401 protein-coding genes, 9 tRNA genes, 6 pseudogenes and 2 riboswitches (2 of these 418 running past the window's edge) are annotated in these 461,373 nt (G+C 54.6%); of the genes and pseudogenes, 252 read left to right on the plus strand and 164 right to left on the minus strand.

The features are described 5' to 3' along the window. From MRBBS_RS03860 to MRBBS_RS03870, 3 genes are all read left to right on the plus strand, one after another. On the plus strand, nucleotides 1-143 hold the 3' portion of the coding sequence (locus tag MRBBS_RS03860) for a YbeD family protein (RefSeq protein ID WP_014870108.1). Its footprint begins 127 nt before the window's first position; only the last 143 of its 270 coding nucleotides appear in the window; its start codon lies off the left edge, out of view; the stop codon is at nucleotides 141-143. Between the two features lie 2 nt (nucleotides 144-145). After that, nucleotides 146-799, plus strand: coding sequence for a lipoyl(octanoyl) transferase LipB (gene lipB, locus MRBBS_RS03865; protein ID WP_014870109.1), 654 nt, complete (start codon nucleotides 146-148; stop codon nucleotides 797-799). Between the two features lie 153 nt (nucleotides 800-952). Then, nucleotides 953-2,389 carry an ABC1 kinase family protein gene (locus MRBBS_RS03870; RefSeq protein WP_014870110.1) on the plus strand — a complete coding sequence of 479 codons (1,437 nt, stop codon included), beginning with the start codon at nucleotides 953-955 and terminating at the stop codon, nucleotides 2,387-2,389. On the opposite strand, the gene MRBBS_RS03875 is transcribed toward MRBBS_RS03870, so the two are convergent. After that, entirely contained in the window at nucleotides 2,338-2,805 is a 468-nt protein-coding gene (locus tag MRBBS_RS03875) for a YqaA family protein (protein ID WP_041635064.1), read from the minus strand. The genes MRBBS_RS03870 and MRBBS_RS03875 overlap by 52 nt on opposite strands. A 203-nt stretch (nucleotides 2,806-3,008) precedes the next feature. On the opposite strand from MRBBS_RS03875, the gene MRBBS_RS03880 reads away from it, so the two are divergent. Further along, on the plus strand, nucleotides 3,009-3,260 hold the full coding sequence (locus MRBBS_RS03880) for a GrxA family glutaredoxin (protein ID WP_014870111.1): 252 nt from the start codon (nucleotides 3,009-3,011) through the stop codon (nucleotides 3,258-3,260). Nucleotides 3,261-3,266: 6 nt separating this feature from the next. On the opposite strand, the gene MRBBS_RS03885 is transcribed toward MRBBS_RS03880, so the two are convergent. Together MRBBS_RS03885 and MRBBS_RS03890 are read right to left on the minus strand one after the other, a co-directional pair. Continuing rightward, complete coding sequence (locus MRBBS_RS03885; protein ID WP_014870112.1) at nucleotides 3,267-4,493, minus strand: EAL and HDOD domain-containing protein; 1,227 nt, start codon at nucleotides 4,491-4,493, stop codon at nucleotides 3,267-3,269. A gap of 161 nt (nucleotides 4,494-4,654) precedes the next feature. Beyond that, nucleotides 4,655-5,917 carry a 6-phosphofructokinase gene (locus MRBBS_RS03890; RefSeq protein WP_014870114.1) on the minus strand — a complete coding sequence of 421 codons (1,263 nt, stop codon included), beginning with the start codon at nucleotides 5,915-5,917 and terminating at the stop codon, nucleotides 4,655-4,657. A 164-nt stretch (nucleotides 5,918-6,081) separates the two neighbouring features. Here MRBBS_RS03890 and mpl point away from each other — a divergent pair, with 164 nt between their 5' ends. Then, entirely contained in the window at nucleotides 6,082-7,476 is a 1,395-nt protein-coding gene (gene mpl / locus MRBBS_RS03895) for a UDP-N-acetylmuramate:L-alanyl-gamma-D-glutamyl-meso-diaminopimelate ligase (protein ID WP_041635459.1), read from the plus strand. A gap of 38 nt (nucleotides 7,477-7,514) precedes the next feature. Next, nucleotides 7,515-8,192, plus strand: coding sequence for a flavin prenyltransferase UbiX (locus tag MRBBS_RS03900; RefSeq protein ID WP_014870116.1), 678 nt, complete (start codon nucleotides 7,515-7,517; stop codon nucleotides 8,190-8,192). 254 nt (nucleotides 8,193-8,446) lie between these two features. On the opposite strand, the gene MRBBS_RS03905 is transcribed toward MRBBS_RS03900, so the two are convergent. From MRBBS_RS03905 to MRBBS_RS03910, 4 genes are all read right to left on the minus strand, one after another. Next, nucleotides 8,447-9,502, minus strand: coding sequence for an NAD(P)-dependent alcohol dehydrogenase (locus tag MRBBS_RS03905; protein WP_014870118.1), 1,056 nt, complete (start codon nucleotides 9,500-9,502; stop codon nucleotides 8,447-8,449). 181 nt (nucleotides 9,503-9,683) lie between these two features. Further along, nucleotides 9,684-9,818: a hypothetical protein gene (locus MRBBS_RS20205; RefSeq protein ID WP_014870119.1), complete on the minus strand. Its 135-nt coding sequence runs from the start codon at nucleotides 9,816-9,818 to the stop codon at nucleotides 9,684-9,686. Nucleotides 9,819-10,101: 283 nt separating this feature from the next. Further along, entirely contained in the window at nucleotides 10,102-10,269 is a 168-nt protein-coding gene (locus MRBBS_RS20395) for a DUF6538 domain-containing protein (protein ID WP_413540184.1), read from the minus strand. Nucleotides 10,270-10,419: 150 nt separating this feature from the next. Continuing rightward, nucleotides 10,420-10,506, minus strand: a tRNA-Leu gene (locus MRBBS_RS03910). A 329-nt stretch (nucleotides 10,507-10,835) separates the two neighbouring features. On the opposite strand from MRBBS_RS03910, the gene rnr reads away from it, so the two are divergent. The 9 genes from rnr (at nucleotide 10,836) to MRBBS_RS03955 (ending at nucleotide 20,127) form a co-directional block, all read left to right on the plus strand. Next, entirely contained in the window at nucleotides 10,836-13,397 is a 2,562-nt protein-coding gene (gene rnr / locus MRBBS_RS03915; RefSeq protein ID WP_014870120.1) for a ribonuclease R, read from the plus strand. Between the two features lie 109 nt (nucleotides 13,398-13,506). Then, nucleotides 13,507-14,250: a 23S rRNA (guanosine(2251)-2'-O)-methyltransferase RlmB gene (rlmB, locus tag MRBBS_RS03920; protein WP_014870121.1), complete on the plus strand. Its 744-nt coding sequence runs from the start codon at nucleotides 13,507-13,509 to the stop codon at nucleotides 14,248-14,250. A 263-nt stretch (nucleotides 14,251-14,513) separates the two neighbouring features. Next, nucleotides 14,514-14,930, plus strand: coding sequence for a 30S ribosomal protein S6 (rpsF, locus tag MRBBS_RS03925; RefSeq protein WP_014870122.1), 417 nt, complete (start codon nucleotides 14,514-14,516; stop codon nucleotides 14,928-14,930). A gap of 25 nt (nucleotides 14,931-14,955) precedes the next feature. Next, nucleotides 14,956-15,186, plus strand: coding sequence for a 30S ribosomal protein S18 (gene rpsR, locus MRBBS_RS03930; RefSeq protein WP_007348899.1), 231 nt, complete (start codon nucleotides 14,956-14,958; stop codon nucleotides 15,184-15,186). Nucleotides 15,187-15,211: 25 nt separating this feature from the next. Continuing rightward, nucleotides 15,212-16,078 carry a hypothetical protein gene (locus MRBBS_RS03935; RefSeq protein ID WP_014870123.1) on the plus strand — a complete coding sequence of 289 codons (867 nt, stop codon included), beginning with the start codon at nucleotides 15,212-15,214 and terminating at the stop codon, nucleotides 16,076-16,078. 20 nt (nucleotides 16,079-16,098) lie between these two features. Beyond that, on the plus strand, nucleotides 16,099-16,545 hold the full coding sequence (gene rplI / locus MRBBS_RS03940; RefSeq protein WP_014870124.1) for a 50S ribosomal protein L9: 447 nt from the start codon (nucleotides 16,099-16,101) through the stop codon (nucleotides 16,543-16,545). 192 nt (nucleotides 16,546-16,737) lie between these two features. Then, complete coding sequence (dnaB, locus tag MRBBS_RS03945; RefSeq protein WP_014870125.1) at nucleotides 16,738-18,144, plus strand: replicative DNA helicase; 1,407 nt, start codon at nucleotides 16,738-16,740, stop codon at nucleotides 18,142-18,144. After that, entirely contained in the window at nucleotides 18,144-19,223 is a 1,080-nt protein-coding gene (alr, locus tag MRBBS_RS03950; RefSeq protein WP_014870126.1) for an alanine racemase, read from the plus strand. The genes dnaB and alr overlap by 1 nt, the downstream gene beginning before the upstream one ends. 34 nt (nucleotides 19,224-19,257) lie before the next feature. Beyond that, a complete protein-coding gene (locus MRBBS_RS03955) occupies nucleotides 19,258-20,127 on the plus strand; it encodes an SDR family oxidoreductase (RefSeq protein ID WP_014870127.1) in 870 nt (289 codons plus the stop codon). A 10-nt stretch (nucleotides 20,128-20,137) separates the two neighbouring features. Here the strand turns inward: MRBBS_RS03955 and fnr are convergent, their stop codons facing one another. The 3 genes from fnr to ylqF all read right to left on the minus strand — a co-directional run bounded on the left by fnr (nucleotide 20,138) and on the right by ylqF (nucleotide 23,257). Then, the gene (gene fnr / locus MRBBS_RS03960; protein WP_041635065.1) at nucleotides 20,138-20,890 is read right to left on the minus strand and encodes a fumarate/nitrate reduction transcriptional regulator Fnr; all 753 of its coding nucleotides are present in this window, start codon (nucleotides 20,888-20,890) and stop codon (nucleotides 20,138-20,140) included. An 89-nt stretch (nucleotides 20,891-20,979) separates the two neighbouring features. Continuing rightward, complete coding sequence (fabB, locus tag MRBBS_RS03965; RefSeq protein ID WP_014870129.1) at nucleotides 20,980-22,188, minus strand: beta-ketoacyl-ACP synthase I; 1,209 nt, start codon at nucleotides 22,186-22,188, stop codon at nucleotides 20,980-20,982. 121 nt (nucleotides 22,189-22,309) lie between these two features. Next, entirely contained in the window at nucleotides 22,310-23,257 is a 948-nt protein-coding gene (gene ylqF / locus MRBBS_RS03970) for a ribosome biogenesis GTPase YlqF (RefSeq protein ID WP_014870130.1), read from the minus strand. 264 nt (nucleotides 23,258-23,521) lie between these two features. Here ylqF and MRBBS_RS03975 point away from each other — a divergent pair, with 264 nt between their 5' ends. Next, nucleotides 23,522-23,953 (plus strand): Spy/CpxP family protein refolding chaperone, encoded by a 432-nt coding sequence (locus MRBBS_RS03975; protein WP_014870131.1) that lies wholly within the window; start codon nucleotides 23,522-23,524, stop codon nucleotides 23,951-23,953. A 45-nt stretch (nucleotides 23,954-23,998) separates the two neighbouring features. Here MRBBS_RS03975 and lipA read toward each other — a convergent pair whose 3' ends face one another. The 10 genes from lipA to MRBBS_RS04020 all read right to left on the minus strand — a co-directional run bounded on the left by lipA (nucleotide 23,999) and on the right by MRBBS_RS04020 (nucleotide 32,750). Then, a complete protein-coding gene (lipA, locus tag MRBBS_RS03980; RefSeq protein WP_014870132.1) occupies nucleotides 23,999-25,078 on the minus strand; it encodes a lipoyl synthase in 1,080 nt (359 codons plus the stop codon). Between the two features lie 161 nt (nucleotides 25,079-25,239). Then, the gene (locus MRBBS_RS03985; RefSeq protein WP_014870133.1) at nucleotides 25,240-26,517 is read right to left on the minus strand and encodes an O-acetylhomoserine aminocarboxypropyltransferase/cysteine synthase family protein; all 1,278 of its coding nucleotides are present in this window, start codon (nucleotides 26,515-26,517) and stop codon (nucleotides 25,240-25,242) included. Nucleotides 26,518-26,633: 116 nt separating this feature from the next. Then, nucleotides 26,634-27,254 carry a trimeric intracellular cation channel family protein gene (locus MRBBS_RS03990; protein WP_014870134.1) on the minus strand — a complete coding sequence of 207 codons (621 nt, stop codon included), beginning with the start codon at nucleotides 27,252-27,254 and terminating at the stop codon, nucleotides 26,634-26,636. A 78-nt stretch (nucleotides 27,255-27,332) separates the two neighbouring features. Beyond that, nucleotides 27,333-27,776 carry a PACE efflux transporter gene (locus MRBBS_RS03995; protein WP_014870135.1) on the minus strand — a complete coding sequence of 148 codons (444 nt, stop codon included), beginning with the start codon at nucleotides 27,774-27,776 and terminating at the stop codon, nucleotides 27,333-27,335. A 152-nt stretch (nucleotides 27,777-27,928) separates the two neighbouring features. Further along, nucleotides 27,929-28,005: transfer RNA gene (locus MRBBS_RS04000), tRNA-Met, on the minus strand. A gap of 69 nt (nucleotides 28,006-28,074) precedes the next feature. Continuing rightward, nucleotides 28,075-28,737 (minus strand): class I SAM-dependent methyltransferase, encoded by a 663-nt coding sequence (locus MRBBS_RS04005; protein WP_041635067.1) that lies wholly within the window; start codon nucleotides 28,735-28,737, stop codon nucleotides 28,075-28,077. Next, the gene (locus MRBBS_RS04010) at nucleotides 28,737-30,083 is read right to left on the minus strand and encodes a PAS domain-containing protein (RefSeq protein ID WP_227497572.1); all 1,347 of its coding nucleotides are present in this window, start codon (nucleotides 30,081-30,083) and stop codon (nucleotides 28,737-28,739) included. The genes MRBBS_RS04005 and MRBBS_RS04010 overlap by 1 nt, the downstream gene beginning before the upstream one ends. Before the next feature lie 67 nt (nucleotides 30,084-30,150). Continuing rightward, nucleotides 30,151-32,262: an EAL domain-containing protein gene (locus tag MRBBS_RS04015; RefSeq protein WP_014870138.1), complete on the minus strand. Its 2,112-nt coding sequence runs from the start codon at nucleotides 32,260-32,262 to the stop codon at nucleotides 30,151-30,153. 12 nt (nucleotides 32,263-32,274) lie between these two features. Then, complete coding sequence (locus tag MRBBS_RS19610; protein WP_187290772.1) at nucleotides 32,275-32,433, minus strand: hypothetical protein; 159 nt, start codon at nucleotides 32,431-32,433, stop codon at nucleotides 32,275-32,277. An 8-nt stretch (nucleotides 32,434-32,441) separates the two neighbouring features. Next, complete coding sequence (locus tag MRBBS_RS04020) at nucleotides 32,442-32,750, minus strand: PAS domain-containing protein (RefSeq protein WP_014870140.1); 309 nt, start codon at nucleotides 32,748-32,750, stop codon at nucleotides 32,442-32,444. 176 nt (nucleotides 32,751-32,926) lie between these two features. Between MRBBS_RS04020 and MRBBS_RS04025 the strand changes: the two genes are divergently transcribed. The 3 genes from MRBBS_RS04025 (at nucleotide 32,927) to MRBBS_RS04035 (ending at nucleotide 35,881) form a co-directional block, all read left to right on the plus strand. Continuing rightward, nucleotides 32,927-33,895 carry an asparaginase gene (locus MRBBS_RS04025; RefSeq protein WP_014870142.1) on the plus strand — a complete coding sequence of 323 codons (969 nt, stop codon included), beginning with the start codon at nucleotides 32,927-32,929 and terminating at the stop codon, nucleotides 33,893-33,895. A 66-nt stretch (nucleotides 33,896-33,961) separates the two neighbouring features. Beyond that, on the plus strand, nucleotides 33,962-34,705 hold the full coding sequence (locus MRBBS_RS04030; RefSeq protein ID WP_041635068.1) for a GntR family transcriptional regulator: 744 nt from the start codon (nucleotides 33,962-33,964) through the stop codon (nucleotides 34,703-34,705). A 642-nt stretch (nucleotides 34,706-35,347) separates the two neighbouring features. Then, complete coding sequence (locus MRBBS_RS04035) at nucleotides 35,348-35,881, plus strand: cytosine permease (RefSeq protein ID WP_227497573.1); 534 nt, start codon at nucleotides 35,348-35,350, stop codon at nucleotides 35,879-35,881. A gap of 170 nt (nucleotides 35,882-36,051) precedes the next feature. Here the strand turns inward: MRBBS_RS04035 and MRBBS_RS04040 are convergent, their stop codons facing one another. Beyond that, entirely contained in the window at nucleotides 36,052-36,795 is a 744-nt protein-coding gene (locus MRBBS_RS04040) for an aspartate/glutamate racemase family protein (protein WP_014870146.1), read from the minus strand. Between the two features lie 169 nt (nucleotides 36,796-36,964). On the opposite strand from MRBBS_RS04040, the gene puuE reads away from it, so the two are divergent. The 3 genes from puuE to MRBBS_RS04055 are packed head-to-tail and all read left to right on the plus strand — an operon-like array spanning nucleotide 36,965 to nucleotide 39,287. Beyond that, nucleotides 36,965-37,882, plus strand: coding sequence for an allantoinase PuuE (gene puuE / locus MRBBS_RS04045; RefSeq protein WP_201764341.1), 918 nt, complete (start codon nucleotides 36,965-36,967; stop codon nucleotides 37,880-37,882). A gap of 22 nt (nucleotides 37,883-37,904) precedes the next feature. Beyond that, the gene (locus MRBBS_RS04050) at nucleotides 37,905-38,753 is read left to right on the plus strand and encodes a bifunctional allantoicase/(S)-ureidoglycine aminohydrolase (protein ID WP_014870148.1); all 849 of its coding nucleotides are present in this window, start codon (nucleotides 37,905-37,907) and stop codon (nucleotides 38,751-38,753) included. Nucleotides 38,754-38,786: 33 nt separating this feature from the next. Then, nucleotides 38,787-39,287, plus strand: coding sequence for an ureidoglycolate lyase (locus tag MRBBS_RS04055; protein WP_014870149.1), 501 nt, complete (start codon nucleotides 38,787-38,789; stop codon nucleotides 39,285-39,287). Between the two features lie 88 nt (nucleotides 39,288-39,375). Here the strand turns inward: MRBBS_RS04055 and ychF are convergent, their stop codons facing one another. The 8 genes from ychF to MRBBS_RS04095 form a co-directional block, all read right to left on the minus strand. Then, nucleotides 39,376-40,467, minus strand: a complete 1,092-nt coding sequence (gene ychF / locus MRBBS_RS04060; protein WP_014870150.1) for a redox-regulated ATPase YchF — start codon at nucleotides 40,465-40,467, stop codon at nucleotides 39,376-39,378. A 161-nt stretch (nucleotides 40,468-40,628) separates the two neighbouring features. Next, entirely contained in the window at nucleotides 40,629-41,219 is a 591-nt protein-coding gene (gene pth / locus MRBBS_RS04065; protein WP_014870151.1) for an aminoacyl-tRNA hydrolase, read from the minus strand. Between the two features lie 21 nt (nucleotides 41,220-41,240). After that, nucleotides 41,241-41,870, minus strand: a complete 630-nt coding sequence (locus MRBBS_RS04070) for a 50S ribosomal protein L25/general stress protein Ctc (protein ID WP_014870152.1) — start codon at nucleotides 41,868-41,870, stop codon at nucleotides 41,241-41,243. A gap of 185 nt (nucleotides 41,871-42,055) precedes the next feature. Then, on the minus strand, nucleotides 42,056-43,006 hold the full coding sequence (locus MRBBS_RS04075) for a ribose-phosphate diphosphokinase (protein ID WP_041635461.1): 951 nt from the start codon (nucleotides 43,004-43,006) through the stop codon (nucleotides 42,056-42,058). Nucleotides 43,007-43,058: 52 nt separating this feature from the next. After that, a tRNA-Gln gene (locus MRBBS_RS04080) sits at nucleotides 43,059-43,133 on the minus strand. 22 nt (nucleotides 43,134-43,155) lie between these two features. After that, nucleotides 43,156-44,013 carry a 4-(cytidine 5'-diphospho)-2-C-methyl-D-erythritol kinase gene (ispE, locus tag MRBBS_RS04085; protein WP_014870154.1) on the minus strand — a complete coding sequence of 286 codons (858 nt, stop codon included), beginning with the start codon at nucleotides 44,011-44,013 and terminating at the stop codon, nucleotides 43,156-43,158. A gap of 125 nt (nucleotides 44,014-44,138) precedes the next feature. Next, complete coding sequence (gene lolB, locus MRBBS_RS04090) at nucleotides 44,139-44,762, minus strand: lipoprotein insertase outer membrane protein LolB (RefSeq protein WP_041635462.1); 624 nt, start codon at nucleotides 44,760-44,762, stop codon at nucleotides 44,139-44,141. A 26-nt stretch (nucleotides 44,763-44,788) separates the two neighbouring features. Beyond that, nucleotides 44,789-46,654: a tetratricopeptide repeat protein gene (locus tag MRBBS_RS04095; protein ID WP_014870156.1), complete on the minus strand. Its 1,866-nt coding sequence runs from the start codon at nucleotides 46,652-46,654 to the stop codon at nucleotides 44,789-44,791. A gap of 206 nt (nucleotides 46,655-46,860) precedes the next feature. Between MRBBS_RS04095 and hemA the strand changes: the two genes are divergently transcribed. From hemA to MRBBS_RS04115, 4 genes are all read left to right on the plus strand, one after another. Then, nucleotides 46,861-48,150, plus strand: a complete 1,290-nt coding sequence (gene hemA / locus MRBBS_RS04100; protein ID WP_041635463.1) for a glutamyl-tRNA reductase — start codon at nucleotides 46,861-46,863, stop codon at nucleotides 48,148-48,150. Then, on the plus strand, nucleotides 48,147-49,235 hold the full coding sequence (gene prfA / locus MRBBS_RS04105) for a peptide chain release factor 1 (protein WP_014870159.1): 1,089 nt from the start codon (nucleotides 48,147-48,149) through the stop codon (nucleotides 49,233-49,235). Before hemA ends, prfA begins: the two co-directional genes overlap by 4 nt. Continuing rightward, on the plus strand, nucleotides 49,225-50,169 hold the full coding sequence (gene prmC / locus MRBBS_RS04110) for a peptide chain release factor N(5)-glutamine methyltransferase (protein WP_014870160.1): 945 nt from the start codon (nucleotides 49,225-49,227) through the stop codon (nucleotides 50,167-50,169). The genes prfA and prmC overlap by 11 nt, the downstream gene beginning before the upstream one ends. 148 nt (nucleotides 50,170-50,317) lie before the next feature. Then, complete coding sequence (locus MRBBS_RS04115) at nucleotides 50,318-51,067, plus strand: molybdopterin-synthase adenylyltransferase MoeB (protein WP_014870161.1); 750 nt, start codon at nucleotides 50,318-50,320, stop codon at nucleotides 51,065-51,067. A gap of 40 nt (nucleotides 51,068-51,107) precedes the next feature. Here the strand turns inward: MRBBS_RS04115 and phrB are convergent, their stop codons facing one another. Further along, complete coding sequence (gene phrB, locus MRBBS_RS04120) at nucleotides 51,108-52,574, minus strand: deoxyribodipyrimidine photo-lyase (RefSeq protein WP_014870162.1); 1,467 nt, start codon at nucleotides 52,572-52,574, stop codon at nucleotides 51,108-51,110. Nucleotides 52,575-52,740: 166 nt separating this feature from the next. On the opposite strand from phrB, the gene MRBBS_RS04125 reads away from it, so the two are divergent. The 8 genes from MRBBS_RS04125 (at nucleotide 52,741) to MRBBS_RS04160 (ending at nucleotide 63,478) form a co-directional block, all read left to right on the plus strand. Then, nucleotides 52,741-53,607: a hypothetical protein gene (locus tag MRBBS_RS04125; protein WP_014870163.1), complete on the plus strand. Its 867-nt coding sequence runs from the start codon at nucleotides 52,741-52,743 to the stop codon at nucleotides 53,605-53,607. A gap of 119 nt (nucleotides 53,608-53,726) precedes the next feature. After that, nucleotides 53,727-54,614, plus strand: coding sequence for a mechanosensitive ion channel family protein (locus tag MRBBS_RS04130; RefSeq protein WP_014870164.1), 888 nt, complete (start codon nucleotides 53,727-53,729; stop codon nucleotides 54,612-54,614). Further along, the gene (locus MRBBS_RS04135; protein ID WP_014870165.1) at nucleotides 54,595-55,101 is read left to right on the plus strand and encodes an ATP-dependent zinc protease; all 507 of its coding nucleotides are present in this window, start codon (nucleotides 54,595-54,597) and stop codon (nucleotides 55,099-55,101) included. The genes MRBBS_RS04130 and MRBBS_RS04135 overlap by 20 nt, the downstream gene beginning before the upstream one ends. After that, nucleotides 55,098-56,003: a 30S ribosomal protein S6--L-glutamate ligase gene (gene rimK / locus MRBBS_RS04140; protein ID WP_014870166.1), complete on the plus strand. Its 906-nt coding sequence runs from the start codon at nucleotides 55,098-55,100 to the stop codon at nucleotides 56,001-56,003. Before MRBBS_RS04135 ends, rimK begins: the two co-directional genes overlap by 4 nt. Nucleotides 56,004-56,006: 3 nt before the next feature. Further along, nucleotides 56,007-57,074: a succinylglutamate desuccinylase/aspartoacylase family protein gene (locus MRBBS_RS04145; protein ID WP_014870167.1), complete on the plus strand. Its 1,068-nt coding sequence runs from the start codon at nucleotides 56,007-56,009 to the stop codon at nucleotides 57,072-57,074. A gap of 178 nt (nucleotides 57,075-57,252) precedes the next feature. Continuing rightward, nucleotides 57,253-59,088 (plus strand): DUF1302 domain-containing protein, encoded by a 1,836-nt coding sequence (locus tag MRBBS_RS04150; protein WP_014870168.1) that lies wholly within the window; start codon nucleotides 57,253-57,255, stop codon nucleotides 59,086-59,088. 33 nt (nucleotides 59,089-59,121) lie between these two features. After that, nucleotides 59,122-60,483: a DUF1329 domain-containing protein gene (locus tag MRBBS_RS04155; protein ID WP_014870169.1), complete on the plus strand. Its 1,362-nt coding sequence runs from the start codon at nucleotides 59,122-59,124 to the stop codon at nucleotides 60,481-60,483. A 151-nt stretch (nucleotides 60,484-60,634) separates the two neighbouring features. Continuing rightward, a complete protein-coding gene (locus MRBBS_RS04160; RefSeq protein ID WP_227497574.1) occupies nucleotides 60,635-63,478 on the plus strand; it encodes a LuxR C-terminal-related transcriptional regulator in 2,844 nt (947 codons plus the stop codon). Between the two features lie 63 nt (nucleotides 63,479-63,541). Here MRBBS_RS04160 and MRBBS_RS04165 read toward each other — a convergent pair whose 3' ends face one another. From MRBBS_RS04165 to pilB, 9 genes are all read right to left on the minus strand, one after another. After that, nucleotides 63,542-64,471, minus strand: coding sequence for a glucosaminidase domain-containing protein (locus tag MRBBS_RS04165; RefSeq protein WP_014870171.1), 930 nt, complete (start codon nucleotides 64,469-64,471; stop codon nucleotides 63,542-63,544). A 138-nt stretch (nucleotides 64,472-64,609) separates the two neighbouring features. Further along, nucleotides 64,610-65,170, minus strand: coding sequence for a YfaZ family outer membrane protein (locus tag MRBBS_RS04170; RefSeq protein WP_014870172.1), 561 nt, complete (start codon nucleotides 65,168-65,170; stop codon nucleotides 64,610-64,612). A gap of 213 nt (nucleotides 65,171-65,383) precedes the next feature. Next, complete coding sequence (gene yacG / locus MRBBS_RS04175; protein ID WP_014870173.1) at nucleotides 65,384-65,581, minus strand: DNA gyrase inhibitor YacG; 198 nt, start codon at nucleotides 65,579-65,581, stop codon at nucleotides 65,384-65,386. A gap of 73 nt (nucleotides 65,582-65,654) precedes the next feature. Continuing rightward, complete coding sequence (gene tsaA, locus MRBBS_RS04180; RefSeq protein ID WP_014870174.1) at nucleotides 65,655-66,422, minus strand: tRNA (N6-threonylcarbamoyladenosine(37)-N6)-methyltransferase TrmO; 768 nt, start codon at nucleotides 66,420-66,422, stop codon at nucleotides 65,655-65,657. A gap of 5 nt (nucleotides 66,423-66,427) precedes the next feature. Next, nucleotides 66,428-67,537, minus strand: coding sequence for a hypothetical protein (locus MRBBS_RS04185; protein WP_187290773.1), 1,110 nt, complete (start codon nucleotides 67,535-67,537; stop codon nucleotides 66,428-66,430). Then, entirely contained in the window at nucleotides 67,509-68,117 is a 609-nt protein-coding gene (gene coaE, locus MRBBS_RS04190; RefSeq protein WP_014870176.1) for a dephospho-CoA kinase, read from the minus strand. The genes MRBBS_RS04185 and coaE overlap by 29 nt, the downstream gene beginning before the upstream one ends. 56 nt (nucleotides 68,118-68,173) lie before the next feature. Continuing rightward, complete coding sequence (locus MRBBS_RS04195; RefSeq protein WP_014870177.1) at nucleotides 68,174-69,049, minus strand: prepilin peptidase; 876 nt, start codon at nucleotides 69,047-69,049, stop codon at nucleotides 68,174-68,176. Between the two features lie 3 nt (nucleotides 69,050-69,052). Continuing rightward, nucleotides 69,053-70,273 carry a type II secretion system F family protein gene (locus tag MRBBS_RS04200; protein WP_014870178.1) on the minus strand — a complete coding sequence of 407 codons (1,221 nt, stop codon included), beginning with the start codon at nucleotides 70,271-70,273 and terminating at the stop codon, nucleotides 69,053-69,055. 2 nt (nucleotides 70,274-70,275) lie between these two features. Next, complete coding sequence (gene pilB, locus MRBBS_RS04205) at nucleotides 70,276-71,991, minus strand: type IV-A pilus assembly ATPase PilB (protein WP_014870179.1); 1,716 nt, start codon at nucleotides 71,989-71,991, stop codon at nucleotides 70,276-70,278. A 305-nt stretch (nucleotides 71,992-72,296) separates the two neighbouring features. On the opposite strand from pilB, the gene MRBBS_RS04210 reads away from it, so the two are divergent. The 5 genes from MRBBS_RS04210 (at nucleotide 72,297) to MRBBS_RS04230 (ending at nucleotide 76,982) form a co-directional block, all read left to right on the plus strand. Next, on the plus strand, nucleotides 72,297-72,764 hold the full coding sequence (locus MRBBS_RS04210) for a pilin (protein WP_014870180.1): 468 nt from the start codon (nucleotides 72,297-72,299) through the stop codon (nucleotides 72,762-72,764). A 139-nt stretch (nucleotides 72,765-72,903) separates the two neighbouring features. After that, nucleotides 72,904-74,340 (plus strand): sulfatase-like hydrolase/transferase, encoded by a 1,437-nt coding sequence (locus MRBBS_RS04215; protein ID WP_014870181.1) that lies wholly within the window; start codon nucleotides 72,904-72,906, stop codon nucleotides 74,338-74,340. A 267-nt stretch (nucleotides 74,341-74,607) separates the two neighbouring features. Next, nucleotides 74,608-75,816, plus strand: a complete 1,209-nt coding sequence (locus tag MRBBS_RS04220) for a serine hydrolase domain-containing protein (RefSeq protein ID WP_014870182.1) — start codon at nucleotides 74,608-74,610, stop codon at nucleotides 75,814-75,816. A gap of 133 nt (nucleotides 75,817-75,949) precedes the next feature. Continuing rightward, nucleotides 75,950-76,384: a pilin gene (locus MRBBS_RS04225; protein ID WP_041635469.1), complete on the plus strand. Its 435-nt coding sequence runs from the start codon at nucleotides 75,950-75,952 to the stop codon at nucleotides 76,382-76,384. A gap of 280 nt (nucleotides 76,385-76,664) precedes the next feature. Continuing rightward, nucleotides 76,665-76,982 (plus strand): antibiotic biosynthesis monooxygenase family protein, encoded by a 318-nt coding sequence (locus tag MRBBS_RS04230; protein ID WP_014870185.1) that lies wholly within the window; start codon nucleotides 76,665-76,667, stop codon nucleotides 76,980-76,982. Nucleotides 76,983-77,002: 20 nt separating this feature from the next. Here the strand turns inward: MRBBS_RS04230 and MRBBS_RS04235 are convergent, their stop codons facing one another. After that, nucleotides 77,003-77,269, minus strand: a complete 267-nt coding sequence (locus MRBBS_RS04235) for a hypothetical protein (RefSeq protein WP_014870186.1) — start codon at nucleotides 77,267-77,269, stop codon at nucleotides 77,003-77,005. A gap of 82 nt (nucleotides 77,270-77,351) precedes the next feature. Here MRBBS_RS04235 and MRBBS_RS04240 point away from each other — a divergent pair, with 82 nt between their 5' ends. Continuing rightward, nucleotides 77,352-77,804 carry a DUF2784 domain-containing protein gene (locus tag MRBBS_RS04240; RefSeq protein WP_227497575.1) on the plus strand — a complete coding sequence of 151 codons (453 nt, stop codon included), beginning with the start codon at nucleotides 77,352-77,354 and terminating at the stop codon, nucleotides 77,802-77,804. A 109-nt stretch (nucleotides 77,805-77,913) separates the two neighbouring features. Here MRBBS_RS04240 and MRBBS_RS04245 read toward each other — a convergent pair whose 3' ends face one another. Next, a complete protein-coding gene (locus MRBBS_RS04245; protein WP_014870188.1) occupies nucleotides 77,914-78,501 on the minus strand; it encodes a histidine phosphatase family protein in 588 nt (195 codons plus the stop codon). A 263-nt stretch (nucleotides 78,502-78,764) separates the two neighbouring features. Between MRBBS_RS04245 and MRBBS_RS04250 the strand changes: the two genes are divergently transcribed. Then, nucleotides 78,765-79,220 carry a phosphate-starvation-inducible protein PsiE gene (locus MRBBS_RS04250; RefSeq protein ID WP_014870189.1) on the plus strand — a complete coding sequence of 152 codons (456 nt, stop codon included), beginning with the start codon at nucleotides 78,765-78,767 and terminating at the stop codon, nucleotides 79,218-79,220. Between the two features lie 137 nt (nucleotides 79,221-79,357). On the opposite strand, the gene MRBBS_RS04255 is transcribed toward MRBBS_RS04250, so the two are convergent. Next, nucleotides 79,358-79,564, minus strand: coding sequence for a hypothetical protein (locus MRBBS_RS04255; protein WP_014870190.1), 207 nt, complete (start codon nucleotides 79,562-79,564; stop codon nucleotides 79,358-79,360). A 215-nt stretch (nucleotides 79,565-79,779) separates the two neighbouring features. After that, nucleotides 79,780-80,523, minus strand: coding sequence for a ParA family protein (locus MRBBS_RS04260; protein WP_014870191.1), 744 nt, complete (start codon nucleotides 80,521-80,523; stop codon nucleotides 79,780-79,782). A 248-nt stretch (nucleotides 80,524-80,771) separates the two neighbouring features. Between MRBBS_RS04260 and MRBBS_RS04265 the strand changes: the two genes are divergently transcribed. Both MRBBS_RS04265 and MRBBS_RS04270 read left to right on the plus strand, forming a co-directional pair. Beyond that, nucleotides 80,772-82,547, plus strand: coding sequence for an acyl-CoA dehydrogenase C-terminal domain-containing protein (locus MRBBS_RS04265; RefSeq protein ID WP_014870193.1), 1,776 nt, complete (start codon nucleotides 80,772-80,774; stop codon nucleotides 82,545-82,547). 321 nt (nucleotides 82,548-82,868) lie between these two features. Continuing rightward, a complete protein-coding gene (locus tag MRBBS_RS04270; RefSeq protein ID WP_014870194.1) occupies nucleotides 82,869-83,780 on the plus strand; it encodes a bile acid:sodium symporter family protein in 912 nt (303 codons plus the stop codon). Nucleotides 83,781-83,897: 117 nt separating this feature from the next. On the opposite strand, the gene MRBBS_RS04275 is transcribed toward MRBBS_RS04270, so the two are convergent. Next, nucleotides 83,898-84,698, minus strand: a complete 801-nt coding sequence (locus MRBBS_RS04275; RefSeq protein WP_014870196.1) for a dienelactone hydrolase family protein — start codon at nucleotides 84,696-84,698, stop codon at nucleotides 83,898-83,900. Between the two features lie 174 nt (nucleotides 84,699-84,872). Between MRBBS_RS04275 and MRBBS_RS04280 the strand changes: the two genes are divergently transcribed. Continuing rightward, nucleotides 84,873-85,445, plus strand: coding sequence for a glutathione S-transferase family protein (locus MRBBS_RS04280; protein ID WP_014870197.1), 573 nt, complete (start codon nucleotides 84,873-84,875; stop codon nucleotides 85,443-85,445). A gap of 59 nt (nucleotides 85,446-85,504) precedes the next feature. On the opposite strand, the gene MRBBS_RS20210 is transcribed toward MRBBS_RS04280, so the two are convergent. Both MRBBS_RS20210 and MRBBS_RS04285 read right to left on the minus strand, forming a co-directional pair. Beyond that, on the minus strand, nucleotides 85,505-85,627 hold the full coding sequence (locus MRBBS_RS20210) for a hypothetical protein (protein ID WP_014870198.1): 123 nt from the start codon (nucleotides 85,625-85,627) through the stop codon (nucleotides 85,505-85,507). 59 nt (nucleotides 85,628-85,686) lie between these two features. Further along, on the minus strand, nucleotides 85,687-86,991 hold the full coding sequence (locus MRBBS_RS04285) for an MATE family efflux transporter (RefSeq protein WP_050996585.1): 1,305 nt from the start codon (nucleotides 86,989-86,991) through the stop codon (nucleotides 85,687-85,689). 440 nt (nucleotides 86,992-87,431) lie between these two features. Between MRBBS_RS04285 and MRBBS_RS04290 the strand changes: the two genes are divergently transcribed. The 3 genes from MRBBS_RS04290 to MRBBS_RS04300 all read left to right on the plus strand — a co-directional run bounded on the left by MRBBS_RS04290 (nucleotide 87,432) and on the right by MRBBS_RS04300 (nucleotide 91,116). Further along, nucleotides 87,432-89,291: a methyl-accepting chemotaxis protein gene (locus MRBBS_RS04290; RefSeq protein ID WP_014870201.1), complete on the plus strand. Its 1,860-nt coding sequence runs from the start codon at nucleotides 87,432-87,434 to the stop codon at nucleotides 89,289-89,291. Nucleotides 89,292-89,439: 148 nt separating this feature from the next. After that, a complete protein-coding gene (locus MRBBS_RS04295; RefSeq protein ID WP_014870202.1) occupies nucleotides 89,440-90,699 on the plus strand; it encodes a PQQ-dependent sugar dehydrogenase in 1,260 nt (419 codons plus the stop codon). Nucleotides 90,700-90,780: 81 nt separating this feature from the next. Beyond that, nucleotides 90,781-91,116, plus strand: coding sequence for a c-type cytochrome (locus MRBBS_RS04300; protein ID WP_041635071.1), 336 nt, complete (start codon nucleotides 90,781-90,783; stop codon nucleotides 91,114-91,116). A gap of 94 nt (nucleotides 91,117-91,210) precedes the next feature. Here the strand turns inward: MRBBS_RS04300 and MRBBS_RS04305 are convergent, their stop codons facing one another. Next, on the minus strand, nucleotides 91,211-92,263 hold the full coding sequence (locus MRBBS_RS04305) for a hypothetical protein (protein WP_041635470.1): 1,053 nt from the start codon (nucleotides 92,261-92,263) through the stop codon (nucleotides 91,211-91,213). Nucleotides 92,264-92,528: 265 nt separating this feature from the next. Between MRBBS_RS04305 and MRBBS_RS04310 the strand changes: the two genes are divergently transcribed. Then, a complete protein-coding gene (locus tag MRBBS_RS04310; RefSeq protein WP_014870204.1) occupies nucleotides 92,529-93,521 on the plus strand; it encodes an MBL fold metallo-hydrolase in 993 nt (330 codons plus the stop codon). Between the two features lie 155 nt (nucleotides 93,522-93,676). Here MRBBS_RS04310 and MRBBS_RS04315 read toward each other — a convergent pair whose 3' ends face one another. Then, complete coding sequence (locus tag MRBBS_RS04315; protein WP_041635072.1) at nucleotides 93,677-94,918, minus strand: saccharopine dehydrogenase family protein; 1,242 nt, start codon at nucleotides 94,916-94,918, stop codon at nucleotides 93,677-93,679. Between the two features lie 83 nt (nucleotides 94,919-95,001). Next, complete coding sequence (gene nspC / locus MRBBS_RS04320; protein ID WP_014870206.1) at nucleotides 95,002-96,099, minus strand: carboxynorspermidine decarboxylase; 1,098 nt, start codon at nucleotides 96,097-96,099, stop codon at nucleotides 95,002-95,004. A 100-nt stretch (nucleotides 96,100-96,199) separates the two neighbouring features. On the opposite strand from nspC, the gene MRBBS_RS04325 reads away from it, so the two are divergent. Both MRBBS_RS04325 and MRBBS_RS04330 read left to right on the plus strand, forming a co-directional pair. Then, nucleotides 96,200-96,379, plus strand: coding sequence for a hypothetical protein (locus MRBBS_RS04325; protein ID WP_014870207.1), 180 nt, complete (start codon nucleotides 96,200-96,202; stop codon nucleotides 96,377-96,379). A gap of 354 nt (nucleotides 96,380-96,733) precedes the next feature. Beyond that, the gene (locus MRBBS_RS04330) at nucleotides 96,734-98,860 is read left to right on the plus strand and encodes a methyl-accepting chemotaxis protein (protein ID WP_041635073.1); all 2,127 of its coding nucleotides are present in this window, start codon (nucleotides 96,734-96,736) and stop codon (nucleotides 98,858-98,860) included. 100 nt (nucleotides 98,861-98,960) lie between these two features. Here the strand turns inward: MRBBS_RS04330 and MRBBS_RS04335 are convergent, their stop codons facing one another. After that, nucleotides 98,961-99,974, minus strand: a complete 1,014-nt coding sequence (locus MRBBS_RS04335) for a class I fructose-bisphosphate aldolase (protein WP_014870209.1) — start codon at nucleotides 99,972-99,974, stop codon at nucleotides 98,961-98,963. Nucleotides 99,975-100,120: 146 nt separating this feature from the next. Further along, a complete protein-coding gene (locus tag MRBBS_RS04340) occupies nucleotides 100,121-102,799 on the minus strand; it encodes a mechanosensitive ion channel domain-containing protein (RefSeq protein WP_014870210.1) in 2,679 nt (892 codons plus the stop codon). Between the two features lie 217 nt (nucleotides 102,800-103,016). On the opposite strand from MRBBS_RS04340, the gene MRBBS_RS04345 reads away from it, so the two are divergent. The 6 genes from MRBBS_RS04345 (at nucleotide 103,017) to MRBBS_RS04370 (ending at nucleotide 112,085) form a co-directional block, all read left to right on the plus strand. Beyond that, nucleotides 103,017-105,041: a PhoX family protein gene (locus MRBBS_RS04345; protein WP_014870211.1), complete on the plus strand. Its 2,025-nt coding sequence runs from the start codon at nucleotides 103,017-103,019 to the stop codon at nucleotides 105,039-105,041. A 267-nt stretch (nucleotides 105,042-105,308) separates the two neighbouring features. Beyond that, complete coding sequence (locus MRBBS_RS04350; RefSeq protein WP_014870212.1) at nucleotides 105,309-106,688, plus strand: NAD-dependent succinate-semialdehyde dehydrogenase; 1,380 nt, start codon at nucleotides 105,309-105,311, stop codon at nucleotides 106,686-106,688. Nucleotides 106,689-107,101: 413 nt separating this feature from the next. Continuing rightward, nucleotides 107,102-108,778, plus strand: coding sequence for a methyl-accepting chemotaxis protein (locus tag MRBBS_RS04355; protein WP_014870213.1), 1,677 nt, complete (start codon nucleotides 107,102-107,104; stop codon nucleotides 108,776-108,778). Between the two features lie 226 nt (nucleotides 108,779-109,004). Continuing rightward, nucleotides 109,005-109,613 carry a Yip1 family protein gene (locus MRBBS_RS04360; protein WP_014870214.1) on the plus strand — a complete coding sequence of 203 codons (609 nt, stop codon included), beginning with the start codon at nucleotides 109,005-109,007 and terminating at the stop codon, nucleotides 109,611-109,613. Nucleotides 109,614-109,730: 117 nt separating this feature from the next. Further along, nucleotides 109,731-111,200, plus strand: coding sequence for a DASS family sodium-coupled anion symporter (locus tag MRBBS_RS04365; RefSeq protein ID WP_014870215.1), 1,470 nt, complete (start codon nucleotides 109,731-109,733; stop codon nucleotides 111,198-111,200). A 135-nt stretch (nucleotides 111,201-111,335) separates the two neighbouring features. Then, nucleotides 111,336-112,085 (plus strand): ZIP family metal transporter, encoded by a 750-nt coding sequence (locus MRBBS_RS04370; RefSeq protein WP_014870217.1) that lies wholly within the window; start codon nucleotides 111,336-111,338, stop codon nucleotides 112,083-112,085. Between the two features lie 81 nt (nucleotides 112,086-112,166). Here the strand turns inward: MRBBS_RS04370 and MRBBS_RS04375 are convergent, their stop codons facing one another. The 6 genes from MRBBS_RS04375 to MRBBS_RS04400 form a co-directional block, all read right to left on the minus strand. Beyond that, the gene (locus MRBBS_RS04375; RefSeq protein WP_050996705.1) at nucleotides 112,167-113,522 is read right to left on the minus strand and encodes a PhoH family protein; all 1,356 of its coding nucleotides are present in this window, start codon (nucleotides 113,520-113,522) and stop codon (nucleotides 112,167-112,169) included. 85 nt (nucleotides 113,523-113,607) lie between these two features. Continuing rightward, on the minus strand, nucleotides 113,608-114,099 hold the full coding sequence (locus MRBBS_RS04380; protein WP_014870219.1) for an HPP family protein: 492 nt from the start codon (nucleotides 114,097-114,099) through the stop codon (nucleotides 113,608-113,610). A 58-nt stretch (nucleotides 114,100-114,157) separates the two neighbouring features. Continuing rightward, nucleotides 114,158-114,409 carry a cell division topological specificity factor MinE gene (gene minE, locus MRBBS_RS04385; protein ID WP_014870220.1) on the minus strand — a complete coding sequence of 84 codons (252 nt, stop codon included), beginning with the start codon at nucleotides 114,407-114,409 and terminating at the stop codon, nucleotides 114,158-114,160. A gap of 3 nt (nucleotides 114,410-114,412) precedes the next feature. Next, on the minus strand, nucleotides 114,413-115,225 hold the full coding sequence (minD, locus tag MRBBS_RS04390; RefSeq protein ID WP_014870221.1) for a septum site-determining protein MinD: 813 nt from the start codon (nucleotides 115,223-115,225) through the stop codon (nucleotides 114,413-114,415). Nucleotides 115,226-115,301: 76 nt separating this feature from the next. Further along, nucleotides 115,302-116,060 carry a septum site-determining protein MinC gene (minC, locus tag MRBBS_RS04395; RefSeq protein WP_014870222.1) on the minus strand — a complete coding sequence of 253 codons (759 nt, stop codon included), beginning with the start codon at nucleotides 116,058-116,060 and terminating at the stop codon, nucleotides 115,302-115,304. Further along, the gene (locus tag MRBBS_RS04400) at nucleotides 116,060-116,338 is read right to left on the minus strand and encodes a DUF1244 domain-containing protein (protein ID WP_014870223.1); all 279 of its coding nucleotides are present in this window, start codon (nucleotides 116,336-116,338) and stop codon (nucleotides 116,060-116,062) included. Before MRBBS_RS04400 ends, minC begins: the two co-directional genes overlap by 1 nt. Nucleotides 116,339-116,496: 158 nt before the next feature. Here MRBBS_RS04400 and dinB point away from each other — a divergent pair, with 158 nt between their 5' ends. The 6 genes from dinB (at nucleotide 116,497) to MRBBS_RS04430 (ending at nucleotide 123,252) form a co-directional block, all read left to right on the plus strand. Next, nucleotides 116,497-117,561 (plus strand): DNA polymerase IV, encoded by a 1,065-nt coding sequence (dinB, locus tag MRBBS_RS04405; RefSeq protein WP_014870225.1) that lies wholly within the window; start codon nucleotides 116,497-116,499, stop codon nucleotides 117,559-117,561. A gap of 117 nt (nucleotides 117,562-117,678) precedes the next feature. Continuing rightward, entirely contained in the window at nucleotides 117,679-118,029 is a 351-nt protein-coding gene (locus MRBBS_RS04410; protein WP_014870226.1) for a hypothetical protein, read from the plus strand. Nucleotides 118,030-118,146: 117 nt separating this feature from the next. Next, on the plus strand, nucleotides 118,147-120,339 hold the full coding sequence (locus tag MRBBS_RS04415; RefSeq protein ID WP_041635074.1) for an acetyl-CoA hydrolase/transferase C-terminal domain-containing protein: 2,193 nt from the start codon (nucleotides 118,147-118,149) through the stop codon (nucleotides 120,337-120,339). Nucleotides 120,340-120,356: 17 nt separating this feature from the next. Then, nucleotides 120,357-120,827, plus strand: a complete 471-nt coding sequence (locus MRBBS_RS04420) for an FKBP-type peptidyl-prolyl cis-trans isomerase (protein WP_041635075.1) — start codon at nucleotides 120,357-120,359, stop codon at nucleotides 120,825-120,827. 22 nt (nucleotides 120,828-120,849) lie between these two features. Continuing rightward, the gene (locus MRBBS_RS04425; RefSeq protein WP_014870229.1) at nucleotides 120,850-121,581 is read left to right on the plus strand and encodes a response regulator; all 732 of its coding nucleotides are present in this window, start codon (nucleotides 120,850-120,852) and stop codon (nucleotides 121,579-121,581) included. Nucleotides 121,582-121,644: 63 nt separating this feature from the next. Then, nucleotides 121,645-123,252, plus strand: a complete 1,608-nt coding sequence (locus MRBBS_RS04430; protein ID WP_014870230.1) for an ATP-binding protein — start codon at nucleotides 121,645-121,647, stop codon at nucleotides 123,250-123,252. Here MRBBS_RS04430 and MRBBS_RS04435 read toward each other — a convergent pair. Next, the gene (locus MRBBS_RS04435; RefSeq protein ID WP_041635076.1) at nucleotides 123,173-124,252 is read right to left on the minus strand and encodes an ABC transporter ATP-binding protein; all 1,080 of its coding nucleotides are present in this window, start codon (nucleotides 124,250-124,252) and stop codon (nucleotides 123,173-123,175) included. The two genes, MRBBS_RS04430 and MRBBS_RS04435, sit on opposite strands and share 80 nt — an antisense overlap. A gap of 2 nt (nucleotides 124,253-124,254) precedes the next feature. Further along, complete coding sequence (gene argF, locus MRBBS_RS04440) at nucleotides 124,255-125,169, minus strand: ornithine carbamoyltransferase (protein WP_014870232.1); 915 nt, start codon at nucleotides 125,167-125,169, stop codon at nucleotides 124,255-124,257. 334 nt (nucleotides 125,170-125,503) lie between these two features. On the opposite strand from argF, the gene grxD reads away from it, so the two are divergent. Then, nucleotides 125,504-125,830: a Grx4 family monothiol glutaredoxin gene (gene grxD, locus MRBBS_RS04445; protein ID WP_014870234.1), complete on the plus strand. Its 327-nt coding sequence runs from the start codon at nucleotides 125,504-125,506 to the stop codon at nucleotides 125,828-125,830. A gap of 146 nt (nucleotides 125,831-125,976) precedes the next feature. Here the strand turns inward: grxD and MRBBS_RS04450 are convergent, their stop codons facing one another. The 3 genes from MRBBS_RS04450 to MRBBS_RS04460 all read right to left on the minus strand — a co-directional run bounded on the left by MRBBS_RS04450 (nucleotide 125,977) and on the right by MRBBS_RS04460 (nucleotide 130,543). Next, complete coding sequence (locus tag MRBBS_RS04450; RefSeq protein ID WP_014870235.1) at nucleotides 125,977-128,178, minus strand: DUF1631 domain-containing protein; 2,202 nt, start codon at nucleotides 128,176-128,178, stop codon at nucleotides 125,977-125,979. Between the two features lie 178 nt (nucleotides 128,179-128,356). Further along, nucleotides 128,357-129,637 (minus strand): HlyC/CorC family transporter, encoded by a 1,281-nt coding sequence (locus MRBBS_RS04455; protein WP_014870236.1) that lies wholly within the window; start codon nucleotides 129,635-129,637, stop codon nucleotides 128,357-128,359. 96 nt (nucleotides 129,638-129,733) lie between these two features. Next, nucleotides 129,734-130,543, minus strand: a complete 810-nt coding sequence (locus MRBBS_RS04460; RefSeq protein ID WP_014870237.1) for an inner membrane protein YpjD — start codon at nucleotides 130,541-130,543, stop codon at nucleotides 129,734-129,736. 192 nt (nucleotides 130,544-130,735) lie between these two features. Here MRBBS_RS04460 and ffh point away from each other — a divergent pair, with 192 nt between their 5' ends. The 10 genes from ffh (at nucleotide 130,736) to recJ (ending at nucleotide 140,675) form a co-directional block, all read left to right on the plus strand. After that, nucleotides 130,736-132,121: a signal recognition particle protein gene (gene ffh, locus MRBBS_RS04465; RefSeq protein WP_014870238.1), complete on the plus strand. Its 1,386-nt coding sequence runs from the start codon at nucleotides 130,736-130,738 to the stop codon at nucleotides 132,119-132,121. Between the two features lie 162 nt (nucleotides 132,122-132,283). Beyond that, nucleotides 132,284-132,523 carry a 30S ribosomal protein S16 gene (gene rpsP, locus MRBBS_RS04470; RefSeq protein WP_014870239.1) on the plus strand — a complete coding sequence of 80 codons (240 nt, stop codon included), beginning with the start codon at nucleotides 132,284-132,286 and terminating at the stop codon, nucleotides 132,521-132,523. Nucleotides 132,524-132,573: 50 nt separating this feature from the next. Then, nucleotides 132,574-133,101 (plus strand): ribosome maturation factor RimM, encoded by a 528-nt coding sequence (gene rimM, locus MRBBS_RS04475; protein WP_014870240.1) that lies wholly within the window; start codon nucleotides 132,574-132,576, stop codon nucleotides 133,099-133,101. A gap of 1 nt (nucleotide 133,102) precedes the next feature. Next, a complete protein-coding gene (trmD, locus tag MRBBS_RS04480; RefSeq protein WP_014870241.1) occupies nucleotides 133,103-133,861 on the plus strand; it encodes a tRNA (guanosine(37)-N1)-methyltransferase TrmD in 759 nt (252 codons plus the stop codon). Between the two features lie 25 nt (nucleotides 133,862-133,886). Next, nucleotides 133,887-134,243 (plus strand): 50S ribosomal protein L19, encoded by a 357-nt coding sequence (rplS, locus tag MRBBS_RS04485; protein ID WP_014870242.1) that lies wholly within the window; start codon nucleotides 133,887-133,889, stop codon nucleotides 134,241-134,243. Between the two features lie 13 nt (nucleotides 134,244-134,256). Then, nucleotides 134,257-135,201 carry a site-specific tyrosine recombinase XerD gene (xerD, locus tag MRBBS_RS04490; RefSeq protein WP_014870243.1) on the plus strand — a complete coding sequence of 315 codons (945 nt, stop codon included), beginning with the start codon at nucleotides 134,257-134,259 and terminating at the stop codon, nucleotides 135,199-135,201. Nucleotides 135,202-135,354: 153 nt separating this feature from the next. Then, nucleotides 135,355-136,104: a thioredoxin fold domain-containing protein gene (locus MRBBS_RS04495; protein ID WP_014870244.1), complete on the plus strand. Its 750-nt coding sequence runs from the start codon at nucleotides 135,355-135,357 to the stop codon at nucleotides 136,102-136,104. A 120-nt stretch (nucleotides 136,105-136,224) separates the two neighbouring features. Continuing rightward, nucleotides 136,225-137,526 carry a homoserine dehydrogenase gene (locus MRBBS_RS04500; RefSeq protein ID WP_014870245.1) on the plus strand — a complete coding sequence of 434 codons (1,302 nt, stop codon included), beginning with the start codon at nucleotides 136,225-136,227 and terminating at the stop codon, nucleotides 137,524-137,526. A gap of 12 nt (nucleotides 137,527-137,538) precedes the next feature. Then, nucleotides 137,539-138,939 (plus strand): threonine synthase, encoded by a 1,401-nt coding sequence (gene thrC / locus MRBBS_RS04505; protein WP_014870246.1) that lies wholly within the window; start codon nucleotides 137,539-137,541, stop codon nucleotides 138,937-138,939. A 5-nt stretch (nucleotides 138,940-138,944) separates the two neighbouring features. After that, nucleotides 138,945-140,675 carry a single-stranded-DNA-specific exonuclease RecJ gene (gene recJ, locus MRBBS_RS04510; RefSeq protein ID WP_041635077.1) on the plus strand — a complete coding sequence of 577 codons (1,731 nt, stop codon included), beginning with the start codon at nucleotides 138,945-138,947 and terminating at the stop codon, nucleotides 140,673-140,675. Between the two features lie 118 nt (nucleotides 140,676-140,793). Here recJ and MRBBS_RS04515 read toward each other — a convergent pair whose 3' ends face one another. Continuing rightward, the gene (locus MRBBS_RS04515) at nucleotides 140,794-142,614 is read right to left on the minus strand and encodes a flagellin (RefSeq protein WP_014870248.1); all 1,821 of its coding nucleotides are present in this window, start codon (nucleotides 142,612-142,614) and stop codon (nucleotides 140,794-140,796) included. Nucleotides 142,615-143,009: 395 nt separating this feature from the next. On the opposite strand from MRBBS_RS04515, the gene MRBBS_RS20330 reads away from it, so the two are divergent. The 8 genes from MRBBS_RS20330 (at nucleotide 143,010) to MRBBS_RS04555 (ending at nucleotide 151,824) form a co-directional block, all read left to right on the plus strand. Continuing rightward, nucleotides 143,010-144,881 carry a flagellin gene (locus tag MRBBS_RS20330; RefSeq protein WP_014870249.1) on the plus strand — a complete coding sequence of 624 codons (1,872 nt, stop codon included), beginning with the start codon at nucleotides 143,010-143,012 and terminating at the stop codon, nucleotides 144,879-144,881. Between the two features lie 69 nt (nucleotides 144,882-144,950). Then, nucleotides 144,951-145,427, plus strand: a complete 477-nt coding sequence (locus tag MRBBS_RS04525) for a flagellar protein FlaG (RefSeq protein ID WP_014870250.1) — start codon at nucleotides 144,951-144,953, stop codon at nucleotides 145,425-145,427. Nucleotides 145,428-145,709: 282 nt separating this feature from the next. Further along, on the plus strand, nucleotides 145,710-147,692 hold the full coding sequence (gene fliD / locus MRBBS_RS04530) for a flagellar filament capping protein FliD (RefSeq protein ID WP_014870251.1): 1,983 nt from the start codon (nucleotides 145,710-145,712) through the stop codon (nucleotides 147,690-147,692). 57 nt (nucleotides 147,693-147,749) lie between these two features. Further along, complete coding sequence (gene fliS / locus MRBBS_RS04535) at nucleotides 147,750-148,148, plus strand: flagellar export chaperone FliS (protein WP_014870252.1); 399 nt, start codon at nucleotides 147,750-147,752, stop codon at nucleotides 148,146-148,148. 85 nt (nucleotides 148,149-148,233) lie between these two features. After that, nucleotides 148,234-149,445, plus strand: a complete 1,212-nt coding sequence (locus MRBBS_RS04540; protein WP_014870253.1) for an argininosuccinate synthase — start codon at nucleotides 148,234-148,236, stop codon at nucleotides 149,443-149,445. A 117-nt stretch (nucleotides 149,446-149,562) separates the two neighbouring features. Then, nucleotides 149,563-150,045 (plus strand): YajQ family cyclic di-GMP-binding protein, encoded by a 483-nt coding sequence (locus MRBBS_RS04545; protein ID WP_014870254.1) that lies wholly within the window; start codon nucleotides 149,563-149,565, stop codon nucleotides 150,043-150,045. A gap of 74 nt (nucleotides 150,046-150,119) precedes the next feature. Then, a complete protein-coding gene (locus MRBBS_RS04550; RefSeq protein ID WP_041635078.1) occupies nucleotides 150,120-151,466 on the plus strand; it encodes an AmpG family muropeptide MFS transporter in 1,347 nt (448 codons plus the stop codon). A gap of 4 nt (nucleotides 151,467-151,470) precedes the next feature. Further along, a complete protein-coding gene (locus MRBBS_RS04555) occupies nucleotides 151,471-151,824 on the plus strand; it encodes an MGMT family protein (protein ID WP_014870256.1) in 354 nt (117 codons plus the stop codon). 96 nt (nucleotides 151,825-151,920) lie between these two features. Here MRBBS_RS04555 and MRBBS_RS04560 read toward each other — a convergent pair whose 3' ends face one another. Continuing rightward, nucleotides 151,921-152,682: an SDR family oxidoreductase gene (locus tag MRBBS_RS04560; RefSeq protein WP_014870257.1), complete on the minus strand. Its 762-nt coding sequence runs from the start codon at nucleotides 152,680-152,682 to the stop codon at nucleotides 151,921-151,923. 139 nt (nucleotides 152,683-152,821) lie between these two features. Here MRBBS_RS04560 and MRBBS_RS04565 point away from each other — a divergent pair, with 139 nt between their 5' ends. The 4 genes and pseudogenes from MRBBS_RS04565 to gspD all read left to right on the plus strand — a co-directional run bounded on the left by MRBBS_RS04565 (nucleotide 152,822) and on the right by gspD (nucleotide 157,697). Further along, a complete protein-coding gene (locus tag MRBBS_RS04565) occupies nucleotides 152,822-153,343 on the plus strand; it encodes an FxsA family protein (RefSeq protein WP_014870258.1) in 522 nt (173 codons plus the stop codon). Between the two features lie 201 nt (nucleotides 153,344-153,544). Then, nucleotides 153,545-153,832, plus strand: coding sequence for a co-chaperone GroES (groES, locus tag MRBBS_RS04570; RefSeq protein ID WP_014870260.1), 288 nt, complete (start codon nucleotides 153,545-153,547; stop codon nucleotides 153,830-153,832). 82 nt (nucleotides 153,833-153,914) lie between these two features. Next, nucleotides 153,915-155,568, plus strand: a pseudogene (gene groL, locus MRBBS_RS04575) (chaperonin GroEL). Nucleotides 155,569-155,774: 206 nt separating this feature from the next. Next, nucleotides 155,775-157,697 carry a type II secretion system secretin GspD gene (gene gspD / locus MRBBS_RS04580; protein WP_014870263.1) on the plus strand — a complete coding sequence of 641 codons (1,923 nt, stop codon included), beginning with the start codon at nucleotides 155,775-155,777 and terminating at the stop codon, nucleotides 157,695-157,697. A 40-nt stretch (nucleotides 157,698-157,737) separates the two neighbouring features. Here gspD and MRBBS_RS04585 read toward each other — a convergent pair whose 3' ends face one another. From MRBBS_RS04585 to purE, 6 genes and pseudogenes are all read right to left on the minus strand, one after another. Further along, entirely contained in the window at nucleotides 157,738-159,093 is a 1,356-nt protein-coding gene (locus tag MRBBS_RS04585) for a M48 family metalloprotease (RefSeq protein WP_413540181.1), read from the minus strand. 154 nt (nucleotides 159,094-159,247) lie between these two features. Next, nucleotides 159,248-159,793, minus strand: a pseudogene (locus MRBBS_RS20335) (M48 family metalloprotease); the annotation flags it as partial. A 15-nt stretch (nucleotides 159,794-159,808) separates the two neighbouring features. After that, nucleotides 159,809-160,393 carry a LemA family protein gene (locus MRBBS_RS04590; protein WP_014870266.1) on the minus strand — a complete coding sequence of 195 codons (585 nt, stop codon included), beginning with the start codon at nucleotides 160,391-160,393 and terminating at the stop codon, nucleotides 159,809-159,811. Nucleotides 160,394-160,691: 298 nt separating this feature from the next. After that, on the minus strand, nucleotides 160,692-161,270 hold the full coding sequence (locus MRBBS_RS04595) for a superoxide dismutase (RefSeq protein ID WP_014870267.1): 579 nt from the start codon (nucleotides 161,268-161,270) through the stop codon (nucleotides 160,692-160,694). 122 nt (nucleotides 161,271-161,392) lie between these two features. Beyond that, entirely contained in the window at nucleotides 161,393-162,511 is a 1,119-nt protein-coding gene (locus tag MRBBS_RS04600) for a 5-(carboxyamino)imidazole ribonucleotide synthase (RefSeq protein ID WP_014870268.1), read from the minus strand. Nucleotides 162,512-162,583: 72 nt separating this feature from the next. Further along, complete coding sequence (purE, locus tag MRBBS_RS04605; protein ID WP_014870269.1) at nucleotides 162,584-163,075, minus strand: 5-(carboxyamino)imidazole ribonucleotide mutase; 492 nt, start codon at nucleotides 163,073-163,075, stop codon at nucleotides 162,584-162,586. 109 nt (nucleotides 163,076-163,184) lie between these two features. Here purE and MRBBS_RS04610 point away from each other — a divergent pair, with 109 nt between their 5' ends. The 4 genes from MRBBS_RS04610 (at nucleotide 163,185) to MRBBS_RS04625 (ending at nucleotide 164,655) form a co-directional block, all read left to right on the plus strand. Next, nucleotides 163,185-164,177, plus strand: a complete 993-nt coding sequence (locus MRBBS_RS04610) for a hypothetical protein (RefSeq protein ID WP_014870270.1) — start codon at nucleotides 163,185-163,187, stop codon at nucleotides 164,175-164,177. A gap of 176 nt (nucleotides 164,178-164,353) precedes the next feature. Then, a tRNA-Val gene (locus MRBBS_RS04615) sits at nucleotides 164,354-164,429 on the plus strand. 66 nt (nucleotides 164,430-164,495) lie between these two features. After that, nucleotides 164,496-164,572 (plus strand) — tRNA-Asp (locus tag MRBBS_RS04620). 7 nt (nucleotides 164,573-164,579) lie between these two features. After that, a tRNA-Val gene (locus MRBBS_RS04625) sits at nucleotides 164,580-164,655 on the plus strand. Between the two features lie 65 nt (nucleotides 164,656-164,720). Here MRBBS_RS04625 and MRBBS_RS04630 read toward each other — a convergent pair. Continuing rightward, a complete protein-coding gene (locus tag MRBBS_RS04630) occupies nucleotides 164,721-166,124 on the minus strand; it encodes a 3-oxoacyl-ACP reductase (RefSeq protein ID WP_014870271.1) in 1,404 nt (467 codons plus the stop codon). A gap of 240 nt (nucleotides 166,125-166,364) precedes the next feature. On the opposite strand from MRBBS_RS04630, the gene MRBBS_RS04635 reads away from it, so the two are divergent. The 4 genes from MRBBS_RS04635 (at nucleotide 166,365) to MRBBS_RS04650 (ending at nucleotide 185,208) form a co-directional block, all read left to right on the plus strand. Beyond that, nucleotides 166,365-166,441: transfer RNA gene (locus MRBBS_RS04635), tRNA-Met, on the plus strand. A gap of 448 nt (nucleotides 166,442-166,889) precedes the next feature. Next, complete coding sequence (locus tag MRBBS_RS04640) at nucleotides 166,890-167,627, plus strand: SapC family protein (RefSeq protein ID WP_014870272.1); 738 nt, start codon at nucleotides 166,890-166,892, stop codon at nucleotides 167,625-167,627. A 196-nt stretch (nucleotides 167,628-167,823) separates the two neighbouring features. After that, complete coding sequence (locus MRBBS_RS04645; protein ID WP_014870273.1) at nucleotides 167,824-183,531, plus strand: leukotoxin LktA family filamentous adhesin; 15,708 nt, start codon at nucleotides 167,824-167,826, stop codon at nucleotides 183,529-183,531. Between the two features lie 42 nt (nucleotides 183,532-183,573). Beyond that, nucleotides 183,574-185,208 (plus strand): ShlB/FhaC/HecB family hemolysin secretion/activation protein, encoded by a 1,635-nt coding sequence (locus tag MRBBS_RS04650; RefSeq protein WP_014870274.1) that lies wholly within the window; start codon nucleotides 183,574-183,576, stop codon nucleotides 185,206-185,208. A gap of 51 nt (nucleotides 185,209-185,259) precedes the next feature. Here the strand turns inward: MRBBS_RS04650 and MRBBS_RS04655 are convergent, their stop codons facing one another. Then, nucleotides 185,260-188,316: an EAL domain-containing protein gene (locus MRBBS_RS04655; RefSeq protein WP_014870275.1), complete on the minus strand. Its 3,057-nt coding sequence runs from the start codon at nucleotides 188,314-188,316 to the stop codon at nucleotides 185,260-185,262. 195 nt (nucleotides 188,317-188,511) lie between these two features. Further along, on the minus strand, nucleotides 188,512-189,519 hold the full coding sequence (locus MRBBS_RS04660; protein WP_014870276.1) for a hypothetical protein: 1,008 nt from the start codon (nucleotides 189,517-189,519) through the stop codon (nucleotides 188,512-188,514). A 183-nt stretch (nucleotides 189,520-189,702) separates the two neighbouring features. Between MRBBS_RS04660 and MRBBS_RS04665 the strand changes: the two genes are divergently transcribed. After that, a complete protein-coding gene (locus MRBBS_RS04665) occupies nucleotides 189,703-191,466 on the plus strand; it encodes an autotransporter assembly complex protein TamA (protein ID WP_014870278.1) in 1,764 nt (587 codons plus the stop codon). Continuing rightward, nucleotides 191,463-195,266, plus strand: a complete 3,804-nt coding sequence (locus MRBBS_RS04670; RefSeq protein WP_014870279.1) for a translocation/assembly module TamB domain-containing protein — start codon at nucleotides 191,463-191,465, stop codon at nucleotides 195,264-195,266. Before MRBBS_RS04665 ends, MRBBS_RS04670 begins: the two co-directional genes overlap by 4 nt. Before the next feature lie 28 nt (nucleotides 195,267-195,294). Here the strand turns inward: MRBBS_RS04670 and MRBBS_RS04675 are convergent, their stop codons facing one another. Both MRBBS_RS04675 and MRBBS_RS04680 read right to left on the minus strand, forming a co-directional pair. Then, entirely contained in the window at nucleotides 195,295-196,026 is a 732-nt protein-coding gene (locus MRBBS_RS04675) for a gamma-glutamyl-gamma-aminobutyrate hydrolase family protein (protein ID WP_187290774.1), read from the minus strand. Further along, nucleotides 196,019-197,020 (minus strand): amidoligase family protein, encoded by a 1,002-nt coding sequence (locus tag MRBBS_RS04680; protein WP_014870281.1) that lies wholly within the window; start codon nucleotides 197,018-197,020, stop codon nucleotides 196,019-196,021. Before MRBBS_RS04680 ends, MRBBS_RS04675 begins: the two co-directional genes overlap by 8 nt. Nucleotides 197,021-197,222: 202 nt before the next feature. Here MRBBS_RS04680 and lexA point away from each other — a divergent pair, with 202 nt between their 5' ends. Both lexA and MRBBS_RS04690 read left to right on the plus strand, forming a co-directional pair. Next, the gene (lexA, locus tag MRBBS_RS04685; protein WP_014870282.1) at nucleotides 197,223-197,831 is read left to right on the plus strand and encodes a transcriptional repressor LexA; all 609 of its coding nucleotides are present in this window, start codon (nucleotides 197,223-197,225) and stop codon (nucleotides 197,829-197,831) included. A gap of 42 nt (nucleotides 197,832-197,873) precedes the next feature. Continuing rightward, nucleotides 197,874-198,338 (plus strand): cell division inhibitor SulA, encoded by a 465-nt coding sequence (locus MRBBS_RS04690; RefSeq protein WP_014870283.1) that lies wholly within the window; start codon nucleotides 197,874-197,876, stop codon nucleotides 198,336-198,338. A gap of 42 nt (nucleotides 198,339-198,380) precedes the next feature. Here the strand turns inward: MRBBS_RS04690 and MRBBS_RS04695 are convergent, their stop codons facing one another. Both MRBBS_RS04695 and MRBBS_RS04700 read right to left on the minus strand, forming a co-directional pair. Then, nucleotides 198,381-198,653, minus strand: coding sequence for a hypothetical protein (locus tag MRBBS_RS04695; protein ID WP_014870284.1), 273 nt, complete (start codon nucleotides 198,651-198,653; stop codon nucleotides 198,381-198,383). Nucleotides 198,654-198,701: 48 nt separating this feature from the next. After that, nucleotides 198,702-199,178 carry a DUF6586 family protein gene (locus MRBBS_RS04700; protein WP_014870285.1) on the minus strand — a complete coding sequence of 159 codons (477 nt, stop codon included), beginning with the start codon at nucleotides 199,176-199,178 and terminating at the stop codon, nucleotides 198,702-198,704. 376 nt (nucleotides 199,179-199,554) lie between these two features. Between MRBBS_RS04700 and MRBBS_RS04705 the strand changes: the two genes are divergently transcribed. The 22 genes from MRBBS_RS04705 (at nucleotide 199,555) to MRBBS_RS04810 (ending at nucleotide 221,619) form a co-directional block, all read left to right on the plus strand. Beyond that, nucleotides 199,555-199,881: a hypothetical protein gene (locus tag MRBBS_RS04705; RefSeq protein WP_014870286.1), complete on the plus strand. Its 327-nt coding sequence runs from the start codon at nucleotides 199,555-199,557 to the stop codon at nucleotides 199,879-199,881. Between the two features lie 129 nt (nucleotides 199,882-200,010). Beyond that, on the plus strand, nucleotides 200,011-201,486 hold the full coding sequence (locus tag MRBBS_RS04710) for a sigma-54 dependent transcriptional regulator (protein ID WP_041635081.1): 1,476 nt from the start codon (nucleotides 200,011-200,013) through the stop codon (nucleotides 201,484-201,486). 267 nt (nucleotides 201,487-201,753) lie between these two features. After that, entirely contained in the window at nucleotides 201,754-202,983 is a 1,230-nt protein-coding gene (locus MRBBS_RS04715) for a sensor histidine kinase (protein WP_014870289.1), read from the plus strand. Nucleotides 202,984-203,054: 71 nt separating this feature from the next. Next, complete coding sequence (locus MRBBS_RS04720) at nucleotides 203,055-204,545, plus strand: sigma-54-dependent transcriptional regulator (protein WP_014870290.1); 1,491 nt, start codon at nucleotides 203,055-203,057, stop codon at nucleotides 204,543-204,545. A 308-nt stretch (nucleotides 204,546-204,853) separates the two neighbouring features. Beyond that, nucleotides 204,854-205,222 carry a flagellar hook-basal body complex protein FliE gene (gene fliE / locus MRBBS_RS04725; RefSeq protein WP_014870291.1) on the plus strand — a complete coding sequence of 123 codons (369 nt, stop codon included), beginning with the start codon at nucleotides 204,854-204,856 and terminating at the stop codon, nucleotides 205,220-205,222. Between the two features lie 85 nt (nucleotides 205,223-205,307). Beyond that, a complete protein-coding gene (gene fliF / locus MRBBS_RS04730) occupies nucleotides 205,308-207,017 on the plus strand; it encodes a flagellar basal-body MS-ring/collar protein FliF (protein ID WP_014870292.1) in 1,710 nt (569 codons plus the stop codon). Beyond that, the gene (fliG, locus tag MRBBS_RS04735; protein ID WP_014870293.1) at nucleotides 207,010-208,053 is read left to right on the plus strand and encodes a flagellar motor switch protein FliG; all 1,044 of its coding nucleotides are present in this window, start codon (nucleotides 207,010-207,012) and stop codon (nucleotides 208,051-208,053) included. The genes fliF and fliG overlap by 8 nt, the downstream gene beginning before the upstream one ends. After that, on the plus strand, nucleotides 208,053-208,829 hold the full coding sequence (locus MRBBS_RS04740) for a flagellar assembly protein FliH (protein WP_014870294.1): 777 nt from the start codon (nucleotides 208,053-208,055) through the stop codon (nucleotides 208,827-208,829). Before fliG ends, MRBBS_RS04740 begins: the two co-directional genes overlap by 1 nt. Further along, nucleotides 208,810-210,249, plus strand: a complete 1,440-nt coding sequence (gene fliI / locus MRBBS_RS04745; RefSeq protein WP_014870295.1) for a flagellar protein export ATPase FliI — start codon at nucleotides 208,810-208,812, stop codon at nucleotides 210,247-210,249. The genes MRBBS_RS04740 and fliI overlap by 20 nt, the downstream gene beginning before the upstream one ends. Next, nucleotides 210,249-210,692: a flagellar export protein FliJ gene (gene fliJ, locus MRBBS_RS04750; protein WP_014870296.1), complete on the plus strand. Its 444-nt coding sequence runs from the start codon at nucleotides 210,249-210,251 to the stop codon at nucleotides 210,690-210,692. Before fliI ends, fliJ begins: the two co-directional genes overlap by 1 nt. 167 nt (nucleotides 210,693-210,859) lie before the next feature. Beyond that, nucleotides 210,860-212,149: a flagellar hook-length control protein FliK gene (locus MRBBS_RS04755; RefSeq protein WP_014870297.1), complete on the plus strand. Its 1,290-nt coding sequence runs from the start codon at nucleotides 210,860-210,862 to the stop codon at nucleotides 212,147-212,149. A gap of 80 nt (nucleotides 212,150-212,229) precedes the next feature. Next, nucleotides 212,230-212,739, plus strand: coding sequence for a flagellar basal body-associated protein FliL (gene fliL, locus MRBBS_RS04760; RefSeq protein WP_014870298.1), 510 nt, complete (start codon nucleotides 212,230-212,232; stop codon nucleotides 212,737-212,739). 71 nt (nucleotides 212,740-212,810) lie between these two features. Next, nucleotides 212,811-213,806, plus strand: coding sequence for a flagellar motor switch protein FliM (gene fliM, locus MRBBS_RS04765; protein ID WP_014870299.1), 996 nt, complete (start codon nucleotides 212,811-212,813; stop codon nucleotides 213,804-213,806). Next, the gene (fliN, locus tag MRBBS_RS04770; protein WP_014870300.1) at nucleotides 213,806-214,312 is read left to right on the plus strand and encodes a flagellar motor switch protein FliN; all 507 of its coding nucleotides are present in this window, start codon (nucleotides 213,806-213,808) and stop codon (nucleotides 214,310-214,312) included. Before fliM ends, fliN begins: the two co-directional genes overlap by 1 nt. Nucleotide 214,313: 1 nt before the next feature. After that, entirely contained in the window at nucleotides 214,314-214,814 is a 501-nt protein-coding gene (gene fliO / locus MRBBS_RS04775) for a flagellar biosynthetic protein FliO (RefSeq protein WP_014870301.1), read from the plus strand. Continuing rightward, nucleotides 214,798-215,577: a flagellar type III secretion system pore protein FliP gene (fliP, locus tag MRBBS_RS04780; RefSeq protein WP_041635082.1), complete on the plus strand. Its 780-nt coding sequence runs from the start codon at nucleotides 214,798-214,800 to the stop codon at nucleotides 215,575-215,577. The genes fliO and fliP overlap by 17 nt, the downstream gene beginning before the upstream one ends. A 45-nt stretch (nucleotides 215,578-215,622) precedes the next feature. Then, a complete protein-coding gene (gene fliQ / locus MRBBS_RS04785) occupies nucleotides 215,623-215,892 on the plus strand; it encodes a flagellar biosynthesis protein FliQ (RefSeq protein ID WP_007348710.1) in 270 nt (89 codons plus the stop codon). Nucleotides 215,893-215,895: 3 nt separating this feature from the next. Continuing rightward, nucleotides 215,896-216,675, plus strand: coding sequence for a flagellar biosynthetic protein FliR (gene fliR, locus MRBBS_RS04790; RefSeq protein WP_014870303.1), 780 nt, complete (start codon nucleotides 215,896-215,898; stop codon nucleotides 216,673-216,675). A 27-nt stretch (nucleotides 216,676-216,702) separates the two neighbouring features. Then, a complete protein-coding gene (gene flhB, locus MRBBS_RS04795; protein ID WP_014870304.1) occupies nucleotides 216,703-217,836 on the plus strand; it encodes a flagellar biosynthesis protein FlhB in 1,134 nt (377 codons plus the stop codon). A gap of 20 nt (nucleotides 217,837-217,856) precedes the next feature. Further along, a complete protein-coding gene (locus MRBBS_RS04800; RefSeq protein ID WP_014870305.1) occupies nucleotides 217,857-218,642 on the plus strand; it encodes an enoyl-CoA hydratase/isomerase family protein in 786 nt (261 codons plus the stop codon). A 2-nt stretch (nucleotides 218,643-218,644) separates the two neighbouring features. Beyond that, on the plus strand, nucleotides 218,645-220,789 hold the full coding sequence (locus tag MRBBS_RS04805) for an acetate--CoA ligase family protein (protein WP_014870306.1): 2,145 nt from the start codon (nucleotides 218,645-218,647) through the stop codon (nucleotides 220,787-220,789). Next, entirely contained in the window at nucleotides 220,786-221,619 is an 834-nt protein-coding gene (locus MRBBS_RS04810; protein ID WP_014870307.1) for an enoyl-CoA hydratase-related protein, read from the plus strand. The genes MRBBS_RS04805 and MRBBS_RS04810 overlap by 4 nt, the downstream gene beginning before the upstream one ends. Before the next feature lie 102 nt (nucleotides 221,620-221,721). Here the strand turns inward: MRBBS_RS04810 and MRBBS_RS18620 are convergent, their stop codons facing one another. The 5 genes from MRBBS_RS18620 to upp form a co-directional block, all read right to left on the minus strand. Then, nucleotides 221,722-222,246, minus strand: coding sequence for an SCO family protein (locus MRBBS_RS18620; protein WP_227497576.1), 525 nt, complete (start codon nucleotides 222,244-222,246; stop codon nucleotides 221,722-221,724). A 74-nt stretch (nucleotides 222,247-222,320) separates the two neighbouring features. Further along, nucleotides 222,321-223,211, minus strand: coding sequence for a hypothetical protein (locus MRBBS_RS04820; RefSeq protein WP_014870309.1), 891 nt, complete (start codon nucleotides 223,209-223,211; stop codon nucleotides 222,321-222,323). Between the two features lie 111 nt (nucleotides 223,212-223,322). After that, on the minus strand, nucleotides 223,323-224,495 hold the full coding sequence (gene nirK / locus MRBBS_RS04825; RefSeq protein ID WP_014870310.1) for a copper-containing nitrite reductase: 1,173 nt from the start codon (nucleotides 224,493-224,495) through the stop codon (nucleotides 223,323-223,325). Between the two features lie 300 nt (nucleotides 224,496-224,795). Then, nucleotides 224,796-226,097 carry a uracil-xanthine permease family protein gene (locus MRBBS_RS04830; RefSeq protein ID WP_014870311.1) on the minus strand — a complete coding sequence of 434 codons (1,302 nt, stop codon included), beginning with the start codon at nucleotides 226,095-226,097 and terminating at the stop codon, nucleotides 224,796-224,798. Nucleotides 226,098-226,100: 3 nt separating this feature from the next. Further along, nucleotides 226,101-226,739, minus strand: coding sequence for a uracil phosphoribosyltransferase (upp, locus tag MRBBS_RS04835; RefSeq protein WP_014870312.1), 639 nt, complete (start codon nucleotides 226,737-226,739; stop codon nucleotides 226,101-226,103). A 259-nt stretch (nucleotides 226,740-226,998) separates the two neighbouring features. Between upp and flhA the strand changes: the two genes are divergently transcribed. The 14 genes from flhA (at nucleotide 226,999) to MRBBS_RS04905 (ending at nucleotide 241,095) form a co-directional block, all read left to right on the plus strand. Beyond that, a complete protein-coding gene (flhA, locus tag MRBBS_RS04840) occupies nucleotides 226,999-229,167 on the plus strand; it encodes a flagellar biosynthesis protein FlhA (RefSeq protein ID WP_014870313.1) in 2,169 nt (722 codons plus the stop codon). A 57-nt stretch (nucleotides 229,168-229,224) separates the two neighbouring features. Next, complete coding sequence (flhF, locus tag MRBBS_RS04845; protein WP_014870314.1) at nucleotides 229,225-230,586, plus strand: flagellar biosynthesis protein FlhF; 1,362 nt, start codon at nucleotides 229,225-229,227, stop codon at nucleotides 230,584-230,586. Nucleotides 230,587-230,688: 102 nt separating this feature from the next. Further along, nucleotides 230,689-231,501, plus strand: coding sequence for a MinD/ParA family protein (locus tag MRBBS_RS04850; protein ID WP_014870315.1), 813 nt, complete (start codon nucleotides 230,689-230,691; stop codon nucleotides 231,499-231,501). A gap of 27 nt (nucleotides 231,502-231,528) precedes the next feature. Further along, the gene (locus MRBBS_RS04855; RefSeq protein WP_014870316.1) at nucleotides 231,529-232,269 is read left to right on the plus strand and encodes an RNA polymerase sigma factor FliA; all 741 of its coding nucleotides are present in this window, start codon (nucleotides 231,529-231,531) and stop codon (nucleotides 232,267-232,269) included. Nucleotides 232,270-232,347: 78 nt separating this feature from the next. Then, a complete protein-coding gene (gene cheY, locus MRBBS_RS04860; RefSeq protein WP_014870317.1) occupies nucleotides 232,348-232,731 on the plus strand; it encodes a chemotaxis response regulator CheY in 384 nt (127 codons plus the stop codon). Nucleotides 232,732-232,751: 20 nt separating this feature from the next. Further along, nucleotides 232,752-233,537 (plus strand): protein phosphatase CheZ, encoded by a 786-nt coding sequence (locus tag MRBBS_RS04865; RefSeq protein ID WP_014870318.1) that lies wholly within the window; start codon nucleotides 232,752-232,754, stop codon nucleotides 233,535-233,537. Between the two features lie 16 nt (nucleotides 233,538-233,553). Further along, a complete protein-coding gene (locus MRBBS_RS04870; protein ID WP_014870319.1) occupies nucleotides 233,554-235,596 on the plus strand; it encodes a chemotaxis protein CheA in 2,043 nt (680 codons plus the stop codon). 95 nt (nucleotides 235,597-235,691) lie between these two features. Next, nucleotides 235,692-236,831 carry a protein-glutamate methylesterase/protein-glutamine glutaminase gene (locus MRBBS_RS04875; protein ID WP_014870320.1) on the plus strand — a complete coding sequence of 380 codons (1,140 nt, stop codon included), beginning with the start codon at nucleotides 235,692-235,694 and terminating at the stop codon, nucleotides 236,829-236,831. Beyond that, complete coding sequence (locus tag MRBBS_RS04880; RefSeq protein WP_014870321.1) at nucleotides 236,831-237,574, plus strand: flagellar motor protein; 744 nt, start codon at nucleotides 236,831-236,833, stop codon at nucleotides 237,572-237,574. The genes MRBBS_RS04875 and MRBBS_RS04880 overlap by 1 nt, the downstream gene beginning before the upstream one ends. Nucleotides 237,575-237,590: 16 nt before the next feature. Then, nucleotides 237,591-238,376 (plus strand): flagellar motor protein MotD, encoded by a 786-nt coding sequence (motD, locus tag MRBBS_RS04885; RefSeq protein WP_041635083.1) that lies wholly within the window; start codon nucleotides 237,591-237,593, stop codon nucleotides 238,374-238,376. A gap of 125 nt (nucleotides 238,377-238,501) precedes the next feature. Then, complete coding sequence (locus tag MRBBS_RS04890; RefSeq protein WP_014870323.1) at nucleotides 238,502-239,299, plus strand: ParA family protein; 798 nt, start codon at nucleotides 238,502-238,504, stop codon at nucleotides 239,297-239,299. Next, entirely contained in the window at nucleotides 239,292-239,999 is a 708-nt protein-coding gene (locus MRBBS_RS04895) for a chemotaxis protein CheW (protein WP_014870324.1), read from the plus strand. The genes MRBBS_RS04890 and MRBBS_RS04895 overlap by 8 nt, the downstream gene beginning before the upstream one ends. A 142-nt stretch (nucleotides 240,000-240,141) precedes the next feature. Next, complete coding sequence (locus tag MRBBS_RS04900; protein WP_014870325.1) at nucleotides 240,142-240,630, plus strand: chemotaxis protein CheW; 489 nt, start codon at nucleotides 240,142-240,144, stop codon at nucleotides 240,628-240,630. Between the two features lie 60 nt (nucleotides 240,631-240,690). After that, on the plus strand, nucleotides 240,691-241,095 hold the full coding sequence (locus tag MRBBS_RS04905) for a DUF2802 domain-containing protein (protein ID WP_014870326.1): 405 nt from the start codon (nucleotides 240,691-240,693) through the stop codon (nucleotides 241,093-241,095). A 16-nt stretch (nucleotides 241,096-241,111) separates the two neighbouring features. On the opposite strand, the gene MRBBS_RS04910 is transcribed toward MRBBS_RS04905, so the two are convergent. Together MRBBS_RS04910 and MRBBS_RS04915 are read right to left on the minus strand one after the other, a co-directional pair. After that, complete coding sequence (locus MRBBS_RS04910; RefSeq protein ID WP_014870327.1) at nucleotides 241,112-241,402, minus strand: EscU/YscU/HrcU family type III secretion system export apparatus switch protein; 291 nt, start codon at nucleotides 241,400-241,402, stop codon at nucleotides 241,112-241,114. After that, nucleotides 241,399-242,811 carry a flagellar hook-length control protein FliK gene (locus tag MRBBS_RS04915; protein ID WP_144012684.1) on the minus strand — a complete coding sequence of 471 codons (1,413 nt, stop codon included), beginning with the start codon at nucleotides 242,809-242,811 and terminating at the stop codon, nucleotides 241,399-241,401. Before MRBBS_RS04915 ends, MRBBS_RS04910 begins: the two co-directional genes overlap by 4 nt. Before the next feature lie 86 nt (nucleotides 242,812-242,897). On the opposite strand from MRBBS_RS04915, the gene ccmA reads away from it, so the two are divergent. The 9 genes from ccmA (at nucleotide 242,898) to ccmI (ending at nucleotide 250,294) form a co-directional block, all read left to right on the plus strand. After that, on the plus strand, nucleotides 242,898-243,539 hold the full coding sequence (ccmA, locus tag MRBBS_RS04920) for a cytochrome c biogenesis heme-transporting ATPase CcmA (RefSeq protein ID WP_014870330.1): 642 nt from the start codon (nucleotides 242,898-242,900) through the stop codon (nucleotides 243,537-243,539). Continuing rightward, nucleotides 243,529-244,236 carry a heme exporter protein CcmB gene (ccmB, locus tag MRBBS_RS04925; RefSeq protein WP_041635084.1) on the plus strand — a complete coding sequence of 236 codons (708 nt, stop codon included), beginning with the start codon at nucleotides 243,529-243,531 and terminating at the stop codon, nucleotides 244,234-244,236. Before ccmA ends, ccmB begins: the two co-directional genes overlap by 11 nt. A gap of 35 nt (nucleotides 244,237-244,271) precedes the next feature. Further along, on the plus strand, nucleotides 244,272-245,021 hold the full coding sequence (locus tag MRBBS_RS04930; RefSeq protein WP_014870332.1) for a heme ABC transporter permease: 750 nt from the start codon (nucleotides 244,272-244,274) through the stop codon (nucleotides 245,019-245,021). Next, a complete protein-coding gene (gene ccmD, locus MRBBS_RS04935; RefSeq protein WP_014870333.1) occupies nucleotides 245,021-245,269 on the plus strand; it encodes a heme exporter protein CcmD in 249 nt (82 codons plus the stop codon). The genes MRBBS_RS04930 and ccmD overlap by 1 nt, the downstream gene beginning before the upstream one ends. Before the next feature lie 14 nt (nucleotides 245,270-245,283). Continuing rightward, on the plus strand, nucleotides 245,284-245,754 hold the full coding sequence (ccmE, locus tag MRBBS_RS04940) for a cytochrome c maturation protein CcmE (RefSeq protein WP_014870334.1): 471 nt from the start codon (nucleotides 245,284-245,286) through the stop codon (nucleotides 245,752-245,754). A 79-nt stretch (nucleotides 245,755-245,833) separates the two neighbouring features. Beyond that, nucleotides 245,834-247,870 carry a heme lyase CcmF/NrfE family subunit gene (locus tag MRBBS_RS04945; protein WP_041635482.1) on the plus strand — a complete coding sequence of 679 codons (2,037 nt, stop codon included), beginning with the start codon at nucleotides 245,834-245,836 and terminating at the stop codon, nucleotides 247,868-247,870. Continuing rightward, nucleotides 247,870-248,406: a DsbE family thiol:disulfide interchange protein gene (locus MRBBS_RS04950; RefSeq protein ID WP_014870336.1), complete on the plus strand. Its 537-nt coding sequence runs from the start codon at nucleotides 247,870-247,872 to the stop codon at nucleotides 248,404-248,406. Before MRBBS_RS04945 ends, MRBBS_RS04950 begins: the two co-directional genes overlap by 1 nt. Continuing rightward, complete coding sequence (locus MRBBS_RS04955) at nucleotides 248,406-248,918, plus strand: cytochrome c-type biogenesis protein (protein ID WP_014870337.1); 513 nt, start codon at nucleotides 248,406-248,408, stop codon at nucleotides 248,916-248,918. Before MRBBS_RS04950 ends, MRBBS_RS04955 begins: the two co-directional genes overlap by 1 nt. A gap of 59 nt (nucleotides 248,919-248,977) precedes the next feature. Then, nucleotides 248,978-250,294, plus strand: a complete 1,317-nt coding sequence (ccmI, locus tag MRBBS_RS04960; RefSeq protein WP_014870338.1) for a c-type cytochrome biogenesis protein CcmI — start codon at nucleotides 248,978-248,980, stop codon at nucleotides 250,292-250,294. A 76-nt stretch (nucleotides 250,295-250,370) separates the two neighbouring features. Here ccmI and MRBBS_RS04965 read toward each other — a convergent pair whose 3' ends face one another. From MRBBS_RS04965 to MRBBS_RS04990, 6 genes are read right to left on the minus strand one after another with little or no spacing between them, the layout of a single operon-like run. Further along, nucleotides 250,371-251,855 carry a BatD family protein gene (locus tag MRBBS_RS04965; protein ID WP_014870339.1) on the minus strand — a complete coding sequence of 495 codons (1,485 nt, stop codon included), beginning with the start codon at nucleotides 251,853-251,855 and terminating at the stop codon, nucleotides 250,371-250,373. Further along, nucleotides 251,849-253,693: a VWA domain-containing protein gene (locus MRBBS_RS04970; RefSeq protein WP_014870340.1), complete on the minus strand. Its 1,845-nt coding sequence runs from the start codon at nucleotides 253,691-253,693 to the stop codon at nucleotides 251,849-251,851. Before MRBBS_RS04970 ends, MRBBS_RS04965 begins: the two co-directional genes overlap by 7 nt. Then, nucleotides 253,686-254,711, minus strand: coding sequence for a vWA domain-containing protein (locus tag MRBBS_RS04975; RefSeq protein ID WP_014870341.1), 1,026 nt, complete (start codon nucleotides 254,709-254,711; stop codon nucleotides 253,686-253,688). The genes MRBBS_RS04970 and MRBBS_RS04975 overlap by 8 nt, the downstream gene beginning before the upstream one ends. Next, nucleotides 254,708-255,226, minus strand: a complete 519-nt coding sequence (locus MRBBS_RS04980; RefSeq protein ID WP_014870342.1) for a DUF4381 domain-containing protein — start codon at nucleotides 255,224-255,226, stop codon at nucleotides 254,708-254,710. The genes MRBBS_RS04975 and MRBBS_RS04980 overlap by 4 nt, the downstream gene beginning before the upstream one ends. After that, nucleotides 255,223-256,212, minus strand: coding sequence for a DUF58 domain-containing protein (locus MRBBS_RS04985; RefSeq protein ID WP_014870343.1), 990 nt, complete (start codon nucleotides 256,210-256,212; stop codon nucleotides 255,223-255,225). The genes MRBBS_RS04980 and MRBBS_RS04985 overlap by 4 nt, the downstream gene beginning before the upstream one ends. 7 nt (nucleotides 256,213-256,219) lie before the next feature. Further along, the gene (locus MRBBS_RS04990; RefSeq protein WP_014870344.1) at nucleotides 256,220-257,194 is read right to left on the minus strand and encodes an AAA family ATPase; all 975 of its coding nucleotides are present in this window, start codon (nucleotides 257,192-257,194) and stop codon (nucleotides 256,220-256,222) included. Between the two features lie 192 nt (nucleotides 257,195-257,386). On the opposite strand from MRBBS_RS04990, the gene MRBBS_RS04995 reads away from it, so the two are divergent. The 4 genes from MRBBS_RS04995 to MRBBS_RS05010 all read left to right on the plus strand — a co-directional run bounded on the left by MRBBS_RS04995 (nucleotide 257,387) and on the right by MRBBS_RS05010 (nucleotide 265,402). Then, complete coding sequence (locus tag MRBBS_RS04995; RefSeq protein WP_014870345.1) at nucleotides 257,387-262,291, plus strand: NAD-glutamate dehydrogenase; 4,905 nt, start codon at nucleotides 257,387-257,389, stop codon at nucleotides 262,289-262,291. Between the two features lie 65 nt (nucleotides 262,292-262,356). Beyond that, the gene (can, locus tag MRBBS_RS05000; RefSeq protein WP_014870346.1) at nucleotides 262,357-263,037 is read left to right on the plus strand and encodes a carbonate dehydratase; all 681 of its coding nucleotides are present in this window, start codon (nucleotides 262,357-262,359) and stop codon (nucleotides 263,035-263,037) included. A 14-nt stretch (nucleotides 263,038-263,051) separates the two neighbouring features. Beyond that, the gene (locus MRBBS_RS05005; RefSeq protein WP_014870347.1) at nucleotides 263,052-264,146 is read left to right on the plus strand and encodes a class I SAM-dependent methyltransferase; all 1,095 of its coding nucleotides are present in this window, start codon (nucleotides 263,052-263,054) and stop codon (nucleotides 264,144-264,146) included. Continuing rightward, entirely contained in the window at nucleotides 264,146-265,402 is a 1,257-nt protein-coding gene (locus tag MRBBS_RS05010; RefSeq protein ID WP_014870348.1) for a class I SAM-dependent methyltransferase, read from the plus strand. Before MRBBS_RS05005 ends, MRBBS_RS05010 begins: the two co-directional genes overlap by 1 nt. Nucleotides 265,403-265,477: 75 nt before the next feature. Here MRBBS_RS05010 and MRBBS_RS05015 read toward each other — a convergent pair whose 3' ends face one another. Next, nucleotides 265,478-266,092: a riboflavin synthase gene (locus tag MRBBS_RS05015; RefSeq protein WP_014870349.1), complete on the minus strand. Its 615-nt coding sequence runs from the start codon at nucleotides 266,090-266,092 to the stop codon at nucleotides 265,478-265,480. A 149-nt stretch (nucleotides 266,093-266,241) separates the two neighbouring features. Here MRBBS_RS05015 and MRBBS_RS05020 point away from each other — a divergent pair, with 149 nt between their 5' ends. The 5 genes from MRBBS_RS05020 to MRBBS_RS05040 all read left to right on the plus strand — a co-directional run bounded on the left by MRBBS_RS05020 (nucleotide 266,242) and on the right by MRBBS_RS05040 (nucleotide 270,571). After that, nucleotides 266,242-267,159, plus strand: a complete 918-nt coding sequence (locus MRBBS_RS05020; protein ID WP_041635484.1) for a hypothetical protein — start codon at nucleotides 266,242-266,244, stop codon at nucleotides 267,157-267,159. A 66-nt stretch (nucleotides 267,160-267,225) separates the two neighbouring features. Beyond that, nucleotides 267,226-267,909: a TetR/AcrR family transcriptional regulator gene (locus MRBBS_RS05025; RefSeq protein WP_014870351.1), complete on the plus strand. Its 684-nt coding sequence runs from the start codon at nucleotides 267,226-267,228 to the stop codon at nucleotides 267,907-267,909. Between the two features lie 38 nt (nucleotides 267,910-267,947). Further along, nucleotides 267,948-268,448: a L,D-transpeptidase gene (locus MRBBS_RS05030; RefSeq protein WP_014870352.1), complete on the plus strand. Its 501-nt coding sequence runs from the start codon at nucleotides 267,948-267,950 to the stop codon at nucleotides 268,446-268,448. A 118-nt stretch (nucleotides 268,449-268,566) separates the two neighbouring features. After that, a complete protein-coding gene (locus MRBBS_RS05035; RefSeq protein ID WP_041635485.1) occupies nucleotides 268,567-269,811 on the plus strand; it encodes a mechanosensitive ion channel family protein in 1,245 nt (414 codons plus the stop codon). Next, nucleotides 269,795-270,571: an S-methyl-5'-thioinosine phosphorylase gene (locus MRBBS_RS05040; RefSeq protein WP_014870354.1), complete on the plus strand. Its 777-nt coding sequence runs from the start codon at nucleotides 269,795-269,797 to the stop codon at nucleotides 270,569-270,571. Before MRBBS_RS05035 ends, MRBBS_RS05040 begins: the two co-directional genes overlap by 17 nt. A 22-nt stretch (nucleotides 270,572-270,593) precedes the next feature. Here MRBBS_RS05040 and MRBBS_RS05045 read toward each other — a convergent pair whose 3' ends face one another. Both MRBBS_RS05045 and mfd read right to left on the minus strand, forming a co-directional pair. Further along, complete coding sequence (locus MRBBS_RS05045; RefSeq protein WP_014870355.1) at nucleotides 270,594-271,247, minus strand: CsiV family protein; 654 nt, start codon at nucleotides 271,245-271,247, stop codon at nucleotides 270,594-270,596. Then, nucleotides 271,244-274,759, minus strand: a complete 3,516-nt coding sequence (gene mfd / locus MRBBS_RS05050; protein ID WP_014870356.1) for a transcription-repair coupling factor — start codon at nucleotides 274,757-274,759, stop codon at nucleotides 271,244-271,246. Before mfd ends, MRBBS_RS05045 begins: the two co-directional genes overlap by 4 nt. Before the next feature lie 201 nt (nucleotides 274,760-274,960). Between mfd and MRBBS_RS05055 the strand changes: the two genes are divergently transcribed. From MRBBS_RS05055 to sthA, 10 genes are all read left to right on the plus strand, one after another. Then, nucleotides 274,961-276,430, plus strand: coding sequence for a glyceraldehyde-3-phosphate dehydrogenase (locus tag MRBBS_RS05055; RefSeq protein WP_014870357.1), 1,470 nt, complete (start codon nucleotides 274,961-274,963; stop codon nucleotides 276,428-276,430). A 357-nt stretch (nucleotides 276,431-276,787) separates the two neighbouring features. Then, a complete protein-coding gene (locus MRBBS_RS05060) occupies nucleotides 276,788-278,134 on the plus strand; it encodes a Na(+)-translocating NADH-quinone reductase subunit A (RefSeq protein WP_014870358.1) in 1,347 nt (448 codons plus the stop codon). Nucleotides 278,135-278,137: 3 nt separating this feature from the next. Further along, nucleotides 278,138-279,346, plus strand: a complete 1,209-nt coding sequence (locus MRBBS_RS05065) for an NADH:ubiquinone reductase (Na(+)-transporting) subunit B (RefSeq protein ID WP_014870359.1) — start codon at nucleotides 278,138-278,140, stop codon at nucleotides 279,344-279,346. Beyond that, a complete protein-coding gene (locus MRBBS_RS05070) occupies nucleotides 279,339-280,142 on the plus strand; it encodes a Na(+)-translocating NADH-quinone reductase subunit C (RefSeq protein WP_014870360.1) in 804 nt (267 codons plus the stop codon). Before MRBBS_RS05065 ends, MRBBS_RS05070 begins: the two co-directional genes overlap by 8 nt. Before the next feature lie 2 nt (nucleotides 280,143-280,144). Further along, nucleotides 280,145-280,810 carry an NADH:ubiquinone reductase (Na(+)-transporting) subunit D gene (locus MRBBS_RS05075; protein WP_014870361.1) on the plus strand — a complete coding sequence of 222 codons (666 nt, stop codon included), beginning with the start codon at nucleotides 280,145-280,147 and terminating at the stop codon, nucleotides 280,808-280,810. Then, nucleotides 280,810-281,418, plus strand: a complete 609-nt coding sequence (nqrE, locus tag MRBBS_RS05080; RefSeq protein WP_014870362.1) for an NADH:ubiquinone reductase (Na(+)-transporting) subunit E — start codon at nucleotides 280,810-280,812, stop codon at nucleotides 281,416-281,418. The genes MRBBS_RS05075 and nqrE overlap by 1 nt, the downstream gene beginning before the upstream one ends. 37 nt (nucleotides 281,419-281,455) lie before the next feature. Then, nucleotides 281,456-282,682, plus strand: a complete 1,227-nt coding sequence (gene nqrF / locus MRBBS_RS05085) for an NADH:ubiquinone reductase (Na(+)-transporting) subunit F (RefSeq protein WP_014870363.1) — start codon at nucleotides 281,456-281,458, stop codon at nucleotides 282,680-282,682. A 10-nt stretch (nucleotides 282,683-282,692) separates the two neighbouring features. Further along, on the plus strand, nucleotides 282,693-283,772 hold the full coding sequence (locus tag MRBBS_RS05090; RefSeq protein ID WP_014870364.1) for an FAD:protein FMN transferase: 1,080 nt from the start codon (nucleotides 282,693-282,695) through the stop codon (nucleotides 283,770-283,772). Nucleotides 283,773-283,784: 12 nt separating this feature from the next. Beyond that, nucleotides 283,785-284,024: a (Na+)-NQR maturation NqrM gene (gene nqrM, locus MRBBS_RS05095; protein ID WP_014870365.1), complete on the plus strand. Its 240-nt coding sequence runs from the start codon at nucleotides 283,785-283,787 to the stop codon at nucleotides 284,022-284,024. Nucleotides 284,025-284,079: 55 nt separating this feature from the next. Further along, nucleotides 284,080-285,471, plus strand: a complete 1,392-nt coding sequence (gene sthA, locus MRBBS_RS05100) for a Si-specific NAD(P)(+) transhydrogenase (RefSeq protein ID WP_014870366.1) — start codon at nucleotides 284,080-284,082, stop codon at nucleotides 285,469-285,471. Between the two features lie 5 nt (nucleotides 285,472-285,476). On the opposite strand, the gene MRBBS_RS05105 is transcribed toward sthA, so the two are convergent. From MRBBS_RS05105 to dusA, 4 genes are all read right to left on the minus strand, one after another. Beyond that, a complete protein-coding gene (locus tag MRBBS_RS05105; RefSeq protein ID WP_014870367.1) occupies nucleotides 285,477-286,274 on the minus strand; it encodes a glycerophosphodiester phosphodiesterase in 798 nt (265 codons plus the stop codon). Beyond that, a complete protein-coding gene (locus MRBBS_RS05110; RefSeq protein WP_014870368.1) occupies nucleotides 286,271-287,398 on the minus strand; it encodes a hypothetical protein in 1,128 nt (375 codons plus the stop codon). Before MRBBS_RS05110 ends, MRBBS_RS05105 begins: the two co-directional genes overlap by 4 nt. A 209-nt stretch (nucleotides 287,399-287,607) precedes the next feature. Next, nucleotides 287,608-288,576, minus strand: coding sequence for a transaldolase (tal, locus tag MRBBS_RS05115; protein WP_014870369.1), 969 nt, complete (start codon nucleotides 288,574-288,576; stop codon nucleotides 287,608-287,610). 118 nt (nucleotides 288,577-288,694) lie between these two features. After that, nucleotides 288,695-289,744 carry a tRNA dihydrouridine(20/20a) synthase DusA gene (gene dusA / locus MRBBS_RS05120; RefSeq protein ID WP_041635486.1) on the minus strand — a complete coding sequence of 350 codons (1,050 nt, stop codon included), beginning with the start codon at nucleotides 289,742-289,744 and terminating at the stop codon, nucleotides 288,695-288,697. A gap of 445 nt (nucleotides 289,745-290,189) precedes the next feature. Between dusA and MRBBS_RS05125 the strand changes: the two genes are divergently transcribed. Beyond that, a complete protein-coding gene (locus tag MRBBS_RS05125) occupies nucleotides 290,190-290,741 on the plus strand; it encodes a hemerythrin domain-containing protein (protein WP_014870371.1) in 552 nt (183 codons plus the stop codon). Nucleotides 290,742-290,996: 255 nt separating this feature from the next. On the opposite strand, the pseudogene MRBBS_RS19325 reads toward MRBBS_RS05125, so the two are convergent. Then, nucleotides 290,997-291,140, minus strand: a pseudogene (locus tag MRBBS_RS19325) (IS1380 family transposase); the annotation flags it as partial. Nucleotides 291,141-291,492: 352 nt separating this feature from the next. On the opposite strand from MRBBS_RS19325, the gene MRBBS_RS05135 reads away from it, so the two are divergent. The 6 genes from MRBBS_RS05135 to MRBBS_RS05160 all read left to right on the plus strand — a co-directional run bounded on the left by MRBBS_RS05135 (nucleotide 291,493) and on the right by MRBBS_RS05160 (nucleotide 297,064). After that, nucleotides 291,493-292,266: an ABC transporter ATP-binding protein gene (locus MRBBS_RS05135; RefSeq protein WP_014870374.1), complete on the plus strand. Its 774-nt coding sequence runs from the start codon at nucleotides 291,493-291,495 to the stop codon at nucleotides 292,264-292,266. Next, a complete protein-coding gene (locus MRBBS_RS05140; protein WP_014870375.1) occupies nucleotides 292,256-292,975 on the plus strand; it encodes an ABC transporter ATP-binding protein in 720 nt (239 codons plus the stop codon). Before MRBBS_RS05135 ends, MRBBS_RS05140 begins: the two co-directional genes overlap by 11 nt. Nucleotides 292,976-293,039: 64 nt before the next feature. Further along, complete coding sequence (locus MRBBS_RS05145; RefSeq protein ID WP_014870376.1) at nucleotides 293,040-294,257, plus strand: ABC transporter substrate-binding protein; 1,218 nt, start codon at nucleotides 293,040-293,042, stop codon at nucleotides 294,255-294,257. 38 nt (nucleotides 294,258-294,295) lie between these two features. Then, nucleotides 294,296-295,192, plus strand: a complete 897-nt coding sequence (locus tag MRBBS_RS05150; RefSeq protein ID WP_014870377.1) for a branched-chain amino acid ABC transporter permease — start codon at nucleotides 294,296-294,298, stop codon at nucleotides 295,190-295,192. Nucleotides 295,193-295,199: 7 nt separating this feature from the next. Next, entirely contained in the window at nucleotides 295,200-296,120 is a 921-nt protein-coding gene (locus tag MRBBS_RS05155) for a branched-chain amino acid ABC transporter permease (protein ID WP_014870378.1), read from the plus strand. 5 nt (nucleotides 296,121-296,125) lie between these two features. Further along, nucleotides 296,126-297,064, plus strand: a complete 939-nt coding sequence (locus tag MRBBS_RS05160) for an ornithine cyclodeaminase family protein (protein WP_014870379.1) — start codon at nucleotides 296,126-296,128, stop codon at nucleotides 297,062-297,064. A 5-nt stretch (nucleotides 297,065-297,069) separates the two neighbouring features. On the opposite strand, the gene MRBBS_RS19885 is transcribed toward MRBBS_RS05160, so the two are convergent. Then, the gene (locus MRBBS_RS19885) at nucleotides 297,070-297,414 is read right to left on the minus strand and encodes a hypothetical protein (RefSeq protein ID WP_227497578.1); all 345 of its coding nucleotides are present in this window, start codon (nucleotides 297,412-297,414) and stop codon (nucleotides 297,070-297,072) included. A gap of 219 nt (nucleotides 297,415-297,633) precedes the next feature. On the opposite strand from MRBBS_RS19885, the gene MRBBS_RS05175 reads away from it, so the two are divergent. Further along, on the plus strand, nucleotides 297,634-301,482 hold the full coding sequence (locus tag MRBBS_RS05175) for a DUF3427 domain-containing protein (RefSeq protein ID WP_014870382.1): 3,849 nt from the start codon (nucleotides 297,634-297,636) through the stop codon (nucleotides 301,480-301,482). Between the two features lie 129 nt (nucleotides 301,483-301,611). Beyond that, nucleotides 301,612-302,280 (plus strand): thiaminase II, encoded by a 669-nt coding sequence (gene tenA, locus MRBBS_RS05180; protein ID WP_014870383.1) that lies wholly within the window; start codon nucleotides 301,612-301,614, stop codon nucleotides 302,278-302,280. A gap of 139 nt (nucleotides 302,281-302,419) precedes the next feature. On the opposite strand, the gene MRBBS_RS05185 is transcribed toward tenA, so the two are convergent. Continuing rightward, the gene (locus tag MRBBS_RS05185; RefSeq protein WP_014870384.1) at nucleotides 302,420-304,006 is read right to left on the minus strand and encodes a DUF4139 domain-containing protein; all 1,587 of its coding nucleotides are present in this window, start codon (nucleotides 304,004-304,006) and stop codon (nucleotides 302,420-302,422) included. A gap of 211 nt (nucleotides 304,007-304,217) precedes the next feature. On the opposite strand from MRBBS_RS05185, the gene MRBBS_RS05190 reads away from it, so the two are divergent. The 4 genes and pseudogenes from MRBBS_RS05190 to MRBBS_RS19900 all read left to right on the plus strand — a co-directional run bounded on the left by MRBBS_RS05190 (nucleotide 304,218) and on the right by MRBBS_RS19900 (nucleotide 305,684). Further along, complete coding sequence (locus MRBBS_RS05190) at nucleotides 304,218-304,952, plus strand: glutamine amidotransferase-related protein (RefSeq protein WP_014870385.1); 735 nt, start codon at nucleotides 304,218-304,220, stop codon at nucleotides 304,950-304,952. Between the two features lie 130 nt (nucleotides 304,953-305,082). Next, the gene (locus MRBBS_RS19890) at nucleotides 305,083-305,271 is read left to right on the plus strand and encodes a hypothetical protein (RefSeq protein ID WP_227497701.1); all 189 of its coding nucleotides are present in this window, start codon (nucleotides 305,083-305,085) and stop codon (nucleotides 305,269-305,271) included. Further along, a pseudogene (locus MRBBS_RS20220) lies at nucleotides 305,232-305,317 on the plus strand (hypothetical protein); the annotation flags it as partial. The gene MRBBS_RS19890 and the pseudogene MRBBS_RS20220, both read left to right, overlap by 40 nt. 72 nt (nucleotides 305,318-305,389) lie before the next feature. After that, a pseudogene (locus MRBBS_RS19900) lies at nucleotides 305,390-305,684 on the plus strand (hypothetical protein). Nucleotides 305,685-305,809: 125 nt separating this feature from the next. On the opposite strand, the gene MRBBS_RS05200 reads toward MRBBS_RS19900, so the two are convergent. Further along, nucleotides 305,810-306,970, minus strand: coding sequence for an iron-containing alcohol dehydrogenase (locus tag MRBBS_RS05200; protein ID WP_014870389.1), 1,161 nt, complete (start codon nucleotides 306,968-306,970; stop codon nucleotides 305,810-305,812). A 379-nt stretch (nucleotides 306,971-307,349) separates the two neighbouring features. Between MRBBS_RS05200 and MRBBS_RS05205 the strand changes: the two genes are divergently transcribed. Then, complete coding sequence (locus MRBBS_RS05205) at nucleotides 307,350-309,368, plus strand: hypothetical protein (RefSeq protein ID WP_014870391.1); 2,019 nt, start codon at nucleotides 307,350-307,352, stop codon at nucleotides 309,366-309,368. 42 nt (nucleotides 309,369-309,410) lie between these two features. On the opposite strand, the gene MRBBS_RS05210 is transcribed toward MRBBS_RS05205, so the two are convergent. The 6 genes from MRBBS_RS05210 to MRBBS_RS05235 all read right to left on the minus strand — a co-directional run bounded on the left by MRBBS_RS05210 (nucleotide 309,411) and on the right by MRBBS_RS05235 (nucleotide 316,456). Further along, on the minus strand, nucleotides 309,411-309,788 hold the full coding sequence (locus tag MRBBS_RS05210) for a RidA family protein (protein ID WP_014870392.1): 378 nt from the start codon (nucleotides 309,786-309,788) through the stop codon (nucleotides 309,411-309,413). 40 nt (nucleotides 309,789-309,828) lie between these two features. Next, a complete protein-coding gene (locus MRBBS_RS05215; protein ID WP_014870393.1) occupies nucleotides 309,829-310,596 on the minus strand; it encodes an Ldh family oxidoreductase in 768 nt (255 codons plus the stop codon). Next, complete coding sequence (locus tag MRBBS_RS05220; RefSeq protein ID WP_014870394.1) at nucleotides 310,593-312,329, minus strand: hypothetical protein; 1,737 nt, start codon at nucleotides 312,327-312,329, stop codon at nucleotides 310,593-310,595. Before MRBBS_RS05220 ends, MRBBS_RS05215 begins: the two co-directional genes overlap by 4 nt. Then, a complete protein-coding gene (locus MRBBS_RS05225; protein ID WP_014870395.1) occupies nucleotides 312,326-313,948 on the minus strand; it encodes a BCCT family transporter in 1,623 nt (540 codons plus the stop codon). The genes MRBBS_RS05220 and MRBBS_RS05225 overlap by 4 nt, the downstream gene beginning before the upstream one ends. Nucleotides 313,949-314,025: 77 nt before the next feature. Next, nucleotides 314,026-315,003, minus strand: coding sequence for a membrane dipeptidase (locus MRBBS_RS05230; RefSeq protein ID WP_014870396.1), 978 nt, complete (start codon nucleotides 315,001-315,003; stop codon nucleotides 314,026-314,028). A 13-nt stretch (nucleotides 315,004-315,016) separates the two neighbouring features. After that, on the minus strand, nucleotides 315,017-316,456 hold the full coding sequence (locus MRBBS_RS05235; RefSeq protein WP_014870397.1) for an aldehyde dehydrogenase family protein: 1,440 nt from the start codon (nucleotides 316,454-316,456) through the stop codon (nucleotides 315,017-315,019). 112 nt (nucleotides 316,457-316,568) lie between these two features. Here MRBBS_RS05235 and MRBBS_RS05240 point away from each other — a divergent pair, with 112 nt between their 5' ends. Next, on the plus strand, nucleotides 316,569-317,453 hold the full coding sequence (locus MRBBS_RS05240) for a LysR family transcriptional regulator (protein ID WP_014870398.1): 885 nt from the start codon (nucleotides 316,569-316,571) through the stop codon (nucleotides 317,451-317,453). 125 nt (nucleotides 317,454-317,578) lie between these two features. Here the strand turns inward: MRBBS_RS05240 and MRBBS_RS05245 are convergent, their stop codons facing one another. From MRBBS_RS05245 to MRBBS_RS05280, 8 genes are all read right to left on the minus strand, one after another. Beyond that, complete coding sequence (locus MRBBS_RS05245) at nucleotides 317,579-317,767, minus strand: DUF2892 domain-containing protein (RefSeq protein WP_014870400.1); 189 nt, start codon at nucleotides 317,765-317,767, stop codon at nucleotides 317,579-317,581. Between the two features lie 253 nt (nucleotides 317,768-318,020). Then, nucleotides 318,021-319,370, minus strand: coding sequence for a hypothetical protein (locus MRBBS_RS05250; protein ID WP_014870401.1), 1,350 nt, complete (start codon nucleotides 319,368-319,370; stop codon nucleotides 318,021-318,023). A gap of 90 nt (nucleotides 319,371-319,460) precedes the next feature. Continuing rightward, nucleotides 319,461-320,102, minus strand: a complete 642-nt coding sequence (locus tag MRBBS_RS05255) for a 3-oxoacid CoA-transferase subunit B (RefSeq protein WP_041635086.1) — start codon at nucleotides 320,100-320,102, stop codon at nucleotides 319,461-319,463. After that, the gene (locus tag MRBBS_RS05260; RefSeq protein ID WP_014870403.1) at nucleotides 320,089-320,772 is read right to left on the minus strand and encodes a 3-oxoacid CoA-transferase subunit A; all 684 of its coding nucleotides are present in this window, start codon (nucleotides 320,770-320,772) and stop codon (nucleotides 320,089-320,091) included. Before MRBBS_RS05260 ends, MRBBS_RS05255 begins: the two co-directional genes overlap by 14 nt. A gap of 27 nt (nucleotides 320,773-320,799) precedes the next feature. After that, complete coding sequence (locus MRBBS_RS05265; protein WP_041635087.1) at nucleotides 320,800-322,743, minus strand: TRAP transporter permease; 1,944 nt, start codon at nucleotides 322,741-322,743, stop codon at nucleotides 320,800-320,802. 77 nt (nucleotides 322,744-322,820) lie between these two features. Then, on the minus strand, nucleotides 322,821-323,978 hold the full coding sequence (locus MRBBS_RS05270; RefSeq protein WP_014870405.1) for a TAXI family TRAP transporter solute-binding subunit: 1,158 nt from the start codon (nucleotides 323,976-323,978) through the stop codon (nucleotides 322,821-322,823). Nucleotides 323,979-324,313: 335 nt separating this feature from the next. Next, nucleotides 324,314-325,168: an IclR family transcriptional regulator gene (locus MRBBS_RS05275; protein ID WP_014870406.1), complete on the minus strand. Its 855-nt coding sequence runs from the start codon at nucleotides 325,166-325,168 to the stop codon at nucleotides 324,314-324,316. An 89-nt stretch (nucleotides 325,169-325,257) separates the two neighbouring features. Continuing rightward, nucleotides 325,258-325,527 (minus strand): hypothetical protein, encoded by a 270-nt coding sequence (locus tag MRBBS_RS05280; protein ID WP_041635088.1) that lies wholly within the window; start codon nucleotides 325,525-325,527, stop codon nucleotides 325,258-325,260. Nucleotides 325,528-325,607: 80 nt separating this feature from the next. On the opposite strand from MRBBS_RS05280, the gene MRBBS_RS05285 reads away from it, so the two are divergent. From MRBBS_RS05285 to MRBBS_RS05305, 5 genes are all read left to right on the plus strand, one after another. Further along, on the plus strand, nucleotides 325,608-326,135 hold the full coding sequence (locus tag MRBBS_RS05285) for a Crp/Fnr family transcriptional regulator (protein WP_014870408.1): 528 nt from the start codon (nucleotides 325,608-325,610) through the stop codon (nucleotides 326,133-326,135). A gap of 25 nt (nucleotides 326,136-326,160) precedes the next feature. Then, nucleotides 326,161-329,010 (plus strand): YdbH domain-containing protein, encoded by a 2,850-nt coding sequence (locus MRBBS_RS05290; RefSeq protein ID WP_014870409.1) that lies wholly within the window; start codon nucleotides 326,161-326,163, stop codon nucleotides 329,008-329,010. 24 nt (nucleotides 329,011-329,034) lie between these two features. Continuing rightward, nucleotides 329,035-329,250: a YnbE family lipoprotein gene (locus MRBBS_RS05295; RefSeq protein ID WP_014870410.1), complete on the plus strand. Its 216-nt coding sequence runs from the start codon at nucleotides 329,035-329,037 to the stop codon at nucleotides 329,248-329,250. A gap of 113 nt (nucleotides 329,251-329,363) precedes the next feature. Further along, the gene (locus MRBBS_RS05300; protein WP_014870411.1) at nucleotides 329,364-329,708 is read left to right on the plus strand and encodes a YdbL family protein; all 345 of its coding nucleotides are present in this window, start codon (nucleotides 329,364-329,366) and stop codon (nucleotides 329,706-329,708) included. A gap of 96 nt (nucleotides 329,709-329,804) precedes the next feature. Further along, a complete protein-coding gene (locus MRBBS_RS05305) occupies nucleotides 329,805-331,079 on the plus strand; it encodes a DUF5610 domain-containing protein (RefSeq protein ID WP_014870412.1) in 1,275 nt (424 codons plus the stop codon). A 22-nt stretch (nucleotides 331,080-331,101) separates the two neighbouring features. Here MRBBS_RS05305 and MRBBS_RS05310 read toward each other — a convergent pair whose 3' ends face one another. After that, nucleotides 331,102-331,806, minus strand: a complete 705-nt coding sequence (locus MRBBS_RS05310) for a dienelactone hydrolase family protein (protein ID WP_041635089.1) — start codon at nucleotides 331,804-331,806, stop codon at nucleotides 331,102-331,104. Between the two features lie 180 nt (nucleotides 331,807-331,986). Here MRBBS_RS05310 and MRBBS_RS05315 point away from each other — a divergent pair, with 180 nt between their 5' ends. From MRBBS_RS05315 to MRBBS_RS05330, 3 genes are all read left to right on the plus strand, one after another. After that, on the plus strand, nucleotides 331,987-332,388 hold the full coding sequence (locus tag MRBBS_RS05315) for a hypothetical protein (RefSeq protein ID WP_014870414.1): 402 nt from the start codon (nucleotides 331,987-331,989) through the stop codon (nucleotides 332,386-332,388). Between the two features lie 274 nt (nucleotides 332,389-332,662). Further along, nucleotides 332,663-333,085, plus strand: coding sequence for a hypothetical protein (locus MRBBS_RS05325; protein ID WP_144012686.1), 423 nt, complete (start codon nucleotides 332,663-332,665; stop codon nucleotides 333,083-333,085). A gap of 3 nt (nucleotides 333,086-333,088) precedes the next feature. After that, entirely contained in the window at nucleotides 333,089-333,400 is a 312-nt protein-coding gene (locus MRBBS_RS05330) for a hypothetical protein (protein ID WP_014870417.1), read from the plus strand. 187 nt (nucleotides 333,401-333,587) lie between these two features. On the opposite strand, the gene MRBBS_RS05335 is transcribed toward MRBBS_RS05330, so the two are convergent. From MRBBS_RS05335 to MRBBS_RS05360, 5 genes are all read right to left on the minus strand, one after another. Continuing rightward, the gene (locus MRBBS_RS05335; RefSeq protein WP_041635091.1) at nucleotides 333,588-334,259 is read right to left on the minus strand and encodes a DUF1826 domain-containing protein; all 672 of its coding nucleotides are present in this window, start codon (nucleotides 334,257-334,259) and stop codon (nucleotides 333,588-333,590) included. Then, the gene (zigA, locus tag MRBBS_RS05340; protein ID WP_041635092.1) at nucleotides 334,256-335,467 is read right to left on the minus strand and encodes a zinc metallochaperone GTPase ZigA; all 1,212 of its coding nucleotides are present in this window, start codon (nucleotides 335,465-335,467) and stop codon (nucleotides 334,256-334,258) included. Before zigA ends, MRBBS_RS05335 begins: the two co-directional genes overlap by 4 nt. Before the next feature lie 258 nt (nucleotides 335,468-335,725). Then, nucleotides 335,726-336,952 (minus strand): D-amino acid dehydrogenase, encoded by a 1,227-nt coding sequence (locus MRBBS_RS05345; protein WP_014870420.1) that lies wholly within the window; start codon nucleotides 336,950-336,952, stop codon nucleotides 335,726-335,728. 163 nt (nucleotides 336,953-337,115) lie between these two features. Then, nucleotides 337,116-337,215, minus strand: a riboswitch (glycine riboswitch). Between the two features lie 262 nt (nucleotides 337,216-337,477). Beyond that, nucleotides 337,478-337,554 (minus strand) — tRNA-Pro (locus tag MRBBS_RS05355). A 155-nt stretch (nucleotides 337,555-337,709) separates the two neighbouring features. Further along, nucleotides 337,710-339,353 (minus strand): FMN-binding glutamate synthase family protein, encoded by a 1,644-nt coding sequence (locus tag MRBBS_RS05360; RefSeq protein WP_014870422.1) that lies wholly within the window; start codon nucleotides 339,351-339,353, stop codon nucleotides 337,710-337,712. Between the two features lie 149 nt (nucleotides 339,354-339,502). On the opposite strand from MRBBS_RS05360, the gene MRBBS_RS05365 reads away from it, so the two are divergent. After that, on the plus strand, nucleotides 339,503-341,095 hold the full coding sequence (locus MRBBS_RS05365; protein WP_014870423.1) for a BCCT family transporter: 1,593 nt from the start codon (nucleotides 339,503-339,505) through the stop codon (nucleotides 341,093-341,095). A 117-nt stretch (nucleotides 341,096-341,212) separates the two neighbouring features. Here the strand turns inward: MRBBS_RS05365 and MRBBS_RS05370 are convergent, their stop codons facing one another. The 3 genes from MRBBS_RS05370 to MRBBS_RS05380 are packed head-to-tail and all read right to left on the minus strand — an operon-like array spanning nucleotide 341,213 to nucleotide 344,395. After that, entirely contained in the window at nucleotides 341,213-342,160 is a 948-nt protein-coding gene (locus MRBBS_RS05370) for an alpha-L-glutamate ligase-like protein (protein WP_007349909.1), read from the minus strand. A gap of 1 nt (nucleotide 342,161) precedes the next feature. Continuing rightward, the gene (locus MRBBS_RS05375; protein ID WP_014870424.1) at nucleotides 342,162-343,679 is read right to left on the minus strand and encodes an inactive transglutaminase family protein; all 1,518 of its coding nucleotides are present in this window, start codon (nucleotides 343,677-343,679) and stop codon (nucleotides 342,162-342,164) included. Beyond that, entirely contained in the window at nucleotides 343,676-344,395 is a 720-nt protein-coding gene (locus MRBBS_RS05380; protein ID WP_014870425.1) for an ATP-dependent zinc protease, read from the minus strand. Before MRBBS_RS05380 ends, MRBBS_RS05375 begins: the two co-directional genes overlap by 4 nt. Before the next feature lie 328 nt (nucleotides 344,396-344,723). Here MRBBS_RS05380 and MRBBS_RS05385 point away from each other — a divergent pair, with 328 nt between their 5' ends. Next, nucleotides 344,724-346,124, plus strand: coding sequence for a DNA recombination protein RmuC (locus tag MRBBS_RS05385; RefSeq protein ID WP_041635093.1), 1,401 nt, complete (start codon nucleotides 344,724-344,726; stop codon nucleotides 346,122-346,124). Next, the gene (locus tag MRBBS_RS05390; protein WP_041635094.1) at nucleotides 346,105-346,989 is read left to right on the plus strand and encodes a hypothetical protein; all 885 of its coding nucleotides are present in this window, start codon (nucleotides 346,105-346,107) and stop codon (nucleotides 346,987-346,989) included. Before MRBBS_RS05385 ends, MRBBS_RS05390 begins: the two co-directional genes overlap by 20 nt. 17 nt (nucleotides 346,990-347,006) lie before the next feature. Here the strand turns inward: MRBBS_RS05390 and MRBBS_RS05395 are convergent, their stop codons facing one another. Continuing rightward, on the minus strand, nucleotides 347,007-347,780 hold the full coding sequence (locus MRBBS_RS05395) for an enoyl-CoA hydratase (protein WP_014870428.1): 774 nt from the start codon (nucleotides 347,778-347,780) through the stop codon (nucleotides 347,007-347,009). 203 nt (nucleotides 347,781-347,983) lie between these two features. Here MRBBS_RS05395 and MRBBS_RS05400 point away from each other — a divergent pair, with 203 nt between their 5' ends. Beyond that, nucleotides 347,984-349,498 carry a fumarate hydratase gene (locus tag MRBBS_RS05400; RefSeq protein WP_014870429.1) on the plus strand — a complete coding sequence of 505 codons (1,515 nt, stop codon included), beginning with the start codon at nucleotides 347,984-347,986 and terminating at the stop codon, nucleotides 349,496-349,498. Between the two features lie 45 nt (nucleotides 349,499-349,543). Here MRBBS_RS05400 and MRBBS_RS05405 read toward each other — a convergent pair whose 3' ends face one another. Further along, nucleotides 349,544-351,001, minus strand: a complete 1,458-nt coding sequence (locus MRBBS_RS05405) for a protein adenylyltransferase SelO (protein ID WP_014870430.1) — start codon at nucleotides 350,999-351,001, stop codon at nucleotides 349,544-349,546. A gap of 329 nt (nucleotides 351,002-351,330) precedes the next feature. On the opposite strand from MRBBS_RS05405, the gene MRBBS_RS19345 reads away from it, so the two are divergent. From MRBBS_RS19345 to MRBBS_RS05440, 6 genes are all read left to right on the plus strand, one after another. Next, nucleotides 351,331-351,780 carry a hypothetical protein gene (locus MRBBS_RS19345; RefSeq protein WP_014870432.1) on the plus strand — a complete coding sequence of 150 codons (450 nt, stop codon included), beginning with the start codon at nucleotides 351,331-351,333 and terminating at the stop codon, nucleotides 351,778-351,780. Further along, the gene (locus MRBBS_RS19615) at nucleotides 351,773-351,925 is read left to right on the plus strand and encodes a hypothetical protein (RefSeq protein WP_187290775.1); all 153 of its coding nucleotides are present in this window, start codon (nucleotides 351,773-351,775) and stop codon (nucleotides 351,923-351,925) included. Before MRBBS_RS19345 ends, MRBBS_RS19615 begins: the two co-directional genes overlap by 8 nt. 362 nt (nucleotides 351,926-352,287) lie before the next feature. Beyond that, nucleotides 352,288-353,103: an HAD-IIB family hydrolase gene (locus MRBBS_RS05425; RefSeq protein ID WP_014870434.1), complete on the plus strand. Its 816-nt coding sequence runs from the start codon at nucleotides 352,288-352,290 to the stop codon at nucleotides 353,101-353,103. A 20-nt stretch (nucleotides 353,104-353,123) separates the two neighbouring features. Beyond that, a complete protein-coding gene (locus MRBBS_RS05430) occupies nucleotides 353,124-354,347 on the plus strand; it encodes a glycosyl transferase (RefSeq protein ID WP_014870435.1) in 1,224 nt (407 codons plus the stop codon). Further along, on the plus strand, nucleotides 354,344-356,074 hold the full coding sequence (locus MRBBS_RS05435; RefSeq protein ID WP_014870436.1) for a sugar phosphorylase: 1,731 nt from the start codon (nucleotides 354,344-354,346) through the stop codon (nucleotides 356,072-356,074). The genes MRBBS_RS05430 and MRBBS_RS05435 overlap by 4 nt, the downstream gene beginning before the upstream one ends. 14 nt (nucleotides 356,075-356,088) lie before the next feature. After that, complete coding sequence (locus MRBBS_RS05440; RefSeq protein ID WP_014870437.1) at nucleotides 356,089-357,258, plus strand: DUF3524 domain-containing protein; 1,170 nt, start codon at nucleotides 356,089-356,091, stop codon at nucleotides 357,256-357,258. Nucleotides 357,259-357,297: 39 nt separating this feature from the next. Here MRBBS_RS05440 and MRBBS_RS05445 read toward each other — a convergent pair whose 3' ends face one another. Next, the gene (locus MRBBS_RS05445) at nucleotides 357,298-358,194 is read right to left on the minus strand and encodes a DUF1853 family protein (RefSeq protein ID WP_014870438.1); all 897 of its coding nucleotides are present in this window, start codon (nucleotides 358,192-358,194) and stop codon (nucleotides 357,298-357,300) included. A gap of 112 nt (nucleotides 358,195-358,306) precedes the next feature. Here MRBBS_RS05445 and MRBBS_RS05450 point away from each other — a divergent pair, with 112 nt between their 5' ends. The 3 genes from MRBBS_RS05450 (at nucleotide 358,307) to MRBBS_RS05460 (ending at nucleotide 360,605) form a co-directional block, all read left to right on the plus strand. Next, a complete protein-coding gene (locus tag MRBBS_RS05450) occupies nucleotides 358,307-358,747 on the plus strand; it encodes a VOC family protein (protein WP_014870439.1) in 441 nt (146 codons plus the stop codon). A gap of 59 nt (nucleotides 358,748-358,806) precedes the next feature. Beyond that, the gene (locus tag MRBBS_RS05455) at nucleotides 358,807-360,168 is read left to right on the plus strand and encodes a hypothetical protein (RefSeq protein ID WP_014870440.1); all 1,362 of its coding nucleotides are present in this window, start codon (nucleotides 358,807-358,809) and stop codon (nucleotides 360,166-360,168) included. 62 nt (nucleotides 360,169-360,230) lie between these two features. Then, complete coding sequence (locus tag MRBBS_RS05460; protein WP_014870441.1) at nucleotides 360,231-360,605, plus strand: hypothetical protein; 375 nt, start codon at nucleotides 360,231-360,233, stop codon at nucleotides 360,603-360,605. Between the two features lie 112 nt (nucleotides 360,606-360,717). Here the strand turns inward: MRBBS_RS05460 and MRBBS_RS20340 are convergent, their stop codons facing one another. Further along, nucleotides 360,718-361,308, minus strand: a complete 591-nt coding sequence (locus MRBBS_RS20340) for a cold-shock protein (protein WP_014870442.1) — start codon at nucleotides 361,306-361,308, stop codon at nucleotides 360,718-360,720. Nucleotides 361,309-361,430: 122 nt separating this feature from the next. Here MRBBS_RS20340 and MRBBS_RS05470 point away from each other — a divergent pair, with 122 nt between their 5' ends. Continuing rightward, the gene (locus tag MRBBS_RS05470; protein WP_007349882.1) at nucleotides 361,431-361,649 is read left to right on the plus strand and encodes a SlyX family protein; all 219 of its coding nucleotides are present in this window, start codon (nucleotides 361,431-361,433) and stop codon (nucleotides 361,647-361,649) included. Nucleotides 361,650-361,705: 56 nt separating this feature from the next. On the opposite strand, the gene dapE is transcribed toward MRBBS_RS05470, so the two are convergent. The 6 genes from dapE to map are packed head-to-tail and all read right to left on the minus strand — an operon-like array spanning nucleotide 361,706 to nucleotide 368,901. Further along, nucleotides 361,706-362,854 (minus strand): succinyl-diaminopimelate desuccinylase, encoded by a 1,149-nt coding sequence (gene dapE, locus MRBBS_RS05475; RefSeq protein ID WP_014870443.1) that lies wholly within the window; start codon nucleotides 362,852-362,854, stop codon nucleotides 361,706-361,708. 11 nt (nucleotides 362,855-362,865) lie between these two features. After that, complete coding sequence (gene dapD, locus MRBBS_RS05480; RefSeq protein WP_014870444.1) at nucleotides 362,866-363,894, minus strand: 2,3,4,5-tetrahydropyridine-2,6-dicarboxylate N-succinyltransferase; 1,029 nt, start codon at nucleotides 363,892-363,894, stop codon at nucleotides 362,866-362,868. Nucleotides 363,895-363,938: 44 nt separating this feature from the next. Beyond that, nucleotides 363,939-364,283, minus strand: coding sequence for an ArsC family reductase (locus MRBBS_RS05485; protein WP_041635491.1), 345 nt, complete (start codon nucleotides 364,281-364,283; stop codon nucleotides 363,939-363,941). Next, nucleotides 364,283-365,488: a succinyldiaminopimelate transaminase gene (gene dapC / locus MRBBS_RS05490; protein ID WP_014870446.1), complete on the minus strand. Its 1,206-nt coding sequence runs from the start codon at nucleotides 365,486-365,488 to the stop codon at nucleotides 364,283-364,285. The genes MRBBS_RS05485 and dapC overlap by 1 nt, the downstream gene beginning before the upstream one ends. Next, nucleotides 365,485-368,130 (minus strand): [protein-PII] uridylyltransferase, encoded by a 2,646-nt coding sequence (locus MRBBS_RS05495; RefSeq protein ID WP_014870447.1) that lies wholly within the window; start codon nucleotides 368,128-368,130, stop codon nucleotides 365,485-365,487. Before MRBBS_RS05495 ends, dapC begins: the two co-directional genes overlap by 4 nt. Beyond that, nucleotides 368,131-368,901, minus strand: a complete 771-nt coding sequence (map, locus tag MRBBS_RS05500; protein WP_014870448.1) for a type I methionyl aminopeptidase — start codon at nucleotides 368,899-368,901, stop codon at nucleotides 368,131-368,133. 269 nt (nucleotides 368,902-369,170) lie between these two features. On the opposite strand from map, the gene rpsB reads away from it, so the two are divergent. The 16 genes from rpsB (at nucleotide 369,171) to MRBBS_RS05580 (ending at nucleotide 384,028) form a co-directional block, all read left to right on the plus strand. Next, complete coding sequence (rpsB, locus tag MRBBS_RS05505) at nucleotides 369,171-369,914, plus strand: 30S ribosomal protein S2 (RefSeq protein WP_041635097.1); 744 nt, start codon at nucleotides 369,171-369,173, stop codon at nucleotides 369,912-369,914. Nucleotides 369,915-370,041: 127 nt separating this feature from the next. Beyond that, nucleotides 370,042-370,911 (plus strand): translation elongation factor Ts, encoded by an 870-nt coding sequence (gene tsf / locus MRBBS_RS05510; RefSeq protein WP_014870450.1) that lies wholly within the window; start codon nucleotides 370,042-370,044, stop codon nucleotides 370,909-370,911. 190 nt (nucleotides 370,912-371,101) lie between these two features. Continuing rightward, nucleotides 371,102-371,830, plus strand: coding sequence for a UMP kinase (gene pyrH / locus MRBBS_RS05515; protein ID WP_014870451.1), 729 nt, complete (start codon nucleotides 371,102-371,104; stop codon nucleotides 371,828-371,830). A 90-nt stretch (nucleotides 371,831-371,920) separates the two neighbouring features. Next, nucleotides 371,921-372,478: a ribosome recycling factor gene (frr, locus tag MRBBS_RS05520; protein WP_014870452.1), complete on the plus strand. Its 558-nt coding sequence runs from the start codon at nucleotides 371,921-371,923 to the stop codon at nucleotides 372,476-372,478. A 66-nt stretch (nucleotides 372,479-372,544) separates the two neighbouring features. Continuing rightward, nucleotides 372,545-373,315 carry a polyprenyl diphosphate synthase gene (uppS, locus tag MRBBS_RS05525; RefSeq protein ID WP_041635098.1) on the plus strand — a complete coding sequence of 257 codons (771 nt, stop codon included), beginning with the start codon at nucleotides 372,545-372,547 and terminating at the stop codon, nucleotides 373,313-373,315. Nucleotides 373,316-373,336: 21 nt separating this feature from the next. Then, complete coding sequence (locus MRBBS_RS05530) at nucleotides 373,337-374,179, plus strand: phosphatidate cytidylyltransferase (RefSeq protein WP_014870454.1); 843 nt, start codon at nucleotides 373,337-373,339, stop codon at nucleotides 374,177-374,179. Then, nucleotides 374,179-375,369 carry a 1-deoxy-D-xylulose-5-phosphate reductoisomerase gene (gene ispC, locus MRBBS_RS05535; RefSeq protein WP_041635099.1) on the plus strand — a complete coding sequence of 397 codons (1,191 nt, stop codon included), beginning with the start codon at nucleotides 374,179-374,181 and terminating at the stop codon, nucleotides 375,367-375,369. The genes MRBBS_RS05530 and ispC overlap by 1 nt, the downstream gene beginning before the upstream one ends. 39 nt (nucleotides 375,370-375,408) lie before the next feature. Beyond that, nucleotides 375,409-376,758 carry an RIP metalloprotease RseP gene (gene rseP / locus MRBBS_RS05540; protein ID WP_014870456.1) on the plus strand — a complete coding sequence of 450 codons (1,350 nt, stop codon included), beginning with the start codon at nucleotides 375,409-375,411 and terminating at the stop codon, nucleotides 376,756-376,758. 42 nt (nucleotides 376,759-376,800) lie between these two features. Beyond that, nucleotides 376,801-379,122, plus strand: a complete 2,322-nt coding sequence (gene bamA / locus MRBBS_RS05545) for an outer membrane protein assembly factor BamA (protein ID WP_014870457.1) — start codon at nucleotides 376,801-376,803, stop codon at nucleotides 379,120-379,122. A 49-nt stretch (nucleotides 379,123-379,171) separates the two neighbouring features. Continuing rightward, complete coding sequence (locus MRBBS_RS05550; RefSeq protein WP_014870458.1) at nucleotides 379,172-379,669, plus strand: OmpH family outer membrane protein; 498 nt, start codon at nucleotides 379,172-379,174, stop codon at nucleotides 379,667-379,669. 52 nt (nucleotides 379,670-379,721) lie between these two features. After that, on the plus strand, nucleotides 379,722-380,762 hold the full coding sequence (gene lpxD, locus MRBBS_RS05555) for a UDP-3-O-(3-hydroxymyristoyl)glucosamine N-acyltransferase (protein ID WP_014870459.1): 1,041 nt from the start codon (nucleotides 379,722-379,724) through the stop codon (nucleotides 380,760-380,762). Further along, nucleotides 380,759-381,196 carry a 3-hydroxyacyl-ACP dehydratase FabZ gene (fabZ, locus tag MRBBS_RS05560; protein ID WP_014870460.1) on the plus strand — a complete coding sequence of 146 codons (438 nt, stop codon included), beginning with the start codon at nucleotides 380,759-380,761 and terminating at the stop codon, nucleotides 381,194-381,196. Before lpxD ends, fabZ begins: the two co-directional genes overlap by 4 nt. Beyond that, nucleotides 381,196-381,987 carry an acyl-ACP--UDP-N-acetylglucosamine O-acyltransferase gene (gene lpxA / locus MRBBS_RS05565; RefSeq protein WP_014870461.1) on the plus strand — a complete coding sequence of 264 codons (792 nt, stop codon included), beginning with the start codon at nucleotides 381,196-381,198 and terminating at the stop codon, nucleotides 381,985-381,987. Before fabZ ends, lpxA begins: the two co-directional genes overlap by 1 nt. 15 nt (nucleotides 381,988-382,002) lie before the next feature. Beyond that, the gene (gene lpxB / locus MRBBS_RS05570; RefSeq protein ID WP_014870462.1) at nucleotides 382,003-383,190 is read left to right on the plus strand and encodes a lipid-A-disaccharide synthase; all 1,188 of its coding nucleotides are present in this window, start codon (nucleotides 382,003-382,005) and stop codon (nucleotides 383,188-383,190) included. Nucleotides 383,191-383,210: 20 nt separating this feature from the next. Beyond that, nucleotides 383,211-383,864, plus strand: a complete 654-nt coding sequence (gene rnhB / locus MRBBS_RS05575; protein WP_201764334.1) for a ribonuclease HII — start codon at nucleotides 383,211-383,213, stop codon at nucleotides 383,862-383,864. A gap of 87 nt (nucleotides 383,865-383,951) precedes the next feature. Beyond that, a tRNA-Met gene (locus tag MRBBS_RS05580) sits at nucleotides 383,952-384,028 on the plus strand. Between the two features lie 632 nt (nucleotides 384,029-384,660). Here MRBBS_RS05580 and MRBBS_RS05585 read toward each other — a convergent pair. The 3 genes from MRBBS_RS05585 to MRBBS_RS05595 all read right to left on the minus strand — a co-directional run bounded on the left by MRBBS_RS05585 (nucleotide 384,661) and on the right by MRBBS_RS05595 (nucleotide 388,094). Next, nucleotides 384,661-385,749 (minus strand): ADP-ribosylglycohydrolase family protein, encoded by a 1,089-nt coding sequence (locus MRBBS_RS05585; RefSeq protein ID WP_014870465.1) that lies wholly within the window; start codon nucleotides 385,747-385,749, stop codon nucleotides 384,661-384,663. Nucleotides 385,750-386,030: 281 nt separating this feature from the next. After that, nucleotides 386,031-386,240: a hypothetical protein gene (locus MRBBS_RS19905; protein ID WP_014870466.1), complete on the minus strand. Its 210-nt coding sequence runs from the start codon at nucleotides 386,238-386,240 to the stop codon at nucleotides 386,031-386,033. A 597-nt stretch (nucleotides 386,241-386,837) separates the two neighbouring features. Then, a complete protein-coding gene (locus tag MRBBS_RS05595; RefSeq protein WP_014870467.1) occupies nucleotides 386,838-388,094 on the minus strand; it encodes a glycerophosphodiester phosphodiesterase family protein in 1,257 nt (418 codons plus the stop codon). Nucleotides 388,095-388,473: 379 nt separating this feature from the next. Here MRBBS_RS05595 and MRBBS_RS05600 point away from each other — a divergent pair, with 379 nt between their 5' ends. Genes MRBBS_RS05600 through MRBBS_RS05610 form a run of 3 tightly spaced genes read left to right on the plus strand, consistent with a single transcriptional unit; the run spans nucleotide 388,474 to nucleotide 392,056 of the window. After that, nucleotides 388,474-389,433, plus strand: coding sequence for a TAXI family TRAP transporter solute-binding subunit (locus MRBBS_RS05600; protein ID WP_014870469.1), 960 nt, complete (start codon nucleotides 388,474-388,476; stop codon nucleotides 389,431-389,433). Nucleotides 389,434-389,453: 20 nt separating this feature from the next. Beyond that, entirely contained in the window at nucleotides 389,454-390,011 is a 558-nt protein-coding gene (locus MRBBS_RS05605; RefSeq protein WP_014870470.1) for a DUF1850 domain-containing protein, read from the plus strand. Between the two features lie 26 nt (nucleotides 390,012-390,037). After that, nucleotides 390,038-392,056 (plus strand): TRAP transporter permease, encoded by a 2,019-nt coding sequence (locus MRBBS_RS05610; protein ID WP_041635101.1) that lies wholly within the window; start codon nucleotides 390,038-390,040, stop codon nucleotides 392,054-392,056. 61 nt (nucleotides 392,057-392,117) lie between these two features. On the opposite strand, the gene MRBBS_RS05615 is transcribed toward MRBBS_RS05610, so the two are convergent. Continuing rightward, entirely contained in the window at nucleotides 392,118-393,110 is a 993-nt protein-coding gene (locus MRBBS_RS05615) for a GlxA family transcriptional regulator (protein WP_014870472.1), read from the minus strand. 93 nt (nucleotides 393,111-393,203) lie between these two features. Here MRBBS_RS05615 and MRBBS_RS05620 point away from each other — a divergent pair, with 93 nt between their 5' ends. Beyond that, a complete protein-coding gene (locus tag MRBBS_RS05620; protein WP_014870473.1) occupies nucleotides 393,204-393,755 on the plus strand; it encodes a cysteine hydrolase family protein in 552 nt (183 codons plus the stop codon). Between the two features lie 70 nt (nucleotides 393,756-393,825). Here the strand turns inward: MRBBS_RS05620 and MRBBS_RS05625 are convergent, their stop codons facing one another. Then, entirely contained in the window at nucleotides 393,826-395,943 is a 2,118-nt protein-coding gene (locus MRBBS_RS05625) for a NosR/NirI family protein (RefSeq protein ID WP_014870474.1), read from the minus strand. A gap of 762 nt (nucleotides 395,944-396,705) precedes the next feature. On the opposite strand from MRBBS_RS05625, the gene MRBBS_RS05630 reads away from it, so the two are divergent. After that, a complete protein-coding gene (locus MRBBS_RS05630; protein WP_014870476.1) occupies nucleotides 396,706-397,302 on the plus strand; it encodes a CBS domain-containing protein in 597 nt (198 codons plus the stop codon). 207 nt (nucleotides 397,303-397,509) lie between these two features. Here the strand turns inward: MRBBS_RS05630 and MRBBS_RS05635 are convergent, their stop codons facing one another. Together MRBBS_RS05635 and MRBBS_RS05640 are read right to left on the minus strand one after the other, a co-directional pair. Then, nucleotides 397,510-398,415 carry a DNA-binding response regulator gene (locus MRBBS_RS05635; RefSeq protein WP_041635102.1) on the minus strand — a complete coding sequence of 302 codons (906 nt, stop codon included), beginning with the start codon at nucleotides 398,413-398,415 and terminating at the stop codon, nucleotides 397,510-397,512. After that, entirely contained in the window at nucleotides 398,402-401,785 is a 3,384-nt protein-coding gene (locus MRBBS_RS05640; protein ID WP_014870478.1) for an ATP-binding protein, read from the minus strand. The genes MRBBS_RS05635 and MRBBS_RS05640 overlap by 14 nt, the downstream gene beginning before the upstream one ends. A gap of 421 nt (nucleotides 401,786-402,206) precedes the next feature. On the opposite strand from MRBBS_RS05640, the gene urtA reads away from it, so the two are divergent. From urtA to MRBBS_RS05700, 12 genes are all read left to right on the plus strand, one after another. Beyond that, entirely contained in the window at nucleotides 402,207-403,385 is a 1,179-nt protein-coding gene (gene urtA, locus MRBBS_RS05645; protein WP_227497634.1) for an urea ABC transporter substrate-binding protein, read from the plus strand. 83 nt (nucleotides 403,386-403,468) lie between these two features. Beyond that, nucleotides 403,469-404,395 (plus strand): urea ABC transporter permease subunit UrtB, encoded by a 927-nt coding sequence (gene urtB / locus MRBBS_RS05650; protein WP_014870480.1) that lies wholly within the window; start codon nucleotides 403,469-403,471, stop codon nucleotides 404,393-404,395. A 9-nt stretch (nucleotides 404,396-404,404) separates the two neighbouring features. Next, on the plus strand, nucleotides 404,405-405,604 hold the full coding sequence (urtC, locus tag MRBBS_RS05655; RefSeq protein WP_014870481.1) for an urea ABC transporter permease subunit UrtC: 1,200 nt from the start codon (nucleotides 404,405-404,407) through the stop codon (nucleotides 405,602-405,604). Further along, nucleotides 405,604-406,362: an urea ABC transporter ATP-binding protein UrtD gene (gene urtD / locus MRBBS_RS05660; protein ID WP_187290798.1), complete on the plus strand. Its 759-nt coding sequence runs from the start codon at nucleotides 405,604-405,606 to the stop codon at nucleotides 406,360-406,362. Before urtC ends, urtD begins: the two co-directional genes overlap by 1 nt. Before the next feature lie 2 nt (nucleotides 406,363-406,364). Continuing rightward, nucleotides 406,365-407,054 (plus strand): urea ABC transporter ATP-binding subunit UrtE, encoded by a 690-nt coding sequence (urtE, locus tag MRBBS_RS05665; RefSeq protein WP_014870483.1) that lies wholly within the window; start codon nucleotides 406,365-406,367, stop codon nucleotides 407,052-407,054. A 62-nt stretch (nucleotides 407,055-407,116) separates the two neighbouring features. After that, nucleotides 407,117-408,163: an aliphatic amidase gene (locus MRBBS_RS05670; RefSeq protein ID WP_014870484.1), complete on the plus strand. Its 1,047-nt coding sequence runs from the start codon at nucleotides 407,117-407,119 to the stop codon at nucleotides 408,161-408,163. A 15-nt stretch (nucleotides 408,164-408,178) separates the two neighbouring features. Then, nucleotides 408,179-409,222 (plus strand): AAA family ATPase, encoded by a 1,044-nt coding sequence (locus tag MRBBS_RS05675; RefSeq protein WP_014870485.1) that lies wholly within the window; start codon nucleotides 408,179-408,181, stop codon nucleotides 409,220-409,222. Nucleotides 409,223-409,326: 104 nt separating this feature from the next. Next, nucleotides 409,327-410,559, plus strand: coding sequence for a formamidase (fmdA, locus tag MRBBS_RS05680; protein WP_014870486.1), 1,233 nt, complete (start codon nucleotides 409,327-409,329; stop codon nucleotides 410,557-410,559). A gap of 5 nt (nucleotides 410,560-410,564) precedes the next feature. After that, nucleotides 410,565-410,918, plus strand: a complete 354-nt coding sequence (locus MRBBS_RS05685; RefSeq protein WP_014870487.1) for a zinc ribbon domain-containing protein — start codon at nucleotides 410,565-410,567, stop codon at nucleotides 410,916-410,918. Nucleotides 410,919-411,176: 258 nt separating this feature from the next. Continuing rightward, complete coding sequence (locus tag MRBBS_RS05690) at nucleotides 411,177-412,283, plus strand: porin (RefSeq protein WP_041635103.1); 1,107 nt, start codon at nucleotides 411,177-411,179, stop codon at nucleotides 412,281-412,283. A gap of 244 nt (nucleotides 412,284-412,527) precedes the next feature. Further along, nucleotides 412,528-413,691 (plus strand): nitric oxide-sensing protein NosP, encoded by a 1,164-nt coding sequence (gene nosP, locus MRBBS_RS05695; RefSeq protein ID WP_014870489.1) that lies wholly within the window; start codon nucleotides 412,528-412,530, stop codon nucleotides 413,689-413,691. Next, on the plus strand, nucleotides 413,663-415,876 hold the full coding sequence (locus tag MRBBS_RS05700; protein ID WP_014870490.1) for a PAS domain-containing hybrid sensor histidine kinase/response regulator: 2,214 nt from the start codon (nucleotides 413,663-413,665) through the stop codon (nucleotides 415,874-415,876). The genes nosP and MRBBS_RS05700 overlap by 29 nt, the downstream gene beginning before the upstream one ends. 57 nt (nucleotides 415,877-415,933) lie before the next feature. On the opposite strand, the gene MRBBS_RS05705 is transcribed toward MRBBS_RS05700, so the two are convergent. The 5 genes from MRBBS_RS05705 to MRBBS_RS05725 form a co-directional block, all read right to left on the minus strand. Next, on the minus strand, nucleotides 415,934-416,611 hold the full coding sequence (locus MRBBS_RS05705) for a response regulator (protein WP_014870491.1): 678 nt from the start codon (nucleotides 416,609-416,611) through the stop codon (nucleotides 415,934-415,936). Between the two features lie 311 nt (nucleotides 416,612-416,922). After that, on the minus strand, nucleotides 416,923-417,726 hold the full coding sequence (locus MRBBS_RS05710) for an ABC transporter permease (RefSeq protein WP_014870492.1): 804 nt from the start codon (nucleotides 417,724-417,726) through the stop codon (nucleotides 416,923-416,925). Then, the gene (locus MRBBS_RS05715; RefSeq protein WP_014870493.1) at nucleotides 417,723-418,448 is read right to left on the minus strand and encodes an ATP-binding cassette domain-containing protein; all 726 of its coding nucleotides are present in this window, start codon (nucleotides 418,446-418,448) and stop codon (nucleotides 417,723-417,725) included. The genes MRBBS_RS05710 and MRBBS_RS05715 overlap by 4 nt, the downstream gene beginning before the upstream one ends. After that, on the minus strand, nucleotides 418,445-419,419 hold the full coding sequence (locus MRBBS_RS05720) for a YVTN family beta-propeller repeat protein (protein ID WP_014870494.1): 975 nt from the start codon (nucleotides 419,417-419,419) through the stop codon (nucleotides 418,445-418,447). The genes MRBBS_RS05715 and MRBBS_RS05720 overlap by 4 nt, the downstream gene beginning before the upstream one ends. Nucleotides 419,420-419,461: 42 nt before the next feature. Next, nucleotides 419,462-420,637, minus strand: a complete 1,176-nt coding sequence (locus tag MRBBS_RS05725; protein ID WP_014870495.1) for an ABC transporter substrate-binding protein — start codon at nucleotides 420,635-420,637, stop codon at nucleotides 419,462-419,464. A gap of 313 nt (nucleotides 420,638-420,950) precedes the next feature. Between MRBBS_RS05725 and pedF the strand changes: the two genes are divergently transcribed. From pedF to MRBBS_RS05740, 3 genes are all read left to right on the plus strand, one after another. After that, the gene (gene pedF, locus MRBBS_RS05730; protein ID WP_014870496.1) at nucleotides 420,951-421,379 is read left to right on the plus strand and encodes a cytochrome c-550 PedF; all 429 of its coding nucleotides are present in this window, start codon (nucleotides 420,951-420,953) and stop codon (nucleotides 421,377-421,379) included. A 78-nt stretch (nucleotides 421,380-421,457) separates the two neighbouring features. Further along, nucleotides 421,458-422,414, plus strand: a complete 957-nt coding sequence (locus tag MRBBS_RS05735) for a substrate-binding periplasmic protein (RefSeq protein ID WP_041635104.1) — start codon at nucleotides 421,458-421,460, stop codon at nucleotides 422,412-422,414. Nucleotides 422,415-422,623: 209 nt separating this feature from the next. Continuing rightward, entirely contained in the window at nucleotides 422,624-424,399 is a 1,776-nt protein-coding gene (locus MRBBS_RS05740; protein ID WP_014870498.1) for a PQQ-dependent methanol/ethanol family dehydrogenase, read from the plus strand. Nucleotides 424,400-424,624: 225 nt separating this feature from the next. Here the strand turns inward: MRBBS_RS05740 and MRBBS_RS18840 are convergent, their stop codons facing one another. From MRBBS_RS18840 to MRBBS_RS05765, 6 genes and pseudogenes are all read right to left on the minus strand, one after another. Then, complete coding sequence (locus MRBBS_RS18840) at nucleotides 424,625-424,795, minus strand: DUF1989 domain-containing protein (RefSeq protein WP_083847100.1); 171 nt, start codon at nucleotides 424,793-424,795, stop codon at nucleotides 424,625-424,627. A 56-nt stretch (nucleotides 424,796-424,851) separates the two neighbouring features. Next, nucleotides 424,852-424,957: riboswitch (guanidine-I (ykkC/yxkD leader) on the minus strand. Between the two features lie 163 nt (nucleotides 424,958-425,120). Further along, nucleotides 425,121-425,957 carry an amino acid ABC transporter ATP-binding protein gene (locus MRBBS_RS05745; RefSeq protein ID WP_014870501.1) on the minus strand — a complete coding sequence of 279 codons (837 nt, stop codon included), beginning with the start codon at nucleotides 425,955-425,957 and terminating at the stop codon, nucleotides 425,121-425,123. Beyond that, nucleotides 425,954-426,616 (minus strand): amino acid ABC transporter permease, encoded by a 663-nt coding sequence (locus MRBBS_RS05750; protein WP_014870502.1) that lies wholly within the window; start codon nucleotides 426,614-426,616, stop codon nucleotides 425,954-425,956. Before MRBBS_RS05750 ends, MRBBS_RS05745 begins: the two co-directional genes overlap by 4 nt. Next, nucleotides 426,613-427,260 (minus strand): amino acid ABC transporter permease, encoded by a 648-nt coding sequence (locus tag MRBBS_RS05755; protein WP_041635105.1) that lies wholly within the window; start codon nucleotides 427,258-427,260, stop codon nucleotides 426,613-426,615. Before MRBBS_RS05755 ends, MRBBS_RS05750 begins: the two co-directional genes overlap by 4 nt. 11 nt (nucleotides 427,261-427,271) lie before the next feature. After that, a complete protein-coding gene (locus MRBBS_RS05760; RefSeq protein ID WP_187290776.1) occupies nucleotides 427,272-428,060 on the minus strand; it encodes a transporter substrate-binding domain-containing protein in 789 nt (262 codons plus the stop codon). Between the two features lie 320 nt (nucleotides 428,061-428,380). Continuing rightward, nucleotides 428,381-430,043: pseudogene (locus MRBBS_RS05765) on the minus strand (gamma-glutamyltransferase family protein). A 192-nt stretch (nucleotides 430,044-430,235) separates the two neighbouring features. Between MRBBS_RS05765 and MRBBS_RS05770 the strand changes: the two are divergent. The 10 genes from MRBBS_RS05770 (at nucleotide 430,236) to MRBBS_RS05810 (ending at nucleotide 441,104) form a co-directional block, all read left to right on the plus strand. Then, nucleotides 430,236-431,756, plus strand: a complete 1,521-nt coding sequence (locus tag MRBBS_RS05770; protein ID WP_041635106.1) for an aldehyde dehydrogenase family protein — start codon at nucleotides 430,236-430,238, stop codon at nucleotides 431,754-431,756. 304 nt (nucleotides 431,757-432,060) lie between these two features. Further along, nucleotides 432,061-432,132 carry a pyrroloquinoline quinone precursor peptide PqqA gene (gene pqqA, locus MRBBS_RS18845; RefSeq protein ID WP_007153157.1) on the plus strand — a complete coding sequence of 24 codons (72 nt, stop codon included), beginning with the start codon at nucleotides 432,061-432,063 and terminating at the stop codon, nucleotides 432,130-432,132. 56 nt (nucleotides 432,133-432,188) lie between these two features. Continuing rightward, nucleotides 432,189-433,124 (plus strand): pyrroloquinoline quinone biosynthesis protein PqqB, encoded by a 936-nt coding sequence (pqqB, locus tag MRBBS_RS05775; RefSeq protein ID WP_014870510.1) that lies wholly within the window; start codon nucleotides 432,189-432,191, stop codon nucleotides 433,122-433,124. Further along, entirely contained in the window at nucleotides 433,121-433,876 is a 756-nt protein-coding gene (gene pqqC, locus MRBBS_RS05780; RefSeq protein ID WP_014870511.1) for a pyrroloquinoline-quinone synthase PqqC, read from the plus strand. Before pqqB ends, pqqC begins: the two co-directional genes overlap by 4 nt. Beyond that, nucleotides 433,876-434,169: a pyrroloquinoline quinone biosynthesis peptide chaperone PqqD gene (gene pqqD, locus MRBBS_RS05785; protein WP_014870512.1), complete on the plus strand. Its 294-nt coding sequence runs from the start codon at nucleotides 433,876-433,878 to the stop codon at nucleotides 434,167-434,169. Before pqqC ends, pqqD begins: the two co-directional genes overlap by 1 nt. Continuing rightward, nucleotides 434,166-435,323 carry a pyrroloquinoline quinone biosynthesis protein PqqE gene (pqqE, locus tag MRBBS_RS05790; protein WP_014870513.1) on the plus strand — a complete coding sequence of 386 codons (1,158 nt, stop codon included), beginning with the start codon at nucleotides 434,166-434,168 and terminating at the stop codon, nucleotides 435,321-435,323. Before pqqD ends, pqqE begins: the two co-directional genes overlap by 4 nt. 70 nt (nucleotides 435,324-435,393) lie before the next feature. Further along, nucleotides 435,394-437,199: a prolyl oligopeptidase family serine peptidase gene (locus MRBBS_RS05795; RefSeq protein WP_014870514.1), complete on the plus strand. Its 1,806-nt coding sequence runs from the start codon at nucleotides 435,394-435,396 to the stop codon at nucleotides 437,197-437,199. 49 nt (nucleotides 437,200-437,248) lie between these two features. Continuing rightward, a complete protein-coding gene (ercA, locus tag MRBBS_RS05800; protein WP_014870515.1) occupies nucleotides 437,249-438,412 on the plus strand; it encodes an alcohol dehydrogenase-like regulatory protein ErcA in 1,164 nt (387 codons plus the stop codon). Next, complete coding sequence (locus MRBBS_RS05805) at nucleotides 438,396-440,144, plus strand: ATP-binding protein (protein ID WP_014870516.1); 1,749 nt, start codon at nucleotides 438,396-438,398, stop codon at nucleotides 440,142-440,144. The genes ercA and MRBBS_RS05805 overlap by 17 nt, the downstream gene beginning before the upstream one ends. A gap of 210 nt (nucleotides 440,145-440,354) precedes the next feature. Beyond that, nucleotides 440,355-441,104 (plus strand): CLCA_X family protein, encoded by a 750-nt coding sequence (locus MRBBS_RS05810; protein ID WP_014870518.1) that lies wholly within the window; start codon nucleotides 440,355-440,357, stop codon nucleotides 441,102-441,104. 29 nt (nucleotides 441,105-441,133) lie between these two features. Here MRBBS_RS05810 and MRBBS_RS05815 read toward each other — a convergent pair whose 3' ends face one another. Continuing rightward, complete coding sequence (locus MRBBS_RS05815; RefSeq protein ID WP_050996592.1) at nucleotides 441,134-441,493, minus strand: hypothetical protein; 360 nt, start codon at nucleotides 441,491-441,493, stop codon at nucleotides 441,134-441,136. A gap of 193 nt (nucleotides 441,494-441,686) precedes the next feature. Between MRBBS_RS05815 and MRBBS_RS05820 the strand changes: the two genes are divergently transcribed. Together MRBBS_RS05820 and MRBBS_RS19910 are read left to right on the plus strand one after the other, a co-directional pair. Continuing rightward, complete coding sequence (locus MRBBS_RS05820) at nucleotides 441,687-441,977, plus strand: DUF6482 family protein (protein WP_014870521.1); 291 nt, start codon at nucleotides 441,687-441,689, stop codon at nucleotides 441,975-441,977. Between the two features lie 162 nt (nucleotides 441,978-442,139). Continuing rightward, the gene (locus MRBBS_RS19910) at nucleotides 442,140-442,604 is read left to right on the plus strand and encodes a fibronectin type III domain-containing protein (protein ID WP_227497582.1); all 465 of its coding nucleotides are present in this window, start codon (nucleotides 442,140-442,142) and stop codon (nucleotides 442,602-442,604) included. Nucleotides 442,605-442,640: 36 nt separating this feature from the next. On the opposite strand, the gene MRBBS_RS05830 is transcribed toward MRBBS_RS19910, so the two are convergent. From MRBBS_RS05830 to MRBBS_RS05840, 3 genes are all read right to left on the minus strand, one after another. Further along, nucleotides 442,641-444,278: a FecR domain-containing protein gene (locus tag MRBBS_RS05830; RefSeq protein ID WP_227497583.1), complete on the minus strand. Its 1,638-nt coding sequence runs from the start codon at nucleotides 444,276-444,278 to the stop codon at nucleotides 442,641-442,643. Continuing rightward, on the minus strand, nucleotides 444,271-444,540 hold the full coding sequence (locus MRBBS_RS05835) for a hypothetical protein (RefSeq protein WP_014870524.1): 270 nt from the start codon (nucleotides 444,538-444,540) through the stop codon (nucleotides 444,271-444,273). The genes MRBBS_RS05830 and MRBBS_RS05835 overlap by 8 nt, the downstream gene beginning before the upstream one ends. Nucleotides 444,541-444,657: 117 nt before the next feature. Then, nucleotides 444,658-446,832 carry a DNA topoisomerase 3 gene (locus tag MRBBS_RS05840; protein WP_014870525.1) on the minus strand — a complete coding sequence of 725 codons (2,175 nt, stop codon included), beginning with the start codon at nucleotides 446,830-446,832 and terminating at the stop codon, nucleotides 444,658-444,660. A gap of 181 nt (nucleotides 446,833-447,013) precedes the next feature. Between MRBBS_RS05840 and MRBBS_RS05845 the strand changes: the two genes are divergently transcribed. Both MRBBS_RS05845 and MRBBS_RS05850 read left to right on the plus strand, forming a co-directional pair. Next, the gene (locus MRBBS_RS05845; protein WP_014870527.1) at nucleotides 447,014-447,364 is read left to right on the plus strand and encodes a BolA family protein; all 351 of its coding nucleotides are present in this window, start codon (nucleotides 447,014-447,016) and stop codon (nucleotides 447,362-447,364) included. Next, nucleotides 447,361-447,981, plus strand: a complete 621-nt coding sequence (locus MRBBS_RS05850; RefSeq protein WP_014870528.1) for an L-threonylcarbamoyladenylate synthase — start codon at nucleotides 447,361-447,363, stop codon at nucleotides 447,979-447,981. The genes MRBBS_RS05845 and MRBBS_RS05850 overlap by 4 nt, the downstream gene beginning before the upstream one ends. Before the next feature lie 12 nt (nucleotides 447,982-447,993). Here the strand turns inward: MRBBS_RS05850 and MRBBS_RS05855 are convergent, their stop codons facing one another. Then, complete coding sequence (locus tag MRBBS_RS05855) at nucleotides 447,994-448,647, minus strand: hypothetical protein (protein ID WP_014870529.1); 654 nt, start codon at nucleotides 448,645-448,647, stop codon at nucleotides 447,994-447,996. A gap of 272 nt (nucleotides 448,648-448,919) precedes the next feature. On the opposite strand from MRBBS_RS05855, the gene MRBBS_RS05860 reads away from it, so the two are divergent. Continuing rightward, nucleotides 448,920-450,533 (plus strand): methyl-accepting chemotaxis protein, encoded by a 1,614-nt coding sequence (locus MRBBS_RS05860; protein WP_014870530.1) that lies wholly within the window; start codon nucleotides 448,920-448,922, stop codon nucleotides 450,531-450,533. 33 nt (nucleotides 450,534-450,566) lie between these two features. On the opposite strand, the gene MRBBS_RS05865 is transcribed toward MRBBS_RS05860, so the two are convergent. Beyond that, the gene (locus tag MRBBS_RS05865) at nucleotides 450,567-451,640 is read right to left on the minus strand and encodes a YeiH family protein (protein WP_014870531.1); all 1,074 of its coding nucleotides are present in this window, start codon (nucleotides 451,638-451,640) and stop codon (nucleotides 450,567-450,569) included. A 116-nt stretch (nucleotides 451,641-451,756) separates the two neighbouring features. Here MRBBS_RS05865 and MRBBS_RS05870 point away from each other — a divergent pair, with 116 nt between their 5' ends. Next, on the plus strand, nucleotides 451,757-452,638 hold the full coding sequence (locus tag MRBBS_RS05870) for a LysR substrate-binding domain-containing protein (protein ID WP_083847001.1): 882 nt from the start codon (nucleotides 451,757-451,759) through the stop codon (nucleotides 452,636-452,638). A gap of 41 nt (nucleotides 452,639-452,679) precedes the next feature. Here the strand turns inward: MRBBS_RS05870 and rnk are convergent, their stop codons facing one another. Together rnk and MRBBS_RS05880 are read right to left on the minus strand one after the other, a co-directional pair. Further along, the gene (gene rnk / locus MRBBS_RS05875; protein WP_014870533.1) at nucleotides 452,680-453,063 is read right to left on the minus strand and encodes a nucleoside diphosphate kinase regulator; all 384 of its coding nucleotides are present in this window, start codon (nucleotides 453,061-453,063) and stop codon (nucleotides 452,680-452,682) included. A gap of 442 nt (nucleotides 453,064-453,505) precedes the next feature. Next, nucleotides 453,506-454,147, minus strand: a complete 642-nt coding sequence (locus tag MRBBS_RS05880; RefSeq protein WP_041635107.1) for a DUF938 domain-containing protein — start codon at nucleotides 454,145-454,147, stop codon at nucleotides 453,506-453,508. Between the two features lie 153 nt (nucleotides 454,148-454,300). Here MRBBS_RS05880 and MRBBS_RS05885 point away from each other — a divergent pair, with 153 nt between their 5' ends. Further along, nucleotides 454,301-455,464, plus strand: coding sequence for an ADP-ribosylglycohydrolase family protein (locus tag MRBBS_RS05885; protein WP_014870535.1), 1,164 nt, complete (start codon nucleotides 454,301-454,303; stop codon nucleotides 455,462-455,464). 40 nt (nucleotides 455,465-455,504) lie between these two features. Then, nucleotides 455,505-456,170: a DUF2238 domain-containing protein gene (locus tag MRBBS_RS05890; RefSeq protein ID WP_014870536.1), complete on the plus strand. Its 666-nt coding sequence runs from the start codon at nucleotides 455,505-455,507 to the stop codon at nucleotides 456,168-456,170. Nucleotides 456,171-456,559: 389 nt separating this feature from the next. Here MRBBS_RS05890 and MRBBS_RS05895 read toward each other — a convergent pair whose 3' ends face one another. The 4 genes in view from MRBBS_RS05895 to MRBBS_RS05910 are tightly spaced (at most 9 nt apart) and all read right to left on the minus strand, a layout consistent with a single transcriptional unit that may run on beyond the window. Continuing rightward, nucleotides 456,560-459,262, minus strand: a complete 2,703-nt coding sequence (locus tag MRBBS_RS05895; RefSeq protein WP_014870537.1) for a molybdopterin-dependent oxidoreductase — start codon at nucleotides 459,260-459,262, stop codon at nucleotides 456,560-456,562. Between the two features lie 8 nt (nucleotides 459,263-459,270). Then, nucleotides 459,271-459,858 carry an arsenate reductase (azurin) small subunit gene (locus MRBBS_RS05900; RefSeq protein WP_041635108.1) on the minus strand — a complete coding sequence of 196 codons (588 nt, stop codon included), beginning with the start codon at nucleotides 459,856-459,858 and terminating at the stop codon, nucleotides 459,271-459,273. After that, nucleotides 459,855-461,204: a cytochrome-c peroxidase gene (locus MRBBS_RS05905; protein ID WP_014870539.1), complete on the minus strand. Its 1,350-nt coding sequence runs from the start codon at nucleotides 461,202-461,204 to the stop codon at nucleotides 459,855-459,857. The genes MRBBS_RS05900 and MRBBS_RS05905 overlap by 4 nt, the downstream gene beginning before the upstream one ends. 9 nt (nucleotides 461,205-461,213) lie before the next feature. After that, nucleotides 461,214-461,373, minus strand: the 3' portion of a protein-coding gene (locus MRBBS_RS05910) for a cytochrome-c peroxidase (RefSeq protein ID WP_041635109.1). Its footprint extends 965 nt past the window's final position; only the last 160 of its 1,125 coding nucleotides appear in the window; the start codon falls outside the window, past its right edge; it ends in the stop codon at nucleotides 461,214-461,216.

Below are 461,373 nucleotides of genomic sequence, written 5' to 3' on the forward strand. Positions count from 1 at the left end.
ATGTTAGTACCGTGACTGTAAACGACAGCCGTAACGGCCGTTTCTGTTCGGTGCGGCTGACCATGGTTGCAACCGGAGAACCGCAACTGCAAGCGCTGTTTAACGAGCTTAAAGCCAGCGGTCGCGTGCACATGGTGCTGTGACCGTGAGCCATCTGATTGTGCGCTCTTTGGGCGAACAGCCCTACCTGGAAACCTGGCACGCTATGCAGGCATTTACCGCCAGCCGCGACAAAAACAGCGCTGACGAACTCTGGTGTCTCCAGCACCCGGCGGTTTATACCCAAGGCCAGGCCGGTAAGGCCGAGCATATTCTGGCGCCGGGTGATATACCGGTGGTTCAGGTAGACCGAGGTGGCCAAGTGACATACCACGGCCCCGGCCAACTGGTTATTTATCTGCTGATTGATTTAACTCGCAGTGCTCTGGGTATTCGCGCGCTGGTCAGCCATATTGAACAGTCCATCGTAAACACTCTTGCACCTTTGGGTATCAGTGCCGCGCCGCGAGCCGATGCGCCGGGGGTTTACGTGAATGGTGCGAAAATCGCGTCGCTGGGTTTGCGTGTACGACGCGGTTGCTCATTCCACGGCCTGGCGCTGAATGTTGCCATGGATATGGAGCCCTTCTCGCGAATCAACCCGTGCGGCTATGCCGGTATGGCTATGTGCCAGGTTCAGGACTTTGCGCAGCACGCCACATTTGCACAAACAGAGCAGCAGCTTGCCGAACAACTGGTTGCCGCCTTGGGTCATAGCTTGGCAGGCGGGGGCTCGGTAAGCTGGCAGAAGGGCTGGTAAATCTGCGCCGAGATGAGACAGTGGCAGGCTAAAAACATTTGAATCAGTAGATATTTACCTTAGAGAGCACTTGAGTGAGCGAATATCTAAGTGAAAGAGTATTTAAGCTGGAAAGATTTAGGGCTGGAGAGCATTTAGAGTTGGAGAGTATTTATGGCAAAAAAGGGATCAGACAACTCTGTCTCACGCATAAAAACCGGCAGCTTCGAACGCAGGCTTAGCCTTACCCGTGCTGGCCTGTTTGCCGGGACCCGCATGGCTTCCCACATGGCGACCAATTGGCTGGGTGGTAAGGAGCGCCGCGAACAACGTCACAAAGCTATGTTGTCTACCCAGGCCCGCTTTCTGGTAGGGGAACTTGGCCAACTAAAAGGCAGCGTGGTCAAGATTGGCCAGGTGATGGCTTTGTACGGCGAACATTTTCTACCCGATGAAGTTACCGAAGCGCTGCATACTCTGGAAGACCAGACCACGGCTTTGGCGTGGCCGGCCATCGAGCGCGTGTTGCAATCGGAATTGGGAAGTGAGCGTTTGGCGCAGCTGGAAATTGAGCGTCAGCCAATTGGCGCCGCTTCACTGGGCCAGGTTCACCGAGCCCGGCGCTTGAATGACGGCCTTGAACTGGTGCTGAAAGTGCAGTACCCCGGTGTGGGTGATGCGGTCGACAGCGATCTAAACGCCGTTGCCAAGCTGCTAAAAATGGCCCGGTTGGTCAATTTTGGCCCTGAGTTCGACGACTGGCTGGAAGAAGTGCGGGTAATGATGCACCGCGAGGTGGATTACCGCCTGGAAGCCCGAACCACCGAGCGTTTTCGTCAAATGCTGCTAGACGATCCGCGTTTCATTGTGCCGCGGGTACTGCCGGAATACTCCAGTGCCCAAGTGATTGCCTCCACTTATGAGCGCGGGCACTCTGTTAACTCTCCCACAGTTGCCGGCATGTCGTTGGAGCGCCGCAGTGAGCTGGGTAAGGCCGCGCTGGAGCTGTTCTTTCGCGAGCTGTTTGATTGGGGTGAAATTCAGACCGACCCGAACTTTGGCAACTATCGCATTCGCCTGGCCGGAGAGTCGGGCGCAGAAGCAGACCACGATCGTATCGTGCTGCTGGATTTTGGCGCGGTGCAGCGCTACAACGATGACTTTCTTCAGCCGGTTATCCAAATGATTCGTGCCTCCTATGAAAACGATCTGGCTGCTGTGATCGATGGCGGGGTGCAACTCCGGTTTATGAGCCGTGACTGGCCCACTGAGGTGCTTGAAACCTTTGGCGGGGTTTGTATGTCAGTGTTGGAACCGTTGATTGGCGACCCCAGCGAATGGCCACCCGTGGCTGTGAACAGCGCCGGCCAGTATCGCTGGAAACAAAGCGACCTGCCTTCACGGGTAGCACGGCAGGCCGCTCGTTCTGCTATTAATCGCTACTTTCGCGTGCCACCAAAAGAGTTCGTATTTCTAAACCGCAAGTTGATCGGGGTTTACACGTTTATTGCCGTTTTGCAGGCTGAATTCAACGGTGAGCCCATGCTACGGCGTTATCTTTACCCTGAGAACACTAAACCCGACACCAGCGCTTCGGTTTCGGGGCCGTAGGCTCTGAGTACCAGCCACAACACAATGGCATAGCGCAGGCCCTTGCCGATGCCAACCAAAATCACAAAGTTCAGCCAAGGCACGCGCATAATACCGCCTACCAGGGTAAGGGCGTCGCCGCCAATCGGTAACCATCCCATCAGTAACGACCATTGGCCAAAGCGGTTAAAGCGGTTGCGGGCATTGTGCAGCTGCACTTCGGTCATCGGAAACCAGCGCTTGTGCTTGAATCGATCTACCTGGCGTCCGATAATTCCGTTCACCACAGACCCCAGCGTATTTCCGGTTGTGGCCGCAAACCACAACCAGAATGGCCCATAGCCCTTGGCCAGCAGGGTGCCCAGCAGAATTTCCGAATACGCCGGTAGCAGCGTAGCAGCGGCAAAAGCGGTGGCGAAAAGGGTCAGGTATACCACGGGTTCTCCGTTTAAGGATTTATTGGCTCAGCTTTGGCTTTCGGCATAGTCGGCCAATCGGAATACTAGACTATCGCGGCTATTCAAACAGTCAATTTTCATTCTCCGGCAGCCATGCGATCATATCGAAGCCAAGGGACAAAACATCGATCAAGCCAATAGCCACCAAGCTAACAGGCAAGCATTAATAACGGGAGCAAGTTATGGAAAAAGTCACAATTTTTGGTCGTACCAGTTGCGGGTTCTGCGTAAGAGCCATCCGTCTGTGCGAAGCTCGTGACTTCGAGTTTAAATGGGTAGACATGATTGAGGAAGATATTACTAAAGCGGATATTGCACAGAAAATCGGCAAGCCCGTAAATACCGTGCCGCAGATCTTCGTGGGTGAGCGGCACATTGGCGGTTATGATGAATTTTCTACTTTTGTCCGTCAGCAAGAAACAGCCGAGCACTAATCGTTTCTAATTGTCCATTCCATCCAGAACCTGATTGGCCCAGCTGCGGCTTTCCAAAAAAAAGTGGTTGAGTGTGGCAATCGCTTCGTCACTGGCATTTGTCAGGCGGCCCTTTTCAAAAGCTTTTACTAAATGAAGGGTCTTGCCAAGCGGGCCTTCGTGAGCAAGCAGCGCCTGCTTGATATTTGGCGCGAGAGGGAGTTGGTCACACAATAGTTCGAGCTTTTGGCCGAGCAGCACATCAACCATCGACAGCAAGCCCATCATAAAGGCGGGTTCTTTGTTTGCCTTGTAGTCTCGTGCAGCCAGCCGCGAGCACATGGCTGCGCGGGTAAGCGCTTGTGGCAACAACAACATGTTGCACGGGTCGTCATTAGCCAGTACCAGCATGGTGACCAGACTACGAAGGCGATTCAGTCCAAGCAACACTATGGCCTGTCGCATGCTGATTATTTCGTGAGGCAAATTGTGGCTTGCAGAATTGACTGTGCGCAGCATTTGCACCGCCAGCTGAGGTTCCTGCACCAGTAACCGTTCCAGTTCGTTGTAGTTTGCTTCGGGTTTTTGTAATTCGCCCAGAAGGCGAAGTTGCGCCGACTGATTGCGCCCGCGCTTAAAGGCGGTGGATTGACGGGTTTCTGGGTGGGCGTAAAAGTAACCCTGAAAAAGAGTAAATCCCATGGCCCGAGCTTGATCGAACTCTTTTTTGGTTTCCACCTTTTCGGCCAACAAGGTGATGCCGCGAGTTAGGTAGTGTTCTACCTGCTTTCTGGTGGGAGGCTGCTCCAGCACGTCCAGCTTGACAATGTCGGCCAGATCCAGAAGCGGTCGGGTGGCGTCGGTCAGCACAAAGTCATCCAATGCTATGGTGTAGCCCTGAGATTTTATGTGCTTCAGCGCTACAAGGATTTCTTCGTCACCCTCTACGCATTCCAGTACCTCGATAACCACCTGCTCCGGGCTGGGCGGCAGTAATGCCGGGTTCAGCAGCCACTCACGGGGGGCGTTGAAAAACAGCTTTCTACGGCCGCAAAGTGACTCTACACCGGTTTCGTAAAAGGCTGCATTGCAGGCCCGCGCAGTGGCGATAAGGCCATCTTCTATGACAGCGAAACTCGCGCCTGCGGTGGCTCGGTAGAGTAGCTCGTCGGCCACGTGGACCATATTGGCATCGCAAATTGGCTGCAGAGCAATGCAATAAGAGCCGGTGTTGGGTTTTTGTGAGTTCGTCATGAATCATTGGCACCCAAAGAATTACACTGGCGTCAACAGCCAGACGAGACTGCAGCATACAATAGAGCTGCCGCCGCTCAAACACCGGATATTTTATTTGTCTGCGAAGCTGGCAATACGGCAGCCTCTAGGGCTGCCGTATTGAGTGTGGTGGGGTTGTTTTAGAGCTCGAATGCGGTTTTAAGGCGTTTTTCCACCAATTGGTTTTTCAATTTGGCTACTTTTGGCAAGCCGTTCTCAAAAGGTGGAAAACTTTCGCCCTGAATCAGTGGGCTCAAGTAGTCGCGGCAGTCTTGGGTAATGCCGAAGCCGTCATCGGTGATGTAGTGAATCGGCATTTTCTTTTCCTGGTTAGCCACTTCGCTCAGCGGTGCCTCGCCCACTCTCCAGCGATAAGGCTTGGCCTGCTCGCGAACGATGATGGGCATTAGCGCCTGCTTGCCGGCAATCGCCATTTCTACCGCTGCCTTGCCGACGGTGTAGGCCTGTTCTACGTCGGTGGCTGAGGCGATATGGCGCGCACTTCGCTGCAGGTAATCAGCTACGGCCCAGTGGTACTTGTAGCCCAGTGCCTGCTTCATCAGATTTGCCAGCGCTGGCGCAACGCCGCCTAATTGGGTGTGGCCAAAGGCGTCTCTGGCCCCGGCTTCAGCCAGAAAGCGGCCGTCTTCATATTGAGCGCCTTCAGACGCAACAATCACGCAATAACCGTATTCCTTCACGCAAAAGTCCACCCGGGCCAGGAAGGCCTCGCGATCAAACGGAATTTCCGGGAACAAAATAATGTGCGGCGGCTCACCTTCGCCCTGACCGGCAAGCCCGCCTGATGCAGCAATCCAGCCGGCGTGGCGACCCATCACCTCCAGAATGAACACTTTGGTGGAGGTCTCGCACATGGATTTGATGTCAAGGCTGGCTTCCATCGTGGAGATGGCAATGTACTTGGCAACCGAGCCAAAGCCCGGGCAGCAATCGGTGAAGGGCAGATCGTTATCAACGGTCTTGGGTATACCGATGCAGGTAATAGGATAGCCCATTTTTTCGCTGATCTGCGATACCTTGTAAGCGGTGTCTTGCGAATCGCCGCCGCCGTTATAGAAGAAATACCCGATGTCGTGGGCGCGGAACACTTCAATTAAGCGCTCGTATTCGCGGCGGTTTTCGGAGATATTTTTAAGCTTGTGGCGACACGATCCAAACGCACCGCCAGGGGTATGCATCAGTGCGGCAATGGCGCCATCGGACTCCAGACTGGTATCGATCAGTTCTTCTTTCAACGCACCGAGAATACCGTTGCGCCCGGCATACACCTTGCCGATTTTATCCGGGTGCCGGCGGGCGGTCTGAATAACGCCACAGGCGCTGGCGTTTATAACGGCGGTAACACCACCGGATTGTGCATAGAATGCGTTTTTAATGGCCATCTGGCAGGTAAGCCTCTCACTGATTTGACGATGGCGCGCATGATACGCCAATTACCGGCAATTTTCATGACCGGTAAAACCGAGACAGTCAGCAGCGCATGCTTGACGGACTGCAGTGTATGGGGGACGCTTGGCAGCGTTTTTATCAGGAGGCGGTCGGTTTCATGCACATTCATATATTGGGTATTTGCGGCACCTTTATGGGTAGCCTGGCTGTATTGGCCCATGAAATGGGGCACAAGGTGACGGGCTCTGATCAAGGCGTTTACCCGCCCATGAGTACCCAACTGCAAGCTCAGGGAGTCGAGCTGATTGAAGGCTACCACCCTGACAACCTCAAACCGCGACCCGATCTGGTGTTGATCGGCAACGCCATGTCCCGCGGCAACGCCGAAGTGGAACAGGTGCTTAACTGCAATATTCCTTATATGTCCGGCCCCGAATGGCTGGCGCGGGAAGTGTTACACCAGCGTTGGGTGCTGGCGGTAGCCGGCACCCACGGCAAAACCACCACCACCGCCATGCTGCTGTGGATACTGGAGCAGGCCGGGTTTGACGCAGGTTATCTGGTGGGAGGCGTACCCAGAGATTTGCCGGTGTCTGCGCGCTTGGGTAGCAGTGATTTTTTTGTGATTGAGGCCGATGAATACGACAGCGCGTTTTTTGACAAGCGTTCGAAGTTTGTTCACTACCGCCCGCGTACGCTTATTTTGAACAATCTGGAATTCGACCACGCCGATATTTTTGACAACGTAGAAGCTATCGAACGCCAGTTCCATCACCTGATTCGGACCGTGCCGTCCCAAGGCTTGATTCTGCGCCCGACGCTGGATAGTCACCTGGACAACGCCATTGCCCTGGGCTGCTGGACCCCGCAGCAAACGCTGTCTATTGGTAGCGAAGCCGATAGTCCAAGCCACTGGCGAGCCGAGCTGTTGAGCGACGACGGCAGCCATTTCATGGTGTTGCGCCACGAGCAGCCGGTGGCTGCAGTAAAGTGGGCCCACAGCGGCCTACACAACGTACGTAACGCCTTGTCGGCCATTGCCGCAGCGCGCCATGTGGGTGTTACTCCAGACCACGCCGTTAGCGCGTTGTGCCGTTTTTCCGGAGTAAAAAGACGCATGGAGTTGCTGGCGGACATTAATGGCGTAAAGGTGTATGACGACTTCGCCCATCACCCCACGGCCATCGCCACTACCCTGGACGGCTTGCGCAAACAGGTGGGCAACGAGCCGGTGCTGGCATTGATCGAGCCCCGTTCCAATACCATGAAACAGGGCGTACACAGTGACACCCTGTTGCCCAGCGCGGCAGCCGCCGATCGTGTGCTATGGGCCAACCTGAACGATTCGAGCTGGTTGCCGAAATTGGTTGAACGCTGGCAACAGGCCAACGCCGACAGTAGCTTGCATCGGGTAGAAGCATCAGTAGACGATTTGATTGCGCGGGTAACGGCAGACTTACCCAGCCCCTGCCACATTGTCATTATGAGCAACGGCGGTTTTGGCGGCATTCATCAACGGCTGATTGCTGAAATCGAACGTATCAACGGGTAGTCTAAATTACGCCGCCTTAGTATCGGAGCAAGCAGTGCATGAATGAGGTGCCCGCAGTGAGTAATGCAGCAGCAACAGACGATGCCCCGCGAGTCATCAACCTGGCGTTTACCGGTGCTTCTGGCGCGCCTTACGGCCTGCGCCTGCTGCAGTGCCTGGTGGCTTCCGGCTGTCGGGTTCAGGTGATGATCAGCAAAGCCGCGCAGATTGTGATTGCCACCGAAACCGACCTGAAATTACCCGGCACACCGCCGGCCATGCAACAGTGCCTGAGTGAATACAGCCAGGCAGCCCCCGGCCAAGTATTGGTATTTGGTCGCGAAGACTGGTTTTCACCGCCGGCGTCCGGTTCTGGCGAAAAAGCTCCGCTGGTGATTTGCCCCTGCAGCACAGGTACGCTGTCGGCCCTGGCCACGGGCGCCAGCAATAACCTGATAGAGAGAGCAGGGGACGTAGCCCTGAAAGAACGCCGCCAGCTGATACTGGTACCGCGCGAGGCGCCCTATTCCGAAGTGCACCTGGAAAACATGCTGAAACTGACCCGCATGGGCGCCGTCATCATACCGGCAAGCCCGGGGTTTTATCACAACCCGGAAACCATCAACGACTTGGTGGACTTTGTGGTGGCACGTTTGCTGGATCATTTAGGTATTGATCAGAAGTTGATGCCTCGCTGGGGGGAAGAGAGGTTAGCGCGAAAGCTTAAAGGGGGTTAGGCGCGCGGTTTTCTGCGTTAGTAGATTTTTTAAGACCTGTCGCTACTGGAATCAACCATACGCTCGGCCAGCGCCGAGGTAGACGCTATCAACCAGGCAGCGTCCTGTCCTGCATCCAGCAACGTTGAATAATCATTAATCCGAGAGTGCGATGCCCAATTCCACACATTGTGAAGCTTAAAAAAACCGGGACAGCTTTTCTTTGAGACGGGTTAGGTGCTTAAAGATAGCTTTGTCCCAGCTTCTCTACTGAATCAGACGTTTTTTAACGTTGCCATGTCAATCACGAAGCGATACTTCACATCGCCTTTTTTTATGCGCTCGTAAGCTTCGTTGATATTCTTGATATCAAGCATTTCGATATCGCAGCTAATGTCGTGTTCAGCGCAGAAATCCAGCATTTCCTGGGTTTCCGGCATGCCACCGATCAGCGAGCCGCCCAATACCCGACGTTTAAGGACCAGATTGCCAGCTTCCAGTGCGGGGTCAATCGGCTCCAGAAGGCCCACCAAAATGTGGGTGCCATCATGGCTGAGGCAGTTCAGGTAAGGGTTCAGGTCGTGCTGAACAGGCACTGTATCCAGCATGAAATCAAAAGTTTCAGTGGCGTCCTTCATCTGCTGCTCATCGGTGGAAATGACCACATGGTCGGCGCCCTGTTTCTTGGCCTCTGCAACCTTGTTTTCAGAACGGGTGAAGATGGTCACTTCAGCACCCAGCGCCTTGGCGATCTTCACGCCCATATGGCCGAGGCCTCCCATCCCGATGACACCCACCTTGTCACCTTTTTTGACACCATAGTGGCGCAGCGGGGAATAGGTGGTAATGCCTGCACAAAGCAGCGGTGCGGCGCCGGCAGGGTCCAGCTTCTCCGGTATCCTGACCACGAAGCGTTCGCTGACGACCACGTTGTCTGAGTAGCCACCAAAAGTGACGGATTGATCGTAACGATCTGTGCCGTTGTAAGTGCCAGTCATACCTTCTTTGCAATACTGCTCAAGGCCGGATTCGCAGGCGGAGCAGGTGCGGCAGGAGTCCACCATGCAACCCACGCCAACCACATCCCCGACCTTGTAGGTTGAGACGTCGCTGCCTACAGAGGTAACCCGGCCAACAATCTCATGGCCCGGAACTACCGGGTAAACAGTCACTCCCCAGTCATTATGCGCAAAGTGAATATCGGTGTGGCAGACACCGCAGTAATCAATTTCGATGGATACATCGTCGAGGCGAGGTTCTCGGCGGTCAAAACTAAACGGTGCGACGCCTGATTGCGCAGATTGAGCGGCGTATGCTTTGGTGTTAGCCATGTCTGTAGTTTCTCCTCAACGAATGTTAAATTATGTCGAAAATGTTGTTAACAATCCTAACAGTTCACGTGCCTTGTAGGTGTCAGCGATTCTCCTTAGGCTCTGTTACTGAGGAACGAGCAAAAGCCCAGATCCGGCCCAAGGTAGAGTTCTTATTCCATGTTATCAGGAATCTGTCCCGTCACCGGAAATTGCCATCAATGACTGCCAGCAAGACCGAGACAATCATCAGCAGGCATATTGCAAAGTTGAAGGGGGATAGTCCTGTTTTGTTCCAGGCTTTGGTATCTACATACCTGTAAAGAAACTGACTCATGACTGTTCCTTTTGATGATTGCGCGTTTCCGTAGCCATAGACACTGGCTGTCGCTTGCTTGACCCTTTTTCTTTTAGGGGATCCAGTACTTTAGAGTATCGTGACTACCTGCTCTTTTGTGTTTGCCTAAACAGGCCGTGATTGCGCAACATTTGCTTTAACGTTGCCTGCCCTGGTTGGATCGCTAGACAGTATCTCCTCTTTCATTGGCCAACGGTAAGTTGTGTGCGTTCCCAATATACGTCTGTTAGCCGCCAACTGTTCTCGGGGCGAGGTTAATGACTTAAGCGCACAGGGCGAATAGTTTAGGGAGGTCTAAGGGCTGCTCAATCTCTGCCAAGGCGATGAGGGCGAGATTTGTGGTTTCTTTTGGGGATGCTGTTTTCAGTGAACGCTTGATCTCTCGCTGGCCGATGATGGGGCGGAGGTCATCTGGTACGCGCTTGCGTATCCAGTCGTTGGGGCTATTGTTTCAGTGCAATGGTGAGCACATTTCGAAACCCACAAAAAATCTCCCGTGCACCTGTTTAAGATACCAGAAATATATTTAAATTATTGATCGTGGGGTGATTCGTTAAACTGGAAGGCCATTCTAGTAGAATGGTGCCGAGGAGAGGACTTGAACCTCCACGCCCTTGCGAGCACTAGCACCTGAAGCTAGCGTGTCTACCAATTTCACCACCTCGGCAGGTGATTCACAGGAAGTCTGATGTTCGAAAATCAGAGTCTTCTGCCGTCAGTTAATGTTGCTCTCAACCGATGGCGCGTACTTTAATGATTCGCCGAAAAACTGTCAAATACTTTTTCAAAAGGCTGATAGGTTTACTTGCCTTCTTTGACGCCGCAAAGGAAAGGGCTACGAATATGCCCAAGTGTAAATACTGATGCGCTTTCTACCTGCTTTATAAAGCCTGCGTATCAGGCAGTTTCGGCGAACCGGCGTTATACTGTTATGCTAACGCCCATTGACTCAATACAGTTGTGCCGCTGAGGCACAGATAGCAAACAAGGATCCGAATGGTTTCCAGTAAGAAGACCTCCAACGACCCCCACGCCAAACGTGAGGCCCAGAATTACGACAACCCGATTCAGAGCCGCGAGTTCATTCTTGCGCACCTGAAGGATCGGGGTGCGCCGGCCACACATGAAACCCTGTGCGAAGAACTGGGGCAGTCGTCAGAAGAGAGCATTGAAGCCCTGCGCCGCCGCCTGATTGCGATGTGCCGCGACGGCCAGCTTATTTGCAACCGCCGCAACGCTTTTTTGCCGATCGAAGAAGCCGACCTGGTAAGTGGCCGGGTGATTGGCCATAAAGATGGCTTCGGGTTTTTAACACCTGATGGCGATGGCACTGACCTGTTTTTGACCGCGCGCCAGATGCGCCAGGTGTTTCACGGCGACCGTGTGGTTGCCCGCGTTGACAAAGTAGACGATCGTGGCCGCCGTGAGGGCGTGATTGTTGAGGTGTTGGAGCACCGCACCACGCAAACCGTCGGCCGTTTCTTTAAAGAAAGCGGCATTATGTTTGTGGTGCCTGAAAACGCTCGCATCAACCACGAAGTATTGATACCGGATGAGATGGCCGGTGCGGCACGTCATGGCCAGTACGTGGTGGTCAACATCATTCGCCAGCCCACCCCGCGCAGCCAGCCCACTGGGCGCGTCACCGAAGTGCTGGGCGAGCACATGGCTCCGGGTATGGAAATTGACGTGGCGATTCGTGCCTACGACATTCCCCATTCGTGGCCAGATGCGGTAGGTGAGCAAACCGCGGCCATTTCCGAACAGGTCACCGATGCTGACAAGCGCAACCGCGTGTGCATTCGCGAGTTGCCGCTGGTAACCATTGACGGTGCAGACGCGCGGGATTTCGACGATGCCATTTATTGCGAGCCGCGCCCGCGCGGTGGTTATCGCTTGCTGGTTGCTATTGCCGATGTGTCGCACTATGTGCGCCCGGGCTCAGCGCTGGATGACGAAGCGCTGAATCGCGGCACCTCAGTGTATTTTCCAGACCACGTAGTGCCCATGCTGCCGGAGAAGCTGTCCAACGGTTTGTGCTCACTGAACCCGGAAGTGGATCGCCTGTGCATGGTGGCAGATATGACGATCAGCGCTGCCGGCAACATCAGTAGCTACACCTTCTATCAGGCGGTAATGAACAGCCACGCGCGGCTGACTTATAACAAGGTCAGCGATATTCTGGAACACCCCGAATCCCCTCGCGGTATCGAGCTGAGTAACCAGTATTCCGCCGTGTTGCCCGAGCTGCACAATCTATATGACCTATATAAACTGCTGCGCAAAGCGCGTACCGAGCGTGGTGCCATTGATTTTGAAACCACCGAAACCCGCATTGTGTTTGATGCCGAGCGCAAGATTGAAGAAATCGTGCCAGTGCACCGCAACGACGCCCACAAAATTGTAGAAGAATGCATGCTGGCGACCAACGTGGCTACCGCGCGCTTCCTGAAAAAGCACAAAATGCCGGCGCTGTATCGGGTGCATGACGGCCCATCGGAAGAACGCCTTGGTTCCCTGCGGCTGTTTTTGGGCGAGCTAGGCTTGCAGCTTGGCGGCGGAGACAAGCCTACGTCGGCTGATTACCAGAAACTGCTGGGCTCTATCGGTGAGCGGCCTGATGCTCAAGTGATTCAGACTGTCATGTTGCGCTCCCTGAGTCAGGCAGTTTACAGCCCTGAGGAAGCCGGCCACTTTGGCCTGGGGTATTCGAGCTACGCACACTTTACTTCGCCGATTCGGCGATATCCGGACCTGATCGTGCATCGGGCAATTAAAGCCTGCATTCACGCAGATCAGCCAACGAAAGACGTGATTGCGCCAGACCAGGTAGACGCGGAACTGGCGAAGTATCCGTACGATTACGCCCGTATGGAGAAGTTCGGTGAACATGCGTCGATGGCCGAACGCCGCGCTGACGATGCCACCCGCGACGTAATGGCTTGGTTGAAGTGCGAGTTCCTTAGTGACCACGTAGGTGAGGAATACGACGGCGTCATTGCGGCTGTTGTCGGTTTTGGCTTCTTTGTAGAGCTTGCCGACATCTATATCGAAGGCCTGGTGCACGTGTCGACGTTGAATGGCGACTACTTCCAGCACGATCACGCCAAGCACCGGTTGATTGGTGAGCGCACGGCCATCAGCTTCCGCCTCGGTGATGAAGTGCGTGTCAAAGTGATGCGTGTGGGTATGGAAGATCGCAAAATTGACCTGGAGCTGGTAAGCACGCCAAAGCGTCGCCAGGCCGACCGCGATGCGCTTGGAGTGAACAGCCGCGGCGGTCGCGATGGAGTTAAGAGTGACAAAGGTGGCAAAAAAGACGGTAAAGCGAAAGGCGAGCGCAGTAAGCGCGGTAGCAAGTCTGATAAGCCATCTGCAGGCCGCGGTTCTAAATCCGCAGGCCCGAAACCGGGTCGTGCCAAGCCGGCCGCCGGCTCCGCGCGTGATCAACTGGCTGCCGATGCGGCTCGTGCTGCTGGCGGCAAAGCTTCGGCAAGCGACGGCGATGCCAGTGGCGGCGAATTGCGCAAGCCGCGCAAGCGCAGACCCAAGAGCTAGCGAGCCGAGCTGACCTATAGTCTTTCGCTGACCACCACCTTGCCGACTTTAATGGGCGCGCAAGGCGGTGGTAGATCTACCAAAACTTTTTTAGCAGGAAATACCGTCAGTGGCAGAGCAATTTGTATTTGGCTGGCATGTCGTTGAAGCCATCTTAAAGCGTGAACCCGAGCGGCTACTGCAAGTGTGGATTCAAACCGGTCGCCAGGATAAACGGGTAAAAAGCACCACCGAACTGCTGGATACCCTGGGTGTATCTTGGGAGATTGTGCATCGCAAACTGCTGGATAGCCGCGTTGCCGGTGTCCATCAAGGCATTGTTGCGTCGGTCAGCGAAAGCCGGGAATGGAGCGAAGACGACCTGCTAGCGTTGCTGGCAAACTCTGAAAAGCCGCCGTTTCTGTTGATTCTGGACGGTGTTACCGACCCCCATAACCTGGGCGCGTGTATGCGCACCGCCGATGCAGTCGGCGTGCAGGCGGTGATTGTTCCGAAAGATAAATCCGCCACGTTAACGCCGGTTGCCCGCAAGGTTGCCTGCGGCGCGGCGGAAACCGTACCTTTTGTACGTGTTACCAATCTGGCACGCCTGCTGCGCACCTTGCAAGAGCAGGGCGTTTGGTTGGTCGGCACCGCGGAGGAAGCCACTGCTACCTTGCATCAGGCCGACCTGACAGGCCCGCTGGCGCTGGTGATGGGCGCCGAAGGCAAGGGTATGCGGCGGTTGACCCGTGAGCATTGTGACCAATTGATCAACATACCGATGGTGGGCGACGTTGAAAGTTTGAACGTGTCTGTTGCCAGTGGTGTGTGTCTTTATGAGGCCCTGCGCCAGCGTTCTGCTAAGGGTTAGCCGCGGTAGCTTATCAATCCTTGCATACCTAGCGACACCCGCCTATAGTACCTCACCCCTTTTCCGGGGTGGTTTTTTATTGCTTCAACAAAGGCAATGCATTACCTCGCCAGCGCCGGCAAACGTCTTTCCGATAAAGAGTTTCGAGCCTGGCAAAAAAAGCGGCAGTTCTGCTGTCACCTCCTTGCTTTTATGTTGTGCGGCATTGATGGCGTTTACGCCGGCCGCAAATCTAGAGGCTGTTCAATCCGTAGGGAGAATTCATGCGTCACTACGAAGTTGTATTTATGGTACACCCGGATCAAAGCGAGCAAGTGCCCGCTATGATCGAGCGTTATACCAGCCTCATCACTGAAGATGGTGGCCAGGTAGATCGCTTGGAAGATTGGGGCCGTCGTCACCTGGCATACCCGATCAACAAGATTCACAAAGCTCATTACGTGCTGATGAACATTCAATGTTCGCAGACCGCGATGGACGAGCTGACACATAACTTCCGCTTCAACGATGCCATCATGCGTGAGCTGATCCTGCGTCGTGATGAAGCTGTTACCGATATGTCTCCGATGAAATCGGCAGAGTCTCGCGAAGACCGCCGCCCAAGTGGAGATGATCGTCCGCGCCGTACAACTGAATCTGACGAAAGCCAGAAAGTTGACGACACAGACGAAGAAGAGTAATTAACCGGAGTTAAGGAGTTACGTTATGGCTCGTTTTTTCAGACGTCGCAAGTTCTGCCGGTTCACGGCAGAAGGTGTTAAAGAGATCGATTACAAGGATCTGGACACCCTGAAAGGTTATGTCACTGAAACAGGCAAAATCGTGCCTAGCCGCATTACCGGCACCAAAGCACGTTATCAGCGTCAGCTGGCCACCGCTATCAAGCGCGCCCGCTTCCTGGCACTGCTGCCGTATTCGGACAGCCACGATAACTAAGAACAGATGAACAGGACTTGGGACCATGCGTGCACTGGCACAATTTGTAATGCGCGGTCCCCTGCAGGCTAGCGTGGTAGCGGCTTTAACGACGGCTATACCTCTGCTTTTCTGGGTTGGCACAGCGGTTGTCGGGCTTGTTATATTACGGCTTGGCATTCGTCAAGGGCTGAACGTTGGCCTTTGGGCATTGCTGCCGGCACTGGGCTGGAGTTGGTTTGGGCAAGACCCTACCGCTCTGGCCGTGTTGCTGGAAGTGATGCTGATGACAGCTCTGTTGCGGGTGACTTCGTCGTGGGACAAGGCTCTGTGCGGCGGTACTTTTCTGGCGATTGTGACCGGATTGGTTCTACCGCAGCTGTACCCTGGCCTGATGGACATTCTGGTGCAAACCGGAGTTCAGTTTTACGAGCAATACAACGCTGAGGTTGCGCAGGCGCTGGGTAGCAACCTGGAATCTGTGATTCGGCAAACCATGAGCGCCAGTATGGCGGGTACTTATCTGGCTTTGGCCATAGGTATGACCCTGCTGGCCCGTGGTTGGCAGGCAGCACTGTACAACCCTGGCGGTTTGCGCACAGAGTTTCACGGGCTGCGCCTGTCGCCGATATTTGCGGTTGTGTTTGCTGTCACCATGGTGGCTGGTCCCGTATTGGGGTTGAACACTGTGCTGCTGGCCTGGGCTGCGGGAACTCCGCTGTTCCTGGCCGGGCTGGCGCTGATTCATGGTGTTGTAGCGCGTAAGAAACTGAACCGCCAATGGTTGGTGATGTTTTACATTGCGTTGGTGTTGCTGGGCCCAAGCCTGATGATTCTGTTAGTAGTTCTGGCTTTTGTGGATAGTTGGCTGAATATTCGGGGGCGAATCAACCCTCCCGGACCGGTCGTATAAAGCACGAAGAGGTTAACGAGATGGAAGTTATTCTGCTCGATAAAGTTGCAAACCTGGGTATCCTGGGTGACAAGGTTAACGTGAAATCCGGTTACGGCCGTAATTTCTTGTTGCCTTATGGCAAAGCGGTTCCGGCCACTGAAGCCAATTTGAACGCGTTTGAAGAGCGTCGTGCCGAGCTTGAAAAAGCCGCAGCTGAAAAACTGGCTGTTGCTCAAGCCCGCGCCGAAAAGCTCGAAGGCGCATCTTTCACCATCAGCTCTAAAGCGGGTGATGAAGGTAAGCTGTTTGGTTCTATTGGTGTGCGCGACGTGGCTGATGCCATCACCGCTTCCGGTACCGATGTAGAAAAGAGCGAAGTGCTGCTGCCAGAAGGCCCGCTGCGGGCTGTTGGCGAGTACGAAGTTGCGCTCAAGCTGCACAGTGATGTTCACATAACCGTTAAGCTGGCGGTTGTTGCCGAGTAATTGGTAGCAGTTCAGCATCAGGCAATAATGATCAGCTCTGATCTTTATTGCCGCATAGCAGGCTCGGAACGGTAGCAATACGGTTTCGGGCTTGCTGCTTTCTGGTATGCTCTAAAGTCCTGTTTCCTCTCCCATTGCCACTGAGCATTCGTAAGCCGTCCGCCAGAGCAGTGGTCAACTGAAGACGTGTTCATGGCAAAGCCGAATCTTAAGTCCGCAAACAGCGATCCAGAAACCAGTCGAATTAAAGTGCCGCCGCATTCTTTGGAAGCGGAGCAGGCCGTGCTGGGTGGGCTAATGCTGGACAATCGCCGCTTTGATGAAATCTCCGAGATGATTTCGGCGGTGGATTTTTATCGCCAAGATCATCGGTTGATTTTTGGCGCGGTGGAACGCCTGGCCAGTGAAAACGAGCCGCTAGACGTTGTTACTCTGGCCGAATTTCTGGAGCGAGCCGGGGATATCGAGCACGCTGGTGGTCTGTCGTATTTGGCTGAGCTGGCCGAAAAGACCCCCGGTGCAGCGAATATCCGCGCCTACGCTGATATTGTTCGTGAACGTTCTATTTTGCGCCAGTTGGTGGAAGCATCGGGTAAAATTTCCGATTCGGCGTTCAACCCATTGGGTCGCAACAGCAGTGAGATTTTAGACGAAGCCGAACGCACGGTGTTCCAGATTGCCGAAGCGCGGGTTAAAGAAGGTTCTGGCCCTAAGGGAATTAATCCGATCCTTACGCAAACCCTGAGCCGCATTGAAGAGCTGTTCGAATCTGGCGAGCAGACCACCGGCTTGACCACGGGTTTTCGTGATTTGGATGAGCGCACTTCGGGTATGCAGCCCTCAGACCTGATTATTGTTGCCGGGCGGCCGTCCATGGGTAAAACCACGCTCGCCATGAACATCGTCGAAAACGCCTTGATTTCAAGTGGCCTGCCCGTGTTGGTGTTCAGCATGGAGATGCCAGCGGACGCCTTGGCCATGCGTATGCTGTCATCGCTTGGGCGCATTGATCAAACCAAGGTGCGTAATGGCAAGCTTGAAGAAGATGACTGGCCCAGGTTGACCTCGGCGGTGAGCCTGCTGAAGGACAAACCGCTTTATATTGACGATACCCCCGGCCTAAGCCCAACCGAGCTGCGCTCGCGGGCGCGGCGCATTGCGCGGGAGAATGGCGGCAAAATCGGGTTGATCATGGTGGATTACCTGCAGCTGATGCGGGTGCCCGGAAACACCGAAGGCCGCACCGCGGAAATCTCCGAAATTTCCCGCTCACTCAAGGGCATCGCCAAAGAGCTGAGTTGCCCGGTTGTTGCACTGTCGCAGCTCAACCGCAGCCTGGAACAACGCCCCAACAAGCGGCCTATTAACTCGGATTTACGTGAATCCGGGGCTATCGAGCAAGATGCAGACGTTATTATGTTTGTCTATCGTGATGAGGTTTATAACGAAGATACTCCAGATAAAGGTGTGGCTGAAATTATCATCGGCAAGCAGCGGAACGGCCCCATTGGTACGATACGCTTGGCGTTTATTGGCAAGTACACCAAGTTTGAAGATCTTGCCCACGGTAATTATAGCGAGTATGGAGACGACTACTGATGCCAAGGGGCTCCTTTGCGCTGATAGACTCAAAAGCGCTGCAGCATAACTACAAGGTGGCCTGCCAGCGTTCTGGGCAGTCCAGTGCCATGGCGGTGATTAAAGCCGATGGCTACGGCCACGGCATTGCGGGAGTTGCGCGTGCCCTGGCTGCGGTGGCGCCCAAATTTGCGGTGGCGTGTATTGAAGAGGCCATTGCCATTCGTAATGCTGGCGTAGGTCAGCAGCCTGTGGCGTTGCTGGAGGGGGTTCATAGCGAGCAGGATCTGGCGACTTGCATAGAGAACAACTTCGAACCGGTGCTGCACTGCGACGACCAGTTGCAGTGGCTTGTGCGAGCGCCAGCTGCGCCGCGCATCTGGCTGAAAGTAAATACCGGGATGAACCGCCTGGGCTTTCATACCGAGGAGCTGGTTCAGGTCATGGCGACGCTTGCGCAGCACCAGCTGGCGTCAAAGGTGATTGGTTTTGTGACCCACTTTGCCTGTGCCGATGACGAACGCAGCACCATGACACAGCAGCAGACCGAGCGTTTTGAGAAGGCGATCGCGCCTTGGCCCGAGTTGCAGCGTAGCGTCGCCAATTCGGCGGCGTTGTTCAGGCCGGGCCAAAAGCTGTTTGGCTGGAGCCGCCCCGGCATCATGCTGTATGGCGCGTCGCCCATTGTCGGTACGTCGGCTGCGGAGCTGGGTTTGAAGTCAGTAATGACTTTACAGGCACCGCTGATCAGTACCCGCCTGTTGCAGCCCGGTGACAGCGTGGGTTACGGCGCAGACTGGGTGGCGTCCAAGCCGACACGCATGGGTATTGTCGCCTTGGGCTACGGCGACGGTTACCCTCGCCATGCGGGCACGGGTACCCCTGCTGCTATCCATGGCCAGCGCATACAGCTTATCGGCCGGGTGTCGATGGACATGTTGGCGGTAGATCTGAGCACGGCCCCCGCAGCCCTCAATGGCGACCCGGTAGAACTGTGGGGCGCAACGGTGCCGGTGGATGAGGTGGCCGGCCACGCCGGTACGATTGGTTATGAGTTGCTGACGAGCGTTACAGCCCGGGTACCTCGGCGCTGGTGCTAGTTTTACTTAACAGGATTGGAGGTAAAGAAGACCCGTGCATGTTCTGGTAGTTCACGATTACGGCCCCTTGGGTAGAGTATTACTGGAGCAGCTGCGCGCCACCTCTTTGCAGGTCAGCCCTTTGCTGGTGAGTAACACGGCCAGCGTGGATCTGGCAGCCCTGGAAAGCTGGGTTCCGGCGGATACGGACTTGATTGTCAATGCGCTTTGGCTAGCCGATCCGGAATCCGCCCAAGAACACCCCGATGACGTCAAGCGCTCAGCTTTGTCATTGCCTTTGGCGCTCGGCGAGTTTGCCCGCGATCGCAATATCGCGATGCTGCAATTGTCCACCTGCTATATTTTTGATGGCCGCAAACAGACGGCTTACATTGCCTCGAACCCCGGGCAGCCGGTGAACCAGCTGGGTGTTTGGCAGTGGGAGTGCGAGCAGGGCCTGCGTGGTTTGTTGACTCGCCACATTATTTTGCGAACAGGATGGAGCTTGGGGCGCTTTATACGGAAGGTTCAGGCTAGCACAGCCGCTGGCACCCGCTTGTCGTTGCCCGGCCGCTGCGTTGGTCAACCCTTGGCAGTCACTGATTTGGCACGAGTCATGCGGGCTATTATACAGCAGCTCGATTGCGGGGCTGAAGTGTGGGGCACTTATCAGTACGCCGGTTCTGAAGGCATCAGCCTGTATGAGCTGGGTTTGGCCATTGCCGGCTTGCCGGGTATTCCCGAGGATTTGCATCTGGTGGATGAAGTGGGCGGATGGGGTCAGTTGGAACCAATGAACACACGCTTAGTGTGTACAAAAATTCGTAACACTTTTGGTATCAAACAAGTCCCCTGGCGTGTGGGGCTGACGGATGAGCTGACTCTGCTAAAAGCGCCAGATCCGGTCAAATCTGCCAGCCCATAGAGGTGATTTTCTAGCGACAACCTTGGCGGGCAAAATCGCGAGTGACCAGTTGCAGGGCTTCTACGTCTAGCAGTTCGACTTCACGGCCGCGAGCTTTGATGATGCCCTGATTTTGGAAGCGGGTGAATACCCGGCTAACCGTTTCTACCGCAAGGCCCAAAAAGTTCGCGATATCATTGCGCGCCATCGGCAGGCTGAAATTAGTGGGTGACATGCGTCTGCGCTGAAAGCGGCTGGACAGCGACAACAACAGAGCTGCAATACGCTCCTCCGCGGTGTTCTTGCTCAGCAGCATGGCTAGCTGGTGACTGTTTTGTATCTCCTGGCTCATCAGGTGGTACATATGGTGCTGAAGCTCAGGCAACTTACGTGTCAATTGCTCCAGTTTTTCGACTGGAAATTCGCATACGCTGGTGCGCTCAAGTACCTTGGCGGTGCAGGCGTAGTTGTCGGTTGCCATGCTGTCGAGCCCAATCAGCTCGCCAGGCATGAAAAAACCGGTAACCTGTTCATCTCCGCCTTCGGTAATAATCGAGGTTTTTACTGACCCGCTACGCACCGCAAAGCACGATTTAAAAGGCGTGCTTTGGTCAAAAATATGTTCGCCCCGATTGAAGATTTTGCCCTGCAGAACAATGTCTTCAAGGCGCTCCAAATCATTCTCTTCCAGTGCAAGGGGCAGGCAAAGATTGCTCAAACTACACTTGTTACATGTAGCCTTGAGCTGTGAAGCAACCTGATGGAGTCGAATTGCTTGGTTCATAGCAGATGGCCCGTCAAATTTGATCTATATCCAGTCTCAGCTTATTACGGATCAACCCATTTGCCAATGGCGTTTCGGGTCGGTCTTTGCTAGAGACGCTCAAATATCAGCGATGCATTGGTGCCGCCAAAGCCAAAGCTGTTGGACATCACCGCGTTAAGGGTGGCTTCTTGGCCCGCCGGCCCCACAATGGGCAGGTCAGCAATGGCCGCATCCAGCTCGTTCAGATTTGCGGTTCCGGCGATAAAGCCGTTTTGCATCATCAGCAACGAGTAAATGGCTTCCTGTACACCGGCGGCGCCCAGCGAATGCCCAGACAGTGACTTGGTAGAGGAAATTGGCGGTATTTTGTCAACGAAGGTGTTGCGAACAGCACCCATCTCCGCAGCGTCGCCAACCGGGGTGCTGGTGCCGTGGGCGTTGATGTAGTCAACTCTGCCATGCATGGTTGCCATGGCTTGCTTCATGCAACGTTGGGCGCCCTCACCGGATGGCGCAACCATGTCATAGCCGTCTGAAGTGGCACCGTAGCCGGTCAGCTCGGCAATAATGTTGGCGCCGCGCTTGCGGGCGTGCTCCAGTTCTTCCAGTACCAGCATACCGCCGCCACCGGCAATCACAAAACCGTCACGCTTGCTATCAAACGGCCGCGACGCAGTTTCCGGTGCATCGTTGTATTTCGTAGACAGGGCACCCATGGCGTCAAACATCATGGTCAGGCTCCAGTCTTCTTCTTCACCGCCGCCGGCAAAGACAATGTCTTGCTTGCCCAGCTGGATTTGTTCCATAGCTTGGCCAATACAGTGCGCGCTGGTGGCGCAGGCCGACGATATGGAAAAGTTCACTCCGCGAATCTTGAAGGCGGTCGCCAGGCACGCAGAGACAGTGCTGGCCATAATGCGCGGTACCATATAAGGCCCAATGCGCTTTACGCCTTTTGCGCGCAGAATATCAACGGCTTCCGCTTGGCTTGAGCAAGACGCGCCACCAGAGCCGGCAATCAGCCCGGTGCGATCGTTTGACACCATGTCGTCGGTCAAACCGGCTTGGGCAATGGCCTGCTGCATCGACAAGTAGCTGTACATGGCCGAGTCAGCCATAAACCGACGTACTTTTCGGTCAATTACAGTGGTGTCGACATCCGGTGCGCCACAAATCTGGCTGCGGAATCCCAGTTCTTTGTAGGTTTCACTGAAGCGGATGCCGGATTTTCCAGTTTTCAGGCTGTTGGTAACTTCGTCCAGGCTATTGCCCAGGCAGGAAATAATTCCCATTCCGGTGACGACGACGCGTCTCATAAAGTTCTCCTTACCGGCGCCAGGAACAGGCGCTTGTGTTGCGTTGTATAAATATGATGGTAAAGCTTTTTATCAGTATATTGTATATGACCTTGGTTCAGGCGTAGATGCAAATGTGACACTAATGTTTGCGGTTACGTCGGGTTTTCGCTTTCTTTTTGCCGTCTGCGATTGCTTTTTCTGCATCCAGTAAAGCTTGAACTTCGGCTTCAGCTAGAGCAATTTCGGTTTCGTGCTGGATCAGGCGCGGTGTTTCCAGAGAAATGCGACCCAGCTTGCCGGCGCGGAATTCGTTCAGCAACACCTCCGACACTTTGTGTAAATCCGGTATGCCGCCGCGCCCAAAAAACCGGCGTCTGGCCGCAATGGCGTCCATTGCGGCCAGACCGTCAACCGGCAGCGGGTCCAGTCCGTAGCGGCTGGTCAGGAATTCCGGGTAATGAGCCAGCAAATACTCGGCGGTAAACAGCGCAACGTCTTCAAAATCCAGTACAGCGCTGCGAATAGCGCCGGTAACCGCCAGGCGATAACCACAGGCCGCCGGTGAAAGCTTGGGCCACAAGAAACCGGGGGTATCGTATAGCAAAATGTTATTTGGCAATTTAATCGCTTGCTGAGCTCGGGTGACTGCCGGCTCGTTACCGGTTTTTGCGGCAGGTCGTCCGGCCAGGGTATTGATCAGGGTAGATTTTCCGACGTTAGGAATGCCTAGAATCATCACCCGTAGCGCGCTTTTCTGGCGATCGTGATTCGGTGTGAGCTGTTCGGCCAGGTTAAGAATGTCCAGCGCTTCGCTCCGCTGATTGTGGGTCAGAGTGATGGTTTTTACACCGCGCTCCCGTTCTAGCCAGCTTTGCCACTGCCCCGTCACATCGGGGTCGGCCAGGTCGCGCTTGTTAAGCACTTTAATCAACGGTGTATCACCGCGCAGCGCAGGCACCAGAGGGTTTTCGCTGCTAAAGGGAATGCGGGCGTCCACCACCTCGATAATCAGGTCCATCTGCGGCATGACTTCTTTGATCTCCTTGCGGGCTTTGTGCATGTGCCCGGGAAACCAGTTAATCGCCATTGTGCTACTCCCGCTGCCCGTAAACGCGCTGAATTCAAAACGCGCTGGTCAGTGTGTGTGAATAAAAAGAGCCGCCATTATGCAGCAATTTCAGCGCAATACCGAAAGTCGAAGACCAAACTTTCATATTTGCCTGAAAATCGCCTTAATGTTGGGCTGGAAGCCGCTTTGGCGGCTATTATTCGAAATAAACAGTCATTATGGGGTGCTACTTACCCACATGATGCTTTAGGGTGTGTGAAATTATTCAAAACGGAGAGCAGTATGAAATTGATAAAAGCACTGGGGACAGCACTGATTGCGGTAAGTCTTTCGGCGCCGGCATTGGCGCAACAGGCGAATGCCCAGCCCGACCGTATAGATCAGTTGGCGCAAATGGTTGGTTTGAACGACGAGCAACAAGAACAGATCCGCGGCGTATTTGACGAATTGCAGGGTCAAATTATAGATCTGCGCCAGCAGGCGCAAACGCTTCAGCAGCAGTTGCAAGCCGAGGTAAAAGCAGATTTCAGCGAAGATGCCATTCGCGAACACGCGGAAGAGCTGGGTGATGTAACCGGTGAGATGGCAGCACTGTCTGCCCTGATGCAAGCGAAGGTAGAAAGTATTTTTACAGATGAGCAGCGCAATGAGCTGAAGATGCAAATGCAAAAAATGCAGCAAATGCAACAGCAGCGTCAGCAGGGCGGCCAGTAAATACAGCCCCGCCAACAGCGGTGAGATGCCAATGCAGGTGCTCGGTCAGCTTACGAATTTGACCGGTATCTGCAGGGCGTTGACTGGCTTGGATTCTGCCGATATCGTTTCTATTGATGCAGGAACTGCTGGCACCGCTAATCCCAAGTTGTTCTTGTCAAACACTCGATCTGCACGGTAGCTTGACCGCACTAAGGGGCCTGATGGCACTTCCATAAAGCCCTTGGCCAGGCCAATTTCCCGGTAACGGTTGAATTCTTCCGGGGTGACGTAGCGCATCACCGGCAAATGGTTCGGAGTAGGGCGCAGATACTGGCCCAGCGTCAGAATATCCACGCCCACCGCCAGCAAGTCATCCATGGTTTGTTGAATTTCTTCGTCGGTTTCCCCCAAGCCCAGCATTAAACTGGTTTTTGTCAGTACGTCCGGGCGGTATTGCTTGGCATGCTTCAGTACGCTTAGAGTCTTCTCATAGCCGGCTCGCGGGTCGCGTACCGGGTGAGTCAGGCGGCGAACGGTTTCGACGTTCTGGGCGAATACATCCAGTCCGGAGTCTACAACCTGCTCTACGTGCTGCATTACCGCATCAAAGTCCGGCGTGAGTGCTTCCACTCTGACTTCCGGCGTGCGGTGCTTGATGGCCGACACACAGGCGGCATAATGGCCAGCACCGCCGTCGGGCAAGTCGTCGCGGTCAACCGATGTCAGCACAATGTATTGTAAGCCCATCAGTTCTACCGATTTTGCAGTATTCTCGGGTTCGTCTTTATCTAGCCAGCCGTTGGGGTTGCCGGTGTCTACTGCGCAGAATTTGCAGGCACGTGTACACACCGAACCCATCACCATGATCGTTGCCGTGCCGTTGGTCCAGCACTCACCAATATTGGGGCAGTGGGATTCCTGGCACACGGTGGCAACCTTGTGGCTTTTCACATTCTGTTTGACCGCCTCGTAGCGCTCACCACCGGGCATACGTGCACGCAACCACTTGGGTTTTGGGTCGTTGCTGACGCCTTCGTTGGAAACATTGCGGCTTTGCTTAACGCCGTCCTTAATAGCAGAAAAGCCATGTTCACTGCGGAACTTGGCGCCACTTGCCACACGGGGCTTGGTGTTTGCGGTCATGGATGCGGAGCTCTCGTTCTGTACAAAAGACTTTGGTTAGGCGTAAAGGGTAAAGCCGAGGCGCGCCAGATACAAGAACAGTAGGGATAAACACGGGCACGGTATTGGCACCCAACATCTGCGCTACCAAAACAAGCCGGTAGCGCAGATTGCTGGAGTTCTTAGCGAACGGCGGCGTCCAGAGCCTGGGCGACATCAGCAATTATGTCGTCAATGTGCTCAATACCAATCGACAGGCGCACCAGGTCTTCACTCACACCTGCAGATTTGAGCTCGTCCGGGTTTAGCTGGCGGTGAGTGGTGGTTGCCGGGTGGCAGGCAAGGGATTTGGCGTCGCCAATGTTGACCAGGCGTAGCACCATGTCCAGCGCGTCGATGAAACGTGCGCCGGCGTCTCGGCCGCCTTTAATACCGAAGCTGAGAATACCGGAGGCTTTGCCGCCGCAAATTTTTTCGCAGGTGGCGCGGAACGGGCTGTTGGCCAGGCCGGCGTAGTTAACCCATTCTACAGCCGGGTGATCCTGCAGGAACTGAGCGACTTTCTGGGCGTTCTCGCAGTGGCGTTCCATCCGCAGAGCGGCGGTTTCAATGCCCTGCATGATCAGGAACGCGTTAAACGGTGACAGTGCGGCACCCGTGTTGCGCAGTGGAATTACGCGGCAGCGGCCAATAAACGCTGCCGCCCCTAAGGCCTCGGTGTATACCACGCCGTGATACGACGGATCTGGCTCGTTCAGCATCGGGAACTTGTCGGCGTTGGCTTTCCAGTCAAATTTGCCAGAATCCACCACAACGCCGGCAACGGTGGTGCCGTGGCCGCCCAGATATTTGGTCAGCGAGTGAACCACGATGTCTGCACCGTGTTCGATAGGGCGGCATAGAAAAGGTGTGCCAACGGTATTATCCACTATCAGCGGCAGGCCATGTTTGTGGGCTATTTCAGCCCAGCGCTGAATGTCCACAACGTTGCCGGCCGGGTTGCCGATGGACTCACAAAACAGGGCACGAGTGTTTTCATCAATGGCTTTTTCTACCCCATCAAAGTCATCGTGGGTGAGCATTTTACAGGTAATGCCTTGGTTCGGCAGGCTGTGGGCAAACAAGTTGTAGGTCCCGCCGTAAAGCTGGCTGGTGCTAACAATGTTATTGCCCACGGTACAGATGGTTTGCAGGGCATAGGTGATGGCAGACATACCCGAAGCAACTGCCAGCGCACCAATGCCGCCTTCCAGCTGCGCCATGCGCTCTTCCAGCACCGCATTGGTGGGGTTCATAATGCGGGTATAAATATTGCCCTGCACTTTCAGATCAAACAGGTCAGCGCCGTGCTGAGTGTCATCAAAGGTATAAGAGGTGGTTTGATAAATTGGCGTGGTTGCAGCTCTGGTGGTGGGGTCGCTTTTGAACCCGGCGTGCAACGCTATGGTTTCCCGTTTCATAACGGCTCATTCCTTTTGGTTATAGAAAGTGGATATGTGCAGTCTCGCAGTATGCCACAGTCACAACCGGTTAAAAGAACCACCTTTCGAATTAGAAATTCTAAGCTAATGCGCGATCAGTCGTCCCAGCGCGCGGGGTCGTAAGAGAACACCGGCAATGACCACCTCCAGCGAATAGCGGACATACGCAAGGCCAGGCCAACGCTGAACGCCGCCAGCAAACTGGTGTCGTGGTGCACCTGTTTGTGTTGCATATAAAGATAGAGCAGGGCAACAACTAAAGACACACTGGCGTACAGCTCGTGGCGCAAAACCTGAGGCGTTCGGTTGCAAAGAATGTCCCGCAGTATGCCGCCAAAAATGCCGGTGATCAGGCCTGCCATAATCACAACCGGGATCTCGTAATCCAGCTTCAGAGCCACCTCGCAGCCGATAATGGTGAAGGCGATCAGGCCGAGGGAGTCTAGAACCAGAAACAGTTGATGCAGGCGCCGCATATAGCGGGCGATCACCATGGTAAACAAACCGGCGCCGACGGTGATGTAGATGTAGCCGGGGTGCTGGGTCCAGTTAATCGGGTAGTTGCCCAGCAACATGTCTCGCACCGTACCGCCACCCAGAGCCGTAACAAAGGCAATCAGCGCCACGCCAAACATATCCATGTTTCGCCGACCAGCGGCAAGCGCCCCAGACATAGCTTCGGCGGTGATGGCAATCAGATAAATCGAGATGAGCACACACAATTCCTATGCAGCGGGGCGCCCCATTATACAAGCGCTGGCATGGCGAGAGGGGACAGATTTCAAATCTGTCCCCTACTTAAAATTTGTCCCCGATTTGTGAAAAGGCTGGCCGATGGGGAAGAGAGTGTCGTAAGCCGAGGTAAAGGCAAAGGCGTACAACAGATAAAACGCCATAAAACCCAAGTCTATAACCAGAGCTTCCATCAGGCTTACATTTAATATGCGAGATACAATCGGCAGGAAAACGATCAGCAGACCCAGCTCAAAACCAAAGGCGTGAACAACTCTCAGCTTAACGGATTTCTTGGGCGTGCCGGCGTACTTCAGCAGTGCGTGATCAAACAGCAGGTTGTAAATGTAGTTCCACACGGTAGCGATGGTGGCACCAACAGCGCCTAGCAAACCGATGTCCACCATGGAGTAGCCCAGTACACGTGTGCCAAAGCTGATAACAACGATCAGGCCAATCACTTCAAAACTGACCGCTTGGCGAATACGGTCTGGCGTGGTGCGCATCAACAAAACTCCGTTGCAGCGGGCCGTCCCGAATGCTGTGTCCCCAAATGGGCGAGGTCGTCCTCGTGATGTTTGCAAAAATACGATTATGTCCGCAAACCTCTCGCGGACAAAAAAAAGACCTACAGCGCTAACTGTAAGTCTTTGAAATCTGGTAGCAAGGACTGGAATCGAACCAGTGACCCCAGCATTATGAGTGCTGTGCTCTAACCAACTGAGCTACCTTGCCAGCGCGCCATCAACGATGGAAGCGGCGCGTATAATAAGTTTCGCTGCCGAATGTGTCAAGGGTTGGGCGTTAGATATTTCGAGAAAATTCGAGGATATGGCCTTTAAACTGCTTCTCAAGGTAGTCGGTATGCACGGGTTTTGTATGGCTGTTACTGAAGCCGTGCGCGGCCAGCTTCACGCTGATTTTGGTTTTTCGACCACGGCCCGGATCTACCAGAATTACGTCGCAGCGGGGTTTGGCGTGATTGATAATAAACTCGGCAAGTAACTGAACGTGCTCGTCTTCGTACAACAGATCACTGCCGATAATCAGGTCAAAAAGCCCCAGTTCACTGCGGTCGTCGGCCCAGTCTGCTCGTTCAAACGCAATGCTTTTGCCGTGATTCAACAGAGTGTTGCGAGCCAGAAAGTGTTCAACTTCGGGGTGATAGTCGGTCGCCGTGATGTCGGCTTGGCGCCCGTTGAGCAACAGGCTTGATAGCGCTATACCGCAGCCGATTTCCAAGATGCGTTTGCCCTCAATCGGGTAGTCCAGCATATGGTTTGCCAGCACTACGCTAGACGGCCACAACAGGCCAAAAATTGGCCAGGCCGCAGAGGAAATACCCAGGGCCTCGGCCGCGCCCTCGGGGTCGTTAAACTGTTGATTGTCGCGCAGGGTGCACAGATGGATATCAGTATTACCGACATCGATGGTTTGGTAACGCAGGCGCAAAGGAAGACTATCCATTATGGGTTAAAAGCTCTTTTCTGGATGACCGACACCTGTGTCTGATTACGGCCTGATGTCTTAGCGCTGTAAAGGGCTCTATCAACGCGCTCAATCAAATCGGCTAATGCTTCCTCGGGCTGCAATTCGCCCAAACCGATCGACACGGTGACGGGGCCTACGTTTTCGTGATGTTGGTTCTGCACGGCTTGCTGGCAACGTTCGGCCAGCGGCAGTCCCTGGTCTAAGTCGCAGCCACCGAATATAAGCAGAAACTCTTCACCGCCCCAGCGTATCACGGTATCGTTAGCCCTTAATGAAGCAATCATCGTGCTCGCAACAGCTTTGAGAACTGTATCGCCGGTGGCATGTCCCCAATTGTCGTTAACTTGTTTGAAATGGTCGATATCAGCCAACGCGATCGACATAGGCAGTTTGGACCCGCGGTGCTGCATGTAAGCTTTTTCCAGCGCTAGCTCTCCGGCTGCTCGGGTCAGGGCGCCCGTTAGCCCGTCAAAGCGCACCATTTCACGGAACGTCTGTTCTTCCAATACTCGAGTCGTCAGGTCGCGAAATATACTCACGTAATGACTGACATTATTCGCTTCATCGGTCAGCGGCGTTATCGTCTCGTTACAGTAAATCAGCTCGTTATTCTTGCCGCGGTTAACAAAAGTCCCCTTGTAAGAACGGCCCTTCTTCAGGGTGTCCCACATGTCCTTATAAAATTCAAAGTCCTGTTCTCCAGAATTGAACATGCTCGGATTTCGACCCAGTACCTCCGTGAGCCCGTACCCGGTGATTGTCTCGAAGGCTTTGTTAACAAATTCGATGGTTCCATGGCTATCGGTGATAAGCACGCCATCATCGGTAGCGTTGATTACGTGGGCAAAGAGCTGCGTTGTTTTCTGCGCGGCTATCAGGCTGCTGATGTCCCGCTGTAACGAAATAAAATGCGTAATCTCACCGGCTTTATTGTGTACAGGAGAAACGTTCCACTCGACTGTGTACGGGCGACCATCTTTGCGGTAGTTAACCGTCGTACCTTGGAAATGGGTGCCGCTATGAAGGCAATGGCGCAGTTTGTCAATCACATCAGGACTGGTTGCTGGCCCTTGAAGAAGGCGCGGGTTTCGTCCGAGTAACTCTTCTTCGTTGTAGCCCGTCATCCGCAGAAAGGCCTGATTTACGAAGACAATACGGTGACCAGCTTCGCCAGAGTTTGCGTCTGTTAGTAAAATAGCGTTGTAAGACTGTTCAAGCGCAAATGCGATGACGTTCGGGTCGGTGTGGTCAGCAATTGTATTCATATCAGGGGCAACATTTTGCGTGAGTTGATTGTTGTATGAGGCCGTTGTTGCTTGCAACCGCACTTGGCCTGATTTCGCAGAAGGCGGCTTTATGTCAGCGCCAATGTTTGAATGTAACAAAAAATCAGTCAGGCAGTAGGGCCGACCTCATTTTTTCAGCACTCAGCGGCCTCGAATACCAGAATCCCTGAGCGATATCGCAACCCTTATTTTTAAGGAAATCCCGTTGCAATTCTGTTTCTACACCCTCGGCAACGATTTTCATGCCAAGAGAATGGCCAAGGGCAATGATGGCTTCGATAACGGGTTCGCTGTTTGAATCAGTTATTTTGCTGACAAACGCCCGGTCGATTTTCAGCGTGCTGGCAGGTAGGCTGGATAGCTGGCTTAAAGACGAGTAACCCGTACCAAAATCGTCGATCGCAAGGCTGAAGCCTTCGTTATTGAGCGCAAGAATCAGCTCCATCTGTTCTTTAGTGTGGCTGAGTGCTGCCCCTTCCGTGATTTCAAGCTCAATGGCGGAGGCCGGCACCGAAAAAGTTTTTAGGGTGTTCAGTAGAGCGTCTTTGAACCCCAAGCTTGCCAGCTGCAGGGGAGAAATGTTGATCGCCATCGTTGGAACTTTCAAACCGAAATCGGTCCATTCACGCCACTGTCTGCAAGCCTCTTCGAGTACCAGCCTACCAATCTGGACGATCAAACCGTTGGCTTCGGCAAAGGGAATAAAGCGCGACGGGCTTACAGGGCCCCACTTTGGATGAAACCAGCGAATCAGGACCTCAAAGCTTTGAAGGCTATCGTCACTCAGGTTGTATTTAGGTTGGTAGGCCAGCTTGAACAGGTCATTATCCAATGCTAGACGAATTTCCAGCTCGAGGTCAGCAGCAGACTTTGTACGTTGTTCAAGCTCCTCAGAAAAGAGCTCCAATTCATGTCGCCCCCGTGACTTGGCTTCACGAAGCGCAGATTCTGCCCTCCGCATCAGGGATTCACTGGTTGTGCCGTTCTCTGGGCAGACGCTGATACCGGCGCACGCCGTTAAATTGAAGGTCCGTTGCTCAATGGCAAAGGGTTCAGATAAACGGTTCTGGAGTCTATGAGTCATAGATTTTAGGTCGTCGGCGCGGTTCGTATCATCTAGCATAACTATGAATTCGTCTGCATCGAGGCGACCGCAAAGGTCTTTCCGGGCCAAGGACGTGCTGATCCGTTCGCTTGCTATTTTCAAAACCAGATCGCCAGATGTATGGCTCAGGGTTTCATTGATGATATCAAAACAATCCAAGTTCAAGAGCACCACACCAAGCTGGCGCCCGCCGACGTTCAGCCTTTCGCTGAGCTGGTCGCTAAAACCTTTGCGGTTCAGTAGTCCGGTAAGTGGGTCATGTGTCGCTGCATAGGCCATCTGTTCTTTCGCGCGTATCTTTTCAGTGATGTCGACACCAAACCCCTGGAATCCCCAGTCTCCCAGAGACTCCCCGTTCTGCAACTGGCGAACGCGCCATTCGATCCAGCGGGTATCCCCACTGGGGGGTACCATTCGAATGCACAGTGTTTCAATGTCTTCCAGCGGCGTGCCATTCTGGTTAATGAGCTGGCGCTTTAAAAGTACACGGTCGTCAGAATGAAGCAGTTCCAGAAAGCTGGTGCTCAGCAACTGGTTACTATGCTGACACTTATAAAAGTGACACATGGCCGGGTTGATAAATGTGAGGCGCAGATTGCTGTCCAGACGGATGATCAACTCGGTTTGGCTTTCCACAATTTCACGGTAGCGCTGCTCTGCGGTGTGCAGTTTAAGCAGTGCGTTCTTGTAGTCAGTCAGGTCATGGCAGATACCCACATAAATTCGGCCAGTCGGTGTATCGGCACATCCTACCGACAGGTGCATTGGGAAAGTGGCCCCGTTACTCCTGAGACCTTCTACATCCCTGCCAATACCCATGATCTTGGCGTGCCCGGAGTGGTGATAGTTTTGCATATAGCCATCATGATGGGCCGCGAACTGGTCAGGCATCAGGCCTGAAATATTGCGCCCTATGACTTCGCTGGCAGGGTAGCCAAACAGTTTCTCGGCACCGTTGTTAAACGAACTGATCAGGCCTTTATCGTTGATGGCAATAATGGCATCAACTGCGGCCTCCAAAATGGCACTCTGGAGGCCAAAGGCCGTACGCAGCTGTTCAATGTCCAGGTCTTCAACTGCGTCAGAGCCGGGTAAGGTGCCTTTAGGCATTACAGTGCTCCGTTAGGCCAGGGAGGTTGGCAGCTGTTTTTCGAAAGCCTGGCCTCTTTTGCTTGTTTTAGAGGCGCTTTCCAGGCTTTCATCCGCCGCCTCCGCTATTTGGTTTATCTGTTGAGAGATTTCTTCGGCAACGTGAGCCTGGTCCTCAGTTGCGGTGGCCATTTTCTGGCTCATATCGTCAAAATGTAGGCGTCCACCCAATATTGATCATCGTTCTTGCAGCGGTTTTTCACAATACCCATCCAGCTCTTCCTGGCTGTCAAACAGTGCCACATGCGCTGATACACGGGAGGCAGCATGCCAGAGTGCCTTATAATGTTGTGTGGGCTGTCAATCAGCTTTTTCCTGGTGAAACCGCTGGTGGCTTCGAACACATCATTGCAGTATAGAATTTTGCCCTTGGCGTCTGTAGCGGATATGCGTCGCTGAGACGGGTCAAAGCTGCGCTGCAGTTCTGTCAGTTGAAGGTTTTGACGCATCGGGGCAGCGCTTTTGATTTGAGGGTAAAGTGGTATTATCGGTGTTTGGCCGAGGTATTGATAGCTTGCATGAGCGAATGGGCATTCAGTATTTTTTGGCAAAAATGCCAAAACCGAAGTAATTATTCTGTATTGTGCGATCGAATATCCTGACCATTTTTTCTGAAGATATGAATATGAAAAATACCGTCGTACTTATTTCATTGGGCGGCACCATCGCCAGTCTTCCAAGCAGTTCGGGAGGGGCGATTGCGGGTGCTCTTTCAGGTAAAGAACTGATGGACAAGTTGCAGATTAAAAGCGACGGTCCGGTTGAAGTGATCACTCTTTGCCAGAAGCCCAGCAATGCCATTACCACTGATGACCTGCTGCAGCTCAGAGTGTTGTGTCTTGAGTTGTCCCAACGTAAAGATGTGGCCGGGTTAGTGGTGTCCCAAGGTACGGACACCCTTGAAGATACCGCCTACTTCCTCGACACGAGCCTGGCGCTTGAAGATACCGCGCTTGTAGTCACCGGTGCTCAGCGCGTGCCCTATGCCAGCGGCTCGGATGCCGGCCCCAATCTTCGCGATGCGTTAAAGGTAGCGAATGCACCGCAGGCACGGGGCGCCGGCGCATTGGTGGTGTTTAATGAGGAAATTCATGCGGCAAGCTCTGTGCGTAAACTCAGCAGCTATCAGCTTAATGGCTTTGGTTCACCCGGCATCGGGCCGGTAGGGTTTGTTGATGGCGATGAGGTCAGGCTCACCAAGCGGGTGCAGCGCTTGAGCGCAATTGCGCCGGGCGAGCAGCTGCCGCGCGTGGATATTCTTCCGGTGGCGATTGGTGCATCGCCCGACCTGCTTGAAGCGGCGGTGGCCAGCGGTGCCCAAGGGTTGGTGCTAGACGCTGTCGGCCGTGGACACGTTCCGCCGAACTGGATGAAACCGCTGGGCGTTTTGAGAACCGCGGGCGTTCCTGTGGCGGTCGTGTCTTCCACCCAATGGGGCAGACTCGCAGAAGTCTATGAGTACCGGGGGTCATTGGCTGAACAGGTCTCGATAGGCGTGCTTAAAGCCAGTCACCTTAATGCTAGAAAGGCCCGCCTGAGACTTATGTGCGCCTTGTCGTGCAATATGCCAATCGATCAGTCGCTGTTTTCCTGACAGTCTGGCTGTAAAGTATAACGACTTTTTAATCGATTTTATCCCCGTATGGAGAGGCTTGGGCCCATGAAAGCACACCGGTCAACGTCGGTCGCCGCAAAGGCTGATCACGCTCCTGTGAAGGATACACCTGATGAAAAGGGTTCCCGTCACCACGTGATCTACCGGGCGGTCAGCGATGCAGTGATCGAACATCGGCTCAAGCCCGGTGCGCGTTTGCGTGAGGACGCTCTTGCGGAGGTATTTGGCATCAGCCGTACTGGCATTCGCAAGGTGCTGCAGCAGCTTGCTCTGGAACAGTTGATTACATTAACGCCGGGCAAGGGGGCAACAGTGGCACGACCCTCAGCCGAGGAAGCGCGGGAAATTTTCGATGCGCGGCGGATGATCGAGTGTGCCCTGATGGCTCGCCTGGCTGTCAGCATTACCACCGCACAGGTCGATGAGCTGCGCGCTATGGCTCAGCACGAGCAGCAGATTTTGCAAAGAAATGAGCAGAGCGCGGCGATCAAGATATCTGCGGCTTTTCATGGACGCCTGGCCGAGCTGGCGGGCAATCAGGCGCTGGCGCAGTTTGTCGCTCAACTATGCTCGCGTTCTTCATTGATTCTGGCAGTTTATGGTCGTTCGGGTGACCTGGGTTGTGATTGTCATGACCACAACCGACTGGTCGATCTGCTCGATACTGGGGACGGTGACGCTGCCGCGGCGTTTATGCAAAAACACTTATACGCGATCGAAAATTCGTTGTTTATTAGGGAAACCGAGGGCGAAACGCCGAATCTGCGTGATGTGTTTGGAGTCTATTAGGGAGACTCTGAATAAGTCTCAAGATTAGCGACAATACGGCCATCGTCAATCGCACAGGATTCGCCGCGACCATGGACCAGGTCACCTTCTTCGACGCCGAGTACCATACCAAGAAGCGCAAAACCCGTTGCTGGTTTGCAACTCTTTATGCAGACCTACTCCGCCTTGCCGGGGCTTATTTTCGCCATTCTAATAGTCCACCACTGCAGAAACACAAGAGAGAACAGGGTCGATGTTGCCTTTGCTTCGCTCGCTCATATCATTTTTGCATCAATTTGGTTCAAAAAAATGGGGGACTGACGTTGGATGTTCGAGTTAGAAAGAGTCCTTCAAAAGAAGTCCTTCAGTGTTTTTTCATATATTTCAATGCCAATCAGGTATATCTGAGTACTTTTAAGTTAAGCAATAGATTTGGTATGAATTCTGATCATGTTTTTTTTATACAATTTCTGTATACACATCAAAATTTAAATTCTTAACTTAAAATTGACAACATTTAATCTCAGGGGATTGGCATGCAACCCACCAACGACACCGTAATCAGCGACGAAGACAGCGCACTGCGACCAGTGACCAAGAAAGAAAAAACGTGAGGCTCGTTTGCAATATTCAACGTGTGGGCCAACGACATTCAGTCTTTGTTTGGCTACAACCCTGGTGGCATCCCTATTTATTTCATTTGGTGCTAGCGGGTGGACTGCATTTGCCGCCTTGATCGCAGCAGGCCTGTTCGTGATGTACATGGTCAACTTGTCTGGCGCGGCAGGCGAGCGTTATGGCATATCCTACCCCGTATTCGCTCGCGCCAGTATGGGTATTGCGGGTGCCAAGCTACCTGCGATTTTGCGTGCAGTCGTCGCTATTTTTTGGGACGGAGCGCAAGTCTATTTCGCCTCAACTGCGTTGTCTCTGTTGATCAAGACCATCACAGGTGCCGAATCTGACACGATGTTCCTGGGTTTGAGCGGCGTCGACTGGGTGGCCTTCTTGTTCGTCTGGGCGTTTCACATTTTTATCTTCTGGCGTGGTATGAATTGGGTTGAAGGTTTTTTGAATCTGGCGGGGTCATTTGTGTACGCCGTGATGATTGCCTTGGTGATTTGTAGTGGTTCAATGATTCCGGACACCAAAGTAGGCTGCCTCGGGTTTGTCGAGGCCAGCCGATCAAACCCATAAACAGCGCGCAGGGCAAAATCGACATCGAGTGAAGGGTGGTTAGCAGGCCCGGCCCGCTATCGTATTTGTGCTTGCGGGAGCTGTTGCTCTTGCTCTAGATAATCGTCACTTTTATGTCCATGGCTGTTGCGATTGCTGGTGAAGGTCCTAGTGAAACTTCCGAGTAAGGCTTATTCCGATGTCAGATTTGAGTAGCTCTTAAAACGCCCGACAAAAGGCTTGGCTAGAGGGAAGGCCAGGTCGCCATATTTGCTAGTGCCCAAGCCCAGGCCGACCAAGGCCTCAGCGAGTTTGATGGCGGCAGTGACGCCTTCGACGATCGGCAGCCCGACCGCTTCGGTAATTTGTGGGGTTAGATCGGCCATGCCGCCGCAGCCCAGCACGATGGCGCCGATGTTGTCCTCATGCTTGGCTCGCAGACATTCTTCGATGATCAATTGCAGTGCCAAATCTGGGTTGTCCTCCAGTTCCAGCACTGGGATGTCTGCCGCGCGGATGCGCCGGCAGTTGTGACTGAATCCATAACTTTCCAGCAGATGCTCGGCAATGATCATGGTGCGGGGCAATGTGGTGACGATGGAAAAACGTGTGCTGATCAGGCTTGCCATGTGAAAAGCGGCCTCGGCAATACCAATCACGGGTGCGCGGGTCAGCTCACGCGCGACATAGATACCGGGGTCGCCAAAGCAGGCAATCACGTAAGCGTCGGTACCCTCGCGCTCACCGGCGAGCACTTCTTCTATAACGCCTATAACACTCACGGCTTCATCGAAATGGCTTTCGATAGAGATCGGGCCGCTGTCCGGTTGGCTGGCCGTAATGCGTGTGCCGGGTGAGGCGACAGCCCGTGCTGCTGTACCTATTGTGTCTGTCATGGCTTGAGTGGTGTTCGGATTAATGACGCGAATGTGCATTTCGAGGACCTATGTAAGTATTTGTACACAAAATTTTAGTATAATTGTATACAATTAATATTGTCAAAAACCCATAATACAGACTGGGCCATCAAGGTGAATGATTGGCAGGCATTTTATGCCACGACGCTCTTCTCTAACACGCACAAAAGGTTATGCAGCCATGGGCATCAGCGCCATTTATCCGCGGGATCTTGTCGGTTACGGTAGGAACCCGCCGCACGCCAAATGGCCGGGTAAGGCCCGTATCGCCGTTCAGTTCGTGCTCAACTACGAGGAGGGTGGGGAGAACTGTGTCCTGCATGGTGACAGTCACTCCGAGCGATTCCTCTCTGAAATCGTCGGTGCCGAGTCGTTCCCGGACCGGCACATGAGCATGGAATCTATATACGAGTACGGCTCCCGCGCCGGTGTTTGGCGTATTCTTAAGGAGTTTGAAACACGTGGCTTGCCGCTGACGGTTTTTGGTGTGGCCATGGCACTGGAACGGCATCCTGACGTGGCTGCGGCATTCAAGGAGCTGGGGCACGAAATTGCCTGTCACGGCTGGCGCTGGCTTCACTACCAGGATATGCCCGAGGCGATTGAGCGCGAGCATATGCAGCGCGCAGTGGAAATTTTTCAGCGCCTATACGGCGAGAAGCCGCAGGGCTGGTACACCGGTCGCGACAGCCCCAATACTCGTCGTCTGCTTCTGGACGAAGGCAGCTTTGTGTATGACAGCGACTATTATGGCGACGACCTGCCATTCTGGACCCGTGCTGCCGACAGCAAGGGCGAGTATCACAACCACCTGATAGTGCCCTACACTCTGGACACCAACGACATGCGTTTTGCCTCACCGCAGGGTTTCAACACCGGCGATCACTTCTTCAGCTATTTGAAAGATGCTTTCGACGTGCTTTATGCCGAAGGCAGCGATCAGCCAAAAATGCTCTCGGTGGGTCTGCATTGTCGTGTCATTGGCCGCCCTGGCAGGTTTCGTGGGTTGCAGCGTTTTCTAGACTACATCGAGGCCCATGACCGCGTCTGGGTGACTCGCCGTATCGACATAGCCCGTCACTGGGCCGAACACCATCCTGTATAAGTCTTTCCCTATAGGAGCCACCATGGCCCAGCGTCCGAACGAACCAAAAACCTATTACGCGCCCACCGGCGGGCACCCGCCACAAACGCAACTGCTGACAGACCGCGCGGTGTTCACCGAGGCCTACGCCGTGATTCCGAAGGGTGTGATGCGTGACATCGTCACCAGCCATTTGCCATTCTGGACCGGTACTCGCTTGTGGGTGCTGTCACGGCCATTAACCGGCTTTGCCGAAACCTTTTCGCAGTACATCATGGAAGTACAGCCGGGTGGTGGGAGCGACCGGCCGGAAACTGACCCGGGTGCTGAAGCTGTGCTGTTCGTTGTCGAGGGTGAGCTGACCCTGACCTTGAGCGGCAAAGAGCACAACATGGCGCCGGGTGGCTACGCGTTCATTCCACCGGGCAGCGATTGGGTTCTGCACAATAACTCGGGCGAGATTGTGCGCTTTCATTGGATTCGAAAAGCTTATGAGAAGGTTGAGGGTATCGAAATGCCAGAAGCCTTCGTTACCAACGAAACAGTGGTTGACCCGCTGGTAATGCCCAATACAAATGGTTGTTGGAGCACCACCCGCTTTGTTGATACCCAGGACATGCGCTATGACATGCATGTGAATATCGTCAACTTTCTACCCGGTGGCGTAATCCCATTTGCCGAAACGCATGTTATGGAGCACGGCCTGTATGTGCTCGAAGGTAAGGCTGTTTACTTGCTGAACAAGGATTGGGTCGAAGTAGAGGCCGGCGACTACATGTGGTTGCGCGCCTTCTGCCCGCAGGCTTGCTATGCCGGTGGCCCGGGTCCGTTCCGCTATCTGTTGTACAAGGACGTGAACCGGCACATGAAACTGCCGGCTTACGGTCGTTAAGCAGAATTTGTAACAGCGAGCAGGAGTATGCAGATGAGTGAGCAGTTATTACAATTAACAGCCGAGCCGCTGACTCCCGAGGCTTTTGTTGCCTTTGGCGAGGTGATTGATCACCGCAGCGCTTCATTTTTCATGATTAACGACGGGCGCACCCGCCGTTACCATGACCTGGCCAAGGTCGAAACCTTGGGCGAAGAAGCAAGAACGCTGATCAGTATCTTCGTCAGCCAGCCAGTGCAAATGCCATTGGAGTTGGCCTTTCTTGAGCGTCATTCGCTGGGCAGTCAGGCTTTTTTGCCCTTGCATGGCGAGCGCTTTGTGGTTGTGGTGGCCCCGGCCGGAGACGTTATCGATCCAGATCAGGTGCGGGCTTTCGTGACCGATGGCCGACAGGGCGTCAATTATCGCGCTGGCACTTGGCACGCCATTCAGTCAGTACTTGACCGCGAGGGCGAGTTTCTGGTGGTGGATCGCGGCGGCGTGGGGCACAACTGCGAGGAGCATCCACTGGCGCTGCGGGTGGTTCTGGAATAGTCGGGATATCGTGCAAAAAAACCTTGTGATGTGGAGTATATCACAAGGTTTTTTGTTGTCTGAGACCCTTCAAGGTCAGAAGTCTTAATCAGACATTAAAGCGGAAGTGCACTACGTCGCCGTTTTTCACGATGTATTCTTTGCCTTCCAAGCGCCACTTTCCGGCGTCTTTGGCGCCCGCTTCACCTTTAAACTGGATGAAGTCTTCGTAGCCAATCACCTCGGCACGAATAAAGCCACGTTCGAAATCGGTGTGAATTACGGCAGCCGCCTGAGGCGCAGTGGCACCAATTTTTACGGTCCAGGCGCGCACTTCTTTCACTCCCGCAGTGAAGTAGGTCTGCAATCCAAGCAAGCCGTAGCCGGCGCGAATCACGCGGTCCAGGCCGGGTTCTCCCATGCCCATTTCGTCCAGGAACATGCTTTTTTCGTCGTCCTCCAGTTCGGAGATTTCTGCTTCAATCTTGTTACAGATGGGCACCACCACGGCGTTTTCAGCAGCGGCGATTTCGCGCACGGTATCCAAGTATGGGTTGTTCTCGAAGCCGTCTTCGGCCACATTGGCGATATACATGGTGGGCTTGATGGTCAACAGGCACAGCTCTCGAATCAGCAGTAACTCGTCTTTATTCAGGCCCATGCCGCGCACTGGTTTGCCTTCGTTCAGAACCGGTAGCAAGCGTTCAAAAATATCCAGCTGGGCCTTGGCCTCTTTATCGCCACCTTTGGCGATTCGTTGTACCCGCCTGATGGCTTTTTCCACGGTGTCCATGTCGGCCAGCGCCAGTTCGGTGTTGATCACCTCTATGTCGTCTGCCGGGTCTATCTTGTTCGACACATGAATAACGTTGCTGTCGTCAAAACAACGCACTACGTGGGCAATGGCTTCGGTCTGGCGGATGTTGGCCAGAAACTGGTTGCCCAGGCCTTCGCCCTTGGAGGCGCCTGCTACTAGCCCGGCAATGTCCACAAACTCCATGGTGGTTGGCACAACACGCTGGGGCTTAACAATTTCAGCCAGCTTGGTCAGGCGTGGGTCGGGCATGGCCACTACGCCGGCGTTGGGCTCGATGGTGCAGAACGGAAAGTTTTCTGCGCCAATGCCTGCTTTGGTCAGTGCGTTGAACAAGGTAGATTTGCCGACGTTGGGAAGGCCGACGATGCCGCAGTTAAATCCCATGGAGTGCCTCTGATTCTGCTGAAAAATGTGTCGCGGATTATACCGGTACCGGTCAACGGGCGCGAGTAAGGGAAATCGGCGGGTAAAAGTAAAATCTGTCCCCGTTTTCCCGGGTTTTGCTGAGAGACAGATTTTAAATCTGTCTCTGGTTTAAGCGTGTGTCAGGCGTTGGCATCAAAGCCGTGCAGGCGGTTCATGGCCGCAGCCATGTTGCCGTTGGCAGCGTCTGGCAATACGCGCATGGTTTCATCGAATACCGCCGTTAGCGCTTCGGCTTCCCTTTTGCCCAGGCGTCCCAATACATAGCCGGTCACTTGGCGGGCTTCACCGGGGTGGCCAATGCCCAGTCGCAGGCGCTGGAAATCGTTGGTGCCAAGGTGTGCAGCGCTGTCGCGCAAACCATTATGACCGCCGTGGCCGCCGCCTTTTTTCAGTTTTGCGGTGCCCGGGGGCAAATCAAGTTCGTCGTGGGCGATCAGAATCTGTTCGGGGGATATCTTGAAAAAGTCTGCCAGCGCTTTTACCGACAATCCGCTGCGATTCATGAACGTTAAGGGATTCAGCAAATGCAGTTCCAAACCTTGCCATTGAATACGGGCGTATAGGCCGTGGTATTTCTTTTCGAGACGAAGCGACTGGCCCGCATCGCGGGCCAGTGCCTCAACGAAGAGGGCGCCGGCATTATGGCGGGTATTCTCGTAATCGGCACCGGGGTTACCCAGTCCAACCACCATGACAATATCCTGTGCCATCTGCCGTCGCCTCCGGAGCAATTACTCCTTGTCTTCGCCTTCATCTTCAGCGGCGTCAGTCTTAACACCTTTAGGCTTATTGATGGTAACAATAGCCTGGTCGTGCTCAGCACCGTGCTGCAGTGCAGGAATACGAACACCTTCTGGAAGCTTCAGGTCGCTCATGTGCACAATGCCATCCATCTCGACGTCAAACAGGTCGATTTCGATGAACTCTGGCAGGTTTTGCGGCAAGCAAGCTACTTCTACTTGGGTCATCAGACGGAAAGCAACGCCGCCAAAGGTCTTGATGGCTGGAGCAGTTTCTTCGTTCACCAAGTGCAGCGGTACGTGAACGAAGATTTCTTCGTCTTTGTTAATGCGCTGGAAGTCAGCGTGGCTCAGCAGCGGCTTGTACGGGTGACGCTGCAGATCCTTCAGGATAACGCTTTCTTTTTTGCCGTTCAGTTCAATGGTCAGAACGCGGGAGTAAAAAGCTTCGTTTTCCAATGCTTTTTTCAGCTCGTTGTGCCAGATGGAGATGGGCACAGCCTCTTTATGACCACCGTAGATGATGGCCGGGATTTTACGCTCTTCGCGACGCAGGCGGCGGCTCGCACCTCTCCCCTGGTCGTCACGAGGAAATGCTTCAATTACAAAGTCCTGAGACATGGTATGTATCCTTATCGTCATCTGCACGGCCCGCGACCAGGCTCTTTACAAATGAGGTTTTAAAAAGCCGGCGGTGCCAGCTATGAAAAGGTACGGGAGCCGTTGTGGCTCCCGTACCGGTATTTGCTTTTGCGGTCTATTTTGAACAGCTCCGATTACTCAGAACGGTTCAAAATTAGATCGGCTTAGACATTCTCGAACATGGCGCTGATAGATTCTTCGTTGCTAACGCGGCGAATAGATTCCGCAAGCAAACCTGCCATACTGAGGGGGCGGATTCTAGCACACTGCCGGGCTTTGTCACCCAGCGGAATGGTGTCGCACACCACCAGCTCGTCCAGTTCGGAGTTGTTAATGTTGTCGATGGCTTTGCCAGAAAGAACCGGGTGGGTAATGTAGGCCACAACCCGCGATGCTCCGTGCTTTTTCAAGGCTTCGGCGGCTTTGCACAGCGTGCCGGCGGTATCAACAATGTCGTCAACCAGAATACAAACTTTGCCGCGTACATCACCAATAATGTGCATAACCTGGGACACATTAGCCTTGGGGCGGCGCTTGTCGATGATCGCAAGGTCTGCGTCATCCAGGCGCTTTGCCACGGCGCGGGCCCGCACAACACCGCCAACGTCGGGCGATACCACGACAAAATTTTCAAAACGCTGCTTTTCAATATCTTCAATCAGTACCGGTGTGGCGTAAATATTGTCCACCGGAATATCAAAGAAGCCTTGAATCTGATCGGCGTGTAAGTCTACGGTCAGTACCCGATCTACACCAATGCTGGAAATCATGTCAGCAACCACTTTGGCGCTGATGGCGACTCGGCTGGAACGAACCCGACGATCCTGACGAGCGTAGCCGTAATAGGGGATAACCGCGGTGATGCGTGATGCAGAAGCTCGGCGCAGGGCGTCGGCCATCACAATCAGTTCCATTAAATTATCATTGGTGGGATGGCACGTAGGCTGAATGATAAAAACATCGTGGCCGCGCACATTTTCGTTAATTTCAACGGTGGTTTCACCATCGCTAAAACATCCGACTGTTGCGTTGCCAACTGGAATATGGAGTTGCTTGGAAATTGCGTGGGCAAGGTCAGGATTGGCGTTGCCGGCAAAAATCATTAACTTGGACACAATAGCATCCTTCTCGGTATCGGCGTGTGATTCAGAAGAAGCAGAAGAAAGATGGCTGGGGTGGCAGGATTCGAACCTGCGCATGACGGGATCAAAACCCGTTGCCTTACCACTTGGCGACACCCCAGTGTCGTGCTTATTTGGCATCATTATAGCTCTGCTAGTTTCTGGTGTAGAGGTGAATGATTCACCCCTCTAGCTACGAACCCCTTGATGCCAGAGGGTCTACTTTCCCAGATGATCCGGGCTGCGGATTCTGTCGGGAAACGTCCGAAAATGCAAGCCCCTGTTCCAGTTAATCTCGCAGGTCCGAATTGTGAAAGCCAATCTAGACTTTCAGCGACGTCAGGATACAGTTTCCGAACCGTTGCTTCACAGTCGTTTTTGTACCCCGAGGCGTCTCCCTCAAAAGCGGGCGCCATTGTCATTTTTGGAGTGTTTCTTGTCAACCCTTTTGCCGAAAAAATCTTGGTGGTTTGAATATTACATTCGGGTTTTAGCACCACAAACCAGTCTTGTGGTGGGTTTGCGGGTGTGAGCTGTTCACCGACGCCTTCGCCGATGGCTGCGTGGCCGCGCACAAAAACCGGTACATCGGCGCCCAAATTCAGGCCCAGTTCTGCCAGAGCGTCTTCGTCATGGCCAAGCTGCCACAGGTAATTCAACGCCAGCAGAGTGGTTGCGGCGTTAGAACTACCGCCGCCCAAGCCACCGCCCATGGGCAGTTTTTTACAAATACTGATGGTAACACCGGACAGCTGCGCCAGCGCATCCCCGGCCAATGCGTGAGCAGCCTTAATGATCAGGTTGTCGGCATCGGCTACCCCGGGCATCGATTGCGCCAGGCGCACGCCGGGCTTACCGGGAGTCAGCTCAAAGGTCAGTTCATCGCCATAGTCCAGAAACTGGAACAGGGTTTGAATCAGGTGGTAACCGTCAGCGCGGCGGCCATTGATGTGCAAGAAAAGATTAATCTTTGCCGGCGCCGGCAGGGTGATTGTGGTCATAGTGAGGGCCGCTATTGTTGCCGTCATAGTTTATGTCAGAATTTCTGTCAGAGTTGCCTTAAAAGTTGCCTTAAAAGTTGCCTTAAAAGTTGCCTTGGAACTTGAACCGAGAGCTGTCGTCAGGGCTAAAGAGGCTGCCAGTCAGTAATGGCCATGCGCACGCGTTTCTCGCCCTTGGTGGCAGTGATGCGGGCGGGCAGTGCCGGCAGTTCGGGGCTTGCGCTGTGCCAGCGGTCGTATTGAATATGCCAGCCGCTCTGGCGAATAGCCACCAGTTCCCCGGTGCTGTCGAACAGCAGGCGGTAGTCGCTATCGGGCGCGGTTAAGCCCCGCACCCACCAGGTCAGCTGGTTCAATGGCAGGCGCCAGCCCGTCGCTGCTAGTACCAGTTCGTCTGGCTCAGAGGATTGGTAACGCTCGCCGTCGGCCAGTGTCAGTTCAATAAAGTCGGGTGAGCCTTTCAGTCGGGTGCGGCCCATGCCCAGAAAGGCCGAAGACAGGGTCAGATCATAGTCTTCGTTGTGCTGTACCCATTGGGTGATCAGCGCGCTGCCGCTGTCAGAAGGTTGCTTAACGGCGAGCTTGCCGGTCAGTTTCCAGTGGTCAAGATTCTGCCGCTGGCGGACTGTGTCTGCCCAGGATGCGGGCGGCTGGTCGGTCAGACCTTCTGGTAAGGGCTCCAGAGTTATCGTGCTGCAGCCGCTTAGCGTAGCCAGCAGAAACATTAAAGCAGCGTGGCGCAGTCTCACCTTGGTCAAGGTTGAAAAAAACACGGTTACTCGCCAGCCGTAACTTCAACAGCGTCGGTACTTGATGCCGGCTGTGTGCCTACCCGCTCAATGGTTTCCAGCAACACTTCGTGCTGGGGGTCCTGTTTTAGTCCCTGCTCCCAGATAATGCGCGCCTGCTCGTCGGCGCCCGTCATCCACAAGACTTCGCCGTAATGCGCGGCTACTTCAGGGTCTGGGAAGGCGGCCCACGCGCGGGACAGGTAATCCAGAGCCTGTTGCAATTTGCCTTCGCGGTACAGTAGCCAGCCCATGCTGTCGAGAATGGCCGGGTTTTCGGGTTCCAACTCCAGCGCTCGCCCAATCAACTGCCGGGCCTCAAAAAGACGCTCAGTGCGAATGGTCAGAATGTACCCAAGAGCGTTCAAGGCCACCGCGTTGTCGGCGTCGTCGCGCACAATCTGCTCCAAGTCTTGCACTGCTTCGGCGGTGTTTCCCTGGCTGTCCATCATCATGGCGCGGGCGTAACGAATCTGGATATTGTCCGGGTGTTGCAGTAGCGCCTGCTCAATGGCTTCGGCGGCCTGCTGTTGCTGGCCCTGATTCAGCAGCAGGTTGATTTCAATCATCCACAGTGCTTCGGAGCGCCCGGGGTTGGTTTGGCGTAATTGCTGAATGGCATTAACCGCTTGCTCGAGTTTGCCGGTTTCAGCCAACAAGGTGCTGGCTCTGGCTTGGGCGGGCAGGTAATAGACGCCCTCGCTTACAGCCTGGTAGAAGTTGATCGCCTGTATAGAGCGGTTTTCTTTGTCTGCCAGGCGGCCCAAATAATAATTGGCTTCAGCAGCTTGCTGGCCTCGGTTTAGCAAAAAGGTCAGCTCTTTGCGGGCGATGTCACCCTGCTGGTTTTCAATCGCCACCAGCGCGTGGGACAGGCGCAATTCAGACATGTCCGGGTAGCGCTTAACCAGCCGCTCAAATTCGTCTTGCGCGGCTTGCAGTTCGCCCTCATTAACCAACATACGGCCGTATAGAGCGCCCATTTTCTGATTTCCGGGGAAGCGCCGGGTGTTGGTCATCAGGTGGTCAAGCGCAGTGCGTTTTTGGTCGCTGCCGTACAGTAGGTCGCCTTTTAGAATGATGGCTGGTTGGAAAGTGGGGTGTTTTTCCAGCAGCGTTTGCAGTCGCGCCAATGCCGGCTGCGGCATATCGCGTATTTTCATCAATAAGGCAATGCTGTACTCCAGCTCTGGATTGTCGCTGTGGCGCTCGGCCAAATCCAGATACAGCGTCAACAACTGCTGCTGCCGCTCAACCGAGAGGCCGGCTGCCATGGCTGCCAGACTGTCAAAGTCGGCGTCACCGCCGAGTTCCATGATTCGTTCCATGTGCACCAGTGCCAGTGCCAGGTCATTACTTTTTACCGCCTGAATGGCGGCGGAGCGGTGGGCTTCGATGCTGTTGGGTTCCACTTCCAGCCACAATTTCACCAGCTCCTGCTGGGTGTTTTCGCTGTTCAGGGATTGGGCGATGCGGGTTGCCCGCTCAATAACGCCGACATCACGGGACACCTGGGCGGCCCGCACGTAGTGGCCCAAAGTGATATCATAGCGACCGCGCTGCGCGGCAATTTCTGCAGAGGTCAGCAGGTACAGGACTTCAGGCTCGAAATTCCCGTACACCGGCGGAGAGTCGGGTGCCTCAGAGGTAGGCGAGGCGTTGGGTGCAGAAGCATTCGATTCGGCGCCAATCACGTCTGGATTGACGTTATCAAAGCCCGAAAAGCTGCTGCATCCCGAAATCGCAAGGCCCAGCAAGCCGGTGGCGAGAACGCGATGAAGGTTATGATGGCGAGTGAAATGACGATTGCCATCAACTGCGCGGTAAAAGAGCCCGAAAAAGAATGTTTGCATGCAAAATTCCGTATGTTGAGCAGGCGTAAAACCCGATGTGAAGCGCCAAAACCGTATAATGGCATAACCGCCAGATGTTGCCTAACGTGTCCGCACTTGCCGCAGCTCAAGGCTTATGGGTGGCAGCGCGGCCTTCAGAACGTTAAAATACCGGTAATATTAAAATTTCATTAATCGCAAAGCGCGCAGGGTTGTTGAATCACAAAATGGCACTGGTAACGCTTGGTATTAATCATCGCACGGCGCCTGTGGCAATCCGCGAACGGGTGGCGTTTACCCCTGAGCGCATGGCCGAGGCCTTTGCAGAGCTGCGCGCGGCTGCCGGAGCAACCGAGGCGGCCATACTTTCGACCTGTAACCGTACCGAAATTTATCTCGCCGCTGACGAAAATTGTGCCCCGCTGATATTGCGCTGGTTGGCCGGTTTTCACAACGTCGATGCCGGCGACCTGGAAGACGTGATTTACGTCCATCATGACAGCGAGGCAGTACGCCATCTTATGCGGGTGTCGGCCGGGCTGGATTCCATGGTGTTGGGCGAACCGCAGATACTGGGGCAGCTTAAAGATGCCTATGCCCTGGCGCAGGAGCACAAAGCCTGTGGCTCGTTTCTGGCGCGCCTGTTCGAACACACCTTCTCGGTAGCCAAACGGGTTCGTACCCAAACCGCTATTGGCGAAAACCCGGTTTCTGTCGCCTACGCGGCGGTGAGCATGGCTAACCGCATTTTTGCCGATATGTCGCGCAACAAAGCTCTGCTGATCGGCGCCGGCAAAACCATCGAGCTGGTTGCCCGCCACCTGGCAGACGCCGGCGTGAAAGATTTCCTGGTAGCCAACCGTACCCTGGAGCGGGCGCAAACGTTGGCGCAGGTCCACGGTGGTAAAGGCATATTGCTGTCCGACATCGCCGAACATTTGCACGAAGTGGACATTATCATTTCGTCCACCGCTAGCCCGCTGCCCGTTCTGGGCAAAGGCACCGTGGAGCGGGCACTGAAAAAGCGCAAACACCAGCCCTTTTTCATGGTGGATATTGCTGTTCCGCGGGACATAGAACCGGAAGTGGCCGAGCTCGATGACGTGTATCTTTACACCGTTGACGACCTGCGCCATGTGATTGAAGAGAACATCCGCTCTCGCGAGGGCGCCGCCCGGGAAGCCGAAAACCTGATTGACCTGGGTGTGCAGGAATTTCTGAACCAGCTGCGCGCACTGGACGCCGTATTTACCCTGAAGCAGTTCCGCCAGCGAGCCGAAGACCTGCGCGACGTGGAAACTGAAAAAGCGCTTCGCTCTTTGCGCAACGGCGCCGATCCGGAAACCGTGATGCGCAGCCTGGCTCGTGGTATTACCAACAAGTTGCTACACCAGCCGTCAATTCAGGTACGCAAGGCCACCACCGCCGGGCGCATCGAGGTCACCGAATGGTTGCGGGAATTGCACCAGCTTGATGCAGAAGAAACCGACCATAAGACCCCCATTGGAAAACTATGAAGCCGTCTATTCAGTCTCGCCTTGAACAGCTTGTTGAACGTTTTGAAGAAGTCAGCGCCTTGCTCAGCGATGCCGGCGTGATTGCCAATCAGAATAAATTTCGCGAGCTGTCCCGCGAATACGCCGAAATAGAGCCGGTGGTGCAGTGTTTCCAAGCCTGGCAGCACTCCCTTGTGGACATCAACGAAGCGCGAGAGCTGTGTAAAGACGGCGACGCTGACATGCGTGAAATGGCGGAAGAAGAGCTGCGCACCGCCCAGCAATCCAGCGAAGAGCTGGACGCAGAACTGCAGGGCCTGATGCTGCCAAAAGACCCGAACGACGGCAAAAACGTGTTTTTGGAAGTGCGCGCCGGCGCCGGCGGCGACGAAGCCGCCATATTTGCCGGCGACCTGTTCCGCATGTACAGCCGTTTTGCTGAACGGCGGCGCTGGCAGGTGGAAATTCTCAGCGCCAGCGACGGCGAACACGGCGGTTATAAAGAGGTGATTGCGCGGGTGGCTGGCAGTGGCGTGTACGGCACGCTGAAGTTTGAATCTGGTGTGCATCGCGTACAAAGGGTACCGGAAACCGAATCCCAGGGCCGCATTCACACCTCGGCCTGCACTGTGGCTGTTATGCCGGAAGCCGACGAAGCCGAGGCGGTAGAAATCAATAAGGGCGACTTACGGGTAGACACCTTTCGCGCCTCTGGTGCCGGCGGCCAGCACGTTAACAAGACCGACTCCGCCATTCGCATTACGCACTTGCCAAGTGGCTTGGTGGTGGAATGCCAGGAAGAGCGCTCGCAGCATAAAAACCGTGCCAAGGCCATGAGCCTGCTGGCTTCGCGCTTGCAGAATATTGAAACCGAGCGCGCCCATCAGAGCATGGCCGAAACCCGCAAAAGCCTGGTGGGCAGCGGCGACCGCTCCGAGCGCATTCGCACCTACAACTTCCCCCAGAGCCGGGTGACCGATCATCGCATCAACCTGACCCTGTACAAGCTAGATGAAGTGATTGCGGGCGATCTGGATTCGGTGATCAAGCCATTGCTGCAAGAACACCAGGCCGAGCTGTTGGCTGCGCTGGCCGATGACCGCTGATTTTGCTGACAACCCGGGCACCTTTGACCCAGTCACTTTACGCTGTGACGAGTTGCTACGCGCCGCTGTGAGCCGCATCGGCAGTGATTCGCCCCAGCTAGACGCCGAGCTGTTATTGGCCCAGGTAACCGGGTGGTCCCGAACCCGCTTCCGTGCTTTTCCCGAACAACACGTCAGCCTTGTGCAGGCGGCCGCTTTTGAGCAGCTTGTAGCCAAGCGCGCAGCGGGTGAGCCCGTTGCTTACGTGCTGGGGCAGCAAGAGTTCTGGTCACTGCCGTTGCAGGTGAACGCTGCCACGTTGATTCCACGGCCCGATACCGAATGTGTTGTCGAGCAGGCGCTGACCCTAAATCTGCCAGCCCAGGCACGGGTTTTGGATTTGGGTACAGGTACCGGCGCCATTGCCTTAGCGCTGGCCAGCGAGCGGCCTGATTGGGACATAACCGCCAGTGACTTTGTAGATGCCGCCGTCGCCTTGGCGCAGAGCAACTCAGCGGCGCTGAATCTGCCAATTCAGGTGGTGAAAAGCCACTGGTTCGCCCAGCTTGCGGCTGTCTGTTTTGATCAACGTTCTAACCGACGTGGCGATCAGCGTTGTGATTTACAGCGTGATTTAAGTGGTGATCAGGGCTTTGATTTGATCGTGTCTAACCCGCCTTATATTGCCAAAACTGATCATCATCTGATTGAAGGTGACGTTCGTTTCGAACCAGCCTCTGCGCTGGTATCGGGTGCCGATGGCCTGGATGATATCCGCCATATTGTGGCCGCTGCGCCACGTTGGCTGAACGCTGGCGGATGGTTGCTGTTAGAACACGGTTATGATCAGGCGCAGGCGGTGCGGGGATTGCTAGACCAACAGGGCTTTGATCAGGTACATAGCCGTAAAGACTACGGCGGTAATGACCGAATGACTCTTGGCCAAGCCAGGTAGGGGACGGATTTCAAATCCGTTCCCGCTTTCCGTCTCCGTTTTCTCCCAAGACCGGGGACAGACTTCAAATCTGTCCCCGGTCTGCCTGGACATCCCACCCAAGAGGACAGATTTCAAATCTGTCCTCGATTTGTCAACGGAGCCCTCCATGCTAAGTGACGACGAGCTGTTACGTTACAGTCGCCAGATTCTAATGCCGAACTTTGACATTGCCGGCCAGCAGGCGCTGAAATCCGCGCGCGTCTTAATAGTTGGCTCCGGCGGGCTGGGCTGCCCCGTGGCGCTTTACCTTGGCGCGGCCGGGGTGGGTCACCTGACTCTGGTAGACGACGATCATATCGAAGTGGCCAATTTGCAGCGCCAAATCGCTTTTGAAACCGCCCAGCTCGGTGAATCCAAAGCCGAGCGCCTGGCCGATCGCATTCGCGGTATAAACCCATTAATAACGGTAGACGTGATTCGCCAGCGGCTGGAGGGCGAAGATTTTGACGCCCCTGTGACACAAGCAAGCCTGGTGTTGGATTGCTGTGACAACTTCAACACCCGCTTTGCCCTGAACCGAGCGTGCTTGAAAGCCAGCGTGCCGCTGGTGTCTGGTGCGGCCATTCGTGGCGAAGGTCAAATCAGCGTGTACGACAGCCGCCAGCCACAATCTCCTTGTTACCATTGCTTGTATCCTGAACAAGGTAATGAGGACCTGACCTGCTCCGAAGCCGGTGTAATAGCACCACTGGTTGGCATGATCGGCGCTGCCCAGGCGATGGAAGCGATAAAAGTTATCAGCGGTGTGGGTAAAACTCTGGTGGGCCGCCTGTTAATTGTCGACGCCTGGAGCATGGAGTGGCGCGAAATGAAGCTGGCCAAAGATCCGGCTTGCCCGGTGTGCAATAACAAATAGGGGACAGACTTCAAGTCTGTCCCCGGCTGCTCCCGGCTATTCAGTCCCTCAGCGCCTGAAACCGCGCAATCGCCTCTTTCCGGCTTTCTTTTAAATCCACAATGGGCTTGGGGTAGCCCCCGGGAATCACCCCGCCTTTACCAGGGTTGTGAATCCGCTTGCTGTCCAGTTTCGCCAATTCTGGCACCCAGTGGCGGATAAATTCGCCGTCTGTGTCAAAGCGTTCGCCCTGGGTCATCGGGTTGAATACCCGGAAGTAGGGCGACGAATCGGTGCCGGTAGACGCGCTCCACTGCCAGCCGCCGTTGTTCGAAGCCAGGTAACCATCCGCCAGCTTTGACATGAAATAAGCCTCGCCCCGACGCCAGTCAATAAACAGATTTTTGGTCAAAAACATCGCTGCCACCATCCGTAGCCGGTTGTGCATCCAGCCGGTGGCATTGAGCTGACGCATGGCGGCGTCTACCATCGGTATGCCTGTTCTACCATTTTTCCAGGCTTCAAAATGCTCGTCGGCGGTGTTCCAGTGCAAGGCCTCGGTTTCGGGTTTGAACGCCCGGTGCATGCTCACCCGCGGGCAGTGGTAAAGAATGTGAATGTAAAAGTCGCGCCAGGCCAGCTCGGTCACCCAGGTAAAAAACCCTTCCTCGTTGTTGGTCGCCGTGCCAAAAGAGCCGCCCATAGACTGTTTCAGTTGCCACGCCGCCTGCACACACTGGCGGCCAGACAGCGCGCCTATAGCCAGGTAAGGCGACAACTTGCTGGTGCCCTTAATCGCGGGAAAGTCGCGGTCTTTTTTGTAATCACCCACCCGCTCTTGCAAAAAATTCTGTAGAGCATCGTGGCCAGCGTTCTCCCCTGTGGTTACTAATGCCGGCGGTGCCTCGCCAAAAATCGCATCCACTTCTTTTTTCAGGATCACGCTGTTGCTGTTTTTAACGTCGGCGCCGGCCAACGCTTCGCCCATTTTTTTTGGCACGGCAAGCAGCGCTGGTTGCTGTTCTTCCTGCCAACTGCGCCAGCGCCGAGAAAATGGCGTGAACACCGAATAAGGCTCGCTTTGTTGGGTCAGTACTTCGCCCACCGGCACCGCGGCCTGGTCACGGTACTTGCTGACCTTAACGCCAAGCGTGTCGAACCGCGGCTTCAGGGCTTTGTCGCGACGGCGCTCGTTCACGCCGTATTCTTCGTTGAAATGAACCTGGCTAATCTTGTGCTCGCGGCAAAACGCTTCCAGCGTACCCAGCGATTGCTCAAAGTCTGCGGCGCGCAAAAAACTCAGGGCAATGCCCAGTTTTGCCAGTTCCTGTGCCAGCGCATCGGCGTGATCTAGCATCAGGTGCACCTTGGCCGCCGACCAGTCGTGGCTGAGCCACTGCTCCGTAGTGACAATAAAGCAGGCTTTAACCGGCTTGCCAGATGATTGCGCAGCGCTCTGGCAGGCGGCAGCCAGGGCCGGATTGTCGGCGGCTCTGAGGTCGTTACGGAACCAGACTAGCTGAGTCATGGTGTCTCCTGAGTGTTGGCTAAAAGGGTTGTTCAGAGCTAACCGTACGGGTAATTACACTGCGCGTAGCGACTAAAACAACGCGTTTTTCTATTCGCTGCTATTGTGGTATTGGATTATAGTGAGCGCAACATGGCGGCTCAAAAAACAGGAAGATAACCGGCGTATGAAACAGCCCGCAGAGTGCTCTTTAAAGCATTCTCCACAGCATTCTCTAGCCGCTGACCAACGCTGGAAATCCAGCAACGATGACGGCCTGTGGGCCAGCCCGTACACCCTGAAATCCGGTGAAACCCAGCACCACAGCCTGGGCCACTCGCAAATCTGGGTGACGTTGCTGGACATGGAATGGCAAATTCGTTCCCAGCAGGAAGAACAGCAGCAGGTGCCTAAAGACTGGAAACTGGTGACTGGCCACTCACTGCCATCGTCAGACATTCCAGTGCAGCGGTTCATCCGTAACGGCGATGCAGAAATGGTGACCTATGTTCCTGCCATGGCGGACCGCCCAACGGTTATTCGGCCTTACCAGCCGCTCACCATAGCGGCCGAAGGGCAGTGCGTTATCTATGTAGGCACAGCCCTTTGGATGAACGTGTGCATCGGCCCCAAACAGGTGTTGGTGGCAAGCATACCGCTGTCGGAACCGTCGTTGACATGGGTCGGTAGCAACACCATGGAAGGCGAACTGTGTTATTCCGCCCAAAGCTACGCCCGCCTGGCGTTAGACGCGGTACCCAAGCGCCCCTGGCGCGCTGTTACCCCGGTTAACATCCACAACCGGCGGCCGCAGCCTTTGTTAGTAGAGCGCTTCAACCTGCCTACCCAGCTGCTATCGATTCACCGCAATCACCTTGGCCAACTGTGGACACCGGGGGTGAATGTGGAAGTAGACACCGATGTGAACGCCGCCAGCATGCGGGTAGACCCGTCGCCTCCGCCGGCTGCCGGCCCCTGCGAGCCCCTGGGCCCGGCCCGGGAACAAGTCAGCCGCGGGCGCTTTGTGCGCACCCTGGACCGGATATTCGGTTGACCTTTTATTTGGCTGATCTTCCATTTGATTGACCTTGGGTTTGCGTGGTCTTCTATTCGACTGACCTTCTGTTCGAGTGGCTTTCTATTTGATGGGTACAAGCCGGGAGTAAACGTACTGTGTTGGATCAACTAAAACACATGGCTGCTAGTGTGGTTGATGGCATTGCCTGGGGCCAATGGTTCAGTTCGCTGTTCCTGTTTGGCTTAGGCCTGTTATTGGCTACGTTTGCAGCCCGCAGTGTCAGCCGATTTATGGCCAAACGTGCCTCGCGCCATCACACGGTAATGCTAAAGCGCTTGGTGTTTTATGTCATTGTCGTGATTTTTGCGGTGGCCGCCCTGCGTGAAGCGGGGTTTTCGCTGGATGTGGTGCTGGGCGCAGCCGGTATTTTAACCGTAGCCATCGGTTTTGCCTCGCAAACATCGGCTTCCAACATGATCAGCGGATTGTTTCTGCTGGTGGAAAAGCCGTTTGAAATTGGCGACGTAATCGAAGCCGACGCCACCGTTGGCGAGGTAGTCAGTATTGACATGCTGAGCGTAAAGCTGCGCACGCCAGACAACCTGTATGTACGCATTCCCAATGAAACTCTGATCAAAACCAAGGTGGTTAACCGTTTCCGCTTTCCCATTCGCCGGCTCGATCTGACGGTTGGCATTGCTTACGCTGAAGACGTAGAACGGGTAGAAAAACTGCTGTTGGCGCTGGCGGAAAAGCACCCAACCTGCCTGAAAGAGCCGAACCCATTCGTGTTGGTGACCGGGTTTGGCCAGTCGTCGGTAGACGTGCAGTTTTCATTCTGGGTGCCCAGGGAAAAACTGGAGGCCAGTCGCAGCAGTATGATGATTGCAGTTAAAAAAATGCTCGACCGGGAAAAAGTTGAAATCCCCTTTCCCCACACCAGCATATACGCAGGTAGCCATTCAGAACCTTTCCGTGTGCAGCTGATGGCACCGCAAAATTTGCCAGACAAGGAACAGCCAGATGTCCAAAAAGACAGCTGACGGCTTAACGCCCGTTAACGGTTCCACAACCGCTGACGATTTTTCAAAAGTGCGTCTGGGTTGGCGCGAATGGGTGGCTCTGCCCGAGTTGGGCATTGGCCTGATTAAAGCCAAGGTGGACACCGGTGCGCGTACATCGTGCCTGCACACCTTTCGCACCGAGCCCTACACTGAAAATGGCGAGCGCCGGGTAAAGTTTTGGGTGCACCCGACACAGAATGACCTGCAAGAGGTGATTGAGTGCGACGCGCGGGTGCTGGATGAACGCAGCGTGTCCGACTCTGGCGGCCACAAAGAATTACGGCTGGTGGTTGAAACCAACTTAGTGGTGGGCGACCAAAGCTGGCCCATAGAAATGACACTGACCAACCGGGACTCCATGCGTTTTCGCATGTTGATTGGCCGTACCGCTATGGCGGGCTGGGCCACCGTTTTCCCGGAAGCATCTTATCTGGCCGGGCAACCGGTATTGAGGAACGAATCATGAAAATTGCCGTGCTATCCCGTAACCGAAAATTGTATTCCACCCGCCGGCTGGTGGAGGAAGGAGTCAACCGCGGCCACGAGGTGCGTGTCATTGACTGCCTGCACTGCTCCATGAACATCACCTCGGCAAATCCTGCGATTCATTATCACCAGCAAGTGCTGGAAGATTTTGACGTGGTTATTCCGCGTATCGGTGCGTCAGTCACCTTCTACGGCACAGCGGTATTGCGTCAGTTTGAAATGATGGGCACGTTTCCAGTCAACGAATCGGTCGCTATTACCCGCTCCCGCGACAAACTGCGCTCGCTGCAGTTGTTAGCCCGCAAAGGCGTTGGCATGCCCGTAACCGGTTTTGCCAACAAGCCCGATAGCGTTCCTGATCTGCTAAAAATGGTGGGTGGCGCCCCGGTGGTTATCAAATTGCTGCAAGGTACCCAGGGCATTGGCGTGGTGCTGGCGGAAACACGCACCGCTGCGGAAAGCGTTATTGAAGCGTTTATGGGCTTGAAAGCCGACATACTGGTGCAGGAATTCATCAAGGAAGCCGGCGGCGCCGACATTCGCTGTTTTGTCATAGGCGACAAAGTCATCGCCGCCATGAAACGCCAGGGTGCTGACGGTGAATTCCGTTCTAATTTACACCGCGGCGGCACCGCCTCGTTGATTCGGATTACGCCGGACGAACGCCGCACCGCGATTACCGCGGCCAAGGCCATGGGCCTGAACGTGGCGGGTGTAGACCTGTTGCGCTCGTCCCGTGGGCCGTTGGTGATGGAAGTAAACTCCTCGCCAGGGCTTGAGGGCATTGAAAACGCCACCGGTAAAAACGTCGCCGGTTTGATCATGAGCTGGATTGAAAAAAACCAGGCCCCCAGTCGCACACAAACTCGGGGCAGAGGATAACCGATGGCACGAGCTCCCTTTGAAATTGCCGGCATTCAGGTTCAGCCGGGCACCCGCCAGACCATAGAAGTTCAGGTGGCCAAGCTGTACACCCACACGCCCTTGCACATTCCGGTGGAAATTGTGCACGGCCGCCGTGATGGCCCGGTACTGATGGTGTGTGGCGCCATTCACGGCGATGAAATCAACGGCGTGGAAATTGTGCGCCGGGTACTCATCAACACTGCGCTGCGGAATTTGCGCGGCACCTTGGTAGCCGTGCCCATCGTCAATATTTTCGGCTTTGTGCAACGCACCCGCTATCTGCCAGACCGCCGTGATCTGAACCGCTGCTTTCCTGGCAGCGAAAGCGGCTCCCTGGGTGGGCGCATCGCGTATTTACTACGCACCCAGATTATGGAACACGTTACCCACATTATTGACCTGCACACCGGTGCCATACATCGGTTTAACCTGCCGCAGATTCGCGCCGAGCTGAAAACCCCTGAAACAGCCCGCATGGCCGAAGCTTTTGCTGCACCGATTATTATAAACGCCGGCCTGCGCGAGGGCAGCCTGCGCGCCTACGCCGATTCACAGAACATTCCAGTGATTACCTATGAGGGAGGCGAAGCCTTGCGCTTTGACGAAGTTGTCATCGCCAGCGGTGTTAAAGGTGTGATGCGGGTAATGCGGGAGCTGAAAATGACACCGGCCAAAAAGAGTGTAAAGCCGCCTCGCAAACGCTCCGAGGTTGCAGCCAGTTCCCAGTGGGTAAGGGCCGATATAGACGGCATCATGCGCCCGGTGGCCAAACTGGGGCAAAAAATCAGAAAAGGCCAAAAGCTGGCGATGGTTGCTGACCCTTTCGGGGCCTCGGAAACCGCCATCATCTCCCCCTGTTCCGGCATTGTGATTTGCGTGAATAATCTGCCGCTGGTGAACGAAGGCGAGGCGATTTATCACATTGCCCGTTTTGACGAACTCGGCGAAGCAGAAAAAGCTATGGACTATTTCCGCGACAGCATGGAATCGGAAGTCAGCGAAGCGGTATTGCCAGTTCACCCCTGGGATGAACTGCAAAAACAATAATGCCCTCCATTGCGGATGTGTTGACTATGGTGGGATTAATCAAGTCCACGCCTGCGTAGTGGGGATGAACGTGAAAATCATACTTTTGACTGATAAGAACAGGAGAGGGCGTTGGTATAATGTGATTTGGAACGTTCTATCACAGCAAGAACACAAAAATAAACGGAGTAGTCTTCCAATGATAAAAAACCAACACGCGCCGCGTATATGGAAGCGACTGCCGCTGGCAATTGCCATCGCGGCCGGCTTTTCCGGTTATGCCTCAGCTTATACTTTTGACTCCGAGAAATTGGGCGGTATAGAAGCCCAGTTCAACACCACACTTACAGCCGGGGCTACCTGGCGTACCGAGAATCGGGATAAGGGAATAATAGGCACTGGCAACGGCGGAAGATCCTCTTCGACCAACTTCGACAACGGCAACCTGAATTTCGATAAGGGCGATACGGTTTCCAAACTTGTTAAAGGCAATAGTGAGTTGTTCCTTAGTTACGACCTCGATAGCAGTGTGCTCACTCGCGTAGGCGCTTTGGTGCGCGGCCGCTATTGGTACGATTTTGAACTGAAAGACGAAAACCGTCAGCATGTGCAACTAAGCTCGGATGGCAGAGACAACGCCTCCGGCGGTGAATTTCTGGATGCCTATGTGTTTACTGATTGGTACCTGGGCAACGTACCCGTGAGTGCCCGCTACGGCAGTCAGGTGGTCAGCTGGGGCGAAAGTACCTTTATTCCGAATGGTATCAACACCATCAACCCGATTGATGTGAATGCTTTTCGGGCTCCGGGTGCTGAGCTTAAAGATGCTCTGCTGCCAGTAGAGATGTTCTACATTTCTGCGGGTATTACCGAAAACGTGACCATTGAAGGCTTTGTCCAGACCGACTGGGAAAAAGTGCGCACCGATGATTGCGGCACATTCTTCTCTACAGTCGACTTTGTGGCTGATGGTTGCCAGCCTGTTTATCTTGAGGGAACCAAAAGCGACGCAGACAACGCCGCCAACTCACCTGCGGTTTTACAAAGGGTGGAAGACCGCGAAGCCGACACTAAAGACCAGTTTGGTGTAGCTTTGCGCTGGTATGTGCCGGCTTTGAACGATTCTGAAATCGGTCTTTTTTATATTAAGTACAATAGCCGCTTGCCATATATCAGCGGGTTTATAAATGATACTGCAAATGGGGTAGATTTTCCGGACTACTTTATTGAGTATCCTGAAAATATTGACCTGTACGGGCTGAGCATCAACACCACAGTTCCGGGTGGTTGGTCGTTAGGTGCTGAGTACAGTTTTCGCAACGATGTGCCCATCCAGTGGAATGCCTTTGAGCTAATTAGTGGGGGGCTTCAGTCGTTGTCGCCCTTCTCAGGCGATCCTGTAAGTCTGCTTGCAAAACAGCGGGTTGAAGAATCTGGCGTATCAAGTCTCGCGGCCCTGTCAGGACAGGCGACCAATGGTTACGACTTTTATGATGTGTCTCAGGCTCAGTTCACTTTGATCAAGTTCTTCGATCAGGTTATGGGCGCAAGCCGTCTGTCACTGATCAACGAAGTGGGTGCTACTTATGTGCACGGTCTGCCGGGTCTTGACGAAGCACGTTATGGTCGGTCAGGAACATTTGGGATCGGACCTGTGCCTACGAACGTTGCGTCCCCGTTCCCGTCAGATCTTTGTCCGTTGTCTAACAATAACCCTGACAACTGCGTAAACGAAGGCTTCACCACCGACTTCTCTTGGGGTTATCGCACCCGCTTGGTATGGGATTACCTGAACGCATTCTCTGGCGTTAATCTGTTCCCGCGCCTGGCTTGGAGTCACGATGTGAAAGGCTACGCCCCGCAACCTGGTGGCGCGTTTAGCGAAGGTAATAAATCAATTGGTTTTGGCTTAGAGGCGGTGTATCAGAACAAGATCAGTGCTGATGTCAGCTACACCAACTATTTCGGTGGCAAACCCTATAACGAATTCAGAGACCGCGATTTCATCAGCGCGAGCGTTTCCTACTCGTTCTAATCCGTCTCTTATTCGTTTAGCGAGGTATTATTTATGAAATTGAACAACAAAATACTTACCACTGGGATTCTTGCGGCATCGCTGTTCAGCATGAACGCCCTTGCCGCGGTGTCAGGCAGCGAGGCCGCCAAACTAGGCGATACGCTGACCCTGATGGGCGCAGAGAAAGCGGGTAACGGCGGTGCTATTCCAGCCTTTGAGGGTGGCTTGACCACTCCGCCGGCTGGCTACATGAACGATGGCATTTACGTGAACCCGTTCCCGTCAGATACGCCAGAATTCACAATCAATCGCAGCAACGTCGATCAGTACCGCGCTAATTTGTCACCGGGTCAGGTGGCGATGATCGAAAAGTACGACAACTTCGTGATGCCGGTGTACCAAACTCGCCGCACCATGGCGTACCCGCAAGCGGTGCAAGAGCAAACTCGCGCCAATGCCACTACGGTAGCATTGAAAGAAGGCGGTTCTGGGCTGGAAAATTATCAGGCCGGCACGCCTTTCCCGATGCCACAAAGTGGTCTGGAAGTTTACTGGAACCACATTACCCGTTACCGCGGCGGTTCGGTGCTGCGTAACATTGGCCAGGTAACACCCACAGAAAGCGGCGATTTCAGCGTAGTGCGGTTTGAGGAAGAGTTGACCTACCGTACCTTCCTGGAAGACGCCAACCAGAACCCCGATCCCAACGTGCTGTTTTACTTTAAACAGGCCATTGTGGGCCCGGCTCGGCTGGCAGGTAATGTGCTGCTGGTACACGAAACCATCGACCAGATCGCCGAACCCCGCCGTGCGTGGATTTACAACGCTGGCCAGCGTCGTGTTCGCCGTGCGCCTCAAGTAGCGTACGACGGCCCGGGCACCGCGGCCGACGGCATGCGTACCTCGGATAACCTGGATATGATGAACGGCGCTCCAGATCGCTACAACTGGGAGCTGGTGGGCAAGAAAGAAATGTACATTCCGTACAATTCGTACAAGCTGCTTGATCGTGATATCAAGTACACCGATATCGTGCGGCCTGGCCACATGAACCAAGAACTGACCCGTTACGAACTGCACCGGGTATGGCATGTGCGCGCTACTTTGAAGGAAGGTGAACGCCACATATATGCCAAGCGTGACATCTACTTTAACGAAGATTCCTGGCAGGCAGCGGTGATTGACCAGTACGACGGCCGTGGCGAGTTGTGGAGGGTTTCAGAAGCCCACGCCGTTCAGTTCTACGATCGCGATGTGCCCTGGTACGCTGTGGAAGCCATCTACGATGTGCTTTCTGGCCGCTACCTGGTGCTGGGCCTGACTAACGAAGAAGCCAATCCGTACGAATTCGGCATTCAACGGCAGTCTCGTGACTACACTCCGGCCGCGCTGCGCAGGTCTGGTGTACGCTAATCCTGAAGGCAGCAGATGGTAGAAATCACCTTGTAGAAAGTACTGTTTTAAATAGAAAGTACCGGAAATAAAAAAGGCGGGCCTTGGTGCCCGCCTTTTTTATGTTAATCTGCGCTGTACCTTAATCGCGGCCGCTAAGCCGTCGATCATAATGCCACTCTTGGAATTTGCCGGTCAGCGCAGGGCCATTATTCGCCACGCGCCGGTATCGACGGGGCAGTGCGTGAAACAAGTTGAAAAGGGTAAAGCAGCAAACGACGAATTCCAGACCGCTAACAGCGCGCTCCAGCGCGGCGAGCGGGTACGCGAGCTTCTGCAACAGCGGGTAAAACTGCCATTTGATGAAAAACATCTGCAATGTTTGCTGGTTCGGCCAGAGTTAAATCAGGTGTTGATGGGCAGTTTGGTGCCCGCCGGATTGCTGAACATTTACGGCCCCTGTGGTTATGGCAAATCGGCCGCCGCTACGCAAGCGTTGTTGGCGTCAGATTTCTGCTCCGCGCATTTCCGCTGGGTAACTCTGAACGCCCAAGATAACGCCCCTGAACGTTTTTTAATGCTGCTGGCGGTAGCGCTGAATCAGCCTGAACCCGTACACAGCGGCGCGTTTTCGGACGGTTTGCAATGGTTGTTGGCGGCTACAGAGCGGCCCGATTCAGTTAGCCTTTTGCCTAAAGTGCTGGTGCTAGACAATCTGGATGCAATCTGCAATCCGGCGGCCTTGGCGTTGTTGCAACAACTGGTGGACAACCTGCCAGCTCAACTGCGCTTACTCGGTATATCCCGTGGCCCGCTGGCTGTCAGCACCCATTCGCTGGATCTGCAAAACCGTTTCACCAGCCTCGGCCCGGACAAACTCGAATTCAGTCGCAGTGAAGTGTTTGAATTTTTCGCCAGCGAACTGCAGCAACAAAAGTTAACCACCGTTTCGGTCGACAATCTTTACAGCCTCACTGAAGGCTGGCCAACGCCCTTGGCGCTATACCGTGGTGAGTTGCGCAGTGGCCGCGAACGTAAAGCCTTGCAAGACACTGCAAGCGTTCAGCGATTTCTGGCAGATGCCGTATTGGGCCATTACACAAACGCGCAGCTGTTAGCGCTGCGTGCACTGGCCGAACTTGATGTGTTTTCTGACGATCTATTCGCATCGCTGGCGGATACCACGATTGAATTAGCTTTATCACCTTCACAAACAGCGCTCGCGCAGACAACGCCTACACCAGTAACACTCTCTCAATTAGTGCCCTCACAGGCGGTCGAGCGCGGCTTGCCTGCAAAGCTTATGGCCGGGCGTGGCCGCTGGTATCGGCTGAATCCGCTGCTGCTGGACTGGTTGCAAACGCCGGTGTTGAACGGCAGTGCCCAGCGCATGCTGCGGGTGAGTGAGTGGTTCGCCCAGCGCCGTCAGTACTCAGAAGGCTTGAAATACGCTCTGATGTCTGCTGACGTGGGACAGATCCGGCGCATGGCAGCGGAAGGCTCCGAGGCTCTTCTTCTGGGGCAAGACACCGCATCATTGCTACGCCTGAGGTTTAGCCTGCCGGCAACCGCACTGGCCGCCAATCCACGGCTGCGGTTGGTTTTTGGTTGGGTACACGCTATTGGCGGGCAATGTCGCCAGGCAACAGAGCTGGTTGAACATTTGGGCAAGGTGGAAGCACACGACATTCCGCTTGGGCGAATTCAGGCCCTGCAGGCGTTTATTGCTCGAGGCCAGGGCCAGGTGGAACCGGCCTTGGTGCTGGCCGAAGCTGCCCTCAAAGATCCGGAGCTATCCGTTCAGGGCCAGCTGGTTACCCAATTGGTGCGATCCAGCGCCTTGTGTGCCCTTGGTCGTTTCGCAGATGCCCGCCAGGCCAGCCGCGAAGCCGCACGCCTGGCGCGACAGGCTGGCGATACCGGCTCCGAGGCCTTGGCGGTTTACGCCCATGCCCGCATCGAGCTGAGTAAAGGCGAGCTTCGCCACACCGAACACCTGCTGCGCAGCAGTCTGGACACAGCCATGCAAGAGTTGGCGCGACCGGCGCGAGTAGGGGAAATCCGGCTCCAGCTGAATCTTGCGCTGGTGCTGTTGCACCAAGGTAGGTACCAGGATGTAGACCGGGTTTTGGCCGTGTGCACCCGGCAGGCCGAACAAACCCGAGATCTGGGCCTGTTAATGGCTATGTGTTTGCGGGTACTTATCTGCCGCAGCCAGAGCCATTTTGACGAAGCCTTTGCCTGGATTGCCCGCGCAGAACGCACCATGCAGTCATGGCAGGTAGACGGTGAACTTTACGTGCCGGTATTGGAAGCATTAAAGGCATCGTGCTGGCTGGCCCAGCGCGAGACTGACAGGGCGGCCCAGGCGATGACCAAAATAGTGCCTTATCGCCAAGCTGGCTATTCACCGGAACTCTTCCCCACCATGCTGGGGCTGATGGACTGCCTGCAAGTGCGCGTTGCCATGGCCCGCGGGGAATATGGCGCGGCCAGAACCCAGCTGAATGGCTTGCGTGCTGGCTACCGCGATTCCATGCCTATGGGCGTAGACCTGCACATGAGCCTGTTAGATGCCGTGCTGCTTGCCCGGGAAAAAAGTCCTGCCCAAGCCGTCAAGCGCCTGGTCAGTATTGTTGAGTTGGCGGCCAAAGAGCATTTCATCAGCCCGTTTACCGAGCTCAAACAAGAACTTGAGCCGCTGCTACGGCAAACACTTGACCAGCTTCCAACCGGTGTTTTCACCGATGCTCTGGTAAAGCTGTTTGGTATCAAGGCAGCGACGAGTGCGACGAGTGCGACGAGGGTGATTGTGCCTCTTGCCGAGCCCATCAGTGAACGGGAAAAAGGCGTGTTGGAATGCATTGCCCGCGGCCTGTCTAATCAGGAAGTTGCAGACAAATTGCACATTTCACTGCACACCGTTAAAACCCACGCGCGCCGAATAAACGCCAAGCTGGGTGTGAAATCCCGCACCCAAGCCATTGTCCGGGCCCGCGAACTGGGCGTGCTTTAGCCAGCCATACTTTGAGAAAACAGCTACTTGGAGACAACAACGGTTTCTGGCTAAAGACCGCCTTTAACGTGGCAACAGCTCGTCAACAGAGCTGGCGCTGGCCAGCTGTTGCAGATGAGCCGGGTTTTGATCTTGCAAGATTTCGGCAAACGCCTGATCGTACACGGCCAGATCGTTATGGCTGATCATTGCCGTTATCTCGTCGATGTACTCGTCACCACGCTCGGAGTAAAGTTCTAACCCTGCAGCCAGCCCCTTGCCAGACAGCGGTTCCTGTTGTTTGCGATCGGTTAGGCGAATATCCCGCAATGTTTGATAGGCAGGGTGGCGGTTCAGGTTCTCTATATAGGCCCGTATAGAACGATATGGCGAAGAAAACTTGGCCACCTCGTGGCTGGCGCCCGATACCCGGCTAAGCGGCACCAGACCGCAGCCAGCGGCGAAACACCATTGGCCGAACAGATTGTTACCTTCCACCGCAAAGCGCGACGTGCCCCAAGCGGACTCGTTAGCCGCCTGGGCCATAATCAGCGACGGCGGTATTACGTCCAGGCGTCTTTTTAGCTTGGCAATCTGGGCCTTGCCCACTGGCGTGTGGTCGACCCGTAGGCGTTTGGCTTCGTTTTTCAGCCATTGTTTTTCTTTGCCAGTAAGCTGGGATTTTGCAGCCAAAGCGTCCAAGTACTCACGTTCCAGCAAAATGCGGCTGTTTGCCAGCACAATGCGTGGGAACAGAAATTCAAAAAAAGCGGCTTTTTTTTCGTCAGTATCCGCGTAGCTAGAAAAATCGGGCAAGGGCGCATTGGCCCAGCCGGGTAGCGCCGGTAGCGTGGCAAACTGAAATTCCTCGCCGGCATTGTCACGGCTGCTGAGTGCGCTTGGCGACGGTTTATAAAATGCTCCAAATAAAGCACCGGCAAGCAGTAATAGAATAAACGCCAAAGCATGACGTTTTTGGGCAGCAGGAGAAGGTGCGCCTGTGTTGACTGACATATCACCTCTAGGCTTGATAATAACCTTATGGGTTACTGTGATTAAGTGATCAAAATAACAGCAGCTCAGACAATATACAAAAATCCCCGAGCCGCAGTGCGCGGGCCGGGGATTTTTTCAGGCTCGGCAGAAAATTGATCAGAAGTACAATTTCATACCGGCCATTACGCCTTCATCCAGGTTCAGATCGCTGCGACCATCCAAATCTGTGTTCAGGTAGCGGTAACCGGCAAACAGCTCTGCGTTACGAATCACACGGTAACTAACACGGGCTTCAAGGCTGGTCATGTCATCGGAATCACCAAACGCCAGAATGCTGGGGGCATAGTGCAGGCCGCCAGTCACTGACAAACCCGGTACATCGGGAATGTTCACGGTTGCATAGCCGCCCAGCGCCAAAGCGCCGCCGTCGACCCGGTCATCGTCCCAACCGATCAGGCGCATACCAAGGCCTGCAGTGGTTGGCAGATTACCAAGGGCCGTGCGGCCTTGGGCGTGAAAATCGACGTTGCCGATGTGGCGGCTGCCTTCGTGGTAGGTATAACCGGCGCCCAGTTGCATGTCGTCGCGGCTGTCAAAGAAGTTCACCTGTGCTTTTACGGACTCTGCGGTCAAGCTTACATCAACGTCGCTGGCCAGCGCAGGCGCTGCGCCTATAGCAAGTGATAGGGCCATCAGAGAAATACGGGAGGCTTTCATAATGCTACCTTATTGGTAATGAACGGATCATGAACGAGCGTGGAAGCTGCCGGCAATGGCGGAAGATTCTGTAGGTGATGGTAAAGCGCGCGCCGGAAACCCACAACTTAAAAGCCCGTAACCGCCAGGTATAAACGGTCAGCACAATCCGCATTTTTTGCGGCTGATTTTAAAATGTCTAAACATAGACGGAAACGGGTGTAAATCGAACGCTCAGTGCTGGGTGTCGTCTTCCAACTGGTCCAGTTGGTCCAGGTCTTCCGAGCTTACATTCTGTGCCGGTACCCGGTATTCCTCATTGGCCCAGGCGCCCAGGTCAATCAACTTGCAGCGGTGCGAACAGAATGGGCGCTCTGGATTGGCATCGGTCCATTCCACGGCTTTATGGCAGGTGGGGCATTCAACGTTCATGGCAACCTATAGAATCATGGGTGAGAGAAATCTATCTAATCATTTGTAAAATAAGAAACCGGGCGAAAGCAGTTTAACAAACCGTCAGCACTTCCACACGGCTGCCTGTTTCGTCGGTTACAAATCGGAAACGCACATTGACATCGTACAGATGCGCGCCGTAAATCCTTTCTTCTTCGCGGCCGCGGCGAAACGAAGGCCGCGGATCGTAACTCACCACATCTTCAATTAGCGCGGCGAAATCCGGATATTTTTGTAGGGAGCTCTTTGAAGAAGGCCCTGCACAAAGCTCGCCCAGCTGCTGTTGTGCCTCGGGCAAAAACACCACCGGCAAGCGCTCCAGCGGTGCCTCCTCGGCCCAACCCAGATGCGCGCCGCTTATCTCGTCTGCAAATGGTAGATACGGTTTGATGTCCAGAATGGGCGTGCCTTCAATCAAATCGTGATCGCTGATTTGTAACACCAGCTTGCCTTGCTTGCGCACCAGCCCGCGGTTACGCACTGCCGAAAGGCCCAGGCTGTTGGGGCGAAACGGCGAACGGCTGGCAAACACCCCAATCTTGCGGTTGCCTCCCAAACGGGGTGGCCGCACCACCGGCCGCCACTCGGCTCGCACCGCCTGATGAAACTGAAACGTCAGCCATAAATGGCTGGCGCTCTCCAAACCGCGAAAAGCGTCCTCGCGGTCAAACGGCGGCTGAATCAATAAGTCGGCGTGGGCATGGCGGGTTAAGCCCGGCTGCCGCGGCACGCCGAACTTGTCGGCAAAGCAGGAGCGAGTGATGGCAATCGGAGTCAGAGTCAGTGCTTCAGTGGCATCTTTTTCGTTATGGCGAGGCATAAGGGTTAGTTGCGTCGAACAATGTTGCCAGAAAAATACATCTCCAGCCGCAAAACCAGCGAGCTATCGTCTTTAAACGAATTGTCTCGTGCAAACTGCAGTGCAGGAATAACCTCTCCGAACAACCAATCGCCGTACATACGATAGCGCCAGGTAATGTCGGCAAAGGCTTCCGTGGTCCGCCAACTGGGCTGGCTTTCACCCAGTACACCAATACGGGGCGTAAGCACCGCACGGTTATTCATCCGTTTGCTTACACTGAACACTTGGGCCGCCACAAACTCCCTGTCACTGTGCACCCACTCCAGCTCGGATGAGTTTATAAACTCCCAGCCCTTACCTAAATCGTGCCGCGCCTCAAACCAGCTGCGCGAACCCCAGCCGTTTTGATGGTAATAATAAAAACGCTGTTGAGCCAGCAAGCCCCAGTCGCCAGATGGCTGCCAGTTCTTGCGCACTGTGGCGCGCCAGAAAGCATCGGGGGGTAAGTGCAGGCGCGCGCCAAAATCATTGGAGAAATTAATCGAGTCACCCACCTGGCCCAAAAACCGGAGAGCACCCGTGGTACCGGTTGAAGAGCGTTCCGGTTCCGTAAGCTGACGGTCGCGCTGTCGCTCTGCCAGCGGAATCAGCTCTTCGCTTTCGCTTTCAATGACCAGTCTCAGCTTTTTGCGGGCGGTGGGTATGTCCAACCGAAAGCGCGCCTCTGGCTCAAAATTCAGCACGGTACCGGCACGGGTTTCGGTGGCAAAGCTTAGGCGCAAATAACTTTCGTTCAACGGTAGGCTATGACTTTCGCCGGACAGGGTTCGGTCTGCCCACTGCCCCAGCTGTCCCATACGCTCCCCCTGAGTGCGCTCCTGCAACAGCACCCAGTTGCTGAAGTTCAGCCAATAAGAGTCTTCCGGCTCGGCCCAGTAGTCCTCTGGGGCGAAGTCGTAAAAGTTGCTGGGTAACGCCTGCGGGGCAAGGTGCTGGGGAATAGATCGTTGGTGAAATTGTATTGAGGGTTCCAGTGCACAGGCTGCAGGCGCTGTAAGTACTGCAGCAATAGTAAAGAAACCAGCACCAAACACTTGGCGCCGGTTAATGGCCAAATTCCACCAGCAGCGCATTGTGGGCGTCTCGCACCTGTTGGCGCACGTTGTCTTTGGTGCCGCCGTTATCAATAATCAGGTCGGCCTTTTCAAGCCGCTGCTGGCGCGGAATCTGTGCGGCAATGATGCGTTCAACCTGGTCCCGTGGGTTGTTGTCCCGCGCCATGGTGCGCTGTATTTGCACGCTCTCTGGGCTGTCTATAACAATTACTCGCTCGGTCATGGTGTGCTGAACCGTTTCAAACAGCAGCGGCGACACGAGCAATACGTAAGGCAAGTTGTAGTCTTCGGGCTTTAACTGGCGTTCCAAATCCGCGTGGATAATGGGGTGTATCAACGCTTCCAGCCACCGACGCTCGTCGGCGTTGTCAAACACCAGCTTACGCAAAGCTGCGCGATTCAGCGCGCCACCAGACATCAGAATGTCGTGACCAAAATGCTCGGCAATCAGCTCCAGCGCTCGGGTGCCGGGTTCTACCGCCTGGCGGGCGACATCGTCTGCGTCTATCCAATGCACGCCAAAGGCGCCAAAGAGGCTGGCAACCATCGATTTTCCTGATCCAATACCACCGGTCAGCCCCACAATTTTGGGTGCCATACGCGCGCCTACTCCTTTTGTAACCAAGCCTATATAACCAGACTTATAACCCAAGCCTATACACCAAGAAAGCGGAACCACACACTCACAATTTCATCACCAAACCATAAGCACAGCAAGCCGGCTGTGGCTAAATAAGGCCCAAATGGCATGGGTACCTCTCGGCCTTGCTGTTTGAACACCATCAAGGCTATACCAACGGCTGCGCCCACAACAGAGGATAACAGAATAACCGCCGGCAATAACGTCCAACCCAGCCAGGCGCCCAACGCTGCCAGCAGCTTGAAATCGCCGTAGCCCATGCCTTCCTTGCCGGTAACCAGTTTGAACAGCCAGTAAACTGACCAGAGAGCCAGGTAGCCCACTATGGCGCCCCAGAATGCTTCGTCAAAAGGCACCAGCTGGCCAAAGTAATTCACCATCAGCCCTAACCAAAGCAGGGGCAGGGTTATGGAGTCTGGCAGCAGTTGAGTATCAAAATCAATCATCGTCAGCGCCACCAGCGCCCACACCAGCAATAACGCCCAAAGCGCCGCAGGCGTTGGTCCCAGCAGGTACACGGTAAGTACTGAGAACACCGCTGTCGTTAACTCAATAATCGGGTAGCGCGCTGAAATCGGTTCGCTGCAATTGGCGCATTTGCCTTTCAGCACCAGGTAGCTGATGACCGGTACATTCTGCCAGGCGCGAATACCGTGGCCGCAGTGGGGGCAGGTAGACGCTGGCTTTGACAGGCTCAACACCTTCGCCGGTTCCCGCTTGGCCCCCGGCACTTCCAGCAGCTCTTCACACTGGCAGCGCCACTCCTGCTGCATCATCGCCGGCAGGCGAAAAATAACGACGTTCAGAAAACTGCCGATGCACAAAGACACAAATGCAACCATGGTGTAAAGCAACCAGGGTGTATCCAGAAGAATGCTTAAATCAACCATGAATTACCCAACAACCTGGCCCATTTGGAAGATCGGCAGGTACATGGCGATAATCAAACCACCCACCAGCACGCCCAACACCGACATGATCATTGGCTCCATCAGCGCAGTCAGGTTGTCTACCATGTCATCCACTACGGCTTCGTAGTGCTCGGCCACTTTTTCCAGCATTTCGTCCAGATTACCAGATTCCTCGCCAATCGCCGTCAGCTGAACCGCCATCACCGGAAACACGTCCTGCGCCCGCATAGAGGCTTGAAGCTGGGTGCCGCCGGAAACGTCATTGCGAATGCGCATGATGGCATCGCGATAAACCGCGTTGCCGGTAGCGCCCGCAACGGATTCAAGAGCATCTACAAGGGGAACACCGGCTGCGAACGTTGTTGATAACACCCGGCCAAACTTCGCGACGGCAGATTTGTCCAGAATTTCACCCATAACCGGCACTTTCAGCACATATTTGTCGACAATGTCTGAAAACTTCTGTGACCGCCGTTTTGACTCTTTGAATAAAACAATGGTGCCGACAATGCCTAGTAGCACTACGAACCACCATGTCTGCATCCATTCTGACAGGCGAACCACCATCTGGGTAAACACTGGCAGCTCTGCACCAAACCCGTTAAAAAGCGATTCAAATTGCGGAACTACTTTTACCAGCAATATGGCTGTTACCACGATCGCAACTACCACAACGGCGATCGGGTAAGTCATTGCTTTTTTTACTTTTTTCTTCAGAATTTCTGTTTTTTCCATATAAGTGGCGATACGGTCGAGCATTTTCTCGAGCGCACCGGCCTTTTCGCCGGAATCCACCAGGTTGCAGTACAAGTCGTCAAATTGGCGGGGGTGTTTACGCAACGATCCGGCGAAGCTGTTACCAGAAGCAATGTCGTTCCGAACCGACATCACCAGTTCCTGTAGGCCTTTGTTTTCCAATCCATCGGCCACAATGTCAAAGCTTTGCACCAGGGGTACACCGGCTTTCATCATGGTGGCCAGTTGTCGGGTGAGCATGGCAATGTCAAAGGGAGTGATTTTTTTGCTGCCACCGAACAACGGCTTGGATTTCTTTTTCACCTTGTCTGGAACTATGCCTTGCTTGCGTAACTGGGCTTTGGCCAAAGCCACGCTTACGCCAGACAGCTCACCCTTGGCTTTGTTGCCGCGGCGATCTTTGCCTTCCCATACATAGGATTCTAGTTTATTCGCTTTTTGGGCCATGCTTAATCCTTGGTCACGCGGTTGGCTTCTTCAAGGCTGGTCAAACCCTCAATCACCTTTAACAGGGCGGATTGGCGCAGGGTCCGAAAGCCTTCAGCCTGAGCTGCTTTTGCAATCTTGATAGAACTGGCTTCTTCCATAATCATGTTGGCCAGCTGCTCGGTTACTTTCACCACCTCGTAAATGCCGACGCGGCCTTTATACCCATTAGTGCATTTATCACAGCCCTTCGGGTGGTACAACGTGAACCCGGTTGCAATTTGTTCAGTTGAGAACCCTTCGGCTAAAAGGACGTCTTTCGGGATGCTTCCAGCCTGTTTGCAGCTGCAAAGTCGCCGGCCCAGGCGCTGGGCAATAATCAGGCTAACAGATGTGGCAATGTTAAACGCCGGCACGCCCATGTTCATCATGCGGGTTAAGGTTTCGGCGGCGCTGTTGGTGTGCAACGTGGACAACACAAGGTGACCGGTTTGTGCCGCTTTGATGGCAATGTTAGCGGTTTCCAGGTCCCGAATCTCGCCCACCATGATAACGTCAGGGTCTTGCCGCAAAAACGCTCTTAGCGCTTCGGCAAAGCCAAGCCCTACCTTGTTGTTCACGTTGACCTGATTTACGCCTTCCAGGTTAATTTCCGCCGGGTCTTCCGCCGTGGAAATATTGCGCTCGTCAGTGTTTAGAATATTCAAGCCAGTATACAACGATACGGTTTTACCGGAACCGGTGGGGCCCGTCACCAGAATCATACCTTGGGGCTGCGCCAGGGCGTCCATATACAGCTTCTTCTGATCTTCTTCATACCCAAGCGCATCAATGCCCAGCTTGGCTTGGCTGGGGTCCAGAATTCGCAGTACGATTTTTTCCCCCCACAGCGTGGGCAGTGTGTTCACCCGAAAGTCGATGGCCTTGGTTTTGGATAACCTCATCTTTATGCGGCCGTCTTGTGGCAAACGTCGCTCGGAAATGTCCAACTGTGCCATGATCTTTATTCGCGCAGATATTTTCGGTGCCAGCTTTATAGAGGGTCGCGACATTTCTTTCAAAATGCCGTCGGTGCGAAAGCGTACGCGGTAAGTTTTCTCGTAAGGTTCAAAGTGAACGTCTGACGAGCCTCCGCGAATGGCATCCAGCAGCATCTTATTCACATACTTCACGATGGGCGCATCGTCTATTTCTGCAACTACAACGGCGCCGTCATCCTCGTTTCCATCCGCGCCTTCTGTTTCTATACCTTCAAGGTCTGTATCACCCAAGTCGCCCATGGAGCTTTCACTGGACGCCAGGTGCTTTTCGATAGCTGCGCGCAGCTTGGCGTCGTCCACCAGAATCGCATCGGTACTTAAGCCGGTGTTGAACTTGATCTCGTCCAGAGCCTGAATGTTGGTGGGGTCGCTCACCGCAATAAACAGCCGGTTGCCACGCTTATAAAGAGGCAGGGCGTTGTGCTTGCGCAGCAGTTTTTCGTCCACCAGCTTGTCTGGCATCGCCTCTGGCAAAAACGCATCCAGGTCCAGCACTGAAATACCAAACTCCATAGCCGCCGAAAACGCCAACGCCGAGCTGTTTGCCAGCTTGTGCTGTGTCAGGTAGGTGATCAGCGGAATACGGTTCTGAGAAGCCTGAAAAAAGGCGTCTTTGGCCGCGGATTCATCCAGCAGGCCGTCGCTTACAAAGCGCCGTGCCAGACCCGTTAAGGTGATGTTGCTTGTGTTTGTTGTCATAGATTAGGGCGCTGCAGCCTGATGGTTGGGGTGCGAGTAATGACGAAGGTTGAGTTTAGATGGGTGTGGGCGGTTTGGGAAGGCTGGGGTGGGGCAGGCTATGCAGGTTGGTAGTGACAAAAATTGTCAGGTTTTGACGCGGAGTGGTGGGGTTTTTGTATTCTGACCAATGAGTGTCAGTTCATGAAAGGCAGTAATGAGCTGATTTTGTTTAATATTTTATGAAATGTGATAATTGGCACGGCTTCTGCATTGTGTTGGTCAGGGTATAAAGAGTTTCAATCGATAACGACGAAGGTGGTTTTATGAGAAATATGCAAATGAAACATGGTCAGCAGGGTTTTACACTGATCGAACTGATGATTGTTGTCGCTATTATTGGTATTTTGGCGGCGATTGCAATTCCGCAGTATCAGGATTATATCGCTCGCTCGCAGGTTTCTCGCGTAATGAGTGAAACTGGTTCGATCCGAACCGCAGTAGAAAACTGCATGATGAATGGTATTGTAGAGGCCGACTGCAATTTTGGTTGGACTGATAGCAATCTGCTTGGTGTCAACCTTCAAGGGGACGGCAGTGCTGCAGGTCTGGTTGCAACAATCGGAACAGATAATACTGCCAGTCTTGCCGCAACCTTCGGTGGTAATTCCTCCTCGGCTATTAGTACCAATACGCTTACTTGGGCTCGCGATGACGAAGGATCATGGTCGTGCAGCACTACCGCTGTAGCGAAGTATCAGCCAGCAGGTTGTGGAACTCTCGGAGGCAGCTGATCAATTTTCTCGTCAGAAGCGCCAATGAGAATTGGCGTTTTTTTTGGATCTCTTTACGCTAGCTTAGAGTTAACAGGTTGGCCTCACGGACCATTTTTCAGTATTAAGCATTCTAGTCATAAATAATTGGTGGAGAAGTATGGACGCTGAAATTAAGTCTGGAGACTTTTCTGGTCGAAGTTCTGTTCGTTTTATTCGACGATTATTTATCGATTCATTTTTTATCGTTATCCTCCCAAATATTTTTTTCTTTGCGACGGCAAATTACTTCTCGCTAAATCGCCCCTTGATAAATTTCGACTATGTAATAGTAGTTTTTCTATTTTTGTTGGGATATCGTGTTATTGGTTTAATTGCCGTAGTTGTTGCGTTCTTTTTTGACATTCTCTTTCTCCTTGGTCAAATATTACCTGTTCTCAGGGTCTTAGACGTTTTTTATCTGTTTAGTTTTATCGGCGTTACGCCTGTCGCTTACCAGATGCTATTTGCTATTGGGGCAGCTGCTCTCCTGATCAACGTGGTTGGGTTAATGCGTTTCTCTCGGCGCGGTATTGAAGTGCCAACGATGGTAGTGATAAATGCTGTCGTTTTTATTTATATATCTACGCTTTTCTTAGGTACCGAGTCTAACAATCGCATCTGGCGAGTCACGGAAGTGTCTCTGGTCTCGAGCCTGACTGTCCTGAATCTGGACCTGCGTCGCGCAGGTTTTATTGAAAATTTCAACGTGGATCCCAAACCTTTAAGCCCAGCGGCGTATGTTGGCAAAACACAAGCTTGGCTGGCAAAGCCCATTGAAATCCCAGACAAGGTTTTGCTCATCTTGAGTGAATCCTGGGGGGTCACGGACAAACCGATTCGTGATGCGTTGCTGAAACCTTTTGAGGGTATTCGTCAGGGGGTGAATGACTATCAAGCAGGGACGCTAGAATTCTCAGGTGTGACGGTTGAGGCAGAATTAAGAGAGCTGTGTGGGCTCACAACCAGTCACTTCAATCTGAGCAAGATAGAGAGCGGATTTGAGCGCTGCCTGCCTAACCTTCTCAAGGAGTCTGGTTATAAAACGGTGGGCATTCATGGCGCTGTTGGTTTGATGTACGACCGGGCTCTTTGGTACCCGAGGGCGGGGTTTGAGCAAACTTTATTTTTTGAAACGCAGGAGTGGGATCGTCGTTGCTACTCATTTCCCGGCGCTTGTGATTTTGAAATTGCCGCGGGGCTTAGTGGGATGTTTGCAGATGAGTCGAGAGTTTTTCTCTACTGGCTTACATTGAACTCTCACGCATTTTACGATGAACGGGATATCGTTTACGACGTGTTCGATTGTGGTATTCACGGCATTCCTCTTGAGTCTCAAACATGTCGAAACTTGAAGATACATGCTCAATACTTTTTCAGACTTGCGGAGGCACTTAGCGCCCCCGAATTTGATGGTTTCTCTGTACTTATTGTGGGTGACCATTCACCGCCGATTATGAATCGCGAAGAAAAGATGGCTTACTTTAAGGACGACTCGGTACCTTGGGTGAGCTTTGAGGTTGGTCAGTCTGCGGAAAAAGATGATGTTGCCCGTTAGAGCGATGCGATCTTCGAAAAGCCTATGCTTTTTATTAAAGGCGATTTTTCTATTTTCATTAACGTTGGCTTCTATCGCAGGTTCAAGTGTCAGTATTGAGCAAGTCTTTCCGGTTAAGCGTATTGCTCATGCTGTCGGCTCTGTAGACGAAATTTCGTGTCTGAATTCAATCGGAGATTCAATCGTGGACAGGCACGAAGGCGTGGCCCAATCATGGACAGGCACGAAGGCGTGGCCTGATGTCCGAAGGCCTAGAGGTTTTGACCGGTGGTCATAAATAGAAATAATGCACAGAAAAAATCTCGATCCAAAGATTTCTTTTTGATCTTTGCGCTAGTAACTCTCGTCACCGGTATTTCTCATTTTGTCATCACCAATCCTCTAGGGCCCTCACGGCTTTTTTATTATATAGAGGCTCCGTTAATTCAATGGAGCACTAGGTGTAGTTCGGGCGCTCCAGACTGGTTGTCAGGATTGCAGCGCTTTGCTACCCGCAATATGGGGGCACCTGCCAGTCAATTAGCTTTTATTACCCCGGAAGGACAACTGCACCATTGTGAAACGGGCTGGAAAGATAGCATTTTCGGGGACAAACCTTTGCAACCAGATACTCGGTTCCGTTTCGCCAGTACAACCAAAACCGTAAGCGCCATTGCAGTAATCGACCTTATTAATCAGGGAGCGCTATCACTTGATGATAAAATCGTTGATATACTGAGCCTTACTGATAATCTCAAGGATTCTAAGGTAGGTGATATTACTGTTGGCCATTTGTTGTCTCATAGGGCGGGATGGGACAGGAGGCTTACGCAAGATGCGATGTTCATGATGGATGTGAAGCCTTGGTGCCCTTACAGCCCAGAGACACTGACTCAAACCAGCTTACTTACTGCGCCTGGCGAAGCAGAGGCATACTCGAATGCTGGATACTGTCTGTTAGGTTTGGCTATTGAAAAGGCAACTGGCGAACCATTCAGAGAGTACATGAGTGAGCATTTTGCCTTTCCAGCCAGTTCACTCGCCTTTATCGACGGACCGTATATGGTCGATGAGGTCGTTTATGACACCCGGAATGAGAATTTTTATACCAAGAACTACTTTAAAAATTTCGATTTCAATGCACTCTCTTCGTCTGCAGGCCTTTCGGGAAGTGCCTCAGACTTGGCGATACTGGTAAAAAAATCTCTGGAAAACGGGCCGTTAACCATCCTAGATGGTGATATGAATAACACCTGCGACCCTTCGGTAATCCAGGAATGTTACGGCTTTGGGGTCTACCGCTACCAACTAACCCCTGAAACTATGCCGTTATTTATCCATGGAGGTAAATTGCCAGGAGCTACGTCTGCAGTCATTGTGGATCCGAGAGGAGGGGTGCTCGTTTGGCTTGGCGCAGGTGCTATTAGGCCAGGGAGTAGTTCGTTGCAAGAATTTTACGATTATATTCGGGAAGATCTTGTTCGATATTATCAGTAATCATTTGCTCTATGTTGTCATGCAAATAGAACGGACTGAATGAAAAGTTCTAAAAATAGAGGACACTTACTGAGGTGGTTGGCCTGAAGTTTGCCTAAAATTTACTATGTCTACTAATTGTGTCTCCTTAAATATGAAAAATAATAGCGGTTTTACTCTAATAGAGCTCATGATCGTGGTTGCCATTATTGGCATATTAGCCGCGATAGCTATCCCGTCATATCAAGGTTATGTCATAAAAGCGCAAGTAAACCGGGCTGTTAGCGAACTAGCTAGTTTTAAATCACCGTTCGAGGTGCAAGTGGCCTCAAGTTCTGGCGCATCAAATGATGATATTGGTTACAATCCCTCAAACCTCACTACTGGAACTGCTCTTGCCAATATCAGTATCATAAATGCTGACAGTTCTGGTCACATTGAGGTGACCATGGGTGACAAAGCGCACCCATTCCTGGCAGATGTGATCCTGAGATTTGAGCGCACAGCCGCTGGCGTATGGGAGTGTGTGGTAGATAGCAGCGCCGCTTCCAATTGGAAGGCGTCTTATATGCCGCCGGGATGCAGTTAAAAGGCTAGAGGGTGATCATGGACAGGCACAACGAATATATTGATTGATCAGATGCTTAAAAAGAAGGCCCGCGGATTCGTCCTTGGGCCTTTTTGCTGTTCTGCGTATAAGGGGCGTTATGGTCAGCCGGTGCAACGGCCTCGATTTGTCATGATCAGTGATCTTTCTTTATCCGTATTGCCAATCTGATCATGGATGCGAATCTGATCATGGACAGGCACAGCGCAATACGCGCAGTTTACTCATCGGAGTGGCATAGTCAGTACAAGGGGGATCGAGCATGAAATACATCTTCGAGATTCCTATCAAAGAAGGCTATACAGCCGAAGATTACGCGGAGGCGTGGCTGCGGGCGAGTGAGTTGATTCAGCGAGCGCCGGGCGCATGTGGTACGGAGTTGCACCGTATGATCGGGGATCCAGACAGGCTCATCGCTATTGCGCAATGGGAAAACAAGGCCAGCCGGGATGCGATGGAATTACAGCACAATCCTGACGTGGCTGAGATTGTCCGCAGTGCTGCGGCTTTCTGTGAAATCCGGCCCATTGGTGAGTTTGAAGACCCGGAACGGGTGGTTAACCCGTCTACTGGCCACTGAGCAGTTGATCATGGCTAGGTTCAAGCCGCTCTTCGCCGACGACAGCGATAATCGTTGTAGGTTGTTTCGAACTGCGTAGCTCGCTCGCACCAACGGTCTGGGTCGAGGTTGAGGCGCTTTAAAATCGGCAGCATGTTCTCTTCAATAGTGCCGCGCTTGTCTTCACGTGCGATGCGCCCGGTGTAATCAACCAGCGTAAGGTAATCCTCGAACCCGAATAGAATGCCGCGTTGGAAGCCTTTACGGATATCGGATACGCTGACTTGCTGTGTTCGTGGTTTTGGCATAATTGACTCCCTGTCATTTTGGCTTATACCGTTGGCATGTTTGTACGGTGCTGTATAAATAACTGCATATCTAGTTTTGACCTTGGACAGCCACACAGGCCCCCAAACAGGCGCATTAGGAGGCTTTATCGACTTCAGTACGCTGTATTCTTTTGCCGCTGACGCGATACTTATCACGCATGTATTGTTCGTGGCTTTTGTCGTTTTCGGGTTGATGCTGGTTTATGCAGGCTTTTTTCTGAAGTGGCAGTGGGTGAGGAATGTGTGGTTCCGTAGCGTGCACCTGGTTGCAATCGGCGTTGTGGTTTTGCAGTCCTGGTTTGGTTTCATTTGCCCGCTTACAACCTGGGAAATGGGTCTGCGGGCGAGGGCAGGTCAAGCTGTTTACGATGGTTCTTTCATAGCCCATTGGCTGCATCAGTTTTTATATTTCCAAGCGCCGCCGTGGGTCTTTATTGCCTGCTATACCGCTTTTGGTGGGCTGGTGTTGCTCAGCTGGTTTCTGGTTCGGCCAAACCCTGCCTCTCGAAATTGATATTCGTAGACAGGCACTCTCCACATGCTCTCCACACGCTCTTCACAGAGGGGCTATAGAAATCGACCTAGTTATAAACGTTTTGCTAGAAAGCGCTGGATTCGAAGGGTCATTTCGAAGGCGATACGCGTGCCAATACCCTGGGATTTTCTGACAGCGGCAGTGAAATGATGACGCCCTCGTTTGACGACGGGGACACCCTCGCCAATGCGGTAATGTTCACTTGGTGCGACACCATAATTATTGGCTTTCCCGGCGCCATCGCATTCACTTGTTCAATAGTCTGCTGGGTTTGCAGGCTGCGATCACCACGCCCTTGAAAGAACGAGTTTAACGACGGCCACTCGGTTACTGGGCCCATGCCCATCCCATTCGCCGTATCCATGCACCGGCACCATTGGCTGCTAAACACCCGGGCTTCATTGATACCTAGTGCCGCCAGAAAAGGCTGCCACGCCCGCGCCTGACTGCGACCCTCTGCGTTCAGATTGCGTTGGGTGCTGCAGTCCTCCAGTTGAAAAGACTCCGGATCGCCAAAACCAGGCGCTAATGCATGACGGAGCACCAACAGCGCCTTGCCTTCCTTCAATGCCTGCCAGGCAATATTTTCGTCGGGAGTAGCGTTAGTAGCCGCTGTTGGCCCGGACGTCAGCGTTAGCATCGCTGTTATAAGTAGGCAGCGTATAATTCGCTTCATTTGGTTTTTCCACCGTACAGCAATCATGGCCTGAACAGGCACCGCTCAGGATAGTTACTTCAGATTATGGACAGGCACAGCAATCTGCACAACTGTTTGGAAAAGTGCAGCAATCTCTCGGAATAGCAGTCTTTCAGGGGCGCATTGATCAATAGTTGCGTAATATACGTATGGTTTGGACGTGGACAGAAACAGCTCTGCACAGCTTAGTTCGCCGATACCTTTAATGTGCGCTGAAGTCACCTGACGCTGAAATCATAATTATGAGCACTAAAAGAAATACAGATTGCAGTCAAAACTCAGAAGCGCAGTCAACGGCCAGCGGGAGTGACGACGTATCCGGTGGCGATTCCGGCAAAAAGACTTTCGCACTTGCTACCTTTAAGGTGATCGAGAACCTGTTGCTGATCATCGTTGCATTGATGACTCTGGGCGGTGTGGCCTTCGAGCTTCTTGCGATTTACAGCGTCCAGAAAATCAGTCTTGCGGACATCCTGCTGATTTTTCTTTACCTAGAGGTGATCGGCATGGTGGCTGTGTTTTACTCAGATCGGCGCTCTGCCTTTGTCTACCCGATTTTTATTGCGATTACGGCACTCGCCCGACTCATTATCTTGCAAGGCAAAGATATGGCACCTGAGAATATTTTGTACGAGGCGATTGCAATCCTAATCTTGGCTTTGTCCGCGATTGTTATCATCCGTTTGAACCGAATTTGAAGAAGCGATAGCAATCTGAACACGCACAGAGCCAAGTTTGATTTGACTGCTACCATAACAGTGCAGAATTCCTTACGGCAGGGCAGGGCAGTTAGCAGTCACAGGTCATTCAGGTTCATTAACGACCATAAAAATGCCTATTTCTCGCTTGTGTCGTCGTCTTCCACCTCGTCCGGATGCTCCAGCTTATAACGCTCCCAGTCTTCCCAGTCATGAGGCGTTCCGGCATGGGGTTTTTTCAGGTGTTTGGCATGCTCCTTCGCGTTGTGTTGTAGGCTATGGTCTCCCTTGTCTTCCTCGTCGTAGCCGTGCTTCTTCAGAAAGTCCGTGGCGCTGATTGGCATCTTGAAATACCTCCGGGGTCATTTATGCGTTGAACAATATTACGCTGGCTTTTTAACGGCGGATTTGCAAGCGGTTTTGTAGATAGGATGTTAAACAGGTGCAGGCAAGATCGGTGGTCTTCCCGGGGAACAGATTTTAAATCTGTCCCCTAACAAATCTTTAGCAGGCACAACCCAGTTTTAAAAAAGGTTTACACAACGAAACCAACCCGATCTCACCAAAGGTCCTTTTTAATGCTGGCCCAAAGCTGGCGATAAGCACCGGCCGCCGTGCTTTTGGCATCCAGTTTTTCCAGAGGCTGGCCTTCTTCGCCCATACGCTCAACCACGCTTGCATAGGGTATGGCGACATCCAGACAGTTGGCTGTCAATTCCGGGCCACGCTTAACCAACTCCTGGTGCAGCTTCTTGCGGCGATCGACCATAGAGAAAAACGGGCGCAGCTTTTTAATACCTAATTTCTTGCTCTTGGCAAAATCGTGCAGCTGGTTCCAGCTGTTCATAGACAGCCAGGTAGGCACCAGTGGCACGTAAACCTGGTCTGCCACCTCCAGCACCTGTTCGGTCAATCGCGACAGCGTGGGTGGGCAGTCCAGAATCACTAAGCTGGTTTCTTCGGAAAGTGGCGCGAGCAGCTTCTTGAGTTGGTTGCCATCGGTTTCCTGATCAAGCTTGATGTCGAAGTTGCGGAAACTCGAGTGTGCCGGGATAAAATCCAGGCGGGGGTAAACATCGCTGTGGATGAACGTGGCGATGGGCGATTTGCCCTCAAGCAGCTTTGAGAGTTTGTTGCCTTTGAGCGGCTCTGCCCCGGAAAGATAAAAGCTGGAAGCGCCCTGAGGGTCGAGATCCCACAATAGAGTTTGACAGTTGTCCTTGCTTGCAAGGTATGCAACGTTCACTGCTGCCGCTGTTTTGCCAACTCCGCCCTTGGGGCTATAGAACGCAATAATCCTCATTGCTGCCCTGTTCCTGTATTGATTCCAATGAATTAAGACTTACAGGATAACAGGCGCTTGGTCCTGCCTGATGACACTTTTATGACACAGTCTGATCACGTACCGACACAGATCAGCTTGGCACGCAGAAAAAACCGGATCTTGGATGGGCATAAATAGGTCATAAACGGGTGAACCATAAAATTAAAACGGTCGTATGAATTAGCGCTAAACTGCCAGACCAAAGAATCCGATTTAGGAGAGTGCTCATGAAATACCAAGCCCCGGCAAATGATCTTCGTTTTTTGTTGTTTGATGTACTGGGTGTAGACCGGCTTCATGAGCTGGAAAAATACGCCGATGCCACACCGGATCTGATTTCCGCTGTTATTGATGAAGCTGGAAAAGTGGCGGCTGAAGTGATTCAGCCGACCAATCAAGTCGGTGACCGCGAAGGCTGCCATTACGACCCCGAAACCCACGCTGTGACAACGCCTGACGCGTTTAAACCGGCTTATAAAAAGTTTGTGGAAGGTGGCTGGACTTCACTGGATGCGCCGGTGGAGTTTGGCGGGCAGGGTTTACCTCATACGCTTAAGTTTGTGGTAGACGAAATGGTCTGCTCCACCAACCTGTCTTTGGGCATGTACCCGGGGCTGACCCATGGTGCTATCAGCGCACTGTACGCCCACGGTTCCGATGAGCTCAAACAAACCTACCTGGAAAAGCTGGTGTCTGGCGAGTGGACGGGCACCATGTGCCTGACCGAACCCCAGTGTGGTACCGATTTGGGTCTGATTCGCACCCGTGCCACGCCCAACTCAGATGGCAGCTACGCCATTGAGGGCACCAAAATCTGGATTACCGGCGGTGAACACGATCTGACCGACAACATTGTGCATCTGGTACTGGCAAAGCTGCCCGGCGCGCCGGACACCACAAAAGGCATTTCGCTGTTTGTGGTTCCCAAGGTTCTGCCTGAGTCTGGTGAGCGCAATCCGGCGTTCTGTGGTGGCCTGGAACACAAAATGGGCATTAAAGGCTCCGCGACCTGCGTTATGAATTTTGAGGGTGCCAAAGGCTGGCTGGTGGGTGAGCCCAACGACGGCATGCGTTCGATGTTCACGATGATGAATGAAGCACGCCTGATGGTGGGCATGCAGGGCCTTGGACTGGCAGAGATGGCTTATCAGGAAAGCCTCGGATTTGCCCGCGAACGTCTGCAGGGCCGTTCCATGAGCGGCGCGAAGAACCCGGATGGCCCGGCCGACCCGATTATTGTGCACCCGGACGTTCGCCGCATGCTGATGCGTCAGAAAGTTCTAAACGAAGGCATGCGGGCCATGGCCCTGTTTGCCGGCCACCAGCTTGATCTCTCGGTTGCCCATCCGGACGAGGCGGTACGTGAATCCGCCGATGATCTGGTGCAACTGCTCACTCCGGTGGTGAAGGCATTTTTGACTGACGAAGGCTCCAACAATACGAACATCGGCTTGCAAGTTCTGGGCGGTTCTGGATTTACTACCGACTGGCCGCTGGAACAACTGGTTCGTGATGGCCGTATTGCGCGCATTTATGAAGGTACAAATGGCATACAGGCGCTGGATTTAGTGGGCCGAAAACTGAGTCTGAAAGGCGGGCGGCTTGTGCGCACTTTGTTTGGTGTTCTTATCAGCTACCTGAAGGACAACCCGAAAGCACCCCATCGCGATGAGCTGAAAGGCGCTGTAAGCTCGCTGGAAAAAGCCACTCTTTGGCTAGCAACCAACGCGCCAAAGGATCCAGAGCAGGCAGGTGCTGCGGCCACGCCGTACCTGCGCCTGATGGCTCTGACGGTTATTGGCTATATGTGGTCACGCATGGCCAACGTTGCCAGCCAGCAGATTGCAGCCGGGGAGGGCAACAAGCCGCTGCTGGAAAGCAAGCTGGTGTCTGCCCGCTTCTACTTTGAAAAGCTGCTGCCGGAAATTCACTGGTTGCTAAGCGATATCGAAAGCGGCAAAGATAGCCTGATGGATATGGGAGACGATCACTGGGCGGCGTAAGCCTTTAAATCCCGACGTTTTGAATCAAGCCACGCATCGCGTGGCTTTTTTTTGGTTTGGGCTTAGTCCGCTGTGTTGAGAATTGGCGCGCGATCAATCCACCAAAACCTAAAGGCGACTATCTGGTCACTGATTTCAGATTTGGTGATGGACAGGCATGTATATTCTGGGCATGTCCATTCTGCAAATGAATTTCCCGCACAGCTGTCAAGCCGCTAGACTCTGATGGCATTATTGGGGTATTTCTAAGCGTTGATCTTGGACGACAAATAAGTCAGAAAATAAAACCCTTTGTAATGCCTCCCCGGCATTGGAGACGCCATGAGTGCGGAGCAGCTGGTCCATCTTGTTAACGTTCAGATCGTACCGATTTCGTTGTTTCTGATCATGCTCGGAATGGGATTATCTCTGGTTCCTGACGATTTCAGGCGGGTGCTGGCTTACCCCAAGGCTGTCGCCATTGGCCTCAGCTGCCAATTGGTACTGTTACCCCTGATTGGTTTTGGTCTCGCCAATCTGGTGCCTCTGGCGCCTGAACTTGCGGTTGGTGTGATGTTGCTGGTGGTTTGCCCGGGCGGCACTACCTCAAATCTTTACGCGCACATTGCCAAGGGTGATGTGGCACTGTCGGTTACCCTGACGGCCGTGGCGAGTGTCGTGACGGTGTTCTCCATTCCGTTTATCGTCAATGGTTCGTTGCTCCACTTTATGGGAGAAAGTGAGGCAATAAAGCTACCGATAGGCCGTACCATGATCAGCCTGGTGTTATTGACCATTATCCCGATCTCTATTGGCATGACCGTCCGGCGTTTTAAGCCGCGGTTTGCCATCGCCGTTGAGCAAAGGGTCAAGTATTTTGCGGTGATTTTCCTGGCCTTGCTGATCGCCTTCCTGGTCTACCAACAACGGGAGACCTTTGCTGACTCAATCATCAGTGCCGGACCGGTAGCGTTGCTGCTAAACGTTTCGACCATGCTTATTGGCTTTTACGGCGCCCGGTTGTTCGCACTTAATCGTCAGCAAAGCATTTCGATCACGTTGGAGACTGGTCTCCAGAACAGTGGCCTGTCGATGGTGTTGGCGCTGGGTATGCTGAACAATTACGCGATGTCGCTGGTGCCAGCGATTTACACTGGGGTGATGTTTATCACCGCTGGCGTGTTGGTCTACTATCTGAACCGCTCAAAACCCCGTGCAGTTGGCGTAGTAGGTGCTGATGGCGGGCCAGCCTGAAAAAATGCCTATCACCCTAACCTCCTGTGCCAGCACGTTGGGCGAAGTAGCTGAGGGCAATGAGAGAGGCAGGGAGAAACTGCACCAAGTGTTCTCCCTGACAACCGACACGGCTGATTACTGGGCAAATATATCCTGATAGAACGCCATCGTGCCTTCCCATGCTCGATTGGCGGCTTCTTCATTATAAGCCATGGGCAACCCGAACTTTTCACCGGTGGCATCAGCCGCTTTGGAGGTGAAGGAGTGCTTGACGCCGGGGAACACAGTCAGGCTAAGGTCTGCACCGGCTTTGGTCATTTCACTGACAAAACCGGTGACCTGCTCCACTGGAACGAACGGATCAGCGCCACCGGTGTAGGCCAAAATCCTAGCCGTAACTGCGCCCTGTTCGGGCTGGATGTCGCTACCCAGTGATCCGTGCAGGCTGACGACGCCGTCAAGATCGAGGCCAAGCCGCGCCATGTTGAGCACGACAGCACCACCAAAACAATAGCCTTGGGCCGCAATCCGGGATTCGTCGACCGTTTCATGGTCCTGTAGAATGCTCATGGCCTCGCGGAAGCGGGCTTCGAGTGCCTGTTTGTCGCCCATGGTGGCCTGCATGAATTTCTTGGCGTCGTCAGGATGTTCGGCCAGCTTACCGGTGCCGTACATGTCCAGTGCAAACGCAGTGTAGCCCTCTTTAGCCAGCCTTTCGGCCTGGCTGCGGACAAATTCGTTGTGGCCCCACCACTCGTGAACGACCAGTATTCCTGGGCGCTCGCCGTCAACATCGTCGTCATACACCATGTAGCCGGTGAACGAATCACCATCAACGGTATACTCCACCGTTTCAGATACTATCTCGGCAAAGGCTGCAGTAGTGAAAACGAGAGAGGTCGCCGCGGTAAGCGCGAGTCGTTGTATCATGTTCATTGTCTGGATCCTTTTGTTTTGGTTATTGTAAGACCTGATTGTTCACTATTCATGAGCGGCCGCTCCGTGTCATATTGTTGCGACTGCCTGTTGCCCGGTCTGGTGCCATGAGGTTAGTTACAGACACTTATACGATAATACGATAATACGATAATACGATAAATCGGAGGCTCCATGAAGCTGCTTGGCTCGACCACATCCCCTTATGTCCGACGTACCCGGCTGTTGCTGGCGGACTGTCCTTATGATTTTTTGAACCTGGATATCTACGGCGAGGGGCGAGACGAGTTGCGTAAAAATAACCCGGCGCTCAAAATTCCGATGCTGAATGATGACGGCCAGAAAATATACGATTCCCGGGTTATCGCTCGCTATCTTGGGGCTAAGCTGGGCATCACTGCCCCGAGCTGGGATCAGGAAAACCAGCTAACGTTGATTGATGCGGCCAACGATTCCTGTGTCACGATGCTGTTGTCGAAACGATCCGGCCTCGACATTGAGCAGGATGCGATGTTTTACAACATCCAGCGTGAACGCATCATGACGACCTTGCGTACATTGTCAGCCATGGTGGATGCGGGCGAATTCATAGACTGGCATTATCCGTCAATCTGTCTGTTCAGCCTGATCGACTGGCTGGATTTCCGGGCTCTTGTCGACTTTGAGGGCAATGAGAATTTGTTGTCATTCCGCGACCATAATTTGCAACAACCTATGGTCGCGGAAACGGACCCCCGCAAAGCCTGACTTCTTTGTATCCACAGTAAACATCAATTCATCCACCTTCACTGTGGTGAGAAGTTTTTTCAGCTGGCTTTTTTTTTGAATCCAGTCAGTAAAGCGATATCAACTTCGCCAAAAAGAGCGGGGTGGTGGGGGAATTTTTTCGCCGGAAATGGGAGTTTGAGCGCAGCGAGTTCCATTTCCAAGAAAAAACATTCCCCGCCACCGCGATAATCCACCAAACCCAAAGGCTACCAAAATCTGATCAATCGAGTGCCCCAGCCTGAGGCAGCCTGCTAATTTCTCGCTTGGTATAAAAGTGCGCGATCACCGAACTGACCACTACCACAGTCACGATGGTGTAGAACATTGACACCATGGGATAGTCCCAAAGCACAATCAGCACATAGTTAATGATCGCAGGTATCACCAGTTGCCTTGCAATGCCGAGGTACATCGGGAACATGGGCTTACGCATTGCCTGCAGCACCGCCACACTTTGGAATAAAACCACATACGCATAGAACGCTAAAGCATCGATCCTGAGATAGGTTACGCCGGTGTTCTTAATAGCATCAGTGTCGGTAAAAAAGCCCATCATAAGCGGAGATAAAAAGTACATAATAGGTATTGAAAACAGTGCCATAGCGAGGCCGATTACCAAACTTTTTTGATAGGTCTCGGCCACTCGCGCGCCGTTGCCGGCACCTAGGTTCTGACCGGCAATAGCCATAACCGCACTGTTTAAACCCAGTGCAGGCAATAGCAGAAGTTGTTCGAGTCTTAATCCCACTGTGTAACCAGCCACGTGATGACTGCCAAACTGCCCTATAAGAGCCACGGTAATAAAGCCACCCAGAACAATGGTGAGTGTATTGAAGCTAGCGGGTAGAACTTGTTTGAGCAAAGCTTGCCAACGTGACCAGTCGAACGCTGGCCTTATGCGTATGTCGAGCCGTTTGGCAAGCACTCGTAACAAGTAAAATGCAGTCGCTATTTTAATAATAACGGTCGCTAATGCTATACCCGTCACGCCAAGCCCAAGGCCGAACGTGAAAAGTGGGTTTAATGCAAAGTTCGCAAAAAAGCCAATGGCCAGTGCGTTGCGGTTGGACTTAGTATCACCCAGAGCCATTAAAGCCCCAGCGGCGCCAAAAGAGAGCATGAAGCCGATAGAACCTACCAAGGTTACCCACAAATACTCCATGGCTAATGGTTCAATATGCGGCTCTGCTCCCAGTAATACGACCAAGGATCGCGCGGTGAAAGCGCCGAGCAAAAAGGACAAAACACTGAATCCAATTGCCATTCCAGTGACGTTGTCGATCCAATACTTGACCTGACTGGTGCCACCTTTTACCGCACCTCGTCCAACCTCTGGCGCAATCATGGCCGACGCACCCGCCTGTATCCCAAGACCAATGGAGAGTAACAAGAAGAACACGCTGCCGGCTATTGACAATCCCGCAAGCGCATCATCGCCAAGGTAGCCTGCAAACCAAATGTCTGTGAGGTTGTACAAAGTGTTGAACACCATTCCCATTGACGCCGGGATGGATAGCCTTATCATGTGGGCTAAAACTGAACCACTCGTCAGGGAGGGTGAAGGCTGAGTGCCTTTCAAGGCGAACTTTGAATAATAAATGTGACCGAAGCTGATAAACTTTGCAGCGCTTTTTTAACTGTGTTCTTCACTTTCATATCGGGCCTGTCGCTATTGGGAGTGCTAAATACCTCGGTCTTCATTTCTGGAATAGTACAGCAAAACCTGATTTTCTTGCCACCGTGCCTATGGGCACTGACCCGAGGCTGACCCACGGCGTGATCGGTACCCTGTAGGGCCACGTTTCCGACAAGTTAAAAAATTTATTCGTAAAAACAAATGTCTGGCGAGTGGACAGGACGATCAATTCCTCGAATTCCTCAACTTATTTTCGCTCCAGCCGTTACTATGGTTCATATACGACGCATGGCAATAACCTGTCATCTTACCTAAGCAGGAATCCGAGAATGCCTTTCTCAAACATGTTTTCTAACTGGTCGATTGGCGGCAAGTTAGCCGCGGGTATTACCCTTCTGATTCTGCTGTCGGTGGTCATTGGGGCCATTGGGCTTTTCACCCTGCACAACTACGGCGAGCGTTCGCTCGTTGTGGCGGATGTGGGCAGTGCCGAGTCGGCTCTGTTGGAGGCCCGTACCGCTGAAAAAAATTACCTGTTGCGAAAAAAAGACCAATATCTCGAGCAGGTCACCACGCTGACCAACGCGGCGTCCCTGCAAATGGAAGATCTTAAAACCCGCCTTGTCGCACAGGCAGATATTGATAGGCTCAACGCGATGCAAGCGGGTATTCAGCAATATCAGCAAAATCTGAGTGCCCTTGCCAATACCATTAATCAACGCAGTGAGGCGATTCAGACATTAGAGAAGAGTTCACGCTTGGTTGAAAGTCGTCTTAGCACCGAAAAATTATTGTTTGAGGCGGAAAACATGGTTAAGCAAATGCGCCGACAAGAGCGCAGATTCTTGGTGGAAAACAACGCCGACGCGGCCGACCGATTCATTAAGATGGGTTCGATGGCACTTGAATTGGTCAGGAACAGCTACGCCGCCGTGAACATCAAAGAAGAAGTAGAACGGCTATTCCAAGATTACATCGAGGCATTCGACGTCGCTCTTGCCTCCACTCTGACCGCCCAGGAACTAGAGAACAGCATGGTCAAGGGTGCGGGTGCAACCATCAGCGATGCCGTCATCCTGCAAGAGTTGCAGCTTGAGCTCATGGTCTCCGAACGGCAGCAAGCAGTCACGTTGATCGTCGTCGCAATGTTCAGCGTGCTGGTGCTTGGCGCATTTTCGGGTTGGCTGCTCACCCGCAGTATTACCCGACCAATCCGTGAAGCCGTCAGCCTGGCGACCCGGGTTGCTTCTGGTGATCTGAGTGCTGATATTCGCAGTGATCGTGGTGATGAATTCGGGCAATTGTTGTCAGCGCTGGGCGCCATGGTGGTTAACTTGCGGGATTTGGTGCGCAGTATCAACACCAATTCTGGCTTGATCAGCACTTCCGCCAACCAGCTCTCGTTGGTGACCGAACGTACCAGCTCGGGCATTGCCCAGCAGCGTGACCAGACCGACCAAGTTGCCACCGCCATGAATGAAATGGTGGCTACGGCAAACGATGTCGCCACCAATGCCGGCGCTGCCTTCACTGCGGCCAATCTGGCTAATCAGAAAGCGGCAGCGGGTGAGGCGGCGGTTAATGAAACTCTGAGCCATGTGACAGAGTTGAACGACAAAGTGCTGGAAGTCACCCAGCGTCTGCAAGGCCTTCAGGCCGATACCCAAAACATTGTGTCGGTACTTGATGTGATCAAATCGGTCGCCGATCAAACCAACTTGCTGGCACTAAACGCAGCTATTGAGGCAGCCCGGGCCGGTGAACAGGGCCGTGGTTTTGCGGTGGTGGCAGATGAAGTTCGATCACTGGCAAAACGTACCCAAACCTCGGCCACCGAAATTGAAGGTTTGGTCAACAGTTTGGTGAACAGTGCGGAGAGATCGGTTGTGACCATGAGGCAAGGCTCTGAACTTGCGCAACGGACTTTGGAGAAAGCTCAATCTACCGGTGAGCAAATTATGGAAATTACTCGGGCTGTGGAGGACATCAGCCGATTGAACAGCCAGATTGCTACCGCTGCCGAACAACAAACCGCCGTTGCTGAGGACATCAACCAGAACGTTACGCTGATTCGGGATGTCAGTGAACAATCCGCCAACGACTCAACGGAAGTTGCTGCTGCAAGCCACGAGCTGGCGCGATTTGGTGAGGGCCTGCAAACCCAGGTTGAACGATTCAGGATGGGGTAATGAATGAGAAGGCACAATTAATTGTGGGACTAGAGCTTCACAGCTGGTCCTACCAGTTATTCACCGTTGATTCTTGACACCCATGTTGCTGACGCCTTAACTCAAGTTTCGGAGACTGGTTAAAAACCACACAGCGGAAGCACTTACAATGATAAAAAAACCATTAGTGATCCTTACGACCTTGCTTATCGCCACACAGATTCAGGCGCAGGGAACAACAGACGAGACGCTGAAGACACTGGGGCAATTCAAGGTCACTGGTGACTCCCAGTTCACCACAATTGACCAAAACAGCAGCAGCGCAGATGCTATCCGCAACTTGTTGAAGAATGTTTCAGTACCCAAAGGCTTTGAAATCACCCTTTATGCTCTGGTGCCTGACGCCCGTCATATGGCGGTGGGTCCTCAGGGGGTGGCGACGTTTGTGGGTACGCGCAAAACAGAAGTATGGGTGGTCACTGATCGGGACAAAGATCGGGTGGCAGACGAGGTGAAAAATTTTGCGCCATCCGTTTCGAAGAAAGTACCTAACGGGCCCTGCTTCTCTCCTCAAGGTGTCTTGTACATTGCGGAGCAAAACCGCGTTCTGGCCTACCCCGCAGCAGAGTTTTTCTATGAAGGCACGGATGTCGTTGCTGCAGAGCTGATTGCCGGTGGCCAGTTGATTCCGGAGGAATACGTTAGCTACAACCATACCGCGCGCGTTTGTGATGTGGGGCCGGACGGAAAGGTCTATATCTCTCTAGGGCAGCCCCACAATGTGCCGCCCCAAAATCTGTGGGATGACTATCAGACCCATGGCATCGGCGGCATTATTCGCTTAAACCAGGATGGCACAGGCCGGGAGGTTTACACTCTGGGTGTCCGTAACTCTGTAGGTCAGGACTTCAACCCTGCAACCGGCGATCTCTGGTTTACCGACAATCAGGTAGACGGTATGGGAGATGATATACCACCGGGCGAAATCAATCGGCAGACCCAGCAGGGCCAGAATTTCGGCTTTCCCTACTACGGTGGTGGCGATGTTCGCACGGCTGAATACAAGGGCGATGAGCTACCAACCGATGTGGTTTACCCGGTTAGCCAGACCATTGCGCACGCAGCAGATCTTGGGATGATGTTCTACACCGGCAATATGTTCCCGAAAGAGTATCAGGGTGGTATTTTCTCGGCCCAGCATGGGTCCTGGAACCGCACCGAAGCGGTCGGTGCACGAGTGATGTTCACCCCGGTAGACGCTGAGGGCAACATGACCGGTGAGACCCGTCCCTTCGCCGAAGGCTGGCTCACGACTAATGGTGAGTATCTGGGGCGCCCGGTGGATGTTGCACAGCTGAAAGATGGCTCTTTGCTGGTGTCAGATGACCTGGCAGGCGCTATCTATCGGATTGCCTACACCGGCGAGTAGCAGCGGCTGGTTAAGTTAGCCCGGTTCGTATCGATGCCAGGGGCGGTAATGCCCCTGGCCTACTCCCAGGACTGATATTTTATGCGTTATTCGGCACCGCTGTTCACTCTCGGTCTGACTGTCATTATGGTTCTCGCCACTCCCGCCAGCCATGCGGGTGACCCCGCTAAAGGCAAGGTTTTGGCAAAACAATGTCAGACCTGCCACGGCATCGATGGTATTGCCAAAATTCCCATTGCACCCAATATTGCCGGCGAAAGTCAGATCTACCTTGAACTCCAGCTCAAGCGCTATCGCGACGGTCAGCGGGAGCATGAAATGATGACTGTGGTTGCCAGGGATCTTACGGACACCGAAATCGAGGATCTGGCCACCTGGTATGCATCCATTCAGGTAACGGCGACACTACCGGAATAGAGCGCTGCAACGGGGCTTTGATATTCAAAGCCCGGTCACGCAACCATCATTCATTTTCATGGACAGGCACAATCAATTCAAATAGGGACAGATTTCAAATCTGTCCCTTATCGTTAGACTCCGGCTCAAGAATTTTGCGTGCTGCTGCGGATTTATAGAAAGCTGACAGCCGCCGCCGCACCAGGGCCTCAATATACCCCTCTTCCTGAAGCACGCCCATCACCGGAATGGCCCAGGCATCCACTTCTGCCATGATGACTTCACGGGTAACGCCCAGATCGTCAAGCAGATCGGTCAGTGGTTGGTCACCGTATTTTATAAACAAGTGCGCAACCACGGCTCGGGCGCAGCCGTCAAAATAGTCAGTTTTCCGGAACTGCAGCCAGAACTCATAGCCCAGCGCCACAAACTCCTTTAGCTGAACAGCGCCCAGTCCTCCTTGGAGCTCGGCAAGTGTTTTATCTTCCACGTTTTTCCAGGCAGCCATAACCGTTTTGCGCACTTCATCGTCTGATATCGCGCCCTGCAAAAACTTTTCGCTACGGCTGATAAGCCCGGGCAGGCTCTCTGCAAGCCACGCTTTCAAACGGCGCTCAAATGTTTCATCAAGCCCTGGCACAGCTTTGTTCGCCATGCGCTTGCCAAATTTCATCATCGAACCAATACCGGGCACCGACTTGGTAATCAGGTTGTCTTCATACAGATAATTAACCACACCGTGGTACACCATGTTTGAAATCAGTTCCTGATAAATCGGGTGTGCAATGATGTCACTGATTATCTGCTTACGTTGGTGCCTTAACTCTAGCGCTGCGTCGAGAAAGCCGGTTACTTGGTCTTGGGTGACAATGTGCCCCAATGCGGTTGTTTCCTGAATCGGTGCGTTTAGAACCTCGGTTGCCATCTCAGTCGCCATCTCCAGAACGCCTGCGTCCAGCTCCATATTCACAACAACGCGCTGAAGGGTTTCTGCCACCTGATTTTCCGAAGCGATACGATTCAGTGTGATATTGCCCGAGTGATCAAGAAACTCACTAACCTCCTGCCGCAAAAACTTGCGAAGCTTTGCGCCCTTCAGTGAGGCAACCTCATGCTTCACGTGCAATTCAAGCAGTTGGCTGGCTGTATCGTTGTTGTGGGTGGGCATGGTGTTGGCGGCCTTGCTGATGCAAATGAAAAGTGAGAACCAGGGACACATCTAAAATCTGTCCCTTATCGTAAGGGTTAGCTATGGATATGCACAGTTTAACTTGCGAACCAGGTTGAGATTTTAAATCTGTCCCTGGTCGTAAGGGATTGTCATGAACAGGCACGGTTTAAGCTGTATAGCATTGCCTATGCTGATACGTGGCGGTCGCGTCGTCTTAACTGTTGTGGCCAGTCAAACAAAAACCACGTGGAAGGAATATTTCATGGTTACGCAATCGAAATTCAGAGCTTTGAAAGGGTTCGCTGGTGGGCTATGCCTGTCCCTGGGTCTGGTGTCTGGCGGCATGGCTGGAGAAGGTGATGTAAAGGTCACTCCCCTTGGAAGCCACGATGGCGAGTTTTGTGCTCAGGACCGAGCCATGGTGTTTGAAGACCCCAACGGTACCCGCATTCTCTACGACGCTGGCCGCACCGTCGCTGGCCCTGACGATCCCCGTCTCGGCAATATAGATGTGATTCTGGTGTCGCACATGCATGGCGACCACGTGGGGGATCGCCGTATCGAGGAGACGAACGCCGGCACGTGTGGCAAGCCGGACTTCCCGGTGGTGACCTTGCCGCAGTCAAACTCCGTGGACATTGCGGTGAAAAAGCAGGCAAAGATTGTAACCGGTAGCGAAATGCCGGCATTTTTCGCCGCCAAGCTTGAAGCCGCCGGCGGTGACCCAGCTAATTCCATGTTGGTGCGCTTCGGTGGGGAGCGGGAAGTGGGTGGCGTAGCCATCACGACGGTACCGGCGGTTCACAGCAACGGGGTTTCACCATCGTTCCTTACCGGCCCGCTGGCGGAATATTTAAAAGCCGCAGGCGTTAGCGCCAATGTCGGGCCGCCAACCGGTTACGTACTGACTTTTTCAAACGGCCTGGTGGTTTATCTGTCAGGGGATACCGGCATTACGGCTGAGCAAAAATGGGTGGTGAACGACCACTACGGTGCCGAACTGGTAGTGATGAATATTGGGGACACCTTCACCACCGGACCAAAAGAAGCAGCCTACGTGATCAATGAATTGATTGAGCCCAAAGCGGTTATTGCTTCGCATGCCAATGAGCCGGCAACGTCTGGCGGGAAGTTGGAGCAGGGCTCGCGAACCGCCCGTTTTAAAGAGCTTGTGAACGTGCCGGTGCATGTTCCTCTGAGCGGACGCACTATCGCGTTCAACGGAGACGGTGGCTGCACGGCCGGTTGTGATTAACAGACGAAGAATGGACAGGCATGCGACCTTGGAAAAGTGCAGACCAGGGTCAGATTTCAAATCTGTCCCTTATTCAAACAGGCACGGACCTATTTATTGGAAGTTTCAACAGTAAAAAGCCAGCAATAGCTGGCTTTTTACTGTTGAAACATAACTCAGGAAAAAGTCAGCGGCCTTTCACCTTCTTCATCACGAATACAGGTGGGCAGACCCATTCGGTTAAGCAGGTTTAGAAAAGGTCGGGGTGGCAGTTCTTCCACATTGGCCATGGTGCCTATATCCCAGGTGCCATCAGCAATCAAAAGGGCGGCAGCCACTGGTGGAACACCTGCCGTATAGGAAATGCCCTGACTGCCCACTTCTTCGTAAGCGTCTTTATGGTCGGCCACATTGAAAATAAAGATTTCCCTGTCCTTGCCATCTTTTTGACCTTTGATCAGGTCACCAATACACGTCTTACCCGTGTAATTCGGTGCCAGGGAAGAAGGGTCGGGCAAAATTGCTTTCACCAATTTCAAGGGAACCACTTCCAGGCCTTCTGCTGTTTTCACGGGTTGCTCAGAAAGTAAACCCAGACTATTGAGTACCGTAAACACCGTGATGTAGTGCTCGCCAAAACCCATCCAGAAACGAATGTTGGGCACATCCAGGTTTTTGGACAGTGAATGAATTTCATCATGCCCGGTCATGTAGCTGGTATGTTCACCCACCACAGGCAGATTATCTGTGCGCTTATTCTCGAACATCTTGTTTTTGGTCCACTGGCTATTCTGCCAGGACCAAACGCGCCCGGTAAATTCACGGAAGTTGATCTCGGGATCAAAGTTGGTGGCAAAATAACGGTCATGACTTCCGGCATTGATGTCGATAATGTCGATGGAATCAACCGTGTCAAAATATTCATCAACCGCCAGCCTGGCGTAGGCATTAACAACACCCGGATCAAAGCCCACACCTAGAATGGCGGTGATCTTGGCCTTTGCAAATTCGTCCTTGCGCGTCCATTCATAGTTACCGTACCAGGGTGGCTCTTCGCAAATCTTATCCGGCTCTTCGTGAATGGCGGTATCCAGATAAGCAGCACCGGTATTGATGCAGGCGGTCATCACCGACATATTGATAAAAGCCGAGCCAACATTGATAACAATCTGGGCTTCCGTTTTATAGATCAATTCTTCAGTGGCAGGAATATCCAAGGCATCCAGCGCAAAGGTTTGAATTTTGCCCGGCACTTTCATGCTGCCTTTTTCTTCCACGCTTTTAACAATGGCATCACACTTGGATTGGGTACGTGAAGCCAAAGTGATTTGGCCCAGAACGTCATTATTCTGAGCGCATTTATGGGCGACCACCTGAGCAACGCCCCCACCTCCGATAATCAAGACATTTTTTTTCATTTCCAGACATAACTCCAATTTTAAAACCGTGGTTGATTCGCTAAAAGCAAGACGTTGTCAGGTCAGGCCGCCTAGGGCAAGCTTTACGACAATGCTTGCACAAAATCGTCATAGTCGAACGACTTGACGAGTTCAATACGCCCATCCAGTTGTTTAACCGCAATAGACGGCATCTTTACGCCGTTAAACCAGCTTTTCTTGACCATCGTATAACCCGCTGCATCCTGAAAAGAGAGGCAGTCACCGATCTGCAAAGGCTTTTCAAACTGAAATTCGCCAAAAATATCGCCGGCCAGGCAAGACGTTCCACAAACCTGATACGTGTAATTCCCTCGGTTGGGCTTGAGTTTTGCGCTTTCCCGGTAGATCAATAGATCTGGCATATGGGCTTCAATAGACGAATCAACAATCGCCAGATCTTTATCGTTGTTGAGCAGGTCAAGAACAGTCACTTCCAGGCTGGTAGAATTGGTGATGGCAGCTTCGCCGGGCTCCAGATAAACCTGCACAGCATAGCGCTCAGCAAAGGCTTTCAGTCTCTGGCAGAAGCGCTCCAGAGGGTAGCCTTCTCCGGTAAAGTGAATGCCACCACCCAGACTGACCCAGCTGACCTTTTCCAGCAGGTGCCCAAAACGTGTTTCGATTACTTGCAGAAGTTCATCAAAGCGCTCGAAGGAGGCATTTTCACAGTTGTTGTGAAACATGAAGCCTGAGACCTGACCCAGAACGCTCGCGATTTTTTCCGGGTCATGCTCACCCAGACGGCTGTGCGGGCGGGCCGGATCGGCAAGAGTGAAGTCCGAGGAGCTGACACCGGGATTGACTCTCAGCCCCCGGGTTTGGTTTGCAGATGCCTCAGAGAATCGCTGTAGCTGGCTGATGGAGTTAAAGATGATTTTATCACTGTGAGCCAGAACTTCTTTAATCTCATCATCAGCGTAGGCGACACTGTAGGCGTGCGTTTCCCCTGCAAATTTCTGCTTACCCAGTTTGACTTCATTGAGAGATGAAGACGTTGTGCCATCCATGTACGCCTGCATCAAGTCAAAGACACCCCAGGTGGCAAAGCACTTGAGCGCCAGCAAGGATTTGGCACCAGACTCCTCCCGCACCCTGGCAATAATTTCCAGGTTACGCAGAAGTTTGCTTTTATCGATCAGATAATAGGGCGTTTTGAGCATGTTCTTTCCTCAAAAATACGCAACTATATACGATAAACACTCTTGGTCATTACTTTTGACATCTGTCTCCACCAACACCCTGTATCCAAGGACTTTTATTATGGAAACACTACTGATCATACTGGCGGTGCTATTTGTGGCGCTGATTGTTATTCTGCCGCTGGTTGAGAAATATGCGCCGAAAGGTGAGTCGCGTGATTATGGCAACCTCACGCGATTCATTTTCCCTCTGATGGTCGTGTTGATTTTGGCGCAAATGATTCGGCATTTCTTTTTCTGAGTCGTGCTGCCAGCCCAAGTCTTCTGTGCCGGTTCCTTCAGGGCACGCCTATGAGGAAAGCTCAGACTCCCGGGCTGCTAGTCACGATTATGCGCAGGCACGAGAACCACAATAGTTAAGGCAACGCCCCGTTACACGAAACCAACACTTCTCTATTAACGCGTTCGGTTCGCCGGTCGTTAAGTATCTTTATGAAATGGTTCGATTATTGTCCGCTGTTACCCAACATCTCGCATCAAGCGACGCCTGGTGCGAGATGTTGAGTAACCACTCGCTTTTCAGCTCTGTCGTGGAATCTGCTATTCCCGTTATGTGCTGAATAATGATTGGCAAGCCCGCAAGGTTATCTGGAATATGAAAAAGTTATCGCTTAAGTTCAAGCTTTACGTGTTCGTTATCAGCTTGTTGCTGGTGATGGGTGTCAGCATGGTAATAACATCACAAGTATCGCTCAGCCAGATGGAAGGTCGTCTGGTGTCAGAAACCAGCCAGCTGGTGCAGAGGATTGTAATGGATCGTCTGTCCGCTACCGCCGGTGAGTATGGGGAGGAAATTAGCGGTCAGCTCAATGCTGCGCTCAAAGTGCCCAATGTGGTTGGAAGTATTATTGAACAAAATATTGCTGCGGGCAGTTCATCGCAGATCAGTCGCAGCGGGTTATCGGATGCGGTGCGTGCCGTGTTGACATCGGAGGGTTACCTCATTGCTATGTACGCACAATTTGAGCCTGATGCTTATGATGGCCTAGACCGATACTTCAACGATGGCCTTGATGATCACAGTACCGATATTGGCACGTTGGAAATTTATTATATTCGCGATAGCAAAGGCAACATTCAGCTGGAGCGGGTGGAAGATCCTGATGAGAAATACGATGAAACCCTGAGCGAGTTTGGTGCTCGTAAAGCAGAGTGGTACCTCTGCCCTATGGAGACCAAAACGGCCTGCATAATGGAGCCTTACAATTACGAGATTACAAAGGGCTACACCGAACTGATGACGACTCTTGTTGTTCCTATTATGAATGGCCAAGAATTTGCTGGCGTCGTTGGTGTGGATATTAATCTAGAAACTTTGCAAGAAACCGTAAAAGCGGTCAGTCAGCAGCTTTATGACGGTCAATCCAGGGTCACCTTATTGAGTGAGCAGGGGCTCATTGTTGCGGCCAGCCACAATAGCGATGCGCTGGCTCGGCCTCTGGCGGAGGTAATGCCGGAACTGGCGAGTGAAATGGCGGGGCTACACCGTTCCGGCGGGCGTTATGATGACGGTGAAACACTGGCGGTTTCTTATCCAGTTCCCATAGCGGATACGGGAGTAGAATGGTCTTTGCTGGTTGAACTGCCGCGCGCAACAGCACTGGCAGAGCTGGATGAAATCGCCACCTTGCTCTCTGAAGAGGTTGCGGCCACGGCGCAGCGCCAACTGCTGGTCGGTATTGTTGTGTCAATTCTGGCGGTATTGCTGCTGATTGTGGTGGTTCGCTCGGTGGTCCGGCCACTGGATGAAATCCGCGACCGGATGAAGAATCTCAGCAGCGCCGATGGTGATCTGACTCGTGAGCTTGATATTGATACCCATGCAGAGTTGATTGACCTTGCCGGTGGCTTTAACACCTTTCTCAGGCGTCTGCGGGATATGATCAACGATCTGAAAGCGGTGAATGTTCGCGTTCATCAGCAGGCAGCGGAAGTGGGGACTATCGCCCGTGACACGGAAGAGAATACCGCCAGACAGCATCGTGAAGTCGACAGTGTGGTCACGGCGATGAATGAGATGTCTGCCGCTGCTGGCGAGGTCTCCGGGTTTGCCAGCGAGTCAGCAGAGAATGCGCGCCAGGCACAGGACGGTATCCGCTTTACTCAATCCACTCTTGGGTCTGCCGTCGAGGGTGTCAGTGCGCTGGCTGGTGATATGGTTGAGGCCAGCGAGGCTATCGGTCATGTCGCCAGTCGCAGTGATGAAATTAATCGGATTCTGGATGTTATCAGGGGTGTTGCCGAGCAAACCAACTTGTTGGCTTTGAACGCTGCTATTGAGGCGGCGCGGGCAGGTGAGCAGGGCCGTGGTTTTGCGGTGGTGGCGGATGAGGTGCGCACATTGGCCTCGCGCACACGGCAATCAACAGATGAAATAAGCAAGATGATTGATGGGTTGCAACAGGACGTGCGACAGGCGGTTGGCGTTATTAACGCCGGTGTCGATCGGGCGACCATGGCGGTTGAGGGTACCCGCGAGGCGGACCAATCACTGGCAACTGTCGTAACGCGCATAGACACTATTGTTGAACATGTGACCCAGGTGGCGACTGCAGCGGAAGAGCAAAGCTCCGTGAGCGAGGAAATTAACCACAACCTGACCGCCATTGGTGATGCCGCCAGTGACCTGCGTGAATTGGCTCAAAGGCTAAGGGGCAGTGGCGCATCTCTGGATAATGAAGTTGAAATACTGGATGGAGAACTGAACCGTCTGAAAACTTGAAAAAGATGAGGGAGCTGTTCTGGTTTCGGCGCTTATGCGCCGGCGCACCATTGCATGCGATCACAAGCTATGGTGCTTTTGCAGCCGGCGGTAACTGATTTCAGCTTTCCATTTCCGCTTTATATTCCCCAGAGCTGGCCGCGCCGTTGAGCCTGGCCCGTTTGAACATGGCGGTCTGGGCAGCGTGTGTGTTGCCCAGTTTTCCGGCCCAAGCCTGCTGTGCCGGTTCCTGCAGGGCGCGCCCATAAGAAAAACTCAGGCTCCAGGGTTGCTGGCCAAGGCTGTTCATCGCGTTCAGGTTGAGGGTAGCTTCTTCGGGAGTCTGTCCGCCGGAGAGGAAGTTGATACCCGGAACAGCCGCCGGAACAACCCTGCGTAATACCCGCAAAGTAGCTTCTGCTACTGCTGCCGGAGATGCCTTCGCACACGCTTTGCCTGGCGTTACCATGCTGGGCTTTAGAATTATGGTTTCCAGCTGTATGCGGTGGCGGCGCAAGGCGTTGAAAACCTCCGCAATCACGGCTTCATTCACTTCTGCAGACCGTTCGATGGTGTGGTTGCCATCAATCAGCACCTCTGGCTCTACAATGGGCACAATACCTTTGGACTGGCATAAAGCGGCATACCGGGCCAGCATTTCAGCGTTGGCTTCCACCGCCTGGCGTGAGGGCAGTGTGTCGGAGACGTTGTACACAGCACGCCACTTGGCAAAACGGGCGCCCTGGTTCTTGTAGATTTCCAGCCGGTCATCCAGGCCGTCGAGGCCGTAGGTTATTTCATCGCCCGGAGCGTTGATCAGGGGCTTTTTCCCCGTATCTACCTTGATGCCCGGCACAATTCCCTGGTTTTCCAGCAGCTTGACGATCGGTACATTATCCAGGGTGTTCTGACTCAGGGTTTCCTCAAAAAGAATCACACCGCTGACAAATTCTCCAAGCCCGGGTGTGGAAAAGATTAGGCTGCGGTACTCCCGGCGTTTATCTTCTGTGGATTCAACACCCACCGCATCGAAGCGTTTCGCGATAGTCGGGTGGCTTTCGTCCGCAGCAAGAATACCCTTGCCTGGCTGAACAAGATCCTGAATCGTTGAATGTAATTCGGCGTGAATATCCATGCCCGCTCCTATGCCATATTGAATGTTGTAATCTTTTTCGGCTCTCTTTGCTCAACAGTATAGTCCGCCTATTGGCCATAGGTGCTGAAGTGCCGCTCACATCCAAGGTAGGGGACAGATTTCAAATCTGTCCCCGGATTCAACGCTCAGCTCGGTTCCGGCCGGGTGTGCACGTGAATGTCACGCTGCGGGAACGGGATGTCTATGTTCGCTTTGGCTAAGGCTTTTGTGATGGACGCGTGAATTTCGTGAGACAGCGGCATCATGTCTGTCAGCAGGTCTTTTACAAACATCCAAACCTCGAAATTAATACAGCTGTCGCCAAATCCGACACAGAAAACAGCCGGGGCAGGGTCATCCACGACACGCTCGTTATTTTGGGCCACCTCGGTAAGTATGGCCTGAACCTGGTCTACGTCACAGTCATAGGCGACACCCACCTTCACGACGATTCGGGTAATCGGGTCTGACAATGTCCAGTTTGTAAGATCTTGGGTAACAAAAGTTTTATTAGGAATGATCTGTTCTTTGCGATCCCAGTCGACCAACGTCGTTGCGCGAATGCGTATGCGTGACACCGTGCCGGTAATGCCGCCAATGGTGACCGTGTCACCCACCCGAATAGGGCGCTCGAAAAGCAGGATGATGCCCGACACAAAATTGGCGACGATTTCCTGAAGCCCGAACCCAAGGCCAACCCCTAGAGCCGCGATTAACCACTGCAACTTGGACCACTGAACACCAATTACCCCAAGGCAGAACACCACGCCCAGAAGTACCACCACATAGGTTGTGATGGTTGTGATGGCGTAACCGGAGCCAGGTTGAAGGTGCATTCTGCTCAGAATGGTCACTTCCAGCGTTCCTGGAAGGTTTTTGGCAGCAATAACGGTACCCGCGGCAATCAGCACCGCCAGCAGCGCATCGGCCAGCGTGATAGGTAGTGGGTCACTACCGTTTAAGTCCGTTGTAATGGTCCACAGGGTGATGTTGTTAAACAGTTGTAGGGCGGGAATAACATCGGCCCACAGAAACATAAGGCCGGTCAGGGCTAGCACATAAACCAAAACCCGAAGCAGGGAAGAGCTCTGCTGGCTGATGTCTGCAAGGTCCATATCCGGCATATCCGGCGTCAGTGGAAGAGCATCGCTGGGTGCGTCGACTGTTTCCTTTTTAGCCTCCGCTATTTTATGTTCGGCCGCGCGCTGTTCTTTCAAGCGTTCAAGAGTGATTCTGCGTTCACGCACGGAAAGCGCTCTTAAACCGAGGTAATAAAGCAGAGCATTAAACGCCAGCCAGCAGATAGAAATGAACAGGCTGCGTTCGAGCTGAAGGGCGGTGTAGTGGTAGCCCACCAACGATGCTATGGCCAGCGCGAGCGGTGTAGCAACGGCAATGAAATGGAGGAAATATAAAAACCGGCTGGGAGGTCTGTGCGCTCGTACGGCGGCCATAATGCGCTGAGCGAATATCGCCAGCACAATAGACACCACCGTAAACAGCAGGCGGCCGAGGCTGTCATCAAACTGTGCGCCTTCGGGAGTTGAGCTGTAAGCGGTGGTCACAATGGCAACGGGTATAACAAACGCCATAAGAATGGGGATTGCCCGGCGAATTGCCTGCAGGGAGCTGGAGTTCCAGTGAAAGTGGTCTTCCCCAAGCCCCTTTTTACGGGCAACGTTGCGAATAAACGCCAGCAAAAACATGATGGAAGCGGCCGTGGTAAAGCCTTTGGATAACGCCGAAAAGAACGCGGTGCCTTCCATAAGTAAAAGCGCTGCCAGGGAGAATACAAGAACGCCGGGCAGCGCCAGCAGAACGCTGTTCATTAGCGCCAGCAGTGTAGAGGCTGTGCGGTCGAGCCCCACATCGCCGATAAACTGGCCGGTTGCGATCAGGTTTTCTATGATCGCATGTCGTTTGAAGGTCAGTACGATGAGCAGCAATACGATTAGCCCAATGCGGCCAGCACGTTCAGTCAGCGACGCGGATAAGGCTTCTTTCAATGGGGCATATTTGAGCTCCGAATGCAGCCACTGGATTGCCTGATAGAGCTCACTGAAAGTTTCGATGCCCATTCGCGAGGCACTCGGAAGCCAGAACAGCCTTTGCTGCAAAAGCGTCTGGTATTCCAGCACCTGGTTCTGAAGTGCTGTCACGGTGCCGTAATAATCATTCAGAACGTCGATATGCTCGGTAACCGATTTGTGGAGTGCTCGCAGTAAGTCCGATCGGCGGCTGCGCAGTTGGCCACGAACATCGTCGCCGGGCCCAGTAATGGCTTCAAACTCCTCAAGCTTGAGTTGTTCCTCCCGTGCCGCGGAAAGTTTGTCTTGTATGCCTTCAATCAGGTCGCTGGCAACACTCTGCCGCTGAAGCCGTTCAAGCCGCTGTTTTAAAAGGCGGGCATAGTTAGATGTCAGGTTCAGTCCTGCGGTTTCAAGTCTCAGTTCGAAGCTTTCGTATTCGTCTTGCAGGCGGCTGAGTAAAGATTCGGCATAAATCAGCCGTTGACGGCTAGATGCGACGGCAATGCGGCGCTGCTCCAGCGAGAGGCCCAGCGCCCGGACTTGCTGCTGAATGTCGGTGTTAACGGCGTCGGGCAGGTCAATTTCGGGAGTTGCATCTGAGCCGGTCTGCAGCTGAGGTTGTACGGCCGGGCGGGCTTCTTCTGGCTTCTGAGGCGTATCTTCCGCTCGCTCTGGGGTTGGCTCAGCGGCTTTTTCGGTGTCTGCGGCAAGAACGGATGACGTCGAAAAGCAGAGCAGAAAAATCCCGGCCAGCCATGCTGTTAAAAATGCGTGTCGGGAAAAGCGTTGCTTCATGGGCGTGCGATCCTAGCGGTATAAGGCCGGGGACAGATTTCAAATCTGTCCCCGGTTCCCAGCATTATGCTCAAGATGTGCCTGTCCATCACTCCCTCCCGTATTTACTCATGCTTTTTCTTTTGACAGTCTCCGCATTGTCATATCTCCCGCTGACACTGTGCTCCAGACACCATCTGTTTTTTCGATGATTGAGAGTAACAAGGAGAGGCATAATATGGCGAAGCACAACGTTGATTCCAAGTATCTGGATCCCGATTATGAACCAGTTGTAAATCACTCGGGTAACAAAGTATTCGATGATGTGCTGAATGCGCGTGTGCAGCGCCGTACCTTGATGAAAGGCGGCGTGGGTGCGGCGTTGGCCAGCATCATGGGTTTCGGCCTTGCGGGCTGCGGCAGCGATAGCAGTAGCGCTAGTGCAGGTTCAGACCCTGATGGTGATAACGTTAGTAAAACGGCCCTTGGCTTTGACGCGGTCGCCGTATCCACCGCCAATAATGTTGTTGTGCCTGCGGGCTACTCGGCAAAAGCTTTCCTGCCCTGGGGAACCCCAATTACCGGGTCTTATCCGGAGTTCAGGGCTGACGCGTCTAACTCTGGCGCCGAGCAGGAACAGCAAGTGGGCATGCACCACGATGGCATGCACTTTTTCCCGATTGATTTCAAAGCGGGCGGCAACCGCTCTGATGAGGGGCTGCTGGTAATGAACCATGAATACATCAACCAGAAAGCCCTGCACCCTGAAGGTCCCACCTATAACCAGAGTGGGATGCGCCCGGCCGATGAAGTGCGTAAGGAAATAGCCGCTCACGGCGTGTCGGTGGTGCATATAAAGCAAGACAGCGCGGGCACTTGGGATATCGTGTCTGAAAGCCCTTTCAATCGTCGGGTGACGGGCAATACAGAAATGGATATCCGCGGGCCGGTTCGTGGTTACCAGAAGCTGTCAACCCGCTTCAGCCCGAATGGCACCCAGACACGGGGCACGCTGAACAACTGCTCGATGGGCCCTACGCCTTGGGGAACCTACCTTGCGGCGGAGGAAAACTGGCACGGCTACTTTGCGAACGGCTCGCAAACGCAGCCACGGGAGCAGACCCGTCACGGTGTTGGTAACGCTACCCGCTACGACTGGGAACAGGCAGACAGTGGCGAGGATCAGTACATTCGGTTCAACATCACCCCTGCGGCCGAAAGCGCTAAAGACGACTATCGGAACGAAGCAAACACCTTCGGTTATATGGTCGAAATTGATCCGTTTACGCCGGAAAGCAAACCTCAGAAACGCACAGCTCTGGGTCGATTCGGGCACGAGGGCGTCATTTTTGCGCCGGTTGAAGAAGGTAAACCCGTTGTCTGTTACTCCGGCGACGACTCCCGCTTTGAGTATATCTACAAGTTTGTTTCCTCGCGGCCTTATTATGCGGCAACTGCCAGCGGCTATCTGCTGGATGAAGGCACCCTGTATGTCGCACGTTTTAATGAAGATGGCTCGGGCGACTGGCTCGCGCTGTCGCTTGATAACCTGGATTTTGTGGCCCGCGTGCAGGCTGCACAAGGTTCATCGGTGGGTGCAGTTCTGTTCGAGGGTTTTGAAAACCAGGCGGATGTTCTTTTGAATACGCGTTTGGCCGCCGATATTGCCGGAGCTACGCCGATGGATCGCCCGGAATGGGGCGCGGTTGACCCAAACACGGGCGAAGTTTACTTCACCCTTACCAACAACTCACAACGCACGGAAGAACAGGTGAATGCGGCCAACCCCAATGCAGAAAATCGCACGGGCCACATTATTCGCTGGAGCGAAGCCAATAAAGACTTTGCTGCAGCTGAATTCCAATGGGATATCTTTTTGTTTGCCGGGGAGCAGGGTACAGAGACGATCGTAGATGGAAAAGTTGTGGTGTCGCTGACGGATGACAATATCTTCAACAGCCCGGACGGCCTTTGGTTTGACTACAATGGCCGCCTCTGGATTCAGACCGATGGCTCTGACGCCGCACCCTACCAGAACAACATGATGCTAGCGGCCAACCCCGCAACCCGGGACATCAGGCGCTTTTTCGTGGGACCTCAGGGTTGTGAGGTAACCGGCGTTGTGACAACGCCGGATGTTAAATCCATGTTTGTGAACATTCAGCATCCGGCTCGCGATTGGCCCTTTGGCACCGAAGGCGATCATCCACGGGATGCAACCGTCATCATTACCCGCGACGACAACGGCGTGATCGGCGCCTGAGCGCGCGGCCCAACATGGACATGCGGCCCGACATGGAGAGGCATAAGGCAGCGTAAACAAGATAGGGGACAGGTTTCAAATCTATCCCCGGTGTTATGCCCAGAGTGAGCTTGCCCTCACTCCGTTGGTGTTTCATGGCCACCGTTATACGATTCTGTAACCTCGCCGTTGGCGCCTTGTCGGTGTGTTAACTTCCGAGGATGGCTTTCGTTCGGATTGACCGGGCGATGGTTCTGAAACGCAATTCCACCTGAAGGAGGCATAGCGATGTCAGATTCAAACCAGACAATCAATCCGGCAACGGAAGAAGTGATCGAAACCTATTCTTTGATATCCCGGGAAGAGGCCGAAGGCATTGTTGATCAGTGCCACGAGGCTTTTTTGGGCTGGCGGCAAACGCGGTTTTTGGATCGCGCGAATGTGCTGCGCAAAACCGCTGAACTGATTCGCGAGCGCAAGAACGAGTACGCCGCGCTGATGACCCGTGAAATGGGTAAAACCCTGGCGCAGGGCAAGCAGGAATGCGATTTGTGTGCGGCCATTTGCGAGTACACCGCAGATCAGGGCGCGCAGGTATTGGCTGACGAAACCCGCGACATTGACGGTGGCCGCGGCTTGGTGACCTATCAGCCCCAGGGCGTCATTTACGGCATTCAACCGTGGAATTTCCCGCTGTATCAGGTTATTCGTTACAGCGCCGCTAACCTGATGGCCGGTAATACCGTACTGTTGAAGCACGCGGCCAACGTGTGGGGTATGGCAATTGAGGTTGAGCAGCTGTATCGCGATGCCGGCTTGCCCCAAAACGCCTTTCGCACGCTGCTGATCAGCCATGACGTTTCAGACGCGGTGATCGAACACAAGCGTGTTCGCGGCGTTACGCTAACGGGCAGCCCGGGTGCGGGTCGCGTTGTTGCCGAAAAAGCGGGCAAAGTGTTGAAGAAATCAGTGATGGAGTTGGGCAGTAACGATGCCTATTTGGTGCTGGCCGACGCCGACATTGAAAAGGCTGTGAAGTTTTCTGTGCAGGGCCGGGTGTACAACGCCGGTCAAACCTGTGTTGCCGCCAAACGTTTTATTATTGAAGATGCGGTTTACGACCAGTTCCGTGATGCCTACGTTGCCGCGATGAAAAACGTGACATTTGGTGACCCGACTGACCCGCAAACCGATATCGGCCCCATGGCCCGAAAGGATCTGCGGGATGGACTGCACGATCAGGTGCGCAAGTCGATTGACGCCGGCGCCACCTGCCTGCTGGGCGGCGAGATCCCAGAGGGTAAGGGCTGCTATTACCCGCCGACGGTTCTGGAAAATGTCACCCCAGGCCAGCCCGCTTACGACGCCGAGCTGTTCGGCCCCGTGGCCGCGTTGATTCGGGTAAAAGACAAAGCCGAAGCGATCGCGGTTGCCAACGATTCTGTGTATGGCCTAGGTGGTGGTATTTTTTCTGCAGATGAAGCAGAAGCGATCCGCATTGCCCGTGACGAACTGGACACCGGTATGGTGAACATTAATGGCTACAACCTGGCGCTGCCAAACATGCCCTTTGGCGGGGTAAAAGAAAGCGGCTATGGCCGTGAGCATGGTGGTTTTGGCATGCTCGAGTTCGTGAATGTGAAAGGCGTTATGATCAGCGATGGTTGATGGAAGTGAATCGCTGTGAGTCTTAGCAAAAAAGGGGGGACAGATTTTAAATCTGTCCCCCCTTTTTTGCTCTCTCTGCATCTGAAACCCCCAAAAGTTTGACCTTGGGCACAGCAGGGCATGGCTCAATTAGCGGTGTTAGCACTTAAGTTGTACGTTGCGCTGAGCTACAGTTAAAGTGTAAAAGATTTCGACTTTTTAATATTTCAAAGCTTGGTTTAGCAGAAAAGTCGCCTGCGGATGGCTGCATGTTACCAGCAGCGCAAAAGGCATAATTATGCTGAAAGTGGGAGGCAAACAAGCTGCTGGGCTTGATTTTCCCTAAAGTTTTTCAGAAATTTTACGATAAGCGTATAGGTTTTCAATAAATTCAATTGCTAGGCGATCTGCGTCTATTCATTCTGGGGAAAATCATGGGAAACATGAGATTGCGCACCAAATTATTCTTGGTAAACGGGCTAATCTTATTGTTTTTAATTGTTATATCGACAATCGCTTATGTGGGTATTAAGTCTTTGCTATATAACTTTAACTCGGTAGACCACACTCATAAGGTGTTGGCCAAAGCTTCATCTATTGAATCAGCGGCTGTCGATATGCAAACGGGTATGCGAGGGTTTTTGTTGACGGGACAAGAACCGTTTCTCGATCCTTACAAATTAGGTGAAAAACAGATAAACGCACTAATTGATGAGCTGTCAGTAACGGTTGAAAAAGACCCTCCGCAAGTACTGTTGTTGTCTGAAATCAGAGAGACCGTTGCAACATGGAAGCGAGAAATTGGTGAACCGAACATTGCTCTGCGTCGGCAGGTGGGCGTTATAAGAACTCTCTATGACATTGCGAACGTAGTAGGGCAGGCGAAAGGCAAGGAGCATTTTGATAAATTTCGAAAACAAGTTGCTACATTTAAAGAAAGAGAAGAGTCGCTCATGGTGACACGAATGAACTCTTTGAATTCCGATTCGGCTTTTGTGATTAATATAACGGTGTTTGGCACACTGATTGCGATCATTTGCGGTTTTGCTTTGGCTGCATTTTTTGCGAAAAGTATCATGCGCCAACTAGGCGGGGAGCCGGCATATATCGAAAAAATCGCAACGAATGTAGCGGCAGGTGATCTGCAAGCCAACGCTGAGGCAATGTCGCGCAAGAATTCAATTGGGATTTTTGCGACCTTACAGAATATGGCTGAAAACCTACAGGAAAAAGCCGAAGTATTAGAGCGCATTGCGCAAGGCGATCTAACCGTTGAGGTTTCCTTAGCGTCAGAGCGTGATGTGTTAGGCCGTTCGATGCAGAAAATGGTGGCTAACCTAAATGAGTTTTTTGGGAAGGTTCAGACAGCGGGCAATGCGATTTCTGCGGGCAGTGGTCAGTTATCGGGGGCTAGTAAAAAAGTTGCTGAGGGAGCAAATAAACAAGCGTCAAATTTAGAGAGTATTTCATCGTCGTTATTTGAACTAACGTCTCAAACCAATGAAAATGCCGATAGCGCTTTGCAAGCTCAGAAGTTAACAGCCAATGCACAGCAAGCAGCGCAAGCAGGCAGTAAAGAAATGTCGCGTATGATGTTAGCGATGGAAGAAATTAACAGTTCAAGCAAAAATGTTGAGTCTTTCATCAAGACAATTGACGAAATTGCATCCCAAACAAATTTGTTGGCTTTAAACGCCGCGATTGAAGCGGCTCGAGCAGGAGAGCAAGGGCGTGGTTTTGCGGTGGTTGCTGACGAAGTAAGAAATTTGGCCAGACGAAGTGCGAATACGGCCCAAGAGACATCCGCATTGATTGAGAAATCGACTGAAAAAGCTAAAAACGGTATCGATATTGCGGGCAAAACAACGGAGTCATTAAAAAATATATTCGCTAACGTGAACGAAGCATCCAACCTGGTGGCCCAAATAGCGCACGCCTGCAGCGAACAAGCGAAGGCGGCCGAATACATTACCGAGAGCGTTACGGGGATCGAGACGATTACTCAAGCGAGTAACCATACCGCAAAAGAAACGGCCAATACGGCGCTAAAATTGAATGAGCAGGCGGAGTTGCTGGACACGATTCTGAAAAAGTTTCAAATTAAAGCGTAAACGGCGCTGGGTGAACTGTTGGCCTTGAAAACGCACTCAACTTGCGTAGTTCTCGCTTTAGCTCCCAAGGGTGGGACGCTTTATGTTTCGAATTGGGTGCAGGTGATCAAATGTTAACCGATTATTTCAATCGTCAATGGTCTGGCGAAATTGGAAGTGTCGTATATACTCTCTTAGACAACAACGACAACAATAACAACGACAACGACAATAACAGGTGGTGCTCATGCTTCTTTCACATGCTTTTGGATTATTCACGAAACCAGACGCCGAATGGGCTGCCATTCGCAACGAGCACGAAACACCCCGCCGGCTTTACGTTGCCTACGTCGTGATTCTGGCGGCGATAGCACCAATTTGTGCTTACATATCAACAGCTATTTTTGGTTGGAAAGTTGGCAGCGAAAGGATTGTCAAGCTGACCGAAATCAGTGCGGCCCAACTCAGTGTGCTAACGTACATTGCTATGCTGGTGGGCGTTTTTGCACTGGGTTATGCGGTGAACTGGATGGCTAGAACCTACGGTGCCAAAGAAGAAGTAACGCCGTCTAATGGCATTGCACTGGCGGCTTATTCTTGCACGCCGATGTTTCTGGCAGGCTTCGCTCTGCTGTACCCGGTGCCCTGGTTCAATGCGATGGTATTTTTGGCGGCCGCCTGCTACGGCGCCTGGCTGATGTATGACGGGCTTCCCATCGTGATGGGCATTGATCAAGACAGAGCCGTATTTTACGGCGGCGCACTGCTAACCGTGGCCCTTGTCATTCTGGTCGCCACCCGTGTGGGTTCGGTTATTATCTGGAATTTTGTGGCGTCCCCTGTTTTCGTCGGGTAACACGACCCGCCAGTAAGGGTTTTTACGACGATCGCACTGAGCCTCGAAGCTGGAAGTTTCGGGGCTCAGTGCGTTAAGGTTAAAAGAGGTTTAAAACATCACTAAAGGAGCTCCGTGATGCCCTCTTCCACGTCCGATTTCCGCCCTCTGCCCGCGCTGATTGCGATCGCCATCGGATTCTCGATCTGGTTTATTCCCACGCCGGAAGGCGTTTCTGCTCAAGGCTGGCTGATGTTGGCTATTTTTGTGGCAACCATCGCCGCGATTATTAGCAAGGCTATGCCCATCGGTGCCATTTCAATTGTCGCGATTACCGTAGTTGCCGTAAGCGGCGTTACCAGCGATAACCCTGGCACCGCCATTCGTGATGCACTGGGCAGTTTTGATAACTCGTTGATTTGGCTGATAGCCGTGGCCATTATGATTTCTCGCGGGCTTATAAAAACTGGGCTGGGTGAGCGGATTGGCTATTATTTCATTTCCATTTTCGGCAAACGCACGATTGGCATCGGCTACGGCCTGGCGATTTCTGAGCTGGTGATTGCACCGGTTACGCCCAGCAATACCGCACGCGGCGGTGCGATTATTCACCCGATTATGTTGTCTATCGCCAAGAGTTTTGATTGCACGCCAGACAACGGCAATACCAACAAAATTGGTAAGTACCTGGCCCTTGTGAACTATCACGCCAACCCCATTACCTCGGCGATGTTCATTACCGCGACGGCGCCCAACCCGCTGACGGTCAAGCTGATTGCCGACGCTACCGGGTCGGCCATTACCCTAAGCTGGACAACCTGGGCCCTGGCCATGTTGCTTCCGGGCCTGGTCGCCATCGCGCTGATGCCGCTGGTGATTTATCTGATGTATCCACCAGAGATCAAAGCCACTCCCCATGCGGTTGATTTCGCCCGTGAACGCATGAAAAAACTGGGCAAGTTGAGCCGCGATGAGGGCATTATGCTGGGCGTATTTGTCGTACTGTTGCTGCTGTGGGCCGACGTGCCGGCGTGGATTTTTGGGGACACGTTCAAACTGAACTCGACTACCACCGCTTTTGTCGGCCTGTCGATTCTTTTGGTCACCGGTGTGCTGAACTGGAAAGACGTACTCGGCGAGAAAAGCGCCTGGGATACGCTGGTTTGGTTTGGCGCGCTGGTGATGATGGCTACCCAGCTTAACGAGTTGGGGGTGATTGAATGGTTTTCTGGCGCGATTCAGGATGGCATTGTTAGTACTGGCCTTTCTTGGCCGGCCTCCACCGCGATATTGGTGCTGGTGTTTCTGTATTCCCACTATTTCTTTGCCAGCACCACAGCGCACATTACCGCGATGATGGGTGCCTTTTTGGTGGTTGGTCTTAGCTTGGGCGCGCCACCCATGGCGTTTGTGCTGATGATGGCGGCGACGTCGTCCATCATGATGACGTTGACTCACTATGCTACTGGTACTTCCCCGGTTATCTTCGGTTCCGGTTATGTAGAGTTGGGTGAATGGTGGAAGGCCGGGTTTGTAATGAGCGTGGTTAACCTGGCCGTTTGGGTTGTGGTTGGCGGTGTGTGGTGGAAAATTTTGGGGTATTGGTAAAGAAAAAGCTCATCACGTTGAACCTTGGCAGCCGCTTGGCGATACAACATGGCTGATTGGCAACAATGGTGGCGCTGGGTAGTGTGTAGGCTGCTGGCCTGGAATTGATCGAAAAGAGGGGAGATACCCGCAGTTATGACTTCGTTATGGACGACCGTTATTTTAGCAACGCTGGCTGGAGCCGCCATTCCAATCGGCGCAGTTCTGGCAAAGTTTGAGCATATTGGGCCAAGCTGGCTTGAAAGCGAATTCCGCCACGCGGTGATTGCATTTGGTGGCGGTGCATTGCTGTCTGCGGTAGCGCTGGTGCTGGTGCCAGAAAGTGTTGACCTGCTAAGTGGCTGGTGGGTCGCGCTGGCCATGATTGTGGGCGGGCTGGGATTTGGTTTGCTGGATGTGGTGCTGGCGAAGGCTCAGGGCTCGGTGTCGCAGTTGATCGCGATGCTGGCGGATTTCATACCTGAAGCGCTGGCGCTGGGGGCTATGTTTGCGGTGGGCGGCCAGGGCGGCATGCTGCTGGCGCTGTTGATTGCGGTGCAAAATTTCCCAGAAGGTTTTAATGCCTACCGTGAAATGACCGCGGCGGATGATCCGGCCACCATTCACCGTGGCCGCAAAGCTCAAGGTATGAAAGGTAAAAAAGTGCTGTTGATATTCTGCTGTCTGGTGCCTTTGGGGCCGGCGGCAGCTGTTGTCGGGCACGTCTGGCTGGCGCAATACGATGAGGTTCTGGACTTTATTATGCTGTTTGCATCTGGCGGTATTTTGTATCTGGTATTTCAGGACATTGCTCCGCAGGCAAAGCTAGAAAAACACTGGTTGCCGCCTATGGGCGCAGTTCTAGGGTTTTTGTTCGGGGTGTTGGGCCAATTGGCGGTAGGTTGAAAAAAGCCCGGTCAGCAAACGAACTGACCAAGCTTTTTTAATCAGGTTTTAACCACTTGGCAGGCGCGATATCTTCATAGCTTACAGGTTGGCTTCCGCAAATTCCGCCAATGCCGAACGGGGCACGCCTTGTAGGTGTATGTGGCCACCGTGGCGAAACGTTTTGAAGCGTTCGGTCATGTAGGTCAGGCCGGAGCTCAGAGCGCTCAGGTAAGGGGTGTCAATCTGCGCCAGATTACCCAGGCAGATCACCTTGGAGCCGTTACCGGCGCGGGTGATGATGGTTTTAATCTGGTGCGGGGTCAGGTTCTGGGATTCGTCAATAATGATCAGGCTGTGCTGGAAGCTGCGGCCCCGAATGTAGTTCAAGGATTTAAAGTGCAGGGGCACTTTGCTGAGAATGTAATCCACGCTGGCGGTCATGTTCTCGTCGTTTTCGTGCAGCGCCTCCAGATTGTCCACAATGGCGCCGAGCCAGGGTTCCATTTTTTCCGCTTCGGTGCCGGGCAAAAAGCCGATGTCTTCGTCTAACCCCTGGGTGCTGCGGGTAGCAATAATACGTTTGTAGAGTTTGCTGGCCACGGTCAGCTCAATGCAGGCCGCCAGCGCAAGAATGGTTTTTCCAGAGCCTGCGGCGCCGGTCAGGTTCACCAAGTGAATGTCTGGGTCTAGCAGCAGGTTCAGGGCAATGGCTTGATAGATATCGCGGGGAAGCAAACCCCAGACTTCTTCGTTCATCAGGTCGTGCTGGTGCAGGTCGCGAATGACCAGATAGTCGTCGCCAAGCTCGCACACTTTGCCCACAAAACCTTGTTGGTCCAGCACAAATTCGTTGATGTTCAGCCGCGCCAGTTCGCCTTCGCGCTTGAATCTGTGCTCGGTGACGCCATCCCGCTGCTTGGTTTCCACTTTGCTAATGGTGTCCCAGAACGAACCGGGGAACTCGGTATAGCCCCGGGGCAGCAGGCCTATGTCGTCTACCAGCTGATCGTTGTGGTAAGCCTGGGCTTCTACGCCAAAGCCGCGGGCTTTCAACCGCATGTTGATGTCGTTGCTAACCAGAATGATGTCGCGGTCGGTGTGGTGTTTCTGCAGGGCGGCCAGGCTGTTGATAATTTTGTTATCGTTCAGGTGCTCGGGCAGGGCGTGGCCGCTTACCGATTCCGAACTCATCAGGATCGACAGAGTTCCCATGGGCTCAGCTTTTTCGCCCCGTGCTATAGGTACACCGCTTTCAATCTGCTTCGGGCTGGCGTCGCCTAACAGACGGTCGATGGTGCGAATGGCTTGGCGACAATCGGCCGCTACCGTCTGCTTGCCGGATTTCAGGCTGTCGAGCTCTTCCAGCACGGTCATCGGAATGATGACCTGATGCTCGTCAAAATTTAGCAGGGCGTTGGGGTCGTGAATCAGAATATTGGTGTCTAGTACGTACATCTTGAGGCGGTCTTGCGATGCTGCGGGCATAAGGGGCAGTACCTCTACAACGGGCGAATCGGAGGGCGGATACGGGCTGGCCGGTTCAGTCTTGCTTCGCGCAGCGCTGGGTCATATCGCGGTCGGCAATGATCTTGAGTAGATCATACGTGGTTATGATTCCGGTGATTTTTCCATCAAGGGTGACAAATATACGGTGCACATGCTCGGCCATCATGGTTTTGGCAATTTTGCGCACCGGCGTGCCTTCGTCAACAGATAGCAGAATGGGGGTCATTATGTCTCTGACCTCCACCGGCAGTTTGCCCATACCCTCGTAAATAACCATGCGCAAGCGACGGGCCTCGCGGGCTTCGTCTTCCGTCAACTGGGCCTCGGTTTCCGGGCGGCTGGCGTTCCAGCGGAATTCGGTAATATCTTTCAGGGTAACAATGCCGATGATGTCGCCGCTATCGTCGGTAACCGGGCTACCAGCGATTTCGTTGTCGGTCAGAAAGCGTGCCAGCCTGTCCATAGTCCAGGACTGGGGCACCGCTTTGATACTCGGGGTCATTATCTCGCGTGCAAGCAACGGCATGGTTCAGGCAGCCTATGTTTAAAAGAAGGTAAAAGCTTAGCCCGAACCCTTGCCGGCGTCACTTCTCGGGCAGCGTCACGTTCAGTTCAAGCACCGAACAAGTGTCGGTGCGGTCTATCTCTACTTGTACCATGTCATCGCTGATGTCCACATACTTGCGGATAACCGCCAGCAGTTCTTGCTGCAGCGCTGGCAGGTAATCCGGTTGTTTGCGGTGGCCCCGTTCGTGGGCCACAATGATTTGCAGTCGCTCCTTGGCAACACTGGCGGTATTGTTTTTTTTGCTCCTGAAATAGTCCAGAAAACTCATTTGCTAGCCTCCCTTGAACATCCGTGAAAAGAAGCCCTTCTTCTGGGCTGTCATAAAACGGTGTTCCCGTTCTTCTCCTAGCAGGCGCGCCACGGCATCATCATAAGCCTGGCCAGCGTCGCTTTCGGTCTCTAAAATAACCGGAAGGCCTTGGTTAGAGGAATTCAGCACTATTTGGCTTTCGGGAATAACACCCATCAGCGGTATCGCCAGAATTTCTTCTATGTCGGCAACCGACAGCATCTCGCCACGCTCTACCCTTACTGGGTTGTAGCGGGTCACCAGCAGGTGTTCTTTTACCGGATCCTGGCCCTTTTCGGCGCGGCGCGACTTGCTTTGCAGAATGCCCAGAATGCGGTCAGAGTCGCGCACGGAAGACACTTCCGGGTTGGTGACTACAATAGCTTCATCAGCAAAGTACAGAGCCATCTGGGCACCGTGCTCAATACCGGCTGGCGAGTCACAAATGATGTAATCAAAGGTTTGTGCCAGCTCGTTGATGACCCTCTCTACGCCTTCTTTGGTTAGCGCTTCTTTTTCCCGGGTTTGCGAGGCCGGCAGGATGAACAGGGTGTTTACCCGCTTGTCGCGGATCAGTGCCTGGCTCAGTGAAGCTTCGCCTTGAATGACGTTAACGAAGTCGTACACCACCCGGCGCTCGCAGTTCATGATCAGGTCCAGATTACGCAGGCCAACGTCAAAATCTATGACCACGGTTTTGTGGCCACGTTTGGCTATGCCGGTGCTGATTGAAGCGCTGGTGGTGGTTTTGCCAACGCCGCCTTTTCCTGAGGTTACTACAATAATTCTAGCCAAAATTTGGTTCTCGCATTGCGATGTCGTGGTTGTCGAGGCCTAGTAAACCGGTTACTGCTGGCAAATTTAAGCTTGATCAGGCCTTTTCCAGTGGCGTTACCACCATCAGATCGTCCTTGAGCTGAAGTTGCACGGCGCTTTTCCAGCCGCTGCCCTGCAAGTCTTCAGATATCTTATAATGTCCGGCGATAGACACAAGCTCTGCTTCTAATAATTGGCAAAAAATACGCGCATTTTTGTCGCCGTTTACACCCGCTAGTGCGCGACCGCGCAGCGGGCCATAGACATGAATACTGCCCGCTGCCATCACTTCAGCACCGGGCTGCACCGGCGCCAGAATCACCAGGTCACCTTCTGCCGCACAAACCTGCTGACCTGAACGTACTGGCTGGCTGATGATTCTGGCGGGCACCGCCACCGCTGGCGCAGGTATTGGTTTCGCAATGGGTTCGGGGGTAGGCGCCCCGGTGGCGGGCTCGCTGGCGTGATCTTTATCGCGCGCGTTGGTGCCGGGTATTAATGCCAGCGACGCACCGCGGGCCATGCGGCGGTGGTCTTCACTGCCACCACGCACGCCCACGACATGAATATTGTGGCGCCGGCAGGTGCCAATAATGCTGAAAAAATCCAGATCACTGTCCATGCCTTCGTACTTTTCAAGACTTATAATCAGCGGAACGTCTTTGAAAAAGCCGGGTGCTTGGCTGATTTTGTCTCGCAGCGTGGCTTCAAACTCTTTGCTATCGAAATAATAAAGTTCCAGAGCTGTCATCGACACACTGGCGCTTTTCAGCTGAAAGCCCTGTTTAGCGCCGGTGATTGGGGTGTCGGTCATTAATGGTGATCCTGCTTTGGGCCGCTTTGGTAGCGTTGTTTCCACTCATCGTAAGGCATGCCGTAAATTGCTTCGCGCGCTTGGGGGTCGGTCATTCTTACACCCTGCTCCTGTGCTGCGGCAAGATACCATTTTGACAGACAGTTGCGACAAAAATCGGCCAGGTTCATCAGATCTATATTTTGCACCTCGGTATGTTCACGCAAGTGACTAATAAGGCGACGAAAAGCGGCCGCCTCCAATTCGGTGCGCTGGGCTTCTGAAATGGGTTGGATCATGATATCGATGGCCTTTTGCGATGTTAAAAAGATGGATAGAAATTCATGTAATACGGCTTTATAAGCGGCTTGCCGCGGACAGTCCTGACATTCTGAGCAACTGGAGGTAAGATACAAGGCTGTATGCATATACAGCGCGTGCGGTTAAGTGGGGTTTTATGTCTCAACGCAAGATAATTCACGTAGATTGCGATTGCTTCTATGCCGCTGTAGAAATGCGTGATGACCCTTCCTTGCGGAATGTTCCTTTGGCGGTGGGTGGGCAGGGTGGGCGCGGCGTAGTAACCACTTGCAACTACCAGGCCCGTGCTTACGGCGTGCGTTCGGCCATGCCGGGCGGCGAGGCCAGGCGCCTGTGTCCGGACCTGGTGACCGTGCCGGTGGATATGCCGCGTTACCGGGCGGTGTCGCAGCAGGTGATGGCCATATTGCGCGAGGTGACCGATTTGGTAGAGCCGCTGTCGCTGGATGAAGCTTTTTTGGATGTGTCTGACGTTACTGAACACCAAGGCAGCGCCACGCTGATTGCCCGCCACTTGCGCGCGCGGGTAAAGCAGCAAACCGGCATTGTTATTTCCGCTGGGGTGGCGCCCAACAAATTTTTGGCCAAAATTGCCAGCGATTGGGAAAAACCCGACGGCTTGTTCGTGATTCGGCCGCAGGACATTGCCGGGTTTGTGGCCAAACTGCCGGTGCAAAAGTTGTTTGGTGTGGGCCAGGTAACAGCAGGCAAGCTCCACTCCATGGGAGCCCAAACCTGTGGCGACCTTCAGCAGCTGGGCGCGGAAATTCTGATAGAGCGTTTTGGCAAACAGGGTTACCGCCTGCACGAAATGGCCCACGGCCGCGACGAACGTCCGGTGGTGGTGTCGCGCACCGCTAAGTCCCTGAGCGTTGAGCGCACCTTTGCGCAGGATTTGCCAGACAAAGCCGCTTGTGACGCAGTGTTGGTGAATCTTCTAGATGACTTACGCGCGCGCCTTGCCCGCAAGGCGGAACAAAAGCCCTTACACAAACTGTTTGTAAAAATCCGTTACAGCGATTTTTCTACGCACACCTTGGAACGGGTGCGTGAATCCGCGGCGCTGCCTGTTATAGCCGACTACCAACTATTGTTGAATGAACTGATGACCGACACTCGGCGGCCGGTGCGGCTGCTGGGAATGGGCGTAAGGTTTCGGAATGATGAGGCACCGGTCACACAACTGCGATTGTTTGACTGACCGGGCAATAAACGATGCGACAATGTGCGTTGAAACACAGCGCGGAGGCTGAAGTCTATTAGACTTAGGCTTATCCAGTTTGTATAATTTTTTGTCAGCTAACAATTGTTGCCCATTATGATTCTTCGACTATTTTTCACATTGCTCATTATCAATATTGTCATCTTTGCGGCCGGTGCAGATGCGTCTGAGCAAACAGACAATAGTGATCGTGGCACGGTGAAAGAAGCTGTCACTATGGCCGATGTAAAACAGCTGCAAGATGTCATGGCGGGGCGGAGTTACGTCACCATTGACCAAACGGAAGGCAGTACCGATATTCTGGCCGAAGTGGGCTCACGCCTGCTGACCCTGTCGTTGACCCGCCGCGACACTCCCCGCCGCTATGCCTACGAAACGATGAGGGCAGACCACGGCTTTTCCCTGATTGACGAAGGCGCCTGCCTGAATCTGAAGTGGACCTTCTGAAACCGCTGAATCAGCCTGGCGGGACACCCGATTACTGATCTGACGCATTGTTTGGCCGTGCTGCCCATGTGATGATTCTGCTAACAGAATTCATTATGGGCTAACGGGAAACGGAAGATGGCCGAAAATTGCACGATGCGAATGGACGACGCAGACGCCTGTGTCGAAGACGTAATCCGCCGTGTTGGCAACACCATTATTCTTGGTTTGCCTCTGGGTTTGGGCAAGCCCCTGCGCTTTGTAAATGCCCTCTATCAGCGAGCCAAGCGCGACCCCCAAATTGAACTGCACATTTTCACGGCCTTGTCGCTGGTGAAACCCAGTGGCCGTTCGGCCTTGGAAAAGCGCTTCCTCGAACCTTTTTCAGAGCGTTTATACGGCGCGATCCCGGACCTGGAATACGCTCTGGATGTGCGGGCCAACAAATTGCCGCCGAATGTGAAAGTGTCGGAGTTCTTTTTCAAGGCCGGCAGTTTTATGCACAATTCGTCGCAGCAGCGACACTATATCAGCCTGAACTACACTCATGCGGTGCGCGATTTAATGGCTATGGGTATCAACGTGGTGGCTCAAATGGTGGCGCCAGGTGATCAAAACGGTGAGCCGGGTCAGGTGAGCCTGAGCTGCAATCCGGACCTGACCTTGGACATCATCCCGCTTTTGCGCGCGCGCCAGCGCGAAGAGGGTGTGCCCACCGTATTAGTAGGTGAGCTGAACCGGCATTTGCCGTGGTTAGGCCGTGATGCCCAGATGGCCGAAGCCGATATAGACTTGGTATTGGCGCAACCGCAAAGCGATTACCCGATGTTTCCGGCGCCACAAATGGCCATCAGCCCGCCGGACCATTTGATTGGTTTCTATGCCAGCACCTTGGTAAAGGACGGCGGTACGTTGCAGGTGGGTATCGGTTCCCTAGGGGCTGCACTGATCAACAGCACTATTTTACGCCACCGCCATAACGACGCCTGGAAGCACTTATATCAGCACCTGAATATCGCCACCCGTTATCCGGCTGTCGATGGTATTGGTGGCACCGGCACGTTTGATCAGGGTCTTTACGGTTGCAGCGAAATGATCATTGACGGCTTTATGCACCTGTTGGAAGCCGGGGTGTTAAAGCGTGAAGTGTTTGCTCACCAAGGGCTGCAGGAGTTGCTGAACCGCGGTGACATTAGCCCGAAGATCAACCTGGATACACTGGATGTGTTGTTGCGTGAGCACATTATTGCCTCGCCGCTGAGGCTGCAGGATCTGGAATTCCTGCAGCGATTCGGTATTGTGCATTCTGAACTATGTTTGCAGGATGGTCAGCTTAGCCTGCAGAAACGCACTGTGCCTGCCGACATTAACCACCCCGACACCCGCCGGCTGCTGCAAGACGGCGGCCTGGGCGATAAGCTGAGCGAAGGCGTAGTGATGCACGGCGGCTTCTACATCGGCCCCGAATCTTTCTATCAGGCACTGCGTGACCTATCGCAGCAGCAGCGTCAGCGCATCTGCATGACCAGCGTGAACTACATCAATGACCTTTACGACCACCGCTTTGGTAATCAGGCGTTGAAAACCGCCCAGCGCCAGCACGGTCGCTTTGTAAACTCCACCATGATGTACACCTTGGCGGGCGCGGCGGTGTCTGACGGCCTGGAAGACGGTCGCGTGGTCAGCGGCGTAGGTGGTCAGTACAACTTTGTGGCCATGGGTATGGAGTTAGCGGGCGCGCGATCCATTTTGTGTTTACGCAGCACTCGCAAAGCGGCTGGCAAAGTATTGTCGAATATTGTGTTCAGCTACGGCCATTGCACCATACCTCGCCACCTGCGGGACATTGTGATCACCGAATATGGCATTGCCGATTTGCGGGGCCAGTCTGACGAGCAGGTATACCTGCGGCTGATCGCGATTGCCGACGCCCGCTTCCAGGCCGGCCTTTTGCAGCAGGCGAAAAAAGCAGGCAAGGTGGCGAAAAGTTTCAAACCGCCAAAAGCCTGGGTCGACAATGCGCCGGCACACATCTACAAAGCCTTGGCAGCGGTGCCGGGTAACAACCGTTTTCCAGCGTTTCCATTTGGCTGTGACTTTACCGCTGAAGAGTTGGCGATTGCTAAAGCACTTAAACGGATACAGGCTGAAACCGCCACAGGTCGTGGTAAACTCCTGACCCTGGTGCGGGCCGCCTGTACCCGCGACGATCAAAGCCGCTTCCAATCGCTGCTAGAACGTATGCAACTGGCCGCGCCGAAAGGTGTGCGCCAGAAGCTGGACCAGCGGTTATTGATTTACGGCCTGCAACTGACCAATACACCCCTATAAGAGCAATGACGCAACCTATGCAAGATTCTTCTCCTACAATTGACGTGTTCACCGTTCACTATGTACTTAAAAACGCCGTTGGTGAGCTGGTAGATACCTCTGAGGGCAGCGAGCCGCTGCATTTTGTGTACGGCAGCCCCGAGATTGTTGAGGGCATTCAGCGTGCCGTGAAAGACCGCCGCGTGGGGGACTGCCTAGAGGTCACCGTGCCGCCAGCGATGGCCTACGGCGAACATCGGGCCGACCTGGTGCGTAAAGTACCGCGCTCGATGTTCGAAGGCGTAGAGAACTTACAAGCGGGCATGAAGTTTCAGACCAACACGGGCACCGAGGCGCAGATTGTCCAGGTGATGGGTTTTGACGGAAATTTGGTACGTATTGATGCCAATCACCCGCTGGCTGGTCTAACCTTGTATTTTGATTTGGAAATTGTTGGCCGCCGCAGCGCTAGTGCAGAGGAAATTGCCCAAGGCCGGCCCTTGTCATAGCCTGAAGTTAGGAAAGACTGTTATGGAACTGACGACTGACAATTGGCGAATCCTGATTGTAGAAGACGACGAACGGCTGGCCAGCCTGACCCGCGATTACCTGCAGAATAACGGGCTTACGGTGTCTATTGAGTCCCACGGTGGGGCCGCGGTAGAGCGTATTCTGAACGAACAGCCAGACCTTGTGGTGCTTGATTTGATGCTGCCCGGCGAAGACGGCTTGTCTATCTGCCGCCGGGTGCGGCCGCGATACAGCGGCCCGATATTGATGCTAACCGCCAGAACCGACGACATGGACCAGATACTGGGTTTGGAAATGGGCGCCGATGACTATATTGGCAAACCGGCACAACCGCGGGTGTTACTCGCGCGTATTCGTGCGTTGATGCGCCGCGCTGCCGAAAAAAACCAGCCCTTGGTCGGCAGCGATGCCGTGAGCGAAGGCCCGGTGCGGGTGCAGTTCAACGAGTTGGTGATAGACAGCTCGATGCGCGAAGCCTGGCTGTCTGGCGTTACAGTGGATTTAACCAGCGCCGAGTTTGACTTGCTGTGGTTGCTGGCCAGCAACGCGGGCAGGGTGCTCAGCCGTGAAGAAATCTTTGCCGCTTTGCGTGGCATAGAATACGACGGCCAAGACCGCTCGATTGACGTGCGGGTGTCCCGTATACGGCCAAAAATTGGTGACGACCCCATCCATCCACGGCGCATAAAAACCGTGCGTAGCAAAGGCTATCTGTTTGTAAAAGAAGTCTGAGTAGTTGCAAAAACCTGAATAGCTGCTTAAGCCCGAGTTTTTGTTTGAGCCAGAGTGCGCACCATGCCCCGGATCTACTTTCTAAAACTTTATGCCCGCCTAGCGGGTTTTGTACTGTTGATCGCAGTGCTCTGTATGTTGCTGTTCCAAGGTTTGAACGGTATTCGCCAGCAAATGTGGCTGGAACAACACGGCACAGCGCTAATGCAATGGCTCGCGAAGTCTGCAAATCCTGTTGGTCATTACGCTTGGCTGGTGCCTGCTTATAATCTCGAAGTAGTCCCGGTCACGCAGTTGGCAGATACCGCGGTTATTCGCGAACGCCTGGGTTACGGCCAGGTGGTGGTGTTGCCGTCCAGCTTGGGCCGGCGCCTGTTAGTCGCCCGTGAAGACGGCCAGATCCTCGGCCTGAACCTGGCCACGCCTTATCGCGACATTGTGCGAGCCAGCGCGTTGGTTTTCCGCTGGCATCTAGACCGCTCAACGGTTGAACGTCGCCCCGAAACCCTGCGTTATTTGAGCGCATCACTAGGCCTTGGCGCTTATTTCATTGACACCGGCGAGCGCCTGCCACCCGCCGATGTTTTGCAGCAATTAGCCCGTGACGGCCTGGTTCTGTATACCGGGCTCTCCGGAGAGGGCCCCCGCGTGGCATTGCAGCTGGCTGACGGCGAGATGGTGCTGCTGGTGCCACCACCGCCGTTCAAGCCTTGGAGTCTGGCGATCATTTTGCCACTGTGCCTGCTGCTTGCAGCGGCGCTGGCATTACTACTCGGCTTTGTGGCCCGCGCTTGGGATGGGCGTTTGCTGAAGGTTGAATCCGCAGCGCTGCGGATTGCTCGAGGTGATTTGTCGGCGCGGGTAGAGCTCGATTCCAGCGCGCTCTACCCGCGCTTGGCGAAAGCTTTCAATAGCATGGCCGAGCATATTCACCGCCTTGTGCAGGTGCAGCACGATATGATCCATGCGGTGTCCCACGAGCTACGCACCCCGGTGGCGCGCATTCGTTTTGGCGTGCAGATGTTGGCCGACAGCGAGAAGTCGCAGCGCAGCGAGGAGCAGTTGCAGGGCATAGACGACGACATTCAGGAACTGGACGACTTGATAGACGAAATACTGACCTACGCGCGGTTGGAACAGAGCGAGGCCAAGTTCCTCCTGCAGCAGACATCTGTACCTGATCTTCTGCGCCAAGTCATCGCCCAGCAGCAGCTCTTGCACCCAACCGTCGTTATGGAGCTGGATGTGGATGGCGCCAGTGAGGCATTAGCCATGGCTGAGGTAGAACCGCGTCATTTGCACCGCGCTATCCAGAATCTGGTGGGTAACGCCGCACGCTACGCCAGTCGCCAGGTGCGCGTGCGCTGTCGGCTAGACAGCAACAATTGCCGCATTGATGTGGAAGACGACGGCCCAGGTATACCGCGCTCTGACTGGGACCGGGTATTTATTGCATTTTCACGGTTGGATGACAGCCGTACCCGCACATCGGGCGGGTACGGGCTAGGACTGTCGATTGTGCGGCGCATTATGTACTGGCACGGTGGCCAGGCCTTCGTTGGCATAAGCGCCACCCTTGGCGGCGCTTGCTTTAGCCTTGTCTGGCCTCGTGTTCAAACGCAATCAGGTGGTCTGCATCGACCCGCACAGGAACAAAATCACCCACATTGAAATCCAGGTGACTGCGGAACAGAGCCTCGAACTCGGTGGATTCGGAGCAGCGAAAACGGTAGAGAGTGGACGTACCGGCAAAGGTTTTTTCAATCACCTCGGGCCGCAAAGGCGAATGTTCATCGTAAACAATGTCATCGGGTCGAATCAGCACATCTACCGGTGTGCCCGCTTGCCATTTGTAAGCCCGGTTACCGTGAATAACGCCGAGTTCTGACTGTATGGCGTCTGGCCCCAGCGTGTTGCCAAGTATAAAGCTACCTTGGCCCACAAAGCTGGCAACAAAACGATTGGTCGGCTCGTGATACAGGTTAAACGGCACGTCCCATTGCTGAATTCGGCCTTTTTGCAGCACCGCCACCTGGTCGCACATTGCAAAAGCTTCTTGCTGGTCGTGGGTAACCAAAATGGCGCTGATGCCTAGGGTTTTTAGAATGTCACGCACATCCAGACTTAGCCGCCGGCGCAAATCTGCGTCCAGATTTGAAAACGGTTCGTCTAGCAAAATCAGCGTAGGTTCTGGCGCCAGCGCGCGAGCCAGCGCAACCCGCTGTTGCTGCCCACCCGACAATTCGTGAGGGTAGCAGTCGGCAAGATCCTGCAGTTGCACCAGTTCCAGTAATTCAGTGACCTTGCGTTGGCGCTCGGCTTTGCTCAGGCGGTTCAAACCGAAACCAACGTTGTCGGCAATGCTCAGGTGCGGAAAGAGCGCGTAATCCTGAAACACCATGCCAATACGGCGTTTTTCCGGCGGCAGAGCGCGACCGGGCAGGCTGATGGCTTGGCCCTGAAGGCTGATTTCGCCATCGCTAAGTGGCAAAAAACCGGCCAGAGCACGCAGCATAGTGCTTTTGCCACAGCCGCTTGGGCCCAGCAGACAGCCAATGTCGCCTTGGCGTAGGGCAAAACTGACGTTCTTCACCACAGCTCCGCCGCCATAGCCACAGCACAGATTGTTGACTTCGAGCAACCAGTCAGATGCGATTGCGGGCTTGTTCATAATCAATCCAGACGTTTAAGAATCAGGAATTCCAGCAGGGCTTTTTGAGCATGCAAGCGGTTTTCCGCTTCCTGCCACACTACCGAGCCCGAATGCTCCATCATGTCTTGTGAGATCTCTTCGCCGCGATGTGCCGGCAGGCAGTGCATAAACAGAGCGCCTTTAGCGGCCAGTGACATCAACTGCGGATTAATCTGGTAGCTCGAAAACGCCAGTTCACGAGCTTTCTGCTCGCTTTCTTGGCCCATAGAAGCCCACACATCGGTGACCAGCAGGTTGGCGTCGCGGGCAGCGTCTGCGGGCTCGCGCATTACCGTGACATGTTCTTTGTGTGCTTCAAATACGGCGGCGTCAGGTTCATAGCCTTTCGGGCAGGCCACGTTCAAATGAAAGCCGAACATGACGGCAGCGTTGATGTAGGAATGGCACATGTTGTTACCATCGCCGATCCAGGCCACCGTGGCGCCGCGAATACTGCCGCGGTTTTCGCGATAGGTTTGCATATCGGCCAATAGCTGGCAGGGGTGGAAGTCATCAGTCAGTGCGTTGATCACGGGCGCTGAGGAGGCCGCTGCAAAGCGCTCCACGGTATTGTGGGCGAAGGTCCGAATCATCACTGCGTCGACCATGCTGGAGATAACAATGGCCGAATCTTCAATCGGTTCGCCACGGCCCAACTGGGTGTCGCGGGGCGACAAAAACAACGCCGAGCCGCCAAGCTGCATCATGCCTGCTTCGAAAGACACCCGGGTGCGAGTAGATGACTTTTCAAAAATCATCGCCAGAACACGATTTTTCAAGGTGTCGCGGGTCTTGCCCTGGTGCCATTCACGACGCAGGCGTGAGCCGTGGTCCAGCAGTGCTTCCAGTTCATCGGGAGTCAGGTCGTTCAGTGTTAAAAAATGTCGTACTGCCATGCAATGGCCCTTACCTCGCTGGAGGCCCGGGTTGCCGGGGCTTCTAGCCTGATGATTGTGGATGTAAAGTGAAAAAATAGGGGCATTCAGTCTAGCCGCTCTGCGGTGGCATGACAACGATCAGGACCAGCTGGTGCCGCGTCTTTAGCGATAGAGGACAGATTTGAAATCTGCCCCCGGCGTACGGAAATCTGCCCCCGCATGTTCTGGGTCAAAGAGCGGGCGGTCGGCGACGGTTGGTAGGTCTGCCGGGGCCGTGTACAATGTGGAAAACCGATTGCCCCAAGGCAAGCTTTCCTTTTTCATTTTAGCTTCCAGCACAGAGGTAGATAACATGGATATGAACGACACCATTAAAAGCCAACTCGAAGAAAACTCGGTTATTCTGTACATGAAGGGTTCTCCTCAGGCGCCGCAGTGCGGTTTTTCGTCAAAAACAGTTCAGGCCTTAATGGCCTGCGGTGAGAAATTTGCTTTCGTGAACATTCTGGACAACCCGGAACTGCGTGAAGCGTTGAAGGTGCACTCTAGCTGGCCTACTTACCCGCAGCTGTATATTAGTGGCGAATTGGTTGGCGGCTGCGACATCATTATGGAGATGTCGGAAAATGGCGAACTGGCCACAGCTGTAAAAGCTGCGTGCAAGCAGACAGAAGCCTGAACGGCAATTTTTAGTGCCGAGAAAAATTGCGCGGTGCGAATGAAACCTGCGCAGTTAGACTACAACTCATGCAATTTAAAAGATGTGCAGTGACAATAGAAAATGCCGGCTACATGCCGGCATTTTTCGTTCAAGGTGCTGGGCTCCTAACCTGCTTTGCTTCGAAGAGATCCCACCACAGCGTTCAGTGCGCGGTCAATCAGCGCTCCTTGTTCCAGCAGCGTTAGCCGGCCCCGGCACATTTCTTGGGCAAGCTCGGTACGGGTTTTTTCAATCACTTTCAGGCCCATGCGGTTAACGAATACAAAGCAGTCGGCTTCTTCAATAATAGCCGATAGTTTGCAACGGAAGCTGGCGCCGTTTACCAGGCTGAACTCTACCCAGCTACCGGTTTCAATCTGGTCAATCTGATCCATATATTCAGAAATGGCGTTGTCTTGCAGTTCTTCGCCGATGTCCGCTTTTTCAGAATCTGGCGCCACTACTAAAGGCTCTGTGCGGGTTTCTAGAGCGGCGTTGGTGCGGAAAGTGTCGGCCAGTTCATGTTTAAGCTGCGCCATCATTTCGTCGAGTTTGGACGAATTGAACGATACTTCCTCAAGCCCGGCGCGCAGGGTTTTCAGCAATCCCGGCACCACACGAACCCATTGGTCGCGCTCGGCATCTTCGTGATGGGGATGCAGGCACCAGATAAGGTCGTCCAGCACTTTTACCGACTCGTTCCAGCGGTGCTCCATCTCGTCCCTGAGGTAGGTCAGGAACATAACCCGGCTCCAACCATTAACAACGATGGTGTGAATGGTTTGCGGCAGCTTGTAACGGGCCAGCTTCTCTTTCAATATTGTGTCTACGGTTTGCTGCGCTTTCTGGGATTTTATGCGGCCACGCTCAGATTCGCGGGTGCGCTGTTCCACCAGAGTTGAACGTTTGTTTTCGCGCTCCAGAAAGGCGTCGAATTCGTCATTCAAGGCAACAAACAAAGACACGTCGCCGTCAAACTCTTCAAGAATGCGCTGTACTATGGTGTGAATCTGGTTATACAGTTTGTCTCGCGACTTTTCGTCGCTGTTGCTCCAGCCAATGCCGGCGCGGGCAAGGTTGTTGAGCAGGCGTCGGGCTGGATGTCCACCATGACTGAAGAAGGTTTTATCGCGCATCACCACTTTTAGTATGGGTATTTGCAAGCGGCTGACCAGCACCTGAATGGGTGCTGACAGGTTATCGTCGTCGAGAATAAAATCGAACAGCATCGACACCAAATTAATGAGGTCTTCATCGGCCTCGGTTATAGCGGCTTTGAGTCCGTCTTTGCGCTTTGTCTGCGCTAGAAGTTGGTGCATCAAATTCAGTAAATCGATGGTTAGCGGCTCGCCTTGGCTTAGGTCTTCATCGAAGCCTGTGTAGCCAGCGCTGTCAAATGCGTTCTGCGCTGGTAAAGCGTTAAGAAGTTCGCCAAGCTCAGCGGCAGACAATTGGTGTACGGAGTGGCTACCGGAACGCCGTTGCGGCATACCGGCGTTGCTACGTTGGTGCGAAAGCATGCTGCGTATTTGTTCGAATACTGCGCTTTCGCTTGCGGCATCTACCTGCAAGGTGCCCATTGAATCCGAGCTGTCGGCCGGTTTGCCGCCGCTGTCCTGATTTTTTGAGCTATTTTTACCTTGATGGCGGAAGTGAGGAACAACCCCGGCTTTCACCAAAATGCGGTTGGCTTCGTCCAATAACATACCAAGATTCGACATAACGTAGCGGTCAAACTGCTTTAGCAGAATCAGGCGCTCACGAATCTGGATTTCCATGGGCTGTATGGCGTGTATAAACGCTTGGCCTAAATGCTCTGGTGCCAAAGGATTGACGATAACGCCGTCTGCTGCTTTGTACACATGGCTGAATCGCGCGTTCAGCTGAATTAACTGACCTTGAAAGTGCGCTTTGGCTTTTGCAGCCATGGCAATCGATGCAACCTGTTCTTCCAGGTCATCATTACTTACAAGTGCGAGGCTGTCTGGGTCTATTGCCTGGGGCCCGTTATCAGGACCGCTCTGGCTGGGGGGCAACACAAAAAATGAACTAATAGTCTCGTTAAACTGGCGTTCAACACCTTTGCGCTTGATGCGAATTTCCCGCATGGCTTCAAAGTAGCGGTTTTGTTCGTTATTGTTGCGGCAGTTGTTGGCGAGTTCAAACAGCGAATCATCGACCGCGTCCAGAGCGCCCTGTAACAGGTCGCCCAAGCCGGCAACAACGGTTTCCCGAACGCGTACCACTTCGGGTGGAACAGGCGCGGCTTTTCCGTTAGCGACCTTCTGGCGCTGGTGGATATAATGAATGCCGGGCCGTTCGTTCATGGCAGGCTCCTGTCTGTCTCGCGCCACTTAAGCCTTTTTATAGGGTGCCATCACAATGGGAGTTATAATTATGCCTCAAAAATAACCCATATTGATCTTTTTTTATACATTTGCTTTTTAGTTTTCACGACGAACTCACAAAATTAGGCATTAACGGTCACAAAGGCTGGCGTGATATTCAGCGGCCAAGCCCGCGTTTCTTGCGTTTTTTTGGATGCACAATGGCCGCTTTTACAACGTTATCTTTAATCTGTAGTACTTCGACTCGATGCCCGCCAACTCTCAGGCACACGTTGCTGTCGGGAATGTTCTCCAGAGTTTCGGTAATTAACCCGTTTAGAGTTTTAGGGCCATCTATTGGCAATTTCCAAGACAAACTTTTGTTAATTACCCGCAGCGAAGCTGTGCCGTCAATAATATAGGTGCCATTATCCTGAGGAATGATGTCTGGGCTGGTGGATGCATAGTCGGTGGTGAATTCGCCCACAATTTCTTCAAGAATGTCTTCCAGCGTGGCCAGGCCCAGCACTTCGCCGTATTCGTCCACGACAATTCCAAAGCGGCGGCGGCCCTTCTGAAAGTTAATCAACTGGGTGTTCAATGGTGTGCTTTCGGGAACAAAGTAAGGCTCGGTACACAGCTGCGCAATCATGTCCTTGTTTAAGTCATCTTTTTGCAGCAGTTTGGTGGTATTACGCAAATGCAGAATGCCCTGAATGTCATTTATATCGCCTTTATAAACCGGTAAGCGGGTGTGCTGGCTGTTGCGTAACAGGCGCAGGATGCTGTCCAGGTCGTCATCCAGGTCAATCCCGACGACTTCGTTGCGGGGCACCATAATGTCCGTCACGGTCACTTTTTCCAGGTCCAGTATGCTCACCAGCATATCTTTGTGCTTGGCTGGAATCAGCGCGCCGGCTTCGTTCACCAGAGTGCGCAGTTCCTCGCGGCTGAGGTGGTCGTTGGCGATGTCTTCCGGCGATACCCGCAGCAGCTTCAAAATGCCGCCGGTAAACAGGTTCACTGCCCATACCACCGGGTAGAGTATTTTTAGCAGTGGAGCTAGAACATAGCTGGCAGGAAAGGCGATTTTTTCCGGAAACAGTGCGGCCAACGTTTTAGGCGTCACCTCCGCAAAAATCAGGATGACAATGGTGAGTAGCACGGTGGCTATGGCAATACCGGCGTCGCCCCAGATGCGTATGGCGATGACGGTGGCAATGGCCGAGGCAAAGATGTTAACGAAGTTGTTGCCAATCAGGATAACGCCGATCAGTTGATCGGTTCGCTGCAGAAGCCTGTGGGCGCGCTTGGCACCTTTGTGACCGGTTTGCGCCATGTGCTTCAGGCGATACCGGTTCAGCGACATCATTCCGGTTTCGGAGCTGGAAAAGAAGGCCGATAGTAAAATCAGTCCGGCTAGCGTAATAAACAGCGCGGTCAGCGATGTTTCGTTCAAGCGAGGAGTCCTTGTATTTGTCGAGAGCGTGGAAAGCGCGGAAAGTAAAGCGGCAAAGCCAGCTTTGGCGGTGAGCGCATTATCGTACCAGTTACCTTATTTAAGGCCGTGATGGAAAATCAGTTCCAGTACCAGCTTGCTGCCATAGAACGCTACCATTAATAGCGCGCAGCCTGCCAGTGTCCAGCGGCTAGCAGTTACTCCGCGCCAGCCTTTGGTGTGGCGGCCAATCAGCAAAGCCACAAACACCAGAAGCGAGAGTACCGAAAACAGAGTTTTGTGGGCAATGTCCTGGGCGAACAGGTCTTCCACAAAAAGAGCGCCGGTAACAATGGCTAGAATCAGTAGCACAACACCGGCCCAAACCAGTTCGAACAGCACCGACTCCATGGTTTGCAGGGGGGGCAGGTTGCGCAACAGGCGGCTGTTGTAGTTGCTTTTAAGTTGGCGGTTCTGGACGGACAACAGCACAGCTTGAATGGCTGCCAGGCTGAACAGACTGTAAGCGGTTACTGACAGGGCGATGTGGGTAAGCATGCCGTAGCTGTGATCTGGCACCAGCCGCGCCGGAGTGGGCGCTGCCAGCGCAACAATAATCGTCAAGCCGGCTAGAGGGTATACACCCAATAGAAGGTTTTGCAGGGGTTTGGTAAGATTCAGGCCCAATAACAAGAATGTGATCAGCCAGGAGATGACCAGCGAGCTGCGCACAATACTGAAATCGAAGCCGCCGTCATGATGCACAATCTGAGTGATCAGCAGTGCGTGGCCCACCAAAGCAAGCATGCCCACCAAAGTGGTCATTGCCAAGCTGCTTTGCACCCGGCCGCGGAAATGGAGAGCCTGCAGGGCCGTGCCAATGCTGTATAACAGAAGTGAGGTAACCGCGAGAATCAGCGTTCCCATAAAATGTTAATCCTGAGCTGCCCTGTATGCCACTGTTCAGGCTGAGGTTTACGGCGCATTAAAGGTGATTTCACTGAGCTGGTCGTTTCGGGAAGATAGTTTGGTTATAATGTGCCGATTATGCAACCGGAATAATCAGGCCCCGGGGCCTGATTATTCCTGAATACTCTTATCCGGGTACGGAAGAACCGCATGTTTGAAAATCTACAGGACCGACTCTCCGGCAGTTTGCGCAAAATCACGGGTCAGGCGCGGCTTACCGAAGACAATATCAAAGATACGCTGCGTGAAGTTCGAATGGCGCTGCTTGAAGCCGACGTTGCTTTACCAGTGGTTAAGGACTTCGTAGAGAGTGTTCGCCAGCGTGCCGTTGGCCAGGAGGTTCAGCGTAGCCTGACACCCGGCCAAGTATTTATAAAAGTGGTGCAGCAGGAGCTGGAGCGAGTGATGGGCGAGGCTAACACCGGCCTGAACCTTTCGGTTACCCCGCCTGCAGTCATCATGATGGCGGGCCTGCAGGGTGCTGGTAAAACCACCACCGTTGCCAAGCTGGCGCGATTCCTGAAAGAGCGCCAGAAGAAAAGCGTGATGGTTGTCAGTGCCGACATCTACCGCCCGGCCGCGATTAAACAGCTGGAAACCCTGGCGAACGAGGTAGGCGTAGAGTTCTTCCCCAGCTCCGCCGATCAAGATCCGGTAGCCATTGCTGAAGGCGCCATCAGCGCAGCGCGTAAAAAACACATTGATGTGGTGATACTGGATACCGCCGGTCGCCTTGCCATTGATGAAATGATGATGGGCGAAATCAGCCGCCTGCACGCCGCGGTAAAACCGATAGAAACCCTGTTCGTGGTCGACGCCATGACCGGGCAAGACGCCGCCAACACCGCCAAGGCGTTTAATGAAGCCCTGCCGCTGACCGGCGTGGTTCTCACCAAAACCGACGGCGATGCCCGCGGTGGTGCGGCCCTGTCGGTACGCCACATTACCGGCAAGCCAATCAAGTTCCTGGGTGTGGGTGAAAAATCTGACGCTTTGGAGCCGTTCCATCCAGACCGCGTGGCGTCACGCATTCTAGGTATGGGCGATGTGCTCTCCCTCATAGAGGAAGCCGAGCGCAAGCTGGATCAGAGCAAAGCCGAGAAGCTCACCAAAAAGATCAAGAAAGGCAAAAGTTTTGATCTTGAAGACTTCCGCGACCAGCTCCAGCAAATGAAAAGCATGGGCGGCATTGGTGGCTTGATGGACAAGCTGCCGGGCATGGGCCAGATGGCCAAAGTAGCCCAAGAGCAGGTGAACGATAAGTCTATGGGGCAAATGGAAGCGATCATCTGTTCCATGACGCCCAAAGAGCGTCGTTACCCGGACACTGTTAACAACTCCCGCAAGCGCCGTATTGCCAACGGTTCCGGTTCGCAGATTCAAGATGTGAACCGGCTGCTGAAGCAGCACAAGCAAATGCAGAAGATGATGAAAAAATTCAGTAAGAAAGGCGGAATGGCCAACATGATGCGTGGTTTGGGTGGTATGATGCCGCCCGGCGGTGGAGGCGGTCAGCCTCCCTTTGGTCGTATGTAAAATGCCTTACGCCGAAAACAGGGAAACAACCGGTTTCGCTGTTTTCTTTGGCGCTCTTTTAGCATAGAATAGCGCCCCTTTCGAGTATGGGTCTTCATATCAGCCGCTCCTGGCTGCATTGAATCGTACAAAGTTCGTACAACAGAACAGGATATTGGTTAAATGGTAAAAATCCGTTTGGCTCGCGGCGGCTCTAAAAAGCGCCCGTTCTACCATCTGACAGTGACAGACAGCCGCAAAGCACGCGACAGTCGTTTTATTGAACGCGTCGGCTTCTTCAACCCGATTGCCCGTGGACAAGAAGAGCGTCTGCGCGTAGATCGTGAGCGCGTTGCGCACTGGATCGGCCAAGGCGCACAGCCTAGCGATCGTGTTGCCCAACTGCTGAAAACCGCGGATTAATCTATCAGAGAAATCTGAAGGTTAGCCTGACAAACACCGGGGTGACACACATGGCAGAATCCTCGCAGGAAACTGTTATCGGCCGTATTACCGCGGTGTTTGGGATCAAGGGTTGGCTTAAAGTCTACTCTTTCACCGATCCCAGAGACGGAGTACTGAACTACCGCAACTGGACACTGGTTCAGGACGGCAAGCGTATTCCTGCCAAGCTTGAAGAGGGTCGCCGCCAAGGGCAGGGGATCGTCATCAGGCTGAAAGGTGTTGATGATCGTGATGTTGCCCAGCGTTACTGCGGGGCTGATATTCTTGTGCCAACCGAACAGTTAGCAGAGCTGCCTAAGGGCGACTATTACTGGTATCAGTTGGAAGGCCTTGAAGTATTCACGGTTGAAGATGAATGCCTGGGAATAATGCACCATATGCTGGAAACCGGCGCCAACGACGTATTGGTAGTGCAGGCAAGCCCTGCTTCTATTGATCAGCGCGAACGTCTAATTCCTTACTTGCCTGACGAAATCGTTATGCAAGTGGATTTAGCCAACAAGCGCATGGTGGTTGACTGGGATCCGGATTTTTAGGGTGTGGATTGGTGCTGTCAGTCTATTCCCGGAAATGTTTGCAGCGGTAACCGATTATGGGATCACCGGCAGGGCCGTACGTGACGGGTTAATAACCTTTCACAGCTGGAACCCGCGGGATTTTACCCATGATCGTCATCGCACGGTAGACGACCGCCCCTACGGTGGCGGCCCCGGTATGCTGATGAAAATTCAGCCGCTACGGGATGCTATTCACGCTGCACGGCAAGCGGCTCCGGGCCCGGCTTGTGTGGTATATTTATCGCCTCAGGGTGAAACCCTGAATCAGTCGGTTGTGGAATCTCTGGCAGCAGAGCAGCGACTAATACTGGTGGCGGGCCGTTATGAAGGTGTGGATGAACGCCTGATTACGGCAGAAGTAGATCGTGAAGTGTCGCTGGGAGACTTCGTGCTTTCTGGTGGCGAACTGGCAGCCATGGCTGTGATTGATGCGGTTACGCGCCTCATCCCCGGAGCGCTGGGTCATGCGCAGTCGGCAGAGCAGGATTCGTTCGCCGACGGTTTACTGGATTGTCCGCACTATACCCGGCCCGAAGTGTATGAAGGTCAGGCGGTGCCGGATGTTTTGTTGGGCGGTCACCATGATCAGATCCGGCGTTGGCGGCTTAAACAGTCGTTGAGGCGAACCAGCGAGCGACGCCCCGACCTGCTTGAAAAGCGGGAGTTTTCGGAAGAAGAGCGCAAGCTGCTGGCAGAGATTTTAAACGAACCGTGTGCCTCTGAATCTTCAGGGCATTAAAAGATTGGGAATCAGGAGCATAACGATGAGCGGCAAGAACAACATCATCAATCAAATTGAAATAGAACAGATGACCAAGGACATTCCGCCATTCGCGCCGGGTGATACCGTGGTTGTTCAGGTTCGCGTAACTGAAGGCACCCGTGAGCGTTTGCAGGCGTTTGAAGGCGTTGTAATCGGCAAGCGTAACCGTGGCATGAACTCTTCTTTCATTGTACGTAAGATCTCTTACGGCGTGGGCGTAGAACGTACATTCCAGAGTTTCTCCAAGCTGATTGAAAGCGTAACAGTGAAGCGTCGTGGCGTTGTGCGTCAGGCCAAACTGTACTACCTGCGCGACCTGTCTGGTAAGGCAGCACGTATCAAGGAAAAGCTGGGCTGATTGGCCTCTCGCCATGCTCAGTGTTAAAAAAGGCAGCCACGGCTGCCTTTTTTGCGTTTCGGCAGAAGACAACGCAATCATCGCACGCTTCTGCGACGCCATCTGGCTGGAAGATGGACTTAGCGAAAAAACCCGCGAAGCCTACCGCAGCGACCTGGGCGGCCTGGCGCAGTGGCTTCAGGGCCAGCCCGGCACACCGTTTCTGATAGCCGCCCAGCGTGGTGATTTGTTGGCTTGGCTATCCAGCGGATTGGCAGACGGCGTGAAAGCCTCTACGGCAGCACGACGGTTGTCTGGCATTCGCCGCTTTTACCGCTATTTGCTCCGCGAAGGTTTGATACAGGAAGACCCAACCCTACGCATAGACAGTCCTAAGCTGACGCGGCCGCTTCCAGACACCCTCACCGAAGCGGAAGTTGACGCGCTGCTGACCGAGCCAGACCCCGAAGTACCTATAGAGCTGCGCGACAAAGCCATGCTGGAAATTCTGTACGGCTGCGGCTTACGGGTGACCGAATTAACGTCATTGCGGTTGGACCAGGTGAACTTGCGCCAAGGCGTGGTGCGCATTACCGGTAAAGGCGATAAAGACCGCCTGGTGCCCTTAGGCGAAGAGGCTATAGACTGGCTTCTGCGCTATATAAAAGAAGCGCGGCCGGAATTGCTAAAAGGTCACGCCTGTGACGACCTGTTCCCTGGTAATCGACCAAAAGCCATGACGCGCCAAACGTTCTGGCACCGCATCAAGCATTACGCTGCGCGCATCGGTATTCAAAAGCACCTGTCGCCGCACACCTTACGTCACGCTTTCGCAACCCACTTGCTCAATCACGGTGCGGATTTACGGGTGGTGCAAATGCTGCTGGGCCACGCGGATTTATCCACTACCCAGATATACACCCACGTGGCGCGTCAGCGCCTGCAGGAACTGCATCGGCAACATCACCCTCGAGGGTGAGAGTGTGGGTGAGAGTGTAGGTGAGAGTTCGGGTGAGACAGAGAGCAACGATGAGGATGTTTGTTTTGCTGCTCTTTTACGTCAATTTTTTGCTACCCTAAGTTTGTGCTGAATTAACTCGGTCTGTTTTTTATCCACGTTGCGGACACCCATATGTCTTTTTCTATGCCTGTTATTTCCCGCTTTATTGCCGTTGCTCTGTTCAGTGGCTTACTGTTGCCAGCATTTGTCGCTGCAGCGGATATTGAAGAACGTATTACCCAGCGCCTGCAAACCGCCGTACCGGGCCTGCAGATAGAAAGCATGGCGCCGGCAAAAGCGCCGGGCATATACGAGGTGCGCACCAACAGCGGTCAGATTGTGTACGCCACCGAAGATGCGGAATATCTGTTTATTGGTGACCTGGTCAAACTTGAAAGCGCCGGCTACGTTAACCTCACCGAACAGGCACGTACCAGCCAGCGCCGGCAAACTATTAACGAGCATGCCAAAAATGGTGGCTTGATCCAGTACGCCGCCAAAGGTGAACAAAAAGCGGTGATTGACGTGTTTACCGACATCGATTGCGGTTACTGCCGCAAATTACACGGCGAAATGGATGAACTTAACGAACTGGGCATTACCGTGAATTACTTCGGTTTTCCCCGTTCCGGTCCGGGTACTGAATCCTTCCGCAAGTACGTGTCCGTGTGGTGCGCAAAAGACCCGCAAGCGGCTATGAACAAGGCCAAAAGCGGCGGCTCCGTTTCGTCCGCTGACTGCGCCAACCCGGTGGCTGAGCAATACAACCTAGGCCGACTGGTTGGCGTAACCGGTACCCCCGCTATCGTATTGGAAGATGGAACATTAATGCCGGGCTACGTGCCTGCCAAAACTCTGGCGCGCAGTTTGGGTATTCTTTAACTAATGGGCATTCTTTAGGCAATCAGCTGCCGCCAGGTCTTATTCCCCAAGCTGTGAGTGGGTATACTGTGCGGCCTCAATCATCAGCAATCAGCAGTCATCGTCATCAGAGGTAAAAGAGTGAAACAGGTCAGTGTCGGAATTTGCGGACTAGGAACCGTGGGCAGCGGAACCTTCAAGGTACTCACTCGCAACGCTGCGATCATTGCCGGCAGGTCAGGGTGCAACATCCAGATTACCCGCATCGCCAGCCGAACCCCCCGCACAGACATCGACCTGGGCGGGGTTCCCTTCAGCACTGACGTCTATGACGTGGTGAACGATCCTGCCATCGATATCGTGGTGGAAGTGATTGGCGGCTACGATGCCGCCAAAGAACTGGTGCTGACCGCGATCAAAAACGGCAAGCACGTGGTTACCGCCAACAAAGCATTGATAGCTGAGCACGGTACCGAAATTTTCGCTGCAGCTGAAAAAGCCGGCGTAATCGTGGCCTATGAAGCCGGCGTGGCCGGTGGTATTCCGGTTATCAAAGCCATTCGTGAAGGCCTGGCGGGCAACCGCATTGACTGGATTGCCGGCATTATGAACGGCACCGGTAACTACATTCTGACCGAAATGCGCGCGGGTCGTGAATTCGCCGGCGTGTTGGAAGAGGCCAAGGCTTTGGGTTACGCCGAAGCCGACCCCACCTTTGACGTGGAAGGCATAGATGCGGCCCACAAGCTCACCATTCTGGCTTCGGCCGGTTTTGGTGTGCCGCTGCAGTTCAACAAAGCCTACACCGAAGGTATCTCCAAAATTACCCCTTACGACATCGCCCACGCCGAACAGCTGGGTTATCGCATCAAGCATCTGGGCATTGCCCGCCGCCGCGAAGAAGGCATAGAGCTGCGGGTTCACCCCACGCTGGTGCCCCAGGACCACTTGATTGCGCGGGTAGATGGCGTGCTGAACGCCATTTTGGTAGACGGCGATGCCGTAGGCCAAACCATGTACTACGGCCCTGGTGCCGGCGATGAAGCCACCGGTTCCGCCGTGGTTGCTGACATTATCGACGTTGCCCGCATCGTTGCGAGCGGCAGCAGCTTGCGCGTACCCTTCTTGGGCTTCGCACCGGAAGCGATGGAAAATCTGCCGGTACTGGAAATGGAAGACGTACAGTCGGCGTATTACCTGCGTATCTCCGCATTTGATCGCCCAGGTGTGCTGGCCGAAATCGCCACTATTTTAAGCGACAGCGGCATCAATATCGAATCCATCATGCAAAAAGAATTCGAAGTGAAAGACGGCCGCATCCCGGTCATTATCCTGACTCACACAGTGCAGGAACGGCAGATGAACGGTGCCATTGCAGAATTGGAAAACCTGCCAGACATAGACGGCAAGGTTGTTCGTATTCGCGCTGAAAACTTTAACTAACAGGGTGTCCACGTGAGATACATCAGCACGCGGGGTGACTCGCCCGCACTGGGTTTTGAAGATGTTCTGCTGACCGGCCTGGCGCCAGACGGCGGTTTGTACGTGCCTGAAAGCCTACCCCAGTTCAATCTGGAAGAAATTCGCAGCTGGCGTGGCCTAAGCTACAGCGAACTGGCGTTTAAGGTGATGTACCCGTTTGTCGAAGGCGCCATTCCCGCCGACGATTTCCGCACCATGCTGGATGACACCTACGGCGTATTCGCTCACAAGGCCATTGCCCCGCTGGTACAGATCGACAGCAACGAATGGGTGTTGGAGCTGTTTCACGGGCCCACCCTGGCGTTCAAAGACTTTGCACTGCAACTGCTGGGCCGCCTGCTGGATTACGTGCTGGAACGGCGTAAGCAGCACGTGGTGATTATGGGCGCTACCTCTGGTGATACCGGTTCGGCCGCCATCGAAGGCTGCCGCCGCTGCGAACACGTGGATATCTTTATTCTGCACCCCTACCAGCGCGTGTCCGAAGTACAGCGTCGGCAGATGACGACGGTGCAAGGCGATAATATTTACAACATTGCCGTGCGTGGTAATTTTGATGACTGCCAACGTATGGTGAAAGCCAGCTTTGGCGACCAGTCGTTTCTGGGTGGAAAAACCCAGCTGGCGGCGGTGAATTCCATCAACTGGGCCCGCATCATGGCCCAGATTGTGTATTATTTTCATGCTTCTCTGGCCCTCGGTGGGCCAGATCGCAGCATGGCGTTCTCGGTGCCCACCGGCAACTTTGGCGATATCTTTGCCGGTTACCTGGCGCGGAAAATGGGCCTACCCATTTCCCAGCTGGTGATTGCTACCAACCGTAACGACATACTGCATCGCTTTATGAGCGGCAACAAATACGAGCAGCAACATTTGGAGGCTACCCTTTCGCCAAGCATGGACATTATGGTGTCCAGCAACTTCGAGCGCCTGCTGTTTGATCTGCACGGCCGCGACGGTCACGCCGTGAAAACACTGCTGGAAGACGCCGCCAAAGGCCCGGTCAGCATCGACGACTTCCGTTGGAAGCAGGCCCGCAGTCTTTTTGACAGCAGTGCGATAGACGACAAAGACACCTGCGACACCATCCGCGACGTGTTCCAGCAAAACGCATACCTGTTAGACCCGCACACCGCCATTGGCGTGCGCGCCGCCCGCAACTGCCGCCGCGATGCCAGCATTCCGATGATTACCCTGGGCACCGCCCACCCGGCGAAATTTCCCGATGCGATAGCCGCATCTGGCGTGAGCGCTAAGCCCGAACTGCCGGCGCACATGGTCGATCTGTTCGAGCGAGAAGAGAAATACACCGTGCTGGACAACAACATCGCCGACGTTCAGGGCTTTATTGCCAAACATTGGAAAAACACCTGAGCGGCATGACCCCCAAAAAGATCCTGCGTCGCCCCCAACCAGCCAATGTGCCCGGCTGGGGGCACGATTTGCCGCCCATATTACGCCGCCTGTACGCCGCCCGTGGTGTTACCTCTGACGACCAACTCAGCTACACCCTGCGCCACCTGGCTTCGCCGCTGAAAATGCGCGGTATGGATCGTGCCGTGGAATTGCTCGCCGACGCCATTGAAAAACAGCAGCGGGTGCTGATACTTGGGGACTTTGACGCCGACGGCGCCACCAGCACCGCCGTCGCCTTATTGGGCCTGGGCATGCTGGGCTTAAAGCACGTTGATTTTAAAGTACCCAGCCGGTTTTCGGACGGCTACGGGTTAACCCCCGGCATTATTTATCGCTTGCAAGAAGACGGCCCGCTGCCAGATTTGATTGTAACGGTGGATAACGGCATAGCCGCCGTGGAAGGCGTACGCGCCGCCCGCGAACTGGGCATGCTGGTGGTGGTCACCGATCACCACCTGGCGGGCGACGAACTGCCCCAGGCCGACGCCATTGTGAATCCCAACCAGCCCGGTTGTGAGTTCATCAGCAAAAACGCCGCCGGCGTAGGCGTGATGTTCTACGTGCTAACCGCCCTGCGCAAACACTTGCGCGAACAGGGCCGGTTGCCAAATCCCGAACCCAATCTGGGTACATTGCTGGACTTGGTAGCCTTGGGAACCGTGGCCGACGTCGTGCCGCTGGACCACAACAACCGCATATTTGTAGAACAGGGCCTGCGCCGCATACGTCAGGGCGAAACCCGCCCCGGTATACTGGCGCTGCTGGAAGTAGCAGGCCGTGACCATACCGCTATCAGCAGCAGCGATTTAGGCTTCGTAGTGGGCCCGCGCCTGAACGCCGCCGGCCGCCTGGACGACATGAGTGTGGGCATCGCCTGCCTGCTGTCGTCAAGCCCAGACGAAGCCCGCCGTTTGGCACAAGAGTTGGATACCTTCAACCGCGAACGCCGCACCATCGAAAAAGACATGAAAATCCAGGCCCAGGATTTGCTGGCGTCTATGTCGCTGGATTTGGAAGGCTTGCCCTGGGGCCTGGCGCTGTTCGACCCAGACTGGCACCAAGGCGTCATCGGCATACTGGCCGCCCGCATCCGTGAACAAACCAATCGCCCCACTGTTGCGTTTGCCTCAGATGAAAACGGTGAAGACATAAAAGGCTCCGCCCGCTCCATTCCTGGCCTGCACATCCGCGATGCCCTGGCCGTAGTGGACGCCCGTCACCCAGGCCTGCTGAAGAAATACGGCGGCCACGCCATGGCCGCGGGCATGACTCTGGCAGCGGGCGATCTGGAAGCTTTTTCCAGCGCCTTCGACAAAGCCGTACGCGACAAACTAACAGCAGGCGACCTGGAAGCCGCCATCACCACTGACGGCCCTCTAAGCGCCAGCGAACTAAACCTGGACACCGCCGCCCTGCTAAAACGCGCCGGCCCCTGGGGGCAGCACTTCCCCGAACCGCTATTTGATGGCGAATTCAGCGTCGTCAGCCAGCGCATCGTGGGCCAGAACCATCTAAAGCTGGTGCTTCAGCCCGCCGAGGGTGGCAATATTATTGACGCGATTGCCTTTAATACGGGTTCGGAAGTGCCTGATTACACGCAAACCGGGGTCAGGGTGGTGTATAAGCCGGATGCCAATACCTTTCGGGGCAGGACGAATTTGCAGTTGATGATCGATTACCTGGAGCCGCGCTGACCCGAAGGAAGGGGACAAAAAAAGGGGACAGATTTGAAATCTGTCCCCGCTCTGATCGTATCCCTCGGGACAGATTTCAAATCTGTCCCGGCTTTACCTTTCCGTCTGCTTTGGGCGTTTAACCCTGCAGCAACTGAAGAACCTGCTGCGGCCGCGCATTAGCCTGGGCCAGAACCGACAGACCTGCTGACTGAAGTACCTGGGTGCGGGCCAGTTCCGCTGTTTCTGCTGCAAAATCCGCGTCGCGGATCCGGCTGTTAGCGGCCGACAGGTTCTCGGAGGTAGTACTCAGGTTGGCAATGGTGGACTCGAAGCGGTTCTGAAGGGCGCCCAATTCCGCCCGGAAGCCGTTGATCTTGTCGAAGGCGTAATCGATCGCAACCAGGGTCTGTTCGGCGCCAGCGGCGGTGTCGATTGCGAGATCGTTCACGGAGACGGTGTTGTTTGCGGGCGTCGCACTCAGGATCTCGTTGATGCGGGGTGTTATGCCATCCACGTCGAGAAGATTGGGGCTTGTAATCGAGACATCGTAGCTTTCACCAAACTGGGCGGAAAAAATAATACTTTCATTGGCAGCGTTCAGGTTGGCGCGAATGCCAGTTTCTACGGTCAGTGAGTTGATTTTCGCGACGATATCATTGAGTGACCGTGCCTCAATCTGAAACGCTGTTCCATCAACATCGACGTCAAACGTGACGCTGTTGCCGCTTTCAAAGCTTTGGGCGAGCGTCAGCTCTTCAGCGGCTGCCAGAGTGGATACACTTCCACCGGCAACGTTAGCGGCTGTGCCGGTCCCATCTGCGACCACAATATCGTTTGCAAGGACAACGTCATCGGCGTTACCGTTTGCGGTTGCCGTGTTAGTAATCGTTATAGTGCCGCCCGCGTTGCCCGCAGTAAGATCTGCATCAACGTTAGCTTGAAGCGCTGTCTCCAGCTGTGCTGCGACCGAATCAAAATCTGAACCGGCAGTGATATCCACGTCAATACCGCCAGCCGAGATGGTGCCACCATTAGCGAAATCGAACCCTGTAATATCAAGTGTTTGAGTGCCGTTGGCCTCAGCAATTGTTGCCCCGGAAGCCACTGTATCAGAGTTGGCTGCAATCGCTGAACCGTCAGTAACGACAAAGCTGGCAGAGACAGTAGTCGTCGTGGGATTGCTGATTGTAAGCGTGTCGCCGTCAGCGGTAACAGTCGCCTCTTCCAATCCAGCCTCGCCTTGGATCGCTGTTTGTAAAGCCGCAGCAAACGCAGTGGCGTCCGCGTAAGTGCCGTCCGCAGTGCTAAGGTCAGTTGTACCAACGGTACCGACAATGGAGACTGCGCCCGCTGTAAAGTCCAGATTAGAAACATCCAGAGTGGTTGTTCCTGCATCACCCGCACCCAGCGAAGATGTGGTCAGCCCGGCGGTCTGGGAGACAGTGGCCCCGATCTGGCTACCGCGGGCATCCAGCCCACTCACTCCGATGGTCTCTCCAGCATTGGCGCCAACCTGAAATGTTTGTGCGCCAAAAGTGCCATCGAGAATTTTAAGTCCGTTAAACGAGGTTTGGCCAGCAATGCGGTTAATCTCCGCAATTCGCTGCTGCACTTCCTGGTTCAGGGCCTGACGGTCTGACGTACTGTTAGTTGCGTTTGATGACTGGACTGACAACTCACGGATACGCTGCAGGTTGTTGGTTACTTCGTCCAGAGCACCTTCGGCCGTCTGCGCCAGGGAAATACCATCGTTGGCATTGCGCTGAGCCATGTTCAGGCCGGTAATCTGAGCCTGAAAACGGGTAGATATGGCGAGGCCCGCTGCGTCATCTTTGGCTGAGTTGATGCGCAGGCCGGAAGACAGCCGCTCCAGGGCAACGTTGCTGTCGCTCTGGGAGGCGTTCAAATTCCGCTGTGCGTTCAACGATGCGATGTTGGTATTAATGACTTGAGGCATTGTATTTCTCCCTGCTCTTGTGAAGGGCCGGAACAGGGTGAAACAAATAACAGAACCCCTGGCCAGCAAAATTCAGATAATTGCCGTTTGGTCTGAACTAATGCGAAAGCCATGCCAGAACGTAATTGCGGTTACCAGAGAGCTGTTTTTTAAGGAAAATGACAGAGGCGAGAGTTGTTGCCCCGATTGTTGTGGCGAAATTTTGGCAAGGAGGCAGGCAGTGCCTTGCCGCTTTTTTGAGCAAGTTACATTCCTTTACAAAGTTTTTAGAAATCCGCCTAAAGGAACCGAGGGATGCGCCGTTAAGTGAAATAACAGGGCGGCGCTCCAAACCAAAAAAAGAACGCTAGACCTCTTTCACGCAATAACGACTACACAGTCGTAGGAGATTCACCATGGCTCTCGGAATCAACACCAACGTCGCATCACTCAACGCCCAGAATCAGCTGAGCAAGTCACAGGGCATGAACGATCAGGCCTTGCAGCGTCTTTCTTCCGGCCTGCGCATCAACTCAGCCAAAGATGACGCGGCTGGCTTGGCGATCTCTACACGGTTCAGCTCGCAAATCACCGGTTTGAACGTGGCTGTGCGTAACGCCAACGATGCAATCTCTCTGTCGCAGACAGCTGAAGGTGCGCTGAATGAGGTGACCAACAACCTGCAGCGTATCCGTGAACTGGCTGTTCAGTCTGCCAACTCCACCAACAGTTCTTCCGACCGCGAAGCACTGAACCAGGAAGTCCAGCAGCGCATTGAAGAAGTAAATCGTATTGCTGGGCAGACTGCTTTCAACGGTTTGAAAGTACTCGACGGCAGCTTCGGTGATGCCGTGTTCCAGGTGGGCGCCAACGTGGGTGAAACCATTGGTCTCGATCTTAACGCCAGCGTGCGTACTGATGCTATTGGCGGTGTCGCCCAAGCGACGTCAGTGGCTCTGAACACGGTGATTGCCGAAGAGGGTGCTTTGACGCCGGGTACTGCGGCTACGTATGCCGTTGACGCGACAAACCTGATTGCCGACTACAGCACTGTGGCGGCCACAGCAACGGATTCACTGGTCTCTGGGGCGTATACGCAGGCGGCTTCCACTACATCGAGTGACGCTTTTCAATTCTCAATCGATGGCGTAGTGGCGTCAGACAATTTGGTTGCGAATGCTACCGACGCTCAACTTGATACTGATATCGCGGCCTTTGTTGCTGGTTCTAGTGGTGCTTACACGCAAGCCGGAAGTGTAGTTGGCGGAAATTTGGTGATTAGCCGGACCGATGGCGATGATCTGCTTTTGGAAACGTCATTTTCTGACGGCATTGGATCTGCAGTCGCTGCCGCTGGCACCACTTCAGACGGCACGTTTGCAACTTCGAACTTTACTGGTTTGGCGGCTACTACTGGAACCGTTGAAGACACTAGCGCCAACATCACGTTCACAGTGACCGACCCCGAGAGCAACGTGCTGTCTGTAACACTCGATAGCAATATAACCTCGGCAGCGGATCTAGCTACGGCGATCCAGGGCCAAACCGGGTATGGCGCAGCCACCTTCACGGCCGCGGCTGATGGTAACAATGTTGTGTTTACTGATGCGAGCAACGCCACCGGCAGTTTCGCAATTGGTGGCACTGACTCTGCAACGGTCACTGCTGAAAACGTGGCAGGCAGCACCGCAGCCGGCACAGCTGACACGGCAGGGGCAGCTGCAAGCAGCATTACCTTAGGCGCTAGCGATCTCACCTTCCAGTTTGGTGATGGCGATGCGTTAGCCGTTGCCGCTGGCACTTACAGCACGGTTCAGTCCTTCGTGGATGGTGTGAACACGGCACTGGGTGGTAACGCAAGCGCCGTGTTGGGTGACGATAATGTGCTCACCATCACGTCCGGTGAAGCCATCACTGTAGCAGCAACGGGTGATGCCAGTACCGCCTTTACTGCCGGCGCAAATGCTGTGTCAGGCAACCTGCAAGACGCCGACGTGCTTACAGTGGATGGCGCCAATACGACTATCCAGCGTGTCGATGCGGCGCTGACTTCAATCAGCGATCTGCGCAGCACCTTTGGTGCCATCCAGAACCGCTTTGAGTCCACCATTGCCAACCTGAGCACGTCAGTGGAAAACCTGTCAGCGGCCAACAGCCGTATTCTGGACGCAGACTTCGCCTCGGAAACGGCGGAGCTGGCCAAGTCTCAGGTATTGCAACAGGCCGGAATTTCGGTTCTGGCCCAGGCTAACGCCCGCCCGCAGCAGGTTCTGTCCCTCCTGCAGTAAGGGGTTAGCGGTAACAGCCGGAGCCTATGAGTTCCGGTTTTAAGCCGTTTGAGTACAGTGAGGTAAGCTATGAATGACGTTACCCTGAACAGTACGGATCTGAAACTGGCTCGCTCCGGCGAGGCTTTTCCGGCTCGGGCACTGTCGTCATCTTCTGCTGAAGGTATGCGTGTCGCGGGCTCTGTTGCTAGTGACTTCGCTGCAAGCCAGAATGTGTCCGCGAGCGTGAAGAGCCCTTCTGCGACGGGCAATGTTGTGCAGCAACAAGCTTTGACTCCAGCTGACCAAGCCGCGCAGGCCAGGGAGTCGAAGGAATCGCAGAAAGAGAAATTGACCAGTGCCGTATCGAAACTGAACGACTATGTTCAGAATGTGCAGCGGGACTTGCAGTTTGAGGTGGACAGCGAGTTGGGCCAAGTCATCGTAAGAGTGGTGGATCAGAAAACCCAGCAGGTAATTCGCCAGATGCCTGACGAGTTGGCGCTAAGGTTGGCAGAGAAATTGCAGCAGGATGAACCGCTGACGTTTTTTAACATCAAGGTATAAAAGTTGCCGCTTTTAATTTGATGTTGGCAATGATTGTTCAGCACCGCCGCACTCTTAAGGGGTCGGCGGTGTTCTGGTTTTAGGTAGGGGACGGACTTAAGTCCGTCCCCGGTCTTGCGGCCCGCCGGTAAGGTAGGGCGGTGAGGTAAGGCGGGGGCAGACTTGAAGTCTGTCCCCTGGATCCCGGCCTCAGAAATATATTTGCCGAGAGGGGCAAAGTTTTGCCGCTTGCGGCCGTTAACCGAAGTACGAAGTGATTGGCGCCTTCAAGGAGGCATGGGTATGGCAAATATTTCATCACTGGGAATTGGCTCTGGCGTGCTAACGTCAGACTTGGTGGACCAGTTGGTCAAGGCAGAGCGCGCGCCTGCTGACAACCGGTTTACCCGGAAAACTGAGCAGTCTGAGGCGATGCTGTCTGCCTATGGCAAGTTGCGCAGTGCCATTACCGAGCTGCGCTTGCCCATGCGCCAGCTAAGCTCTGCTGACAACCTGAAGGCCTTCTCCGCGACCTCATCCAATGAAGACATCGGTGTATCGGTGAACAGCGCTAAAGCCAGTCGCGGCAGCTATAGCCTGGATGTCACCAGCCTGGCCACCGCTCAGGCATTGGCATCGCAAGACGTATTCGCCGATCGCGACACCACCTCAGTGGGCGAAGGCAAGCTGACCATCGCCGTGGGCGACAAAACTGCCAACATCACTATCGACAGCAGCAACAATTCTTTGCAAGGTCTTGCCAACGCCATCAACGATGCGGGTGTGGGTGTGTCCGCCGGGGTCATTGATACGGGTAATGGCTTTCAGTTAGTGCTGTCAGCAGATGAAACCGGAACGGCTAACGCGGTGAGTATTACAGCCACCGAAAGCGATGGCACAAACACCGATGACACGGGCTTGTCCCGGTTTGCCTTTAACGCGGATATGGCTGAAAACGCGGGATTCAGCCAAACCATTGCCGCTAACGATGCGGTAATGAAAATCAACGGTATTGAAGTGACGCGCTCTACCAACAACTTTGAAAATGTGATTGATGGTCTGTCGTTCGACATCAAAGACATTGGCACTTCCACCGTTAAAGTCAGTCAGGACGTGGGTGCGGTTACCGATCGTGTTCAGGGCTTTGTTGAAAAGTTTAACGCATTGCAGGTCACCATCGATAGCCTGGCGGGTTTTAATGCCGAAGCGGGCGTAGGCAGTTTGTTAACTGGCGACAGCACCGTGCGTGCTCTGCAGAGCCAGCTACGGCAAGTGCTGACCGGCGTCGTGCCCGGGCTGGAAAACGCCAACGTGCGCAGCCTGGCCGACGTAGGTATAAAGACCGATCCGAATACCGGCGCTTTGGAGTTTGATCGCAGTATTTTTGAAACCCAGCTCAAGAACAATCCGGACGATGTAACCGCGCTGTTTGCCGAGCAGGGCAGAACGACCGATGGCCAAGTGGAGTTTGTGCGCAGTGGATTGAGCACTCAGCCGGGCCGGTACGATATCAATGTTACCCAGGCGGCTACCCGGGGCCAGCTGACTGCGGGCTCTGCATTGGCATCGTCGGTTGATGTGACGAGCACAAACGATGAATTCGCACTAACGGTCAATGGCGAAACTACGGTAAACCTGAAGCTTACTCAGGGCACGGGTGTTACGGCTCAGGCGCTGGTAGACGACATTCAGGCCCAGTTAAACAGCAACGTAGCCTTGAGCGCTTCTGGCGAATCGGTACAGGTGTCGTTGGACAGTGACAACAAGCTTGTATTTACATCCGGTAAATACGGCTCTGAATCCAACGTTAGTATTAGTTCGCAAGAAGATGCTAATGCTTTTGGCCTGACTGGCGCTAGCGGAACGGCTGGCCAGAATGTGGCCGGCACCATTGGCGGTAAGGTTGCAGAGGGTGATGGCCAGGTGCTGTTCCTGGGCAGCGGTTCCGGTCCGGCATCCGGCTTGCAGGTCCGCATTCTAGGCGACCAGACCGGCGCCCGTGGCTCTATCAACTTTGTGCAGGGCTTGGGTAAGAACACCGTTGATTTAGTCAACAGCTTCGTGGGTATAGATGGCGCGCTGGCATCCCGCACCAGCAGCCTGAACCGCGATCTAAGAGAGATTCAGGAAAACCAGATAAAGCTGGATGCTCGCATCGAATCTTACCGCGAGCGTTTAGTGAAGCAGTTCAGCGCCGCTGATTCGCTAATTTCCCAGCTTAACAGCACACGAGATTTCGTGACCCAGCAGCTCGAAGCACTGGCACCCCAGAATTTCAATAAATAGTCATTCCGGTTAACGCTTTGATAAGTCCGGCGTAGCCGGCAAGGAACGAGGTTACCAATGAAAGGTTTAAAGGCATATCAGCAGGTAAATACCCAAACCAGCATTATCGATGCCGATCCGCACCGGCTGATTCAGCTGCTGTACAACGGTGCGCTGGAGCGCATCAATATGGCCAAGGCCCGCATGCAAGCCAAGGATTTTGAAGGCAAGGGCAAGCTGATTAGCAAAGCCATAGAGATTATTGGCGGGCTGCGCAGTTTTCTGGACTTTGAAAAAGGTGGCGAGCTGTCAGTCAGGCTTGAAGGACTGTACGACTACATGGAGCGTACACTGTTCGAAGCCAACGCCAAAAATGACATTGCCAAGCTGGACGAAGTGGCCAAACTGCTACACGCGGTGAAAGACGGCTGGGACGGCATTCGTGGGGAAGCGGTGGCCCAAGCCCAAGCTGTATAAGGCCTAATAGCCAAGGCCACCTTGCTGCCGTACACTGTGTCGCTAAATTTCGATACATCCGTAGTATTGTGTGTGGAGCAAGGGCATGTCTGATATTAACAAAGTAGTACTGGCTTATTCCGGTGGCCTGGATACCTCGGTCATCGTGCGGTGGCTGCAAGACACCTACGGCTGTGAAGTGGTCACCTTTACGGCTGACATTGGTCAGGGCGAAGAAGTAGAACCGGCGCGGGTAAAAGCGAAAGCGCTGGGCGTTAAGGAAATATACGTTGAAGATCTGCGCGAAGAATTTGTGCGCGATTATGTATTCCCCATGTTCCGCGCTAACACCGTTTATGAAGGCGAGTACTTGCTGGGTACCTCTATCGCCCGCCCGCTGATTGCCAAGCGGCTGATTGAAATCGCCAATTCCACCGGCGCCGACGCCATTTCCCACGGCGCAACCGGTAAAGGTAATGACCAGGTTCGTTTCGAGCTGGGTGCCTACGCCCTGAAGCCCGGCGTGAAAGTGATTGCGCCCTGGCGTGAGTGGGATCTGAACTCCCGCGAAAAACTGCTGGCCTATTGCGCCGAACACAACATTCCGGTCGACATGAAAAAAGGCAAGTCGCCTTATTCCATGGACGCCAACCTGCTGCACATCTCTTACGAAGGCATGAACCTGGAAGACCCCTGGTGCGAAGCCGAGGACGACATGTGGCGTTGGAGCGTATCGCCGGAAGAAGCCCCGAATACCGCGACCTACATTGAAGTGACCTACGCCAAAGGCGACATTGTTGCTGTAGACGGCCAGGCCATGAAAGCCCACGAAGTGCTGGCGCACCTGAACAAGGTTGGCGGCGACAACGGCATTGGCCGTCTGGACATCGTAGAAAACCGGTATGTGGGCATGAAATCCCGCGGCTGCTACGAAACCCCGGGTGGTACCATTATGCTGCGCGCTCACCGCGCCATAGAATCCCTGACCCTTGACCGTGAAGTGGCTCACCTGAAAGACAGCCTGATGCCGCGCTACGCCGAGGTGATTTACAATGGCTACTGGTGGTCGCCAGAGCGTGAAGCTCTGCAGGCACTGATTGATCAGACCCAAACCTACGTGAACGGCACCGTGCGCCTGAAGCTGTATAAAGGTAACGTAGACGTGGTTGGCCGTAAGTCAGACGATTCGTTGTTTGACGAGAAAATTGCCACCTTTGAAGAAGACGAAGGCGCTTACAATCAGAAAGACGCTGAAGGCTTCATTAAGTTGAACGCTCTACGCCTGCGCATTGCGGCCAGCAAGGGCCGCAAGCTTTAAGTCTGCGCTCTTTAACAGGGTGGCGCTGGTGCGCCGCCCTGTTTAGTCTTTAGACCACGCCCGCCGTTATGTTTGCGGGCGTTTCATTTCCCGTAACAACACCAGAACAGGTTCCCCATGCCTTCTTTTGATATTGTTTCTGAAATCGACATGCACGAAGTGACCAACGCGGTTGACCAAACCAAGCGCGATCTTGGCAATCGTTGGGACTTCAAAAACGTAGACGCTGATGTAGAGCTGGACGACAAGGGCATTACCATCAGCGCCCCGCAAGAATTCCAACTGGAGCAGCTGTTGGATATGCTGCGTATGGCTTTCGCCAAACGCAGTATTGACGGCCGCGCGCTGTCTGAAAACGGTGACAGCAAAGCCGGCAAGTTGGTGAAGCAGCACCTGGAGCTGAAGCAGGGCCTTGAAACCGATATGGCCAAAAAGATCGTAAAACTGATCAAAGACCAAAAGATGAAGGTTCAGTCCAGCATTCAGGGCGACAAGGTGCGGGTAACCGGCAAGAAGCGCGATGACCTGCAAGAAGCCATGGCCATGCTGCGTGAAGCCGAGCTGGACGTGCCCCTGCAATTTAACAATTTCCGCGATTAAGGCGGCTTATCATTTTTGCTGAACCCCGGCGGGCCGCCTGGCGGGAAACCCTGCGACTTTATTCCCGCTGGCAGGTGGTTGCCCTTTTGTTTCTGGGGTTTTCGGCTGGCCTGCCATTTCTGCTGGTTTTTTCCACGCTGAACGCCCGCTTGGCAGACGTGGGGGTTGAAACCGCTACCATCGGTTTTTTTAGCTGGCTGGGCATTACTTATTCCATAAAAGTGATCTGGGCGCCGGTGGTCGACCGCCTGAAATTGCCCATTTTGGATAAGTTGCTGGGTAAGCGCCGCAGCTGGATGTTGCTGGCCCAGGTAGGCATAGCCGCCGGCCTGTATCTGATGGCCCACACCGATGCCACGAGCGCGCCTGAAATGATGGCCTTGTGTGGCCTGCTGGTAGCTTTCTCGTCGGCCACTCAAGACGTGGCCATAGACGCCTACCGTATTGAAATCGCCGAACAACGTTTGCAAGCCGCGCTGGCTGCCACCTATATATTTGGCTACCGGCTGGCGTTATTGGTAGCCGGCGCCGGTGCTTTGTATCTGGCGGAATTCTGGTCCTGGCAGGTGTCTTACGAGGTGATGGCGGCGCTGGTGGGCGTGGGTATGGCGACGGTTCTGATCGTGCGTGAGCCGACCGTAAATCACTTTAAGGCGGCGCAGGATATTGCCGAAAAAATTCAGCTGCAGGCAGCACATCATTCCCATCTTTCGCCACGCCTGGCCCGGTTCGCAAGCTGGTTTTACGTGGCGATTGCCGGGCCGTTTGTGGATTTCTTCCAACGTTATCGCGAACTGGCGGTGTCCATACTTCTGCTGGTGGCGGTATACCGCATTTCCGACATCGCCATGGGCGTGATGGCCAATCCGTTTTATTTGACCTTTATGGGCTTTAGTAAAACCGAGGTCGCCGACGTTACAAAGATCTTTGGGTTTTTCATGACCATAGGCGGTTCGCTGCTGGGTGGCCTGCTGGTAATACGTTACGGCGTGCGGCGTATATTGCTACTGGGCGCGGTTATGACGGCGCTGACCAACCTGCTGTTTGTAGTTCTGGCACAATATCCACCGAATCTTGCAACGCTTGCTGTTGTGGTCAGCGCCGATAACTTAAGCGGCGGCATCGCCAACGTGGCGCTGATCGCCTGGTTGTCCAGCATGACCAGCGCTTCCTTCACGGCGACCCAGTATGCACTGTTCAGTTCGCTGATGACCCTGCCGGGCAAATTCTTGGGCGGTTTCTCCGGCATGGTGGTGGCCAGCTACGGCTACGCGGAGTTTTTCCTGGTGGCAGGGCTGTTAGGCGTGCCGGCCATTGTGCTGACCATGATAATGATGCGCCACGGCGAACGCCTGGATGCGCTGGCGCCGGACAACTCGGGCCGCGAGGATGCGCCTGCGAGCGAGACGGCAAGGGAGTAGGGCTATGAAAGGTAGTTCTGTGGAAAGTAAGACAATAAAGCCTGACCACGTTGTAGAGCCCAACAAGGATCAAAAAATCTGGTTGGTGGTGCTGGCAATACCGCGGGGCAAGGTGGCAAGTTACGGCCAGGTTGCTGCCATGGCAGGCCTGGGCCGCCAGGCCCGTTATATCGGCCGAGCCCTGGGCAAGCTTCCACAAGGCCACAGTGTGCCCTGGTATCGCGTCATCCGCAGTAACGGCCAGATTGCCTTTGCGCCAGGTTCAGAGAGGTATCAGGAGCAGGTCAGCCACTTACAGGAAGAAGGCGTCGACGTGGTTAACGGCCGGGTTTCTATGTCTCGATTTGGCTTGAGCTAGAGATCCCGATCTGGCTAAATTACTTTACATTTCAGTGAAAAATCCATTTTCTGTAAAGTATTTTAGTCAGTCGGGCGTCGTATTCAGGCCAATCGACTACAGACGCATGGCGCCGTCGACTTCAATGACGCGGCCGCTGACGTAATCGTTCTCAAGAATGAACGCTACGGTCTGAGCAATTTCATAAGGCTGGCCCATGCGCTTGGCCGGGATGCCTGCGCACAATTTTTCCAGAGCTTCCTGCTTCATAGACGCGGTCATATCGGTTTCAATAAAGCCCGGTGCAATGGCCATGCTGCGGATGTTGTAACGGGCCAGTTCCTTCGCCCATACGGTGGCTAGTGCGGCTACGCCCGCTTTTGCAGCTGAGTAGTTGCTCTGGCCCATGTTGCCTGCGCGGGCAATGGATGAAATGTTGATGATCGCGCCGCGGCTGTTGGTCTTGATCATTTGGGTGGCGGCTTCACGGCCACACAGGAACACGCCGGTCAGGTTGACGTCGATAACGGCCTGCCAGCTTGCGAGCTCCATGCGCTTGACGATTTCGCCGTCTTTTGCTTTAACCATCAGGCCATCGCGCAGAATGCCGGCGTTATTCACCAGTCCGTTAAGCTGACCAAAATCTTCAGCGATTTGCGCGAAGGTTTTCTCAACGTCTTCCTCTTTCGCTACGTTGCAAATGTAGGATTTTGCTTCAACTCCGGCTTCCTTGCAGGCGGCAACGGCTTCTTCCAGCTTTTCCGGCATCAGGTCAATCAGCGCCAGGCGGGCGCCTTTGGACGCCAGAAATTCAGCCATGGCGCGCCCCAAACCCTGGCCACCGCCAGTAATTGCAACTACGGAATCTTGAAGTATCATAATTTGCCCTAAAATAGTGAGTGAACAGCACGGTTGCGGATACTGTGTGCCCGCTGAGCAGTTGTAGGTATTTTGCAGAGCAGTGTAACAGATCGTTATATGTACGTTGCTATCGAAATTACGCGTGAAGGAGAGTCCGGTGCCATTTTTCTTGTTGCTATTTGTTGTTGTGCCCGCTGCAGAACTGGTTGTCCTTATAAAGGTAGGCGCTATGATAGGTGCTTTGCAGACGGTGGCATTGGTATTCCTGACGGCGATTCTGGGCGCCTGGCTGCTTAAGCAGCAGGGCCTTGCCACACTGCTAAGAGCCCGCCAGCGGATGAATTCAGGCGAACTGCCCGCCCAGGAAGTGGCTGAGGGGCTGATTCTGGCGGCCGGTGGCGCGATGCTGCTAACGCCGGGGTTCATTACGGATTTCTTCGGTTTTATGTGTTTGTTGCCGTTCACTCGCCAGTGGCTGGTGGAGCAAGCCATAAAGCGGCTGACGGTTGTTGGCTCTGCCAGTGGCTTCTCGTTTAAAGGCCAGCCCGGTCAGTTTGGTGGTGAGCAGGGTCCGTTCGGAGGCCAAAATCCGTTTGACCGCGACGTCAACGGCGACATCATCGAAGGCGAATACCGTGACGAAACTGAAACCCACCACGATCGCATTGATAAAAAGTAAAATTTTTTTCTGGCGGGCGTTGAAAACCCCTACGCATTACCCCAAATACCTTTCACAAGTTCACCGCAGGCAGGCAGCCGCTGATACGTTAGCAGGCGAGCAGGTCGGGTAATCCCGGCAGGGCAGTGCACAAGCGGGTTCGCCCTCTTTTCTAGCAACTGTTTTTGCCACATTTAATCTGACTATTGGAGCATTCGAGCAATGAAAATTCGTCCGCTACACGACCGTGTTGTCGTGCGCCGTAAAGAAGAAGAAGAAAAAACCGCAGGCGGCATCGTGCTACCCGGTAATGCTAAAGAAAAGCCGTCCCAGGGCGAAGTCATCGCTGTGGGCAATGGCCGCGTTCAAGACAACGGCGAAGTTCGTCCTCTGGCCGTTAAGGCTGGTGACACCGTGGTATTCGGCCAGTATGCCGGTAACATCGTGAAAATCGACGGCGAAGACCTGCTTATCATGAGCGAAAGCGACATTTACGGCGTGCTTGAGTGATCTGAAAGCTCTGGCATATTGTGCACATTCTCATTAACCCGGTGATTTCATCATTTCGGTTTAACGGATAGGAACAGAAGACATGGCAGCTAAAGAAATTAAGTTTGGTGACAGCGCACGCAAGCGCATGGTTAAAGGCGTTAACGTTTTGGCCGACGCAGTACGAGTCACCTTGGGGCCCAAAGGCCGTAACGTGGTACTGGAAAAGTCATACGGCGCACCTGTAGTCACTAAAGATGGCGTATCTGTAGCCAAAGAAATCGAACTGAAAGACAAGTTCGAAAACATGGGCGCGCAGATGGTGAAGGAAGTTGCTTCACAGGCCAACGAAACAGCCGGTGACGGCACCACCACCGCTACCGTTCTGGCCCAAGCCATCGTTAACGAAGGCCTGAAAGCCGTTACTTCCGGCATGAACCCGATGGACCTGAAGCGCGGCATCGACAAAGCCACTATCGCTGCGGTTAAAGCGATTGGTGATATGTCCAAGCCCTGCGACGACAGCCGCAGCATTGCCCAGGTAGCGACCATTTCTGCCAACGGCGACGAAACCATTGGCCAGCTGATTGCTGACGCCATGCAACGCGTGGGTAAAGAAGGCGTTATCACCGTTGAAGAAGGCCGTGGCCTGGAAGACGAGCTGGACGTAGTTGAAGGTATGCAGTTCGATCGCGGCTATTTGTCGCCGTACTTCATCAACAACCAAGACAACATGAGCGTCGAGCTGGATGACCCGTACATCCTGCTGGTAGACAAGAAAATCTCTAACATCCGCGAATTGCTGCCGGTGCTGGAAGCTGTTGCCAAATCGGGCAAGCCGCTGATGATCATCGCTGAAGACATTGAAGGCGAAGCGCTGGCTACTCTGGTCGTCAACAACATGCGCGGCATTGTGAAAGTAGCCGCTGTGAAGGCGCCTGGTTTCGGCGATCGTCGCAAGGAAATGCTGCAGGACATCGCCATCTTGTCTGGCGGTACTGTGATTTCCGAAGAAGTGGGCCTGAGCCTGGAGAACGCCACTCTGGACGACCTGGGTACCGCCAAGCGTGTGAACCTGACCAAAGAAAATACCACCATTATTGACGGTGCCGGCGCACAGACTGATATTCAGTCCCGCGTTGAGCAAATCCGTAAGCAGATCGAAGACAGCACCTCAGACTACGACAAAGAGAAGCTGCAGGAACGTGTAGCCAAGCTGGCTGGCGGCGTTGCCGTTATCAAGATTGGTGCCGGTTCTGAAGTAGAAATGAAAGAAAAGAAAGCCCGCGTTGAAGACGCACTGCACTCCACCCGCGCAGCGGTTGAAGAAGGCATTGTGCCTGGCGGCGGCGTAACCCTGATTCGCGCTTTGGCGGCTCTGGATAACGTAGACGTTGCCAACGACGAGCAAAGAGCCGGTGTGAACATTCTGCGCCGTGCAATGGAAGCCCCTCTGCGCCAGATCGTATACAACGCCGGCGGCGAAGCCTCTGTTGTTGTTGCGAAAGTACGTGAAGGCACCGGTGCGTTACGGTTACAACGCAGCCACCGAAGAGTACGGCGACATGCTGGAGATGGGTATTCTTGATCCAGCCAAAGTCACCCGCTCTGCGCTGCAGGCAGCGGCTTCCGTAGCCAGCCTGATCATCACTACCGAAGCGATGATTGCCGACGAGCCAGAAGACGAGAAGTCTGGAGGCGGCGCGCCCGATATGGGCGGCATGGGTGGAATGGGCGGCATGGGCGGCATGATGTAATGCCCCTGGCCGCTGCTTAATAGCGGCCAGTTTGCTTCAAAAACCCCCGAACGGTGCGTCGCAAAAACTGCGGCCACCCTCGGGGGTTTTTTTATGGCGCCTGAAAACCTTTTTTCGCTCTGGTAACGTCTTTTAGTGCTGGTGCTGGTGTTATAGTTGCCTAGACTTATACTAACTAGGCCTAACAAACGGGATATAACTGCCAGATGCCTATTCACACGACCAACCTGATGCGGGCGCTTGCCCTGCTTGTGTTACTGCCGCTGATGTCTTCGGCACTGGCCCAGGAAGGTACTTGGCGGTTGAACATGAAAGAGGCCGACATTCGCGCTTTTGTGGCCCAGGTAGCCGACATTACCGGTTACAGCTTTGTGATTGACCCTCGAGTACAAGGCAAAGTGACGGTGCTGTCCAGCGCTCCGATGAACAAAGACCAGATTTACGATCTGTTTCTGGCGGTGCTGGGCGTCCACGGTTTTACCGCCATTCCCGGCGAAGAAGTCATCAAAGTGGTGCAGCAGGTAGACGCCAAACAGTCTGCTGAATCCCTCGACCGTTTTTCCATAACGCCTTCGGAACAGTTGATTACCCGGGTGATTCAGGTTGATAACGCCAACGCACGGGAGCTGGAGCAAATATTGCGTCCGCTGGTCGCCAAGTACGGTCATTTGGCAGCGGTACCGGCGGCCAACGCGCTCATAGTGAGTGACCACTACGCCAATATTCAACGCATTGAACAGATTGTAAAAGAGCTCGACAGCCCGGCTAAATACGAGGTAGAAGTGATTCAGCTGGACGAAGCCTGGGTCGGCGACATGGTGACCTTGTTGCAGGAACTGGCGCCGGATGAGCTGGCCCGTAATGGCACTGAAAATGCGGTTCGCAAATACAGTGTAACCGCCGACGAGCGCAGTAACCGGTTGATTCTACGGGGTGATCAAAACTTTCGCGCCAAAATGCGTGGCCTTATTAGCCAGCTGGACCAGCCCTCGGCCAGCGGCGGCACTACCAAAGTGCTGCGGTTGAAAAACGCCGACGCTAAATCCTTGGCGGACTTGCTTAAAGGCGTGATGGGCGAGCTGGTGCAAGAATCCGCAGGCGGCAATCGCCCCAGTGGTCAGTTCGCGGTATTTGCCGATGAAGGCCTGAATGCTCTGGTCATTCGCGGAGAGCCATCCTTAATGCAAGAAGCCGAGCAAATTGTTATGGCGCTGGATATACGCCGCGCCCAGGTCATGATTGAAGCGGCAATCGTGGAAATTAGCGAAGACATGGGCGAGCAGCTGGGTGTTCAGTTAGCCGCCGGTGATGAGAGTTCTGGCGGCTTTCCAGTGTTAGGGACCAACCTGGCCAGTGGCGGTATGTTGGGCTTGAATCAGGTGATCAGTGCTGTATTGGGCGATGGCACGGTGCCGGCTCTGGCTGGTGGTTTAACCGCAGGCGCCGGTGACCGCAACCGCAACGGAGTAACCTGGGGGCTACTGATTCAGGCGCTTTCAACATCGTCGTCGGCGAATTTGTTGTCGACGCCCAGTATTATAACCCTCGACAATCAAGAGTCTGAAATCATTGTCGGCCAGAACGTACCGTTTCGTACCGGCCAGGCGGCGGTGAGCGGTGAAGGACTTACCAATCCTTTTACCACCATCGAACGACGCGATGTAGGTCTGACCCTGAAAGTAACCCCAACCATCAGCGCAGATGGTTTGGTGCGCTTGGTGGTGGAGCAAACCACCGAGAATGTGGTACCCACCACCATTGCCGGCGCCTCCGACCTGATCACCAACAAGCGTGAAATAAAAACCACCGTACTGGCAGACGACGGCGAAACCATCGTGTTGGGTGGTTTGATGAAAGACGACTACGAAGTGCAGAAGAGCAAAGTGCCGTTGCTGGGCGACATTCCTTATTTGGGCCGGCTGTTCTCGTCAGAATCAGAAAACCGGGTTAAGCGAAACCTGCTGGTATTTCTGCGCCCGACCATCATGCTGGGCAAAGTAGACGCCGCGGCAGTCACCGACAGCAAGTTCCAGTCATTGAAAGAAGTTGACCTACACATCCGTGAAAAGCTGGGCCTTCCGGACAACGGCGAGGACCGCTCGATTGACAGCTTGTTCAGCCCAAGATAGAGGACAGATTTAAAATCTGTCCTCGGGCCGGTCCCAATGCTTAGTCAATAAGCGGTGGCATAGGGCAGTCCAGCTGGTCGGCGACCAGCCGCATCATCTCGTATTCCCGCACACTGATGTGGCCATTTTGGCTCACGCACTCTGCGCTTGCGTCTATAATCGCCGGTTTCAACAGCGGCGACAGTTTATTAAGCTCCGCCAGGGCCTGACTCAGCTCACGCAGGCTTACGCTCGTCAGTATTTTTGGTACGGCATTACCGCTCACACCAAAACCGGCCATGGCCTGGCTGAACAACGCTTGAGCCTGTTGCGGGTTGTCTGCACCGGCTCTTGCTAAAAGGCTGAACAGCTGCCTTAAAGCCGGCAACACCGGTTGAAATCTGCGGTGCTTTACCGCTATGGCCCGTCCCGCCCGGGGTGATAAATGACGGCTGAAAAAGCTGGTGAGGGCGAGTTCAAACAGTGAAATGTTCTGGTCGGCCACAGCCAGGGCTTTCACATTGCGGATTAGCTGTTGCTGTTCGTTTGGGTCCAGCTTACGTAAAGCCGGCATTGCCAGCTCCAGCAGCGGGAAGCGGGCGGCTGCGCCCAGCGCTGTGACTGTAGGCAGCAGTTTTTGTAGAATCGGCTCTTGGTGGCCCACCACCGGATGCGCAGGCAGCAGGGCTAGATAACGTTGCTGCTGCTCTGCGGGCAAGTCGGCAATCAGCAGGCTGTAGCTGAGCTGCACCGCACCGGCGCGGGTATAGATCAACCCGCGGCAGGTGGCCGGTAGCTGGCCCAGCAGGTCCTTGGCATAGTTTTCACTACCTGGATACACCTGCCCAACGCGCACTGACATAGGCGTATCTGTGGCTATTCGGTAGCGATTGTTGCCTGCCAGTGGCGAGCCGGAACCTTTGTTGGCGCGGGTGTTGAACGGAGCCGGGTCGGCAAAACCCAGGGCGCTGGCCGTTGTACTGGTTTGAGTGCTTTCTGGTGAGCTGCCTGGCGCATTGCCTAGAGTGTTGGCTTGGCGTTGTGCGCTGTTTTCGGCTTGTGTGTTGCGCAGGGCCTCGCTACTGCGGGTATCACGCAGGCGGCTGCGCAAACGGGTGATCAGCCCTGGCTGCAGGGCGTTGATGCGGTCTTCAATGGGCGGGTGCGACGCCAGCAACCCCATAAACTTCATGCGGGTGCTTTCGCCGAAACACATGTGGTTCATGTCGCTGGCGTGGCGGGTGGTGTCCAGATGGCTGCCTTGCAAGCCTATTTTGAACAGCGCGCCGCCGATACCATCCGGGTTGCGGGTGAACTGCACCGATGAAGCATCGGCCAGGCGTTCGCGCTGGCGGGACACGGCGGCCTGAATCAGCCGGCCGCAAAACACGCCGGCGTAGCCAATCACAAAAAGCACGACGCCCAAGGTACCCAGGGCGAACGTGGCCGCGGCTGTCGCGGCGTGTGCGCACGGCGCCGCTGTAGAAGCCTGCGCGAGCCAGAAACAGCCCAATCTGGCCAATCATCAGAATGCCCGCCAATAAGGCAATCAGGCGCACGTTCAGGCGCATGTCGCCATTCAGGATGTGGCTGAATTCGTGGCCTACCACGCCTTGGAGCTCATCGCGGGTTAGCTGGGTGAGTGCGCCATGGGTCACCACCATCACCGCTTCAGCGGGGCTGTAACCGGCTACAAAGGCGTTAATGCCGGTTTCCTGATCCATCACGTAAAGTTCAGGCACTGCCACGCCGCTGGCGATGGCCATTTCCTCAACAATATTGCGCAGGCGCCGTTCCAGCGGGTCGTTGGTGTCTGGGTTTATCGGCTGGGCACCCACCATTTCGGCTACCCGCCGGCCGCCATCGGCCAGATCAATCCAGCGTATTAACGAGCCCACGCCCATCAGCGCGACGCTGGCGCCGGCGGTAATTAAGCCGTGGCTGGTGAGCAGCCAGTGGTGAAACGGCAAGGCGCTGGTGCTGCTGCGAGTGACCATGTAGCCCACCACGCACACCGACAGCGTAATCAGCATAACCGCGGTTGAAAACAGCGCCACCAGCAGTAAGGTGTTACGCCGGGCTTTGGCCTGGCGCTGAAAGAAAGGTGAATGGGCCATGGGTGTCGGCGCCGCTTAAAATGAGACTTTGGGTACGTAGCGAGCTTCCGGGGTTTCCAGTTGCAGCTGTGAGGTTTCTTGAAAAGCGAACAACCCGGCAATCACGTTGTTGGGAAACTGCTCGCGGTAGGTGTTGTAGGTCATCACTGTGTCGTTATAGGCCTGGCGCGCGAATGACACGCGATTTTCGGTGCTGGACAATTCTTCCATCAATTGTTGAATGGTTTCGTTGGCCTTCAGATCCGGGTAGTTTTCGGCCACGGCGTAAAAGTTGGCGAGGGCCTTGGTCAGCATGTTTTCGGCGCCGCCCAGGCGTTGAATACGCTTGCCGTCATCGGGATTTTTAGCCGCTTCCTGCTGTGCATCAACGGCGTTGTTACGGGCGTTCATCACTTGGGTGAGGGTGTTCTTTTCATGGCTTAAATAGGCTTTGGCGGATTCTACCAAATTAGGGATCAGGTCGTGGCGGCGCTGCAGTTGCACGTCAATCTGGGCAAATCCGTTGCGGAACTGGTTGCGCAAAGCCACCAGCCGGTTGTAGATGATGACCAGGAACAGGGCAATGGCGGCAATTATAATCAGGCCGATCGTAGTTGTCATAGCGTGTCCTTTCGGTGTTTTTAGAGCAGGGACAAAAACGGGGACAGATTTCAAATCTGTCCCCAGTAAACTTTATCGGGGACGGGTTTGAAACTGTCCACGATAAAGTTTAGCGGCTTGATGGCTTAAAAACACTGACCTGTATGGCAACTCCACTCGGAAAAACAGGTGTTCGCTGTTTTTCGCTCACAAAAATACCCGCACTAGGCGGGCATTTTTGTGAGCGAAACTGGGAACGGTTACCGGGGACGGATTTGAAATCCGTCCCCTATTTTGGCTCGTCCCCGGTTTGACCTACTTAAGCCAAATTTTTGTTCACAAAGTCCCAGTTCACCAGCTTCCAGAAAGCAGCCAGGTAATCAGGACGTGAGTTGCGGTAATCCACGTAATAGGCGTGTTCCCAAACATCGACCGTCATTACTGGCTTGTCTGCGCCAGTCAGCGGCGTCTCTGCGTTACTGGTGTTTGCAATCGCAACGCTGCCGTCGGATTTTTTCACCAGCCAGGTCCAGCCAGAGCCGAAGTTGTTGGCGGCTTTGTCGTTGAATTCTTTTTTGAAGTCATCAAAAGAACCGAAGGCTTTTTCGATGGCGTCTTTCGCTGCGCCGGTTGGCTCGTTGCCACCGTTGGGGCTCAGGCAATGCCAGTAGAAGGTGTGGTTCCAAACCTGGGCTGCGTTGTTGAACAGCGGGCCGCTGGCGCTTTTGATGATGTCTTCCAGCGACTTGTTGGCGTCGTCAGTACCCTCAACCAGGCCATTCAGCTTGGTGACATAGGTGTTGTGATGCTTGCCGTAGTGAAAATCCAGAGTTTCCGCGGAAATGTGCGGTTCCAGAGCATTTTTTGCGTAAGGCAGTGCAGGTAGTTCAAAGGCCATGAGATCGATCTCCGTTTTCTCTCGATTTTATATAGATTGCTTCGCTATCAAAACTTCATTATCAGTGCTTCTTTATCAAAACTTCGCTACAACTACTAACAATAGGGTCACTTTGGGCCAGATCAACCCTTTGAAATTAAGGTGCTGTTAAACTCCGGACAACCTGGCAAAAATTGAGCGCAATTAAGGACCCTCCATACCAGCTCTTGGTAATTGTCAGCCAAAATATTCACGTGGCCCAATTTGCGGCCAGGTCGTTCCTGCTTGTTGTACAGGTGAACATGGGCGTAGGGCAGTTGTAAAATCCGCTCGATTTCGCCGTGAACGCCAATAATGTTAATCATGCAACTAACGCCCCGTGGCTCTACATTCCCAAGAGGGTGTCCGCTGACAGCACGTACATGATTTTCGAACTGGCTGGTCATGGCACCTTCTATGGTCCAATGGCCGGAATTGTGCACTCGCGGAGCCATTTCATTGGCAATCAAGCCATTTGGTGTCTCGAACAGCTCAAGGGTCAATACGCCCACATAGTCCAATTCGTTCAGTAAGTCGCGAATATAGTATTCTGCTTCGTTTTGCAGGTGGGCTTGTAGTTTTGGCGCCGGGGCAACGGAATAGCGCAGAATGCCCTGATGATGGTCATTGTCCGCCATGGGGTAAAACGCCACATCGCCGCACTCGGCGCGTACGGCAATAATCGACAGTTCGCGGCTGAAATCGACGAACTTTTCGACCATCAGGCGTGGGTGGCCGATGCTCTGCCAGGCAACAGCTGCGTCATCCGGGCTTTTCAATATGGCCTGGCCTTTGCCGTCGTAACCTTCAGTGTTGGTCTTGGCGACGACCGGGCAGCCGAGCTCTTCAGCGGCGGCCCGCAGCGTTTCGGCGCTGTCCGCGATTTTCCATTGCGGTGTAGGAATGCCCAACCGGCCAAACAGTGTTTTTTCAGCTTCGCGGTTCTGGCATATCTGCAATGCGCGGGGGCAGGGGTGCACGATGGTTTTCGCTGCAATCTTTTCAGCGACTTCTACCGGTAGGTGTTCAAATTCGTAAGTGACGCGGTCAACCTTGCTCAGAAACTCGTCCAGCCTTTGGCCTTTAGGGTCGCTGATGGTTTCGCCTATGCCGGCACTGGGGCTGCCTGACATGTCGTAGAACACAAAGTCTTTGGCCAGTGGGTAACCTGCCAGGGCGAGCATTCTTCCCAGTTGGCCGGCGCCTAGTACGCCAATTCTCATGTGTTTTCTCCTGTCCATTTGTGGCATTGAGTTTTCGCACAGTTCGCTAGCGTTGGTGGTGTTATCATTGATTCACGGAACTGACGGGTCCGGGCTGTCCAGAATTGTTTGGGTCTGCGTGCTGCGGAACTCGTCAACAGCTTGGCGCACGGTTTGGTCAAAGGTGCCGATAATTTGGGCCGCCAGTAAACCTGCGTTGGTGGCGCCTGCCTTGCCGATGGCCAGGGTACCTACGGCGATGCCACCGGGCATTTGTACGATCGACAGCAGCGAGTCAAGACCGTTCAGGGCCTTCGACTGTATCGGCACGCCAAGCACCGGCAAAGACGTTTGCGAGGCTACCATGCCCGGTAGGTGGGCTGCACCGCCGGCGCCGGCTATGATAACTTTCAGGCCGCGGTCGGCTGCCGTCTTGGCGTATTCAAACAGCAGGTCGGGGGTGCGGTGAGCGGAAACGACTTTGGTTTCATAGGCCACGCCAAGCTTGTCGAGCATGTTGGCGGCATTTTCCATGGTCGGCCAGTCGGATTTGGAACCCATGATGAGTCCTACCAGCGGTTGCATAGGCAACAATCCTTCGATGATTGGAAAGCGAGCTATTGTATGATGTGGCCCAAAGCCATGCAATCGGCGCGGCGCAAGCACCGAACAGCGACTCAGTTAAGGACCCGATATGGAACCTATTCGACCAGATAAAGATGAATTAAGAGCCGAGCGGCCGGATAGCCCAATGGGCTCTGCCAAATCTGCGGGCAGCGCCAAACCTGCACCAACCAGTCAGAGCAAGCCGGCAAAGGCCACTGAAACCCCGAAAGCCGCGGCCGGCAGCGGGTCGCAAGGTAATGGCAGTGGTGGCGCTGGAATCTTGTGGTTGCTGGTTGTTGTGTTGGCGTGCGTGGCCGTTGGCGGCTGGTACATTCAGGGTCAGCGTATTCAGGCACTGGAAAACCAGGTGGAAGAAGCCGACAGCTGGGTTCGCCAAAGCAAGCTAGCGCTGGCGCGATTTGAAGGTACCTTATCTGAAACGGGCGAAAACCTCGAACTAGCCGGTGTGTCGTTGGATGAACAACTGGCGTCACAGAAGACGCGGCTGGATAACGCCGACAGTGAAATTCGCAAGCTGTGGGTGATTGCCAATGAGCGCAACAAGCAGTTGCTAGAGCAGCAGGCGGCTGCGATTAGCGAACTTGAAACGGCACTTGGCAAAAACCTTAACGATTTGGTGAGCGTTCAGACCGCGGTGGCAAGCGCAGAAACGGCGTTGAGCGACGCCATCACACGGCAACAGGGCGAGCGCGCCGAGCTGGCAGCCAGAGTAAGTGCTGTTCAAACCAGTGCATTGTCGCTTAAAACCGAACTGGCTACGGCAAATCAGAAAACCGATGCCTTAGCCAAGAGCACTGACGAGCGTATCACCACGTCTATTCGCCGTTTTGAGCAAGAACAGAAACTCACCACCAGCAGTATTGAAAGCCGTATTGCTGCGCTGGAAAAAGCGGTTACAAGCACAACCAGTGGCAACGGGGCGGGCGCCATGCAGAGCGAAATCGCCGAGCTGAAAAAAACCGTTGAGGTGATTGATTCGTCGCGTTCGCAAATGACATCGCGCCTGGTGCGATTGTCGCAGGAAGTTAATGACCTGCAGGCGAAGCTCACCGGCCAGTAGACGGATCGGTAAATAGGTTAGTGAATGAACAAATCTCCGGTGTGACGGCCTTTTAAGGGAATTTTAGGCAAAACATTTGACACGGAGACAGAAATGCTTAGAATGCGCCGCTCACTTGTTTGAGACACGTTTGCCAAGTGGCAGATGCAAACAGTGAGTCTTTGAAAGGCCAAAGCGGGCGGTTAGCTCAGCTGGGAGAGCATCGCCCTTACAAGGCGAGGGTCACTGGTTCGATCCCAGTACCGCCCACCACTTAGCCTTCAAAGATCCGTCAGGCACAGCACCTGACATTGCATTCGGGTAAATCCGGATGGCTGCGGAGCGGTAGTTCAGTTGGTTAGAATACCGGCCTGTCACGCCGGGGGTCGCGGGTTCGAGTCCCGTCCGCTCCGCCAACTATCTGGGTGGTTAGCTCAGCTGGGAGAGCATCGCCCTTACAAGGCGAGGGTCACTGGTTCGATCCCAGTACCACCCACCATATTTGAAAAACGGGCAGTCTCATTGAGGCTGCCCGTTTTTTTATGTGTGTTCAGAATTCCGCTTCTAAGCTCCTAGTAAAGATTGCCCGCAAACCCTCACCACATTGCCGTTCAAGCCACTCGACCCAGGGCTGCAAAGCCAGCTGACGGTTTCGGCCACATCCACCGGCTGCCCACCTTGGGACAAGCTGTTTATCCGCCGCCCCGCTTCGCGAACGGCGATGGGCATGGCGTCTGTCATGTTAGTTTCAATAAATCCGGGCGCAACCGCGTTTATAGTGGTGCCGTTTTTGAGCTGCCGCGCCTCCGCCTGCACATAGCCAATAAGCCCGCTTTTTGCCGCAGCGTAATTGCTTTGCCCGCGATTGCCGGCAATACCGCTGACCGATGACAGGCACACAATGCGCCCGTTAGCGTGCAATAACTCATGCCGTTGAATTCTTTCGGTAATGGCCATGGCCGCTGTCAAATTCACACTGATGGCCGCGTTCCAAGACTGCTCAGGCATATTGCCCAGGGTTTTGTCGAGGGTAAGGCCGGCATTGTGAATTAGCAGGTCCAAGCCACCGAGCTGCTCAACAAACGCGGCAATCAGCTGGGGCGTATCGGCTTCGGTAATGTCCAGCGCCAGGGCATGGCCTTTCAGGCTTTCCATTTGTTGCTGTAATTCCAGCCGCGCGCCGGGCAAGTCCACTCCAATGACGGTAGCGCCGTCGCGGCTTAGGGTTTGTGCGATGGCCAAGCCAATACCGCGGGCTGCGCCGGTCACCAGGGCCAGTTTGCCGGTGAGAGGCGCCACCGGGTTGGTCACGGCTGCGTCGGTACTTTTATCGATCTGGGCAATCTGTCCGGACACATACGCTGATTTTGCAGATAGGAAAAACCGCAGGCTGGAGTTCAGGTTGTTTTGGGCGCCAGTGGCTACCCTTAACAGGTTCGCAGTGGCACCTTTGTTACCAATCTCTTTCGCGACGCTGCGCACAAACCCTTCTAACGCCTGTTGTGCCGCTGCATGGGCCGGCTTACGGCAATTTTTTACGGGCTCGCCCAGCACCAGCACCCGCCCGTGCTGAGCCAGGCCTTTTATACTGCCGTGAAAAAACTGATACATTGCGCTCAGCTCTTCGGGCGTTTTGATGCCGCTGGCGTCGAACACCAGGGCAGAAAAATTGCCAGGTTTGCCCAGCGGCAGCACCATGGGTTTCGTCCGGTTTTCCGCCTTGGCTGAATCCGCCAGCCGTTTATCGCCGCTGGCGTAATAGAGCTTGGCAGCACTGGCGCCCAGCACCCGGCCCACCTCGGAAATCAACTTGCCGCCGCCTGCGGCACCCAGCAGAACATCGCCTTCAATGAACGGCTGGTCTACCCGTTTCAGTCGTTGCAAAGGCACCGGCGCAGGCAAGCCCAGGGTATTGGCTGCAGTTTGCCCCAATGAGGTGTTCATTAGCTTGAAATACAGATCCGACATGGCGGTTGTCCTTTGGCGATTAGCATGGCAAAAATTGTAAGCAGGCACTGCTACACATCCTAGCCCATAGTTTTAACAACAAAGAGGGTCGTCAGGCCTGATTGTCGGCAGAAAAACGGTAATGGCACCGTGAATTGCTCATTGCCAATATTAGTCTTTGACACCAGCGCACGCAGTCCGTAATATGCGCTACACGTTGATTGAGGGAAGAAAAAAGCCCTTAATTAACAACCAGTTTGATGCGGGGTGGAGCAGTCTGGTAGCTCGTCGGGCTCATAACCCGAAGGTCGTTGGTTCGAATCCAGCCCCCGCTACCATATAAAAGAAAGCCAGATCAGTGATTCACTGATCTGGCTTTTTTGTGTTTAAAAAGAAAAAACCTCGCTTTACCATTCGCCATAAAATTAGGGTGCAACCCTAACTACTTTTAGCAAGCGCAGAGTGTTTGCGACTAACTCAGAACTCTTTAAAGTCATAATAGATGAACGCATTGTAAGTCTGTTACAAAAAAGATTGCTGCGGGATTAGCAGTGATATCTCCCTCCGGTTTTTTTGGTCTGACGGTGAAAAAAACGGCTAAACCGTTATTAAATATGACATTAGTCACATTTTCCCGCTGTTCGAATTCTTATTGTGTGGTGGTTAATTCAGCCCTGAGCCCTGAGGGATCTTGAGCGTTTGTTAACGATTTGTATCTTTTTGTAACATGACGCGCTATACCCTATTTCTATAACTTAACAATCAGTTAATCAATTGGGGTCCAGAATGCCTGAACTTTTGTTCTATCAACGGCCTACGGTTCTGAATAAAGATGTCCACAAGAGCATCCGCTTTTCGCCGGTGAAAGATTTCGGGTTCACCCGCGATGTGAATTCGGTCCCTCTTCTGGCTATCGAGTTTTTTGAAGCCAGTCGCGATCTTCCGGTGCTGTTCAGTCAGGACAAGGACGGGTCGTACTTCCCCATTGCCTTGCTCTCCTTGAAGAATCAGGGCCACGACCAAGTCGACGACAGTGGTCGATGGCAGGGCAACTACACGCCGGCCTTTATTCGCCGTTATCCGTTTGTGTTGAGCAACGACAAAAATGTCTGTTTTGATGCGGACTATGTTGGCCTGGCGGAAGCAGATTTGGAGGCGGCCGCTGAAGGTCAAGGCGAAGGCGATCTTTTGTTTGCGGATGACGGTGCCTATACCGACACCCTGAACAAGATCATCGAGTTTGTAACCAACTTTGATGCAGAGCACCTGCGTACCCGTGAGTTCTGTGAGGCGGCATCCGAAGCGGATGTATTCAAACCTTTCGTCTTGCAGGTAGTAACGGCCGGCCAGAAACCGTTGCGCCTGGACGGTTTGTTCGTGCTAGACGAGAACAAACTCATGGCGCTGGAAGACGACGTTGTTACACAGTGGTTCCGTAAAGGGTATCTCGCCTGGGCGTATGCCCACCTACACTCCCTCGGCGCTATTGCGCGCTTGAGCGACAAGCTCAATACCCGCTCCTGATCATCTGGTAACTGTTTTGTGATAATTGGATGACGATCAGCTTTACCCGCCTCGGCTCTGCCGAATGACGCTGTACCATGACCATTACAGGTTGGGCCACAAAATGAAGTTTCCTCACCATCCACTCGTATTGGCTATGGGTCGTTGCCGGCCATTTGCACGAACATTGGCGGCGCGAACCGCGGCGTGGGGAACTTTGCTTTCGGCCGTCTCGCTGCAGGCGCTGGCGGCGCCGGCCCACAACATTGTGGTAGACGCCAATACGGCCACTGTCAGCCCGCCTGGCTCAGTTCAGAGCATCCAGAACAACAAGCTCGTTAATGGCGTGCCTGTCAACGTGTTCAAGCATTTTGTGGTGGGCGATGGCAACACCATCAACCTGATCGTGCCGGACAATGCCGCCAGGCTGGTTAACATCGTCAAGGACAGTGCCCCGGAAATTTACGGCTTTTTGAATAGCTATAAGGGTAAGGATGTGGGTGGTGCCCCCGCCCTTGGCGGTAACGTCGTTTTCGCCAGTTCCCACGGCTTTCTGGTCGGCCCGTCAGGTGTGGTCAATGTGGGCCAGCTGACCGTACGCACGCCCGCCAGCGGTGATATTGATGATCTTATCTCGGGCGGCAAGAGCTTCGACGATACGTTGGCAGTCTCGCCTACCGGGCTGATTACCATTGCCGGCAAGATCAACGCCAAAGACGGTATTGATCTTCAGGGCGCCCTGGTCAATGTCACCAACAGTGGCAAGCTGATCGCCGGTCGTGCCTTTAATGCCAGTTATGTGGGAACGGCGGCGGTAAATAAAGGTGACTACACAGCGCCCACAGCGCTATACGAGGATGGCGGTACCATTCACATCGGCACTGGTTATGCACAGATTGCCGGCGACCTGCTGGCCGATGGCGGTATCACCATAGAGGCCAATGGCATTGAGATCACCAGCACCGGTGTGCTGGATGCCCGCGACAATGTCACTACCGACCCCAGCGGTAATGTCACGCTCACCGCCAGAAGCACCCAAAAGCTCGGGTTTGGCGTTGCACTCGCCGATTCATCCGTTACCCTTGCCGGTAAGGTTCATGCCAACGATGTGACCGTTACGGCGCAGAGCGAGGCCATCGCATCGTTCTATGAAGAGCCTGTGGTCCCCCTGATTACCATGACTGGCACCTTTGCCGGCGCTGGCTTCTACCTGATAGCGGCGGATGCGGAAGCGTCGGTCATTGTCCAAGGCACGGCCAATGTGCAGGCTACGGGCAATGTCACCATGGCCTCCGAGTCCCATGCAGTCAGTCAGGGCAGCCAGATTACGGCCTTTGGCGGCAAAGCCTCGCTGGCGTCGATTTACGGCACCGCCGACGCTATGAGCAACACCTCGATCCAGAACGGTGCCACCGTGCACTCAGGTGGCGACCTGACGGTAACGGCGCACAACGAATCCTACGTGTCGGCCAGCGCGCTGGACATTATTGTCGCTGGTAGCAATGAGGTCGTGCTGGCCATCGCAGTAGGCGAGTCGGATGTGGATGCCACCGCGGTGATTGAAAGCGGTGCGATTCTTGTCGCTAACAACCTGGTGCTGGCGGCGGAAAACCAGAATTACTACTCGGTGTCGGCCACGGCCATGGGCCTGAAGGATACCGAATACGGGATTGCCGTCGCCGTAGGCGATTTCAATACCAATGCCACGGCCGAAATGGGTGCATCGCTCGGTACTGACGCCAATAAGACCGGCAATGTCAGCATCACGGCGCTTGATCGCACGGTGCACCAGCAGGTCAAATCGAGCGTTACCGTGGGCAGCGGTGTCGGCCTTCGTATCCTGGGATCCAGGGTTAGCAAAATTGGTGCCGTAAAGGGCGGCGTCGACAATCTGGCTAATACCCATAAGCCGCCCGAGGCGAACGTGCCGAAAGACCCCGATGGCAAAATCGCCTTCAAAGGTGGGCTGGCCTTTACCCTGAACCTGTCCGATCACGAGGCCTATGCCTATTTGGGCAACAACATTGCCGGGCAAGCCGAAGCGCCGAAGATCAACTCCACCGGCAATTTGTTGCTGGCCAGTGCCATCGATCTGGGTACGGATAACGCCTCGATCGATGGTGGCAATGACAATGCGGCCCAAGGTGATGACCAGGGTGCCTGGCGCAGTTCGGCTGAGGCCGCCGTCGCCTCACCAAGCAGCCGCACCAGCGGCAGCAACCAGACCGGCTCTTCGGAAAAAAGCCTCGCGGCTGCCCTGAACTTCGCCATCAACACCGGCGATGCGGTGGCCGAAATCGGCGACTACGTGGAAATTTCTGCAGTCAATGTTGGCGTGCTGGCCCGGCAAAAAGTGCCGATTGCTACCACCTATGATAAGTGGGGTTCGTTCTCCGATGTGCTGAGTAAGCTGAATGGCGTCGGCGGCTTGCAGAACAATGTGCTGACCAGCTTTGCCAATGCCGGCGCCGCAGCAGACGCCTCGGCCACCGGCGGTTCGCTGAATGTGGTCGTGAACGATCTGGATACCAAGGCCTGGATTGGCGATAACGTCAAACTCACGACCACCGGCACCGGCAGCTGGAAGGCCGGCCGGATAGTGGCGGGCAACACCGAAACACAGGTTGTGCTTGATACCACCAAACCGTTTGAAACCATTGATTACAGCTTTGACTTTGACAGTTCCGTGGATGTGCAGGCCTACAACCTGAATGAAAGTGTGCATCTGGCCGGCAACATTGGCACCTTTGGGCTGATCCCCAATAGCATTGGCACCAGTGAAAACGGCAAGTCGATCGGGGCCAGTATCAGTTTTGTCCAGCAAACCGCTACCGCGGTTGCCGGCATTGGCGCCTCCACCTTGGCGGTGGATGGCAACGTCGGTATCAAGGCGCACACTGACGAACGTCACTTCCTGGTCACCCCTTCGTCAGGCATGGGCAAGGGTATGGGCTTCAACGGTGTGCTGGCGATTCTCAATAGCGAGTCACTCACCCATGCATCACTAAGTAATCAAGCGCATGTCAGCACCATCGGTCTGGACGTGTTGGCCGATCATGACTTTGGCAACTGGGCAGTCTCCGGAGCGGCCAATAAGTCAGATGAATCGGCCATAGGCTTGTCCGTCGCGATCAACATTGCCCAAGGCGATACCAAGGCCTTTATTGGCGACAACAGCGCCGAGTCAGCCAAGGTGGCGTTCAATAATGACAGCCAGCCAGCTCCGACCGCGCCCACCACGCCCACCACGCCCACCACGCCCGTGCCGAACCCGCACGCCATCATTGCCAACGAAGTCAAGGTGCGCGCGCGCAGCGTCGGCACCAACGGTTCGCTGGCAGTAGCTGGCGCATGGATTTCAGAACCGAACAATAATCCCAGCTTTGGCGAGCGCTTCGAGAACGATTGGAGTAGGCCCAGTTCGAAAGCTGCAAGCAGTTACACCGCCGCATCATCCGGTTCGGGTGATGCCTCGATCGGCAAAGCCGCCGGTGATGGAGCCAGCAGTTCGTCCGCTCCGGCCGGCGACAGCACCCCGTCGGTGGTTAAAACCGGCATGGCGGCAGCCGGCAGCTTCGCCGTTTCAGTCAACAATATTGATGCCAAGGCATTTATTGATGGCGCCACCATCAGCGGCAAGGGTACCGGGGATGTCGATGTCACGGTACAGGCACTGGAAAAAGTGATTTCAGCTGCCGCTTCCGGTGGTGGTGCCATTGCCATGCTGGGTGCTGCCTCACCAACCAACCAGAACACCATCGCCGGGGCGATTGCGTACCAGATCAGCTTTAACGATGCGCTGGCGCGTATCCGCAACAGCACGATTACGAATGCCGGAGATGTAAAAGTGCAGGCGCTGCATGGCGGTGAGCTCACCTCGGTGGCGCTGGCGCTGGCGATTACCAGCTCGGCGCAAAATACGCAGAACAGTAACAACGGTGCGTTGTCAGTCTCCGGTGCGCAGATCTATGACGGCACCTCTGCGCGTATCGATGACAGTTCGATCACTAGCAAAAACATCGCTGCCCCCAGCCTTGAGGTGTCTGCCTACAACAACGTTGATGTCGGTGTCGGCGGTGGCTCGCTTTATGCGGGTGGCAAGCAGGGCGGCGGTCTGGCGATTACCTTTGCCGAGATCAATGACCCCGGCGCGATGTCGGACGGGTTGGGAGGGATCAATCCCGACGCTAACAATGTACTGAGCACGGCCCATAACGAAGACGTCTACAGAGGTTCCGCGGTTGAGGCGCTCATCAGCGGTGACGGAGCACGCAGCACGCTGACCGGCTTCGACACTATTATTGTTTCGGCCAGTGCGGTGAACCGGATTGGTATTGGCGCTGCGGGTGGTGGCTACAATGGCGGCGTGGAAAACTCTCAGGGTTTCGCCGGCAGCTTTGCCGTGGGTTCGATTGGTTCCGATACCAAGGCGCTGATCAGCAAAACCGACATCAGTGGTGTGCAGACTCTTAAAGTCAATGCCAGTGGTGACGACGTTGCTTTGCTGGAGAAGGTGCTCAGTGACCTGGGTAGCAGTACTAGCAACGAGGATTATGATTTCAGTGGTGCGGGCGTCATTGATAATACCTACATATTCACGGCCGAGGATGGCAAGAAGTCAAATAACAAGTTCAAGGCCGAGGATGGCAGCGACTCCAGCTCGGCCGGCAAGCGCATCATTGCCGTGGCCGGTGTGGTACAGATAGGCAAGAGCAATGTGGGCCTTTCCTATGCCCATGCCGATGTGAAGAGCGATACCTCGGCGCGCATGGCGGATGTGAATATCAATGCGGGCGAGGCCAGCACGGCCGACGTGGCCGTCAACGCCCGCGATAACTCGCTGCTGTACACCGTGGCCATCGGTGTCGGCGTCAGTACCGGTAAATACTCGGGTGTGGGTTCTGTGGCGGTCAACCGGCTGAACAACCGCGTCGAGGCTGAGATTGGCGATTGGGACGGCGTCGACAGCGGCAGCATCAATGCCGAGACGGTTGCCGTTACCGCCACCAATGACATGGATATAATCAACGTTGCCGGTGCAGTCGCAGTCGGTACTCCGGGTTCTACCGGGCAGGCAGGTGGCCTGGCGGTCGCACTCAATCTGGTGGGCACCGACGAGCACTCGACCAAGGCGCATATTGCCAATACCGCGTTGCAGGCCTCCGGCGATGTGCTGGTCAAGGCCACCAGTGGCGCGTCCGACGATCACAATCTGCTGGTTGGCAATGCTATTGCCATCGGCGCAACCTTTGGCTCCGGATTGGCTTTTGCCGGGGCGATCGGCGTCAACAATGTGGATCAGCTAGTTGAAGCAGCAATTAAGGATGTAGGGACCAATCGCAGTGCCGATGCGAGTGCTACCCAGGGCGGTACAGTTTCGGTACAAGCTTATGACTTTACCAAGAGTGTAGCGACCGGCTGGATGGGCGCAGGCTCTGGCAGCGGTTCTGCTGGAGGCATCGCTGTGGCGACCAACCGGGTCGATTCGGATGTCAGCGCGGCCGTACTCGGCGACAACGTCTCGGACGGTAGCACTACGCTAAATGTGCAGGATCTGATTGTCGATGCCGCACGTGACAACTGGTTGCTGACCATCAGCGCCGGGGTCGCGGCGTCAGCCGAGCAGAACGCATTCGCCGGCTCGGTAAGCACCGGCATCGTTGACGGTGATGTCAGCGCTCGCATCGCAGAAGACGCAACCGTAAAGGCCTGGAACAATGTAGCGGTCAATGCCGACGCGCTCAGCGTCAATCTGGTTGGCAGCGGCGCGCTGGGCATCGGTCTGGACGGCGGTGCTGGCGCCGTGGCCATAGCCACGGCGCTGGAATACGGCAAAACCTCTGCGGCGATAGACAATGCCAGCGTCATTGCCGAAGGCAAAGGCGCGAGCATAACCGTGGACAGCGGTGCACTGGCTAATTACGGCACGCTGCCGGATCTGTCGACGTCGGGTCAAAACGAGGACGACGGTGACAACACCAATGCCGCACCGGTCGACCGCGACACCTTGACCACCGGTTTTGCCTTGGTCAATCTGGACAAGACCACGGAAAGCGTCGGTGGCCTGGCGGTCAACGCCACCAGCCGCACCAAGCAGCAGGCTATTACCGTGGGAGGCACAGGCGGCAAGTCACTGGCGATCAGCGTCAACGTGGCGACCAACAGTTCGTCCAATGCAACCACTGCCGAAATCAAGAACAGCACGATCAATGATGGCGTCAGCGATCAGGACGGTGCCGATGTGCTGGTGCGCGCCAGCGCCCATGAAGCCGGGTTTGCTGTATCGGCGGGCGTTGCCATTTCAGACGGCATTTCAGGCGTCGGCGGTTTTGCCACCAACAGCCAGAAGAAGGCGGCCACGGCCACCATCGACAGCAGTACAGTGCATGCCGCCGCCGTCAGTATCGATGCCAACAGCTCGAAAGTTGCCCAGGCGGTTTCCGCTGGCGTTGCAGCGGGTTTGGGTGAAAAAGGTGGTCTGGGTGGCGCAGCTTCGATAGTGATTACCGAACAGCTGGGAGACACCCGGGCATGGTTACGAGGTGGCACGCTGACAGCCAACAGCTTGACGGTTGCTTCTGATCGTCGCCAGGAAGCCAATGTCGCTGCCGGTGCCCTGGGTATTGGCGAAGTCGGCGTGGGCTTCGGCATGGCGGTGAACATCATCGGTGGTGACAGCAAGGCACTGATCGGTAATGATCTGAATAATACCGCTGATACGCGTAACACGTTGGTTAACGTCACTGAGCTGACGGTGGATGCTCAGCGTCTGGAAAATGTTAATAGCCATGCCTTCGGTGCCGGCGTTTCGCCCGAGTTTGGCGCGGCGGCAATGATTGATGTCACCGAGTTCCGGGGTGAGACCCGCGCAGCCATCCATGGCAAGTCAAACGGGGTTGGCGGTTTGCGCACCGCTATTCGTGGCCAAGATGGCATCACAGCGGCCTCCAGCGTAACCCTCAGCGCCCAGGAGATCCTTGACGCCCGGCAGTTCGCTTTGGGTATTGGGGTTAGCAACAAGGTCGGCGTTGGCGTGGTCGCAAACGTGGTACTGGGCCGCAGCCAGGTGGTTAGTGAAGTGGTGGGCGCGGATATCAAGGCCGGCCTGCTGGATATCGATGCCACCTCTCAGCGTCAGAGTGATCTGACCAGTATCGCCGGCGCAGCGGGCAAGTTCAGTGCGGCGGTGAGCATTGGTGTCGCCCTGTTTGGCCAGGGTGATACCACGGCCGATGACGGCACCAATGCCGAAAATGAGTTCGACCCTTCGCGCACAACAGCAAACACGGTGCTGCAGACCGACACGGCCAGTTATAACAGCCATTTGTCTGACGATGACATTAGCGCTATCGAGGCGCAGTCCGGCGCGAGCATCGACCGTACGGCAGCACCGACTACCACCACGACCACCGATGCCGGCAAGTCACTGAAAATATCCGGTGAAAGTGTCACTGCTGCGCGGATCTCCGGTGGCGTGATCGACGTCGATACCCTGAATGTGAACAGCCGTGCCTTGCTGCATAACAACCAATTGCTCGGTGCAGCACAGGTTTCGGCCGTCGGGATTGCCGGCGTGATCGGCATTACCCGCATGTATGACATGAGCATTGCCACTGTCGACAGCAATCTGTCAGCGGACAACGTGGTTGTTGGCGCGACCATCGAGAATGTTTCTGATGAAGATGCTGCCGGTGAATCCAAATCGGTTGTTATTGGTTTGGGCGGCGTTAGCGTAGTGGTCAACTATGTGGATATTCGTGCGGCGAATCGCGTGGTGGCAGGTGTAACATCGGCCAGCGGTTCAGATACCGGCAACCTGATCGTCACAGCAGCAGATACCACGGAACTGCGCCTGGGTGACGTCAACCCTGGCCGGCCAGACTCGGCGACTGACGGTTCGCTGAACGTGAATCTGGGCACTTCTGCGATTGGCGTGAGCTACGGTTACGTAAAGAAGGCCAGCGAAGTGGATGCCTGGCTGGGCGAGACCGGCAAGCTGGTCGATGGCTATGACAACATGACCGTCAGCGCCAACAGTTCGGGCATGGTCAAGAGCACGGCGTTCTCTCTTGCCGGGGGTATTTCTGCGGGTATTCAGGGCGTGGTGACTGACGCCCACGACAACTCCCATGCCAATGCCACTCTGTTCGGCACCATTGGAACCGGCAGCGGCCTGCTCAGCCTGTCTGCGCAGGTGGTACCGGAATTGTACTCCAGCGCCTACGGTGTGACGGTGTCCGGCGGCTTCTCCATGGGAGGCTCATTCGCCTACGCCATGACCGACGCCGAAGCACGGGCGGCCGTGGCCGATGGTGTGACCTTCACCGGCAGCGGTGATGTGGTGGTTCGCAGTGAAGTCGGCGATGGCGCGGATGCCGACTATGAAACCGCCCATGCCGCTGCATTCGCCGCTTCCGGCGGCTTGATGCTGGCTGTGGCCGGTTCCGAAGCCCGGGCCAGCAACAATGCTCAGTCAGTGGCCAGCGTGGGTGACTACGTAACGATTCCGGATGCGGACTTCGAAGTTTACGCCCGGCACACCGGCGTGCAGATCGCCGATGCCGACGGTTACTTTATCGGTGCCTTTGCCGGCGGCTACCAGGTGGGTCTGGCGGAGTCCTTCAGCTCGACCCGGGTAGAATTTGGTAAAGACCCGATGGCAGCCCTGGAGCGCACGGGTGATTTGATCCTTGACGCCAGCAGCCAGAATGACAACCAGTCGTTCACCACCGCTGGTGGTGGTGGTTTTGTCTCCGGCAGTGCGGCGGAAGCGGTGGTCGAGGCGGGCGATCATGCCGAAGACAAGTATGCGGCTGCGGTACTGGTAGATGACTGGTCCAGCGGTTACCGCACAGTACCTATCGACGCTGGCAATGTGGTCATGCGTGCGACCAATGAGGTCAACTTCTTTGCCGGCACCGACTCGACCACGGTTTCCGTGGTGGGCGGTTCAGGCGCTGTTTCGGATGTCGAAATCAATACCAATGCCAAAGTGGTGCTGGGCGAGAACGTCAGCCTGAATGCGCTGGATATAGACATCGATGCACTGAATCAGGCGGTGCAGATTCAAACGCCGTGGGATGCCAGTTACACCACCAGCGTGTATGGCGCCGGGGGCGGTGGTTTCAACGGCACGGCGGCACTGTCCAACCAGAATATCAAACACCTGTTAGCGGCGGTGGAGGTTGGCAAAGATGCCGTGCTGAAGATTTCTGATCAGGCCGGGGATTACGAGGACTACCGCAACGGCATCAGTCTGGATGCCGCTACCGGGTTTTTCGTCAATGACAAGGTGGTGATCGAAGTCGGTGGCGCCTTGCAGGGTGCCGGCGCAGAGTCGGATGTTGATGTGCGGGCGCGCAATCAGGTCACCCTGGGTGACGGTGTGCAGTTGCGCAATGCCTGGGGCGGGGTCGGGTTGGGTACCTATTCGTCCGGCAGTGCCGCGGCGGAGGCGAATGTCAGCGTGTGGGCCGTGCGCGGTGTGGCCGGTGGTATCTCCGATGTCCGTGTCGATGTCGAGAATACCCTGAAACTGGGTAAAAACCTCGTGGTTGATGCCTACGGCCAGATCAGCCTGTATGCCGGTCGCGGCTCCGGTGGCGCGCGTCAGAACCAGCTGGTTGCCGACGCCCGCAGCAATATCTACAACTGGACTGCGATTCCGATCCCGGCCGGCAACAAGGCCGAAAGCGATATCGTGCTCGACAACAAGGTGCTGTTCGGCGACAACTTCGCCATTGGCAGTGACGGTCATGTCGGTATTGGTGCGATCGAGGGATCCACCTACGCCCGCGCTGCCGGTGTCGAAAAGAACCCTTACCTGGAGCTGTTCAGCACCGAGACCACCTTCGGTGCCAGCGACAAGGATGTGACCAATGTCCTGACCTTCAATGGCAGCGGCTCTGTGACCGCCGGGCAATACGCCTATCAGTCGGTGACAGTTAACGAAGCAGGCACAATTACCCGCCAGCTCTATCGGGATGGCACGGCCGAGCAACAGGCCGACATGTATTCATCGCGTGCCAAACTGCAGGCCTTCATCAACGATTTGAATGCACAGATCACGGAGCTGGAGAACTGGACCGGCGCTACGGTCACCGAAGGCACCGAACTGGGCGCAGGTGACGAGGCTGGCGATGGGGCCGGCAGCAGCACCGGCACGAGCATCAGTAGCACGACCGGCACTAACCCTAACGTGGGTGAAATCGAAGACTTGCAGAGCCAGGTGAGGCTGTTGTCTGTGATCGTCAACGACCTCTCCCCACAGGAGAATGTCGTCATCAAGGTTGCCGATGTTCGGGCCTCGGCCGGCAATGTCAGTCTGAGTGCTGACGAGATCAATCTGGCTGCGGGCCATACGTCCATCTTTACCGCCAAAGGCGATGCGAACATCATTATCGACAACCGGTCCGACCGTCACCTGATGCTGGCCGATCTGGAGATTGCCAACCAGACCGGCGGCAATGTGTTTGTCACCGGCGGCGCCAACCTGAGCGCCCGCTTTATTATTGATGAGCAGACCGGTGAAGCGCAGACCCCCTTCGGTTCCGGTATTTACGTCACGCACTCGCCGAATTCGGACGGGGCGAATTTCGAGAACTCCGACGTAATTATCGATGGCGACATCACCAACCTGCTGTCCAGCGTCAATATTACGGTTGATGAAGGTGACCTGATTCAACAGGCGCAGATCCGGGCCAACGCGGTTTACCTGACTGTGAAAAACGGAAACTTTCTGATTAACACCCCGACCGAAGACAGTTACCCCGGTCGCGACCCCACCGCACTGGTCAACTTCACCGATCAAGAGTGGAGGCCGGCGAACGAAACGGAGTTCGTGCAGTATTATCTGAACGACAGGTATTCGACGGAGATTAGCGACACGAGCTTTTCTGCGTTCAATAAGTGGTTTACCGGTGAAGCCTTGGACACCGATTCAATCAATTTTTTCAAGGATCCCTACTACTCGTCGTCGCCCTACGGCTACAACCAGCTGAACATCTATTTCAACTGGGGCTTCAGCGAGGCCAGAGATACCAGTGCATACACTGGCAGTAATCCTGTGGTGTTTAATCTGCTTAAAAACGACTCCTCACGCGGTGGTGGCACCTGGAAATTCCGGCGGATTGCCGATTACCAGGGCGACCGGGGGCTGTCGCGGACGGCCAGCTACCAGTACGTTAACGACGAGCTGGAAGGCGCCAGCGAAGCGATTGGTGCGGGCAAGGTCATCATCAACGCCTGGCGCGTGGACATTAACGGCCTCATAGAATCGGGCACCGACAATAGTTCGTCGGTCAACATAGGGGCTGGTTTTGACGCCAAGATTCAGCAGTATGTTCAGGATGCTGGCCTGGTTGCAGGGGATATCATCAATCTGACGCCGGGCGAAGCCAAATTCCTGAGGGTTGTCAACCCGGACTATCAACCGAATTTTTTCTTGGCGGACTACGATCGGGATTATTATAAGACCACGGCCTACACCTTCGATATCGCTAGTGCAGAGGGGACGTCGGGGATCAAGCTGAAATACGATGTGGCCTCGGCATCTCTGCGCATTGATGATATCCCGGCCAATAGCGGTGGTTATGTGGACATCGTCGCGCGCATCTCCTCGACCGGCCCCGACGGCAAGATCGTCGTTAAAGATGGTCTGGGTCAGATCGCCATTAACAACGATTCCAACAGCCGGCTGGAGGTTGGTACGCTCAGCGCGGGCGACGATGCCACGGGTATTATTCGCATCACGGACCGTGAAAAAAACCTCCTTGAGTCAGAAAACAACCGTGTGTCGCAGTGGTACGTCCACAGCCCGGGCGGCCAGATCAGCCAGTATCAGACCAGTCACCAGGCGGGGTCGCATCTTGATCCGAAGACGTCAGTCCGGATCGGCAGCTTTGGTGGCACCGGCACCACCTCATTTACGACCTACCAGCCGCTTGCCGGGCAGCTGTTCTACCTCCGCGAAGATGCGACGATCACGCGAGACTATGAGAAGCCGGCGAACGGCTACCTGAACAATTACCCGAACACGGTCGGGGACTGGAACTATGGCCCCGATAACATCACTGACTGGAATACCACATACAGCGCATATACTACCTGTGGCTCCAAACCCGAGGCCTGCTCCGGCGGCGTCGCCGCGCAATACCTCAAGCAGACATACGCTGCTGCAGGGCCCCCGACCACCAGCTCCTTTAAGTGGAACCTCAGTTACAGCGATTACTACGGCAGAAACCTTACCAATGCCGACCCTACCGTGCGCATTGCCACCCAGCTGAGTATGGTTGCCCACACCTACGTCAAGGCGGATCACTCGATCCGTTTGGAGTTCACCGGTTTGGCGCAAGGCAATATCACTCTGGACTCGCAGTCACCGATTCAGTTGACCGGCAACATCTACAACCCGAGGGGCACGACCAATATCCTCACCGACGCCGACTTCACGGCCTCCAGTGCCTCGTCGATCAACTCAGGTATCACCCGTATCCGGGCCAATGGCGATATCGGCAGTGTCGGTAACGCGCTGGCGATCATCACCAACGAACTGTCCTTGCAGTCCGATAATGGCTCGCTGAGCTTCAATGCCACCGCCATGGGCTCGGCACTGGCCATTGATCAGCTGTCGGCGAAGTACGGTATTCTGGGTACGGCAGACAAGAGCATTGTCGCCAAAGATGCCAGCACGCTGATTTCGGCCAACACCATTAATCTCACCAGCTTGTCGGGCAGTATCGGTAGTCTGGGTACGCTGGGTGACCCGGCAAGCTACAACTACATCAATATCGCATCAACCGGCGCTGTGTCCCTGCATGCCGCCAACGACATTGTGGTTTCGCAAGCCAGCGGTGATCTGGCAATTAATCGTATTGAGGCCAACGACAATGTGGTTATCCGCTTGGGTAATGGCAGTCTGACCAATGCCCTTGGGCAGCAACAGAAGTCCGTGAAGGAACTGGCCTATGACGCTTCGGTATGGGATTCGCTGAGCCTGCTCGACGGTACCGCCGGTGAGCGAGCGGTGACGGCCTACCAGAACCAGTTCAACAGCAAATATCACAACTACTGGATGCTCAAGCAGCGTCTGAGTGATGACAGTGACAGCGGCTTCGCCATTGATGCTGTGTATCTGGATGCCATGAAAATCCGTTACGACACTACGGATGTCGCGCAGCTGACCGCACGGGTGAAGGCTGAGTATCAGGCACTGAATGCCTGGTTTGTTGATCAGGTGGCAACGCCTGATGTCTACGCCAATGCCGCCGATGCGATTGGCCAGGAACAGAAAGGCACGCTGGTCGGCTATGACTACGGCGCGCTGTTCACCAGCGCTTATAACGACAGCTTCCGGCTGGATATTGATGCTGCCAGCAGCTGGTATGCCAATATGGTTGAAGGCTCGACCTGGGCCCAGAGCCAGCTCGACATCAGTATCTCCGCCGCGGCTTTGAGTGCAGACGCCGCGGGCCAGTTGACGGATCGTGAGGCCAATATCGTTGCGCCGAATATCCATCTGATGGCTGGCAACGGCGGCGTCGGCAAGAATCTGGCTGACCTGGTGTTCAGCGTGCCCCGCGACAATACCGCAACCATCACCAATGAACAGAAATCGGCGTTGCTGTCGGCCGGGCCGGGAGACATCTCAACGGACCTGACCAGCAGCTCGGTAACCTTGACCGTCAGGCAGGTTGATCCGATCAAGGTCGACACCACTGGCGCGCTGAATGTGGCCGCTCGCGATTCCATCTACATTGAATCGGCCTCGTCCCTGACGGTGGGTGAACTGGCCTCGGCCAATGACGATATCCGCCTGATCGTGGACGGGGAAATAGCGGCGCAAGCCGGGCTGACCAATCTCAAGGCCCGTAACCTGTATCTGGCCAACACCCAGGGTGACATCGGTTCGGCGGCTCAGGCCATGAACGTGCAGCTTTCGGGGGCCTTGCGTCAGGCCGGTGCGGCCAATGATCTGTACCTCAGCCACAGTGGAGCCGACTTGCGGGTTGGCTCCGTGGCGGCCGGCGGCATTCTGTCATTGTTCAATGATCAGAACATACTCGGCTACGACGCCAACCACTTCTTGCAGGGTTCAGACATCGCACTGGACGCGGGCTTGAGTGATCTCGGAAGTTCGGACAACGGGTTGAATCTGACGCTGAGCGGGTCTGGCGAGCTGACCGTAAACGCCGCTAATGCCTGGCTGGATGTGCGCAATACCACAGACTTCAGTCTGGGGGATGTGACCATAGCTCAGCGCTTCGATCTGACGTCCGTGGGCGACGTGGATCTGAGGGGCGATCTGAGTGCTACCAGTCTAAGCCTTGATCTGGCGGGTGCGCTTGGTGCCAACGGAGCACCGCAGGTCACGGTGTCAGACGATCTGGCGATTTCAGCCTCTGCCATTCAATTGGCGGCAGCGGCCATCCGTGCGGGCAGCGCAACGCTGGACGCGACGGCCGGTGCGCTCAGCGTCGGCGATCTGTCGACAACTACCGGTAATCTGGCCTTGCTGGCCACGGGTGCACTGACCACTTCAGGCGCCGTGGATGCCGAGGGTGAACTGACTGCCGATGCCCAGAGCATCAGCATGGACATCGGCTCGACTTGGCAGGGGCGTGGCAATGCCACGCTGACGGCAGTCGACGACCTGACCCTGCAGGCACTGAGCTTTGATGGCGATCTGGATATTGACTCGACCCAGGGCAGCATCAGCCTTGATGGCCCGGTCAATGCGGGCGCATCGGCGGCAATCAATGCGAAAGCTCTGGCTATGGGCTCTGGCTCACGTCTTGACGCGGCGGGTCAGGTGAGTATTAACACCACGGGTGACATGCAGTTAGCGGCACTGGAAACGTCGTGGAATGGCGATGATGCGGTCCGCCTGAACAGTGGCGGCAGCATTACCGGGCGTAAGGACACGCCGGTGCACCTGCGTGCCACCGGACCCAATGCCAAGGGAAGCATCAGCGCCGTTACCGGCATGGGTGACCCGCTGGTGGTGGATATGCCCTGGTTGTCGGCGGAAACCCAGAATGGCGATATCAATATTGTCGCAGAGCGAGGCCTTTATTCGCCATTTTTGCGGGCGCCCAATGGCAATGTGATATTGAGAGTGGCTGGCAGCCTGAGCTTTGGCGAACTGATTGGAAATCCTTATTTGTGGATAGACGGCGCTATCGACGGCGACTCGATCATCATGAAACAAGGCAAGCTGGCCTCCAGCCAGGGCTTGAGGATTGGTCAGATTGAGTTGAATGGTGGTGGGCCTCTGGCACTGGAAGCGCCCACGATTGATGTCGGCGTAGACAGTAAAGGGGCGGTCAACACCTATATGTCGCTGCAAGGATTCGAAGGCGTTAGCGCAGACGAGATCAACGTCCAGGTGGTTAATACCAGCAAGCTTTATATTGATGTGTTCAAATCGAAAAAAGGCTCGTTAAGCGTGGATGGTGATTTAAATCTGGACAAAGCCGTGGTGCTGGACAGTCTGGAAATGCAGACCGCTGACCTGACCCTGAGCCTGAACAATGATGACTTGCGCCCACGGGATGTGAGTGGGCAACTGGTCGCTCCGGGTACAGAGTTCTGGCTTGACACCCGGGGCTTTGAGCTGCGTACCAATGCCCGCGTAAGTCGCTACAGTGACCCACTGGTGATGTTTTTCTATCAACCTGGAGTGCCGCAGGCCCTGGAAGAGCTTTCAGCGCAGCGACTCAGCGCGGAGTACATCATGCAAACACGGCTGAGCGAGCCCCCGCTGTTAGTGTTAGATACAGGCTTCAGGATACCGGAGGGCTCGAGCTATTCGGAGCGCACAGTGAACTTTGGTTCACAGACCGTAAACACCGCAGAGCAAAACTTGAACGGGGAGGCTGACGTACCGCCGGCAGACGAGATTTTATTGGAAATTTCTTCCAGGTAGCCAATCGATCATGGACCCTAGTCCATCAATCAGGAATATTGAATGAATTATTGGCGCCTCGCTCCGCAGATTATCATCTTCAGCATGCTCGCCCCGATTGCGTATGCGGCAACTCTTCCACCGGCTGCCGACCCCGCCGGTCGTGAAAGGGAACTGCTGCAACGTGAACAGGACCTGCAACAACGTCGGGAGATTCAGGAGCGTGAACAGCCGTTGGTGGCTCCTGATGAATCAGAAACAACCGATGAGGGGCCTTCTTTTGAACTCAAAAGTGTGCGCTTTACCAAATCAGAGCTGCTTACCCCGGAGGAGCTGAAAACAATCGTGTTGCCCTACCTTGGCAAGGAATCGCGGTTATCCGACCTGAATCGGATGGTGTCACAGATCAACGCGGCCTATCAGGAAAAAGGCATCTATACGGCCACTGCGTTACTTCCCAAGCAAGAAATTGAAGGCGGTGTTGTGATTATCCGTCTGGTGGAAGGAAAATTGGGCGAGATGCTTATTGAAGGCAACAGCTATCTGCCAGGCCCTTATGTGCGCGAATGGGCGCCCTTGCCTGAAGATACAATACTGCTCGATATGAAAGCGCTGGAAAGCGATATTCTCAAGTTCAATCGGGTCAACGACGCCCGGCTGCAGGCCGAGCTGCGAGCAGGCAAGGATTTTGGTCTTACCGATATCGTTGTGGTGGTGGATGAGCCGCTGCAGGATAATGTTCAGCTGTTTGTCGATAACTATGGCTACGAGAGCTCCGGTGAAGTTGAACTGGGCGCGATCTATCGCCGCCAGGACATATTTACCGGGAGTGACAGGGGCTTGCTCTATGCCCTGGTGTCGGATGGTAACCAGGCGTTCTCGTCCATCTATAGCGCACCGGTCAAAGCCAGCGGCTGGCGGCTAGGTGGCAGCCTCGCGGTGAACCAGTCAGAGGTGACTGAGGGAGATTTTAAGGACCTGTCGGTTGAGGGGGATTCGGTCAGCCTGACGCTGGATGCTTCCTGGCTTGCTATCTCGACCAGTAATTTCTGGCTCAACGCGCTGGGCTCGGCGATGCACTCGGTTTCGAAAACGTCGGTGCTGGGCCAAGATATCAGTGACTATGACATTAACAAACTCAATACCGGCGCGCAGTTCACCTGGTTTGGCCCGAGCTGGCAATTAACAGGCCGACAACTGATTGGCTGGGTGAGCACGCACAACAAGTCAGCCAGCGGAACCGATCAGAGCTTTGCGGTGCTGACCGGAGACGCCAGCGGCTATTACCGGCCAGGTCAGTCCAACTGGTACGGTTTGGTGCAGATGGATTATCAGTACACCAATGAGAAAGCGATTCCCGGTGCTGTGGCCTACTCCATCGGCGGGCCGACATCGATTCGCGGGTATGTGCCAGGCCTGATCAGCGGCGATTATGGCATTCAGACCAGTCTTGAAGCCCATTACAGTGGGCTGAGCGTGCTGGGCGGAGCCCTTGACCCCTTTGTGTTCTATGACATAGGCACCGTGCTTTCCAGAAATCCCACGCAGACTCCCGAGGCCGCGGGCGTGGGCCTTGGCTGGAGTGGTGTTAAGGGCGTCTCGGTGAATATGACCTATGCAAATGCCCTGGCCGACATCGTGCCGGAACAAGATGACTGGGTGTTTTACACGCGTGTGAGCTGGGAGTGGGGGCGTTAGCCGGACACAACAGCTTGCACCATCGGCGTCACCGTTTTTTATGCTCAATCCTTAGCCCTTATCACGGTCTATGATCCACTGCTCCAGTGCGATGGCCTCCATGGGTTTTCCGAAATAGTAACCCTGGATAGTGTCGATGCCTTGTTCCACCAGGAACAGGAACTGTTCTTCGGTTTCCACCCCTTCGGCCAGCACCCTGAAACCAAGGCTGTGGCCCAAAGCCAAAACGGTTCGGATAATGGCTACGTCATAGGCGTCGTGTGGCAAGTCGTCTATAAACACCTTGTCAATTTTAAGGCAGGTTACCGGCAGGTGCTTGATGTGGGCGAGGGATGAATAGCCGGTGCCAAAATCGTCGATGGCCAACAGCACGCCCATGTCCCGCAATGCCTGTAACAACTTGATGATGCGGTCATCCCGCTCCAGAGCGCCTTCGGTAATCTCAAGTTCCAGCATACTTGCTGGTAATTGATGTTTGGCTAGCAGGTCGCGGATATGATCGGCGAAACCCGGCACCAGTTGCTGTGGCGCAATGTTCACTGCCACCTGCGGAACAGGGTGGCCTTGGTCGCGCCAGCGGGCCATTTGCGCCATGGCTTTTTCGAGTACCCAGTCGCCCAGCAAGCCGATTAGCCCCAGCTCTTCGGCCAGCGGAATAAACGTGACGGGCGACATCAAGCCGTTCACTGGATGCTGCCAACGCACCAGCGCTTCAACTCCGAGCAGCCCCGCAGTCTTGCAATCTACCTGGGGCTGATAATTCAGCGTCAGTTCGTCGTTCCGAATCGCCCGGCGAAGCTCACTGGCAACCTCGAATTTGCGTTGCAGGCGCTCGGCCAGTAATGGTGTAAACAGCTCTATGCTGGATGGCCCGCGTTCCTTGGCAAGATACAACGCGGTTTCCGCGGCTTGCATCAGCCCTTGGGCGTCGGCGGCATCTTCGGGGTAGAAACTTATGCCCACGCAAGCGGAGGGGATCAGTTCATGGCCCGCCAGCTTCAGCGGTTTGGCGAGCGCATTGAATAACGTCTGCACAATAACCGCAATGCCATCACGGTTTGTGACCTGCTCCAGCACCAGCACAAACTCATCGGCGCCCCAGCGGCACAACAGTCCATTTTTTGGGCAAGCTTCGGTCAGGCGCTGGGCGACCGCTTGCAGAAAACTGTCACCGGTGTGATGGCCCCGGGCATCGTTGAGCAGTTTGAATCGGTCAATGTCGAGAAACACAACGGCAACTCCAGGCACAGCCTGAGCTCTTTCCGCAATCACATGGCGGACTTTGTCGAGGCAGTACTGACGGTTGGGCAAGCCGGTAAGCGGGTCGTGGTTCTGAGCAAAAAACAGATTGTTTTCGGCCTCTTTGGCTTTGGATACATCGGAAAAAACCGCCACATAGTTGCGGATACTGCCGTCGTTGTTACGAATGACGGAAATGCTGCCCAGCTGAGGATAAACCTCGCCATTTTTGCGGCTGTTCCATATTTCACCTTTCCAACGGCCTTTTTCGCTCAGGGAACGCCACAACGACTCATAAAAATGAGCCGTGTGAATTCCTGACTGTAAAATCGAAGGGTTATGGCCTATCGCTTCCTGCGAGGTGTAACCGGTAATTTCACAGAACGAGCGGTTAACGGACTGGATCCGTCCATCGGCACCGGCAATAACCACGGCTTCAGACGTCTGGTCGAGAAAGGTTTGGCTGGTAACCGGTTGCTGATCATTGCCGTCTTGGTCTTGCTGTTGCAAGCTATTGTGTTGGTTTAGCTCCTCGATAAGCCGCTGATATTTCTTGCGTTGGCTTACATCGTGAGCGCTCAGAACCACGCCTTGGCCAGGGCCGGCGCTGCTTTCAGGCTGCCACATCGTGGCTTCTACCCACACTGAATGGCGGTCTGTATGCCGAAATTTGAGGGTGATTTTTTGCGTCACTCCGGCTTCCTCCAGCGCTCGCTGGCCCCGTTCGAAGGCGTCGACGCCTTCATCGTTCAGCAAAAGGGTGAACGGGGTTCCCTGCAGGCTTTCTACGGTGTGGCCCAGCAGGGTTTTCACAATTGACGAAACATAACTAATCGTACCGTCGCCTTGCAAACGCACGGTCATATCATTGGACAGCTCCGCCAGTCTGCGGAAATCCTGTTCTGGTTGCAGCAGCGGCTGCTCATTACGCTGCAAATCTGGCAACTTGATGGAAATGGTTCGGCCGATAAATTCGTACAGCTCCCGTTCCCGCAGGGTTACATTTTTCGGGGTGTTGTGATGACACATCAGCAAGCCCCAGAGCCTGCCATTCTGGGTCAGCGAAATAGTCAGAGCCGCTGCTACACCCAGGTTGCCCAGATATTCCAGGTCAACCAGTGGCAGCGAACGGTATGCCGAATAGGTCATATCCAGAGGCTGATCGGTATCAATGTCCGGGGCGCCGTGCACAGGCACCGTGGCGCACTTTCTGTTCGCGGTCACCCAAGTCAGGTTTTGGCTACTAAGCGCCTGGGTCTGGGCCGAAATATTCGACGCTGGAAAACGGTTTCCCAGACAGCTGTTCATTTGCGCTGAACGGCTTTCTGCGATCACTTCGCCATCGCTGTTGTGATCGAATTGATACATCATCACCCGATCGTAACCGGTTACTTGGCGCACCAGTTCTGCCACTTTGTGGGTGTAGCTGTGTAGGTCCTGCTCGCGGTTAAGCTGCCATAGCAGAGCCCGTGTAGGTATGAACAGCTGGCCGAAAAGCGCGTTCTGATCCTGATCCTGGGCCTGCAGTTCCAGTTCTACGAGCCAGCGGTGGTTGTCATAAGAGACCGCTGCGTTGCAGTTCAACCAGTTGTCGCCCTGGCGGATGCGCAAGTTCAGCAACCCGCAAGAGCGCCAGTCACTCAGGCCTTTCAGGCTGCGTATCTGTTCGATGTCGGCGGTGTTGGTAAACTCGTCGAAATTGCGCCCGAGCACTGCGGTGTAAGGTAGTTGCAGCAATTCATCAATGTTTTCGCTGCAGCACTGGATGAAGAGCTGGCTATCCAGTGCCAGTAACACACCCTGGGGTTGAATGGATTCGGTTTTCTGTAACCGCTTTTTTTCTGAGTCGGCGTGTTTCTGCGGTGACATGTCCATCCAGAAATTGTGAAATTAGAGAAACAGGGTGCAAGCGTAAATGCTAACTTACTGTTGATTAAACCTATTTACTATAACAGCGGGCCTACAGATTTGTGTCACAGAATTACTGAGTAATGACACTAACGTTGGAGCAAAAGAACAGCAAGCGGGGCATTGCTGCCGTCACCTGGGCTTTGGTCCGCGTTATCACGGCAGGTTTTCGCGCCAGCGTTTGACCTTCACCTGCGTTTTTACGGCTTCCAGAATTTCCTGAATCATCTCGATCAGCGCCTGGTTAGCCTGCTGCTCCTTGTGCGCTGATTCGCTGTTTGGCAACACAGCGGCCACCAAGTCGTCAATAAATGCGTGATTGGCGCTTGAGGCCAGGTCTTCCAGAATTTGATGAACAATGTTGGCGACAATATCCCCCACCGAGTCTTCCAGGGTGCGGGCGATGGTTCCACCAACTACAGGTAAAAGCTTCAAGCGCGACAGTTCGATGTTTTGCTGCAGAGCGTGGTCAACCCTAGCTTCCAGATAGTTTCGCAGGGCGCCGCGGTTCGGCACGTAGCTTTCTGCGGCGGCTTTCGCAACCCGGGCAGACAGCCAGTTACTGATCATTTGCCGCCGCGGATACAGCACCTGCTGCTGAATTTTGCTCACCAGCGGTGAACCCCGGCCGGCTTCGGATTGGATGCCACTGATGACTTTTAAAACGATACGGTCTGAAATCTCTTCCATGAACGCTTCGTAATAGAAGTTGATGAACTGATAAGCCCGATACTGGGTAATATCGATGATGCCGTAACGGTGTAACCGGTGCACAATCGAGATAACTCGCAGCAAGCGTAAAATACGGAAGCCACCGATCGGTATACAGCCCACCAAGTCGTACCAGTGAATGAATGGGTAGAAGTACCAGCGGCCGTATTCGCGGATTTTCGCGGCGTGGCCCCAGCGGACAAAAAATTCCGTCAAAAAGACGGCTACAAACAATAAGTCGTAAAAAATAAAGTTTTCGTGAATTGGCTGATAAGCCGCTTGCAGTGCCGGCAAGATCTCTTTCAAGGTATTCTGAATGGCGACAAAGCTGTAAATGGAATCCCAGATGATGAAGGCCATATTCACCATCAACAGGCCCAGCATCAGAAAATCCAGTAGAAACCAGATAAACTCACGGCTGGATCTGAGTTTTTGACGGTTTATATTTGACATGATGAAAGAGGTCCGGCTGGTAACGTGTGAGCGTTTTAAAGAAGCTTGCCCGCCAAGGTTAGCTCATTTTGGGTAGCTGAACGACTCGTCAGCAGTGGGTAAGCTAACTGCGACATCTTATAAAAAAATTCAGGCGCGCCAGATTGCATAGACTGCTGGCGGTTTAGGAACAGAATTCACTCCATGGCATCACAAACAATTCTGGCCAGCCTGCGGCGCACCGTGCTTGTAATGCTCGCACTGGTTGGCGCGTCAATGCCAGCTCTGGGCCAGCAGGTGAAAGTACAGGTGCAGGGCAATTATCCGCAATTACAGGATAACGCCGAAGCGTTTATTGGCGATGTAGAAGGGCGCAGCACCAGTAATTTGCGGCGTTATGCCTCTACCGCGGTAAGTCAGGTCAGCGAAGCGCTGCAGGCACTGGGCTATTACAACCCGGATATCAGCTGGACGCTGGAGCCGGGCGATGCCGACGTTGACAATCAGCCGCGCCTGCTTTTAACCGTAGTGCCCGGTGAACCTGTGCGGGTAAAAACACGGCAAGTCGATATTAGCGGGCCGGGGGCAGATGACCCCAAATTTAGTGGCAACCTGCCGGCCAAGCCGGCGTTGGGCGACATACTCAATCATGGCGATTACGACGCCCTGCGCAATACTTTGCCTACCCGCGCCCGCCGCCGCGGTTATTTTGATGGCAAACTGATCTCCCGTGCACTGACCGTAAACCCGCAAACCCTCGAAGCTGACATTACTCTTGCGTATGACAGCGGTGAGCGCTATCGCCTGGGCGAGGTTACCTTTGCCGAAGGCCATTGGTTTGAGTTAGAACTTCTGGACAAGTTTGTCAGTTTTCAGCCGGGCCTCCCCTATCACGCCGATCAAATTGCCAAACTAAGCAGCGACCTGTCTGCAAGCGGATATTTTGCCGGGGTTAATATTGACGCCGTTCCAGAAAGTGCGGAAGACGGCGTCATTCCGGTGCAGGTTGAGCTCACCCGTCGCGAACGCCGCTCCTTGTCTGCTGGCGTAGGATTTTCCACCGACGTAGGGCCGCGTTTTCGCGGTAACTGGCGCGAGCATTGGGTAAACCCGCAGGGCCAAAGCCGCAGTGCCGACACCGAGCTCGCGCAGCTTCGGCAGAGTGTCAGCGCCGGGTACGAAATCCCGCTGGACCCGCCAATGACCGACCGCCTGCGTGTCGGTGGCGGTTTGCAGCGTGAGGACATCGAAGACGTTGAATCGGAGCTGGCCACATTGGGTGTGCAGTGGCAACACCGATTTGAAACCGACTGGCTCCAGATTTTGTCGCTGCGCTGGGAAGGCGAGAGATACACGATCGGTGACGACGACGAAACCGGCACCAGTAGCCTGCTGTTGCCCGGTGCTAGTTATTCCAGGTTGGTGCAAGACTCGGCGCTGGACCCATCAAAGGGTTATAACCTGCGCATCGACGTCAGCGGTGCTCATCGGGCCTTGCTGTCTGCGGCCGACATTTTACACATCAAGGCCTCGGCTAAGGGCCTGACCACCCTGGCGTACAAACACCGTTTTCTGGCGCGTTTCCAAATCGGCGGGCTAGGAACCAACAGCTTCACGGATGTGCCTCCGTCGTTACGGTTTTTTGCCGGTGGTGACCAGAGCGTGCGCGGCTACGGCTATGAAACCCTGTCACCACTAAATGATAGTGGTGCCACCGAAGGTGGGCGCTATCTGATTGCTGGCAGTGTTGAGTACCAATACGAGTTTGTTAATAATTGGCGTTCTGCGCTGTTTGTGGACCACGGCAATGCGATTAATCAGTTGCTTGACCCACTAGCCACCGGAGTTGGCGTTGGTGTGCGCTGGATAAGTCCGGTAGGGCCGCTGCGGCTGGATCTTGCCAAGGGCCTGAACCCGGAATTTGGCGGCGATTGGCGCATACACTTTTCCATGGGGCCGGAATTGTGAGCACAGAACAGAATCAAAAACAGCAACCGCAGCCGCCAGCCAAGTCCGCAGCCACGGACAAACCGCGGCGCCGGCGCTGGTGGTTCTGGGTGCTGATGGTGACGGCCATCGTTCTGCTGTTGCCGCTTTTGCTTTTGACTTTTGTGCTGCTGGCGCTGCGCTTGGAAGCCGGCACGGCCTGGCTTATTGAGCAGGCCCCGGGGCTGGAAGTGCAAGCCGGGCAGGGCTCGTTGTTGGGCCGCTGGCAGGCGACATCTTTAAGCTGGCGTGGTTACGGCGTTGATTTGCAATTGCAGGCGCCGGATTTGCAGTGGTCGCCGCAGTGCTTACTGCAAAAGCGGTTGTGTGTGGACCATCTACGGGCGCACTCCATAGAGCTGAATCTGCAGCCGTCTGCCGACGAAGACGATAGCCCCAGATCGGACATCCTGCTGCCCGACATCGGTCTGCCGTTGGGTATTCGCGCCGACCATATTCGGCTGGGCGAGTTTTTTGTTAACGGCAACAAAATCTGGGACACGGTAGAGCTGGATGCCGGCGGCGCCGGTGAAAGCTGGCTGATAGATCGGGCGTTTTATCAGCGTGACGACATTCGTGTAACCGCATCCGGGCGGGTTCAAACCCGCGGCGACTGGCCGGTTGCGCTGAACCTCAGTGCCGAATTGCCACCGCCCTCGGGGGATCACTGGAAAATAGATCTGGCTTTGGCGGGCAGCGTGCGCGACCTGCGCGTTAGCGGCAGCAGTCAGGGTTACCTCGACGCAATTCTGGAAGGCACTGTCGAGCCACTGCAGGCAGATCTACCTGCGAGCCTGACTATTCGCTCTGATACTTTTTTGGCGGCCCCGTCGTTACCGCCAACGCTCACGCTGAACAGTCTGAAGCTGGCGTTGCAGGGTTCTTTAGCCGACGGTTTCGAAACCAGCGCCCAGGCTACTTTACCAGGCACCATTGGCCCGGTTGAACTTAACCTGGCTGCAAAAGTGACCACTCAGGGTGCCGACAATATTGAGCTGACATTGGCTGCAGACAACGCCGGACGCGACGGAACCCTGGCGTTGAATGGCAGCGCAGCCTGGCTGCCCGAACTGACCGCCGATGCCAATCTGACCATGAACGCCTTTCCTTGGTACACGTTGCTGCCGGATATGCAGGAACCCCCGGTCAACATCGATACCTTGAAGCTGCGGGCAAACTGGCAAGACCAACGCTATACCGCCAGGTTGGCGGCTACCGCCGGTGGCCCTGCCGGAGACACCAGCCTGGAGTCGGAACTTGAGGGCGATCTGCAGCTACTGACTATTTCCCGCTTACAGGTGCAAACCGGCGCCGGCTCATTAACGGGTAATGCCAACGTTGGTCTGGCGCAGCCGCTATCGTGGCAGGCTGCGCTGGAGTTGCAGAAATTCAACCCGGGTTATTGGGTGCCGCAATTGCAGGCCAGTCTAAATGGTAGCATCCGTTCGAGTGGCCAGTGGCCAGAATCGGCGAGCATGCCAGAGATGTCCGCAGACGTAGATCTTGCCGGCCTGTGGCGTGGGCAAGCCACCCGCATAAAGGTGAAAGCCAGTGCCGCAGACGGGCTTTGGCAGGTGCCTCAACTAGATGTGGCTATTGGCGACAATACTTTGGCCGGCAAAGGGCAGTGGGGTCAGCAGTTACAAGCCCAGCTAGACCTGGATTTGCCTGAGCCAGAAGCGATTCTGGAAAGTCTGCGCGGGCAGGCCAGCGCCCGTTTAACGGTAACAGGCACGGTGCAGCAGCCCCAGGCGGATATTCGTATTTCAGCAACGGCTTTGGCCTGGCAAGACCAGCTGCAACTCGCGGGCGTGGAACTCAGCGCTAACCTTGATGCGACGGGCGCAATCCGCAGCCGGCTTCAAGCCCGAGGCGTTGAGGCCGGTGGTCAGACCGTTGAGCAGCTGGACGTAACGCTGGATGGCACGCGCCAAAAACATGAGCTGGTTCTGGACATGATTCACCGCGAGGTTGAAGTTCGCCTGGCGCTGGCGGGTGCGGCGGGTGAGCAGTGGCAACAATGGCAAGGCGAGCTCAGGCGCGGTGAGGTGCTGGTAACCGGGCAGGACCAACGCTGGCAGCTGCGCCAGCCCGCAGCCCTGTCTTTCAAGGCCGCAACAGGCAGCACCGAGCCGCAACTGACCTTTGCCGAACATTGCTGGCAGTGGCAGCAAAGCGCTTTGTGTGCCGGCGACCAGACTCTGCTGCCGGCGGCAGATGTCGAATACCGCATCATTAATTTGCCGTCGAAGGCGCTGGGGCCATTATTGCCGGAAAATCTGCGCTGGCAGGCTAATATCAATGGCAGTATCGATTTTGCCATGGGCGCCGAAGGCCCCAGCGGCGCAATAGAGCTGGATGCCGGTGCGGGTGACTTCGAAATTCTGCTGGATGGCGACTGGGAAACCTTTCGCCACAGCGCACTGTCTACCCGTTTGACGTTGCAGACGTCTGAGGCGCAATTAGTGTTGGCGTTGGCCGGGCCAAAACTGGGATCGTTAAAGGCAGACCTGAGTATTGACCCGGCTGCGTCCGAACGCACCCTTAGCGGCGACTTTCAGCTCAGCGGCATGGACATTGCGCTGTTGGGCATTTTTACCGGACTGGAAGAGGTAGCCGGCCAGATTAACGGCCGGGGTGAGCTGTCTGGCCCGCTCATGCGGCCCGCGGTGAATGGCGAATTAACCCTGTCTGACGGCCGGGTGATTGACCCACGCCTGCCGCTGGCCATGGAGCAAATCAACGTCACCGTTGAAATGCTGGGCTACAACGCCAATATTAACGGTTTAATTCGAGCCAATGAACGCAGTGAGCTGGTGCTTCAGGGCGAGCTTGACTGGCAAAGCGACTTGCCCAGCGGCAGCGTGTCTTTGCGCGGCGAACGCCTGCCCATCAACATTGAGCCTTACGCCGAGCTGGAAGTCGCGCCGGACTTGACCATCGCCTTTTCCGGTGGGGAATTGTTGGTTAACGGCCGTATTGATGTGCCCCGTGGCGCTATAGAAATCCGCGGGCTGCCGCCGCGGGCGGTATCTGTGTCTGATGACGAAGTGATTGTGGGGGTTAAAAAACCCGAGCCGGTGATTCGCTCGTTAACGATGGACGTGGTGGTGAACGTAGGAAGCCCCGATGACAAGGTCACGTTTGCGGCGTTCGGCGCTACCGGCGACCTTAGCGGAACCCTGCGGATTGGCAACAATATGGATACCCGCGGCACTTTGCGACTCAACAAGGGCCGCTTTGAGGCCTATGGTCAGGATTTGACCCTGCGTAAAGCCCGGCTGCTGTTTGTAGGCAACCTGACCCAGCCTTATCTGGTGTTGGAAGCGGTGCGCACGGTCGGGTCGGTCGTCGCAGGGCTGCGCCTGACGGGCCCGGTGCAGTCGCCAGCGACCGAGGTGTTTTCCATCCCGGAGATGCCGCAAACCGATGCGCTGTCGTACCTGATTCTGGGCCGTGCCCCGCAAAGCCAGCAAGACGACGGTCAAATGAGTCGCGCAGCGCTGTCATTGGGTCTGAACCAAGCCAACAAGATAACGGGTGCGTTGGGCGCAGAGTTTGGCATTCGTGATTTGACCCTTGAAGCCGAGGGCAGCGGCGACCAGACCGCGGTAGTGGCCAGCGGTTATCTGACCGACGAACTCAGCATCCGTTACGGCGTGGGTATTTTTGAGCCGGTGACCACGGTGGCATTGCGGTTCGATTTAGGGCGCTATTTCTATCTCGAGGCCGCCAGTGGTCTGGCGGCCTCGCTGGACATTTTTTATACCCGGGATTTTTAAAGCACGGTTAAAAACGGGTAACGCACGGCTAAGGCTTGGCGTTCAGTCTGGCCATTTTCAGGCGACAGGCCTGGTCTACAAAATGGCGGAATATACGACGGTGGCCGCTGTGGAAAAGCAGATACTCCGGGTGCCATTGCACTCCCATTAGCCATTGGCCACGGGTATTTTCGATGGCCTGCACGAACAGATCGTTATCCACAGCCACTACGCGCAGGTCTTGCCCCAGTTTTTTAATGGTTTGGCTGTGAATACGATTTGTACCGATAACCGGCGCCTGCATGATCTGGCTCAGGCGAGTGTGATCCACCACCTTCACGGTTTGCAGGGGCAATAGCAGCGGGCGATGGCGTGTGTTCTGCCGCAGTGGGGTCACGTTTTGGCACAGGGAACCGCCGCGATGAACATTAATCAACTGTGCGCCGCGGCATATTCCCAGTACCGGCAGGTTCAGGGTTTCCGCTTCTATCAGCAGGCGCTGATCGGTTTCATCACGGCGTTTATCGTAATCTGCCGTTACCATGGGGTGCTGGCCATATAGCGACGGTTGCACGTGACTGCCGCCGGAAAGCACTAGGCCGTCCAGTAGGCTGACGTTCACCCTGGCTTCGGGGCGTATGTAATGGGTGCGCGCACCGTGCATGCGCAGCGCCAGCGCAATCAGCCGCTGGGCCGGTCCGCGTCGGCGCGGGCCACTGATGCCGATGGTCAGCCCGGGCGGAGATTCTTCTTTCATCCGTTCAGATATCGATTCAGACATAGCCTTTGTGTTCAAGCCAGTGGTGAATGGTCTCCGCTTTGCTGTGGGTCAGATTGTGCAAGCTGATAGTGCCGGAATCGCGAAACTGAGCCCGAAGCTGCGCGAGGTCTTCGCTGTTGTTGGCAATGTCGTCCAGTATTACCCAGTCATTCCATACCGAAGAGAAATTCCACTGCGGGTTGTCGACGTCGCAATCCGGTAGCCGATAATGCAGGGTGGGCCGTTTTTTGATGCGTGAGTCTTCTACGTACCGGGCCAGCAACGGTGCATCCAGATGGGCAAACAGCGGCAGCAGATCCAGTGCCCGGTTTCGGGTAGGGTTGTGTTGCAGGTAGTTTTCCATTAGCTGTTCCAACGACGGCGCGTAGTCATCTTTCATAAGCAGTTCTGTGTAGTGAGGCGCCCAGGGCTCTATATAGGGAGTAAAACGCCGGCTGATATCCAGTTGATGGCGCTTTTTCAGCCACTCGTACAAGCCTGCAAACGCCTGTAAATATCGGGTAATGGTGGGCGCCTGTAAATCTGGCAGTTCCGGGTTCAGTTGCAGTCCGAAGGCATAATAAATGGAATCGCGGCTGCCCAGTGCGCCAAGTTGCCGCAGTTCTTTGACCAGCCGCTCAACCTCTTCCACCTGGGAAAAACCGATGGGCGGCCCGACAATTTCCAGCGGCACGATACGCTCGGCCGCGGCGTCGATTACGTCCATAGCCTGCCCACCAAACTCGTGCAGGCTTTCCGGCACGTCGGCTCCGGTCAGGTCCAGCTCTTTAATGAGATCAGAATCCAGTTCGATCACGAACTCGCCCAGTGCCGTGTCTATTGCGGTTACGTAGCGCGACCGCGTTTGCGGCGGGCCGTTCAGCAGATTGGCGACTTCGTGCACCAGCGCTTTATAGCTTAAACCCGAAAGCTCGATTTCTACACCAACCCGGCGCTCTGCTCCGCTGGCAGTGTGGGTTACTGAGGGTGCTTTGCAGACGTTCTTTTGCGTCATTATTACATCCTTAAATCAGTTTTCAGCGCTGCAAGCGCGGCCTGTAACGACAGAATCACCATAGCATATCAGGTGCCTAAGTCTGGTAATCGAGCAAGTGGGGAAAATGCCATAAACAGGGTTTACACTGGATAAAACACTGTATATAGTCAAACCACTGTATAAACAAACAGGGTATTTTATGACGCAGCGGACCCCGAATATGAAACTCACTGCCAGGCAGTCCCAAGTGCTGGATATTGTCCGCCGCTACCTGGATGAAACCGGGTATCCGCCCACCCGCGCCGAAATTGCAGCTGAGCTGGGTTTTCGCTCCGCCAATGCGGCAGAAGAGCATTTGCGGGCTTTGGCACGCAAAGGCGCTATTGAAATGGTGCCCGGCGCCAGCCGTGGTATTCGCCTGCCAGAAAGCGAGCAGGATCTGGGTTTGCCGGTGATTGGCCAAGTGGCAGCCGGTAGCCCGATTTTGGCTCAGGAACACGTGGAAGACCACTGCACGTTAAAGCCCGGTTTTTTTTCGCCGGCGGCGGATTACCTGCTGCGAGTGCGTGGTATGAGCATGAAGAATATCGGCATTCTAGACGGTGACTTGCTGGCAGTGCACAGCACTCAGGACGTGCACAACGGCCAGATTGTGGTGGCCAGGGTAGGTGATGAAGTGACCGTGAAGCGCTTTCGTAAAGAAGGTAACAAAGTGTATCTGGTGGCGGAAAACGACGACTTCGCACCGATTGAAGTGGATCTGACCGAGCAGGAACTGTTCATTGAAGGGTTGGGCGTTGGCGTTATCCGCCGCTCAGACCTGCACTGATCCGTAGCGATAGTAAACCGACACAAAGAAGGGCAGGGAATCATGGAACAACTGAGCTTTAACGGCAATCTTGCATATCAGCAACAGATCGCAGCGCGAGTGGCAGAGCAGGCGCGGCCTCTGCGAGTTCAACCCCTGCCAGCCCCGGTGTCGGTTGGTAACGTCACTGAAATTATCTTGCCCCAAGGCCAGGTGGAAAATTTTCAGCTGTTACTGCCAATGCTGACCCAGCTGAACCAGGAAAAGCGCTGGCTGGCATGGATTGACCCACCTCAAGAGCTGGTCAGCAAATGGCAAAAAATGCACGGCATTATTGCGGGTGAGCTGCTGGTTTTGCGTTCCAGCGCCGAGCATCCGGCGCTCAAGTTGGCGGAGCGGGCGCTCAGCGTGGGCACATGTCATGCGGTGGTGTTGTGGACTGAAAAACTGAACAAAGCGTGTTTCGAGGCACTTCAGGCGGCATCCGCCGCGGGCAATAGCCACGGCGTCGTTTTGCGTCAGCGTTAGTAAAGAGTAGTGCGCCAGCGCTACCAGATTTCTACGTTAGCATTAGTGCAGCGTCGGGCTGTGGGGCGCATCAAACCACTCAGCGTCGCTGCCGCTGTCGGTGCTATCCTCGTCCAAGTCCTGGGCGCTATCGCCCGCTGCGTCAATGCCTGCCGCAATCATGGCTTTGGCCACTTGCATCTGGCGGTCGTCCATCATGTCTTTGGCTTCTTCGGAAAAACTGATACGCACCAATGGCGCGCCGTCGTCGTCAACGCGGCGCAAAGCGTAGTCGCCATTGCTGAGTTGAATAATTTCAAAAAACGATGGTGACATGATCCAAACCTTTATGTTCGCCAACGGGAAAGTGTACGCGGGGATGTTTTACCACTCGCTGTGTCTTGCTTCCACATCGGCTGAAAATTGCTTTATTGCGCTTAGGCTGGCTTGAACCGATGACAGCGAGCGGTCTGCGCCAACGGCTGCAGTGATGGCAATAATGTTGTCGTTGCTGATGGTTTTTTTTGCCGCAGGTGGCCGGTTCTGTGCGTCTCCAAGTTGCTCCAAGTGGTTCCACCAACTGTCAGCGCTGGCTTGTAATGCCAGAAGTTGCTGAACTTCCGACGCATCGGCTCCGATCAGCTTGCCCAGTTGGTCAATGCTCTGGGGTTGCCCTTTGCGTTGCTGATAGCACTCTGCCAGGGTATAGAGCAGGAGCCTTCGCGATCGCAGCATGAGCTCAATGGCACCTTGTTTGCAGGCTTCCTGCTGTAAGGGCTGATTGCTGTTAACAGCAAGTCGTAACAATGTCTGAGCCAGTGCCAGTTTACCGGCAAGATGGGAATGCCACGCTGCTGCCATATACCCTCGAGACTGCTGTTGCGATTAATATTAGCGTAATGGACGCTGTGGAATTCACGCGCACCGGAAGCCGCTGAAACGAGAAATAAGTAACACACCATAACAGTTCCAAAGCTGCGGTGCCCGCTGTCTACTTCAGTTTTGAGAAGTTTGCCCCAACAATCAAAAGCCGCCAAAAAAAATCGTAGCTGTGCGTTGAAATGTCCGTCCAAATCAAACAACAAATACCTGAGATGTTTGCCGGGGTTAGGCCGTGGTGACTCACCGCGGTTGCCTTACGTTGTGCTGTTGTGCGTCGCTAAGGTGTAACATGATCAGTTGTAAGCACACTGGGTTTCTCACCCGGTTGCAGATCATTGAACAGGAGCAATGAACAATGGCCGCAGACCATCCTGCAATGGCACATCTAGACCAGCTTCTCGAGCACATGCAGCAGGCTCTGAAAGACCAAGACTGGGAGCTGATTAGCCGCCTGAGCCCAGAGATAAAGCCCGCTATCGAACCCGTGCTTGAAGCGTTGGAACAAGGGCAACTGCCAGCTGAAACCGTGCGCAGTCAATTACAGAGGGTGCAGCAGTTTGTCGACGCTGCTGACAGCTCTGCCCACCAGGCCAAAGCCGCAGCAGAGCTCGAATTGAAAGGAGTCAATCGTAATAACAGCGCAGCTAAAGCCTATCATGAAGTGTCCTCGTCTAGGCCCTGAGCCAGATTGCGGGCAGCGCCAGATCGCTGGCGCGTGTAAGCAAGATTTTTAGGGTTTGGCGTCATTAAATTGACTCCGAGGCAGTTAAGGTCTTAAATGTCGCTCAAAACCGACAAGAGATTGCCTGGCATGTTGAAATCCAACACAGTGCTGGTGTTCAGTGAAGCTGCTGACCGCTGCCGCGATATTACGACCATTCTCGAGTTTCTCGGCGAAGAAAGCTGGTTGGCTGGCAGCAAGGCACGCGATGTGTTGTTAGGTGCCGCAGACGCAGACGCAGACGCAGACGCAGACGCAGACGCACAGGCGGTCTCTGTGGCCATCGTGCAAGGCGACGATGCCAACGCTGAAGCCACGATCAGAGCTTTGTGCAAATGGTCTCCCAGCATTCCCGTGCTGTGTATTGGCGACTCTGATTTTTCCGGTCTGAATGAAGAACAGCGTGGGCGAATTATTGCGCGCTTGGAGTGGCCATTTGGTTACACCAAATTTATTGATTCGCTATACCGTGCCCAGGTCTTCCACGACCACCACAGCCGAGCCCGCAAGCGCGGCCAGATGCGCGGCGTTCAGTTGTTCCGGTCACTGGTGGGTACCAGCCGCAAAGTGCAGCAGGTACGCCAATTGATGGAGCAGGTGGCAGACAAGGAAGTAAGCGTGTTGGTGACGGGCGAATCCGGTACCGGCAAAGAAGTGGTCGCACGTAATCTGCATTACCATTCCAGTCGACGCGATAAACCCTTTGTGCCGGTAAACTGCGGCGCCATTCCTGCGGAACTGCTGGAGAGCGAGTTGTTTGGCCATGAAAAGGGCGCGTTCACTGGCGCGATAGCCGCTCGTGTGGGTCGTTTTGAGTTGGCCGAGGGCGGCACCCTGTTTCTGGACGAAATAGGCGACATGCCGTTGAATATGCAAGTGAAGATTCTGCGGGTTTTGCAAGAGCGTACGTTCGAGCGGGTCGGGAGCAACCACACTAAATTTGCCAACGTGCGTATCATTGCCGCTACCCACAAACACTTGGAAGACATGATTCAAAGTGGGAGCTTCCGCGAAGATCTGTATTACCGGCTGAATGTGTTTCCCATTGAGATGCCGGCCCTGCGCGATCGGGTTGAGGACATTCCGCTGCTGATCAACGAGCTGGTTGCCCGCATGGAAAAAGAAAAACGCGGATCGTTGCGCTTGAACTCCGCTGCCATTCTGAATTTGTGTCGTCACGACTGGCCCGGCAACGTGCGTGAGCTGGCCAATTTGGTAGAGCGCCTGGCAATCATGAATCCGTTTGGGGTGATTGGTGTGCAGGAACTGCCGAAAAAATTCCGTTACGTTGAGGACCATGACGAAGATAACGCCGATTTTGATGAGCCTGAGCTGTCATCTCTCTCGTCTGGCTTGGTTGGGTTAGATTCACCTGCGTTATTGCCCGTTAATGGGCTCGATTTGAAAGACTATTTGGGTAACCTGGAGCGTGAATTGATCCAGCAGGCGCTTGACGAAGCTGGCGGAGTCGTGGCCCGGGCTGCAGAAAAATTACGTATTCGCCGCACCACCTTGGTGGAAAAAGTCCGCAAGTTCGGTCTTCGTGAAGAGGCGGGTGAAGCCTGAGGGCACGATGCCTCAGATGTTCAATCAGCCGGCTGAAAACGCCGGTTCAGCAATCTCAAAACGGCGTCAACGGTTTGTAACCGCTGGCGCTTTTGTCGTTTTAAAGTGACGGAAACCCGTCATCTGCCTTTTTGTGAAAATCCTTTCCCATTGAAAAGATTAAGAAATATTGAGTTGGCATGAAGCTAGCTTGGTAAATCGTAACGAATCACCAGTGAGCGGTCTGCGCAGCAGCAATATCGATCACTTTGGGTAAGGGAAAGGGTTATGAATCACGCACAATTTGCAATCGGGCAGACCAATGCACCGGCTAACGCCGCCGCCGATGTGAATGGCAAGGTAACGGCGCTATTCCCGCAGCAAAGTGATGAAGCGGTAGACTCCGCTTTGGACATGTTCAATCGCATGTCGCGCCAGATTACCGATTCTTACCGCACTCTGGAATCTCGTGTTAACCAGCTTTCTGGCGAATTATCGGAAGAGAGTCTGCAGCGTCAGCAAGAGCTGGAGAAAAAAGAACAATTGGCAGACCAACTTACCACTCTGTTAAAGGCCTTGCCCGCTGGCGTGGTGGTGCTGGACAGCCAGGGTGTGGTTACCCAAACCAACCCTGCGGCCATCGGCCTTTTGGGTGAGCCGTTGAATGGCGAGCACTGGATTAACGTGATTCAGCGCTGCTTTGCGCCACGCCAGGACGACGGTCACGAAATATCGCTGAAAGACGGTCGCCGGGTCAGTATTGAAATTCGCACCATGGAAAATCAGCCCGGTCAGTTAATTTTGCTGACGGATATGACCGAAACCCGACAGTTGCAGTCACAGCTGGCTCATGCCCAACGCTTATCGGCGATGGGCAAGATGGTCGCCTCATTGGCCCATCAGATTCGCACACCCCTGTCGGCGGCGATTCTGTACGGCGGTCACCTGACTGAAGCCGATCTGGATGAAGAAATGCGCCAGCGCTGTGCCAATCGACTCATGTCGCGCCTGTCACATTTGGAACAGCAGGTGCGCGACATGCTGATTTTTGCCCGCGGTGAAACTCGTTTGGCGGAAGAGCTGTCGGTAACCACTCTGGCGATTGCTCTGAAGTCTGCGGTAGACGCTATTGCTGAACGAAGTGGCACTCAGGTAATTCTGGACACCCGGGAGGCTGAGGGCGATCTGTTGTGTAACCGTGACGCTCTGGTAGGTGCCTGTACCAATTTGGTCAACAACAGCATTGAAGCCGGTGCCGCCAGCGTGCGCCTGAATCTTCGCGGCTGTGATCATGAGTTGGCCATCGAGGTAAGCGATAACGGCTCGGGGTTTGACCCGGTTATGGTTCCGCGCTTGCAAGAAGCTTTCTACACCACAAAATCCCACGGCACCGGCCTTGGTCTGGCGGTTGTACAAGCGGTAGTGAACGCACATCAAGGCCGCTTTGCGATGACCTCAAACGGCCAAGGTGGGGCACAGGCCACGATTTACCTGCCATTGGTGAGTCGCACGAATTAATAACAGCACTTGATTAAATCTAGCGAGCCGCACCGGCACGCACTATCGAATATGCAGTGGAGACCAGCACCATGACCAAGCCCCGGATTCTGATTGTTGAGGACGACCGTGACCTGCGCGAAGCTTTGGTGATAACTCTGGAACTGGCCAAATTTCGCGTTCATGAGGCGGCAGACGGCCACGAAGCTCTTCGGCAGCTGTCCCAGGTGCCAGTCGACATGGTGGTTAGTGACGTTAATATGCCGGGGCTGTCTGGCCACGAATTGCTGGCTGAAGTACAGCGCCTGTATCCGGGACTGCCGATGATGCTGATGACGGCCTACGGCCAGATTAGCCATGCGGTGTCGGCTATGCAGGCCGGTGCCATTGATTACCTGGTAAAGCCGTTTGAAGGCCATGCCCTGGTCGATGCGGTTAGCAAAATTACCGGCAGAAAGCGCCAGGCTGATAGCGATCAGCCGGTAGCGGAAGACCCCATTAGCAAGCGCATGTTCCAGCTGGCAGCCAAGGTAGCCAACAGCGACTCAACGGTCATGATTTCAGGTGAAAGCGGCACCGGCAAGGAGGTGCTTGCGCGCTATATTCACCAGCATTCCCCCCGCGCCAACAAGCCGTTTATTGCCATAAACTGCGCGGCCATTCCCGAAAACATGCTCGAAGCCATGCTCTTTGGCCATGAAAAAGGTGCCTTCACCGGTGCCATCGCATCATCACCCGGTAAATTCGAACAAGCCAACGGCGGAACGATCCTGCTGGATGAAGTGTCGGAAATGGACCCAGGCTTGCAATCTAAATTGCTGCGAGTGCTGCAGGAACGGGAAGTAGAGCGGGTAGGTGGGCGAAAAACCATTGCCCTGGACGTGCGGGTGATTGCCACCACCAACCGGGATCTGGCCGAACACGTGCGCGATAGCCGTTTTCGTGAAGACCTGTACTACCGACTGACGGTGTTTCCGATGCATTGGCAACCGCTGCGTGAGCGGCCGCTGGACATCATTCCTTTGGCCAATGCGGTGTTGAAAAATCACAGTCGCAAACTGAAGCTCAATGGCGTCAGGTTTGCGGCTGACGCCCGCGAGGCGATGCTGGCCCACCCTTGGCCGGGCAATGTACGCGAGTTGGATAATGCCATACAAAGAGCGCTGGTGTTGCACCAGAGCAATGTGATTCACGTTGACGACCTGTGCCTGGACTTAGGCATCAGCGTGCGCCTGGCGGCACCCGTTGCCTCAACAGCGCCCATGGTATCAGCGGCCGCAAAAGCAAATGTAGAATCAACTACCGCTGATGCGCACGCCGTTGATCTGGTTTCGCAGCCGACAGTGCCCGACGCAGTTGGCACCGCTGGAACCATGGCAAACCAGCAAGGTTCCCTAGGGACACTTGAAGGCGATCTGCGCCAGCAGGAATTCCGACTTATTATTCAGACTCTGCGCCAGGAGCGTGGTCGCCGTAACCGCGCCGCCGAGCAGTTGGGCATTAGCCCCCGCACCTTGCGCTACAAGCTGGCGCAGATTCGTGACGCCGGTATTGATCTGGAGGCGGAAATGGCTTTGGCCTGATTTAGGTGTCGCCGGTTTGTCTAACCGCTTATTTACGCAGTACTTCTTTTTATTCAGCACCATTTTTTATGTAGTACTCCTTCCTGGCACCCTTTTGGGTGCCTTTTTTGTTCAGCCGCAGGCTCCTCGGCTCCTGTCAAAACTTCGACGCTTATCCATTCCCACCTTATAAAGTCGAGGTTTCGGCGCGTTAAGGAAAAGGTATATTACTGATTAAAAACACTTTAAAAAAGTTGGTCTGGGCTTTGCTAATTCTTCGGTAACGAGACAGATAACCCAATGTCATCTGGGTAGCCCGGGAGAAAGTTATGGTTCAGCGCGCCGATATCAACAGTGTTCTTGCCGACATCCGCAACCTGCGTTCGCAAATGACGCAGAACCAGCAGGTAGAGCAGAATCAATCTGTGCGCGGCCGTATGGATGGCCCGCGCGAAGTAGGCGAAACCAACGGAACGGCAAGTTTTAGCTCTATTCTGGGGGAGGCTGTTGGCAATGTGGCGGATGCGCAGAAAACCGCGGGTGATCTGCGTACAGCCTACGACATGGGCGAGCCCAACGTGGACATTACCCGGGTAATGATTGCCGCGCAGAAATCATCGGTGTCGTTTGAGGCGCTGACCCAGGTCCGTAACCGGGTCGTCAAAGCATACGAAGACATCATGAACATGCCGGTATAACTGGCGCGTCTCATTTCAGCGCGTTTCAGAACGTTTCAGGATTTTGTTAGTCCATCGGATCAAGGTTTAACCGGAGATCAGCCTCATGGCCAGCGTGCCTGCACAGACCACACAATCGAATTCGCCGGCGGCCTCCGCAGCAAGCAGCGGCGGCGAAGGCCGCAGCCGCGCTTTCATGGGCTTCAATAGACTGGACCTGCTGCGTCAGGCTGGCCTGATGGTGGGGCTGGCAGCCAGCGTTGCTCTGGGCGTGGCGGTGGTGCTGTGGGCCCAGGAACCCAACTACCAGCCGGTTCTGGGTGACTTGTCATCGTACAACCCGCAGGACGTTACCAGCATTCTGGACAGCAGCGGAATCGACTATAAAATGGATCCGCGCAGCGGTGCACTGCTGGTGGTGGCCGATCAGGTATACAACGCACGCTTGCGGCTTGCGGCTGAAGGCGTCACTGACCAAAAAACCCTGGGCTTTGAATTGTTGGACCAAGACCGTGGCTTGGGTACCTCCCAATATATGGAAACCATCAGCTATCGCCGCGGCCTGGAAGGCGAGCTGGCGCGCACCATTGCCAGCATGCGCGGCGTGCGCAGCGCCCGAGTGCACCTTGCCATTCCGGAGCGTTCGGTGTTTATCCGCGATGCCCACGAGCCGTCAGCCTCGGTGTTTCTGGAAGTGTTTGCAGGGCGCCTCCCGGAGCAGGAGTACATTGCTGCCATTGTTAATCTGGTGGCTGGCAGCGTGCCGATGATGACCAAGTCCGGTGTGACCGTGGTTGATCAGAACGGCAATCTGCTGACCGGCGCCGATGCTGAAACCGACACTGATCGCATGTCCGACCAGTACGACTACACCGACAGGGTGGAAGAACGCCTGAGCCGTCGGGTGTCGTCGCTGATTTCGCCGATTGTAGGAGCAGGCCGCTATCGCACCGAGGTGTCCGCAGATCTTGATTTCTCTTCGGTGGAACGAGCTGAAGAGTTGTTCAACCCGGAACAGCAGGCGGTGCGCAGCGAACGTCAGTTAACCGAAAGGCGCAGCGCTGGTGGCGGCCCCATTGGCGTTCCCGGAGCTCTGTCGAACCAGCCCCCCGAGAACGCCACTAGGCCGCAACAGACCAATGCCGGCGCTAATGCTGACGGTACCGAACCTGCATCGGCGCCAGTCGATGTGCGCAGCGAATCCACCCGCAATTACGAAATGGATCGCACCGTCAGCTACGTTCGCCAGGAACTGGGCCGGATAAAGCGCCTGACCGTCGCCTTGGCGGTGGATGACATGAAAATGGTTGATGCGGACACCGGCGCGGTTACTTACGAGCCCTGGCCGGAGCAGGAATTGCAGCGCCTGAGCATGCTGGTGCGCGATGCGGTGGGCTATTCGGCGGCCCGCGGTGACAGCGTTACAGTGATGAACACCGCGTTTGCTCCGGAACAGGTGCTGGAATATGAGGCCCCCGGCTTTTGGCAGCAACCCTGGTTTTGGGACCTGATGAAACAGGTTCTGGCCGGCCTAGTGGTTTTGGTGCTGGTATTGGGCCTGCTGCGGCCCACCTTGAAAAATTTAGCGAGCGGCAATAAAGGCTTGGCCGGTGACGGTAATGGAGGTTACGGCGATCTGGACGGCATCGAAGGCGGCGATTCTCTGCGCCAAGCCATGGCCAATCAAGACGACCTGCTTTTACCCGGCAGCACAGGGGGTTATGATAGACAGCTTAACGCCCTGAAAGGGCTGATTGCCGAAGATCCGGCACGGGTTGCACAGGTAATGCGCCAATGGGTGAATGTTGATGACTGATGAGGCAAGCCAGGGCGCAGGCAGGGCGCCGGCGAAACCCGGACGCAAAATCTCGCGGGTAGAGCAGGCGGCCATTCTGTTGATGTCGCTGGGCGAAGCCGACGCCGCGGAAGTGCTAAAGCACATGGGCCCGAAGGAAGTGCAGAGGGTTGGCGTGGCCATGGCACAAATGCGGGATATCAGCAAAGAGGATGTCAGTGGCGTACTAAACGATTTTATCGACGCCGTGGGCGGCCAGACCGGCCTGGGCGTGGGCAACGACGATTACATTCGTGCCATGCTGACCCAGGCTCTGGGTAACGACAAAGCTGCCAGCCTGATTGACCGCATTCTGATTGGTGGCAATACCACCGGTCTAGACACTCTGAAGTGGATGGAGCCCCGCGCGGTGGGCGATATCATCCGGTACGAACACCCGCAAATTCAGGCCATCGTTATCTCCTATCTTGACCCGGACCAGTCCGCCGAAATCCTGGGTGCTCTGGACCCCAAAGTGCGATTAGATGTGATGATGCGCGTCGCGTCATTGGAAACCATACAGCCTCAGGCGTTGCAGGAACTGAACGACATTCTGGAAAAGCAGTTCTCTGGCAGCTCCTCGACGCAAACCAGCCGGATTGGCGGCGTAAAGCGCGCCGCTGACATCATGAACTTTATGGACCGCAGCATTGAATCGAGTCTGTTGGAGTCGATCAAGGAAACCGATCCGGATCTGGCAACCACCATTGAAGACCTGATGTTTGTATTCGACAATCTGAAGGACGTGGACGACCGTGGCATTCAGGCCTTGCTGCGTGAAGTGTCGTCTGAAGTGCTGGTGATTGCACTCAAGGGCGCCGACGACGATGTCAAAGACAAAATTTTCAAGAACATGTCCAAGCGTGCCGCTGAACTCTTACAGGACGATCTGGAAACCAAGGGCCCGGTTAAAGTGAGTGAAGTAGAAAGCGCACAAAAAGACATTATAAGCATCGCCCGCCGCATGGCCGAAGCCGGTGAAATCGTCCTCGGTGGCGGCGGCGAAGAAATGATGTAATGGCCGACTCCCGCAACGACCGCAGCCGCATCCCGAAAGAACAGCTTACCGCTTACGAGCGTTGGGAGTTGCCCCTGCTTGACGCCCGTGGCAACGAAGTTCCCCGTGAAGAAGAACGTGATATCAAACCGCTGACCGCCGCGGAGCTTCAGGATATTCACCAACAGGCGGAAGCGGAAGGCCACGGGGCCGGGCTTGAAAAAGGCCATCGGGAAGGCTTTGCCAAAGGTCGCGAAGAAGGTTTTGCTCAAGGTGTGAAAGCCGGCGCTGTCGAAGGCCGCGAGAAAGGCGAGCGCGCGGGACGCGAACACAGCCAGCAGCAGATGCAGGCGTTGGAAAAACGCATCGACTTAGTGATGGAATCACTGGTATTACCCATTCGCCAGCAGCAAAACGACCTGGAAGAGGCGTTGGTCCAGCTTGCAACTGCGGTGGCCAAAGCGGTTGTCCAGCGCGAGCTATCTCAAGACTCCAGCCATATTATGCAGGTGGTGCGCCAAGCGATGGCGGCACTGCCATCCACCACTGAAACCGTGCGTATCAGCGCCAATCCGAAAGATATTGAGCCGCTGCAAGCGTCTTTGGCGCGGCTTGATGCGTCCACGAAACTGGTGGAAGATGCCGCTATCAGCCCCGGCGGTTGCCGCGTGGAAACCCGCTACTCGCTGGTGGATTTCACTGTTGAAAAACGTTTTCAACAGGTGGTTTGCGCCTTGGTAAATGATGCCAGCAAAAACGAATTCCAGGAGCCCGGCGATGACAGCTCCCCTCTCTGACGCCCTGTCTGATAGCTTACCTGATCGCTTGTCTGGCAGTCTTGCCGAGCGCCTGAGCCGCCGTAGCCGCAACGTACAGGCACAACAAACGCCGGAGCTGGCTGGCCGTTTGACCCGTATGGTTGGGCTTACGCTGGAATGCGTGGGCGTGCCTATGATGGTGGGCGACCGCTGCGTAATCCAAAGCCAGGGCCGTGGCGTGGTTGAAGCCGAAGTGGTCGGCTTTGAAGATGAAAAAGTGTATTTGATGCCGCTGACTGCCATTGAAGGCCTTCGCCCTGGCGCTTTGGTGGTGCCCTTGTCTTCGACCAGCCGGGTGCCGGTGGGCAATCAGTTGCTGGGGCGAGTCGTTGACGGCAGTGGCGAACCCCTGGATGGAAAAGGCCCGCTGCACGCCGAAGCCCGCGTGTCGCTCAGCGGCGACATCATCAACCCGCTGAACCGGGCGCCGGTGCGCCAACCTATGGACGTGGGCATTCGTGCCATTAATGCGCTGCTTACCGTGGGGCAGGGCCAGCGCCTTGGCCTGTTCGCCGGTAGCGGCGTGGGCAAAAGTGTGCTGTTAGGCATGATGACCCGATTTACCAACGCCGACGTCACCGTGGTCGGGTTGATTGGCGAGCGCGGCCGTGAAGTAAAAGAATTCATTGAAGACATTCTGGGTGAAGAAGGCCTGGCCCGTTCCGTGGTGGTGGCTTCGCCTGCCGACGACTCACCGCTGATGCGCCTGCGCGCGGCTATGCTGACCACACGCATTGCCGAATTTTACCGCGATCAGGGCAAGCGTGTGCTGCTGCTGATGGATTCGTTGACACGCTACGCCCAGGCCCAGCGTGAAATTGCCCTGGCGGTGGGTGAGCCCCCGGCGACCAAGGGCTACCCGCCATCGGTATTTGCCAAGTTGCCACAGTTGGTGGAACGCACTGGCAACGGTCGCCCCGGCGGCGGCTCCATTACTGCTTTTTACACGGTACTGACTGAAGGCGACGATCAGCAAGACCCGATTGCTGATGCCGCCCGGGCCATTTTGGACGGCCATATTGTGTTGTCGCGGCGGCTGGCGGAAGAGGGTCACTACCCGGCGATCGATGTTGAAGCGTCCATCAGCCGGGTTATGCCCCAGGTGACCGACCCTGAGCACTTTGCCCGGGCGCAGCGCTTTAAACAGGTATACTCACGCTACCAGCAAGCGCGGGATTTGATCAGCGTGGGCGCTTATGTCAAAGGCAGCGATCCGGAAACCGACTTTGCCGTTGCGCACATTGCCAATATGCGGCAATTCCTGAAACAGGGGCTCAGTGAAAAAACCTCGCTGAACGAAAGCGTTGAGCAACTGCTTGAGGTGGTGCCTGAGCGGCGTTCGCCCGAACGCATGCAGGTCGCTACGCCAAATCCAACCGTCGCCGGTAGTAATTCATAATGCAGCGTTCGCAACGCCTTGGGGTGGTGCTGGCGTTGGAACAGCGCAAAGAGAAACAGGCGCTGGAACGCATGGGCGAGGCTCGCACCCTTATGGCGCAACGAGAGCAGCAAATTCAGGAACTTCAGAGCTATCATCAGGAATATCGCCAGCAAATCCGTGACGGCCAGCAGGGCGTGGTTGCGGTTAGCCGATTGCAAGCCTGGCAGGCTTTTATGGGCCAGCTTGACCAGTTAATCGGGCAGCAGCAGGTTCAGCTTGAACAGGCAAATCAGGTGTTCGAAGTTCGTCGCAACGAGTGGTTGAAAGCTTGGGAAAAACGCCGTGGTATGGAAAATTTCATCACTACCTGTCGCCAGCAGGAGCAACGCGAGCAAGATTCTCGCGAACAGAAACAAGCCGATGAAGCCGCAGGCCGGGCGTTTCTGCGCCGACCCCGCTGACGCGCTCTGGCACCGATCTTGCTACACCTCTTTTAGCTTTGTTACTTACGTGGAATAACGGCCATTGAACGCCGTTTTCCGGTTTTTGGATTACTTTCAAGCTACTTTCAAACTACTTTTAAGCTACTTTCAAACTACTACGCGGCCACACGCGGCAAGAGGTTGCCATGTCCCAAGTGCTTCTCCCCCAAGGCTCCGCCAGCGCAATCAGCGAACAGGCAGTCAGTCGCCCGGCAAAAAGTCGTGACGGCGGCTACGCCGACAGTGGCAACGGCGGCAACAGCCGTTACCAAGACGTGTCCCGTGAACACACGCAAACCCTGGCACGTCAGGATCAGGTTAAAAACCGTTCTGCCGCTCAGCAAGCGGCTGCGAAAGACTCGAAAGCCGACGCCCATAAGGCCAATGCAGCGGATAAAAACGCGGCTAAGCCCCAAGCAGCGGATAGCGCCAAAAAACCTGCCGATGCTGACCGTAGCAGTCAGGCCGAAGCGGACGACGTTGGCAAGGTCAATGAAGCCCAGAGCGAGAACACCGAGCCCCTGGCTGTGACCAAGCCGCAGAACAACGCTGCCGAAAATACCGACACCGCAAAACTGCCCGATACGGAACCGGTGGCACTCACCTTTATGGAATTGCAGGCCATGCTGGCGCCAGCGGCTCCGGCCCCCGGTGCCGCTGGCGGTGCGGTGGTTATTAATAGCGCCGCCGGCGTTGCCTTGGCTAGTGCCGGCGCCATGCCGGCTGCAGGCATTCCAGGGCAATCACTGAATCCGCTGGCGGCGCCTGGCGCTATAAAGGCTGGCACAGAGGGCGCCGCGACAGGCTTGAGCGCCAGTCAAGCCGCGGGCCTGTCCCTCACCGACACATTGCGCAAAGCGGAAAGCCTGCGCCCGGCAGACGGCGCCAATTTGGTGGCCGACAGCCGTCTACAAAGCAGCGCCGACAGTCTGTTGCCGCAGCAGCCCAACAGCGCCGCCCGGGTGCAGACCGATCCGGCATTGGCTCTGCGCGGTTACACAACGTCTGTAGACGTGCCGGTGGGCCAGGCCGATTGGGGCGACAAAGTGATGGGCAAACTCAGCTGGCTTACCGCGCGCAACATGTCGGTGGCTGAAATTCATCTGTCCCCGGCAGACCTGGGCCCGATGGAAGTAAAGGTACGTATGCACAACGACCAGGCTAGCATAACGGTGCACGCAGCCAACCCAATGGTGCGCGATCAGTTAGAACAGAATTCGCACCGTTTGCGTGAGATGTTGAGTGAGCAGGGCGTTTCGCTGGAGCGATTTGATGTGTCTGACCAGCCCCGTCAGCAATCCGGTGAACAAGGTAATGCGGAGGCCGGCAGTAACGGTGGCCAGGGCCGGGCCTCTGAACTGGGTGTTCAGGACGTCATTTTAGCAGGCGGGCAGCTGGATTTGAGCTGGCGTGGTGAGGTTGATTTGTTTGCCTAGGCAAACTGTTTTGCCCAAGGCTGGGCTGAACGGTAAACTGCGCGCAATGGCTTATTTGAGTTTTTCAGGACCAATGACTTATGGCAGAGAACACCAGCGCTGATGAACCCGTAGCGAAAAAAAGCAAACTCAAGCTCTTTGTGTTGCTGGGCTTTCTGAATTTACTGGCTATTGTTTTGGCGGTGGCCGGTGCGCTCTGGTTTATGAATGGCAGCTTGTTCGGCATGGGTGGCGCCAAAACCGCTGATGAACAGGCCAAAGAACCGGAATTTCTAACCAGCGTTTATCTGGACTTGGAAGAACCCTTGCTGACCACCGTGCAAGCTGAAGGCCGCCAGCGTTACGCTCAAGTACATATGTCACTGGAAGCGGAAAGCCAGGCGGTGCTGGATGCCGCCAAAGTGCATTTGCCATTGCTGCGCAGCCAGCTAATTCAGCTGCTGGGCAGTCGCAGCTTTGACAGCTTGCGTGCCCCGGAAGGTCGCCAGGAGCTGGCACAGGCGATGACTGACAAGGTCAATGAGCTGTTGGCCATCGAGAACGCAGCCGCTATTCGTCAAGTATTGTTCAGCAACTTTGTTGTTCAGTAATTTTGTTGTTCAGTAAGGTGAACGTTTGATATAGCCGCTATGCGGCTGGAATCTACACAGCGGAATCGACTATGCAGGACTTGCTGTCTCAGGACGAAATCGATGCGCTCCTTCATGGAGTAGATGACGGTGACATCGACACCGACGACGACACCGACGACGACGGCGTAAAAAACTACGATTTGGCCAGCCAGGACCGCATCGTTCGCGGGCGCATGCCAACACTGGAAATGATTAACGAGCGTTTTGCCCGCTACACCCGCATCAGCTTGTTCAACCTGCTGCGGCGCACCGCCGATGTGTCAACTAGCGGCGTTCAGATCATGAAGTTCGGTGAATACGTGCACACCCTTTATGTGCCAACCAGTTTAAACCTATGCAAAATACGTCCGCTGCGCGGCACGTCGCTGTTTGTGCTGGATGCAAAGCTGGTATTCAAACTGGTGGACAACTTCTTCGGTGGTCAGGGCCGCCACGCCAAAATTGAGGGCCGCGAGTTCACCCCTACCGAAAACCGCATTGTGCAGATGATGCTGAATCAGGTATTCCACGACATGCAGGAAGCCTGGCAGACGGTGTTAAAAGTGAATTTCGAGTATTTGAGCTCGGAAGTGAATCCGTCTATGGCCAATATTGTCAGCCCTAGCGAAGTAGTCGTGGTGAGTACTTTTCATATAGAACTGGACGGCGGTGGCGGCGAACTGCACTTTGCGCTTCCATACTCGATGATTGAGCCGATTCGCGATGTGTTGGACGCCGGCGTGCAAAGCGACATCGACGATACCGACGAACGCTGGGTAAGCGCGCTTCAGGAAGACATCAAGGCAGTCAGTGTGGCGGTGAACTCTACAATCTGCCGTCGCCACATTTCACTGCGTGAAGTGGCCAAGTTCAAAGCTGGTGACATCATACCCATTGAAATGGCGGAGCATTTAACCGTCACCGCTAACGGTATTCCGATATACACCGCAACGTTGGGCACCCGCGATGATAAATTGGCACTGAGAATTCACGGACGGGCGACGTTGCCCAAGGTCAAGAAACAACTGAAGGTAGGGCGTACCTAATGGCTGACGACGATAAAACAGACGACCAGAATATGAGCGAAGATGAAAAACTGGCGGCAGAGTGGGAGGCCGCGATGGGTGAGTCTGGCGCGGAGTCTGACAGCACCGAAGACAACTGGGACGAGGCGATGGCCGAGGCGGCTGGCGCTGGGAATCGTGGTAAAGAAAGTGACAAAAAAAACAACGTACGCGCAGCGCCGATGGAAGAGTTTGGTTCAGACAGCGTTAACACCTCAAAAGACTCGCCAGATCTTGACGTGATCATGGACATACCGGTGACCATCTCGATGGAAGTCGGCAATACCATGATTCCTATCCGCAATTTGCTACAGCTGAATCAGGGTTCGGTGATCGAGCTTGACCGTCTGGCCGGCGAGCCGCTGGACGTGCTGGTGAATGGCACCTTGATTGCCCACGGCGAGGTGGTGATGGTTAACGATAAATTTGGCATTCGCCTGACGGACGTCATGAGCCCGGGCGAGCGCATCAAGCGCTTGCAGAAATAGTATGACGTCAAAGTTCTGGCAGGCAGTTCCTGTACTCTGGTTGATGGCGGCGTTTCCGGCCATGGCAGAGCCCGCTGCGCCGCAAGCGCAAGCGCAACTGATTGGGGCGACGCGCACTCCGGATACCCTGTCTACTCTGGTGAGCCTGGGTTTGGGCTTGCTGGCGGTGATTGCGATTATCTATGGCTGCGCCTGGCTGATCCGCCGCATGACCGGCATGACCGGCATGAACAACAGCGCTATTAAAGTGGTGTCGGTGATGGCCCTAGGCGCTCGCGAGCGCATTGCGGTGGTGGATGTGGCGGGCCAGCAGTTGCTGCTGGGTATCACGCCCAGCACCATTAGCACTCTGCACGTGTTCGATAAGCCAGTCGTGAGTGTAGGCGGCAGCGCGCCCAGTGGTGAATTTGCCCGCAAACTCCAGTCCCTGATGAATAAAACCCAGGCTCCGAATGTCGCGGCCGACAGTTCTGGTAGATCGACCAATGACCGCAAGATTTGAACCTGCGCGCCTGTTAGAGGCGCTATTGCCATTACTGATTGTCGTTGCTGCTATGGTTTGGGCTCCACTGGCCCAGGCGGACTTGCCCGGCATACCGGCGTTCACCGTAGAGCCCGGCGCCGGTGAGGGCCAGCAGGAATATTCGGTAACCTTGCAGATTCTGGCGCTGATGACTGCGCTGACGTTTTTGCCGGCGATGCTGATGATGATGACGTCGTTCACTCGCATCATTATCGTATTTTCGATACTGCGCCAGGCCCTGGGCCTGCAATCAGCGCCGTCTAACCAAATTCTGCTGGGGCTGGCGTTGTTTCTGACCATATTCATTATGAAACCGGTGTTGGAAGAAGCCAACCGTGTAGGGTTGCAACCCTATCTGCAGGAAGAAATGACCTCACTGGAAGCCGTCGAAGCCGCGTCGGAGCCGTTCAAAAAGTTCATGCTGGCCCAAACCCGCGAAAGCGACCTCGGACTTTTCATGCGCATGGCTGACGAGCAGTTTGTCAGCCCTGAAGACGTCACGTTCTGGGTGCTGCTACCGGCGTTTGTTACCAGCGAGCTGAAAACGGCGTTCCAGATTGGTTTTATATTGTTCATACCTTTTCTGATTATCGACATGGTGGTGGCCAGCGTGCTGATGGCCATGGGTATGATGATGCTGTCGCCGATTATTATCTCGCTACCGTTCAAAATCATGCTGTTTGTGCTGGTAGACGGTTGGGCGTTGATAATGGGCACCCTGGCGGCCAGCTATGGCCTTTAGTGTGCGCGGCGCCGAATGCTATGAAGCGCTTAATGGAGGCTACCTATGACCCCTGAAACTGTCATCGATATTTTGCGCGAAGCGCTGTGGATGATTGTGCTGCTGGCGTCGGTGATTATTACCCCGGGCCTGATTATTGGCTTGGTGGTCAGTACCTTTCAAGCGGCCACTCAAATCAACGAACAAACCCTGAGCTTTCTGCCGCGCCTGCTGATCACACTGATCGTGATCATTGTGTGGGGGCCGTGGATGCTGACAAAACTGCTGGACCACGCTAACGCGCTCTTCTCCAGCATTCCCTTTTTGATCGGCTGACCCATGCTGCCTACCGAACTCGGTGCCGATCTGATAGGCCAGTGGGTTGGTCAACATTTATGGCCGCTGTTCCGCATTGCCAGCTTTTTGATGGTGATTCCCATTTTTGGTACCCAGTTGGTGCCTGCCCGGGTGCGCCTGGGCCTGGCTCTGTTGATGACCATTATCGTGGTGCCGATGATTCCTCCGGTGCCCCAGATAGACGCCTTAAGCGCCGATGCGGTGGTGATTACCCTGCAGCAGATATTGATTGGCGTAGGGTTAGGTTTCGCGCTAACGGCGCTGTGGCAGCTGTTTGTGATTGCCGGCCAGATGATTGCCATGCAAATGGGCTTGGGCTTTGCGTCTATGGTGGATCCCGCGAACGGCGTGAACGTTGCGGTGCTGGCGCAAATCTACACCATCACCATCACTCTGTTGTTTTTGGCGATGAATGGCCACCTGGTGGCGTTTGAAGTGTTTATCGAGAGTTTTCGCACCTTGCCTATCGGCCTTGAAGGTTTAGGGCAGGCCGGTGTGTGGCAGTTGGCGCACCGTATTAGCTGGATGTTTGTATCAGCTATGCTGATGGCGCTGCCTGCGGTAACGGCGGTGTTGATTGTCAGTATTTCTTTTGGCGTGATGACCCGCGCCGCGCCGCAGATGAATATTTTCGCCCTTGGCTTCCCCATTGGCCTGATTTTTGGATTGTTTGCTATCTGGGTGTTGCACGCCAATTTTTTGCCGCATTTCGAGGTTTACGCCCGGCAGACGTTCGATTTCATGCGCGAGTTGCAACGGTAGTCATAACAGCATCAGGGTATTGCGATAATGGCCGACGACGACGGCAGTCAGGAGAAAACCGAAGAGGCCACCCCCCGAAGGCTCGAAAAGGCCAAGGAGGATGGCGAGACTGCGCGTTCTAAAGAGCTGGCGACGACGGCTGTGTTGATGGCCGGTGCTGGCGGTCTACTGATTTTTGGTACCCATCTTGGCGCGGCCCTGGAAGCCATCATGCGCGATGCCTTCACCCTCGAGCGCAGCGCCATTTTTGATATGCGCCATATGAGCGTGCAGCTGATTGCCTCCGCCAAAGCCGCAGCCTGGGCGTTGTCGCCCATTCTGGCCATGCTGCTGGTGGCCGCTATAGCCGGCTCCATCGGTATTGGTGGCTTGCTGTTCAGCGGCAAATCCATTGCACCCAAGCTTAGTCGTATGAACCCTATAAAGGGCATTGGTCGCATGTTTTCTTCACGCTCGCTAATTGAGCTGTTTAAAGCCATCGCCAAAGTGGGTCTGGTACTCACCATCGCTATTCTCATTTTGCAAGTGCGAACGGTGGACTTGCTGAGCATCTCCGCCGAACCGACGGTTCCGGCTATGGAGCATGTACTCTGGACCCTGGGTTGGAGCTTTTTTCTGTTGTCCTGTGCCACCATCATTATTGCTGTGATCGATGTGCCCTTCCAGATTTACGACCACCAGAAAAAGCTCAAAATGACCATGCAGGAAGTAAAAGACGAACACAAAGACAGCGAAGGTAAACCCGAGGTAAAAGGCCGTATCCGCCAGCTGCAGCGGGAGATGTCGCAGAGACGGATGATGCAGGACGTTCCAACCGCTGACGTGGTCATCACCAACCCGACCCATTACGCGGTGGCACTGAAGTACGACCCGAGCAGCATGGCCGCGCCTATGGTGGTGGCCAAGGGCGGTGACGAACTGGCCTTCAAGATTATGGAAATTGCCCGCGAAAACAAGGTAGAAATTCTGCGCACACCACCGCTGGCGCGGGCGGTGTATCACAACAGTGATATTGGTCAGGAAATACCAGACGGCCTGTACATGGCCATCGCCCAGGTGCTGGCCTACGTATTCCAGCTGCGTCAGTTCCGCAAGGGCCACGTCGACAAGCCCACCATGCCGAATTTCCCCATACCGTCGGACTTGCGACGCGACACTTGATGAGATAAAGGAAATTTATTGTGTTATTTGAAACCCTGATTTACACCATCAAAGACGGCTATGCCGAGATTCGCTTTAATCGTCCCCATCGTTTAAATGCCGTTATTGAGCCGTTTTACAAAGATTTATTGGCGGCGTTGAACCAGGCAGAAGCCGACCCTGAGGTCAGAGCCGTTTTATTAACCGGTGAAGGGCGCGCCTTTTGTGTGGGCGCCGATATGAAAGAGCACGGTTCGGGCGATCGCAGCCAGTATCAGCGTCGGCAGTATCTGCAATTGGGTAATGACGTTTGCGAAGCGATGTTTCGACTGAGTAAGCCGGTGGTTGCGGCCATTAACGGTTATGCATTAGGTGCGGGGGCCGAAATGGCCTGCTCTTGTGACTTCATATTTATGGGCGAGACGGCAAAAATCGGCTTTCCCGAAGTCAGCATTGGTACCTGTGTCGGCGGCGGTGTGACCAGTTTTCTGCCGCGTTTGGTAGGGTTAGCGAAAGCTCGTGAGCTGATCTTCACCGGCGTTAAAATTGACGGCCCCGAGGCTGAGCGTATTGGCTTGGCGACTCGTTCGGTAGCTGACGACGCACTGCTTGATGAGGCAGAGGCGTTTATCAAACAGCTGGCCACCAAAGCGCCAATCTCCATGTCATTGGTCAAGAAGTTATTGAACAACGCCTCTTACGCGGATCTGGATGCGCAGCTTCAGCATGAGTTGGACGGCGTGTTTATGTGCACCACAACCCAGGACTGGCAGGAAGGTGTTGATGCCTTCGCTCAAAAACGCCCACCCGTCTTCAAGGGCTGTTAATTATGAAAAGTTCATTGCACGAATTTCTGGCACCCGATTCAATCGCGATTCTGGGAGCCTCATCCGACCCCACCAAGCGCGGTTACAAGGCGATGGTCGGACTTATTAACGACGGCTATGAAGGGGCGATTTATCCGATCAATCCTAAAGTCGATACGATTCTGGGTTACAAAGCCTACCCGTCCATGGAATCACTGCCGGGGCCGGCGGCTTTGGCGCTGATATGTACGCCAGCGAAGACCATTCCCGACCTGCTGGGCCAATGTGGCCGCAATGGAACGAAAGGGGCGATTATCCTGGCAAGCGGTTTTGGCGAAGTGGACGAAGCCGGTGCAAAGCTGGGGCAGGAAGTATTAGAGGCCGCTCAAAAAGCCAGCGTGCGTATTGTTGGCCCCAACACATCCGGGGTTTTCAATCTTCATAAAAAAGTGAATTTGCTGGCTCTCGACAACGTTAAGCCTGGCGATATCGGCATCATATCTCAGTCAGGGAATATGCTGTTGGCTCTGGCGCTTGAAGCGGAAAGTAACGGGCATGTGGGTTTTAGCACCTATGTGGGGCCAGGAAACCAAATTGATTTAGGCTTTGCAGACTACCTTCAATATTTGGGAGAAGACGAGAACACGCGTGTAGCAACACTTTATGTAGAGGGTTTCAAAGACGGCCGCGTGTTTTTGAATGTTGCCAAAGAAATCGCGAAAACCAAGCCTGTGGTGGTTTATAAGTCGGGCTCAACCGAGGCCGGCCAGAAAGCCGCCAAATCGCACACTGGAGCTTTAGCCGGCAGCTATGCGATGACGGTAGACCTGCTTCGTCAGGTGGGCGTAACCGTGGTCAGCCAGTCTGACGAGATTCTGCCGGTTGCCGAAGGCTTGGGTCTTTTGCAGCAGGCGAATGGAAACCGGGTTGCGATTTTGGCTGACGGTGGTGGCCAGGCAACAATTGCTTCTGATCGCTTGTGTGAAGCAGGGTTGGAACTGGCCGAGCTGTCTGATGCGACCCGATTAGCGCTGCGGGGTATTCTCTTTCCACAGGCGTCGTTGGTAAACCCTGTTGATGTGGCTGGCAGTACCGACGCGAACCCGAGTCTGCTTGTAAACTGCATGAGCATTCTGGTTGAGGACGCGAACGTTGACATGGTGTTCCTGGTGGGGATGTTCGGTGGCTACGGCCTTCGCTTTGCAGAGGAACTCAAGGCGGAAGAGCTGCAGACGGCAGATGCGATCGCGGAACTGTCTGGCCAGACCGACAAACCGTTGGTGGTTTACAGCCTTTACAGCCATGTTCGGCCTGAACCGCTGGTTAGACTGCGCGAAGCAGGGGTGCCTGTTTACAATTCGATTGAGCACGCGGTTCAGGTCTTGAAAGCGCTGAACGAACGGGGTGCCTATATCGCCAGTAACCAGCGGGCGGAGCTGGCGCAGCCACTGAGCCCCGATGCTGGCGTTGTTGCAACCTTTAAGCAGGCTCAAAGAAGCGGTCGGGATTTGTTTGAATTTGAGGCTAAGTCATTGTTGCGCACTTACGGCGTGGATGTGCCGAAAGAGCTGATAGTCCGAAATGAGGCCGAGTTTTTAGAGGCGGTTGCTGAGTTTGGTCACACGTCGTTGGCTATGAAAGTTGTTTCCAAGGATATCTTACACAAATCGGATGCCGGCGGAGTCAAACTCAATCTCAGTGGCGAAGTGGATTTGCGCCGCGGCCATGCTGAAATTCTCACCGCGTGTAAGCTCTACAAAGCCGATGCCGAAATAGAGGGCGTTTTGTTAGCGCCCATGGCTCGTAAGGGCACCGAGGTTATAATCGGGGTCAGCCGTGACCCGGTGTTCGGACCGGTGTTGATGTTCGGCCTGGGCGGTATTTTTGTGGAAGTCTTGGAGGACGTAGCTTTTCGCGCCATTCCACTGAGCCGGGGTGACGCCCACGCCATGGTAAATCAGATCAAAGCCCGCAAGATATTGGATGGCGTCCGCGGCGAACCCGCGGTGAGTAAAGACGCGCTGGTCGAGCTGCTGTTGAAAGTGTCCAGTATTGTTGACGCTCACGCCGAGATCCTTGAACTGGATCTTAATCCCGTGATTGCCTATCACGACGGTTACGCGGTGGTTGATGCCCGCGTGATCGTTTGCCAGGAGACACCGCTATGAGTCAATCAAACATGAGTCTGTCAAATATGAGCAACCTGCCACAGTTAGTCGATGCACTGATTACTCTTGAGAATCGTATTGCGACGCTAACTCTAAACCGCCACGACTTACGCAACGCCCTTACTGGGTCCCATTTAATCGACGATATTGTTACCACCGCCGAATGGGTCAATGGCTGTGATGATGTCTCGGTACTGGTTATCACCGGTGCCGGTTCAGCCTTCAGTGCGGGCGGAAACGTCCGCGACATGGCCGAGCGCGGCGGCGATTTTGCCGGTGATGCAGCGGAATGCGCCGAACGCTATCGCAAGGGCATTCAGCGTATTCCGTTGGTCATGCAGGCTGTCGAGGTGCCGATTATTGCCGCTGTGAATGGGCCTGCCATCGGTGCGGGCTTTGATCTGGCCAATATGGCCGATGTCCGTATAGCGTCAGAGAAAGCTAAGTTCGGCGAAACTTTCCTTAATCTTGGAATCATTCCGGGGGACGGTGGCGCCTGGTTGATGCAACGCCTGATCGGCTACCAACGGGCTTTCGAGTTAACCTTGTCTGGTCGGATTGTTGATGCGCACGAAGCAAAAGAATTGGGCATTGTTTTGGACGTGGTGCCGGCAGATGAGCTGATGCCTACGGTCATGACGTTAGCCGGACGGATGGCCAGCCAGCCGCCTAAAGCGACTCGGATGACCAAGCGCTTGATGAAGATGGCGCAGCGGATGGAGCTGAAGGACTTTCTGGATCTTTGCGCCTGCTTTCAAGGCATGTGCCATAACGAGCCAGAGCACTTGGATGCGGTGAACCGAATGCTGGAATCCATGGCACGCCGCTAAGCCGCTCAGGGAGGTGAATGGGCCGGATAGGGCGGGGTTTACTTGCGCTTTTGAACCAATGACAATGAGATGAGTGTTAGAACAAGCTTGTCACTTGTTCTTTCATGTCATTAATCGGGGTGCCAACGTAGAAAAATCCCCTAACGCGACTCTGCGTATCGATAACAAATATTTTGGCACTGTGGGAGTAGAGATATCCCTTTTCTTCTTGTTGTTCATCATCCACGGAAAGTTTTTAAATTCCTTGGTTACTTTCTCATTGGCAAGTTTGCTGTATTCCGCATGATAGAGCTTTGCCGCGTGGTCAATTTTTTCTCTTTCGTCCACCAGTCCAATGAAGCTAGGGTCAAAGTACTCTAGATATTTGTTTAGATGTTCTGGGGTATCATAGTCAGTATCTATGCTGATAAATAAAAATTGTACTCTTTTCCGCTGCTCTGGGGTGAGTGTCTTAATCATCTGGCTAATATGGGCAATGGTTGTGGGGCAAATGTCAGGGCAATTGGTATAGCCAAAAAATAGCATGACGACCTTGTCTTGGTAGTCTGACAGGCTGACGTCATAACCTTTACTACTCTGCAACGTAAAATCACCTCCTATACTTTTAAGAATAGGCATTTTTGGCATTGCGGTATTACTTAACAGGATCATCGTCAGGCAGAGTCAACTCGCTGATACCAGTGTTCTGTTTTTCATAATAGCTAAATCCTTACAATGTCTTGGGGGTGTGCCTGGTAACTTAGCAGCAGAACTTCTGCACCGAGATCGGTTTTTGGCGCAAGATATTGCTCAGTGTAAACTTGCATTAATACCTTGCCGTCTATGATGCTCAAGCGCATAGAAACGCCAATATTGGCTATCTCATTTTCACCTTGGGCGCTGAGCGCGCTCCATTGATACTCAAAATCCACGTGGTATCGCTGTTTGTCTATTGGGCTTATTCTAAGATTTTTTATAACTCGCCGAATTTGAGTTAACCCTTGCGCCTTGATTTGGGCTTTATAGTCACTTAGGCTGATTATCTGATCTTCCGCCAATGTCACCTGAGCGTCACTCGCAAGCCAATGAGATAACGATGCTGAGCCGGGCTTGTCGAGTCCTTGGGTCCAACTATAAAGAAATGCGCGTATTAAATTTGTGCTAGCGCTGGCAATGTAGCGAGATTCGAAATCATCTTTTTCGTTAAGTTCGGTTTCTACCTTGAGCACCTGTTGTAAGTTATGGTCAAAGGTGACTAATTGCTGCACATACTGACCTGTTACGTGATCGGCTCCCGCTGTAGCGGGGTAAAACTCTAAGGTCACGCGCACTCGATGGCCTGCAGGTAGCGTATCTGAGGCTGGATTATCAGCTAATGGGGCTATATCTAAAATCCGATGCGCTCCTTTTTCCCAGCTATTCAGCGGGTACTCTTTAAAATCGAGTACGACTTGAGGATGGTCTTTACGCCAATTTTCATTGCTGTCTAATTCGCCATACCATTGATAGACACTGGCATAGATTAAATAATTCTTCGTGTTTTTATCGACTTGTTGGGCTGTGGCAGTTTGGCAGGCTATAATCAGAAAAAATATAGACATTACTTTGAGCATGGCACTTTCCTTCGTTACCTCGCGCTAGTGGCCCAGAAATAGTTATTCTGAGCCACATTTTAGTACGATATCTTTAAGTTATTATCTGACCGAATAGCTTAGGACTCGTATTTAGGAATTGATAGGGGAAGGCTTGCTGACCTGAGTCATCAAATCATCATTCCACTCGCCGTCAACCTTGATATGGCCTGCAGCACCTTTCATGATGGCTTCAATTAAATTATGATTCACATAGACATAAAGCCCTGGTTGCTTGAAGGTATATAAAGCTGCGCCAGCACTGCCACCGGCAATGTGCCAGGTCTCCAAGTTTTGAGATGGCCTGTCACTGAATGAACCTGTGTTCCAAACATAATCCCCGTGACCACCAATAATATGTGGGCGAGTATCACGGTTCGCTTGAGAGTGAACAAACAGCACAGTTTCACCAAGCTTGGCTGTCATGGAATTCTGACCTGTTAAGGCCCCAACTGCGCCGTTAAAGACAACATGAGATGGGGTGAGAGTTTTCATAACTTCCAAGGTTTCATTCATGCTGCCTAAAACTGTGTCATAAGCCTTATATTGCCCTTGCTCATTCTTGGGGATATAGAAATCTTGTTCGCCAATGTAATAGGCCTTGTCGTAAATTAGGTTGTTACCATCGCCATCGCTCAAACCTTCACGTGGTAATACCATGATGGCGCCATTCATGCCCATCACGACATGCCAAGGGATCATGACGCCACCTGGCGCGCAGTGATATACAAAAGTGCCTACTTTAATGGCTTTAAATCTGAAGGTGACTTCTTCACCTGGAGAAACAAGCGTTAACTCTCCGCCTCCCAAGGCACCCGTTGCCGCGTGAAGATCTATGTTATGGGCTAGCGTGTTGGTTTTAGGATTAACCAAGGTTAATTCAACATAGTCGTGTTGGTGGCAAACAATTAACGGCCCGGGCACGCTGCCATTAAAAGCGCATACCCATGCCTTAGTGCCATTTTCCAGCTCTATTTGTTTTTCTTCTACATGGAGGCGTACTTCAACGACTTTAGGTTTGCCTTTGGCGACCTGGTCATGCACAGGCACCATAGGTGGGACGACGAGTACTTGCTCGACTCGCTCTAGCTGGTCCGCGGTATAGCTAGCCATACGGTCCACTGGTTTACCTGTTTCAGCCTGAGCCAATGCTGGCACTAACCCTGCTGCAATGCCTGCGCCCAAGAAGCCAGCACTGATTGAGCCACTGATAAAGTTACGACGCTGTTCATTGACTGCTGGTGTTTTTAAAGTTTTGCTTTCCATACCTAGCTCCATGATTCAGTAGCATTTTTCTACATTTTGACAGCACAAAATCATTAAGTGAGTCATCTGAAACTGAGCATAGATAAGATGAGTAAATCACAATTGATTGAAATCAAATCGATATAATTAGCTTCATCCTAATTGACCGAGATCAGATAAATAATCATCTTTTTTAAATTTGCAGTAGAAAATAGCGGGCTGAATGTGATCTAGAATAGCGTTATCTGGCTTCGTTAAGCCGTTAAATTGGTGCGGCGGCGCTTAAGTTAGCCGGCCCCCAGGGCGGGGGCCGGGTGCTGATCAGTCTTTCTTTTCGTAAATGGCTTTGCCCCAGGCTTCGCGTGAGCCCGGCAGAATAAGGTTCAGGGCGACGGCTACGATCGCACAAAGCGCAATGCCTGCCAGATGCCCCAGCACCATGCCGCCAATCCCAAATACCAAGGTAATACCGACAATCACCAGATTGCGTGGCAAGCCCAGATCCACTTGGTGGCGTATCAGCGTGCTCATGCCCACCACCGCAATAGAACCGAACAGCAGGCATAGAATGCCGCCCATCACCGGCACCGGAATGGTCTGCAGCACCGCGCCGAATTTACCCACAAAGGCCAGTACAATGGCGATAACCGCGGCCCACCACATGGTTTTCGGGTTGAAGTTGCGGGTCAGCATGACGGCGCCAGTCACTTCCGAGTAGGTGGTGTTGGGCGGGCCACCCAGCAGTGATGCGGCGCTGGTGGCCAGGCCGTCGCCCAGCAGGGTGCGGTGCAGGCCTGGTTTGTCCAGGTAGTTCTTGCGGGTAACATTGCCGATGGCCAGTACGTCGCCAATGTGTTCAATAGCCGGGGCAATCGCCACCGGAATCATGAACAAAATGGCTCCCCAGCTGAATTGTGGCGCGGTAAAGTTGGGAATAGCCAGCCAGGGCGCTTGTTGCACCGGCGTCGTATCTACCAAACCCATTATGGCTGCCAGGCCATAGCCCACCAGCACGCCAAACATGATTGGAATCAGGCGAAAAATACCTTTTGCCCACACCGATGCGCCTACGGTACACACCAGGGAAATCATCGCAATCCACAGCGCGGTGTTTTCCGCAATAAGCTGTACGCTGCCGTCACCGGTGCGGCCAGACGCCATGTGCACTGCTACCGGTGCCAGCCCCAAGCCAATCACCATAATCACCGGGCCAATCACCACCGGTGGCAGCAAGCGGGTAATAAAACCGGTACCGCGAACTTTTACCAGGGCGCTCAGAATGATGTACAAAATACCCGCCGCCATCAAACCGCCCATGGTTTCTTCCATACCGAATTTGCCTTTGGAGGCAATCACCGGGGCAATAAAGGCGAATGACGACGCCAGAAAAATCGGAATCTGACCACCGGTCACAATGTGAAAAATGATGGTGCCAAGGCCCGCAGTGAAGAGCGCGACATTTGGGTCCATGCCGGTAATCAGTGGCATCAGCACCAGTGCGCCAAAGGCCACCAACAACATCTGGGAGCCGGCTAACGCTTGCTTCCACACCGGCTCATGAAAAGATTCGTCGACAGGCTCGTGGTTAGCATCGTTGACAGACTCGTTAGGGTGTTGGGACATAAATCAAACGTCCTTCTGCTTGGTGCCGAAAATCTTGTCGCCGGCGTCGCCCAGGCCAGGCAGGATATAGCCTTTTTCATTCAGGCCGTCGTCGATAGAGGCGGTGTAGATAGACACATCCGGATGCGCAGTCAGAACTCGTTTCACGCCTTCAGGGGCGGCCACCAGAATCAGCGCGCGAATGTCGGTGCTGCCGGCTTTTTTCAGTAAATTAATGGTCGAGATAATCGAGCCACCGGTGGCCAGCATGGGGTCGATAATCAGCGCCATGCGTTGGTCCAGTTCACCCACTAGCTTTTCCATGTAGGTGGTGGCTTCCAGGGTTTCTTCGTTGCGGATCTGACCTACCACGCTCACCCGAGCTGCGGGCAAGAGCGCCAGTACGCCGTCCAGCATGCCAATGCCAGCGCGCAGAATCGGTACGATGGTTACTTTTTTACCCTGAATCTGTTCCACGGTGACCGGCCCGGCCCAACCGTCAATCTGCTGTTTTTTCAGGGTCATGTCTTTGGTGGCCTCGTAAGTCAGCAGCGTACCCAGTTCCTGCGCCAGTTCACGAAAATTCTTGGTGCTGATATCGGCACGGCGCATCAGGCCAATTTTGTGCTGTATCAGAGGGTGTTTTACTTCGTGGATGGGCATTGCTGTCACCTGTTTGTCGTGATGGTTGAGGGCGCTGGGTCGTGCATAAGGGCAGCGACACAAAATAGCGAAAGGATACCGTATCTGGTGGTTTGCGTCAGGCTGCTGGCAGCAGAAAGTTGTAGGGGATTTCCTGAAGATTGGTATGGTTTTTGCGAAGTACCTGTTAAAACGCGCCAATGCGCCAGAAATTAGGTCAGATCCGATCAATTTAGATCAAGCCAGACCCAATTAGGTAATCATTAGAGAGAAATCCGGCATGGACTTAGCTTTAGTCTTTAAAAACGTCAAATCCTTGGCGCAGGGGAACCTCGGGGTTCCACTGATGCTGATGGGATTGCTGGGCATGATGATTTTGCCTGTACCGGCGTTTTTGCTGGACGTGTTTTTTACCTTCAACATAACCCTGTCCATCGTGATCCTGTTGGTGTGCGTGTACGCCTTAAGGCCGATGGATTTTGCTGCGTTCCCCACCGTTTTGCTGCTGGCGACTTTGCTACGCCTGGCGCTGAACGTCGCGTCTACCCGTATTGTGCTGCTGGAAGGCCATAATGGCGGGGATGCGGCGGGTAAAGTGATTGAGTCTTTCGGTGCGGTGTTGATTGGCGGTAACTACGCTGTTGGCCTGGTGGTATTTGCCATCCTGATGATCATCAACTTTTTGGTGGTCACTAAAGGTGCTGGTCGAGTGTCGGAGGTGAGCGCCCGATTTACCCTGGATGCTATGCCCGGCAAGCAAATGGCCATCGACGCCGACTTGAACGCCGGTTTGATTAATCAGGAAGACGCCAAATTTCGCCGTAGGGAAGTTGCCGAAGAAGCCGATTTCTACGGCTCCATGGACGGTGCTTCGAAATTTGTAAAAGGCGACGCGGTTGCGGGCCTGCTAATTCTGGCGATCAACATCATTGGCGGGATTGCTATTGGTATGGCCCAGCACGGGCTGGATTTTAGCTTAGCGGTGGAGCGCTACGCGCTGTTGACCATTGGTGACGGCCTTGTGGCCCAAATCCCGTCGCTGTTGTTGTCTACGGCGGCGGCGATTATGGTCACTCGAACCACCTCCAGCCAAGATATGGGCAGCCAGATTCTGCAGCAAATGTTCGATGTGCCCAAAGCTCTTGCTATTGCTGCCGGTATTCTGATTTTGCTAGGCCTGATTCCTGGTATGCCCCACGTAGCCTTTCTGGGCTTGGGTTCGCTGGCGGCGGCAGCGGCCTGGCTTACCTGGAAGAAAAATCAACAAATAGTTGAAGAAGGTGACAAATTCCCGGTACGTGGCGGTGCAGGAACGGCTGGTCGTACCAGCGGTGGTGAACTGGTCAGTGGCGACAGTGGTAGCCAGGCTTTACCGGCACCGGCAGAGAATCGCGAGCTGGGCTGGGACGACGTTGCCACCGTGGACATTGTAGGCCTGGAAGTCGGCTACCGTCTTATTCCGTTGGTGGATAAAAGCCAGGGCGGGCAGTTGCTTAGCCGTATTAAAGGCGTGCGTAAAAAGTTGTCCCAGGATTTGGGCTTTTTGATGCCCTCGGTGCATATCCGCGACAACCTGGACTTAATGCCCAACGTTTATCGCATCACCCTGATGGGCGTCACCATTGCCGAAGCGGATATTCACCCGGAGCGTGAGCTGGCCATCGACCCCGGCCAGGTGTTTGGCAAAGTGGAGGGTATAGAAGGCAAAGATCCGGCTTTTGGCCTTGATGCCATCTGGATAGAGCCAGAGAAAAAAGACCAGGCCCAAAGCCTGGGCTACACCGTGGTAGACGCCAGCACCGTAGTGGCTACTCACCTGAATCAGATTCTGCAGACCCACGCCTATGAGTTGCTGGGCCATGAAGAAGTGCAGAAGTGGCTGGACCAGTTGGAAAAGGTATCGCCGAAACTGGCGGAAGAGCTGGTGCCTTCAGCGGTGAACATCAGCGTGTTGCTGCGAGTGCTGCAGAATTTGCTAAAAGAAGAAGTGCCTATTCGTGATATGCGCTCTATCGCCGAATCCATAGTGAATATGCACCCGCGCAGTCAGGACCCGAAAGTCTTGACCACGGCAACCCGTCAAGCCCTGCGGCGGATGATTGTGCAAAGCATCGTTGGTAACGAATCCGAAATACCGGTGATTACCCTGGATCCAGATCTGGAACAGTTATTGCTTAAGTCTGTACAGCAGAGTCAACAATCCGGCGCGCAGGACGATATCGGGCTAGTGCTAGAGCCGAACATGGTGGAAAAACTCCAGCGCTCACTGCAGGACAGCGTGCAGCGCCAGGAAGTGCTCGGTAAACCAGCGATTCTGCTGGTGTCTGGCCCGCTGCGGCCGGTGCTGGCAAAGTTCGCCAGTTACGGCATAGAACGCCTGCACGTTCTGTCTTATCAGGAAGTGCCGGATAACAAACAGATTACCATCGTAGCGTCGGTAGGCCAGTAACGGCGCAGACGACACTCGGATAACGTCAGCCGCGTTCCCGGCAAAGGATGAGAAAGCATGAAAGTAAAACGTTTTTTTGCACCTACAATGGCCGCAGCCCTGAAGCAGGTCAGCGAACACATGGGGCCGGATGCGATGATACTTTCCAACCGCCGGGTAGATGGCGGCGTTGAAATTGTGACGGCCCTCGATTACGACGAAAACATGGCGCGCCAACGCCTGGGTGACAAAGCGGTGACAGCCACCAGCGGCACTCATCTGGCAGAGCTGCAGGCAGACCAGCAGCGCCACCTGGAAGACGAGCTTGGCCGCTCCCGTGAGCGCATCCGCGGTGTGCGCGATCAGCGCGCCGACAGCCAGGCCGGTTACGGTTCCATTGCTGAAACTGTCAATGGCTTTGCTAACATGACCAGTGCAGATCCGTTTGCAGAGGGCGGCATAACTTTGCCGGCCGGCGCTGACGAGCGTAGCCAAAATGCGGCAGCGCAAAGCGGTCAGCCTGCGGGTTATGCCGGGGAGCTTGCGGCCATGCGTTCTGAAATGAGCAGTCTGCGCGAGCTGATGAGCGGTCAGACCGCGCCTGCCGCGTTAAAAGACACCAGTGCTGACGCCAATGTTACGGCGCTTCAGCAGCGCCTGGCAGAACGTTTGGGTGAGTTCGGCCTTAGCCGCGAGCTGTCTGACAATCTCGCCCGCCGTCACCAAGCCGTGCGCCTGGAGGATGGCTGGAAGCAGTCTCTCAAAATGCTGGTTAACGGTGTGCGTACCCCACGCCAGGAATGGCTGGATGAAGGCGGCATATTTGCTCTTGTTGGACCTACTGGAGCGGGTAAAACCACCACCATCGGCAAACTGGCGGCACGTTACGTGCTGCGCCACGGAGCCGACTCCCTGGCGTTGATTACCACTGATCGTTATCGGGTTGCGGCGCACGAGCAATTGTTTGTGTTTGGCCGTATTCTTAACGTGCCGGTTCGGGTGGTTGATGAAAGCCACCCGCTGGATGAAATTCTGGATGAGTTGTCTGATCGTCGCCTGGTGTTGATTGATACCGCCGGGCTGACCAGCACCGATCGGGGCTATCAGGAACAATTGGCCGAGCTAGTCCGCAGTCATCACAAAATCCGTACACATTTGGTGGTGTCTGCCACCAGCCAGCCGCGGATTATGAAATCCGTATGGCATTGCTATAAGATGGCAAACCTTGCCGGTTGTGTGATTACCAAGATCGACGAGGCTCTGACTCTGGGCGAAGCGCTGGGATTTGTTATGGAAACCAGTCTGCCGGTGGCTTGGTACACCGACGGCCAGAAAATACCCCAAGACTTGCACCCGGCGAAAGCGCTTGCGCTGGTGCAACTCGGTGTAGAACGTCTGAAGGGTTTGCGGCAGGAGCAGGCAGTTGCCAGCGGGTCTTAAAAATGCCGGTTGTAAAAGCATCACAGCAAGCGGGCAGTGAAGAACAGTGGGGCAGCGGCTACATCCGTTCCCGGTTAAACATGGCAAGAGGCCATCATCAGTATGAGTAAAGCACATCCGGTTCAGGTAATTGCGGTCACTGGCGGTAAAGGTGGCGTTGGCAAAAGTAATGTGTCGGTCAACCTGAGTATTGCTCTGGCGCAAAAGGGCCGTCGGGTGGTGCTGTTAGACGCCGACCTGGGGCTTGCCAACATCGATGTGCTGTTAGGCTTGAAAACCAAGCGCAATCTGCAAGACGTACTCAATGGCGACTGCGACTTGCGTGATGTGCTGGTAGACGGCCCCGGCGGCATCAAGATTGTGCCGGCCTCATCAGGTACCCAGCGCATGACCCAGCTCAGTGCTATGGAGCACGCCGGGCTGATTCACGCCTTCAGCGACATCGCCGACCAGATCGACATACTGATTGTGGATACGGCCGCAGGCATCTCCGAATCGGTGGTCAGCTTTTTGCGGGCATCCCAGGAACTGCTGCTGGTGGTGTGCGACGAGCCTACTTCGATTACCGATGCCTACGCCTTAATCAAGTTGATGAATCGCGATTACCACACCAACCGCTTCCGGATTCTGGCCAATCAGGTGAACACCGAACAAGAAGGCCGGCTTTTGTATGAAAAACTGACCCGGGTTACAGAACGTTTTCTGGATGTAGCGTTACAATATGTAGGTATAGTGCCTTTTGACGAGGCCGTTAAAAAAGCGGTGCGGCGTCAGCAAGCGGTGTTGGAAGCTTACCCGCAAGCAAAAGCCTCGCTGGCCATAAGGGCTCTCGCTGAAAAAGTGGACAGTTGGCCGCTGCCATCATCACCGCGGGGCCATCTCGAATTCTTTATAGAGCGGCTCGTCGAAGTTTAAAACACATCCCGTACAAAAAGCGGATTTATGACACTGGTGAAAGATCTCGGAGTCTATCAACGGTCGGGTGCTTCAGACGCTTGCTGGCTGATTGAAGAGCACGCGCCTCTGGTCAAGAAAATTGCCCTTCATCTGCTGGCACGATTGCCCTCCAGTGTTCAGCTGGAAGATCTGATGCAGGCTGGCATGATTGGTTTGCTTGAGGCGTCGCAGCGCTACGCCACGGGTAAAGGTGCGACCTTTGAAACTTACGCCGGTATTCGAATCCGTGGGGCCATGGTAGACGAAATCCGCAAAGGCGACTGGGTTCCGCGTTCGGTGCACCGAAACTCCCGTCGCATTTCCAACGCTATCAAAGCTGTAGAGGGCCGCGAAGGCCGCGAAGCCCACGATGTCGAAGTGGCTGCTGAGCTGGATATGACGCTGTCGGAATACCACAGTTGCCTGGCCGACTCCAACAGCGGTCGGCTTTTCAGTCTGGATGAGCTCAATGATTCCGGCGAACTGCCGATAGAACAATCAGAGACGGATGATAATCCGCTGCACGGGGTGTCAGAGTCCGCCTTCCGTAACAGTTTGGCGGCGGCCATTGAAACCCTGCCAGAACGTGAAAAACTGGTGCTGAGCCTCTATTATCAGGAAGAGTTGAACCTGAGGGAAATCGGTGCTGTGCTGGACGTCAGCGAAAGCCGGGTCAGCCAGATTCACAGCCAGGCTGCCTTGCGCTTACGCAGCCGGTTAGCCGACTGGAAAACAGACCATACATAATTCTAGCGCCTGCAGCCCGCGAGTTGCGGGCAGTGATGCAACGAGATTCGAATAGATTTCAACGATTGGAGGTCCTCATTGGACAAAAATATGAAGATCCTTATTGTGGACGATTTTTCCACGATGCGGCGCATTATCAAAAACCTGCTGCGTGACTTGGGCTTCACCAACACCGACGAAGCCGACGATGGCAATACGGCATTGCCGATGCTGAAAACCGGCAAGTACGACTTTCTGGTGACCGACTGGAATATGCCCGGCATGTCCGGTTTTGACCTGCTCAAGAATGTTCGCGCCGACGATCAGCTGAAAACCCTGCCGATCCTGATGGTGACGGCCGAAGCCAAGCGCGACCAGATTGTCGCTGCGGCGCAGGCCGGTGTGAACGGCTACATTATAAAGCCGTTCACTGCCGCCGTTCTCAAAGAAAAAATCGAAAAAATCTTTGAGCGAATTCAGTAACCGGGGAGTGGATACAAGCCATGAGCAAGTCAACAGGCGAGCGCCATGCCCTGGAACCAGAGCTGACGGAAAAATTAAAGCAACAGTCCGAACGGTTGGTTGAGAGCGTGCGCGCGGGCGATTATGCGCGCGCTATGGCACTGATCAGCGAGCTTGCAGAAGTGCGAGATCAGGGCCTGTACCACGAAGTAGGGCGGCTAACCCGCAGCCTGCACGAAGCCATGCGTAATTTTCAGATTGATCCGCGCAGCCCCGAACAGAAAGAAGCACTGTCAAAAATGACCGACGCTTCCGATCGCCTGGAATACGTGGTGCAAATGACGGGTCAGGCGGCGAATCGCACCATGGATCTGGTGGAAGAAAGCATGCCGGTCGCCCGCCATTTGCAAGAGGAAGCCCAGGATCTGCTCCAGCAGTGGCAGCGTCTGCGGCGGCGGGATATGGCTCCGACCGAATTCCGCGAGTTACACGCTCGCATGGACCAGTTTTTGGGGGCGTTGAGCACCGACGCCGGCAAGCTTTACGGTAACTTCTCAGAAATTTTATTGGCGCAGGATTATCAAGACCTGACAGGTCAAGTAATTCAAAATGTAATCACCCTAGTGCGTGAAGTGGAAGACAACCTGGTGAGCCTGGTGGTGATGGCCGGCCACGTAGACCAGTTGACCGGTACCGTGCACCAGATGGAGGATAATCAGCCTTCGGCTGAGCAGGGTGTGGGTCCGCAAATAATGCCAGAAAAACGCAAAGATGTGTTGTCTGGTCAGGTTGACGTGGATGACCTGTTGTCCAGTCTTGGTTTCTGAACAATGAGGAAAAAACATGTCGTTTGATGGCGATGAAGAAATCCTGCAGGACTTTCTGGTTGAAGCCGGCGAGATTCTTGAGCTGCTGTCTGAGCAGCTCGTGGACCTGGAGCAAAATCCTGACGACAGCAATTTGCTAAATGCGATCTTTCGTGGTTTTCACACGGTCAAAGGCGGAGCAGGCTTCTTGCAGTTAGATGCCTTGGTAAGCTGCTGTCACTCGGCGGAAAACGTATTCGACACCCTGCGCAACCACAAGCGCAAAGTAACCTCTGAGCTGATGGACGTCGTCCTGGAAACCCTGGACAACGTGAATGCCATGTTCGAAGAGGTGCGTCAGCGTGAAGCGCCCACGCCGGCGCCGCAGGAACTGATTGAGCGGCTGGATCAGTTGGCATTGCCTGAAGGCGAAGTCGCGATTCATTCAGCTGCGCCCGCCAGCGCTGACCAGGGCGACATTACCGATGACGAATTCGAACAGCTGCTCGACGCCCTGAACGGTGACGAAACAGCGTCAGCGGTTGCTAGCGAAACCAGTGCGGTTGGCCCGGTTGCAAGCGGCAATGGCGACATTAACGACGACGAATTCGAAGCTCTTCTAGATCAACTCCACGGCAAAGGCCAGTTCGCCGGCGCCCCGGCAGCGCCGGCAGCCGCCAAAGAAACCGTGGCTGAGACCAGCAGTGCCCAGCCAAACGATATATCTAACGACGAATTCGAAGCACTGCTGGACCAGCTTCACGGCAAGGGCGGCAGCCCGACAGCAGCCATTGCGGCTGCGTCCACCGCGCCAGCGTCCGCTAAAAAGCCGGAACCAGCCAAGGTTCCATCAGTGGCCAAAGCTCCAGCCGAACCGGCACAAGCCAAAGCGCCGGCCCGCGAGGCTGCCAATGCCGCTGCGGAAACCAGCGTGCGGGTAGACACTAAACGCCTGGACGACATCATGAATATGGTGGGCGAGCTGGTGCTGGTGCGGAACCGCCTGCAACGCCTAGGTGATCAAAGCGAAGACGAGCAGATGCACAAAGCAGTGGCCAATCTGGATGTGGTCACCACCGACCTACAGGCTGCTGTCATGCAAACCCGCATGCAGCCCATTAAGAAAGTGTTTGGTCGTTTCCCGCGGGTGGTACGTGACCTCGCTCGCAGCCTGAAAAAAGAAATCAATCTGGTGATGCACGGCGAAGACACCGATCTTGACAAGAATCTGGTGGAAGCATTGTCGGATCCGTTGGTGCACCTGGTACGCAACTCGGTGGACCACGGCATTGAAAGCCCGGCAGAGCGGGAACGGGCCGGTAAGCCTAGAGTTGGCACCATCACCTTGTCGGCGGAGCAAGAGGGTGATCACATCCTGCTGTTGATCACCGACGATGGCGCTGGTATGAACGCCGACGTGTTGCGCCGCAAAGCCGTCGAGAAGGGCATGTACGACCAGGATGGCGCCGACCGGCTGACCGATCAGGAATGCTACAACCTGATATTTGCCGCCGGTTTTTCCACTAAAGACCAAATTTCCGATGTGTCTGGCCGTGGTGTGGGTATGGATGTGGTGAAAACGAAAATCAGCCAGCTCAACGGCCAGCTTAGCGTGGTGTCAAAGTTGGGCGAAGGCTCAAGCATTGTGATCAAAGTGCCACTGACTTTGGCCATCATGCCTACGCTGATGATTATGCTTGCTGACCAGTCGTTCGCACTGCCGTTGGTTAATGTGGTGGAAATATTCCACCTTAATTTGAGCAAGACCAACGTGGTAGATGGTCGCGAATGTGTTGTGGTGCGCGACAAGGTATTTCCGCTGTTTCACATCAAGCGTTGGCTCATTCGTGGCGGTGCTGGAAACGTTGAGCCGGAAAACAGCCACGTGGTGATTGTGTCTATGGGTACCCGCCAGGTCGGGTTCGTGGTTGACCAGCTTGTAGGCCAGGAAGAAGTGGTGATTAAACCTCTCGGGCGCGGGCTGCTGGGTACGCCGGGTATGGCTGGCGCCACCATTACCGGTGATGGCCGGATTGCGCTGATTATCGATGTGCCCAGTTTGCTGCAACATTACAGTTAACGCCGATACATCGCCGATCTATTGTTGATACATCGTCGATTAATTGTCGAACGGCCGCCGGTTTGGCGGGTGGCAGGCATTGCCCGGAGAAGTAAATGACGGTTTCTGTGCTGATTGTTGATGATTCCAGTTTCTTTCGTAAACGTCTGAGTGAAATCTTGGGTGCGTCTGGCCAGATCACCGTGGTTGGCACCGCCAGTAACGGCCGCGAAGCGGTAGAGCAAGCAGAGAAACTGCGCCCTGATGTGATTACCATGGATTACGAAATGCCTGTCATGGACGGTATTACGGCCGTGCGGGAAATACTGCGCAGACACCCGATACCGGTGTTGATGTTTTCGTCGCTTACTTATGATGGTGCGCGGGTCACCCTGGATGCGCTGGAAGCTGGAGCCGTGGATTTTCTGCCCAAGAATTTCGAGGAAATTGCCGGCAACAGCAGTCAGTTACAAAAAATATTGGTAGAACGTGTTGTTAGTATCGCCCGTAGCCGGCCCAAAAGCTTTGGGAGCACTCGCGCCCCGGAACCACCAGAGGCATCGGCTGGGGCTGCGGCTGACCGAGCTGCGACTCCAGAGGTACAGCGGCGCCCCATAGCTAAGCGCCCCGCGGCTGCAGCAGCGGTTGCCAGTCCAGAGCGCCATCACCGGCGCACACCATCCAGGCACTACACAGTGGTGGCGATCGGCACCTCTACCGGTGGCCCGGTGGCCCTGCAGAACGTGCTCATCGGCCTGCCCGCCAGCTTTCCTGCACCGCTGATTCTGGTACAGCACATGCCCGCCAGTTTCACCCCGGCTTTTGCCGAGCGGCTGAACCGGTCATGCCAAATACAGGTGCGCCAGGCCGAAGATGGTGATTTGCTGCGCCCCGGCCTGGCTTTGTTGGCACCGGGCGGCAAACAGATGATGGTGGAAAACCGCGGCGGCCAGGGCCGGATACGAATATTGCCCGGCGATGATCGGCTCAATTACAAACCTTCGGTAGATGTCACCTTTGGTTCGCTGGCGCGCAGCTTTCCCGGTAAAACCTTGGGTATTGTACTAACGGGCATGGGCGCAGATGGCCGCGAAGGCTGCCGCATGATGAAACAGAGCGGCTCGATTGTGTGGTCGCAGGATGAAAAAAGCTCGGTGATTTACGGCATGCCCATGGCCGTGGCTAAGGCCGGCCTGAGTGACGAAGTCCTGGCGCTGAACGACGTTTGCCAGCGGCTTAAAGATGGAGTTTGCTGATGGATGTGCTTAGCCTTCTTGGTGTTATCCTGGCGTTTGTAGCCATTTTGGGGGGTAATTTACTGGAGGGCGGTGCGCTTGCGTCGTTGTTCAACGCGCCGGCGGCGCTGATTGTTATTGGCGGTACCCTGGCAGCCACCATACTGCAGACCTCCTGGCCGGTGCTGAAGCATGCGTTCAGCCAATCCCGCTGGGTATTTGTACCGCCGTTTGTTAGCCTGGAAGACGGCCTCGACAAAGTGGTGAACTGGAGCGTTATTGCCCGCAAAAACGGCCTTCTGGGGCTGGAGGGGCTAGCAGAAAGCGAGCCGGAGCGGTTTGTCCAAAAAGGCTTGCTGTTGTTGGTTGACGGTGCCGAAAGCAGCACCATTCGCAGCATCATGGAAGTAGATCTGGACACCCGAGAACAGCGGGATCTGGATTCAGCGCGGGTGTTTGAAGCCATGGGTGGCTATTCGCCCACCATCGGCATTATTGGCGCGGTGATGGGGCTGATTCAGGTAATGACCAATCTGGAAGACCCGGAGTCACTGGGCAACGGAATCGCCACCGCTTTTGTTGCCACCATCTATGGGGTGGCGTTGGCTAATCTGCTTTTTTTCCCGGTGGCCAATAAACTGCGTGGGCTGGTGCGCGAGCGCACCCGCTACGAAGACATGATGATTGAAGGCCTTATTGCCATCGCTGAAGGTGAAAATCCGAAATCCATCGAAATCCGCTTGCGTGGATTTCTTCCCTGGTAGCGAGTGTTAATTGCTTATGCGACGCCGCAGGCCCCCTCAAGATGAGTTTCATAATAAAGAGCGTTGGCTAATCTCATACGCCGACTTCATTACGCTGTTGTTCGCGTTTTTTGTGGTGATGTATTCGGTGTCTTCGGTTAACGAGGGCAAATACAAGGTGCTGTCGAATACCTTGACCGGTGTTTTCAACGCTCCGGAACGCTCGGTTGTGCCTATTACCGTTGGCGATCAGCCGGTTGCTGGTGGGCGCAGTGACACCGATTCCGTCATTGCGCCGGTGGTTACCGAAACACCTCCCAGTTTGCCAGCACCAGACAACGCCAGCCGGTCGCTTGCGCTTGAAGAGCTGGCCGGCCAGCTCGGACAGGAATTTAGTGCACTGATTGAGGAGGGCGTAATATCCCTGAGCGCAGATGATGAGTGGTTGCAGCTGAATTTGCCCAACAGCCTGTTGTTTGGCAGCGCCAACGCTGAGCCCCATTACGACTCCTTCGCAGTGATGGAAAAAATTGCGGACGTGCTGCGCGACACTGATAACGCCATTCGCATCGAAGGTTTTACCGATAATCAGTCCATTCGCAGTGACCGCTTTCCGTCAAACTGGGAGCTTTCGGCTACCCGCGCGTCGGTTTTGGTGCGCATGCTGGTGATGGATGGCATAGACCCGGCGCGGCTGGCTGCGGTGGGGTACGGCGAACATCAGCCAGTGGCACGCAACGATACCGACGAAGGCCGTCGCCGTAATCGTCGTGTGGTGCTGCTGATTTCCCGCGACGCCAGCATTCGCGGTGCCATACGCTGAACCTGGCACGATTTCTGTAGTCTTTCTTTTAAAAAAGAGTGAACGGCGCTTTTTCAATAGCGAACTACAACGTAACGGCAATGCATTGCCGTGTGAAATGCCGAGGACAGGCAGGAGAGCCAAACGTGCGAATTTGGGCAGTGGCCAATCAAAAAGGCGGGGTGGGTAAAACCACCACCGTGGTTGCCTTGGGCGACCTGTTGGCCAGCCGTGGCAAGCGTGTGCTGATGCTGGATATGGATCCGCACGGTTCGCTTACCAGCTGGTTTGGCTATGATCCGGACAGCCTCAAACACAGCCTGTTTGACTTGTTTCAACATCAGGGGAAAGTACCCGAAGGACTGCCCGCCCAACTGATTACTGACACCGGCGTGGCCAACCTTTCTTTACTGCCGGCCAGCACTGCCCTGGCAACTCTGGAAAGGCGGATGACCGGTGTGGAAGGCATGGGTCTGTTGATTTCCCGCGCGCTGGCGCAGTTATGGGATGATTTTGATTATGTGCTGCTGGATAACACTCCAACATTGGGCGTGCTGATGGTTAACGGCCTGGCGGCGGCAAGCCATTTGATTATTCCAGTGCAAACCGAGTTTTTGGCCATTAAGGGTCTTGAACGCATGTTGCATACCTTGCACATGATTAGCCGTTCGCAGAAAAACCCCTTGAGCTATACCATTGTGCCAACTCTATTTGACCGCCGAACTCAAGCCTCGAATAAAAGTCTGAATCTGCTGCGTGATACCTATCCGCATCAGCTTTGGCGTTTTGCCATACCGGTAGACACAAAGTTCCGTGATGCCAGCGAGTCCGGATTAGTGCCCTCAGCGGTAGACGCCAAAACCCACGGCGTGCGCGCTTATCGCCGCCTGCTCGACGACTTATTGGCGCAAACCGGCACTTGGCTGGAGCCGTCTGGTGGCTGACAAAAAAATGACACAGCTGGCGGACCCGCAAGCCGCCATCGCCAGTTATCTGGACGACCTGCTGCACACGGCTACCGAACAGGCGAACCAGCAGGACACCCAGGCTGTTGCCAAACCGGTGGTGGCAATAGCGTCGCAGCCGCTGCCGGCCAAGCCAGATCCGGCAATTGCTGCGCCATTAGTGCAAGCCGTGACTGCTCCGCAACGGTCGCCAATAGCCGGGCCGCAGGCAAGGCCTGAGTGGGCCGAAAAGCCATTTGAATGTCTGATTTTTACCGTGGCAGGGTTGCAGCTGGCAGTGCCCTTGGTGCTGTTAGGGGGCGTTCACCGCATCGAAGACGATGTAAGGTCGATGCCCGGAAGTCCGGCCTGGTATATGGGTATTCGCCCGGGCCGGGACAAAAATCTGCGGGTGGTCGACAGTGCCGAGTGGATTATGGCGGGTCGGGCGCCGGCAAATGCACGCGCTAATTATCGGTTTGTGATACACCTTAACAACAGTGATTGGGGGCTGGCTTGTGATAATGTGGCTCAATCCTTTACGTTGAGCCCTCAGCAGGTGCGCTGGCGCACGTCGCGAAGCCAGCGGCCATGGCTGGCTGGCACAGTGATTGAGCAGATGTGTGCCCTGCTTGACGTTCAGAGCATGGCGAACCTGCTGGTTCGCGCCGAGCGCGAACAGCACCTGGATTTAAGCTGAGGAGGCCTCAGCGAGTGTTTAGTGTTAACAAAGGGTAGTGCTGGCACGATTTATGCCTCTTAAATTGCGTATAGGGGCGCTAATGATGATTTTTTGACGGTCAGGCTGCCCGAAGGGCAGCCGTACATGGAGATTTAACACAATGGCAGCCCCAAGCGGACAGCAAAATCAGACCAAAGATGACGAGGTACTGCAGTACGTGACCTTTCGTCTGGACGATGAAACTTACGGCATCAACGTAATGCAGATTCAGGAAGTACTGCGTTACAGCGAGATTGCGCCGGTACCGGGTTCACCAGATTACGTTCTGGGCATCATCAACCTGCGCGGCAACGTGGTAACGGTGATTGATACCCGTCGGCGTTTTGGCTTGAACGATGCCGACATCACTGACTCCAGCCGGATTGTGGTGATGGAGTCTGCCGATCAGGTGATGGGTATTCTGGTGGATTCGGTGGCCGAGGTGGTTTACCTCAAGTCCAGTGAAATTGAAGCCGCGCCCAATGTGGGCAGCGAAGAAAGTGCCCGCTTTATTCAGGGCGTGTGTAACAAAAATGGCGAACTGATCATTCTGGTCGAGTTCGACAAGATGCTGACAGATCACGAATGGGCGGACATCTCAACGCTGTAAGGTCTTAGGACGGCAGTGAACGCAGATCGACGCCCTGACGCATACCAAGGAGACGTTGCTATGTTTGCTGATGTATTTGCCGAGATTCCCCAATGGGTGCCCTGGATTCTGGTCGCTACAGCACTATCTTTGCTGGTGGCGCAAATCGTCTTGCAAGGGCGGCAGCTGCGGGGGCTGCAGGCGGCGCTAAAAAGCCGCTGTGACATTCTTGGCCGCGAACTGCATGCCACTGCCAGCACCGGCATGGGGGTAGGCCAGCGCTTGGTAGTCTGCGAACGCCAACTGTACGAACTGCGAACCACTATCGAAGAAATGCGCCAGAACGATCCGTTGCGGGTGTCTTATGACGAAGCCGCAAGGCTGGTTGATCTTGGCGCCGATATCGACGACCTGATGAACACCTGCGGAATTTCCCGGCCCGAGGCAGAGCTGGTGTCGGCCCTGAAGAAACGCCAGGCAGCCTGAACCCCGGTCTTTGGCGTTATTGACCGGCGTCTTCCGGTGTCAAACCCTGTATGTGAAAAGCGAAGGCCAGAATTTCTGCCACCAGCTGGTACAGCTGTTCGGGGATTTCGTCATTCAGCGACAGTCGTGCCAGGGTGCTGGCCAACTCAGCGTTTTCGTACAAGGGCACCCCGTGTTCGCGGGCAATGCGAATAATTTCGTCCGCAAGTTCGTGATTGCCAACAGCGCTGATGGTGGGCGCCCGCACACCGTCGTATTTTAACGCGACTGCCGCTGACGCCTGTTGCGACTCGTTATTTTTGCTCATGCTTTGGTATCCACCAGTCGATGTTGCAGCTTTGTTGCTACCGGGCCCGGATTGCCCTGGCGACACTCCAGATCCGCCACTTCGAGCCCCAGATCCGTCAGGCTGCTGCGCAGCAGCGGCAGTTGTTGGTGCACCTTGCGCAAGGTGGCCAGTTTCTCTGCCCACACGAGAGCGCTCACCGCCTGTTGGCGTAGGCTCACTTCGAATTGCAACGGGCCGGCTTGGTCCAGATCCATCGCCAGTACCAGGCGCCACTCGCCAACGCTTGCCCGTGATGGCCCGCTGCCGCTGCCGTCTTTGCCCGGATGCTGTTCAATCCGCAGTTGTGCCAGCTTGGGTTGCTGTTGCGGGTTCATCCAGGGCAGTTCCAGTAACAGCGTGTTAATGGGCGCGCCGGCATCTGTGCTACCGCGAGCGTTCAACACCTGAGTGTGCAGCTGGTTTACGGTAATGCGGTTGAGCATACCGGCCAGAATTCGCAGCAATTGCCCCACGTTGGGCGGTTCTTCTCTAGCGCTGCTAACGGCGCTGGCCTGGGCCATCGCGAACGCGCCGGGAAACTGTAACGGGGCCTGAATCAGTGCTGGGCTAGCCAGCGGTGTCAGCCGGTTGAACTGCTCTGGCCCGTGTCCCTGTTGTGCCAGAAGCGCGGTGATTACCCGGCCAATGGCCAGTTTTAGATCGGGTAGGGTTGCCGACGGTGTTGCTGCCAGTCGCGCCTCTGCAAACAGCCCGCTTTCGCTCAGCCACTGCTGTACCTGTTGCACCGCCGCGGTCTGCTGGCCGGCCCCTGGCGCAAGCTGGTTGCTGGCGGGTAAACGCGCAAATAACTGTTCCAGTGCTTGGCGCGCCGCTTGCGGCAGAGGCTGCGCGGCGGCGCCCGAGACAGCCTGCGAGGGCAGTTGGCCGAGTGGTGTGTCGGCTTTCACACCTTGCTGCAAGCCTGCCATCAGTCGTGCCAGTCCGCTGTCCAGGCTTTGCTGCCAGGGCAGGCGTTGCACCAGAGCCTGTGCAAGGCTGACTTCCGGGGCAGCTGCCAGTTTGCCCATCAGCTGCAATTCGTTGCCTGCACGCAGCACTTTTATCCAGTCGCCGGCCTGAAGTTTGGTTTCGCCAATACTGGCCTGAACTTGAAGCGGTTTGCCGCGTAAGTCCAACAGCAGCTCGGCGCCACCATCCCGGCGTTGAATGACATCGGTAACCCGTGCCAGCAGGCTTTCGTTACGACCCACCTGCAATTGGTCCAGTACCCGCTGGGCGCTTAGCGCGGGCGATGTAGGCGGGGCTGGGGCAGGCGCGTTGGCGCTGCCTTGCGCTGGCCGGCTGTCCGCGCTGGCGTGTGGGTTGGGTTGGGGCGGGTTGGCGGGAAGTTTCATCGCTACCAAATTGATCTGGAGATGGGTAATCACTGGCTGGGTTCGCTATAATGCTCCGCGCCAATATTGAATACACCCGATGCCAGCCTACGCTGCATCGATACGGATACGGGGCCCGGATGTCTGAACCGCTGCTACAGGCGATTAATTTACACTGTGAACGCGACAAGCGGGAACTGTTCCGTGATTTATCGTTTTCCATACTGCCCGCAACTGTGACCCGTGTCGAGGGTGCCAACGGCTCTGGTAAAACCACTTTGTTGCGTATATTGGCCGGTCTTAGCGATGCCTGGGCTGGCCAGTTGCTGTGGTGTGGCGAGCCGCGTTCCCGCGTGCGCGAGTCGTTTTTACGCAATGTGCTGTATCTGGGCCACCGGCCGGGCATAAAACCGTTGCTGTCGCCGTTGGAAAACCTGCGGGCGCTGATGGCCGGTCGCCGCCCGATGGGCGATAAAGTCCTTACGCAGGCGCTTGCAAGAACCGGTCTGGCGGGCTACGAACAGGTGCCGTGCAGGCACCTTTCAGCCGGTCAGCAACGGCGGGTGGCGCTGGCGCGCCTGTTGGTTGCCGACGAGCCCCTTTGGCTGCTGGATGAGGTATTCACCGCCATCGATGCGAACGGCGTGGCGGCTATCGAAAACCTGCTGCAAGAGCGCGCCGCTGAGGGCGGTGCCGTGGTGTTTACCACCCATCACAACGTACAGATCGCAGGCACGAAGCGATTGGTACTCACACCGGGGGCCGTTGGTTATGATGATTAAACCCTCGGATCAGGCCGTCGGTTCGATTGAGGCGATGAAAGCGGTGTTCGCTCGCGACATGAAAGTGGCTTTTCGCCAGCGTCAGGACTTGCTCAACCCTTTGCTGTTTTTCATGATGGTGGTGACTCTGTTTCCGCTCGGCGTGAGCCCGGAAATCTCATTTTTGCAGGAAGCCGGGGCCGGCATTTTGTGGGTGGCGGCACTGTTGTCGGTGCTGTTGTCACTGGATCATCTGTTTCGTCACGATTTTGACGACGGCACACTGGAGCAGCTGGTGCTGCAGCCACAGCCTCTGTTTTTGCTGGTGTTGGCCAAGACCATGGCGCACTGGGTGCTAACCGGACTGCCGCTGGTGTTATTAACGCCGGTTTTGGGTGTAATGGTGCATTTGGACGGGAACTCTATCGCTATTTTATGTCTAACGCTGCTAATTGGTACACCTGTTCTTAGTTTGATCGGTGCGATTGGTGCGGCGTTAACTCTGGGTTTGCGATCAGCCGGTGTACTTTTGTCCCTATTGATTATTCCGTTGTACATACCGGTGCTGATTTTTGGTACCGGCACGGTTGCCGCCGCCGCCGAAGGGGCCCCGGTTGGCGCTTATCTGGCGTTGCTAGGCGCGTTTCTGGTGTTGGCTTTGACTCTGGCGCCTTTCGCCAGCGCAGCGGCTCTGAAGGTCAGCCTGTCAAACAGCTAACAGACCAATTCAAACAGAGGCAAGGTATTTAACTGATGTGGCAATTTTTTCACAAGCTGGGATCACCAAAATGGTTTTATGGGATTGCCGCCCGGCTAATGCCTTGGTTGCTGGTATTTGGATTGCTGTGTCTCGGCGCTGGCTTGGTGTGGGGCTTGGCGTTTGCGCCTAAGGATTACCTGCAGGGCAACAGTTACCGCATCATTTTTATTCATGTGCCGTCGGCGTTTTTGGCCCAGTCAGCTTACATCATGATGGCCTCGGCCGCGGTGGTTACACTGGTATGGCGCATGAAGCTGGCCGATGTGTTTGTCAAAGCCGCAGCGCCGGTGGGTTTGGTGCTCACTTTTATATCGCTGTTCACGGGCGCGGTTTGGGGCAAACCCACCTGGGGCACTTGGTGGATCTGGGACGCACGGCTGACATCGATGTTGATCCTGTTGTTTTTGTATGGTGGGGTAATCGCTCTTGACCGCGCCATTAATGATGAAAAATCAGCGGCCCGCGCCGTGGCCATATTGGTGCTGGTGGGCGTGGTGAACATCCCGATTATCAAATACTCTGTGGATTGGTGGAATACTCTGCATCAGCCGGCCACCTTCAAGCTGACAGAGAAACCCAGCATGCCGGCAGAAATGTGGGTGCCCCTGCTGCTGTCGGTTATTGGTTTGTATCTATTGTTTGGCTGGCTGGCGTGTCTGCGTATGCAGACGGAAATTTTGATACGTGAACAGCGCACTCGCTGGGTACAGGATCTGTTTCATGTGAATGGAGGTGCCAGATAATGGCGTTTGATTCCTTCGGTGCGTTTTTGGCAATGGAAGGCCATGGCCCCTATGTATGGGCCAGCTACGGTGTATTTTTTGTATTGATGGCGGTGCTGATGGTGGGTTCTTATCGGCGCCGCAATGCGGTGCTGCAAAGTTGCCGCCAGCACGCCGGTTCCCGTTCGTCGCGGGCGCCAAAACCAGATTCGGACACGGCGCCAGCGGCTGCGGCCAGCTTCACCCGTGTTGATGTTTCCCAAGACTGAGTGGCTGAAAAACCATGCACCCGATCCGCAAAAAACGTTTGACCATTGTGCTGTTCCTGCTGGCAGGCCTTGCCGTGGCGGTAGGCTTGACTACCTACGCCCTGCGCCAGAATATCAATTTGTTTTATGACCCTACCCAGATCGCTGCAGGAGAAGCTCCGGCAGATGTGCGCATTCGCGCCGGTGGTATGGTAGAAGAAGGTTCTGTGCTGCGCGATACGGAAAGCCTGAAAGTAGCATTCAGGGTGACTGACTTTACCGAATCCGTCACCGTTGAGTACGTGGGTATCCTGCCCGACCTGTTTGCTGAAGGGCAGGGTATTGTGGCCATGGGTAGATTAAACAGCGAAGGCGTGTTTGTGGCCGACCAAGTGCTGGCCAAACACGATGAAAACTACATGCCACCGGAAGTGGCATACGCTCTGGAAAAAGCCTCCGAAAGCCGCGACGTTGTCGCTGAAGCTACCAAAACCCTGACCAACTGATGTCCGTTAAGCGCCCGATACGCAGGGGTGTGTGGCAAATGTGTGGTGTATGGCAAATATGTGGAGTATCGAAAGTATGATGTACCCGGAACTCGGACAGTTTGCACTCATTCTGGCGCTGCTGCTGGCGGTGTTGCTGTCGGTGGTGCCCTTGGTGGGTTCGGTCACCGGCCGCGATAGCTTGCAGGCGTTTGCCCGGCCGCTGACGGCAGGCATGTTTGTATTTGTCGCCTTGGCCTTTGGTATTCTGGCCTACGCTTTTATGACAGATGACTTCTCGGTGGCTTATGTCGCCAACAACAGCAACAGTCTGTTGCCTTGGTATTACAAAATCAGTGCGGTTTGGGGCGGCCACGAAGGTTCTCTTCTGCTTTGGATTTTGATGCTGGCGGGCTGGACTCTGGCGGTTGCGGTGTTTTCGCAGCGCCTGCCTTCGGTGATGGTGTCCCAGGTGCTGTCGGTGCTGGGCTTCGTCTGCGTTGGTTTTTTGCTGTTTATCGTTGTTACTTCAAATCCGTTTGAGCGAATGCTGCCAAACATTCCCGCAGACGGCGCCGACCTGAACCCGTTGTTGCAGGATTTTGGCCTGATTATTCACCCACCTATGCTGTACATGGGTTACGTGGGCTTTTCAGTCGCTTTTGCGTTTGCGATTGCGGCACTGATTAACGGCCGCTTGGACGCCGCCTGGGCGCGTTGGTCGCGGCCCTGGACCACTGTTGCCTGGGCCTTTTTGACCATCGGCATTGCCTTGGGCAGCTGGTGGGCCTATTACGAGCTTGGCTGGGGCGGCTGGTGGTTCTGGGATCCGGTCGAGAACGCGTCGCTGCTGCCATGGCTGTCGGGTACGGCACTGATTCACTCGCTGGCGGTGACGGAAAAACGCGGCGTGTTCAAAAGCTGGACTGTTTTGTTAGCCATTGTGACCTTTGCCTTGAGCCTGCTCGGCACCTTCCTGGTGCGCTCTGGCGTACTGACCTCGGTGCACGCTTTCGCCTCGGACCCCGAGCGCGGCACCTTCCTGCTGGTTTTGCTGGCCATTACGGTGATTGGCAGCCTGATTCTGTACGCGGTTCGCGCACCCACTGTGCACGTACGCGCCCGTTACGGTTCCATGTCGCGGGAAATTTTCCTGCTGCTGAACAACGTCATGCTGGTATCGGCTACCCTCCTGGTAGCGGTGGGCACGCTTTACCCGCTGGTGCTGGACTCACTGGATATGGGCAAGCTGTCTATTGGCGAGCCGTTTTTCAATTTGACCTTTGCTCCGCTGGCTATCGCTGCGGGGTTGTTAATGGGTGTGGGTGTTTTTTCACGCTGGAAGAAAACCGACGCTGGCTGGTTGGCGCGCAAACTGCTGTGGCCGCTGGCCCTCAGCATTCTGATCAGCGCTGCGGCGATTGTCGGTTACGGCGAGTTCAAGACGATGGCTTTTCTTGGCATTTTCACCGCGGTGTGGGTGGCTGTGGCCACGTGCTGGGACCTGTGGGACAAGTCGAACTCACGTAAAGGCCGGATGCATGGGCTCAAGCGGCAGTCGCGCAGCTATTACGGCATGGTACTGGGGCATCTGGGCCTGGCGATGATCATTGCAGGCGCAACGGTGGTATCTAATTACGGCATTGAGCGCGACGTTCGTATGGAGCTGGGCGATGTTGCCACCGTGGGTGACTATCAGTTTGTGTTTACCGACATTGGCCAGCGCCAGGGTGCAAACTTTACCGCCGAGTACGGTGGTTTTGACGTGTTGTTGGACGGCCGTAAAGTGGCTGAGTTGCACCCGGAAAAACGCCAGTATTCGGTGGGCATGAGCGTGATGACCGAAGCAGACATAGATGCGGGCTTTACTCGCGACATTTTTGTCGCTATTGGTGAGCGCATCTCAGACAACGCCTGGGCCATTCGCCTGCAGTACAAACCTCTGATTCGCTGGTTATGGCTGGGGGCTTTCATAACGGCGCTTGGCGGCTTCCTGGCGGTGAGTGACAAACGCTACCGTATCCGCGAACGGGCAGCCGAGCCAAAAGCGAAACTTGCCGACAGTGGCTCTCTTGTCGCGAACCCGGCGATGACTTCTGTTACAACACCGGTGACAACGTCGGAGGCTCGGTCTTGATGAAGCGGGTCCTGTTGTTTTTGCCGTTGTTAGTGGCTCTGGTTTTAGGCGTATTGCTGTTTTCGGGCATCGGTAAAGATCCGACAAAGCTGGATTCAGCCCTGGTCGGTAAAGCCATGCCGGAGTTCGCTCTTGAGGACCTGCACCAGCCAGAGGTACAAGTCAGTCAGCAGGTGTTTCAGGGCGAGCCCAGCTTATTGAATGTGTGGGGCACCTGGTGCCCGTCGTGTCGCGACGAGCATGCTGACTTGATGTGGCTGGCCAAGAACGAAGGCGTGCCCATTGTGGGGCTGAACTACAAAGACCAGCGTGCCGAGGCCAAAGCATGGTTAGAGCGTCTGGGCGACCCCTACAGCACCAGTGTTTATGATCCCAAAGGCAGCTTGGGCTTCGATCTGGGTGTGTATGGCGCTCCGGAAACGTTTGTAATTGGTGCTGACGGCACGGTGCTGCATCGCCACGTGGGCGTGGTGAACAAGCAGGTGTGGGAAGAGACATTACGGCCTCTTTTGAACCAGGCGGGAGGTCAGTACTGATGACCATTTTCAGGCTTTTTAGCCGCTTTGCACCGGGGTGGGTGGCGGCCCTGCTGATTGTTCTGGCACTGCCGGTTCATGCGGTAGTGCGCGACGTTTATAGTTTTGACACTGAGGAAAAACAGCAGCGGTACCAAGTCATGATCACCGAGCTGCGCTGCCCCAAGTGCCAGAATCAGAACATTGCCGACTCTAATTCGCCGATTTCCGAAGACATGCGTGACGAGGTCTATCGGATGATGACAGGCGGCGCCAGCGATGTAGAAATTATGGATTCGCTGGTAGGCCGGTTTGGCGAGTTTATCCGCTACAAGCCCTTAGTAGAAAAACGCACCCTGCTGTTATGGGCAACACCGGCCATTTCAGTGTTAGGCGGCCTTTTAATTGTGGGTGGTATTGTTTTACGTTCGCGCCGCAACAACCAGATTGACAGTGAGCTGAGCGCCGAGGAACGGGCGCGGGTGGAGAAAATTATGGACGGGCACAACGGCAAATCAGATTCACAGGCGTAACGCCCAGAACAAACCGCAATCAAATTTAACGATTTTCTCTCATCGGTAACGGGATTTTCATGAGCAATATTTTTTGGATTGCCGCATCTTTATTAATCATGTTGGCATTGGCCTTTGTGCTGTATCCAGTTTTTTTCCACCGCTCTGGCCAAAGCCAACAGCTAGACCAGCGCAATCAGAATCTGCTGGCTTACCGCTCACGCATGCAGGAATTAGACGCCGAATACGAAGCCGGCGTGTTTGACAAAGACAACTATGAACAACTAAAAACCGAGCTTGGTGGTTCCATGCTCGATGACATTCCTGAAAATGAAACGCCTGTAGCCTCAACCCCCGGCCGTAAAACCGGCATGGCGGTGGCGCTGTTGTCCATTCTGGCGATTCCCGCTTTGACCCTCGTGTTGTATGAGCGTTGGGGTGCGATGGATCAGGTAGAGCAGTTCATTACCATGGAGCAGCTGGGGGGCGGTGATGACGCTGGCCGCGAGCAACAGATGGCGTCGCTTGCCGCGCAGTTGCAGGCTAAGCTGGAAGCCAGCCCGGACAACCCTGATGGCTGGGCCATGCTGGGGCAAACTTATATGCGCATGGAGAAATACCCGCAGGCGGCACAGGCGTTTCAGCAGTTGGAGCAAAGCGTAGGGCGTGTCGGCGGTGACGACCCATCCCGTGCTCTGGCTTTAGGCCTGGCTGGCCAGGCGATGTTTTTCCAATACCAGGGCGCGATGAACGCAGAGGTGCAGCAGGTCATCACCAGCGCGTTGGATCTTGACCCAAACGAGGTTAATGCCCTCGGTCTGCTGGGCATCAGCGCTTTTGGCCAGGAAAACTACCGCGAGGCGATTGGCTTCTGGCAGCGTATTGTGCAGGTGGCCCCCGATCATCCGCAGCGTGACTCCATCGAAGGCGGTATTCTCGAAGCTTACAACCGCTTGGGCGAAACGCCGCCTGAGAGCCTCCAGGCATCGATTCAGGCTTCCAGCCAGCCGCCTGCTCAGGCCCTGAAGAGTGATGGCCCCGGTGTCACCGTAAGCGTGAGCCTGGACGAGACTTTCTGGAACGACGTACCTGCCGATACCACACTGTTCGTGTTTGCTCGCCAGGCCAACGTCAACAGCGGTGCACCGCTGGCGGTTGCGCGCTTCACAGCCGCTGACATGCCGCTGGAGATCCGCCTGGATGACTCCATGGCAATGTCTCCGCAGAATACGATTTCCTCGGTTGAAACAGTAATGGTCACGGCGCGTTTAAGCCCCAGTAGCAGTGTTATGGCCCGCGCCGGCGACTGGCAGGGCAGCTTGGCGGCGCCGGCTACGGTAGCCGCTGGTGAGCAAACACCTCTGACGCTGGTGATTAATAGCTTATTGATCGAATGAGCATGGCCTTGCCGCAGTAGCGGCGAACACGTTGGCGCTGCCGCGGTGGCTTGTAATGACCTATACCTGAGTGGCGCTAACGCTGCGATGCGTCAATGGCAGGCGGGTACAGTGGCGATAGACCGTTATTTGCCGCCTGACTGGCAGGCCTGCGCGCTAACTCACGAATCGCCTGTTGCAGCTGTGCCGGGTTATTCGACGCATTGTCCTCCAACGGTTGCTCGGTGCTATAACGGCGCTGTTCAAGCGTGGTCAGAGCGTCAGTGAGCGGCGGTAAATGACAGAACTCCGCCACTTGGCGCCAGCTTTGAAATCCTTTGCCCGGATACTGCAGGTTCATCCAGCGCAGCAGCAGTCGCGGGGTGTCCGGATTGTTGTTGCCGGCAGCGGCCAGCAGTTCCTTGTAGAGCTCTGAATCGTCTGCGCCGGCGTCACTCTTGGTTGCCTTGTTGGCTCGATAACGGGAGCGCTTTGCGCGCCAGAAAGAACCTGCTGTAATACTCCAGCCAACGGCCATAAACAGCGCCAGCCAAGGCCAGAAAGCACCGCTGCCAGTATTGCCTTGGTCGTTTACATCCAATTCTGGATCTGCGTCGTCACCGTATTCATTCAGCTTTCCATCGAAAGCGGCGACCGCCGGAGCTTGGGCCTGAACCTGAGCATTGAAGTCTGAACCGGGTGCAACCACCAGCACGCGCTCGGGGATAATCGCGACTTTTTCTGAATCGCTTGCGGTATCCCACCAGGGAACGCGTACCTCGGGCAGGCGTAGCTCACCGGCTTGCACCGGCACCAGGGCGCTGGCCTGTTGCAATATAGACGTCAGGCCTTCGGCGCTGATGTCGGTGGCACGCTTGGCTGGTTCTGGATAACTGCGCATCCCGGGCGTTGTCTGAGCCGGAAAGGGCGCCAGTGTGGCATCTGGCAAACCTTTGGCGCGCAGTGTTAGCTGGCGGGTCAGATTTGCACCGCTGGTGACGCGATTATCGTTGGGCAGCCCGCTTTCTTCCAGTGTTAACCCTGTGGCGGGTAGCCAGACGCTGCCGCTGAATTGCGGCGGTATGTCTTTCACAGGCAGGTCAAACAGTTGTTCGCTGCTGCGCAGGATCTTCAGGCGGCCGCTGGCGCCGCGAAAGCTGCCTTCAAATTCGAGGGGCGCCAGGCTGAGTTGGCCCGGTATCTGCGGGTAAACCGCGTAGCGGCGCTCAATCATACGGTAGCGTTGATCACCCCGAACCCGGGCGTATTCCTGCTGTGGGCCCAAGGATTCAATCACCGCGTTATTGCTGACAGGTTCCGACAGTTCGCCGCGGATGAGCCCATTGCTGAAGTACAGTTGTACCGTTAGCAGTAGCTGCTCCTGCACATAAAGTTCGGCTTTGTCAGTGGAGAGCTCTATAAAAACTTTTCGCGCGTCGACAGACGAACTTTGCGCCCATGCCGGCAACGCCAACAGGCACAAAGCGATGATCAGGAACCGACGAAAGCCACGGCAATCGCTGTAACCGTTATGATCATAACGCCACAACGGCGCTGGAAATGTGCTGTTTCGTTCTACCATGGCGTATCGCCTCTGTCTTCTGGTGTCTGCCGTTGCCGGTATTGCTGAAGGAATTTCTGCTGCAACAGACCGCCCGGGTCATCGGGCACCCGCCTTAAAAACTGCTCTTGGCTTTGGTTCAGCGGGGCCTCACGGGTATCTGCCAGGGCCTGTTCCGGGCCAGGCTCTTTAGCAGGTTCATTCTCGGGCTCATTTCCTGATTTTTCATTAAGTTCGGCATCGAGCTCTGCGCTATCGCCGTTGTTGTGAGATTGCTGATCGCGCCCATTTTCACTTTTTTCCGGGTTTTTGGAACTCTCGGAATTTTCAGAGTTCTCGGAATCTTCGCTGTTCTGCGGCTGCCCGTTCTGGCTGTCCGAGCCCGGTTCCTGCTCGGATGATGGATCTTGCTGTTGACCTTGTTCTTGCTGTTGCTCTTGTTGTTGGAGCAAGTCGGAAACCAACGCTCGGTTGGCAAGCGCGTCCGCGTGCTGAGGCTGAAGGGAGAGTGCTTGGTCGTAGGCGGAAATAGCGGATTCCAGTTTGCCCGCTTGGGTCAGGGCGTTACCCCGGTTGTAGGCACCGTCAGCTCCGGGCACTTCGGCGAAGCGCTCACCGGCGGCCTCGAACTCGCCGCCGCGATAGAGTGCTGTACCTTGCCATTCGGGCGTTTGCAGCTGCTTTGCGGCCTGCTTCGGGTCCTGCTCTATCAGAGCTGGCGCGCGCTGGTCTTCACGCTGCCACAGTTCGCCCCAGCTAAGGGCTTGCGCAGGTTGTGGCAGGGTAGGTAGCAAGGCCAGAGCGAACAGCGCTAAAGCTCCGCGGCGCCAGATCAGTAGTAACAAGGGAAGGGCCAGCCACAGTAGCCAATAGCCGTCTTCTTGCCACTGTGACTGTTGGCGCGTCTTTGCAGGATCAAGCCGTGCCGCGTCAGTTTCGGTAAAAGCCACGTTTAAGCCGCTGACCGTCAGCGTGCTGAGGTCACGGCCATCCAGCGTCAGGGTCGCGCTTCTGCCGCCATTGGTCGCCGCCAGTTGCGCTAATGCGTCGGGCGCTGCCTGGCTGATTACAATGCGGTCACCGTCACGTATGAACCCGCGATCGGCCAGGGGGATTGGGCCACCGGCGCGGGTGCCAACGGTGAGGGTGTCCAGTTGAAAACGGCTGCCTGTCAACAGCTCGGTAATGGCCTGACGGTAACGGGGTTGCACGTCGTCTGTGATTAACAAAATACGACCGTTGCCGGGTGCTCCGCGTTCGAGCAGCTCCATGGCCTTGCGCACTGCTAGATCGGCGCGGTTGCCTGCAGCTGGCATTATCAGCGGGTCCAGAACCGCGAGCATGGATTCGGTCGTGGCGCTGTCGTCACTGAGGGGCGTTACGCTGTGGGCGTCTGCGGCGAACACCACCAGAGCTGTAAGGCTGCCTTGGCGCGCGGCAAGAATGTCGCGAACCTTGCGTTTGGCCAATGTCAGGCGGTTGGGCTGCACGTCGGTGGCCAGCATCGACAGCGACAGGTCCAGCACTATCACCAGGCTGTTGGCGGGCGGTGCCGCGGGGCTTGGCGCCTGGCGCCACACCGGGCCTGCCAAGGCCAGACTGATCAGCGAAAACGCCAGCACGGCTGCCAGCGGGCTGGCGATCCGTGGCATTTTTGTGAGCACTTTTCGCTGGTCCGCAGCGCTGTGTTGCGGCTCCGGCAGCAGCGGTGCCAGAAGATGCCGGGGTATCAGTGCTGACCAGCCGCTGTCGCCGTCACCGCGATGGCGGGCAAGCCAGTACACCAGCGGTGTGGCCAGCAGCAGCAAAAGCCACCAGGGCCGCAGCCATTGTAACTGCGAAATCATCAGCTCAGACATGGGGCTGTTTCTCTGTTTCGGGGCCGTGGTGAAACGGCTGCCGGCGTCGCTTTTGGTAGCGGCGGAACAAGAGCGCAAACAGCCATAGCGTTACGGCCAGCGCTGCCGGCCAGACATAATATTCGCGTACCGGTCGGTAAAACTGACCTTCTTGGAGGGCCGGTTCGAGCTGGTTAATGCCGGCGTAAATACCGCCAAGCTCGGCCAGATTACGGGCGCGAAAATATTGGCCGCCGGTTTGCTGCGCCATGCGCGTTAGCAGGGCTTCGTCTAGATCCCGCGACGGATTGCGCTGCCGCAGTCCGGTTATGGCGCTGTCCGCGCCGGCGCCAATACCGATGGTGTAAAGCCGCACGGCACTGGCCTGTGCCAGCTCACTGGCTTTGTCAGGCGTTATTTCGCCGGCGGTGTTGGCGCCGTCAGTCAGCACAATGGCAACGCGTTGCTCCAGGGGCCGCTCGCGCAGGCGCTTCACCGCTAGCCCGACGGCGTCGCCAATGGCGGTTGCGCTCCCGGCCATGCCGAGGCCGGCCTCTTGCAGCAGAATGTTTACCGTTGTTCGGTCAAAGGTCAGGGGTGCTTGTACATAGGCACGGCTGCCAAACAGAATAAGGCCCAGCCGATCGCCCTGGCGCTGATCAATAAACTCGGCCAGCACCTGTTTTACCGCCTGTAACCGGTTAATTCGTCGGCCCTGGCGCACCATATCCGGTTCGTCCATGCTGGGTGAAATGTCTACTACCAGCATCAGGTCGCGTCCTGTTGTTGGCAGTTGCCGAGCCTCGCCTACCACTTGCGGTCGCGCTAGCGCCAGCACCAACAGCAACCAGCCCGACAGTGTGAGCAAACGTAGCCATGCAGGGTTCCTGACGCCATGGCTGGAAACCCCGGGCATGTCCGTTAACCAGTGCCCCAGGGGCATTACCGGTGCCTGCACGGGTTGAGCTGCGCGGCGCCGCAAAAGCAGCGCCAGCGGCAGCAATGCAAGCAACAGCACCCAGGGGTAAGCCAGTGTCATGGCGCACCCCGCAGTTGTTTTTTATGGTCTTGCAGCCAGCGCCCGGCGAACGCTAGCGCGTGCTGCGGGTCGCAGCTGCTGTGGGGTTGCCAACAGGCGTTCACCATTGTGGCAACTAGGTCTTCTGCTTCAACGGCGTTAGCGCTACTGTGCTGCAAAAACGCGACCCAATCGTCGCCGCTCAGGGCGACTATCGGCTGCAGTGGATAGATGTCACGAGCCACACGCTTTAGCAATGCGTTAAGCCGGCTGAACCAGGCGGGGCTATTCTGTAATGGCGTTTTCGATTGCGCCTGCAACGCCGCCAGTTCCCGTTGGGCAGTTTGCCAGCGCCGGTTGCGCTGCTGCCAGCGCTGCCATGCGCGCACGGCCAGCACCAGGCAAAGTAAGCCTGCAGCGGCGAGTAACCACCAGCCGGGCGCGGGCGGCCACCAGCCTGCGCTTCCGGGTAAACGGATATCGCGCAGTTGTTGCAGCGCGTTGGCGGCGTTGTTGGCGGTGCTAGGGTTGTTCATCCGAGGCGGCCCCCGCCGGCCATCAGCGCCCGCAGCGCTAAGCGCGGATGTTCGCCAGTAGAAACACCAATGCTGGTTACCGCCGCCACGCGCAGGCAATGTTGCAACCGCTCCTGGTGTTGATTCATGCGCTGCTGCCAGGCCTGGCGAAATGTGTCGTCCGCGGCGTCAAACCACAGCGGCCCAGTGGAGCTGGCCACCGCAAACTGGCCGTGCCGGGGTAATGCCTGCTCCAACGGATCACTGATCTGCACGGCGCTGACGCCGTTGTGCTGAGCCAGCCTACCCATCAAGCCAGCACTGTGTTCGCTCAGCTGCATAAAGTCACTGATGATGAAAATTCGGCTGCCGGTACGCGCAACACGACAGGCTTCCGCCAGTGCGTTATCCAGCGACCCCGGCTCTGCTAGCGGCGCGCTCGGGGTGGGATGAAACTGGCCGGGCTGATGTTGTAGGCGGGCAAGGTTGTCTAGCAGTCGCAGTACTGAGGTCTTGCGCCGCGCCGGGCGCTGCAAAGTTAACAGTTGGCCATTGAACACCAGGCCGCCTACCCGGTCGCCGCCAAAAAGCGCAACCCAGGCCAACATGGCAGCAACCTGGGCGGCGCGTACCTGTTTGTAGGCGCCGGTACTGGCAAAGAACAGTGACGGGCTTACATCACATAACAGCAAAACAGGGCGCTCGCGCTCTTCCTCGTAAATTTTTGTATGGGCTTGTTGTCGCCTTGCCGTTACTCGCCAGTCAATGGCGCGAATGTCATCGCCCGGCTGATACTGCCGAACTTCGGCAAACGCCATACCGCGGCCTCTTTGTGGCGAGGCGTAAGCTCCGGCCTGGCGGCTGCGGGTGGCCTTGGCCGACGGCAGTCGCAGCGTATGGGCTTCTGCCTGCAGCTTTACCAGCGCAGCCAATGGCAGCGCGATGTCGTGCGCTGCATTGGCCTGCGCGGCAGAGGTCGACACATCGAATTCGTTACCGTGAGTCATGGGCGGATTACGCCGTTACCGGCAAACATTCTAACAGTCGCCGCAAAAAATCGTCGGTGCTGATGCCTTCAGCTTGGGCGTCAAAGTTTAGTAGCACCCGGTGGCGCAACACGTCAAAGGCCACATTGCGGATGTCGTCCGGGGTCACATAGTTGCGCCCGTCAAGCCAAGCCAGGGCGCGGCTGCAACGGTCCAGTGCGATAGTGCCCCGCGGGCTGGCGCCAAAACTGGCCCAGCGCGCCAGTTCCGGGCTCAGTTCTGCAGGCTTGCGAGTGGCTAGCACCAGCGCCAGTAAATAATCTTCAACAGCTTCTGCCATGTGTACGTCGGCCACTTGCTGGCGCGCGGCAAACACCTCGCTGGCGCTAACGCGGCAGGTAACGGCGGCCGCAGGCTGGCGAAAGTCGCGGCGCGCCAGATGCAGAATTTGGCGCTCGGCGCTGGCATCGGGGTAATCAATCAACACGTGCATCAGAAAGCGGTCGAGCTGGGCCTCCGGCAGCGGGTAAGTGCCTTCCTGTTCTATCGGATTCTGCGTCGCCATCACCAGAAACAACGGTTCCAGCGGGAAGGTGTTCATGCCCACGCTGACCTGGCGCTCGCCCATGGCTTCCAACAGCGCCGATTGCACCTTGGCGGGGGCGCGGTTTATTTCATCGGCCAGCACCAGGTTGTGAAACACCGGGCCGCGCTGGAATTCAAAAAGACCGGTTTCCGCGCGATAGATCTCGCTGCCGGTTACATCGGAAGGCAGCAGGTCAGGGGTGAACTGGATGCGGTGAAAGTCGCCTTCAATATATTCAGCCAAGGTTTTGACGGCGGTGGTTTTCGCCAACCCCGGGGCGCCTTCCACCAGCAGGTGGCCATCGGCCAGCAAAGCCATCAATAGGCGATTAACCAAAATTTTCTGGCCAATAATACGGGTTTCCAGCTGACTCTGAAGATTTAAAAAAGTCTGCTGAAGTGATAACGGCGATGACATAGGCAAGGTACTCGTGACCGGTAACGGTAAAAGATAGCTATGCTACAACAATTGAACTGATAAAATTGGACTGATAAGTAGTTGCCGCAATTTTGCGGAGATGCCGGCAAAAATCAAGCGCTTGGCATATCCTTGTGCGACAACAACGGTACAAGCACCAGCTCCACCGATCACACGAACTAGAGGTACGCTATGAATGCGCTGACAGTGGCCAGTAAGGAACACTTTTTTTCTCAGTTAGAAGAGGCGTTTGGCGAAAAAATTGCTAAAACGGAAGCCACTCGAATCAGCGAATTTGCCCGGCAGTACTACTCGCAGATACCTCTGGAAGAACTGGTCAAGCGGCGATTTTCAGATATTTATGGCGGCGTAATGGCGGCATGGCAGTTTCTGCGCCATCGCGGACAAGACGAGACCCCGGTTTCAGTGTTCAATCCCGATCTGGAAAGCGACGGGTGGACATCTACACATACGATGATTTTTATCATTCATCCCAATATGCCGTTTCTGATTGACTCACTGCGCATTGCCATTAACCAGCGCGAAATTGGTACCCATTCTATTCAGCACGCGGTGCTTCAGATCAGCCGCGATAAAAATGGCAAGTTGGCCAGTCTGCACGGTAAAGATGCCAGCGGGGCGGTACCGGCCGGGTTTGCTCAAGAGGCGTTCATTGCCATTGAGATTGATCGCCACAGCGCGCCGGAAGAGATGGTCGAGTTGGAACAGGTACTGCAGAGCGTATTGCACGAAGTACGCATCGCTGTAGGTGACTTTCCCCGGGTCAACGCGAAAGTGATTGAAAGTCGCGAGGAGCTGGAACATTCCGCTGGAGACATCAGTCATCAGCAGAAAAAAGAAGCACAGGCATTTTTGACCTGGCTGCAAGAAGACCATTTCACGTTTTTGGGTTACGACGAGTACGACTTTGTAAACGACAAAAACGGCGTGGAAGTGCGCCGGGTAAAAGACTCCGAACTTGGCATATTGCGGGTGAACAACGAACGCCCCGTGTGTGTGCGTTTAAGCGAGCTGCCTAACCGCACTGGTCAGGAAATGACCCGCACTGACGATGTGCTTATCTTTGCTAAATCCGCCCAGCGCTCGCGCGTACATCGTCCGGCCTACCCGGACTACATTGCCATAAAACGCTTCAATCAGAAGGGTGAGGTCGTCGGTGAGCGGCGCTTTCTGGGCCTTTATACCGCTCGGGTGTACAACGAGCGGCCGGACCAGATTCCATTGATTCGCCGCAAGTTTGAAAGCGTTATGACGCAATCCGGCTTCCCCCGTGACGACTATACCGGCAAAGAGCTTGACCAAATTCTGACGGTGTTGCCTCGTGACGAGCTGTTTCAGCTCAATACCGAAGAGCTGCTGCGACTGGCCACCGGCATACTGTACATCCAGGAACGCCGGCGCATTGAACTGTTCATGCGCGAGGACGTGTACGGCCAGTTTGTGTCGTGCCTGGCCTATTTCCCGCGGGACATCTACAACACCGAACTGCGTCTGAAAGTTGAGCAGGTTTTAATAGAAACCCTGGGCGCTGAAGACGTTGAATTTGTCACTTATTTTTCTGAATCGGTTCTGGCGCGGGTGCAGTTCACCATTCGCGTGCCGCCTATGGAAAACCGCCAGCTGCAACTGGCCGAGATTCGCCAAAAGGTATTCGGGCTCGCACAGTCCTGGAGTGACGGGTTGTTAGAGGCGCTTACCGAGGCCTGGGGCGAAGAGAAAGGCAGCGAGATGAAGCGTAACTGGAGTACTGGCTTCCCTGCCAGTTACCTGGAAATGTTTTCGCCGCGTCGCGCCGCCATTGATCTGGAATACGCTGCCAGTGCCGCCAAAACCGGCGACATGGCGATGAGTTTTTACCGGGCGCTGGAAGAAGACGACAGCACCATCCACTTTAAATTGTTCTATCCCAACCATCCGGTACCTTTGTCAGACGTTATGCCGGTGTTCGACAACTTCGGCTTCCGCGTGCTCAGCGAACACCCTTTTGAAATGACCAGCCGCAATGGCGAAGTGGTCTGGCTGCACGACTTCACTCTGCGCACGGCTTCCGGCGCCACGGTCGACCTTCAGCGTTTGCGCCCGCTGTTTGAAGAACTTTTCCGTCGTGTGTGGCGCGGCGATGCCGAGAACGACGCCTTTAACCGTCTGATGAAATCGTCTTATAAGAGCTGGCGCCAGATTGCGCTGCTGCGCACCTATGCCCGTTACATGCGCCAGATCCGCTTTTCCAACAGCCAGACCTTTATTGCCAGAACTCTTTTCAACCACAAGAACCTGACCGAAGTTCTGCTGGCCTACTTTGAGGCCCGCTTTAATCCGGATAACGGTTACAGCCCGGCCAAGCGCGAGGCTACGCAGCAGAAACTGCTGGTGGAATTCAACACCGGGCTGGAAGAAGTAGAAAACCTGAGCGAAGACCGTGTGTTCAAGTTTTATATGGAGTTGATTCACTCCACCCTGCGCACTAATTATTACCAGCCCGACGAGTCTGGCCAGCCCAAGTCTTACATCAGCGTAAAGTTGGATCCGACCGGCATTCCGGACATGCCACTGCCGATGCCGATGTTTGAAATATTCGTCTATTCGCCGCGCGTAGAAGGTGTGCATCTGCGTGGTGGTAAAGTGGCGCGCGGAGGCCTGCGCTGGTCGGATCGTTTTGAAGATTACCGTACCGAAGTGCTAGGCCTGGTAAAGGCGCAACAGGTAAAAAATGCGGTGATTGTGCCGGTGGGAGCGAAGGGCGGTTTTGTTGCCAAGCAGCTGCCGAAAGCCTCTAACCGCGAGGCCTTCCAAACCGAAGGCAAAGAAGCGTACAAGACCTTTATTCGCGGGTTGCTGGATATTACCGACAACTTGGTGGACGGTAATATTGTGCCGCCGCTCAGCGTGGTGCGCCAAGACGCAGACGATCACTACCTGGTGGTAGCCGCCGACAAAGGCACCGCCACATTCTCTGACATCGCCAATGGCCTGTCTGCCGATTACGATTTCTGGATGGGAGATGCTTTTGCCTCTGGCGGCAGTAATGGTTATGACCATAAAAAAATGGCTATAACCGCCCGCGGCGCCTGGGTATCGGTAGAGCGACACTTCCGGGAGATGGGTATTAACCCGGCGGACGACGAGTTTACCGTGGTGGGCATTGGTGACATGGCCGGTGACGTGTTTGGCAACGGCCTGCTGAGCTCAGAAAAAACCCGCTTGGTAGCGGCGTTCAACCATATCCATATTTTTATCGATCCGTCTCCAGACGCAGCCAAGAGTTATAAAGAACGCCTGCGCCTATTCAAAATGCCGCGTTCGGCCTGGACTGATTACAACAGCGAGTTGCTATCCGCCGGTGGTGGCGTTTTTAGCCGCAGTACGAAATCCATTCCGCTGAGCCCCGAAATCAAAGCCCTGCTAGGAATTAACGCAGATCGGGTGCCGCCCAACATGCTGATTGCCCACATTCTCAAAGCGCAGGTAGACCTGCTATGGGTTGGTGGTATTGGCACCTATGTCAAAGGCGGTGGTGAAAGCCACAGCGATGTCGGCGATAAAGCCAATGACGGCGTTCGTATCAACGGCGCTGACCTGCGCTGCAAGGTGGTTGCCGAAGGCGGTAACCTGGGCCTTACACAGCGCGGCCGTATTGAATACGCGCTCAAAGACGGGCGCTTGAACACCGACTTCATTGACAATTCTGGCGGTGTGGACTGTTCAGACCACGAAGTGAATATAAAGATTCTGCTCAATCGCTCCATTGTGATGGGTGATTTGACCGCTAAACAGCGCAACCTGCTGCTGGAAGACATGACCGAAGACGTGTCTGCGCTGGTGCTGAAGAACAATTACCGCCAGACCCAGGCTCTGAGCATCGCGAGCGAAGATGCCCCCAAGCGCATTGAAGAATGTCGTAGGCTGATGAACACCTTAGAAGCAGAAGGCAAACTTAACCGCGAGCTGGAGTTTTTGCCCGACGACGAGGCCTTAAACCAGCGCAAGCAGGCAGGTAAAGGCCTGACACGGCCGGAACTTGCGGTGTTGATTGCGTATGTAAAGGCAGACTTAAAGCAGACCCTGGTGGCCAGCAACCTGCCTGATGACCCGCTGTTGGCGGGGGAAATGTACAAGGTGTTTCCGCGGGAGCTTAATCGCAAATTTGCCGACGAGCTGGGCGAACACCAGCTAAGGCGGGAAATCATTGGTACCCAGATTGCCAATGATATGGTCAACCACATGGGCATCATTTTTGTCGACAGCATCAAACAAGCGACCGGCGCCGATTCGGCGCAGATAGCCTTGGCCTGGATTATTGCCCGCGATCTGTTCCGTGTTGACACCTGGTGGGACCGTATTGAAGACCTGGATTTCCATATAAGCGCTCAGCTACAGATAGAACTGATGCAAGAAGTTATGCGACTGATGCGGCGCACTGTGAAATGGCTTTTGCGTAATCGCCGCGCCGAACTGTCGATTGCCCATCACATTGAGCGCTTTGCCGACAGCGTTTGGGCTATTACTGCGGGCCTGCCAGACTACCTTAACGGACAAACCCGTAAACTCTGGCAGAAGCGCTATCAGGCTCTGATGGATTCCGGAGTGCCGGAAGATCTGGCGCCGGTGCTGGCCGGCACCAACTATTTGTATTCGTCGCTGGGTATTATCGAAGCCCAAGAAGCGACAGATGTGCCATTGAAAACTGTGGCCAGCTTGTACTACGAAATCAGCGAACGTCTGCAGCTGAACTGGTTTGCCGGCGCCATCTCGGCGCTGGTGCCAGCCAGCCACTGGCAGTCGCTGGCGCGGGAAAGTTTCCGTGAAGACCTGAACTGGCAGCAGCGGGCGCTGACCACCGGCGTGCTGCAGCAAGCAGGGGAACCGCATGATGTGGCCCAGTGCGTGGATCAATGGATGGCCCATCACCAGCCCATGATTGACCGCTGGCAAGAGATGTTGGTCGAGTTGAAGCGCAGCCCCGAGCCGGAATACGCGATGTTTTCTGTGGCCCTGCGGGAACTACTGGACCTGGCGCAGACAACGCTTCACCAGGCACCCGCTGAACCGGTAGAAACGGCTTCTGATGCGAACTAGGTATTGATTAACGGGAGCAATTCCCGTTCAATCCGTCGCCTTAACTCAAAAATCGGAGCACGTAGATGGGGCAACTGGATTATTTACTGGAAAAAAACCGGGCCTGGGCAGAGGGTATTAAGGCACAGGACCCACAGTTTTTTGATCGGTTATCAAATCAGCAGGCCCCGGAATATTTGTGGATTGGTTGTGCAGACAGCCGGGTGCCAGCCAATCAGATTGTGGACCTGATGCCTGGCGAGTTGTTTGTTCACCGTAACGTGGCCAACGTGGTGGTGCACACCGACTTTAACTGCCTGTCGGTGCTGCAGTTTGCGATTGACGTGTTGAAAGTGAAACACGTTCTTTTGGTGGGTCACTACGGCTGCGGCGGCGTTAAAGCCGCCCTGTTAAACGAGGGTTTTGGTCTGATTGCCAACTGGCTGCGCCACGTGCAAGACGTGCGTGATCGTTACCGGCACATTCTGACACCCATCACCAGTGTGCAAGATCGCGCCGACCGCTTGTGCGAACTGAACGTGATTGAACAGGTGGACCACGTGTGCCAGAACAGCATTGTTCAGGACGCCTGGAAACGGGGCCAAGACTTAACCGTGCATGGCTTCGTATACGACCTGCGTGACGGCATAATGCGGGATATGGGCATACCCATATCCAGCGCGGCCGTTAGCGAGTATGCCCGCCAACAATCGGTGGATGAAATGGTACTTCGCCCGGTGCGCTCCGGCCGCCTGATTAAAGCCTGAACTACGGAACGTCCATGTCTGCATTACCTAATTCTCACGAAGCGCTGCTTCGTAATCGTTCTTATCTGACCGGCAAGGTCGCCCTGCTGGGCGCTACTGTACCGGGTTTACTGACTGAGCTGGCAACGTTGGGCAGCACTGGCCTGGCTATGACCGAACATGCCGGGTACGCCCAGGCCCTGGAACAGGCCGACAGTTGGCCGGTGGCCTTTGGCTATGACGCCCCGGCCCTGACCGCCGCAGCCTTCGATTCTGTTGTGGTGTTTTTGCCCAAGGCCCGCGCTGAGCTGGATGTGCGACTGTCGCTGGCGCGTTGGCTGGTTCGCCCCGGTGGCCGCCTGATGGTGCTGGGGGAGAAAAAAGAGGGCATTGCCGGCGCGGTAAAACAGCTGCGCGAGGCCTTGCCTCAGGTGCAAAAAATTGACAGTGCGCGGCATTGTCAGGTGTGGTGCGCAGACGACGTAACACCGCTTGCGCACTTTGCCATCGCAGATTGGCTGGATTGGAGTCAGGTCAGCGCCGCCGGTCGGGAGCTCGAGGTAGCAGGCTTGCCCGGTGTGTTCAGCCGTGGCGAACTGGATTCGGGCACAAGTCTTTTGCTGGAAACCCTGGCCAGCACCCCATTGACCACCCTGTCGGTGCGGGCGGCGCCCGGTATACCGCCAACGCGGGCCGGCAAGGCCTTGCGTGTTCTCGACTTTGCCTGCGGTGCTGGTGTTATTGGCGCCTGGTTGCAGATTGATGAAAACACGGACCTAAGCGTTGACGCCGTAGACGTGCAGTCCCAAGCGCTGCTGAGCGCTCGCGCGACTTATGACCGAGTGGGTGCGCGGGGCGAGATTATTGCGTCTGACGGCATTGCCGGGCTAGACGGCCGCTGGCAGGCGGTGGTGTCTAACCCGCCGTTTCACAGCGGCGTGCGTACCGATATGACCATGACCGAGCGCTTTGTGCGCGACCTGGCCAGCCACTTGGAACACGGCGGTGAGTTGCGCTTGGTGGCCAACAACTTCTTGCCTTATGAGGCCTTGATTCGTCGTTGTATTGGCCCGGTTGAACGGCTTGCGGCAAACAACAAGTTTACGGTGTACCGAGCCTTTCGTCAGTGATGTGGCCGTTGAATCTGGAACGTGCGGTGCCTGCGCCAACGCTTGATAAGCCAGCGAAGCCAAATGCCAAGGCTGCCAGCCTTCAAGCCTGGGATTCAGCGGATGAACTGCTGTTGCAGCAGGCCACGCATTGGATGGAGGACGAGTGGCTGGCGGATAAACAACCGGCGGGCAAACAACATCCGCGGGTACTGGTGGTGGATGACAACTTTGGTGCCCTAACGCTAGGGCTATGGGAATCGCAGCCGATTACCCTGGCCGACAGCGCGGCCCTTGGACGTTTGCTGGCACACAATCTTGCTTTGAATCCACCACTGCACAGCAATCTGAGCGATCAGCCAGTGCCTCTGAGCTGGTGCGACGACCCGGTGTTGGCGCAGGAAACGGCAACAAACAGCTCGCACAGCGCCAGTAGACTGAACGGCCCGTTTGATCTGGTGGTCATGCGCATTCCCCGCTATGGCGACTACCTGGCCTGGCTGCTTCGACGGGTAAATGCCTTGCTCGCAGACAACGGCGTGCTACTCGCCGGTGGCATGATAAAACACCTGCCAGACCGCAGTGTGGACGTATTTGCCCAGGTGGTTGTTACCGAAAAAGTGTGCCCGGCGCGCAAAAAAGCGCGGGTGGTGATATGTCGCAAGGGGAGCGCAGAGTTAACAAGCTGGACCCCGGCGTGGCAGGGCTACTCGCTTGCTGCGGGCGCTGAAACAGCAAAAGCACTGAACGTTGCAGCTCTGCCGGCGGTGTTCGCCCGCGACAAGCTGGATATCGGCACCCGGGCATTGCTGCCCCACGTTACGCAGGCAGCCGCAGCGTTGGCATCAGGCGCGCGGGTGTTAGACCTAGCCTGCGGTAATGGCGTACTTGGCTTGGCAGTCCTTGCGGCTAACAGCCACCTTGAGCTGACCTTCAGCGATGTTTCCAGCCAGGCGGTCATAAGCGCCGCCACCAACGCCGCCCGTGAATTCCCCCACAGCGCATTTGCTTTCCGCCATGCCGACGGCATTGCGGCAGACGGCGGCGAGTTCGATCTGATACTGCTTAATCCGCCGTTTCACGAGGGTGGGGTCGTGGGTGATCATATCGCCTTGGCGCTGTTTGCCGCTGCCCGCCGCCATCTTCGTCCCGGTGGACGACTGTTGATGGTGGGCAACCGGCATCTGGGGTATCACCGCAGCCTTGGCCGCTTCTTCCCCCAAGTGCGCCAGCTAGACGCCAACCCTAAATTTGTGGTGTTGGCAGCCAGCCGCTAAATGCAGACGCTGGTGCCCCGCTACGACCGCTTTTGACCACACCCTTTAATCGCACCTTTCGATCAGGGAACGGGATTAAATGGCAGGGCGGTCGTAACCCAAGCGGGCCAAGGTGTCGACAATGGTTTGGGTCTGGCTGTCGATTTCAATATTCACGTTCTGGCCCACGCTGGTTTCACCAAATACCGTGGCGCGCAAGGTTTCTGGAATCAGATGCACGTTGAAGCGGTTGTCATGCACTTCGCCAATGGTCAGGCTGGCGCCGTTAATAGCAATGTAGCCCTTGGCAAACACATAGTGGGCCCAGGCTGCCGGTACTTCAAACCAAAGGCTGACGTTGTTTTCGCTGCGCACAATATCGACAACCTGCGCGCAAGTGTGAATGTGTCCAGACAGTAAATGCCCACCGATTTCATCGCCAATGCGCGCTGCGCGTTCGTAATTCACCTGGCTGCCGGCCTCCAGAGCGCCCAACGTCGTCGTCCGTAGGGTTTCCTGCATGGCGTCAAAGTAGAGCACGTCACCTTGCTGGCGGGTGACGGTCATGCAGGTTCCGTTAATGGCAACCGAGGCGCCGATGGTCACGCCCTCTGCTCTGCCGGTGGGTAAGGCGATGGCAAACGTACTGAGCCCTGGCGCAGTGATAACGTCTTCAATAATCGCAATGCCCTGAACAATACCTGTAAACATGGGAAAAGCCTCGTGCGGTTGAGATGATGACGTAGCATACGGTGGGCCAGAATAACCAGATGACGCCAGAGGAACAACGCGCGCCTCAAGATTCTGCCGCCGGCGCCGTTAATCTGGATAGGTTCTTACATTTTCAGGTGGAATTGCCCATGGCCCAGAATACAGGCACCCAGCCGCGACAGGCACCTGCAACGGCATCGTCAGCCGCAGCGCCCGCGGTATTGCGCCAAGGCCGGGCAGCAGACCGGGCGCCGGCCGCGGCGGATAAGGCTGTCGCGGTTGCAGGCCAAGTCACTCAAAATAACACTCAACCGTCGAGTGGCTCAAATGAAAGCGCCAAGCAGCCGTCTGACGCAATGGCTGCCGACGCTGCGGGCAGCCGCGATGCTTCCTCTGGTAGTAATCGTGACAAAGCCGCCAACCACCAGCGACAGCTGCGATTGATGATGCGCCAATGTGACCGGGTGCTGCTGGCCGATTACGACTTGCTGGCGATGGAGGAATGGCCGGATAACGCCCGGATTTCTGCTGCGCGAAGGCGTCGGGATCTGTGGTTGCTGGCGGTAACCGTTGCCGCTGTTTTCTTTGTTAGCGGCGTGCTTGGCTTATTGCCGGCGTGGCTGGGCGGTGCAGGTTTTGGTGTGTTTGTTACGACGCTGCTGCTGGCAGTACCGCCGGTACGCAGGGTATTCAATTCACGCCCATCAAACCGGGAGCTGGTGCAACAGCGCGGGCAAATGCTGCGGGACGCCAGGCGCCATGTGGCGCATCTAGAGGGAGCCGATGGGCTGGTGTGGCAGTGCGAACGTATGGCGGCGTTCAACCCTGCGCTGGCAAGTCACAGCTTTTCGCGATTACGGGAAGCATCGAAGACGCATACACTGGTGCAACAATTGACTGAGCGCAAATACGTGCGCCTGTATCTGTTTTATCTGGTAGAGGCAGACAAAGCGTACCAGAGGTTGCAACAGGTGTTTCTGGACAGCCGCCAAGAGGGGCTGGATCAGGGCTTGGTGGAAAGCGGCCCGGTAGACGACGGAAAGGATAGTGCTAACTTGACAAATTGATTCTTCAAACGTATGTTTAAAACGTATGTTTAAAACATACGTTTACTAATAAAATCAGGATTTACAATGGCGCAATCAGATACTGTAGATCGCATTTTGGACGCAGCGGAAGAGTTGTTCGCCGATCGTGGGTTTGCTGAAACATCGCTGCGGATGATCACCAGCCGGGCAAAAGTGAACCTTGCTGCTGTAAACTACCACTTTGGCTCCAAAAAATCCCTGATACAAGCAGTTTTTGCCCGCTTTTTAACACCTTTTTCGGCCACTGCCGAAGCGGCGTTTGACGATCTGGAAAAAAGCTGTAATGGCAAAGCGCCAACGTTAAATCAGACCCTGCGGGCTCTGACCGAAAGCGCAGTGCGAACGCCCCAGCGCAGCGAGCGAGGCATTGCGATCTTCATGCGGCTTCTTGGCCTGGCCTATACCCAGTCGCAGGGGCACTTGCGAAAATTTCTGGAGCAGGAATACAGCGAACCCTTCAGCCGCTTCATGGGTTTGTTGAAAGAAGCCACGCCAGAGCTTTCTGTGGTCGATCGCTACTGGCGCATTCAGTTCATGCTTGGCGCCACCGCTTTCACTATGTCCAGTAATGAAGCTTTACGTGATATTCTTGTCAACAAGATGGGCGTGGAAACCAGCGTGCAAGAGATTGCTGCGCGTCTGGTGCCATTTTTGGCGGCTGGCATGCAGGCGAAAGACCCGATGCTGGCTCCTATGCCCTGCGACCAGGAATCACTGGCTGTGTTGTAATCAGTCAGTGCCGCCACTAAGCCCGAATGGAGCCTGTTGTGGTTATCGGCGATTCTGCTGTCAGTCATCTGCTTATTGATATTGCCCTTCAGCGTCTGCAACTGTTTGACGACACTTTTATGTGTGTGGGCGAATATTCGGTGTCTACAGCGCGTAACGGTGCCGGCGAGCGTGATGGCAGTGGTTGCACGCCCCGGGGCCAACATTATATTCGCGTCATGATTGGCGCCGGGCAACCACTGAACAGCGTATTCCGTGGCCGCCGCCCAACCGGCGAAATCTACAACCCCGAACTGGCCATTGATCACCCCGAGCGTGACTGGATACTGTCGCGCATTGTATGGCTGTGTGGCCGGCAGTGGGGCGTGAATCGCGGCCCCGGGGTCGATACTTTTCGCCGCTTCATATACATTCACGGCACTCCTGACACCGAACCGATGGGCACTCCGTTGTCACACGGCTGCGTGCGTATGCGTAACGCAGACCTGGTGGCGCTGTTTGCCCGATTACAGCCGGGAATGGCGGTAATGATCCGTTAGCAACTTCTTATAAAAACGATTTTTCTAGAGTGCAATTTTTAGAAAGACGACTGGGGCAGCAACGTGAACGCGTTCTTTGATTTTGATTTTGATTTTGATTTTGAATTTGAGGGTTTCCATGTTTAAGGAAGGCATAATTATACTAAATGGCTGGATTGAGGGCTTCGAGCTGTTGTCTTCCGGCTGGCGGGCAGGGGTGATTATTTTTGCTCTGGTGTTTGGCACCGCCCTGGTTGCGTTCATTGTCAGCCGCGTGATCAGCTCCCTGGAGCACAAATTTTCTAAAACCAAAAATATCTGGGACGACGCCATACTGCATGCTACTCGCCTGCCGCTGGTGGCGTTTGTGTGGTTGCAGGGGGTCTATTGGGCAGCAGAAATAGCCCATTACTATTCCGAGGCTGACGTTTTCAAGGCGAACGATTCGCTTCTGGAAGTTGGCTTTATCTGGGTTGTTGTGTGGGCTTTGCTAGGCCTTATCAAGCAGGTTGAGCAGGTACTGGTGTCGCCGATCAAAATGAAAAAGCCGATGGATTTCACCACCGTCAACGCCATTAGTAAGCTTTCGCGGCTGGTGGTGATCATTACCGCGGCTCTGATTGGCTTACAAACCCTGGGCTTTAGTATTTCCGGAGTGCTGGCGTTCGGCGGTGTGGGTGGTATTGCCATCGGTTTTGCCGCTAAAGACCTGCTGGCCAACTTTTTTGGCGGTTTTATTATCCACCTTGACCGCCCTTTCAAAGTAGGCGACTGGATACGCTCGCCAGATCGCAATATTGAGGGCACGGTAGAGCAGATCGGCTGGCGTATGTGCACCATCCGTACGTTTGACAAACGCCCGCTTTACGTGCCCAACGCTACGTTTACCACCATTGCGGTAGAAAACCCGTCACGTATGTCGCACCGCAGAATCAGTGAAACCATTGGCGTGCGTTATAGTGACATAGACCGGATAACCGACATTGTCAGTGATATTCGCTCGATGCTGAAAAATCATGACGAGATCGAAGTCAGCCAAACACTGATTGTGAATTTTCTGGCGTTTAGCCATTCCACGCTGGACATCATGGTGTACACATTCACAAAAACCCGCGAGTGGGTGAAGTATCACGAAGTGAAGCAGGACGTGTTGCTGAAAATCAGCGACATTATCGCTGGCCATGGCGCCGAGTTGGCGTTCCCCACCCAAACGCTGCACGTGGCTGATAGCGTTAAGCTGAAGCATTTGGAGCACGATTTTGGTCGTGATCAGGGTCGCGATGATACCGCTAACGAAGCCGGTGAGCGCTCTCTGCGCGACAACCACGAAGAAGCCGTCAGCCAACAGAAGTCGGTAGAGAACCATTATGCAAAACCTCGTTGAGCAACCCGTTGGCATCATCGGTGGCACGGGCCTGACGGCGCTCGCAGGTTTACAAATAACCGGCGAGCGGAGCACGGCCAACGCCTGGGGTACACCTTCGTCCGTACTTACCAGTGGGTTGTTGGGCCAGCAGAGTGTGCTGTTTCTGGCCCGCCACGGTAACCCGCACCGTATACCGCCTCACCAGATTAACTACCGCGCCAATATTCAGGCGCTTTTTGACGCCGGCGTGCGCACGTTGGTGGGCGTTAACGCTGTTGGCGGCATACACCCGGATATGGGGCCGGCCCACATTGTCATACCGGACCAGCTGATTGATTACACCTGGGGCCGCAGTGGTACGTTTTTTGAGGGCGAACTGGATAACGTCACCCACATTGATTTCACCTGGCCTTACAACGAGTCGGCGCGGGCGATTTTGATTGAGCAAGCGGAGCGTCTGGGACTGAGCTTTTCCAGCCACGGGGTTTATGGTGCCACCCAGGGGCCACGCCTGGAAACCGCTGCGGAAGTTCGCCGTATGGAGCGTGATGGCTGTGATCTGGCGGGTATGACCGGGATGCCGGAAGCGGCCCTGGCCGCAGAGTTGGGGATGCGTTATGTCAGCTTGTGCCTGGTGGTCAATTATGCCGCAGGTAAAACCGACACGGCGATCACCATGTCGGACATTCAGCGTGCGATTGATGGCGGTATGGTTGCCGTGAAAACCCTGCTACAAGCCTCTGTTGCCGGGCTTGGAGCCCTGCAGACGAAAGCCTGAGCCGTGTGTGGGCGCTAGCGGCTCAATCCTCGATTTTTGCGAAATAGATCAACACGCCGATGGTGGGCGAATCCAGAAAATGGATCTCGCTGCTGCGCATGCGGCGGGTTTCACGGATCCAGGTCAGTAGCTGCGGTTCGGCCTGAGCGCCGGGTTGCGCCGCTGAGGCAGCATCTTGCCAATGGTTCAGGTGAGCTTCGACGTGCAAAAAACGCTTGCGATCGATTTTTATATAACCTTCCACGTCACGCTGTCTTGCCTGGGGCAACCAGTCGCCAACGGCCACCGCCAGGCGTTCGCCACCGTAGTTCTGCGGAAAATCTTCGAGCCATCCGGCTTTGGCCAGAATGCGGAAACGGCCGCTGTTGGTCAGCCGTGCGGCGGCACTGTCTAGATACAGGCCGCTGACCTGATCCAACGAGCTGCGCGGTCCACCGCCCTCAGGTGTAAACCAAAGCGCCTTGTTAATAATCGGCGTGGGGGTGACCGTTTGCCCGCTCATATTCTCGACGAGATTTTCAGGCGCGATAATGCGCTCCAGAATCACGAATTCCGCACGATACCGGTCGCTGGCTTGAGCCAGAGGCGCACCCACTACCAGTGTCAAAAGAACCAGCACGGCCATCGTAAAAGGTGAGTTCGGGTGTTTACGCAAGTCAGTTTCTCCTACAGTCATCGGGGCCGGCCTGAGGATTTGGCCGGTGCCAGTTCATCGAACATAGCGGCAATGCCATCAAGCTTACCACCGGTTGAGGTGTCGTTCAGCCGGAAACGGAAACTGTTGGCGCCTTCCAGGCGATACTCACCGGGGTCGGATTGCACTTTCTTAATCAGCGCCAGCGGGTCTACGCTGGTGCTGTTGCCAAATTCCAGTCGCGCCCATTCCTTGCCAGCGTCTACCTTGATTACGCCCAGGGCCTCGGCGCGCATCCGCAGCGCTGCCTGGCGCATCAGATTTTTGGCCGGTTGCGGCAGCAATCCAAAACGGTCGATCATTTCTACCTGAAGTTCTTTCAATTGTTCATCATTGGAAACGCTGGAAATGCGTTTGTACAGCATTAGCCGGTTATGAACGTCTGGCAGGTAATCGTCCGGAATCAGCGCCGGGATGCGCAAATTCATTTCGGTGCCGTGACTCAGTGGCAGCTCTGCGTTGGGCGTACGGCCTTCGCGGATGGCCTTTACCGCTTCGTCCAGCAGTTGCATGTACAGGGTAAAGCCAATGCTTTCAATTTGCCCGCTCTGCTCCTCGCCCAGCAGTTCGCCGGCGCCGCGGATTTCGAGGTCTTGGGTGGCCAGCATAAAACCGGCGCCCAAATCCTGAGCTTCAGAAATAGCCTCCAGGCGCTTTTTTGCATCTGAGCTGATGGCTTTCGGTGGCGGTGTGAGCAGGTAAGCATAGGCTTGATGGTGGGAGCGGCCCACCCGGCCTCGCAACTGGTGCAGCTGGGCCAGACCGAATTTATCCGCGCGCTCGATAATAATGGTGTTGGCGGTGGGCACGTCTATGCCGGTTTCAATGATGGTGGTACACACCAGTACGTTAAAGCGCTTGTGATAAAAGTCTTTCATGATCTGTTCCAGATCGCGTTCGCGCATCTGGCCGTGGGCCACGCCAACGCGGGCTTCGGGAATCAGTTGGCGTAGGTCTGCCGCAGTTTTTTCGATGCTGGTCACGTTATTGTGCAGAAAGTAAACCTGACCGCCACGCAGGATTTCCCGCAAAATCGCTTCTTTCACCATGGGTTCGTCGCGCTGGCGGACAAAGGTTTTTACCGACAACCGCCGCGCCGGTGGTGTCGCAATGATGGACAGGTCACGCAGGTGGCCCATGGCCATATTCAAGGTGCGGGGAATGGGCGTGGCGGTCAGGTTGAGCATGTCGACTTCGGCCCGCAGCGCCTTTAACTTTTCTTTCTGTTGCACCCCGAAGCGGTGCTCTTCATCAATAATCACCAAGCCCAGATTTTTGAACCGAATGTCGCCTTGCAGCAGTTTGTGGGTGCCGATAACAATATCGGCTTTGCCATTTTCCATGGCCTCCAGCGCTTTATTGGTTTGGCTGCCGCTGCGGAAGCGGCTGAGCAACTCTACATTAACGGCGGTATCCGAAAAGCGGTCGCGGAAAGATTCGTAATGTTGCTGCGCCAGCAGAGTCGTAGGCACCAATACCGCCACCTGTTTGCCAGACCAGGTCGCTACAAACGCGGCGCGCATGGCCACTTCGGTTTTGCCAAAGCCTACGTCGCCGCAAATCAAACGATCCATCGGGCGCTCGCTGGTCATGTCTTCCAGCACCGCCATAATCGCCACTTCTTGATCCGGTGTTTCCTCGAACGGGAAGCCAGCCGCAAAGGTGCGGTAGGCTTCCTGCGGGTTCTCGAAGCTGAAGCCTTTGCGGGCTTCGCGGCGGGCGTACACGTCTAAAAGCTCAGCAGCGGTGTCGCGTATTTTCTCCAGAGCTTTTTTCTTGGCGTTGTTCCAGCGATCGGTGCCCAGCTTGTGCAGCGGCGCGTGTTCGGTGTCGCTGCCGGCGTAACGTGAAATCAGATGCAGGCTGGACACAGGAACATACAGCTTGGAGCTGCCAGCGTATCCCAGCATCAGAAATTCGCTGGCTTCTCCTTCCACGGTGATGGTTTCCAAACCCTGATAGCGGCCCACACCGTGGTCAATATGCACCACCGGCGAGCCGATACGCAGTTCCGAAAGGTCGCGGTAGCCGTCGTCATTCAGCTCAGTGGGCTTTTCCCGGCGCCTGCGTTGCAGCACCCGATCACCGAAGAGAGCCGTTTCGGTGATCAGCGCCAGTTGCCGGTCTGGCAGCACCAAGCCCTGCTCCATAGGCGCGATGGTAATGCCCAGACTGCATTTTGGGCTATCCAGAAAACTTTGCCAGCCGTCCAACGCCTGAAGTTGCAGGGATTGTTGGGCGAGGTTGTCGATCAGCGCTTCGCGCCGGCCAGACGATTCGGCACAAATCAGAATGCGACCGTCGAATTCGCTGATGAACCGTTTTAAGCGCCCGGCAGGGTCCGCTGCGCGTCCGTCCATGGCGATGTCTGGCAGTTCGCGGGCGGCACAGTTCACGCTGCCGCTGCCGCTGCCGTCGTCGGTGGCTGTGCGGGTGGTTACCCGAGGAAACTGCTTGAGCAGCCCGAACAGCTCGTCCTGCTGCAAAAACAGCTGGGTTGGCGGCATGATTGGCCGCACGCGGTCGTGGCGGCGTTCTTCATGACGGTTACGGGTTTCGCTGTCGAACTGCTGCACTGCTTCGTTCAGGCCGTCTGCGGTGAACACCCGGGTACTGGCCGGCAGGTAATCAAAAAGCGTGGCAGTGGCATCAAAAAATAGCGGCAAATAATATTCAATGCCTGGCGATGTGATGCCCTGACTGACGTCCTGATACACAGGCGCGCTTTTGTCTGCGTTGGGGAATTGTTCGAACCAGCGCCCGCGAAACGCCGAACGGGCTTGTTTATCCCAAGGAAACTCAAACGCCGGCAGCAATTCCACCTGCTGAATTCGATCGACTGAGCGCTGGGTGTCCGGGTCAAAGGTGCGCAGGGTTTCAATTTCGTTGTCGAACAAATCAATGCGGTAGGGCTGGCTGGCGCCCATGGGGAAAATGTCCAGAATGGCGCCGCGCACAGCGTATTCGCCGTGCTCATAAACATTGTCTGCATAGCGGTAGCCGGCCGCTTCGAGCTGCAAACGCCAGCTGTTGATGTCCAGCGACTGGCCAACTTTCAATAGCAGGGTGTTGCCCTGCAAGTAATTTACCGGCGGTAAGCGGTGCATCAGGGTGCGCGCAGGCACAACAAGCACGCCGTGTGCGGTAGAGGGCAGACGATGCAAGGTGCGAATGCGGCGGGAAATAATATCCTGATGTGGCGAAAACTGGTCGTAAGGCAGGGTTTCCCAGTCTGGCAGCGACAGCAATTCCAGACCATCAGCGCTTACGGCCGGGCCGTCTTCTTCCGCTGGTAGGCCCAGAAAAAACCGCATTGCCTGTTCCAGGCGGATGGCATCGGCGGTGCTGCGGGTGATCACCAGGGTTAACCCCTGATGGTTGCGCGCGCTTTCACAAACTGCCAGAGCGTCACTGCTGCCATGAAGCTGACCCCAGACACGATGATCGGCAGGCTTTTTTGGGAATTCCGGGGCAAGCAGGGTAGTGCTGGTCATGTTGGAAAATGTGCCTTTTTCGAATTCGAGAGCCGGTAAATAAGCTGGCCATTCTACCGCTGCAGAGTAGGAGGGGTCGAGTGGATGTAAAAACGGGCGTTGGATTTGCCGTAGGCGGTGTTAAATTGGATAATACGTTACCTAATATTTTTCATGTTTACTTTGCATGCCCAAAACGTTTCTATCCAGAGGTCTTAAACCGTGAGCCACGAACAGATCCACCAGCACCTGTCGAACTGGACAGAGCGCGAATCTACCGCCGAAGCCATGATCCCGCTAATTGGACGCCTGTACCGCCGTAACAACGTTGTCACGTCGGTTTATGGCCGCTCGGTGATCAATCAGTCCGTGATTGATATCATTCGCGCTCACCGCTATGTGCGACAGGTAGAAGACAGCGAGCTGTCGGTTCATGACACCCTGCCAATTCTTCAAGCGATGGACGCCATGGAACTGGGGCGCGGCCACGTAGACATCGGCAAGCTGGCGGTTAAATTCAGTGCCGTTGGTGGTGATTTGAACGAGTTTCTTACGCAGGAAATCGGAACCATCGCGGGTTTGTACGCTTCCCAGTCGGAAGAAGACGCCCAAAATGACACCAAAGACATCGTGCTTTACGGTTTTGGCCGTATCGGCCGCTTGTTGGCTCGTATTCTGATTGAAAAAGCCGGTGGCGGTAACAACCTGCGTTTGCGTGCCATCGTTGTGCGCCATGGGGGTGCCGACAATGATCTCGAAAAGCGTGCCAGCCTGCTTCGCCGCGACTCCGTTCACGGCCCCTTTAATGGCACTATTCGTGTTGACGCGGAAAACTCCGCGCTGATCGCGAACGGCAACTTTATTAGAGTGATTTACTCCGCCGGGCCAGACCAAGTGGACTACACCCAGTACGGCATCAAGAATGCCATTGTGATCGACAACACCGGCATGTGGCGCGATGAAGAAGGCTTGGGTCTGCACTTGAAATCCAAAGGCGTCAGCCGCGTGATGCTGACCGCGCCGGGCAAAGGTGATATTAAGAATATTGTTTACGGCATCAATAACGACTGGATTACTGACGACGATAAAATTCTGTCGGCCGCCTCGTGCACCACCAATGCCATTACCCCGGTGCTGAAGGCTATCTATGACGAATACGGCATTGAAGATGGCCACGTAGAAACGGTGCACTCTTACACCAACGACCAAAACCTGATCGACAACTACCACAAAGGCAGTCGTCGTGGCCGCAGTGCGCCGCTAAACATGGTAATTACCGAGACCGGCGCTGCCAAAGCGGTGTCAAAGGCGTTGCCAGAACTGAAAGGCAAGCTCACGGGTAACGCTATTCGTGTGCCCACGCCTAACGTTTCTATGGCGATTCTGAACCTGAATCTCAAAACAGACGTGGATGTAGAGAGCGTTAACGAATACTTGCGTGACATAGCGCTGCACTCTGAACTGCAAAAGCAGATTGACTATGTAAACTCCACAGAAGTGGTGTCGACGGATTTTGTTGGCTCGCGCCACGCCGGTATTGTGGATGCCCAAGCAACGATTGCTGCCGGCAAACGCCTGATTCTGTACGTTTGGTATGACAACGAATTCGGCTACAGCGCACAGGTTATAAGGGTTGTTAGCCAGATGGCTGGCATCAACTATCCTGTTTTCCCCAAGCGCGTCCGCGGCTGAGTTGGTCGTGCTGGCTCTGAGATAATTGCCTGGCGAGTGAATAAAAGCCCCTTCAGTTTGTGCTGATGGGGCTTTTTTCTAGCGCGGTATAAACACACCCTCTTTACTTGGAGCAAGAAACGGGTGGGCCTTTGCGGTAGAAATGCCGGCCCCGACTCTCTATAATGAGCGCGATTTTGGTTATGTCTGACGCCCGCTTCTTATCCTTCCTTTGCCACCGGCCTGTGCTAGCGTAACGCCAACCGCCTTACGGCAAGCCACTTAACACCAAACCGGTGAGGTATGTGCGGGAAGTTCGAGGTAATGCGTCTGGCGTGGTAAATACATCGAATAGTTTATGATGATTGGATGAGGCTAATGATAAAGATCACAAAAGGCCTAGATCTTCCCATCAGCGGCGTCCCCGAACAGACCATCACCGACGGCAAACCGATTCGCCACGTGGCACTTGTCGGCTTTGACTACAACGGCATGAAGCCGACGATGGATGTTAAGGAAGGGGACCGCGTTAAGCGCGGCACGCTGCTGTTTACGGATAAGAAGACCAAAGGCGTTCGTTACACTTCACCGGCAGCGGGCGTGGTGAAAGAAATCAACCGTGGTGACAGGCGGGTTTTCCAGTCGATTGTCATCGAAATTGATGGCAACGAGGCGGAAACCTTCGCGTCTTACAGCGATGCTGATATTGCCGGCCTGGAGCGCCAGCAGGTTGTTGATAACATGGTGGAATCAGGGTTGTGGGCGACGCTAGTAACGCGCCCGTTCAGCAAGGTGCCGGCCATTGACTCCGCGCCTCATTCAATCTTTGTGTCGGTGATGGATACCAACCCGCTGGCCGCAGACCCTACCATTATCATTGCCGAGAACAGCAAGGCCTTTGAAAACGGCCTGAGCATTATTGCCAAGCTGACCGCTGGCAAGGTGTTCGTAACAGGCAAGCCTGGCTCAAACGTGGCAGTGCCCAAGTCTGATGCCATTGAAGTCAATCAGTGTGACGGCGTTCACCCGGCAGGTAACGTAGGCACCCATATTCATCACCTGGACCCGGTATCGCTCAGCAAAACTGTGTGGTCTGTGAATTATCAGGACGTGATTGATATCGGCAAGCTGTTCGTTACCGGTGAACTTCCCATTGAGCGCGTTGTCGCAATCGGTGGGCCAAAAGCTCTAAAACCTCGCCTGGTTCGTACACGTTTAGGAGCGAGTCTGGTTGAATTGTTGGATGGCGAAACCGAAACTGACTGTGAATTGCGCCCGATATCGGGTTCAGTGTTTGGCGGCCGACGGGCCGAAGGTACCTGCGCTTATTTAGGGCGTTTTGCCAACCAGGTGTCGGTGCTGGCTGAAGGCAATAGCCGGCACTTCATGGCCTACCTGTCGCCAGGCGTGAATAAATTTTCGACATTGAACATCTACCTGTCAAAACTGACCGGTGGTAAACGATTCAACTTCAATACCAGCACCAACGGCAGCGAACGAGCGATGGTTCCGGTGGGCGCTTACGAGCGCGTTATGCCGTTGGACATATTGCCAACCCAGCTGTTGCGGGCGTTAATCGTCGGTGACACGGAAATGGCCCAGAAACTGGGCGCGCTGGAACTGGATGAAGAAGATCTGGCTCTGTGCACCTTCGTGTGTCCGGGTAAATATGAATACGGGCCAATTCTCCGAGAGAACCTGACCCGCATCGAGATCGAGGGCTAAGTTATGGCTATCCGACAGTTTCTCGACGGAATCGAGCATCATTTTGAGAAAGGCGGTCGTCACGAGCGTTGGTACGCGCTCTACGAAGCGGTAGACACCATTTTCTATTCGCCCAGTTCGGTCACCAAATCCACCTCTCATGTGCGTGATGGCATTGACCTGAAGCGCATTATGATTACGGTGTGGCTGTGCACCTTCCCGGCCATGTTCTTCGGTATGTGGAACATCGGCTTTCAGGCCAACAGCTACCTAGCCACCAATCCGGAAGCTTTGATCGGAGACGGCGGTTTACGCACGGCGTTTATAAACGCCATGGCGGTCACCGGCGCAGGTGCTGGCCTGCTGGATAATTTCATCTACGGCATGGCTTACTTTATTCCCATCTACGTGGTGACCTTTGTTGTCGGCGGGTTCTGGGAAGTGATGTTTGCCACCGTACGTCGCCACGAAATCAACGAAGGCTTTTTTGTAACCTCGATTTTGTTTGCGCTGATTTGCCCGCCCACCGTGCCTTTGTGGCAAGTGGCTTTGGGCATTACCTTCGGCATCGTGATCGGTAAAGAAGTTTTTGGCGGAACCGGCAAAAACTTCCTCAACCCGGCGCTGACCGGCCGTGCTTTCCTGTACTTCGCTTATCCGGCGCAGATTTCTGGTGACACGGTATGGACAGCGGTCGACGGTTTTAGTGGTGCGACATCTCTGAGCTGGGCTGCCAGCGGCGGTGTTGAAGCTCTGGAAAGCCAGATTGGTTGGGCGAACGCGTTCATGGGTAATATTCAGGGCTCTATGGGTGAAACCTCGACCCTGGCTGTGCTGGCAGGTGGCGCTGTGCTGCTGATCATGAAAATAGCCTCTTACCGTATTGTTGGGGGCGTACTGCTAGGCATGATTGCCACCTCGCTGTTAATGAATGTGGTTGGGTCAGAAACGAATCCCATGTTTGCCGTGCCGGCTTACTGGCATCTGGTGATTGGTGGTTTTGCCTTCGGCATGATGTTTATGGCGACGGACCCGGTGTCGTCTGCCATGACCCACACCGGCCGCTGGTGCTTTGGCATTCTGGTGGGCGTGATGACCATTCTGATACGTGTAGTAAACCCGGCCTTTCCCGAAGGCATCATGCTGGCGATTCTGTTCGCTAACTTGTTTGCCCCGCTGATGGACCACTACGTTGTTCAGGCCAATGTCAAACGGAGGCTCGCTCGTGGCTAAAGTTAAAGAAACAGTCTCCAGAACGTTAATGGTCGCTTTGGTACTGAGTATCGTGTTTTCAGTGATCGTGTCGACCGCCGCAGTATTGTTGCGCCCGGCACAGATCAAAAATCAGAACCTGGACATTAAAACCAATATTCTGGCGGCCTCGGGCATGTTACCGGAAGCCGCCAGTGCCGAGCAGATCGAAGATATCTTCACACGCTTTGATGTTCGCCTGGTAGATTTGGATTCTGGCGCCTTTGTTGAGCCTGAAGCGGTCAATGTGCAAGACCCGATGAAGTACGATATGTACAAAGCCGCGTCTGACCCGGATATGTCCACCAAGATTCCTCCCAAGGAAGACCTGGCGGGCATAAAGCGTCGCCCTAACGTAGCCAAGGTCTATCTGCTGCGCGAAGGAGACGAGGTGAAGCGTGTTGTACTGCCGGTTCACGGTTATGGCTTGTGGTCGACTCTGTATGGTTTTGTATCCCTTGAGGGCGACTTGAACACCATCGAAGGTTTGGGCTTTTACGCCCACGCGGAAACGCCGGGCCTGGGTGGCGAGGTGGATAACCCGCGCTGGAAGTCCCAGTGGGTGGGTAAGCAGCTTTACGACGAAGACAAAACCGAGCCGCAGATCCGCCTGGTAAAAGGCGGTGTTGATGCCAATACTGCGAACAAGCAACACAAAGTGGACGCGCTTTCCGGTGCCACTTTGACCAGTCGCGGTGTAGAGCATCTGGTGAATTATTGGATGGGTGATCGTGGCTACGCGGCGTTCCTCAAGAAACTTCGCGAAGGGGAGGTCTGATCATGTCCGAAATGACCGCTAAAAAAGTTCTTTTTGAACCTATTTTCAGTAACAACCCAATTGGATTGCAGATTCTGGGTATTTGTTCAGCGCTGGCGGTAACCACCAGCATGAACGTCACCATTGTTATGTGTCTTTCCGTTACTGCGGTAACCGCTTGTTCCAACCTGGCGGTATCGCTGGTGCGGGCGAAAATTCCGAACAGTATCCGCATCATCGCCCAGATGACCATTATTGCTTCTCTGGTTATTGTGGTGGATCAGTTGCTAAAGGCGTATGCCTATGAAGTGTCCAAGCAGCTGTCGGTATTCGTTGGTCTGATCATCACCAACTGTATCGTTATGGGCCGCGCCGAGGGTTTTGCCATGAAGAACGGGCCTTGGCTGAGCTTTCTTGACGGCATCGGCAACGGTCTGGGCTATTCGGTGATGCTGCTGTTTGTCGCCTTCTTCCGTGAGTTGCTGGGCGCCGGTTCGCTGTTTGGCGTTACCCTGATGGTGCCGGTCAGTCAGGGCGGTTGGTACGTCCCCAACGGGCTGTTGCTGTTGCCACCCAGCGCGTTCTTTATCATTGGCCTGGCAATCTGGGCCCTGCGCGCCTGGAAACCCGAGCAAGTGGAAGAGGCAGACTTCAAAATGTCCCGCCACACCCATAAGGAGGCTTTCTGATGGAACACTACATCAGCCTTCTGATCAAGGCTATTTTTGTTGAAAACATGGCTTTGGCCTTCTTCCTGGGCATGTGTACCTTCCTGGCGATCTCTAAAAAGATCGAAGCCGCAACTGGCCTGGGCATTGCCGTGGTGGTGGTACTGACCCTCACCGTGCCGGTGAATAACCTGATCTACAACAACATCCTGCGTGAAGGTGCGTTGTCTTGGGCCGGATTGCCCAACACAGACCTGAGCTTTTTGGGATTGATTACGTACATTGGTGTAATTGCCGCGATTGTGCAGATCATGGAAATGGTTCTGGACAAGTACATACCGGTGCTTTACGCCGCACTTGGGGTGTTTCTGCCGCTTATTACAGTGAACTGCGCCATTTTGGGTGCAGCCCTGTTTATGGTCGAGCGCGACTACACCTTCGGTGAGAGTGTGGTGTACGGGTTCGGTGCCGGCGTAGGTTGGGCACTGGCGATTGTGGCTTTGGCCGGCATTCGGGAAAAACTCAAGTACAGCGACGTACCGGAAGGCCTGCGGGGCTTGGGCATAACCTTTATTACCGTGGGTTTGATGTCATTGGGCTTTATGTCTTTTTCCGGCATTTCCCTGTAATTCACCCGGTGATTCGGATAAACGAGAAGGCGAGACCATGAATACAGAAATTATTCTCGGCGTAGTCATGTTTACTGTGATTGTCCTGGCGCTGGTTGCGATTATTCTCGCGGCCCGCTCCCAGCTGGTCAGTACCGGTGATGTGACCATTGAAATCAACGACGACCCCGAGCACACGGTGCAAACCGAAGCCGGTGGAAAACTGCTGAACACATTGTCCGGCAGTGGTATCTTTTTGTCATCTGCCTGTGGCGGAGGCGGAACTTGCGCCCAGTGCAAGTGCAAGGTTTTTGAAGGCGGCGGTGCTATGTTGGCCACGGAAAAGACCCACTTCACTAACCGGGAAGAAAAAGAAGGCTGGCGTCTGTCGTGCCAGGTTCCGGTAAAGCAGAACATGAAAATTGAAGTGCCGGAAGAGTTCTTCGGTGTGAAGAAATGGGAATGCGAAGTGGTGAGTAACCACAACCAGGCCACCTTCATCAAAGAGCTGATTCTGAAGTTGCCAGAGGGCGAAGAAGTAGACTTCCGTGCCGGTGGTTACGTTCAGCTGGAATGCCCGGAGTACGAAATCGACTTCAAGAAATTTGCGATCGAAGAAAGGTTCCGCGAAGATTGGGACAAGCACGATATCTGGCGCTACAAGGCCATCAACAAAGAAGACACGATTCGTGCTTACTCCATGGCCAACTATCCGGAAGAGAAGGGCGTGTTGAAGTTTAACATCCGTATCGCCACGCCACCGCCGGGCACCGACCACAACCCGGGAATCATGTCGAGCTTCGTGTTTGATTTGGAGCCAGGGGACAAGATGACCGTGATGGGTCCGTTTGGTGAGTTCTTCGCCAAAAAGACCGATGCGGAAATGGTGTTTGTGGGTGGCGGTGCCGGTATGGCGCCCATGCGCTCCCTCATCTTTGACCAACTCAAACGTCTGAACTCCAAGCGCAAGATCAGCTTTTGGTATGGCGCACGTAGCGTACGGGAAATGTTCTACGTCGAAGACTTTGACGGCTTGGCCAAAGAAAATGATAACTTTGTGTGGCACGTGGCATTGTCTGACCCCCAGCCAAACGACGACTGGAGCGGTGACACCGGATTTATCCACAATGTGCTGTTTGAAAATTACTTGAAAGATCACCCAGCACCCGAGGACTGCGAGTTTTACATGTGCGGGCCGCCCATCATGAACGCATCGGTTATCAAGATGCTGAAAGATCTGGGCGTAGAAGATGAAAACATTATGTTGGATGACTTCGGAGGCTAGTAAAATCCCGATGCTATTCAATGTGGTTAAACCCGCCCGGGCGGTCATGACCAGTGTGTTTTTTGCACTGGTTGTGGCGGCCTTGGCGGGTTGTTCGTTTAAGCCGGAACAACAGATCTGGGAAATCTCCGGGCCGATCTTCGGCACCCGTTACCACATCAGTGTGGTTATGGAAGACGACCAGATTCGGCTTCAGCAACTTGCCGGCGGCATTGAGCAGGTTCTGGACGGCGTAGATGCTGCTATGTCTACCTGGCGCGAGGATTCCGAATTGTCACGCTTTAACTTGCTGCCAGACCAGTCCGATTGGACCGCGTTGTCAGTACCCTTGTACACCGTGCTGCTGGAAGCAGAAACGGTGTCAGCGCTCACTGACGGCGCCTTTGATGTCACCATAGGCCCTGTGGTCAATCTATGGGGTTTTGGCCCGGATGCGCGGCCAGAAAAAGTTCCAGATGAAGCCACGTTGGCCAGAATATTGGACCGCACCGGTCATGAGAAAATCGAGCTGCGCGACCAGCCCCCGGGCATACGTACCAGTGAAACGCAGTATCTGGATTTGAGTGCCATTGCCAAAGGCTTTGGCGTTGACGAAGTCGGCCGCTATTTGGTATCCGAAGGCATTAGCAGTTATTTGGTGGAAATTGGCGGTGAAGTCCGTGTTGGAGGGCGCAAGCCCGATGGTTCAGCCTGGCGCTTGGCCATCGAAACACCCGGAGATGCCGCCGAGCAGGTGAATCGCATCGTCGCGTTGGGCGGAGTCTTAGCGGTGGATAGTGCCCGGAATTATCGTGCCCTCGCTACGTCCGGTGACTATCGTAACTATTACGAATTTAACGGACAGCGCTATTCCCATACACTGGATCCACAAACCGGTAAACCGATCACCCATAACCTGGCGTCGGTCACCGTAATTGCGGAAAACTGTATGCGCGCTGACGCTCTGGCCACCGGCTTTACGGTGATGGGGTTCGAGGATGCCATGGCGTTGGCGGTCCGTCAGAATATACCGGCTTATTTTATAGTGCGCGGTGAGGCGGGGTTTGAAGCCCACTACACACCGGCATTTTCATCGTTTATTACCCAGTAGCGGGAGAACAGCATGGGTACCTTTTTATTGGTGTTTTTTATTGTGATTCTGCTGATAGCGGGCATGTCGGTGGGCGTTATTTTTGGCCGCAAACCGATCAGCGGTACCTGTGGTGGTATTGGTGCGCTGGGCATCAGTTCTTCTTGCGAGTTATGCGGCGGCAACACCCAGAAATGTGAAGAAAACAGCGAGCGCGTTGGTGGCGAAGCAGACGGCAGTCTGGGCTACGATGCCACTCGCCAAAAAAACTGAGCGAAAACAGACAATAACGTACAATTTGCGACCCAGATAAGGAGTTACCGCGGGTATGCCAGAGCATCAATACGACGTAGTGGTTATCGGCGCCGGACCGTCCGGCGAAGGTGCCGCGATGAACGCAACGAAAAACGGCAAGCGCGTAGCCATTGTTGAAGACAAAAACACCGTAGGCGGCAACTGTACCCACTGGGGTACCATTCCTTCGAAAGCCCTGCGTCACTCGGTCAAGCAGATCATCACCTTTAACACCAATCAAATGTTCCGCGATATCGGCGAGCCGCGCTGGTTCTCGTTTCCGCGTGTTTTGCAGAATGCTCAAAAGGTGATTGGCACACAGGTTAAACAGCGCACCCAATTCTATTCCCGCAACCGCATTGATCTGGTCAACGGCAGCGCCTCGTTTGTGGGTAAAAACGAGCTGGAAGTACGCGGCAGCAAAGGCGTGGAAACCCTGCACTTCAAGCAGGCGATTATTGCTTCGGGCTCGCGCCCCTATTTGCCGCCAGATTTGAACTTCCGTCATCACCGCATTTACAATTCAGACACCATTCTGAGCCTGTCCCACACGCCGCGCACCTTAATTATTTATGGCGCAGGGGTGATTGGTTCGGAGTACGCCTCTATCTTCGCCGGGCTTGGCGTAAAAGTGGATTTAATCAATCCGGGCAGTCGCTTGCTGACTTTCCTGGACGACGATATTTCTGACGCCCTGAGTTATCACCTGCGCAACAACGGCGTTCTGGTGCGGCACAATGAAGAATACGAATCCGTAGACGGCGACGACCACGGCGTGGTGCTGTCTCTTAAATCCGGTAAGAAAATTCGGGCGGATGCGTTCCTGTGGTGTAACGGTCGCACCGGTAACACTGACAAACTGGCGTTGGAAAACATTGGTTTGCAGGCCAATGGCCGCGGCCAACTGTCGGTAGACGACCATTACCGCACCGAGGTAGAGAACATTTATGCCGTCGGAGATGTTATTGGCTGGCCCAGCCTGGCCAGTGCCGCCTATGACCAGGGCCGGTCTGCCTCCTCTGACATTGTCCAAGACGATTACTTCCGCTTTGTGTCAGACGTGCCAACCGGCATTTATACCATTCCAGAAATCAGTTCGGTGGGTAAAACCGAGCGCGAGCTGACCGAGGCAAAAGTGCCTTACGAACTGGGCCAAGCGTTCTTTAAGGACTTGGCGCGGGCGCAGATTACCGGGGAGCCGGTGGGCATGCTGAAAATTCTGTTCCACCGTGAAACCCGTGAAATTTTGGGTATTCACTGTTTTGGTGACCAAGCTGCAGAGATTGTCCACATCGGCCAGGCCATCATGAATCAGAAAGGTGACGCAAACTCGCTCAACTACTTCATCAATACCACGTTCAACTACCCGACCATGGCAGAAGCCTATCGGGTAGCCGCGCTGAACGGACTGAACCGGATTTTCTAGCGGCTTTAGTGAGTGCCTGTCGCCTGCTGATTGCCCGGCGCAGTGACCCCACTGTTGTCGGGCAGAGCCCGCTGGTGACGGGTGCGATTGTCAAAGTAGGTTATGGTGCTGGTCGGGTAGTCGGTAATAATACTGTCTACCCCCATTTTTTCCAGTTCCAGCATGTCGAAAATGCGGTTTACCGTCCACGCCGATACGTGCATACCCTTGCGGTGGGCATCGTCTACCAGCTCTTTGCTGAGCAACTTCCAGTTAATGCACAGGTATTCCACTTCCAGGCGGCTGGCAATGCTCATGGGCCGAGGAAATTTGCGTTCTGCCACCAGCCCCAACCGAATATTGCGATTACGCCGGCGAATTTCCTTCAAAAAGTGAATATCGGACGAGGTTACGGCCACTTTGTCATAAAGCCGCCGTGCCTGAATGATTTCCGTTAGCCGGTTGCTGAGCACATTCATGCGCGGAGATTTATCGCTTTTTACTTCCAGCTGCAAGTGTTCAAGGTCGTCAAACTGGTCCAGCAACTGATCCAGGCTGGGAATCCCCACCGGGCTCGGCCAGGAACTGACGTTGCGGCGCGCGTCCATACGGGTCAGCTCTGTCAGAGTGTATTCGCTAACGTGCCCTTTAAACGTCGTTGTACGATTTACCGTTAAATCGTGTATTAGCACTGGAATGCCGTCTTTTGACAGCACCAGATCCAGCTCAAAGTGGCGTATGCCCTGGCGGTGGGCATGGACAAAGCCCTCCAGAGTGTTTTCTGGGGCTTCGCCTTTGGCACCGCGGTGTCCGTATACAATCATTTGGCCATTGAATCCTTAACAGTCTGATAAATTGCCTGGCGTTTTTTCCAGGTGTCGTGGCACAGATGAATGTCTTCCAGGTACGCCGGAAGTTCGTTCATCAGCAGCGCCTGAGGACCGTCTACCAGAGCTTTCTCTGGCTTTGGATGGAAATCTACCAATACCATGTTGGCACCAGCTACAACGCCCTGTGCGGTGGCGTGCATCACTTCCAGAATGCCATCTGGCGCGCGGTCACGGCTGCCCACAGAGTGAGACGGATCAATACACACCGGCATGCGGGTCAGGCGTTTTACCGTGGGCACGTGGGCGAAATCCACCATGTTGCGGTGGGGCTGGCCCGCTTCGGTTTTCATACCACGTAGACAGAAAATGACGTTGGCATTGCCTTCCGACGCCAAGTATTCCGCCGCGTTCAAAGACTCGTTAAGAGTAATGCCGAAGCCACGCTTGAGCAGCGCCGGGTAAGTGCTCTGGCGACCAATGGCCTTCAGAAGCTCAAAGTTTTGGGTATTGCGAGTACCAATTTGCAGCATGACGCCGGTAGGGCGCCCCAGCTTTTCCAGGCAGGTATCGATTTCTTCAATGTGGCTTTCATGGGTAATCTCCATGGCCACCACCTTGATGCCGTGCTTGCCGGCTTTTTCAAACACCCAGGGCAAGCAGCCTTTGCCGTGGCCTTGAAACGAATAGGGGTTGGTGCGTGGCTTGTACGCACCCATGCGGGTACACACTTCGCCGTGCTGTTCCAGCGCCTGCATCATTTGCTCGACGTGTTCGGGCACATCCACCGCACACAGGCCGGCAAAAATGTTCAGGTTGGACTGGTTGAATTCAACGCCGTTATAGGTAAAGCCGTTTTGACGATTGTCGTCTTTATGGCGTCCCAGAATTCGGTAATCTTCGGAAATGCGGATAGCCCGTTCGACCGCCGGCAGCGCTTCAATGTCTTCCTTATTCAGGCCTTTGGTGTTGCCCAGTAAATACACTTCGGTTAACCGCTGTTTGGCACCCTGGATTTCGTGAACGCGTACCGAAACGCCTGGTAAATTTTCCAGAAAATTCAACGTGGTGCGATAAGCGTCGCTGTCCATCGGTGTGTCAGGGTAAAGAATGGCTAGCATGGGTGTGTCCTCAAGGTTTGTTGCGCAACTTCCGCGCGGTGCCGAGCCTATATGTATTTCCGGTGATTAAGTTGCAGCAGTTCTGCAATTCGGCGAAGTAAGGTGCTCTTCGTATTCGTCAGCACGCCCATCCTTAAAGGCCACCCGCCAGCACCGCGTGCTTGTCGTCTTGGCTCAGGTGGCTATCAGGGCCGGCTCGAATTCAGAACTCAGCCGATGGCTTCGGCCCGTTGGCGTATCCGCGCTTCCAGTTTCAGCTGGTCGGCCGCAAAGAGCCGAATGCCGTCTGCCAGCTTTTCGGTCGCCATGGCATCGTTGTTTGAATCCCAGCGGAACTGCTTTTCATCCATGTGGATGCGCTTGTCTTTCGAACGGGCATCTTTCGGGCTGAGCTTGCATTCAAGTACACCCGTTTCGTTTTGGAGCGCCTGCATCAGCGCTGGGCTTATGGTGAGCCGGTCACAGCCGGCCAACATTTCAATTTGCCCGATGTTGCGGAAACTGGCGCCCATCACCGCGGTGTTGAAATCGTTGGTTTTGTAGTAATTGTAGATACGCGCTACCGACAGCACGCCCGGGTCTTCACTGGCTGGAAAACTGTCGCGACCGCTGTCTGCCAGATGCCAGTCCATAATACGGCCAACGAACGGTGAAATCAGCGTGACTCCGGCCTGTGCACAGGCAACGGCCTGGGCAAACGAGAACAGCAGAGTAAGGTTGCAGCGAATGCCTTCTTTTTCCAGCTGCTCGGCGGCTTTGATGCCTTCCCAAGTGGCGGCAATCTTGATCAGCACGCGCTGGGTATCAATACCCTGTTGGTCATAAAGCTCGACCATCCGCCGTGCGCGCGATAGTGTGCCGATGGTGTCAAACGACAGTCGGGCGTCTACCTCGGTAGACACCACGCCGGGAATCAGTCGCAAAATTTCGCCGCCAGCCAATACCGCCAGAATATCGGTAGCCAAACCAAGCCGGCCCGAACTTGCACCAGCCTGCCGTTTTGCCGCGGCAATGGCCTTGTCGACCATCGGCTGGTAAGCGGCAGACTCAACGGCTTTGAGCAGAAGTGACGGGTTGGTGGTGGCATCTTGCGGGCGCCAGGCGGCAATGGCATCGAGATCGCCAGTGTCAGCCACGACAGTGGTCATGGTTTTCAGTTGCTCAAGCTTGTTGCTCATTCGCGCTGATGTCCTGCTACGTCGGTTACGTTGGTAATAAAAGAGTACGAAATACTACAATAACGGGCCACAGCAGGTCGAACAAGATGACCAAAGGTTATTCAGCTATTAAATGGCATTATGCTTCGGTAAATGCTGTGGCGGCGTCGATTTGTGGAACTTTGGCCAGAGCCTGGCGCAAAACATCGAGTCCAGCGCCTGGTTTGTGGGCGTTTTCGCTGATGTAACGGCGGAATTGGCGCCCACCCGGAATACCGTGGAACAATCCCAGCATGTGCCTGGAAATATGGCCCAGATAAACACCGCGCGCTAGCTCTTGTTCAATAAACGGGTACATAGCTTCCAGAGCTTCATGGCGGCTGACAGTCTTTTCTGGCTCTCCAAAAAACTCGCTGTCTACCTGGGTCAGAATCCACGGGTTATGGTACGCCTCGCGACCCAGCATAACGCCGTCGGAATGGGCCAGATGCTGGTGGCATTCATTCACGGTTTTTATGCCACCGTTGATGATGATTTCCAGCTGCGGATACCTGGCCTTCAAGCGATACACCCAATCGTATTTCAGCGGCGGCACATCGCGGTTTTCTTTTGGGCTTAACCCTTCCAGTACCGCGATACGGGCGTGAACGATAAAGGTTTTACAGCCCGCAGCTGCCACCGTCTCAATAAATCCGCACAGCTCGTCCCAGGATTCGCGGCCATTAATACCAATACGGTGTTTCACCGTGACCGGAATATCCGTAGCCGCCTGCATCGCCTTAAAGCCTTCAGCCACAATATCCGGATGGCCCATCAGGCAGGCGCCAATCATATTGTTCTGCACCTTGTCACTGGGACAGCCCACATTCAGATTCACCTCGCTAAACCCGAACTGCTGCGCCAGGTTCGCACAGTGCGCCAACTCGCCGGCATTGCTGCCACCTAACTGCAACGCCAGCGGATATTCTGCCGCGTTGTGGTGCAAAAACCGCTCGGTATCGCCGTGAATTAACGCGCCGGTGGTGACCATCTCGGTGTACAGCATTGCGTGCTTACTGAGCTGGCGCGCCATGTAACGATAATGCGGCGTCGTCCAATCCATCATTGGCGCAACGCAAAACCGCCGAGAGAGTTTCGGGCTGACTGGCTTAGGGGCTTGAACGAATTTTGCGGTGTTTTCTAAAGGCACTGTAATACTCACTTCCTGCTTGATGTTGCCTGCTTTTAAGCTATCAATTCTATCAGGAAAGTGGTTTGGTTGGCCTATTGGATTGGGCCTGGTGTCACTGTAGAAAAAATCGTCAATCTCACCCCAAGTTTGCGCGGTACTTGGCTGCGCCACGATCTTCTGAGGAGTTTCGTTACGTTATTCATCAGCATAAATTTTTTTTGGCCTCTTTGAGGATGAATTACTTCAAAAATAGTCGCCAAACAAGCACCTTGTTCAGGCACAAAGAAGAAGTTCAGATTTACGCCGCTCGCTGGCTCTGGTATTACAATAACTAACGATCCAATATGGATTCCGAAAGAATTACTTCTGAACAGGAACTGGCCACGGTGGCCGGATGTCTTTTTTTAATCTTACCCGCTAATAAAGGGGATAGCCGTTAGGCACCAGAAGAGGAGACTTTATCATGGCCAGTCTTAACCAATTGCGTCGTGATCACGCCAACATGGCTCGGTTGCTTCACGTACTCTTGCGCAGGCACAAGCACTTGGAGCAGGGCGAACGTCCAGACTTCCATCTGATACGTGAAGTTGTGGACTATATTCTAGAATACATGGACGGCTTCATTATGCCTTTGGAGCGTCTGTACAGCGAACACCTGCTGGCTAAAGAGCCCGAGGCCGAGGCGTTAAGCCATCGAATGGCCGATGATTACCAGGCCTTGCGTAAGCGCCTGAACCTGCTTTCCGAGACGCTCGACATGATCCTGATGGATCACGTGGTGCCTATGGAGCGCTTTACCGAGGACCTCAAAACCTATCTTGATGCCCATCACGCTTACTTACAGGTCGAGCGTGAACAGCTGTTTCCATTCCTTCGCAAGCATCTGACCAAGGCGGAGCAGAGTAACTTACTCAAAATGTTGCCAGACGGCACACAAGCTAATTTGTCGCGGCTTCGGGAGGATTATCCGGAGCTTTATGCGGAGTTCAAGGAAGCGCCTTCGCCATTCGCCTGAACACAGAAAAAGCCCGCGCCTGTTGGCGCTGGCGCTGATTGCATCACCAAGGCTCGATGGCAGTGAAAATGCCGGTTTTTGTCATATCGCGCCGCAACTCACGGGCTGACAGGGCGGCATTTGTGTAGTCAACGTAACCTGCATAAATAATTTACCGAATCCATCTGGCAGTGGTCGCTAATTGCGGGCTATGCCCACAATGTAATTCACCGGTTGACGGTCACACCAGCAGCGCCAGAATGGCTGAGCTGTGCCGGCTGGTCGTTGGGTTAACCGGTGTTGTCTGTCGACTTCGCGCAGTAACACCAGACCGGCATCAGAGGTGATGTGGCCTCTGGAGAAATCGTCTTCAATCTGGTGGCGGGAGAGTGGGGAGAAGGTCAGTTTTAAAGGTACCATTTTGGATGCGGCTGCTGGTGCTTGGTGCATTGTTTAGGTTCTTGAAACTATCGTACTTTTAGCCGCTTCTTTTTATCCCCTCATGAGAAATTCGGGCTAGGAATAACCGCGAGAGATCACGGGCCTGAGAGCGGCCCGTGATTATTTCCAGACCAATAACCTCCCATCTCTCGATCCCCGATTTTTTGTTTTTATCCAGGGCCCAACTTGACAGAACCACGGTTCACTCCTTTACTGGGGCCTGAAATGCCTATGTAGAGGTCAGGCTCTTACAACCTGTTTTTACATTGAAAAAACAACAACAATCAATGATTGTCAGTGTCTGAACCACCGATCAGCCGGGGGGCTTACCGTGACCGACCATACCCAGAAACCGGCCGCTATTCTGGAAACCCAAGGCCTCACCAAAGACTTCAAGGGCTTCACAGCCATCAAGGATGTCAATCTCAGTGTCCAGACTGGCTCGATCCATGCCCTGATAGGCCCCAATGGGGCGGGCAAGACCACGTTTTTCAATCTGCTGACCAAGTTTCTGACGCCGACATCCGGCAAGATTATCTATGACGGTCGGGATATCACCCACGCCAAGCCGGCAGGCATCGCTCAGCACGGTCTGGTTCGCTCGTTTCAGATTTCTGCCGTGTTTCCCCACCTGACAGCCAGGGAAAACGTTCGCATTGCTCTGCAACGGAAGCTGCAGGTGTCTTACCAGTTCTGGCGCCCGATGAAAATTCTGGACCAACTCAACGAGAAGGCTCAGGCGACGCTGGAGCAGGTCGGTCTGGGCAAGTTTGGGGACGTAAAAGCGGTTGAACTGCCTTATGGACAAAAAAGGGCACTGGAAATAGCCACGACCATTGCGTTGGAACCAAAGCTGATGTTGCTGGATGAGCCTACTCAAGGCATGAGTGCGGAAGATGTGAGCACGGTGACCGATCTGATCAAACGTGTGGTCGAGGGCAGGACTATCGTCATGGTTGAGCACAACCTTAATGTGGTGTCGACGCTCGCTGACCAGATCACCGTGCTGAACCGGGGCGAAATCCTTGCAGAAGGTAATTATGACGAGGTTTCCAAAAACCCCGAGGTGATGGAAGCTTATATGGGTACGACTGATGCAGCCTGACCAGAACCCGGAATTACTGCGGATTGAGAACCTGCACGCCTGGTACGGCGAGTCTCATATACTCCATGGCCTGAATCTGACACTGCGCGAGGGTGAGGTCATTACCTTGCTTGGCCGAAACGGTTCCGGGCGAACGACAACCCTGAAAGCCATACTCGGGCTGGTCAGTAAACGCACTGGCTCCATCAAAATTCACGGCACCGAAATCATCAATATGCCGACGCACCGGATTGCCCATGTGGGCAAACTGGGGTATTGCCCGGAAGAAAGGGGGATCTTTGCCTCTCTGAACGTCGATGAAAACCTCGAATTGCCCCCGGTAGTCGCCAAAGGCGGGCTGTCGGTGGATGAAATCTACACCATGTTTCCCAATCTGAAAGAACGCCGTAAAAGCCAGGGATCCAAGCTCTCCGGCGGCGAGCAGCAGATGCTGGCGATTGCCCGAATCCTACGCACCGGTGCCACTCTTCTGTTACTGGACGAGATTACCGAGGGACTTGCCCCGGTAATCCTGAAATCTCTGGGTAATGTCATTCGCAAACTGAGAGAAAGGGGCTTCACGATCATTCTGGTAGAACAGAATTTTCGCTTTGCCGCACCTTTGGCCGATCGGCACTACGTGATCGAGCACGGTCAGGTGGTAGAACAGATTGATGCGGCCGATCTTGAGGCCAAAAAAGAGCAGCTGAACAGACACCTGAGCGTCTGAGCCTGTGGGCCTGGACCGCCTTTGTGGGTCCGACCCGGAATCTAATAACAAAAGGAATCCCAATATGTTCAAGCACTTGAAACAAGGGCTGGTCGTTGCAGTCGCTGCGGCGTCCCTCACGTTACCTCTAACCGCAACCGGTGCTTTGTCTGACGACAAGGTCAAGATCGGGGTGCTCAGTGACATGTCAGGGGTCTACAAGTCCCTGGAAGGCCCCGGTGCCGTTATCGCGGCTGAAATGGCCATCGAAGACTTTGGTGGCTCAGTCATGGGCAAATCCATTGAGTTGATCTCGGCCGATCACCAGAACAAACCGGATATTGGCGCCAGCACCGCACGTGAATGGATTGACGCCAAAGAAGTGGACATGATCACGGCGCTGGATAACTCCTCGGTCGCGCTTTCAGTGCAGGGCCTCGCCAAGGACAAGAAAATTATCACCATGAATACTGGTGCTGGTTCCACCGCGCTGACTGAAGAGCAGTGCTCGCCCTATGGCATTCACTATGTTTACGATACCCATGCCTTGCCAGTAGGCACAGCCACTGCGATGGTTAAAAACGGCGGCAAAAAATGGTTCTTTATCACGGCAGACTATGCTTTTGGGCATTCACTGCGGGATAACACCGGTGCGGTAGTAGAAAGCATGGGAGGCTCGGTCGTTGGCAATGTTAACGCACCTCTCTCCACCAATGACTTCTCGTCCTATCTGCTACAGGCCCAATCCTCCGGCGCCGACGTAATCGGGCTGGCCAATGCCGGCCAGGATACGGTCAATGCTATCAAGCAGGCTAATCAGTTCCGTATCGTTCAGAGTGGTCAAAAACTGGCTGGCATGCTGGTGTTCCTGACGGATGTGCACAGCATGGGTCTCGACATAGCTCAGGGTCTGCAATTTACCACCGCCTTTGTCTGGAACAAGAATGAAGAAACCACAGCCTGGTCTAATCGATTCAATGAGCGCCATGGCGCCATGCCAACAATGGTGCAGGCAGGTGTCTATTCGGCCGTGACCAACTACCTGAATGCGGTCAAGGAAACCGGAACGGACGATACCGAGACGGTTCGCGCCAAATTGGGAGAAATGACCCTGAACGACATGTTTGTGAAAGGTGGCAAAATTGCTCCCAACGGTTCCATGCTCCACGACATGTACCTGGTGGAAGTGAAAAAGCCCTCGGAGTCGAAAAGCGAGTGGGACCTGCTGAAAGTGATCTCAAAGATTCCCGCGGATAAGGCCTACATCTCAATGGCTGACACCAAATGTTCGCTGGTTAATTAACCTACGGCTTGACAACCACTTAAAGGGAGATAGCCAACGTGTCGATACAGGTCATTCTGGCCCAGGCGTTGCTAGGGCTTAATGTCGGTGTGTTTTACGCCATGTTGAGCCTCGGGCTTGCGGTGATATTCGGACTGTTGAACATCATCAACTTCGCCCACGGCGCCATGTATATGCTCGGTGCCTTTCTCGCATTGATTGGCTACTCCTTTCTGGAGCAGTGGTTCGGTGTCAGTGTCCAGATTGGTTTCTGGGCATCACTGGTTCTGGTGCCGTTGCTGGTCGGCCTGCTGGGGGTGCTTATTGAGCGCTTCCTGCTCCGGCGCCTTTACCAACTGGATCACATATACGGGCTGCTGCTGACCTTTGGAATCACTCTGATTCTTCAGGGCCTTTTCTCCAACTACTTCAACGTCTCCGGCACCCCCTATCCGGGTCAGCCGGAGAGCCTTAGTGGTGTGATGAATCTTGGTTTTATGTATTTCCCGACATATCGCATGTTCGCCATCGTGTTCTCGCTCGTGGTGTGTTTTGCCACCTGGTTCTTCATTGAGCACACTAAATTAGGCTCGCGTCTGAGAGCCGGCGTCGAAAACCCGGACCTGACTCAGGCGTTTGGTCTTAACGTTCCGCTGATGATAACCCTGACCTTTGCTTTTGGTGCTGGTCTGGCGGGGCTCGCGGGAGTGCTGGCTGCTCCGATGTACTCAGTCAGCCCCTTGATGGGGGCCGACCTGATCATCGTGGTATTTGCTGTTGTGGTGATCGGCGGCATGGGCTCCATCATGGGAGCTATTCTCTCTGGCCTTGCACTTGGCCTTATCGAAGGCCTGACCAAGGTGTTCTATCCACCCGCCGCCAGCACCGTCATTTTCTTCCTGATGGTGCTAGTGCTGTTATTCCGTCCGGCGGGACTGTTCGGTAAGGAGAAGTGAGCCGCTCATGACCAATCGTATCCTGTTTATTCTGATGCTTGTTGCTGGCCTGACCGCTCCGTTCTTCGCCTATCCGGTGTTTGTCATGGATCTGCTGTGCTTCGCGCTGTTTGCGTGCGCCTTCAACCTGTTACTGGGTTATGCCGGGCTCTTGTCGTTCGGCCACGCTGCGTTTTTCGGCGGAGCGGCCTATATCACGGGGTATGTCACCAAGGAGTGGGGCTTTTCGCCGCTACTCGGTATATTGGCAGGAACCGGGTTTACCCTGGTTCTTGGCAGCATTTTTGGCTTCCTGGCGATTCGCCGACAAGGCATCTATTTCGCCATGGTCACTCTGGCGCTGGCACAGATCATCTATTTTCTGGCGCTGCAGATGCCATTTACTGGCGGCGAGAACGGCTTGCAGGGCATCCCTCGGGGCGAGCTATTCGGATTCATTGATCTGAACAACTCCCTTGCCATGTACTATTTTGTGTTCGCCATTTTCCTGATCGGATTCGGCATCATTTACCGCACCATTTATTCGCCGTTTGGCGTCGTACTCGAAGCAATCCGGGAGAACGAATCCCGCGCTTTGTCGCTGGGGTATGACGTAGACCGCTTCAAGCTGCTGGCCTTTACTATCTCCGCTACGGTTGCTGGGCTGGCCGGAGCTACCAAAGCCATTGTTTTCCAGTTTGCTGCACTCACCAACGCCCACTGGCAAACCTCCGGCGAGGTCATTCTGATGACCCTCGTGGGTGGGCTGGGCACCGTATTTGGCCCGGTCGTTGGCGCCATCACCGTCGGTGCCCTCAGTCATGAACTCTCATCCTTTGGCTCATGGGTGCAGGTGATTCTGGGTACTATCTTTGTGGTTTGCGTGATGGTGTTCCGCCGTGGCGTCGTCGGCGAAATCCAGCGACTGGCCACCCGTAAAAAGGATTAGACACCATGCGTATTATTTCTGCACAGGAGGTGGCCGGCGCGCTGGCATGGCCGGCACTGATCGAACGTCTTGCCAATACGTTTCGCCATGGCGTGGAAGCTCCACCACGACACCATCACGCCATGCATCGGCCGGACGGCGAGGCCACCATGCTGCTGATGCCCGCCTGGGAACAGGCGGGGTATATTGGTATGAAAATGGTCAACGTATTCCCGCAAAATGCCAACGCGGGCCTGCCGGCCATCTCCGGTTTATATATTCTGTGTGAAGGCCAGCACGGCACTCCTCTGGCCTGCATCGATGGCAGTGCGCTAACCAGCCGGCGCACCGCTGCAGCTTCAGCCCTGGCGGCCCGCGAGCTGGCACGGCAAGACGCCTCATCGCTGTTGGTGGTTGGCACCGGCAAGCTGGCACCCATGCTGATCGAAGCACACGCCACGGTGCGCCCTATTCGCAAGGTGCGGATCTGGGGCCGTAATCCGGACAAGGCTGCAGCGCTGGCTGAACGTTTTCGCGACCGCTTTGACTGTGAGTCGGTGAATGACCTGGAAACCGCCGTCCCCCAGGCAGACATCATCAGCTGTGCAACCCTGTCGACCGAACCACTGGTCCGGGGGGAATGGCTGCAGCCCGGTAGCCATCTGGACCTGGTGGGCGCGTTCCGGCCAACCATGCGGGAAACCGACAGCCAGTGCCTGGTCCGTAGCGAAGTATTTGTGGATACCTACGCCGGCGCCATGGGCGAGGCCGGAGATATTCTGCAGGCCATCAACGAGGGTGCGTTCAGTAAAACCAGCCTGCGCGCCGAGCTGGCGGAACTGATCAGAGGCGACAAGCCCGGCCGCACGAATGACGAGGCCATAACGCTGTTCAAATCCGTGGGCGCCTCGCTGGAAGACCTTGCCGCCGCCATCGAGGTATGGGAAACCCTGGAAAATAACTAGCAGAGTCAGCCCGCCTCGCCCCGGAGCCCTCCTTCAATCGCTTCACGGACTAGCCAGCGGCGCAGTATCTGAATACCGCGCACCCGCCTGCGGCTGGCTCTCCATGCAAAGTAGAACTTGTCCCCGGCTACCAGCGAGTGGCAAGGCAAGCGCACGGCGAAGGAGCTGAACACCGAGAGCCGAAGCCGGGATTCCTCGTGCCCCAGCAGCTGCTCGCTGGCACGCTCAATCTGCAGCAGCGCAGTGTTCATCGCATCCGGATATTGGCGGCCTTCAGGTGGAAGTGTCTGTCCATGACTATATTTAACAATGAAGCTTTTTTTGCGAGCTCTGGGCAACGTAACTGGCATGAAGTCGGCCCCTTGGCGGATGAGTACACCGCTCGTATGCAGAAATGGCTCAGGGAAGCGAAAAACAGCGTTATTTCGACTTTTCAGAAGGGTTTTGGCTATTCCCCCTCGGCAGAAAACTGAGTCGCGCCCAATGTACGATTCGAGAACATGTCTATGAAACCGGCGGCAACCTTGGCATCTTAGAAGACTCTGCAGCTTATTACGGGAAGTTGAAACGTGTCAGATACGCTGGATTACTATGAGAATAACGCTGAAGCGTTCATCGACACCACATTCAATGTCAGCATGGACGAGGTTTATCAAGAGTTCCTGCCCGCTATTCCGGAGGCCGGTCATATTCTTGATGCTGGCTGTGGGTCTGGGCGAGATGCGCTCTACTTTAGTAAGCTGGGCTTCCAAGTATCGGCATTTGACGGTTCTGCAGCCATAGCCGCGCTTGCGAGTCAAAAAACCGGTCTTGGGGTCGAACATCGGCTCTTTTCGCAGATTGTAGAAAACCATTCTTATGACGGCATTTGGGCGTGCGCGAGTCTGTTGCATCTCTCAGTGGCCGAAATACCCGATGCTCTTTTACGCCTTTGGCAGGCGTTGAAGTACGGCGGCACGCTTTACCTGAGTTTCAAAGTTGGCGTTGGTGAACGGCAAGATGGCGGGCGTCATTTCACGGATGCCGATGAGTCTTTGGCTGAACAATGGCTTGACGGCCTTTTGGGCTTAGACTCATGCCGTATGTGGCGTACACAGGATCAGCGGCCAGATCGTAAAGATCAGTGGTTGAATATTCTATTGAGCAAAGAGCCGGCGCCACATGACCGGCTCACCGTCGGTGGAAAACAGCACCATTTTCTTCCTAAGCTGTGTCGCGGAATCAAAGCGGCTGATCAGGTGGACATGGCGGTGGCGTTCGTAAAAACCACCGGCTTGAACTTGTTGTTTCCTGATTTGATCACCGCCCTTCAGCGAACGTCAACGAAGGTTCGCGTTCGCATACTGACCAGTGACTATCTCGACATTACCGATCCTGATGCTTTGCGGAAGCTAATTCTTTTGCAGGAACAGGGAGCTCAGGTTGGCGTGTATCAAAGCCGCGGAAGTAGCTTTCATATGAAGGCTTATCTGTTTGCCGGCCAAAAGGCGTCCACATTTTGGGGGCGTGCATTTATTGGTTCCAGCAACATTAGCCGACAAGCGCTCCAAGACGGGTTGGAGTGGAACTATCAGATCGATTTCCCCCCTGATCGTGGTTACTTTGAAGCCGCTAGCCGCTTTGAGGAACTGTTCCAACACCCGAATGTAGTGCCTCTTACCGACGGCTGGATTGACGATTACGCCAAGCGGCGGAGACCACCACCACAACCAGTCGCTCCAGGCAGTAACGAACAGGAAAAACCACCGTTAGCGAATCCTGTTCAAAGGGCGGCCCTGGAAGCGTTAGCGCAGACCCGGGAAGAAGGTTACTGCCGGGGCCTAGTGGTACTGGCTACTGGCCTAGGTAAAACCTGGCTTTCGGCATTTGACGCGGTACAGATGGGTGCGCGTCGTGTGCTATTTGTTGCCCACAGGGAGGAAATTCTCTATCAAGCTGCGGAGACCTATCTGCGCATAAAACCGAACAGCCGCGTCGGTTTCTATATGGGCAAGCAACGAGACAGGTCCGTTGATATTTTGTGTGCTTCTGTTCAAACCTTGGGTAGAGAGGCGCACCTTGAGCGTTTTAATCCAAGTCACTTCGATTACATTGTTGTGGATGAGTTCCACCACGCTTCGGCACCAACCTATCGCCGGCTTCTGAGTTACTTCGCATCCCAGTTTTTGCTGGGCCTGACTGCGACACCTGACCGTACCGACCGTGCAGATATCCTGTCGCTGTGTGATGACAACCTGGTTTATGAATACCCGCTGTTTGATGGTGTCAGAGGCCTTCATCTGGTGCCGTTTCACTACCACGGAATTTACGACAATACCGTTGATTATAAAGAAATTCCCTGGCGAAACGGTAAGTTCGACCCTAATCTTTTGGCGCATAAATTGGCCACGCTTGGTCGGGCGCGCCATGCTCTGCGAGTTTGGCGGCAATATCGTCAAAGCCGAACACTAGCGTTTTGCGTGTCACGGCCGCACGCGGACTTCATGGCTGCACAATTTACTAAGCAGGGGATTACTGCTGCATCCGTTCACGGTGAGTCCGAGATGTCCCGTGGTGAGGCATTGGAACTTCTTGATGAGGGTCGCCTCGAGATCGTCTTTTCGGTTGACCTGTTTAATGAAGGAGTCGATCTGCCAGCCATTGATACTGTGCTTTTATTGCGCCCAACCGAATCGAAAGTGTTGTTTTTACAGCAAATTGGGCGTGGTCTGCGGCATTGCAAGGAAACTGGAAAACAAAAGTTGGTGATTCTTGATTTTGTTGGAAATCATCATAGTTTCTTGCATAAGCCCCAGGCATTGATGGGGGAAGCGATGAATCATCGACAGCTGGCGGATTTTGGCCGTCGCGCTGAAGAAAACCGGCTGGAACTGCCCGATGGCTGCTTTGTTAACTACGACTTGGAAGTGATCGACTTTCTTAAAGGCCTAGATCAGAAAGGTGCAGAAAAAGATTATCAGGCGCTGAAAGATACATTGGGTCGAAGGCCAACCCTGACTGAGTATTACCACTTTGGCGCCAATTTAACGCAGACTCGCAAACAGCACGGTAGCTGGTTCGGTTTGTTGAAAGATATGGAAGATCTGTCAGAAACGGAATCCGCTTTACACACGGCTCACGGCCGTTTTCTGGTTGAGCTCGAAACCACGGCCATGAACAAGTCGTTCAAGATGGTCTTGATTGAAGCCTTCCAACAACGGGGTGGGTGGCGCCATGCGCCGACGCTATCGGAACTGGCATCGGAGTCTTGGGTGATTCTTAAACGCCGCCCCAAGCTGTTTGCCGAAGTGGCAGAGGCTGTCAGGTATGTTGATGGCAGTTCATTAGACTGGCAACGTTATTGGAAGAGGAACCCAGTCGAACATTGGACCAATAAAAAGCCGCCATTTTTCACGGTTGATGAAGACCGGTTGATCCCAGGTTTTTCTGTTTCTGATGAGAGTCTTAGTAGCTTTGAAGAGATGGTGCAGGAACTAATTGATTACCGGTTGGCCTCCTACGAAAATCGCATCGATTCCAGAACTACATCTCCCGCTTTCGCCAACAATGTTACGCCTATGGCCCCAGAGGGCACGCAGTTGCCGTATTTTCCCTCGCTGAAGATTGCCTGTGGCCACTTTCGGAATAGTCGGGCGGACGTAGAAGAATATCTGACATTGGGGCCAAACTACGGCCGGCTTGATGCCAATCGACATTTCTTAGCCCGCGCTTCCGGTAACTCAATGAATGGTGGTAAACAACCTGCTCGAAACGGTGATTTTCTGTTGCTAGAGCAAATCAGTCCCGACAAGGCCGGTTCCAATAACAATATGACTCTCGCAATAGAGCGTGTCGATGAAGTTGGCGATACTCAGTACCTGCTAAGAAACGTCAGGAAGTCAGCGTCGGGGAAGTACGTTTTGAAAGCGGCGAATCCCGATTACGAAGATATTATTGTTACTGCGGAACTGATTGAGCAGTTTCGAACTTTTGCCCGGCTGGAGGCGGTTATTGATCCTCTTGAAATGGCCGTCGGTCACGAATTTCTGAGAGAGGAAATCCCCGAGCTTTTTGGCGCAGTCTTCAATATTGGAAACTGGCAAAGTGGGCATGTTTTTTTAAAGGAGTCTGATGCTCATGTTCTTTTGGTTACCCTCAATAAACAGGGAAAAGCAGAGCAGCACCGGTATGTAGACCACTGGATCGATAAGGCGAAATTTCATTGGCAGAGCCAGCGCTCAACCACTCCAGAGAGCAAGCGCGGCCGAGAACTGATTAACCATGAAAAATTGGGTTTGTCTGTTCATCTGTTTGTGCGCGAGAACAAGTTGAGCAACGGCAAGGCGGCCCCATTTATGTATTACGGACCGGTTGATTACCAAAGTCATGAAGGTAGTGAGCCTATGAGTGTCGTGTTTCAATTGAAGGGCCGGTCGTAATTTAAAAAGTGCAGCACCCATTTCAGGAAATTCGGATTTATAAAACGTTTAATGGCCGGGAGCTTATCTGGTGATACAGGTTTCTAATGGTCGATTACGTCGAAGCGGATTGTTTAAACAGGAAACAAAATGCCTTACCAATTTGAAGATCTAAAAAACAGCTGCCATGCCAAATGGCACGCCTATATCAAACACAGTTTTGTGCAGCAGCTAGGCGATGCATCGCTTGCACCAGAGGCTTTTCAGCATTATTTGAAGCAGGATTATCTTTTTCTGATTCAGTTCGCCCGTGCTTATGGCCTGGCGGTGTACAAAAGCCCGACGTTGTCTGACCTTAAACAGGCCAAAGAAGGGTTGAAAGCGATTGTGGATATCGAGCTGGATTTGCACATTCGTTATTGCGAGGAGTGGGGCATTTCAGAGCAGGAGCTTGCTAACCTTCCTGAAGCTCGAGCGACTCTGGCCTACACACGTTATGTGCTTGATACCGGCAACCGCGGTGATCTGTTGGACCTGCACGTGGCGCTTTCGCCCTGCATGGTGGGTTACGGCGAAATAGCCACCTGGTTGAACAGCCGGGCGGAAACGCTTCGGGGCGACAGCAATCCGTATAATGCCTGGATCGCCATGTACGAAAGCGCCGAGTTCCAGGACGCCATGCAATCCGAAATACGTTGGTTGAACGAGAGGTTGGCCGATGTCTCCTCCGCCAGGTTTGATCAACTTAGCCGAATATTCAGTGACGCTACCCGCCTTGAGATTGATTTTTGGCAGATGGGGCTGACGCAGAGCGATTGATTCAAGGGTTCATAAATCCGTCGTTTTTCAACCACCGTTCAATTGCCCTGCGGCTCGCTGCCGATGAATCGGCATAGAATAGTGAGTCAAGGCGATAGAGTCAGTCGCCAGGGTAATGGTTGGTGATTCTTCTGCTGCTTTACAGATTGGGCAGTTGGTTGCCCTCTGGCACGCGTACTTCAAATCCGGATTGCACGCTGACTGTTTCACCAGCCGGTACAGTGCGGTTCCACGCCAATACGCCTTTTTTGTCGTCCACGTTGCGTTCCACTGGCTCGCTGATTTGCAGCGGCTTTACGGTAAGGATGTCGATTTGCGATACGGGCATGCGGTCAAAAATCCGCAGGTTTACGGCGTCACCGTGATGGTTGGTGATTTCAAAGCGGTTTTGTCGGCGTTGTACCTGTTCGCTTTTCCAGATGCCTTCTTCGCCGGTGCGTTCCGTTTCGTTGACGACGGCAACTCGTATGGCTTCATCCACGCCGAAGCCCAGGCGCAGTTCTTCGCCGTTGGTCATTTCAGACAGGTAGGTACTGCCTACACTCTGGCCATCGCGGAACAGCTGCACGGGGCCGGCGGGTATGGGGGCCTCGGCGATGAATATCCCCGTGGCGTGCACATAGCCTGTTGGGTCATACGCCGGTGCTGTCCATACTGCCATTTCCACCGCTACTGTGTGCTCGGCTACAATGAGGCGCTGGCCGTTGCCGCCGCTTGGAACGCTGACAGGCTGCGCCAGGCGGTAGCTCTGGCTAAAGGTGCTTTGGCGCTCTACGCTGGCGCCGAAGTCTGCCTCAACCTCGGCTGTGGCGCTGCTGTCGAGCATGGGGGCGGCGGATTTCATCTGGCGCACCAGAAAATCAGGCTGTGCCGGGCTAACCACCCAGGAATCGAGGGGCGGCATGTTGGTTCCGCGCCGAGCATTGGCGGTTGAGAGTTGCAACTCGACGTTGCGCCAGTCATCACCGGTGGTCTGCTGTACAACGGCCAAATGCTGCAACGTTAATTCACCGCTTTTTGGGTCGTTGGCTTTCTGGCCCGCTACCTGGGAGCTCAGTTGGGCATTGTATTCGCTGCGCCAGCGCGCTTCGTTGCTTTGGAATTCCAGTGTGATGGTCAAATCTCCACCGGCAGGGGCGCGGTAGTGAATCTGTGCTTTTTTGCTGGCCCGGGCGTTTTGTTGTGCTTGTGACAGTTCCCGTTCCAGGCGGTCTTTCAGGGCTATGTCGTCACGCATTTGGGTGCGTATGCCGCGAATTTCTGCCAGTGCTGCCATTGTTGTCTGCTTTAAGGCGGCAGCCATATCACTCAATTCGGTGGCCGACAGTTCGTGTGGGTTCTCGGCGGCTTTGGTCATCAGGGTGACTTGCTGGTTCCAGGCTTGAATTGCGTCTTCTTGCGCCTGAAGTTTTTCTAGCACTTGGGTTAGCTCGTTACGCAGCCGCTGGGTTTGTTCGGATACGTACCCGGTCTGTTCAACGCGGCCAATCTCAATCTGCTGGATTTGCGCACCGGCAACTCCGCCCAGTGATACACGCACACTTTGGTCTTGCAGGCTGACGGGCAAGCGGTTAATGGTGATAACGCCATCTCCCTGTTTCACCGTTTGGGTTTCTTGCCAGGTTAGGTCGCCATGGGAGGGGTAGAGGGTAGCTTGGGTGATGTCAGCAGCGACTGAAATTGGCACTGCTGCTAGAGCCAGAACAAGCAGGTTCTTTTTGATCATTTGGGTGCCTCGAATGAATGGCTGGATGAGTTGGGTGCGCGCCACGCTCAAAATGAAGCTACTGATACTAGAGTCTTTTGAGAGCCAATACCGTTACTATAGCTCATACCCATTATGTTTCTTAAACACGCTTGCCTGGCCGGTCAATGGTTCCAGCGGAAATCTCCGTGGTTCCGGTGATTAGCGGGCTCTGTACCATTGGAGAACCCGGATGACCTTGAAAGTCGGCATTCTTGCCGCCGGTATTACGCCGGACAATTTGCTACCCGAATTCGGCTCTTACGCTGACATGTTTAAAGATCTATTCAAGCGGGCCGGCTATGAATTTGACTATGCGACGTTTGACGTACGTGACGATGACTTTCCCGGCTCAGCCAGTGATTGTGATGCTTGGATCATAACTGGCTCGAAGGCTAATGTTTATCAGGATTTGCCTTGGATGCGACGCCTGAAGTTGCTGATTCTGGACATTTACAAAGTCGATCGACCCATGCTGGGGATCTGTTTTGGCCACCAGATTATCGCTGAGGCTTTTGGTGGCTCTGTGGACAAGTATTCTGAAGGTTGGGGCGCGGGCTTACACCATTACGAGTTGCTTCCCGGGGTAAACGCCGTGAAGCCGAATAGCAATGAATTCACCCTCAGTGCGATGCATCAGGATCAAGTGGTGGTGAAGCCCGATCAAGCCAATGTTCTGGCGTTTTCTGCTTTTTGTCCCTTCGCGGCTCTGCAATATGACAACCGCATTTTAACCTTTCAGGCACACCCCGAATTCGATGTAACGTTTGAAACACGGCTTGTTCGTCATCTTCGAGGCCAGTCTTTGCCAGAAAGTAACGCTGACCAGGCGTTGGAGGAGTTGTGCGCGCCGGCTGCAACGACAGACTCCCTGGCGATAGCAGGCTGGATGGCTCGCTTCGTGTTGCGAAACCAAGAAAATTTCTAGCGGCATCTGGCTGGCACAGCATCCAGAGATTGATTCCATTTTTGCCTGCGTTTGCGATTTAAACGGCACGATGCGTGGCAAGCGTGTGCCAGTTGATCAGTTGTCCAAGGTAACAGACGGCGGGCTACGGATGCCGTTGTCGATTGTCGGCATGGATATCTGGGGCGAGGATGTCGAAAACAGTGAGCTGGTTTTCGAGACGGGCGATTCTGATGGCTTGTGCGATTTTACCGGCCGCCCATTGATGCCGGTCACCTGGACCAGTCGCCCGACGGCGCGATGTCGCTGGACGAACTGCAACACTTCGATGAATTTCTGAACGACGTTTACGATGCCTGCGAATTGCAGGGCATTCCTGCCGATGCTGCGATCTCGGAAAACGGGGCGGGCCAGTTCGAGATCAACATGCGCCACGTTGCGGACCCTCTGCGCGCCGCCTGCCGCCCGGCGCTCACGCGCCGACCAGTGTCTCTTGGGGCTATGAGAACCGAACCGCGGCCATCCGTATTCCCGGCGGAACCCATCACCGGGAACGCGTATTCGATGAACCTCGACAATTTGCCGCTGGACTGGGCAACCGCCATCGACGCCTTTCGCAAGGGTGCCGATGTGCCGACCATCTTCTCCAAACGGCTGCAATCCATGCTGGTCGAATGCAAGATGCAGGAATTGCGTAAATTTGCCCGCTACGTGACCAAGTTTGAATATGACAGCTACCTGGAGATCGTGTGATGAACCCCCAGAATGACTCCTATGCCGGTAACGGCAGCCTCGCCGTTACCGGGTCGCACACCTTCGGGCGCATCCCCCGCGTTTTGTATTCGGTAATTGATCAAAAACCTGAAGGTTTTTACAGTTTAACGAAGTGACCTCTGCAATACGCGGCGGCACATATCGGGTGTTACGTCGCCGTTTTCACCCAGTTTGTTCATGCCATTTTTCTTCAGGCCGTCGATGAGCTCGTCAATGTGTTCTTCGCCCAGCTGGTAATCAACCAAGTGGGTTTTTACGCCCATGGACTCGAAGAACGCCTGGGTTTTGTCGATAGCGGCGTCGGCTTTTTGTTCTGCGCTGCCCTCAGTCATGTTCCAGACCCGTTCGGCGTATTGCACCAGTTTGGCCTGCTTCGCAGCTTTGCGTTCGCGCAGCATAGATGGCAACACAATGGCCAGGGTTTGAGCATGGTCCAGGTTATGCAGGGCGGTGAGTTCATGGCCCAGCATGTGGGTAGCCCAGTCTTGCGGCACACCGCTGCCAATTAACCCATTCAGGGCCATGGTGGCGGTCCACATCAGGCTGGCGCGCACCTGGTAGTTTTCGGGTTCGGCCAGGCACTGGGGACCAATTTCGATCAGCGTTTGCAGCAAGCCTTCGGAAAAACGATCCTGCACCGGCGCCTGGGCGGGATAGGTCAAATATTGCTCCATCACGTGTACAAAGGCATCAACCACGCCGTTGGCGACCTGCCGCGGCGGCAGGGTGAAGGTTTTTGTCGGGTCAAGAATCGAAAACTTCGGGAACACGTGCTGGCTGTGAAATGGCAGCTTTATTCTTAGAGACTTGCGGGTAACCACCGCGCCCTGGTTCATTTCGGAGCCGGTGGCTGGCAGGGTTAGCACCGCGCCAAACGGCAAGGCTTTCGCTATGTTGTTGCCGCCCTGCAGCAAGATGTCCCACTCGTCGCCTTCAAACAACGCAGCCGCCGCGACAAATTTTGTGCCATCGATAACCGACCCGCCACCTACCGCAAGCAGAAAATCAATCTTTTCATCGCGCACTCGGGTAACTGCACGCATCAGTGTTTCAAAGCTGGGGTTGGGTTCAATGCCTGAAAATTCGTGAATGTCGCGCTTGCCAAGGGCTGCGGTGACTTCGCCCAGGGTTCCGGTGCTGCGTGCGCTTTCGCCGCCAAAAAGAACCATCACGCGAGCGTTGCTTGGGACCAGTGAGTCTAGCTGGGCAATTTTGCCCTCACCGAAAACAATGCGGGTGGGGTTGTGAAAATCAAAACTGTTCATGGATAATCTCCTTTGTGGGAGCCAGTATACGACCGGTCTACTTGGAGACACCAACACTTTTGCTGTTTTTTTGCGATGTTTTGTGAGGCTTCAGCGCACGATTTGTGGTTTTCAAGCATCCACGTAGGGACATAAAGACGGTGCTGGCTAAGCTGGACCTTGCAAAGTATTTCAGCTTTTGTAACCTGCTCACGGGTTTAATGTTCACTAGGGCCCTATACTGTTGTTTGATTCAAAAACCACGGAAGAATCAACGACCACATTTTTCCGAATGAAGTGGTGGATGCAAAAGGTTATGCCGGCTGTTTTGGTGTTTACGCCCAATCGACCGTTTCACGATGCATCACCGGGCCGGTAGTACGGCCCTGAGGAACTGGCTTTGAACGATTATCAATTTAGCAGTACGGTTGTGGTTGTGAGTCTCGACAAACTGGTTGCCAAGTTAGACGATGCTATTCGGGCGCTGGAACAAAGCGAATCTCTGGCGAAGTTTGGCAAATTGCCCAGGGTATTTGGTACCGCCCGCCGGGTGCTGCTTCAGCCGGGTGGCTGTGAAGCCGTCGAGGCGCGTATTCAGCGCATTGAACAGGCAGGCGTTTTTGAGGGTACGGATTGGGCCGAACCGGGTCTCTTGGTGCCGGCTTTGACCACCTACTCGCTGCAAAGTACAAATGCCGATACGGTTGTGATTGAGGCGTTCAGCGAATTACGGTTGCTGGCGGTGGTGCGCGAATCCTATCTGCACCCGGCGGTGTCTGCCGATCAGGCCAGGCATTATCTGATTCAGGTGTTGTCGATTAACCTGGGTCTTCTGTTTGGGATGACCGGCGAAGCCGAACGCGAACAGGGCGAATTGTCGTTAATCAGCGAAGCCGTGGTGCAATATGTGGCCCAGAATATCGGCTACGAGCATGTGATTGAAAATCTGATTGAGGAAATCTGGCGCATCTTGCAGCAGCGGCCCATTCGTGTATCGGGTGTTCGTAAGATGATCACCCAGATTGCCATTTGTCGCGCAGACCCAAATGTGGATTTGGGCGCAGCCGGCGGTGGTGCTGAACGTTTGATTAGTAGCCTGTATGGCCCCACGCGGGCGTGCAGTGAAGATCCGGGAACGGTGGTTTACGAACAGCGCCTGCAGGCGATGGACGCGCAAAATCTGCAAAATGAAGCCACCGGCTTTGCCCGCTCGATGCACGATACAGGCCTTGTGTCGCCGTATCACGCCAGCTTTGTGCGCTTTATTATGGGTGAAGGTCAGGATGCGCTGCTGAGCGCGGCTTTGGGGCTTTCCAGCACTGGCCGAGACTGTTTGTTGTGTTACCGGGAATTGGTGCACACGCTGATTAACGAAGGCATTTTTGCTGAGACCGCCCAAGGCCTTTACGGCTTGGCGTTGCTACTGGAGCGTGGAATTCTTTACCAGCCGCCGGTTGCGCCTGCGCTCTGGCGCCAGGCCAAGCTATCGCTAAGCCCCGAAGCCCGCGAACGCCTGCAGCTGGCCTATGGCTATCAGCCCCAGGCCAATGCCTGGTTGATTCAGGGTGTGTTGAACATGCTGGGCCAGCCCTTGGGCGTGGGCCAGGGTAACAACCCGACTTGCCAGTCGGCGCGGGCATTGTCTATGTGGGCCTATAACGACCCGGACTATCTATTGCAGATGGTGACCTGGGCCGCGCGGGACAACGAAATTGTTATGCACTTTGAAGGTGTTCCGGTGTCGTCGGCGCGCAGTGCCGCCGGGCTTGCCGCCGAGGTGACGTTTGATCTGGACCCGGTGTCGCTGGTGGTTGTGCCCCATCTGGACCGTATTTATGTGGAGATGGGGCGCTTGTGCATTGGCCGCGAGGGTGACCCTCATCGCTGGGTGAATCCTGAGTTCCACGGCTGGTCTGCCGGCCGTGGCTTTGCCATTAACGTAGATGTAGCCACCGGAAATCTGGATAACCTGGACGGGTTTTTACGGCACTTTTACGCCAGTTATCACCCCTATTACAACGGCAATCAGCCGTTGATTCACCCTCAGCCAGCAGGCATAGCGGTAACCGACAGAGCCGGGCGCTTTATTGGCTGGCACGCGATAACGATTCTGCGGGTAGCGCTAGACCCGGAAGGGCAAATGCGGGCGTACTTCTACAACCCGAATAACGACAGCGGGCAAGACTGGGGCGACGGTGTGCTAGTGAGTACATCCGGCTGTGGTGAGCGTTTTGGAGAGGGTTCATTACTGTTCGAAGCGTTTGCATCACGGCTGTATATTTTTCACTTCGATCCCCTGGAACGGGGCGAACTGGCAGATGTAGACCAGGAAGAACTTCAGCGGGTCGTCGAGCGGATTTACCGAAGTTGGGGAGCGAGCCGTTTACCGGCAGCATTGCAGGCCGAACCACCGGTTTAATATCAGCCCCGCGCTGTCAGGCGCGGGGCTGCAGAAGCCCGCCTATGGCACCACTGCGTAAGCCACGATTTCCACCAGCATTTCTGCGCGGGCAAATCCGGATACAATAATGGCCGCGCGGTTGGGGAAAGGGTCGGCGACAAACGTAGCGTATTCGCGATTTACCGCGGCCAGGTCATCCCGGTCGGTCACATAAATAAGCACTTGGGTAAGGTTGGCAACGCTGGTGCCGGCGCTTTCCAGGGTGTGCTTCAAGTTAGCCAGGGTCTGCCTGATCTGCGGCTCTATACCGCCATCCACCACGTTGCCTTCGGCATCAATGGGGATTTGCGCGGTGAACAGAATGCCATTGCCCACGGTGGCCCACGCCAGGGGTGATTTGGAGGCTGGCAGGTTAGTGTTCACGGGATAGGGGTTCATTCAGGGATCCTGGATAGTGGATAATAGAGCGTTAATGGATTTAGTCGTTATCGCTGGTGCCGGCTCCGGCGCCTTGGCGTGAGTCGTCTGATGATTCCACCAGAATTCTTGTGGCCAGTTCTTTTAGCCGGTCCCACATTTCAGGTTCTACTTCGATGCCTTCGGCCAGAGCGTGTTCCTGCCAGTTGTTCATGCTGTGTTTGTCTTGATGCAGCAGGTTGTTCAGGGTTTGATCGGCCTTGAAATCGGGCATCAGGTTGACGTGGTTCACCATCACCAAGGTAATGCCGTCATTGGGTTCTGTGTCGTCTGGTATGTCGTCCAAGCTGTACATACAGATTTCCGGCGCTTCTTCGCCAGCTTTGAAGCTGACCAATATTTCCGTCAAAGGCTGGTGGGAGTCGCGCCAGAACGCGGTAACGCTCATGTTGCGCCGCGCCACCCGTGACAGGTAGCCCACAATCAGCATGCGGTTGTGGCAGTGACGTATTTTTGTCACTGACAACCCGCGCGCGCGGCATTTTACGTAACCCAGTTCGATGGCCAGGCTGGCGTTGTTCAAAGCCGTGCGGTTGTGGGCGTCTACCACGCACAGGTCGGCATCCTGGTAGATGATTTCTGGCGAATGTGACTGATCTTCTTCCAGAATGAACGCCAAGCTGCGCTTCAGGGATTGAATGCCGTTCAGGCCGTGGGCTTCCATCCACACCACCATGTCGGCGGCGTCGCTGGCATCGCCGTCGTCAAAACCGACGCCACTAAACGCCTTGCGCGACAAGCCCTGCAATTCGTTAAACGATACTTTCATGGGGCTTCTGCCTGCTTTCCGTGCTGTCTTTCTGGCTGTATGGGGAAGCTCCAGTCGTCAAGCTGGTCCAGCGACAGCGCAGGGTTCGTCAGTTCAACGCCGAGGGGCGCACCCTGGAACAAGGTGATGCGAACCCAACGGTCGGATTTTGGGTCAAACCGGCCTGCGCCAAAGAACGACAGTTTCGTGCGCAGCAGGTGCATGGGTTTCATATCGCGGTGCCATAAGTTAGCGCGAATTTCGCCGTAGGGCGTAGCTGCCATGGTCTGGATACGCCGCACAATTTCTTTCTGCTTCGGGTGTGCCATCAGAAACTCGACCACCATGGCGCCGGGATTGTTCTGTACAAACTCCGTCAGCAGGGTATAGCAGCGGCTGATACGCGGGCCTATGGCCAGTGCGGTTTCTTTTTCGGCGCCAGATTCCTCAGCACGAACGCCCAACCGAGGCTCTTCCTTTTCCGCCGAGCGGTACCAGAACCAGTAGTTGTCTTCTGCGCTTTCTTCGCTGTAGCTCAGCGCCCAGGCAAAGCTCTGCTCGATCAGCTCTTTCAACTTCCGCACTTTCATATCAGGCTGCAAATCCATGGTTTCATGGCAGCCCAGTTCATCGTCCAGGCTGTCTACCAGTTCTGGATACATCTCTATCAGCAGGGTGTTGATCAGTTCCTGCGCTTCAACCGAGCTGTGCTCGTCGGCCCAGTCGGTCAGTTCGCGATACAGCGCCGGGTGGGCAGGGGTGCGCTCCAGCCAATCGATCACTTTCTGCACCGACTGCACGATGTTCCGGTTGCGCTGGGTTTGGGCCTGGTCTTCGGTAACGGTTTGCTGCAAATAGCGGTGGGCGCGAAGCATCAGCGCAAGTAACTTGTTGCGGCATTTTTCGCTGGCAGGCTGCAGGCGCGCGCAAGCCAGGGCGCGTTCGCGGCCGTAGATCCATTGCTGAATTAGCTGCGGGTGATTGATCAAAAACGGCGCCATACCCAGGCCGGTGGAGTTGCCAATGCCCAGGTAACGTTGCAGTTCCGGGGCTAGCTCTGCGGCGGTGTCTGGTGCTTGCACCCTTGCCAGGTGGTTCAGCTGCTCAATGGAGAACTGGCGCAGCACATACACAGCCAGCATTTGCGCAGAAAATGGCCGGTTTAAATCCGTGTTGCGTTCCAGTCGGGCGAAATCGGCAATGCCAAATTTGCCGTTACCGTAGACCGCTGTGGTGCGGTAAAGATAACCGACCGCCGTCAGTGCGGCCGGGTCAGGCTGTTCGCCGACGGCCAGCGCGGCCACAAACTGGCTAAAGTTGCGCAGGCTCTTGTTGGCCCGCGACAGAACCAGAACCCTGGAAGACAGGCGTCCGGCTTCCTGCAATGGCACGTTGTCGGCCATGTTCTGCAGCAACTCCGCTTCCACATCGCCTTCAACTATTGCAAAGGTCGCGTCCCAGGCCTCGGCAATGACCCGGTCTGAGCGCTGATCTGCGCGTAGTTCGCGGCAGAAAATTACGCAGTGGTAAAGCCCCTGGGGCGTGGTGATGCGATAAATAGCAGTGCCGTGGCCTTGGTCGTTCAGGTCAAACACGGTGTTGCTGATCTGCCAGCGCTCCTTGATCATCTTGCGCACCAGCGAGCGAGCAAAGCTCAGGCGGCTGGCAAACATACTGCCCAGCCGGTCTAGCTGCATGACCTGATCGGCGGGACGCAGGTTATCGGTGGTTGAGAGGGTATCGGCCCGGCTCATGATCTTACCTTTGAGTGTTCTTCCAGTGTTACTGAGCCTTTCGCTGAGGTTGCGCCAGACAGTTGCGGAATCAGATTCTGTTCGCGGGCCATGGCGTAGGCGGCTTTTGGGCCCAGCCAAAGCGACGGCAGCAGAACCAGCGACACAGGAATAGCGGTTATCACAATAAACTGTTGCAGCACGCTGATTTGCCCGGCGCCCATGTACAACAACACGCCAGCCATACCGGCCATAGCCAGGCCCCAGAATGCGCGTACAAAGGTGTTGGGATCGTCATGACCGGAGCTGACTACGGCGATGGAGTAGCTCATGGAGTCGCCGGTGGTGGCCACGAATATGGTGGTCAGTACCAGAATGGCCAGGGCCATAAAGCTGCCGCCTGGCAGTGCCTGGGCGACGGTAAGCGTGGCTACGTCAAAGCGGAAGTTGTTGAGGGCGTCGGCCAGATCAATCACGCCGGTCATCTGGTAGTAGATGCCTGAACCGCCCAAAAGTGTGAACCAGATAGTGGTGGCAATAGGGGCCATAACCGCCACTGCCATGATCATTTCACGAATACTGCGGCCGCGGGATATGCGCGCCACGAAAATTGCCATCAATGGGGCGTAGCCGATAAACCAGGCAAAGAAAAATACCGTCCACCACTTCATCCACCAGGCCGGTGCGGTTTCTGAGGTCATGGTTGCCATCTCCATGAACGATGACACGTACTGGCCCATGCTCTGGAAGTAGGTGTTGGTCAGGAACAGGGTAGGGCCAAAAATAAAGATAATGGCGGCAACGGCCAGCGCCAGGAATACGTTCAGGCGGCTGAGAACCTGAATGCCGCGGTGAATGCCAGTGACAGCAGAGGTTACGTAGATAGCCGCCAGCACCGCCAAAATGGCCATTTGAGTGCCCAGGCCATCTGTAAGACCGAACAGTTCACTCAGGCCAAAGCTCATTTGGGTGGCCAGAAAGCCAATCGGGCCAACGGTGCCGGCAACCACTGCGATAACGCAGCAGGCATCGACGACGCTGCCCAGCCAGCCGCTCATGATCCTTTCGCCAAACACCGGGTAAAGCAATGTGCGCGGTTGCAGCGGCTTGTCATTTACATAGTGGGCATGGGCCAGAACAATGGCAGCCAGGGTACCCAACACGGCCCAGGCCAAAAAGCCCCAGTGCATAAAGGATTGTGCCATGGCGTTGGACACGGCGGCTGCCGTGCCTGGCTCGGAGGTAAACGCCGGCGGGGTCACCACAAAGTGATAGATGGGCTCGCCTGCGGCGAAGAACACGCCGCCACCGGCCAGCAGGGTACACATAATAATGGACAACCAGCGGAAGGTGCTCATTTCCGGGCGGTCGAGATTGCCGATTTTGGCACGGCCGGCAGGGCTGCAAGCAACGCCAATGGCAATAAAAAAGGTGGCCAGCAACAGTATCTGGAAGTAAGTGCCAAAGACTTTCGCGGTCCAGGCAAAGCCGGTGCCAATCAGATCTGCGACGCCTTTCAGGTCAAACAATGAGAACCCGACAAACAGCACAATAAAGCCCACACTGAGTGCCAGTAATACCGGGTCGCCGAGTTGGGCAATAGAGTAATCACCGCCTGCCTTGATTTTGTTATTTTTCATCACGCTTACCTTTTTTTGTTAAGACACCCTGGTTTAATGGTTGGTGTTGCGCCCGTCAGTTTTTTGTTCGCCGGTCTTCAAATTGCCGGCGCGGTGCCGTCTTCGAGTTGTTTAAGCCAATTCAGGCCCATGATTTTTTGTACGTCGGTCTCGTTGAACCCTTTTTTACGCAACCCCTCTATAATGGCAGGAAAATCGCGATTGTCCTGAAACCATGTTAGCGGTCTTGGCCAGCCGGCGTTGCCTTTGTTGCCTTCGCCAAAATCCATTTCCTTTGACCAGCGCCCGTTGCGCATCCAATCCAGCACCGATTGCGGCTGACCCTGGCACAAATCTGTACCCAGCCCTATGTGGTCAATACCCATCAGATTGGCGGTATCGGCCACCATGTTGCAGAAGCTTTCCAGGGTGCAGTCCGGCCCGTCTTTCAGATGGAACGGGTACACCGAGAAGCCCAGCAGTCCGCCGCTTTCGGCGATGGCTTTTAGAACCTTGTCTGATTTATTGCGCTTCGCCGCATGGAACGTCGACGGATTGGCGTGGGAAATGATGACCGGCCGGGTCGACAGCTCGATGGCCTCCAGCGTCGATTTTTCCGAGCTGTGGGACATATCTATTATCATGCCGGTACGGTTCATTTCCGCGATAGCTTGGCGGCCAAAGCGGGTGATGCCGTTGTCTTGTGCTTCGTAGCAACCCGTCGCCAACAGGCTTTGGTTGTTGTACGTTAGCTGCATGATCATCAGGCCCATACGGCGCATGACCGCGATCATGTCGATGTCGTCTTCAATGGGTGAGCAGTTCTGCGCACCGAAGAAAACGCCGATGCGGTTGCTTGCGCGGGCACGCTGGATGTCAGCCGGTTCGTACACCGGCATGATCAGGTCCGCGTGCTGCTCAAAACGCCGATTCCATTCGCCAAAGCGGGTCAGGGTTTCGCGGGTATTCTCGTGGTACACCAGCGTGGCGTGCACGGCGGTAACACCGCCGGCGCGCATTTGCTCGAATATCTCACGGGACCAGTTGGAGTGTTGCAGTCCGTCTATGGTCAGCATGACATGGCCCTCGTTATGCCCGCACGTAGCAGGTTTTTACCACTGTGTAGAACTCGCGCGCGTACTGCCCCTGTTCGCGGGGGCCAAAGCTGGAGTTTTTACGGCCTCCGAAGGGCACGTGGTAGTCGGTGCCTGCAGTAGCCAGGTTCACCATTACACAACCGGTTTCGGCACGGGCTTTGAAATCAGACGCCAGCTTCAGGGAGTTTGTAATAATGCCCCCGGTCAGGCCGTACTGGGTGTCGTTCAGAGTGGTAAGGGCGGCTTCATAATCCGCTACGCGGATAACGCAGGCGATAGGGCCGAATACTTCGTCGCGGTTAATGGCCATGTCGTTGGTGGTGTCGGTGAACAGCGCGGGCGCCATGTAATAGCCTTCGGTTGCCATTTCAACGCGGTTGCCACCAAAAACCAGGGTGGCGCCGTCGGCCTGGGCGCGTTCAATCCACGCCATGTTGGAGTCCAGCTGGCGTTTGTCGGCGATGGGCCCGATCTGAACGCCTTCGTGCAGGGCGTGGCCAACGGTGGCTTTTTCCAGGCGGGCAATCAGCTTGCTGACAAACTCGTCGTGTACGGCATCGGTCACAATAAGGCGTGACGAGGCGGTGCACTTCTGGCCGCTGCCAGAATAGGAGCCGTTAAAGGCGGCTTCTACGGCCAGGTCTACATCGGCATCGTCAACCACGATCAACGCATTTTTAGAGCCCATTTCGAGCTGGCATTTCACCAGGTTGGCAACGGTAGCAGACGCAATGCGACGACCTACTTCCAGGGAGCCGGTAAAGGTCAGGGCCTGAATCTGCGGGCTGTTGATCAGGGCTTCACCGGTTTCGCCGCCGGAACCCATCACCAGGTTAAATGTGCCTGCCGGAAATTCCTGGCGGCTGATGATTTCAGTCAGCGCCCAGGCGCTGGCGGGCACCAGGTTGGCGGGTTTAAAGACGACGGCGTTACCAAACGCCAGAGCCGGTGCAATTTTCCAAACCGCGGTGGCCATGGGGAAGTTCCACGGGCTGATAACGCCCACCACGCCCAACGGCTCGCGGCGAACATCAATTTCTACGCCTGGGCGCACGGAGTCTGCACGTTCGTCAATCTGGCGCAGCACTTCGGCGGCGTAGTAATGGAAAAACTGACCGGAGCGATACACTTCGCCTTTGCCTTCGGCCAGGGGTTTACCTTCTTCCCGCGATAGTAATTCACCCAGTTCCTGCTGACGCGCAATCAGCTCGTCGCCAATGGCCATCAGAGCCTTGTAGCGCTGTTCCAACCCGCTTTTGCTCCACTGCGCGAAGCCCTGTCGGGCGGCGCTAATGGCCTGTTGGGTCTGTTCGGCGCTGGCCTGGTCGTACTCGCCGATCACATCGGTCAGGTCAGACGGGCTGGTGTTGGTGATGCGCTTGGCGCCGGTGACCCATTGGCCATTAATGTAAAGTGGGTGGGACGTGCTCATGAAGTTCTCCTTTGGTCTTTGTACCTATACTACTGCGGGTGGCATAATAAGAATAATCAATAAATAAGATTTTTTGATAAGAAACCCTTATTAGTTCACTGGGGAAACCGGTATGCCGCCCGAGCTTAAAATCCAGCAGTTGCGCTATGTGATTACGGTGGTGGAAGAGGGTAGTTTTCACGCTGCGTCACGACGTTTGCACCGTACCCAGCCGGCGCTGTCGATGGCGGTGCGGGAGCTTGAGCAAAAGTTGGGGCAGAATTTGCTGGAGCGGGGCAGCAAGGTGCGTCTGACGCCGTTTGGTGAATATTGCCTACCAAGGTTTCGTGATCTGGTGAACCAGCACGACCGCATGACGCGGGACGTAGCCGCTCACGCCGATGGTCGCGAGGGACACATTCACATTGCCACGGTGCCGTCGGTGGCCAGCCGAATCATGCCGTCGTTTCTGGCGCGCTTTATTACCCGTTTTCCCGATGTGAATATCAGCCTGCACGACGAAAATGCCCATTACGTGTGCCAGATGGTGACTAACGGCGAGGTGGACCTGGGTATTACCAGTTTGTGGCAAAACAGTGAGGAGCTGCACTATCGCCATTTGTTCGAGGATAAAATTGGCGTGGTGTGTCGCCGTGACCACGCGCTGGCCCAGCACAAAACCCTGGACTGGCAGCACCTGCGCGGCGAAAAGCTGATTGGTAATGGTACCTCACGGTTATTGATGAACACGGCGGCGGCTGAGTTGGTGGAGAACAGCGCCTTCTATATATCGAATATGATTTCTCTGCTAGCGATGCTTGAAGCCGGAGCCGGCGTGACCACCCTGCCGCGGTTGGCGTTCCCCGAAAAGAGTGCCAGCTTGTGTTTTATCCCGCTGCACAATCCGGACGTAGTGCGCTGCATTGGTCTGGTGAAATCTGCCAACCGCACCCTGGCACCGGCGGCCCAAGCGATGGAGGCGTTTGTGCTGGAGCAGCTGTGGGCAGATGCGGTGTAGTGGGAAGGGGATAGATTTGAAATCCGTCCCTGGTTGTTCCCTCGATGTTTTACGGCAATGAAAGGCAGGCACAAAAAAAAGCCGCAATGGCGTTACCCGTTACGGCCTTTTTGCACGCCTGGTGTCTACTGCGTTTTGCAGGTTTTAATGCCGAGCAGTGAGTAGGCAGGGCAGTTACCGATCAGCGCGGTGGCCAAGGGTACAACACCAAGCCAGCCCCAAGGCGTTTGCGGGCCGACAAATACCAGTGCCAGTAGGACAACGCCGATGAGTGCACGGATGATTCGATCTGCAGATCCTATATTAACGCTCATCGTCTGATCTCCTTGTATTGAAGTAGTGCGACGATGTGAATTTTAGTCCTGCCGCCTTTGTAAGTCAGTGATAAAGTCACAGTGTAGGCTTGGGAAAGGTCTGCTGACCCGTAACGAATGCGAATTCTATGGGGTTGGCGGTGGAAGGTGCTGATCGCAAGCCGCTCTTGGTGCGTGGTGTGTTTATACCGGGGCACTCCGCAACCGGTAACAAAGCAGTCGGTAAAAAGACCGGTTAGAGGCTACCGTCGGATCAAAGCCCAGTCTTCACCAGGGTAATGGCGGCAGCCAGCGCACCTGTAAACAACAGGCAGCATACCGACAACGCCATATTCCAGCGCAAAGAGGCGACTTGGGCACTGTAACCGGTCAGGCGCTCCAGTAGCAGTGAATTGGCCGAGTACGGCGTACCCGCAGTGGTAAGGCCCCAGCCAGAGACCATGGCGATACCCAACCCAAGAACTGCGCTCACGGGCCAGATAGGCCCGAGCACGCCGCCAGTCAGGGTGCCGATAACAATCGGGTTAAATCCAATCATACCGCCCAGAAAAAACACCGACGGAATCACGAATGCGACCATTGGATAGGCCCAGCCCGGCAGGTTGAACCCTGCACCCAACCACTGAATAGCAAAGGTGCTGATCAGTACCCCGAGAAAGGCTGAGCCTCCAACTATCACCAGTTCATTGCTTATCGGCGCCATCGACGGCAGGGTAATTTTGCTGCCCTGTAAACGCCGATGCGCCAATCCGATCACTACCGCACCGAGGCAACTCAGCGTCACCGCCCGCGAGTAGCTGAGATCAAAGTAGCCACTGAAGGCGAATGTGGCCCCGCAAATCACCCCAATAACGGCGGCAAATCTCAGCCAGGGCGCCATACGGGCCAGCCTTGTGCTTTGCTCGGGTGCCTCGACAGGCTGGTATCCTGGTGATTCGGGTTCAAGAAACAGTGCCCCTATTAGCAGGTAACCCACGGCCAGTGGCAGACTTATCGCAATAATCTGCCAGCTGTGCAGGGCCGGTACCAAGGTCACGGTCAGCACAATGGAAATCGATAGCGGTGAGAAAATCGGCGATGCGCCAAAACCGCGCAGTGCACCGCGAGAAGCATTGCGAGTGATGGCAGAGTCGCCTTGCTGGTCTTTTTCACTCTGGATCATGGTGGCGACCACGCCGACCGAGCCAAAATTCAGCGGCATCGACAGAAAGGCGGTGCCGAAGGTCACGCTGTAGTAGCGGGCCAGCGGCGAGCCGGTAAACAGGCTCTTGGAAATTAGTCCCAGATCAGCGGATTTACCCAGCATGGAGGACAGCAGCATCACCGTTATGATGAGCGCCGTCAGACGGGTCATGCTGGTAGCGGCGCCGATCAGCGCATTCGGTTCAATTGCGATCGCAATGATCGTCATTATTGTGAGCAGGCCGAACAGCAATCGCGCTACCAATCGAAGGTCTCGCCAGCCCAGGATAATGGCGCTGAAGATCGCGATCGCACCCAAAACCCCGAGCCCTGGCAAAAATGACAGCACCCCGGCGCCCAGGGCCAGGTAGGTAAGCGCGGAACGCAGGCTCAGCAGAGATGCGGCGGTGTTCCGGCTCATGAGCTCAGGCGGGGCATGACATCTGTCCATCTCGTGACCAAGAGATCTCTTCCTATAACGGCGGTAACTCTCTACAACGGTGGTAACTCTCTACAATGGAGGTAATAACGTCGCCGCCGTCAGTGCCTGAACCTCAGCCAGGGTATTGTCGCCGTAGAGTTCCCGTACCCGTAAACCCTCGTCGGTGATATCGATAACCGCGAGATCGGTGTAAATGCGCTTGACCACGCCAGCTCCGGTCAGTGGGTACTCACACTGCTCCAGAATCTTGGGCTCGTTGGTCTTTGTGGTGTGGCGCATCAGCACGAACAACTGTTTTGCACCCACCGCCAGATCCATGGCACCGCCAACAGCCGGCGGAAACTTGTCGTCGTTGGTGGCCCAATTGGCCAGATCGCCGGTCTCCGAAACCTGAAACGCTCCCAGCACCGCAATATCCAGATGGCCGCCGCGCATCATCGCAAAGGATTCGGCGTTGTCGAAGTAGCAGCCGCCTTTAAGCAGCGTCACATACTGCTTGCCGGCATTGATCAGATCCGGATCAATTTTATCAGGCTCTGGAGCCGGCCCCACGCCGAGAATACCGTTTTCGCTTTGATAAATAACCTGCTTATCATCAGACACATAGTTGGCAACCGAGGTCGGCATGCCAATGCCAAGATTGACATAGGCGCCGTCTGGAATGTCCTGGGCCACTCGACTAGCCATCTCATCCGTACTAAGCCGCATCATGTTGCTGTACCTCTTGGAGCACTACGCGATCAACAAATATGCCCGGCGTTACCACGTGTTCCGGGTCAAGCTCACCGACCTCAACCACGGCGTTAACTTCCGCAATGGTGATTCGGGCGGCGGTCGCCATGATGGGATTGAAATTACGACCGGCAGTGTTGTAGATCAAATTGCCCCAGGCATCTCCCCGGTGCGCTTTGATCAGTGCCACATCGGCAGGCATGGCGGTTTCCAGTACATAGCCCTTGCCATTGATCACCTTGGTCTCTTTACCCTCGGCCAGCCGGGTGCCATAACCGGTGGGTGTATAAACCCCACCCAAACCAGCACCAGCGGCGCGGATGCGCTCCGCCAGGGTGCCCTGTGGCACCAGCTCCAGCTCAATTTTTCCCTCTTCGTAAAGGCGCTCAAACCAGATCGAGCCGGACGAGCGTGGGAACGAACACACCATCTTACGCACCAGACGGTCCCGCAATAACGACGCAATGCCTTCTTCAGCGGTGCCGGCATTGTTGGAAATAATGGTCAGTTCACGGGCACCGTGCAGGCGAAGCGCTTCGATCAGCTGCATCGGAATACCGGAATTACCGAAACCGCCGATCATCACAACACTGCCGTCTTCAATATCGGCAACCGCGGCTCGTAGGGATTCACAGATTTTGTTAATCACGATTGTTCACCATTGTATGGGTTGCGGTTAACCGGGTTTGAGCGACATAGGCCGCCGTACCCATTGGTGCCACGCGTAGATCAGGCCGGCCAGACTAAAGCCAATAGCATCCGTCACGATGTCGGGATAGATCAGCACGACACCGGAGATCATCACCAGTATTCGCAAGGGCCAGGCCAGAACGCCGACCCGGTAAAGATACCCCTCCATAGCGGAGGCCATCAGCCAGATCGCGGTTACGGCTGTCACCACAGAGACCAGAATGTCGCCCAGGGCGCCCTGAAGAATCAGCGACGGGTTAAGCACGAACAGGAACGGAAGGATGAACAGAATGCCCCCAAGCCGCATGGCATACAGCCCGGTCTTGCTGGCGTTAGCACCGGCAACGCCGGCAGCAGTAATCGCCGCCAGGGCGACCGGCGGCGTGATGTACGACATCATGCCCCAATACAGAATGAACAGATGGCTCGCCAGCGGATTCAGGCCGGCATTGACCAGCGCGGGCGCCAGCAGAATGGAGAGGAAGATGTAGCACGCACTGACGGTCATCCCCATGCCCAACACAAAACTGGTCACTGCACCGGCCGCCAACATCAGCGGGATGCTGCCATCGGCGTAGAGTAGCAACTCGCGGGAAAAGGCACCGGCCACCCCGGTGTAGGACAGGCCACCCACCACCAGGCCGATGCCTGCCAGAATAGCCACCAGGTTTGAAACACTGGTGGTCAGATCCAGGATAAACGCCAGCGCGCGCTTGAGATTGAGCCGGTGCCGGCGTTTGAACATTGAGATGCCTAACAGCACCACTGTGGCGTAGTAAGGTGCATAGGCCTCCAGCCGCATGAACAGCAACATGTAGATCAGCATGGCCAGGCTGAACAGGTAGGGCCAACCGTCTTTCAGGGTCTCTTTCATGCTCGGTATGTCCGCTTCCGGCATGCCCTTGAGACCTCGCTTGGCGGCGTAGATATCAACCTGGAAAATCAGTGCGAGATAGAAAAGCAGCGCCGGCAGGAAAGCGGCAATGATGATCTCCGAGTATGGCACCCCCAGAAACGACGCCATGATAAAAGCCACTGCTCCCATAATCGGCGGCATCAGCGTGCCACCGGTAGAGGCGCAAGCCTCGATCGCGGCCGCGTAATGGGCGGGGTAGCCGGTCTTCTTCATGGTGGGAATGGTAATTGGGCCAGTGGTCAGGATGTTGGAGATCACGCTCCCTGACAGGCTGCCAAGAATACCACTGGATAACACGGACACTTTGGCCGGGCCACCGCGACTGCGGCCCATGAGTGCCGTGGAAAAGCGCATGAAAAACTCGCCCCCGCCGGTAACCGTCAACGCAGCACCAAACACCACAAAACCGATGACGAGTTGCGCCACCACCTGCATTGGAATACCGATAATGCTCTCGACACCCATAACGTGCGCACGGATGGTTTCGGCCAGGCCATATTCATTGCCCCACAGAAAACCGGGCATGGAGCCGGCGTAAAGTGGGTAGGTGCCGAATAGTAACGCCACCGCAAGCAGCGGCCAGCCACCGCAACGACGAACACCTTCCAGCACCAGTACCAGCAATACCGCAGAAGCAGCAGTCGCCTCGATTGGCGCCATATAATCCCAGCCCAGCTGGATCATGATCAAGCCGTGGTAGCCCAGATAACCACAGGCGCCCAGAGCCGCCAGCGCCAGTGGCCAGTCGTACCAGGGGACCCGATGACGAGCTCCCGACCAAGCCGGAAAACAAAGGAAGGCAGCCGCAAGAAAAACACCGATCAGATAATAGAGGTAGGCGTTGCCCAGCGGTTGAAAACCGAGAATTTTCAGGTTAAACGTTTGGTTAATCGCCATCAGCAAACCCAGCGTACCCAGACCCATAGCGCACCAGTAGGCGAAGCCTTGGAGACGGCTAGAAGGAGATTCAGGCGCATTGGAAGGTTCGGCGGTGACGTCCGATGAGGCTTTCATATAGAGAATACTCTGGGAAAAGGGGCCAAACCGGAAGGCTGCGGAGCGCTCCCGGTTGGCGCTTGCTCAGTTAAAAATCACAAGGAACTCAAAGTTTCCAGACGATGCTTTTCCCAGATAGTCGCGAACTCTTCGTCGCTTTTGCCTTCCGCTTCGGCCAAGGCCTTCGGCCAGGCATCCCGCAGTGCGTTCAAGCGCTCGGCACGCCGATCGTTCCAGGCCTGGTGCTCCTCGGTCCAGATACCTTTTTCTTTCAGGTAACGGATGGCGCCGGCGTGGAAAGGCACATCGATAGCCGGGGTGCCGGCTTCAGACAGGCGCCAGCGGGGCATAACCGCAGTGGCGTCCTTATACATGTCGTAGGTTTCATCCAGTGCCTTGATGAAGGTATAAACAAGCTCAGGGTCAGTGTCCGCACGAACGGTCAGCACCGGGTAACGGTAAGCCAGAATATCCACCGGGTTCTCTTCGCTGAGGCCTGCACCAACCGTCTCGGTGTAGGGCTGGAAGAACGGTGCCACTGCTTTCAGACGCGCCCAGCCTTCCGTGTCTTCAGCCGGCACTTCCAGCCAGCGAATGCCACGGGGCGATTCGGCCAGTTCGTAGACATGACTTGGCGTGGTGGTGGTGCAGGAAGCATCAGCTTCATTGCGGGCCAGTGCGCTCATGGTGTTGCCGTAAGTGGGAAACATGATGGCTTCCACGTCGTCCCGGGTCAGACCGGCAAAGGCCAGGAATGCATCGCACTTAACGTTGATCGACGGGTTGCCTGCAACGTAGGCAAAGCGCTTACCTTTCAAGTCTTTCAAGGTTTTAATATTGGCATCGGCGGCGGTGAAAATACCGAACGACGACGGTCGACCAGCAACAGCACGAAGATCCTGAGGGCCCCAACGGCGGGTGGAGAAGTCGTGGATACCTTCAGCCGCGAAAAACGTTTCGGTGGCCAGGAAGCTGAAGTCGGCACGTTCGCTGATCAATGGCTGCAGGCGACCAATGGCAGAACCTGATGGTTGAATGCGTATACGGGTGCCGTATTTCTTACCAAACGCATCGGCGATGGCGGAGGCTTCGGCATAACCTGCCGATCCAACGTCATATGACGACCAGGTCATGGTGTCAGGCAGCGCGGTTTCGGCGCTGACCGCGGTCGCGCCGAGGGTCATCATGGTGGTGAGAACAGTCGCGGCGGTTGCTGTTAGCAACGGGCGGCGCAGAGCAAAGGAATGAATCATTGAGGGTTCCCTACATTATTGTTTTATGGCCGTGAACTCTTTCTGCCAGCCCGACATTGGATGCAATGCCACAGCAAAAAACCGCGGGACAGACAGTACAAACCTGAAAGTAGACCGTAGTGCTGACCCTAGTCAATAATTTTCTTAAACTGATGAATTATTTTATTGTATATTGAGAAAATAATTTATTATAAATAAGTAAATTTGCGCATAATTATTCAAATAATTCTATTTTTTTATTAAAAAACAATAAGTTATATTTTATTTTAAGAAAGTTTTTTGTGAAACCAAGAACTACAAAGCAAATCTATAGTTTGCAGAGCGAAATACAGGGCTTACTCAAGCGAATGGTGGAAATGGCTTCCAACACAGCTTCCAGTAAATGCCCGGTGATCCACCGTTTGCGAGATCCACTGGCGAATCTCATCTCGAATGACGTCGATAACGAGTTGCCGGCGCCCGGCGTGCATCCGAGACACCACGGACGCAACACTGATAGCGACACGATGCTCGCTATCCGGCACTTTGAAAGCCACCCCAAGCGCTGCGACTTCCGGCACGATACGCCCGTTGTTAAATGCAAAGCCCAATCGGCGGCACTCGCTCAGGCCGTACCCCACCTCGGCCGGGGTAATGCCAGAGTAGCGTTCATAGCGCTCCTGGTTCTTTATCACCATCTGGTTACCTTCCTTCAGAGGCAAAGCGGCCAGCAGTGCCATTGCGCCTGCACCTATGCCCAGAGGCCTTCGTGCCCCCGCCACTAGGGTATTGGCGCTGATGGGATACGTGCCTTCGGCGAGGTCAATGCACACGGAATCGCGATTGGCGAGTATGGATAGGTAGGTGGATTCTTCGGTACGCCGCGCAATGCTGGCCAGCATCGGTCGCAGGTGGTGACGTAACTTTAAATCCGGTGCCACCGCTTGTGCTGACTCGGCAATTTGCAGCAGCTCAAAGCCGACATGATAGGTCTTGGCGTAAGGATCAAAGTTGAGTAACCCTTCATGAGCCAGCGCCGTCAGCAGACGATGCGCTGTGGCCGTGTTCATTCCCACTTCCCTGGCAATGCGGGACAAGGTGCCTCCGGTCGGGAAGATTTTCGCAACCGTGCGCAAAAGCAGGGAGGCTTTCGCCAGCGTTGTGCTGGACCTGAACGGCCGAACTTCAGTCTGATTGTTTTTGGTGGTCATGGTTAATTTGGCTAGTAGAGTTATTTGTTTTACTGGGCGGATATTCGCCCGTAACTCATATTTACCATATGTTGATAAGATTATCTCAGTTAATAAGACAGCATCGGAATGACTGGGAAATCTGACATAAACAGGTCAAAAAAAACCAAAGTAGGGGCAAGAAAAGAAGACAAAATGGTTAAAAACGACGGCATCAAAGCTTGCGTGCTTTTCGCAAACAGCGCCTGGACGCCTCCAGAGAGCCGTCTTTTTAGGGGGTCCGAGTTGCCCGGGAGGTGAAGCATTCCTTGGTCGATGCGGGCTATCATGAAGATGAGGGTCTTCAGGCCCTGAAAGAGAAGGGCCGCGTCCAGCAACACAAATCAATGCTCAGAACGCTCCTGCCGCGTTGTCTTTTAGGCCAGCGCTGCGGTGAGCACCCAAAACCCAGGAAGGATTTATGTCGCAACACAGTATTCTGCACACCTTGGCGCCCCAGCTACGGCAGCAGTTTGCAGAGCAGACCCAGGTGATGACATTTCCGTCCGGCCAGGTTCTGTTCAATCCCGGCGAGCGCTGCCAAGGCTTGCCACTGGTGCTCAGCGGGGTTGTTAAAGTGCAGATGACCGGTTTTGGCTACCGCGCAGAAGCCAATGTGGAAGACGAAGCCGAAGTAATCATGGTACCGCGGCCGTTATTCGACCGGTTGATGGACCAGTCTGACGGTTTTCGCCAAGGTATTATGGAATCTTATGGCTGCCGCTTGGATGACTTGATGCTATTAGTGGAGGAGGTGGCTTTTCGCCGTATGGATGAGCGCCTGAACGAATGGCTGCAGGCGCGGGCCGAGCGCAGCCCGCTGTTGATTACCCATCAGGATCTGGCTATTGAGCTGGGCACCGCGCGGGAGGTGGTTAGCCGTTTGTTGAAAGAGCTGGAGCGTAAAAATCAGGTGCGTCTGGCGCGGGGCCGCATCGACATACTGTGATGGACAAATGAGGGAAGGCCTACGTATGAACGCTGGGCGCAAACACAAACCCCGTCCGCGGGTGATTATTCTGCTATTGATTGTGTTGCTGGCGTTGCTGGCAGGTGCTTTTTGGGTGAAGCACAGCTGGGAAGCCATGCTGGCGCAGAACAACATTGAGCAGGTTCAGTGGCAGGGTACCCGGCTGGGTTTGTACGGCGTGTCGGTCGCCGAGCTGACGGTTATTCAGTCAGGCCCTGAACGCCGCCTTACAATAGACGCTCGCGATATCACTCTGGGCTGGCGCTGGGGAGACGGCAGTCGGTGGCAGTGGAAAAACGGGTTGCCGCAGTTGAGTACTTTCAACGCGCAGCAAATGGAACTCGAGATTGTTGCGACCGAGCCTGCGCCAGCAGTTGATGCCCTTTCTGCCACACCCGCTTTCTCCGTATTCGAACACATGCCGCCGCAACTACCTCTCCAACTACCCTCGTGGCTGCCCTCACGCGTCCGTGTCCAGCAATTTCAGGCCATTCTTCCTTGTGCCAGCGGCAGCTGCTTGCTGCAAGGGGCCTTGGATATTCAGCAAAGCGCGCAAGAAACAGGCAATGGTTTCCCTATAAATGCGAGTTTGTCGCTGGAGCACCGAGGGCATCGGGTCGATTTTGTTGCAGAATTTGCTGCTATCAAAGAACTCTCCTCGATTAAAGGGCCTGTTTCAGTCAAAGAAAATGCTTTGATTGGAGGAAGTGCCTTGATGGGCAAGGATAGTGCTGCACCCGGTGAGCAGGGACTGCAGATGTCAGCAACCGTTGATATTGACCGTACGCGGAATCTGACTCTGGAAACACGCTACCGCCCGCTTTTGTCGGGCACAGAAATACACTGGCAAGGGTCGCTCGCAGTGCCGGAGCTGCCCAACGCAGAGTGGCTGATTGCCTGGGTGCAGAACTGGACCCCGTTGCCCCGAGAGGCGAGTTTTGCCCAGCCAGAGCAGGGCTCGGTAAACGTCCGTTGGGATTTGCAGGGGCCACGCCAGAGCTTTTTCGCGAAGGCGACAGGCACGGTCAATGCCGAAGCCCGGGTGCCACAGCCCTGGCCGGTGCCGGGCTTGGGCAGTGTAAAGGGTAATTTGGCTCTGGCGTTGGCGCTTAGCCAGGGCAACTGGCAACCACAAACCCTAAGCGCAGAGCTGGTACTAACGCAGCCAGCGCAGTGGGCCGCGACATTGCCCGCGCAGTTGCGCCCGCAACAGCTAGAACTGTCTGTGCGCCCGGCCTCTGCTTTATCTGGAACGGCATCTGCGCTGCCTGGCGTAAATGAAACGGGTGTAAACAAAAATGCAACGAATGCGCCCCTTCCGCTGCAGGTCGCTCTACGCAGCCGCGGCGCGGCTGATATTAACGTTGATGCCCACTTGGCGATTTCTACTTCGGCGCCCTGGCAGGTGCAGCTGGCCCAAACCCGGCTTACAGCAAACCGGGCTCGGTTGGATATTGGCCAGTGGCGTATTGATAAGCCCAAACTGGATTTGCTGATGAGCGGTGAACTGACATCGACAGGGGCAAATCTGACCTTCGCACCATCATCTCGTGTTTCCGCCACTCAGGTTAAATCGCTGGGCGGCGATAATGCCGAGGCGCTTGAGCTACAAAATCCGCAATTGGCACTGGCTGGCAACAACCTGACGGCAGGCTTCAACACCGCCCCGGCGACGTTGAAGAGCCTGTCATTTGGCGGGCCTTTGGACATAAGCGTTGAGCAAATAAAACATCCTCAGTTGCTGACGCAAGGCTGGAAATTTAACGGCAAGACGAAAACTGATATCAATGACCTTCAATGGTCGGGAATAGCTAAAGCTAACAGCGGTACCTCCGCCAATATCGACCTTAAAGTTCCTTATGGCAGCGCGGCCTCGCAAGCCATTGACGTGAGCGCGCAAACGCGTGTGAGCGGTAAACGGGAAATTGACGGCTTGGGGCGGGTGCTTGTGGCCTGGCCGGAACTGCTGGACGCCAGCGGCGGCACTATAAGTGGCAACGTGAACGCACAGCGGCTGCCCGGCCAACCGTTGGTTGTCGATGGCAAACTGGTGTTTCTGGACGTTGGCGGTACCTGGGATCGCACCGCATGGCGCAACATGAATGGCACCGTTGAAGTCACGTTGAAGTCTGACCAGTTTCAGGTGTCGACATCGCAGTTGACCTTGGACGAAATCAATCCCGGCGTTTCACTCGGGCCCATCGTGCTGGCCGGGGATTACCTTGCGCCAGCACAGCAGCCAATGGCGGGGCAGCTTACCTTAACCCAGGCCAATGCCGGCGCCTTGGGTGGGCAGTTGAACATCGCGTCGGGCCGTTGGGATTTGGCCTCAGCTCCGGTCACCGTGCCGCTGGAATTGGATCGTTTAGATCTGGCGCAGTTGCTACGGGTGTACCCGGCAGAGGGCCTGGCTGGCAGCGGAATGCTCAGCGGCTCCATTCCGCTGCTGATAGACCCGGCCACGGGTGTACGGGTGAAACGTGGCCGCCTGGGTGCGTTGGAACCGGGTGGCGAGCTGCAATTGAGTGCCGAACGGCTGCGCGCCCTAGGGCGAAAAAACGAAACCATGGAGTTAGTATCGAAAGCTTTGGAAAACTTTCGTTATTCCGCTCTCAGCAGCGATATTGATTACGACGAAAACGGCACCTTGATGCTGGGCCTGCATTTGCGAGGCAACAGCCCGGAGGTGGGTGATGGCCGTGCTGTGGTGTTGAATATTACGATCGAAGAAAATATCCCCGCCTTGCTGACCAGCTTGCAGCTAAGCGGCCGGGTGACAGATGCGGTGGCCGAGCGGGTAGAAAAGCTGCTTGAAAAGCGCGAGCGCGAAGGCGCGGAAGACCTGATAAAGTAAGTGGCAATACAGGAGCATATTATTATGACGTACGCTGGTTTGAATGCTTTTCGCCCGTCAACGGCGATGCTTGCGGGCTTGTTGCTGGCCACCGTGATATCTGGTTGCACACCCACGGTGCGGGTGCAGGCACCCCAAGAGCCGATTACAGTCAACCTGAACGTAAAAATTCAGCACGAAATTTACGTGAAGGTCGATAAGGATGTGGACGAGCTGTTCAGTGAAAAAGGCCTGTTCTAGGTTCGCAATCCTGTTACAAACACCGGACGATAGCGGGTGTAGGTACCAAACAATCGAGAGTGTGCGTACCCGAGAATAAAGTGTGTACGCATCTGATAATCAAGGAGTTGAACATGACTATTTACCAGCGCATCGCTGCCTTGCTGTTAACGATGAGCCTGAGTATTCCAGCGTTTGCCATGAGCCTCGATGAAGCCAAAAATGCTCTGGATTCTGCAAAAAGCCAGGGTTTGTTGGGTGAAACGCCGTCGGGTTATCTAGCTCCGGTGACGTCTGATGCCCGCGCCCGCGATATTGCAGAGGCCATCAATGATGCCCGTCGCGAAGCGTACACAGGCATTGCCCAGAAGAACGGCATTGCAGTGTCTAAAGTGGAAGCTGTGGCTGGCCAGAAAGCGGTTGAGAAAACTCCGGCCGGGCAATACATTGAAATGGACGGCCGCTGGGTAAAAAAATAAACCGGTTAAAGTTTGAGCGCTTGGTGCCGATACCCGTTGCAACAGATCTTGCTGTTTGTGAATTGCAGCCTGAACGTTTGAACGAGGTTTTTTGCCATGGTTTCGCCTTTATACGGTCCGCTTTCGCCGTCATCATCACAGCCATCACTTCAGTCGCGGTCTCAATCGCCGTCTCAATCAAGCGCCACCAACGAAGCACAGGCGCAACGCCGTGGCTCCCCGTTCTCTGGCCAGGTAAATAACGGCCAGGCCGGTGATGGAGCGAAAGCCACAGAATCTGCCAGCAAGTCCCAGCGCCAGGTTATTCGCACGCCTGAAGATGCCATCAACGTGCTGCGTTCGCGCTTGCAGCAGCAGATGGAGCAAAGCCTGGGCAAGCTTGAAGGCCCAGGCGCCGCCGCAGCGCGCAATCTTGGCAGTGGTTTTCAGCCGCCGTCCGCCGCGGACGTGGCGGGCACTGTCCTGAGCTTTATTCAGCTGCGGCTGGAACAGGAAGCAGCGGCCGGAGCCGACCCTGAACGCCTGGCTAATCTAATGGAGCAAGCCCGCTCTGGTATTGAAAAAGGCTACGGCGAAGCCCGTGAGCAAATTGAAGCCTTGGGGTTGATGAATCCTAAGTTGGCCAGCGAGATTGATGACGGCTTCAACCGCATTCAGAACGGCTTGGACAAACTTGCCGAGCGCTTTTTGGGCCAGCCGGCACCTGCTGGCGGTGCCGAAGCGGTTAGCCGCAGCGGTATGCAGGTTGAATCCGCCTCCCGCGGCGCCTTCCGTTTTGAAGTGACCACTGCCGATGGCGACAAAGTGTCCATTCTGATGGAAGAGAGCCGTTACTCAGCGGTTCAAAGCCGTTCAACAAGCAGCGCGAGTGGTGAGTCGAATTCACTGACTGCAGTCAATGCTTCTGCCGGGCGCTACTCGTTCAGTGTGGAAGGTGATTTAGACAGTGGCGAACGCGAAGCCATTGCCGGCTTACTGGAACAGGCGCAGGGCGTTGCCGGGCAGTTTTTTCGCGGCGATGTTCAGGGTGCGTTTGAATCCGCACGGGGCTTGAATCTGGGCGGTGAAGAACTGGCCAGTTTCAGCCTGAATCTGTCTTCCAGCCGCACAGTATCAACCACGGCCTATGAGTCCACCTCTGGCCAGCCGTCACTTGCCAGCCAGCTGAGGCCGTTGGCCGGGTTGGCTCAGGATGTTCGCGAGCTTGGGCGTGGTGGTATCGACAAGGGCCTTGATACCACCACGCTGAATGATCTGGTGCAGAGAATGCTGGACGACCAGCAAGATGCGATTAACGAAAGCGCGGCCAGCAATCGCCCGATGATGGACGAATTCATTGGCGCCATCCTCAACGGTTTGCAGCCCGGTTAATCTTAGCTCAACCCAGCTCAGCTCATCCCGCCAGGTGCTGAGCCAGAAACACCAGCGTGCGGCCGCGGGCCAACGCCGCCGCACGCTGGTTGTAAGCCGGTCGCCCCCAGCAGTTGAAGCCGTGATCCACTTCCTCGTAGTTGTGAATGCTGGCGTGTTTCTGGCCGTTAAAAGCCCTGCGCACCTGATCGACGGCGCTGGTCGGTATTAATCCGTCCAGCCCGGCGTAATGGAACAATATGGGTTGGCTTATCTGCCCGGCCACGTTCAGATGGTTTTGAATCCCGCCACCGTAATAGCTGACAGCGGCGTCTGGCTTGCCGCTGGCGGCGGCCCGATAGGCCAACTGCCCGCCCATGCAAAAACCAAGCACGCCCACTTTGCCAGACACTTGCGGCAATCCCCGTAGATGTTCAATGGCGGTCACAACGTCTTCTGCCGCCTGGCTGAAGTCGGTGCCTTTCATCAGCTCAAACGCTTCGGCGGTGCCCGCTTCGGTATAGCCCAGATTGGTTCTGGTTTGTTGGCGCCAGAACACATCCGGTGCCAGCACCACAAAGCCGTCCAGCGCATACTGCTCGGCCACGGCACGAATGTGATCGTTTACGCCCCATATTTCCTGAATTAGCACCAGGCCAGGGCCTGTCCCAGCTGGTGGCAATGCCAGGTAGCCGGAAAACGTGTTTTTATCGGCGGGTGAAATCGTAATCCATTTTTCTGATGTCATTTCGATGCCTTTCAATAGCTGCCGGTTAACATTAGGCGCCTGTAAACAGATGCCGGTGAAATATGGCGAAATGTGGCGTTCGAGTGAATTATTCTGCGAATACGTTGGTCACCATGGCTAGCTTTGGAGTGTTCGTCCATCATTGCAGCTATTAGTCTTCTGATGGAACAGGATCTCGCTATGCGTTATCTATGGTTTGTGGTTGCGCTTTTCCTGTGTTCAGCCGCCCCCTTGTCAGCCCAAGGCCAGCAACCCCCTTGCCCTGATTCAGGTTGTGAAGACACAGCGCAAGCTTCGCCAGCCCAGAAAAAGCTGGCAGGCAAACCGGTTGTGGATGAGTACGCCCAGGCCCATGGCCGCGCTGAAATACGTTTTCCATTGCTGACCCAACCCGATTTGAGCGCAGACCTGCGGCCCTATATTCAGGTAGAAGATGCCCAAAGTGGCTTTTCTGTGCCTTTTGGCGTGCTCACTTGCGAAAAGCTGCTGCTCACCGGGCTTGAAACAGTGACGGCCTACACGATCAGGTTCCGCAAAGGGCTGCCATTAAGTACGGGCTCGCTGGCACCGGCGTGGTGTTAGTACCTGCCGGCCGTGCGCCGTCTTTGCAGGTGCAGTGGGTAGGCCTCCAGCGGGTCCAGGTTAAGGTGCAGGCTCTTTTACCAGCGGTGGCCCGTCGCTTGCTAGAATCGGAGCAGCTTAGCGAAAAAGGGTATTTCGACAATAACGAAAGCAAGCTGTTGCATCAGCAAGTGATTACGCTGCAACCGAATGTTTATGGCGAAGCCAGCCAGAATGTCGATATCGCGCGCAATTGCTGTTGGGTGAGACTCAATTGGCCAGCAGCCATTTTCAAGTGGAAGATTTCGTACCGGAAACCATGGAAGTGAACATTACCGGGTTACCGGCGTTTGCGGCTATTGATCAGGCGCTGGCCTTTTCAACCGAAAGCCTGTTTCTGTTTGGCGCGCCGGGTGCCGTTAGGCCCATTTCTGAACAGCTACGAGCCAATCCTACACGCCAGCCCTTCGACGCATTCGACGGCTTTGAATGTGGTGGGCTAGACGACAATTATCAGCAGCAAGCTCTGCGGGACTCGCAAACCCTGCAAATATCGGAGGCCGGCCTGGCGGATTTCGAATTCATCGCCAGTGCGTTTGAGTACATCGCCAACAGCGAACTGCCCCAACGCGTAACGGTTGGAGTAGAGCTGGAAGAAGTCCCTGGCCGGGTGACCCGCCAAAAAGAATCGGTGTTTGTCGCCACCCAATCCAGCTGAATAGTGTTAAAGCCGGCCGCCGCCCAAAGCGGATATGGCAGCAGCCCCGAGTTTTTGCTGACCAGTGTGAATGCTCGCAGCGGTCAGGTTCATTCGGATGCCTTGCGCTGGCGGCTGATTGAGGAAGAGTGGGACTATTACTGGACTCGCAGCGTTGAAGACTGGGATTACCGCATTGAGTATTACGAGCAGGGCGTTCGCGCCAGCGGCATGGTTGGAGTGAACTCAGCCAGTAATCTTGGCCAAGCGACACTGACCTTGCTGGCTTTGAGTCACGGCTGTTACAAGTTGGAGCTGTTGCCGGAAATCGGTTAACCCGCCCAGACTCGCCAGCGGCAACATTGCCGTGAGCACAGGGCAACCGTTACTCGTTAAAGCCGAAGATTTTGGTTTGGCCGGTGGTATAGAGGCTCTGCGTGAAATAGCGGGTCTATCCTCTGTAACCACTGCCGTGCCGGTAACGGAAAATTTGGTGTTTCGGGTTAATAAATAGCATCAATTTTCATGGATTAGCGGGCGAAAGAAAATCAAAGGAGATCAGCAATCGATGCTCGTCGAGATTCATAGAAGGCGAACGATGAACCATACCCGCGCCTTCGTTACCTTCCCACAGTTCGCCTTTTAATAAAGCGACATCTCCCGGTAACAGCGTTTCGATATGGTTTCCCGAAGGGTACAGGCCGCTTTCTTCGTCGCTGAGCCCGCCGTTGCCGGCGCCAAGCTTGCTGCGATTGGCACTTTGGTGGGGCAGCCAGTCAGTGCCTGTGCCCAGATAGGTGGTAATCAGACGGCAAGGTATTCGATCAACATGGAACCTTGGGCACATGGCACGGGTAGGCGTCGCAATGCGAAGGCCAATCATGTTGAGCTCAAATAGGCAGCCAAACATATCAACCAAAAAGCCGATATCTTTTTGCAGGTGAGGATAGGCCGCCAGATGGGGCAGGGCTTCTTCAACATTAGGCGTATTTGCCACGGATATTATGGTTCGATGACTGCTGATGCCTTTTTTCTGGCTCAGGGCCTGAACTTCCGCAATCAACTTGGCCCCCACGGAACGCCGCCAAACAGCCATGTTGACATCTTCTCGATAGATTTCAGCAAGGACATCAGGCAAGTCCCCAAAAACAGCTTGACGTGTTCGCGATAGATTTGGTGATGCCTTTACCGTCATACCTCGGCCTCCCAGATTGGAAACGGATCGGCCAGGTGTTGCCACTGAGTCGGCCCGGCTAGCAATTCATCGTCGGTCAGCAAGCAGTCGTCGAGCGCTTGGTTAAACTGCGACTGATCGAGATTTTGGCCTATAAACACCAATTCTTGTCGCATATCGCCGAATGGGTCTTGCCAGTTCTTCTGAATCTCGTTGAGGGAGTCTTCATCTTCCGGCCATTGGTCTTTTGGCACCGCCTTCCAGAACATACCGGCAAAACCATGGCGAGCCATGCCGCCTGCCTGGCTCCAGTGTCCAGCGAAGTCGGGCCGACTAGCGAGCCAAAAGTAGCCTTTGGAGCGAATCAGTTTGCCTTCGATACTGTTACTGTGCAGAAAGTCGTAAAACTTTTGGGGATGGAAGGGTCGGCGTGCAGTGTAAGTAAAGCTGCCGATGCCGTATTCTTCGGTTTCCGGCACGTGCTCGCCACGCATTTCCTTTAGCCATCCGGGGGCCTGCTGCGCGCGCTCAAAACTGAATTTACCTGTGCCCAACACTTGGTCGACATCTATCTGTCCTTTCTGGATAGGCACAATTTCCGCTTCGGTATTCAGCGCCTTTAGTATGGCGATCAAGCGTTTCAGTGTGCCTTCGTCAACCAGATCGGTTTTGCTTATCAGGATAACGTCGGCAAATTCCACTTGATCCACCAGTAAATCGGCAACGCTGCGCTCATCCTCTTCGCCTAGGTGTTCAGCGGTTTCCTGCAAGTCTTTGGCTTCGTCATAATCCGCCAGGAAATTCAGGGCATCCACGACTGTCACCATAGTGTCCAGCCGAGCGATATCAGACAAACTATTGCCGTTTTCATCTGCAAAGGTGAAGGTCTCCGCCACAGGCAAAGGTTCGGAGATGCCGGTAGATTCAATCAATAAATAATCAAATCGGCCTTCATCAGCCAGCTTGCGTACCTCCAGTAACAAGTCCTCACGTAAGGTACAACAGATGCAGCCGTTGCTCATTTCAACGAGCTTTTCCTCGCTACGGTTTAACTGCACCTCGTTTTTCACGGCACTGGCGTCAATGTTGATTTCGCTCATGTCGTTGACAATCACTGCCACTCGAAGGCCCTCCCGATTGTTCAGCAGGTGGTTTAAAACCGTCGTTTTGCCAGCACCAAGAAAGCCCGATAAAACAGTGACGGGCAGTTTTTTACCAGTATTTCTCATAAATCTCCGCTGCTTCTGATAAGAATTAAGAATGTTATAACATATCATAAGCTAGAGGCGAGAATACGACAACGGTTGTATTGACAATACTTTTGACGGGGCACGAAGCTTCGCCTACCGAGTCGGTAGGCGAATTCGGACGTCTACGTTCATTTATAAAAGTGCGTTATGTGGGCGTGGCCCGGGTGAGGTGATTGTCCTGAACATCGCTTTATAGCAAGACTGAAAGACCGCCCGGGATCGAATGCTGTATCAGTGTTATCGGTAAGCAGGCGCCGTTTCAACGGCTTCTGCCAGCATCTCGGCAGTAATGGGTGACAGCGTCCAGCCCAAGTGGCCATGGCCAGTATTGTAGAACACCGTCGGCAGGCGACCTGGGCCGACTCGCGGCATCATGGTGGGAAGCATGGGGCGCAGTCCTGCCCAGGGCACAACCCGCCGGGTACAGACCCCGGGGAAGCATTGCTCAACCCAGCGGGTGAGCGGGCGAATGCGGTCATCCCGAATGTTGCGATTGTAGCCGTTGAATTCTGCTGTGCCCGCAATGCGGAAACGATCATCGCCCAACCGGCTGGTGACCAGCTTGGTGGCATCGTCCAGCAGGCTAACGGTCGGCGCCGCTTGTCGGGAAGCTTCGTCGTCCAGCTCAACCGTGATGGAATAGCCTTTCACCGGATAAATGTTAACGCGGTCGCCCAGTTTCGCAGCCAGTTCCCTGCTGCCAACGCCTGCACAAACTACGACACCATCGAAGGTGTTACGAATTTGTTGTTCGCCGTCAAAAGATGTTACCCAGGCATGGGATTGATCCGCACTTAGTTCGGTAACCGTGTGGCCGTAACACGTTTTGACGCCGCGGCGCTGAATAGCATCTGCCAGGCCGCTGGTAAACTTGTGAATATCACCGGTGGAATCGCTTTCGGTAAAAAAGCCACCGTAGAAGGTGCCAGCCAGGGTGGGCTCGATTGCCTTCATTTCATCGGGCGTGACTGCTCGGCGCTCCAGACCTCCTGCTGCCAGTAATTTCGAGACGTTTGCCGCGTGATCGAAGCCGGCTTTGTCGCGATAGATGTGCAGGATGCCCTGTTCCTTCAGGTCGAAATCGATGCCTTCTTCTTTTGCCCATGAAAACAGATGCTCACGGGCAGCGATCGCCATGCGGGCAGTTTCGGTGGTGTTTTTCTCGTACTGGGGAATGGCCGCCATGAACTCGGCAAACCAGCTCAATTTGTGCCAGGAGGGCTTGGGATTAACCAGCAGCGGTGCATCGCTGTGGAACATCCATTTCATGCCTTTGATCACGGTCTGCCAGTTGTTCCAAACCTCTGCATTGGACGCCGACAATTGACCGCCATTTGCGAAAGACGTTTCCATAGCCGCATAACGATGTTTTTCGAAAACAGTGACGTCAAAGCCGCGCTTGGCCAGAGAGTAAGCGGTGGTGATACCGGTGATGCCACCGCCAATAACTGCAATATGCTTCATAACAATCTCCAGAGAGCGCCCAGGGTTAGCTACCTACCCAAAATGGTAGAAGCACCCCTTCCGTCTTTGGACCTGAGAGATTCACGAACCGGTGCAGTGAAACCGGCCGCTTGCTCCTTCGGTGTGCCGAGTGACGCAGTCATCGGCAGCTCTTCGGAAAGTTATCGTGTTAGCGGTCCCTTTTGCCTGAGAGTTTCCGGGGCAGTTGCTCCTTCGGCGCTGGCCACACAGCTGTGTGGCGCAGTCTCTCCCGCTAACACCTTTTGTCTGCAGTTTACGTCAGCTGGATGCGCAACAAAAAAGAGCAGGCTCGTTTTCCGCATTGGTTGAAGCAAGCGCTGATGTTGCTTCAGGAATTCATTTATTACAAGCCCAATTTGTGTCTGACAGCCGGCAGCGTCAACGAGCTTGGGCGGTTGGTGAAGTCGTTCATTACAAATGGTATACGAAACGGTGATGGGAAGAGCTATCTTAATACACAAAAAAGCTCGGACCTTTCGGTGCCGAGCTAAGTTGTTGGAAATATGGTCGGGACGGTAGGATTTGAACCTACGACCCCTTGCACCCCATGCAAGTGCGCTACCAAGCTGCGCTACGCCCCGATTTGCTAATTTCTGCCTGTTCAAAACGATGTTTTGGTGGCACCGGCCATTGAGACTTAAAGAGGAATCTCAGTGGCTTAGCGGGAGCGAATATTACATGAGCAGATTCCAAAAAGAAACACCAGCCGGCAAAATTATGCGAGTTTTGGTGTGAATTAACGCAATTTGGTTTCCCGCAGTTTGGACACGAATTCGGGTGGAACGAAGCTATCCGGATTGGATGCTCCCCAGTACTTGTCGAATACGGTCAGGCCGGTGTCACCTTGCAGCAGCGCGCCAGGCTCGATAAACGGAAACAGGTCCAGGTAGGAGCTAACCTCGGTTTTCGATACCCGACGAATGATGTGTTCCGGGCCTAGCTCGGAGGTGTGGTTCAGCCCACCCGCTTGCAGCAGATTTTGCAGGGCCTCTAACGTGTTTTTATGGAAGTTGTAAACCCGTTCGCTTTTCAGGGGGACATCGATTTTTTCACCGCGTCTTGGGTCTTGAGTAGCAACGCCGCTAGGACAGCGGCCAGTGTGGCAGTTCATGGCTTGAATACAGCCCAGCGAGAACATATAGCCGCGCGCTGAGTTACACCAGTCGGCGCCAAGTGCCAGTGTGCGGGCGATGTTAAACGCCGAGGTGATTTTTCCAGCGGCGCCGATTGCGATGTCTTCACGCAGATTGCAACCTACCAGGGTGTTGTGCACCAGTAGCAGGGCATCGGTCATTGGCATGCCCAGGCGGTTGATAAACTCAAGCGGTGCCGCGCCAGTGCCACCTTCGCCGCCATCCACGACGATAAAGTCAGGCCGTCTTCCGGTTTTCAGCATGGCTTTTACAATGGCAAACCACTCCCACGCGTGACCCAAGGCGAGCTTGAAGCCCACCGGCTTACCTCCAGACAGCTCACGCAACTGATCAATAAACTCCAGCATTTCGATGGGCGTCGAAAACTCTGAATGCGCTGCAGGTGATACGCAGTCTTTACCTACTTCAACGCCACGGGCTTCAGCAATCTCCGGTGTTACTTTTGCACCGGGCAAGATACCGCCGTGCCCTGGTTTGGCGCCTTGAGATAGTTTGAGTTCAATCATTTTTACTTGATCGAGTTGGGCATTTTCAGCAAAGCGTTCGGCATTAAAGCTGCCGTCTTTGTTGCGGCAGCCGAAGTATCCGGAACCGACCTCCCAAACCAGGTCGCCCCCTGGCTGGCGGTGATAGCGGCTGATAGAGCCTTCGCCGGTGTCGTGGTAGAAGTGGCCTTTTCTGGCACCGGTGTTCAAGCTGAGGATGGCGTTCGCCGACAGTGAACCAAAACTCATGGCCGAAATGTTGAATACGCTGGTGCTATAGGGCTTTGCGCAGTTTTTGCCGACGGTAATTCGAAAATCACAGGTGTTTAGCTGGGTAGGAACTATTGAATGGCTCATCCACTCAAAGCCTTCCTCATACATATTCAGCTGAGAGCCGAACGGACGCTTGTCGAGAATGTTTTTTGCACGCTGGTACACAATGGTGCGCTGCTCGCGGGAAAACGGTCGTTCGTCGGTGTCGGATTGGATGAAGTACTGACGAATTTCCGGGCCAATAGCCTCAAACAGGTAACGGAAATTGGCCATAATGGGGTAGTTGCGGCTAATCGTATGGCGACGCTGTAACAGATCGTAGGTGCCAAGGGCTGCAAGCAGGCCAAATGCCAGAGGAATCAGATAGGCGTCACCAGTCCACGCGCTGGCAATCAGCGATATCAGGAATCCGACAAGGCTTAGCGCATACGCGGTATAGCGCAAAGGGAAGGTTTTACATCTGTTCATAGGCTCCTCGCCACGGTTTTGATGTTTTGAGCTCAAAGTATTATTATTAACGTCTCGTTATGTTTTAAGGCTGTTTATTGCCTTTACCGGTCGAAATCCTGACTCGGATAGCCTGAATGTAATGCTAATGACTGAAAGAGGTGCCAATTGTGGGCAAAATTGTAAAAGACGAATATCAAACAGATTATGTAGCCGGGCAGGATAATATCCAGCCGTTCGGGCTAGATCTTCACGCACCCGTGTTTCCGATAACCGCCATTATAGTGGTGTTGTTCATTGTCGGTACCCTAATGTTTCCTGCTCTCGCCATAGAGCTGCTCGACGGTGCCAAACTTCAGATTATCAACACATTTGACTGGTTCTTTATGCTCAGCGCAAACGTGTTTGTTGTTGTCTGTTTAGCACTGATTTTTATGCCCGTGGGCAAAATCAGACTGGGGGGAATGGATGCCAAACCGGACTTCTCTACCTTGTCCTGGTTTTCGATGCTGTTCGCGGCGGGTATGGGTATTGGCTTAATGTTTTGGGCGGTGGCAGAGCCGGTAGCCTATTATACCGGCTGGTACGGCACGCCGTTTAATGTAGAGCCCAACACGCCTGAAGCTTTGGGCTTGGCCATGGGCGGCACTATGTTCCATTGGGGCCTGCATCCTTGGGCGATCTACGCCATTGTGGCCTTGTCATTGGCGTTTTTCTCGTTCAATAAGAATATGCCGCTGACCATTCGTTCCGCCTTTTTCCCGCTGCTGCGTGACAAGGTGTGGGGCTGGCCCGGGCACATCATTGATAGTCTGGCGGTGATTGCGACTATTTTCGGGCTGGCAACGTCTTTGGGTTTTGGTGCCCAGCAGGCCGCTGCCGGTTTGAATTATCTGTTTGGTGTGGGTTCAGGCATCAATGTACAGATGGCGATTATTGTTGGTGTCACCGCATTGGCGCTGTTATCTGTGCTGCGCGGGTTAGACGGCGGCGTTAAGGTGCTGAGTAATATCAACATGGCCCTTGCGGGTATCTTACTGTTCTTTATTATCTTTGCCGGTCCGACCATGTCGATTCTGGAAACCCTCTGGATAACCACCACCAGCTATGCGACCAACGTGGTTGCCTTTAGTAATCCGTTTGGCCGCGACGATGAAGTTTGGATGCAAGGCTGGACGATATTCTATTGGGCCTGGTGGATCTCCTGGTCTCCGTTTGTAGGCATGTTTATTGCGCGGGTTTCTCGCGGTCGCACCGTGCGTGAATTCATCATCGCAGTGCTGCTAATTCCCACGGTGATTACCGCCGTATGGATGAGCGCGTTCGGCGGTGCTGCGCTGGAGCAGATTCAGCAAGGCGTGGGCGTTCTGTCTAGTGAGGGCTTGACCGACGTCAGCCTGGCGACTTTCCAGATGTTCGCCAATCTTCCGCTGACTGGTATTATTTCCTTTATTGGCATTGTGCTGGTATTGGTGTTCTTTATCACGTCGTCGGATTCCGGCTCGTTGGTTATCGACAGCATTACCGCCGGTGGCAAAACCGATGCGCCCACGGCTCAGCGTGTGTTCTGGGTGGTAATGGAAGGTGCTATAGCCGCTGTGCTGATATTCGGTGGTGGTGATGATGCGCTAGGCGCTATTCAGGCTGCTTCGATCAGTGCCGGCCTGCCGTTTACGCTGATTCTGTTGGTCATGACCTGGGGCTTGCTGAAAGGTTTGACCCTCGAGCGCAAGCTGCTGATTCAGAGCGGGGAAATGACGTAATTCGCTGAGAGATTGGCGGATTAAATCATAAAAAGCCGGAAAGCGTGTATGCGCTTTCCGGCTTTTTTTTTGGCTGTACAGATGCGCGCTGGGCCTGCCAACGCATGCCGATGTGCTCTAGCGCTTGTGAAATTCTTCCATTGCAAAGCGAGCGCGGTCACCGGGGGTGAAGTGGGGGCGTTTCAGATTTTCAATGGCACGCAAGCGCGGCAGTAGGCCGCAGCCGTTGGCCATTTGAATGGCCAGCCCGGGGCGCGCGTTTAACTCCAGCAGCAGCGGGCCTTCGTCCACATCCACCACCAGGTCTACGCCCATATAGCCTAGCCCGGTCGCCTCATAGCAGCGGGAGGCCATTTCCAGCATTTCATCCCAGGCGACAATATGGATATTGCCCAAAGATAAGCCGGTGTCCGGGTGCAGAAGAATGGGGCGGTTGAACTGAACCGCGTTCAGACTTTTTCCTGTGCCGATGTCTAGGCCCACGCCTACAGCGCCTTGATGCAGGTTGGCCTTGCCGTCTGACGCTTTGGTGGCAAGCCGCAGCATGGCCATTACCGGGTAGCCCTGAAACACGATAATGCGGATATCTGGAACGCCCTGAAACGAATAGCGAGCCAGATCCGGTGTGGACTGCACCAGGTTTTCGACAATGGCCACGTCAGAGGCGCCCGCCAGCGAATACAGCCCCGCCAGAATGTTGGTCAGGTGCCGTTCTAGTACATCCACGCCAATACGGGCGCCGGAGGCTTTGACGAATTCGTCGCCATCGCGCCCGGTGACAACGGTGATGCCTTTGCCGCCAGATCCTTTGGCCGGCTTTATGGCAAAGCCAGCCAAATCCGCGGACATTTCACGGAAGTGGGAAATTTCGTGTTGTTGGCGAACCACCTGCAGAAGCCGCGGTGTTTTTACACCGTATTCGGCCACCACCAGCTTGGTTTTCAGTTTGTTGTCGACCAGCGGGTAGGCCGAACGATCATTGTAGCGGGCAATATAGTCCACATTGCGCCGGTTCATGTTCAACATGCCCAGGCGGTTCAGCGTAAACGGTGATATCCAGCCCATATTAGTCGTACACCTTCATCGGTGTGAAACGGCGCAGTTCGCTGAGTTTGTAGCCGGTGTAATTACCCATCAGCAGAATCAGGCCCAGAATAACCAGGTGTAATTCGGGGAAGTTGAAGGTCAAGTGTCCAGCCAGCGGTGCGCTCATCAGCAGGTAAGCGCAAATGGCGACAAACAGACTTCCTGTGCCTTGCCTTATGACTTCCCGTGCGCCTTCCTCCTCCCACAAAATCGACATCCGCTCAATGGTCCAGGCGATAATAACCATGGGGAAGAAGGTCACCGTCATGCCGGTATTAAAGCCCATCTGATAACCGACAACGCTCAAACCGGCGGTAATGAATATCACCAGGATGATCAACGCCGAGATCCGTGAAACCAGCAGCAGGTTCAGGCTGGAAAGGTAGCTGCGCATTAACAAGCCAATGGCGACCACCGACAAAAATGCCACCAGCCCGGGTATCAAAGTGGTCTGCACAAACGCTACCGCAATCAGTACTGGCATGAAGGTGCCGGAAGTGCGAATACCGATCAACATGCGCATGAAGGCCACCACCAGTGCCCCCAAAGGCAATAACAGCAGCATGCGGAACATGCCCTGTTCTTCAATCGGTAGTTCGTAAAAACTCAGAAAGCCGAGGCCGGTCTCTTCAGATTGCATGGCTGCCAGCTGAATGGCGGGAATGGTCTGGCGCAGCATAGAGAAGCTGATCTCGGAGTTAGCGCCGCCCACCACGTCCAACAGCGACGCGGATCCCTGGCGCCACAACAACAGGTCTTCCGGCACGCCCTGTTCAGCGGTGCGGGGGTCAAAGGTCAGCCATTCTTCGCCGGTGTAAATTTGCAGGAACGCCAGCAGCGGCTGGCGCCGGCGAGCGTCTTCCAGCTTCAGGCCATCGGCGGCGCGAGCGGGTATGCCAGAGAAATTCAGCATATCGACCAGTAGGTCGAGATAATTTTCGCCGGCCGTTAAAAGGATGGTGTTCTGGGCACCGGTATCTGGTTGCATCAGCCGGATCAGTTCGCGGGTCATGCTTTGTGGGTTACTGGAGCGTTGCTTGGCTTGCTCCAGTATTTCCCGAACAGCGGTGGCTTCGGGTTCTGCCCAAAACACGGTGCGCGCTACGGGTTTTACTTTGGCGGGCACGCTGCGAACGTCTGGGTCTGGTATCAACTGGACTTTGTAATACAGCGTTTGTGGACCGGTAACATCGCGCTTGGTCCACTCGGCGCGGCGCATGCCAGCTTGCTCCAGAATAGAAAAACCGTAGCCAGGGGAAGCTGCTAGTTCGCTCAAGGTATGGAAACCCGGGGGCTGATCGGGCACGTTCAGTGCAGCCGTCACAGAGCCGCCTGTGGCGTCAAAATCCACCCGCGCTTCTACCATCCATACCGGCCGTTGTTCGCCGGTCAGCCAAGGAATTCCCAGTTCAATGTGGCGCCATACGGCGAGGGAAATGCCAGTGGCAATAATCAGAAAAATCGCGATGTAAAAGGGTGTGCGCGATCGGGTGCTCATAGCGTGTCTCTGATAGCATCGGGGTAGCCGCTGTTGCCGTTGATCATGGTGTCGGGCAGTTCGGTTGCAAACTCTTTGCCAACATCAATCAGCATCACATCGCGCAGCACGTTGCGGCCAATCAGCACCTGATGGGTAAGATGCGAACGGTCGGTCAGGGTGAATTCGGCCACTTGCGTATGGTTGCCTATAACAAATTGCAATTCCACCACTACCCGGCGTTCAGGGTCGTCGACGTTTGATTGAAGAATTTTTACCCGTCGCGAGACTTCTTTTTCCAGGGTCAGCAGCCCTTCACTGCCGGGTACGGGCACATCGAAACGGACCCAGTTGCTGCCGTCACGCTCGAACTTCACAATATTTCGCGCATCAATAGAAGAGGTTTCGGCGCCGCTGTCGACCCGGGCGTCGTAAACAGTTTCTGCGGCGGTCAGAAAGAGCTTTTCAACTTCGCCGACAATGAGCTTGCCTTTGAGCTGACTGGCCACGGCCTTGGCTGCGGTGGCCGCAGGGCAAACCTGCTGTTTCGGCACGGGGGGGCATTCTGGTGCTTTAACTTGGGCACTTATGGCTTGCAGAATGGTTTCGGTGGACGCAGTTTGATCGTTGATTGCTTGCTCGAAGCGTACCTTTGCGTTGTTTTCCATGGTGACCAGCGTCGCCCGCTGGCTTTGCACCGAGGTGTTCACGGTTTCCAGATTGGATTTGGGTACCATAAAGTACTGATCTGCCGAACAGCCGGCGAGGCCCGTTAGTATAACTAACAGTGGCAGCGCCAAGTGGACATTACCACTAGGCTTTGACCCTATGAAACCCTTGAAACCCATGAACTACCCCCGAGGAAAATGACAAAAAAAGTGCCCGAACTGACAGGTCAGCGGCACGAAACGACTGTGTGATGGTGTTTGGGGCCAGTATACAGCAACTCTCGGTAGCGATTTGTTTACAGATGATTAAGGCGACGTGTATCCCGTCAGCAACAATGGCAAATGAATAGGTTAAGCTTGTCAGTGAACTGTTCTAATGGTTATACCGCAGGAGTAAATGCCCGTGCTTGAAACCTTCAGCCAATGGGTGGCTGACCAACCCGTGCTTGTGCTCTCGCTGATGGCGGCGATTTCTATTCTGGTATTGATATTAGCCGGATTGCTGCAGCGTGCAGGGCAAAATAACCGTCGCTTGCTGGCCGAGTACAACGATCTGAAACTGGCACTAAGAGAGCAGCAGATAATGCTAGCCCATGAGCGCCAGTCGGCGGCAGAGAAGCTGGCGCTTCTGGAGCACAATCGCGATGCGCTAAAACATGAATTCGAGAATTTGGCGAACCGTATATTCGATCAGAAAAGCGAGCGCTTCAGTCAGCAGAGCAAGAGCAGTATGGATACGCTGCTAAAACCGTTTCGTGATCAACTCAGCGATTTTCGACAGCGTGTTGAAACGGTACACACCAACGAAACCCGCGACCGCCAGGCTCTGCGCAGCGAAATAAAATCGTTGCAGGAACTCAATCGGCAGATTACTGAAGAAGCCTCTAATCTGACCCGAGCGTTAAAAGGCGATAAAAAAATACAGGGTAACTGGGGCGAGTTGATTCTGGAGCGGGTGTTGGAAAGGTCCGGGTTGCGCAAAGGTATTGAATACGAAACCCAGGGCAGCTACCGCGACAGCGATAACCAGCTGCTGCGGCCAGACGTGGTGGTGCACCTACCGGATAACCGCAACCTGGTAGTAGATTCCAAGGTGTCGCTGGTGGCGTACCAACAGTGGGTCATCAGCGACGAAGGCAGCGCCCGTGATGCGGCGCTAAAGCAGCATATGGACGCCGTACGCAATCACATTCGTAGCCTGAGCGATAAAGATTACAGCCAGCTCAACGGTTTGCGTTCACCGGATTTTGTGCTGCTGTTCATGCCTATTGAACCGGCTTTTGTGGCAGCTTTCCAGCACGACGACAGTCTGTTTTCAGAAGCCTTTGAGCGTAAGATTATTGTGGTGACGCCCACCACCTTGCTGGCCACCCTGCGCACCATCGAAAACATCTGGCGATACGAGCGCCAGAGCCAGAACGCCCGATTGATTGCGGAACGAGCCAGCGCAGTTTACGATAAATTGCGGGTATTTGTAGAAGCTATGGAGCGCCTTGGTGGCCAGTTGCACACCGCTCAGGGCAGCTACGACAGTGCGATGAATACCCTGACCCGCGGCCGCGGTAACCTGATTTCGCAAGCCAACCGCTTTGTGGAATTGGGAGTACGGGTGAAAAAAGAACTGCCCAAGGCCGTCACCGAACAGGCCGAAGTCGACCCTGAAGCTGGCTCTGATTCTGCCTTTGACTCGGAGTCTGCCCTTGACAGTCACAAGGGCGTCTCTGATACGTCAGGGAACACTGAGCCGGGCGCCGGCGAATCCATTGAGGAAAACAGTTATGGCAGCAACACCATTTAAATTTTTTGGTTGCCGGGCGTTGCTCGTGTGTGCCGTGTTGTACGCGGGCAGTGCTATGGCGCTGCCCGTGGAACACGAAATTCGCCGCTTGATGCTGGCAACCGAGCAAGCACTGGCGGCTGAGAACTGGGACGACGCCAGCGAATACCTGGGGCGTTTACAACAGCTAGACGGCGAGCGTCCGGTGGATTTTTATTTTTACCGCGGCCGAGTGATGCAAAAGTCGGATCTGTTAAACGAGGCTCAAGCCTCGCTTGAGGTGTATGTCACTCGTGCAGGCAAAGAGGGCCAGTACTACGAACAAGCGCTGGAGCGCATTACTGAGATAGAAAAAAGGCGCAAAGACCGTGCCTTGGCAGCGGTGACCAAAAATCCGGCAACACCGTTGCAGCCGCGAATAGCCATCATTGAAGCCGCTGGAGGGCAAAGTGCGGCTGATCTGAAAAAACTGTATTTGGCAGACAGCGAGGAGCAGGCGTTATTGATGCATCTGAACAGTGTGTTGCAGTTGTCAGGTTGGCGTGAAGACAGAGCTATTGTGCAGTTAGACCAACCAGCAGACATCCGCTACCAGGTTGAAAAGCGCAACAGCAGCCTGCTGATTCAGCAGACTACCCGTCAGCAAGGCACCATGCTGCGCAAAAGCCAACAGATTGACGTTTACGGCATTAGCCCGTTGGTCAAATGGGATTGCGAACCAAGCCTGGCCACTTGCTGGGTGTATGACCCCAGAGATGGTTCGCGGTTGTTTCAGTTAGGCGTTAACCAAGGCCAGGCAGAAGACATTGCTCGCACGCTGGGGCGTCTCATTCGCAACCTGCAGGCCGCTGGTAAGCAGGTGGCCTTGCCACCTGTGTCCAGTTAAGTGCTGTTTTAGCAGACTCAGCTAAAGCGTGAGAAGTCTGGTTTACGCTTTTCGACAAAAGCACGAAAGGATTCGGCTGCCTCCGGCGATTTCAGGCGTTCACCGAACAGCGCGCCTTCTACCCGCATAGTTTCTTCCAGAGCTTCCTTGTTCGGCCGTTTTAGCAGTTCTTTGGTCGCGCGAATAGCCGCTGGTGCTTGTGCAGCCAGTTTCTGACAGGCCTCCCAAGCTGCGACTTCCGTGTCATCAGGTTCGCACACGCGATTGATGATGCCCAGGCGTAAAGCCTCTTCTGCACTAAAACGACCACCTAGCATCAGCAGTTCAGCAGCCCGCACACGGCCAATCCACATCGGCAGTAAAAGGCTGGAGCCACCTTCGGGACACAGGCCAAGGCTGGCAAATGGCATTTGGAAAGCGGCGTTGGTGCCTGCCATGACCATATCGCAGTGCAGCAGCATAGTGGTGCCAATGCCTATTGCCGGCCCGTTAACCGCCACAACCACCGGTTTGGTAGCGTTAACCAGCACAAACAGGAAACGGCCTACCGGAGTCTCGCGGAAATCACCAGGTAAGCCTTTGGTGAAATCGTTAAGATCGTTACCGGCGGTGAAGCACTCATTACTGCCGGTAAACAGAATGCAGCGAATGTCCTTGTCGGCTTCGGCCTGATCGATTGCGTCGGCCATGCTGGTGTACATAGCTTGGGTAAGGGCGTTCTTGCGCTCCGGGCGATTTAGGCGAACGATTAAAACTTGGTCCTTTTTCTCGGTCAGAATACGGTCTGTCACGGTGTCTCCCAATACTTCTTTGTTAGTTTGCAATGCATCTTAACCGCTTTTCATCGCATTCTTCACCAATTTTAACGCTTTTGAGTCATCAGCAAGCACAGCGAATTGGCCTGCAGTCGCATCCCGCGCACGGATGAATTTCTGGTAAACTTTGCCCTCTGATTTGCCAATATATTCTTAAAACGACCGTTGATGAGGCGACTATGACCACCCTGATCCGCCAGGAAGACCTGATTGAAAGTGTAGCCGACGCGCTGCAGTTTATTTCCTACTATCACCCAAAGGATTTTATTCAGGCAGTGTACGAGGCTTATAAAAAAGAAGAATCTCAAGCGGCTAAAGACGCTATGGCGCAGATTCTGATTAACTCGCGGATGTGTGCCGAAGGCCACCGCCCGATCTGCCAGGATACCGGTATTGTGACGGTGTTCGTGAATGTTGGCATGAACGTGAAGTGGGATTTTGAAACCTCGCTGGACGATGTCATCAACGAAGGCGTGCGTCGCGCTTACACCCATCCGGACAACATGCTGCGGGCGTCGATATTGGCAGATCCGGACGGCAAGCGTGAGAACACAAAAGACAACACGCCTGCCATCATTCATTACAAAATTGTGCCGGGCCATACCGTAGACATTCACGTGGCGGCCAAGGGCGGTGGTTCTGAGGCCAAGTCTAAGTTTGCCATGCTGAACCCGTCAGATTCGGTGGTGGACTGGGTGCTGAAGATGATCCCGCAAATGGGCGCAGGTTGGTGCCCGCCTGGCATGTTGGGTATCGGTATTGGCGGCACCGCTGAAAAAGCCATGGCAATCGCCAAAGAAGCGCTGTTGGAGCCTATTGATATTCAAGAACTTAAAGCCCGCGGTGCATCAAATCGCGCTGAAGAGCTTCGCCTGGAGCTGTTCGAAAAAGTAAACGAACTGGGCATTGGTGCCCAAGGCCTGGGCGGCCTGACCACAGTGCTGGATGTGAAAGTGAAAGATTTCCCCACTCACGCGGCTAACAAGCCGGTGGCGATTATTCCCAACTGCGCAGCCACCCGCCATGCGCACTTTGTGCTGGATGGCAGTGGCCCGTCACTGCAAACTCCGCCGAGCCTGGATGACTGGCCGGAAATTACCTGGGAAGTGGGCGAGAACGTGCGTCGGGTGAACCTGAACACGGTTACTCCGGAAGACGTAAAGGACTGGCAGCCGGGTGAAACTGTGTTGCTGTCGGGTAAGATGCTGACCGGCCGTGACGCTGCCCACAAAAAAATGGTGGACATGATCAACAACGGTGAAGAGCTGCCGGTGGACATGAAAGGGCGTTTTATTTACTACGTCGGCCCGGTGGACCCGGTGCGCGAAGAAGTGGTCGGCCCCGCAGGCCCCACCACTGCAACCCGCATGGACAAGTTCACCCACACCATGCTGGAAAAAACCGGTCTGACCGGCATGATTGGCAAGGCCGAACGTGGCCAGGCGGGCATTGACGCCATTCGCGAATTCGGTGCGGTTTACCTGATGGCGGTAGGCGGAGCAGCGTATCTGGTGTCAAAAGCCATCAAACACGCTGAAGTGGTGGCCTTCCCGGAACTGGGTATGGAAGCCATTTACGAGTTCGACGTGGAAGACATGCCGGTGACGGTTGCGGTGGATTCCCGCGGATCTTCCGTGCACCAAACAGGACCGGCTGAGTGGCATAAGAAAATCATCGCTGCCAAAGCTGTTTAAATCTAATCGGGGACAGATTTGAAATCTGTCCCCTTCACCAAGCGCTCAGCTGGAACAGCTGATGCCCATGCCCTTGCCCCAGTCTGGGGGCAGGGCAGCGTAGCGTTCTTCGTACTGGGTTTGTTCGTCAAACGGTTTTTTTAGCACCGTCAGCAGCTGCTCCAGCGGCTGGTAATCCCCGTTTTGCGCCTCCAGAATCACCTGCTGGGCCAAATAATTACGCAAAATGTATTTCGGGTTTACCCGGCCCATGGCGTATTCCCGGGCATCGTGAGCCTGAGTTTCCTGCTCCAGCCTTTGTTCGTAACGGCCAAGCCAGGCATCCGCAATGGCGCGGTCGGTAAACAAGTCGCGCACTGGCCCGTGGCCGCGGCCATACAGCGTCGACAGGCCGCGGAAGAAGCGGGTGAAGTCAACCTTCTGTTCGTGCAGCATGCTAAAAGTGTCCATAATCAGATGCATGTCGCTGTCATCGTCCTGCTGCAGGCCGAGCTTGTTCCGCATGTTCTGCAAAAAACGCGTGTTGTAGGCGCTTTCATAGTGTTTCAAGCCTTCGTGTACGGTGTCTTCACCCATTACCGGCAGTAATGCTCGCGCCAAGTAATGGCAGTTTTCGAAACCCATCTGTGGCTGGCGGTTGTAGGCGTAGCGACCGCGCTCGTCGGTGTGATTGCAGATGTAGCCGGCGTCAAAATCGTCCATAAAGGCGTAGGGGCCGTAATCGAAGGTGTCGCCAATAATCGACATGTTATCGCTGTTCATAACACCGTGGCAGAAGCCCACGGTTTGCCAGTCGGCGATCAGCCGCGCGGTGCGGCCGACCACGGCTTCGAACCAGCGCTGATGGCGCTGGAGTTCAGGAAGTGTGATCAGCTCCGGGAAATACAGCGATATTACGTGCTCCAGAAGCGTTTTGACGGTGTCGGGGCCCTGGTGATGAGCGGCGAATTCGAAGTGGCCAAAGCGGATGTGGCTGTGGGCTACTCGCATAAGCGCGGCGGCGGTTTCAATGGATTCGCGGCGTATCGGGTCTTTGGCTTTAACCATAAACAGGGCGCGGGTGGTGGGAATGCCCAGCCCGTGCATGGCTTCGCTGCACAGGTACTCGCGAATGGTAGATCGCAGCACCGCGCGGCCATCTCCAGAACGAGAGTAGGGCGTCATGCCTGCGCCTTTCAGATGCCAGTCCCAGCGCTGGCCGTTTGGCGCGACGGTTTCCCACAGCAACAGCCCGCGGCCGTCGCCCAGGTCCGGGTTGTACATGCCGAACTGGTGGCCGGTGTACTTCATGGCGACCGGTTCCATGCCTTCCAGCAGCTCTGCGCCACCACCGATTTTTTCCCACTGGGCAGGGTTGTCACTGTGAAAACCCAGTTCTCGCGCCAAGTCGTGGTTAAAACACACCATCTTTGCGTCTTTAAGCGGGCTGGGCTGCACACGGGTGAAGAAGCTCTCCGGGAGTTCCAGGTAACGATGCTCTACGCGAAAACCGTTGCTGCTCATAAAACCTCTACTCCCGTATGGCATAAACTCTGCTGAATTTTTTAGTAACCCATTTATCAACGACAGAAATCTTAACGCGTCTGCCAGTGCGCTTAAACCCTTCATCTTGACCACTCACCCTGGCCTGACCCTTCCGCTGTCGGACTTATTCTGGATGGCGTCGCTATTCCACAGCTTGGCAAACAAATTTACCAATGGGCCGGCGACCAGCCGATCAGCGCCCCCAGCACTTCGAAAAACAGTGGATGAGGCACTCGACAATGAGTGCAATAGTTTGCGAGACGCCGTGCAGTTTCTGTTCGCAGCATTGCCCAACCTGGCCGGCGGCAATGCCGCCACTGAACCCGCATTTCCGATGGATCAAGGATGAACCGGCTTCTTGCCGCTTACTACAGTCCGTTCACCTGCTGCCTATTCGCTACGGCAGGGTAGAAGTCGCACCTGTCGATGCCGGTCCAGACTACCCCTTCGTGCTGATCTCCCGCCCGGTTGGTTATCGCCTTCTGAAAAGTGGTCATATTTATGTATTGGATGCCGGTGGAGATACAAATAGGGAGAAGCTCCACGAGTATCTGCATAAAGATGGTGAACTGACCGGACAAAACGGCGGCAAGCTGGAGTACCCGACCTCACACACGCTGTACGTCGCTTTTTCTGAGATTGCGTGGACGGCGCAGAGAAAATCACAAGTACTGGACGATTCCAAACCGCCTGGTGGAGTCGGAGGTGAAAAAGATCAAGCGCATGAGCAAAAAGACGCTTCCCAAAGCAATGTCTGAGTGGTCTGAACCACAGCCTGAAGAGCAGTGGGCAAAGCCCAGTGACGAGCTGAAACGTCAAAGCAGGCGGGTGCTGCAACTGCAACAGGCCAACCCTCAAAGGCCCATTATCGAAATCTTTGCTCAAATGAGCGAAGAAACTTAAATCAATGTTCAGGGAGAACATGATGACTGAAGCAATGGATGCGACCTGCCTTCCCCGCCTTTCCTGTTATGCATCAACCTCTTTGTTGCGCTGACTGCTTTAGCTTGGGCGATATTCAATATGGCCGCTTACCTGGTACACAGCCCGTATGGCATGAATTCTGCAAGACCAAACTGTCTATTTGCCGCATTATCAACGGCAGGAATCTGAACGGGCCTGTCATTATACTTAAGTCATCCGTGGATTCGCTGATCGAGCGGGAGCGGCTCATCGGAACACACGAAAATGGCCCGTTTTTAACGGGCGCGCACTGAATGAGGGCGTCGCCCTCACTTTTAGGCTTAACGCCCAAGGAGTCTGCCGTGACCAGGCCGCGACTGATTATATTTTCTGATCTTGATGGAACCCTGCTCAACTATGACCGCCATTGCTGGCAGCAGGCACTGCCAGCGTTGAAGCGTGTCGCAGCGGCGGGTATCCCACTGATACTGAACTCCAGCAAAACCGCTGCGGAAATCCGTGAAATACGTCAGCAACTGGAAAACACCGACCCTTTCGTCGTTGAAAACGGTGCGGTCGTCGTTATTCCTGCGGATACTTTCGGAAACCACAGTGAGAAAATCGTCCGTTTTGGGGCATCCAGAGCAGAGGTTTTAAAGGTACTGGCCGGGCAAAGGACCGGTGGCGCACATTTTCGGAGTTTTTCGGATATGTCGGATGACGAGCTCGCGCAATTAACGGGGCTGGACCCTGCTTCAGCCGCACGGGCCAGGGAGCGCGAAGGAACCGAGCCGCTGCTGTGGGAAGGCAGCGAAGACGAACGGTTACGTTTTGATGCAGCCTTACGTGCTGAAAACCTGCGCCTGGTAAAAGGCGGTCGGTTCTATCATGCCATGGGCATTTTTGATAAAGCCGATGGGGCCCGTTTTTTGCTGGATAAATACAGAGAGCAATACCAGAAGCAGTATGGTGACCAGCCAATAACGGCCATTGCCTTGGGCGACAGCCCCAACGATCAGCAAATGCTGGAGGCCGCAGACATCCCGGTTGTCATTCGCGGGGTAAATAGCGACGAGGTGCAGTTGCCTTCCGAAAAGCATGCGATGCGCTCCCTCAAGCCCGGCCCTGAGGGTTGGAACGAGTGCGTACTCAATCTGCTGTTTGAGTACGGATACTAGCACTGCAAAGGAGGTTTGCCATGGGTGACTTTTATCAGAACGGCATTATCACCACGCTGCATAATCTTGTTCGCCGGCCGGTAGAAGATCTGGAAGCCGAGCTGATGACTTTTCGCAAGTCCCGACCCATGTCGCTGGTGTTGCCGTCGCTGTATTCCGAATTGGAAGGGCCGGCGTTAAAGAACATTGTGCACGAACTCACCAAGGTTCCCTACCTGGACCAGATCGTTATCGGCCTGGATCGGGCCAATGAAAAACAGTACCGCCACGCTCTTGAGTACTTTTCTGACCTGCCACAGAATTTTAAAGTGTTGTGGAACGATGGCCCGCGCCTTCGTGCTATTGATCTGAAGCTTAGTGAACAGGGTTTGGCGCCGACGGAAATGGGTAAGGGCCGCAATGTCTGGTATTGCTTCGGTTATGTGTTGGCTTCCGGAGTGAGTGAGTCGGTCGCGCTGCACGATTGTGACATTCTGACGTATTCGCGGGATCTGGTGGCGCGCCTGATTTACCCGGTGGCCAACCCTGGCTTTAATTATATGTTCTGCAAAGGCTATTACGCACGAGTCGCAGACGGCAAGATGAACGGGCGAGTGAGCCGTTTGCTGGTGACCCCGCTGATCCGTGCACTGAAGAAAGTGTGTGGCCCGAATGAATTTCTGGATTATCTGGACAGTTACCGTTACCCACTGGCTGGGGAATTTTCATTCCGTACCGATGTGATCAACGACCTTCGAATTCCAAGCGACTGGGGGCTGGAGATTGGCGTGCTATCGGAAATGAAGCGGAATTACGCCACCAACCGGTTGTGTCAGGTGGATATTGCGGATGTGTACGATCATAAGCATCAGGAACTCTCACCGGAAGACGCCAGTGCCGGCTTGTCCAAAATGAGCATCGACATCGCCAAGGCGCTGTTCCGCAAGTTAGCCACCAACGGCGAAATTTTTTCCAGTGAGAAATTCCGCACCATCAAAGCAAGCTATTTCCGCATTGCGCTGGATTTTGTGGAGACCTACCAGAACGACGCGATCATCAACGGCTTGACGTTTGACCGCCACAAGGAAGAGAAAGCTGTTGAGCTGTTTGCTCAAAACGTGATGCACGCTGGCGCCTATTTTTTGGATAATCCTATGGATACCCCGTTTATTCCGAGCTGGAACCGGGTCACCAGTGCCATTCCCGACATCAAAGAGCAGCTGCTCGAGGCCGTGGATCTGGACAATGAGGAGTATCGGGCATGAGCCAGGTGTTGAAATCCAAGCTGGTTAGCATGCTTGAGGCTGTTTATCCGGCGCTGGATTGTGACTTTCTTGCTGAGCGGCTACTGAAAACGATGGGGTTGCGTCCAGGCCAGCCTCCGCCGCCGGCGCACCAGAGCCACTGGAGTGAATCGGATGTGGTGCTTATTACCTATGCAGATACCGTGCAGCAGGGAGAGGAGAAACCGTTAGCGACCTTGCACCAGTTCCTGAATCGACACTTTGCTGACAGCGTGTCCGCCGTCCATATCCTGCCCTTCTTTCCTTACAGCTCCGATGACGGTTTCTCGGTAATGGATTACCTTGCGGTCAACGAGTCCCACGGTGGGTGGGAGGACATTGAGGCCATCGCACAAGACTTCAAACTGATGGCAGACCTGGTGGTCAACCATATGTCAGCCCGCAGTCGTTGGTTTGAAAATTTCCGTAAGCGAATAGACCCTGGTAAAGACTATTTTTTTGAGGGAAACCCCGGCGACGATTTGAGCGCCGTGGTCAGGCCGCGCACATCACCGGTACTCACGCCGGTTCAGACAGACGATGGTGAGCGTTATGTGTGGTGCACTTTTAGCGAGGATCAGGTCGACCTTAACTTTGCCAACCCGCAGGTTCTGATTGAGTTTGCGACCATTATCCGTTATTACCTTGAACGCGGCGTTGTTATCTTTCGGCTGGACGCCGTCGCTTTCCTGTGGAAAGAGCCCGGTACGTCCTGCATTCACCTGCAACAGACCCACGAACTGATCAGGATTTTGCGTCTGCTGATGGAGCACCATAGCCCGGATGCGGTGGTGATTACGGAAACCAATGTGCCCAATCGCGAGAATCTCACCTATTTCGGCAACGCCAACGAAGCCCATGCAATCTATAATTTTTCTTTACCGCCGCTACTGATCAATACGCTGGTAACAGGTGACTGCAAACATCTGAAAACCTGGCTGATGAGCATGCCGCCGGCGCAGATGGGCACCACCTACCTCAATTTCATTGCGTCTCACGACGGGATTGGCATGCGCCCCACAGACGGCTTGCTGACCGAGGAGGAAAGGCAACGGTTTATCAATACCATGAGCTCGTTCGGCGGGAAGGTGTCTTACCGGCGCACGCCCGACGGCCGGGATCAGCCCTACGAAGTGAACATTGCCCTGTATGATGCGTTAAAGGGCACCGCCGGGAACGGTGCAGACCATTGGCAGCTACAGAGATTTATGTGTGCGCACACGGTGATGCTCGCTTTGGAGGGGATACCCGCTTTTTACATACACAGTTTGCTGGCAACGGAAAACGATACCGCGCGGGTTGAGCATACCAGCCGTTTGCGTTCCATCAATCGCAGCCAGTGGCAGCTTGGCGATCTGGAACGGGAGCTGGATAACCCGCTGAGCCACCACAGCAAAGTCTGTCACGAACTGAAACGCCTGATTGCGATCCGCCGTGGGCAAGCGGCGTTTCATCCCAATGCGACCCAGTTTACCTTGCACCTTGGGCTAAAGCTGTTCGGCTTCTGGCGCCAAAGTATGCGGCGGGATCAGTCTATTTTCTGCATTCACAATATCAGTGACGAGATACAGCAGGTGGCGCTTAGTGATATCAACCTGATTGGCACAGATTATTGGTTTGACTTGATCTCGGGTATGCCCATAGAGAACCTGTCGGGCAGTATCACACTGAAGCCCTATCAGAGTGTCTGGTTGTCTAATCGCGAGTAGGGCAGAATGCCTTCATGCCCAAAACGCTTGCCCTTCGACAACCCAGAATACTCCTGCTTTCGGCTTATGACGCAGGCAGCCATCGTCGCTGGCGAGAGCAGTTGGTGCTTAGCCAGCCGGAATTTGAATGGCATGTGCTTGCCCTGTCGCCGAGATTTTTCCGCTGGCGGATTCGAGGTAACGCGCTGACCTGGCTGAGCGAGCCGCTGTTGAAGGAGCATTGGGACCTGCTGTTAGTGACGTCCATGGTTGATTTGGCGTCAGTTCGGGGTTTTCATCCGAACCTGGCCCATACGCCAGCGTTGCTTTATATGCATGAAAATCAGTTTGCCTATCCGGCATCCGATGGCCAGCACAATAGCATTGATCCTCAAATGGTGAACTTATACAGCGCTATTGCTGCCGATACCGTGCTGTTCAACAGCGACTGGAACCGGCGCAGCTTTCTTGAGGGTGTTGAGCAACTCTTCCGGCGATTGCCCGATGGTATCCCGGAGGGAACGCTTGAACTCATTTCCGCGAAATCCCGGGTTCTGCCGGTACCCATCGACGACCCTGTGTTCCTCAGTGAAGCGGAACGCCAGAGCCTTGAGGCGGGCGAGCGTTTATGGCGCAATGACCTTGAGCCCGAGCCTGGTGCATTACCCCTAAGAATTGTGTGGGCGGCGCGCTGGGAATACGACAAGGGTCCTGACCGGCTGCTCGCGATTCTGCAGGAGCTTGAGCGCAGAGCGTTGAGTTTTCAGGTCTGTGTCCTTGGTGAAAGTTTCCGCAAAGTCCCTGAAGCCATGACGACTATTCAACAGCAGTTTGCTCACCGACTCGTGCAGTTTGGGTACGCATCGAGCCGCAGCGAGTATTACGAGTGGCTGGGGAGTGCGGACGTGATTCTTTCAACCGCGTTACATGAGTTTCAGGGGCTGGCGGTGCTTGAGGCGGTGGCCGTTGGCTGTGTGCCCATTGTGCCGGCAAGGGAAGTCTACCCGGAGTTGTTTGCACCGGAATACTTGTATCCGGACTGTGGCGACGACATTCCGGCCGAGGCGGCTCATGCAGCGACGTTGATTGAAAAGCAGGCTGTGGATGGCCATGGTGACCGATTAACAGTGCCAGGTGTGCAGCGTTTCAGCCTCGGTGCATTGAAGCCGAAATATGAGGCGTTACTGTTGGAAGCACTCTTTTGAAGCCGTGAATATTGCGCTCTTGCCAGAGAATGTCGCCATTCACGGCCAGGTTTCCGGCACAACAAACACCCGGTCTGTTTCCATCCAGTTTCCCGTTTGGTGATCTCGCCGCATTATGGCGAACAGCTGCGGAACCACTTTGCTCTCAACACGTTCCAGTGCTTCCAGAACATGTTCGATATCCGGCTGTTCGCTTTGACACCAGTTGCCAATCCAGTGAGGTTTGTTGAGTACAACCCAGTGTGACGTGTTCAAGGCTCTTGCGTCATGGGCGTACATCCAGCGCCCGCGCAAATGGTCCGCCGGAACATAATCCGGGGTTACCACGAGCTGGTCGTCTGGATAGAAAAGATACCCTGGCATAAATATTCGCGGAGTCAGCGGGCCTGTTATATGGGATTCTGCGAGCAGGGCAAGAGTTTCCGGTAGCAGTGTGCGGCGGCTCTGTTGTTCCAGCAGGCTGGTTGTTTTCACGTCCAGCCGGTCGCGAGCGTTGGGGCCGTACCAGAGTGTTGAGCCCGTGAGTTCTGACACGCCGAGATAGAACTTGATAGCGATCTCGTGGTGTTCAATGCGGTCGTTTGTCCGGTTGTCGACCACGAAATCCAGTTCGCCAATGGTGCGCCCGCGTGATTGGATCTGCTGGTTTTTTAGCAGAATTGGCCAGCCGAGCAAGTCTTCGAGCAAAACCTGATACAGCCGCTCGAAATAGAAGCCTAATCTGCGCTGTGGCGGTTCAAACAGTATGGGTGGTGCTGTTTTTGTGTCCTGATCCCAGGCTTTAAGAATATCGGTATAGCTCGAGGGCAGATACTGTGCCGGTGTAAAGGTGACTGGCGAGCGCATCAGCTGCGGGGTTTGGCACAGCCATGCGAGATGCCTGATGGCCGGCGTTCGGTAACGGTTGATTAAAGGAAAGACGTGGTTTGCATCCATCCGCCCAGAATACCGTAAACTGTTCGGTAATAAAGGTGCGAGTGTTCTGCGGGGCGGCCGCCGAACCGAGAGGACTTGCTGCGTTAAGCGATAAAAAAGAACGGGAGAAAGTATGCAATACCTTCACACCATGATCCGGGTGAGCAATCTGGATGACACCCTGCATTTTTTCTGTGACTTGCTGGGAATGAAAGAAGTCAGTCGAAAAGACAGCGAAAAAGGCCGTTTTACCCTGGTATTTCTCGCTTCGCGAGACGACGAAGCGCGAGTCAAAGCCGATCGCGCACCGTCGTTGGAACTGACCTATAATTGGGACCCGGAAGAGTACAGCGGCGGCCGAAACTTCGGTCATCTGGCCTATCGGGTCGACGACATTTATCAGTTGTGCGAGCACCTGCAAGCCGGCGGCGTTACCATTAATCGCCCGCCCCGTGACGGCTATATGGCATTCGTGCGCTCGCCCGACGGTATTTCTATTGAGCTGCTGCAGAAGGGTGAGGCGCTTGCACCCCGTGAACCTTGGGTCAGTATGGAAAACAGCGGTAGCTGGTAAGGGGCACAATAATCAGCGCGGAAAAGGAATCCTGCGCTTGGCATACAAGGAGAGTAAGAATGGAAGATTGGCAAGGATGCCTGGCACCGCAATGCCAGAATGCGCTGGCGAATGCTCGCGCGCTGGTCTTAAAGCGCGGCGGAGCGGCGATTACCGTTGAAGATTTTTTGCTGGCTTTGCTCGACAGTTGCCACAACCTCAGTCACTTTTTGACAACCTGCAGTATCGACCTTGACGAGTTGACGCGCACGGTGCAATGCGAACAGCCGGTTGTTACCGGGGTGTCTGCGGAAGGTTTACTGTCTAGCCAGCTTGTGCATTGGTTTGCCAGAGCGCGTGAGTTGAACGACGCGCCCTGGTTAGACTGGCCTGTGCTGCTGCAAACCCTCGCCCACAAAACAGAACGCTTGCAGGAAAAAGCGTACGTTGCGGTGTTGGAACGGGTGTCGGCCTGGCCACCCAGCGTCGACGAGCTGACAATGAAGGCAGCGTCTAACTCTGCCGGTGTGCCCATGGTGGTGGCACAGGTGGATTGGATTGAGCTCGCCCATACCGTAGCGGTAGAAATCAGCACAAACCCTGAAACGTTGTTGTGGGTGAAAGGCCCTCGGGGCGGTGGTAAAACCTGCTGGCTGGAAAGTGTATTGCCATTGCTGGGTATCGACTACAAGCGACTGAATTTGCGCTGCGAGTCAGACGTGCTGACGCTTGCCGAAGGCGCCCGGCACAGGCTGCGCTCGCTTCAACACTGCGGAGGGTGGCCCCTGTTGGTGATGGACGGCCTGGCGCCCCAGGATCTTTTGCAGCTGGTGGGCCGGCCTGGCAGTGTCGTGGGCGACGTGCTGGCCGCTTGGGGCGGGCCCATGTTGCTGCTGGCTGATGAGCGCATAAAAGCCAAGGCGCAGCATATTGATCAACTACAGCTGTGCCTGGGTCGCTCGCTGACCAGCATGATACTGCCGCCCTCTGGCGCTGGCCAGCTCTACGCTATTGTGGTGGCTCATCAGCCGGCGATAGAGCGCCAGTGGAATATAGAGCTGGAGCCTGCGGCGATTGATTTCGCTGTTGCGCAGCGCCACCGGTTTGAATGCTGTCCGGGCGAGCTGCTGGTGTGGTTTAAGCGCGCGGCTGCGAGCCTGAATCTGTTTGCCTTGCGTGGTAGCAGCGAATCTGTCGCTTTAGCAGCAAAAATTCAAACTCTGGAGTGTCAGCGCCTGGTGGCCCATGCGCGCCACAGCAGTATTGAAGAGCCGGACCTGACGCTGGAAAAGCTGGTTTGGCAACAACAGGTCGCAGCAAGCGACTGGCATCAGCGTCATGCGCGCGGAAGCTTGCGAAAGCTGGGCGTTGCTGATTTGCAGGCCGAGCTGAAATGTCGGCTTGCAGCGAATTCAGCGGGCGTTCACACTGTTCACCATTAGGCGCAAGGACGCAGGTGTTGAACCCTTGTCATCAGTTTTAAAATTGTTGGGAGATTGTTTGGGTGCAGGATTTGGAAATTTATATACGCGACCTTGAAGCCGGGGCAGTATCGCGCTGGTTGTCTGACCAATTAGGCCAGGTGTCGCTGGATGACGAGGTCATAACCGGTTTTGTGAAAGGTTACGCCCGTTACGATGGTCATACGCTGTCGTTGTCGCTTTACCCGGGTGCTGGCGGCAAACGCTTTACGTGTCTGGTGATTGAGGGGCCATCGCTGCCCTGGAACAGCGATTTGGATTGCGCTCGCAGTGCTTGGCGTGCGATCGGTGGTGAGCTACGTTGCAGCCCGGGTAATTGGGCCGAAGGCGACGACGCCACTGAAGAAAGATGGTGGCGAATTGATGAGCGTGGTGAGCTTCCGGCCATATGGAATTAGTAGAAAAGCGGAATTAGTAGAAGAGCGAATTAGTAAAAGAATAGAAAAAAGGGATGGGGCTTTTGGCCCCATCCCTTTTTTGTTTTAACAGCGAAGGAAAACGTGGTGTAGATTACTCACTGAGAATTGACACGTTATCGGCCTGCAGGCCTTTGTCGGCGTCAATTACGCTAAAGCGCACCAGCTGACCCTGGCGCAAAACGCGGCGACCACTGCCACGAATAGCGCGGAAGTGAACAAAGATTTCATCACCGCTGTCGCGAACAATAAAGCCGAAGCCTTTTTTCACGTTGAACCATTTAACGGTGCCGTCTTCGTCGCCCTCAGGGGTGTTGTCGTCGAAGTCGTCATCGTCATCGTGGTGCATGTTACCGCTTTTTTGAGCCGGTACATGGGCACGACGAGGCGTTGCGGGTGCGCGGGGTTGAGCGGCTTTAGCGGGCGCAGCGACCGGTCGTTTGGTGCTGACCACAACGGTGATAAAGCCAGCGATGGCAAATATCACCACGGCAATCACGTAAGCGGCAATGCCCTGGGCGCTGCCCAGAACGAAGGGGGTGCTGTTGGCCACGGCACTGGTTTCAGACTGGGACAGAATCTGGAACAGCTCCGGGGAAAAGGAAACCAGCAAAAAGCCGAGAATAAAGGGAGCGGGAATCGCGATCAATAAGGCAGCAACGATCGCTTTGGCTGGATTACGCATGTGAATTGAAAATCTCCTGAATGATAACGCTAACGATAAATAACCGGATATGGGGTAAAATGACACTTCCGGCTGCATGAAGGCGGCATCTTAACAGATAACGGCAGGAACTCACTAAAACCATGACGGATAAACGACTGGAACATCGGCTTGACGAGCTGGAAATGCGGATTGCGTTTCAGGATGACGTAATAAACACGCTGAGCGAGCAGATGGCGACTCAAGAGCTAGAGCTGCGTCAGCTGTGGGAAGCCAAACAGTTACTGCACAGGCAGTTGAAAGAAGTGTCTGGATCTAACCTTCGCAGTGAAGAAGAAGAAACCCCGCCGCCCCATTACTGAAGCGGCAGAGCGTTAACGCTTTACATGGCCACTGAATGCGCCAGGCAAGGTACTTTTCAGGCCAATAACTCCACTAGAATTTCTTCGTAAATTTGCGACAAGGTGTTCAGGTCGTCTGCGCTGACGCATTCATTTACTTTATGAATGGTCGCGTTTATGGGGCCCAGTTCCACCACCTGAGCACCCGTAGGCGCGATAAAGCGGCCGTCGGACGTGCCGCCAGACGTAGACAGCTCGGTTTCACGGCCGCAGACTCTGGCAATGGCCGCTGTTGACGCCGACACCAGCGCGCCTTTGTCGGTCAAAAACGGTCGGCCACTCAAATGCCACTGCAAATCGTAATTCAGCGAGTGTCTACCCAATACTGCCACAACCCGCTCCTCCAGGCTTTCGGCGGTGCTTTCCGTACAATAGCGGAAGTTGAAGTGCACCAGGCATTCGCCGGGAATCATATTGCTGCCGGTGCCTGCCTCTACCTTGGTAATCTGGAACGTGGTGGGCGGAAAGTAATCGTTGCCGTTGTCCCAGAATTCCTGCGCCAGATCGTGCAGCGCCGGAGCCACTTTATGTATTGGGTTTTCGGCCAGGTGCGGGTAAGCCACGTGGCCTTGCACGCCGTGAACCGTCAAGTAGCCGTGCAATGAGCCGCGGCGGCCATTTTTGATCGTATCGCCCACATTAACCGTGCTGGACGGCTCGCCGATCAGGCACCAGTCGATCTTTTCGTTGCGGGCTTCCAGGGTTTCAATTACTTTTACCGTGCCATCACCAGCGGGACCTTCTTCGTCGCTGGTAATCAGCAAGGCAATGGAGCCGCGGTGGTTCGGGTGCTTGCCTACAAAGCGTTCGCAGGCGGTAACAAAGGCCGCCAGGCTGCCTTTCATGTCAGCGGCACCACGGCCGTGCAGCATGCCGTCTTTTATAACCGCTTCAAACGGTGGTATTGCCCAGTTTTTCTCCGGGCCCGTAGGCACGACGTCGGTGTGCCCGGCGAAAGCCAGGACAGGTTCTTCCGAACCTTTTCGAGCCCATAGATTGTCGGTGGTGCCAAAGCGCAGGTTTTCCTCGGCAAAGCCCAGGGGTGCAAGGCGCGACATCATCAGCGGCTGACAGCCGGCGTCGTCGGGTGTCACCGACGGCCGGCGAATCAGATCCATTGCCAGCTTTAGGGTCGGTGACAGGGCCTCATTGGGTATAGCAGTCATAAAGGCCCCGATCAGTTGTTGGCGTGCAGCTCGTGGTTCAGCTCAATGGCCGACTTGTTGGTTTTACATTCCACTGCACCGTTTTCACTGTTGCGACGGAACAGCAGCTCTGACTTGTTGGCTAGATCGCGGGCTTTGATGACTTCCACCAATTTGCCTGCGTCGTCTAGCAGCGCCACTTTGGTGCCGGAGGTCAGGTACAAGCCGGCTTCTACGGTGCAGCGGTCGCCCAGGGGAATACCAATACCGGCGTTGGCGCCAATCAGGCAGTTTTCGCCCACTGAAATAATGATGTTGCCGCCGCCAGACAATGTGCCCATGGTGGAACAGCCGCCGCCTAGGTCAGAGCCTTTGCCTACCATTACACCGGCTGAAATACGGCCTTCGATCATGCTGGTGCCTTCGGTACCGGCGTTGAAGTTGATAAAGCCTTCATGCATGACGGTGGTGCCCTCGCCCACATAGGCGCCCAGGCGAACTCGTGCGGTGTCGGCAATACGCACGCCCTGGGGCACTACGTAGTCAGTCATCTGCGGGAACTTATCTACCGATTTTACTTCCAGAGTGCGGCCTTCAAGGCGCGCTTGCAGCTGGCGTCCAGGAAGTTCGGCCAGATCAATGGCGCCTTCGTTGGTCCACGCCAGATTTGGCAGCAGGCCAAATATGCCGTCTAGTTTCAGGCTGTGGGGCTTTGTCAGGCGGTGAGATATCAGCTGCAGCTTAAGGTAAACCTCGGGCGTGCTGCTGGCGGTATCGTCGGTTTCCAGTAAGGTGACGACGACCGGGCGTTCGCTGCTGGCGGCTTTTTCGGCTAACGAGGCCTGTTCGGTCTGGCCAATTTGACGCAGGCTGCTTGCCAGCTGGCTAAGTTGCCTGGTGTTGGCGCTGATGGCCTGATTGCCACCCTGAAAGTCTAGAGCGCTGCGCACTGCGTCTAGCAGCGTTTCATCGGGGGTTATCAAGGGCTGTTGATAAAAAACTTCCAGCCATTCGCCTTGATTGTTCTGTGTGCCAATACCAATACCGAATGCAAAGCTCATCGGGTGTGTGTTCCTGTTTTGTCAGTGAATTATGTTTTGTAATGTCAGTGATTAAAGCGCGCTGCCCAGTCGTCGGCATTAAAGCCGACCGTCACCGCACCTTGAAACTCCACCACGGGCCGTTTGATGATAGAAGGGTTTTCCAAGATGACGTGATGGGCGGAAACCGCATCGATGCCCTCACGAATGCCCTCTGGTAATTTGCGCCAGGTAGTGCCGCGGCGGTTTAGCAGGGCCTCCCAGCCGGCCGAATGCTCCCAGGTGGCAAGCAGCTCGCTGCTCAATCCGTCTTTTTTGAAATCATGAAACTGGTATTCAATGCGGCGCTCGTCTAGCCATTTTCGGGCCTTTTTTACCGTGTCACAGTTGCGAATGCCGTACAGTTTTATCACGAATTTGCTCTTACAAAAGCCACAATTCGTTCCGCAGCTTCGACGCACTCCTGCAAAGGCGCCACTAACGCCATGCGTATGCGGTTTTCACCCGGGTTGTAGCCATCCACAGTGCGCGACAGGTAACGTCCTGGAAGCACGTGTACATTTTGTTGCGCCGAAAGCTCAAGGGCAAACACTTCGTCATTCATTCCCGCCGGAGTTTGCGGCCATAAATAGAACCCGGCGTCTGGAAAATCGACGTCCATCACCTGGCGTAAAATAGGTACTACGGCTTCAAACTTGGCGCGATAAGCGCGGCGGTTTTCTTTTACGTGCTCTTCGTCGCCCCAGGCGGCAATGCTGGCCAATTGGTTGTGGATGGGCATGGCGCAGCCGTGGTAGGTGCGGTATTTCAAGAAGCCTTCAAGAATGCGCGCATCACCGGCAACAAAACCAGAGCGAAGGCCTGGCAGATTGCTTCGTTTAGACAGGCTATGAAACACCACGCAGCGGGAAAAATCGTTGCGGCCAATGGCTGCGCACGTTTGCAGCAAGCCTTCAGGAGGGTTGGCTTCATCCGGGTAAAGTTCGGTGTAGCACTCATCGGAGGCCACAATAAAGTCGTGCTTATCAGCCAATTCAAGCACCCGGACCAGGGTGGCGCGTGGAATGACTGACCCGCTGGGGTTGCCCGGCGAGCATAAAAACAGAACCTGGCACTGCTGCCAGACCTGCGGGTCAATGGCATCAAAATCCGGAATGAAGCTATTGCTGCCGTCGCAGGCCAAGTAAACCGGTGTGGCACCGGCCAGGAAAGCTGCGCCTTCATAGACCTGATAAAACGGATTTGGGCTGACCACTGTGGCTGGCTTGCTACGGTCGACTACCGCCTGCACCAGTGAGAAAATGCCTTCGCGGGTGCCGTTCACTGGCACTATATGGTGGGCTGCGGTTAGCGAGCCTGGTGCCAACGCAAAGCGTTTTGTGGCCCATTGGCTGATGGCTTCGCGCAGCTCGTCGGTGCCTTTTGTGGTGGGGTAGTTACCAAGTCGGGCTAGATTGTCTGCTACTACCTGCTTTATAAACTCCGGTGCAGGGTGCTTGGGCTCACCAATACCCAGGGAGATGGAATCCAAGTGCGCGGGCCCGGTCACGCCTGCTTTCAACTTTGCCAGTTTTTCAAACGGGTAGGGGTGAAGTCGGTCTAAATCGGGGCTCATCGAATGTTATCCAAAGTTTTACACAAGTCGTCCTGCAAGGCCTGGCAGGCAGCGGGGTCGCACAGCGCGTTACCGTTCTCGTCGGTCACAAAGAATACGTCTTCCACTCGTTCGCCTAGCGTAGCAATTTTTGCGGTGGTCAGGCGTACCTTGTGCTCCAACAGAACCTGCCCTATCCGGGCCAGCAGGCCGGGGCGGTCGGGGGTGATTACTTCCAACACAGTGCGCAGATTAAAGCTGTCATTAGACAGCAGTACCTCAGTGGGAAAAGCAAAGTGCTTCAACTGCCTTGGCGTGCGTCGGTGGATAATGTCCGGGTAGTCCTCGGGGTCGTCCAGTTCTTCAATCAGCCGACTTCTTACCCGTTCTTTGCGATCCGGGTCTATCCCCAGGGGTTGGCCGTGGTCGTCCAGCACCACGTAGGAGCTGATGGACCAAGGCCCGTCACTGGAGCTAATACGGGCATCCACAATGTTCAGATTTAATTGCTCCAACACCGCAGTCGTGGCGGCAAACGAAGCGGTGCGGTTTTTCATATAAATGATGATCTGTGAATAACCGTCAGTCGGACCACCGCGGGTATCACGAATAAGCACCAGTGGGTCTGCATCATCGCCATGGCGGATAATGGCCGCGGTTTGCCAGGCGATGTCGATGGTGGAGTCCTGAAGAAAATAATCTTCGTCTACCGTGTTCCATAGATTATCAATCTGGGCGTCGCTGAAATGCTGGGCGCGCAGAATCTCACGGGCCTCGGATTGTGTAGCGTTGACCCACTCCTGACGATCTATGCGGGTATCAGTGCCGCGGCGCAGAGCCCTTTCTGTTTCTACATAAAGCTGCCTTAGCAGCGAGGCGCGCCACGTGTTCCAAAGTTTGGGGTTGGTGGCGCTAATGTCGCACACGGTCAGAATGTACAGGTAATCCAGGTGCGCCTGGCTGAGCACAGCGCGGGCAAACTCGTGAATGATGTCCGGGTCAGAAATGTCTTTGCGTTGGGCTGTCATCGACATCAGCAGATGATTTTCCACCAGCCAAGAGGCCAGTTGGGTGTCGCGATCGCTTAGATGGTGGCGCTTGCAGAAGGCTTCGGCGTCAATAGCGCCCAGCTCTGAATGATCGCCACCGCGACCTTTGGCTACATCGTGATAGAGCCCGGCAATAAACAGAGTTTCCAGTTTTGGCAGACGATGAATCAGCCTTGAGGCTAGCGGGTAGTCTTCACTGTTGGTGGAGTTGTGTAGGCGCACCATGTTACGGATAACGCCCATTGTATGCGCGTCCACCGTGTAAATATGGAACAGGTCGTGTTGCATCTGCCCGATAATGCGGCCAAATTCCGGCAAATATCGGCCCAGCACGCTGTATTTCTTCATGGTAACCAGAGTTTGATCGAGCTTGTCTGGCGTACGCAGCAGTTCCATAAACAACGATGTGACCGCCAAATTCGCGCGAAAGGCGTCGTCAATCAGGTGGCGGTGGGCCCGCAGTGAACGAATAGTGGTAGCGCGTATGCCGCGAATAGCCGGGTTCTGCGCCATCAGCACAAACAACTCCATAATCGCGAAGGGCGCGTAGGCGAATACTTGGTTGTTGATGGCTTCAATATAGTGATTGCGAATCTGGAAACGCTTGTTAATGGGCTGGATGACATCTTCCTGCCCACTGCCCAAAATGGCCTCATCATAATGCTGCAGAATCACGTCGGTCAGCTCGGCCAGAGCCAACACTGCGCGGTAGTAAGATTGCATCATCAGTTCAACGCCCAGGCGCTCGCCTTTATCCTGGAAACCCAGCATATTGGCCAGGCCGCGCTGATAGTCAAATAGCAGGCGGTTTTCATTGCGTTTGGCCAGCAGTTGCAGCCCGTATCGAAGCCGCCAAAGCAGGGTCTCACCCTTGCGCAGAACCTGGTGCTCGTCTTCGGTCAGCACGCTGAACTGGGTTAGGTCAGCCGTGCTGTGCAAGCCGAAGTGGCGTTTGGTTATCCAGCCGATGGTCTGGATGTCGCGCAACGCGCCGGGGGCGCCTTTTATATTAGGTTCCAGATTGTATTCGGTGTTGCTGTACTTGGTGTGGCGCTCTTCCTGCTCTGCACGCTTGGCAATGAAATACTCGCGGTCGGTGCTTATTTCATCTGAGAAAGCCAACTCTGACAGTTCCCTTCGTAAATCGTCTGGCCCGGCGATGGTGCGGGTTTCCAGCAGGTTGGTCAGAATGGTGATGTCGCCGCGAGCGGCATCGGTACTTTCGTCAATGCTGCGTACGCTGTGGCCAATGTCCAGCTTCAAGTCCCACAACAGGGTAATGAACGCGCCAAGGTCATCACGCCATTCGGGGGCGGTGCCCGTGCGGGTCAGAATCAGCAAGTCAATGTCGGAGTAGGGGTGCAGCTCGCCGCGGCCGTAACCGCCCACGGCAATTAACGCCACGTTGTTGGAACGCGCTAGCGGATAGCGATTCCAGATATGGAGCAATACGGTATCGACCGTGTCAGAGCGTGCTTTTACCAGTGCTCGAATATCCGCGCCCTGTTCAAAAGCGGCCGCGTCTGCCTGCTGTCGCTCCTGCAACAGCGTGCGGGCGGCGGAAACCGGTGAAGCGTCATGGCTAATGTGGTGTTCCAGCTCGCCCGCTGCCATTTAAAACGACTCTTCTTTGCGTTTGGTCAACACTTCATGACCGTCTGCAGTCACCAGAATGGTGTGTTCCCACTGGGCTGAAAGTTTGCGGTCTTTGGTGACCGCGGTCCATTCGTCTGGCAGCAGTTTGGTGTGGTACTTGCCTTGATTGATCATCGGTTCGATGGTGAAAATCATTCCTTCCTTTAGTTCCAGGCCTGTGCCGGCTTTGCCGTAATGCATTACCTGGGGCTCTTCATGAAACACCTGGCCAATGCCGTGGCCACAATAGTCACGAACCACAGAGAACCGGTGCTTTTCAGCGTGCTGTTGGATCACGTGGCCGATATCGCCAAGGCGGGCTCCGGGCTTGACCAGTTCGATACCTTTATACATGCACTCCTGGGTAATCTGGATCAAGCGCTCGGTGCCGGGCTTGGGTGTGCCAACCGCCCACATTTTACTGGTGTCGCCGTGGTAGCCATCTTTTATAACGGTGACATCAATATTGATGATGTCGCCGTCTTTCAGCACTTTTTGCTCGGTGGGAATGCCGTGGCAAACCACGTGGTTCACCGATGTGCAGATGGATTTCGGGAAGCCCTTGTAGTTCAGCGGCGCCGGAATAGCTTGCTGCACGTTCACAATGTAGTCGTGGCACAGCTGGTTTAGATGTTCGGTGGTCACGCCGGGTTTGACGTGCTCGTGGATCATCTCCAGAACTTCCGCGGCCAGCTTTCCGGCTACGCGCATTTTTGCTATGTCTTCCGGGGTCTTAATGGTGACCTGCATCAGCTTTCCTATTAAAAGAAATGAATCAAGCTGCTATTTTAAGGCTCATAGGCACAAGGTACAACTTCAGAGAACAAGCAGCTTCAGCACAAAACTAATGGCATTGCGCGCCATAAATATGGTATAAACGCGCCCGCTGGAAACGAATCCAGCAAATTCACACACGAGTCGACACGTTGCTCCAGGGTGCCTGCGGTTGTTGAAAACCGCACATAGGTTGGTGCAATCGGATTCGTGGAGGTCTAACCCGAAGTCACAAGGTAACTATAATGGCTCAAGTACATATGCGTGACCTGCTTAAAGCAGGTGCTCACTTTGGACACCAGACTCGCTACTGGAATCCAAAAATGTCGAAGTACATCTTCGGCGCCCGTAACAAGATTCACATCATCAACCTGGAACAGACCGTTCCGGCTATGAACGATGCTCTTAAATTCGTTGCGCAGCTGACCGAGAACAAGAACAAGATTCTGTTCGTAGGTACCAAGCGCGCCGCTGCGAAGATCATTAAAGAGGAAGCAGAGCGTTCAGGTCAACCTTTTGTGAACCACCGCTGGTTGGGCGGCATGCTGACCAACTACAAAACCATTCGTCAGTCGATTCACCGCTACCGCGAACTGCAAGCGCAGAGCAAAGACGGTACTTTTGACAAGCTGACCAAGAAAGAAGCGCTTGAGCGCAGCCGCGAAATGGACAAGCTTGAGCGTTCCATTGGTGGTATCAAGGATATGGGCGGCCTGCCCGATGCCCTGTTCGTGATAGACGTTGACCACGAGCGTATCGCTATCAAGGAAGCCAACAAGTTGGGTATTCCTGTTATTGGTGTGGTTGACACCAACAGCAACCCTGACGGTGTTGATTACGTAATTCCGGGTAACGATGACGCCATCCGTGCTATTCAGATTTACGTGAAAGCGGTTGCCGACACCTGTCTGGAGTCGGTCAACGTTGGCGCAGACGAGTTTGTTGAAATTAACGAAGAAGCTCCAAGCGCAGCACCTGCTGCAGAATAAGGCTTGAGCGCCTACTGCAGAATAGAGCTCGAGAGCAACGCTTGATTTGCTCTGAGATTCAAAGCGTGCCCGGACAGGTTTCGGGCAGGTTTTCCTACCGAATTCGGAAATTTTAAGAGGACCCAACATGGCTGCTATTACCGCTGCAATGGTCAAAGAGCTGCGTGAGCGCACCGGCCTTGGCATGATGGAATGCAAAAAAGCTCTGGTTGAATCGGAAGGCAGTGTAGACGCCGCGATTGAAGAGCTGCGCAAATCATCTGGCCTGAAGGCTGCTAAAAAAGCCGGCCGTACCGCCGCTGAAGGTGTTTCGCTGATCAAGATTTCAGACGACCACACCGTGGGCCTGATTTTGGAAGTGAACTCCGAAACCGACTTTGTTGCCCGTGATGATAATTTCATCAATTTTGCCAACGAAGTGCTAGAAGTTGCGTTCAAAAAGAACGAAACCGACGTTGCTGTGTTGATGGCGGGCGATCTGGAATCCAAGCGCGAAGCGCTGGTCCAGAAAATCGGCGAAAACATCAGTGTACGTCGCATTGTGCGCATTGAAGGCGCGGTTGTGGGCGGCTACGTTCACAGCACCAACAAGATTGCGGCCGTGGTTGCTTTGACCGCAGGTGACGCAGAGCTGGCCCGCGATATCGCCATGCACGTTGCTGCGGTAAACCCGCGCATCGCCAAGCCTGAAGACATGCCGGTTGAAGAGCTGGAGGAAGAAAAGGCGATCATCAAGGCGCAGCCGGATATGGCAGGCAAGCCGGCTGAAATCGTTGAAAAAATGATGGGCGGTCGCATCAAGAAATACTTGGCTGAAAACAGCCTGATTGAGCAGCCATTCGTTAAAAACCCGGAGCAAACCGTGGGTCAGCTGGTGACAGCGACCGGTGGCGAGCTGATTGGTTTCCTTCGAGTAGAAGTAGGCGAAGGCATTGAGCGGGAAGAAGTCGACTTTGCTGCCGAGGTTGCTGCCGCATCCGGTATCAACAAAGACTGATTTCAGCTTCGGAAGCTGCCTGATTGATCGGTAGCTTCGTTCAAGTCTGCCACGTTAGCCGGTTTTCCGGCTCTCGTGGCGGGCTTGTATCTGAGATGTCCCTTTTTTTGCCGAGGGTTATGTCAAATACAAGCCTGCTGCATCGCGCCGCCGCTTTGCGCCGCAGCCAATAGACCAGAAGGGGATCCGCATGTCGACAACGTTCAAAACTCAGCCCAGATACAAGCGTATCCTGTTAAAACTCAGCGGTGAGGCCCTGATGGGTGATCTTGGTTTCGGTATTGATCCCAAGGTTCTGGACCGCATGGCGCTGGAAATTGGTGCGCTGATTGGTATTGGTGTGCAGGTTGGCCTGGTGATTGGTGGCGGCAATCTGTTCCGTGGCGAAGCCTTGAGCGCTGCTGGTATGGACCGCGTTAGCGGCGACCATATGGGCATGCTGGCCACCGTAATGAACGGCCTGGCCATGCGTGACGCCCTGGAGCGTTCCAACATCCGCACCCGTGTTATGTCTGCCATCCCCATGAGTGGTATTGTGGAGCATTACGATCGCCGCCGCGCTGTGCGCGATCTGAAAGATGGAGACGTGGTTATTTTCTGTGCAGGTACCGGCAACCCCTTCTTTACTACCGATTCTGCGGCCTGCTTGCGCGGTATCGAAATCGAAGCCGACGCGGTACTGAAGGGCACCAAGGTAGACGGCGTGTATTCAGCCGACCCCTACCTGGACAGCACGGCGGTAAAATACGATTCTCTGACTTATGATGAAGTATTGGATAAAAAATTGGGCGTGATGGACTTAACGGCCATCTGTCTGGCGCGCGACCACGGCATGCCGCTGCGGGTATTCGATATGAATAGCCCCGGCGTTCTGACCCGCATCGTGACAGGCGAAAAAGTAGGTACTCTTATTGAATAACCGATTGAATAGTCGATTGACTGACCGATCGGATAGTTGATTGAATAACCCGGCAGGGTCCGGTTTTACGAACAAATCGAGGGTTGGCAAGTGATTAACGAGATCAAAACGGAAGCTGAAACCAAAATGACCAAGAGCATTGAAGCTCTGGCGTCAGCGTTTAACAAAATCCGAACCGGCCGCGCGCATCCTTCCATTCTGGACAGCGTGATGGTGAACTATTACGGCCAGGAAACGCCGTTGAGGCAGGTAGCCTCGGTAAATGTGGAAGACAACCGTACATTGACGGTGTCACCTTGGGAAAAGAACATGGTTCCGCAGATTGAAAAGGCCATCATGACCTCTGATTTGGGTCTTAACCCGTCAACCAGCGGTGATCTTATTCGGTTGCCTATGCCGATGCTGACCGAGGAAACCCGTAAAAATATGGTCAAGCAGGCCCGTGCTGACGCAGAACACGGCCGGGTTTCAGTGCGCAACGCCCGTCGCGATGCTAACAGCACGTTAAAAGAGCTGCTGAAAGACAAAGACATCAGCGAAGACGACGAGCGCCGCGGCGAGGAAGAAGTGCAAAAACTGACTGACCGCTTTATTGCGGAAGTGGAAAAGTTCTTGAAAGCCAAAGAAGAGGATTTGATGGCGGTTTGATGCCGGCATCTTGAGGATACAACACTCACGGTTGCCATAAGGCGCGGTGGCCGTACAGGGGATCTTATGACCGCAACTGTTTCCGCAGCAATTCCGGAATCGGGACCAAACCGGCCCAAACATGTTGCCGTTATCATGGACGGTAACAATCGTTGGGCCAAGGCCCGACGTCTTAAGGGTGTGGCCGGTCACAAGGCGGGCGTTGACGCAGTCCGCGCCGTGGTGGAAACCTGTGCCCGCGAGGGTGTTGAGGTCGTTACTCTGTTTGCGTTTTCCAGTGAAAACTGGCGCCGCCCGCAAGACGAAGTCTCTGCATTGATGAAACTGTTTGTGTTTGCGTTGGAGCGCGAAGTGCGCAAACTGCATCGCAACAATATTTGCTTGCGTTTTATTGGTGAACGCTCGGCATTCAGCCCGCTGTTACAGAATTTGATGGCGAAAGCCGAAACACTCACCGCTGACAATACAGCGATGACTCTAGTCATCGCCGCCAATTACGGTGGCCAATGGGACATCACGGAAGCCACCCGTAAAATTGCCAGAAAAGTCGCAAGCGGTCAGTTGCAGCCATCGGATATAACCGAAGACCTGATTCAAAGCCACTTGAGCCTGGGTGATTTGCCTACGCCAGACTTGATGATTCGTACCGCCGGCGAACAGCGCATAAGCAATTTTATGTTGTGGCACCTGGCGTATACCGAGTTCTATTTCTCGCCGGTTTTTTGGCCGGACTTCAAGCAACCGCAGATGCAGGAAGCGCTGGCCGTTTACGCCGCAAGGCAAAGACGTTTTGGCCAGACGGATGACCAGGTTGCGGCCCGATCGTCGCTCGGATAACACAACAAGAGCAGGTTCACTGTGCTTAAAACCCGAATAATAACTGCGCTGATTCTGGCGCCCATTGCTATTGGTGGCGTTTTCTTTCTGCCACCTGTGGGTTTTGCGATTTTTACCGCCGCGCTGATTGCCCTGGGTGCCTGGGAGTGGGCCAATATGTCGGGGCTGATAGAGCAGCCTGCACGCGTTGGCTACAGCGCCGCTGTATTGCTGTTATTGGCGGCTCTATACACAATGACTGCACAGGGTGTGCTCTGGTTAGCGTTGCTTTGGTGGTTGGTCGGTTTTGGTTTTGTGGCTTCTTATCCCAAAAATTCTGCGCGTTGGGGCTCTGTTCCTGCACGGGCGGCCATGGGCCTGTTAGTGTTGGTGCCGGCCTGGGTTGGCCTGAATTATTTGCGCAACGGCGAGTTCAAATTTGCGTTGACCGATAACAACCTATTGTTGATTCTGTATGTGTTTACGCTGGTGTGGGTGGCAGACATTGGAGCGTATTTTTCTGGCCGAAAATTTGGCAATGCCAAGCTAGCGCCTCGGGTCAGTCCGGGTAAATCCTGGGCCGGAGTCTGGGGCGGTTTGGCAGCGGTTGCGGTTTTTGCACTGGTGGTTAGTCAAACACTTGGCGCCGGGGCTGGGCAATCGGTTGCTCTGATTATTGTTTCCGTTGTGACCGCCGCTGTGTCGGTGCTGGGTGACTTGTTCGAGAGCATGCTTAAGCGCTTTCGCGGCATTAAAGACAGCAGTCGGTTGCTTCCCGGACACGGCGGTATTATGGATCGCATAGACAGTCTGACTGCGGCTATACCCATATTTACCCTGCTTGTTATTCAATTTGGTTGGCTTAATGTTGGGCACGTCTCTTGATGCAACGCCGTCATCTATCAGTACTGGGGGCTACCGGCTCTATCGGTTTAAGTACGTTGGATGTAGTGCGTCGTCACCCACAGCGTTTTTCAGTGTACGCTCTGACAGCTTGCTCAAGCGTTGAAGTAATGGCTACTTTGTGCCGTGAGTTTGAACCAGCCATTGCGGTAATGGCTGATGGGCCGGCGGCTGAAAAATTACGCGAGGCCTTGTCTGATTTACCGCATATAAGAGTGCTGACTGGTGAAGCCGGTCTGAGTGAGGCGGCGACTAGCCCGGAAGTTGACACGGTGATGGCGGCCATTGTGGGTGCGGCTGGTTTGCCGTCAACTCTTGCCGCGGTGCGCGCTGGTAAGCGAGTTTTACTGGCCAATAAAGAAGCGCTAGTGATGTCTGGGCGCTTGTTCATGGACGCTGTGGAGGAATCGGGCGCGGAATTGCTGCCCATTGATTCCGAGCACAACGCCATATTTCAGTGCATACCGGCCGGCCGTATTCGCCAGCCCGATGCCGCGGGCATTACCCGTATTTTGCTGACCGCCTCAGGCGGGCCTTTCCGTAAAATGCAAGCGGCGGACATGGCATTGGTAACGCCTGATCAGGCATGCGCCCACCCCAACTGGTCCATGGGTCGAAAAATATCTGTTGATTCTGCCACCCTTATGAATAAAGGGCTGGAGCTGATCGAAGCCTGTTGGCTGTTCAATATCTCGCCGGAAAAAATTGAAGTGCACGTTCATCCGGAGAGTATTATCCACTCTATGGTTGAATACGCCGACGGCTCGGTGCTGGCGCAGTTGGGCAGTCCGGACATGCGTACGCCGATTGCTAACGGCTTGGCCTGGCCAGAGCGTATCGATGCTGGCGTAGCACCGCTAGACCTGTTTGCTATTGGCCGACTTCACTTTGAGCGCCCTGATACCGAGCGTTTTCCGTGTTTGCGCCTGGCCGCAGAAGCCTTTAAAACAGGAGGTACCGCACCGGCAGTGCTCAATGCCGCCAACGAGGTCGCGGTGGAAGCTTTTTTACAGGGCAGGGTTCGCTTTACTGACATCCCCGTTATCATAGGCCAAACCTTATCCGCCGTTGCTGCCGTTCCGGCCGACAGCTTTGACATAATTTTCAGTAAAGATTCTGAAGCGCGGCAGTTCGCCTACGCCTGTGTGACAAAGCTGGCGTGCGAAAAGTAGAGTCGGATTTTTACGATAGCCATCATTCCAAGGGGCGCTATGCAAATCATTGAGACCATTCTTTCGCTGGTGCTAACGCTGGGTATTCTGGTGACCATCCATGAATACGGGCATTTCTGGGTAGCCCGCCGTTTTGGCGTAAAGGTTCTGCGTTTTTCGGTGGGCTTTGGGAAACCTTTGTGGTCTTGGTATGACCGCCATGGCACTGAGTTTGCCGTGGCTGCGATTCCGTTGGGTGGCTACGTAAAAATGCTGGACGCCCGCGAAGGTCCGGTGTCGCCGGAGCTGGTCGATCAGGCTTTTACCTCGAAGTCGCCGTATCAGCGGATTGCCATAGCGGCTGCTGGCCCCGCAGCCAACTTTATATTTGCCATCGCCGCTTACTGGCTGCTGGCGGTGGTCGGTGTGACCACGGTTGCGCCTATTGTTGGTTCGGTAACACCGGGCTCGGTGGCTGAGCGGGTAGGCCTTGCACCAGGTATGGAGTTGACGGAAGTTGACGGTCACGGTGTTAGCTCTTGGCGCAGCGTTAACATGCGCCTGCTGGAGCGTGCCGGCGAACATGGTACAGTGAGCTTCGCGATAACCGGCGGCCAGGGCCAAGGCTTATTACAAGGCGAATTGGGTGGGTGGAGTCTAAGCACCGACACTCCAGACCCACTTGGCGAATTTGGTATCGTGCCCAACCGCCCGGCTATACCGCCGTTGCTGGGGGTGATCTCTGCAGGCGGCCGTGCCAGCGCTGCCGGCCTTCAGTCGGGTGATCGCATAATCGCGGTAGATGGCGATCCAGTCGAAGACTGGTTTGGCCTGGTTGAGCATATTCGCAAATCGCCAGAGCAGAGCCTGGTGCTGCGTTTTGAGCGCGAAGGCGCCGAACGCATACTGAACATTGTTCCCGCGGCCAAAACCGCAGACGATGGTGAAACCATTGGCTTGATCGGGGCCGGTGTTCAGGTACCGGAATGGCCGGAAAGCAGTCTTCGCGAAATTAGCTATGGTCCGCTGGCGGCGTTTCCGATTGCGGTTGAAGAAACCTGGGCAGACACTCGCTTGACGCTGGTCGCTATCAAGAAAATGCTGACCGGATTGTTGTCGCCAAGCAACCTGAGCGGGCCAATTACCATTGCCCTTGTTGCCGAAGCCAGCGTGAGTTCCGGATTTGAAGATTTTGTGCGGTTTTTGGCCTATTTGAGTGTCAGCCTTGGCGTGCTGAATCTGCTGCCTGTGCCGGTGCTTGATGGTGGTCATATTTTGTACTACACGATCGAGGCGATCCGCCGTAAACCGGTGTCTGAGCAGGTGCAGGCCATTGGATTACGAATTGGTATGGCTTTGATACTGACTTTAATGGTGTTTGCTCTTTACAACGACCTTATGCGGTTGTGAGAATTGCGGCCCCTTAGCGCATTAACCAGGCGAAATATTTGAATGAGACTTACTCTTCTAGGTTTAGCCGTTGGCCTGACAGTGGCCACACTCGGCATGAAACCCGCGCTTGCGGACACATTCACAATATCGGACATTGAAGTTGAAGGCCTTCAGCGCGTATCTGCGGGCACGGTTTTTGGTTCCTTCCCGATCAATATTGGCGAACAGGTTGACGGCGCCGAGCTGGCAGAGGCCATAAAGTCGCTGTTCCGTACAGGCTTGTTTACGGACATCCAGGCCAGCCGTGATTCCGGTGCGCTGATTTTGACCGTGCGCGAGCGTCCGTCGATCAGCGCCATCAAAATTGACGGCAACAAGAATATCGAAACGGATATTCTTAAAGACGCGCTTTCGGGGGCAGGCCTCGAAGAAGGCCAGGTTTTCCGCCGTGCAACACTTGAACGGCTAGAGCTGGAGATTCTGCGTTCGTACATTGGCCAAGGTCGGTATAATGCCCGCGTTAAAGCCATGGCCAATGAGTTACCCAGCAACCGCGTTGATATCAGTCTTGATATCAACGAGGGCAGTGTTGCCGCGATTCATCATATTAACTTGGTTGGTAACCTGGAATATAGCGATGACGAGCTAAAAGACCTGCTTGAGCTGCAAAGCACCGGCTGGTGGAACTCTATTACTAACTCTGATAAGTACGCCCGAGAGCGTTTGAGTGGCGACTTGGAAACCCTTCGGTCGTTTTACCTAGACCGTGGTTTTCTGGATTTCAGCGTAGAATCCAGCCAAGTGTCCATATCGCCAGACAAGCAAAAAGTGTTCATCGTTATCGCACTGAACGAAGGTCGCCAGTACACGCTGTCTGACATTCGCTTACGCGGCAATCTTATTGTACCGGAGCAAGAATTGCGTGATCTGATCCCGGTAAAAGTGGGTGATGTGTTTTCGCGTGCCCAGATGACTGCTATTTCCGACAGTTTGTCATTCCGTCTGGGTCGGGAAGGCTACGCGTTTGCTGATGTGAACGCGGTACCTGAAACGTCCGAAGACGGTACCGCAGCGGTGACCTTCTTTGTCGAGCCGGGCAAACGCGCTTACGTGCGCCGGGTGAACTTCTCGGGCAACGTGTCCACTCGCGACAATGTGTTGCGCCAGGAAATGACCCAGATGGAAGGTGGCATTGCGTCCACTGACCGTATCGAATACTCCAAGGTTCAACTTGAGCGCCTGGGCTTTTTCAAAGGCGTGAATGTGGACACCGTGCCGGTGCCGGGCACAGATGATTTGGTAGACGTAAACTACAGCGTTGAAGAGCAGCCCACCGGTAGCCTGTCTGCCTCTGTTGGTTTCTCTCAGGATTCCGGCATTATCCTTGGCGCCAGCGTTTCTGAAAATAACTTTTTCGGAACCGGTAAGCGGGTGTCGTTTGGGGTAAATCTTAGCGACTCTGTCAAGAGTGCCAATGTGTCTTACCTCGATCCGTATTATACCGTTGACGGTGTTAGTCGCGGTTTCAGTGTGTTTGCCCGTGAAACGAACTACGAAGAAGAAGATATCTCATCCTACCTGTTGGATGAGTACGGAGCGCGCGTTACTTTCGGCTATCCCATTGATAGCATCACGCGTTTGAATTTCGGCGCCGGTTACACCCTGTCAAAAGTGAAAGAGGGTATCTTCAGCGCTCAGGAAGTGAGAGATTTTATTGCCGAAGAGGGTGATGCCTTCAATAACTTTTTCTTGTTCGGCAGTTGGCGACAGAGCACCTTGAACCGCGGCATTCTTCCTTCGGACGGCTATAGCCAATCGCTATCGCTAGACGTTGCGGTGCCGGGTAGTGATCTGACCTTCTATAAGGTTGGGCACAAAACCGACTTCTACTTCCCGTTGACCGACTCCCAGCGCTGGGTTCTGCGTACCCGCACCGAAATTGGCTACGGTGATGGTTATGGTGAGCGTACCGTGATGCCGTTCTATGAGCATTACTATTCCGGCGGTTTTGGATCGGTTCGTGGCTTTCGAGCCAATTCTCTGGGTCGCCGCGCGCAAAATAGCAACCCGCTGGACCTTTCCGATCCCGATCCTTTCGGTGGTAACCTGCTCACAGAAGCGGGTGTGGAGCTGATACTGCCAACGCCTTTTGCCGGCGATACTCGCTCAATGCGCACCTCGATATTTCTTGATGGTGGCCAGGTATTCGACACAGATCGTGATTTTAGCCCGAACCTCGGGGAAGTACGTTTCTCCGCAGGTATCGGCTTCCAATGGATTACCGCGGTCGGTCCTCTGGCGTTCAGCCTGGCTAAACCGTTGAACGACGAACCCGGTGACGATACCCAAGTATTCCAGTTCTCGTTGGGTCAGACGTTCTAGCGTGTTTTCAAACGAGATTTATCATAAAAATGAAACAAGGAGAAAATCGATGTCCCGCATAACCTTGATTGTGGCTGCTGCCGTAATGGCGCTGTCGTTTCCTGCCATCGCCGAAACCCGTATTGGTGTGGTGGACCTGCGCCAGGCCTTGTTTGCGTCGAACAGCGCAAAAACCTTCAGCGAAAAATTGCAGCAGGATTTCGCCGGTGACGAAGTAGAAGTCCGTGAAGCGCAGGAAAAAGCGCGGGCGATGCAGGACCGTCTGCAAAAAGACGGTGCCATGATGAACGACAGTGAGCGGGAGAAACTGGCTGGCGAGTTCCAGCAGACTGTGCAACAGTTCAATGCCATGAAGCAACGCCTGGACACCACCGTGTCACAGCGCAAGCAAGCGTTCCTTGAAGCGGCCCGCCCGCAGGTGGATGTGGCGGTAAAAGAACTGCTGGACGAAAACGACCTGGATTTGATTTTACCGAGCGAAGCCGTGGTTTACGTGAAGCCTGATTTGAATCTGACAGAGCAGCTTCTGGAGAAATTGAACCGTTAAGTCGGGTTGCTATGAACCCTTACTTTAACGGCGTAGTGCCAGGAGACCTGCGATGACAGCACCGTCTTATCTACTGGGTGATATAGCTCGCGAGCTGGGCGCAGACCTTAGGGGCGACCCGCAGCAGCGAGTCACCGGGCTGGCCACCTTGCAGTGCGCAGGCCCCGAGCAAATCAGCTTTTTGGCGAATCCGTCGTACGGCAAACATGTTGCCACCAGTCAGGCTGGTGCCATTATTATTTCGCTCGAATCTGCTGCGCTGGCCACCTGCAGCGCGCTAGTGATGGATAATCCCTATCTGGGCTATGCCCAGTTGAGCCACTGGTTTGACACCACGCCGAAAGCCCCTGCCGGGGTTCATCCCAGCGCGGTGATTGACCCCTCTGCACGTATCGGAGCCGGGGTCAGTGTTGGCGCCCAAGTGGTTATTGAGGCTGATGTAGACATTGGCGATGGCGTGGTTGTTGGCCACGGATGCGTGATTGGTGCCCGCACCCGTATTGGGTGCGACAGTCTTCTGCGACCCCGGGTTACTTTGGCCCACGACGTGGTCATAGGGCAGCGTTGCCATATTCTAAGCGGCGCGGTTATTGGCTCGGACGGCTTTGGTTTTGCCAACGAGCGGGGTGTTTGGCACCGCATTGCACAGATTGGCCGGGTAGTTCTTGGTAATGACGTAGAAGTGGGCGCTAATACCACCATTGACCGCGGCGCGTTGGACGATACGGTGATTGGTGACGGCGTAAAACTTGATAACCTTATTCAGATCGCCCATAACGTCCACATAGGCGATCATAGTGCGATGGCCGCTAAAGTGGGTATTTCTGGAAGTACCCGCATTGGCCGCCACTGCATGTTCGGCGGTGCAGCTGGTGTGGCCGGGCACCTGACCATCAGCGACGGTGTGCAACTCACGGGTATGACACTGGTAACCGGCGACATCAGCGAACCTGGGGTTTATTCGTCTGGAACCAGCGCAGAAACCAACCGGCAATGGCGCAAAAACGCAGTGCGTTTCCGTCAGCTGGACGCCATGGCCAGACGGCTAAAAGAGTTGGAAAAGAAATCAGAGGGCCGAGGCCGATCAACATGATGTACATTAATGAAATTCTTGAATACTTGCCGCACCGCTACCCGTTTTTGCTGGTGGACCGGGTAACCGACATTGAAAGCGGCAAGTCCATCAAGGGCTATAAAAATGTCTCGTTTAACGAGCAGTTTTTTGAAGGCCACTTTCCCGACAACCCGATTATGCCGGGTGTGTTGATTATAGAAGCAATGGCCCAGTTGTCCGGTATTCTGGGTTTTGTCACTGTCGGTCGCAAACCGGCTGACGGCTTGGTGCAATATCTGGCGGGCGCCCGCAAGGTGCGTTTCAAGCGCCCGGTGCTGCCAGGCGATCAGCTATGCATGGAGTCTGAAGTTGTTTCGACCAAGCGCGGCATCTGGAAATTCGAGTGCCGTGCCCTGGTTAATAACGAAGTGGTCTGCGTGGCAGAAATCCTGACTGCAGAGCGAGAAGTTTGATGGCGACACGTGAATGGACCGGAGTACATCCCCAGGCGATTGTTGATGCCTCGGCCAAGCTTGCAGATAACGTGACCGTTGGGCCCTGGAGTTACATAGGCCCGGGTGTCGAGATCGGGGAAGGCACCGAAATCATGTCCCACGTGGTCATCAAAGGACCGACCGTTATCGGTCGCAATAATCGAATCTTCCAGTTTTCCAGCGTTGGCGAAGAATGCCAGGATAAAAAGTACGCTGGAGAACCTACCCGCCTGGTGATTGGCGACAACAACATCATTCGTGAAAACTGCACCGTTCATCGCGGCACCGTGCAAGATCAGGGCGAAACCCGCATCGGCAACGGCAACCTGCTGATGGCGTATGTGCATGTGGCCCACGACTGCGTGCTGGGTGACAACGTCATACTGGCCAATTGCACCACCCTTGCCGGCCACGTAACCGTGGATGACTACGCCATACTGGGCGGCGGTACCATGGTGCATCAATTCTGCCACATTGGCGCCCACAGCATGGCGGCTGGCGGCAGTATCGTGCTGAAAGACATACCGGCATACGTTATGGCCAGCGGCCAATCTGCGCAGCCCCACGGCATGAATGTGGAAGGCCTGAAACGCCGCGGTTTTGGTAAAGAGATTCTGGTCAGTCTGCGTAGAGCCTATAAGGTAATTTATCGCCAGGGGCTAACCACCGAGCAAGCCATCAAAACGCTGGCAACCGACTTTGCTGACCTGCCAGAAATTACACCGTTAATTGAATCGCTGCGTCGGGCCGATCGCGGCATCATTCGCTGACCGGGTAGGCTGACAGTGCGAAACCCTGAGTCCTGCATCACCTTTGGCATCATTGCCGGTGAAGCCTCTGGTGATATCCTCGGTGCAGGACTGATTCGGTCCTTGCGCAAACGCTATCCCAACGCCCGCTTTGCCGGTATCGGCGGCGAAGAAATGATGGCCGAAGGCTTCCAGTCCTTGGTGCCCATGGAGCGTTTGAGCGTTATGGGGCTGGTCGAAGTGCTGGGTCGTATTGGCGAACTGGTACGCATTCGCCGCCGCTTGCTGGATTTTTTTCTGACCACCCCCCCTGCGGTGGTGATCGGTATCGATTCCCCAGATTTCACTTTGGCAGTAGAGCGCCGCTGCCGCGAGGCCGGCATACCTGCGGTTCATTATGTCAGCCCATCGGTGTGGGCCTGGCGTAAAAAGCGCATCTTCAAAATTGCCAAATCCGTTGACTTAATGCTGACCCTGTTTCCGTTCGAAACCGATATTTATCGCCAGCACAACATACCGGTAGTGTTTGTCGGCCACCCTCTGGCGGACCGCATTCCAATGCGACCGGACACCCCTCAGGCGCGGGCAGACTTGGGGCTGGAACTCGACAGGCCCGTTCTGGCCATATTGCCAGGGAGCCGTGGGGGAGAAGTAGAGCGCCTGGGCACGCTCTTTCTTGAAGCTGCGCGCTGGTTGCAGCAGCGCGTCCCCGATCTGCAACTGGTGATCCCTTGCGCTAACCGTGAGCGCGAAAAGCAGATTCGTGGCATCACCGAAGCTCTGGAGCTGAGCTTGCCAGTGACCATTGTGAAAGGCCGTTCCCGGGAAGTCATGGCGGCTTCTGATGCGGTATTGCTGGCATCCGGTACTGCTACCCTGGAAGCCATGCTGCTAAAAAAGCCGATGGTGGTGGGTTACCGGCTGAGTGACTTAAGCTACAAGATACTGTCGCGTATGGTGCAGATACCCCACATCGCCTTACCGAACTTACTCGCTCGCCAGGAGCTGGTGCCAGAACTCCTGCAAGGCGCCGCTACGCCGGAAGCGCTGGGAGCCGCCGTACTCAGCCAGCTTGAAGACACCTCAAAGCGCGAGCAGTTGATTGAATCCTTTACCGAGCTGCATCTGACCCTGCGGCAGAACGCTGATGAGCAAGCGGCCACGGCCATTGAGGCTCTGCTGGCTGGCGGCCATAACGACAAGGCGCGATTGCTTGAAACTTGAAACTGCAGGGGCTTATGATTGTGGCCATTAAAACCCCCTTTCCGCCGTTTGTGTGTGATTACCAGGGCGAACTTCTGGCTGGCGTTGACGAAGTAGGGCGCGGCCCGCTGATCGGCGCGGTCGTCACCGCCGCCGTGATACTGGATCCGGCTCGGCCCATAACAGGCCTGGCCGATTCGAAAAAGCTTAGTGAGAAGAAGCGCAACCAACTGTTCGGCGAAATCATCGAAAAAGCCACCGCCTGGAGCCTTGGACGCTGTGAAGCCGAAGAGATTGATCGCCTGAACATCTTCCAGGCCACCATGGTGGCCATGACCCGCGCAGTTGAGGGACTGAACCCGCAACCCGAGTACGTGTTGGTAGATGGTAATCGCTGCCCTGATTGGCGCTGGCCCGCGGCGGCTGTGGTGAAAGGCGATATGCGAATAGCCGCCATCAGCGCTGCGTCCATTCTGGCGAAAGTAACCCGGGATCGCGAATTACAGGCGTTAGACCAGCTTTACCCGGGATACGGCCTGGCCCAACACAAAGGTTACCCAACCCCGGCTCACATGGAAGCGCTGGCGCGCCTGGGCGCCACGCCCCAGCATCGCCGCTCGTTTCGCCCGGTTAGAGAAGCCCTGAACACCGTCGGCGACTTTAATTCCGACGCACAAGACGATTTGTTTGTATAAGGCGTTGACAACCCATCAGTCGGGTATTATTATACGCGCACATTGATTGAGGTGAGTTTGAAAAGCGCTTCACCAATACCAGTTTGATGCGGGATGGAGCAGTCTGGTAGCTCGTCGGGCTCATAACCCGAAGGTCGTAGGTTCGAATCCTGCTCCCGCTACCATATATAGTAGAAAAAATCCAGATCAGTGATTCACTGATCTGGATTTTTTTTGTTTCTGGGGGTCAGAAAATTGGTATGACGCATGCAAACCAGCACCCTAAATTCCTTCCGCTTTTTTATTCCAGCCTACGTTTTGTAGTAGTCGATAGTGTAGTGGTTCAATGATTCCGGGTAGCCAGAATCTCAACAATTGAAAAACGGCGATTCGGGAAGAAACGACGTGGGAGCGAATCCTGCGGCCGATGCAGTTCAGACTCCATACTTCGCAGATTTTGCAAACCAACGGTTCACGAGTGTATCAGTAGCCGACAATGCGGTTTGCAGCTGATGAGTGCGGTCACATGGTCTCATACGCACGCAATGTGGTTTGGGCAGTGCGGATAAAATAATTCAACCTGATCGAAAAACCGTGATGATTGAGTTCGTCTGCTCGAAAAGTGCAAGTCGATACACCTACATGCTCTCGGAGATTCCAAGCGGGCAATTTCCAAATTTGCAAGAAGCGGCAGCGATAATCCTGTGGCTGTGTCCAACAGAGAACAGTTTCACCACCGCTGGAGTGTTCGACCTGTCCGGCGGACGCGCCATTTATTAGTCTTTCACGCGTCCGATGTGCTTGCCAACGGCTATCATTAGCCGCCTCCACTGATCCGTTGCGCCAATTCCAGGATTTCGTCCCGGCGATTCAATCTGTTAATGAAACGCTCGGGAATTTTATCGATACCGACGCTTGCGCCGACAAGCGCTCCGGTGAGCATCGCCCGTGTCATGTTCTGACCACCGCCGTTAATTGCGTGCAGTACGGCGCTCTCGAAATCCTGCTCAAAACGCGCAGCGAGGTAGTAGGCTGCCGGCAGCTGGTGATAGATCGCGCAAGGCATTCCGTAAACGATCGATACTTTCGAAGCGGGTTCGATCGTTACGCCTGAATCGTGTGCTGCGCATGCCATGTAACCCGGGCTCAGAAGCGCGTCGGGCGATGCAAATACACCGTCGAGAGACGCTTCAATATCGCCTGGCTGTGGAGGTTGCAGGTCGTCACGCACGATCGTGTGAAACGGCAGGTCGCCGGCTTTGACCTGCCGCATCAGAGTGCTGGAGATGTCGGCGTCGAGTCGGCGACCCTGCAGTAGCTGCGCAAGGACGGCACAGAACGCGACGGTCATCGATTGCACAATATCGTCGGACTGCGTCAGTGCCGTGTTTGACACGACGGCTTTGGCCATTCGTCGAGGCTGGCGCGCATAGCGAATAGCGAGCGGTAGCACGCGCTCGAGCGCTTCGGTGTTGTCGGCCCGCCCGGCGACGTCGCCCCAGGATCGGCCATCGCGGACTCGGGCGTTCCAGGCGTCACGAATCGACTGACTTGTGTAACCACCCGGTCCTGAGACGGGTGTGCCGTCGAGATTGGGGAACAGCTCCTCATCAAGTCGTCTGCAGAAATCTGCTTCGTCGTAGCCGTCACAGTCGATGAGCGAGTGGGCCATCAGCAGCATCAGGATGCCTTGCTGTGACGAGTCGCCGGCTTTTGACCCTGCGTGATAGCGTTCTGGCTGCGGATCGGTGTAATCGTCGATCCATTCGCCGTAGTCACGGACCTGTTCTTCGAGATTGTAATACCAGTGTGGGCCGAGACCAAGTGCATCGCCGACGAGTGCGCCAACGAAGGCGCCGGCTGCTCGCTGTTCGAACGAGAGGTCATTGGGGGGGGTAGGGTGCATGAGGGTCTACTCTTTCTTCAGCTTGTCTCGGAATATTACGCCTGGCGTAGGGTAGCCGGCAAGAAACGGACTTCATTGTACGCAAGGCACGTCCGAACCGTTGATTGTTATAGAGCTTCCGATGAATCAATGTATCGTATGCAAGCATCCGATCCTGCTATTCGCAAGCTGTTGAAGTCTGCGTTTATTTATCACGCTACCGTACAATAAAATCCGCTTCTTGAATGCTCAGCAACTACTCCAATTAGCGACCAATATTCAGCGCCAAATACCGATCAAAGTCATGAACAGCGGTAATCCTCCCATTTTTTGAATGCACCACTCCGGTTTTCAGGGGTGATTACCATTTCCCCAGCAAACCACATAATAGAATACTCATTCATTACTGAGGCTGGATAGTCCGGCCCCGGATGATTGGGCTTCAGAATATATGTGGACGACGTGCCCGCTTCTGGCTCATAGATTTCGTCCTCTCCCAGATCGATCAACATCTTGTGTTGAGCTCCGGCCAGTGACATCCGCTTTGGAGAGTCTTTCTGTAGAGAGGATCTGGGAAGGTTCCTGATTCGTTGGCTCAGCTGTTCGTTGGTCAGCCTTCTGCTCCCAGTTGGGAGGTCTAACGAACATTCGTATTCGAGTAAATTCAGAGCGCCGGCAGACTCGTTAGCGTATGAAAATTTCCAGATGTTTTCTTGCTCAGACAGGACGCCTACCGTTGCTCCGTTGTGATAAACCACCAGACTTCTCATGTTTTACGGCCCGATGAGATTGGGCTTGAATCCTTAGCTTTTTTTTCGCGAGGTGGGAGTTGCTTCATTTCCGTTGCTTTCAGTTGTTCGTATTTCGGCAACGCTATGTCGAATGTCATGTGGATTCTTAATTCGTCGAGCGAGCGTATAAAACGACCGAATTCGATTCCAAAAAAATAATTCGGCGTCTCCTTGTGTCTGCATCCATCGATCATGTGAGGCTTGCACACGATCTAGCATGAAGGCCCAGCCCATAAATGGCAGTAAACGAACCATATTCCGGGTGTCGTCTACGCTATCGATGGTGGTGTTCCCTTAATGCCAACCCGTGAATCACCTTTAAAGTCCCATACAGTTGGCGTAGTAGGTTGTGGTTGCAGGCCAATCCGAGAAAATCCCGATGACACCGACATCCTGAGCCAGCACATCAATTACCGTAAAGGTGTCGCCATCATTGTTAATAGCATCGGTGATGCTCTGATGATACCAGCCACCGCCGTTATTGAGCGGCCCGCTGCGTTCCACTGTCCAGGCAATCAGGTCAAGGCCTGCAGCTTTGGCGTTGATGGCGTATTCCGACGGTATGATCTTTTGTTTGTCGTCCAGGGTCAGCATTTTCCAGAGCGCGGGTGCCAGAATGGGAACCCCTTGCTGGACCAGATTTTCCATGTACACCATGGAAACGTTGTTCGGCTCATTCGGCTTCTGATCCAAAAATACGGCCTGGCGACCAAACTCCGGCATTTGATTGACCCAGAAGATAACGTCATCCAGTAGGAAGGACTGTGGCCATACATCTTCTGGGCTGACCCCGGCCTCGATGTATTCATTGATCATTTGGCGGGCATAGTCTTGTTGCGAATAGCCCCCGCTATAAGGCATATCTACCACCGGTGTTTTCAACTCCGGAGTGAACTTGACGCCGAGCTCCTTGAACAGTTCGATACTTTCACGATGACTCAACAGGGTGCCCCGAGTTGAATACAGGTCTGTACGCCAATCGGCGGTACCGCCAAGGTACGCTTCGGGTGTGGTGGCTTCAGGGTCAAAGGCATCCATTTTCCCTCTGAGTGATTTGAATTCAGCCAGTGTAATGTCGCTGGTGCGACATTCAGCCCGGGCCGGTGTGTCGGTGGCCGGATCGGCGGGCACAAAGGGCTGGGTGCATTTGGCGTTCAACTCCGGCACGGCCACGATGTTGGTGGTGGTGTGCAAATCATTTTGGGCATGACGACAGACCAATTCCCGGTCTTTGGTAAAGGCAACGTCACACTCGACAATTCCGGCCCCCATTCTGGCGGCTGCAACATAGGATTCGCGGGTATGTTCGGGAAATTGCAGGGGCGCGCCGCGGTGGGCAATGGAGAAATCCGACGATGCCAATAGCTTCGACTCGCACGCCTGCAGTGTGTTTTTTAGTTCGCCGGCATCCATATCGTTGATTAGAAAATAAGGTCGGGGGCCAAGCTGAACCAGCGTTTGGACGCTTTCGACGGGTGTCGCTTGATTGTTATTAGCCTCGATGCCGATGGTGGTGCAGCCGGATAACACCGCTAGCGAGCCAACGATCAGGGGCAAGGTAAACGCGAGCTTCATGACCAGGTCCTTTTGTTGTTTCGTTGTATAGCATCGAAGTCTTACCGTATTTGGAGTCAGTGTAGTGGCCATCAACTTGGGTCACAAGGTGAAGTGGTTCAAGACCCTGGAGGCTAAAAAAGCCGGGCACAGTGCCATGGCAGTTAGCCGGATCTGGAGCGCTTTTGGTTCAAAGCCCCAGACGCCACCGCGGTCATGAGTTTCTGGTCTTTTGTGTGACAGGGCGATCTTTATTGTTACGAGACACCAGCACCCAAGACGTGCTAATTTCTCCGTCGTTGCATCTACTTACCTGTTAATGGCAAGTAGAAGCCGGAGATTTAACACCTCCTTTATCGTCAATCATAATTATAAGTCCAATAGGGCGAAGGAAATGTTCATGCGAATTCTAAAATATGCAGTTGCCGTATCCATGCTGGCTGTTGCGCTCCCCTTGAGCGCGCAACAACTCTCGATCGCTACCGGTGGCACCGGCGGCGTTTACTACCCTATCGGCGGTGGCTTCGCCGAAATGATCAATAATCATATCGAAGGAGCCAAGGCGACTGCTGAAGTAACCGGCGCCTCGGTTGAAAATATGGGTCTGATCATGCGTGGCGATGCGGATCTTGCGCTTGCACTCGCAGACACGGTCTATCAAGCGTACACCGGCACTGATAATTTTGAAGATCGCCAGATCAAGAATATTCGCGCGTTGGCGTCGGTTTATCCCAATGCCGTGCAGCTGGTGACTCTGGCGGAATCGGATATTAAGTCTATTGTGGATTTGAAAGGTAAGAGGGTGTCAGTGGGCGCACCGGGCAGCGGTACAGAGCTCAACGTGCGGGCATTATTGGAAGCGAATGGCATCAGCTACGGCGATTTCGAGCCGCAGCGTCTGAATTTCAATGAAACGGCTGATGCGATCCGTGATGGCGATATCGACGCCGGTTTCTGGAGTGTAGGCCCGCCGACCAGTTCAATTCTTAACCTTGCCGCAACGCGCGATATCCGCCTGATTAGCCTCTCTGATGAAGAAGTCGCCAATGCACAGAATGAAGTAGCGGTTTTTGCGCCGTATGAGCTGGCAGCAGGCATGTATGACGGTATGGAAGAAGCGGTTCAGACCATTGGCATTCCGAACGTGCTCGTTGTGAATGCGGATATGGACGAAGAGTTAGCCTATAAGCTGACGCGACTGCTGTTTGAAAACACGGATGAGCTGATTGCCGTTCACCCCGCGGCGAACGACACCACCGTGAAGTTCACTATGGACTCCACTCCGGTGCCTCTGCACCCGGGTGCACTTCGTTACTTCGAAGAAGTTGGCGCTGTGATTCCGGATCGTCTGCGCCCTTAACTGCGAAGGGTTAACTAGCTATGCAAAGGCAATGCGGCACTGTTCTGTCACGCTTTGCGTTCGCCAAGCGTTTGCAGACTGCTCTGCTGTTGATTTGTTTGCCGCTCGCCGGAGCCGGGGCGTCTCCCGCTCCGGCGACTTCGTCTGACCGCCTTCAAGTTGTTACTGAGCAAGGCGAAATGCTGGTCGATATCGCTGTTCTACCGGGAATGCGCTGGTGCATTGAATGGAACCACTCGGTGAAAAAATTTGCCGTGCTGGACTGTTATCGAAACGTTGCCGGTGTGATGCAGTTAGAACGAAGTCACCAGCCCGATTTTGCGGCGGGTTTAGGCCATACGGTAGGGCGGGGTGAGCAAGTCTCTGACGGAGAAGGCGGCTACTGGATCAATGAAATTGACGAACCAGTGGTCAATAATCGATACGTTTTGCGCGTGGGCGCTAATGCGGTAAATCACCGCGTGGTATGGCTGGTAGGCGATCACCGTCGAGAAGTGAGTCTGAGCGACCAGGCCTCGGGACAGCGCGTTACTGTTCAACTTATCAAACCCCCACCGCCCAGCGTGAATTATAAGTAAGCCAGACAACGTCTGATGAGGACTTCATGAACGAATCCAAGCAACCGCCGACCATAATGCCGAGGGGAAAGGTGATTCAACCCCGCGCGGTGTTGTGGGCCATCACCATTGTAGCGGTGGGTCTTTCCCTGTTCCAACTCTATGCCGCGGGGCTTCAGCCCTTAGGGCTTTTTTATCAGCGCAGCATTCACTTGGCGCTCATCATGGTGCTGGCGTTTTTAATGTTTCCAGCCTTCGGCCCAAACCGCAAACGCGGGGTAACGGGATGGGGCCTGGACGTAATATTTTTAGCCGGTGCAGTACTGACGGGCGGGTATTTAGTACTCAATTTGGACGAGATTTTCAGTCGTGCGGGTTTTTGGAATAGCACCGATATTCTGGTCGGCTGTATCGCCACAGTGACCGTATTAGAAGCCAGTCGCCGTGCAGTGGGTTTCGGTATGACCGTGATTGGCCTTTTGGCCATTATGTACGCGTTTGCCGGCCCGCGAGGCGAGCTGCCGTGGTTGGGCCAATGGATGCCGGGTATTCTGGAACATCGGGGCTATAACATTGATCGTGTTGCCGGCCAGCTCTATCTTGGGCAAGAGGGCATCTTTGGTTTGCCGCTGGGCGTTGCGGCGACCTATATCTTTATTTTTGTACTGTTTGGAGCTTTCCTGGAATGCACCGGCGCCGGTAAATTCTTTATTGATATGGCCTATGCAGCCACCGGTCGCCAGCGCGGCGGGCCCGCCAAGGCAGCGGTACTAGCCTCGGCTGGCATGGGGTCTATTTCCGGTAGCGCCATTGCCAACGTGGTCACCACGGGCGCCTTTACCATTCCGTTAATGAAGAAACTGGGTTATTCGGCCAAACAGGCGGGCGGTATCGAAGCCGCAGCCTCTACTGGCGGGCAAATTATGCCGCCGTTGATGGGCGCAGGTGCCTTTTTGATTGCTGAGTACACCAATACGCCGTACTTGGAAATCGTTAAAGTCAGTATTCTGCCCGCGATTATGTATTTCGCCACGGTTTATCTGTTTGTACACATCATTGCCCTTAAGCAGGGTATGCAAGGGCTGCCCAAAGAAGAATTGCCGCAAATGCGTCAGGTAATGAAAGATGGTTGGCACTTCCTGCTTCCGTTAGCCATGCTGGTTTGGCTGCTGGCGATGAGTATGTCGCCGATGCGGGTGGGTTTCTACGCGGTGGTGACGATAGTGGCGGTAGCCGTGTTGCGCTACTCGGTGTGGTTTTTTGTCCTGGCGCCTCGGCAGGGGCAACCGGTGACGGTTACCGCCGTCAAAGACATTTTGCGTGCCGGCCTGGCCAAGCTTATAGAAGGCTTGGAGCTAGGTGCGCGCAATGCTGTGGCGGTGTCTATGGCGTGCGCGGTCGCTGGGATTATTGTCGGGGTGGTGGGTTTGACCGGCTTAGGTCTGAAATTCTCCGCCATGATGCTGGCCTTCTCTGGCGGCAACCTTGTCTTAGCCTTGGTGATGGTGTTGTTGGCCAGCCTGGTTCTTGGTATGGGACTACCTGTTACCGCCAGCTATATTGTATTGATTGTGCTAGTTGGGCCTGCATTGACGGCTGAGTTCGGTGTGCCACTGTTGGTCGCACACTTGGTGGTGTTCTGGTACTCCCAAGACTCTAACGTAACGCCGCCAATAGCCTTGGCAGGATTTGCCGGGGCAGCCATTGCGGGCAGTAAACCGATGGAAACGAGCTTCCAGGCGTGGAAGTTTGCCAAAGGGCTCTACCTGATTCCGCTGTTTATGGTCTTTAATCCAGAAATCATTATGGGCGGTCCCGTGCTTTTGGTGGCTTGGAATGCAGTCATTGCCATTCTGGCATTAGGGGCCTTTGCGGCAGCGTTGGAAGGGTATTTGTTTACCAAAATGTCGTGGCTGCCTCGTCTGGCTATTACTGCGGCAATTTTTGGTGTGTTTTACCCCAGTCTGATGACTGAAATTGCCGGTGTGGTGGTGATGATCTTTGTCATTTCTGCTAACTGGCTGGCGAGCAAGCGCGAAGCAACCGCAACAGCCGTAAGTGTTTAATCGCTACTAGGCGATGACTGTGTAAGACAGATTTGTTACTTGAAAAGCCCAGGCCCGCAATTTACCGGTCTGGGCTTTTGTGTTTTTTGCTGGGAACTTCTTTTCGGTTGCGAGCGAAGCGTTCTCTGTACTGGCTCGGTGTCAGCCCGGTTTTTTTCTGGAACATTCGGCGAAACGCACTTATATCTTCATAGCCAACTTGCCAAGCTATCCGCTCGATGGTTGTTGCGGTGTTTTCCAGTTTTTCCCGGGCTTTATGAACCCGTTGTTGTTGCAGGTATTCCGCCGGTCGTAGCTGTGTGGCTTTTATAAAACGACGGATGAACGTTCGCTCCGTAAGCGCGGCCATCGCCGCCATCGACGTAATATTTAATGGCTGGTCATAGGCCCGGTGAATATGGTGCTGCACGTGAAGGATGGCCCGGTCGTTGTGGTCCAGCACAGGTATAAAGCTGCGGTAGTAGCTTTGCTGGCGTACGCCGGTATCAACCAGTAAAAATCTGCCCAATGCCTGCACCACTGTTGGTGGCACATAGCGCCCGATCAGGTGCAGTCCAAGGTCCATCCAGGACATTACCCCGCCGGCGGTAACCAGGTCTGGATCTGTTATAAGCAATGCATCGGTGTCCAGTTCGATGGTTGGATATGCACAGCGGAAAGCGCTTTCCAACTGCCAGTGCGTGGTGGCGCGACGCCCCTCCAGCAGGCCTGCTTGCGCCAGAAAAAAAGCACCCGCGCAGGCCGAGCTGATGACTACACCCTGTCTGTGCCAAGTAGCTAATTGGGCGCCGATGATGGGTTGCGGATCAAGATAAGCTTGGCCGTCGAGTATTGGCGGAACAATTACCAGGGCTGGGGGCACGGCCCCGGGATCCATCGAAATAACCTGGTCCTCATCCAACTGCCAACGGCTGACGCTGAAGGTAATGTCAGGGGTGCTTTGAAGTTCACCAAGAATGCGATTGGCACTTTGAAACAGGTCTATCAGCCCGTAAACGGCTGAAAGTGCGGTGCCAGGCACAACCAGGATGGCGACATTGACGGTTTGCAACATGTCAGTTTTTGCCTTTTTATTGTCAGTAATGCCACCCGTGCAGGCTAACAGAGCACGTTAGTATAAGCAGTACCAATCTAACTGGAGAGACACATGACCAAGACCGCCCTGATTATCGTCGATATGCAGAATGACTACTTTCCTGATGGCAAATGGACGCTGAACGGCGTTGAGGCTGCTGCCGAAAACGTTGCAAAGGTGCTCGCTGATTTTCGCGAACGTCAGCAACCCGTGATTCACGTTCGCCATGAATTTGCCTCCAGCGACGCTCCGTTTTTTGTGCCGGGCACTGACGGCGCTAACATTCGCGCCAGCCTGGCACCGGCAGACGGTGAGTTCCAGGTTCTGAAGCACGAAGTAAACAGCTTCAAAGGCACCGAGCTGCAAGCTCTGCTGCAGCGCGAGCAGATCACCCATTTAGTGATTGCGGGTGCGATGAGCCACATTTGCATCGACGCCATCACCCGTGCTGCCGGCGACATGGGCTACGCCAACGTTGTTTTGCACGACGCATGTGCAACGCTAGACGCCGAGTTCAATGGCGTTAAAGTGCCGGCGGAGCATGTGCACGCAGCGTTTATGGCCGGCTTGGCATTTGCTTACGCTGAGGTTATTGCCACAGATGCTTTTTTGACACGGGCATAATGTAAGCTGTATCCGTGGCCCATCAAAAGGCGGTGACGTTTCTTCATAGCGTAGATGCTTTCCCGGGCCGCTAAGAATTGCCAGCGTCGGTGGCCAGTATGTAGGCCTGGCGCTGGTTTTTTTTATTCTGCAGGCGCTTGTCAACGCACTGTTCTTCGTCGTTGAGTATCACCACGCATTCCAGGCATTGAATGCATTCGTCGTAATCAATTCTTCCGTCTTTGCGAATGGCGTTAATGCCGCAGGCGTTCTTGCAATGCTGGCAAGGGGTGCCGCACAACTCGACCCGGTCCAGCCAGCTGAAGAGCCTTAGCCGGCCGATGATCGCCAAGCCGGCGCCCAGTGGGCATAGGTAGCGGCAATAGAATTTGTTGATAAACATCCCGATAACCAGCAACCCGACGGCGTAAACTACAAACGGCCAGTGACGTACAAAAAGCAGGGTAATGCTGGTTTTGAAGGGTTCCACTTCGACCAGCTTCTCAGCTATCGCAAGAGAGTAAAACGCCGTGCCCAGCAAGCCAATCAGAATAGGGTATTTGATCAGAATCAGGCGCCGATGCCACCGCTCTGGCACTTTGATCTGACGCAGGCGAAGCTTTTCGCCCAGCCAGGCGGCCATCTCCTGAAGTGCACCAAACGGGCATAACCACCCACAGAACAGGCCGCGGCCCCAAATGAACAGACTGATAAAGGTGTACACCCATAAAATGAAAATAATAGGGTCGAGTAAAAACACATTGAGAGAAAAACCATCCCAGATCGCCAGAAAAAGCGTGTAAATATTAACCACCGACAGCTGGCCCTGAGCGAAAAAGCCAATGTAAAACAGGGTAAAAAACAGAAATCCCCAGCGAAACCGGCGTACTTGTTCTGGGTGGCGGCTTAATGTTTTTTGGCGAGCGAAAAAAACAGTCAATACCGTGAGCGCTGTTAATAAAATGGTGATTTGCCACCAGCGCTGCTTCCACAGGCCGATCCATATAGGCTCGCGTTCATCCATAAAGGACGGAGCAGGTTCTACCGTTTCAAACAAATCCGTGTTGAAGCGAACAGGCACATCCATAATGATGCTGTCTCGCACCAAGTGGTTACGGGCAAGTTCGATGTGAACATTCAACGTGGCATCGGCACCGGGACTAAATCCAGCGCTTCCGCCCATGCGGAAGAAGTTGTGGACTGCCAGGTCGGGCATGCCGGCGGCCTGGAGCTCCAGGCCCTGACCGGATAGGTTCAAGTCGCGCATTTCCACGGACAGCCCATTCTGACTCAGATTAAGCCGCTCTGGATTGCTGCCGGGTATAAAGCTTTCGGATACGTGGGGAAAGGCTCCGCCGGACAGCACCAGCATTACTTGCGCGCCCGGGTCTATGTAAGCCATTAGCTTTTGATAGCCTTGGTCTCCCAACAGGTTTCGGCCTACCATAGGGGCGTTGATATAGCCGAAGAACAGTTCGGTGAAGGGGCTGTCGTCAGTCCCTTCAAAACCCTGAGGATAGTCCGCAAGTGGGCGGCCGAACTCAGATTCAATGGCATCACGGCTTAGCTTCCAATGGCCAATGTAGCCTCGCTCGAGTAGCTGTTGCCAGCTGAGCCTTTCAAAGAAATCTGGTTTTGCCCGTGTTTGAGCGGTTTGCACAAACCCCGCGAGTTTGCCGCGGGCTACTTTCAAAGCCGATGACAGCAAGGTGTCATTAATAATAAGAACGGAGACTGTGGCTTTGCTGACACCGTCAAAATACACCGTATGGCCGTCACTGGTTCGCTTTGGGCGGCCGGTATTGGATGTGTTTATAATGATTTGTTCCCGCAGTGACTGCCCTTTGTATTGATTAACAAAGTCGAACAGCGGTTCTTCTCCCAAGCCATGCAAGAACACCGGTTCGTGATGATTCAGTACTTTTACGCCAGTAAAGCGGCCACGGTTGTCCATGCCGACCAGCATGCTGATGGGCTGGCCTGCGAAGCCCTGAAGCCTGCTTAAATCGATCGACTCATAGGCATAGCCTAGTAGCTCTTGCAGCTGATAAACGGGATAAACGGGGAAGTCTGCCAACTTCTCTTCAATAACCGTTGCCGACGGAAACAGTTCCATTATCAGCGATTTTTTGTTTTCGGAGAGTTCTGCCTGAGCTGTGGAAAAGCAGCTAAAGAAGCAAATAATAAGGAGCGTGATGCGCCCGACCATGGGTTACCCCTGTTATTTTTCTAATAATAGGTCCTATGCTATTGGATTTGGGTTTTGGTTCAATGCGACCTCAGAGTCAGCCGTCTGCTACTTTACGACTAGTTCTCTTAGAAAAGAGCTGCTGACTCATCGAGCCGAGTCGCTTTTGGTTAATGCTGTCTCCAGCACCGCAGACCCTGTCCGGATACAGCGCCGCGAAACGGGTAGAGAATCCGAAGGCCGTGGGTGCAAATGTCGGCTCAATAGATTGCGTGCGTTTCCATTAGCCAGCTTGTATTGTTACTAAGAATCAGACTTACTATAGATTGTAATCCAGACATTGGTTAGGCAATTAACGGTGAAATGATGACCAATCGCCCCGAACAAAAAGTCAGTTTGACAGGCCTTGTTTTCGCATTGCTTGGATTGACATTTGTTGTCTGGACATTAGTATCCGCTGCTCCTCCGGAACAGGGTAAACCGGTTGCAACCGACGTTGCTTTGGGCGACTGGCAGGGCACGGCGGAATCAACCGAGGGGGCCTCTTCTCTTGGGGATGCGATACCGCAGCCTTCTACTATTGGCTTTCCGTCTCTGGCACTCACTTCCCATGCCCTGCACTTTTTGGCTTTTGAAAGGCCGCCTTCACGACTTCTTAGTTACCCCGGCCAGTCACAGGCCCCCCCTTCACTGCTTTAGACATTTGCGAACAGCTGGATTTTACTTGCCTGTATCTGGGTAAGTTGTGTCTGACGGAATGATCTTTAGTAATGAGGAATTACCATGAGCAATCAACTGCATGTTATGGCTGAACAACCGGTCAGTGCCCGTTTTCGGCTTGCGTCCCGGACGCAAAATACTCTTACCCACGACGATCTTGCAACCGAACTGCTGAAAGACTTCAACAGGCAAAGTCCGCTAACCGTCCGCTCATCAGAGGATATCCATGCGATCGGGAAAAAGCTGGAGCTTTCTGGAGAAACCTTGTGTGTGGTTATTAATCGCAAGGACGATGTGATCGGAATGCTGCACATGAAAGACCTGATCGGTTCCTTACCCATGAGCCTTGCCAGTCAGCGTGGAAGCTCCATTGCTGACCTGGTGGCACAGGATGTTATGCGGCCGGTTTGGAGCCTGCCAACGATTGGTTTCAAAAAACTGCAAAACCTGACCGTTGATGACTTGCTGTCCACTTTCAGGGAGTTGCATTCGGACTATCTTCTGGTCATAGAAACGGTTGCCGGTGAAGAGGATAAAGTTGTCCGCGGGCTTTTGTCTGCTGACGAGCTCAGCCGGCGACTTGGTGTTCCGGTGAACACCACCCCTCGTCCTGAGTCATTCTCTGACATCGTTCATGCTGTTCGGAAAACCTTGGGGTAAAACGCTTATGGCGGTGCGCCTGATGCGCCGGCCATCCTAAAAAAGGCAGGCCAGTTGTTTACTGGTCTGCCTTTTTTATTTTGTGGGTGGCAGTGAACATTACGACAAACTTGTTTAACCGTTCTTTGCCAGCTCACGCCCCTGACGCCCATTGCGAAAAATAGGAAATTTCGCAGGGTCGAGAGTCTTTAATTCTGATGGCACTCGCTATTTTGTCGCCAGAAGACGAATGGCACTGGCCGCAGCAGAGGTTCGGTTTTCAACGCCGAGTTTGCGAAAAATCTGCTCCAGATGCTTGTTCACGGTGCGCGGGCTCATGTCTAGAATCTGTGCTATTTCCCGGTTGGTTTTGCCATTGGCAATCCACAGCAATACGTCGGATTCGCGCAGCGTCAACTGGAATCGCTCCCTCAAAGCCGCGGTCGCGCTGGACCTGTTCTGTGGCGTTTTCAGCCGCAGCAGGTATTCCCGCCCGTCCACCAGAGCCAAGTATTCCACCGAGTGTTGGGTGTCTAAAGCGTTCAGCTGCATTTGATGTCCCGGGTCTGGGTTGTGGCTAAGCCACTCCGCGAGTTTGGCACGAATGGGCTGAAAGTCCGGATGATAGGTGTCCGGCAGGCAGCGGCACACCTGTGGCGTGCTCCATAGAAGATTTCCGTCCCGGTCTACCGCAAACAGGTTCTGGCCGGCGGTGTCCAGAGCACTGCGTGCGCTTCTCGCCATCCGTGCATTGGCCAGGTGCACGTCCATGCGCGCTAGTAATTCTGCGGTGTTGATGGGTTTTGTGACGTAATCCACTCCTCCGGAGTTAAGGCCCATGACCACGTGTTCGGTGTCACTCAAACCGGTCATAAAAATGATGGGTACATCGATGAAAGCTGGGTTTTCCTTGAGCCGCCGGCAGGTTTCGAAGCCGTCCATGTTGGGCATCAGGGCATCCATAAGGACCACGTCCGGGGTGATATTCCGGCTGATGTTCAGGGCCTGGCTGCCTTCGAGGGCGACGAGCACGGTCATGCCCGCTTCTTCGAGGGCATCGTTGATCATGCGGATAGAGTCGACTGCGTCGTCAACAACCATTACGACCGTTTTCCGGTCATCATGAAGTTTCATGTTCGGCTACCTTGAGGAGTTCAAGAATTTTTTCAAACTGAAAGTCGTTGGTGAGCGTGGTTAGCTCTCGGATGAAAGGCTGCTCTGCCTCACCGCCGTGTTTCAACCCATGAAGAACTTCCAGCAAGCCTTTGCGGTGGCCTATTCGTGCCAGATTGGCCAGTTCCTGTCGGTGCGCTTTATCGGGCAGCGCCAAGGTGCCTGTCTCTGGTGAGGGGATTTCGGCCAGTGGTTCGGCACTTTTTTCAAACCGCCAGTCCAGCGCCAGCATCTGGGCAATGATGTCCAGCAGCAGATCCAGACGTACCGGCTTGATGATATAGCCGTCGTTCAGTTGTGGAGAGTCTGCACGATCGCAACCTTCGCTGGCGTCAGCAGATACCATAACCACCGGCATGCTGTGCTGGTCTGCTCGCAACTGTTGCAACACCTCCCAGCCGCTATAACCGGGCATAGAAACATCCAGAAGTATCAGGTCTGGCCGCTCTGTTTTAACGGTTTCCAGTACGTGCAAAGCGTTGCCAATATCGCGGACTTCAAACCCCAGGGGAGACAGCATGGCGCGAATAACCTGGCGGTGAGAGGCGTCGTCGTCTACCAGCAATACCTTGCGCCGGGTACCGTGATAGCCGTAAATCCTGCGGGCAGGGGCCATGATGGAGTGGGGGCTGGCGCTGTGCAGGCTTGACAGCATCAGGCTCACCTTGAACACACTGCCCTGGCCGGGTTCACTTTCAACGGCGATATCGCCGCCCATCATTTCTGTCAGCAGGCGAGTGATGGTCAGGCCAAGGCCGGTTCCGGTGCGGCTTTGGCCGGGTGTACGGATACGTTCGAAGGGCCGGAAGATGCGTTCGATGTTATCCGGGGCAATGCCTTCCCCGGTGTCCCTTACGGTAAATTCGGCCACCTGGCTGCGGTAACGCAGAGTCAGGGAAACGCTTCCGCGGTCGGTGTACTTGATGGCGTTAGACAGTAAATTGATCAGGATTTGGCGTAGGCGCTTTTCGTCGGTTGTCACTCTTTCGGGAAGGGGGAGCGGGCAGTGGTAGGTAAACACCAGGTCTTTCTCTTCGGCTTGCAAACGGAACATGGTTACTAGTTGTTCCATCAGCAGGTCGATGCGAACCTGGTCCCTGTGCAGATCAAGCCGGCCGGCTTCGATTTTGGAAATGTCTAGCAGTCCTTCAATCAGGTCAGCGAGGTATTCACTGCTGCGGCGGATCACCCCCAAAGCTTCCTTGCGATGGGCTGGCACCGATTCGTCGTTTTCCAGAAGTTGGGCGTAGCCCAGAATGGCATTGAGCGGCGACCGGAGTTCGTGGCTGATCCCGGTCAGATAGCGACTTTTTGCCCCATTAGCGGCTTCTGCTTGCTCCTTGGCTTGTTGCAACGCTTGGTCGGTGCGTTCGTGGGCAACAATTTCTTCCATTAACAGTCGGGTTTGCCGCTCCGATTCCTCCTCCGCCACAACTCGGCTGCCATGGGCCAGCACAAACAGCCAGCAGATGACCCCGGTGACAATCAAAAGGATAAAAAACACTTTCCAAAGGGTGGCAGATAACAGCAAGGCCTCTGTTGCTGATGCGACGGGTGTTTTGTAGTGGATCAGCGACAACAGTAGGCCTGATAATCCGTTGATCAGGCATAGGAGCGTCAGGAAATGGCCAAGGCGAGAGTGCAGGCGGCTTACTATGGCTGGGGGCAATAGCTTGCCAAAAAACCGCTGAAGCTGATCTCTATAACCGGCACCCGGCTTGCAGGCGTCGCCGCAGCGGGCATCCAGGGAGCAGCACAGTGAACAGATGATACCGGCGTACGCAGGGCAAGTGGTGATGTCTTCCGGCTCAAACTTGTGCTCACAAATGGTGCATTGCACCAGCTCGCGATCTGTTGCGAGAAATTCTGGCGGGCGGGCAATGTAGAAGCGCCCTGCGGTCTTCCAGGCAATCAGGGGAGCGACGATTAGCGCCACGGCGATGGCGATGAAATGGGACAGTGCCTGGGCGGTTTGGCCCATAGCGCCGGTATGGCAGATAATACCGACCACGGAAGCGGCCAGCATGGCGCCAACACCGACCGGGTTGATGTCGTAAAGGTGGGCCCGTTTGAATTCAATGTGTTTAGGACTGAGCCCGAGTGGTTTGTTGATCACCAGATCTGCGACCAGGGCGCCGATCCAGGCGACGGCGATAATGCCGTAAAACCCGAGGGTTTCTTCCAGGGCGCGGTATACGCCCAATTCCATCACCAGAAGTGCAATGCCGACGTTGAAAAACAGCCACACCACGCGGCCCGGGTGGCTGTGGGTAAGGCGAGAGAAAAAATTTGACCAGGCTATGGAACCGGCATAAGCGTTGGTGACGTTGATTTTGAGCTGGCACAAAATCACAAAGATACCCGCCATGGCCAGGGCAAGTTCCGGCGAATGAGTAATGTAATTGAACGCGACCAGATACATCTGCGTTGGGTCAGCGGCTTCGCTTGCCGAAATACCGTTATTCAGTGCCAGCACGGCCAGAAAAGATCCAGCCAGAATTTTCAGTGCGCCGATAACAATCCAGCCTGGCCCGCCGGCCATAACGGCGATCCACCAGTGCCGCTTCTCTTTTTGGCTCTGCGGCTCGGGAATGAAGCGCAGAAAATCCACCTGTTCGCCAATTTGAGCGATCAGCGAAAACACCACCGCAGCGGCGGCACCGAACGCCACCACATTCAGCCCTTGCCCGGCCGTGCTGCCCAGCCCTTCAAATTCAGTCCAGTCGCCCACTGCGGAGGCGTCGGCATAAATGATGAATACGAAGGGCAGCAGTTGCAGCAACACCCATACCGGTTGAGTCCAGACCTGAAATCGGCTGATGGTGGTAATACCGTGTATGACTAGCGGAATGATCACCACAGCGCAAATCAGATAGCCAAAAACCAGAGGGATATCGAACAGCATTTCCAGGGCCATCGCCATTATGGCTGCTTCGATGGCGAAGAAAATGAATGTAAAACTGGCATAAATCAGCGATGTAATGGTTGAACCGATATAGCCAAAACCGGCCCCCCGGGTGAGCAGATCTATATCCACGCCATAGCGGGCGGCGTAGTAGCTGATGGGGATGGCGGTCAGCAAAATCACCAGGCTGACCGCCAGGATGGCCGCCACCGCATTGTCAAAGCCGTAATACAGGGTGATGGATCCGCCAATAGCTTCCAGAGCGAGAAACGAAATTGCACCCAGGGCGGTGTTGCTGACTCTCGCCGCAGACCAGCGCCGTGCGCTCTTGGCGGTAAAACGCAGGGCGTAATCCTCAAGCGTTTGATTGGCGACCCATTGGTTGTAACGGCGCCTAACCCGGAAAATGTTTTGTCGTGCGGCCATCTTTGTGTTGCCCGTATTACCCGGGAAGCGCCCGGTTTTGGTGCGGTTTCGAGTGTCTTTCGGCGGAGCCGAGCACTATTAACAAGTGCTTAACAAGTGCTTAACAAGTTTCGTGCCATTGACAGAGGAAGCAGTAGACAAGGCGCGGTTATTTTTGTACCGCGTAGGTTTAGCCTGCCCACGCGCTAACAGGAATGCGTCAAATGACGTAGTCCGCTGGGGTGATTACCGAATGGGCGCCGCAGGGCAGACCGAGCAAAGTGTTTGGCGTGGGCGCTGTGCTTTCGCAAAGAAGCGCAGTACCGGCTTTCAAATACTGCGAGGAATGACCATGGGTACGATAGATATAATCGCCAGCGAGCGGTCGTTTGAAAAAAAGCTGAGTTTCCGCAAAGGCCTGATGGCACTGGCGGCGTCCGTCATGTTGGCGTCTTCTGTGCAGGCGGCGACGCCGAGCACAGCTGAGGTCAACACCACAGGGCTGGCGGTGACTGACGACACCGTTACTGTCGGTATATTGCACTCTATTACCGGCACCATGTCGATCAGCGAGATCGGGTCGGTGCAGGCAGAAAAACTGGCTATCAACCAGATTAACGCCTCTGGCGGTGTGCTTGGCCGCCAAATTGACTTTGTGCAGGAAGACGGCGCCAGCGACTGGCCAACGTTTGCTGAGAAATCCCGCAAGTTGCTCCGCCAAGACAACGTTGCCGCTATTTTTGGTGCCTGGACCTCCGCTTCCCGTAAGGCCATTTTGCCGGTCATCGAGCAGTACAACGGCATGTTGTATTACCCCACCTTTTACGAAGGCCTGGAACAATCACCCAACGTGGTTTACACCGGCCAGGAAGCAACCCAGCAGATTCTTGCGAGTCTTGATTGGATTGCCAAGGAGAAAGGCGCAAAAACTTTTTACCTGCTTGGCTCTGACTACATTTGGCCACGTACCTCCAACAAGATTGCTCGCAAGCACATCGACAAGCTGGGCCTGAAGGTTGTGGGTGAAGAGTACTACCCACTGGGCCACACCCAGTTCAATACGGTGATCAACAAGATCAAGCTGCGTAAGCCTGACGTTATCTTTGCTTCCGTCGTCGGCGGCTCCAACGTGGCCTTCTACAAGCAGATGAAAGCGGCGGGTGTTGATTTCACCGACGAGAAACCATTACTGCTGACCATCTCCGTAACCGAGGACGAAATCCGCGGTATCGGTGGTGAGAACGTAGAGGGCATTTATGCCTCGATGAAGTACTTCCAAAGCTTGGACAACCCGAACAACACGGCGTTTGTGGCGGCGTTCAAGGAAGCTTACGGCGATGACATGGTCATTGGTGACGTCACCCAGGCGGCCTATCTTGGCCCATGGTTGTGGAAGGCAGCGGTCGAGAAGGCCGGTTCTTTTGATATCGACCGGATTCGTGAGGTCTTTGCGGGCATCGAGTTTGATAAGGCACCAGAAGGTTACGTTCGCATCCACGAAAACCATCACCTGTGGTCCAAGACCCGAATTGGCCAGGCTCAGATTGATGGCCAGTACAAGGTTATGTTCGAGACCGAAGAGCTGATGGAGCCCGATCCTTTCCCTAAAGGTTATCAGTAAAGCTGGATAGTCGGCGCCTTCGGGCGCCGACGTTCATTGCTTTCGAAACGCGAAGCACGTTGGTTTGAACGGGAGATAGGGTCATGTTTGACGGCTACACCAGCAGTGAATTGATGTCGATATTTGCCATGCAGGGTTTTGCCGGGCTCTCCCTGTTTTCAGTGTTTGTTCTGATGGCCTTGGGCCTGGCCATCATCTTCGGTCAAATGGGCGTGATCAACATGGCCCACGGGGAGTTCATGATCCTTGGCGCTTATACCACCTACCTGACATCGGGTTTTTTCCAGTCTTACTTACCGGGTCTGTTTGGCGGGTATTTCTTTATCGCCATGATTCTGGCCTTCCTGGTCTGTGCCGCACTAGGAGCGATGGTTGAGTGGCTCATTATACGGCGCCTCTATCACCGACCGCTCGACACGTTGCTGGCAACCTGGGGCCTGAGCCTAATTATGCAACAGGCCTATCGCTCCATCTTCGGCGCCCGGGAAGTGGGTGTCGATCTGCCCGAATGGATGATGGGTGCTATTCAGGTGACCGATATGGTGGAACTGCCAATTAACGGCCTGTTCGTGATGATAATCGCGCTGTTGATTGCCGTAGCGTTGTACCTGCTGATGTATCGCTCCGGCTACGGCAAGAAAGTGCGGGCGGTGGTTCAGAACCGCCCCATGGCAGAAGCGGTCGGCATCAACAGTGCCGGCGTCGACCGCGCCACTTTTGCACTTGGCTGTGGTATCGCCGGTATCGCCGGTGCTGCGTTCACCATGATCGGCTCAACCGGGCCCTCGTCCGGCCAGGCCTACATCGTGGATACCTTTCTGGTGGTGGTGTTTGGCGGTGCGCAAAGTCTGGTGGGCACGATTGTTTCCGCCTTTGGCATCTCCCAGGCCCAGTCCACCATGGAGTTTTTCCTAAGTGGCTCTATGGCCAAGGTACTCACCCTGCTGGTGGTCGTCGGGATTTTGATGATACGCCCGGAAGGACTCATGGCCCTCAAGGTCCGTCGCTAGGAGATTGTGATGAAGAGTTCAGCTTTAGTGAAATGGTTTGTATCCCGTGAGGGACTCTATTATTTGATACTGGCGGCGATGCTGGTTGTGGTACTGCCGCTGTTCCTCGACCCGTTTCGCCTGAATATGGTGGGCAAGTACCTGACCTACGCCTTCGTCGCCATTGGCCTGGTGATGTGCTGGGGTAAGGCCGGTATTCTCAGCCTGGGCCAAGGTGTGTTTTTTGGTCTGGGCGGCTATTGCATGGCCATGTTTCTGAAGCTGGAAGCCTCCACTCCGGAGGCCACCGCAATTCAGTCCACGCCAGGTATTCCAGACTTCATGGACTGGAACCAGATCACCGAACTGCCCTGGTTCTGGGTTCCGTTCAACAGCTTCTCGTTCACTTTGTTGGCGGTGATTGGTGTGCCCATGTTGTTGGCGTTCATCATCGGTCTGGCGATGTTTACCCGGCGAGTGGGAGGTGTGTACTTCGCCATCATTACTCAGGCCATCGCTGCCATTCTGACTATTCTGATTATCGGGCAGCAGGGTTACACCGGCGGCGTGAATGGCATTACCGATTTGCAGACCCTGAATGGTTGGGACATACGCACCGATGAAGCGCGAATTACCCTGTACTTTGTCTGCGTTGGTATGTTGTTCCTGTGCCTGTTCGTGGCGCGTTTTGTGGAGAACCGCAAACTGGGGCGCATTCTGGTGGCCATGAACGCGCAGGAAAATCGGGTGCGTTTCTCCGGCTATGACGTGGCCGCTTTCAAGATCTTCGTGTTCTGCCTGGCAGCGGCCTTTGCCGGTATTGGCGGCGCTATGTTCACTCTGCTTGTGGGTTTCATGTCGCCGTCATTTATTGGCATTGTTGCTTCCATCGAAATGGTCATCTTCTGTGCCCTTGGGGGCCGGTTATCTATTCTTGGCGCGGTTTACGGCGCGTTGCTGGTGAATGCGGCGAAAAGTGGTTTCTCCGAATCCTTCCCCGAACTCTGGCCTTTTGCCATGGGTGCTTTGTTCATTGGTGTGGTGCTGGCCTTTCCGAACGGCCTCGCAGGGCTTTACCGGAGCTACGTTATGCCTCTGGAGGACCGCCTGTTCAAGCGAAAAAAGGCACAGGCCAACTCCGTGGCAAAACCTGCAGTTGCAGAGCCGGAGGCTAAAAAAGCCGTCGATTACGATGCGAAAGCCGACACCTACAGCCCGGAGAAATCATGATGAGTGCAGCCAAAAAAAATAGCTCGGATTTCTTGCTGTCGGTGGAGGGGCTGACTGTGTCATTCGACGGCTTCAAGGCGGTGGATGATCTGTCATTCTACCTTGATCCCAAGGAAATCCGGGTCATCATCGGCCCTAATGGCGCTGGCAAAACCACCGTTCTGGACCTGATTTGCGGCAAGACCAAGGCCACCTCCGGCTCCATCAAGTTTGCCGGCAAGGAGCTGACCAAACTTAAGGAGCACCAAATCGTCCACTCGGGCGTGGGCCGTAAATTTCAGACGCCGTCGGTGTTTGAGGATCTGACCGTGTTCGAAAATCTGGAGGTGTCCTATCCCAAGGGGCACAGCGTAATAGGTGCTTTGGCGTTCAAGCGAGACGCTAAGGTTATTGAGGCGGTGGAGGAGGTTGCTGCAACCATTTTCCTGACGGATGCCCTGAACGAATCGGCGGCCTCGCTCAGTCACGGCCAGAAGCAGTGGCTGGAGATCGGCATGTTGCTGATCCAGAAGCCGGCCTTACTGATGCTGGATGAGCCGGTGGCCGGCATGTCTGTGGCAGAGCGAAAGAAAACGGCGGAATTGCTCAGGGTGATCACCAAGGACCACACGGTTCTGGTGGTTGAGCATGACATGCAATTTGTTGGCGATATTGCCGACCGGGTCACGGTGATGCACCAGGGCAAGGTTCTCTCCGAAGGTTCCATTGAACACGTGAAGTCGGATCCGAAAGTCATCGAAGTCTATCTGGGGCACTGATCATGCTAAGCATAAAACATCATTCGGTGGCCTATGGCCAAAGCACCATCATCGATGACTTGAATCTGGAGGTGGCTGAAAACGAGATTGTGGCCGTGGTCGGCCGCAATGGCATGGGTAAGACGACGCTGATGAAATCTCTGGTGGGCATGACGCCAACCAAAGGCGGTGAAATCAGCCTCAACGGCAAAAATATCTCCAATCTGAAGAGCTTTCAGCGGGTTCGTGCAGGTATCGGTTTTGTGCCACAGGGGCGGATGATTTTCCCCACCCTGACGGTGCGCGAGAATATTGAGACGGCGCTGGCTGCCGTGGGCGAGAAGAAGGTGCCGGAGGATCTGTACGAGATGTTTCCGGTGCTGAAGGAAATGCAGAACCGCCGCGGCGGCAATTTGTCCGGGGGCCAGCAGCAGCAGCTGGCCATTGCCCGGGCACTGGCCACCCGGCCCAAGGTGTTGCTGCTCGACGAACCCACCGAAGGCATTCAGCCCAATATCATCAAAGAAATCGCTCAGACCCTGAAGCGGATTCGCGATGAGCGCGGGCTTTCGATTGTTGTGTCGGAGCAGGTGCTCAGTTTTGTGATGGATGCAGCGGACCGGATTTTAGTGATTGAGAAGGGCTCCATCGTTCACGAAGAGAGCCGGGTCGGCGCAGATCAAAACAAGATTGCCAGTTATTTGGCTGTTTAGTTGGGTGGAAACCACCCGCCTCAACGGCCCGGACGTTTGTACAAATTCGAGGAGAGTAACCGATGAGACACGGCGATATTTCCAGCAGTAACGATACCGTCGGCGTGGCGGTGGTGAATTACAAGATGCCGCGGCTGCATAACAAGGCCGAGGTGTTGGACAACGCCCGCAAGATTGCGGACATGATCAAAGGAATGAAAATCGGTTTGCCGGGCATGGATCTGGTGGTGTTCCCGGAATACAGCACCATGGGCATCATGTATGACAACGAACAGATGATGGAAACCGCCGCCACCATTCCAGGCGACGAAACGGCCATCTTCTCTGCCGCCTGCCGCGAGGCCAATACCTGGGGTATTTTCTCGCTGACGGGCGAGCGCCACGAGGATCACCCGAACAAGGCGCCTTACAACACGCTGATTCTCATTAACAGCGAAGGTGAAATCGTCCAGAAGTACCGCAAGTGCGTTCCCTGGTGCCCTATCGAGGGCTGGTATCCCGGTGATACCACCTACGTCAGTGAAGGCCCCAAGGGCATGAAGATCAGTCTGATTATCTGCGACGACGGTAACTACCCGGAAATCTGGCGGGATTGCGCCATGAAGGGCGCCGAGCTGATCGTGCGCTGCCAGGGCTACATGTACCCAGCTAAAGAGCAGCAGGTGATGATGTCCAAGAGCATGGCCTGGGCCAACAACTGCTATGTGGCGGTGGCCAACGCTTCCGGCTTTGACGGCGTTTATTCCTATTTCGGCCACTCGGCGATTATCGGTTTTGACGGTCGTACGCTGGGTGAGTGTGGGGAGGAAGATATGGGCATTCAATACGCCCAGCTCTCGGTAAGCCAGATCCGCGATGCCCGCAAGAACGACCAGTCCCAGAACCACCTGTTCAAGCTACTGCACCGGGGCTACACCGGCGTTCATGCTTCCGGCGATGGTGATAAGGGCGTGGCCGAGTGCCCGTTCGAGTTCTACCGCACCTGGGTGATGGATGCCCAGAAAGCGCAGGAAAACGTGGAGGCCATGACCCGTAAAACCGTAGGTGTGGCCGAGTGCCCGGTGGGCAACCTGCCAGTCGATGGCAAGGAAAAATCCGCAGGGGCTTAAAGCCGGGAGTTGCCGATGCCGTTTATCAATGAGCGGCTGGAAGCTAACCGGGAATCCATTGAAAAGAACCGGGCCGTCTCAGGCCCGGTTCGTGTTTCCCGGTTCCGCTTTGAGCCAGATACTGTCATGTCCCGCCTACGGGAAAATATCGTTGGCCAGGAAGACGCACTGAAAGCTATGGAATCCATGCTGGTGAGGGTGAAAGCCGACATCGGCGAGGAAAATCGGCCTTTGGCGGTGCACCTGTTCCTTGGTCCCACCGGGGTGGGCAAAACTGAAACTGTGCGCTTGATCGCCGCAGCCATTCACGGCAACCCGGATGGCCTTTGCCGCATCGACATGAACACCTTGGCCCAGGAGCATTACGCCGCCGCGCTTACTGGCGCACCGCCAGGCTACGTGGGCAGCAAGGAAGGCCACAGCCTGTTTGACCTTAACAAGGTGCAGGGCTCGTTCAGCAAGCCCGGTATTGTGCTGTTCGATGAAATCGAGAAAGCCAGCAAGGAAGTGGTGCGCACCCTGCTGAACATACTGGACACCGGCCGGCTGATGTTCCCCTCCGGCAATCGCGAGATCGACTTCTGCAACACCCTGATTTTTATGACCAGCAACGCCGGAGCACTGGATGCCGAGGTGCACGAACAGCGCTACCAAAGGGGCTGGCGAAGCTGGCTAGGGTTATCACCCGGCAACGTTAAGGGTATGCGCGATACCGCTCTGCGCCGACATTTCGACCCGGAATTCCTCAACCGAATTGACCAGATTCTCACCTTCAACCGCCTCACCGACAATTGGCTAGAGGCACTGCTAAATATCGAGTTGGCAGGCCTGAATCGCCGGTTGTCAAAAAAACAGGCCAACCTGTCTCTTTCGCCTAAGCTCAGAGAGGAGCTGTGCCGCGGTTACGATGCGCGCTATGGCGCCCGGGAAATGCTGCGGGCTTTTCGTCAGCGCCTGGAACCCGTCGTAGCACGGGCGCTGCTGGCGTATCCGCACTGCTACCGGTTTGAAGCTAGCATGAGAAACAGAGAAGTGGTCGTACACCAATACGTCGAATGACGTAGGCACCGGGGGCATTTCGCGAATACTCCCCCGCTGCCAGATTTCGGATAGTAAAGCCGTTAATTAAACGTGTAAGCCAATAATTCCAAGGAGTCTTCGCTATGGCTGAAACTATTATCAAGATCGATCTGTCCAAGTCGGCCTACGAGAACGACAAAATTCACAATCGCTGGCACCCGGATATTCCGCTGGTGGCCACCGTTAAACCCGGTGATGACTTTATCGTCGAGTGCTACGACTGGACCGGTGGCCAGATCAAAAACGATGACAGCGCCGACGATGTGCGCGATGTGGATCTGACCCAGGTGCACTTTCTGTCTGGTCCGATTGGTGTGGAGGGTGCGCAGCCCGGCGATCTGCTGGAAGTCGATATCCTTGATATCGGCACCTTCAAGGAGAGCCAGTGGGGCTTTAACGGATTTTTCTCCAAGCAGAACGGTGGTGGTTTTCTGACCGAGCACTTCCCGGAAGCGCAGAAAAGTATCTGGGATTTTAACGGCATGTTCACCAAATCCCGCCACATTCCCAATGTGGAATTTGCCGGATTGATTCACCCGGGCCTGATTGGTTGTCTGCCGTCGAAAGAGCTGCTGGACACCTGGAACAAGCGTGAGGCCGGGCTGGTGGCTACCGATCCGGAGCGTGTACCTGCGCTGGCCACGTTGCCGCACGGTGACACCGCTCACATGGGCCAGTTAAAAGGCGATGCTGCCAAAGCCGCCGGTGCCGAGGGCGCCCGCACCGTGCCGCCCCGTGAGCACGGTGGTAATTGCGACATTAAAGATCTTTCCCGTGGTTCTAAAGTGTACTTCCCGGTGTATGTGGACGGTGCCGGTTTGTCAGTGGGCGACCTTCACTTCAGTCAGGGCGACGGTGAAATCACCTTCTGTGGCGCTATTGAAATGGCCGGCTGGATTCACCTGCGGGTTAACCTGATCAAAGACGGCATCAAGAAGTACGGCATCAAGAACCCTGTGTTCAAGCCCAGCCCGATCAAGCCTCGTTATGACGATTACGTGATTTTTGAGGGCATCTCCGTTGACGAAGACGGCGGCCAGCATTATCTGGACGTGCAGGTGGCCTATCGTCAGGCCTGCCTGAATGCCATCGAATACATGACCAAGTTCGGCTATACCAAGGCTCAAGCCTACGCAATTCTGGGTTGTGCGCCGGTGGAAGGCCACATCAGCGGTGTGGTGGATATCCCGAATGCCTGTGCCACGCTCTGGCTGCCAACCGGCATCTTTGACTTCGATATCAACCCGTGTGCCGAAGGGCCGAAGAAAATGGTCACTGGTGGAATGGATTTACCGCTGTCGAAAGACAAGGAGTAAGCACCATGCCTGTGTATGACTATAAATGTCGGGAGCACGGTTTGTTTAACACATTGGCGACCATGGCAGACGCCGCTAAGCCGGCGGAGTGCCCTAGCTGCAACGTGCTATCGCCGAGGGTGATTGTGTTAGCTCCGCACATTGCAAACATGGACACCACAAAGCGGGCGGCGATGGAACGGAATGAGCGTTCCCGCCATGAGCCTGTGTTTTCAACCGCCGACCGCCGGGATAACGACAAAGAACACAGCCGAAGTTGCGGCTGTGGCTTACCCAAACCCGGGAAGTCCCTGCTGTTTTACACCGCTGACGGGAAGAAAATGTTCCCCTCCATGCGGCCGTGGATGATCAGCCACTAATCAACAGCTGTTGATTCGGTTTAGCAAGTTGCCCCTTCGGGGGCTTCTTTTGTTATGGCGTTTGTACGCAGTGGTCGAAATGCTCTTATCCCAAAGTGCAGATTTCTAAGCCCTCCCAAATACGCATGAAACCGACTCCCCCGGCGAATACCTCGGTTATCTGCGTTCACCGATTATGGAGTTTAAGCGAAAGAGTTCGCTTACGGCGCCGCTAAAACAGCGCCTGGTTCTGAATGTCCAAACATATCCGGGGAAATTATGAATAATAATAAAATTAGACGGTCAAGCTTGTTTATTGCGATGGTGGCTGCAATGGGCGTCAGTGCAGCGGCGAATGCGGCGGTGGAGTTGTATAACGAAGACGGCACTTCTTTTTCTGTTGATGGTTATTTCAACGCGTTTTACGTAAATCGTGACAACAACGTAAACAATACCCGCGATTCCCGCGTGAAAATGGGTTTTTTGCCAAACACCATAGGCTTTAATTTCAGCAAAGAAATGGGCGATCTCACTCTGGGTGGTCGTTCGTCATTCTGGACATCGATCAATGACAGTCTAGACGACGGTTTAGCAACGGATACCGCGATTGATGTTCGTCAGTTCTACGCCACCGTTGACGGCGATTTTGGGCAGGTGCTATTGGGTAAAGATTTTGGTCTGTACGCCCGTTCTAACATTTTCCTTGATGAAATTCTGATGGGCTTCGGTTCTCCAGGTACGGCGGGAGGTGTGTCGTTCGGCAATATTCGCGCCGGCTACCCGTACCCGACACCGTCAGCCCAGATAACGTATCGCGCGCCGGAAATGTCCGGTTTTAACCTTGCTGTTGGTATTCTGGATCCGGCGGACACGGTTACCGGTACCAACGATGAAAACGCGGCACCACGCTTTGAATCTGAAGTCACTTATACCACTTCTTTGAGTAACGTAGCGCTTACCGGCTGGGTTAATGGCCGTTATCAATCTGCGGAAAATGGCAGCACCACCGTTGAAAGCACCGGCGTTGGTTACGGCCTTAAAGCATCGCTTGCCGGGTTGACTCTGGCGGCGTCTGGCTTTACTTCAAAAGGTGATAATCCGGTATTGATTGGCAACTCTGCGGTGACTGAAGACGATGCTGACGGATTTTTAGTGCAGGGTTCCTACGCTTTTGGCGCCAACCGACTGGTGTTGTCGTACGGCGAGACGGACGCCGAAATTCTGGACTTTGAAACCGAGAGCACTACCTTCGGCTTCTTCCACGATGTGAACAGCAATTTCAAGTTGGTGGCGGAATACAATATGTTCGAGCAGAAGAATCGGACGACCGGTGTAACCAGTACCGATGCGGACACCATCGCCCTTGGTGCGATTGTGATGTTCTGATCGTGCTGGACCACAAGGGGTAGAGTCGTGGCTTTGCCGCCTTGTGTATGCTGCTGGCTAGAACTAAAGTGCTGGTTTTCTAGTGGGTGTACCGACCTTGCTGTTTGGCATTGATAAAGGAGTTTTATAATCAATGGCTTACGACCATTTTGGTGCGCCCGTAAAAAGCACTGAAGTTGCATTGGCGAACAGGCTGCAGTCCGTAGAATGTGGGAGAAGATCTTTTTCTGCGGAATTACGCCCTATGCAGCCAGTAACGACTCAGCCCGCCGTTCGTGTAGCCAGTACGTGCCTTCGCGAGCCGGTTTTGGCAGCGAACAGTCTGGCCAATCAACTCAGCCACTCGCACTTGGGCTATGTTCTGTTTTTCTGTTCTGCAGAGTACGACCTGGAGCGGCTTGGGCCGGCTTTGCAGCAGGTGTTTCCGAGTGTGCGCCTGTCGGGTTGCACCTCGGCCGGTGAAATTACCGCCCGTGGTTATGATCGGGGGTGCATCACAGCCATTGGCTTTGACAGTCGATTTTTCGCGATCGACTGCGCGCTGATTCGCGAAATGGATCGGTTTTCGCTCCTTGACGCGCAAAATGTTATTGATGGCCTGCTAACGAACTGCCGCAACGCCCGCCTGGCGCCCATCAAAGGCAATACGTTTGCCATCACCTTGTTAGACGGACTTTCAAGCCGTGAAGAGTTGGTGCTTGCGACGCTGAATGCGGCGCTTGGCAGCATTCCTCAATTTGGCGGATCCGCCGGCGATGACGAGCGTCTCTCCAACACCCATGTATTTCATGACGGTCTCTTTCACGCTGGCGCAGCCACAGTGATGTTGGTGAATACGCCTTTAGACTTTCGGGTATTTTCCAGCCATCACATGACAGAAGGGAAGGAAAAGCTGGTTGTCACGCGTGCCTGCTCTGACAGTAGAACGGTGTATGAGCTAAACGCCGAGCCTGCCGCAGATGCCTACGCCCGAGCGGTTGGGGTATCGACTGACGAATTAGACCGCACGGTATTCGCACTGCGCCCACTGGGTGTGAAAGTCGGAGGTCACTATTTTGTGCGCTCCATTCAATGCGTTAACCCTGATAAAAGCCTGACGTTTTATTGCGCCGTCGAGACCGGAATTGTAATGACGTCTATGGAGCCGCAGTCGCTGTTAGACAGCGTGCGTGAACAGCTTGAAATTTCCGAGAACATTGTTGGAACACCATTAATCACCATCGGTTGCGATTGTTTTTTACGCCGCCTTGAAGCCGAAATCACCGGTAAATCAGAAGAAGTATCGGTGTTTTTAAGGCAGCACAAGGTGGTCGGCTTTAATAGCTATGGCGAGCAGTTTAACGGTATGCACATTAACCAGACATTTACGGGGGTGGTTATTGGTCAGCCTGACACCGGTTCCTTGTAACGATCAGGTACACCCGAGCGCGGCGCTGATTCGCCGTATTGATCTGCTGGAAGCTGAAAATGGGCGTCTGCGCAAAATTCGTGATGCGCTGATTGTCAGGGTGGAATCTGGCACGGCCCAAAAACCTGAACCTTACGCTGCGTTTGAGCATTCTGTGGTGCTTGCGGAACAAGTGCGTGAACGCACCGAAGCGTTGAATGATGCCATGGACGAACTCCGTGGCAGCAACAAGGCGCTGAACCGGGCCCGCGAGGAAGCGGAAACAAGCCGCCAGCGTCTTAGCGATGCCATTGAAAGCATCGCTGATGGTTTCGTGTTGTTTGACCATCGCCATCTGCTGGTGCAGAGCAATAGCCGCTTTCGCAGTTACTGGCGGCACGCTGGTGTTGCCATGCCGACCCCGGGTACGAGTATCGAAACCGTTCGAAGCCTGGCGTTCGCGTCGGGTTTAATTGTCGAGGAACACCGTGAGCCCGATTCAGACGGCGTGGTGTTTCTGCTTTCAAATGATCGATGGGTGCAAATGACTGAAAGACCCACCCGAGAGGGCGGTTTGGTGGTGCTCTATTCCGATATCACCGATGTAAAAAACAGTGAAATGGCACGCCGAATCAAAGCGCTTGAAGAGAGCGAACGTTGGATTCGTGTCGTCACTGACCATGTGCCGGCCCTGATCGCCTATGTCGGCGCCGACTTGAGCATTCAGTTCTGTAACCAAGTTTATGAAACCTGGTATGGCCGTGACGGCGAGTCGCCTCTGGGCAAACGCCTTGATCACGTCCATTCCGAAGAGCTGTATCAGCGGCTGCTGCCGCAGATGTTGGAAGTGTTAGCTGGTCATAATGTTAACTTTGAATTTGAAGAAGCCAGCGAAGAGGGTCAGGTGCGTCATATGCTGCGTTCCTACGTGCCGAACTTTGACGAGCAAAATGACGTTGTCGGCTTTTTTGTGCTCATTCGCGATATTACCGAACGTCGTAAAACGGCACTTGCCCTAGAGCAGGCCTATGATGATCTTGAACGCCGCATCAAGGAGCGCACGTCGGCTCTGACCGAGGCGAAGCAGGAAGCGGAACAGGCTAACCTGTCAAAAACCAAATTTTTGGCCGCTGTCAGCCATGATTTACTGCAACCCCTGAATGCCGCCAGGCTGTTCACCAGTGCCTTACTAGAGCAATCGTTTGGCCCGAGAGCCGAGAGCCTGGTGCGCTCGGTCAGTACCTCTTTGGATGACGTGGAAAGTCTGCTGGGTACTTTGGTGGACATTTCCAAGCTGGACGCTGGCGTTATCAAGCCAGACGTAACCGCGTTTGATCTGCGTGATTTGTTGAATAATATCGCCCGTGAATGCCAGCAAATGGCCATTGCCGAAGGCCTGGTTCTCGACTTTGTGCCGTCTTCGGCCGTTGTCGAGTCCGACTCCCAGCTTCTGGCTCGCATTCTGCGAAATTTTCTGACCAACGCTATTCGCTACACCAGTAGTGGCCGAATTTTGCTTGGCTGCAGGCGCCAAGCGGGGCACGTGCTGGTGCAAGTTTGGGACACTGGGCCAGGCATTCCGCACGATAAACTCCGCGAAATTTTCCAGGAGTTCAAACGAATTCGCCCGGAGGGATCACGCCCCGACAAAGGTCTGGGCCTGGGCCTTGCCATTGTGGATAAAATTGCGCGGATGTTGGATCACGACATTACGGTGTCGTCGGTGGAAGGCAAAGGCTCGGTGTTCAGTGTGCGGGTGCCTTTGGGGCAATTGCAGCCTAGGTGTACAACCACGGAAGTGCTGCACGTGGCAGCCCGACATGGCATGGAGGGCGCCAGGATTTGGGTCATCGATAACGATCGCGCTATCTGCGACGGCATGAAAACTCTGTTGGAAGGTTGGGATTGCCGGGTAACCTGCGCCATTTCACTGGCAGATCTCGAGCGCCAGCTTGATCCGGTGACCAGCCCGGTAGACCTGATACTGGCGGACTATCACCTTGATAACAACGAAACCGGAGTGGATGTTGTCGCCAGCGTTAATAGTCGCCGGCATTACCCCGCGCCGGTGGTGATGATTACTGCCAACTACACCAACGAACTGAAGCAGCAAATCCGTGACTTGGGTTATGTGCTGATGAACAAGCCAGTCAAGCCACTGAAACTCAGGAACACGTTAAACCATTTGATTGGCGGGCCAGTGTGAATGAAGCACTAAAATTACCATAAAAACGGAGCGGTGCGCGCTCTGTAAGGCGGCTGGTTAGCGCTTCAAATATTGACTGAAGTCGACATCGCTGGCGGACAAAATAGCCTGCACCCGGTTATGTACGCTGAGTTTGCGCAATATTGCAGAAACATGAGCTTTAACGGTGGTTTCGGCAATATTGAGATTGTAGGCAATCTGCTTGTTGGATTCACCCTTGGACATTCGCTCCAGCACCAGTAATTGGCGCCGGGTCAGGGAATTGAGCAGCTCGGGGGAAACCGGGTTGTCATCGTTACGCCGGCGCCGCCCTGTACTTTCTTTGCCGGTGCGGATGATGTCAGAGGGTAAATACACGTTGCCGTTGAGTATTTGTTGAATGGCTTCCGTCATCTTGACCCGGGGCGAAGATTTGGTGATAAAGCCCACGGCGCCGTAGGTAATAGCCTGCAGCACCACCTGCTTTTCTTCCTCGGCTGACACAATCACCACCGGAATGGTGGGCGCTTCATTACGCAGTGTAATCAGCCCGTTCAGACCGTGCATGCCGGGCATATTCAGGTCCAGCAGAATCAAGTCGAGATCGTCGTTTTCCTTGGCGATTATCAGCGCACTGTCTAGATCGTCGGTTTCGAGGATCTCGCTGCCTTCAAAACCTGACGCGATAACACTGCTAATCGCTTCGCGGAACAATGGATGGTCATCGGCAATCAGGATCTTGTAGGCTGGCTCCATGAACGTCTCTACCTGTCTTCTTTCGCTATCGAGAATTGCTGTGGGTTCATCATAGCCGGTTTGAAGCGAATGTGTGGCATGCAGCTTGGCAAGCATAGCGATCTCTGGGCAACGAGTTTCCTGCGGCCAAGGTGGCCTGCGGACCTCTGGTTGTTATTGTAATGACCCCATTACACGTTATATCGGTGTTGAGCTGAATGCGACCATCGCACCAAAAAACAGGCACCAAAGTACAATTTTACGCGTCGCTCTGGTTCGAATGGGGTCTTTGTTTCAGGAAAATTGCCTGTTGCCCTGGCGCAGCTCAATATTCAGGCTGGCTTAGCGCCCAGTATTTTGGTTCGCTGCGGCTGAAAGCCAGCCGTGGCCAAAATAACCAGTACCACGGTAACGCCCGCACTTACTCCCCACGCTAAAGGGCTCCACTGCAAATACAGCGAGAAACGGATGGTTTCCACTGCATGGGTAAACGGGTTGAACTGGCACACCCAATACAGCCAGGGGCTGGCTTCCTTCATGCGCCATAGTGGATAGAGCGCGGAGGACATGAAAAACATCGGGAAAATGACAAAGTTCATCACCCCGGCAAAATTTTCCAGCTGCTTGATCCAGGTGGCAATCAGCAGGCCCAGCGCGCCCAGCATTAAGCTCGTCAAAACCAGTGCCGGCAGCACGGCAAGGTAACCCCACAACGGCGGTTCCACATCCACCAACAAGGCAACAAATAGAAAAATATAGACCTGAATCACTGACACCACGCTCATGGCCAGCAGTTTTGTGATCAGCAGGAAGGGCCGCGGCAGGGGGCTCATCAATAGCACCCGCATGCTGCCCAGCTCGCGGTCGTACACCATTGATAACGCGCCCTGCATGCTGTTGAACAGGATGATCATGCCGCACAGGCCCGGTGCAATGTAGGTTTCGTAGGTGATATAGGTTTGATAGGGCGGAATAATGGAAATGCCAAGGACGGCGCGAAAACCGGCGGCAAACACCACCAGCCACAGCAGTGGGCGCACTAACGCGCTGGCAAACCGGGTGCGTTGTTGCCAAAAGCGCAGCCATTCACGGGTTTGAATGCCGGCAAAGCAATGCCAGTAGGCTGCGGGTTTCATGAGCCAACTCCGGTGAGCAATTCAAAGGTTTCAGCCAGGGTAGTGGTGCCTGACCGGCTGCACAATTCTTGCCCGGGGCCATCGGCTAGCAGCCTTCCCTGGTGTAAAATCAACACCCGGTCTTGTGCTGCAACCTCTTCAATCAGGTGGGTGGCCCAGAGTACCGTCAAGTTATCGTCTGCGCACAGTTGGCGAACGTGGTCGTTCAGTGCCTTGCGGCTAGCGATGTCCAGCCCCGCAGTGGGTTCATCTAAAAGCAGCAGTGTCGGTTGATGCAGCAAAGCACGGGCAATTTCTACCCGTCGCCTATGGCCCCCGTTCAGCGTCCTTACGGGATCGTTGGCCCTGTCCAGCAAACCGAAGCGCTCCAGTTCGTGGTCGCCCCGCAGCCGCGCCTGTTTGCGTGAAAGCCCATGCAACGCGCTGTGATACATCAAGTTCTGGCGCACGGTTAAATCGAGATCCAGCGCGTTTTGCTGAAACACCACGCCGATCTGGCGCATGGCCTCGGCGGGGTGTTTTTTCAGAGACTGTCCAGCGAACAGGATGCCACCCTGCTGCAACGCCAAGAGCCGGGTCAACAAGCCAAAAAGGGTCGACTTGCCAGCCCCATTGGGGCCTAGCAGGGCGTGGAAACATCCGCTGTCGAGCGCAAAGCTGATGTCGGTCAGTACCGGTTTGCTGCCGTAGCAAAAACCAATATTCCGTGCTGCCAGTGTCATGAGTTTGGGTCGATAACCACACCCCAGGGGTAGCGGCCTACTTTGATGGATTTAATGACTTTCATATCCTCCAGATCAATAACCGACACATCGCCAGACACACCGTTGGTGGTGTAAAGCTGGGTTTCGTCTTTGTTTAAATCCAGCTGCCACACTCGGCTGCCCACCAGCAGGTAGTCCAGCACTTCGTAAGTTTTGGCATCTACCACAGCCACGTGATTAGAGGGACCTAGGGCGACAAAAGCGTACTTGCCATTAGAGGTTAGCTCAATCCCCACGGGTTGCACCCGGTCTTGATTTACGCCGGGCACTTTGAACGACATTTCATGAATTTGCTCGAGTTTGTCCACATCAATAATGTGCACGGTGCCGCCGATTTCGGCGGAGGCCCAGGCGACCTTACTGTCTTTGCTGAATTCCACGTGGCGCGGGCGCTGGCCAACCACAATGTTCTTCTCGATTTTAAACGTTTCGGTGTTGATCCAGTGCAGCATGCTGGTGGTTTCTGAGGTGTTTACCGCCCATTTTCCGTCCGGGCTTACGGCCATGCCTTCGGGTTCAATGCCTACCTCTATCTGGGCCAGAACCACTTTGGTGTTTACGTCCACCACGGTCACAATGGCGTCGTCTTCGTTGGCGATATACAGATGCTTGTTGTTAGGGTGCAGCGCGAACTGCTCCGGATCTTCACCCGAGGGCAGGGTGTCGATGATTTTGCGGGTCGCAAGGTCCAGCACCTGAACGGTATCGTCGTCGCTGGCACAGATGTACAGTTTGGTGAAGTCTTTGGACAATAAAATGCCCCGCGGCCGCGCGCCAACGTTGATGGTTTCAATAACTTCCATTGTTTCTGTGTCAATAACAGACAGTGTGTTGTCCTTTTCATTGGACACATAGGCCACGCTTGCCATCGCAGGCACGGACAATCCGATCAGGGCGGCAAAAGCGGTTTTTCTGAGCAGCAATTTCATCGAGGAGCTCCTTGTTATTCTGAATGGCGAGCGCTCAGGCGATCAGCCGTTAATACGACACGTGCTTTCTGGCTCATCAAAACCGAGGGTATCCATTTCCGTAAGCGGATGAATAAAGCCTTCAAACGGTGCGGTTGCCACCAGCCCCCGTGGGTGCACCAGCGGAATAGGCTGGCGCAGCTGACCATTCCACAGGCGATAAGTCAGTTTCCGGCCCTTAAAAGCCGCCAATTGAAAACGCTCACTGAAGATAAGCTGGCGAACGCTGCGGGCATCGGCGCTACCAATCTGTGTGACAGCGGTGCCTATAGAGCGCACGGCGGCCCAAGCGGCATAATCTGCACTGTTCATATCGCGGCCCGCCAAATCATTGAAACGGCTCTGCAATTGCGCTGCGCCCCAGCTTTCTACTACCCGGTGCCAGGCTACGGGTGACATGCCCTGAGTGCCTACCACCGGCCGTGGCAGCCATGTGTTAAACGGCACGTACTCGCCAAAATCACCGCGCACGTCGGCCACCACCACCGCATCGTAATCTTTGGCTTGAGTGAATAATGGCAATTCCTTGGAGGCCGTGCGGCGCAAATCGGCATCAAAGGTCCAAGGCCTGTCTTCAATGATTTTCACTCCAAAGCGCTTGGCTGAGCGGCGGAAGGCATCGGCCCAGGCCACATCGGCTTCGGTCGGGCCTGTGATTAGAAACACCTTGTTCCAGCGCCGTAGCTGCAGCCACTGGCTAAGGGCATCCGTGAGCATGGCGTAACTGGGGATGCTGTGCAGCAGGTTGTTGTGGCACTCGCGGGTGCGCAGTGCGTCGTCTGCAGCCCCTGCGTTGAATACCAGTGTGTCGGCCGTGGCTTTGTCCATAATGGCGGCCAGTGTGCTGGCAGGTACGTTGACCACAAACAATTGCACACCTTCTTGCTGGAGATTTTCAAACGCAAGAATGGCGGCCTGTTCCGAATCAGCCACGTAAGGGGTCAGTTCATAGCGATGGCCGATGAATTTTCCGGTGGTGCTGTTGTCAGCCATAGCCAGTTCGGCGCCCTGCAGGCCTGCATCCGCTGGCTCGGGAAGCACGTTTGACAGCACCGGGCCTGAGTCTGGCGTCCACTGCACGTAGCCGACGTTTACCTCAACCGTGTCTGCCGCAACGGAAGGTAATTGAGCCAATGTGATAAACAGAAACGTGGCGATCATGGATACAGATCGAAACATGGGGCTCTCCGGCTTTTTTCTTGTGTGATCAGCTTAGTGAAGGGGAAAAGTCCCGGGAATATTCAGAAAGTAGGAAACTGGCAGTACTAAAGGACTGTTCCGCTCTTAGGCAGCCTGCTTAGCATGGTGATAACGCTTGCGTTGGCTCCCTCGCGCTTTGGCCTTAGTGCAGAGTGTACTACTACTAAGGAACTAAGCCGAAACCTCCAAAGTGGCATTCGGATTTGCTGACGAGTTTTTTACACTCATTACACTAACTGGTGTCACACAAATCCAATAGCCAGAGCACGGGGAATCAACAGAGGTAACAACCATGGCAATCTCTTTTTCACTCAAAACATTGGCAACGGCGGCCTTGTTAGGCACAGCGGGTTTGGTTATCGCGCACGGCAATGTCACCCCGCAAGCGGTAGATACCGGCGATCTCCCGACGTTGGGCGCTGACATTTTGGTTGAAAATCCGTTCCGCGAGGGCGGTTCCCACGGTGGCGCAAGCGCCTTGGCCGTTCAGATTGGCGAAAGCGCCTACGCCGGCAATTGTGCTGCTTGCCACGGTATCCGGGCGATGTCTGGGGGCCTGACGCCAGATTTGCGCGAACTCGAAGAATGGGACGACGAGTACTATATGAGCCGGGTCCAGAATGGCACCGATCGGGGCATGCCGTCGTGGAAAAAAACGTTGGATCAGAATGCGATCTGGGCCATCAGAACGTATGTTGAATCTTTACCAAAGCCTGAGTAAAGGGTGCCAGCCAAAGACATTTTCTGTTTGTTACCGGGCTGGGCACCGCGCCGGCCTTTCGCTGTTGGAGAGAAAGCAATGAAAGCGCTGTTACGATGTCTGGTAATGATGCTGGTGTTTCAAACGGGTATAGCTCAGGAAGTCGATGACGGCGACATGCTGCTGAACCGGCCTGCTGAGCGTAATTTCGACATTATTATTGAGTCTGGTTATCTGAAAGTGGGGCTATATCAGAATTTTCCACCCTATTCTTACCTGGTGAACAGCGAACCCCAGGGTATTGATGTGGAGCTGGGCAAACGCATTGCTGCCGCTATGGGCGTGGAATTCAGGGTGCACTGGATTGTGCCGGACGAAAACTTGGGGGATGACCTGCGCAACAACGTCTGGAAGGGGCACTATTTGGCCAAGCGACGCCTGGCAGACGTAATGATGAGGGTGCCTTACGACAAACAATACGCCTACATGCAGGATTCTACGGGCGAGTACATGAACGAGCAGGTTGTGCTGTTTGGTCCCTATCAGCAGGAAACCTGGCAAATCGCCTACAACCCGCAAAAGATGGATTCGGTGGAAACCATCGCCATGTTTCAGTACCACCCGATTGGCGTTGAAATCGACACCTTACCGGCCTTCTACTTGACCTCCGGACTGAACGGCCGTCTGCGCGACCAGGTGCGCCACTACACCAACGTTGATGAGGCATTCAACGCCATGCGTAATGGCGACGTTAGCGCCGTTATGGGCATGCGCGCTGAAATTGATCATGAGTTGTCGAAAGCCGAAAACAGTGGGTTCAGGCAGGCGGGTAATGCTTTTCCCGGTATTGGTAAGCAAGTTTGGGATGTGGGGATGGCCATTAAGAGCTCACACCGACAGCTGGGCTATGCGCTTGAGGAGATTGTTGGCAACATTGTTAAGTCGGGGGAGATGGAAGGGCTGTTTGCTGACGTTAACCTGCGCTACAGCGTGCCCGAGTATTATCAGGCGTTCCTAAGCGAAGAGGCGATTGCGCAGGCTGAGGGTAAACCCTAGCGCCCGTTGCGTATGGCTTACTATCGCAATTTTGGTTTAGACCCACGCCTCTGACGTGGGTTTTTTGTGGGTAGTACGACCAAGTGATGAGGAAACCACGCCCGGGGACTGATTGTTGATTGCACCGGCAAAGCAAAGAATCTGTGCAGAGGCGGGAAACTTTCCTGGCTTACCGAAAACCGACAACAAGAGACTCGGAGAGAGCAACCATGAAATCGAATAGATTCGGCATCCGCATTGCCGTCAGTACCCTGGCTTTAGCCGTTTCCTGCGGGGCCCAGGCGGTAACCGACGAAGACATTCTTAATGACGCCAACACGCCTGAAGACATCGTCAGCTATGGCATGGGTACTCAAGGGCAACGATTCAGCACCATTGAAGATCTGAACACGGAAAACATCCGCTATTTGCAGCCCGCGTGGGCGTTTTCTTTTGGCAGCGAAAAAATGCGCGGCCAGGAATCCCAGCCGATGATTAAAGACGGCGTGATGTACGTAACCGCATCTTATTCAAGAGTTTACGCCATTGACGCAAGAACTGGCGAAGAAATATGGCAATACGATGCTCGCTTGCCGGATGGCATTATGCCTTGCTGCGACGTGGTCAACCGCGGCGTTGCCTTGTACGGCGACAAAGTCTATTTCGGCACCCTGGATGCCAAACTGGTGGCCCTGAACAAAGACACCGGCAAACCCGTGTGGATTAAAAAAGTAGCAGATTACCAGGCAGGCTATGCCATTACTGCAGCCCCTCTGGTGGTGAAAGGAAAGCTGATTACCGGGGTGTCTGGTGGTGAGTTTGGCATAGTGGGTAAAGTGGAAGCCTACGATCCGGAAACCGGTGATTTGGTTTGGACCAGGCCCACGGTAGAAGGCCATATGGGCTACGTTTATAAAGATGGTAAGGCTATTGAAAACGGTATCTCTGGCGGTGAAGCGGGTAAAACCTGGCCTGGAGACATGTGGAAGAACGGCGGCGCGGCCACCTGGCTGGGCGGCACTTACGACCCCGACACCGATTCGTTATTTTTCGGTACTGGCAACCCGGCGCCTTGGAACTCGCATTTGCGCCCTGGCGACAACCTGTTCTCGGCTTCTCGCCTTGCCATTGATCCAGACGACGGCAGTATCAAATGGCACTTCCAGACCACGCCCCACGACGGCTGGGATTATGACGGTGTTAACGAGCTGATTTCGTTCAACTACGAAGAAAATGGTAAAACGGTGATGGCCGCGGCTACCGCTGACCGCAACGGCTTTTTCTATGTTTTGAACCGTGAAAATGGCGATTTCATTCGCGGTTTCCCATTTGTAGACAAAATTACCTGGGCAACCGGGCTTGATCCAAAAACCGGTCGGCCGATTTTTGCCGAAGGTGGACGCCCGGGTGATCCGTCGTCAGCCGAGGGTATGAAAGGTGAAACAGTGTTGGCGCAGCCATCGTTCCTTGGTGGTAAAAACTGGATGCCTATGGCTTTTAGCCAAGACACAGGCCTGTTCTACGTTCCTTCCAATGAGTGGTCTATGGACATTTGGAACGAGCCCGTATCCTACAAAAGAGGCGGAGCGTATCTGGGCGCAGGTTTCACCATCAAACCAACAAATGATGATTACATTGGCGTTTTGCGGGCTATGGATCCAAAAACCGGTGAGGAAGTGTGGCGTTATGAAAACCCGGCACCTTTGTGGGGTGGGGTAATGGCCACCGCTGGCAACCTGGTGTTCACTGGCACTCCGGAAGGCTTCCTGAAAGCATTTGATGCCAAAACCGGCGAAGAACTCTATAAATTCAATACCGGCTCAGGCGTGGTAGGCACCCCGGTGACCTGGACCATGGACGGCGAGCAGTTCGTTTCGGTAGCCTCAGGCTGGGGCGGCGCAGTTCCGCTTTGGGGTGGTGAAGTTGCCAAAGTAGTCAAAGACTTCAACCAGGGCGGTATGGTCTGGACCTTCAAGTTGCCGAAGGATCGTGTTGCCAGTCAGTAAATAGCAGTGGAATGTGTGATAAAAGGTCGCCACAGGGCGACCTTTTTTGTAACGGGTGAGTTAAGTCAGGCAGCGTGATAGCGGGCAGTTTCCGTTACCGAATGGCTGATGTCGTTGAACAGTTTGCGATCGGTCTGGCCGATGGGCAGGTCATACGTGAAGGAACGTCAGTAGGCCCAGAAGTATGGCCGAAGCCCGTCCGGGGCGGCGGTTAATCAATCGCATTCAAGTATCTCCTCTGGTGAGAGGGTTCTCGGGGTTGTACATCAACATGCCGACGCTGGCACCGCCGGTTTCGTCAATCAGGCGCAGTACATGGCCGCGGCGCATAATGAAGGACCAGTGGGATCCGCCGGGAATTAGATCGTCGTAGAGAGGGGTTGCTGTTTCGAGCATGGCCATTTCCTCCTGGCTTGGTTGGAAAAAAACGAGAGGCGTCAGTCACTGAACGATTCTCCCGGGCTTTTGTCCCGCCGCGTAGCCTTGGAAAAAGCCGTCAACTCTCGGACCAGTCACTTGTGTTGTCAACGGCAGATCGGAACCCTAGTTGACCATTTGTCAGATTGTCGCGCTTTAATAGTGGTTTCAGTCACCGACTTCTCGCTGCGTATCTTAACGAGGCACAGTTTGTGCAAAGTTTTAAGTCTCTGTTTTTTATAATTTCTTTTGAATTTTCCGAACAAAGTCTTGCACTGCGCCTGGCGCGCGCCAGGGTGACGCGTTAACGTTCGACAGCCGGGGCGGACCGAGCTTCCAGATGCTGATGAAAACGTGCCAGAAACTGCTTGGCCTTGTCGGATTTGGGGGCAGCGAAGAACTCTTCCGGTGGACCCGCCTCGGCAATATGGCCATCACTCATAAAAATCACCTGACTTGCCACCTGGCGGGCAAATTCCATTTCATGGGTCACGATCACCATGGTGGCGCCTTCGTCGGCAAGATCCCGGATCACGCCCAGGACTTCTCCTACCAGCATCGGGTCGAGGGCACTGGTTGGCTCGTCAAACAGCAGTAATTCGGGCTTCATGGCCAGCGCCCGGGCGATACCGACCCGCTGTTTCTGACCACCAGACAGGCTAGAAGGAAACATCTCTGCCTTGTCCGTCAGCCCGACTTTTTCCAGCAGTGCTATCGCCTCTTCGCGAACTTCCTGCCGGTCGCGGTGTTGCACGTGCAGGGGGCTCGCTATGATGTTGTCAATAACGCTCAGGTGAGGCCAGAGAGCAAAATGCTGAAACACCATGGCCACCCGGGAGCGCATCCTAGCGAGGTCCCCGTCCCGCATTTTGGCACCGGATTTGTGCACGCCAAACCGTTGTCCATTAAGAATAACACGACCGGAATCTGGAGTTTCCAGCCAGTTTATGCACCGTAACAGTGTCGATTTCCCACAGCCTGAGGGGCCGATAAGGCAAAGCACCTGTCCGCGGTCAACATTTAGTGAGATGTCTTTGAGAACCTCATTGTCGGCAAAAGATTTGGAGATGCCCTGTAACTGCAGTACACGGCTCGCACTGGTGGTAGTTGAGGTTTGCTCGGCGTTTTCTGGAGGAGTCATGTGCGTCGCACCTCGGCGTAGCGGGTAAAAAGAGAAGTAACCAGTTCAATCACCAGGCTGATCAGCCAATAAAGCAGCACTGCCGACAGGAAACTGGCGAAAGGAATGAAGTTGGTAGATTGGATTGAGTTCATCGCAGCCGTCAGCTCCGTAACTGCGATGATGCCGAGGAAGGCGCTGTCTTTAACAATCTGTACCCATTGATTGCCAACCATCGGGATCGCGCGCATCAGCATCAGCGGCATGATAACGCGGCGAAACAGTTTGAATCCGTGGAAGCCGTAGGCACGCCCAGCTTCAATGGTTTCCTTGGGAATATCCTGCCAGGCGCCTCTCAGGAAAATAGCCATGTAAGCGGCGTTGTAAAGGATCAGGGCGGCAATGCCGGTGGTCCAGTTAGACAACTGAATACCTGCAGATGGAAGCCCAAAGTAGATCATGTAAACGAACAGAAGAAATGGCATGCACCGCATGCTTTCGCAGTAAATCGAGACACTCAAACTGATGGCTTTGCGTTTGGACATCAGCATGGGCGTCAGGAAGATTCCAAGCAGCATAGATACGCTTCCTGAAATCACGATCAGCATCAGGGTATTGCCAAATGCTTCCAGGATTTTCGGGTACTGCTGCCACACCAGAATAAAATCGTTGTAGCTCATTGGGTTGGCTCCAGTCTATCGCCACTGAGCTCAAGCCGACGCTGAAGCCTGACCAGAGCAAAGATAATCACCACGTAAAGCACCAGCCCCACCATCAGTGGCGGCAGGGGGTCATAGGTTCGGGCCCCCACTCGTTGTGCGGCTCGGGTGATCTCGACCATGCCAATGACCGCAATGGCCGGGCTCGACTTGATCAGCATGGTGGTTTCGTTGATCAGGCCGGGAAGACTGGAGCGCCATACCTGTGGCAATACGATGCGCCAGACCCGCGTAAATCTGGGCATTCCAAAGGCGAGCGCAGCGTCGTATTGCTGGCGGTCAAACGCCAGCAGAGACGATCGCCAAATTTCGCTACTGAAGGCAGACGCAGTGACAGCCATTGTGATCATCGCGGCGGCCAGAGGGCTTAGTGATACCCCTATTTGAGGCGAGCCAAAGTAAATCAACATCACTAATGTTACGGCCGGGCATGACCGAATAATGCTGACGTAGAGATAGGCGACTTGCCGGCTTACTGGCATCTGTGCCCAGCGCAGCAGCGCCAGACACAGACCCAGAGGTAGTCCAATAAGGACTCCAGCCATAGATACGCCGATGGTGGTGAAGGAGCCTTGGAAGATGCTCCAATAATCGTAGGCATTCATACTAGGCGTTATTAGTTCACGTCTACAGGCATGTTTTTGTGGCTGGCGCGCAGCCATTTCTGTTGAAGCTGATACATGTCACCGCTTTCGCGGATTTTCGTAAGGGCGCCGTTCATGATCTCCAGAATCGCGGTGTTACCTTTTTTAACAGACCAGGCGATGTAGCGAGGTTCACTCACCGGCTCACCTGCTATAAACATGTCACTGCGTTCGGCGACCAGTGAAAGGATTGCAAGGTCGCTGTTAACCACAGCATCAAGCCTGCCAATTCCCAGGTCCTGGTAGGCCTCCGGGTAACTGGCATATTCAACGATTTCCTTGGCGCCTTCGCCATATTCAGCCTTCAATTTTTCATTAAAAACTTTGAACTCTGCCAGGAAGGCACTACCGGTCTGGGCACCCACGATTTTGCCAACCAAGTCTTTTGCGCTTTTGATGGGGCTGTCGCTCCGTGTGCCGTAAATGGTGGTTGACGCAGCCGTCGGGGTCGTGAAATCGAAGTTGGGCTTACGAGCTTCGGTTACCAGTACCGCTGATAGAGCAATATCAAACTTACCACTGGTAATGCCGGGCAGAACACCGGACCAGGGTAGGGTGGTCTGGCGCAACTCAAGACCGGTCTCTTTCTCGACCAGCTCCTTCAATTCGTTGTGATAACCGGTTGATTTGCCGTTTTCGATAAATTCAAACGGGCGGTAATCATCCTCGGTAGCGACCTTGATGTAACCCCGCTGTTCAATTTCCTCGACGGTAAGAGCATGGCTAGTGGATGCCATGCAGAAAGTGGCAGAGATTATCACGGCGAGGCCTGTCAGAGATTTTGCAAGATTCCCAGAGCGGAAAAGAGTTCGAATTGAGTGATACATGGACACGTTCCTCTTGAGGTTAAATCCGTGGCAAAACGAAGTGGCCGTAAAGTGGTAGCGGCCGGAGCAAGTACTTTTAGCAAGAAGCGCTAAGCAAGGTGTGTGCCATTTAATGAAAGTGTTATTAAACAGCGTTTTAAATTTTTCTTGGATAAATACTTTCGCCGACCCATTCATTCTCGCACCAAAAAAAAGCAGCTGGAGTTAAATGCGCTTCACTCCGGGGCGGTTTGGGGCAGCACGAATCAGGATGATTAGAGCGCCGCGACGCAGTCATCACTGCGCGGATCGGCGCCGCCTTCAATGATGCCGTCCGGTTTCCAAACCAAAGCGCCAGCATGGCCCATGGTGTCGCTGAAGGCCTCATTAAGAAGTTCAATGTCATGTCTTGCCAATTTCAACTGGTCGAGCAGTGCCGGATCAAAACGGTTTTCAAATTTTAAGGTTGTGGTGATGTCGCCCCAGGTTTGTCCCAACAGCCAGCGGGGGGCGGTTATTGCCTTCTGTAATGGCTGATTAAACAGGGCGTAGCGGGTGAATACCATGGCCTGAGTCTGGGGCTGTCCCTCGCCACCCATGGTGCAGTAACTCATCACTCGGCCATCGTCAAACTGAGCCAGCGCAGGATTGAGCGTATGTACGGGCTTGCGGCCAGGGGCCAGCGCTTTGATAGATGATGGGTCGAGGGAGAAGCTGATGCCGGTGTCCTTAAGCACGACACCGGAGCCAAACTCCCAGAAAGTGCTTTGAATAAAACTGACAGTGCGACCTTCAGAATCGATACAACCCATCCAGGCAGTATCCCCCGGCATGGCCGGATCTGTCCAAGGCAGCGCATTGCGGGGATCCGCTTTTGCAGACAGCTCCGCTAGTTTGCTTGGAGTTAGGTAATTCGCAGGCAGCCCCGGCAGATGGTCTGGATCGGTCACCATACGATTTCGGACGCGAAAAGCCTGTTTGGTGGCCTCAACCAGACCATGAATATAATCGAATCCTTCCGCTTCCGTGACCCCTAAACGATCGAAAATGCCCAGTATCATCAATGAAGCCAGACCCGGAGTAGGCGGCGGCAAATTAAAAATCCGCGCTCCACGAAGTCTGGTGTCTAACGGGGCAACCTGTGTTGCGTGATAGACGGTAAAATCCTTGGCCGTCAGTGGGCTACCGAGTCGAGACAGTTCATCGCCTATGGCTTTGCCCAGCTCGCCTCGGTAAAAGTCATTTAGTCCAGCCTTGGCCAGCTGCTCAAAGGTCGCTGCCAAAGCGGGTTGTTTCATCAAAGACTCCAACGCCAGCGCCTGGCCGCCAGGTGCGAAGTTGTCTATAAATCCCGGCGCATCGGTCATCTGGGGGGATTTTTCAGCGGCGAGTTCAGCCAAGCTTTCGGTCACAACCATACCGCACCGGGCTTGCTCAATAGCGGGGGCCAGCAGTCGAGATAAGGGCAGTGCTTTGTCCCAGCCACTGGCAATCCGCAGCGCCTGTTGCCAGCCTGCCGGCGCTGGTCAAGGCCGCGAGCGGACCGCGATCTGGAATCTGCGCGTGCCCGCGGTAGAACTCGGTGCTGGCGGCCATAGCAGCGCGGCCACAGGCATCGATGGCAACGGGTTTCTTACCCGGTTCGTGAACTAGCGAGAAACCGTCGCCTCCGATTGAGTTCATATGCGGATACAAAGTCGCGATTGACGCGGCGGCCGCCACCATGGCTTCGACGGCGTTGCCGCCGTCTTTCAAAACATCCCGGCCGGCTTGCGCTGCCTGATGATGAGGGGCGACGAACATGCCGCGGGTTGAATAGACTGTTTTTAGCATAGTGGGTGTCTCTGGCTGGTCACTTTGTAATAACCATCGCAAAAATAATGCCATGCGTTCGCGGATGGATGTGACTGGCGAGCACTTGCGCACACTGATTCGCATTGCTGGTTTCTCGCACTACTCTTAGTCAGACGGAGGGTCCGCCGCATCGGCGCTTAGCCCGCAACTACTACCAAGGGATGAGTTTTTCGCCCCTATCGCATTATTCACCGATAAAGGTTTAGTATCTACATTGGGTGGGTGAATACGAAAGCCCACGTTGGTGAGCAACAAACACAAAAAGAGGTCGAAACCATGATCTATGCACAACCAGGAAAGGAAGGTTCGGTCGTTTCTTTCAAAGCGCGTTATGGAAACTACATTGGCGGCGAGTGGGTTGCTCCGGTCAAGGGGCAGTATTTCGATAATATCACGCCGATTACCGGTGATGTGATTTGTGAGATTCCCCGTTCCACAGCCGAAGACATCGAGCTGGCACTGGATGCTGCGCACAAGGCGGCGCCGGCCTGGGGCCGAACGTCAGTCCAGGAGCGTTCCCGCATTTTGCTGAAAATAGCGGACCGCATAGAAGAAAACCTGGAGTTGCTGGCGGTTGCAGAAACCTGGGACAACGGCAAAGCCGTTCGTGAAACCCTGAACGCTGACATTCCACTGGCCGCTGACCACTTCCGCTATTTTGCCGGCTGTATCCGTGCCCAGGAAGGCCATATGGGTGAAATCGACCATAATACCGTGGCTTATCACTTCCATGAGCCGCTGGGTGTGGTTGGACAAATCATTCCTTGGAACTTTCCTATTCTAATGGCGGCCTGGAAGCTGGGTCCTTGCCTGGCGGCCGGTAACTGCACCGTATTAAAGCCGGCCGAGCAGACGCCTGCGAGCATACTGGTGCTGATGGAGCTTATTGGCGATCTATTGCCGCCGGGCGTGCTTAACGTGGTTAATGGTTACGGTATTGAAGCTGGCCAGGCGCTGGCAACCAGCAAGCGTATTGCTAAAATTGCCTTTACCGGCTCTACACCGGTGGGTTCTCACATTCTGAAGTGCGCTGCTGAGAGCCTTATTCCTTCCACCGTGGAACTGGGTGGAAAATCACCAAACATTTACTTCGCAGATGTGATGAAAGCCGAGCCGGAATTCATCGACAAGTGCGTGGAAGGTCTGGTTCTGGCGTTCTTCAACCAGGGGGAAGTGTGTACCTGTCCGTCCCGCGCCCTGGTGCAGGAAGACATGTATGACGAGTTTATGGAAAAAGTGGTTGCCCGCACCAACGCAATCAAGCGTGGTAATCCGCTGGATACCGATGTTCAAGTAGGTGCTCAGGCCAGTAAAGAACAGTTCGACAAGATTCTGTCGTACCTTGAGATTGGCAAGCAAGAAGGCGCTGAAGTACTTACCGGCGGCGGTCGCGAGCACCTGGAAGGCGAGTTTGCTAACGGCTTCTACATTCAGCCCACGTTGTTTAAGGGGGATAACAAGATGCGGGTGTTTCAGGAAGAGATCTTCGGCCCGGTTGTGGGGGTAACGACCTTCAAAACCGAGGAAGAAGCGCTGGCCATCGCCAACGATACCGAGTTTGGCTTGGGCGCAGGTGTCTGGTCCCGTGATACCAACGTGGCTTACCGCATGGGTCGCAATATTCAGGCCGGTCGGGTTTGGATAAACTGCTACCACGCGTATCCTGCCCACGCTGCCTTTGGTGGATATAAGAAGTCCGGTATTGGACGTGAAACCCATAAATTGGCGTTGGATCATTACCAGCAAACCAAGTGCATGTTGACCAGCTACGACATAAACCCGTTGGGCTTTTTCTAAACATAGGTTTGCGCGCTGAATGTGCGAATTCCCCCCGGCGTTCGCCGGGGCTTTTCCTTTTGAAAGGCCGTTATGTGCCGTTCTTTTTTGGCCCCCCGCGGGCCTTTTTTGGCTTTTGCCGCAGTGCATTCTTGGACGGCTGTGTTTTCAGGGCATCGCAATTGCAACTTAAGACGCGCCAAAAACAGTGCGAAAGTACCATATTGGTCATTTGCTGCTACCTTTAGGATGGGTTTTAGGGAAGAGGTGAAAACGCCGGTATTCCCTTGATGCGCAAACAATCACTATAAAAGAGGTATGTATTATGTGGACAAAGCCAGCTTATGAAGATCTGCGTATTGGTTTCGAAGTCACCATGTACTTCGCCAACCGCTGAAGTCTGAAGTAGCCAGCGCCCCGGCGCTGGCTGTTTTACTTCCGGAGCTTCTGCTTATGTATATTCAGGTTCTTGGTTCAGCGGCAGGCGGCGGTTTCCCTCAGTGGAACTGCAATTGTGCGAATTGTGACGGTTTGCGAAAAGGCACTGTTAACGCCCACGCACGCACCCAATCATCCATAGCGGTTAGTGAAGACGGCGAACGCTGGATTCTCTTTAACGCCTCCCCCGATATTCGTGCCCAACTGGCGTCGTTTCCTGCCATACAACCGGCGCGTGCGCTGCGCGATACCGGTATTGCAGCCGTTCTGCTGATTGACAGCCAGGTGGACCACACAACCGGCCTGCTGACCCTGCGCGAAGGCCTACCGCTGGACATCTGGTGTACCGCACAGGTGCACGAAGACCTTAGCTCTGGTTTTCCTCTGTTTCCTATGCTGGAACATTGGAACGGTGGGTTGCGCTGGCAAGAAATTGCCCTTGGTGACGGCGCGGCCGTAGGCTTTGTTATTCCCTGTGCGCCGAATCTGAAACTGACCGCTATTCCGCTGCTGAGCAACGCGCCACCGTATTCGCCTCGCCGCGACCAGCCGCACCCCGGTGACAATATTGGCGTGTTTATTGAGGATACTCGCACCGGCGCTACCGTGCTTTACGCACCGGGGCTGGGCAAGCCTGACGAGCATATACTTCAATGGATGCGTCAGGCCGATGTATTGATGGTTGATGGCACCGTATGGCATGACGACGAAATGATTCGCCAGCAAGTTGGCACGAAAACCGGTCAGGACATGGGCCACTTGGCCCAGAGTGGCCCTGGTGGCATGATGGAAGTGCTGGACACTATGATGGCCAGGCGCAAGATTCTGATACACATCAACAACACCAATCCGATTCTGAACGAGGACTCCGCCGAGCGAGCGCAGCTGGCGCAGCACGGAATCGAGGTGGCCTGGGACGGAATGCACATAGATCTGTCGGGGACGCCATGAATGCCATTGTGAACACCACCCTGAATCGCGCGGATTTTGAACAGGCGTTACGCAATAAGGGCCGGCTCTATCATATTCATCACCCGTATCATCAGGCCATGTATGGCGGCCAGTGCAGCCCTGAGCAAATCCGGGGCTGGGTGGCCAATCGCTATTATTATCAGGTAATGATACCGCGCAAAGACGCGGCCATTATGGCCAATTGCCCCGACGCTAGCGTGCGCAAACAATGGTTGCTGCGCATTCTTGACCACGATGGTCACGACGGTGATGTGGGCGGCATTGAAGCCTGGCTGTGCCTGGCGGAAGCCGTGGGGCTGACTCGGGAAGAAGTGATTGACCAGCGCCACGTGCTACCCGGCGTGCGTTTTGCGGTGGACGCCTACTTGAACTTTGCGCGCCGCGCGACTTGGCAAGAAGCGGCCTGCTCCTCGCTGACCGAGCTGTTTGCGCCAGAAATTCACCAGTCTCGTCTGGACAGCTGGCCACAACATTATCCGTGGATTGATGAGGCCGGCTATAGTTATTTCCGTAAGCGCCTTTCAGAAGCCCGCCGCGATGTGGAACATGGCCTGGAGATTACGCTGGAGCATTTCACCAGCGCTGCCGAGCAGGCTCGCGCCCTCGAGATTTTACAGTTCAAGCTGGACATTCTGTGGAGCTTGCTGGACGCCCTGACCATGGCCTACAGCCACAAAACGCCGCCGTTCCATACGGTTACGGATCAGCAAGCCTGGCACAGGGGGCTGTGATGGTAGACTCAACAGTCGTTGGGGTAGCAGCTGGAAGCGTACCCCGTTTCCGCCGTGGCTTCCGGTTTCAGTGGGAACCGGTACAGAACGGCTATGTGTTGCTCTACCCCGAGGGCATGGTGAAGCTTAACGAAAGCGCCGGCGCTATTCTGCGCGAAGTGGACGGCCAGCGCTCCGTGCAGGACATTATCAGTGCGCTGGAACAGGCCTTTCCCGAGGCCGGGTCGTTGGCGGACGATGTTAACGAGTTTCTGCAACACGCCCGCGAACAACATTGGATCGAACTTTCATGAATATGCCTTCATCCACGCTGACCGGCCAGAAAGCGGCCACGATTGGGCCACCGTTATGGTTGCTGGCGGAGCTGACTTACCGCTGCCCGTTGCAGTGCCCGTACTGTTCAAACCCATTGGATTTTGCCCAGACCGAGCGTGAACTCAGCACGGAAGACTGGGTAAAGGTGCTGCGCCAGGGGCGGGAGATGGGCGCGGCCCAGCTTGGGTTTTCCGGCGGCGAGCCGCTGGTGCGTCAAGATCTTCAAGAGCTGATTGCTGAAGCCCGGCACCTGGGTTATTACAGCAATCTGATTACGTCCGGCCTGGGCCTGACTAACGCCAAAGTAGAGGCGTTCGCCAGCGCCGGGCTGGATCATATTCAGGTCAGTTTTCAGGCCTCAGACCCAGAGTTGAACAACGCTTTGGCCGGTTCTCGCAGGGCGTTTGAACAAAAACTGGCAATGGCGCGGGCGGTGAAAGAAGCCGGCTATCCCATGGTTCTGAATTTTGTGATTCACCGCCACAACATTCATCAGATGAACGACATTATGGCGCTGTGTGAGCGCCTGGGGGCGGATTTCGTAGAGCTGGCTACCTGCCAGTATTACGGTTGGGCGTTCAAAAATCGCGAAGGGCTCATGCCGTCACGGGCGCAGTTGGAGAAGGCCGAGCGTGAAGTGAATCAATATCGTGCTCGCCTGCGGGACGACGGTTCGGCCATGAAGCTGATTTTTGTCACCCCTGACTATTATGAGGAGCGCCCGAAAGCCTGCATGAACGGCTGGGGCAGTCTATTTTTGACCGTGGCACCGGACGGTGCGGCGCTGCCTTGCCACAGCGCGCGTTTGTTGCCCATCGATTTTCCCAACGTGCGCGATAACGACTTGAAACACATCTGGTACGACAGCCCGGGCTTCAATCATTATCGCGGTGACGGCTGGATGCCGGAACCGTGTCAGTCTTGTGATGAAAAAGAAAAAGATTTTGGTGGCTGCCGCTGCCAAGCTTTCTTGCTAACCGGTAACGCCGATAATGCCGACCCGGTGTGCAGCAAATCGGCCTACCACGACCGCATTCTTGCGGCACGCCAGGCCGCCGACCATGCCACCGCAGGCATTGAGGAACTGACCTATCGCAACGCCGGCAACTCCCGCATGTTCTTCCGCAGTTAGTCAGCCGTCAGTTAAAGGCTTACTGAGCGCCACCGAGGCTTGTGCTGGCTATACCCAGCGCAGCGGTTTGGTGGCTTCAGGCGCTGGCGTATTCTGGCTACAAAACGAACCCGAAACCGGCGCCAGCCAGATATGGCACCTGAACGACCAAGGGCTAGTGTCGGCGTTGGGTATGAATCTGCGCAATCTTCGCAGTCGGGTAAATGGCTACGGGGGTGGGGTTCTGGCTGCCGCACCGGATGGCGTGTTTGCCGTTAGCAATGATCAACGCATTCACTTTATTCCCTTGGGTGCAGAGCAAAGTCAGGCGCTGACGACCGATACCGCCGCCTATGGCGGATTGCGGGCTGATCCATTGCGGCAACGGGTGCTGGCGGTACGCGAAACCGGGCAGGGCGTGGCGAATGGGCGCCAGCAACTGGTGGCGGTGTCTCGCGATGGCACGCTAACGGTGTTGCACCAGGGCGAAGATTTTTACAGTGCGCCCGCGTTGTCGGCAGACGGCCGACACATTGCCTGGGTGAGCTGGCAACTGCCTGATATGCCCTGGCTGCAAACCCGTGTGTGGACGGCGAACATAACGGTTGATGGCACACTGGAGAATCCTCGGGCGCATAGCGCTCCCCAACCCGCGTCTATTCAGCAGCCGGTGTTTGCGGGGCAAGACCTTTGGGTGATGTCCGACCATGAGGGCTGGTGGCAACCCTGGCAACTCGACACCCAGAATCCCGTGAACCTCTGGACAAAAGCCGCGGTGCCCGAATGTGACCACGCCAATGCACCCTGGCAACTGGGTGAAGTTCACCACTGCCCGCTACCGGGCGGAGGTTGGGCTCGCACTCATTATGACCTTGGCCGCGGCGAGCTATGGTTGTCGGGCTTTGGCCATTTAAACTCTGCACGGATTGCGCCGGCGTTCAGCGATTTTCGCAGCTTGTGCACTCGTGGCGACTTTCTCTATGCCATTGCGCGTTCTCCGGACCGCTTGGATGCGGTGCTTAGAATAGACCCGCAAAGCGCTGAGACGAGTGTCGTGGCTGGTGGCGAATCAGCGTTGCCCGGGCACGGCCTGGCGCAGCCAGTGTCGTTTCGAGTTGCGGCGCTTGCACAGGAAACGACCCCGCCCCAAGGCTTTTTATATTCGCCTCTGACACCATGTAACGCGCCACCGGCACTGATTTTGGTGGCCCACGGTGGGCCAACCTCTGCGGCCTATCCGGTCTTCAACCCTTTGATTCAGTTCTGGTGCCAGCGAGGCTTTGCCGTGGCGGAAGTAAACTATCGTGGCAGCAGCGGGTATGGCAGGGCGTTCCGGCTTTCACTGGCGGAGCGTTGGGGCGACATTGATGTGGAAGACATGGCGCGAGCTGCAGATGCCCTAGTGACTGCAGGCTACGCCGATGGTAACCAAGTGTTTATTCAGGGCCGCAGTTCTGGCGGTTATACCGCGTTAATGGCTTTAAGCCTGAGTCAGCGCTACAGCGCTGGCGCGAGCCAGTTCGGCGTGACCGATCCTATGCAACTGCGGCGTATGACCCACCGCTTCGAATCCGGTTATCTGGACTGGTTGTTGGGATGTCCCGAACGACATCCGCAACGCTGGCAAGACCGCACGCCGCGGTTACGCGCGGCGACAATGGCAGCGCCGGTGATTTTTTTTCAGGGCGGGCAAGACAAAGTGGTCGTTCCCGAACAGACCCGCACGATGGTCGCGGCCATGGAGCAAGCCGGGCAGAAGCCAGAGCTTCACTGGTTCCAGGACGAGGGCCACGGGTTTGTACAACAGGCGAATCAGGCGATCATGCTAGAGGCACTTTATAGCTTTTATCAACGGCATGGTCGAAACACCGATGAATGCATAGAAAGCTTGAGTTAAACTCTCGGGTATTACGTACAAAAATAAACTTAACGTCGAGTGCTTGTTCATGGGTCACGACATTTCCGCTTTAAGAAAATTTGTCTCGCCAGAGATCGTATTCGGAGCCGGATCAAGGAAGTCTGTCGCTAACTTTGCCAGTAATTTTGGCGCAAAACATGTATTTCTGGTTTCCGATCCCGGCGTCGCGGCTGCCGGCTGGGTGGGCGAAATCGTTAACTTGCTGACCGATGCCGGCATACGTACCACGGTTTACACGGGTGTTTCGGCGAATCCTCGCGTCGATGAGGTTATGGCCGGTGCCGAGCTCTACAAATCCTTCGAGTGCGATGTGATTGTGGCCATTGGCGGCGGAAGCCCCATGGACTGTGCCAAGGGCATCGGTATTGTGGTCAGTGATGGCCGCAATATTCTGGATTTTGAAGGGGTGGACACCATCGTAAATCCGCCGCCGCCGATGATACTGATTCCGACCACGGCCGGAACCTCGGCTGATGTGTCACAGTTTGCGATCATTTCTGACCCTGCTCGTCGCTTTAAATTTTCCATCATCAGCAAAGCAATTGTGCCAGATGTTTCGCTGATCGATCCCGAAGTGACCGAAACCATGAGCAGCTATCTTACTGCCTGCACCGGCGTTGACGCTTTGGTGCATGCTATAGAAGCTTATGTATCTACTGGCAGCGGGCCGTTGACCGATTCTAACGCGCTGGAAGCGATCCGGCTGATTAACCGCAATTTGGAGCCCTTGGTGGCTAATACCGCCGATGCGTATTTGCGCGAGCAGATCATGTTGGCGTCTATGCAGGCCGGTCTGGCATTTTCCAACGCCATCTTGGGTGCCGTTCACGCTATGTCCCACAGCTTGGGGGGGTTTCTGGATTTGCCTCATGGATTATGCAACGCCGTCTTGCTGGAACACGTGGTGGCTTACAATTTCCACTCTGCGGAAGAGCGCTTTCGTCGTATTGCAGAAGCGATGAATATCGACACTCGTGGCATGAGCCAGGCCGAAATTCAGAAACGCTTGATGAGTCGCATTATTCAGCTCAAGCGCACCGTGGGGCTAGAGGCCAAGTTGTCAGAGTTGGGGGTCAGGGTGTCTGATATTCCATCTCTTTCTGGTTTTGCATTGCAGGACCCGTGTATTTTGACCAATCCTCGCAAGTCGTCACTCAGAGATGTTCAGGTTGTGTATGAAGAAGCCCTTTGATGACGACCGTGGCTATGAGGTGGGTGATTTGTTGGGGCTGGGTCGCCAGTCCGTGCGCAAGAACTACTACCTTGCGCTGCAAGACCGGCTTAAGGAGTTAGAGCAAGAGCGTAATCGCTATAAGTGGCTATTTGAAAAGGCACTTCACGGTATTTTTCAGGGTGATTTACGCGGTGGTTTTCTGGCCTGCAACCCGGCCATGGCCAAAATCTGCGGTTACGTCAGTGCTGAAGACCTGCAAGCCCGGGTTATTCGCTTGCGTGAACAGCTTTTTTGCAGCGCCAATGAGTTCGATGCATTGCGTCAGGAACTGCTCGATAGGGGCAGTCTGAGCGCCCGCGAAATTCGCCTCCGTCGCGCCGATGCGACGCCTGTCAATGTCGCCATCACCCTGCTCAGGCGGCCAGATCTGGGGCCAGAAGTGGTTGAGGCGTTTGTGGCGGATATAACCGAGCGAGTGCAAGCGCAGCAGAAGATGGTGCAGGTCAACGCAGACTTGGAGCGCCGGGTAGAAGAGCGCACCCAGGCGCTGCAGAACGCCAACGTTGGGCTGCATTTCCAGATTGCAGAACGAGAAAAAGTCGAGCGCGAACTGGTTATTACAGCGCAAGCCGCGCGCGATGCGAATCGCAGCAAAGACAAATATCTGGCAGCGGCCAGCCACGATTTGCTGCAACCCCTGAATGCTGCGCGCCTGACCATATCGGCGCTGCAGGAAAGCGCGCTGCCGGCGGAAGAGGCGAGGATGGTGCACCAGGTACATCGCGCGCTTGAAGGCGCCGAAGACTTGCTGGCGGATTTGCTGGATATCTCAAAACTGGACCAGCAGGCCATGGTGCCGGATTTGCTACTGACCGATGTTGCCGCTCTGGCCGAAAGCCTGGGTGAAGAATTCGAAGCAGTGGCGATTAATGCCGGCGTGCGGTTCCACGTTCGCACTATCCCGGCGCTGATAAAAACCGATCAGCGCATGCTTACTCGCATTCTTCGTAATTTACTGAGCAACGCCTTTCGCTACACCCTCAGCGGCCGTGTTCTTCTGGCACTGAGAGCCCGCCGCGACAGCCTGCGTATTGAAGTGTGGGACACCGGTGTGGGTATTGACGAAAGTAAACTGAAGGATATTTTTACCGAATTTCATCAATTGTTGCCACAAGGAACCGGCGGACGCCAAGGTGCCGGGTTGGGGCTGGCGATTGTTGAACGAATGGTGTCGGTATTGGGCTACCAGATAGACGTGATTTCGCGGCCAGGCAGAGGTTCGCGGTTTGCGTTGGTGCTGCCCGTGGACATGCAATCAGCCCGTCGGGCCACGTTGCCGGCCGCTGAAGTTGTGCCCAGCTTTGTTCACGGCTTCGCTGGTATTTTGGTCATGGTGATTGATAATGAGCCGGCCATACTTGCCAGTATGAAGCTGTTGCTGGAGCGCTGGGGCTGTTTGGTCATCGCCAGTCCTGACGAACATCAGGCTTTGGAGTATTTGCGGCAGACAAATAACGTACCCGCGGCGCTGCTCGCCGATTACCACCTGGATGATGAAAAAACGGGTTGGCAGGCCATTTCAGCGATACGGAAACTACTGGGATCGCCTGTGCCAGCGGCCTTGATTACCGCAGACCGGGGCGATGAACTGCGCACGCTGATGCGGACACAGGGGTTACCGATTTTAAACAAGCCGGTAAAACCCAACCGTTTGCGGGCATTGCTGACGAGTTTGTTGTCTGTGCAGTAACGCAGTGTCCCCGATCGTTTGCACCACCGGCTTTATGTGACGAACGAGCCGCTGCTATTAAGCCAGGGTGGTTCTGTGCATAAGACCAAATTAGTCATTGAAAGTAACTTTGGTCGAATACGACCTTCGCTGGTTTTTAGTTTTCAGATTTGACCCATCTGCGATTACACTTCAGAATACTGTATATATAAACAGTAATCGGTGAAAATCATGATGACCTCCACCGCGACATCGTTCGTCACGATCAGACGCCAGTTTGATTTTCGCAGTATTGAAGTCGGTCGCTGGGTTACGCCAGAAGAGCGTGATTTTGCGGCAGTGCGCTTCTACCAGGCGTTGTGTGATTTGATGACAATCCTCAAGAGTCCAGAGCTGCTGATTTCGTTAAGGAGCACGCTTAGCCTCCAGTACGGCATTGGTGGGCGCCCCGGTGTGGCTGCACACTATATTCCGGCGACACGGCAACTGGCGCTGGCTAAAAATGCCGGCGCAGGTAGCTTGGCCCATGAGTGGTTTCATGCTTTCGACCATTATATGGGCAATAAAGCCTTCCACGACTCGGTCAAGAACGGCTTTGCATCTGGTGCATGGCTTGACAGCAAGAAACAGAAACAACATCCATTAAACAAACGTCTGGAGCACTGCTTTCGCACCATTTTACTGAATGAGAGCGGCACTCAACCCAGTGATCAGTTTCAGTGCTCGCAACAAGCAGACAAGAAATTGAAGGTGCTGTATTACGCTCGACCGGAGGAGCTCTGCGCACGGGCTTTTGAAGCCTTTGTTGAAGACAGCAGGCCCAGCAATAGGTTTCTGGTAAGTGGCACTGTTTACTCGGATGAGGCGAAGGCGGGGCTGTACCCGAGGGGCCAGCACAGAGAGGCGATCAACGAAGCGTTTGAAAACTACTTCCAGGCGTTGGGTAAAGCGTTATATCGGGAACAGACCCAAGCTCAATGAGAGCGATAATCGCTCTGGTTGCGCCTGCATCAGCTTTCGGAAGAAAGGCGTTTTGAGTTATCGATAGCACGTTCAAGAAGGGGTTCAAGGATGCGCAAGCTGGTTGTCCACCAAGGCGTGTGGCCACCGGATAGCGTATCTAACCACGCCATTTGCACCTCTAGCCCTGTGTCCCAAAGCGCAGCGAGTTTTTCGGTGACCATGCGGCGGTTTTCCAAAATAACTTTTGGATTTGAGGGAGCGTGCGTCACCAGCATGCCAACACGCAAATTTATGGTTGATAGCGCGACAGGCCCGGCATACATTAGTATGCAGCTCAATTTCCAAACATCGGATCTAGCGTCGGGTGTCATTGGAATTATTGCGGACAGGCGATCAATCGCGAACATTTTGCATTCCAGGAGTGGGTTTTTGGGAATGCAACTGACGAGAGTGCAGACCTTTTTATCGAAATGGATACGACAAACGGATGCTTACCCGGCTGTCCAGATGACTATTGTAACACCATTCTCAACCTGCCGAATGATCTGCAATTCAGAAGCTGGCGTAGATTCTAATTAACTCAATGCGAGAGCAACGTCCATGCACATGACACTTGGCGAACTGAAATCCCGCAAGCACGAACCCATCAGCCTGGTTGAAATTGTGTCCATGGAGGGTCGGTATTACATGGTTCGCTTTTATATTGGGGGTTCGGGTTATATTTTGGCTAATGATCAGGATAAAGCGGTGTTGTTTGCAGGTGCTTGCGCTGCACGTGAAGCCATGCGAGGTTTTATTGTGGCGGATTGCGACCTGATTCCGCCAACTGGAACGGACGAAATGATCGGTATGCCAGACTCCAGCTCTGAGCCGATGCGGGTTCAGTTTTAGCGAATTGCCAAGCTGCTTTCGTTATTTTTCTGGTTTTTGGGCGCAATTTGGTTACAGCCAACAATTATGGCGATTTTGCCGTATCTTTTGAGGACTGCCTAACATCATACATCCATCACTTTTGTTACAATTTCACAAAATGGCGGCAAAGTGGTGCTAAAAGTGAATAATCGGATCAGCAGTGTATTTTATCGAGGCCTGGTTTTTGGCGGAATGTTGATTTTGTTGTCGGGCTGTGGCGGTGATGGAGATGAGTCGGATGCTGCTGGTGTAGCGACGCCAAGTGCGGTGGTGGCTACGGCAAATACGACAGCACTTAGTTCGACGCTTAGCACAGTAAGTTCTACCGCAAATCAGGCGACTTTGAGTTGGAGGGCGCCTGTAACACGAGTAAATGGTGATACCTTAAGTGGTCAAGACTTGGCCAGCTACGAAATTCGTTACGGCACCAGTGCCGATAACCTCAATCGCTCTGCAATCTTTGACGGCGCGGCCGGTCTGATTGACATGTCTTACACCATTGAAAATCTGTCTGCTGGTACCTGGTATTTCACTATCCAAGCGAGAGATGACAATGGGCTGCTAAGCTCACCTTCAGCCGTTGTTAGCAAAACTATTTCGGTCTAACAGGTCACGTTTCATACATTGATGCCTATTCAACCGTCAATCGATATATATCTCCCTTGCCGGACCCCAGCGGCTTGCCAATGGCCCGTCAGAAACTGCTTTTAGCCGCACAAAATACCGCTTTCCGGGAATCAGGCGCAAGCCTGCCGAAGTTCCCGGTATATCTGCTTCCTTGATAATCGGGTAAAAATCCGGGTCTGCAGAAAGCTGCAAACGATACTTGGTGGCTGTTTCCACTGATTCCCAGAATATTCGCACCTGTTGATCCAAGTAGTTTACCGAGATAATTTTCACCGGTGGCAAACTGCCGTCAATGATCAGGCTGTGGACGTTGCTGGTGGCAGTGGAGTCGCCGCCGGCTTCGGTTTTAACCCGCCAGTAATACTGGCCGGGAGACAGTTGTTGCGATAGCTGCGCTTCGCTTTGTTGTGCCCACTCGCTGGTTGCTACCAGATTTTCGAACTGCGGCGTGGCTGAAATCTGAATTTGGGCGATTTCGTTGTCGCCATTTAGGCCCCAGCTAAATTCGGGCTGATTGGTGGTGGTCTTGTCGTCGACAGGCTCTAACAATTTGGCGGCGCGGGCTTGAAGGTCAACGTTGAATGGCACAACCGCAGGTAAACCGGCTATGCCCTGGTAGTCTAATGCTGCGAGCTGAATTTCATAGCGCCCGTTGTTCAGCCGGCTTATGTCAAAACGGTCACCAGCCAGTGTGCGACTGTCTACCCATCGCCCGCTGCCGGTATCAAAAATATCCAGCTTGTGAGTTTTCGCAAGGCTTTGCCATTGTAGTTCTGCGGGCAGCTTACGCAGAATGGCCGGCAGGTCGGCAACGATGGGTGGCGGTGCAAGTTTGTACAGGCGAACATCGCCTCCGGGCTGTGCGGTTACGTGGGCGCCATAACCCGCGGGCACGTCTACGGAGTGCCCCTGTTGGCCAAAATAAACTTCGCCATTAATAACCTGCAAGCTCGTGCCCCCATCGTTTGCCTGAATCGCAAACTGAGTGCCATCCACCGCGGCTGTTGCCGAGGGAGTCTCAATTTCGAAACGGCTGCCACCGCTGACCACTTCCTTTACGTTGGTAAAAACCTCGCCACGATTCAGCCGCAAGCGGGTATCCATCATGCCCGGCTTGCCAAACTGGGTCATGCGGTTAAACGCCAGTCTAGAATGTGGTGACAGGCGAATTTCAGAGCCTTCGGCCAGGGTGACAGTGGTGTTACCGGAACCAGACAGTAACTCGTCACCCGCGCGGATCAGTGTGTTTACGGTCAGTGGCCGGCGCTGGCCGTTGCTGGTTAGTAGTTGCACCAGGCCAGATACAGAGGTTGCGCGGGCGGGCTGGGACTGGCGTTTGAGCCAGTCCATAGGGATGCGCACCTGCTCGCCTGTCACCGGCAGCAGGGCATTGTTCAGGCTGTTGTGTTTTAGCAATTGCTGGGCGTTGTGGGGTGGGGCCAGTAACTGCGTGGCGAGCTGCTGAACGCTGTCGTCTTTTTGCAGGGTGTAAACCCATTCAGCGAGTGCCGTACCCGAGCTGTTTGCGGGCACACCCGAGCCCATCGCAAGTGGCAAGTGGGCTTGTACAGCTGTATTGGAAAGGAGCGCGACTAAGAGCAGTGGTAAAATACGCACTATTAGAATACTGCTACGCAGCGTCTTTTCAGTCATGGGCCGCCATCACTTGCGCGTGCACCACACCTTTGTCTGGCTTTTGGTTTTTACGACTCTGCGCTTGCTGGCTGCGACGCGACAGGCCGGACATGCCCGAAATCTGACAGTTCAGCACCAGTAAATCGTTATTGTTGTGCAGTACAACACTCAGAAAATGCTGACCTGTTTCAAAAGCATCGCAACTCTGACGGCGTCTGCAAATAATGCCCTGTTCATGCTGAGATTGCTCCGGCCCATCCTCAAGCAACGCAATGCGCATCTAGCTCTCCTGCAACAAGTAAATGGCTGTTCAGCGAGCGGCCTTCCGGCGTTATTTGTTCTAGCGCTCGTGAACTCTAAATCAGTGTCGCAAAATCCGGCATCGGGCTCCGTTTTATTATATAGCCGGTTTTGCTGGCAGGTCAGGTTTTCCGTTTACATCGTTTACTGTTTGACGGCAGGCGGGGAAAGAACTGCAGCCCCAAAACCAACCTTTTTTACTTTTACGCCTGACCAGGGGCGAAAAACAGAATGGGCAGGGAACTGGTTTTTGGCTGCTACCATCTTCTGGACTGTGGTCTTCCAACGGGCGGGTGCCTTTGCAACCCGGGTAGCGGCCGCAGGCGTAAAAAGCGCCGAATTTGCCCTTGCGCTCAACCATGCCGGCGCGGCACTTGGGGCAGTGCGGGGCATCGGGGCTGGTCGTTACCTCGGCCGCGTCAGGAACTAGGGGTGCCGGGCAACCAACAAATCCCTGAATTTCTTGTTTCAGGGAATCCAGAAACTGTTGCGGCTGCGCTTCGCCGCGATGAATAGCTTCCAATGTGGCTTCCCAAACGGCGGTGCGGTCGGGTTTGCTGACAGAGTCTGGCAGCGCGTTTATTAAGGTTTTACCCTTATCGCTGGCGCGGATGTGGCGGCCATCACGAAATAGGTAGTCGCGTTTGAACAGGGTTTCCAGAATAGCGGCGCGGGTAGCTTCGGTGCCCAGTCCATCCGTTTCGCGCAGCGTTTTTCGCAGTTCCGGGTCGTCAACAAAGCGCGCGATGTTAGTCATTGCTGCTAGCAGCGTCGCGTCAGTAAAGTGTTTGGCGGGCTGGGTTTTTTGCTGCAACACCTGAGTGCCGTCACACAGTACCGGATCGCCAGTGCCCAGCCGAGGCAGTGCGGGTTTTTCAGATTTGGCTTTGGCGTCGCGCAATTTCAGTTCAAGCGCTTTCCATCCGAGCTGTAAAACAGCGGTTTCTGAGGTGCGGAACAGGTGGTCGCCTAACGTTACTCCCAATTTGCCCTCCCGATGGATGGCATCTGCTGCAAATTGCATCAAGTAATAGCGACTGATCAAATTGTAGATCTGGGCTTCTTTTCCAGATAGCGTAGCACCCGCGCTACTCCGGCTAGTGGGAATAATGGCGTGGTGGGCGTCTACTTTTTTGTCATTCCAAGCTGCGGTTTTTCGTTGTAAATCGGCTGTGTTGCAGGCTTCGGCAAGGTCGGTATCGACCTTGCCGACAGCGCTTATAACCTGCTGACGTTGATTGTAATGTTCCAGCGGTAGGTAACGGCTGTCAGACCGCGGGTAGGTAATGAGTTGGTGGCGCTCGTACAGACTCTGCGCGGTATCCAGCACGTCTTTAGCGGCCATGCGGAACAATCGACCGGCTTCGATTTGCAACGCCGAAAGCGACAGGGGCAGTGGTGGCGGCTCTGAGCGGTCGCGAAAGCGGGATTCGCAGATTTTGCCTGGTCTCCCCTCAACCGCGGCGGCGATCTGTTCCGCCGCGCTGCGATCCAGCAAGCGGTTTTCGCTGTCCAGCAGGTGTTGGTAATCTTCACCTGGCACCCAGCGCGCGCTAAAAGTGCGGGTGTCAGAGTCTTCTTCCATGCCGTGAAAATGGGCTTCCAGCGGGAAAAAGTCTTGGGGCTGAAACTGTTCAATGTGCTGATCGCGCTTAACCACCAGGCCCAGCACCGGGGTTTGCACCCGGCCAACAGAGTAAACGCCCTGCTGGCCTTTTGTTTGATAGAGCAGAGTATAAAAACGGGTCAGGTTCAAGCCGTAGAGCCAGTCTGCGCGCTGGCGTGCCAGGGCCGAAGCCGACAGCCGAAGGAAGTCACGGTTATCGCGGGTCTGTTTGAGCGCTTTGGCTACCGCAGCCGGGGTTAAATCGTTAATCAGCAGGCGCCTTACGGGCGCATCCGTGCCCACGTAGCGAATCACCTCGTCTACCAGCAGCTGGCCTTCCCGGTCCGGGTCACCAGCGTGGGTGATTTCGCTGGCTTTGCGAATCAGCGATTTCAGTACGTTAAGCTGGGCGGCAACGCCGGTTTTCGGAGTGAGCTGCCATTTTTCCGGGAACATCGGCAGCTGGTCGGCGCGCCAGTTCTTCCAGGCCGGGTTATAGCTGGCGGGTTCGGCGGGCTCCAGCAAATGGCCGATACACCAGCTGACCGTAACCGCACTGCTGCCATTGCCGCAGCGAATCCAGCCCTGACCTTTTTGTTGGGGTTGGGGCAGGGCCGCGGCGATGGCGCGGCCAAGGCTGGGTTTTTCGGCGATATAAAGGTGCATGGTGTTCCCGTTTGGCTTGAAACTGACGTGGGGTGCGAATTTAAGATTGAATTTAAGAGTGGCCCGCTACCCGTGTTCGCTGCGAATGTGGCGGTTCCCCGCAACGCTGTCAAGGTTGTCGGGTTTAGCGGTTGATATATAGTAGACTGTTGATATACAAGCAACGAAGAGTGAGTGAGTGATGGACGTGCAGAAAACAATCGAGGCCAAGTTGCGCCAGGCTTTTGATGCCCAGGTGATGATTATCGAGAACGAAAGCCACAAGCACAACGTGCCGCCCAATTCGGAAACCCATTTCAAGGTGACCCTGGTATCACCGGCATTTTTGGGGCAATCAAAGGTGAAGCGCCACCAGGCGATCTATCAAGTGCTGGCTGCAGAGTTGGCTGCTGGTGTGCACGCGCTGGCTATGCACCCTTTCACGCCTGAGGAATGGGCTGCGCAAAATCAGTCCACACCCGATTCCCCAAACTGCTTGGGCGGCTCAAAAAACGACCCCGGGGCAAGCTTCAACAAGAGGGCTGATTCATGAGTCAGTTTTTTCAGATTCATCCGGATAATCCGCAAAAGCGCCTTATTAATCAGGCGGTGGATATTCTTCGCAAAGGCGGCGTTATTGCGTACCCGACCGACTCGGGCTATGCGTTAGGCTGCCATTTGGGTGACAAATCTGCTTCTGATCGTATAAAACGCATTCGCAAACTGGACGACAAGCACAACTTCACCTTGGTTTGCAGGGATTTGTCAGACATTGGTACTTACGCCAAGGTCGACAACACCACCTACCGTATGCTGAAAACCTACACGCCCGGTGCTTACACCTTTATTCTGGATGCCACCAGCGAGGTGCCACGGCGTTTGTTGCATCCCAAGCGCCGTACCATTGGCGTCCGTGTTCCTGACAACGCGGTTGTGCACGCACTTTTGGGGGAGTTTGGCGAACCCATCATGAGCAGCACGCTGATACTGCCCGGCGAAACCGAGCCAATGACCGATCCGGAAGACATTCGCGATGCGCTCGAACACGAGTTGGATTTGATTATTGACGGTGGTTTCTGCGGTATGGAAGCCACCACGGTGGTTAATTTCACCAGTGGCAGCCCGGAAGTGACACGGGTAGGCAAGGGCGACCCGTCGCCGTTTAAGTAAATTTATTCCAAATCAGGCCCGAGCGTTGAAGCTCAACGCGTAATCCCGGGCTGTGTAGGCAGAGGTCAATGACACGGCTTCGGCGTTGCGGCGTAGCGAGTCGTAGCGGTGCACTAGATCTTGCAGGCCGTTGAACTGCTGGTTCTCGCTGACCAGTGTGTTCAGTAGCGAGTTGTTCACGCCGTAGGCTTTTCCCAACTTCAGAGCATTGTCCATAAAGTGCAGCGTAGGTTCGTTCACACTCATGCGCCGGAATGCATCCTGAAACGCGGTGTTTACGTTCAGGTCCCCGGCAATGCGTGCAAACGCCGGATTCTGGCCTTTGCCCTCTACCGCGATGTTTCCCTGCCTGTCATTTTTGATGTGAATCGCCGTTGCCGGGGGCATGTTGTACTCGGCAAGTTTGTGCCGCAGCGTTTCTCTTATAAAGGCAAGATCTTGCCCGACGCTTTTCTTGTAATCTGTAATCGCTAGCTTGCTTACCTTGCGAGTCGAGTCGTCCTCTTTGCTTTCAGAAGGTGTGAACCGGTCTGCCCCGGGCTGCGCGGTTAGCTCTGCATTGCCTTGAGCACGACTGCCAGTGCTAACTGACGGAGCAGGTGGACGTTTTTCCAGCGCCGTGTGTAATTCGCTGCCGGCACGAAGCAGGGTAGACAGTAGTGACATGGCGGTGCCCTCCGGCAGCAGTGTTGAGTTTGGCGCACAATGTTTGTAGCCACTGTGATTAATCAAGCAAATAGCGGGCCAGTTCGCGTTTGACGTGATCGTACGCTAAATTGACTTGGGCCCAATGAGCCCCAAGGGCTTTGCGGTAAACTTAGTGGTCGTTTAGCCGTTACCTTAAGCAAGCAGCGGCGGTTGAAGTTCCTGATTCGTGCTCCCGTCTTTGCGGCTTGAATTCTCGTTGTCGTCAAAGCCATCAATAAGCCAGGTTAACTATGAAAAAACACTTTTCCATTCGCTTTATGCTCCTTTTAGCACTTGCGACGGCGTTTTCACTGGTGCTCGCGTTCACCGTATTTTTTAGCGCACAGTCCCAGCGTGAACACGTGGAGGAATTCAGCCACAAATATGTAGACGGCTTGGCGAAATCTTACTTTGATGCGCTCAACACCATGATGGTGACGGGCACCATGCACAATCGTGAAATTCTGCGTGAGAAGGTGATGGCGCCGGAAGACGTGCTGAACGTGCGAGTAGTTCGCAGCGATCACCTGAACGAGGTTTTTGGCAGCGGTAACGTTGCAGAACAAATGCGCGGCCCACTTGACGAGAAAGCGTTGGCAGGTGAGCGTATAAAGCACTACTCAAGCAATGAAAGCGGCCGGGTTTACACCCTGATTGAGCCGGTGATTGCGATGGCAGATTACCAGGGTGTGAATTGCTTGGGGTGCCATCAGGCTCGGGAAGGGGATGTGTTGGGTGCCATCCGTGTCGAATATTCCGTGGCTGAAACCGATGCACGGTTGCAGGCGCAGTTGCTGACCAGTGCTGGCAGTCAGGCGGTTCTGTTATTGGGGGTATTTGCAATTACCGCATGGGTGTTGGGGCACTTGGTGTTTTCGCGCTTGCGCCGTTTGCGTGACCGCATGGATGAAATATCCCGTAACTCGGATCTGACCCTTGAGCTGGATGTGGTGCGCAACGATGAAATTGGCTTGGTGTCCAATGCGTTCAACCGCATGATTAGTAAAATGCGAGACAGCATGAACCAGGTTATGGTCAGTGCCGAGCATGTTGAGCAAGCCGCGCGTGATATTGCTAGCAAGGCCGGCGCCAGCGAACGGGAGGTGTTAAGCCAGCGCGACAACACCGACCAAGTGGCCAGTGCGACTACGGAAATGGCAGCATCAGCGCTGCAGGTGCGGGAAAGCGCCATTACCACCACGCGAAAATCGGTGGCTACGGCCGAAGCAGCCGGGCTGGGTGAGGAGCTTGCGCAAAGTGCGGTTGGCGGCATTGAAGCACTAAATGTTGAGGTGCAAAACGGTGCTCAGCGGATTGAAGCTTTGAATCAGCGCACCGCGAAAATGACGACGATGCTGGAGACCATTTCCAATATTGCTGATCAAACCAATCTGTTGGCATTGAACGCGGCTATTGAGGCAGCGCGAGCTGGCGAAGCCGGCCGCGGATTCTCTGTGGTTGCCGATGAAGTGCGGGCTCTTGCATCGCGGACCCAGGTGTCTACGGCTGAGATTCGCGACACGATAAACGGCCTGAAAGAAGAAGTTGCGGGTTGTTTTTCGACCATGCGCGGTGCGTCAGACCGTGCCAGCCAGCAGGTAGATTCCATTTTGAAAGTACAGGCCGAGCTGAAAATCATCGCCGAAGCTACCCGCGAAATTACCAGCCTGAACCAAGGAATGGAAAGCGCCGCTAACGAACAAAGCAATGTGTCTGATCTCATCAATCAGAACGTGATTGAAATCAGTCGGTCCGCCGAGCAAACGACATTGGAAGCCCAGCAGACCGCGCAAATAGCGGCTGAATTGCTGGTAATGGCCGAAAACCTGCGCCAGACAATTGATCAGTTCAAGCTTGTACCATAGGTCTATGGCCATTGAGCCTTGGTTAGAGATGGTTTAGCCGATCAGCAAACGGTTTAGGATATAGCCGCCAACTGTCAGGAAGGCAAACAGACAGCCGGCCAGTATCAGTGGGCGCAGTCCCGCACGTCGTATTGCAGATACCTGTGTGCTCAAGCCCAGTGCGGTCATCGCCATGGATAGCAGGAACAGGTCGACATGGCGAATGGCGTTGGTGGCCATAGCGGGCATGGCAATCACAGAGTTAACCGCAGCCGCCGCCAGGAACAGAACCGCAAACCAGGGAATGACCAACTTCTGCCGTTCCTCTTTGCCAACGCCGGCGTTTGCACGGCGACTTGGCAGGCGCACGTTGGCCAGAATAAGCAGGAACGGCGCCAACATCATTACCCGCACCATTTTTTCAATGATGGCGCTGTTGGCCGCTTCAGTACTGATTGCCTGGCCCGCAGCGACGACCTGCGCAACCTCATGAATGGTAGAACCCACGTAAATACCATACTGGTGCTCTGTCATACCCAGTAGCGGATACATCAATGGGTAAAGAAACATGCTGATGGTGCCAAAAATTACCACCGTTGCGACTGCGACAGATACCTGATCGCTTCTGCCTTTAACCACGGGCTCGGTCGCCAAAATCGCCGCCGCACCACAAATAGAGGCGCCTGCGCCGATTAAAATGGTCGTTTCTTTTTCCATCTTCATCCAGCGCCGGCCAATCAGCTGCGCCATCGCAAAGGTAGAGGCAATCATTGTAGCGTCCAATAACACGCCGTTAACGCCAACCGCGCTGATTTGCTGAAAAGTGATGCCAAAACCGTAAAGAATAATGCCTAGCCTCAGCAACAAGCCCTTTGCCAAAAATATGCCATTGGCCAGAATAAAGGGTTGATTGCGCAGAACCGTATTGCCCGCCACAATACCGATAACGATCGCCAGCGTAAGCGGGCCCATGCCCATCCGCTGAAACCAAGATTGTTGGGCTAGAAAAAACGCGGCGCCAGCCAATGTAGCTACTAGCGCAAGACCCGGCACAATCTGCTTTTTTGGGGATTCTGCTGTTGTGCCTTTTGTGTCTGCTGCCGCTGTTTGTTGCTCTGCAGTATTCACCTGCGTTCTCCGAATAACATTGAGATAGCGCTAGCTTACGCCCACGTTATGACGTGATCGAATATGCTTTTATTAAACGCTTATAAGCTGAGGTTATAGTGTTAAATCTGCATCTAATGAGGATTTTTTATACGGTGGTGCAGGAAGGCAGTTTTTCCGGCGCGGCTACTGTTTTGCATATTAGCCAGCCTGCGGTATCTCAGGGCGTGCGTGAGCTGGAAAGCCAGCTGGGGCTGACGCTGGTCGATCGTATGCAGTCGCGCAAAAGCCAACATAGTCAAAAAGTTCAGCTGACCGCCGGTGGTAGCGCGGTATTTGATCATGCTCGCGGTATTTTTGCGTTGGAAAAAGCCGCCGTGGATGACATAGAAGCCCGGGTAGGTGCGCATATAGGCAACCTGACACTGGGCGCTAGCACCACCGTGGCTGGTTATTGGCTGCCGGCGGCGATTGCCGAATTTGCGCGCCGGTATCCGAACATCAATATGAAGGTGCGCGTGGCAAACACCCGGGTAATCAGCGAATGGCTGTTGGATTGTCAGTTGGACCTGGCGATCGTTGAAGGGGATGTGGAAGACCCGCGAATTGAAAGTCGCCATTGGCGTGATGAAGGCTTATTGCTGGTGGCCGGCACGGAGTGGGCACAAGGCGAAGGTTCTTTGGAGCGAATGAACAGTGGCTGCTGGGTCCAACGGGAAGAGGGGTCTGGAACGCGCTCTGTTTGCGACCGCTTACTAGCAAGCCTGGGAATTATACCGAAAACTACCTTGCAGATAGCGTCAAACGAGGGCATTGCTCGCTGCGTTACTAACGGCATGGGTTTTGCGCTTTTGCCCAGGGTGGTCATCAACGAATTGCTGGAGTTAGAACGGTTACAGGAAGTGGCGCTACCCGGAGCTGAACAGTTGAGCCGGTCACTGTGTGAATTACGATTCCGTGACCGTCCTTTGTCGCCATCAGCCCAAGCGTTTGCTGATATCTTGCACAACAAAGCCTAGGCGATAAGTGGGGGCGCTGATTACTAAGGCGCGGGGCAAACTTATTTCTCGCGCTGGACCGAAATGATCTTCAGGTGCAGGTCTTTGCGACCGCGCACTGGCCATTTGATGGATTCGCCCACGCTCAAACCTAGCAGCGCCGAGCCAGCCGGGGCCAGAATGGATATTTTACCTTCGCCGTCGCCCATTTCGTGGGGGTAGACTAGGGTTAATTGGTGCTCTTTTTTGCTGTCTTCGTCTTGAAAACGCACAGCTGTATTCATGGTAACCACTGTGTCGGGTATATCTGCCAGCGGCAATAGAGTTGAACGGCTGAGCTCTTCATCCAGCGCCGCAGCGGTTTCTGAATGGCCCTGTTTTTCAATCATGCTAGACAGGCGGTTAAAATCTTCTTCAGCAACCAGAATCGCTGGCAATTCAGACATCGTAATCTCCAGAGAATAAAAAGTATAAAGCAACGCAAAGATCGAACGCCGAACCTGGCGTTAAAAGAGCGGGTTCGGCGAACAGTAAGAAAAGTGAAAGAGTAACTTTACACATTAGCCTGGCGGAAAATGCAAAAGTATAAATAGTTCAACTCGAGAAGGAAATCGCTCCCAGCAGGACCTTTTGCGCGGGAATACAGTGAAATTTTGGCCTGTAAAAGCTTCCAATCAATCTATAACCTTTTGCCAACTTCCACAAGCCTTGCATTGTTGAATCTATGACTGGTTCTGCGGGGAAAATCGGCAGTTTATCGTTCGACGCCAAAGCACAGCGGAATAATTCAGGTGTCTACATTATGATCGAACTCATTATTCTAGCTCTGGCGCTCAGCATGGACGCGGTCGCCGTTGCTGGGAGGCGTTGTGCTCATTTTGATGGGCTTTAAAGTGCTTCTGGTTTAGTGGTTGTGCGCCACACCAGCAGCTGATTGTTGGCGGGCATGGTGCGGTCTTGCGCCAGAACCATACCGTGGCTTTGTGCCAGTTCGATCAGGCTCTCAATATTGCGAATGCCCATGTGCGCCGCGTGGCTTCGAAGGTGCTGGTCAAAACTCTGATTGCTGGCGCTGGTAAAGTCGCCGTTGTATTTGAACGGGCCGTAAAGACAGAATTGCCCGCGCTCTTCGTTCTCCGATACGGCTGAATCCGCCAGGCCTCTGCCCACGCCCGCAAACATCGCTTCTACTTCGTGCCAGGCCATGATGTGGGCGGTGTTAGCTGAAAATACACCGCTAAACTCCATCACCGGCCAATGCTCCTGGCTCACATTCAACGCAATGGGGTCGCCAATATTGGGCAGCCCGGCATCGATCAGCCAGGGCTGGCAAAGTTGGTAATGATTGGGGTGATCACTGGTTTGCCAATAAAGATGGGGTAGGTGAGTGGCGAAGTGCACTGCGTGTTGCCCTGTCCCAGTACCAATTTCCAAGACGGTGGCGGGCGTAGTGAAAACTCGTCGCAGTGCGTCGAGTATTGGCCCCTTGTTGTTTTCGCAAGCTTGCGAAAATGGCTTCTCCGGATGCATGGCGTGTCCTTGTGAGCGTTGGGAATAAAACGATTTGACCAATGTGTAAAGATACATCGCTGGGCGAAGGGCGTAAAAGCACTATGCGCACGTTACAACAATGCCACTTATCTTTTTCACCGCAATGGCACTTAACTAAAGGAACCCGATTTTATGACCTCACCCCAGCTTTCGCTTATGCAAGAGCGCGCTCGCGCCGCACTTCAGAATTTATTTGTAGCCGACTCCTTAGCTATGCCTGTGCACTGGTATTACCGGGTGGGCGATATTTTCGCCGCGTTTCCAAACGGTGTTGGCGCTTTTGATGCGCCGCCAGAATGGCACCCGTCGTCTATTATGTCTTTGCATTCTACCGCTCAGGGTGGCCGCAAAACAGCGGCCAAGGCGGCGCCAGATGTGGTTGGCGACGTCATACTGAAAGGCCGCCGCCAACACTGGGATCGCGCGAACGTGCACTATCATGTGGGTATGGCCGCGGGCGATAACACCCTTAACGCCCACTGTGCAAGGTTACTGATGCGCACCCTGGCAGAGGCTGAACAGTGCCGTGGCGACGCAGAAGGTGCGAAAAGTGGCTCAGAGAATGCCGGTAAAACGCAGGGCAGTGCATACAGCGTGGACGATTTTGCCGCTCGCTACATCGATTTCATGACAGCCGATGCACCACAACACCCGGACACTTACGCCGAGTCTTACCATCGTGGCTTTTTTCACAACTACGCTCAGGGCCTGCCACCGCGCAAATGTGGAGCGGTAACTCATGATACAGCCTCTGTCGGCGGCCTGGTCACCACTGCGCCGTTGGCGCTGCAAAGCCTGTTAAACGGCTCTTCACTAGAACAAGTGCAAGCGCAATGTCGAGAGCATTTGTTTTTAACCCACCCCGGCGACGAGTTGGCGTTGATCTGTGATGCATACGTAAGTTTGATAGCGCAGCTGTTGCTTAGGCCCGACGGTGAGCATCCCACCAGTGAGCAACTGCTGCAATCTGTTCCGGCTCGCACGCGCAAAGCACTATTGTGCGCGATTGAAAAGCAGGCCCCGGATTCCGACGTAGTGGGCCGCATGCTATCCCCCGCGTGCTATATTTCCGACTCCTGGCCGGCGTTGTTGTACTTCTTATGCCGCTACCGCGATCAACCACAGCAAGCATTGCTGGCCAATACCCATGTCGGTGGCGACAATGTTCATCGTGGGGCTGTGTTGGGTGTTCTGTTGGGTTTGTTGCGCGGCCAAAGCGAGCAAGTGTGGTTTTCGCAATTGGTAGGTGCAAAAGCAATTGATCGGGAAATTTTGCAAATAGTGGCCGCGACGTAATCTGGTCGCGTTTACTAAACCATAATCTTTAAGGCCTTGCATGCAACAGCGACTGATTCACCGACGCCTGACATTTTTTCTCCAGATTATTCTGGTCGCCGAAATACTGGCCGCCATCTGGCAGCAACAGTGGCTTGCGATGGTGCTTACTATTGGCATTTTGCTGATTACTCTGGCGCCACTGCTCATTGGTCGTTTTTTTCGTGTTTTTATACCGCCTGAATTTGTGCTTCTTGCCATTCTGTTCGTGTTTGCGTCGCTGTTTTTAGGGGAGGTGCGCGGTTACTACACTCGTTATTGGTGGTGGGATATTGCACTGCATACCAGCTCTGGCTTCCTATTGGGCATTGTCGGTTTTTTGCTTGTGCACGTAATGAACGAAGTCGAAGATATTAATTTGCACATGCGCCCCGGTTTTGTCGCGTTTTTTGCTTTTCTGTTTGCCGTGGCCATTGGCGCCTTGTGGGAAATCTTTGAATTTGCCATGGACACTGTATTTGGTATGAACATGCAAAAACCCATGCTGGGCGATCCCTCGGGCCTGACCGACACCATGTGGGACCTGATCGTAGATACTCTGGGTGCGCTGGTTATCTCGATTTTGGGCTATCGCTATGTTAGAACCGGTAAAAACGAATCGTTTCTGGAGCGTTGGATACAGGATTTTGTAAAAGGGAACCCGAGTATGTTCAATCGGGATGAGTAGCATCGGTGTGATTGCTACTATTGTTATTTTGGCGGACGTCACTATCTTGGGTGGTTAGAGATACACAACAGGAGCCACTAACGCGCAGGAAACCTAACGCTCTCTTGCCTGAGCGCTGCCGTTAGCAGATTGGCAGCTCAGTGCCAGTACAAGTAGGGGGCCTGGTTCCATTTCGAGGCTGTGAATGGTGGCGTGTTGTACGACGATACCGGGAAGAGCCATTTTTGAGGTTTGACTTTTCGTTATCAGCAGAGCCTGAGATCATTTTTGTTGTGCACTAATTTACGCTGGGTCTGTCTGCAAGTTCGTGTGCCAAAGCCGGCACGTGAGCTTTGAGGCGGCAGAGGGTTCCATCGGGTGAAGGAGCCCTCTGCCGAGTGCGAGGAGTGCTAGACGATATTTCTAGGTGCAAACGAGAAGCTTCGGAACTCTTTCTTGTACGTGGACTCGCCGATTTTGCGCACCTTGGCAACACCCATTTTGAAGTTATAGTTACCGCTGATATTGTCGACGACACGAACGGTCAGCGAGTTACTGGGCTGGCGCATATCGAGCATGTTGGCGTAAAGTACTCCTTTTTTGACAGCAGGAGTAACAATCGCCACCGCTGTTACTGCAGCCGTGTCCAGCTTAATATGCCCTCGCTCCATCAGCGTACTGAATTGAAAGTGGCTCTCGTCTATGCCGAGGATCGTATCCTTGAACACCGGGACTCGATCGGAATACATCATAACCCGGTCGCCTGCCTCGATACCCCGCTCGGCCGCATCATCAGGATGAATTTCCACCCAGTTTTCCGGCCAACGCTGGGCGGTGTATGCTCGCCGCTCGACGTCATCGAAACCGGATTGCCAAATTTCATTGATTCGACCGTTGCTGAACCAGAGCTCATCGTTTTTTGGTTGTAGCCACTTGTGAAGATCACTGAAGAGGCCCCAAGGGTGCTTCTGAAGGTTGATCTTTCCCGTTTGCGTGTTAAACCCGGTCATTTTTTTACCAAGCACGTTGGCGCCGACAGCGCCGTTTGTCAGTCCCATCACTTCCAGCCGCTTGGCGTCCGTTGCCAAAGCCACATCATGCAGACGCTTGGTGCCAACCAGCTTGCCGGTATCGTAGTTGTAGAAAACCGGTCCCTGGATACCATCGGTACCGAATTCACGCATTTTTTCGTGGAGTGTTTTGCCTTCCTTATGAGCAGCAACTTTCACCATGAAGAAATCTTTTCGGCTACCTCGGCTGAAGCGGGCCGCTTCCTCGGCCACTTCATTGCTGTTTTCCCAGTCAAATCCATCAAACCCCATACGTTGGGCCAACTGACTGATGATCCACCAGTCTGGACGTGCTTCGCCGGGCGCATCATTGAATTTCTGGTAGAGTCTCAGCCGTCGCTCTCCATTAGCCCGGATAAAGTTTTCCTCACCCCACCCAGCGGCTGGGAAGACAATATCAGCGAACTTGGCACCAATTGGGTCACGCAGATAAATATCCTGGTTGATGACCACCATGCCACCGGAATCGCAGCGTGCCTTAAGCGTTTCAATGATCCCCTTTTCATCGTAGCTATGAACCTGATTCGGATTTGCGCTGACTAGCTCCCAAAATTTGCGCTGAAGCCCCTGCGAACCCGCCATCGACTGAATCCAAGTAGTGCCGATAACATGCGCGAATCGCGTGTGGCCTGAATAGGTCCAACGATCCGTGTCAAGCGCGCGGCGCCGACGCCCAGGAAGCTTTTCGGGAGATTTGTTGCGTGGCAACTTGCCGCCCGAAACACCGCCACGTTGATGGCCACCCAGGCGACCGATAACTTGGCCTTCTCGTCCACCCGTGCCAATGATGGTTGCAAGTGACGCTACGGCGTTGGTATTGGCCGTGTTGTTCGACCAGTAAAAGCCTTTTTCAATAGCAATGGACGCTTTCGGTCGCTTGCCATCCTTTGGCTTTGCAAGCATCTCGGCGGCCTGATAAATTTTTTCTACGTCAATGCCTGCGTAACGGGCTGCGTAATCTGGGTCGTACTCGTCCTGTTCTTTGTTCCAGGTTTTGTAGTCCTCGAACCCATCGGTTTGAAACAGTCCCCAAGTGGTGCGCCACTGCCAAGGGGTGTTGCGTGTGCCTTGACCAAAACCGGAGCTGGATTCCCATTTGCTGTTGACCCACTTTTGGATCCATTCGCTGTCCTCCCAGCCATTTTCCATAATGACCCGTGCAATGGCCCCCAGTACCAGCGTATCGGTGCCAGGATAAACATCCAGAATCAGGGCGCCTTGCGTTTTCAGCCAGGCTATTCCGGCGGTTTCCCTAGGGTTGAGTATTATCGTCTTCATACCCCGGCGCACGGCAGGCATGATGTACTGGGTAAAAAGAATGGTTTTTGTTTCGTACGGATCTGTCCCTGCAATCATCAGGACGTCCGCTGCACCCCAGTCATCATAGCTGGGCCCGAAATTGTCAAAACCTGCGTCCCTGAAACCAGGGGTGGAGGTGACGTCAGAAGGCGTGTCATGAAACGCGAAATTGGGCGTATTAACATGCCGAAACGCGTATTTAGTGATGGCATAGGTGTTTTCAATGTACTGATATGAGTATGTTTTGATCCCATAGGCATCAGCACCGTGTTTATCCAGCACGTGCCGGCCAACGGCAGCCGCGACATTAAGCGCCATGTCCCAACTGACCGGCTGCAAGGTGCCGCCAATGCGCATCAGAGGGCTTGTCAAACGATCCCTTGTCCCGGTTGAGGGGTTATAGACCTTCTGAGCAATGAGGCCACCCCGCATACTGGAGTCACCGTTTTTGTTAACCGCGTTGGTGTCTTTGTCGGGCACAATAACAATGTTGTGGGGTTTGTCGTTGTGCATCACCACATTATGCTGAGCGGGGGCCACCCAGGACTGCAGCGGAGCACTCGGAAACGCGATACCAAACGCGTTCTCTTCAGCTTTCATTCCACCGTTAGCCTTTTCCAATGGCCAGCGGTATACCTTAAAACCACAAGCTACAACGCAGTAGTCGCAGGCGGTTGTCAGCACATCCGCATCGGTTGGTGGCAGCGGAGCTTGATCTTCGGGAATGTAGAAATTTGTAGTCATCGTGATTCCTACCCTGCGGAAAGGTTGTCAGTACGGCCAAATAGAAGCCCCATGATGCCAACGGCATAAATCTCATCGCCATTCAGCTCTAAAAGGACCTGGGGAAGACTCTCGTAGGCCTGACCAGACACAATAATGCCGTGCCGACGAACATCGAAAAGCGACAGATGGAACGGACATTGGCCCAAGGTACGGTGATGAGGGCCAGTTGCTTTGTAAGTGCCGTTGAGTGGCCCCCCCTGGTGGGTGCACATATAACTGAAACCAACGACATCACGCTCCGAACCTATACCACCGCCGCACTGAACCCCTGTTTTGACCAGCATCGACTGAGTATTTCTGCCGTCATCGGGGTAATTGAAATCGACCGGTTGGTTTTCCTTCAGCTCACTTAAGCGAGCGACAAGCTTACGCGGGTAACCTGTTACCCTGGCCGGAACCGATTTGGCTTCAGCGGTTCCAGGGAACAGAGATACGCTGATCGTGCTGGCTGCAACCGCTGCGGTGCTGCCGTAGACCAGAAGTTGACGACGGGACAGCATGCATTTGCCATGGGCACGCGCCTCTGTATGGGTGTTCTCCTTGGACACGCTCATTTTGAAGCCTCCAACAGTTCTTGTTCAGTGAATAAAGGAGCGTAATCGGGAAGTTCCGGTCTTTCCATTGTCAGTCGCTCGCCGCTGAATGCTCCGAGAAACGCAACTAGATCGGCTTTTTCCTGAGGTTCGAGCCCAAGCGGCTTGATCAGTGGGCTCTTGGTTTGAGAGAAATCAGTGGTTCGCCCGTCCTCGGTAACACCACCCCGGTCATAGAAATCCACGACCGCTTCCAGAGTTGGAATGGTTCCGTTGTGCATGTAGGGCGCTGTGTATTTTGTATAACGCAGGCTTGGAGTTCGGAATACTCCCTTCATGGAGGGAATCTTTCCCCGGAAGTAGGCGCCAGGATCCGCTTTGAGCTCACGGTACAGCGTTTCAGATACACCTTTGCCATACAGTTCGAAGCGGAAGGTTATCTGGGCAAGGGCATCATTCTCCCAACGCGGCTGGGGAGGAACACCGGTGTTGTAGTACTTTTCGTCAGACGCCAGTGCACCATTGTGGCATTGAAGACAACCCGCTTTGCCTTCAAACAAGGCTTCACCACGAACCTGTTGCTCGGTCAGCGCTGTCTCGTCGCCAAGCAGGTAGCGGTCCAGCGGGGTATCACGTTGCACAAGGATTCGTTCGAAAGCGGCGATTGCATTCCAGGCATTGCCAAGGCGTGGCCATTCGTCACCAAATACAGCGCGGAATCGCTCCCGATACTCAGGAATGATGGCCAGACGGGCTTCCATCATGTCTTCCTCACCATTTCCGGCAACAGCGCCTCTAGCTGCGCTTCGAGCCTGGGCTTCAAGAGATTTTGACGATCCGGCCCAAAATAGTTTTCCGTAGTATGCTGAGTTGACGATGGTTTGACTGTTTCGCCAGTGCACAGTGCCTGGATAACCCATACTGATGTCGGTAGGGAAATCCCAGCCGGTTGAGGGAAGGTGACACGCGACACAGGCGGTTGACGTATCGCCACCAAGACGTCCGTCGAAGAAAAGCAACTTTCCGAGCTCGACTTTTTCGGCTGTCATCCGATTGTCTGCCGGCACCGGAACAGGGCCAAGAGCCGCCAAAGGAGGAACAGTACCTGGCTCAGCTCCCGGTGGGTCGTAATCCATAGGCAACTGTTGTGTTGCATGCTCCAGCATTTTAACAAGTGCGCCGGTGCTTACGGAGGTCTGTGAATTTGCCTGAGCTGCTGTTTCAGCCTGCTTGGCGTTCAACTCCACACAGGTCACGGGCCCGGCAATTAACAACATGGTGGTCGCGAGGAATGAGATCCTGATCTGCCGTCGCGCTTGTCCGCCGTTGCCGGCCAACATGGTTATTGGTATCGCTTTAATGTTCACGAGGCCTCCTTAATTGGACGTTTTGCGCCAATTGGTCATTGGTTGGTAGCTGAAGTTCTTGTTTTCCAGAACGAAATCGGTGTTGTCCAGAGAGTCACCGGAAAGCGATTTCAGAAAAGTCACAAGATCGTTCTGCTCCTTAGCAGACAGTCCCAAAGGCTTCAGCAAG

Source organism: Marinobacter sp. BSs20148 (assembly GCF_000283275.1).
GTDB classification, from domain to species: domain Bacteria; phylum Pseudomonadota; class Gammaproteobacteria; order Pseudomonadales; family Oleiphilaceae; genus Marinobacter; species Marinobacter psychrophilus.

Excerpts from the sequence above, each read along its gene's own strand:
- MRBBS_RS03870 (WP_014870110.1), top strand. The coding sequence starts at position 953 with ATGGCAAAAAAGGGATCAGACAACTCTGTCTCACGCATAAAAACCGGC.
- MRBBS_RS03880 (WP_014870111.1), top strand. The coding sequence starts at position 3,009 with ATGGAAAAAGTCACAATTTTTGGTCGTACCAGTTGCGGGTTCTGCGTA.
- MRBBS_RS03885 (WP_014870112.1), bottom strand. The coding sequence starts at position 4,493 with ATGACGAACTCACAAAAACCCAACACCGGCTCTTATTGCATTGCTCTG.
- MRBBS_RS03890 (WP_014870114.1), bottom strand. The coding sequence starts at position 5,917 with ATGGCCATTAAAAACGCATTCTATGCACAATCCGGTGGTGTTACCGCC.
- mpl (WP_041635459.1), top strand. The coding sequence starts at position 6,082 with ATGCACATTCATATATTGGGTATTTGCGGCACCTTTATGGGTAGCCTG.
- MRBBS_RS03900 (WP_014870116.1), top strand. The coding sequence starts at position 7,515 with ATGAATGAGGTGCCCGCAGTGAGTAATGCAGCAGCAACAGACGATGCC.
- MRBBS_RS03905 (WP_014870118.1), bottom strand. The coding sequence starts at position 9,502 with ATGGCTAACACCAAAGCATACGCCGCTCAATCTGCGCAATCAGGCGTC.
- MRBBS_RS20205 (WP_014870119.1), bottom strand. The coding sequence starts at position 9,818 with ATGAGTCAGTTTCTTTACAGGTATGTAGATACCAAAGCCTGGAACAAA.
- rnr (WP_014870120.1), top strand. The coding sequence starts at position 10,836 with ATGGTTTCCAGTAAGAAGACCTCCAACGACCCCCACGCCAAACGTGAG.
- rpsF (WP_014870122.1), top strand. The coding sequence starts at position 14,514 with ATGCGTCACTACGAAGTTGTATTTATGGTACACCCGGATCAAAGCGAG.
- rpsR (WP_007348899.1), top strand. The coding sequence starts at position 14,956 with ATGGCTCGTTTTTTCAGACGTCGCAAGTTCTGCCGGTTCACGGCAGAA.
- MRBBS_RS03935 (WP_014870123.1), top strand. The coding sequence starts at position 15,212 with ATGCGTGCACTGGCACAATTTGTAATGCGCGGTCCCCTGCAGGCTAGC.
- rplI (WP_014870124.1), top strand. The coding sequence starts at position 16,099 with ATGGAAGTTATTCTGCTCGATAAAGTTGCAAACCTGGGTATCCTGGGT.
- dnaB (WP_014870125.1), top strand. The coding sequence starts at position 16,738 with ATGGCAAAGCCGAATCTTAAGTCCGCAAACAGCGATCCAGAAACCAGT.
- alr (WP_014870126.1), top strand. The coding sequence starts at position 18,144 with ATGCCAAGGGGCTCCTTTGCGCTGATAGACTCAAAAGCGCTGCAGCAT.
- fnr (WP_041635065.1), bottom strand. The coding sequence starts at position 20,890 with ATGAACCAAGCAATTCGACTCCATCAGGTTGCTTCACAGCTCAAGGCT.
- fabB (WP_014870129.1), bottom strand. The coding sequence starts at position 22,188 with ATGAGACGCGTCGTCGTCACCGGAATGGGAATTATTTCCTGCCTGGGC.
- ylqF (WP_014870130.1), bottom strand. The coding sequence starts at position 23,257 with ATGGCGATTAACTGGTTTCCCGGGCACATGCACAAAGCCCGCAAGGAG.
- MRBBS_RS03975 (WP_014870131.1), top strand. The coding sequence starts at position 23,522 with ATGAAATTGATAAAAGCACTGGGGACAGCACTGATTGCGGTAAGTCTT.
- lipA (WP_014870132.1), bottom strand. The coding sequence starts at position 25,078 with ATGACCGCAAACACCAAGCCCCGTGTGGCAAGTGGCGCCAAGTTCCGC.
- MRBBS_RS03985 (WP_014870133.1), bottom strand. The coding sequence starts at position 26,517 with ATGAAACGGGAAACCATAGCGTTGCACGCCGGGTTCAAAAGCGACCCC.
- MRBBS_RS03995 (WP_014870135.1), bottom strand. The coding sequence starts at position 27,776 with ATGCGCACCACGCCAGACCGTATTCGCCAAGCGGTCAGTTTTGAAGTG.
- MRBBS_RS04005 (WP_041635067.1), bottom strand. The coding sequence starts at position 28,737 with ATGGATAGTCTTCCTTTGCGCCTGCGTTACCAAACCATCGATGTCGGT.
- MRBBS_RS04015 (WP_014870138.1), bottom strand. The coding sequence starts at position 32,262 with ATGCCTAAAGGCACCTTACCCGGCTCTGACGCAGTTGAAGACCTGGAC.
- MRBBS_RS19610 (WP_187290772.1), bottom strand. The coding sequence starts at position 32,433 with ATGGCCACCGCAACTGAGGACCAGGCTCACGTTGCCGAAGAAATCTCT.
- MRBBS_RS04020 (WP_014870140.1), bottom strand. The coding sequence starts at position 32,750 with ATGCGTCAAAACCTTCAACTGACAGAACTGCAGCGCAGCTTTGACCCG.
- MRBBS_RS04025 (WP_014870142.1), top strand. The coding sequence starts at position 32,927 with ATGAAAAATACCGTCGTACTTATTTCATTGGGCGGCACCATCGCCAGT.
- MRBBS_RS04030 (WP_041635068.1), top strand. The coding sequence starts at position 33,962 with ATGAAAGCACACCGGTCAACGTCGGTCGCCGCAAAGGCTGATCACGCT.
- MRBBS_RS04040 (WP_014870146.1), bottom strand. The coding sequence starts at position 36,795 with ATGCACATTCGCGTCATTAATCCGAACACCACTCAAGCCATGACAGAC.
- MRBBS_RS04050 (WP_014870148.1), top strand. The coding sequence starts at position 37,905 with ATGGCCCAGCGTCCGAACGAACCAAAAACCTATTACGCGCCCACCGGC.
- MRBBS_RS04055 (WP_014870149.1), top strand. The coding sequence starts at position 38,787 with ATGAGTGAGCAGTTATTACAATTAACAGCCGAGCCGCTGACTCCCGAG.
- ychF (WP_014870150.1), bottom strand. The coding sequence starts at position 40,467 with ATGGGATTTAACTGCGGCATCGTCGGCCTTCCCAACGTCGGCAAATCT.
- pth (WP_014870151.1), bottom strand. The coding sequence starts at position 41,219 with ATGGCACAGGATATTGTCATGGTGGTTGGACTGGGTAACCCCGGTGCC.
- MRBBS_RS04070 (WP_014870152.1), bottom strand. The coding sequence starts at position 41,870 with ATGTCTCAGGACTTTGTAATTGAAGCATTTCCTCGTGACGACCAGGGG.
- ispE (WP_014870154.1), bottom strand. The coding sequence starts at position 44,013 with ATGACCACAATCACCCTGCCGGCGCCGGCAAAGATTAATCTTTTCTTG.
- MRBBS_RS04095 (WP_014870156.1), bottom strand. The coding sequence starts at position 46,654 with ATGCAAACATTCTTTTTCGGGCTCTTTTACCGCGCAGTTGATGGCAAT.
- hemA (WP_041635463.1), top strand. The coding sequence starts at position 46,861 with ATGGCACTGGTAACGCTTGGTATTAATCATCGCACGGCGCCTGTGGCA.
- prfA (WP_014870159.1), top strand. The coding sequence starts at position 48,147 with ATGAAGCCGTCTATTCAGTCTCGCCTTGAACAGCTTGTTGAACGTTTT.
- prmC (WP_014870160.1), top strand. The coding sequence starts at position 49,225 with ATGACCGCTGATTTTGCTGACAACCCGGGCACCTTTGACCCAGTCACT.
- MRBBS_RS04115 (WP_014870161.1), top strand. The coding sequence starts at position 50,318 with ATGCTAAGTGACGACGAGCTGTTACGTTACAGTCGCCAGATTCTAATG.
- phrB (WP_014870162.1), bottom strand. The coding sequence starts at position 52,574 with ATGACTCAGCTAGTCTGGTTCCGTAACGACCTCAGAGCCGCCGACAAT.
- MRBBS_RS04125 (WP_014870163.1), top strand. The coding sequence starts at position 52,741 with ATGAAACAGCCCGCAGAGTGCTCTTTAAAGCATTCTCCACAGCATTCT.
- MRBBS_RS04135 (WP_014870165.1), top strand. The coding sequence starts at position 54,595 with ATGTCCAAAAAGACAGCTGACGGCTTAACGCCCGTTAACGGTTCCACA.
- rimK (WP_014870166.1), top strand. The coding sequence starts at position 55,098 with ATGAAAATTGCCGTGCTATCCCGTAACCGAAAATTGTATTCCACCCGC.
- MRBBS_RS04145 (WP_014870167.1), top strand. The coding sequence starts at position 56,007 with ATGGCACGAGCTCCCTTTGAAATTGCCGGCATTCAGGTTCAGCCGGGC.
- MRBBS_RS04150 (WP_014870168.1), top strand. The coding sequence starts at position 57,253 with ATGATAAAAAACCAACACGCGCCGCGTATATGGAAGCGACTGCCGCTG.
- MRBBS_RS04155 (WP_014870169.1), top strand. The coding sequence starts at position 59,122 with ATGAAATTGAACAACAAAATACTTACCACTGGGATTCTTGCGGCATCG.
- MRBBS_RS04160 (WP_227497574.1), top strand. The coding sequence starts at position 60,635 with ATGCCACTCTTGGAATTTGCCGGTCAGCGCAGGGCCATTATTCGCCAC.
- MRBBS_RS04165 (WP_014870171.1), bottom strand. The coding sequence starts at position 64,471 with ATGTCAGTCAACACAGGCGCACCTTCTCCTGCTGCCCAAAAACGTCAT.
- MRBBS_RS04170 (WP_014870172.1), bottom strand. The coding sequence starts at position 65,170 with ATGAAAGCCTCCCGTATTTCTCTGATGGCCCTATCACTTGCTATAGGC.
- yacG (WP_014870173.1), bottom strand. The coding sequence starts at position 65,581 with ATGAACGTTGAATGCCCCACCTGCCATAAAGCCGTGGAATGGACCGAT.
- tsaA (WP_014870174.1), bottom strand. The coding sequence starts at position 66,422 with ATGCCTCGCCATAACGAAAAAGATGCCACTGAAGCACTGACTCTGACT.
- MRBBS_RS04185 (WP_187290773.1), bottom strand. The coding sequence starts at position 67,537 with ATGCGCTGCTGGTGGAATTTGGCCATTAACCGGCGCCAAGTGTTTGGT.
- coaE (WP_014870176.1), bottom strand. The coding sequence starts at position 68,117 with ATGGCACCCAAAATTGTGGGGCTGACCGGTGGTATTGGATCAGGAAAA.
- MRBBS_RS04195 (WP_014870177.1), bottom strand. The coding sequence starts at position 69,049 with ATGGTTGATTTAAGCATTCTTCTGGATACACCCTGGTTGCTTTACACC.
- MRBBS_RS04200 (WP_014870178.1), bottom strand. The coding sequence starts at position 70,273 with ATGGCCCAAAAAGCGAATAAACTAGAATCCTATGTATGGGAAGGCAAA.
- pilB (WP_014870179.1), bottom strand. The coding sequence starts at position 71,991 with ATGACAACAAACACAAGCAACATCACCTTAACGGGTCTGGCACGGCGC.
- MRBBS_RS04210 (WP_014870180.1), top strand. The coding sequence starts at position 72,297 with ATGAGAAATATGCAAATGAAACATGGTCAGCAGGGTTTTACACTGATC.
- MRBBS_RS04215 (WP_014870181.1), top strand. The coding sequence starts at position 72,904 with ATGGACGCTGAAATTAAGTCTGGAGACTTTTCTGGTCGAAGTTCTGTT.
- MRBBS_RS04225 (WP_041635469.1), top strand. The coding sequence starts at position 75,950 with ATGAAAAATAATAGCGGTTTTACTCTAATAGAGCTCATGATCGTGGTT.
- MRBBS_RS04230 (WP_014870185.1), top strand. The coding sequence starts at position 76,665 with ATGAAATACATCTTCGAGATTCCTATCAAAGAAGGCTATACAGCCGAA.
- MRBBS_RS04235 (WP_014870186.1), bottom strand. The coding sequence starts at position 77,269 with ATGCCAAAACCACGAACACAGCAAGTCAGCGTATCCGATATCCGTAAA.
- MRBBS_RS04245 (WP_014870188.1), bottom strand. The coding sequence starts at position 78,501 with ATGAAGCGAATTATACGCTGCCTACTTATAACAGCGATGCTAACGCTG.
- MRBBS_RS04250 (WP_014870189.1), top strand. The coding sequence starts at position 78,765 with ATGAGCACTAAAAGAAATACAGATTGCAGTCAAAACTCAGAAGCGCAG.
- MRBBS_RS04255 (WP_014870190.1), bottom strand. The coding sequence starts at position 79,564 with ATGCCAATCAGCGCCACGGACTTTCTGAAGAAGCACGGCTACGACGAG.
- MRBBS_RS04260 (WP_014870191.1), bottom strand. The coding sequence starts at position 80,523 with ATGAGGATTATTGCGTTCTATAGCCCCAAGGGCGGAGTTGGCAAAACA.
- MRBBS_RS04265 (WP_014870193.1), top strand. The coding sequence starts at position 80,772 with ATGAAATACCAAGCCCCGGCAAATGATCTTCGTTTTTTGTTGTTTGAT.
- MRBBS_RS04270 (WP_014870194.1), top strand. The coding sequence starts at position 82,869 with ATGAGTGCGGAGCAGCTGGTCCATCTTGTTAACGTTCAGATCGTACCG.
- MRBBS_RS04275 (WP_014870196.1), bottom strand. The coding sequence starts at position 84,698 with ATGAACATGATACAACGACTCGCGCTTACCGCGGCGACCTCTCTCGTT.
- MRBBS_RS04280 (WP_014870197.1), top strand. The coding sequence starts at position 84,873 with ATGAAGCTGCTTGGCTCGACCACATCCCCTTATGTCCGACGTACCCGG.
- MRBBS_RS04285 (WP_050996585.1), bottom strand. The coding sequence starts at position 86,991 with ATGATAAGGCTATCCATCCCGGCGTCAATGGGAATGGTGTTCAACACT.
- MRBBS_RS04290 (WP_014870201.1), top strand. The coding sequence starts at position 87,432 with ATGCCTTTCTCAAACATGTTTTCTAACTGGTCGATTGGCGGCAAGTTA.
- MRBBS_RS04295 (WP_014870202.1), top strand. The coding sequence starts at position 89,440 with ATGATAAAAAAACCATTAGTGATCCTTACGACCTTGCTTATCGCCACA.
- MRBBS_RS04300 (WP_041635071.1), top strand. The coding sequence starts at position 90,781 with ATGCGTTATTCGGCACCGCTGTTCACTCTCGGTCTGACTGTCATTATG.
- MRBBS_RS04305 (WP_041635470.1), bottom strand. The coding sequence starts at position 92,263 with ATGCCCACCCACAACAACGATACAGCCAGCCAACTGCTTGAATTGCAC.
- MRBBS_RS04310 (WP_014870204.1), top strand. The coding sequence starts at position 92,529 with ATGGTTACGCAATCGAAATTCAGAGCTTTGAAAGGGTTCGCTGGTGGG.
- MRBBS_RS04315 (WP_041635072.1), bottom strand. The coding sequence starts at position 94,918 with ATGAAAAAAAATGTCTTGATTATCGGAGGTGGGGGCGTTGCTCAGGTG.
- nspC (WP_014870206.1), bottom strand. The coding sequence starts at position 96,099 with ATGCTCAAAACGCCCTATTATCTGATCGATAAAAGCAAACTTCTGCGT.
- MRBBS_RS04325 (WP_014870207.1), top strand. The coding sequence starts at position 96,200 with ATGGAAACACTACTGATCATACTGGCGGTGCTATTTGTGGCGCTGATT.
- MRBBS_RS04330 (WP_041635073.1), top strand. The coding sequence starts at position 96,734 with ATGAAAAAGTTATCGCTTAAGTTCAAGCTTTACGTGTTCGTTATCAGC.
- MRBBS_RS04335 (WP_014870209.1), bottom strand. The coding sequence starts at position 99,974 with ATGGATATTCACGCCGAATTACATTCAACGATTCAGGATCTTGTTCAG.
- MRBBS_RS04340 (WP_014870210.1), bottom strand. The coding sequence starts at position 102,799 with ATGAAGCAACGCTTTTCCCGACACGCATTTTTAACAGCATGGCTGGCC.
- MRBBS_RS04345 (WP_014870211.1), top strand. The coding sequence starts at position 103,017 with ATGGCGAAGCACAACGTTGATTCCAAGTATCTGGATCCCGATTATGAA.
- MRBBS_RS04350 (WP_014870212.1), top strand. The coding sequence starts at position 105,309 with ATGTCAGATTCAAACCAGACAATCAATCCGGCAACGGAAGAAGTGATC.
- MRBBS_RS04355 (WP_014870213.1), top strand. The coding sequence starts at position 107,102 with ATGGGAAACATGAGATTGCGCACCAAATTATTCTTGGTAAACGGGCTA.
- MRBBS_RS04360 (WP_014870214.1), top strand. The coding sequence starts at position 109,005 with ATGCTTCTTTCACATGCTTTTGGATTATTCACGAAACCAGACGCCGAA.
- MRBBS_RS04365 (WP_014870215.1), top strand. The coding sequence starts at position 109,731 with ATGCCCTCTTCCACGTCCGATTTCCGCCCTCTGCCCGCGCTGATTGCG.
- MRBBS_RS04370 (WP_014870217.1), top strand. The coding sequence starts at position 111,336 with ATGACTTCGTTATGGACGACCGTTATTTTAGCAACGCTGGCTGGAGCC.
- MRBBS_RS04375 (WP_050996705.1), bottom strand. The coding sequence starts at position 113,522 with ATGTACGTACTAGACACCAATATTCTGATTCACGACCCCAACGCCCTG.
- MRBBS_RS04380 (WP_014870219.1), bottom strand. The coding sequence starts at position 114,099 with ATGCCGTTGCTTGCACGCGAGATAATGACCCCGAGTATCAAAGCGGTG.
- minE (WP_014870220.1), bottom strand. The coding sequence starts at position 114,409 with ATGAGTTTTCTGGACTATTTCAGGAGCAAAAAAAACAATACCGCCAGT.
- minC (WP_014870222.1), bottom strand. The coding sequence starts at position 116,060 with ATGACCGACACCCCAATCACCGGCGCTAAACAGGGCTTTCAGCTGAAA.
- MRBBS_RS04400 (WP_014870223.1), bottom strand. The coding sequence starts at position 116,338 with ATGATCCAACCCATTTCAGAAGCCCAGCGCACCGAATTGGAGGCGGCC.
- dinB (WP_014870225.1), top strand. The coding sequence starts at position 116,497 with ATGTCTCAACGCAAGATAATTCACGTAGATTGCGATTGCTTCTATGCC.
- MRBBS_RS04410 (WP_014870226.1), top strand. The coding sequence starts at position 117,679 with ATGATTCTTCGACTATTTTTCACATTGCTCATTATCAATATTGTCATC.
- MRBBS_RS04415 (WP_041635074.1), top strand. The coding sequence starts at position 118,147 with ATGGCCGAAAATTGCACGATGCGAATGGACGACGCAGACGCCTGTGTC.
- MRBBS_RS04420 (WP_041635075.1), top strand. The coding sequence starts at position 120,357 with ATGCAAGATTCTTCTCCTACAATTGACGTGTTCACCGTTCACTATGTA.
- MRBBS_RS04425 (WP_014870229.1), top strand. The coding sequence starts at position 120,850 with ATGGAACTGACGACTGACAATTGGCGAATCCTGATTGTAGAAGACGAC.
- MRBBS_RS04430 (WP_014870230.1), top strand. The coding sequence starts at position 121,645 with ATGCCCCGGATCTACTTTCTAAAACTTTATGCCCGCCTAGCGGGTTTT.
- MRBBS_RS04435 (WP_041635076.1), bottom strand. The coding sequence starts at position 124,252 with ATGAACAAGCCCGCAATCGCATCTGACTGGTTGCTCGAAGTCAACAAT.
- argF (WP_014870232.1), bottom strand. The coding sequence starts at position 125,169 with ATGGCAGTACGACATTTTTTAACACTGAACGACCTGACTCCCGATGAA.
- grxD (WP_014870234.1), top strand. The coding sequence starts at position 125,504 with ATGGATATGAACGACACCATTAAAAGCCAACTCGAAGAAAACTCGGTT.
- MRBBS_RS04450 (WP_014870235.1), bottom strand. The coding sequence starts at position 128,178 with ATGAACGAACGGCCCGGCATTCATTATATCCACCAGCGCCAGAAGGTC.
- MRBBS_RS04460 (WP_014870237.1), bottom strand. The coding sequence starts at position 130,543 with ATGGGAACGCTGATTCTCGCGGTTACCTCACTTCTGTTATACAGCATT.
- ffh (WP_014870238.1), top strand. The coding sequence starts at position 130,736 with ATGTTTGAAAATCTACAGGACCGACTCTCCGGCAGTTTGCGCAAAATC.
- rpsP (WP_014870239.1), top strand. The coding sequence starts at position 132,284 with ATGGTAAAAATCCGTTTGGCTCGCGGCGGCTCTAAAAAGCGCCCGTTC.
- rimM (WP_014870240.1), top strand. The coding sequence starts at position 132,574 with ATGGCAGAATCCTCGCAGGAAACTGTTATCGGCCGTATTACCGCGGTG.
- rplS (WP_014870242.1), top strand. The coding sequence starts at position 133,887 with ATGAGCGGCAAGAACAACATCATCAATCAAATTGAAATAGAACAGATG.
- xerD (WP_014870243.1), top strand. The coding sequence starts at position 134,257 with ATGCTCAGTGTTAAAAAAGGCAGCCACGGCTGCCTTTTTTGCGTTTCG.
- MRBBS_RS04495 (WP_014870244.1), top strand. The coding sequence starts at position 135,355 with ATGTCTTTTTCTATGCCTGTTATTTCCCGCTTTATTGCCGTTGCTCTG.
- recJ (WP_041635077.1), top strand. The coding sequence starts at position 138,945 with ATGACCCCCAAAAAGATCCTGCGTCGCCCCCAACCAGCCAATGTGCCC.
- MRBBS_RS04515 (WP_014870248.1), bottom strand. The coding sequence starts at position 142,614 with ATGCCTCAAGTCATTAATACCAACATCGCATCGTTGAACGCACAGCGG.
- MRBBS_RS20330 (WP_014870249.1), top strand. The coding sequence starts at position 143,010 with ATGGCTCTCGGAATCAACACCAACGTCGCATCACTCAACGCCCAGAAT.
- MRBBS_RS04525 (WP_014870250.1), top strand. The coding sequence starts at position 144,951 with ATGAATGACGTTACCCTGAACAGTACGGATCTGAAACTGGCTCGCTCC.
- fliD (WP_014870251.1), top strand. The coding sequence starts at position 145,710 with ATGGCAAATATTTCATCACTGGGAATTGGCTCTGGCGTGCTAACGTCA.
- fliS (WP_014870252.1), top strand. The coding sequence starts at position 147,750 with ATGAAAGGTTTAAAGGCATATCAGCAGGTAAATACCCAAACCAGCATT.
- MRBBS_RS04540 (WP_014870253.1), top strand. The coding sequence starts at position 148,234 with ATGTCTGATATTAACAAAGTAGTACTGGCTTATTCCGGTGGCCTGGAT.
- MRBBS_RS04545 (WP_014870254.1), top strand. The coding sequence starts at position 149,563 with ATGCCTTCTTTTGATATTGTTTCTGAAATCGACATGCACGAAGTGACC.
- MRBBS_RS04555 (WP_014870256.1), top strand. The coding sequence starts at position 151,471 with ATGAAAGGTAGTTCTGTGGAAAGTAAGACAATAAAGCCTGACCACGTT.
- MRBBS_RS04560 (WP_014870257.1), bottom strand. The coding sequence starts at position 152,682 with ATGATACTTCAAGATTCCGTAGTTGCAATTACTGGCGGTGGCCAGGGT.
- groES (WP_014870260.1), top strand. The coding sequence starts at position 153,545 with ATGAAAATTCGTCCGCTACACGACCGTGTTGTCGTGCGCCGTAAAGAA.
- gspD (WP_014870263.1), top strand. The coding sequence starts at position 155,775 with ATGCCTATTCACACGACCAACCTGATGCGGGCGCTTGCCCTGCTTGTG.
- MRBBS_RS04590 (WP_014870266.1), bottom strand. The coding sequence starts at position 160,393 with ATGACAACTACGATCGGCCTGATTATAATTGCCGCCATTGCCCTGTTC.
- MRBBS_RS04595 (WP_014870267.1), bottom strand. The coding sequence starts at position 161,270 with ATGGCCTTTGAACTACCTGCACTGCCTTACGCAAAAAATGCTCTGGAA.
- MRBBS_RS04600 (WP_014870268.1), bottom strand. The coding sequence starts at position 162,511 with ATGAGAATTGGCGTACTAGGCGCCGGCCAACTGGGAAGAATGCTCGCC.
- purE (WP_014870269.1), bottom strand. The coding sequence starts at position 163,075 with ATGCAACCGCTGGTAGGACTCATCATGGGTTCCAAATCCGACTGGCCG.
- MRBBS_RS04610 (WP_014870270.1), top strand. The coding sequence starts at position 163,185 with ATGGAACCTATTCGACCAGATAAAGATGAATTAAGAGCCGAGCGGCCG.
- MRBBS_RS04630 (WP_014870271.1), bottom strand. The coding sequence starts at position 166,124 with ATGTCGGATCTGTATTTCAAGCTAATGAACACCTCATTGGGGCAAACT.
- MRBBS_RS04640 (WP_014870272.1), top strand. The coding sequence starts at position 166,890 with ATGCCTGAACTTTTGTTCTATCAACGGCCTACGGTTCTGAATAAAGAT.
- MRBBS_RS04650 (WP_014870274.1), top strand. The coding sequence starts at position 183,574 with ATGAATTATTGGCGCCTCGCTCCGCAGATTATCATCTTCAGCATGCTC.
- MRBBS_RS04655 (WP_014870275.1), bottom strand. The coding sequence starts at position 188,316 with ATGTCACCGCAGAAACACGCCGACTCAGAAAAAAAGCGGTTACAGAAA.
- MRBBS_RS04660 (WP_014870276.1), bottom strand. The coding sequence starts at position 189,519 with ATGTCAAATATAAACCGTCAAAAACTCAGATCCAGCCGTGAGTTTATC.
- MRBBS_RS04665 (WP_014870278.1), top strand. The coding sequence starts at position 189,703 with ATGGCATCACAAACAATTCTGGCCAGCCTGCGGCGCACCGTGCTTGTA.
- MRBBS_RS04675 (WP_187290774.1), bottom strand. The coding sequence starts at position 196,026 with ATGTCTGAATCGATATCTGAACGGATGAAAGAAGAATCTCCGCCCGGG.
- MRBBS_RS04680 (WP_014870281.1), bottom strand. The coding sequence starts at position 197,020 with ATGACGCAAAAGAACGTCTGCAAAGCACCCTCAGTAACCCACACTGCC.
- lexA (WP_014870282.1), top strand. The coding sequence starts at position 197,223 with ATGAAACTCACTGCCAGGCAGTCCCAAGTGCTGGATATTGTCCGCCGC.
- MRBBS_RS04690 (WP_014870283.1), top strand. The coding sequence starts at position 197,874 with ATGGAACAACTGAGCTTTAACGGCAATCTTGCATATCAGCAACAGATC.
- MRBBS_RS04695 (WP_014870284.1), bottom strand. The coding sequence starts at position 198,653 with ATGTCACCATCGTTTTTTGAAATTATTCAACTCAGCAATGGCGACTAC.
- MRBBS_RS04700 (WP_014870285.1), bottom strand. The coding sequence starts at position 199,178 with ATGGCAGCAGCGTGGCATTCCCATCTTGCCGGTAAACTGGCACTGGCT.
- MRBBS_RS04705 (WP_014870286.1), top strand. The coding sequence starts at position 199,555 with ATGGCCGCAGACCATCCTGCAATGGCACATCTAGACCAGCTTCTCGAG.
- MRBBS_RS04710 (WP_041635081.1), top strand. The coding sequence starts at position 200,011 with ATGTTGAAATCCAACACAGTGCTGGTGTTCAGTGAAGCTGCTGACCGC.
- MRBBS_RS04715 (WP_014870289.1), top strand. The coding sequence starts at position 201,754 with ATGAATCACGCACAATTTGCAATCGGGCAGACCAATGCACCGGCTAAC.
- MRBBS_RS04720 (WP_014870290.1), top strand. The coding sequence starts at position 203,055 with ATGACCAAGCCCCGGATTCTGATTGTTGAGGACGACCGTGACCTGCGC.
- fliE (WP_014870291.1), top strand. The coding sequence starts at position 204,854 with ATGGTTCAGCGCGCCGATATCAACAGTGTTCTTGCCGACATCCGCAAC.
- fliF (WP_014870292.1), top strand. The coding sequence starts at position 205,308 with ATGGCCAGCGTGCCTGCACAGACCACACAATCGAATTCGCCGGCGGCC.
- fliG (WP_014870293.1), top strand. The coding sequence starts at position 207,010 with ATGACTGATGAGGCAAGCCAGGGCGCAGGCAGGGCGCCGGCGAAACCC.
- MRBBS_RS04740 (WP_014870294.1), top strand. The coding sequence starts at position 208,053 with ATGGCCGACTCCCGCAACGACCGCAGCCGCATCCCGAAAGAACAGCTT.
- fliI (WP_014870295.1), top strand. The coding sequence starts at position 208,810 with ATGACAGCTCCCCTCTCTGACGCCCTGTCTGATAGCTTACCTGATCGC.
- fliJ (WP_014870296.1), top strand. The coding sequence starts at position 210,249 with ATGCAGCGTTCGCAACGCCTTGGGGTGGTGCTGGCGTTGGAACAGCGC.
- MRBBS_RS04755 (WP_014870297.1), top strand. The coding sequence starts at position 210,860 with ATGTCCCAAGTGCTTCTCCCCCAAGGCTCCGCCAGCGCAATCAGCGAA.
- fliL (WP_014870298.1), top strand. The coding sequence starts at position 212,230 with ATGGCAGAGAACACCAGCGCTGATGAACCCGTAGCGAAAAAAAGCAAA.
- fliM (WP_014870299.1), top strand. The coding sequence starts at position 212,811 with ATGCAGGACTTGCTGTCTCAGGACGAAATCGATGCGCTCCTTCATGGA.
- fliN (WP_014870300.1), top strand. The coding sequence starts at position 213,806 with ATGGCTGACGACGATAAAACAGACGACCAGAATATGAGCGAAGATGAA.
- fliO (WP_014870301.1), top strand. The coding sequence starts at position 214,314 with ATGACGTCAAAGTTCTGGCAGGCAGTTCCTGTACTCTGGTTGATGGCG.
- fliP (WP_041635082.1), top strand. The coding sequence starts at position 214,798 with ATGACCGCAAGATTTGAACCTGCGCGCCTGTTAGAGGCGCTATTGCCA.
- fliQ (WP_007348710.1), top strand. The coding sequence starts at position 215,623 with ATGACCCCTGAAACTGTCATCGATATTTTGCGCGAAGCGCTGTGGATG.
- fliR (WP_014870303.1), top strand. The coding sequence starts at position 215,896 with ATGCTGCCTACCGAACTCGGTGCCGATCTGATAGGCCAGTGGGTTGGT.
- flhB (WP_014870304.1), top strand. The coding sequence starts at position 216,703 with ATGGCCGACGACGACGGCAGTCAGGAGAAAACCGAAGAGGCCACCCCC.
- MRBBS_RS04805 (WP_014870306.1), top strand. The coding sequence starts at position 218,645 with ATGAAAAGTTCATTGCACGAATTTCTGGCACCCGATTCAATCGCGATT.
- MRBBS_RS04810 (WP_014870307.1), top strand. The coding sequence starts at position 220,786 with ATGAGTCAATCAAACATGAGTCTGTCAAATATGAGCAACCTGCCACAG.
- MRBBS_RS18620 (WP_227497576.1), bottom strand. The coding sequence starts at position 222,246 with ATGCCAAAAATGCCTATTCTTAAAAGTATAGGAGGTGATTTTACGTTG.
- MRBBS_RS04820 (WP_014870309.1), bottom strand. The coding sequence starts at position 223,211 with ATGCTCAAAGTAATGTCTATATTTTTTCTGATTATAGCCTGCCAAACT.
- nirK (WP_014870310.1), bottom strand. The coding sequence starts at position 224,495 with ATGGAAAGCAAAACTTTAAAAACACCAGCAGTCAATGAACAGCGTCGT.
- MRBBS_RS04830 (WP_014870311.1), bottom strand. The coding sequence starts at position 226,097 with ATGTCCCAACACCCTAACGAGTCTGTCAACGATGCTAACCACGAGCCT.
- upp (WP_014870312.1), bottom strand. The coding sequence starts at position 226,739 with ATGCCCATCCACGAAGTAAAACACCCTCTGATACAGCACAAAATTGGC.
- flhA (WP_014870313.1), top strand. The coding sequence starts at position 226,999 with ATGGACTTAGCTTTAGTCTTTAAAAACGTCAAATCCTTGGCGCAGGGG.
- flhF (WP_014870314.1), top strand. The coding sequence starts at position 229,225 with ATGAAAGTAAAACGTTTTTTTGCACCTACAATGGCCGCAGCCCTGAAG.
- MRBBS_RS04850 (WP_014870315.1), top strand. The coding sequence starts at position 230,689 with ATGAGTAAAGCACATCCGGTTCAGGTAATTGCGGTCACTGGCGGTAAA.
- MRBBS_RS04855 (WP_014870316.1), top strand. The coding sequence starts at position 231,529 with ATGACACTGGTGAAAGATCTCGGAGTCTATCAACGGTCGGGTGCTTCA.
- MRBBS_RS04865 (WP_014870318.1), top strand. The coding sequence starts at position 232,752 with ATGAGCAAGTCAACAGGCGAGCGCCATGCCCTGGAACCAGAGCTGACG.
- MRBBS_RS04870 (WP_014870319.1), top strand. The coding sequence starts at position 233,554 with ATGTCGTTTGATGGCGATGAAGAAATCCTGCAGGACTTTCTGGTTGAA.
- MRBBS_RS04875 (WP_014870320.1), top strand. The coding sequence starts at position 235,692 with ATGACGGTTTCTGTGCTGATTGTTGATGATTCCAGTTTCTTTCGTAAA.
- MRBBS_RS04880 (WP_014870321.1), top strand. The coding sequence starts at position 236,831 with ATGGATGTGCTTAGCCTTCTTGGTGTTATCCTGGCGTTTGTAGCCATT.
- motD (WP_041635083.1), top strand. The coding sequence starts at position 237,591 with ATGCGACGCCGCAGGCCCCCTCAAGATGAGTTTCATAATAAAGAGCGT.
- MRBBS_RS04900 (WP_014870325.1), top strand. The coding sequence starts at position 240,142 with ATGGCAGCCCCAAGCGGACAGCAAAATCAGACCAAAGATGACGAGGTA.
- MRBBS_RS04905 (WP_014870326.1), top strand. The coding sequence starts at position 240,691 with ATGTTTGCTGATGTATTTGCCGAGATTCCCCAATGGGTGCCCTGGATT.
- MRBBS_RS04910 (WP_014870327.1), bottom strand. The coding sequence starts at position 241,402 with ATGAGCAAAAATAACGAGTCGCAACAGGCGTCAGCGGCAGTCGCGTTA.
- ccmA (WP_014870330.1), top strand. The coding sequence starts at position 242,898 with ATGTCTGAACCGCTGCTACAGGCGATTAATTTACACTGTGAACGCGAC.
- ccmB (WP_041635084.1), top strand. The coding sequence starts at position 243,529 with ATGATGATTAAACCCTCGGATCAGGCCGTCGGTTCGATTGAGGCGATG.
- MRBBS_RS04930 (WP_014870332.1), top strand. The coding sequence starts at position 244,272 with ATGTGGCAATTTTTTCACAAGCTGGGATCACCAAAATGGTTTTATGGG.
- ccmD (WP_014870333.1), top strand. The coding sequence starts at position 245,021 with ATGGCGTTTGATTCCTTCGGTGCGTTTTTGGCAATGGAAGGCCATGGC.
- ccmE (WP_014870334.1), top strand. The coding sequence starts at position 245,284 with ATGCACCCGATCCGCAAAAAACGTTTGACCATTGTGCTGTTCCTGCTG.
- MRBBS_RS04945 (WP_041635482.1), top strand. The coding sequence starts at position 245,834 with ATGTACCCGGAACTCGGACAGTTTGCACTCATTCTGGCGCTGCTGCTG.
- MRBBS_RS04950 (WP_014870336.1), top strand. The coding sequence starts at position 247,870 with ATGAAGCGGGTCCTGTTGTTTTTGCCGTTGTTAGTGGCTCTGGTTTTA.
- MRBBS_RS04955 (WP_014870337.1), top strand. The coding sequence starts at position 248,406 with ATGACCATTTTCAGGCTTTTTAGCCGCTTTGCACCGGGGTGGGTGGCG.
- ccmI (WP_014870338.1), top strand. The coding sequence starts at position 248,978 with ATGAGCAATATTTTTTGGATTGCCGCATCTTTATTAATCATGTTGGCA.
- MRBBS_RS04965 (WP_014870339.1), bottom strand. The coding sequence starts at position 251,855 with ATGGTAGAACGAAACAGCACATTTCCAGCGCCGTTGTGGCGTTATGAT.
- MRBBS_RS04970 (WP_014870340.1), bottom strand. The coding sequence starts at position 253,693 with ATGTCTGAGCTGATGATTTCGCAGTTACAATGGCTGCGGCCCTGGTGG.
- MRBBS_RS04975 (WP_014870341.1), bottom strand. The coding sequence starts at position 254,711 with ATGACACTGGCTTACCCCTGGGTGCTGTTGCTTGCATTGCTGCCGCTG.
- MRBBS_RS04980 (WP_014870342.1), bottom strand. The coding sequence starts at position 255,226 with ATGAACAACCCTAGCACCGCCAACAACGCCGCCAACGCGCTGCAACAA.
- MRBBS_RS04985 (WP_014870343.1), bottom strand. The coding sequence starts at position 256,212 with ATGACTCACGGTAACGAATTCGATGTGTCGACCTCTGCCGCGCAGGCC.
- MRBBS_RS04990 (WP_014870344.1), bottom strand. The coding sequence starts at position 257,194 with ATGTCATCGCCGTTATCACTTCAGCAGACTTTTTTAAATCTTCAGAGT.
- MRBBS_RS04995 (WP_014870345.1), top strand. The coding sequence starts at position 257,387 with ATGAATGCGCTGACAGTGGCCAGTAAGGAACACTTTTTTTCTCAGTTA.
- can (WP_014870346.1), top strand. The coding sequence starts at position 262,357 with ATGGGGCAACTGGATTATTTACTGGAAAAAAACCGGGCCTGGGCAGAG.
- MRBBS_RS05005 (WP_014870347.1), top strand. The coding sequence starts at position 263,052 with ATGTCTGCATTACCTAATTCTCACGAAGCGCTGCTTCGTAATCGTTCT.
- MRBBS_RS05010 (WP_014870348.1), top strand. The coding sequence starts at position 264,146 with ATGTGGCCGTTGAATCTGGAACGTGCGGTGCCTGCGCCAACGCTTGAT.
- MRBBS_RS05015 (WP_014870349.1), bottom strand. The coding sequence starts at position 266,092 with ATGTTTACAGGTATTGTTCAGGGCATTGCGATTATTGAAGACGTTATC.
- MRBBS_RS05020 (WP_041635484.1), top strand. The coding sequence starts at position 266,242 with ATGGCCCAGAATACAGGCACCCAGCCGCGACAGGCACCTGCAACGGCA.
- MRBBS_RS05025 (WP_014870351.1), top strand. The coding sequence starts at position 267,226 with ATGGCGCAATCAGATACTGTAGATCGCATTTTGGACGCAGCGGAAGAG.
- MRBBS_RS05035 (WP_041635485.1), top strand. The coding sequence starts at position 268,567 with ATGTTTAAGGAAGGCATAATTATACTAAATGGCTGGATTGAGGGCTTC.
- MRBBS_RS05040 (WP_014870354.1), top strand. The coding sequence starts at position 269,795 with ATGCAAAACCTCGTTGAGCAACCCGTTGGCATCATCGGTGGCACGGGC.
- MRBBS_RS05045 (WP_014870355.1), bottom strand. The coding sequence starts at position 271,247 with ATGACTGTAGGAGAAACTGACTTGCGTAAACACCCGAACTCACCTTTT.
- mfd (WP_014870356.1), bottom strand. The coding sequence starts at position 274,759 with ATGACCAGCACTACCCTGCTTGCCCCGGAATTCCCAAAAAAGCCTGCC.
- MRBBS_RS05060 (WP_014870358.1), top strand. The coding sequence starts at position 276,788 with ATGATAAAGATCACAAAAGGCCTAGATCTTCCCATCAGCGGCGTCCCC.
- MRBBS_RS05065 (WP_014870359.1), top strand. The coding sequence starts at position 278,138 with ATGGCTATCCGACAGTTTCTCGACGGAATCGAGCATCATTTTGAGAAA.
- MRBBS_RS05075 (WP_014870361.1), top strand. The coding sequence starts at position 280,145 with ATGTCCGAAATGACCGCTAAAAAAGTTCTTTTTGAACCTATTTTCAGT.
- nqrE (WP_014870362.1), top strand. The coding sequence starts at position 280,810 with ATGGAACACTACATCAGCCTTCTGATCAAGGCTATTTTTGTTGAAAAC.
- nqrF (WP_014870363.1), top strand. The coding sequence starts at position 281,456 with ATGAATACAGAAATTATTCTCGGCGTAGTCATGTTTACTGTGATTGTC.
- MRBBS_RS05090 (WP_014870364.1), top strand. The coding sequence starts at position 282,693 with ATGCTATTCAATGTGGTTAAACCCGCCCGGGCGGTCATGACCAGTGTG.
- nqrM (WP_014870365.1), top strand. The coding sequence starts at position 283,785 with ATGGGTACCTTTTTATTGGTGTTTTTTATTGTGATTCTGCTGATAGCG.
- sthA (WP_014870366.1), top strand. The coding sequence starts at position 284,080 with ATGCCAGAGCATCAATACGACGTAGTGGTTATCGGCGCCGGACCGTCC.
- MRBBS_RS05105 (WP_014870367.1), bottom strand. The coding sequence starts at position 286,274 with ATGATTGTATACGGACACCGCGGTGCCAAAGGCGAAGCCCCAGAAAAC.
- MRBBS_RS05110 (WP_014870368.1), bottom strand. The coding sequence starts at position 287,398 with ATGCTAGCCATTCTTTACCCTGACACACCGATGGACAGCGACGCTTAT.
- tal (WP_014870369.1), bottom strand. The coding sequence starts at position 288,576 with ATGAGCAACAAGCTTGAGCAACTGAAAACCATGACCACTGTCGTGGCT.
- MRBBS_RS05125 (WP_014870371.1), top strand. The coding sequence starts at position 290,190 with ATGGCCAGTCTTAACCAATTGCGTCGTGATCACGCCAACATGGCTCGG.
- MRBBS_RS05140 (WP_014870375.1), top strand. The coding sequence starts at position 292,256 with ATGCAGCCTGACCAGAACCCGGAATTACTGCGGATTGAGAACCTGCAC.
- MRBBS_RS05145 (WP_014870376.1), top strand. The coding sequence starts at position 293,040 with ATGTTCAAGCACTTGAAACAAGGGCTGGTCGTTGCAGTCGCTGCGGCG.
- MRBBS_RS05155 (WP_014870378.1), top strand. The coding sequence starts at position 295,200 with ATGACCAATCGTATCCTGTTTATTCTGATGCTTGTTGCTGGCCTGACC.
- MRBBS_RS05160 (WP_014870379.1), top strand. The coding sequence starts at position 296,126 with ATGCGTATTATTTCTGCACAGGAGGTGGCCGGCGCGCTGGCATGGCCG.
- MRBBS_RS19885 (WP_227497578.1), bottom strand. The coding sequence starts at position 297,414 with ATGCCAGTTACGTTGCCCAGAGCTCGCAAAAAAAGCTTCATTGTTAAA.
- tenA (WP_014870383.1), top strand. The coding sequence starts at position 301,612 with ATGCCTTACCAATTTGAAGATCTAAAAAACAGCTGCCATGCCAAATGG.
- MRBBS_RS05185 (WP_014870384.1), bottom strand. The coding sequence starts at position 304,006 with ATGATCAAAAAGAACCTGCTTGTTCTGGCTCTAGCAGCAGTGCCAATT.
- MRBBS_RS05190 (WP_014870385.1), top strand. The coding sequence starts at position 304,218 with ATGACCTTGAAAGTCGGCATTCTTGCCGCCGGTATTACGCCGGACAAT.
- MRBBS_RS19890 (WP_227497701.1), top strand. The coding sequence starts at position 305,083 with ATGCCGTTGTCGATTGTCGGCATGGATATCTGGGGCGAGGATGTCGAA.
- MRBBS_RS05200 (WP_014870389.1), bottom strand. The coding sequence starts at position 306,970 with ATGAACAGTTTTGATTTTCACAACCCCACCCGCATTGTTTTCGGTGAG.
- MRBBS_RS05210 (WP_014870392.1), bottom strand. The coding sequence starts at position 309,788 with ATGAACCCCTATCCCGTGAACACTAACCTGCCAGCCTCCAAATCACCC.
- MRBBS_RS05215 (WP_014870393.1), bottom strand. The coding sequence starts at position 310,596 with ATGAAAGTATCGTTTAACGAATTGCAGGGCTTGTCGCGCAAGGCGTTT.
- MRBBS_RS05220 (WP_014870394.1), bottom strand. The coding sequence starts at position 312,329 with ATGAGCCGGGCCGATACCCTCTCAACCACCGATAACCTGCGTCCCGCC.
- MRBBS_RS05225 (WP_014870395.1), bottom strand. The coding sequence starts at position 313,948 with ATGAAAAATAACAAAATCAAGGCAGGCGGTGATTACTCTATTGCCCAA.
- MRBBS_RS05230 (WP_014870396.1), bottom strand. The coding sequence starts at position 315,003 with ATGCTGACCATAGACGGACTGCAACACTCCAACTGGTCCCGTGAGATA.
- MRBBS_RS05235 (WP_014870397.1), bottom strand. The coding sequence starts at position 316,456 with ATGAGCACGTCCCACCCACTTTACATTAATGGCCAATGGGTCACCGGC.
- MRBBS_RS05240 (WP_014870398.1), top strand. The coding sequence starts at position 316,569 with ATGCCGCCCGAGCTTAAAATCCAGCAGTTGCGCTATGTGATTACGGTG.
- MRBBS_RS05245 (WP_014870400.1), bottom strand. The coding sequence starts at position 317,767 with ATGAGCGTTAATATAGGATCTGCAGATCGAATCATCCGTGCACTCATC.
- MRBBS_RS05250 (WP_014870401.1), bottom strand. The coding sequence starts at position 319,370 with ATGAGCCGGAACACCGCCGCATCTCTGCTGAGCCTGCGTTCCGCGCTT.
- MRBBS_RS05255 (WP_041635086.1), bottom strand. The coding sequence starts at position 320,102 with ATGATGCGGCTTAGTACGGATGAGATGGCTAGTCGAGTGGCCCAGGAC.
- MRBBS_RS05265 (WP_041635087.1), bottom strand. The coding sequence starts at position 322,743 with ATGAAAGCCTCATCGGACGTCACCGCCGAACCTTCCAATGCGCCTGAA.
- MRBBS_RS05270 (WP_014870405.1), bottom strand. The coding sequence starts at position 323,978 with ATGATTCATTCCTTTGCTCTGCGCCGCCCGTTGCTAACAGCAACCGCC.
- MRBBS_RS05275 (WP_014870406.1), bottom strand. The coding sequence starts at position 325,168 with ATGACCACCAAAAACAATCAGACTGAAGTTCGGCCGTTCAGGTCCAGC.
- MRBBS_RS05285 (WP_014870408.1), top strand. The coding sequence starts at position 325,608 with ATGTCGCAACACAGTATTCTGCACACCTTGGCGCCCCAGCTACGGCAG.
- MRBBS_RS05290 (WP_014870409.1), top strand. The coding sequence starts at position 326,161 with ATGAACGCTGGGCGCAAACACAAACCCCGTCCGCGGGTGATTATTCTG.
- MRBBS_RS05295 (WP_014870410.1), top strand. The coding sequence starts at position 329,035 with ATGACGTACGCTGGTTTGAATGCTTTTCGCCCGTCAACGGCGATGCTT.
- MRBBS_RS05300 (WP_014870411.1), top strand. The coding sequence starts at position 329,364 with ATGACTATTTACCAGCGCATCGCTGCCTTGCTGTTAACGATGAGCCTG.
- MRBBS_RS05305 (WP_014870412.1), top strand. The coding sequence starts at position 329,805 with ATGGTTTCGCCTTTATACGGTCCGCTTTCGCCGTCATCATCACAGCCA.
- MRBBS_RS05310 (WP_041635089.1), bottom strand. The coding sequence starts at position 331,806 with ATGACATCAGAAAAATGGATTACGATTTCACCCGCCGATAAAAACACG.
- MRBBS_RS05315 (WP_014870414.1), top strand. The coding sequence starts at position 331,987 with ATGCGTTATCTATGGTTTGTGGTTGCGCTTTTCCTGTGTTCAGCCGCC.
- MRBBS_RS05335 (WP_041635091.1), bottom strand. The coding sequence starts at position 334,259 with ATGACGGTAAAGGCATCACCAAATCTATCGCGAACACGTCAAGCTGTT.
- zigA (WP_041635092.1), bottom strand. The coding sequence starts at position 335,467 with ATGAGAAATACTGGTAAAAAACTGCCCGTCACTGTTTTATCGGGCTTT.
- MRBBS_RS05345 (WP_014870420.1), bottom strand. The coding sequence starts at position 336,952 with ATGAAGCATATTGCAGTTATTGGCGGTGGCATCACCGGTATCACCACC.
- MRBBS_RS05360 (WP_014870422.1), bottom strand. The coding sequence starts at position 339,353 with ATGAACAGATGTAAAACCTTCCCTTTGCGCTATACCGCGTATGCGCTA.
- MRBBS_RS05370 (WP_007349909.1), bottom strand. The coding sequence starts at position 342,160 with ATGGGCTGGATATCACCGTTTACGCTGAACCGCCTGGGCATGTTGAAC.
- MRBBS_RS05375 (WP_014870424.1), bottom strand. The coding sequence starts at position 343,679 with ATGAGCACCCGATCGCGCACACCCTTTTACATCGCGATTTTTCTGATT.
- MRBBS_RS05380 (WP_014870425.1), bottom strand. The coding sequence starts at position 344,395 with ATGGTACCCAAATCCAATCTGGAAACCGTGAACACCTCGGTGCAAAGC.
- MRBBS_RS05385 (WP_041635093.1), top strand. The coding sequence starts at position 344,724 with ATGCCCGTGCTTGAAACCTTCAGCCAATGGGTGGCTGACCAACCCGTG.
- MRBBS_RS05390 (WP_041635094.1), top strand. The coding sequence starts at position 346,105 with ATGGCAGCAACACCATTTAAATTTTTTGGTTGCCGGGCGTTGCTCGTG.
- MRBBS_RS05400 (WP_014870429.1), top strand. The coding sequence starts at position 347,984 with ATGACCACCCTGATCCGCCAGGAAGACCTGATTGAAAGTGTAGCCGAC.
- MRBBS_RS05405 (WP_014870430.1), bottom strand. The coding sequence starts at position 351,001 with ATGAGCAGCAACGGTTTTCGCGTAGAGCATCGTTACCTGGAACTCCCG.
- MRBBS_RS19345 (WP_014870432.1), top strand. The coding sequence starts at position 351,331 with ATGCCGCCACTGAACCCGCATTTCCGATGGATCAAGGATGAACCGGCT.
- MRBBS_RS19615 (WP_187290775.1), top strand. The coding sequence starts at position 351,773 with ATGTCTGAGTGGTCTGAACCACAGCCTGAAGAGCAGTGGGCAAAGCCC.
- MRBBS_RS05430 (WP_014870435.1), top strand. The coding sequence starts at position 353,124 with ATGGGTGACTTTTATCAGAACGGCATTATCACCACGCTGCATAATCTT.
- MRBBS_RS05435 (WP_014870436.1), top strand. The coding sequence starts at position 354,344 with ATGAGCCAGGTGTTGAAATCCAAGCTGGTTAGCATGCTTGAGGCTGTT.
- MRBBS_RS05440 (WP_014870437.1), top strand. The coding sequence starts at position 356,089 with ATGCCCAAAACGCTTGCCCTTCGACAACCCAGAATACTCCTGCTTTCG.
- MRBBS_RS05445 (WP_014870438.1), bottom strand. The coding sequence starts at position 358,194 with ATGGATGCAAACCACGTCTTTCCTTTAATCAACCGTTACCGAACGCCG.
- MRBBS_RS05450 (WP_014870439.1), top strand. The coding sequence starts at position 358,307 with ATGCAATACCTTCACACCATGATCCGGGTGAGCAATCTGGATGACACC.
- MRBBS_RS05455 (WP_014870440.1), top strand. The coding sequence starts at position 358,807 with ATGGAAGATTGGCAAGGATGCCTGGCACCGCAATGCCAGAATGCGCTG.
- MRBBS_RS20340 (WP_014870442.1), bottom strand. The coding sequence starts at position 361,308 with ATGCGTAATCCAGCCAAAGCGATCGTTGCTGCCTTATTGATCGCGATT.
- MRBBS_RS05470 (WP_007349882.1), top strand. The coding sequence starts at position 361,431 with ATGACGGATAAACGACTGGAACATCGGCTTGACGAGCTGGAAATGCGG.
- dapE (WP_014870443.1), bottom strand. The coding sequence starts at position 362,854 with ATGACTGCTATACCCAATGAGGCCCTGTCACCGACCCTAAAGCTGGCA.
- dapD (WP_014870444.1), bottom strand. The coding sequence starts at position 363,894 with ATGAGCTTTGCATTCGGTATTGGTATTGGCACACAGAACAATCAAGGC.
- dapC (WP_014870446.1), bottom strand. The coding sequence starts at position 365,488 with ATGAGCCCCGATTTAGACCGACTTCACCCCTACCCGTTTGAAAAACTG.
- MRBBS_RS05495 (WP_014870447.1), bottom strand. The coding sequence starts at position 368,130 with ATGGCAGCGGGCGAGCTGGAACACCACATTAGCCATGACGCTTCACCG.
- map (WP_014870448.1), bottom strand. The coding sequence starts at position 368,901 with ATGCAGGTCACCATTAAGACCCCGGAAGACATAGCAAAAATGCGCGTA.
- rpsB (WP_041635097.1), top strand. The coding sequence starts at position 369,171 with ATGGCTCAAGTACATATGCGTGACCTGCTTAAAGCAGGTGCTCACTTT.
- tsf (WP_014870450.1), top strand. The coding sequence starts at position 370,042 with ATGGCTGCTATTACCGCTGCAATGGTCAAAGAGCTGCGTGAGCGCACC.
- pyrH (WP_014870451.1), top strand. The coding sequence starts at position 371,102 with ATGTCGACAACGTTCAAAACTCAGCCCAGATACAAGCGTATCCTGTTA.
- uppS (WP_041635098.1), top strand. The coding sequence starts at position 372,545 with ATGACCGCAACTGTTTCCGCAGCAATTCCGGAATCGGGACCAAACCGG.
- ispC (WP_041635099.1), top strand. The coding sequence starts at position 374,179 with ATGCAACGCCGTCATCTATCAGTACTGGGGGCTACCGGCTCTATCGGT.
- rseP (WP_014870456.1), top strand. The coding sequence starts at position 375,409 with ATGCAAATCATTGAGACCATTCTTTCGCTGGTGCTAACGCTGGGTATT.
- bamA (WP_014870457.1), top strand. The coding sequence starts at position 376,801 with ATGAGACTTACTCTTCTAGGTTTAGCCGTTGGCCTGACAGTGGCCACA.
- MRBBS_RS05550 (WP_014870458.1), top strand. The coding sequence starts at position 379,172 with ATGTCCCGCATAACCTTGATTGTGGCTGCTGCCGTAATGGCGCTGTCG.
- lpxD (WP_014870459.1), top strand. The coding sequence starts at position 379,722 with ATGACAGCACCGTCTTATCTACTGGGTGATATAGCTCGCGAGCTGGGC.
- fabZ (WP_014870460.1), top strand. The coding sequence starts at position 380,759 with ATGATGTACATTAATGAAATTCTTGAATACTTGCCGCACCGCTACCCG.
- lpxA (WP_014870461.1), top strand. The coding sequence starts at position 381,196 with ATGGCGACACGTGAATGGACCGGAGTACATCCCCAGGCGATTGTTGAT.
- MRBBS_RS05585 (WP_014870465.1), bottom strand. The coding sequence starts at position 385,749 with ATGCACCCTACCCCCCCCAATGACCTCTCGTTCGAACAGCGAGCAGCC.
- MRBBS_RS19905 (WP_014870466.1), bottom strand. The coding sequence starts at position 386,240 with ATGTTGATCGATCTGGGAGAGGACGAAATCTATGAGCCAGAAGCGGGC.
- MRBBS_RS05595 (WP_014870467.1), bottom strand. The coding sequence starts at position 388,094 with ATGAAGCTCGCGTTTACCTTGCCCCTGATCGTTGGCTCGCTAGCGGTG.
- MRBBS_RS05600 (WP_014870469.1), top strand. The coding sequence starts at position 388,474 with ATGCGAATTCTAAAATATGCAGTTGCCGTATCCATGCTGGCTGTTGCG.
- MRBBS_RS05605 (WP_014870470.1), top strand. The coding sequence starts at position 389,454 with ATGCAAAGGCAATGCGGCACTGTTCTGTCACGCTTTGCGTTCGCCAAG.
- MRBBS_RS05610 (WP_041635101.1), top strand. The coding sequence starts at position 390,038 with ATGAACGAATCCAAGCAACCGCCGACCATAATGCCGAGGGGAAAGGTG.
- MRBBS_RS05615 (WP_014870472.1), bottom strand. The coding sequence starts at position 393,110 with ATGTTGCAAACCGTCAATGTCGCCATCCTGGTTGTGCCTGGCACCGCA.
- MRBBS_RS05620 (WP_014870473.1), top strand. The coding sequence starts at position 393,204 with ATGACCAAGACCGCCCTGATTATCGTCGATATGCAGAATGACTACTTT.
- MRBBS_RS05625 (WP_014870474.1), bottom strand. The coding sequence starts at position 395,943 with ATGGTCGGGCGCATCACGCTCCTTATTATTTGCTTCTTTAGCTGCTTT.
- MRBBS_RS05630 (WP_014870476.1), top strand. The coding sequence starts at position 396,706 with ATGAGCAATCAACTGCATGTTATGGCTGAACAACCGGTCAGTGCCCGT.
- MRBBS_RS05635 (WP_041635102.1), bottom strand. The coding sequence starts at position 398,415 with ATGAAACTTCATGATGACCGGAAAACGGTCGTAATGGTTGTTGACGAC.
- MRBBS_RS05640 (WP_014870478.1), bottom strand. The coding sequence starts at position 401,785 with ATGGCCGCACGACAAAACATTTTCCGGGTTAGGCGCCGTTACAACCAA.
- urtA (WP_227497634.1), top strand. The coding sequence starts at position 402,207 with ATGTTGGCGTCTTCTGTGCAGGCGGCGACGCCGAGCACAGCTGAGGTC.
- urtB (WP_014870480.1), top strand. The coding sequence starts at position 403,469 with ATGTTTGACGGCTACACCAGCAGTGAATTGATGTCGATATTTGCCATG.
- urtC (WP_014870481.1), top strand. The coding sequence starts at position 404,405 with ATGAAGAGTTCAGCTTTAGTGAAATGGTTTGTATCCCGTGAGGGACTC.
- urtD (WP_187290798.1), top strand. The coding sequence starts at position 405,604 with ATGAGTGCAGCCAAAAAAAATAGCTCGGATTTCTTGCTGTCGGTGGAG.
- urtE (WP_014870483.1), top strand. The coding sequence starts at position 406,365 with ATGCTAAGCATAAAACATCATTCGGTGGCCTATGGCCAAAGCACCATC.
- MRBBS_RS05670 (WP_014870484.1), top strand. The coding sequence starts at position 407,117 with ATGAGACACGGCGATATTTCCAGCAGTAACGATACCGTCGGCGTGGCG.
- MRBBS_RS05675 (WP_014870485.1), top strand. The coding sequence starts at position 408,179 with ATGCCGTTTATCAATGAGCGGCTGGAAGCTAACCGGGAATCCATTGAA.
- fmdA (WP_014870486.1), top strand. The coding sequence starts at position 409,327 with ATGGCTGAAACTATTATCAAGATCGATCTGTCCAAGTCGGCCTACGAG.
- MRBBS_RS05685 (WP_014870487.1), top strand. The coding sequence starts at position 410,565 with ATGCCTGTGTATGACTATAAATGTCGGGAGCACGGTTTGTTTAACACA.
- MRBBS_RS05690 (WP_041635103.1), top strand. The coding sequence starts at position 411,177 with ATGAATAATAATAAAATTAGACGGTCAAGCTTGTTTATTGCGATGGTG.
- nosP (WP_014870489.1), top strand. The coding sequence starts at position 412,528 with ATGCAGCCAGTAACGACTCAGCCCGCCGTTCGTGTAGCCAGTACGTGC.
- MRBBS_RS05705 (WP_014870491.1), bottom strand. The coding sequence starts at position 416,611 with ATGGAGCCAGCCTACAAGATCCTGATTGCCGATGACCATCCATTGTTC.
- MRBBS_RS05710 (WP_014870492.1), bottom strand. The coding sequence starts at position 417,726 with ATGAAACCCGCAGCCTACTGGCATTGCTTTGCCGGCATTCAAACCCGT.
- MRBBS_RS05715 (WP_014870493.1), bottom strand. The coding sequence starts at position 418,448 with ATGACACTGGCAGCACGGAATATTGGTTTTTGCTACGGCAGCAAACCG.
- MRBBS_RS05720 (WP_014870494.1), bottom strand. The coding sequence starts at position 419,419 with ATGAAATTGCTGCTCAGAAAAACCGCTTTTGCCGCCCTGATCGGATTG.
- MRBBS_RS05725 (WP_014870495.1), bottom strand. The coding sequence starts at position 420,637 with ATGTTTCGATCTGTATCCATGATCGCCACGTTTCTGTTTATCACATTG.
- pedF (WP_014870496.1), top strand. The coding sequence starts at position 420,951 with ATGGCAATCTCTTTTTCACTCAAAACATTGGCAACGGCGGCCTTGTTA.
- MRBBS_RS05735 (WP_041635104.1), top strand. The coding sequence starts at position 421,458 with ATGAAAGCGCTGTTACGATGTCTGGTAATGATGCTGGTGTTTCAAACG.
- MRBBS_RS05740 (WP_014870498.1), top strand. The coding sequence starts at position 422,624 with ATGAAATCGAATAGATTCGGCATCCGCATTGCCGTCAGTACCCTGGCT.
- MRBBS_RS18840 (WP_083847100.1), bottom strand. The coding sequence starts at position 424,795 with ATGCTCGAAACAGCAACCCCTCTCTACGACGATCTAATTCCCGGCGGA.
- MRBBS_RS05745 (WP_014870501.1), bottom strand. The coding sequence starts at position 425,957 with ATGACTCCTCCAGAAAACGCCGAGCAAACCTCAACTACCACCAGTGCG.
- MRBBS_RS05750 (WP_014870502.1), bottom strand. The coding sequence starts at position 426,616 with ATGAGCTACAACGATTTTATTCTGGTGTGGCAGCAGTACCCGAAAATC.
- MRBBS_RS05755 (WP_041635105.1), bottom strand. The coding sequence starts at position 427,260 with ATGAATGCCTACGATTATTGGAGCATCTTCCAAGGCTCCTTCACCACC.
- MRBBS_RS05770 (WP_041635106.1), top strand. The coding sequence starts at position 430,236 with ATGATCTATGCACAACCAGGAAAGGAAGGTTCGGTCGTTTCTTTCAAA.
- pqqB (WP_014870510.1), top strand. The coding sequence starts at position 432,189 with ATGTATATTCAGGTTCTTGGTTCAGCGGCAGGCGGCGGTTTCCCTCAG.
- pqqC (WP_014870511.1), top strand. The coding sequence starts at position 433,121 with ATGAATGCCATTGTGAACACCACCCTGAATCGCGCGGATTTTGAACAG.
- pqqD (WP_014870512.1), top strand. The coding sequence starts at position 433,876 with ATGGTAGACTCAACAGTCGTTGGGGTAGCAGCTGGAAGCGTACCCCGT.
- pqqE (WP_014870513.1), top strand. The coding sequence starts at position 434,166 with ATGAATATGCCTTCATCCACGCTGACCGGCCAGAAAGCGGCCACGATT.
- ercA (WP_014870515.1), top strand. The coding sequence starts at position 437,249 with ATGGGTCACGACATTTCCGCTTTAAGAAAATTTGTCTCGCCAGAGATC.
- MRBBS_RS05805 (WP_014870516.1), top strand. The coding sequence starts at position 438,396 with ATGAAGAAGCCCTTTGATGACGACCGTGGCTATGAGGTGGGTGATTTG.
- MRBBS_RS05810 (WP_014870518.1), top strand. The coding sequence starts at position 440,355 with ATGATGACCTCCACCGCGACATCGTTCGTCACGATCAGACGCCAGTTT.
- MRBBS_RS05815 (WP_050996592.1), bottom strand. The coding sequence starts at position 441,493 with ATGTTCGCGATTGATCGCCTGTCCGCAATAATTCCAATGACACCCGAC.
- MRBBS_RS05820 (WP_014870521.1), top strand. The coding sequence starts at position 441,687 with ATGCACATGACACTTGGCGAACTGAAATCCCGCAAGCACGAACCCATC.
- MRBBS_RS05830 (WP_227497583.1), bottom strand. The coding sequence starts at position 444,278 with ATGACTGAAAAGACGCTGCGTAGCAGTATTCTAATAGTGCGTATTTTA.
- MRBBS_RS05835 (WP_014870524.1), bottom strand. The coding sequence starts at position 444,540 with ATGCGCATTGCGTTGCTTGAGGATGGGCCGGAGCAATCTCAGCATGAA.
- MRBBS_RS05840 (WP_014870525.1), bottom strand. The coding sequence starts at position 446,832 with ATGCACCTTTATATCGCCGAAAAACCCAGCCTTGGCCGCGCCATCGCC.
- MRBBS_RS05845 (WP_014870527.1), top strand. The coding sequence starts at position 447,014 with ATGGACGTGCAGAAAACAATCGAGGCCAAGTTGCGCCAGGCTTTTGAT.
- MRBBS_RS05850 (WP_014870528.1), top strand. The coding sequence starts at position 447,361 with ATGAGTCAGTTTTTTCAGATTCATCCGGATAATCCGCAAAAGCGCCTT.
- MRBBS_RS05855 (WP_014870529.1), bottom strand. The coding sequence starts at position 448,647 with ATGTCACTACTGTCTACCCTGCTTCGTGCCGGCAGCGAATTACACACG.
- MRBBS_RS05860 (WP_014870530.1), top strand. The coding sequence starts at position 448,920 with ATGAAAAAACACTTTTCCATTCGCTTTATGCTCCTTTTAGCACTTGCG.
- MRBBS_RS05870 (WP_083847001.1), top strand. The coding sequence starts at position 451,757 with ATGAGGATTTTTTATACGGTGGTGCAGGAAGGCAGTTTTTCCGGCGCG.
- rnk (WP_014870533.1), bottom strand. The coding sequence starts at position 453,063 with ATGTCTGAATTGCCAGCGATTCTGGTTGCTGAAGAAGATTTTAACCGC.
- MRBBS_RS05880 (WP_041635107.1), bottom strand. The coding sequence starts at position 454,147 with ATGCATCCGGAGAAGCCATTTTCGCAAGCTTGCGAAAACAACAAGGGG.
- MRBBS_RS05885 (WP_014870535.1), top strand. The coding sequence starts at position 454,301 with ATGACCTCACCCCAGCTTTCGCTTATGCAAGAGCGCGCTCGCGCCGCA.
- MRBBS_RS05890 (WP_014870536.1), top strand. The coding sequence starts at position 455,505 with ATGCAACAGCGACTGATTCACCGACGCCTGACATTTTTTCTCCAGATT.
- MRBBS_RS05895 (WP_014870537.1), bottom strand. The coding sequence starts at position 459,262 with ATGACTACAAATTTCTACATTCCCGAAGATCAAGCTCCGCTGCCACCA.
- MRBBS_RS05900 (WP_041635108.1), bottom strand. The coding sequence starts at position 459,858 with ATGAGCGTGTCCAAGGAGAACACCCATACAGAGGCGCGTGCCCATGGC.